The sequence below is a fragment of the Rufibacter aurantiacus genome (assembly GCF_017916345.1).
Classification (GTDB): Bacteria; Bacteroidota; Bacteroidia; order Cytophagales; family Hymenobacteraceae; genus Nibribacter; species Nibribacter roseolus.
The window spans coordinates 634386-1046569 of record NZ_JAFMSV010000003.1; the positions used below are offsets into that span (position 1 = coordinate 634386).

Sequence of the window (412184 nt, forward strand, 5' to 3'; positions counted from 1 at the left end):
AGCCATAGTATCATGACAACTCAGAACAATTTAACAGCCCAGCCCAACCATCTGGTATCCATTATGAAGCCCGTGCTGATTGGGGCCGCCATTGCCTTAATGGTCATCTCCTTTTTTGTATTTGGTGTGGATTACCCAAATCCGGCCTGGGGAAAGTACTGGATGATAAGACCGCTCATCATCACTCCGTTGGCGGGTGCCACGGGTGGGGCCTTTTACGCTTTTATGGCTTACCAGAGCTCCCGGGGTTTTAACAGTACCTTGGCCATTCTCCTAAGCATTGTGGTTTACTTGATAGGACTATGGCTTGGAACCGTGTTGGGCCTGGCAGGAACTATGTGGAATTAGAAGCAGATGAATCCAAGCTGCGGTTTTACAAGGCTGCAATCACGCATCTACCTTCCATATAAACAGCCTCCTTGTTTTTAGGCTGTTTTCGGGAAAACAGCCCCAAAGCGTGGATTCCAAGTTGTACATCCCGCGCGCCCTTCACTGCAATTGATGAAGCCTTTATCTAAAGAATTAAAATTGACACCCATGAAAGAGGAAATCCTTACCCATCTCAACGACCCGAGGCACTTAGAGAAGCTGTACCGGACCAACAAGGCCGGTTTCAAGCAGGAGTTCAGTGGTCTTTACCCGCAACTCAGCGGGAATACCCTGGCCGATTTCTGGCACGAACGATTGACCTATGAATCAGAAGCCATCTCCTGGGGATCAAGAAAAGAGTTTCTGTTTGTGGTGCTCGCCTCCCTCCTGGCTGGTGTGCTGGCCAAAATACCCAACATCTTCAACATCACCGAAGAGTTCTTCTATCCGCGTAACATCGGGTTTCTGGTGTTTCCCTTTCTGGCGGCTTATTTCGCCTGGAAGAATCACCTGTCAGGCAAAAAGATCATGTTTGTCTTTGGCGTGATGGCCGTTTGCCTGGTGTACATCAACTCCCTGCCAAACTCCACCACCAGCGATACCCTCATTCTGGCCTGCATCCATTTGCCTTTACTCTTGTGGGTGATGCTTGGGGTATCTTTTACCGGCCAAAGCCTCAGAGACTACTCCAAACGGCTGGAATACCTACGGTTTAACGGCGACCTGGCAGTGATGTCAGCGATGTTGGTGATTGCTGGAGTCATGATGACGGGCATTACCCTCGGTTTGTTCGAGCTGATCGGGTTAAAGATTGAGAAGTTCTACACCGAGTATGTGGTGGTTTTCGGGGCGGTGGCAGTTCCTATTGTGGCCACTTACCTCACCCAAACCAATCCGCAATTGGTGAACAAAGTATCACCGGTAATTGCCAAGATCTTCAGTCCGCTGGTATTGGTCATGCTAATCATTTACCTAGGTGCCATCATCTACTCCGGCAAAGACCCCTACAATGACCGGGAATTCCTGATGCTGTTCAACGTGCTCCTGATTGGGGTAATGGCCTTGATCTTTTTCTCCGTAGCCGAGACATCTGCCCAGGAGAAGTCCACCTGGGGTATCTGGGTGCTCCTGCTTTTATCTTCCGTAACGGTAGTGGTAAACGGCATCGCGCTTTCCGCCATTTCTTTCCGCATCTCAGAGTGGGGCATTACGCCTAACCGGGTGGCCGTCATGGGAGCCAATGTACTCATGCTCGTCCACCTGTTGTTGGTGACCGTGATGCTATTTAAGACCATCACCAGGAAAGCAGCCATCAACCAGGTTGGGAAAGCCATTGTACTGTACCTGCCGGTTTACTTTGTCTGGACCATCATCGTGGTTTTCCTTTTCCCCCTATTTTTTGGGTTTAAATAACCAAGTAACAGAGCCCACTGCAGTACAGGTGCTGGTTCTGTTAGGTGAAAGTTTTGTTTTAAAATCATAATTAAAGAATATCATGAACAAAGAAATAAGTGTAAGCAGCAGCCTTTCCAATTGGCTATTTGGATTGGTGGTTTTTGCCATTGGTATAGTGAACACCTTTTGGGGAAATGATCCAGGGTTCGGAGTATTTCTATTGCTCTTATCCTTCGTGTACTTCCCTCCTGCAATTAATTACATCAAAAGCAGGTTTGGTTTATCACTGCCAATATGGATTAAAATAGCATTAGGTTTATTTATCATATGGGCCGCCTTAGGAGTGGGAGAATTGTTTGATAAAATTAATTTAATGAGAATGAGCTTCTAATTACGCTTTTCCACTAATTATAAAAAAACATGCCTAAAATAGTGCAATGACTTGTTTCACACACCAAAATTTAAAAACGGATATATGAATGCAAATACTAGCTCTTTTCCCATGATTGCCTGGGCAGTCTTCTTGATTATTGTTGTCATTGGCGTACTTAATTTGTTTCTGGTGCATCCAATACCGGCGATGGGCTACTTGTTATTGTCCTTGATTTACTTTCCTCCGGCCAACGGCTTTCTCCATAGAAGACTGGGCTTCTCTATCTCGGTTGCGGTGAAGGTCATTCTGTTCGTGATCATTATGATGTTCACTTTAGGGGTGAGTGACCTCGGTGATATGATTGATAAACTGTAAGGTTTTTATTGAAACTAAAAGGAATGGCAGCGCGGCAACATACTTCATGGCAATGAGCATATCTACCAAATTAGACCAACTTCATACCCAGGCAAGGGAAAACAGGTGGCTCTGGCTGTTCTCCATATTCTGCCGGCTTCTATTGGCGGTTGGCTTCATTCCGCCTGGGATCGTGAAAATCATGGGTGAGCGGTTTACGGCCCTTTCTGTGAATCACCCTATGGGGAATTATCTGGAAGCGCTTCACCACACTGGATATTATTACACCATAATTGGGGTGATGCAGGTTCTGGCCGGCGTATTATTGCTCATCCCGCGCACGATAATCCTGGGAGCCTTTATCTACTTCCCCATTATTCTAAACATTTGCATTCTCTCTCTGGCCGTCCGGTTTGATGGGTCTCGGCTTACCTCGCCATTGATGGTGCTGGCCAATCTATACCTCATTTGCTGGTACTATCCTACTTGGAAGTCTATCCTACCCTTCAACCAGCCTTCCCGGCAAAGGTTGAGAACCAAATGGCAGCAATTGGACCCTAAATTCCCCATTAAGTTCTTTTCGGGGGTGGCAACTGCCTTCGCCGTAGTAGTGGTGTTTGCGGTTTATGGAAATGAAATGATGCCCCGGAATACGCTGAAGGAATGCCAAACCCAATGTCCTGACAGCGATAACTCAGAAGCATGTTACACTTTTTGTGATTGCATTCATCAGGAAGGACAAACACTTAATTCCTGCCTGGAGACTTATTATAAAGCTTCTGCTAAATAAACTTCTTTATTCTGTCCAGGCAGAGAATACAGCTCTAATTTTTTAGGTAAATCCTACTTATATTCAAAACTACATTGGGTGTTCCTATACGCACCTAATCAGAACGTTTATTGCTTATTTATTCTATTTACGCTTTGAATTACAAAGCACTTTATAAACTTCCAAATTTAAAACTTCTACTCCTATTCATCTAAATTATAAAGCATATGAAAACAAAATCAATCAAAATTTCCACAGGTTCCTTTCTCTTAACTAAAGGACTTAAAAAAGCAATTTACACAGGTGCCTTTCACCTATTTATGCTCACAATTACTACCATATTTTCTGCTAGTTATCCGGCATTAGCGCAGAATAAAACTGCCGAGGTAGACAAGGTATTCAGTTGGGCCTCAAAGGAAACACCGGGGTGCGTTTGTGCGGTCTCGCAGAACGGAAAAGTGGTCGTGAACCGCGCTTACGGTGCTGCCGATCTTGAGCGGGAAGTACCCCTAGACCTGAATTCGGTGTTCGACATTGGGTCGGTGAGGAAGCAGTTCATTGCCGCGTCAACCCTGCTATTAGTGCAGGAGAAAAAACTATCCCTTACCGAGGACATCCAAAAGTACCTTCCAGAGTTGCCAGATTACGGCCAAAAAATCACGCTGGACCATCTGCTTACCCATACCAGCGGCATCCGGGACTGGACGGGTTTGTTGCCACTGGCCAACGGGAAACCGGAAGCCATTACGCTCATTCTCCGTCAGCGCGGGCTTAACTTCAAACCCGGCGAGGAATGGTCTTACTCCAACAGCGGTTATGTGTTACTGGTAGAGATTGTGGCGCGCACCAGCGGAATGCCATTTGCAGATTTCGCTCGGAAACACCTTTTTGAGCCGCTCGGGATGAAGTCCACCTCCTACGTTACCGACATGACCGCCTCCGTGAAAAACCGGGCACTGGGATACGAGAAAACGAAGGATGGTTGGAAACTGGACATGTACCTGGGCAACGACCGGGGCGGTGGCGCCATTCTCAGCACGGCAGGGGACCTTATCCTTTGGAACGATGCTTTGGACAATAACCGTCTGGGAAAGTTTGTCACAGATAAGCTGCAGGAACCGGCCAAACTGAACAACGGCAGAAAGCTGGGTTACGGCCGAGGCCTCTTCCTGGAAGCCTACCGCGGGGTCAAAGAAGTGTGGCACTCTGGCGGCGCGGCCGGGTACCATACCTGGTTAGGCCGTTTTCCAGAGCAAGGCGTTTCTGTGGCTGTTTTGTGTAATTCAGATGCAAAGCCTGCCACAGGTCTGGCCGAGCGCATTGTGGACCAGTTTGTGACCTACGCAGACTCCCAGAAAGCTCTAGCCAACACCCCGCCTGCCCTCACCGGGGAGGCCCTGGAAGAAGCCAAAGGCAAGACAGGTTTGTTCTTCAACGAGAAAACCGGCGAGCCGCTGCGTCTGGCCATAGACCGGGACAGATTCAGGGTGGCGGGCGGACCGGGGTTGGTGCCGGCGGGCAAAGACCGTTATCGCCGCTTCGGGGCCTTTGTGCAGTTCATGTCGCAGGATGAATTTGAGCTGCACTTCCTCTCCCCTGATCAATTTGAGCTGAAATCCATGGAGGGCAAAACCACTACATACCGCCGTGCCCAACCCTATACTCCCACCGCCGCTGACCTTCAAGCCTTCGCTGGCCGGTACCAGAACAATGAGATTGGCGCGTTTTTCGAAATGAGTTCCGCCAACAACAGCCTGATGGGTCGTGCCAATGATGCCCCTGGCCCCGACTTTGAATTCAAGCCCGTCAGCCAGGACACCTTTCAGCTAGGCGGCCTGACACTGCGGTTCGTCCGGGATAAATCTGGGAAGGTAGTGGCCCTGGACTATAGCAACCCAGTGGTCCGCAACATCAGGTTCACTAGATCTGGCGACCAAACCAGCAGCCGATAGCAGCCGCAGGAGAACTGTACTTCTGTCCGTGCAACTGTTTCGGGTCTGTTTTCAGGAAAACAGACACGAAACAGAGTTCTCAGATAAAGATTCAGGTCCGACACCAGCCAAACAGAATCGCAAAGAAGTCTTACTTCACTTTCTTAAGGTCAAAAGCTGGAGCCTATAAAATGTCAAAAGTAGTCTGTCATTAGAAACGCAAACCAATTGAAAGTAAAGCTAATCTTACCCGCCCTGGCAGAAGCAGAAAGCCCCTTTTGGAGGCCAATCAAGTATTCTTTATTTCCGCCTTTGGGCTTAGCCACCCTAGCGGCCTACTTATCCCCCGATGATGAGGTGGACCTGCAGGACCAACACGTGGAAGAACTTAACCTCAACGATAACCCCGAACTGGTCATTATTCAGGTATACATCACCAATGCCTACCGGTCTTACAAGATTGCGGACCATTACAGAAAGCAGGGTGCTTATGTGTTACTGGGCGGCCTTCATGTTACCTCCCTTCCAGACGAAGCTGCCCCGCACGCAGACACCATCTTCCTGGGGCCGGGAGAAGAAACGTTCCCACAGTTTCTGAAGGACTTTAAGAATAAAAGTCCTAAGAAAGTCTATAGCTCAAGCATCAGAACCTTGGACAAGATTCCGCCCATCAGAAGGGATCTCATTAAACGAAGTAAATACCTGGTCCCCAACTCTATTGTGGTTACCAGGGGTTGCCCCCATCATTGCAGCTTCTGTTATAAAGACGCATTTTTTGAAGGAGGTAAAGGTTTTTACACCCAGATAGTGGACGATGCCCTGGCGGAGATCGATCGGCTCCCAGGCCGTCACCTTTATTTTCTGGATGACCACTTGCTGGGTAACGCCAAATTCGCTGCTAACCTTTTTGAGGGCATGAAAGGCATGAACAGGGTGTTTCAAGGAGCGGCCACCGTGGATTCCATTCTAAGGGGGAACCTCATTGAAAAAGCCGCCGAGGCGGGCTTAAGAAGTTTGTTTGTTGGCTTTGAAACGTTCTCGCCCGCTAATTTGAAGCAGAGCAATAAGAAACAAAACCTGGAGAAAGACTATCAGAAGGCCGTCAACCGGCTTCATTCCTTAGGGATCATGATCAACGGCAGCTTCGTTTTCGGGCTGGATGAAGATGACAAAGACGTTTTCAAGCGCACCGTGGACTGGGGCGTGAACAATGGGATCACCACTTCTACCTACCACGTGCTAACGCCCTACCCCGGAACAAAGCTGTTCAAGGATATGGAACAACAAGGGCGAATCCTCACCAGGAACTGGGACTTATATGATACCAGAAATGTAGTCTACCAAACCACCAACCTAACCGCCGAGGAACTGAAGAATGGGTATGATTGGGCCTATAAGGAGTTTTATAGCTGGACTAATATTTTCAAATCCAGCATGAACCACTCTTCGCACAAGCACAAGCTGAAACATTTCTTTTACACCGGCGGGTGGAAGAAGTTTGAACCGCTTTGGAATTTCTTGATCAAAACAAACAACCTGAACAACATGTTGCCCCTTCTGGAATCAATCCTATCAAAAGTAAAGACAGGAGAAAAAGAAACTGGTGTTGACCCAGGTTTTATCCCTATGGAGCTATTGCCCCATTTGCCAACTGATGTATAAAAAAGATGAAGATTGTGGTAGGCAGAAAGCAGCCTTGGAGAAGCATGAATTCAACTGGTATTAATAAAAATGTGACATCCTGTTTAGGGCCAATTTATTGAAAAACAGGCCCTAAACAGCAACCCAATTGTAATTTCTCTTAATCCGGTTATATCAAATGCGCTGAGGTTACCCGGTTCATTCCCAAGCTACTCGGGTAATGAAACCCCGGTGAGTTCTGCGCACAAAGCCATGAATCTCTCTTGCAGTTGAATGTCGTCGGCTTCAGGGTTGTGGGGTCTTTCCTTCTGGTGGAAAAAGTACCGGCCGCTGACTTTCGCCTTTTCTTCCTTGCTGGTGGCTAGCCATACCTGGGTGGTATACCCTTTTTCCAAATTATCCGGGGCCCCACGCCCGCCCATTTTGGTAGGTACCCAGCCCGGGTCAACGGCATTGGCGTAAGCCTCGGGCCATCTCCTCGCCACGGCTTTGCAAAGCATCAGCACGTGCAGCTTTGAGTCTGAGTAGCTTATGGGGTTAGCACTCGTCTCAAAGGAGTCTAGTTTCGCTCGACCATGGAGATGCATCCCGGAGCTCAGGTAAATTAAGTGCTCAGGCTTATAAATCAGGCAGGTAAGAACATAAGGTGCCAAGGTGTTCACCGCGAATATATCTTTGGCAGGCGCCTGGAAAACGCCGGCATTATGGATCACCACGTCAAAGGCACCCAGTTCATTTACTTTCCGGGCAAGGTGGATAGTTTCTTCCAGGTTGGACAGGTCACCGGTCAAAACCGCCTCCGCCCCTGGGTTGGCCTTCAAGCCGTCACGGCCTCGTTCTGCATTACGGGCATGCAGAACCACCTGATGACCCTGCTGTAACAATGCCCTGGCAGATAGCTGCCCTAGTCCATCGGCGGAGCCGGTGATGAAAATTCTTGCCATGCCTGTGTTTTCTGCTTTATACGCTTCGCTTGCCTTTTCTTACCTGCGCGTACCCAGATTTATTTCTTAAAAGAGGCCATGTCAATGACAAAGCGGTACTTGACCTCAACATTGAGTAAAAGGTCATAGGCTTCATTTGTCGGCTTGATGTTGATCATCTCAATGTCTGAAACAATGTTGTGTTCCCCACAGAAGTCTAGCATCTTTTAGCTCTCGGCAATACCGATAATCCTGAATCCCAATACGCTTCTGCGGTAGGGGAAATGGCCGAAGTCGGCTATAGAAAGAGGATGCTCATCATGAAGCAACCATGCACTTTCAAGGGCATTTTTCAAAAATGCGCCAGAAACCAGATTTAGGTAATACAGGGCTGTCTGTTATTAGATTTGTCACAAATAATACTGGCATTCACCTGGTCTACTCCCTAACTACAAACCCACTTACATATCAGCCGGAAAGCTTTCATTCCACTTTGGCAGCCCATTGTTTCATCCCTCCGCCAATGATGTGAAACCCGGTGATCTTTCCCGTGTTGTCTTTGGAGAATACTTGGTCTACCCATCTTGCCTCGCGCATATAAGAGTCTGTAGGAGAGGAAAATAAAATCTCCCACTCTGTTCCGTTTTGAGGGTCTTTTAGGTACAATGCCCCTTTTTTAAGGACCACCGATACATAATCCTCCGGATTGCCCTTGAACTGGTACTTCCCAACAAATTTGCTGAGTTCTTCCTCAGAAAGCGCAATAGCTGTTTTCTGGGAGAAGGGTGCAAAACCCTTCCATCCGTAAACGGTGGCCACACTATTGATTACCTCCTGCGCGAACCGGGTGTTGTCTGAATTCACCAGTACCACCACTCCGTTGCCTCCTTCCATAGAACCAAAGTACTGGCTGCTGAACCCTTCATTCAGGCCGCTATGCTGAAAATAGGACACCCCACCCCTTTTCTCCAGGAAAACCCCGTACCCGTACGTGGAATCAGGGCCGGGCGGAGAAACCATTTGCCTAGCCATTTGGGGGGACAATATTTGATCGGGCTCCCCTTTGAGCGCCAGTTGCACTCCTATGACAAACCGGGCGATGTCCTCGGCAGTAGACCACAGGCCAGCGCCGCAGGCCTTCTCTGGGTACAGGTGGTACTTGGAGCCAATGGACTGCCCATCTGAGCGGTAAGCAGTGGCAAGTCTCTTCTTGAACCTCCCGGAAGGGACAAGTTCATAGGTGGTGTTGCGCATCCTCAAAGGTCCAAACACCCGCTTCTTCATGTACTCTCCGTAAGAAAGCCCTGTCTGGTCCTCTACCATCAACTCTGATATCTCGTAGCCGCCGCCGGAGTACTGGAACTTCAGCCCTGGTGCGAACTCTGACCTCACGGCCGGGGAGTTGGCTGGGCTTTTCCCGTTTACAATCTGGAAAAGATTAGGCAATGCAGCTCCTACCTTGTACCCATCATAGCCATGGACGGAAAGCCCCGCGGTATGGCTCAACAACCGGGAAAGTGAGATCTTCTGGTTCTGGGAAGCAGTATCATAGGGAAACTGCCAGGAGCGCAGGTAATCATTGATATCTGCATCCAGGCTGATTTTTCCTTCTTCTACCAGCTTTAGGCAACCCAACGCATGAAGTGATTTCCCAATGGAGGCTGCCTGGAACAGGGTGGCTGGCGTAACTGGCTGCCTCTCGGCCGTATCCGCCCAACCGTAGGCTTTGGTCCACTCTATTTTGTAATCCTTTATCACGGCCAGGCTCAAACCATTCACCTTGTAGAAAGCCATCCTTTCCGCTATGGTCCAATCGGGTTTGCCTTTGATCCGTACCCAGGAAAAAAGGCTATGCTCCACCTGCTTAATCTGCTCCTCTACCCTGCTGGGGTAATGGGACTGTTGCTGGGCAGTAACTGGCAAGCCAGACAAGATCAAAAAAGCAACTAAGATGACGAAAGGGATAGGAGATTTTTGCATTAGACATTTCATAGCTTAAGGGTCAGTGGGTGGAGGAGGCTAAGCTATGGGTCCGGGTTGGTGAAAGACATAAAGAAAACTTTTAGAATACCTTTAGATTGACAGAACAGGTTCTTTTTCACCACAGATATTCTTTATTTTGCACGCACGCTAACTTCTTATGAAACAATTCTAAGTACATTTGAGTCCTTTTCACCCATTTCCAACTGAAAAATAAATGCGACTGTACAGCAGCCACCTGCTCACCATAGATTACAACCCCAGCACCGATATTCTTTTTACGCAGTGGCCTAGCGCCCACCCCTACAACCTGGCAGAGGTGGAAAATGCTTTGCATATTCTTGTGGAGACAATCCGTAACTATGATGTTAAAAGGCTTCTGATAGATGCCAGTACAACTAAAATAGACCCCAACCTGGATGAGGAGCGCTACAAAGGCATCATCATGAGGTTTGCCATGGATCTGATGAAAACACGCCTGCAGAAATCCGCCAGAATCCTGACCGCAGACAAGGCGCGCGAGGCGAGATCACAGGAAATAGCCCAGGAAGTAACCCAGAAAACCCACCTGACAGTGCAAAGCCAATACTTCGCCACCAAGGCAGAGGCTGAAGCCTGGTTATTAGAGTAAATTCAGGCCCTGCTGTGCTTTAAGGTGCAGCAGGGTAATACGAAGGACTACACCTACTTCCAATACAGGTTTAGTCCGGGGTCCAGTAAACCCGCCTATTTTTTACAGTCTTCTTCAAACCAAGTGTTGGTAATCTATCCTGAGTGGTACCCAGGTAGGTGAAATGCGGCAAATCCGAAATTACCGTTTGGAACCAGCCATGCCGGGCTAGGATAGCGCGCACCGCTGCCTGGTCGCTCTCGTTTATATCCAGGGCCAGCATGGAGATATGTTGCGAAGCTCCGGGAGCTGTACCCGAGTAAAGCACTGACTTGGAGAAATCCATGCTGAAAAAGAGCCCTTGCGCTTCTAACTGTAAAATCTCTTTCACTTGCCCGGCAGGCGCCAACATGCGTATTCTGGTTGATTCGCGAGCACTTAGCTTCCCGCGCCGTTGCCAGAAAGCCAGCCCGGAGTGAACGCGCCGGCTCCATATTTTTTCCGTGTCACGGTAACTGCGCCGGCCCGCCCACCTGCCACGCGGTGTAATGCGCAGTTTTTTATCTGCGGCTTCCTTACGGGCCCTGAGCAATGCCTCCATCGCCTCCGTTTGAAGTTCAATGGGTATGCCGTTGAAAAATTCGCGGCGGGTTTTTATCTGTGCTTGCCAGGTTGCGCAGTCAGAGGCATTGGCGAAAATGATGGAGGGTGGATGAACTACGTTGCCTTGCGCCACAAAAAGCGCCCCATTTTCTTTTAACAACCGCTGCGCCACCCAATCATCCTCTCCCGGCAAAGGTAACTGCCCCGGCAAATTCAACTCAAACAACGATTTTCTTTCGGTCAGTTGGGCAGAATCAACGATTGGGTTAGAGGCAGGTACAACCTGTGCTATGGAATGAGATCTGATCACCGTTGATTTCTCATAAAAGGAGAGAAAACCAGGCAATAGCAAAACACCCCCTAAAAAGAATAGGTAAATGTTTTTGAGCGGCTTTTTCCAGGGAGATTTGTTTAACCTTGGCATCAACAAATAATAAGGTTTAAACAGATACAGTTCGGTTACCTGCATAAAACTACAAAGTTTGTTCAAATCTCCCTCCACCTGCGGTAATTTCTACTTCTGGGTTTGGCAACTTCCTTAAACGCCCCGTTCGGATTTATCCCTATTCTGCAGAAGTTTCTTTTAACAAGCAAGAATCAAATCCCGCCTATGTATTCACTGGTGGCCTAGCCCACCAGTTGCTTGAACAACCGGGTAAAATGTGCAGGTTACTTTAAACCGAATTCGTAAGTAATCTCACTAAGGGTACTACTCCAAGTCCAGCAGTCTTTCCTTGGCCAGCAAAAGTCTTTATCTGAATCAACCGCAATGCCCTAACACTTTTTTAAGTTCTAGGTACCGTTACATTGCTGGGAGGTGATAAAATCACCGTTGGTAGTGGTTAGACCATCTATTCTTTCGGTCCTAAATATATCTGTCACGGTCAGGCTAAGTTCCAAATCTCATTTTCAAAAATTTCCTGCTGGAATTAATAAAGCCCATGGAGGTAGCAAGGGCTATAAAGAAGCACGGAAATTTAAAACGGCACCATGTCTCACAGGAACTAAGCAACCTTCGCCAATTAGTGCAGTCGTCACAGCCACAGGCCGCCTGTTCACGTTTTCTTGTAAAAAGCAGGTAATTTATCAAAGCTATACCTGTTGAGAAGGTATCTTATTTCTGGGCTGAAGAAGGCGTGGTATTTCTGGTAAAGCATAAAAGTAAACGGTACATCCTCAACTACTCCCTTGACCAGCTGGAAGAATAACTGGATAAAACAGCTTTTTTCCCTTTAAAATGGGAACTCATTGTTCATATACATGCGGTCCAGAAATAAGGCTTTGTTTTAAGGGTGATTTGCACCTGATACTTCAACCTGCTCCAGAAAGAGATATCATCATGTGCAATAGCAAAGCCAATAATTTCAACGGATAGCCGGATCATTAGGGTCTAAAGGGCATCAATAGGCTTACCAACATCCTAATTCCCTCATCATTGATATGTCTAGGAGTGAAAAAATGTCCTGTTTTACACTAAACCTGTCTCTCATGTATTGAGGAAGAGCAATAGAATCTTGGATAATCCTTTCTTATTCCCCCGTGCAACGTCTGCTACTTTAGAGGTAAGAAAGTAGCTGCAAAGAAGTACCTCTATAAGTCTTCAGTTAACAGATGTTAAGCTGTAGGAAGATGATGTGGTATGGATGAAATACCATATGAATCTTTAAGTTTACAACCTCATTGCAATGCTACCATCCAGAAAGCCGTTCATACCTATTGGGAGAACTCTTCTACCCAATAGCACAGACAGCATAAGAACCTCTTAATGAAAAGAAAATACATTTTAAGTTTTTTAGCCATAGCACTGCTCCTTGCTTTAGGCGTAACCGGTTGCTATGTAAATAACCAACTTGGCAAAGTAGAACCCCAAGATGAGCGCAAAGGTAAATATTCTAAAATCTCTTATTTTTCACCTGAGAAAGATGAATTCGTCAGCCCTAAAGAGATAGTCTATTACGCTGAAAAGGTAACCGGGGGAAACTCTGGTTTTGCTAGATTTTTCAAAACCTCTCCCAATGCACCGAAGTCTGAGTTGCCCAGACGCATGCTTACGAAAAATGATTTCCCGGAAGTGCCTTCTTCTTTTGCTGCCTATTGGTTAGGGCATTCCACAGCCATCATTGAGCTTGACGGACACCGTGTTCTGATTGATCCGGTGTTTGGGAACGCGGGGCCCTTACCCATGATTGCCAAAAGGATGAGTGTGTCTCCCTTGCTTAGGGAGGAACTCCCGGACATTGATGTTGTCATTATTACCCATGACCACTATGATCACCTTGAAGCAGAAACAATTAAGTTTTTGGCCGATAAAGACATACAGTTTATCGCACCGTTAGCCGTGGGAGTCAGGTTACAGGGCTGGGGAGTACCGAAAAACAATATCACCGAACTTGGTTGGTACCAGTCTGTGACCCATGGATCTCTGAGTATAACAGCCTGCCCTACGGTGCATTACTCAGGGAGAAGTTACAATGACAGAAACAAGACTCTTTGGGCTTCCTATGTGATCAAGGGGAAAGAGAAGAACGTGTACTGGAGCGGCGATACCGGTTATGGAGAGCATTTCAAAGAAATAGGCAGGAAATACGGCCCTTTTGACCTGGCTTTTATGGAGATAGATGCGTGGAACAAGGGATGGCCTAACACCCACCTTTTCCCGGAGCAGGTCATAAAAGCTTGCCAGGATGTCAATTCCAAAATCTTGTTCCCCATCCATTTCTCTACCTTTGATCTGGCGTTACATCCTTGGGATGAATCTATCAAAATGGTGGCTGATATGGCCGCACAGAACAACATAGAATTATTAACACCCGTGATGGGGCAGAAAGTAATCCCTGGAGAAACCAAGACAATAGAATGGTGGATGCTTAAATAAATATCTCATCAAAATGGAGGTTGCCTAAAGGTAGGAAGCTCCTGAGATCAGGATAAAGGCTCTGATTGACTTATAGGGATCATTTTTACTAAAAAACTTGCTTCAGAAATCCCGTTTGCTGCCTGGTTGAACAGGTTCTGCCGTTTACTTTCGCTTCAAGTCTGGCAAAAGTCAGAATTGAAGCACCCCACAGAAGTGCTTCCAATTTCTTTATAGAAGTTGATTGCCATGTATTAAATTATATAGGGTAAGGCTAACAATTTCCTGAGAATGCACCTATAAACTACACTTTAGAGGAGTTGCACTTCTTGCACTTTTTGCACTTTCTGCACTTTTGAACTCACCACAAGAAGCTGACAACGATAACATACCTACCCAGTCAGACCCAGAGCGTTTTTATTGTTAGTCACTCCCCTGTTTGATTTATCCTAGTCATAGTGATCCTTCCCACCTAAGCACAGATTTCCCCTAGGAAAAGATGATTGTCTCCGCGCGCATTATCCACGGCTTCAGGCCCCACTACTTCCCCCCCTAGGCTTTTATGTCTGGGGCAACGCGCTGCTCAGGTTAATGTGGGATGATTTCTGGCAAATGGTAGAGACCCAATTTTCCCGCAGAAGACCTGCCGGTGAACTTGTTCGCCTTTGTCAGTTCCTTTCTGGCTGTCCTTTTCTGCATCTGCAGTGTAATGCCTTCCAGCCTGTCACACGATACCAATTACAGGATTTTCAGTTACATTGCGCAGGATTCAAGGTTTACCTATTTAGAAACAAATGGAGATCAATTCGACCCATTCACATGCCCACAACCGGCTTTCAGTTGGGGGACTGCTCATCGCCCTCGGTATCATCTACGGCGATATCGGCACCTCTCCCCTTTACGTAATGAAAGCCATCATCCTGAGCGGAGGCAACATCATTAACCAGGACCTGGTATACGGGGGCGTTTCCTGCGTCTTCTGGACGATTACCCTGCAAACCTCTGTCAAGTATGTACTCCTGACCCTACAGGCCGATAACAATGGGGAGGGAGGCATCTTCTCTTTGTACACTTTGGTACGTCGCCGGGCCAAATGGCTTATTATCCCGGCCATCATCGGGGGCAGCGCCCTGCTGGCGGACGGCGTGATCACCCCGCCCATCTCGGTTTCCTCCGCCATTGAGGGGCTCCGGATCATCAACCCCGACATCCCTACGGTGCCTATCGTGATCACCATCATCACGCTCCTTTTCGTCGCCCAGAGTTTTGGCACCCAGATCGTGGGCAAAGCCTTTGGCCCGGTCATGTTCATCTGGTTCGCCATGCTGGCCGTGCTGGGAATGCACAGCATCTTCTCTCACCCGGAGGTGCTGCAGGCCGCCAACCCCCTTTACGCCTACCGGCTGCTGGCGGAGTACCCGGGCGGTTTCTGGCTACTGGGGGGTGTGTTCCTCTGCACCACCGGGGCCGAGGCCCTCTACTCAGACCTGGGCCACTGCGGCCGGGACAACATCCGCGTCAGCTGGCTCTTTGTCAAGCTGTGCCTGCTGCTCAACTACTTCGGCCAGGCGGCCTGGCTTATGCAGCACGCCGGGGAATCCGTCTCAGACAAGGTCAATCCTTTCTATGGGCTGATGCCCGATTGGTTTTTGCTAACAGGGATCGGGATCGCCACCCTGGCCGCCATCATCGCCAGTCAGGCCCTGATCACGGGTTCCTTCACCCTTATCGGGGAGGCGATCCGCCTCAACCTCTGGCCCCGAGTGCGCCTGCGCTACCCCACCATGGTGAAGGGGCAACTCTATGTGCCCAGCGTCAACCTGCTGCTCTGGGCAGGCTGCGTGGCCGTGGTGCTCTACTTCCGGGAGTCTGAGAACATGGAGGCCGCCTATGGGCTGGCCATCACGGTCACCATGCTGGCCACCACCGTCCTCATGGTGTATTACCTGAAGCTCAGAAAGGTATCCAAGGTTCTCATCGGGCTTTTCCTGGCAGTCTACTTGACCATTGAGGGCTCTTTCCTGGTGGCCAACCTCATCAAGTTCCCGCACGGCGGCTGGGTGTCGGTAGCCATCTGCATGGCTCTGGTGACGGTGATGTATATTTGGCTGCGGGCTTTCTTCATCAAACGGCGGCTCACTGACGAGGTGCCCCTGGACAGGTACGTAGACGCCCTCAAGGAACTGAGTGAGGACCAATCCATTCCCAAGTACGCCACGCACCTGATCTACATGACCGGGGCCGAGCGGAGGAACTACATCGAATCCAAGGTCATCTACTCCATCTTCCAGAAGCGGCCCAAGCGGGCGGACATCTACTGGTTTTTGCACGTCTACACCACCGATGAGCCCTACACCATGGAGTACAAGGTCCACCACATCGTCCCCAATGACGTGATTAAGGTAGACTTCCGGCTTGGCTTCAGGGTGGAGCAGCGCATCAACCTCTATTTCCGGAAGGTGGTGGAGAACCTGGTGGAGAACAAAGAGGTGGACATCACGAGCCGCTACGAGTCGCTGAGCAAGCAGAAAGCGGTGGGCGACTTCCGGTTCGTGGTGCTGGAGAAATACCTGTCTCCGGAAAATGATCTGCCTTGGCAGGAGAACCTGGTCATGCGGGCACACTACAACATCAAGGATCTGACTGCCTCTGAGGACAAGTGGTTCGGGCTGGACACCAGCTCCGTGAAGGTGGAGAAGGTGCCGCTCATTATCAACCCGGTGAAAGAGATAGAGTTGAAGCGGGTGATTTGAGCGAAACCCGACCAATAAGCCCCTTTCAGTCAGCCGCTTAGAACCGGAAAGAGACTACCTAATGTGATTCTTTATCCCCAGGCAGATGAAAAGGGCAATCTTGTTAACTTCAGCCTTGCGGCCTCCTTCTGTTCGGGATTCGCATGCATGGCATTGATCTAAAACCAACCTAACCAGCAAGAAACAATGAAAAAAGTAACAGGTATCGGCGGTATTTTCTTTAAATGCAAAGACCCCGAAAAAATGAGGGAGTGGTACCAGGAGCATCTTGGCCTGAACACCAGCCAATACGGGGCGGTCTTTGAGTGGCGCCAGGGCGCGGACAGCACCAAGAAGGGGTTCACGACCTGGAGTCCCTTCAAGGAGACGACGAAGTACTTTGAGCCTTCCGCCAACGATTTCATGGTAAACTACCGGGTGGCTGATTTGGAGGCCTTGGTGGAGGAACTGAAGAAAGCCGGCGTCACTATAGTGGACCAGATTGAGACCTACGATTACGGCAAGTTCGTGCATATCCTCGATGCGGAGGGGAACAAGGTGGAGCTGTGGGAGCCGAATGATGTGGAGTACGAAAAGCTGGGAGAGCAGCTCAACAGCCCAACAACGAAGTAACACACCTTGGTGCCTAGCTACCCGGTACTGACCCTTACCAGTAGCTAGGCCATGGCATTTATCCCCGCCAGCGCCACCGTATGGTCGTTCTCCACCGTGCTGCCAGACACCCCGATGGCGCCGATGACCTCACCGTTGCTACCCAGGATCGGGAGTCCGCCCGGGAAGGTAATGAGCCCGCCATTGGAGTGCTCTATGTTGTAGAGGGGGCCTCCGGGCTGCGAGGCCTGGCCCAGGTTGCCGGTGGGCATGTCAAAGAGGCGGGCCGTCCTGGCCTTCCGGATGGCGATGTCTATGGAACCCAGCCAAGCCCCATCCATGCGGGCGAAGGCTGTCAGGTTGGCCCCTGCGTCTACCACCGCGACGTTCATCTTCAGGTTCAGTTCCCTGGACTTCTCCAAGGCCGCCTGGACTACCCTTTCTGCTTGTTCTAGTGTGATTCCCATTTGGTTTGCTTTAAGGTTTCATGGAGGGTTTAAACTTCGTCAGTTAAACAAAAGGCACAGGTAACGGCCTTATTCCCTGGGAATTACAGACGCCGCTTCAGACAAGCCACATCTGCGCCGGGTAAGATTGGTCCCATTTCTGATTAGGCTGATCTGAAGGTGAGAGTGGCAGGTTAAGCCAATCATCAGGCAAAAGGAGGAGTCTGGCCAATCGCCCAAGGGTAAGCCCCGCCGGAGAATCCCTCCGCCTCGTGTCTGGGCTCTGCATGATTCCGCAGCAGGCCTTTAGCTAATATAGCCACAAAACAGTTGGATTCAAACCACTAATCTATGTCACCCGTATCTGCACTTCTGTTAACTAAAATCACGAGGGGACCTGATTTAACATTACGGCTTTTGCTTGAGAGATGCACTAAGTTTCATGCTCTCATAGGCCATGCCTTTATCTTCGACTTGTCTGCGGGTAGGCAAAAAAACCATACCTGACGAAAACAAACCCATAATGTCAGACCCAGAAGGTTTCCATCAGGCGAACATACCCCGACCCTTTAAATACAAGCCCCCAGTACGTATACCCCTCTTCCCGATTTCCTTCCAGGTTGCTTGCTCTTTCTCTTAACATAAGAACCATTTATAGGCTCGGTGGGAACCTCTGTTGGCTTTGATATCCCTCTATTGGAACAAGGAAGGTACCCCATCTTGGGGAGCCTTTTTGCCTGGGGCAGATGAACTGCAACTGTTGGCTAATAACTCATAATTTTAGGGAGAAGCCGACATTGACGGCATAATCAGAGAAAGCTGCGTCGCCATGCGTGTAGTTGCCAGTTTGGGTAGTAACTTCCTTGTCCGTCACGCTTTGCAGACGGTCCCGCTTAAAGGCAACAGGTACGGTTGCAAAGAAATTGAGCTTGTTGATTTGGTAGCTTACGCCCGGCTCAACTGACTGCACGTAGCCTGGACGGCGGAAACCTTTGCTGCTGCCGAAGACATCTTCCACCGGCACGCCTTCCATTCTGGCGCCGACAGAGGCGACCACTCCATGAAGCTTTCCTGTGAAACTGTGGCTCACGCCTAACCTTACCATATATTGATCCGGCACACTAGTAATGGACTCGTTGGCACGCAAAGGAGAAAGTGTTTCGCGGAAGGTGCGCGTTCCGTTCTCGCCTCTCGGGTTGAAGAGGTAATACACATTGCCGTAGGCGCTGAAGTTGCTGCCCAGCAAGTAGTATCCGTTTACCTCCGTGATAGCGCCTACACCGCCATCCCCTAGTTGTATCGACTGGTCAACAGGCCGTACTTCTTCACCTCCGTCACGACCTACGTTGTAAAAAGTGTCTTTATAGTTGTAGTTGCCTGTTGGTAGCTTCACACCCAGGCCTAGTTGCAGGTTGCCTTTTGAAGCTTTCTGAGGGTCAAGCATCCATCTGTAAGCTGTAACTCTCGCGTCGCCAATACCTGCCGAGTTGGTGTTGTGCCTTTCAGTTCTTCCATGCTCATAAAGTGATGACCGCTCGTTGGCCAACAATGGAAGGCCAACGCTCATGGACCACCTGGTGTTAAAGTGACGAATCAAGGAAACGTCTAAACTGTGCTGCCAGTTGATGACTTCAGTGTTCTGCTCTAGGCGCTCCTTCTGTTCCTCATCACCTTTGAAGTGCCGAAACGACTTGAAATAACGATGAGCAACGTTTAGCTGCCACTTGGACTCTGCTTCTTTTCTAGGATGTTCCATAGAGCAAGACATCATTCCGTTACTCCTGATGGCCACACAGCCCTGTGCGTTAGACTGGCTATAGCAGGCTAAACAAACGGCGACTGAAAGTAAAATTTTCTTCATAGGAGAGCGTTGAATTGACAGATCAACAGTTTGTAAGTCAGGATTATAACCTTGTATTAAGGTGGTAGGTTGAATCAGATTGAAAGATATGGGTTTTGATCATATTATGACAATATAGTGTGAAACATATTTATACTATAATGAGAAGTTATGGTGGCAAGAACCTAGCAGCTTTCTCCCGCTGTATCGCTTAGAGCCGATTATAGAGTTTTCTTTTTATTGGGGTAGAGCAACTAATTACTGCAGAGGGAAAGATTGTCAGAAATCAAATAGTGTACGTATATATGTACGTAATAAGAAATGCCTATAAGCTGTTATCTTACAGGCATTTCTAGATCAAACTGTGGTCACGTAGGTACTGTTCCGTTTGGGCAGGGACGCCATGGATGTGCGGAGCCTCATCCTGGAACTGGCGGAGCACGGGGTCTGCACTCAAGTGGTGAACCGAAACCTGCGCTCGCTGGACAAACGCAGGAGGAAGGACTAAGTCACTATGATGGTGCTAGGCATCCTGACTGACCTGGCCGAGATGGAGCGGGAGACAACGGTGGAGCGGATCGTCTCGGGCCAACGGTAAGCCTAGCGACAGGGTAGCAACCATCTCCGAGGTGTATCTGTTGGATCAGACTCATTTTTAGGGATCTTTCTATTGGCACTGCAAAGGCAGGGGTTAACTCCAATTGGTACTTGCTGAAAGTCCTAAGTCGCGGTTTATTGGGGAACACACTCCTGCCTACAAGATAAAAGCTACCGGGGCATAACCCTATATTGCGTCAAAATGGAAGATGCGTAGAAAATTACGCACCCTAAGACATGGCTCTCAAAGGGATGAAATGAAGCAGGGAAGCAAAGGTTGTACGTGTATGCGTACGCAGTAAAAAGAAAACGCCTGGAAGAGAATGTCTGGCAGGCGTTTTTAATTATAACTGTGGTAAAAAGAAGCTGAACACCAATGTCGTCCTCCAAGAGCTACTACTTTCTTTGAAGAACTAAGACTAGCCAGCCGTGAGGTTGTTATGTTCTAATAAATAAAGAGATACAAGCACCTGACTGGGTCCAGAAGTGCCAGATATATGTCTGAACTAAAACTAAAAGCCCTGTAAGTTATTACTTACAGGGCTTTTGCAATTTTTCAGCGGAGAGGGAGGGATTCGAACCCTCGATACCGTTACCAGTATACACACTTTCCAGGCGTGCTCGTTCGACCACTCTGACACCTCTCCGTGATCTTCAAATTTCGGAATGCAAAGAAAGGCAGAAGCAACGGTAATTGCAAACCTTAAGCATTCAATTTTTACATTATATGCGGCAAGTCATTTCGCCGCGCAGGTTTTGGGCAAGCATGCAGGCTTTCTCCTGCTGGGAGATATCCTGGGCCAACACGAACATGAGTTTTGTAACGGCAGCTTCGGTACTCATATCTGAGCCACTAATTACCCCCATTTCTTTCAGGTAGACGCTTGTCTCGTATTGCCCCTGGTGCACCTCCCCTTCCTCGCACTGCGACACATTCAGAATTGTGATTCCGCGGTCTACGGCCTCGCGCAAAAGTTTGAGGAACCAGGGATACGTAGGCGCATTGCCGGCCCCGAAGGTCTCCAACACCAACCCTTGCAACCCCTCTGATTTCAGGATGGCCTCTACCAGCGCTTTATTAAGGCCAGGAAATAACTTTAAGACCGCCACTCGGCTTTCCAGCTCCTGGTAAACCTTGAGCGGTTCTGCTGGGGGCGGCAGAATCACTGATCTGTTAAATTCAATGTCAATGCCAGCCTTGGCCAACTGCGGGTATTTACCAGAATGGAAGGCGTTGAAGTGCCGGCTTTCTACTTTGGTAGATCGGTTGCCGCGCAGCAAAAGGGTATTGAAAAAGATGGATACTTCCGGCACTACCGGTTTACCGGAACGCTGGGCCGAGGCAATTTCCAGGGCAGTGATCAGGTTACGGCGGGCATCGGTACGCATCCGCCCGATGGGAACCTGGGCACCCGTGAAGATGACCGGTTTACTTAGGTTCTCCAGCAGAAAACTCAGCGCCGAGGCGCTGTAAGCCATGGTATCTGTGCCGTGCAGGATCACGAAGCCGTCATAGTCCTGGTAATTCACCTGAATGATCTGCGCCAGCTTGATCCAGTGCTCCACCTCAATATTGGAAGAGTCAATGGGCGGATCCAGGCTGAGGACCGTGAGCATCACCTTGAACTGGCGCATCTCGGGCACCCGGTGAATCACTTCGCTGAAATCAAAAGGGACTAAGTGCTGGTCGTCTTTGTCAGAGACCATACCTATGGTACCACCGGTGTAAATAAGCAAAATGGAAGCCTCTGGATCACGAGGAGCCGCCGTATTGATATTTACCTTTAAAAACTTCATACTATCTGGCAAAGAGGCGTTGCGCGTTGGCCGTAGTGCCCGCCGCTACCTCGTCTAGGGTCAAGGACTTGATTTCTGAAACCCGGTGCGCCACAAAAGGAAGGTAAGAGGGCTCGTTTCTTTTGCCACGTTTGGGTACGGGTGCAAGATACGGACTGTCTGTTTCCAATACTAAGTGTTTTAGATCAATTGCCCTTAAAACCGGTTCAAGTCCGCCGTTCTTAAAAGTACTTACGCCGCCAATGCCCAACATAAAGTTCTGGTCAACTGCAGCTTCCGCCTCTTCCACCGTACCGGAAAAACAATGAAAAATTCCTCTCAGGGTACCGTCCTGTTGTTCCCTTATGATCTCCAGCGTATCCTGGAAAGCATCGCGGGTATGCAGCACAATGGGAATCTGGTACTTTTTGGCCCATCCGCACTGAATGCGTAAGGCTTCTTTCTGCTCCGGCACAAAGGTTTTGTCCCAATAATAATCAAGGCCGGCCTCCCCTACTCCCTTGAAAGAACGTTTCTCAAACCAGGTTTCCATCTGGGTCAGCACCTCACGGTAATCCTGGAATACGTGGCAAGGGTGCAGGCCCATCAAAGAATGGCACCAGGGGTGTCGCTCCTCTATCTGGAGCATGGTCTCAATGGAGGCCAGGTCTATGTTGGGCATGTACACCTCGGACACATGGGCCTCCTGGGCGCGCTGCAGCATCTCTTCCCGGTCCTGGGCGAACTCAGGGGAGAATACATGCGCATGGGAATCTATATACATCATGGAAAATATTCTTCTTCAACTGATTTAGTCCTGTTTTCAGGAAACTAGGGCTAAAACGACAAAGTTAAACAATTCTAAGCGCCGTATTGGTCAATATAACCGGCCCTTCCACCTGATTTTGAACGGCAAAAAGAAGAGAACCAACAGCACCACGGTGGTCAGGAGCAGGTAAATCTCCAGGAGGAGCAGATACGTCCATTTAATGTTCCGCCCGATATAGGTCACGCACCTATCCACGAACAGGCTTTGCAGCAGCACTTTCGCTAAAAAAACCAGGACCCAGGCCCCTATGGAAGTATGGGTGAACAAGGGCAGCCACACGGGGTAAAAAGAAGAGTGGATCACAAACAACAACAGCATGTACCAGGGCAGGTGCACTGATCCGCGCATCCAGCGGCGGCGCTGCTGCAGCAGCGAAAGGACATTGGGGGCAGGCTGGGAAATGGCCAGCACCTCGGGGTCATAGACGTTGGCAGATTTGTAGCCTTTGGCCAGCACCTGCTTAAAGAGCTGCACATCCTCGGTGATGGAAAAGGGAATGGATTCAAACCCTCCTACCGCCTCATAGGCCTCGCGGGTCACCAGCATGTTGTTGCCCATGGTAGAAACCGGCAAATTTCTATCAGCGACTACCTGCATAAGCCCCAGGTTGTAGAGCCAGTCCAGGGCTTGGAGCCGGTTAAAAAGTCCTTTGCTTTTGGTGGTAGTGATGCCGGTTACAATGCCCGTTTTGGGTGTAAGATGCCGCAACATGGTCTCTACCCAGCGCGGGGGCACCTCAATGTCGGCATCGGTGATGAAGAAGATGTCTGACGTGGCCAGTTGGGCCAGTTGCGCCAGCACGTTGGCTTTGCCTTTGGTGCCCTGGATGTCATGGATAATGCCGTGGCAGGAAACGTACGGATGGTTCTGCTGATAATCCAGCACCAGTTGCCGGGTTCTATCAGTGGAGCGGTCATCACCCACCAGCACCTCCAGTTTGTCTTTGGGGTAACGGAGCCGGTCAATAGCCTCCAGGCAAGCAATAATTTGTTCTTCCTCGTTACGCGCCGCGATGAGGATGCTTATCTTAGGATAACTGCCCAACGACGGCACCGCTTTGGGTTTTCTACGCCACCAAAGCCAGAGCAGCCCCAGGAAAAGGAGGAAATAGAAGGTTAAAAAACCAAAGGAAAAAACCATCGGTTATAAGGTTTTGAAAGAATAGCCCAGCCCAGAGAAGTGGCGCAGCAACCGGGGCAAAACAAACCGCAGATTCCGCTCGGCTTTGAGGCTGTCGTGCATCACCACCACAGATCCCGGACCGGTGATGGAAATGGCTTTGTCCAGACATTTCTCCGGCGCCAGCGAAGCATCAAAATCATAGGTGAGCGTGCTCCACATGACCACCTGGTACTCTGGTGCAAGCATACGCAGATGCCGCCAGGTCAGTTGGCCGTGCGGCGGCCGAAACAGTTTTTTACCGACGGGTTTAGGGCCTATTTTCTCCAAAACAGCCTGACACAGCACTACCTGGTCCCGATACGCGGCCGGCGTGTAATTCCAGGCTTTGACGTGCTGCTGGGTGTGGTTGGCCAGCACGTGTCCCTGCGCTAAAACTTCCTGCGCGATTTCTGGGTGGCGCTCCAGGTTTTCACCTACGCAGAAGAAAGTAGCCTTGGCATTGAAAGCGGCCAGCTGCTCCAGAACAAAAGGTGTTACCTCAGGAATGGGCCCGTCATCAAAAGTGAGGAAAATGGTTTTACCAGAAACGGGGCGCCTCCACCAAACTTTCGGGAACAGCCAGGGCAAAACGGGTGGAGTTCTATAGAAGCGCAGCACGTGGTAGCGTTAGTTTTCTGTTATATTCCGGAAAGGTAACCTGTAAACGAATGCCGGGAAATCCGGTGAATACTTCAGTTGTTAAAAGCTAAATCACCCCTGCTTTCCAGACTTAAGTAAGCTTTTGTTTTCAGGCCTGTTTTTAAAAAAACGACCCTAAAATACCAACGCGCCTGCACTTACCCGGTTTAAACTTTTACTTACAAGCAAACACCTAAACCATTCAAATTTTGCTATTTAAACCGACAGGAAAGCAACGTGATATCATCATTGAAGGAGGTACCGCTGTTGTAAGTGTTCACTTCCTGCAGCAGCTGCCGGTGAATGTTTTTGGAGCTCACGTAACGACAGTTCTGCAGCACTTTGATGGTGTTCTCAATCCCGAATTCGTCTTCCTCCTGGTTGAACACCTCGGTGAGGCCATCAGTGTAGCAGAGCACCAGAGAGTTGTGCGGCACGTGCACAGTGGTTACCGGCAGAAACGGCAACTCATCAAAAATCCCCAGCATGGTACAGCCTTCCTCCAGCAAACGGTAGGTGTTGTCCTCGTAAAGCAGGATAGACGCATTGTGGCCGGCATTCACGTAACTGAGCTCGCGGGTGGTGCGGTTATAGATGGCGAGAAAACAGGTGATGAACTTCTCGGCGATCGCATTGCGGTAGATGAGGTCGTTCAGCTCGCTCACGATGGTGCTGAGGTTGGTGGTCTGCCGCAGAATGGTGCGCAGGCCCGCCTGGAAATTGGACATCAGCAACGAGGCCGGCACCCCTTTCCCCGATACGTCGGCCACACAGAAAAGAAACTGGTCTTTGTCAATGGGAACGAAGTCATAGTAGTCGCCCCCGATGGAAGAATGCGGGATGTAGGTGGCGTGGATGGCTACATCCTGGTTGTTGGGCAGCGATTTAGGGAAGAGCATGTTCTGCACCTCCCGGGCAATCTCTATCTCCTTGCGCATGGCTTCCTGGGTAAGGCGGTGCCGCTCCAGGCGCCGGTTTTCCATGGCCACCAGAATGATGTTGCTGAGCGTCTGCACAAAACTCAAGGCGCCCAAAGTGGTATAGTAGGCATTCACGTTCCCGATCATGACAAACGCCAGAATACGGTTGTTGTGCATGATGGGAATAACGGTCTCAAAGTCGTGCCAGCGGCGGTCAATGTCCAGTTTGGCCAAAGAGGTGATTTCCCGCAGGTCGGTGATCTCCTCGGGCAAGGCCATCTCCCTGAAATTATGCTGCGTCCCGAAACTCACTTTGCACTCCCACTCCTCGTCCAGCAGGAAAAGAGAAAGGCGCCGGATATTCAGCTGCGCGAGCAAAGTGAAATGGTAGATTTTGTACAGCGCCTCCTCGGGTAGGTTGTTGTTAATGGCCTTGGTGATTTCCAACAGGGCAGCCAGTTCCAACTTCTTCAGGTTCAATTCCTGCTCAACTGTAGGAAAATTCAATTCAGACATCTGTTCTAGACATTATCGGTCTCTCTGCTTTGCAAAACCTAGGCAAGTTACAACACCCGCTTCAGATACTTAACGCAGAGACTGTAGATTCATTTTTAGCCCCTTGGGTTTTCACTTGCCGGCGGCTCATTTGGCAAGCGCTGTTTTCAGTTTTGGGCACAGTTTAAAGGAAACAGGCCAAAACCGGATTTGTTTTCTACCTTGAATTATGGGTAAGCAAACCTTCTTTGGTAGCCAGGAAAAAGTAACGGTGCCCTTCCCGCGTAAAATGGTCCGGATCAAAGGGAACCTCCGTATCCTGATCGGGGAAAAGGCACTTGATGTAGTTCATACTGATCAGCCCCCGCAGCGCCTCGCGCAATTCAGGCTCGGGCAGACCCAGTTCCTGCTGCAAGGCCTCAAAAGAGGTCACAAAGTAAAGCTCATCTATGATATTGAATTCCTGGTCTGTCATGCGGTTCTCAGTTGGCGGCCTTTCCAATGGTACTTTCCCCGGAGGCCCAAAATAGCCGTTAAAACGATGTAGGGAACGTACACCAGTTGTAGCAGCCACAGCAACGAAAGTAACCGCTTTTTACCAAATAAGCCTAGCACCTGCTGCAAAAGTAAGGCATCTGGGACGATTTTTGTGGTAAGTACGATGCCTCCCAGCCACCACGGCCAGTAATTAAACACCGCCCCGAGTAAAACCACCAGCACCGATACATTTGCCCCCAGCACCACCACCGCCAACACCTGCGAAGACCAGGATTGGTAATATTTCCATTTACTGGCCCACCTCACCCGCTGGTGCAGAAACTTGCTGACCGTAGCCGCCGGCGGCGTCTGCACTACGGCTTCACCGGACTTCGCGAAGGCAATCTGTCCCGGGTACTTTTGATGGATCTTATGCAGCAGGAACTCATCATCACCGGAGGGTACCTGTTCATTTCCCTGGAAGCCATTCACCGCAAAAAAAGCGGCTTTCTCGTAGGCCAGGTTGGCGCCGTTGCACATGGTGGGTTTCTGCACCGCAATAGACGCTGCTCCTACCCCTATCAGCGCCGAGAACTCCAAAGCCTGCAGTTGTTGCCATAAGGTTTGGGTAGGCGCATACATTACCGGTCCGCTGATCATCTTAGGGTTTTCAGACTGCCTGATCTGGTTGAACGTCTGCAGCCAATGCGGCGAGAGCCGGCAATCACCATCCGTGCAGGCAATCCAATCGCCTTGGGCGTGCCGGATGCCTATTTCCACGGCGGCCTTTTTCTGCCTCTTTCCCGGGAAATCGGCTAAAAACAGTAACGTAAGAGACATACTGGTCTGGGCCTGGAACTGCCTCACCAACTCCGGGGTGGCGTCTTCTGAGTGGTCATCCACCACAATGACTTCAAAATGGGAAGCGAGGTATTGCTGCCGCTCCAGATCCTGAAGTAGGGAGATGATGTTCTGGGCCTCGTTCCGTACGGGGATGATCACGGAGAAAAAAGCCGGGGGAGTATCGGGAGAAATCTGAGGAACGGGAATTTTCTTCCAAGCTATCCAACCACGTAAGATTGCCGCGGCGTACGCGCTCACCAATAAAAGTGCCAGCAGTATCAACGGGAATTGGAGAGTTTAAGCGGCAGCACAAAGATGAGCCCCAACGCACTGGGGATGGCGATGTTCAGGGTCCACAGAGAAAGGCTGGCACCCAGCACCAGGAGTTGATCCTGCCCCATGAGCCCGAAGAAGTGCATGGCCGAAAGCTCCCGCATGCCAATGTCGGCCAAGGCGTTAATAGAAGGCACTGCCGATTTCATCAGAAACGTGCCCGAAACACCCCACACGTATTCCTCTACCGAAAGATGCACCCCAAAGGCCCATAGCAGAGAAATGAACTGCACCATGAACACCAGGTATCGGGCTCCAGAAATAAGCAGGGTTTTGGTCAGCTCAGCAGAAGAATATGTGCCAATGACAGAGAAATAATGTACCCAGCGCCGCAGAAAACCTACCCGCTCCAGCAACCCAATGGCCCACTGGAAACTGAACAGCAAGGCCAGCGCCCAGCCGTTCACCAGCAACAGCGCCAGCAACACAGAAAAGCCTACCGGCGAGGCCAGCGGCACATAGTACTTGAACACGAAATAAGCGATAGCCCCGGAACCCATGAGCACCGTAGCGAACAGCTGGCACAAGCGTCCCAACAGAATGGCCCCGATGGCATCGGCCCGGCCTTTCCGGTGCATGGTAAGAATACGGCCGGCGTAGTCTCCCATGCGGTTAGGCGTCACAAAGCCCAAGGTAAGACCCACCAGTACCGCCCGGTAAGCTTTAAGGAAGGATATTTTCTCGAATTTCTGGGAGAGGAACTGCCATTTAGAGGCTTCCACGCCCCAGTTCACCGGCAGCAGCACGGCAGCAAGGAATAAGGCCGTGCTTCTGGTGTCCCAGATTTGCCTGAGAGTTTGGAAAGAGAAGACACTGTGGGAACTGGCTTCCAGAATGGCTTGTCGTAAGTAGTAAAGCGTTAATCCAAAAACAACCAGCTTGCCCAGCCCCACCAAAAGACGCCGTGATACCAGCACTTTGCCGGATTGTTTGTAATTTTGCACTTCATGATTCATTCTACCGCAGTACTTCCCAATAATAAGTTAATCTTAGGCGTAGACCCGGGCACCAACGTGATGGGCTACGGCCTCATTGAAGTGAACGGCTCCAAAGTGACGGTGCTTCAGTACGGCGTGCTTCAGCTTAAAAGTTACGCCAACCATGCCGTAAAGCTGAAAAAGATCTACGACAGCACCCTGCGCCTGATCACTGAATACCTCCCTGATGAAATGGCCATTGAGGCGCCGTTCTTCGGGACTAACGTGCAGTCCATGCTAAAGTTGGGCCGCGCTCAGGGAGTGGCTATCGCCGCCGCTCTCTCCCGCGACATCCCTTATGTGGAATACGCCCCAAAGAAAATAAAACAATCTGTGACCGGCAATGGTAACGCCTCCAAAGAGCAGGTGGCCGCCATGCTGCTGCAGATCCTCAAGATAAAGGAAGCCCCAAAATTCCTGGATGCTACCGATGCCCTGGCCGTGGCCCTCTGTCACCACTACTCCCAAGGCGCCAACCAGAAAGCCGGCGGTAAATCCTGGAAAGCCTTCCTCACCGAAAACCCTGACCGGATGGCCAAATAGCCGCTGGTTCATTTATACCCTAAAAATACATCAGCCGTTTAGAGCCCCTTTTACTAAAAGAGCCTCTAAACGGCTGATTCATTTTATGAAGCTACAATTAGCTTCCTGCTTCAGTTTTAAGTGCCTGCCTGATTTTACCGGCGATCTCCTCCATCTCTGTGGCCTCTAGTTTGAGTTTGGGGTGGCTGAAGTTCATGTCTGAAATCTGGTTGATAGGCACCAGGTGCACGTGGGCGTGCGGAACCTCCAAACCAATCACAGTTACGCCTATTTTGGTGCACGGAATGGCTTTCTTCAAACCGATGGCTACTTTCTGGGCAAACTTATGCAGATCGGCCAGGGCCTCTGGGTCCATGTCAAAGATGTAGTCAACGGGTTCTTTGGGGATGACCAGCGTGTGGCCTTTCACCAAGGGGAACACGTCCAGAAACGCCAGAAAACGATCGTCTTCCAGAACCTTGTAGGCCTGAATTTCGCCCCTGATGATCTTAGAGAAAATGGTTTCCATAGCCCTTCTGATTAGCGCGAAATCTCCAGAATCTCGAACCGCAGTTTACCGGCCGGAACGGTGATCTCAGCAATCTCCCCTACCGATTTGCCCAGCAAGCCTTTCCCGATGGGTGACTTCACGGAAATTTTGCCCGCTGCCAGGTTAGCCTCTTCTTCGGCTACCAGGGTGTAGAGCATTTCCATGTTGTTGTTCAGGTTCTTGAGCTTCACTTTAGAAAGGATCAGCGCCTTGGAAAGGTCAAGGTTAGACTCGTCAATAAGACGGGCATTGCCTAATACTTCCTCCAGTTTGGATATCTTCAGTTCCAGGTGCCCTTGCGCATCCTTGGCCGCGTCATATTCAGCGTTCTCACTCAGGTCCCCTTTGTCACGGGCTTCCGCCAACTGGCGCGCCACATCGGCCCGGCCTTTTGTCTTCAGTTCATGTAACTCTTCCTTGAGCTTCTGCAATCCTTCTGGGGTGTAGTAAGATACTGTTGCCATATTTTTAATGGGTTAGTACAATGGTTAAAAAAGAAGAACGGCCTTCCTGTCTGGAGACCGTTCTTATGCTAAGGTATCACATTTTTTCCAAACTACATGCATCTCAACCATAATTTTGCTCCCAAACTACGTCTGCTTGAACCCTCCTTTTAAGCAATTCCACACCTAATTTCCCCAGGCGTTTTTTACCTGTTTTGAAAGAAATCTGCTAAAAACCCTGCCTAGTTTGTAACAAAATTTGACTTTTGGGCCTATGTTTACAATCATATGTCAGAAGCCACAGAACCATTTCTAAAACTGGCCGCCATAGATATAGGGTCTAACGCGGTCAGATGCCAGATATCCAACGTCTTCCGATTTGAAGACCACACCCTCTTTAAGCGGGTAGAGTACATCCGGTACCCCATGCGTCTGGGGGAGGATGTTTTCGCCAAGGGCATCATCACCCGGCCTAAAGCCGAGAAGTTCATGAAGCTCCTTCACGGCCTCTCCCTCATCATGCAGGTGCACGAGGTGCAGGATTTTATGATTTGCGCCACCTCTGCCATGCGTACGGCCGCCAACGCCCAGGAAATCATTGATGAGATTCATGATAAACTGGGCCTGCACATCCAGGTCATTGACGGTACCACCGAGGCCGACCTCATCAACATGGTGATCAGGCAGCAGCTGGACGACCGCAATTACCTGCACATTGACGTGGGCGGCGGCTCCACGGAGTTCAACATCTACGTGAACCGTATGAAGGTGGCCTCGCAGTCATTTGAGCAGGGCTCCATCCGGCACATGCAGGGCGAGGACTCCCTGGAGATCTGGCAAGCCATGCAGGCCTGGGTGACCGAGAAGGCGCGCATGCACCATGTGCACCACGCCATTGGTACCGGGGGTAACATCAACAAGATCTATGACATGGCCAAGCTGGCGGGTAAACCCATTCTGCGGGATCAAATTGAAGCCATTGTGCAGGAGATTGCCAGCTACTCTATGGAAGAGCGGGTGAAGGTGCTCCTCCTCAATGCTGACCGCGCCGATGTGATTGTTCCGGCCGCCGAAATCTACCTATCGGCCATGAACTGGGCTAACCTAGAAAATATGCTGGTGCCGCAGGTGGGCTTGAAAGACGGTATGCTGCAGTCTCTGTACGAGCGCCACCAAGGCGCCACCCAGCACCATTTCAAGCTCGATTTTTAAAAACCAAGGCTGAAGCAGAGTAACATAAGTAACTATTCAAAATGTAAAACAATGCTTTCTGAGGATAGAATAGTTATTGCCAGCGATGTCAACCCGAGAGATGGAATAGGTGTTGAAATCTTCAGGAAAAATGAGCTTGTAGTAGAAATCTTTAGAGACGACACCGAGAAAACAAGAACAATAACTGTGTTTAAAGAAAATATATCTTTAGAGTTGTTGGAAGAAAGCATTGCAATTTTCAAAAAGGAAATTCCATGGGTATTCATTGATTATGATAAACTGGGTCAAAGAAATTAAAACCCAATAATACCACTAAAAAGAGGAGGGGCTGTCATTATAACATGACAGCCCCTCCTCTTTTATATAGAACCGAATTTTAAAACAAACAGGTTTCCACTTCTACATCGGTGGAGAGGTGAAAGAACTCGCGGTGCATGTTGAAGATAGGCTCATCATCGGCGGGTTGGCGTTTGATGTAGGAGCCGTCCTCGCGCATGATATAGGAGTTCTGGTTGTCCATGAGGTTGTAGCGCAGGATGTTGGTGGCCTGGCGTTTCAGGTCTTCGTGCACAATGTAGAACAAGGCCTCAATGCGGCGCTCAAAACTGCGCACCATAATGTCGGCGCTGCCGCCCAGCACCTGAGGGTTGCCGTTGTTATGGAAGTAGAACAGGCGTGCGTGCTCAAGGTACTCACCCACGATGGAACTCACCTGGATGTTCTCGCTCAACCCCTCACGACCGGGCCGCAGGCAGCAGATGCCACGTACAATAAGCCTGATCTGCACCCCGGCCTGGGAGGCGGCGTAGAACTCGTCAATCACCTCTTTGTCCTCCAGGGAGTTGATTTTGATCACGATGCCCGCGGGTAAACCAAGTTCGGCATTTAGACGCTCCTGCCGGATTAAGTCAATCAGCTGCTGCCGCATGTCCTTTGGTGCGGTGATCAGGTACTCGTAGTTCTCTGGGTAAGAGTGCCCGGTGATTACGTTGAAGAATTCAGACACGTCGTGGCCATAGACGTCATCTGTGGTGAGCAAGCTAATATCGGTGTATGTGCGGCTCGTGGATTCGTTGTAGTTTCCGCTGCCTATGTGTACGTAACGCGTCACCTTCTCTCCTTCCTTCCGGATGATCATGAGCATTTTGGTGTGCGTCTTGTACTTGCTGATACCGTAAATCACGAAACAGCCGGCCTTTTCCAGCTTCTCCCCTTCGCGCAGGTTGCGTTCCTCGTCAAAACGGGCTTTTACCTCCAGCAGCGCCGAGACGTGTTTCCCGTTTTCAGCGGCTTTAAGCAAAGCGGCGGTTACGCGGGAATTGTCTGCTAACCGATAGATGGTCTGTTTGATCCCCAGCACGTACGGGTCCTCGGCGGCTTTCTCCAGCAAGGTTACTACCGGTTCAATGCTGTTGTACGGGTGATGCAACAGCACATCATGGTGCTTGAGGTACTCAAAGATATTGTCCATGGCCCCCGGCGGCAGGCTGGGCGCGGGAATGGGCGCGGGCGGACGCTGAATCTTGTTAGCGAAATGCGGATGCCGGATGATCTGCCACAGTGATTTAAGGTCAATAAGCCGATCAATGGAAAAGATGTTGCCGTTGTCAATAGACCAGCGCTCTTTGAGCATTTTTAACACGTACGGAGAAGGTGTGCGTTCTACCTCCATGCGCACCACACGGCCTTTCTTACGGTTCTTGAGCTTTTGTTTTACCTCCTGCACAAAATCCTGGTCCATGTCATCACTTTCCTCCAGCGTGAAATCACCGTTACGCGTGATCCGGAACAGGTTCACCGACTCGATCTCCACGTTGCGGAAAAGCTTATCCATGTTCCAGCGGATGATTTCCTCAATGGGTACGAAGATGATTTTGTTTTTGCGCGAGATTTCAAAAAAACGGGTCAAATTTCCGGGTATCTGCACAAAGGTGGTACGGCTCTGCTGCTTCTCTTCCTCAGAGGTACGGGTGACTACCGCAAAGATGAGCAGTTGGTTCATCATGAGCGGGAACCCATGGTAAGAGTCATACACCATGGGTGTAAGCAGCGGATAGATGGTGTTCTTGAAATAAGAAGCTGCTTTGGCCTGCTCAGACTCGGTGAGGTCCTCTACGTTGCAGATGTTGAAACCGTGCCTGTCAAAATCAGGTTTTATCTCCTCGTAGGTCTGGCATTGGTCTCCCACAAAGCGGTGGGCCAGGTCCAGCAGTTTTTTCCGGAAAGGCAACTCCCGCAAGCCGGAGTAATCCACCCGTTCTTTCCCGAAATCAATGTAGTTGTACAAGCTTCCCACCCTGATCATGAAGAACTCATCCAGGTTGGAGGAGGTGATGGCCAGAAACTTCATTCTATCAAACAGAGAGGTGTTAGGATTCTTTGCCAGATCCAACACCCTGTAGTTGAAACGCAACCAGCTAAGGTCGCGGCTAATGTAGTTACTTCTCCGGATTTGCTCCGATGCCTTGATTGAATTCATACCAGGTGGTCAACTTCTACTTTTCTGTGCTTCTTTATACGTAATTACGTGTAGCTACGTGAATCTCTTGCCTTGCTAATTAACAGCTTTCTCTGCCCAAGCGCAACAGAAAAGCCTGCATAAAGCAGGCTTTCCTTTGTAATATCAAAAACCGGGCCTTAAACGTCTACTTTGGCGTATTTGGCGTTGCGTTCAATGAAATCGCGGCGCGGTGCCACCTCGTCGCCCATGAGCATGGAGAACAGGTGGTCTGCCTCAGCGGCTGATTCCACCGACACCTGCTTTAAGCTGCGGGTATCGGGGCGCATGGTAGTTTCCCAGAGCTGCTCTGGGTTCATCTCACCCAAACCTTTGTAGCGCTGTACGCCCACACTCTCGTCTTTACCTTTACCCAACTCGGCAATGGCCTCAATGCGGTCTTGCTCGGTCCAGCAGTAACGCTCTTCCTTGCCTTTCTTCACCAGGTACAGCGGCGGCAAGGCAATGTACACGTAACCGCTGTCAATAAGGTCGCGCATGTAGCGGAAGAAGAACGTTAAGATAAGGGTTCTGATGTGGGAACCGTCCACGTCCGCATCCGTCATGATGATGACTTTGTGGTAACGCAGTTTGGCCATGTTCAAAGCCTTCTCATCTTCCGGGGTCCCGAAGCTCACGCCCAGGGCGGTGATCATGTTCTTGATCTCCTCGTTCTCGTAGATGCGGTGCTCCTGGGCTTTCTCCACGTTCAGGATCTTACCGCGCAGCGGCAGAATGGCCTGGAACTTACGGTCACGGCCTTGCTTGGCCGAGCCACCCGCAGAGTCACCCTCCACCAGGTACAGTTCGCAGTTCTCAGGGTCAGAGTCCGAGCAGTCGGCCAGTTTACCGGGCAGACCGGAGCCGCCCATCACGTTCTTACGCTGCACCATCTCACGGGCCTTACGGGCCGCCAGACGCGCCTGCGCCGCCAGAATCACTTTCTGGATGATGATCTTCGCTTCTTTAGGGTTTTCTTCCAGGAACTGGTTCAGGATCTCTCCTACCACCGTATCCACGGCACCCATCACATCTGAGTTACCCAGTTTGGTTTTGGTCTGGCCCTCAAACTGCGGCTCCTGCACTTTCACCGAGATCACGGCTGTCAAGCCCTCGCGGAAGTCATCGCCCTGGATCTCCACTTTTGCTTTCTCCAGCATGCCAGAACGCTCAGCATACGCCTTCAACGTACGCGTCAAGGCGCGGCGGAAACCGGCCACGTGCGTACCGCCCTCGTGGGTGTTGATGTTGTTGACGTAAGAGAAGATGTTCTCTGTGTAAGACGTGTTATAGTTAAGGGCAATCTCCACAGGAATACCGCCTTTCTCGCTCTCTACATAGATAGGCTCCGGAATAAGGTTCACCCGGGTTTCCTCCAGATAGGCCACAAACTCGCGCAGACCGCCTTCAGAATAAAAAGACTCGGCCAGGTATTCGCCCGGGGTCACTTCCTCACGCAGGTCGGTAAGGTTGATTCTGATGCCTTTGTTCAGGAAAGCCAGTTCGCGGAGGCGGCTTGCAACTGTTTCGTATTTGTATTCTGTAACGGTGAAGATGCTGGCGTCTGGCTGGAAGTGAACGGTAGTACCTCGCTTGTCAGTAGTGCCAATCTCGCGCACCGGGTAAGCCGGCACGCCAATGTTGTAGTGCTGCTCGTAGAGTTTGCCGTTGCGGTGAACGGTTACGTGCAGGTCTGTAGAAAGGGCGTTCACGCAGGATACCCCTACCCCGTGCAGACCACCGGATACTTTGTAAGAATCTTTGTCAAACTTTCCGCCGGCGTGCAACACCGTCATTACCACCTCCAGAGCCGAGCGGCCCTCTTTCTGGTGGAAGTCTACCGGAATACCCCGGCCATTGTCTGAAACGGAAATAGAGTTGTCTGTGTGGATGGTGACGCTGATCTCGTCACAGTGCCCGGCCAGGGCTTCATCTATGGAGTTGTCTACCACTTCCCACACCAGGTGGTGGAGACCTTTGATGCCGATATCGCCGATGTACATGGCGGGCCGTTTACGCACCGCCTCCAAGCCTTCAAGCACCTGGATACTGTCTGCGGAATAGGCGGTCATGTTGTTTTGTTCGATGTCACTCATTGAGTTTTCGGTGGATTATTAACATGCAAAAATACCAAATTTTATCGGGTTTTGCCAGCTTCTACACCTTAAATATAGGGGTACTTTAATTATTTATTCAACCAGGTTTTGCTTCTCCCGTTGTGACTCAAAGTCATCTGGCTCCTCTTGACAAAATTGTATTTTATGGCCGCTTTTTCAAAATTTATACTAAAACATGTTCCTTCTTTTGACGATATTTTTATCTACCGGCTAAACGTCCAAAGGAGAACGTCCTCTGTGGCCTTTGTATTTCCTTCCAGCTCCCAGAACTTTTAAATTCTCAAAATGTGCCACTTTTGCAAAAACAGCCTTAAAACACTATTGGCTGCTAAAACCAGGGGTTCTCTCCTTTTCTTTAGGCCTTCAAAGCCTCTCCACCGTATTTACCATAAGCTCCTGACCTGCCGTTTTAAGATGCATCTTACACAAGAATGACTGGAAGAAGAATAGCGATTTAAGGATTTTGCGCCACTTTCTTTAAACCAGAATTATCCTTTGATCTTCACATGTAGAGCCCGATTTGCGTTAAAAGGCCATCAAACAAGAACGCCTGACTTATGGCTTAACCATCCTGCGTTCGGTTTAAAAAGGCAGAGAACAGCGAGTGCAAGATTTACCACTAAATAGAATTGCAGCGTATTTTAAAGCCCGATTAAAGAAATCAGGCAATCTGCCGTATACTAAGCTGATAAAATGGGCAGGTCAGGGCGAATATTTGGCAAAATGAAGGTTTATTCTTAAGTTTCCACCCTATTAGAAATTTAACCGCACGACTACCCTTTTGTACCTCGTGCCTTTTACCCGCACCAATCTCTACTAACTCTCATGAAGGACGTAATTTTAGGCATTGACATCGGTGGTACGAACACCAAGTTTGGCTTCATTGACCGCGATGGCATCATTTTAACCCAAGGCGAGCTCCCAACCACTGAGGGAGAGACCGTACATGATTTCCTGCGCATCCTCTACAGCGAGGTGCAAACCAAGTTCAAGAAAATTGAAGACGAAGCCAACGTCATTGGTGTAGGTGTAGGCGCCCCTAACGGCAACTTCTATACAGGTACCATTGAGAATGCACCCAACCTGAAATGGCATGGTTCTGTGCCGTTGGTGGAGTTGCTTAATTCTTACTTCAAGCTTCCTATCTACTTAACCAATGACGCTAACGCAGCGGCTATTGGTGAGATGATCTACGGCGGTGCCAAAGACATGAAGAACTTCGTGGTGGTAACCCTGGGCACAGGTTTGGGTAGCGGTATTGTGGTGAACGGCGAGTTGGTGTACGGCCACGACGGCAACGCCGGTGAGCTGGGCCACACCCTGGTGAATGTGAAAGGCAGCGGCCGTGTTTGTGGTTGCGGACGTCGCGGATGCCTGGAGACCTACGTTTCTGCAACCGGTATCAAACGCACCGTTTACAAATTCTTAGCTGATTACACAGATTACAGCGAACTGCGCGGCGTAAGCTTCAACGACCTCAATGCCGAGATGATCACCCAGGCGGCCAAACGCGGCGATAAAATCGCGATTGACTGCTTTGAGTACACCGGCAAAGTGCTGGGCATGAAACTAGCCGATACCGTGGCGCACCTGAGCCCCGAGGCGATCTTCCTCTTCGGTGGTCTGACCCGCGCCGAGGAGTTCCTGTTTGACCCGGTTCGTTACCACATGGAGAAAAACCTCCTGAGCATTTTCAAAGGCAAAGTGAAAATCTTGCCTTCTGGCTTAGGCCTGAGCAATACCGCGGTAATGGGCGCAGCAGCCCTTGCCTGGAAAGAACTGGAGCGCGTGCCTGTGGCCTAACTTTACTTCATTTTACACAAACAAAAAGCCCGAAGGGAACACCTTCGGGCTTTTTGTTTGTCCGCCAATTCACATACCTAAAACGAACTCCTTTATAATTCTTATTTCCCTTATGAAAACCTAAAAACACCCACGAAACAGGCTGAATTATAAAGCTTGCTCATTGCTTTCGGCTGGATAAAAAAGTACCTTAGGTTAATCAAGACCCAGCCGGTTCTTCTTTAGTAAGAAACATCCACCTGCGCTCCTGATCCAAAAGGTTTCTTCCACATGAGAACCTCAGCCTCGGCCCGTGAGATAGGGCAATTCCCTTCCAAGTTGACCAGCTGTCCTCCGGTTTTCTGGAGCTTTTAGCCATCTTCCTTTAACAAGGTTCTCCCATTCCCCTGTAAAGCTTTTTGGTATCTGAAAACCTATCAAGCTTTCCTGCTCCTTCCTATCCTAGGCTATTCACTTCATAACTTATTAAGGATCATGAAGAAGTTAGTACTATTCCTCCTCGTTTTTTCCTGTACCATCTGGAATGCCACCGCTCAGAACACGGCACCCTACTGGAGCCTGTCCGGCAACAGCAACGCAGGTACCGCAAAACTAGGTACCACCAACGGAGTTCACCTGCGCTTCTTCACCAACAACAATGAGCGTATGCGTCTGACTGCCTCGGGGCTGATGGGAATCGGCACTACCACCCCAACAGCCAAGCTGCACGTGAACAGCGGCCCTACCCTGGACCCGTTAAGGGTATTGGTCAATAACTCCACCAAGCTGCTGGCGAGCCGCAACGGCGGACTCAGCGTGGGCTTTTCCGCCACGCCGCCTGCCAATGGTTTGTTGGTGGACGGCAACGTAGGCATCGGGATCACCTCCCCAGACCCCAGTACCAAAATGCACATCTCAGCCATGGCTGGGGGAACCAACAGCACTGGCCTCTATACCATAGGGAACTTGTATGGCCTACGTGCCGCGGCAGTGGCTACTTCCGGAATTGGGTTAACAGCCCAGAGTGGGTCGTTGGGGATTGGCATCTTCAGTAAAGGAGACAGTATTGGCATTGATTCTAAAGGCCAACACATTGGGCTCAGGGCTCAGAGTACTGATGTCTACGGAGTTGGAATATATAGTATTGGCGGATATCCTAACGGCACAGGTATTTATTCCAGGGCCGGATTTATGGGGATTGATGTGAGTGCGGACATTTATGGCATCAATAGCTATAGCCCACATATTGGGGTTCTCAGTACTGGTGACAATGTGGGCGTGCAGGCTTACAGTGCTTTTGGCAGAGCTGTTCAGGGGGATAGTGAAGTAGGATACGGTGGTTATTTTGACTCTAATTATGGGACGGGAATCTATGCCACCTCTAAATTCAGCACTTATGCGGGCATCTTCCAGGGAGACGTTTTTATTTCCGGCTCCGTTACGATGAGCGATGGAATCATGAAGCGGAACGTGCAGGAGGTGGGCACAGCCATGGAGATCATTAACCAACTGAAACCTGTGCAATACGAGTTCAGCCAAACTGGTCAATACGCCCGGTTGAACCTGCCAAAGGGAAGCCATTTTGGGTTAGTGGCTCAGGACGTGGAGAAGGTACTGCCTAACTTAGTCAAAGAGGCCCAACTCATCGTGCCGGATCCGGGTAAGACAAACAACGGCGTCCCTAAGGAAAAAACCGCCCAAAAGACAGAACTAAAGGACACCAAAACAGAAACCATTAACGTGAAAGGAATCAACTACACTGAGTTGGTTCCCTTGCTCATCAAAGCCCTGCAGGAACAACAACAAACCATCACTACACTTACCGAAAGGGTTACCCAACTGGAAGCCGGCTCCGGAACAGGCGGCAAAAGCTCCCTTGGTCCTAAGGCTACTGGCATCCTGCTGGAGCAGAACCAACCTAACCCCGTTGACCTGTCTACCACCTTCCGGTACAGCATACCAGTTGGCGCCACGGCCCAGATTCACGTTTATGAGGCGAATTCCGGGAAATTACTCAAAACCATTTCTGCCCCCGCCAATGGGAAAGTACAAATGAATGCCAGCGATTTACCTAATGGAAATTACGTCTACACCTTGACCGTGAACGGTAAACTAGCCGCCTCCAAACACATGATGGTATATCGGTAAGATCCGGTTTTAAATCAAGCACAAACTCCAATTCCCCAATGGTCCTTCTACCCTCCTGTAAAGCCTGGGCTTTTTCCAGGCTTTCTTGTCGTCACGCGTTTTCAGTTCTTTTTTTTAATGATCTAAAAACATGAAGAAGGTTATACTTTTAATTTCCACGTTGTTCCTCCTCTCTGAGTCAACCGCGCAGAACACTGCTCCATATTGGAGCCTGGCCGGCAACAGTAACGCTGGCACCGCAAAACTGGGTACCACCAACGGAGTTCACCTTCGGCTTTACACGAATAACAATGAACGAGTGAGAATTACGGCCCTTGGGCTGGTAGGCATTGGCACAACTACCCCAACCACCAAGTTGCAGGTCAATAGCGCGGCCGGCCAGGATCCGGTTGGTGTGTTGGTGAATAATGTGACCAGATTTAAGGTCCATAGAAACGGAGGATTAAGCGTTGGTTTCAACAATACTCCCCCAAACAATGGCTTATATGTAAACGGCAAGGTAAATATCGGCACCTCCGTCTTTTCTCCTATCCATAAACTCCAGGTGGTGAATGACTCCACCTTTGGCTCGGGTATTTTCACCAGCGGTCATGCCATTGGCCTGGAAGCTGAGGCGACAAACCTTTTCGGGACGGCTGTTTATGGAAAAGCGCGCACGGGGGTTGAGGGCCAGGGATCCCAGGAGATAGGGTCTTACGGCGTGGTGGGCCAATCTGGATTTGTTGGCGTGGCTGGATACGCAGAACAATTTGGAGTACTTGGCTCCAGCGATGATGGCCATGGAGTGGAAGGATTCAGTGTAAATAGCTATGCCGGTAACTTCGTGTCAAATTCTGGCAACGGTGTTTATGCAACTACTTTAAATGGTCAGTTTGCCGCAGTCATTGATGGCGATGTTTTCCTCTCCAACACCTTTAAGGCAAGTGACGGAAACATCAAGAAAAATATGCAGCCGGTAGGTGATGCCATCACCCTCTTAAACAAGTTAAAACCTGTGCAATATGAGTTCAGGAAAGATGGGCAATACGCCAGGCTTCACTTACCCCAGGGGAGCCATTACGGGTTAGTGGCCCAGGACGTAGAAAAGGTCCTGCCCGATCTAGTAAAAGATGCGCCACTCTACCTTCATGATCGGAGCAATGAAAACAACAGGTTTACCGCCGAAGGCAAAATCTCCAAAAACATAGAAGCAAAAGACATCCAAAAGGAAAGCATCAGTTTAAAAGGTGTGAACTACACCGAGCTGATTCCCTTGTTGATTAAGGCCGTGCAGGAGCAACAGCAGACCCTTGAGGAACAACGACAAACCATAACTTTTCTCTCCCAAAGGGTGGCCCAACTGGAGTCCACAACTGGAGCAGAGAATAAAAGTGCCCTGGGTTCAAACAACCCAGGTATTCTGCTGGAACAGAACCAGCCTAACCCAGTAGACCAGATCACCACCTTCCGTTACAGCATACCGGTTGGCGCCACGGGCCAGATTCATGTTTATGAGTCGAATTCCGGAAAACTAGTGAAAACCATTCAGGCTCCCAAAACGGGCACAGCGCAGATGAATGCCCGTGACTTACCTGCCGGAAACTACGTTTACACACTAACGGTCAACGGGAAAATAGCTGCCTCCAAACACATGATGGTCACCCGGTAAAACCAATCATCTTTATAACAAAAGCAAAGGCTGATCAGCCTTTGCTTTTGTTTACTCATGAAGTACATCATGTAAATGTTCGTTCACCTGAAAGGAGATTTCTTTAACCTTCTCATTTGGGCTTAACCATCGGTTTTCAGCTTATATTCTAATAAACTGATCCGAAACAAACGATCAGAGGTGAGGAGCTTAAAGGTTGGTTTTATGGGAAAAGTATTGAGCCCTATCTCTTAGTGCCAGTTCTTGTCGGGCTTTTTCTTCAGGCGTTTGGCGGCGTCTATGACGTCCTGCAGTTCTACGGGATCGTTGAAAGGGTCTTCGTCCAGTTGGGTGACGCGGTTAAGTTCTTTCTGCCAGCGGCGCAGTTCCCGGACGTAAGGTTTGCATTCCACCCGCCTCAATTCATCGTTGTGTAATTCAAGGTCGCAGATGCCGTTGTGCAGCCACTCGCCGGTGTGCCAGTCGGGCATGTCTACCGCCGGGAACAGGCAGATGCCATGCAGATCTATACCGGCTTCCACGGCCGCCAAGGACTCATCCATGACATCGCGGAGCCAGTCTTCCCGCCCGTCTTTCAGCCCGCTGGTCTCCCCAATGATCATGGGGCGTTTGTAGCGGTCATACACCCAGTGCATCAGTTCGCATAGCGGTTTAATGCGGTCATCGTCGGGCGGAAGTGCGGCATGAGGCCCCTGCTCCCGGTACTCCATCTGCCCGAAGGAGTAGTTGTTGGCGCCTACAATATCCAGGATCTCGGGAGAACCACCTAGCTCAGGATGTTCTTTGCCGCAGATGATGTCCCAGGCCAGGAAAGTGTCTACGTAGGTTTCGTGGTGGGCGGCCTCTTTCAGATCGGGCCGGTCTTTGGGTGCCACCACCTGCACCAGGGGATCAATATGGATCATGCGGGCCTCCGGAATCACTTCCCTGATGGCCTTTACTCCGGCAATGGCAGCTTTGCAGAGCGCCACCCTTAGTTTAAAGCGGTCTTCCTTCGTTTTCTTATAAGGCGATACCCAGCCCCACTCGCCGGCGCAGAAAGAGAAAAAGGTGATCTCGTTGATGGGCGTAAAGAAGTAAGGTGCGGGCAGTTTTTCTACCACGTATTCGGCTGCTGCCTGGCAATAAGAAGCAAAGCGTTGGGTGAAAGCATCGGTGAAAGGATCCAGGTCATCGGGGTAGCCGTAGTGGCAGAGATCCCAGATAGGCAGAATCTTGTGCTGTTGCATGGCCTCAATCATGGGATCTATAGCCGAGAAATCATACGTTCCAACCTTATCCACCATAGGCCAGGGAATGCCCTCGCGCGAGACCGCAATTCCCAGCCGCCGCAGCAGTTCATAATCACTATGGGCAAACCTGTCATGCTGCGTCTCCTCTACAAGGTTGCGGCGTCCTTTGTCTTTCCACAGGAAAGTGGAGCATTCAAATCCGGAGATGAAGAAGGTGGGGAAGATACCGGGTCGCTTTGCCATAGTATAGATAAACTCAGATTTTACCTAAAGGTTCTAAGCTGCCCGGTGCTGCCTTAATCAGGTTGAAAGGATTTCAAAATGGGAAAGCACTTAGGTTTATCTATCATAGAATGAAAGCTTTATGACCGCTTGCTGCAATGGCTTCGACGCCATCTCAGCGTCGCCGGAAGGCTACTCCGACCAAAGCCCGATTATTCCGTACAAAGATTTAAAACTTCTAATATTTAGAAAAAACGTGCCTAAAACATAACCCCTATGAAAAAGACCATCTTCACCAACCTACTGGCCCTTACGCTGGTAGGTGGCATCTTTACTGCCTGCGGCGAGAAAGCCCCCGCCGAGAAAACCGGCACCACCAACACCGAGGACATGGTGGAAGGCGCGGACGGCGGCCTGGACTCCCTGAACCTGCCAGACTCCTCCGCCACCACTACCACAGGAGGTGACCAGCAGTAACCGCTCATGAAAATCCCTGCTGCTTTTAGGCTTATTTACAAAATAGAGCCCAAGAACAGCAGGGATTGGTTTATCCTCTCACCAAGATGCTACCTGGAAAAAAGCCAGGAGAAAACCTTGGGAAACTCCCGTCTCCAGTAAGACTCCTTGTGTTCACCGTCTGCGTGTACTTCATAGACAAAGGCAGAGGGCTTGAGTCCCTGTTTCACAAAAAGGTCACGCATGCGGGCCATGTCCGGTACCATCTCCTTGCTTTCCTTGGCTCCGGCTACCAGGTATACCTTCAGGTCCTTGGCAGGCTTCGTTTTTGCGGCATAATCAAAAAACTCGGGTGAAACCCAGAAAGCGGGAGAAAACACGCCTGCTCTCCCAAATACCTCCGGATGTTTAAGGGCCGCGTACAACGAGATCAACCCACCCATAGAACTACCTGCCACGCCGGTGTTCTCTTTTTCTGGTTTGGTGCGGTAATGCGCATCAATGTAAGGCTTCAAGGTTTGGGCCAGGAAATCAACGTAGGCATCGCCTTTGCCACCGCCGTATTTGGCGTTGCGCCAGGGCGTGTACTCGTTCATCCGCTCCTCACCGCCGTTATCTACCGCCACTACAATCACCTCTTTGCCCTGGGTCTTGAACAGCTCATTCAAAGATTCGTCCACGCCCCACTCCCCGCTGTACGAATAGAAAGCATCAAACACGTTCTGGCCGTCGTGCATGTACAGCACGGGGTACTTCTTACCGGAGGTAGCGTAATCAGGGGGCAGGTACAGCCATACGCGGCGCGATTTCTTCAACTGCGGCATCCAGAACTCATTGCTCAGGACCTGCACGTTAGAAGCGGCGGTATGCGCCTTTGCCGGCGAGGCGAAATTGTCCTGCCAGTTCTCTACTTCTATGCGTATAGTGTCCTTTACGGCTTTGGCTTTATAGGCCCGGTTGCCGCGGCCCGCTCCGTTAGCAAGGGTCTCTCCTTTCTCCCAACTTCCCCGGGTAATCTTGTACTCCAGTTCTCCCTCGCCCTGGGGCAAGGTAAGGTAGAAACGGTTGTTGGCGGCTTTCTTGAAGGCAAACGCCGGATTGCGCGGATTCCAGTTGTTAGGGTTGCCGGCCAGGAAAAGCGTATCCGTGGCTGGGGTCTTCTCCGGCACCTTCCTGATCTCAATAGTCACCTGAGCTTCAGCCTGAAAGACCCATGAGGTGAGGGGTAGCAGCAGGCCAAGCTTCAGGCCTGTAGATTTTTTCATAATTGGCATTTTTAAATCTAGGAAATCGATTTCTTAATTAAAAAAGCGTAGATTTACCTCCATGATTTTACAATATTAACAATACTATCCTATAAAGCTACCATTCTTTGGTCCAAACCAGGAAGAACTTACCTCTCCGGTATAGATTTTTGGCTGAGATTGAAGTCCTTGTAGATGGGTAAAGATTGTACCTGGTTGTAAAAATCTCTGCCGAAGCAAGTCAAAGCAAGGTGTTTCAGGGTCGTTTTTCCCCAAAGGCACTTAAAACGGGACGGAGCCAAAAGGTAAATTGAGGCTTGCTTTACAGTAGGAAATTCAACATTGAATTGCCAAGGCGCTCAATTTGGCGTCTCTATAAATCTGATAATGAATAAAATGAAGCATTCTCCCCTCTCCCTTGCATTTGCCAAAGGGCTTGCTTTGCTAAGCGTTTTACTTCTTTCCTTCTCCGCCCAGGCCCAGCAGAAAGCCGCCATCACCCGGGTAGACCCCACTAACTGGTGGGTAGGCATGAAAAACCAAAATCTTCAACTGTTGGTATACGGCCCAAACGCGGGTACACTTAACTATTCAATCGATTACCCTGGGGTAGAGCTGGTGAAATCGCAAAAGGTGGAGAACCCCAACTATGCTTTCCTGGACCTTACCATTGCGGCGTCTACCAAGCCGGGTTCCTTTAACATAACGGGCCAGAACGGCAAACAGAAACTCACCCGCAAGTACGAACTCAAAGCCCGTAACCAGGAACCCAAAGGCCAGGGCCTGACCTCCGCCGATTTCATTTACCTGGTGCTGCCTGATCGCTTCTCTAACGGAGATCCTAAAAATGACAAGTTCAAAGACCTCGCCGATCCGAAAGCCGACCGCAGTAACCCGTTCTTGCGCCATGGCGGCGATATACAGGGAATCCAGAACCACCTCAATTATTTCCAGGAACTGGGCGTAACAGCGCTGTGGCTGAACCCGGTGATCGAGAACAACCAACCTCTCACCGATGAAGGCGGCCAGATGCGGAGCGCCTACCACGGCTACGCCTTCACTGACCATTATGCGGTGGACAAACGCCTGGGCGGAAACGAAGTGTACAGAAAATTTGTGCAGGCGGCCCATGCCAGAGGCCTCAAAGTAGTGCAGGATGCGGTTTACAACCACGTGGGCATCAACCACTGGTTTATCAAAGACCAACCGTCCAAAGACTGGGTACACCAGTTCCCTGCCTACACCAACACCTCGCACAAATTCCAGCCCATCATTGACCCTAACGGGTCTAAGGCAGACTGGACCGTGATGATGAACGGTTGGTTCACCCCTTTTATGCCCGACCTAAACCAGACCAACCCTCTGGTGGCCAATTACCTCATCCAGAATGCAATCTGGGTAGTAGAGAATTTCGGGATTGATGCCTGGCGCATTGACACCTACATGTACAATGACGACCAGTTCATGAACGCCTGCAACCAGGCCCTGCTTGACGAGTACCCCAACATCCATATCTTCGGGGAGTCTTGGGTCAACAACGTGGTTGCGCAGTCTCGTTTCACCCGCAACAACATCAACTTCCCATTCAAAAGCAACCAGCCCGGCACCCTGGACTTTGTGCTGTTCAACGGCATAAATGACGGCCTGAACCAAAAGTTCGGCTGGGACGAAGGCGTGAGCAAGGTACACCAGATTCTGGCGCAGGACGCCGTGTACGAGAATTCCATGAAACTGGTCACTTTCCTGGACAACCATGACATGAACCGCTACTTCTCGGTCATTGGGGAGGATTTTGACAAGTACAAGATGGGCCTTACCTGGCTTCTCACTACCCGCGGCATCCCCTCACTTTACTACGGCACCGAGATCCTGATGAAGAACTTCAAAGACCCATCAGACGCTGAGGTGCGCCGTGATTTCCCCGGTGGTTTCGCCGGCGATAAGGAAAACAAGTTCACCGCCGCAGGCCGCAACGCCCGCGAGAACGAAGCCTTCAACTTTGTAAAGAAACTGGCCACTTACCGTAAGAACACCCCGGCCTTGCACTCGGGCAAGCTCATGCAGTTTGTACCCCAGGACGGACTGTACGTGTACTTCCGCTATGATGAAAGCAAAACTATCATGGTGGCCACCAACACCACTGACAAAGAAGTGGATATGAAAACCGAGCGCTTCGCTGAACGCCTTAACGGATTCACCAAAGGAAAGAATATTTTAACCGATGCCCCTCTTGCCAGCCTGGCCACCATTAAGGTACCGGCCAAGACGGCCATCGTAGTAGAACTACAAAAACAATCTAATCTATAACCACATTTCCCACCATCCGGGGAAAACGAACATACACTTATGAGCACCATCAAAGCTTGCCTTTTTGACTTAGACGGAGTACTGGTAGACACCGCCGTATACCATTTCAAAGCCTGGCGCCAACTGGCCCAGACTTTGGGGATTGATTTCACCGAGCACGACAATGAGCGCCTCAAAGGCGTGAGCCGCGTGCGCTCTCTGGAGATTATCCTGGAGATTGGCAACCAGACCATGGAACAGGAGAAAATGCTGGCGCTTTGCGAGCAGAAAAATACCGAGTACCTCCTGGATGTGGCCAAAATGACCCCAGACGAGATCCTGCCTGGCGTAGTGGATTTCCTCAAATCCCTCAAAGCCGAAGGCATCAAAATTGCCCTGGGATCGGCGAGCAAAAACGCGCAGCTCATCCTGGAGCGCACTAATCTGCTCCCCTACTTTGATGCCATCATTGACGGCCGCCACGTGGTGAACGGCAAGCCCCACCCAGAAGTATTCCTGAAAGGCGCCGAAGCCCTAGGCGTGCAGCCCTCAGAATGCGTGGTGTTTGAAGACGCCGTGGCCGGCGTGGAAGCCGCTAAAAACGGCGGCATGCTCTGCGTTGGCGTAGGCCAACCCGAGGTGCTAACGCAGGCCGACATCGTTGTGAAAGACATGACCGAGATGACGGTTGAGCGCCTGCATGCCCTGGAGCAGAAAGCCTAACCAGTTTTAGGGCTGTTTTCAAGAAAAGGCCCGCAAAACAAAATAATTATTGTCACGCATTTCGTCCCCCTTTGAAGGGGGTTGGGGGATGACAAGGCCGTTGGAAGAACCGAAATGCTACATCCACAAAACACTACAAAATGATTCTCGGGAACGCCATGATCTGCACGAGTAATCATCCCCCAACCCCCTTCAAAGGGGGACGATAAAGTACCTGAAAAGTGAATGTATTTAGAGGCTGTTTTCCAAAAATCAGCTTCTAAACAGATATACAGAAAAGAGAAAAATAAGTCCTGATACGTGAGTCTTGATACTTGATACGAACTATTATGAAACAATATCTTACCGTTGACGAGTGGTCCATCATTGAAGAAGGGTTCCATCCACACTATAACCAGATTTCCGAGAGCGTTTTCAGCTTAGGCAACGGCCGCATGGGCCAACGCGCCAACTTTGAGGAGGCGTTCACCGGCGAGACGCTGCAGGGCAATTACGTGGCCGGCGTTTATTACCCAGATAAGACCCGCGTGGGCTGGTGGAAGAACGGCTACCCAGAATATTTCGCCAAGGTACTGAACGCCGCCAACTGGATAGGCATTGACGTGCAACTGGACGGCGAAACCCTAGACCTGAACAACTGCCAGGTGCTGGATTTCCGCCGCGAGCTGAACATGCGCGAAGGTTGGCTGGAGCGCCGCTTCACCGCCCAGCTAGCCAGCGGCAAGCAGGTGCGCGTAGAGGCCAAGCGCTTCACCAGCATCGTGGACGATGAAGTGGGCGCCATCCGTTACAGCATCACGCCGTTGAACTTCAGCGGCACGCTTACCCTCACCCCTTACGTGGACGCCGATATCAAGAACGCCGACTCCAATTACGACGAGAAGTTCTGGAACGAGATCATGCAGGAGGCGCAGCCCACAGAAGGGTATGTAATTGCCGAGACCAAGAAGACGTTCTTCCACGTGTGCACCGGCCAGAAGTTCTTCGTGACACAGAACGGCCAGGAAGTAGCCGTGCAGGCAACGCCGGTGGAGCGCACCAAATTTGTGGCTTCTACTTTTGAGTTGCCGGTATCTGAAAACCAGGAGACCGTGCTGTATAAGTTTGCCGCGAACCTTTCTTCTGAGAACCACGCCAAGGTAAACCTCCTGGAAAACACCAAACAGGTCTTGTCCGGTGTCGTAGCCAAAGGCTTTGAGCAGATGCTGCAGGAACAGGCTGCCGCCTGGGCCGCCAAGTGGGAAGAAAGCGACATCATGATTGAGGGCGACGCCACCGCGCAACAGGGCATCCGGTTCAACATCTTCCAATTGAATCAGACCTACACCGGCGAGGACGAGCGCCTGAACATCGGGCCGAAAGGCTTTACCGGCGAGAAATACGGCGGAACCACCTACTGGGACACTGAGGCGTACTGCCTGCCTTTCTACCTGGCCACTGCCGATCCGCAGGTTGCCCGTAACCTGCTGGTGTACCGCTACAAGCACCTGGAGAAAGCCATTGAGAACGCCGAGAAGCTGGGCTTCACCGGCGGCGCGGCCCTGTACCCAATGGTGACCATCAACGGCGAGGAGTGCCACAACGAGTGGGAAATCACCTTTGAGGAAATCCACCGCAACGGCGCCATCGCACACGCTATTTATGACTACATCCGCTACACCGGCGATGATAGCTACCTGGCCGAGTACGGCCTGGAAGTGCTGGTGGGTATCTCTCGTTTCTGGGCGCAGCGCGTGAACTGGTCGGCGGCCAAAAACCAGTATGTGATGCTGGGCGTGACCGGCCCTAACGAGTATGAGAACAACGTCAACAACAACTGGTACACCAGCACCATCGCCACTTGGACGCTGGAATACACGCTCAAGGCGCTGCAGCACGTGCAGAACGCAGATTCAGCTCGTTTTCAGGAATTGGTGCAGAAAATGAACCTGGATGTTGCGAAGGAAACAGAGAAATGGCAGCACGTGATTGACAACATGTACTACGCCGAGGACAAAGACCTGGGCGTGTTCCTGCAGCAGGACGGCTTCCTGGACAAAGAGCAGACGCTGGTGAAAGACCTTCCGGCCGAGGACCGTCCATTGAACCAGAAATGGTCCTGGGATAGAATTCTGCGTTCGGTGTTCATCAAGCAGGCCGATGTGCTGCAAGGCATTTACCTCTTTGAGGACCGGTATGATCTGGAGACAATCCGCAGAAACTATGACTTCTACGAGCCGCGTACCGTACATGAGTCTTCTCTCTCGCCATGTGTGCACTCCATCCTGGCTGCCAAGTTAGGAGATGAGGAACGCGCCTACGAGTTCTACCTCCGCACCGCCCGCCTTGACCTGGACGACTATAACAACGACACTGAGGACGGTTGCCACATCACCTCCATGGCCGGTACCTGGATGTCGGTGGTGCAGGGCTTCGGAGGCATGCGCGTACGCGATAACCAACTGCATTTCAATCCGTTCATCCCTGCCGGCTGGACCTCTTATTCATTCAAGATCCGTTTCCGTGGGCACCTACTCAACATCAAGGTCACCAAGGAGCACGTGATCATTGAGAACGCTTCGCCGGAGGCCATCACCCTGAATGTGTTTGACCAACCGCAGACCATTGAGGCGAATGCCAAAGGTGAGTTTGCCCACCAACTGGTGTAAATCCAAAGCCGCTCCTGTCTATACGGGAGCGGCTTTCCCTTTTGGGCCTGTTTTTGCGGGAACAACCTAAAAACAGGAGTCCCTGCGTTTTACCTTCAAATGAGTCTTTTCACACGACCTTAGCTACGTGATACAAGAACAAACCAAACGACCTCTCCTTTCCCTCGTCCTACTGGCGGCGCTGGCGGGCGCGTGCACTTCCACTGCCCCTACCCAAACCAGCACCCCTGAGGCAAAAACATCGGCACCCGTGACAACCACCCCTGCCCCCAAGCCTGATCCCAACACCACCGACGAGGAGGTAAAGGACAATAAACTGGTGATCTACCAGATGATGACGCGTCTGTTCGGGAACAGGAAAGCAACTAATAAGACCTACGGCACGCTGCAGGAAAACGGCGTGGGCAAGTTCAACGACATCTCAGACAAGGCGCTGCAGGAAATCAAGAAACTGGGGGCCACGCACGTCTGGTACACCGGGGTCATTGAGCACGCCGTCCTCACGGATTACACCAAATTCGGGGTGGCTCTGGACGATGCCGATGTGGTGAAAGGCCGCGCCGGCTCTCCCTACGCCATCAAGGATTACTATGACGTGAACCCCGATCTGGCGGTGGACGTGCGCAAGCGGATGTCTGAATTTGAGGCGCTGGTGGCCCGCACCCACGGCAACGGCCTCAAAGTACTCATTGACTTCGTACCTAACCACGTGGCCCGTTTCTACACCTCAGACGCTAAACCCACCGGTGTACAAGACTTTGGAATTCAGGATGATAAAACCGTTTCCTTTAAGGCCAGCAACAACTTCTACTACATACCCGGCCAAGCGTTGCAGGTGCCTAAAACCTACAATCCACTGAGCGGCACCCACCGCGGTCCGCAGGAAGACGGCAAGTTCCAGGAGAATCCGGCCAAGGTCACCGGCAACGACGTATTCAACGCCGCCCCTTCGGAGAACGACTGGTTTGAGACCGTGAAGCTGAACTACGGGGTAGACATTCAGAACAACCGCACCAAGCACTTCTCGCCCACCCCAGACACCTGGCTCAAGATGCGTGACATCCTGCTTTTCTGGGCGGGCAAAGGCGTAGACGGTTTCCGCTGCGACATGGCCGAGATGGTGCCCGTGGAGTTCTGGGCCTGGGCTATCCCGCAGGTCAAAGAGAAACACCCAGGTATCACCTTCATTGCCGAGATCTACAACCCTAAAGAGTACCGCAACTACATTCAGACGGGCCACTTTGATTACCTCTATGACAAGGTTGGGCTGTATGACGCCGTGCGCCGCCTCATGGAAAACAAAGGGCAGGGCAACACCGCGGAGATCACCAAGGTTTGGCGCGAGGAAAGCCAGGGCATCTCTAACCACATGCTCCGATTCCTGGAGAACCATGATGAGCAACGCCTGGCCTCCTCTGAGTTCGCCGGTACGCCTCTTGCCGGCATCCCAGCCATGACCCTTAGCGCTACTTTAGGCAGCGGACCTGTCATGGTGTATTTCGGCCAGGAAGTGGGCGAACCGGGCAAAGGCCACGAAGGCTTCCAGGGAGAGGACGGCCGCACAACCATCTTTGACTACTGGGGCGTTCCGGCGCACCAAGCCTGGATGAATGGCGGCAAATTCGATGGCGGTAAGCTCACCCAGGACCAGAAAGACCTGCGGGCCTTCTACACCAAACTGCTCAACCTCAGCACCAGCCGCGAGGCCATCCGGCAGGGGAAATTTTACGCTCTAACTGCTCAATCTAATGATGCTCCGGCGGGCGTGTACGCCTATGTACGCCACACTGCCCAGGAACGCATTCTGGTGTTGGTGAACTTCAACCGGCAGAACACCAACTACGGTCTAACATTTCCGCAAACGGCGCTGGCGGCCATTGACCTGGAAGAAAAGGGCACGTTTATCCTGCAGGATCTGCTCACAGACATGCCGCCGCTGTTCTTCCAGCCATCGGTGAAAACCAGTATCACGCTGGCGCCAATGAGCGCGCACGTGTTTTTGTTGCAGAAAAAGTAGTATTTCAAACCTGTGGGGTTTTAGAAACCTCACAGGTTTTTTCTCTGGACCTCGCGTTTCTAACCTGTTTTTTTAGATATTAAGGCAGAAACAGAATCACCCATCAGACAAACAAACTTTCACATCTAACCCTTTGCCCATGGCACAAGTAGTACAGGCGCAAGCCAAACCCCGCCTGAGTTTCTGGCAAATCTGGAACATGAGTTTCGGCTTTTTGGGGATCCAGTTTGGGTTCGCGTTACAGAACGCTAACGTTAGCCGGATTTTTGAGACGCTGGGCGGCACCGAAATTGCTCTTTACTGGCTCGCGGCTCCCGTAACCGGTCTGTTAGTGCAGCCCATCATCGGGTACCTGAGTGACCGCACCTGGAGCCCGGTTTTCGGCCGCAGAAAGCCTTTCTTCATGATTGGCGCTGTGCTGGCCTCCCTTTCATTATTGATTATGCCTAATGCCTCGGTGCTCTGGATGGCCGTGGGTATGCTCTGGATTCTGGACTCTTCCATCAACATCTCCATGGAGCCTTTCAGGGCTTTGGTAGGAGACTTGCTGCCCAGTGACCAGCGTACAGCCGGGTTCGCGGCCCAGACTTTTTTTATTGGGGTGGGCGCAGTGGTGGCCTCTCTCCTGCCCTGGATTTTCAATAATTGGGTGGGCATCCCCAATACAGCCCCGGCCGGTGAGATTCCGCCCTCTGTAAAGTGGGCCTTCTACTGCGGAGGCGTGGTGTTTTTCCTGGCGGTGCTCTGGACCGTGGTGAAAACCAAGGAATATCCACCCGAAAACCTGGAAGAGTTTGAGCGCGAGAAACGGGAGGCCACCTTCTGGCAAGGCGTTGAAGAAACCTTTATGGGGATTTTCAGGATGCCTAAAACCATGTCACAGCTGGCGCTGGTTCAGTTCTTCACCTGGTTTGGGTTGTTTGCCATGTGGATCTTCACCACTCCGGCCGTAACCCGCCACATCTACGGCGCCACAGACGCTACTTCCAAACTGTACAATGAAGGCGCAGACTGGGTAGGCCTTTGCTTCGGGATTTACAACGGAGTATCGGCGGTATTTGCCCTTTTACTTCCGGTCCTGGCCAAGAGAACCAACAGAAGGGTAACCCACCTGATCTGTCTGTGCCTTGGAGGGCTTGGTTTGATCTCTATTTACTTTATCAAAGACCCTAATTTCCTGGCCGTTTCTATGGTTGGCGTGGGTATTGCCTGGGCCAGTATCTTGTCTATGCCTTACTCCATCCTGGCGGGTTCCCTTCCGGCCAACCGCATGGGGTACTACATGGGTGTATTCAACTTCTTTATTGTGATTCCACAGATTGTGGCAGGTACCATGCTGGATTTCATCAACAAGAACATCTTCCACGGGGAGTCTATCTATGTGTTGGTAGTGGGCGGTTGCTCCATGATCCTGGCTGGTTTCCTCACCCTTCTGGTAAAAGACGTGGACGAGGATAAAGTAGCTTAGTCACTGACATAGTTACCAAAACAGAGAAGCCCGGAGCAATGCCTCGGGCTTCTCTGTTTTTAACCTGTTTTATAGAAAACAGGCCCAAAACCTGTTGGCGGAATTGGGCCTGAAATAATCTAGGAAAAGGAAGGCAATTATGCCTTATTGCTGATAACCACCAGATCCATGGGTTTCACCTGAATACTCTTCATCGGCTTCTTGGAGAACACCTCTTTGTATTGGCCTTTTTTGAGCAGGTCATGGCTAAAAGAAACGGGTTTGCTACCGCGGTTCACCACCACAATCACTTCCTCATTCCCCAGCTTACGGCTGAAGGCGTACAGTTGCTGTGCATCGTCCACTGCCAGGGTGGTGTAGTTTCCCCGCTTGATAGAGGCATACTTGTTGCGTAACCCGATGTACTTTTTGTACCAGTTGTACAGATCCTGGTTGAAGGTCACTTGATCGGGCTCATGCTTTGTCTGGTCTGGGTTGTGGGTCTCGGGTTCGTACTTCCGGTTCTGCCACACCATGGGTTTGCGGCAATCTGGGTCGTTGCTGCCCCACATGCCTACCTCGTCGCCGTAGTAGATCATGGGAGAACCCAAGTACAGGATCTGGAAAGCGGCGATCAGCTTTTGCTTCTGCAGTTGCTCGGTATTGGGTTTGCGGGCATTGTACTGTTTGTTGTTGCTCTTCTGGCTCCAGTTGAAGTACTTGCCCCAGTCGCCAAACTTCAGCCCATCGGGGTTGGCGACGGCGCTGCCCAGACGGGTGGCATCGTGGCTGTCCATCAGGTTCTGCATGTTCAGGGCCACTCCTTCGCCAAACGCCTCGCGCAGTTCCTTCAGCTTGGTGTCAAACTGGGTGACGGTGGATGCCTTTTTCTCCTGGATAAAGAAATCATGCACAATAAACGCGAAGTTGTAGTTCATGGTGGCGTCAAACTCATCGCCGCTGAGGTAAGGCCGGGTCTCTTCAATGGAGAAAACCAGCTCTGCCGTCATGTAGGCATTGGGGTTGATGCTGCGCACAAATTTGCGCCAGTCTTTCCAAAAAGGGTGCCCCACGTCATAGGCCACATCCAAGCGCCAACCATCAATGCCGCTCTTAATGCCTTTGCCCATGGGGTTCATCCAGCGCTGGGTCGCGTTGAAGATGTACTCTTTGGGTCCGGCCACAATACCGGTGTTGTCTTCTTTGAACTCAGGCAAGGTGGAAACGCCAAACCAACCTTTGTACTTGAACTCAGTTCCTTTGGCCGGATCGCGCCAGCTTTCCACCATGAACCAGTCTTTGTACGGTGAGGCCTGCTGGTTTTTCTGCACGTCTTTGAAGGCAAAGCTGTTCACGCCCATGTGGTTGAACACGCCGTCAAAGATGATGTACATTTTGCGTTTATGAACCTCCTCAATGAGTTTCAGGGCCAGTTTATCGGCGCTGGTCCACGCCCAGGTTTTGGCATCAAGTGGATTTTCCTGTTCCATCAACTTTTTGTCGCCCTCGGGGTCTGGCCCCAAGGTAGGATCTACATGGTGATAGGCCAAGGCATCGTACTTGTGCGAGGAAGGTGCCCAGAAAATGGGGTTCAGGTAAATGGCATTTACGCCCAAAGACTGCAGGTAATCCAGTTTGTTGATGATGCCCTGCAAATCTCCCCCGTAGCGGCGGCGCTGAATGTTGAAGTAAATGTCCTTGCCGTTTTTCTGCTCATACGGCTGCAACTGGTACCAGTCACTCGTCCAGGGATGAATCTCGAAGGGAGAAGTGACGTCAAACGGGTAAGCACCGGCTTGGTCGGTCACTTTGGGGTCATTTTTGGGATCTCCGTTGCTAAACCGATCAGGGAAGACCTGGTACCATACCACACCTTTGCTCCAGTCTGGGGTGAAGTCCTTGGGTTTTTGAGCGAAAATCTCTGATGGCTGGAAAAGCAAGGCCTGGGCAGCGAGCAGCGGAATAAAGAGTTTCTTCATATGTTGCGTTGTTCTCTTAGAAAGTAAGTACTGGGTTAAGGTAGATTCTTGGTGAAAGAAAAAGAGCCCTTAGACTTATTGGTCTCAGGGCTCTTCCAGTTATTTCTTCAGCACCACACTGCTGTAGGCCGGAAGCACCACCGATGCTCCCTTCTGCTGGCTTCCTTTTCCTTTGTAGATCGCTTTGGCGTATGAGGTCAGGTTAGCAGGCAGGGACACGGTCAGCTCTTTCGCAGACAGGTTGTGCAGTACCAGCAAAGACTCCTCTTCGTGGTTTCTGACAAAGGCACTGATACTCTTGTCTTCCATCTGCACCGGCTCAATGGAACCGTAGGTCAAGGCTTTGCTACCGTTTCTGACGGCGATCAAAGCTTTGTAGTGGTTGTAGATGGAGTTTTTGTCCTTCTTCTGAGCAGCCACAGAGGCTACGGTTTCATCAGTGGTGTTCACGGGCTTCATCCAGGTGGTACGGCTCTTGTCTTTGCCCTTGGCATCCCATAGGAATGGCTCCCTGATCTGCTCGTCTGGCTTCTTGCCTTTCATACCAATCTCTTCACCGTAATACAGGTAAGGAGAACCCGGTAAGGTCAACAACAACGAGGCGGCCATCTTGGCTTTGTTCATGTCGTTCTTCAGGGTGCTCATGATCCGGTCCTGGTCATGGTTGCTCAGGATGGTGGCATCCACGAAGTCGGGGTTCACGGATTTGTAGAAGTTGGTGATTCTGGCGTGCTTGATTGCCAGTGAATCGCCTCTACCCCCGTTCACCGCTTTGGCAATGTCCCAGCTCATCTCAAAGTTGAACAAGGCAGGCAGGCCTTTCAAGTAAGGCGCCACGATGTCTGACGGAGCCCAAACCTCTCCTACCAGGTACACGTCTTTGTTTGCTTTCTTCATCTCGTTCCGGAAATACACCCACCAATTATGGTTGTCCTGCGGACGCTCATCGGGGAAGATGTGGCGGGCGGCATCCAGACGGAAGCCATCTACGCCCACCTCTGTGAACCAGAACCTTCCAATTTTGAATACCTCCTCGCGCAGCTTAGGACTATCGAAGTTCAGATCTGGCATACCTGAATAGAAGTAGCCGTAATACAGGTAATCACTGCCGTTTACTTTATGCCAGTGCTGGGTATTGAAAGAATCGGCCCCGGTGGTTTTCCCCTCCTTTTGGGTTTGCGGGTCGTTTTTGTGGGTCCAGACAAAGTAATCGCGGTACGGGCTGTTCTCATTTTTGGCCGCGTCTATAAACCAGGGGTGCTTGTTGGAGGAGTGGTTCAGAACCATGTCCATCACTACCTTAATGTTCCGCTTGTGCGCCTGGTTGATGAACTCCTTGAAATCGGCCATGGTGCCGTAATCAGGATGGATGCCGTAGTAATCGGTCACATCGTATTTATGGTAAGACGGCGACGGGTTCATGGGCATGAGCCACACCGCTTCCACACCCAAATCCTTCAGGTAATCCAGTTTAGTCGTCATGCCTTTGATATCGCCAATGCCGTCCCCGTTTGAATCGGCGAAGGACTGCACGAAGATCTCATAAGTAATGCCCCGCGGCCATTGGCTCGCCTTATTCTGCTGCGCCTGCACATGTTGCGTAGGTAGCATCGCGGAGAAGAAGAGAGAACCGGAAAGGATCAGGTTTGTCAGGGTTGTTTTTTTCATTAGGGGTTTAGGTTTAACAAGTTGACAGTAATCTTTTTATATCACTGACCGTGATTCATTATTTCATGACCTGATTGGGCCTAAGTAGCGCCTGCCGCTTAGTGCGTCACTACCAAGCGCTTCATAGAAACTTTGCCGTTGGCGCTTACTTTGATGAAATAGATGCCCCCGGCCCAAGCCTGGGTATCAAAGGTGTGGCTGTTACCAGAGATATTTTCAGTAGACAAAAGCTTACCTGCCGCATCAAAGACTGTAACCTGGGCCCGCTGATTGCCTTCCTTAGCCAAAGACAAGGTGACTTTACCGGCTGTAGGGTTTGGATACACTTGCACGTTCTTCAATTCCTGCTCATCATCAATACCGGTGGCATTGGCTGAGGTCAACCGGAGAATCCAGGTTTGATCTGCGGCCAATGAATTGCCCGTTAAGGTCCAGTTACTGATGGCGCCATTTGCATTCACCGTTACAGTTCCCATGGCCTGACCCCGGTACAGGTCCTGCACCAGGTAATTGCCGGCCGGCAGAGAAGAAACCGCCAGGGAAAGCGTAGGGCTGGCCACTGCTTCGCTGCTGAAATTGGAAACCACTACAACCGCCTCCTGCCCAAACACGCGGGCATAGCTCAACACCGATGCATTAGTAGAAGTCATGTCCTGGTGATACCCTTTTCTAAGGGCAGGCTGCGCGTTCCTGATCTGGATCAGTTTGCGGTAATGGCTTAAAAGAGAGTTGGCATCAGCAGACTGGGTCTGCACGTTGAACTGCGAGAAATTGGAATTGATGCTGCGCCAAGGGTTACCGGTGGAGAAGCCCGTATTGGCACCTGGAGTCCACTGCATTGGTTTGCGTTTGTCTTCATCTACCCCCGAGCCCAGCATGCCTACTTCTTCACCATAATACAGGAAAGGAACGCCAGGCATGGTAAGATACAGCGAGGCCGCCTGTTTCATATGGGCCACGTTGCTGCCCAGTTCTCCCATCACCCTGTTATTGTCATGGTTTGTAAGGAAAGTGGCGTACTGCAGTTTAGGGTACACGCGGTTCACCAGGCTTAGCTGGTTGCGTACCGCTATTGGGTTGTTGTCTCTTACCGAGGAGATGATAGCCCCAGCCAGGTCAAACTCAAAAGCCGCGTCCAGCCGATTGTTCTGCACATAAGGCACCACAGCCGCGGTGTTGGACCAAGCCTCCCCTACCGTGAACGCGTCTGGTTTGGCTGCCTTGTACACCTGATTGAATTCATGCAGCAGGCTGAACGTTTCCGGGGTGTTTTCCATATTTCGGCCATCTTCGTCCAGGTACTTCACGGCATCCAGACGGTAACCGTCCACGCCTTTGTTCAGCCAGAAGCGGGTTATATCCCACATGGTGCTTTTCAATTGGGCATTGCTCCAGTTCAGGTCAGGCATGCCGCTGAAGAAAACTCCGTAGTAGTATTTGCTGTTTCTCTGGTGCCAGACTCCCTGCCCCCAGGGACCAAGATAGCCAGGGTTAGTGTCTGACCAGATGTACCAGTTGCGGTAAGTATTGGTGGTATTGCTACTGGACTGGGTGAACCAAGGGTGTTGGTCTGAGGTATGGTTCATCACGAAGTCAATGATCACTTTGATGCCGCGGGCATGGGCGGCGGCCAGAAAAGCCTCAAAGTCGGCCATGGTGCCGTAGTCAGATTCTGTGGCGTAGTAATCAGTGACATCATAGCCGTGGTAGCTGGGCGATTCCATCATAGGCATAAGCCAGATGCCCGTGATGCCTAAGTCTGTGGTAGTGTTGGGGTCTCCATCATTAAGGTAGTCCAGCTTCTGGATCAAACCCTTGAAATCTCCTTTTCCGTCGCCGTTGCTGTCATAGAAACTGCGCACGAAAATCTCGTAGAAAACGGCATCATTCCACCAAAACGTGGTATAATCAGTAGAAGGAACAGTTACCTCTTTGGTGTCACACGTCCCGAAAAGATAGGGGGACGTTTTGGAGACACTGGCAGTGGCATCAACGGTGCGGTTGAAGTTTCCACCGCCGTCATTGAGACCACAGGCTGCAGGCACGATCTCGGCCCCGGTCCAGCTGTTGCCGTTGATGAACTTATACTGGAACAAGCCGCCTGTGGGCAGTGATACCTGCACCTCGTAAATTTTGTCATTATCCGGATCGGTAAGCGCCAGGGATGCAGGGTTCCAGTCTGACCCAGACCCAGCCAGCGCCTGGAAATTACCTGCCACGTGCACACCATTAGGGGAAACGGTTTGCCCGGTCATGTCCACCCTGAAGGTAAGTTGCACCTGCTGGGCCATTACCCCGCAGAGTGGCGCGAGTAAGATTAGGAGAAAAGAGTAAAGAAATTTCATGGTAATGAGGGATAAGTTAAAGACAAAAGGGATGATTTTCTTTAAGATTAGGGGTTATGCACTTGTGGCATCCCATTGAGGCAATTTTAGAAAGCTTCTGTTTGAGGCCTACTTTTTTATATACGACCTATAAACGGAAGAGTATCTTCTCAACTACCTGGTTACTTATAAGAAAGCCCCCCTTTGTGTAAAAAGAGTAGAGGCTATCTCATCTTAAAGATTTGAGATAGCCTCCACAGGATTCATTCTACAGTTGCGTGAGGATTATATCTTGGTCAGAGTATAAGTTCCGTTACCTACTGTGAAATCAACATCTATTCTGTAGGTTCCTTCGGTCAGGCCTTTGGTGGTTAAGTTTCCACCATTTCCTTGAACGTCAAATGTTCCTTTTGCAGAAGTTCCTGATCCGAAAGCCCACTTGTCTCCCCACTGGCCATATTCTGGCAAAAGCAGGTATTCGCTGTCAGCTTTCAATGGAATGGTAATGGAATATTTACCTTCGGCTGTTTTGGTGAAATCCTGGCCAGAAGAAACACCCCAATCACCTGGCGTGGCACCGCCCACAATCACGATTTTGTCACCCAAGGTAAATCCAGCTGGACCAAATGTGCCTATAGAAACTCTGGCTGGGTTGGTTTGGCCATCCCAAACAGTTGACTGCACAAAGCCGTATCTGTTTTTACCGGTAGCAGAAGCGTCACCTTTCACTACTACATACTCAACCCCGGTTTTCTTTGGAACCGCAGCAGCCAGTTTTTTGTCAAAAGCCACCATTTTATATCCATTGGCAACGCTGTTAGCACCTTTTTCAACTACATAATAGTTTCCGCTGGTAGCATCAATAGAATTATCAAGGTTTGCAACCACAGTAAGCATTCCTGATTTAACAGCTTCGGCCGGAATATTCAGGATCTCACCTGCAGTAGAAGTAGGCGTTACCACTGGCAGGTCTTTCCAGTTGTAAGCAGTAGCAGAGAAAGTAGTCTCACCGTTGTAAGTGAAGTCTGAGTACTCTGCCCCGGTAGCATTGGTCATCTGCTTGTCCCAGTTACCGCGGGTGATTTTGAATTTATCACCGCTTACTAGGTGCATCGCTAATTCATAGCAAGTAGCGCTTAAACGGGTGAAAACATGAGGTCCTCCTCCCCCGTCCCAATCAGCACCACCTTCTCTGGCGCCAAAGCTTCCGGTCAGATAAATTTTATCAGTTGCTGGCAAAGTTTCTCCTTCAGGCACATATAATCTGATCCAAACAGTTTTACCCTGTGGCAGGTTATTTGTGTAATTACATAATACAGGTGCAAGATTGTTTATAATATTGATATCATAAGTCCCAATATTTTGCTCCCCGTTTTTGCTAAACATTCTGTAATTCACAGTATAAATACCTGATGGGGCAACATTATTACCAGGGAAGGATATATCCATATTAACCCTGTTAAGGTTTTCATGAATAATCTTATTTAAGGTACTTGTGGCCACAATGGTGTTAGTACCTTGTTTTGTAATTTCAATTATAACCCGCTCCAACTCTGAACCAGCAACATGGAAAGATACAGGTACTACGGGTTTTTTGTCATCTACAACTACAAGGTCATATGCTTGATTGCGGACTTCCTCCAAAGTGGGCTCCACATCATCTTCCCCGCAGCTTACTAAAAACAAGCTCAGGATGACACTGAAAAACAAAAAAGGATTTCTAAAATTTCTCATATATATATACTTTTTAATGCTTAGTAACCTGGATTTTGAACCAAAGTACGGTTATTGGCAATTGCCTCAGCGGGGATTGGAAACAGCTTATAAGTATCAGCACTAGCAGCTTTGAAGGCACGAGGAGCAGTGAAAGTACCAAAGCGGATCATGTCCTGACGACGGTGTCCTTCCCAAGCCAGTTCTCTTCCTCTCTCGTCATACACTTCATTCAAGGTTAAGGTACCAGTCAAGTCTGGGAGACCGGCACGGTTTCTCACTTGATCTACCAGTTCTCTGGCCGTAGCCTCAGAACCACCGCTTCTCAATAAAGCTTCCGCTTTGGTCAACAGCACATCTGCGTAACGGAACACAGGGAAGTCATTAGATGAGCTATTACCTGGCTCAAACGGAGGAACCGGAAGGAACTTGGCGTTTCTGGCACCTTCAGATAGACCGGCACTAGTAAGGGAAGAAAGTGTAGAAGTATACGTTACACCGCCTGGCTGAGGACCAACCAGCCACTGCTTCTTTCGCAGGTCATCGTTGCTGTATTTGCTCAGGAAATCTTGGTGAACAGTTGAGCCATTCCAAGTACTGAATCCAAACAAGGCATTGCCATGTGGTCCTTGTAAAGTACGGATACCAATAATGTTCCTGGGAGCGCTAAGGGCATCTACATATACAGCTAATATCACCTCCTGATCATCTAATCTGTCACCGAAAACCGGGCTAGTACCAGCATTGGTGTACAAGTTTGGCGTTAAGGTAAATCCACCTTCGTTGATGATTTTATCTGAAGCAGCAATGGCTTCTGTCCAGCGAGGTGTACCGGTGTACACTTCAGCGTTCAGATAAACTTTGGCTAATAGAGCGTAAGCCGCCCATTTGTTAAAACGGCCGTAGAACTGACCACCTTTAGTAGTAGGCAGGAACTCTACGTTATCCTGAATTTCCTTTACAATGAAGTTGAAAACCTCGGCACGTGGGGTTTGAGGAATCTGGTCTACTGTCACGTTATTCTGGGTATAGAACGGGATATTTCCCCATCCGTCCATCAGCATGTAGTAGAAGTAAGCTCTCAATACCCTTGCCTCGGCAATTCTGGATTGATCTGCGTTGGCATTCTCCAGCAACTCAATTGCCAGGTTAGCTTTGAAAACGCTTCTGTACAACCAGTTCCAAGTATTGCCAATGAACTCCTGAGATCCGGTCCAAGTGTGCTGATACATGGCCCGCCAGATTCCGTTGTCATTCCAGCCTCCATCTGAGCGAGTAGGAACAACCATTTCATCTGTAGAAGTTTCATTCAGGTCATACCAGCCCCTGTCTGCGCCGGCTATTCCCTTACCGTTCCAATCCCCCCTTACCTCATTATAGATACTGGCCAGAGCTGCGTTGATTCCCGCGTCAGTGGCATAGAACTCATCAGCAACCTGTGTGCCGTAAGTGCCCTCCTCTAAATCAGTACAACCTACATAGGTGACTGATGCGGCAACCAAAAGTGAATAAATTATTTTTTTCATGGGAAATACTTAGAGTTTCTTTTTCAATAATGTCTAAACAAATAGTCAGACGGTTGAATTCATTGCTATTTAAAATGTTGCATTGATTCCCACAGCAAAGTTGCGGGTACGTGGATAAATACCATAGTCAATACCAAAACCGCTTCCTCCTGTTGTGCTCACCTCGGGGTCAATACCAGTGTAGTCTGTGATGACAAACAAGTTATTGGCTGTGAAGGAAAGTCTCAGATTTTTGATGGCTCCCATTTTGGCTTTGTTGAAGTTGTATCCAACGGTAAGGTTTTCAAGACGGGCAAAGTCACCATCCTCTAACCAAAGGTCAGTGGCATAAGTCAGGTTTTGCAGACCAAGATCCAAAGCGCTTTGTAACACGTTCACCTGTCCTAATTGGCTTAAGGTGCTCAAGGTTGCTTTTCTGGCGTTAAAGATCTTGTGACCGTGCGCCCCTCTGAAAACCACGTTCATGTCAAAGTTCTTGTATCTGGCAGACGGTGTAAAGGCCCAGGTGAATTTTGGCAGAGCCTGACCAGCAATGTAACGGTCTGGGTTTTCTCTGTTACCGTCTGTAATAACTCCATCCCCATTCAGGTCATCAAGTATTTGGGTTCCGTTTTCATTAATCCCAGCGTGCTTGAACAGGTAGAAAGTACCTAACTGCTGCCCAATGATCAGGTGAGAGATAGCATTGTTAGTTGACCCAACCCCGGTTGTACCGCCAGAACCCCATACTACATAGTTAGTAGTCAAAGGAATACCGTTCAATGAACCGCTAAGCTCTTTCACTTCAGTTCTGTTGGTGGTAAGGTTACCAGCCAGGTTTAAGGAGAAATCTTCTCTGTCTAGCAAAGCATAAGACAATCCAAGTTCAGCTCCTTTATTTAATATTTCACCAATGTTGGCCTTGATAGAACCAAAAGGATATGGAGGCTGAGGCACAGCGTAGTCAAACAACAAGTCGCTGGTTCTGCCATAGTAGAAATCTAATGAACCAGAAAGTCTGCTGCCACCAAAGAAACCGAAGTCAATACCAGCATTGTACATCTTCTTCACTTCCCATCTCAGGTCAGCGTTCTCGTTCTGGGTGATAGCGAAGTTAGGGATAAGGGTACCACCGAAGAAGGCAGTTCCGGCGTTATTAGCTAAACGAACAGAGTTCAATGGTCCAAGACCTTGCTGGTTACCAGTCTCTCCATAACCCACTCTAAGTTTCAGATCATTGATAACGGTAAGATCACGCATGAAGGCCTCATCAGAAATTCTCCAGGCACCAGAAAAGGCGAAAAAATTTGCCCACTTGTTGTTTTCACCAAACACAGAAGAACCATCTCTTCTGAAGCTACCGCTTAAAATGTATCTGTCTTTGAAAGAGTAGTTTGCTCTAGCCAGGAAGGAAGCAAGGGTTCTGTCATTTTTGTAAGAACTGATATTGCCTTGCTGGAACAAGTTAGGATCTGCAGAAGCCAAGGCACTAAGGTTGTTCTTATTATCAACCAAGAAACCTCTGGCAGTAGCGCTGTAACCGTCATAAATCTGCTTTTGATACTCATACACCCCAATGAAGTCAAGGTGGTTGTCACCAAAATCAGTTTTATAATTTACAAAGGCATTGAACAGTTTCTCATCTGAGTTAGTGGTGGTTTTAGTGGCAATACCATCTGGCAGGTTGTTCAGGAAGTTGTTTCTTTCTTCACCAGTTAGGTTGGGAGGCACCTCACCAAGGTTACGAGCACCTTCAATGGTAGTTCTGGCAGAAGTATAGCCTTCATACAGGCGGTCAGTTTTTCTCCAGGAGCCAAACACTCCACCGCTTAAACCACCAATGATTCTGTATTCTGCACGCAGACTCCCGAACAGGTTATTAGTTCTGTCTCCGTCCACAATCTCATTGGTTCTAGCTACTGGGTTCAGGTATCCAAAGCTTTGCGGATCCAGGAAATAAGGACCGGTGTCTTTGTACAAAGGTTCATCTGTATAAATAGGGTCAGTAGGACGGCGGTTAGTTGCCTCTCCTATTCTGCCATTATTGTTATACTTATTGGTTCTAACAGAAGTATTCAGGTTAAAATCTAAGTTAAGCTTATCTTTCAGTGCTTTCTGGGTGCCTTGGAAACGGCCGATGTAGTTATCATAGCTTGAATTCTTGATGATACCCTGCTGCAGAATCCCTGTTAAGGAAGTTCTGTAAGTGAAGGTTTCACCACCACCTGCTACTGCCACATTGTGCGTTTGGGTATATCCTCTGCGGGTGATTTCATCAAACCAGTTGGTGTTTCCACCATAGTCATTGAAGTCAATTCCTCTTGCTTCAGCTGCTGCTCTGTATTCAGAAGCATTAAGCATATCGTATTTCTTGGCGATCACGTCCATTGAACCCACGCCGCTGTATTCAACGGAAGTTTCTCCGGCTCTACCTTTTTTGGTAGTCACCAACACAACCCCTGCTGCACCTCTTGAACCGTAGATAGCGGTAGCAGAAGCATCTTTCAGGATTTCAATAGAGCTGATCTCGCTTGGTGGGATCTGGTTCAATAAACCAAGGTCACCCTGGATACCGTCCACAACCACTAAGGGGTCGTTACCACCAATCAAAGAAGTAATACCTCTGATCCGGATGTTAGGGTTCTGACCTGGCTCGCTACCAACCTGGTTAATGTTCACACCAGCAGCTCTACCAGCAATCTGCTGGAGCGGGCTTGTTACAGGTCCTGCATTGAAGTCTTTCTCATCAATAGAAGCAACAGACCCGGTTAAGTCTCTTTTGTTCTGCGTACCATAACCTACTACCACTACTTCCTCCAAGGCTTTGGCATCAGTTAGCAGGTTTACATTCAAAGTAGACTGCGCTCCAACAGGCACCTCCTGGGTTACATACCCTATATAGGAGAACACCAAAGTTCCAGCATTACCAGTTACCGGAATAGAGTAGGCTCCATTCACGTCAGTGGCTGTGGCAGTGGTGGTACCTTTCAGTACAACTGACACACCAATCAGCGGGGAGGCACCGTCGCCAGTCACCGTTCCGGAAATGGTTCTTTGCTGTGCGGCTGCCTGCCCTATGCCCAAAGACAAAAAGGCCAACAACAGCAACAACAAGGAAGAACCCTTCCTCAGCTGCCATAAACTAAGCCAGCCTTGCGGGGCTAACTTTTTTTCAGGTAATAAATTAGTCATAGATGAAGGATTTAGGTAAATGAAGTAGTTTGAACAACTATTTAAAAAATCAGCAAAAACACACTGTACTGACAATCAAACACTTGAAATGTTTTACCAATTTGGGAAATCGATTTCCTTACCGATTTACCAACTTTTTACAGCATTTCAAACTATTTGGTCCTCAAACGGAATATTTTTTTTAACGTTTTGCCAAAATTACGAACAAATAATGAAGGTTTATTCAAAATATAGATTTTTTGAAGCGTCATTTTAACAGATGTTTAATTAGCTTTGCAGTAGATGCACTTCTGAAGTACGGGTATATCAATGAAAGCGTCATTCCCCTAATTACGAAATCGATAGACCTCCATGAGTAGAACCACCATACACGACATTGCCAAAGAGCTCAATACAAGCGCTTCAACGGTTTCTAAAGCCTTGAATGACCACCCTTCTATAAGTGCGGCCACCAAGGAACTGATCAGGACAGCAGCCCAGAACCTCAACTACCGGCAAAACCGTCTGGCTTCTTCCCTGCGGTCGGGGCGTACCAATATTATAGGGATCGTGATTCCCAGCTCTGACATTGGTTTCTTTGGGGGGGTAGTACACGGGATTGAGAAACTCGCCCGCAGCAATGGATATAATATTCTCCTTTTCCAGTCAAACGAAACCGGCGAGTACGAAGTTGAAGGTATTGAAACACTGCTGCAAACGAGTGTAGACGGCATCATTGTTTCTATTGCCAAAGACTCTCCCAACCTGGATCATTTCTATGATGTGAAAAAGCGGAAAGTGCCGCTGGTGCTTTTTGACCGGGTGAAAGATGAACTGAACTCCCCTTCTGTGGTGGTGGATGACTATAAAGGGGCCTTCATGGCAACCGAGCACCTGATTCAGCAGGGCTACACGCGCATTGCACATATCTCAGGGCCGCAGCACATAAAGATTTTCAATGACCGCCTCATCGGTTATGTAGATGCCTTGAAAACCTACAACTTACCTGTAGACGATGACCTGATTCAATATGGCCGGAACTCCATTGAGTCTGGCCGGGCCAGTGCCGAGCGGCTCCTGAACCGTAACAAGGGGATGGACGCTATTTTCGCAGCCGTGGATTTCACTGCCCTAGGTGCCTTACAATACCTCAAGCACGCCGGCGTACGGATGCCGGAGAAAATAGGGATGATCGGTTTCGGGAATGAGTCTTTCAGTCCTTACGTGACTCCAAGCCTTTCCACCATTGACCAACAGCCTGCCCGTATGGGAGAAGAAGCCTTCACCTTGTTCCTGGAAGCGATGGCTAATAAAACATCAGGTGCAAACGGCTCTGAAATCATAGAAGAACCCAAGAAAATCATACTGGAACCGTTGCTGGTAGTGCGGGAATCTTCTGTAAGAGTACCTAAACCGTAAGGCTCTTGATATGAAATAGCCTCACTCTAAAAGCAAACTCCCGTTTTAAGCCTGTTTTTATAAAAACAGGCTTAAAACGGGAGTTTGCTTTTAGAGGATTTAAGAAGCAGGCTCCTCTGAGATCATAGGCAAGAAATGAAAGCCCGTTGTTTAAAGGCCGACAATGCTCTTATTAACTTCCAGGTTGCTTCATTATTGAACCAGGAAAATTCCTTTCCATTCTAACGTAATCTACCCCGTTCTTTTGGAATGGCTCCCCTACTGGCTGCAATCCGGACTTCAGGTAAAACCCGAGAGCCGAGGTGCGGGCGTGACACCATACGCAGGCAACTTGCCGGGCAGAAGCGAAAGTGAATACATGCTCCAAAACCATTCGGCCAAGGCCTTGCCCCTGGAAAGCTGGCCGGGTGGCGAATTTCCTGAACTGCGCCTGTTGCTCCTTTATAAATAGGGAAATCACCGAAACTAATTCCTGATCCACAAACACCCCGAAGTGGGTTCCTGTGGCATCGTCCGGCAACTGCACAAAACACAGGGGTTTGTCTGCCCACATGACTTCGTGGCGGATTTGCCAGGTTAGAGCGGCTGGTATTTCTTTGATCTCTACCTTACCGGGCATACTTACGTTTCCGGACCCAGAACTTCACCACGCCAAACAAGAGCAGCAAAGCCAGCGGAATTCCCAGGTTAATGGCCTGCCACTTGGTTCTTTCATCGCGCAATTTGGCTTTGTCCAGCGGTCTAAGTTTAATTTCCTTGCCGCGTAGTTCAATCAATCCTTTCTCGTCCAGGAGGTAATCGGCCACGTTTTTCAGGAGTTCTTTATTGGCGAAGCGCGAGCGGGTGAACCGGTCAAAGCCCAGTTCCAGCGGCCGACCGGAGCGCGGGTCCACTTCATTCGCGGCCAGGTCGCCGTCTGAGAACACCACAATCTGCGAGGCTTTGCCTTGGGCCTGGAACGGAATTCTGGTTCCTGCGGGCACCGGACGGTTCTTGAACACCGACTGGAATTTTCCTTCTAACAGGTATCCTACCGGAATGGCGTTTTGGCTGAACAACTTGGGGTCTCGGTCAACGCGGGGATCGTTCAGGGAAATGGAAACCGGCGAATCCCGCTTGCGCGAATACTGCGAGGTCCAGAGCAGCGGCGACTTTTTGATACCCACGGCTTTCACGGTATCCAGGGAACTCACAAACTTGGTTTGCACGGCATCCAGGTTACGGGTGAGCGGCAGCTGGCTGAAATTGCTGATGAGGGGGTAATAGCGCCAGGGCACCAGTTGGGTCTGCGGCTGGTTGCCCATGTAGCCCGTCACCATTGGGATGAAGCTGGCATTCAGGTCCTGCACCAGATCTGGGTTCACCCGTACGCCGTAGCGGAAAAGCATGTCCTGCAGGTTCAGGTCATAGGGGAAAGCCAGGAAGCCATTCTCTTGAATGCTGTCCAGGGAGGCGCGCACGCCATCCAGCATGAACAGCATCTTGCCGCCCCTGATCAGGAACTGGTCCATTTTGTATTTGTCCAGCTCAGAGAACGGTTTGGTGGGTTTCATAAGCACCACCAGGTTGAAGTTGTTCAGGTCCGGCACCTGGGAAAGGTCTACCCGGTTTACGGTGTAATATTCTGAAAGCGTGCCCAAAAAGTCGGCGGCTTGCGGGAGCCAAAGTTCACCATGGCCTTGCAGCACCCCAATCCTGCCGGCGCTGGCGGCCGCCACTTTCCTGATGCCCGAGGCCAGTTCGTATTCCAGCCCTTCAATAGATTGGTTCAGACGTTCTTCGGGCGGAGCAGCCTGGCTTCCTCTCAGGAGCACCGCGGCGGTTTCTTTGCTTCCGGCCGAGATCAAGGCGCCCGGGAACACAATTTTCTCTACTTTTTTGTCTCCTTCCTGCGCAAACAGGTTGGTGGGCTGCAGTCCTTTCTGGGCCAGTTGCATGTAAAACTGGTTCCGGGCCTGTTCATTGGTGTTGGCGCTGGGGTCCACAAACTGGTACTGCACCTTACCGTCTGAATACAGGCGGAATTCCTCCAGCATCTCGCGGGTGCTGTTCTGCAGCCTCCGGAACCCGGCCGGGAATTCGCCCTCCAGGTACACAGTCACCTGAACCGGTTCCCGCAGGTTGCCCAGCAGGTTCTTGGTTTGGTCTGAGATGGAATAGCGTTTGTCCTCGGTGAGATCTAGCCGGAAAAAATAGCGGCTGGCCACAAAGTTCAAAACCAGCAGCAGCCCAACGGCTACAAGGAAGAAGGTCCAGTCATGGCGGCGCCGACTTTCTACGGCTTGTTTTTGCGTGACAGGGTTCGTTTGCTCTACCATTTTCTGCTCTCCAATACCAGTTTAGTACCCAACAGCATGATAGTGATCACGCTAAAAAAATACAGCACATCGCGGGAGTCAATAAGACCTTTGCTGATGGAGCTGTAATGATAAGAAATACCCAACTGGGCGATGTAATAAGAAGCCGTTCCCCAGGCATCAATGGAGGCCAGCAGATCGAAGCCGGTGTACACCAGGTAACACAGGAAAACCGCCAGGATGAAAGCCACTATCTGGTTCTCAGTGAGCGAAGAGGCGAAAATTCCCATCGCCACGAATACCGCCGCCAGAAACACCAACCCCAGGTAAGAACCGGCTACCGCCGCAGAATCAATATTCCCTATTGGGTCACCCAACTGGTACACACTCAGGTAATACAGCAAAGAAGGCAGCAGCGCGAACAAGGCCAGCAACAGACACGCGAAGTACTTGCCCAACAGCAGTTGGGTGTCTGAAAGCGGTTTGGTGAGCAGCAGTTCCATGGTGCCGCCCTTCCGCTCCTCAGCGAAGGCGCGCATGGTAATAGCCGGAATCAGAAACAGGAACAGCCAGGGTGCCAGCATGAATACTGATTGCAGATCGGCGTAGCCGTAGTCCAGCACGCTACTGTCTGGAAAGACCCACATGAACAGGCCCGTAGCTACCAGAAACACCCCAATGACTATATAGCCGATGAGCGAGTTGAGGTAGGAGTTAAACTCTTTAGAAAGAATTGCGAACATATGATTGGGATACTAGTATCAAGACACCAGTATCTGGACTTCTTTAAGGTTGGTTAATTTCTATTTTAAGCTCCATTACTGAAAATGAGCCCAAAAACAGAATTCACATTTATTATTCAACACTACATCTGTCATCTTGAAAAGATCTTGTGGGCAAACTAGTCAGACGTTAACTAAGCAATACTACAGCTTGCCACCAGGATCCTTTCAGGATGACAAAAAAAGTTTCTGTTTTCGACCCCATTTCTGGGAATGAGGCTCAAAACAACTTTTTCTATTTACCAGATTTCGTTAAATCCTGGAACAGTTTCTCCAGGGAGTTCTCTTCCTGCTGAAGTCCTACCAAGGGCCAGCCTCTCTCCCCTGCCAACCGGAAAATAGAAGAGCGGAGATCAATGTTGGAGGCGGCGATGACGCGGTATTTCAGTGGCCCGGCGGGTTCCACGCGCTCTACCCCCGGCAAAGTCAACAACGGCGCAGGGTCTACTTCAGCCTCAAACTCTGCCAGGATTCTGGTTTCCTTGCGGCCCATGTTCCGGAGATCGGCTACGGGGCTGTCTGCCACCAGTTGACCCTGGTTGATGATGAGCACGCGGTCACAGAGGGCGCTTACCTCCTGCATGATGTGGGTAGAGAACAGCACCGTTTTGGCCTGCCCTACTTCTTTTATCAGTTGCCTGATCTCCACAATCTGGTTAGGGTCAAGCCCGGTGGTGGGTTCATCCAGAATGAGCACCTGCGGATCATGGATGAGCGCCTGGGCCAGACCTACCCGCTGACGGTATCCCTTAGACAAGGCCCCGATCTTCTTGTGCCTTTCCCGCGTAAGGCCGCACAGGTTAATCATCTCCTCGGTGCGAGTTTTTACCATACTACCGTTGAGGCCGTGCAGTTTGCCCACAAAGTGCAGGTACTCGCGTACGTACATGTCCAGGTACAGCGGATTATGCTCGGGTAGGTACCCCACTTGGCGGCGTACCTCCTTGGGTTCTTCCAGCACATCGTGGCCGTTCACCAGTACCGTACCGCTGCTGGGCGGCAGGTAGCAGGTGGCAATTTTCATGGTAGTGGATTTGCCTGCCCCGTTTGGTCCCAAAAACCCCACAATCTCACCCGTGCTTACCGTAAACGATACATGGTCTACGGCCGCCTGGGTCCCGTACAGTTTGGTCAGGTCTTTTATTTCAATTCCCATGCGTAAGGGTTAGGCTTTCTTTTTCTCTGGACGGCCCTTGGGCATGAGTGGTCGCACTTCGATATCCACGTGGTGGTAGTTGGGCGGCGACTGCAAAACGTGCAGAATGGTAGAGGCAATGTCCTCGGGCTGCATCATGTTCTCCGGGGCGGTGCCGGTTCCTTCAAACCCGTCAAAGAAACTGGTGGCGGTTGAGCCCGGATAGATGCAGGTTACTTTAATGCCGTGCGGCCGAACTTCCTTGAAAAGCGACTGCGAGATGCCGCGTACCGCGAATTTGGTGGCGCAGTAGCCGCTCATGTTCTCAATGCCCGTTAACCCGGCAATGGAGGAAATATTGATGATATGGCCTTCCAGTTGTTTTTTCATCTGGGGCAGCACCAAGCGCGTGCAGTAGAAGATCCCGTTCACGTTGGTGTCCATCATGGTCTGCCAGTCACGGGGGCTCATGGTGTCAATGGCTCCCTGGATGCCTAGCCCGGCATTGTTGATGAGCACGGAGATATTCTGCCGTAAGCGCTCTACGGTTTGCTCATACGCCGTCAGCACTGAGTGCTCAAAGCGCACGTCACACTCAAAGAAATAGAAATCTGGGTGAGATATTTTAGGGCGCGAGCGGCTCCAGCTTACCACGGTTGCTCCTTGCTCCAACAACAGTTTGGCGGCAGCCAGACCAATCCCGCTGCTGGCACCGGTGATCACAACTACTTTTCCTTCTAGTTCCATATCTTAGAATTTGCTCAAATTTAATCAAAAGAGATTTACCTATTTCTAATTGTTCAATTTTAGCGCACCGGCCCAAAGACTTTATGTAGATTATTGATTATCCTGCTTCCCTAAGGCCTAAGCTAATGTTTTTCCACCTTCCGCTTGTACTAACACTTCCGCGTTTAAGGGTTAACAACGTCACTGAGACGCTGCGTTTGAGTCATCTCTTATAATAGAAGTTTCCCAGCCATCGTATTTCGCTCCGTACTCTTGGGCCAGGTTCCAGAGGTAAAGCACCATGTCATTGATGGACTCTGTTTCGGTTTTGGACTCCAAGGAAACCTCTAGTTTATAGGGCATTTCCTCAAAATCAGGTTCAAAACCCTCTTCCTCTTTCGCGTAACCTTTGGCGGAGATTTCCTGCCAATACTTTTCCCGTGAACCTTCATCCTTAAAATAAATCCAATGCTCTACCTTGCGCGAAACAGTCGGGTTGTCGCCAGCTTCCTCAAGATGACGGAGCACTTTCGCATTTTGGATCTTCTGTAAATCGGCTGGTTCCGGGAAGAGGAACTCCAGGTAGGTTTCCCATTCCGGGTCTTCCCAGGTCTCGGCCTCAAAACTGTACTGCGGGAATTTCTCTGCGACCTCATTAAGGTAATGCTCCACCATGAGCACCTCCCGGGCATAAAAATAGAATTTCCGGAAGCCTCCGTTCAGGGTTTTGCCTACAAAAACCGCTTCCAGGCCAGTCTCAAAAGTATCGGCTAAAAGGTCTTCTATTTCACCCAGAGCCTCCCATTCCGTGTCTTCGGGAAAACCATCTTCCCGCACAGACAATAAGGGCACCGTGACTTCAACTACTTTATCCTGCTCTTCCAGTGGCGCCACCGAACTCAGGTTCAGATCCAGTCCAATGAAAGCAGGCTTTGACTCGATCTGGCAAAAGTAGACGTCCCAGTCTGGCTGGTATTCATTTTCTTCCATTTTGTTCTTTTTGGGCTTGCTTATATATCGCCTAACTGCGGGCGCAGCAACAGTTCCTCTATAACGGTTTGTTTGGAGATATAGTGGGCGTTCCAGATGGCATTGGCCACATCTTCTGGTTTCATGAACCGGTCTTTGGGCAGATCCACGCCTTCCCAGCTAGAGGTGTAAGTAGCACCCGGCAGCACCGCCGTCACCCTGATGTTGTGCTCCTTCAGTTCTTCGCGCAGAACCCTGGTCATGCCGTACAAGGCGTGCTTGGCAATGCAGTAGGAGCCGCCGTTAGGGTAAGCCATAATACTGGCCGTAGAGCAGAGCGTGAAAATGTGTCCATCGCGGCGCCGGATCATATCTGTGACCAGGCCCTTGGTAAGGTCATAGGCACTGTACAGGTTGGTGTTGATCATCTCGCGCAGCACCGTATCGCTCTCCTCGTGGATTTTACCCGGAATGAAGAAGCCGGCGTTGTTCACCAACACATCTACCTTCACTTTCAATGACTGAATGTACTCCAGAAAACGCTGCACCTCCCCTGCCTGGCTTACATCCGCGGACACAAAGAAAACCTTTGAGAAAGTGTATTTCTGTTCTATCTCCAGCTTAAGATTATTAAGGTCTTTCTGGCTGCGGGAGCAGGTGATGATATGGAACCCCTCGGCCGCGAAACGGTCTACAATGGCTCGTCCAATGCCCTTGGTACCGCCCGTAACCACTATATATTTTTGCATGAGAACGATGTTTTTTCTTTTTTCAACGTAATATAGGCATTTGAAACTAAGATTTGCCTAAACACCACCCCTTGCGGCGAGCCTGCATTGACCTCTTTGAACTAACTGCATGAAAACTTTTGGTGCATTTTTACTCTTTTTATCCAGCCTTGTTAAAAGAGGTGAGTCTCCCAGGATTCTGTTAAACAGAACCATAGATGAAGCCATCTTAATTGGTATTGACTCGGTTTTTATTGTGGCGGTGGTTTCTACCTTTATTGGGGCAGTAACTTGCGTGCAAATCTCCTATAACCTGACCAATGCCTTAATCCCAAGGTCTACCATCGGGTTCATGGTGCGTGAAATGACCATCCTGGAACTGGCCCCCACCATTACCTCCATTGTTTTGGCCGGTAAAGTAGGCTCCAGTATTGCGGGTGGCTTAGGAACCATGCGCATCACAGAACAGGTAGACGCCCTGGAGGTAATGGGAATCAACTCCTCTTCTTACCTGGTGTTGCCTAAAATCATGGCCGCTTTCCTGGTGTTTCCTATGTTGGTGATTGTGTCTATGTTCCTATCCATTTTGGGCGGCTACCTGGCCGGAAGTTTATCTGGCGCCTTGTCAGGGCAAGAGTACATCACGGGTTTACGGTCAGATTTTATTCCATACAACATCACCTTCGCTTTGATCAAATCTGTGGTGTTTGCCTTTCTGGTGGCGTCCATCTCTTCTTACCAGGGATACTTTACAGAAGGTGGCGCCCTGGAGGTAGGTAGAGCCAGTACCAAAGCCGTTACCAACAGCGTGATTGCCATTTTGATCGCTGACTTTGTTTGTGCGCAATTATTGCTCTAAGCACATTTTGCATAAAGGCAACCCCTTCTGGTTGAACCAACATGATAGAAATCCATAACATACATAAAACCTTCAACGGCGTGAAGGTGCTCAACGGCATCAGCGGAAACTTTGAGTCCGGCAAGATGAATATGCTGTTGGGTGCTAGCGGTACCGGTAAAAGCGTGCTTCTGAAATGCATTGTAGGGCTGGTGAAACCAGACCTGGGCAGCATCACCTATGACGGGCGCATCTTCGCGAACAACAAACTAGACATTAAACAGGAGATCAGGCGCAAGATTGGGATGCTCTTCCAGGGCAGTGCCCTTTTTGACTCAATGACTGTGAATGAGAACGTGGAATTCCCGCTGCGAATGCTCTCAGACATGAGCAAAAACGAACGCTTAGACCGGGTGCAATTCTGTCTCAAAAGAGTGGGCCTTGAAAACGCCGGCAATAAAATGCCTTCTGAGTTGAGCGGCGGGATGAAGAAACGCGTGGGCATTGCCCGGGCCATTGCCCCTAACTGCACCTACCTTTTCTGCGATGAACCCAACTCAGGCCTTGATCCCCTCACCGCCATCACCATTGATGAGTTGATTAAGGAGATTACCCTGGAGTACAACATTACCACCATTGTGGTAACCCATGACATGAACTCCGTGCTGGAGTACGGCGACAATGTGATGTTCCTCTACAAAGGTCATAAGCTCTGGGAAGGCCACAGCAGCACCATCATGGATACCAATGTGAAGGAACTGAATGACTTTATCTTCTCTAACCGCCTGATGCGCGATGCCAAGAAAGTGGACGAGATTGAAGCGGAAGAGCGCCAGGAAGACGAACAAAGACACGAAGAGCAGCGGTAGAACTTTTATAACCTAATCTGTTTGAGGCTTATTTTGAAGAAATCGGGCCTGAAACGAAAAGGAGGTTTAGCTTTCATCTAACTGGCAGATTAAATGTTTTACCAAAAAAAGTTTGATGAAGACAAGTCTGATTCTTGCCTGTTTTTAGAAAATCAGGTTGGAACCTGAAATCGTTAAACAGAAATCAACACAGCCCTTTTCTGAGGCTAACGCCTCACTGAAGTTGCAAACTTCAACTCATTGTAGGTCCAAGTTAAAAACTTGAACCAGAGATCGAACGGAAGAAAAGGTGGCTATTTTAAGGTCGGTAAACCGGATATATTCAAAACCAGAATAGACCTATAAAAAGAAAGCGTCTCAGGCAGAACCTGAGACGCTTTCTTTTTATAGGATTAATAAAGCTTAATTCCGTTTGTTCAATTCGTCGCGGATTTTGGCGGCCCGTTCGTAGTCCTCTTTTTCCAGGGCTTCGTTGAGCATGGTGTTCAGCTCGTCAACGGAAACCTCTTTGAGATTTCCTTTCCCGCTGCCGGAGGTAGATACGCTGGTGGATGCGGAGGTTGGGATCTCATCGGTTTCCTCTTCGTCCTCCTCTTCCTCCATATCACTTAAGATGATACCGGCCTCTGAAAGAACAGACTCCACGGTGTAGATAGGCACCCCAAACCGTAGTCCAATGGCAATGGCGTCTGACGGACGGGCGTCCAGTTCAAACTCCTTCTCTCCGTCGGTGCACACGATCTTGGAAAAGAACACTCCTTCCTTTAAATCCGAAATCATAATCTCCTGCACGCTCACCTCCATCTGCTGAGCAAATGACTTGAACAAGTCATGCGTAAGCGGGCGGGTAGGATTAATCTTTTCAATCTGGATAGCAATGGACTGCGCCTCAAACATGCCTATGATGATAGGCAAACGGCGACTTCCCTCCTTTTCGCCCAGAACCAGGGCAAAAGATCCAGACTGCGACTGGCTTGATGACAAACCAAGAATCTCTAGCTCAATTTTCTTCACAGTTTCTCTTCTATTTGTCTAAAGCTTTGGCGGCTTCTATCAATTTAGGTACAACCTCAGTAGCGTCTCCCACAATACCGTAATCTGCGGCTTTGAAGAATGGTGCCTCCGGATCTTTATTGATAACGACAATTACTTTAGAAGAGTTAACCCCTGCCAGGTGTTGGATGGCTCCGGAGATGCCTACGGCAATGTAAAGGTTAGGGCTTACGGTGATACCGGTCTGGCCCACGTGCTCATGATGCGGTCTCCAGCCCACGTCGGCCACGGGCTTGGAACAGGCAGTAGCGGCACCAAGCGCTTTGGCCAGATCCTCAATTAAATGCCAGTTTTCAGGCCCTTTTAAGCCTCTACCGCCAGAAACAACCAGATCAGCCTCGGTTAACAGGATGTCACCAGACTGACGGATGGTTTCCTTTGGAGCCGTCGCGAAGTCAGCATCAGACAGATCAGCCGAGAAATTCTCTACCGTGGCGGTGCCGCCGGCAGCTGTTTCAATGTCCAGCGCATTTTTCTTTACGGCGATAATTTTTTTATCTGAAGCCAATTCCACGTCTGAAAACGCCTTGCCGGAGAACACCCCGCGGCGTACGGTGAACGAAGAACCGTTGATCTGCGGTAAAGACACCACGTTGGTTGCCAAAGAGGCACCCAGTTTCACCGCCAGGCGCGACCCGATGGCGGCCCCTATATTGGAGTTGGAAAGCACAATCACGGTGGAGTTTTCTACCTCGGCGGCTTTGGCGATCACTTTCACGTAGGCAGCCGCCACAAAATCATGCAGGCGGTTGTCATTGTCTAATAAAACTTTAGAGATTCCCTGCTCACCCAAACGGGTAAGGGCATTTGCCTGCACATCGCCAATGGCTACGGCGGTGGCCGAGGTACCCAGGGCGGCGGCTACTTTGCTCCCGTACGAAGCTGCTTCCAGGGAAGACTTCTTCACTTCGCCGTTCGCGCACTCAATCACTACTAATACTGACATGCTTATAGAACTTTAGCTTCGTTACGCAATAATTTAATGAGGTCACCGGCGCTCTCGGCGGGGATCATCTTCACCCCAGATTTGGCGGGTGGCAACTCATAGTTCTGGACGCTGGTTTTGGCATCCTGGCCTACCGGCTCCACTACTTTCAAAGGCTTGGTGCGGGCCGTCATAATCCCGCGCATGTTGGGGATGCGAGGCTCGGTCATAGGCTGCTGGGCAGTTACCACCAATGGCAGAGAGGCTTCAATCACTTCTTTTCCTCCCTCAATCTCACGCTCCAAAGTAGCGGTAGAACCGTTCACGTCCAGTTTAATAGCGGGGGCAATGGTAGGGATGCCTAACAACTCGCCAACCATGCCGTGCACCTGGAATCCGTTGTAGTCAATAGACTCACGGCCCATTAGGATCAGGTCATAGCCGCCTTCTTTGGCGTAGTGGGCAATCTGCTGGGCAACCAGGAAAGCATCGGTAGGTTTCAAATTAACTCTGATGGCGTCATCGGCCCCAATGGCCAAAGCCTTCCGGATATTTGGTTCGGTATCGGCTTCGCCTACGTTCAGCACCGTCACGGTTCCGCCCTGGGCTTCTTTCAGCTCAATGGCGCGGGTAAGGGCATATTCATCGTAAGGGTTAATGACAAACTGAACACCGGCCGTGTTAAACGCTTTGCCGTCAGGCGAAAAGGTTATTTTGGTGGTGGTATCAGGCACGTTGCTAATGCAAACTAAGATCTTCATTTAACTTAGGGTTAGCTTAATTAAGTTAATTTTGTGGGCAATTTAAAAGAATAATTCATCAAATGGAAACGACCAACAGCAGATTGACGCAACTCCTGGCCTTCTACGAAGAAGATCCGAACGATCCGTTCACCATGTACGCCATCGCGACGGAATACCGCCCTACAGACCCCGCAAAGGCGCGCTTCTTCTACGAAAAACTGCTGGCCGAGCATCCAGAGTACGTAGGCACCTACTACCACGCGGCCAGTCTCTATCTGCAGCTAGAGGAGCCGGAGCTTGCCAAACAGGCGTACCAGAAAGGCATGCAAATTAGCCGGCAGTTGGGCCAACTACATGCCTTCTCAGAGTTGCAGCAGGCCTACAACAAGATGATGGGTTTAGATTACGAAGATGATTAAAAAATAGTTTGCATGCATACTATTTTTGCGTTTTTAATAAAATTTTACCCCTTTTAGGCCGAAAACCAGCTTTGCTCCTGCCCATTCTGGCACCTGGTGAGACAAAGCTGTTTTCGGCCTTCTTTTTTGAAAATAGCCTGTAAAGAGCCATGCAAAAGTCCAATTCCTTTAGCTATCTGCTTTTCAGGCTTCTCCTCTTTGGCAAACCCTTTTCTCTTTATCTCTTCTAATTCTAACTGCATCCTGAAAGGCTCAGCAGAAGGAAGCGTTACATCCCATTACTTCACTTTACACAAGTGTACTTCAATTACTTAGCCAATATTTAGGTTTATCTAAACTTTTAATTAGCTTTACCTGTAGAGTTATTTAGTTAAACCTTAGCTAAGATCTATGAAATTAACTTTACTTCTCCTGTTAGAGATTCTCCCCCTTCTATGCCTGGCGCAAACAGGTCAGGATAGCCTTAGCATTAAACAACCAATGGAAACGGACCGGCCCGATCAAACGGAATCGTCCCGAGTGGTGCCGGCGGGCACCCTACAATTGGAAAGTGGTTTTTTCTGGCAGGTGGAAAAAAGAAAAGGACAGAAGATCACCGATGTTCTTTACCCCACCGTTCTCCTGCGCGTGGGCCTGCTGGATAGAATGGAACTGCGGTTTCTGACTGAATACTGTAAATCCACCCTGATTAATGATCGCGGCGCGACTTCCAAAAGAGGGTTGAACGCCATGGCGGTGGGCACCAAAATCTATATAACCGAGGAAAAAGGGCTGATCCCCGAAATATCCCTGCTGGGGCACCTTACCCTTCCCTCGGGTTCCTCTGAATTCCGCCCCACCTACGTGGCCCCTGATTTTAGGCTTTCCCTCTCCCACACCCTGACCAACTCTCTTTGCCTGGGCTATAACTTGGGTTACCAATGGGACGGTGGATCCCCAGAAGCAACCGGCATTTACACCTTATCTCTGGCAGCGGATCTCAGTGACCGTTGGGGCACGTATGTGGAGGTGTTCGGCGATAAGCCGGAAAAAGGAAGTTGGTGCCACTCAGCAGACGGGGGCTTCACCTTCTCGCCTCGTTACAATATCCAGTTGGATGTATCCATGGCCGTGGGAATCACCTCAGCGTCCCCGGACTACTACCTGAACGCCGGCCTGAGTTTCAGAATACCCAGGTAAATTGTTTGAACTTCCTTTGTGTGGGGCAACTTGCGACTTTGCCTGACCTAATGGCAAACTCTTTCAGGAAATACATTTCAATGATTTGCAAAAGGTTGTACGTTTGAACATACAGAGGCACTTTTCCTCTCTCATCACTTTCTAATCTGGCTCTAATCAGCCTATAATATGGGCCTTCTACTTTTGGGCATTCTTAATCAGAGTGCCCATGTTGAAACCCAGATTGATCTTTTTGCATTTCCTGCTGGCGTTTACGCTCCAGCCGGTTTATGCGCAAATTACCAGTACACCCACCCTTCTCATTACAGCGCCAACAGATTCGTTGCGTCTTACGCTTTCTGAGGCGGAGCAGCTTTTCCAGGAACGTAATCTCCCTCTGTTAGCACAGAAAACGGCCATTGAAGCTTCGCGGGCCGCTATCATCCAGGCAAAGTTGTTTGAAAACCCTGTCTTGAGCATAGACCAAGGCATTTACAACCCCACCAATGGCCGCTACTTTGATGTTACGAAGCAAGGCCAGACCTACGTGCAACTGGACCAACTCTTTTACCTGGCCGGAAAGCGCAACAAACGGGTACAGGTAGAACAACTGAACACCCAACTCACCGAGCAGGCCTACTTTGATTTGCTGCGGACCTTGCGCTTTGCCCTGCGCACCAGCTTTATTGAGTTGCATTACAAACTGCAAGGCTACAAAGTGCTGCAGGAAAGAACCCAGGCCGTCCAGCGGCTGGTCACGGCGTTGGACGGACAGTACCGAAAAGGCAATATCCCCTTAAAAGAGATTACCCGGCTCAAAGCTCTGCTGTTCCAACTGGGCAACCAACAGTTGAGTTTGCTCAATGAGATACAGGAAGAGCAGGTGGAGCTAAGGTTGCTCACCAACACCCCGGCCACTACCACGCTAGTGCCAGTGGTGAACGAGGAAGCCCTCACCAATATCGAGGAAGACCAACTTTCTTACACCCATCTACTGGAAACCGCCCAAGAAAACCGCTATGATCTGAAAGCCGCGGAAACCGACGTCCAGTTACAGCAAGCGAATCTAAAACTTCAGAAAGCCTTAGCAGTGCCGGACCTTACCCTTGGAGCAAACTACGACCGCCAAAGCAACTTCATCCGGGACTATGTGGGCTTGAACGTGTCTGTGCCGCTACCGCTCTGGAACCGTAACCAGGGCAACATCAAAATGGCCCGCCACGAGGTGGACCGCAGCCAGCAGCTCTTGTCTCAGCAGCAACTGGTGGTGGAAAACGAAGTGATGCAGGCCTACCGGAAAGCCCAGGAGGCCCAGAAGTTCTACGCATCTTTCGATCCCAACTTCCGGCAAGACTTTGACCGGCTTTTGGAAGGTGTGACCTCCAGCTTCGTGCGCCGCAACATCAGCCTCATTGAGTTCCTGGATTACTACGAAACCTACACCGACAGCATCACCCAATTGCTGGAGCTCAGCACCAACCGCCTGCGCACCCTGGAGGAAATCAATTTCGTCGTGGGCAAACCAGTCATCACCTATTAATCATCTCGCCAACCTTGTATTTATATGAAAAAAATAGCCTTTGCCCCTTTCCTGGTCTTTTTAAGTGGAGTTGCGTTCCTTTCTTCCTGCTCTGACGAACAGAAACCCAAAGCTTCCTCTCCCCTGGCCTCGCATGAACTGTGCCTCACCGATACGCTTTCTAATATGGTACGGATGGACACCGCCCGCTTGCAGCAAGTGACCAATCAGTTGCAGTTGGCCGGCAGGATCGCCTTGGATGAAAAAAAGGTGTTCAAGGTGTTCCCGCTGGTGGGCGGACACGTGCAAACCGTGAAGGTGGAATTGGGCGATTACGTGCAGAAAGGCCAGACCTTGGTGGTGATCCGGAGTGGCGAGATCGCGGAGTTTGAGCAGCAGCGCATTGCCGCGCAGTCAGCTCAGCAATTGGCGCAGAAGAACCTGGACGTAGCCAAAGACATGCTGGCGGCCGGACTTATCTCCGAGAAAGAACTGCTGGCCGCCCAACAGGAGAAAAAGAACGCCGATGCGGAGGTGCAGCGCTTGAAGCAGATCTACGGCATCTACAGCATAGGCAAAGGCTCTGAGTACGTGGTGAAAGCCCCCTCGGCGGGATTTGTGGTGGAGAAAAATATCAACGCCGACATGCAGATCCGCTCAGACAATGACACCAGCATCTTCACCATCTCCAGCATGAACGAGATCTGGGTCATGGCCAACGTGTTTGAGTCAGATATCTCCAAGATCAAGGAAGGCTACGCCGCAGAGGTGACCACGCTAAGCTACCCGGATAAGGTGTTCAAAGGCAAGATTGACCGCATCTTCAACGTGCTGGACCCCGAGACCCGCACCATGAAAGTTCGGGTACGCCTGGACAATCCTGATTTTTCGCTGAAACCGGAGATGTTCGCCAACATCCGATTGCAGTATCCAGATGGCAAGCAACTGCTGGCGGTTCCCGCGCAATCCATCGTCTTTGACCAGAGCAAAAATTACGTGATGGTGTACCGCAAACGCTGCGATGTGGAACTGCGGGAAGTACAGGTCTACCAAACCGTGGGCCAGACAACTTACCTCCAGAGCGGCCTCCAGGAAGGAGAAAGTGTGATCAGTAAGTACCCGCTCCTGGTCTACAATGCCTCCAAAGCAAAATAAGTTACCCCCGTTTTGACCCTCTTTTCATAAAAGAAGGCCTAAAACAGAAATCACCAGGCACGCTGTGTCTGGCAAAAGGTAGCCAACGTCTCAGTTATTCCTTTCATCATGAATTCATTCATTAAAAATATTATCGGGTTCTCGCTCAAGAACCGGTTCCTAGTCTTTTTCATCACCGCCGGCATTGTGGTGGCCGGTATCTTCAGCTTCCTGCACACACCTATTGAGGCGTTCCCGGACGTGACCAACACGCGGGTGCAGATCATCACGCAATGGCCTGGCCGCAGCGCCGAGGAGGTGGAGAAGTTCGTGACCATTCCCATAGAGGTGGAGATGAACGTGGTGCCTAAAAAGACCAGCCTGCGGTCTATCTCGCTCTTCGGACTATCGGTGGTGACCATGATCTTTGAAGACGAGGTAGACGATTTCCATGCCCGGCAGTTAGTGGCCAACCAGCTGGCCACCGTGAACCTGCCCGAGGGCATTGACGCCGAGATGCAGCCCTCCGCGGGGCCCACCGGCGAGATTTTCCGCTACACCCTGGAGAGCAAGACCAAGGATGTACGCGACCTGAAAACCATTCAGGACTGGGTGATCGACCGCAAGCTGAAAGGCGTGCCCGGGATCGCCGACGTAGTGAGCTTTGGGGGAGAAGTGAAGACCTACGAAGTGAGCGTTGACCCCAGCCTGATTGGGAAATATGACATCACTGCGCCCGATGTCTACGAGGCCATTGCCAAAAGCAATTTCAACGTGGGCGGCGATGTGATTGAGAAGAACGGGCAGGCGTACGTGGTGCGCGGCATCGGGCAGCTCAACAACATTGCAGAGATTGAGAAAGTGATGGTCACGGAACGTAACGGTGTACCGGTGCTCATCCGCAACGTGGCTTCGGTGGCAGAATCGCATTTGCCTAACCTGGGCTTTGTGGGCCGCGACGAGAACACCAACCTGGTGGAAGGCATTGTGGTGATGCGCAAAAACGAGAATCCCAGCGAAGTGCTGGAATCGCTCAAAAACAAGATCACGGAGTTGAACGAACAAGTGCTGCCCGATGACGTGCAGATTAAACCTTTCTATGACCGTTCCGACCTGATTGGCTTTACCACCAAAACCGTGTCGCATAACCTGTTGGAAGGCATTGTACTGGTGACGGCCATCGTGTTCCTCTTCATGGCCGATTGGCGCACCACCATCACGGTGGCCATCATCATTCCGCTGGCCTTGCTCTTTGCGTTCGTGTGTATGCGCCTCAAAGGCATGTCGGCGAACTTGCTGTCTATGGGGGCCATTGACTTCGGGATCATCATTGACGGAGCCGTGGTGATGGTGGAAGGCTTGTTTGTGGTGCTGGACAAGAAGGCGCACGAGGTGGGCATGGCCCGTTACAACCTGCTCTCTAAACGCGGCATTATCAAGAAAACCGCCATTGATTTAGGCAAGTCTATCTTCTTCTCCAAGCTCATCATCATTACCGCCCTGCTGCCCATCTTCGCCTTCCAGAAGGTGGAGGGGAAAATGTTCTCACCGCTGGCCTACACCCTGGGCTTTGCCTTGCTGGGGGCTTTGTTCTTCACCCTCACGCTGGTTCCGGTGCTTTCCAGCATGCTCTTGAATAAGAACGTGCGGGAGAAAAACAACCCGTTTGTGAATTTCCTGAACAAGTATGTCTACAAAGGCTTCTCTTTCACCTACAAGCACAAGCGGGCGAGTTTAGTAGTGGCCTTGGCAATCATGGCGGCGGGGCTTTTCACTTTCAATTTCCTGGGTTCTGAGTTCCTGCCCCAACTGAACGAGGGCGCCGTGTACGTGCGGGCCAGCATGCCTATGAGTACGTCCTTAAAGCAGTCCATAGAAATGTCAGAAAAGATCAGAGGCACCATCAGGTCCTTTGACGAGGTGAAGCAGGTAATGTCCCAGACAGGCCGGCCTAACGACGGGACAGACCCCACCGGTTTCTTCAACATTGAGATGCACGTGGACCTGAAGCCCAAAGACGACTGGCAACGGAAAATCAGCAAAGAAGAACTCATCCAAGAGATGCAGACTAAACTGGCGGCGTACCAGGGCATCAGTTTCAATTTCTCCCAACCCATCATGGACAATGTGGAGGAAGCGGTCTCCGGGGTGAAAGGCTCCATGGCCGTGAAGGTGTTTGGCGATAATCTGCAACGGTTAGAAGTGTTAGGCGATCAAGTTTATAATGTGCTCAACCAGGTAGAGGGGATTGATGACCTAGGCGTGATCAACCTCATAGGCCAGCCCGAAATGCGGATTGAACTGGACCAGCAGCGCATGTCTTCTTACGGCGTTTCTACTGCCGATGCGCAGGCAGTCATTGAAATGGCAATCGGTGGGAAAGGTGCCAGCAGCCTCTACGAAGGCGAGCGGAAGTTTGACATCAGGATCCGGTATCAGCAGGAGTTCCGAAACGATGAAGAACAACTGGGCAACCTGCGGGTGCCTACGAGCCACGGAGGTAACATCTCGCTGAAGGAAATTGCCAAAATCAGCAGTGTGACCGGCCCGGCCTTTGTGTACCGCGAAGACAACGCCCGCTTCATTGCCGTAAAGTTCTCGGTACGCGGCCGCGATCTGGGCAGCACCATCAAAGAAGCGCAGGAGAAAGTAGCCCAGGCGGTGAAGCTGGACAAAGGCATGCACCTGGAGTGGAAGGGCGAGTTTGAGAATCAGATCCGGGCCACCGATCGCCTGATGGAAGTGGTGCCGGTAAGTATTGTCTTAATCTTCCTGATTTTGTTCGCACTATTTGGCAACGGGAAAGACGCGGCGCTGGTAATCCTGAACGTGCCGTTCGCCTTAATTGGTGGTATTCTGGCCCTTTTGATGACCCATACCAATTTTAGTATCTCTGCGGGCGTGGGTTTTATCGCCCTTTTCGGGATATGTGTGCAAAACGGGGTGATCCTCATCTCAGTGTTCAAGAACAATCTGCTGGAGGAAATGCCGCTCGCCAAAGCTATCAAAGAAGGTGTGAAAGAGCGCACCCGCCCCGTGGTGATGACCGCCATGATGGCCGCCATCGGGTTGTTACCGGCTGCGCTATCTACCGGCATCGGGTCCGAGACGCAGAAACCGCTGGCCATTGTGGTGATTGGCGGCCTCATCAGCGCTACCGTCCTCACCCTACTCATTTTCCCGCTGCTGTTTGACAGCGTTTACAAAAGAACACTCAAGAAACGAACCAATGCCCTCGTGGCACGGAAGGCGAATACCGTGCCCGCATAGTTTTGATAGGTTTGACTGTTTGTGTAACGGTTCGTGCTTGAGTGAACCGGGGTGGCCTTGTGCCGCCCCGGTTACTTTTGGTGAAAAGGCGTTGGGAGTTTATCAATGCTTTTAAACACCTCTATTCTACTTCAAATTCAAAGCTGCTTAATGCCCAAAAGTAGCGTCAGGAAGAATTACGTTTTAGGGGCTTTTAAGGAGGTCAATATTTCATTTCATAGTTTGTACACCTATAAAGAAACAACCTAATGGAAACAATCATGGAGAAGTATAACAACCTGCAGAAGCTAATGGTAAATGAAATTACTGACGAGCGGAAAACAGAAGAAAATAAGTCCAAAACCCCTGATAAGTCCTTTACTAAAGACATTAACTGGAATTTACTGCATCGCTCCATCTATGTGATTGAAGTTGGAGAACTGGCGAAGAAGAGTTTTGTCAAATATGGCTTGGACGGTTTAGCCAGCCACCCCGAAGTAGGTGGCCGTTACCTGAGGTTATTTGGTTTACTAAGTGCGGTGTTTCAGCAAAAACTGGCCATTGAGAACCTATTGGAGATTTATCAGATAGAGGAAAAGAAGAAGATTTCTTCCAGTCTGAATAGCTCTGAGATCATTGAACTGTGCAACAAACTAGGGGTACATGCCACTTATTTCAGAAATCATCAGGCGGAAACTGAAAGTCAATTCTATGTTTGTGAGACCTCCAGGTCAGAGATAGAAGTAAACAAAATAAAACAATTAATTAGAAAATATGAGTTTGAAAGTGTTGATCTGCTGTATGATTTAAAATGCTTTGATAAAAAGGTGGAATTAACCTTATCGTTTATCATTGCAGAGTTCCTAAAGAAGGTATTCAATAACCAAGGCGAATATTACGATCAATATAGGCTCATAAACAGCCAGAAGGATTTTACATCTAATGCAGGCAACTGTGGGTCAAATTCATAGAACATGATCTGAATGGCTGGTAGGTTTCTATTTTGCTGGTACGAGTACGACGTTTCGGGTTAACGTCGCTACAGGATACAAAATGTAGCGTCATTGCAGTGCTACGCCGCCATCCGGCAGGATGATAAGGCGATGGCCTCCATATGCGGTTGTTCTACTCGTTGGCCTCTATTAACAGCTTTATTCCTTATCAACTTTTACTGTAACCCCTGTTTACAGCCTCTTTTTATAAAAATGGGCCTAAAACCTAGCTTTGGTAAAACGTAGGAAAAAGCAGCGTGACAGTAGTGCCCTTCTGCAGAGTTGATTCCATTTTGATGGACCCTCCGTGCAGCCGCATAATCTTCTCAGTCATGGCTAGGCCAATGCCGGAGCCGGTGCGGGAACGGGCGTTCTGCGCGCGGTAGAAAGGCTCCATTACTCGATTCAGCTCCTGCTCGGGAATACCTATCCCCTGATCCTTCACCAGTACCGCCACTTGTCTCTCCTCACATTTTAGGGAAACTAACACAGGTTGATGGTCTGAGAACTTGGAGGCATTTTCCAGCACGTTTTTAAAGGCGATCTGCAACAGGTTGCGGTTTCCCAGAACGGTTATCAACTCTGGATTTTCCGGCAGGTTGGAGAGATCCAATTGGATTTGCTTCTGCGGAAGTTGTTGCCTCAAATCTGTTTTTACTTCTAGCAGCACTTCGTCTATCCGCACCTGTTCCTGCCTAACTGCTTCTTCGTCAAATCCGGTCTGGGCCAGAAGAATCAAATCTGATGTAAGCTTTTCCAAACGGTCTGTTTCCTTCTGGAGCGTTTCCAACGACTGCTTATACTCTTCCGGGGTTCGGTCTTTCAACAACGTAACTTCCAATTCGCCCCTAATGGCGGTCAGAGGATTCCGGAGCTCATGGGAGGCATTCGCGATAAAGCTCTTCTGCATGTAGAAGGAAGTCTCCAGGCGCTCCAGCATCTGATTAAAGGTAGACACCAAATCCCCAATTTCGTCACGGTTTTCCCGCCCTTTAACCCGCAGGTGCAAATTGGAGGCCCTGATCTTGTTGACCTCCTGCACAATGGAAACAATGGGTTGCAATACCTTTCTGGCGAAGAAGTGACCCGCTACAGCCATGATCACCATACCAACCAATATACTGACCAGCAATACCTTTTGTAGGTTCTGGAGTTTGCTTTTGCCGGTCACATCCATGGCGGAGACAATCACATAGAAGTTTCCCTGGTTGTCCTCATACCAAAGCCCTACTGCCTGTTTGTCTTCTTGCCAGAACTCTGCCTCCTGGTGTTGGTCTATCTCGTCAAAAACATCAGATGGAACACTAGGTTTATCTGTATCCGGCGACAATAACACCTGACGGTTTTTATCAAAAATGGTGAGGGTTTCCCTAGCTAAACTTTGCAGGTATTTGCGTTGGATTTTCTGCATGCTGGCGGCACTGAGTTCATCCCGCTCCAGGTACATCTGCGCCGAGATAACGCCCCTGTCCCTTAATCGTTGGAAATACTGCCGGTGGGTGTACTGCTCAGCAAAAAAGTAAATAACAAGGCCCATGAAGATGAGCACCGCCGTGGTGAGCCCTGTAAAGATGAGGGTGAGTTGATTCCGGAAATTCACGCGTCCTCCGGCTTCTTAAGAATGTAGCCCATACCCACTACGGTATGGATCATCTTGGTAGAAAACTCTTTGTCAATCTTGTTGCGCAGGTAGTTCACGTATACGTCTACCACATTAGAGCCTAAATCAAAGTTCAGGTCCCATACATTCTCCAGTAAATCTACCCTGGACAATACTTTACCTTGCCTTTTCATAAAATACTCCAGCAAGGCGAACTCCCGGGCAGTGAGGTTGATTAGTTTTCCTTCACGGGTGACTTCTTTCGTATCCAGGTTCAGTTGCAGATCGCCGGCTTGCAAGAGGTTGCTGGATACAGAAGTATCGGCCCGCCGGGCCAATGCCCTGACCCGCGCCACCAGTTCTTTAAATTTGAAGGGTTTGGTCAGGTAATCATCGGCCCCGGCCTCTAATCCGTCCACGATGTCATCGGTGGCGCCCAGAGCGGTAAGCAATAGCAGGGGTGTCTTGATCTGTTCTTGCCGCAGTTGTCGGCACAGGTCTAACCCGCTGAGGTGGGGCATGATGATGTCCAGCACGATGACCTGGTACTCGTTCTGCAGAGCCAGCCTTTTGCCGGTCAGGCCATCGTAGGCCACCTCCACTTCAAACGTCTGTTCTTGAAGACCTCTTTTAATAAATGCGGCCACATTGGGCTCATCTTCAATAACCAGTACTTTCATCTGCAATAAGGGAAACTAAAATAGTGCTTTGCTTTAAAGGTACAGGAATAAGGGCCTAAATAAAAGCTTTAAAGGTATAGGAACTAAAAACGAGTTATTCTAAGCAAACTGTTTCCGCAGGACTGCGGCAAGTTTCAGAACTTCCAGAACACAGGTGATGATTAAGGCTCTTTTTCAAAAAAAACAGGCCTAAAACAACATAGCCGTAGCCATTGACCTGGGTGAATGGAGCGACGAAGTACCTGCCCTGGAAGCGGTGCGCTATTCCTGGGCCGACAACCTAGAGGGTGCCAATCTGTACAGCAAAAAAGGTTTACCTGCCGCTCCTTTAAAAACTGATTATCACCATGATACACCTAAAGTAGGCATAGTCAAGTAGAACTCTAAAGATCACTCACAAAAAAGCCTTTGGGCCGATGAAACAGAAGATGCATTCCGTTTTCATCGGCCCAAAGGCTTTAATTTGTTGACAGTAACAGATGCTTCCTTGTTGACAGTAACAGGTGCTTCCCGTCTTGATGTTTTGGCTTGCCGGAAACTGATCAAGCCATTTCCATGGCTTCTTTATTGTATTTGTTCCGGTATTCAAGCGGCGAGATGCCGGTGATCTTTTTAAAGGTGGTTCTGAAGGCTTTGGTATCTGAGTACCCCACCGAGTACATGACCTCGTTCACGTTCTCGCGGGAAGTCTCCAGGCACAACTTGGCGGCTTCTACTTTCACCCGTTGGATGTATTCTACTACCGTGTTGGAAGTGGCTTTCTTGAACCGGCGCTCAAAATTGCGGCGGCCCAGGAAACACATCTCGGCCAGTTCCTCCACGGTGATCTTGTTCTGGAAATTCTGCTCAATAAACTCCTGCACTTTCCGGATCTGCTCATCGTGGTGCTCTTTCTGCCCGTGGAAAATGATGAACGGTGACTGGCTGTTGCGGTCAATGTCAATTTCAAAGATCTTGGAGGAGCGCACCGCCATGTTGCGGCCCGCGAATTTCTCCACCAGGTACAGAATGAGGTTAAGCGAAGAATAGGCCCCGCCGCTGGTGTAAATGCCTCCCTCATCGGTGATAATCTTGTAGGGCAGCAAATTCACGTCTGGGAACATCTGCTTAAACTCCTCCACCGCCAGCCAGTGCGTGGTGCAGCTTCGGCCTTTTAACAGCCCGGTGGAGGCCAGCAGGAAAGCCCCGATGCACAAAGACACCACCTCGGCTCCGTTTCTGTACTGACTGATGATCCAGGACACAAAGCCTTTGTTCTCCTCAATGACTTGTTTCATATCGCCGTGCACGGCCGGGATAATGATGAGGTCTGTTTTGAGGGCATCTTCCACCACCAGCTCGGGTTTTATGCTGAATAAGCCGTTTGTTACCCTGGTATCCTGGGTGAGCCCCACCAGCTGCACCTTGAACAATGGAGCCTGACCCGTCCGCTCCAAAGCCTCGTTGACCTTGGTGAACATCTTATGGGTCGCCTCGATATTGCTAAAGCTAATATCACCTTCGGGAATAAGAATAGAGATGTGCTTCATAGCCTTAAAGTAAGAAGCTTTATTGTCGTAATCAACCCCCAATTATGTCGCATTCACCCTCTTTTGAAAACACCAGATGTTTGTATGTTTGTGCTAAAGGAATTGGCCAACACAAAAGAAATTAGCAATCCGTTTAGAGGCAGTTTTTTAGAAACCAAGCCCATAACGGGATTCCTGACTTTCATGAAGATTGTTCAACAAACCAGATAAAAGCCATGGAAAAAACCACCATCAAAAAAGAGATTAGCTTAAATGCCCCGAGAGAGCGCGTCTGGGAAGTGCTGCTGAAAGACGAATTCACCCGCCAGTGGTTTGCCGCCTTCAGCGAAGGTACGCATGCCGTTACTGATTGGCAACTGGGAAGCAAGGTGGTCTTCAAAGATGAATCCCAGAGCGGCATGGTGGGCAGGATTGTGCAGAATACGCCCCTGGAAGTGCTTTCCATTGAGTACGACGGTATGCTGGTAAACGGAGAAGAAGACACGCAGAGCCCCGGGGCCCAAGCCGTACAGGGCGGACAGGAAACCTACCGGCTGGTTCCCTCTGGCCAAGGCACCCACCTCCTCATTGAAAGCGACATGAGCCCGGAGTATTTTGATATGATGTCTGCGGCCTGGGACCAGGCTTTGCTCAAGATCAAAGAACTGTCTGAAAATTAAGCGAACTAAACTTCCTGCCCTACCAAATGAAGATCATCAAAAAAATATTTCTGGGTTTAGCTGTTTTACTAGCGGTTCTTCTCATTGCGGCCCTGTTTGTTTCCCGTGAATACCGCATTGAACGCGAGATTGTCATCAATCAACCCAACACACAGGTATTCAATTACATAAGCCACATCAGAAACCAGGATTACTTTAACAAATGGGCCATGCAGGACCCGCAGATGAAGAAGAGCTACCGGGGTACCGACGGAACGGTGGGCTTTGTCTATGCCTGGGACGGGAACGAGAACGCCGGCAAGGGCGAACAGGAAATAAAGGGGCTGGTGCCCGGAGAAAGCGTGGACATTGAGATCAGGTTTCAGAAACCCATGGAGGCAATTGCCCGCACGCCTTTTACCACCACCGCGGTATCCCAGAACCAGACCAAGGTAACCTGGGCCATGGTGGGCGGCTACCCCTACCCTTGTAACCTGATGCATTTAGTCATGGAGCCAATGTTGGGCAAGGACATGGAAACCAGCCTGACCAGCCTTAAAGGAATACTTGAAAAAGATCAACTCACCTCAAATCAATAATCAATAGCAACATGGTTACCTTACATCCTTACCTGAACTTCAACGGCAACACCGAGGAAGCCTTCAATTTCTACAAATCTGTTTTCGGGGGCGAGTTCCTGGTCCTGCAGCGTTTTAGCGATATACCAGACGCAGGCAGAATCCCAGCCCATGAACTTGACAAGATCATGCACATCGCTTTATCTATTGGGCAGGGCACCATCCTTATGGGCACCGATTCCCTGGAATCTATGGGCCACACCGTAACCATGGGTAACAACTTCCACCTTTCCCTGGACACTCAAAGCGTGGAAGAAGCCACCAACATTTTCAAGGCCCTATCTGAAGGCGGAAAAGTGGACATGCCCTTGGAGAAAACATTCTGGGGAGCATACTTCGGGATGTTGACCGACCGGTTCAATATCAAGTGGATGGTGAACCATGACCTGAAACAAGAGGCGAAAGAGCAGGCCCTCACGCCGGAAGCGGAAACCACTACCCTATAACTCGTTTAACCCTTATCGGCCTTTTTCTGACAGAAAGTTTTGGTCTTAAAGCCCATCCCCAATGATGATTCAGCAGGAAAACAGAATGGTGGAAGTGTTTGCCACCAATGTGGAAGAGGTAGCCAAGGCAAACAGACTGGTGGCGGTTTTGCAGCAGCACCTGCCGGGCTGCCGCATCAACTTTGACCTGGAGGACTGTGACAGAATCCTGCGGGTGGAAGGCCCAATTTTCAATCCATCCCAGGTGTTGCAGTTGGTGACCAATGACGGCGTAAACTGCTGGTTGCTTGAGTAAACGCTTTGCTTAGCGTAATAGCAGGAAAAGACTTTAGACACCCTTATGGTCCCTGAATAGTTTATCAGGTTCAGGTCACGGGACCGGGTCAGTTAAGGGTAAAAAAGACAAGCACCTCCGTTTAGGGGCCGTTTTCAATTAAATGGCCTCTAAACGGAGGTGCTTGTTTTTTAGTGAATGGGTATATTGGTTATTTACCGATGAGTTTGTACCCGATGCTCAGGATAACTTGCCGGTTTCTGAAGTCAACATTACCATTGTTTGGGTCGGTGTAAGCCCGTTTCAGGCGCTCATAACGCACATCGGCGGTAAGCCGCGAAATGTCAACGCCAGCCCCAATCTGGTAACCCCAATCGGCAGATTCAAAAGAGTCTTTGTAGTCCTGTACATCAGACTCGCTGTTGATGAGTACTGAGGCCACCGGACCCGCATACGCCCGCAAGAACAGCAGTTTATAACCTACCAGAATGGGAACGTCTATATTGGTGAAGCCAATTTCCTGCACCGAGGTACCGGTTCCGTCCTGGTTAGGCACCTGGAATTTACCGCCGGAAGAAGACAAAACCGCTTCGGGCTGCAGCAGGAAACCTGCTACATTGAACCTGGTGAACACGCCGGCATGAAAACCGGTAATGCTGCCCTCTTCCTTGAACTGAGTGAAATTGGCACTAGGGTTTTTAAGATCCACATTAGACGAGCTGATGCCCGCTTTCAGCCCTAAGGTGAAGCCCTGGGCCTGGGCTGCCAAGCTGGTAAAGGAAAGAAAGGCAACGAAAAGAATGATTTTTTTCATAATTAGTAAGAGTTAGAACGGTTTGTTTAAAGCAAATGAACGTCTTTGCCGCCTCATTTCAAAAAGAGGCCGCACCTGTTTTACGACCCATTTCAGGAAAAGACTTTAAAAGAACGCACACTTGGCAAAAGATGATATAAGTACTGCATCATATGGTTTTTTACTTACCTGAATTGGACTAAATTTTTCTTCCCAGGCTTAAGGCACCAATCTGGGTTGACCCTTAATTGAAGCCTAAAACAAACCTCCCGGGATTGTTCAATCATCTTCTACTGGTCTCCTTCCTGCTTTTGTTCCATTTCGTTTCTCCTTTAACCAGGTAATCCTATCTTCTGCAATAGTAAGATACCCAACGTATCTCCCTCAAGAGGCCTTCAGGAGGTAAGTAAAAAGGAATCTATTTAAGTCATCTGGGAAGCAGGCTTGAAACAAATTTTAGATTAATTTAAATTATTCCAATTTAATTCCTATATTAGACATCTTAATAGTCAAATACCCTTATTACATAATAAATTAATCATTGCAATTTTATCTGATTGACCTGGCTTAACTAGGTTGATACAGACTTAAGGCTATCCTCCCAAGATGGCAAAAGCACCTTTTTATTACCAACATGAGGCCTTCACCTCATACCCAACAAACCTATCCTATAACCCTTTATTACCTAAGAAGATGAAAGCAAACGCCCTTGTATCGCCGGAAAAGACACTCTTCAAGATAAAGAAAGACGGACTGGACCTGGAGCGGTATCTGGCCCGGATCAACTTTTCCGGCCCCCTTACCCCCACCCTGGAAACGTTGCAGCAGCTGCATTTTCAGCACGCCATCTCCATACCCTTTGAGAACCTCAATCCATTTTTGAAGCAGCCGGTGCCGCTGGATATTGAGTCGCTTCAACGCAAGATGGTGGAAGAAGGTAGGGGCGGATACTGCTTTGAGCAAAACCAATTGTTTGCGGAAGCCCTTCGGGCCCTGGGTTTTCAGGTGAAAGGCCTGGCCGCGCGGGTTCTCTGGAACGTACCGGCCGGCGTGACCACCGCCCGGGCCCATATGCTGCTGCTGGTGCACCTGGAAGATGCCGACTATATCGCGGATGTGGGTTTCGGGGGGCTGACGCTCACCGGTCCTCTGCGGCTTCTGGAAACCGGCGAACAGAAAACACCGCACGAGACCTTCCGGCTGGTGCCCCAGGAAAATGAATTTGTGTTGCAGGCCAAAATCCAGGGGAACTGGAAACCCATGTACCGGTTCAGCCTGCAGGAGCAGTTTGCACCGGACTATGAGGTGAGCAATTGGTTTACCTCCACCCACCCCAGGTCCCCGTTTGTTAACGGGCTGATGTTCGCCAGAACCACACCGCAGGCCCGCTATGCGCTCCGCAACTATGAACTAAGCATCCACCATGAGAACGGAATCACGGAAAAACAGGTGCTCACCAGCCCTGCCCAGGTGAAAACCGTGCTGGAGGAAGTGTTCAAACTGCCGCTGCCTAACACCCCGGAACTGGACCAGTCCCTGCACCTGATCATGCAGCCCCTGGATTAACGCTTCTGCCGTTTAAGGTGCCTCTGAAGGCAAATTTTCTCCGCAAGGAGATCCTCTTCTCTGAAGCCAGCAAACCCAAGACTACCCTTATTTTCTATAACTTCTGTACTACGCTTTTTAGGCCTGTTTTTGTAAATCAGGCTTAAAAAGCGTAGCATTATAGCTAATCAGAAAACGAATCTTTTTAGTTATATCCTTAAACAAACGGACACCCACCCATTTATGAAACAACTGTACCTGTTACTCTTCTTGTCCATTTTTCTCTTCGCCAATTGCTCCTCTGAAAACAGCCATAACAGCAGTCCCAAGCTCCCATCGGTGTTGGTTTTCTATAAGACGGCGGGCTTTTACCACACGTCCATTCCAGCAGGTTTGGCGGCCATCCAGAAGCTTGGGCGGGAGAATGGGTTTGGGGTAGACACCACCAAGAACGCAGAAATCTTCACCTCAGATTCTCTGAAGAAGTACAAAGCGGTGGTTTTCCTGAGCACCACCCAGGATGTGATGAACGATGCCCAGCAAAGCGCCTTTGAGCAGTTCATTAAAGGCGGCGGCGGGTTTGTAGGCGTACATGCTGCTACTGACACTGAGTACCAATGGCCGTGGTACAATCAACTGGTAGGCGCTTATTTTGAAAGCCACCCGCAGATTCAGAATGCCACTGTCCAGGTGCTGGATAAATCCCATCTCTCTACCTCTTTCCTGCCAGACAGATGGGAAAGGAAAGACGAGTGGTACAACTTCAAGAACATCAACCCCAACATCAAGGTACTGGCCACTTTAGACGAGACCACTTACCAGGGAGGCAAAAACGGAGCCAGCCACCCCATTGCCTGGTACCACACCTTTGACGGCGGCAAAGCCTTTTACACCGCCGGCGGCCACACCGATGAAAGCTTCCAGGAACCGCTCTTTCTCCGGCACTTACTGGGCGGAATCCAGTACGTCCTGAAGTAAGCGCTTCGTACCAATTTTGCTATCCAGCTAATCCAATATTTAGGCAGGCATGGTTCAAGTTTTCAACCTGGACCTACTCTGATTGGAAGTTTGTAACTTCCATGAGGAGAAAGCCTCAAACTTAATTTCGTGACTCAGTTCAGCGAAGCATCCACCAAAAGGAATTAGCTAGATTTCTTTCCTATGGAAATCTAACTATACAAAAGGGCTGGCCCTGCTGTACAAAGCAGAGCCAGCCCTTTTTCTTTTAGAACTTACTGCAACAGCATCGGGGCATTCCAAGGCTGCTTTTGTGAAAACAACCTTAAAACGCCCCGATGAGAAGTGGCTTGGATCAGAACAGAACTAAGCCTAAGGGTGGACTATTATTGCACCACTACCTGGATGGTTTTAGCCGATGTACCTGTTACCATCTTGCAATGGTAGATACCCGGAGCCAGTTTGTTTCCGGCGCCGGTAGAGAGTTTCTGGCTGATAGTGTGGTTTCCGGCAGCTTGCTTACCCAGTGAGCGGCTGGTTACCACACGGCCCAGTTGGTCATACACCTGCAGAGACACCTCGGCAGTAGAAGTCAAGTTGTACCGCAGGTTCAGTTCCCCGGTTCTGTTGGGGTTAGGGTACACCACCACCTGTTTGGCCAGAAAGTCTTTGTCTTCTTTAGAAGCCAGGAGGATGCTGGAACTGGTGATGCGCTTGGTGGTATAGACGCGGTATTCGCCGGGTTGCAAGGTAATGGCCTGGTTTACATTGGTCACGTTCAAAGCCTCGCCGGTCACAAAATCATACCAGGTACCGGTATTCTGGAACTTGGGATCAATAGTACCAGAAGTCACCCCGAAGTTACCCAACACCGCCACGTTCATGTCCGGGTCCTGGATGTGGATGGTCTTCATGGTGTTTTGCAAATCCAGGGTATAGTTCCCAGATTCAAAAGCCGGTTCATTGATCTTGAGCTTGATCAGGGCCGCATACACGTTATAGAGCTTTTTGCGCTCGGCCTCCTGGTAGTAGTTCCAGAGTATAGGTTTATCGCCGGTACGGCCGTTCTGGTTAATGGACACATCGTAGCCCAGCTCCCCAAACTGCCAGATCATTTTAGGCCCAGGAATGGTGAAGAAAAAGGCCGCGGCCAACTGCATCCGCTGCAAGGCGGTAGCCTGGTTCCTCACGTTGTAAGTACCTGAGCTGTTGCCGTAAGCCAGGGCTTCCACCATCTGGCGCTCTTCATCATGGCTCTCCATGTAACCCACCACGTTAGGGCTGGTCCAGCCGCGCTGCTTGTAAGAGATCCAGTTGAAGTTAGAGTTGTCATTGAAGCCTAAAATGGCCTGTTTGTAGTTCCCGTGCAGGTTGCCCCACAGCATCATGCCGGCGTTGGCTAAAACCGTTTCTTCGCTGTTATCTGCAAAATGTTCCAGAATCACATAGGCGCTGTTGTCTACAGTCCAGATGTGGTTGGCCATACGCTTGAGTAGGTCAATACGGGTTTGGTCATACTGTCCCCAGTTGCTCACGCTGCCCAGGGTGTTTTTCTGGGTAAAGCCTTTAGACAAGTCAAAACGGTAGCCGTCCACTTTGTACTCCTGGAGCCAGAACTCGGTTACCCGGTCCACAAAGTACTTCGTGGCCTCACTCTCATGGTTGAAATCATGGCCTACGTTGAAATCGTGCTTGGGATCTGGGTTAAACCAGGGGTTTTCAGGCGTGGTCTTGCCGGTAGCGCTGTTGTAGTACATCTGCACCATCGGCGATTGCCCGTAAGAGTGGTTCAGGGCGATGTCCAGGATCACGGCCATACCGCGGGCGTGCGCCTCGTCAATAAAGCGCTTGAGCATTTCCTTAGGCCCGTAGTATTTGTCCGGCGCGAAGTAGTACACCGAGTTGTAGCCCCAGCTCAGGTTGCCCTCAAACTCATGGATGGGCATCAACTCAATGGCGTTCACGCCCAGCCTTTTCAGGTAGTCCAGGGTATCGGCTAAGGTTTTATAGTCGTGCTTCTGGATGAAGTCACGCACCAGCAGTTCGTACACCACCAGATCCGTTTTCTTGGGCCGGGCAAAGTTAGCCACTTTCCAGGCATACGCCGTCTGGTTTGTCTGGAAAACCGATAACATGCCGGTAGCCTTGCCGGTTGGATAGGCCTTGAGGTTTGGATAGGTCTCCGCAGAGATAAACCGATCCTGGTCAGGGTCCAGGGTTTTCTGGGTATAAGGGTCTCCTACCCTGATGGTCTCATCAATGAGGTACTGGTAGGCGTACTCGCGGCCGGCCACCAGGTTGTCAATCTGTACCCAGTAACGGGTTCCGTCTGGCGTCCGCTTCATGGGGGTGGCCCCTACCGTCCAGTTGTTGAAATCACCAACCACGTACACCGTCTGCTTGTTAGGCGCGAACAGGTTCAGAAGTACGCTGGTAGAGCTCAGGTAAGTAACACCGTCTTTGGTATTGGCAGGAAGGGCCTGGGCCTGGGCTAGCTGACGCACCACAAAGGTGAAGGAATCGGCGGCCATGAGGTTGCCGCTCTCTGCCACCAGCTTTACCTTATTCGCGCCGGGTGTGGAGGCGGTCAGTTGCATGGAAAGCGTGGTGGCGGAGGCTTCCTCTTTTACTTTCACCCCGTTCACAAAAAGCGAAAGCTTGGCGCTAGCTGAGGAACCGCCCGTGACCTGGATGTAGTCGTTCTGGTTCACGAACAAGCCGTTCATGCCTACCGAAGGCTGGCTGAAAGAAACATTGATGGAGCCAGACTGGTAGATGGCTACTTTTATGTCTTTTCCGCCGGTATCCTTGCCTTCTTTCGTTCCGCTGCCATTCCGGAAAACAAACATCAGGGCCTTGATCTCTTCCGCAGCCGGCACGTTGTAGTAGGTTCTTGGGGTAATGGTGATCTGGTACTTGTTGTTGCCCAGGGAAGTCATAAGCGCCGCCGGTGTATTGGTACCCCAGGGAGCTTTCACGTACTTCCAGTCAGAATCTGAGGTACTCAGGTTGGTAAGCACTCCCGTATGGGCATACACGGGCTCTGAGACATTGGCGAGCCCGCCCGTGCCCTTGGTGGCATCAAAGGTGATGGTGACCGGTTCATTGTGTACCGGGAAGGCAGGCGACAAGGTCACCACCTGCGCCTGGGCTACTTGCACCAGCAGCAACACCAGCAACAAGCCAAGCAAACGAAACGTAGTCTTCATGCGATAGGCAGATTAAGTTTAGTGGAGATAAAGCCTCAGCTTTACGAAATCGATTTCCTTGCGAATTTATCAATTTTTAACATGATCTATATTTATTTTTTGACAACTTTCCATCAACCTTAACTAACCAACCACCACAGTTGCACCTTACCTTAAGGAATTGTAACTTAACCCATTCCCAAAACCGCTCCTATGCCTAAGGTTACCCCAACACTCCCTTTAATCCAATCAGATAGCTGGCTCACACCTTATGCCCCGCAGCTTCACCAGCGGATGGCCCGTTTTGAAACCAACCGGCAGAACATAGACAAATACTATGGCTCTCTAATTGAGTACAGCACCTGGCACCACCAGATGGGGCTGCACTATGAACCGGAGAACAATGGCTGGCGCTACCGTGAGTGGGCTCCCGCGGCGCAGGCCTTGTCCCTCATCGGGGATTTTAATTTCTGGGACCGGCAGGCGCACCCCTTGCAACGGCTGGAAAACGGCATCTGGGAAGTCTTTCTGCCCAATGACCAGGTACAGGTGCAGCACGGCCATCGTTTCAAAGTGCATGTGGTGGGTGCTACCGGGCAAGCCACGGACCGTATCTCTCCGTTTACTTTCCGGGCGGTACAGGACCCGCAGACCTATGACTTCTCTGGCCAGTACTGGGCACCGGAGGAAACCTTCACCTGGACCGATGGCGACTTTGACGTGACCAAACTCACGCAACCGCTCATTTATGAGTGCCACGTGGGCATGGCGCAGGAAAAGCACGGCGTAGGCACCTACCGCGAGTTCGCTGACCTTATATTGCCGCGCGTTAAGGAAACCGGCTATAATTGTTTGCAGCTGATGGCCCTCGCGGAGCACCCGTACTACGGGTCTTTTGGCTACCACGTATCTAACTTCTTCGCCCCTACTTCCCGCTTCGGGACGCCAGAGGATTTGAAATACCTTGTCAATGAGGCCCACCGTCTGGGCATTGCGGTGGTCATGGACCTTATCCATGCGCACGCGGTTAAGAACATCGCCGAAGGCCTTGCCGATTTTGATGGTTCAGGGGGGCAATACTTCCACCACGGTCCGCGCGGCCACCACCCAGGCTGGGACTCCAAGCTATTCAACTACGGGGTGCCTGAGGTGCGCCGCTTTCTGTTGTCCAACGTGCGTTACTGGCTGGAGGAATTCCACATTGACGGGTTCCGGTACGATGGCGTGACTTCCATGCTGTACCACCACCACGGCGAGGGCGTGGGGTTTGGACATTATGACCGTTACTTTGACCGCAGCGTAGACGAGGACGCAATTCTGTACCTGCAACTGGCCTCTGAACTGACCCATACCTTTGTGCCGGGCGCCATTTTGATTGCCGAGGACATGAGCGGGATGCCGGGTCTCTGCCGGCCTCTGGAAGACGGCGGCATCGGGTTTGACTATCGCCTGGGCATGGGCATCCCGGATTACTGGATCAAAACCCTCAAGCACAAACGCGATGAAGACTGGAACCTGGACGAGATCTGGCACGAGCTTACCAACCGCCGCGTTGGTGAGAAAACCGTGGCTTACGCAGAGTCGCATGACCAGTCTTTGGTAGGTGACAAAACTCTAGCTTTCTGGCTCATGGACAAAGACATGTATTTCAGCATGCGCACCATTGACCAGAACCCAGTCATTGACCGTGGCGTGGCATTGCACAAAATGATCAGGTTACTCACCATGGCGTTGGGCGGCGAGGCCTTCCTGACGTTTATGGGTAATGAATTCGGGCACCCGGAATGGGTGGATTTCCCGAGGCTGGGCAACAACTGGAGCTACCAGTACGCCCGCCGGCAATGGTCTCTGGTAGATAACCCTGATCTGCGCTACCGCCACATGTGGCAGTTTGAGAAAGACATGCTGACCCTGGCGCAGGAATATAAACTTATGGAGCACGGCGCGGCCGTGAAGCTTCATCAGGACAACCACAACAACGTGATTATCTTCCAGCGGGCGGGGCTTGTTTTCCTCTTCAACTTCCACACCCAAAACTCTATCCCTGACTACAGATTTCCGGTAACGGAAGCCGGAAGCTACCGCCTGATTTTATCCTCTGATACCCCCGAAACCGGCGGCCATGACCGGGTAGACACCACCATCAGGTATTTTACCCAGCCTACTAAATACGGACCAAGACTAAGCATTTACCTGCCCAACAGAACTGCGCTAGTGTTGGTTAGGGAAGATTAATTTTAGTGTTGGAACTGTACTTTAATTCTTAACCGGGAAACTGTTTTAGGCCCATTTTCCTTAAAATAAAGCTTAAAGCCGATTTCGAAAAAAGCGGGGATTGAGGCGCAGAAGAAAAGGCCAGTTGCCGGTACTGAGCTGTTTTTAAAAATTCAGCCCATAATCGGCAACTGGCCTTTATGCATACAGCGTCTTTCTCCGCTTGAAGTGATTACCCATTGCTTTTTCAATCTGAAGAAAAGCAACTAACCAAGATTAGTGTTGAAGTTCTGTTATGAAATAGGCCCTTTAACGCAAGCAGGCAAAAAAGTTTATGATATCGCAAAGTGCTTACTATGGCTTTCGCCTCACTGAAGTTGAAAACTTCAGCCAAGGGTAGGTCCAAGTTAGAAACTTGAACCAGATGAGTGAAAGCGGGAATGAAAGGCCCTGTTCTTGAAAGATCCAGTTCTTGAAAGCTGCTGAGGGATTCACCTGCCGAAATTCTTCCTCAGCTTGTTACAGCAGTAAGGTTGATGTATAACCGTTCTAAGGCTGTTTTACTAAAACTAGCCTTGAAACAGAAAAATACTTACTAAACAAAAAGGAAAGGCCGGTGCAAGATGTCGCACCGGCCTTTTTATCTAGAGAAAAAGAATCTTATCTAACCTATTGTTTTAAAGCAGTTTTGTAAAAAACAGGCTTAAAACCATGGGGCTGCCTTAGTCCTGGAGTTCCAGGACGCTATGCAGGTTCTCCATCACCTGGTCGGCGGTTACGCCCCAGGTGAGTTGTTTTACTGCTTTCTGGTTTGCCTCTACCTGTTTCTGGCGCAGGTCAGTATCCTTCAGCAAATTCAGCACGAGTTCGGCTAAACCGGCGGTATCGTTGCAGTCGGCTACGCTGGCCTGGGGCAGCACTTCGGCGGCTCCAGTCTGGTGCGTGATCACTACCGGTAATCCGGCCAGGGTTGCTTCAATAGCGGCCAACCCGAAAGGCTCAGAAAGGGCGGGCAGCAGGAACACGGTAGAATTCTTCAGCAACTCCTCGGCTTTGGCCGGGGCCAAGAAGCCGGTGAAGGTCACGGAATCCTCAATGCCCAAACGGCGCACCATCTGCTTGGCTTCCTCTAGTTGCGGGCCGTGGCCAGCTACTACAAAAGTCACCTCGGGATCATGCTTCAATACTTGCTTGGCCACTTTCAGGAATTGCAGTGGTCCTTTCTGGGCCACCAAACGACCCAGGAAGGTCACTTGTTTGCGCTTTATCGGGGTTACCGGTGAAGGTATCACTTCATCGGCTCCGTTGTACACTACCTGCACTTTCTTAGCCGGAATTCCGTAGCGCTTGGTGATCATTCTGGCGGTTCTTTCGCTTACCGTCAAGATCAGGTCTGCCTCGTTCATGGCTTTGGTCTCCAGCTCGTAGATCCAGCCCAGCGGCTCGCCTACCTGGCGGTCAAATGATAGGCTGTGCACATGCACAATCAACGGAACTTTGCGCTGGATCTTGATCTCCATACCCGCCAGGAACGTCATCCAGTCATGGGCATACACTACGTCAAACTCTTTATGGGACGCCAATCTGGCGGCATACCGCGCAAACTGGATAACCTCAAAGTTAAGGGTCCCGCGGGCGCCCTGCGCCACGTTAATCTGGGGCTTGCCACTAGGGAAATTCACCGCAGCCGGTTTGGCCGGCTCTTCTACGGCAGGAGCCGCAGCCTCAGCGGTTGTAGCATCAATAACCGCGTCTTCATCATCCATGGAGGGCTCAACCAGCCCGGCAGGCTCTTCATAAGGGAACAGCGCAGCAGGAACCCGGTGCGTGGTAGCAAATCTTTCAAAAGTCTTTTCTACCGGGGCTTGTTTTACTTCGGCCAGGTTCAGTTCATCCAGTCCTACAATCTCAGCATGGTGGTCCAGGGCCGAGTGGTCTGCCTGGGGAACAATCATGGTAAGCTCAACTTGTTTAGCTAATGCCTCTGCCAAATGAAAACAGGCTTTGCCCACTCCTCCATTCAATATTGGCTGGTCTTCCCAACCTAACATTAATACACGCAGTTTTCTCATTATTATTTTTATTCAATTCATTTAAGAATCAAGGGGGAGGTGTCTTGTAAAGATAAGCATCCAACCATCAAGACCAAGTCCTAAGCCACATTTATTTGCCCTTCTTTGTTCAAAAAAGGCGATTAATGTGAAACATTCCGTAATTATGCGGTCCGTTTTCAGAATTTATACGGATTATCCTTTTTTACTTACTTTTTCGCCATTGATCTTCATCATGGATAGTACAATTCAAGAAACAAATTACATGATCAACGATCTGGGTGCCAAGCGCGAAGAGTATTTCGCGGGGACCATCCGGCACGTTGAAACAAGTGAAAACGCTGCGGTTTTCATGTGCGACAACCGCGTTGGACTTAAGGTGGAAGCCATCTCAAATCACATACTACGGTTCAAATATACAACAGATGGGAAGTTCTCCCGGGATTTTTCATACGCCCTCAACCCAGACCGGAAGCAAACGGCGGTAAAGCTGAAGCTGAAGGCCCTGCCAGACCATTTCCGGATCACCACCAAAGATCTCATCTGCACTGTCTCCAACCAGGGGCTCACCACCCGCATTTTGGATAAGTCGGGCACGGTCCTTAATGAGGATGAGAAAGGTTTCCACTGGGAGGAGCACAAGAAATACGGCGGCGACATTGTGAAGATGAGCAAGGTCATTCAGCCCAACGAATTCTTTTACGGTCTGGGCGACAAGCCCGACAACATGAACCTGCGCGACAAGCGTTTCCAGAACTGGGGCTCAGATACCTACGGGTACAAGAAAGGCACCGATCCGCTGTACAAGAACATCAACTTTTTCATGGGTCTGCACCGCAAGCAGGCCTACGGAATCTTCTTTGACAACACGTTCAGGACGTCTTTTGACTTTGGGAAAGAGCGATCTACGGTAAGCAGTTTCTGGGCCCAGGGCGGCACCATGGAGTACTACTTTATCTACGGTCCTTCCCTTACTCAGGTGGTGGAGAAATACACCACGCTCACCGGCCCGCCGGAGTTGCCGCCGCTCTGGTCTTTGGGCTACCACCAGTGCAAATGGAGCTACTACCCAGAATCTGTGGTGAAGAACCTGGCCAAAGGTTTCCGGGACCGGAAAATCCCCTGCGATGCCCTGTACCTGGACATTGACTACATGGACGGTTTCCGGTGCTTCACCTGGAGCCCCACCCACTTCCCTGATCCCAAGCGCCTGGTGCAGGAGTTAAAGGAAGACGGTTTTAAGATGGTGGTGATCATTGATCCCGGCATTAAGGTAGACCATGATTACCCGGTGTACCAGGAAGGTATTGAGAACGACTACTTCTGCCGCCGCGCCGATGGTCCTTTGTACAAAGGAACCGTTTGGCCAGGCCTGTGCCACTTCCCGGATTTTACCCGCGAGGAGGTGCGTAACTGGTGGTCCGGGCTTTTTAAGGGTCTTATTGAAGAAACGGGCGTAAAAGGGGTTTGGAATGACATGAACGAACCAGCCGTTTTTGAGATTGGCACCTTCCCTAATGACGTGCGCCATTACTATGACGGAGAACCAGGCAGCCACCGCAAAGCCCACAACATTTACGGCATGCAGATGGCCCGCGCCACCTACAACGGGGTAAAACAGTTTTCTTACCCAGACCGGCCTTTCACCATCACCCGCTCAGGCTATGCCGGGGTGCAGCGCTTCGCCTCCGCCTGGACCGGCGACAACATCGCCTCCTGGGACCACCTATGGCTCGCCAACATCCAGTGCCAACGCCTGAGCATCTCGGGCATGTCTTTCGTGGGCTCTGATATCGGGGGTTTCATTGAGACGCCAGACGGAGAGCTCTACATCAGATGGCTCCAGTTGGGTATTTTCCATCCGTTCTGCCGTACCCACTCCTCCGGAGACCACGGCGACCAGGAGCCCTGGTCCTTCGGTGAGCCGTACACTTCGCTGGCGCGCAAGTTCATTGAACTACGTTACCAACTCCTGCCCTACCTCTACACCACGTTTTGGCAGTACACCTCGCGCGGCACGCCCATGCTGCGTCCCCTGGCCCTGCTGGACCAAAACGACCCCGAGTGTTACCACCGCATGGCCGAGTTCTCATTAGGCGACAACCTGGTGGTCTGCCCCATCACCCAACCCGGGGTAGAAGGCAGAATCATGTACCTGCCGCAAGGCCACTGGTATAACTTCTGGACCGATGAAATGGCCGCCGGTAAAAAAGAAATCTGGGCCGATGCGCCTTTAGAGAAGGTACCAATGTTTGTGAAAGCCGGAGCCGTACTGCCGTTCTACCCCGTGCAACAGTACGTGGGCGAACTTGCGGTGGCAGAAGTAACCTTGCATGTCTACTACGGCCAGCAAACCTGCGTGAGCGAACTCTACGAAGACGGCGGCGAGGGTTACAGCTACGCCGAAGGAAAATTCCTGCAGAAGACTTTCCAAACAAGCGCGGTAGATGGCGTGTTCACCGTAACGCAGGAGCGGACCGGTGAAGGCACCGATGCTTACCAAAACTACAAAGTCATCATCCACGGGCTGCCAGTTGCAACCGCCAGCGTGCTGGCCGATGGACAAGAAGTTGTGTGGGAATTAAACGCAGAAACCAACCTGGTTACGCTGACCGTACCATCAGAATTCAATACACTGCAACTGCAGGGAATTTCAGCAAGCAAAGCATAAGGGTGTATCCGGGGTCATGCCGTTCCGGATCAAATTTGGCAATCATCCGGGTAGCTGCCTAAGCCGATGTAAGGCCTGAACTATAGACAAAGAGGCAGCGCCTGGTCATAAAAAAGAGAGTCTGTTTTGAAGGAGTTTTTAAGTAAACATCCTCAAAACAGACTCTCTTTCTTTGTTATTATTTGGTTCTGTCGCTAACCAGAACTATTCCTGGCTTGTGCTCAAGGCAAGCTGGTAGGCCCGCTCATAATGCACCAGCAGTTTTTTCCAGTCAAACATCTCAGACAGGCCTTCCACTTTGTTGCGCTGGGTAATACGCTCGCGACGGCTCATCTCCACAAAGTCAAAAAGGTCACGGGTAAGCTGCTCAGCAGAATCATCAAAGCTGCGCTCATGCCGGTCTACCACGTAAATGCCTTTGTCTTTGTGTTTCTTCACGTTCTTCTTCACGTAATCACCGAAGCCTGACAAATCACTGGTCACAGCCGGGATACCGCTGGCTACGCATTCCAGCGGGGTATAGCCCCAAGGCTCATAGTAGCTCGGGAAAATACCCAGGTGACAGCCGCGCACAAACTGCCCGTACTCCATCCCAAACAGTGGGTTGGTGGGCGAGATGAAATCTGGGTGGTACACTATTTTCACGCGGTCATCAGCGTTGTTCACCAGGTTGGAGCTCCGCAGGAAATGCAGGATCTCGTCAGACTGGTCGTTGACCAGGTTATGAGTAACTACAGGGGGCAACTGGTGCGTTTTCCAGGACTGGATGGTGCGGCGGTACCGTAGTTTCCAGTAATCATCAACGTAATCGTTCAGCTCGGGCAGTTTATACTCGGTGCTGGCGGCGGCGTCGTAGAAGAGGCGCTCTCCAATCTGGTCTTTGATGGCCTCACAGGTGTCCTGGATTTCCTCCATCAAAGCCTTGGAATGGAGTACGCCCGGGTTAATAGAGTAGAACGGCTGCTTGGTCACAAAGAACATCACCACCGTCATGTCGCTCTTGGCCTGTTTCATGCGATAGTTTAGCCGCGCCAAAGCCTCCAGGGTAAGGTCAAAACCTTTGTTGCGGTACTCAAACCGGCCCGAGGTAAACAGGTAGATGGTTTTGTCAAGGTCAAAGGGGAAACTCTGGAAAAAGTGCCCCATCACAAACCGGTGAATACGCTTCTTGTACGTCAAATGCAGGTTCTGGAACTCGTGCATGGCCGTGAAGCGCCTGATGTTCAGCCCGTTGGGCAACACCGTATCCGGAATCCGGTCCAGCAGGTAAATACACTCCCGCACCGTTACCTCACTTACCGTAGTGAAAACGTGCGCCCCGTGCGCCGCAGCCCTTTCAATGGACACGGCCGGCTCAATATTGAAATGCCGAGCTTCATGCTGCCAGTCTACGGAGGTGAGCTGGTCATAGAAGTTGGGATCGTTCATGGCCAGGTAGCGGCCCAGCAGCGTGGCGTGCGTGGTGAACACAATTTTCACCGGAACCTGGTCCCGGCGCAGATCAGGAATGGCCGAGCCTACCATCCACTCATGGAAGTGGGCTACCACCTGGGTCTTGCCAGACAGCAAGGATATGAAGCGTCTTACCAGTTGCCCAAAGGCCAGTACCTGGTTCAGCAGGTCCTCGTTGGAAGTGGGGATCTTATGGTCTTCCCACAGCAGGTACTTGATCTCGCCCAGTTGCCCAAAAGCGCTGTATGGGTTGATCAGCACAATTCTGGGGCGGCCGGTCACCAGCCAGTTGCCGTAGTAGCACTCTACCCCTTGCGCCCGCAGTTCCAGCACCGCCTGGCCGTACACATCTGAGTAGTCATCAGAAGGCTCAAACTCGTGGGCGGCCTGTTGCGGGAAAAACGGACCAATGAGGCAGTACTGATCACCCCAATACTCAATCATGGCGGGTACTTTGGAGCGGATCACCGTGTAGATACCACCTACTTGGTTACACGCTTCCCAGGCTATTTCCAGAAGATGCGGAGATGCAGAAGACGATTGTTGCATGGAAGGGTCATTTTAGAGCTATTTTACTCAAATTAGGGTAAAAGGGATATATAAAAATGAATTTATTTACATTCTGCTAAATCTCTCTGGCAGCATTTTTCCCTTCCCGTTTATAACCCCTTCAGCGTCAGACCAGATGTAAATTGCATGATATTCAAAGCTAGAAATTATTTGCAGATTTCATACCCCGGCACCAGATTAGCCCTGCACATTTTGAGAAATAAAGTTTCCGCGTGGCTTCCACGCCTGGTCATTTGAACGCCTTTCCTTTTTATTGAACCCGTTTGATTATGGTTTTAGGAATGTGTACGACGTTACAGTGTAACGTCGCTACAAGATCTGAAATGTAGCGACGTTACACTGTAACGTCGTCATTCGACAGGATAAACGAGATGCTGCTGATGAACGAGATGCTGCTTTCCATTATTAAGGCTGGGTATTTTCCCTGGAAGGCGACTTTTCCCTAAGGGAGTAAAACAAAAAACTAAATTTGGTCTATACTTCAATTCCGGCCGGTGAAAAAGCCTGGACGTAATTACCCCATTATTGCACACCACCAAAAACAAAAACTATGAGCATTGTATATGAAGGTCACGTGATCTGGGCGCAGGTAGACGCCAACATGCACCTTCGCCACTCGGCGTATGCCGATTTTGCCGCCCAGGCCCGTATTTCCATGCTGAACAGCCTGGGACTGGATTTCAAGACTTTCCAGCACTTGAAACTGGGTCCCATTCTGTTCCGCGAGGAGTTGCAGTACCTGCGCGAAGTAGGCATCAACGATAACATCAAGATTGAAACGGTGTTGACCAAGTCCCGCGCAGATGGCTCCCGCTGGAGCATCCGCCATGAGCTGTACCGCGGCGATGGCGTGAAGGCGGCCATCATCAATGTGGAAGGTGCCTGGATGGACCTGGCCAAACGCAAACTGGCGGCCCTGCCCGAAGAACTGGCCCAGAAATTCATGAGCCTACCACAGGCAAAGGATTTCGTGCTGGAATAAGTATTTCTGTTTAGGGGCTGTTTTCAAGAAATCGGCCCCTGAACGGGAAACCAGTAGCTATTTTCGGGAAGCCGCTTTCAGTTCTTCTCTGCGTAGTTAAATTAGGGGCATGATACAACTCTTCACCCCTCCCCGACTGGGCCACAAACGAAGTGCGCCCAAACTCCTTTTCCTTTCTTTCCTCTTCACGGCCCAGGTTGGTTTCGCCCAGACCCAGAACCCCGTGGTAGACAGCATTGTGAAAGAAGCAACCCAGAACTCGCAACTGGAAACTCTGGCCCACGAACTCATGGATGTGATTGGTCCGCGCCTGGTGGGTACGCCCCAGATGCAGCAGGCCAACGACTGGGCCGTGGCTAAGTACAAAGGCTGGGGCATTACTGCCCGAAACGAGAAATGGGGCGAGTGGCGCAGCTGGCAAAGAGGCGTCTCCCATATTGACATGGTGTACCCACGGGTGAAATCGCTGGAAGGCATGCAATTGGCCTGGAGCCCCAGCACCAAAGGCAAAGGCGTCACCGCTGAGACCATCACCCTCCCTGAGACCGTGACCGACTCCCTGGCTTTCCAGAAATGGTTACCCAGCGTAAAAGGAAAATTTGTGCTCATCTCCATGCCGCAACCCACCGGCCGCCCCGACTACAACTGGCAGGAATTCGCCACGAAGGAATCTTTTGAGAAAATGAAAGCCGAACGCACAGCCCAAACTGAGGCCTGGCGCACGAAGATGACCAAGATGGGCTATACCAACCGCACCTTGCCCGTGGCTTTGGAAAAAGCCGGCGCCGCCGGAGTGGTCATGTCTAACTGGTCCAGCGGATTTGGCGTGAATAAGATCTTCAGTGCCTACACCAAGAAAATTCCTACGGTAGATATTGCGCTGGAAGATTACGGATTGCTTTACCGCCTCACGGCATCGGGGCAGAAGCCTAAAATCCAGGTTCAAGCTGAGTCAAAAGAGCGCGGCATGGTGCCTACCTTCAACACCATCGCGGAGATGAAAGGCACCCAGAAACCAGACGAGTACGTGATCCTTTCGGCGCACTTTGACTCCTGGGACGGCGGCACCGGCGCCACCGATAACGGTACCGGTACCCTGGTGATGATGGAGGCCATGCGTATCCTTAAAAAGATCTACCCTAACCCCAAAAGAACCATTCTGGTGGGCCATTGGGGCAGCGAAGAACAAGGCCTGAACGGCTCCCGCGCCTTTGTGGAAGACCACCCCGAAATTATAAGCAAAATCCAGGCGGTATTCAACCAGGACAACGGCACCGGCCGCGTCGCCAACTTGGCCGGTTCAGGGTTCCTGCACTCGTATGAGTACCTCAACCGCTGGCTCGCGCCCGTACCTGAGAACATCCGGACCCACATCCAGACGAACTTCCCGGGTTCCCCGGCCGGAGGCGGCTCTGACCACTCCTCCTTTTTGGCCGCCGGTGCCCCTGCCTTTTCCCTTAGTTCCCTGAGCTGGTCTTACGGCAATTACACCTGGCACACGAATCGCGACACCTATGACAAAATTGTGTTTGACGATGTGCGCAGCAATGCCATTCTCACGGCTATCTTAGCCTACATGGCCAGTGAGGACCCTACCACTACCTCGCGCGACCGCAGTGTGCTGCCGGTAAACCAGAGAACCGGGCAACCCGGCATCTGGCCTCCCCAAACTAAACCTACCCGCATAGGCGGAGTTGATTGATCCATTGATTGATCCATTGATTGATCCATTGATTGATCCATTGATTGATCCATTGATTGATCCATTGATTGATTGATTGATTGATTGATTGATTGATTGATTGATCCATTGATTGATTGATTGATCTTCCTTTCCCTTGGCTTGTCCCCTGACAGGCCAACCCGATGCAGGTTGATATTTCTAAACACAGCAAGGCCTCTGAGAGCAACAGGTGTACCACCTGAAACTTACAGAGGCCTTTTTGTGCCTGATTTTAGAAAAACGGCAGCAAAAGGGTCAACTCATTCTGGAACGAGTTAGCAGAAAGCCACCCACTGCTGCCGCTAAGCCAATGCCCATAATCGCAGCCCAGTTTCGGGTGTTAGTGGTAACCGGTTTATTCATCTCCGCGGAGAGCAGTGGTTCATAGTTGATGCCACTGGTGACGGTGAGTACTAGTTGGATGGCTTCTTCCGGTGAGTCCCACTGCGGAAAATGACCGCACCGGGCAAACCAGTGAATACTGGCATCGGGGAAAAGGGCCAGTGTCCGGGAGGCCTGTTGTGGAAAGCAAACCCGGTCCTGGCGCCCCCACCCAATTACCAGCGGCGCTGGAATGGTGCCTCGCGGGGCTCCTATCTGGGTCTCGCCGTAGGCCAGGTTGTACAGCAGTTCATCAAAGGACGGTGAGGAGACCATGGTGCGCAGTTCTTCCAAGACCAGTTTTGAGGGCAAATCCCAGGGATGGGCCGAAAACTGGGACAGCAGCAGCGTTCTTCCTACGGGGTTTCCCGCCAAAGTTGGTAATACCGGTTGAAGGAGTTGCAACAGCCGCTTAGAGGAGGCCACCGAGTAATAGAAGACCGGCTTTTCCCAACCTCTCCAGAATCCGCCGGGGTTCAGCGACACTACCGCGCCCAGCACCCCACCTCGTCGCGCAAGTTCCAGCACCAGGCGGGCACCCATGGAACTACCCACAGCATCAATCCCCAGCAAGTTTTGGCTTTCTAAAAATGAGGTGACCGCATCGGCTAGGGTGCTGATGGATACCTCGCCCGATAAGGGCGGCGTGGCGCCATGGCCAGGCAAATCCAATGCAATTACCTCCCGCCCGGCCTCGGCCAGACCGTCTATCATCAAATCCCAGGAGCGGGAACTGCCGCCCACGCCATGGATGAGTAACAAAGGTTTTCCCTCGCCGCGGCGGATGAAATGCATGTCCATCTGAAATCAGGTTAAAGGCTCAAAGGGTTATGAGGCTGTTTAGAGGTACGGGTTAAAAATCCTCGTGTTCAATCTTTTGACTTCCTGAACTGTACCTTTCCCCCATTTAAAAGAAAAGCCCTGCTTTTAGGCCGTTTTTAAGAAATCGGCTTTAAAGCGGGGCTTGGGGTAAAGATTTTACGTAAACTTCTTCCCTTGCGGGTAGAAAGCGTTTACTGTGCCTTCTTCTGGGTTACGTAGAAATTTGAGTCCACGGTGATGTCTGAGGTACCGGCCGCGAGTTTTGTTTTTTTCCAGGTAGAAGCCACGGGCTGCAGCCAGGTTTCCTTTCCGGCTACCAGCACTTTTACGGGCAGTTTGAAACCCGGCACGGTGTTGTTCCAACGATAAGCCAGGGTGTTCCCCTCTATCCGGTACTCCAGTTCCGGGATGCGCACATCACGCAGGTACTGGTCAAAGAAGGCTTTCAGGTCTTTGCCGGTTTGCTTGCTCAGGTAATTCTCTATCTGCTGGGTGGTTACGGTTTGGTGGTAGAATTCCTTGTTGAGGCCACGCAGGATGTTGCGCCATTTGGCGTCATCGTTCACTACCTGCCGAAGGGTGTGCAGCATATTACCGCCTTTGGGGTACATGTCACCGGAGCCACTGAAATTGACGTCGTATTTCCCGATGATAGGCCGGTCATTTTTGATTCCGCGCCGCGTGCCAATCACGTACTCACTTCCCGCTTTCTTGCCGTGGAAATACTCCACAAAAAGGTTCTCAGAGTAGTTCGTGAAGCTTTCGTGGATCCACATGTCTGCGATGTCTCTGTAAGTGATATTGTTGGCAAACCACTCATGACCGCTCTCGTGGATGATGATGAAATCGAACTTCAGTCCCCAGCCGGTACCGCTCAGGTCGCGGCCCAGGTAGCCGTTCTGGTACTTGTTTCCGTAGGTCACCGAGCTTTGGTGCTCCATGCCCAGGTAGGGCACCTCTACCAGTTTAAAGCCATCCTCATAGAAAGGGTACGGGCCGAACCAATGTTCAAAGGCCTTCAGCATCTGGGGCACCTGTTTGAACTGCTCTTTGGCTTTGTCCAGGTTTTCGCGCAGGACATAGTAGTTGCAGTCCAGCTTGCCTTTCTCGCCGGCATAGGTTTCTGAGAAGTGCACATAGTCGGCTATGTTCACATTCACGCCGTAGTTGTTGATGGGATTGGTCACCGCCCAATGGAAGGTCTTGGTGCCGTCCTGGTTTTGGTCCACTTTCCGGAGGCGGCCATTAGACACATCCATGAGTTTCTGCGGCACCGTCACCCTGATCATCATGCTGTCTGGTTCATCGTACATGTGGTCTTTGCAGGGCCACCACAGGCTGGCGCCATCTCCCTGGCAGGAGGTAGCGATGAACGGTTTGCCTGCTGCGTCTTTCTTCCAGGTTACCCCCCCACTCCAGGGCGGGTTGGTGCTCACCTGGGGTTTGCCGCTGTAAGAAACCTCCACGGTCTGCAAGGTGCCGGGCACCTGCTTGGCCGCCAACTGGATAAACCAGGCGTTGCCATCCTGCTTCACCGCTAGTTTCTGGCCGTTCTGCACTACCTGTTCAATACGCATGGGTGGCTGCAAATCTATCTGCATGGTTTGCTGGGCCTTCAACACTTTGTAGCGCACCAGGTTCACGCCCTGCATGGTGCTGTCCTGCGGATTCACTTTCATGCGCAGGTCATAATGAACCAGATCCCACCAGGACCGCTCCGGGGTAATGGAGCCGCGCAACGTGTCTTGCCGGGTGAAGGTGGGGGTAGTTTGGGCCTGAGTATCCTGGGGGCTCAGAAGTCCCAGGAAACAGGCCACCGCGGTAATCAAGGGAAGCCGATGGTGCATGTTTTGGTTCGCTTTCAAGGTGAAGGTTAAGCCTTAGCAGGCGCACAGAAAAGCGCTTCTGTTTTCGGGCTACTTTGGTAAAAGTAAGCCGAAATCAGAAGCGCGCCTACATTCTGGTTTGAATTAAATTCCGGAGCCTACTTCTTCTCCAGCCACACCGCCTCTACCTCAAAACTGTTAACCTGACCTGCGGCGGCTTTGGCATCCTGACTCAAAGAAATCTCCAGTTTCTCCACCTGCTGAAGATTGAAAGCCTCGGGTTTAGCTGGCTGGAACGAGAACGGCTGGAAACCAGGGTAAGGCCGCGGCAGCAAGATCATGGCATCGGGTTTCAAAGCGTTCAGCGGAATCTCGATGTCTTTGAAGGTGTTGCCCACGCTGACCGTAGTAGCAAACGCCGAGGCATTGGCGGTGATCAAGCTCACTTTCACGGGCGCCGGCGCAGCGTTGCCACTCCTGATCCTGATCACCAGTTTCTCAAAGCCTGCCAGCTCGGTTTCCCTCCCCTTCAGCTTGTCCCCGATGAATTGCTGGAAGCCAAAGGTCTTCTCCGCCGGAAGTTCTTTCGCTGAAAGTTTCAGGATCAACTGACCAGGCTCGGAGGCAGCGATGAGTTGGCGCTCATCGGCTTTCCAGAGGTTGGGGAAAACAAAGATAGAGCGGTCAGAGGTGGCGTTGAACAGCGACAAAGCCCCGTTCTCAGCGGCTACAAAGGTCTGGTAAGCATCGTTCTGGTAATAGTCCCAGGCCCAGGGATCTCCCTCAAAACCGCCCGGGTACGTTACGTGCTGGTTTCCGTCCTGCACCATGATGCGGTAGTTTACCAGACCCGGAGAAAGCAAATCCACGGGCACCTCGGCCTTGTATTGGTTCGCCCCTATTTTCTCCATAGGAACCGTTTTGTACCCGGCGGCCTGGTTGTTGAGCTGCACCTGTACCTTGGCGTAGGGTGATACACCCACCACCTGCGCCGTAATAGGGAAAGATTCTCCCGCCGACACCTCCCTCAAAGGCTGATGCGCCACAAACGGCTTCGTGTCAAACGGCTGCGGGGCCACGAATTCCTTCACCCACAGGCTCCCGAAGGCGGCATCCCGTTTTACCCCGCTTTTCGCTTTTTTGGTCAATAAATAGGCGCCGGGCTGCACCTGGAAACTGCCGTCTTTGGCCGTGGCACTGTAAGTGTTTCCTTCGTTCGCCGCGGTAATGGTGAAGGTCTCGCCCAGTTCCGCCAGCCTGATCTGCATGGACTGGTTCTGCCACTGGATGCGGGTCACCTCTTTGTTGGGCGAGGCTTTCGCGAAGGGATCGCGGATGTGGATGGCATCTGGCATCACCTCCAGGCGCCACACGCCCTTGTCCAGTTTGTCCAGGAAATACGCGCCGGAACCGCTGTACTGCACCACCGGTGAGCTGCCTACGCCTGCCACCTGCGTCAATTTGGCGGCCTTCACGGGTTTGGTCCGCGTGGTGTTGGAATACAGGAAAGCCTGTGGGGTATTCATCTCGCTCAAGGCTTCTTTGTAACTCACCCTAAAAGCATCAAACACACTGTCGGCGGGGTAAGAACCGAAGTTTTTGCGCAGAGGCACCTGGTGGAACACTTTAGAAGCAATCATCAGACTGATGGCTTTGGAAGGCGTGTAGGCCAGGTTCAGGTAGTGCGTCTGGTACTCGGTGTTGCCGTAGGCGGTGGCCAGCGGATCATAGGCAAACTGGGTTGCCCACTGGAACCCGGCGCCCCGGAAACTCCGCGCCATGGCCGGGTACATGTAAGACCCCAGCACATCTCCGGCATCAAACTCATACACCATGAGGGCCTTGTTCTTGAACTCAGGGATGGTGTCAAACGGGATGTGGTAACGGTCTACGTTGGGCAGGGAATTGCCCTGTAGGGTGCGGTTGGCTACCAAACCGGTGGGGTACCACTGAAAGCTGAAGCCGTCTACCTGGGCCTTGGCCACTGCGTCTGCATAAGTGGGTGACTCGCTGATGTTGTAGAATACCGGCTTGCTCCAACCAGTGGCCCGGATGGCGGCCGTCATACGGTTCACGTACTCGGTGGTTCTGGCTTTAGGGCCGGAGTGGTGCGGCTCATTGTTCACCTCGGCCCCGATGATGTTGGGGTCTGCGCCGTAGGTCTGTTTGGTGTACGGGTTAACGTGGTTCAGGAGCTGTTTGAGGTAATTCTCCTGCGCCTTGAAAGCATGTTCGTTCACCAGCGCCTTCTGCTTGCCGTACAGCCGCGAGAAACCGGGGGTGTTCTCGTCTTTCTCAGGGTAGCCGTTGCCCCAGAACGCGATTGGCGTGAGCATGACCCTGATGTTGCGTTCCTTCAGCTTGAACAACAGGTAATCAAAGAGCCGCAGGTGCTCATTGTTCTGCAGGTTTCCCAAGGTGTCAGAGATCTCCGTGTCCCAAACGTGTACCCTGAAGGCATCCAGCCCCAAGCGGGCCAGGTGGTAGACATCCTGGTCGATGGCTTGCTCAGGGGAAACGTTTCTGGCCTTCACGGAGCGGTACCCGTACGCGAACGGCACCGTGTAATTCACCCCGAAGAAGGTAGCCTCCTGGTTGTTCTTTTTCCAGCGAAGAATCCCCTGTTTGTCTACATACACCAGGTCAGTTCCCTTCTCGGTTTGGGTCTGGGCGTAAAGCGAAGCGGGCCCAAGCAGGCTGCAGGAAAGCAGCGTTGCCAGGGTCAGCGTTTTATATCTGTTTTTCATAAATCGGCGGAAAAATGGAAAGAAACGTTGTGCCGTTCCTTAGGCAAACTTACGCAGGAGAGTGTTACCTTCTATCAAGGTTACAATTAATAAAATATACAGAGTTTAAGTAAAATCTCTCCCTTTTAGAATGATCTGAATTCTAAAAATTTATTAACCGAGCCTTGCTCATTTTTTATCGGGCTGCGGTATTTTAATATTTTGATTGTCTTGCAACCAAATTCCTTTTAGCCGGGTCATTGATAAAAATCATTACAATCACACATTATCTGTATCACGTATGAAAACCACCTTTACTTTTTTGCTGGTTTTATTATTTTTATCAGCTTTTCAATGCCAGCACCAAGAGGAAATTAACCCTAGTTTGGAAAAAAAAGACATAGTAATTGGCAGATGGCAGTTGGTAGAATACTTTATGAGTGTTGGCGGTCCTGGCTATTGGACTAAAGCAGACCCCGCTAAACCGACTATTATTGAATTTAAAGCAGATGGGGAATATATTAGCGGCAGTGGAGACTGCTCCGGAAAGTATTCAGTAACAACCGGTCAGGATATTATAATCAAGGTTTCGTGCAGTGTTGGACACCTTAAGCAAAGCGAGCTTACCGGGAAAATTCTTCCATCTGGAGAGCTTTCCATTGTTCCAACTTCCCCCATGTGCATTGAAGGATGCTCATACAAGTACAAGCGCATGAAATAATTTGGCCAGATTGTGCTTCAGATAGCAGTTTGGTCTATCATAAAGCTTGACTTAGAATAAAAACATCATTCAACTCTCTGAAAATAGATGGGAAAACATTTGGCTTGCCAAAAGTTCCAAATACTTTCTATCACTATTTTGTTGTGGTAATACATAAAAGCCTTTATAGTAAAACAGATTAGTTAGATTGAATTTGACAGCAATATTCATTATGGGTAGCCTAATGAACTAGAGCGAAGGTGATAGATGATTAATGTCAAATTTTGTAAACGCCATTTATGCCGACGGCCGGGCTGCCGTATATACTAGTACGCTAAAACAATTCACTACTTATAAATTTACCGGTAGCAGAACATTTCAAAATCATCTAACTGATGGAATTAAGCAGTCATTGGGTTTCCGGCATGTTTTCCGGAAATTAACCCCAAAGCCATGATACAAGTTGAATTTGCCGAAAGAGCCAGTCAGCTTCTGCAAGAGGACAAAGACGTGATTGGGCTAGCCGTGGGCGGTTCCTGGCTCACCAATGAGCTGGATGAGTTCTCTGATCTGGACCTCATTCTGGTCACCAGGGAGAAGATATCAGATAGCAAAGACAAAATGCTGGCATACGCGAAGCGGCTGGGCAATCTGTTGTCTGGGTTCACGGGAGAACACGTGGGCGAACCCAGGGTGCTGATCTGCCTTTATGATGATCCCCTGCTTCATGTTGACCTCAAATTCCTGACCCTGAGTGAGTTTCAAACCCGGGCAGAGGATCCAATTCTCCTGCTTGACCCCGATGGCCAGCTTCAGGAAGTTTTAGACACCTCCACCGCCCAGTTTCCTTACCCAGATTATCAATGGATAGAAGACCGCTTCTGGATTTGGGTACACTATGCCCTGTTGAAGATTGGCCGGGGAGAATACTTGGAGGCGTTTGATTTTTTCGGGTACCTGAGAATGGTAGTGTTAGGTCCGTTACTCCACCTCAAAAAAGGCAATCTGCCCAGGGGAGTGAGAAAAGTAGAGCGTGACTTGGAAAGTGAAGACCTGATCCTTCTCAAGCAAACCATTCCGGCTTATGACCGACATACCTTATTGGAAAGCTTGAAACATTCTGTTGCTCTTTACCGCTCCTTAAGAACCACACTCTTTAAGGATGTGATCTTTCAAAAAGCCACCGAAGAAAAGGTAATGCGCTACTTTGAGAAGATCCAAGCAAATGAGCAATAGAAGCTTATTTCTTTATTTACAGGTATTTAGGGCCTGTTTTTAAGAAAACAGGCCCTAAATACCTGTAAATAAGTAGCTTACTTCTCTCCTATTTAGCCTGCAAAAGACCCCTCCGAAGCTCATCCAAGGAGGAAATGGTTTGTTTAAGGACTATCTGCTTGGAGTTAGTGACAATTCGCACGTAGTCCTTCAACCTTTTACTGTAAAGGATTTATGACACCTTCACCATCACCATCTTGCGGTCTACCCTGAAATACAAGAATTAGTCACTGGAGGCATGTAGGGTTTAGGGAGAGGTGCTACTTCTTACTTATCAGTACGGAAAGGGGAAGCTGGTAATTTTTCTTTGTTGTAGAGGTTGGCGCTGTCGGGGTTATCGGCCCAGGCGTAGCGCACGTACTTCGGCTCCGGTACCTCGTCGCTCCACACCACCACTTTGTCGCCCTCTATCTTTGCATTCGCCCAGACAAACTTTTTATCGGCTCCGGCAATGGCAAACTGGCTGAGTTCCTCGTCGTCAATGGATATCAACCCGCCTCCCACGTTGGTGAAACTCAGAATGATCTTATTCCTCTCAATCTTTAAAGACTGATATAACGGACCGGAGGAAACAATCTTGTTGTCGCCGTAGATCAGCTTCATGGCGGCCAGGGCCAACCGCTCGCCCACGTCTTTCTTGTTATCCGGGTGGATGTCGTTCCACTCGCCCAGTTCAATGGTAACGGCCATGGCCGTGTTAGGCACCGATAGGGTTTGCAGGGCCGCTTCCCGCATCAGCGCCCAGTTGCTTTCAGTAGGCAGGTAATTTGCCTCCATGAAGTTGGGAAGTTGTACAAACAGGAACGGCAGGTTGCCCTGTCCCCACTTTGCGCGCCAATCTGCGATCAAAGCCGGCAACAGCTTTTTGTATTCGGTAGGATTACCAGCGTTGCTTTCGCCCTGGTACCACAAGATACCTTTGAGGGTGTAGTTTATAGCGGGGGCCACCATGGCGTTGTACAAAGCCGTAGGTTGGTTCTGGGCGCTTATGCCGCCTTCAAATGGACCCGTAGCCGGACGGTACACATCGCCCACTTTGTACTGCCAGGTGCCTTTCAGGTCAAGGGTTTGGCCGTTTGCCTCCAGGTAATATGGTTTGTCTGGCACAAAGCCACCTTTGCCGCCCTGGTTCAGCACGCGTACCACAAAGAGGTTTTTCCCGGCTTTCAAAGTACCGGCCGGAACGCTGTACCTTCTCTGCGGATACTGGTACCCTGTGTTTCCGACTTGTTTTCCGTTAATGTACAGGAAATCAGCATCCACTATGCGGCCCAGGAACACCTTGGCCGGTACGCCCACCATAGAAGCCGGAACCTCAATCTCGCGCCTGTACCACACGGCTCCGTTCAGGTCCCTTATGCCCTGGTCTTCCCAATAGCCGGGGATGTTGATGTTGCGCCACCCTTTAGGTACGTACGCCGGATCAAACCACTTGACGGCTCCGGTGAGGCCTTTGTCCAGCTCAGGCTTTTGGCGGTTAGCTGCTGCCACGGCCGCTGCCCTACGTTGGATGGGGTTCACGTAGCTGGTATCCTTGTTCTTATCTATGGTGGACATAATAGCCGGAAATTCCTTCAAGCCTTCTTCGCTGGTCCAGGCTTCAATGGGCGTGCCACCTACGCTGGCGTTGATCAACCCGATGGGAATTTTGTACCGGTCATACAGTTTGCGGGCGAAGAAATAGGCCACGGCGGAGAAGTTGTTCACGTCCTGGGGGTTCGCCCATTTCCAGGCCGCAGCCGCTGGCAGATCCTGCGCAGGACCTTCCATGTTGGCTGTGGTGGGAATCCAGAAATGCCGGATCTGGGGGTAATTGGCGGTTATGATATCGTTGGCATAAGTGATATTATGCAGCGACATTTGGTGTACCATGTTAGACTGCCCGGAGCAGAAATACACATCGCCCAACAGGATGTCTTTCACGGTGATCTGGTTGCTGCCCTTGATGTCCATGGTGTAAGGACCGCCCGCTTTCACAGGTGACAGGGCTACCTGCCATTTTCCGCTGGGGTTGGTAGTGGCTTTGTAGTTTTTCCCCCGGAAGGTAACGGTTACTTTCTCGCCGGGCGCAGCCCAGCCCCAGATGTTGGTTTTGGCATCGCGCTGCAGTACCATTCCGTCGCTTACCAATTTGGGCAGTCTTACCTGGCTATAGGCCTCGGCCTGGAACAGGCACAGAAGGGCAACAATAAACTTTACTTTCCCGCGGAACATGTTTCTTCTACTCATTCTTAGATTGGGGTGGAAAATCAGATGAGCAATCTACAATTAAAAAGTATTGTGAAAAAGGAGCAGCCTGTTTCAAGAGCATTTTGGTAAAACCTCTCTTAAAACAGGCTGCTGCGCAATACACCTTAACAATGTAAAGGTGCGTTTCAGAAATCCTTGCTCCTATTTATTACACCCGCACTCCCAGCGGTAATCTTTGGAAAACTCCACGGTTACCTGGGCTACTTTGGTGCCGGGCTGGTATCTGGAAGAAGTTGGAGCGTTATTCTTCATAGGCCCCGAAAGCCAGGTAATGGCGCCCGTTTTAGGATTGTACCTGTACTTGCCGGTTCCACCATTGTCTAACCAGCGGTAGGTGCCATCTTTCTTCAAAGCAAAATATCCTTTGTAGTCAAAGCGGTAAGCCGGGCTGGCATTGGGCCCATTCCACACCGACTGGTGGCAGGTGTAGTTGCCGTACTGGAGCGGTCCGCCATAAGTGATTTTAGCGGTAGGCGTTGTTTTCACTTCCTTAAATGCATTAAACTTGCTCCAGGCGGCTTTGGCGGAGGTGAGGTCACCCGCATACCGTTGCTGCAAGGAAGCATCACCAGCTACAGCTTTTTGCAGGAAGGGCTTTGCAGCTCCTTCTTTTCCCTGGGCAGCCATGGAAACGGCTTTCAAGTAATTCACATAAGGATTCTCTGCGTCTACGGTTAATGAAAGATTGAACCGGGTTTCGGCACTGCCGTATTCTCCTTTTTCATAGTACTGAATACCCGCCATGGCTTCCTGCCCGGCAGATAACATCTGGGTTTCTTTTCCGCCAGTGGCAAAAGAGTACTTCAGCTTGTCTATGTACGCCTCCAAACCAATAGGAGCAGCTTTGGTGGGTTCAAATTTAGAATTTTCCGTACTCTTTGGCTCAGTTTTTTCAGTTTGACCAGCGGAAGATGTTTGCTGAACTGGAACATCTTTGGCATACCGCTCTTTGAGCGATGGGTTCAGTTTAAAGGCATGGTCCAGGTACTGTTCCGCTTGTCTAGTTTTATAAGGGTCGTTTTGCCTGATTAGAGCGATGGCTAACTGGTAGTTGGCAAACACATGGTCCTTGTTTGCCCCCACTATTCGCATGAAACCATCTGCGGCAGAGGAGTAATTCTTAGCTTCAAAATACCCCTGAGCGTACAAAAAATCAGAACCTACAGACATAAAGGCGGTTTCACTTCCGCCAGTGGCATAAGAATCTTTTAATCGTTTCACATAGGCATCTAAATCATCCTGTGAGCTCTGGGCATAAAGCAGCGGCGCGAACAGCAACAGGAAACCTAGCAGGAGTACATGTCTCTTCATCTTCAATCAAATAGGGTATAGCTTAATTTTTTAAGATAAATATATTAAAATAAACATATAACAACCACCTCCTTTCCTTTGGCCCACATCAGCGCTTATTTAAACTGTTTGTAACTGGTATCTAAGATGTGTTTCAAAGCCGAAATAGGAAAAGCAAGCCAAAAGCAGCAGCCAGCAGTAAGCCGCTCTTCACTTAAGAAAAGCTGTTTCCTGCTGGCTTCTGCGTTGTTTTTCAGAAACTGCCTCCTACACGTTCTATCACATATTCTGTAAATATTCGCGAAAGGAAGTTACCAGTTTCAAATTATCGCCGATGACCCTTTACTGTTAAGGAAATGTCTACTTCTGGCAAGATGTGGTGCTCCCCAAGGGCTGGGTCTGCGGCGTACATCATGCCCCATTTGGTTCTGCCTAACTGGAAATCAGCCTTCATCTCCATTTTGCTTCCTTCCAGCGTAATCCTGGCAGGAAAGCATCGTAAAATCTCCGGTAACGGTATAGTTAGCGTTTGCTACTCCCCCACCAGTGGAAGAAGCCAACGGCTGAACATTAGTGATCTTGAAGGAGGCATTGGGGTGCAGGACCATGTTGAAGAAATCGGGGCTTTTGAGGTGCTCCAGCAAGGCGGGCCTCACGTGGTCAGGCAAATCGAAGTTCTGGATGGAGGCAATGGGAATGGTGAACGTCCCGGATTTCACTTTGCCGTCTACCACCTCCACGCCCGGGCTGGTCACTTTAAAGGAGCCTACGTGGTACAGAGTGGGGCTGTAGCCTTTCCATTCTATGGTAGAATTTTCTTCTTCTATGGCGTAAGGCGTTTTGGTGATCTCTTCTGTCTCTTCGCAGCTGGTCAGGTTCCTTGGCAAACCCATAAACTCTCCGATCAAGGAGCAGAAGCTACCCTCCTTCCTGCGACATAACTAAGATGTGTGAGAAGCAATTTGAAGTAGGGCGTTTCCAGCAACTTAGAGACCTTCAACTTGAACTTACCTTTGTGAAGGTATACCGCAATGGTCAGATACAGATGGAAGCGTATGTGCTGGGCTGGACACCTGAGAACCGGCTTTCCGAGTTGAAGATCCTGCAGGCAGGGACGTTTTCATGGGGAAACCATAGGCGGGCTAGTGCTTCAGCCATTCTATGGCGGGCTCTATCTCTGAAAAACTCTCGAACTGGATAGGAAGCACGTTATTATTGAACACCTTTCTCACCACGTGTTCCCGGAAGACGCTGGTGGAACTGACGCGGGCGACCTTCTGTACCCTGGTAGCTGCCAGATCCAACACAAACTGGGTGAGGACCGGGGCGAATACCTCCTCCTGGACATCAACCCGTGTTTCCCTTGCGTCAAACAGGAGCCTTTTGATGTCATAGTTCCTTGCGTTCTCTACAATAATTGCGAACGACCGGTTGATTTCAGGCACTAGAATATCGCTCATGGGTTGCATGGTAACAGACAGTATGTCCATGCTAGGATCGAAATCAAGGGTCAGGAAGGCGCTATTGTAGATGATCATGGATGTTTATCTGAGTCAATCAGAAAACGGTACCTGAGCCGCATTCGTTGCAAGGGCAGTGCTGAGGCTATTGCAAACAAAAAAGCCACTTACAAGTTTTACCTTATAAGTGGCTGATTTTTAAGTGATCCCGTTTGGATTCGAACCAAAGACCTACTGCTTAGAAGGCAGTTGCTCTATCCAGCTGAGCTACGAGACCATCGAAACGAAAATGAGTAATGGAGAATGTCTTTTTAGTCATCCAACATTACTCATCTTTTTTCGTCGGGGTGGCAGGATTCGAACCTACGACCTCCACATCCCAAATGTGGCGCGATACCGGGCTACGCTACACCCCGAGTCCTGCAATTACAAAGCGACCAACTTCTCTAACCTTTCGTTCTCCGTAATTGCGGTGCAAAGATATTAAATGAAGTTTTCTTTTCAAAATTTATTTTCAAAAAAACTTCGCGGAGAGAGGGGGATTCGAACCCCCGGTACCCTTTAGAGGTACGGCAGTTTAGCAAACTGCTGGTTTCAGCCACTCACCCATCTCTCCGGGCATCCCTTTCTGTTAAAGAGTGTGCAAATATAGCCGAACTAAAATGAGATTACCAAAGCCCTGCCTAAAAAAATTTCCCCTTCTCTGCCCCGCAGCGCACCATCCGCTTCTATGACAACGGCTTAGACCCAAAGATTTTTTTGAAATTTATTTTCCCGCCAGGCGTTTCATCTATGTTTACCACTTGCACTAGCGCTCCATTAACAAAAGGAAGGCACAAGGGCATTTGTTTCTTTCTTTATAACTTGCCGCACTTTAAAGCACTGGCCTTTTTCTATGACCTGGTATTTGCCTTTTACTTCCATGGAGTTTTTTTTCTTTCTCCTGTTTGGGGTGCTCTACGGCGGATACCTGTTCAGGATTAAGAGGCTGGCCCGGCAGTTTTCCCAGAAAGCGAACACCATTTACATCAAAGCCATTATCAGGAGTATTTACATGGGGCTTTTGGTAGTGGCCTTGCTGGGACCTTCTTTTGGGGCCATGACCAAGGAAATACGAACCAACGGCAAGGACGTGTACCTGGCGGTGGATCTGTCTCAGTCCATGAAAGCCCAGGACGTACCCCCTTCCCGGCTGGAGAAGGTAAAATTGGAACTACAGGAGTTTATCCAAAACTCCAACGCCGACCGCATCGGGCTCATCGGGTTTTCCTCCGAGGCCTTTGTGCTCAGTCCGCTTACCTATGACCACGGCGCGCTGGACCTCTTTGTGCAATCCCTGCGCACCTCGCTGGCGCCGGCCGAGGCTGCCCAGTTGGGCCCGGTACTGCAGTTGGCTAGCCAGAAGTTTAGGGAAACTGAAACCAGCCGTGAGACGGAACGCTCCAAAATACTGGTGGTGTTCTCTGATGGTGAGACCTTTGGGGAGAATGTGCAGGAAGCCGTGTCTACGTTGGTATACCAGGGGGTGCGGGTGTACTGCATTGGGATAGGCACCTACGCGGGCGGGAAGATTCCTGAGGGACGTACCTTTAAAAAAGACGGCAAAGGCCAGACGGTGCTCACCAAACTGGAAGCCGATGTTCTGAAGGAGGTAGCCCAACGCACCAAAGGCAATTACTTTGAGATAAACCAGAACATAAGTGAGATGCCGCGTTTGCTGAGCGCCGTCAATACCGTTAAAAGTGAGCTGCGCCAGGCCAAGGTGGTGGAGGTTGCAGCCAATAAATACCTTTACCCCCTCCTGGCCGCCCTGCTGCTCATCGCACTGGATGTTTTATGGACAATACAGGTGCTTAAGATATGAATTACTGGTGGTTTATTGTTTTACTCGTCTCCCTGCCGTTTGACGGTTTCCAGCGCATTGCCCAACGGAACCAGTTCAGCCAGCAGGCAGAGGCCGCCTACAAAAAAAAGGAGTACCAACAAGCTGCGGCACTGTATGAAAAAGTACGCGAGGCCGAAGACGGCAAGTCACCCGCAACCGTCACCCTGAACCTGGCCCACTCCTATTTTCACCTGCGGGAGTATACCCAGGCCTCGCCCCTATACCGTTCTTTGCTTAAAACCCAGGACAAAGACTTACTCTCCACAGTGGCTACCCAGTTGGCCGTGATTGAGGCTGAGGAAGGAAACTACACCAAAGCCATTGATTTTTGTAAACAAGCTCTTAAAGCCAGGGAAACGAACGCAACGGCGCGCTACAATTTTGAACTGCTTCAGAAATACCTGTTGCTGCACCCGGAAAAGCGGCAAGGCCCCAAACCACCCCAAAAGAGAACAGACCAGAATGGGCCGGGCGGTTCCCGGCAGCCAAATGCAAATGGCAGTTCGACAGCAGGTGCCCCCAACAGTGACCAAAGCACAGGCGCAGGCAATACCGCCAATGGGGGCCCCTCCACACCGCAGAATGGCCAAGGCAATGATTCCAGGCAGGAGAATTTCGGGAGAAGCGAGGGGCTGAACAAAGGCTACAGCAACGAGGGACGGCCAGACAGCAATGCTACAGGCGGAAGCGGAAAAAGCAGCCAAGCTGCCCGCGAAGAGGATGCCCTGCTGCAGACCCGCTTTGAGCGCCTGAAAAAACTGCAACTCTCCCCTGAAAAAGCTCGCCAACTCCTGGACGCCATGCGTCAGGAAGAAGCCCAATACCTGCAGCAGTTGCCTCGCAGAACCACCAAACCAGCCGACAAGAATACCCCAGATTGGTAAAAGAGAAACCGTTTTAGGGCCCTTTTTGTAAAAGTTACCTTAAAAGGATATCGCTATAAAATCACCAAAACCGTCAGAAAAGGTTAATTGTCCAAATTGTAAAAGGTAAGATTTATAATAACTGGTGAGGGCTGCCTATGCAGCAGTTAGGTGTAGAGAAGCCTTTACCCTTTGAACCTCTGGGCGAGAAGTATTACCCTTGCGTTTCCGCCCTGATTCCTTGAAAGCTTATCAAAAATGCGGCAACTTTAGGCAAAGGCCCTTTCCTGAAATTTTCACTTACTGCCTTGCACCTTCCTGCTGCAGACTTTTGTTTTACAGGAGAGAACCCTTTCAACCTAACAAGCGTTTGGTTTTTATTTAGAGAACTCCTAATTTCAAACCGATAATCCAGAAAAACTACTGCTATGCAAGTGAAAGAAGTATACGTTATCTCGGCGGTTCGTACGCCAATCGGGAGTTTTGGCGGGGCATTGGCCAGCCTGACGGCTCCTCAGTTGGGTGCCATCGCTATTAAAGGCGCTTTGGAGAAAGCCGGGGTAGACAAAAGCCTGGTACAGGAAGTGATCATGGGCAATGTGTTGTCGGCGAACGTGGGCCAGGCGCCCGCGCGGCAGGCAGCCATTGGCGCCGGTCTGGGATACGAAGTGGAATGTACCACCATCAATAAAGTGTGCGCCTCGGGTTCCAAGGCTATCATGTTCGCCTCGCAAGCCATCATGCTGGGCCACAAAGACATCATTGTGGCGGGCGGAATGGAGAGCATGTCCAACGTGCCTTACTACCTGGACAAAGCCCGTTTCGGGGCGAAGATGGGCCACGGCCAGATGATTGACGGCCTGGTGAAAGACGGCCTCTGGGATGTCTACAATGATTACCACATGGGCAGCGCCGCGGAAAATACCGCTCGCGAGTTGGGCATCACCCGCGAGATGCAGGATGAGTACGCTATCAACTCTTACCGTAAATCTGCCGCCGCGGCTAAAGCTGGTTACTTAAAAGATGAAATTGTGCCCGTAGAAATTCCGCAGCGAGGAAAGGAATCCATTTTCATCACGGAAGACGAGGAATACAGCAAGGTGAACTTTGAAAAGATCCCGGGCCTGCGTCCGGTGTTTGATAAGGAAGGCACTGTAACGGCGGCCAACGCCTCTACCCTCAACGACGGCGCCGCAGCCCTGTTGCTTATGAGCAAAGAGAAAGCCGAAGAACTGGGCGTGAAACCCATCGCCAAAATCCTCGGCTTCGCCGATGCCGAGCAGGAGCCAAAATGGTTCACCACCACTCCGGCCCTGGCTATTCCTAAAGCTTTGAAGGTATCAGGGGTAACGCCTGAGGAGGTTGATTTTTACGAAATCAACGAGGCTTTCTCAGTGGTATCACTGGCCAACAACCAGAAGTTGGGCCTGGAAGGCGGCAACGTGAACGTGTACGGCGGAGCGGTTTCCCTAGGTCACCCACTGGGAGCCTCGGGAGCCAGAATTGTGACTACCCTCATCAATGTGCTGCACAAAAACAACGGCAAGATTGGGGTTACCGGAATCTGCAACGGCGGCGGCGGGGCCTCGGCCATCGTGCTGGAGCGGGTGTAAGCCTTTTGAACTATACTAATTCAAAAAAGCCTTACGTTATAAGTAAGGCTTTTTTTATTGTTTTGTATCCATGAAAAGGATTCTTTTTTTATCTGCGTTTCTGCTGCTCACGTTCGGGTTCCAACTGGAATCCCAGGCCCAGACCCGCGTGGTCACCTACCATGATTCCCTGCAATCGGCGATCAAGGAGGTGTACTTCATCAAAGGAACTGAGGACTCCGTGATGCACGGCTATTACCGTAAATACTACTCTACTGGCGAACTGGAGGCCATGGTAAAAGTAGTGGAAGGCAAACGCGACAGCCTCTATACCGAGTTCTTCCCCAGCGGCAAACCCAAACTGACGGTACCATATAAAGAAGGCAAAAAAAACGGACCTTTCTCAGCGGTCTACGCCAATGGCAACAAACTACAGGAAGGCCAGTACCTGAACGATCTGCAGAATGGTCCTTTCAAAAGTTACTATGAGAACGGCCAACTGAAGCAGGAAGCAAACTTTGTGGAGGGCTTCCCAGAGGGTACCGTGAAAGAGTATTTCTCCAACGGCAAGCTGCGTTCTGAGATCACCTATGCCAAGAAGGCGCAGAGCGGCGTCTCGCGCACCTTCCACCCCAACGGCGAAAAGCAGTCGGAGGCCAATTACCGCAACGGCATGATTGAGGGTGGCTACCGGACCTACTATGACAACGGCCAACTGGAGACCGAGACCATCAGCGATGGCCCTTCTAAACCGGCCAAGTTCAAAACCTACTACCGCTCCGGCAAACTCATGACTGAAGGCAGCGTGGTGGCGGGCAAGCCCGAGGGCACCTCAGTGGCGTACTATGAAAACGGCCAGCGTAAAGCAACCCTCACCTACAGCAAAGGCATCAGGGTAGGTCTGGCCCAGTCCTTTGACGAGAATGGAAAACTGAAAGAGGAAATCCGGTACGGCAACGCCGAGAAAGACCGCAAAATCACCCGCTTCTACCCTTCCGGGGCTATTGCCGCGCAGGAGGAGTTCAAAGACAACAAACGGGTGGGCACTTGGCAGGAATTCCACGAGAACAAGAAACCCAAAACCACCGAACCCTACAAGAACGGCCGCATCAACGGTGAGCGCCTCACCTACCACGACAACGGCCAGGTTGAATCCAAAGCCACGTACCTGAACGGCAAAATTGTGAGCACCCTCATCACCTACTTCCCATCGGGCAAGGTGAAATCAGAGACCCTGTACAAAGACGGCCTGCGCTACGGCACTTTCAAACAGCTCTACGAGAACGGTAAAACCGAAATGGCCGGCACCTTCCGCAACAACCGCGAAACCGGCACCTGGACCTACTTCGACGAGAACGGAAAACCCACCAAGAAAGTAGAATACCGCAACGGCCAGGTTGTAATAGCTGATAAGAAGTAGGCTTTATTGCTGATTGCCGAGTTCGGTTTTAAACCTGATTTTCAGAAAACAGGCCTAAAACACAGGAAGCCCATGCAGGAATCAAATTCCACATGGGCTTCGTCTTTTACAAAGCATCTGAATTTTGCTGCCATAGAAGTTCTTTCCCAGAAAAAGATTTCAGCAATGCTCCCCACGAATTCCGTCCCCCTTTGAAGGGGGTAGGGGGATGACCAATTGGCTCGAGGAACCGTTTACCTTCCGCCAAAAGCAAGGGCAACTACAAGGGAGTACCCCAACAATTTGGGAATGCGTGTGATCAGCACGAGCAATCATCCCCTTCCCCCTTCAAAGGGGGAAGGGGATGCATATGAATTCTCACAACCAATATAGAACAAATTCAAGGTTAGTTTTATGCCTCTTAAATCCCACTACCCATCCCTAAAGGTTCTAAAACTAGTTTTTATCTTCAATGTGGTTATTCTTACAAATTAATATGACCCATTACTTCTTTTGTTTTCTACCTGATTTTCAGAAAACAAGCTTAAAAATAACCTAACAAGGGTTAGCATTAGGTTTAAAAATTTCTCCTATTGCTTTTTCCGCCGTACTTTAGCCGCCTAAACCAGACTTTTTAGACTATGACGGACGCCCTGAACACCGCCCCTCTCCGTACGGATTGGACCATGGATGAAATACGCGCCATCTACTATAAACCCGTGCTGGAACTCATCGTGGAGGCCTCACAGGTTCACAAACAATTCCAGGCTACCGGCGAGGTGCAGGTGTGTACGCTGTTGAGCGTAAAAACCGGAGGTTGCCCAGAGGACTGCGCTTACTGTCCGCAGGCGGCCCGTTACCACACCGGTGTGCAGGCGCATAAACTTCTCAGCAACGAGGTGGTATTGGATGCCGCGCGTAAAGCCAAAGAAGGCGGTTCTACCCGTTTCTGCATGGGCGCCGCCTGGCGCGAGGTACGTGATAACCGCGACTTTGACCGCGTGCTGGAAATGGTGGAAGGCGTGAACGAGATGGGTCTGGAGGTGTGCTGCACCCTGGGCATGGTGAACGAGTACCAGGCCGAGCGTTTGAAAGAAGCCGGTCTCTATGCCTACAACCACAACCTGGACACCTCCGAGGAAAACTACAGCAACATCATCACCACCCGTACCTACGGCGACCGCCTGGGAACCATCGAGAACGTGCGCAAAGCAGGTATCTCAGTGTGCAGCGGCGGTATCATCGGGTTGGGCGAGACGGATGACGATAGAATTGCCATGCTGCACGTGCTGGCTAACCTGCCCCAACACCCAGAATCTGTGCCGGTGAACGCACTGGTGCCCGTGGAAGGCACGCCGTTGGCCGAGCAACCCCGCGTGAGCGTATGGGAAATGGTGCGCATGATCGCCACCGCCCGTATCCTCATGCCAAAAACCATGGTGCGTTTATCTGCCGGACGCCAGGAGATGCCGGTGAGCGAGCAGGCCCTTTGCTTTTTGGCGGGCGCCAACTCCATCTTCTCCGGAGATAAGCTGTTGACCACGCCTAACCCTGGCTTCGCCAATGACAAATCCATGTTTGAGTTGCTGGGCTTAACGCCTCGCAAGTCCTTCAAAGCTGAGACTGCCTGCGGTGGAACCGTTGACGCTCCTGCTGAAGCAGTAGCCGCTGAATAACCTTTTACCATGAAGGTGCCGGAACGTCTGCTGCGCCAGCTGGAAACCAGAGTGCAGAAAGGAACCCTGCGGAGTCTTACCCTTCCCCCTAAAGGTTTGGTGGATTTCAGTTCCAACAATTACCTGGGGTTGGCGGCATCAGAGGTTCTGGCCCAAAATATAGCCGAAGAATTAGGAAAACAGCCGGCACACGGCGCCACCGGCTCCCGCCTGCTGAGCGGCAATACCCGCTACGCCCAGGAACTGGAAGAGGAGCTTGCGCTTTTCCACCATGGGGAGTCAGCCTTGCTGTTCAACTCGGGGTACGTGGCCAATTGCGGATTCTTCTCGGCGGTGCCCCAGCGCGGTGACACCATCTTTTACGATGAGGCCAGCCACGCCTCCATGAAAGAAGGTATCCGGCTCAGTTTCGCGCAGAGTTTTCCCTTTCGACATAACGACGTAAACGATCTCCGCCAGAAGCTAAAGCGCGCACAGGGCGATGTGTACGTAGCCGTAGAGTCTCTGTATTCCATGGATGGTGACTTCGCCCCGCTGAAGGAATTAGCTTCCCTTTGCCAGGAACAGGACTTGTACCTGGTGGTGGACGAGGCGCATTCCAATGGACTGTACGGTCCAAACGGCGAAGGCCTGGTTTCCGCCTTAGAATTAGAGCAGCAGGTGTTTGCCCGCATCATGACCTTCGGGAAGGCGATTGGGGCGCACGGAGCCGCGGTGGTGGGCCCAAGGGAACTGCAGCAGTTTCTGCTCAACTTCAGTCGGCCCTTCATCTACACCACTGCCCTACCGCTGGCCTCTCTAGCCGCCATCAGGCAAGCCTATAGGTTACTTCCCTCCCTGAACCAGGAAAGAGCCCAGGTACAGGAACTGGCCGGATATTATCAATCACTTCTGGAAGACGGTCGTGCTTTGGCTTCGTTTTCCGGAAAAAAGGGCCAAAACGGCAGCCCCATCCAGGCGTGGCAATTGCCAGATCCGGTGGCGCTACGGACATTAGCCAACCATATTCAGGCAGCGGGATTTGACGTGCGGCCAGTGTTCAGCCCCACCGTTCCAGCGGGCAAAGAGCGCCTCAGATTGGTGCTACACGCCTATAATACCAAAGCCCAAGTTCAAGAATTATGCAACCTGCTTCATCAGCACACCCCAAAAAATATTTCATTACCGGCATAGGCACCGATGTGGGTAAAACCATTGCCGCCGCCATCTTCACCGAAGCGCTCCAAGCTGATTACTGGAAACCCGTACAGGCCGGAAACCTGGAAGACTCAGACACCCACACCGTGGGAAGCCTGATCTCCAACTCCCGTACTGTTTTTCACCCGGAGGCCTACCGCCTACAGATGCCAGCCTCCCCCCACACAGCCGCTGCCGCAGAGGGCATCCGGCTGTCACTAGAACAAATACAAGTGCCTGCCACTAAAAACAACTTGGTGGTGGAAGGCGCCGGCGGCCTGATGGTGCCATTGAACGAGCGAGACCTGATATTGGACCTCATCCAGAGATTGCAATTGGAAGTCGTACTCGTTTCCAGAAACTACCTGGGCAGTATCAACCATACCCTAATGGCGGTAGAGGTGCTCAAGAGCAGAAACATCGGCGTAGCCGGCATTGTCTTCAACGGGGTACCAAACGCTTCGTCAGAAGAATTCATCTTGAACTACTCCCAGCTTCCGGCTTTTCCGCGCATTCTGCAGGAAGAAAGCTTTGATAAAGACACGGTTTTAAGGTACGCGAAGACCTTACAAGATTATTTAACCAACCATGCACAATAGCCTTTCGGAGCGGGACCAGTTGGTGAACTGGCACCCGTACACCCAGATGCAAACGGCTCCCCCTCCTATTGGAGTCACGCGCGGAGAAGGCGCCGTCCTTTTCACCGAGGATGGCCGCGAGTTCATTGACGCCGTGTCTTCGTGGTGGGTGAACATCCATGGGCACGCGCACCCGCACATCGCGGAGCGGGTTTGCCAGCAATTGCGTACCCTGGAGCACGTGATCTTCGCGGGGTTCACCCACGCTCCCGCCGTAGAACTCGCAGAAAGGTTGCTCAAGCTCTTGCCCCAGAACCAGGCCAGGGTCTTTTACTCAGACAACGGATCTACAGCCGTGGAAGTGGCACTTAAGATGGCGTTGCAGTTCTGGTTTAACCAAGGCCAGGAAAAGACCAGGATCATCGCGTTTGAAGGCAGTTATCACGGCGATACCTTCGGAGCGATGTCGGTGAGCGAACGCTCGGTCTTTACCCGTCCTTTCCAGCAGTATCTTTTTGACGTGGAGTTTCTGCCCGTGCCGGTTCCTGGTGAAGAAGAACAGATTTTAGCGCAACTGGAAAAACTGCTGGAACGCGAGGACATTGCCGCTTTCATCTTTGAGCCTTTGGTACTAGGCACCGCCGGAATGGTCATGTACTCGCCCGAGGTGTTAAACCGCTTGGTGGAACGCTGCCGGGCCAAGGGTGTATTGATCATCGCTGATGAAGTCATGACCGGCTTCGGGAGAACTGGCAAGCGTTTCGCCTGCGATTACCTGGGCCAGGAACCTGACCTGATGTGCTTTTCCAAAGGACTTACCGGCGGCACCATGGCTCTGGGCGTGACCACCAGTTCGCAAGCCATCTATGATTCTTTCCTGAGCGAAGACAAGACCAAGACCTTTTTCCACGGTCACTCCTATACGGCCAACCCGGTAGCCTGCGCCGCTTCTTTGGCCAGCCTGGATCTAGTGGAGGAACAATCATTTCTGGAGAACCTGGATAGAATCAGCGCTTCCCACGCTGCCTTCGCCCAGACCTTGGAAGGCAGAGCGGGAATTAAAGCTTTCCGCCAAACCGGCACCATTCTGGCCATTGAGTTTGAAGTGGGGCAAACCTCCTATTTCCATTCTTTGCGGGACCAGTTATACAATTTAGCCCTGGATAACGGCGTACTGCTGCGGCCTTTGGGCAACATTGTGTACGTGCTTCCGCCTTATTGCATCACCAATGCCCAACTTGAAAAAGTGTACGGGGTCATGGAGCAGATGCGAAATTTAGTAGTGCAGGCGTTTTAGCCTTGTTTAGAGAAAATCACCCAGAAAACAGATGAAGAGCAGAGGGGATCAGGAATGGATTGTGGTCCGGGGAATGGGATCAATATCGGGGCTGGGAGGCACCCCGGAAGAAGTATATGCCTCCTATACCAGCGGTAAAACCGCCTTTACTACGCTTCCTTACTTGGGGAATGACACTCCCGTGGCGCCAATTTCTCCTGCGGCTGAAAACCTGCTGCAAACGCTATTACAGGAAAACCTCACTTATGCTTCACTTGACCGGTCGGTGCAGTTAGCCATTCTAGCGGCACGCCAAGCCGTAGCCCAGGCAGGTTGGGCCATGGGTGAGGATTTACCGGTAGGCATCAACCTAGGTTCCTCCAGAGGCGCGACCGGTTTGTTTGAGCATTTCCACGCCGATTTCCTGAAAACGCCCGAAAAACGGCTTTCACCTGGCGTCTCGCCCAGTACAACCCTGGGGAACGTGGCTAGTTGGGTGGCCAATGACCTGCAGGCCCAGGGCCCGCTCATCAGCCATTCTGTTACCTGCAGCACCGCTTTGCAGGCATTCGCCAACGGAGTAGCCTGGCTCAAGTCCGGCATGGCAAAACGCTTTCTGGTGGGTGGCACCGAGGCTCCCCTCACTCCTTTCACCATCGCGCAGATGAAATCCATTGGCATCTACTCCAAGTTTATCTCCGATGATCATCCTTGCCGCCCCCTGAATAAGGAGCACAACACCTTTGTTTTAGGCGAGGGAGCCGCCGTTTTTGCCTTGGAAAGAATGACCCAGCAGGAGCTGGAAGCCCTTGGGCAGGAAAAAGCAGTAGTGGTGGCAGCCGTGGGAATGGGATACGAACGCAGCCCCTCCAAGACCGGTATTTCCAAAGAAGGGATTCATTTCCAACTTGCTATGCGCGATGCCTTACAACAAGCTGCCCTTTCCCCTGCCGACATTGACGCCATAGTGCTGCACGCCCCCGGCACCAAAGCCGGGGATGCTGCAGAGATGACTGCCATTAACAGTGTCTTTGGTGAAAACGCCCCTGATTTCTTTTCCAATAAAAATCAGATAGGCCACACACTAGGTGCCTCCGGCGCCATATCGGCTGAAATGGGGATTGCTCTGTTACGTTCACCTTTCCGGAACAGAGCCCACCAAAGTAATAGGGTTAATCCCTCTTCTCATCCTCTTCATATTATGGTGAATGCAGCAGGTTTTGGCGGCAATGCCGCAAGCCTCTTATTTACCTTAATCACCAAAGAAACCTCCAACAAGTAGGGACAAGAAATATCTAGCAAAAGATGCTTTTCAGCATTTATCCGTTTTAAAAACCCTTTTACAATTTTCAATTATTGCACTTTTCACACCATCCTCTTCCTTTCCTGCGCTTCCCAATCATTGGACAAAACAAAACTGTATGTCTACCTGTTTATAAGTTTTATTCTAAAAATCAGCCGTTTATATAAACCTACCATTTTACGAACCGTATTTCTACTAACGTTTTACTCTAATTGGTCCGGCGAAAGGCTATGTTCACCGAATTAGCGCTTTTCTAAACCTGCGGGGAATAATTTTGAAGCACCTCACCACAAATCATCATTCACCTAATTATAAGCTATGAAGGAAAAACCTTTACTTCCTAAGAGCCAGAATTGCAATTTTCTTATTGCCTTCCTTTTCTTCCTTTTGTATTTTCAATACAGTGCCCAAGCCCAAACTCCAGGTTTGATTTTTCAACCAGCTACTGGTACCGGAAGAAATGTTTTAGATCCCAATCTGGACAACTATGTCTCCAAAACCAATACCGGTTATGTAGGCACTAATGATAGAACTGCCCAGTATAATGAGATTGCCTACCGTGAGTTACCCCAACTGGGCTCTGAGCCTTTGAATGACTTGGTAACTGGGTCAGCCGGCGGTCATACTGATTTAGCACCCAACCCATTGTACATGGCTTATGATGGAACACGAGTACTCTTTAGGGTCCGTTTAGGGGGTAACTCTTCGGCATCTAAAGGATATAGCTTCTTGATTGATTCTGATGGGGTCTTCAACAAACAGCGGCTTGCCAACGGTACTTTGGTGGATTACACCACTCCTTCTAAGGTGAAAAACCTTGGCTTTGAGTTTGAGGTAGTATTGGCCCTTAACTTTGATGTTGTCATCTACCGCCACCGAGGGAGCGGAGACGACACAGATCCTTTCACCAGTAACGTCATCTGGCGTGGTAGCGCAAACGGAGGCTACAGCCAATACTTCCAGAAAGCCATAGCCGCCTCTACTGCAGGCGGAAATGCTGATTACTTTTTTGATTTCTATGTACCGCTTTCTGCTTTCAGTGGTGATGGAGGTGTAGGCATTAGCCCAACTACTCCCCTGCGTGTAACTGGATCTACCGTAACTAGCGCCCAAACAGGTTTGGAAGGTACTATCTCAGATGTTGGCGGGGTGGATGACAGAACCTATGCCAATGATAAAATTCGGATCTGGCGCGATCTGATCCCAGCATTCCCATCTACCTCCCTGCAGCAAATCCAAGCTGGCGAGTTCTGCCAAACTGCCGCTCCAGCAGCTCCCGCTATTTCTACAAGCCCATCCATTAGAGTAGGCACTACCACCATTACCGGAACTTCCACTGAAAATGGCGGAACCATTACCCTCTTCCGCAACGGGACCCAGGTAGTGGCAGCTTCACCGGTAATCGTATCAAACGGGACGTTTTCTTTTCCTTTACCAAGTGGCACCACCCTTGCTGCTGGTGATATTCTGACTGCAAGGGTAACCAGAGCAGCTTCAGGAAACTGTACAGCCAGTACTTCGGTATCTTCCAATACTGTTACTGTTGGTTCGCAGATTTCTACTTGTACAAACGCTGCTCCAGTAATTGTAAACTTCGGACAAAATCAAAAGTCCCTTAACGGTACTACCTCCATTGCCCCACAAACTGTTAATGGGGTTTTAACAGGTACCACTATCAGAGTTTACCGGGATGGAATCTTTTTTGGCACCACCACAGCCAGCACAACAGCAAATACAAGTGGAACATATGATTGGAGTTATACCTCAGGCCAAGACCAAAGGGTATTCGCTTATCCAGCAGGCTCACAAAAAAACTATGCCACATTAACAGCTTCTGCTATTCCGGCTGGTGGAGGATGTGAATCTCCTAGATCAAATAGTTGGTACGCAAATAGTGGAACAGGCACCCCAACGACTACAGGAACCACACAGACAACATTAACACCAACACCAACATTTAATTATATATGTTTAGGAACAACAACGTTTAGCGGTACTTCTGAAGCTGGGGCATTAATTTACCTCTTTATTAACGGATTCCCCTTTAATCCAGCAAATGATGGTAGCATAACTCCAATTACAACGGCAAATGGAGTAAACTGGACTGTTAACTTAGCTTCTATTGGATTGCCAGTTGGTAGCAGGATAACCTTTAGAGCTAAAGTCCCAACAACAGACTTAACCAATTATCCATCTGGTTACGAGGGGCTTTCGGCCCCAACATCTGAAATAGTTGTAGGTTCAAATTGTGAAACAGTTGCGCCTATTATTACAACCTCTTCTCCTTGCCCAACTATAACGTCTATTACAGGTACTTCTACCGAGGCGGATGGTACTACTGTTATAGTGTACAGAAGAAGAACAGGGGTTTCTGATTTGAGAGTAACAGAAACAGCTACTGTTGTAAGAACTCCGTCAACAGCTACAACTGGTAATTGGACTGCTCCAATTATCCCTAACATAGTTTTGCAGGGCGGTGACCTATTGTACGCTGTAGCAACTGCACCGGGAGGAAAAACGGTAAGCCCAGCTTCGGCAACCATCACCGTAACCACTCCAGCAACTGCTGCAAGCCTTGGATTAACTTTAGCCTCTCCCATTAAAGAAAGGGCGACGGTGATTACTGGTACCAGTACGACTAATGGAACAGTGAATGTGTTCATTGAAGGACAGCGAATTGCCGGAACTGCCACCGTCACTGGGGCTTCTACTACAACTCCTGTGACTTGGTCTATTGCTATCAACCCTACAAACCAGGCAAACCTTTCAACCGGGACTTCGGTAACTGCTTCTATCACTCCTACTGGTGGAGGTTGTGAGAGTCAGCAAACAGCTGCTGTTACCGTTACCTGCGTTTCACCTTCAACTACCCCAACCTTCACCCCGTCGGCACAAACCGTTTGTAATAACAGTTCAGCCACTATCACGGTAGCCAATACCGAAAATGGGGTTATTTACCAGATTTACAATGGATCAACTGCCAGCGGGCCTTCTATGGTAGGTAACGGAGGTACCATTACCTTGTCTTCTGGTAACCTAACAGCTGCGGCTGTTTTAACGGTTAGAGCTTTCCAGGCAGGCTCCCCTGATTGCCAGGCTACTTTGAAAGGGTCAACTTCCATTACTATTGCACCGGCTCCTACAGCTTATGCAGTTACCCCAGCTTCTACAACAGTTTGTAATGGTACCACAACCACTGTCACCATGGCAAATTCTGAATCAGGTGCCTCATACCAGATTCAGGTGATTAACCCTTCTACCGGAACCTATGTTAACACGGGGAACGCTGTGGCAGGTACAGGCAGTGCAATCACCTTAACTACCGGCGCCATTACAACTAGTGGCACGTTCAAAGTGGTAGCTACCAAGAATGGATGCTCTACAGACATGTCCAACACCTTCACGGTGACTGTCCCATCTAATGCTCTAACCATTACCCCTTCAGTTCAATCTGTCTGTGCGGGTAACACAGCCTCGGTGGTCATCCAAAGCTCAGAAAGTGGCGTTGTGTATCAATTGCAAACCGGGTCAGGTGGTACTTTCACCAACACTGGTGCTTCGGTTACTGGTAATGGTGGCAACATCACCCTTACCTCTGCGGCTCTTTCCACCACTGGCGCTAATACTTTAAGGGTACTGGCTACCTCAGGGGGATGTGCTCCTTTTGCCCTGACACAGCAGTTTACAGTTAACGTTACTTCTGCCACTCCAACTACCTTCAACGTAACTCCTGCTACCCAGACGATCTGTAGTGGCCAGGCTGCTTCTATTGCCCTCTCAGGATCACAGTTAGGTGTTTCCTATCAAATTTTCCTGGGTAGTACTTCAGTTGGAAGCATTGTGGAAGGAACAGGCAATGCCTTGACACTTTCAACTGGATCAATTACAGCCGGTGGTACTTACACTGTGGTGGCAACAAACTCCTGTGGTGCAAGGGTAACCATGTCAGGGAACTCTGTTATTACAGTAACCCCTGTTCCTACCGCCTTCGCAGTTACTCCTACCACACAGGCTATCTGCTATAACAATGCGGCCACTTTAACTCTGGCAGGCTCTGAAACTGGAGTTAGCTATCAGGTTCAGATTTACAACCCCGCAACCGGTAACTATACAAACACTGGCTCTGCTGTAACTGGAACCGGAAGTGCCATTACTTTAACTACTGGCTTGCTGACAGGCAATTCTAACCTGAAAGTAGTTGCCACCAGATCAGGAAATACCTGCTCAGTTGACATGAGCAACCGCGTGTTTGTCTCTGTGCCATCCGCCAACCTCACAGTGGCGGCCATCACCCCAACTATCTGTAGCGGCGGTACCGCCCAAATTAGAGTAAGTGCCTCTGAAACGGAGGTTTTCTACCAATTGTTCATCAACGGAGTAGCCACTGGGGCTGCCGTAGAAGGCACCGGGGGAGATATTACCCTTACCTCAGCCGCTATTACTGCAACTACTTCTTTTACAGTTCAGGCTACGCCAAGCAGCCCTGCCAATTGCGCTGCTTTCACTGTAGGTAGCCCAGTTACTGTAACTGTTTCGGCCCCGTCAAACCAAAATAGCACCTTGGTTACTTCAACTAGTATCTGTAGCGGTTCAACCGCCAGCATTAGCCTGGCTAGCTCAGAAGTTGGGGTAACTTACCAGATTTACAATGGTACCACCCTAACTGGGCTTGGGGTAGCAGGTACCGGAGGTGCCATTACCCTTACCACAGATGCATTGACTTCCAATGCTTCTCTTAGAGTGTACGCCGTGCGGTCTGGCTGTTCTTCTCTGGCAATTGGCTCTACTTATGCCATCACGGTAACACAATCTCCAGCAGTGCAGAGCTTTACTTCTAGCCAGCAGGTGGTTTGCTCAGGAGGAACTGTTTCTATCACTTTGCCTTCTTCACAGAACGGCATAGCCTATCAGATCTACAATGGTGGTGCTGCAAGTGGTGCCCAAGTAACTGGTACAGGTGGTTCTATTACCCTTATTTCTGGTGCTTTAACAGCTTCTACCACTTTGACTGTACAAGCGGTTAGCCCTGGAAACTGCGGCAATGTCACCATGGAAGGTTATGTAGCTGTAACAGTAAGTCCAACCCCACTAGCGACAAACATCAGCGCTTCTACTACCAAATTCTGTGGCAACGGAGGCAATGTAACCTTTACTGCTACCTCAAATCTGGTGAATGGAGTCACATATAGTTTAGCACTAAATGGGACACCAGTTGGTTCATCCATTGTTTATAATGGAAGCAATACAGTATCCTTTACCACAAGCGTAAACTCTACTGGAACCTACACCATTGTGGCATCCAGCACAAACTGTCCATCAGCTACTTCAGCACCGGTAACAGTAACAGTAACTCCAACGCCAATTGTTTACAATGTCACACCTGCCTCATTAACCATCTGTAACGGAAGCGCAGCTACCATCACTCTCTCCAATTCAGAAAGTGGGGTTACCTACCAGATTTACAATGGATCTAACCCTAGTGGAACAGCAATTACCGCTACAGGTACTGGCACTTTGAGCTTGACATCAGCTGTGCTTTCTGCAAATGCAATCTTGACTGTTAAAGCATTCAGAACCGATTGTCCTACAGTGGATATGAATGGCTCAACAAATGTGACGGTTAGCCCTAAACCAGTATCGCCTACAATCACTGCTAACACCAATTCTGTATGTGGCAATAGCAACGTCACTATTACTGCAAGTGCTAACCTGGTAAGCGGGGTTTCTTATCAACTTTATAGAAATGGTATTGCTGAAGGAAACACTATTACCTTCAATGGAAGCAACGCAGTTACGTTTACAGCTGCTGTAACTGAACCATCAACTAAGTTCACAGTGGTTGCCAGCAGTGCCTCCTGCTCACCTGCTACCTCTAACGAAGTAACAGTGACCTCTATCCCAGCACCTGTTGCTCCTGTTATTTCAGCCTCTGCCACCACTTTCTGCGGAGCTGATAATGTAGTCATTACTGCTACCGGAAACATGGTGAATGGTGTTTCTTACAGACTTTTCCGTAACGGAGTAGCAGAAGGTAGCTCTATTACCTATAATGGAAGTAACACGGTTTCCTTTACAGCATCTGTTAGTGCTACAACAAAATTCACCGTGGTGGCCACCAGTGGTTCTTGCCCTTCTGCCACTTCTAATGAAGTTACCGTCACCGTTAACCCAGCACCAGCTGCGCCGGCAATTACCGCCAGCAACGCTAGCATTTGTGGTGGTACACCGGTTACCATTTCAGTTGGTTCACCAGTAAATGGATACAGTTATCAATTGTTCCTGAATGGCAGCCCAAGTGGCTCACCCGTTGTTGCGAATGGAGCGGTCTCCTTCACGGCATCTGCGGCCGGCACCTACAGTGTACGCGCTACTTCCAACAACTGTGATAGCCCGGTGTCTAATGAAGTAACTATTACCTCTACCCCAACATTCACGGCAAATGCAGGCCCAGATAAAGCCGTTTGTTCAACAAATGCCCAGGGTAGCAAAACAGTTACGCTTGAAGGAAATACGGCTCCATCTGGCACAAACGGTGCCTGGACTGTAGTTTCTAAGCCAAGTGGTTCAGGAAACCCTGTCTTTGCTGATGCCACCAACCCAACCACTACTGTCTCTGGTTTGAATTCGGGAGCTTACGTTTTCAGATGGACCGTGTCCTCTACTTCCTGTGGTTCACAGTCAGATGAGGTAACCATTACCTTGGATTGTGAGGCAGAAGTTGTTTCTTCTATGCAACCAAAGGCGGTTTCTGAGTACCAGAACGAAGATGTGCTTTTCACATTCGGTGACAGTGATGCTCCTATTACAGCTTATTCAATTGATGACAATTATTCTATACCAGGTGTATCTTACCGGATTGTGAATGGTCAGTTAAGAATGTATGTAAGCAACCGCAGTGCCCTGAAATCAGATTTGTATTCTCCAACCATCAGAACTACTGATGCTAACGGCGGTACTTCAACCCTTTCTCCAACCGTGATCATAGGCACCCCGCTGCCGGTTACTTTAACGTCCTTTACAGCTTCAGCCACTAATAATGGCATCAAGCTTAACTGGACTACTGCCTCTGAGAAGGACAATGCCTACTTCCAGGTGGAGCGTAGCCAAAACGGAAAAACCTTCTTGAGCATTGGTCAGGTAAAAGGAAACGGAACCAGCAATGTGGCGAAGACCTATAGCTTCACCGATGTTTCTGCTCCGGCTGGAACAGTGTACTACCGCCTGAAACAAGTTGATGTTGATGGAGAATTTGAATACAGCAAGGTTGTATCCGTGGCAGCTTCGGGTAATAAGGCGACTGCTCAAGTAGCCGTATCTCCAAACCCTTTCACTAAGGAAGTTTCTATCTCTATTAACAGTGTAGAAGAAAGAATAGTACAGGTAGAACTCTATGACCTGAACCAGAAACTGATCTACCATGAGACTGCAACTGTTACTTCCGGAAAGGTGACTCTCACCAGGGACTTGTCCAGACTTGCCAATGGAGTATACATCCTTAGAATCACGGGTACTTCCCTTTCTGAGGTCATCAGGGTTGTGAAGGAAGACTAATCCTTCCACCTTTCCTTTAAAACCCCACCTACCGCAGATAAAAAGTAGCGGTAGGTGGGGTTTTCTTTTAGTATTCCCCTGATGATTTAGTAAATTCGCAGGTTTTATTTAATATCTATGAAAATCATGAAATTTGGGGGCACCTCCGTAGGCTCTGCGGAGCGGATGGGTGCCGTCTCACAACTGCTTCCAACCCAGGAACCGGTTATTGTGGTGCTTTCTGCCATGTCAGGAACCACGAACCACCTGGTGCAGATTGGACAGCAACTGGCCCAGGGCGACGTAGCCCAGGCAGAATCTCTCACAGCACAATTAGAGCAACACTATAAACAGGTGATTGCCGAATTATATAAACAGGAAGCATCTAAGGACAAGGGTAAACAGGTTATTGAAGTAGTGTTCTCAGAAATCCGGGCCTGCTTCAACCACCCTTTCTCTCCCGCTTCCGAAAAAATCATTTTAGCACAGGGCGAACTACTGTCAACGCAGCTCTTCAAGATTTTCCAGGATGAGAAAGGCACTCCGTCGGTGTTGCTTCCCGCGCTTGATTTCATGAAGATCACCCCGGACGAGGAGCCCGACCATGCTTTCATCCGTGAGAACCTGAGAAAACTGCTGGACCAGTACCCAGACAACCAGTTGTTCATCACTCAGGGATACATCTGCCGGAACGCCAAAGGCGAAATTGACAACCTCAAGCGCGGGGGCAGCGACTATACCGCTTCCATTGTTGGGGCAGCCGTGAAGGCCTCTGAGATCCAGATCTGGACCGATATCAACGGGATGCACAACAACGATCCGCGCATTGTGAAGAACACCTACCCTATTGCCGAGTTGTCTTTTGACGAGGCGGCGGAGTTGGCGTACTTCGGGGCGAAGATCCTGCACCCGTCCAGCATTCTGCCGGCCCAGCAGCACAACATCCCGGTGCGTCTGTTGAACACCATGGAACCCGAGGCAGCTGGCACCACTATCTCTTCCAAGAGAACCGGTAACAAGATCAAGGCGGTAGCGGCCAAAGACGGTATCATTGCCATCAAGATCAAATCCAGCCGCATGTTGCTGGCCTATGGTTTCCTGCGCAGCGTGTTTGAGGTGTTTGAGCGTTTCAAGACGCCTATTGACATGATTACTACGTCTGAGGTAGCCGTTTCCCTTACCATTGACAACATCACCTATCTGCCGGAGATCACCGAGGCCCTTCAGCGCTTCGGAACAGTGGAGATTGACACGGAACTGACCATTGTGTGCGTAGTAGGCGACTTCATGGAAGACAAGCCGGGCGCTGCCCTCAAAGTGGTGCAGTCGCTGGGTCATATCCCACTACGGATGATCTCTTACGGCGGAAGCAAAAACAACATCAGCTTTTTAGTGAATACCATCCATAAAGAAGATGCTTTGCTTTCTATCAACGAAGGCGTGTTCCAGGAAAGAGAGGAAAACCATGCTTAAAGAACAACTGAAGGCGTTCTCTCAGCAACCTACCCCTTTCTATGCCTACGACCTTTCCCTGTTGCGCCAGACGCTGGACACAGCCAAAACCGAAGCCGGGAAATACGGGTACCATGTGCACTATGCCCTGAAAGCGAACGCGAACTCCCCTATCCTGGCCGAGATCCTGGAAAGAGGGTTCGGGGCGGATTGCGTGAGCGGCAACGAGGTGCGCCGGGCCCTGGAAGCAGGCTTCGCGCCAGAGCAGATTGTGTTTGCGGGCGTTGGCAAGTCTGATGCTGAGATCAACTTTGCCTTAGACGCCAATATCTTTTGCTTTAATTCAGAATCGGTCCAGGAACTGGAGGTGATCCAGGAACTGGCGGCCGCCAAAGGGAAATTTGCGCAGGTTGCCTTGCGCATCAACCCTAACGTGGACGCCTACACCCACAAGCACATCACTACCGGGCTGGAGGAAAACAAGTTCGGGATCAACGTGTGGGAACTGGAGGAACTGTTGCCACAATTTGCAGTTTGGCCTAACCTGAAACTCATCGGGCTGCACTTCCATATAGGGTCTCAGATCACTGATCTGCGGGCTTTTGAAAATCTGTGTTTGCGGGTGAACGAGCTGCAGAACTGGTTTGAAGAACGCGAGCTCATTTTCCCGCACCTGAACGTGGGCGGTGGCCTGGGCGTGGATTACCGTACCCCTGAAGAAAACCCCATCGCCGACTTCGCCACTTATTTCGGGATTTTTGAGCGACTGCTGGACAAACGCCCGGGCCAGGTGGTGCACTTTGAGTTGGGCAGAGCTCTAGTAGCACCCAGCGGAAACCTCATCTCCAAAGTGCTGTACATGAAGCACGGCCAGAAAACGAACTTCGTGATTCTGGATGCCGGCATGACCGAACTGATGCGCCCGGCGTTGTATCAGGCGTACCATAAGATTGAGAACCTTACCAGCGACCTACCCGCCAAAACCTATGACGTGGTAGGCCCCATCTGTGAATCAACGGACTGCTTCTCCAAGGCCATTGAACTGCCCGAGACCAAACGCGGTGACCTGGTGGCCATCCGGACGGCCGGTGCCTATGGCGAGGTAATGGTTTCTGAGTACAACCTCCGCGACCGCGTGAAAGCTGTGTACCTTTCTTAGCGTTTCATAAAGCTTATCCAGCTTTCAATTTTTGAACTCCGTTCTGGTGCTGTTTTCTAAAAATCAGCGCCAGAACGGAGTTTTTTTTCAGGCTGATTTTAGATCAGCTAAGCCCTTTCAGCTAAAGGAAATTCCCAGAACAAGCAGTTCTTTTTTAGAGGTGATTCCGGAAAAAGAGACCTAAAACAGCCCCCCAAGAAGTATGCTGGTCTGAACAGCACTTAATGATCCTTGAGCCAGGCTATGTTATATTGACCGTTTTATTTAAAATAGGCCATAAACGTAAACACCCGGCTTATAGCCAGGTGTCTGCGTAATTGAACGAACTAAATAAACTAGCTATTCTTTGAAAGCGGATAATCCGCTTTTGATGCTGAAATGTTTTTCAAATTGGATCTGAAGTATCAGGAAACCTCCTGCTGTACTTTCACTTTTTTTCTGGGTGCGCCCACAAAGTCAGAAGACAGGGCCATAATGTAGGCGCCGGCTTTTCTGATGTGGTCCTGGTTTTTGATCAGGTTGCCCAAGGAAACTGTACCCAGCACACTGAAGGTATCATTATCCCGCTGCACGTTCTGCAGATTGGTTAAGCCCAATGCGGCTACCAGTTCTGGCTCACTGCTGCGCAGGTATACCTCCAGTTCAAAATCCAGCGCCAAGGCCGGAGCATTGGTGGTTTTGCCCAGCTTCTTATAACCGTAAGAATAACCGTTGCTGATGGAAACAATGTCTGACAGCACCGCGGCTCCGGTGGGGTGCCCGCCGGCACCACGGCCTTTGAACAACTGCGGACCAGAGTAGGTGCCCTGCACCACCACCCCGTTGAATTCCTGCTCCACCACAAACAGATCGTCTGAGGCGTCTACCAGGCTAGGCAGCACCACTGGTACCAACTCCCCGTCTGAGGTTAAGTGCACCGAGGCCACCATTTTGATGACGGAATCGCTTTGCTTGGCATATTCCACGTCTGCGCCACCCAGGTGATCTATCCCGAAGAAGGCCAACTCTTCTGGGGCAATGGTTCTGCCAAATGCGTGCGCCGTTAAGATGCAAAGCTTGTGGCGGGCATCGGCTCCGGCCACGTCCAACCAGGGGTCCAGTTCAGCAAAGCCTTTGTCCTGGGCTTCTTTCAGGGCCTCGGCATAGCCTTTCTGCAGTTTGAAGATCTGGCTGAGGATGTAGTTAGACGAACCGTTCAGGATACCATGCACCCGCTCCAGCGGCTCGTTGGAAAAATATTCCTCTACCGTTCTGATAATAGGTATCCCCCCTGCCACCGCAGCCTCATATAACAGCACGCCTCCGAACTCCTGCTGCAAAGCCAGCAACTCGGGCAGGTGGTAGGCCACCAGTTTTTTGTTGGCAGTCACCACCCTTTTACCGCGACGCAGAGCTTCGGCCACAATGGTGTAGGCCTCATTGGCATCACTGATGGCTTCCACCAGAATGTCCAGAGAGTCATCCTGCAGCACCTGGTGCCAGTCATAGGTGAAACTCTCTGAGGGCAAAGGTCGCAGTTTTTTGGGGTCTTTCACGCAGATGCGTTCTACTTTGAACGGAAGCGCCTCTTCGCGGGAAAGTATGTCGTACAGGCCCTGGCCTACGCAGCCAAACCCAAACAAGCCGATTTTTAGAAGACGGTGGGAATCCATGTTTTTCTCTGTTGTTTTTTCTGTAAAAAAGTATCTAAGTGACGGCTTAGCTGGTCTGTCTCCAACAGGAACCCGTCATGCCCGGCTTCTGAGTGAATGACCTGGAAAGTGGCATTGGGAATATACCGGGTCACGTATTTCTGCTCCACCAATGGGAACAACTGATCAGTATCCACGCCAATAACCAGGGTCTCTGCTTTTACCTGGCGCAATGCTGCTTCTGTGTTGCCTCGGTTGCGTCCCACGTTGTGGCTGTCCATGATTTTGGAGAGCTGCCAGTAAGAATAAGCATTGAAGCGCTTGGCCAGCTTCTCGCCCTGGTACCGCTGGTAACTGGCCGCCCGGTAAATTCTTTTCAAATCTGAAGAACCCTCGCGCTGCGCCTGGTTATAGGAGTTATAGGTGCGGTAAGATAGTAAGGCAACGGAACGGGCTGTTTTCATTCCCTCCAGTCCGGCGTCATCGGTGGCCAACTGCCAGGTAATATCCTGCTCAATGGCCATGCGCTGGCTCTCATTCAGGGCGATGGCCCAAGGCGATTGCCGGGCGTTGCCTGCCACCTGTACCAGGCGCTTGACTTTTTCCGGATGTTCAATAGCCCACTCCAGGGCCTGCTGGCCGCCTATGGAGCCGCCAATGAGTACGTTTATCTGCTCTATTTCTAAATGTTCGCGTAAAGCATCAAAGGCCCGCACCACATCACGGATGGTTAAAACCGGGAAAGTGTGATAGTATGGCTTGCCGGTATCTGGGTTCAGGCTTAAAGGTCCGGTAGAACCGTAGCAGCTACCCAGGGAGTTGGCGCAGACTATAAAATGCTTGGCAGGATCAAAGGTCTTTCCTTCGCCGAACAAATCTCCCCACCAGTCTTTCACAAAAGCGTTGCCAGTGAAAGCGTGGCAAACCCACACCACATTGCTGCGGTCCTCGTTGAGGGTGCCCCAGGTGGTATAAAAGAGCTGGAAACCGGGCAAAGATCGCCCGGACTCCAACGTGAATTCTTCGGTGTAATTAAAAACGCGTCCTTTTAACATGGCCTTTACGCAGTAGTTGCGTTCTCCAACTTAGGTTCTCTTACTTTCACTTTGGCAAACGCCTGTTCAAAATCTGCTTTGATATCATCTAAATGCTCAATACCTACTGACACTCGCAGCAGCGTGGGAGTTACCCCGGCTGATAGCTGCTCTTCTTCGTTCAGCTGCTGGTGGGTAGTAGAGGCCGGATGGATGATGAGGGTTTTGGCATCGCCCACGTTTGCCAGGTGGCTTACCAGCTCCAGGCTGTTCACAAACACCTCGGCTTCTTCTTTTCCGCCCTTCAGGTTAAAGCTTAGCACGCCCCCAAAACCGCGTTTCAGGTACTTTTTGGCGAGTTCATGGTAGGGGCTGGAAGGCAGGCCTGGATAATTCACGCTTTCCACCAAAGGATGCTTCTCCAGCCACTCAGCCAAAGCCTGGGCATTCTGCACCGTGCGGTCTACCCGCAGGGAAAGCGTCTCCAACCCTTGAATCAACTGAAAGGAGTTGAAGGGGCTCAAGGCCGGACCGAAATCACGTAGGCCTTCTACCCTGGCCCGGATGGCGAAGGCGATGTTCCCGAACGGCCCGTTGGCGCCAAATACTTCCCAGAAGTTGAGGCCATGGTAGCCTTCAGACGGCTCGCTGAACTGCGGAAACTTGCCGTTGCCCCAGTTGAAGTTGCCGCCGTCTACAATCACGCCACCCACACTGGTACCGTGGCCGCCAATCCACTTGGTGGCGGAGGCCACCACCACATTAGCCCCATGCTCCAGCGGACGGAACAGGTAACCACCTGCGCCAAAGGTATTGTCTACCACCAGCGGAATCTGGTGCCCGGAAGCCACGGCCGCGATAGACTCAAAATCCGGAATGTTGAACCGGGGGTTCCCGATGGTCTCCAGGTAAAGAGCTTTGGTGTTTTCATCAATCAACGAGGCGTAAGTGGCAGGCTCATCGTTCTTGGCAAAACGCACCTCAATGCCCAGGCGCTTGAAAGCGACTTTAAACTGGTTGTAAGAACCGCCATACAGGTTGCTGGAAGCAACAAAATTGTCTCCTGCCTGCAGGATGTTGTTCAAGGCAATGAACTGGGCCGCCTGGCCTGAGCCTACGGCCACCGCTGCCACGCCCCCCTCCAAAGCCGCGATGCGTTTCTCAAACACATCGGTGGTGGGGTTCATGATACGGGTATAAATATTCCCGAACTGCTTCAGGGCAAACAGGTTGGCGCCGTGCTCGGCATTCTCAAACACGTAGGAAGTGGTTTGGTAAATGGGTACTGCGCGTGAGCGGGTGGTGGCATCTATTTCCTGGCCAGCGTGCAGCTGAAGGGTTTCAAAACGATATGAAGTAGACATGATATTAGCCGGTTACAATTGAAGAATTGAACAAATTCAAGAGCCAGAAATACAAACAGGTTACAGGTTTCCTCCTGAAGCTGCTGTGCATCAGGCCCCTGAGAAAAAATTAATTAACTGGAGGGATTAACGACAACAGCAACAAATATCCATAATGGACATAGTGCACATTCGCGTAATGGAAGGGATAATAGAATGGGTAATACCTGTTGCCGCCATGGTCAGGCGCGGCGCTGCATTGTCAGAAGTGGCGTTGAATTGATTTTCCATCTTCGTATCAATTTATATTCCCCAGGTGGCAATATGTCCCCTAGGATCAGGACTTAGCACCTTACACGGCTGGTAGGTTGCTAGAGCTTCATTGAGCCTGTCTCTCCGCTCTTCTTTATAAATCAACTACCGGAATAATTGACTTGATGCTGCAAATCTATCAACGAAAAACTAAACCCCAAATAATTTTTAAAAATTTTTGCGAATTATTTTAAAAAACCAACAAATGTTAGTAAATGAGGAGGCAGATAAAACCAGACCGGAAAATAGAAATATTCTTGCCCCGTCTGTATCCTTTCCTAACTTTGCCTCCCTTAGTTATCTGCTATGCAAGCGTTAAAAGAAACCAATTTCCATTTTCCGCAACAGACCGGCTTTTACCGAGGCAAGGTGCGCGACGTGTATTATTTCAAAGACAAATTAGCTCTGGTGGCCACAGACCGCATTTCGGCCTTTGACGTGGTGCTACCCCGCGCTATTCCTTATAAGGGCCAGGTGCTGAACCAGATTGCCGCCTCTTTTCTGGAGGCTACCGCCAATGTGGTACCCAACTGGGTTTTGAGCCACCCGGCGCCCAATGTGACTATTGGCCGTCAGTGCGAAACGTTTAAAGTGGAGATGGTGATCAGGGGTTACCTGGCCGGCCACGCCTGGCGCGAGTACAGCGCCGGCAAACGCACCCTCTGCGGGGTTACCCTGCCCGAGGGTCTGCGCGAGAATGACCCTTTCCCTGAGCCTATCATTACCCCTACCACCAAAGCCGCCGAAGGCCATGATGAAGACATCTCCCGGGAAGAAATCCTGCGCCAGGGAATAGTGGCCGAACAAGATTATGTACAATTAGAGGCATACACCCGGGCGCTGTTCAAACGGGGTTCAGAACTGGCCGCAGAGCGCGGATTGATCCTGGTGGACACCAAGTATGAATTTGGGAAAGCAGATGGCATCATTTATGTGATAGATGAAATACACACGCCCGATTCCTCAAGATTCTTTTACTCAGAGGGTTATCAGGAGCGGCAGTCCAAGGGTGAACCACAGCGGCAACTTTCAAAGGAATTTGTACGTCAATGGCTCATTGAGAATGGTTTCCAGGGCAAGGAGGGACAGCAGGTCCCTGAAATGACCGACGCCAAGATATCAGAGATTTCACAGCGTTACATTGAATTGTACGAGCAGTTACTAGGCAAAAAGTTTGTTCCCCAGGACTATGCCAGTCAGCCACATACGCTACAGGAAAGTATTGCGGCCAACATTTTTTAGATTACATTGTTAAAGATATTCCACCAAAAATTGGTAGATTCGCACTCTAAACCTTTTTGCTGTTACTTATGAAGTACACAATTGATAAAAAAGAGAATTACACCATCATCACCATAGATGAAAAAAAGCTAGACACCACGATCGCGCCCGATTTGAAGTCTGAGTTTGTGAAGTTGAATGCAGAAGGTATTACCAACCTGATCCTGGATCTTACCAACGTAAAATATACTGATTCTTCCGGATTGTCTTCTATCCTGATTGCAAACCGTCTTTGCAACTCTTCCGGAGGGGTTCTTATCTTAACCGGCTTGCAAGAGCACGTAACCAAGTTAATCACCATCTCTAAGCTGGAGTCTGTTCTGAACATTCTGCCTACTGTAGAAGAAGGCATTGACCGCGTTTTCCTGCACGAGATTGAGAGCGATCTTACAAAAAAAGAAGAATAGTTTCTAAGCGGGTACTGCAGTTTGGATTTTGAGCTGAAAATACTTGGGAGCTCCTCTGCCACCCCGTCTTTTGAAAGAAATCATACGGCCCAACTACTCACGGTTGGCAATCAGATAAACCTGATTGATTGCGGCGAAGGTACACAAATGCAGCTGATGCGATACAAGGTAAAGCATCAGCGCATTTGTAACATCTTTATAAGTCACCTCCACGGTGACCATTACTTTGGCCTGGCAGGATTGCTTTCTACCATGCACCTGCAGCAGCGGACCGGCCACCTTAATCTTTTCGGCCCCAAAGGCCTGGCCGAGATCATCACCCTCCAATTCAAATACGGCGGTACTCAACTCCCCTACCACATCAACTTTGTGGAAGTGGACACCACCGTCTGCAAAAAAATCTTTGAGGATAAATACATGACGGTGCACTCGCTGCCTATGCAGCACCGGGTACCCTGCTGTGGTTTTCTCTTCAGGGAAAAGCCAAAGCCTCGTCACCTGCTCAAAGGCAAGCTCCCAGAGTTCCTCACGCCTCCGCAGTTGGTAAGACTCAAGTGGGGCGAGGACATCCGCAACGAGCAAGGCGAGATCCTGGTCCGCAACCAAGACGTCACCACCGATCCTAAACGTAGCCGCAGTTACGCTTACTGCTCAGATACCAAGTACAAAGAAGACATTCTGCCTTACGTGAAAGGCGTGGACCTCCTCTACCATGAATCCACGTTCCTGAGCGACATGGAGCACCGCGCCACACACACCTTCCACAGCACCGCTGCCCAGGCTGCTACCCTCGCGGAGAAAGCCCAGGTAAGAAGACTGCTCATCGGGCACTTTTCCGCCCGCTACAAAGACCTCACGCCTTTGCTGGAGGAAGCACAGTCAATTTTTCCTAATACAGCTTTGGCTACTGAGGGGAAGACGATTAGTGTTTTGGAATAGAGCCCCTTTTATCTTATTCTTTTTACCCTGTTTTGGTGAGTTTGGCCTTAAAATGAAGGAGCCGGGTATATAACTTTTTGCTCCGTGAGGGACCACTTTCGGCTGTACTTATTCCATTTCATTTGTGGATTAGTAGTACGTTTATGCTGGCGTGGCGCTGTTGTTTGCGTGGGTTCATGAACTGTATTGTTGTATAGCTAAGCTCCGTGCGCTCACGGCCGCGAGGCCCCGCCTTCCGGTCTCGCGCTGCGCCAGCTTCCTTTGCTCCCTTGCGGTCGCAATGCCTTACGGCACCGGAACCTGACAAGGCGCTCCACCGAAAGGCTGGAAAAGGCAATGCACAGGAAGGAATGATCCAGACCTCGCAGCGTCTTCTTTCCTGTGAGGTCTTCTATTTATGACATGGTTCAAGTCTGTGACTTGGACCTAAAATGGCCGGCAGTTTGCAACTGCCATGAGGCGCTAGCCTCAAACCGGATCAGCTTATAACTTTTCGTTTCTTCTCACAGCCTTCCATCAAACCCAAAATCTCACTTGAGGGAAGCGCTGAGGACTGGTTACATCTGCTGGTCACAAAATCTGCACTTCTGCAATCTTCCCTTAAGAAGAAGAACTAGGCTTATACCCAATTACCTTCTAAAAACCCGTTAAAGGTTTATTTTTCAAAAAACAGCCTGAAAGCTCCGGTACTGTGGGTTATTGCTTATTAGTGCCTTTCCCCCATCTTTACGGGTATAATCATCTGGGTTCTTATTTACTCTTCGCTCGAAATGCAGCAAATTTCTTCTTCAAACGGCAAAATGGGCTTCAAGAAACGGCAGCTCTTTATGGTTCTCTGTGGCATTTTCCTTACTAATGCGTTGCTTGCGGAATTAATTGGGGTGAAGATTTTCTCGGGCGAGGGCGTGTTTGGTTTGGGTGGGGCACAGATCCCGGTTTTGGGCACGAAATTGGACTTTAACCTTACGGCTGGGGTCATCATCTGGCCCGTGGTCTTTATCACCACCGATATCATTAATGAATATTTCGGGAAAGACGGGGTAAGGCGCATCAGCTTTTTGACTGCGGCACTCATTGCATATGCTTTCCTGGTGATTGTGGTTGCCACAGCCCTACCGCCGGCGCAGTTCTGGCAAGAGATCAACAGCCAGGGTCCCAATGGTACTTCTTTTGACATGGATTACGCCTTCAGCAAGGTTTTCCGGCAGGGATTAGGAATCATTGTAGGCTCACTAGTGGCTTTCCTGTTGGGGCAGTTGTTGGATGCACACGTGTTCCATTGGCTTAAGCACTTAACCGGCAGTCGCAAGATCTGGCTCAGGGCTACGGGCTCTACCTTGGTCTCGCAGTTGGTAGACACGGTGGTGGTGCTGTTTATCGCCTTTTACCTGTTCGGGGATTGGGACCTGAAGACAATACTTTCGGTGTCGGTCATCAACTACCTCTATAAATTCACGGTGGCAGTGGTGCTCACCCCTTTGCTGTACGTAGCCCATACTTTCATTGACCGGTACCTGGCCGAGGAGCACCATGTACCCATGGAAACCTTCATCGCCAAAGACTAGGTCACCGCCGTATCAGTTGCCCATGAGCCAACCTCCCTTGTACCTGCTGAGCGGTCTCTGCGCCGATGAACGCTTGTTCCAGTTCCTGCAATTGCGCCATCCAAACCCCAGGGTCATTCAATGGATTACCCCGGAGCCAGATGACACCATGTCTTCTTACGCCACCAAACTGATCCGGCAGATTGAACCTGGCCAGGAGCCTCCTATCTTGCTGGGCTTAAGCTTTGGCGGGATGGTCATCCAGGAGATCGCGAAGCAGATTCCAGTGAGGCGGTTGATTTTGCTGTCAAGCTTGGCCAATACACAAGAATTGCCCCTGCATTACAGGTTGGCGGGCAGTTTGCAGATGCACAAATGGCTGCCATTAGGCAAATTCAAACGCTGGACGTTTCCTGCTAATTGGCTGTTCGGGGCTCATACCAGTGATGAGAAACGCATCCTGCGCGACATCATCCGGGATACCGATGTTCCTTTTCTGCGTTGGTCTCTGCACCAAATACTGCATTGGCGGCACCAGGCTTCTACCCTGAATGTAGTAGCCATTCATGGCGACAGAGACCTGATTCTCCCTGTCCCGCAGTTCCCGCATCTGCATCTGGTGAAAGATGGCCAGCATCTCATGGTCATGAGCAAGGCCGAGGAAGTGAGCCTTCTAATCAACCAGTACCTGTACTAAAGGGTTTTTCGGGGCGATTCTGCAAAAACCGGTCTAAAACAGAAAGGCTTTCCCGTTTGCCCGGCAATCGCTTTCTTTGTACAAATTATCAGAATAACATGGCACGAATTCTCACCGGCATCCAAAGCAGTGGCCGTCCGCACCTGGGCAACCTGCTGGGCGCCATCCTTCCCGCAATAGAGCTTTCCAAAAAATCAGAAAACGATTCGCTTTATTTCATCGCCGATCTGCACTCGCTTACCTCTATTAGGGATGCGCAGGAGCGCCGAATGAACACTTATGCCGTAGCGGCTGCCTGGCTAGCCTTCGGGTTTGACACCGACCGGAACATCTTCTACCGCCAGTCAGACGTGCCTGAGGTGACTGAGTTGACGTGGTATCTGAGCTGTTTCGCGCCGTATCCTATGCTGGCCAACGCGCACTCCTTCAAAGACAAATCAGCCCGCCGCGGCCTCGCCGATGTGAACGCAGGGTTGTTCACCTACCCTATCCTCATGGCCGCCGATATCCTGCTCTACGATGCGGAGTTTGTACCCGTGGGCAAAGACCAGGTACAGCACCTGGAAATCACTCGTGATGTAGCCAGTTCTTTCAATCACATCTACGGAGAGACTTTTGTTTTGCCAGAGGCGAAGGTAGACGAGAGCGTGATGACGGTGCCCGGCATTGACGGCGAGAAGATGAGCAAATCATACGGCAATACTATTGACATCTTCCTGCCAGATAAAGAACTCCTCAAGCGCATCAAGAGCATCGTTTCAGACAGCAAAGCCTTGGAAGACCCCAAAGACCCGGCTACGGATAATACTTTCAAGCTGTATTCGCTGCTGGCCTCGCCAGAGCAGATTGAGACCATGCGCCAGAATTACCTGGCGGGTGGTTACGGCTATGGTCACGCCAAACAGGCTTTGTATGACCTCATCATCACCAAATACGCCGAGCCGCGTGAACGCTTCCAGTACTACATGAACAACCTAGCTGAGATAGATGCCAAGTTAGCCGAAGGTGCTGCCAAAGCCCGCGCCATTGGCGGACCTGTTCTTCAGCGCGTACGCGAGAAACTTGGTTTTTAATTGTTAGCAAGTATCAGGTAGCACGACCCATAAACAAGAAAGCCGAAGTTTAACAGCTTCGGCTTTCTTGTTTTTACTTTTCATATTCCTGGGTGACATAGTATTGAAGGCTTTCGGGGAAAGGATAAAAGTAGTAATATCCTTGATCAGTAAACATATAGACCTCTTTTACCGCCGGATTCTTGATGCGTTTTGGTAGCTTCTTTACTTGGTCTAAAGGTATCTTTTGGCGGATAGCTGGTGCAGCTATTTCTATAGTCTGCAATTCCTTTTTACGGGGGTCTAACAACAGAAACTTGTCCTGAATCAACCCTACTGGTGCAGAATAACCTAATGTTTCAAAGAACCCATCGTAGCGGAAAGAAGCCAAACGGTTTCCATTTACATGGTAGACCACTACGTTGTGTGTTTTTTCATCCCGTTCTACATGCCAAACCTTAACTCCCTCCTCAGTTCTATAGCCTTGCGAGAGGATGTAATCATAGATTACCACAAAGCTGGTATCTGTAAGTAAGGAAGCATGCACCACATTTGGCTTACTAAAGTTAAATGCGTAGCCATTAGGACCATATAATGTTTCGCAGTTCAGAAAATATTTTCCGTCAGAGGTTACTTGAAGGATACCATCACAGCCGCTACCGCCTGTGTGGGAGTAGTTTTGCAGTAACAGAGGAGTACCTTTTATATCTGTCACCAAAGTGGCTATTCCACCTACATCACTGTCTGGCAACCCAAACGTGATATCAAAGAGCACCCGGTCATCAGCAGTAACCCCTTTCAAGTTAGCAGGACTTGGGGCGCTTTCCTTAAGGTAGCCGTTATGCGGTTCCAACTTCAGGAAATCATGTTTTGTAAAAGCTTTGGCAAATAACAGCTTCCCGTTTTTGAACAGCCTGATTTTATAAAGGTTGTTGTGGTTTTTGCCTTTGTAGACTTTGCTTTCACCATCTGCATGATATACCTCCACAATGGAACTATCATTTAAACTTACTGCCTCAGTGAATGCTTCAAAGATGTCTGCTCCTCGCTTCACTTCTGCAGTGTCATAGCGGGGTTCTTTGTCTATATAAGCCGTTTGATAGATAGTATCAGGCTTTGTTTCAGTTTCAGGGTTAACTATTGGTTGTTTTTGAGTTGTTCCCTCTTCTTTTTTGACTGGGGCTTTCTTTTTGCAGGCATAAAAGAAAAAAGTGAAAAGAAGAGTAAAAAAGAGCCAGTTTTTCATCCTCCATTTTAGCCACATTCCGCTTCAATTACAATACCTCTTTTCAGGCCCATTTTCCAGAAAGAGGGCTTGAAACAGAAAAGGCTCCTGTGCAGGGAGTGCCTGCACAGGAGCCTTAGAATCTGGGGGTACTATGTTCTGGAATCTGGGGGATTATCCCTGCCAAACCTCCTCGCGCACGTTTTTGCCTACGCTCAGGATTAAACGGGTTGGGTTAGGTACCAGCACCAGACGGGCTTCTTTGTTGGGGTAAGCGTCGGCTTCCACCCAAACGCCTTGTTTGCCGGTCAGGTCTACTTGTCCGTCGGCGTTCAGGCCTTCTGGCAGGTAGGCGGTAGGGAGCAACACATCAGTGTCTGGGCAGATTTTCATGTGCACATCGCCTAAAACGTCTTCCAGATACTCGCCGAAGTTGTCGTTGAACTCATCCTCCAAATCATGCAGCTCCTCTTCCACGTCATCGTAGCGGTCGTCGTTGTAAGAGAGTTTGCTTAGTTCCTGCTTTTTCTGGATTATAGTGACCAGCGCGGTATTCAGTTCCTGGATATTCATGGGTTCTTATTTTTTACAAATTTTATAACATCTGAGACTATTTCCAAGTAGACGGCCCAAATACCCTACGCGAAAAACCTATTTTCTTTCCTGCGCAATTATTCTATTTTTACACCAATTGTCATTCTAAACAGAGCATTATCCCTAAAAAACCCCTCTTATGGCTGAGCCCACCGATTTTCTACCCCTTAACGGAACAGATTACATCGAATTCTATGTGGGCAACGCCAAACAGAGTGCCTACTTCTACCAAGGTGCCTTCGGGTTTGAGCTGGTGGCTTACGCTGGCCCTGAGACCGGCGTGCGTGACCGTGCCTCTTACGTGCTGCAACAGGGAAAGATTAGGTTAGTGCTCACCACCTCTCTCCTGCCCGACTCACCCATCTCAGAGCACGTGCGGCTGCACGGCGATGGCGTGAAGGTGATGGCCCTGTGGGTGGACGATGCCTACAAATCTTACGAGGAGACCATCAAACGCGGGGCCAGATCGGCGGGCGAGCCGCAGACCTTGACAGATGAATTTGGCGAGGTACGCATTTCCTCCATCTACACCTACGGCGAGACCATCCATACTTTTGTGGAGCGCAAGAACTACACCGGCGCGTTCATGCCGGGGTACAAGCCCCGCAAGAGTACTGCACCGGTGGCGCCCGTGGGCCTGAAGCACGTTGACCACTGCGTAGGCAACGTTGGTTGGGGCGAGATGAACACCTGGGTAGATTTCTACGCAAAAGTGATGGGCTTCCAGTTGCTGCTTACCTTTGACGATGAGGATATCTCCACGGAGTACTCGGCGCTTATGAGCAAGGTGATGAGCAACGGCAACGGCTACGTCAAATTCCCCATCAACGAGCCCGCCGAGGGAAAGAAGAAATCGCAGATTGAGGAGTACCTGGACTATTACCACAGCCCGGGTGTGCAGCACATCGCCATTGCCACCGATGATATTGTGAGTACCGTGGGTGAGTTGCGCCGGCGCGGGGTGGAGTTCCTGAGCGTGCCCGCCTCCTACTACGCTGATCTGCTGGACCGCGTGGGCCACATTGACGAGGACCTGCAACCGCTGAAGGACCTCAACATTCTGGTAGACCGCGACAATGAGGGCTACCTGCTGCAGATCTTCACCAAACCTGTGGAAGACCGGCCCACCGTCTTCTATGAGATCATTCAGCGGAAAGGAGCCAAATCCTTCGGGAAAGGGAATTTCAAAGCCCTGTTTGAATCAATTGAACGTGAACAAGCCCTGCGGGGTAACTTATAACCTAAGAAAGCCGTTCTGAGACTGTTTTCTCCAAAACAGCCCCTAAACGCTTTTGCCTTTTTCTACAAAACTATGGATAACAATCTATCGCTGGAGCCAGCCGTATTGACCAAGGTAAACACCTGGCTAGAGGGTGCCTATGACCAGGACACCAAAACCGAACTGCAACGCCTCATTGACTCCCAGGACTCTGATGCCCTGACGGATTCTTTCTACAAAGACCTGGAGTTTGGAACCGGCGGTCTGCGTGGCATCATGGGCGTGGGCAGCAACCGCATGAACCGCTACACGGTGGGCATGGCCACCCAGGGCCTGAGCAACTACCTGTTAAAGTCATTCCCTGGTCAGCAGATCAGTGTGGCCATTGCGCACGACAGCCGCAACAACAGCCCCTATTTTGCCAACGTAGTGGCCGATGTGTTCAGCGCCAACGGCATCAAGGTGTATTTCTTCAGTGAACTGCGCCCCACGCCTGAGTTGTCCTTCGCTATCCGTCACCTGGGTTGCCAGAGCGGCGTAGTCTTGACGGCCTCACACAATCCAAAGGAATACAACGGCTACAAAGCCTACTGGAACGATGGTGGCCAGGTAACCGCTCCGCACGACAAGAACATCATTGCTGAGGTAAACAAAATCACCTCGCTGGATCAGGTGAAGTTTGAGCGCAACGAGGCGAATGTGGAATTTATCCTGGACGAGGTAGATCAGGCGTATCTGGACAAAGTGGCGACGCTATCCGTGGATCCGGAGATGATCAAACGCCAGCATGACCTGAGCATCGTCTACACCCCTATCCACGGTACCGGTATTACGCTGGTGCCCCGCGCGCTGGAGCGTTTCGGGTTCACGAACGTGCACGTGCTGGAGGCGCAGGCTACCCCAGACGGAAACTTCCCAACGGTGGTATACCCGAACCCCGAGGAAAAAGACGCCATGAACCTGGCCATGCAGAAAGCCCAGGAACTGAACGCCGAGCTTGTATTGGCCACTGACCCTGATGCTGACCGCGTGGGTATTGCCGTGCGTGACCTGAACGGCCAGTTTGTGCTGCTCAACGGTAACCAGACCGCTGCCCTACTCACCTACTACATTCTGCAGGCCTGGAAAAAAGCGGGCAAACTCACCGGCAAAGAGTATGTGGTGAACACCATCGTGACCACCGATCTCATCAACCGCGTGGCCGAAGGCTTCGGGGTGGACTGCTACGAGACCCTTACAGGCTTCAAGTACATCGCCACCATTATGCGCGAGAAAGAAGGCGAAGCCCAGTACATCTGCGGCGGCGAGGAAAGCTACGGTTTCCTGGTGGGTGATTTCGTGCGCGACAAAGACGCAGTTTCTTCCTGCGCTATGATCGCGGAGATGGCAGCAGCGGCCAAAGACCAGGGCAAGAGCCTTTATGAGCTCATGATCCAGATGTACCAGGAGTTTGGCTACTACAAAGAGGACTTGATCTCTTTGACCAAAAAAGGCCATAGAGGCGCCCAGGAAATCCAGGAGATGATGCAGGAACTGCGTGAGAATCCGCCTAAGACCATTGCGGGTTCTGAAGTGGTGGAGCTGATTGACTACAAGACCGGCTTCCGGAGAAACCTACGCACCGGCGAGGAAAGCGCCACCGGCCTGGAAAGCTCCAACGTACTCCAGTTCCTCACCGAAGACGGCACCAAGGTATCGGCCAGACCATCGGGTACCGAGCCTAAGATCAAGTTCTACTTCAGCGTACGCGAGCCCCTGGCTTCCGCCGATGAATTCGACCAAGTAGGTCAGAAACTGAATGAGAAAATCCAGCGGATCATCACCGATCTGAACCTGAAATAATATATCCTTTTCAGAACAGAAGGGCCTTCCTGTAACCTACAGGAAGGCCCTTCTGTTTTAAGACTATTTTACCCAAAACAAGGCCAAAGCCTCGCGGGTAATATAGTAAAGCATTGAATTTCTTTGCATTATATAAGCAATTGATTAACTTAACCATATCTTAACAGGTCCCCCTGATCCTCGTTTTGGGTTTATCCAAAAACACCCTCCCGCCTTACACACAATAGCACTTGTTCCTGGGTGCAGTGTCGTTAGTTGAAGCTCGTTTTTATTAACTGGGCCTAAACCAATGAAATACCTTTTACTACTTATTACACTTCTCTGCTTTAACCTGGCCTTGGGGCAGAAAAAAGAGCATTATCCGAAAGGTTCACAGGCGTATTACCTGAAAATCGCCGATACCCAGCATACTTTGGCTACGATCACCGCGGCAACTGGAATAACCACTGCTTCCGTAGGTTTGATAATGGTTATGTCCCAGTTCGGGAAGGATTCAGGACCTAACGGTTCTGGCGGAAATGGCAAAATCATGGACCGGGGAGATATGTTGGGATATCTTGGCCTAGGGCTTATGGTGATTAGTATTCCCTTTAGGATCAGCTCAAAGATCAACTATAACAAGGCGATGTCCTTGACCTTCTTAGAGCCTATCTCTCCCCCACTTCAAACCGGTGGCCCAGCTTCAGGGCAAGTAATGTCTATCGCCGTCAAGGTTAAACTAGCCAAATGAAAATGATCTATAAGAAACTCATATATCCAAACCTCATCTTAAAATGATCAAATATGGAATTGAAAATCATTTTATTCCCAATTCTATTCTTTGCCTTGCTTTCCACCAAAAACGAAGCACAAACCAGTAAAGATATCCAGGGCACCTGGCGGGTTGTTACTACCACCATTAAATACCCCAATGGTGATGATTTCAAAATGGATAGTTCTACCCACAACCTGACCAAAACCATTACCCAAAACAGAATTATTTTCACGGTCTACGACCGGAAAACCGACAGTCTCCTGATCACCGCCCAAGGAAAGGCAAGCACCAAAGGCAACTACCACCATTAAATACCCCAATGGTGATGATTTCAAAATGGATAGTTCTACCCACAACCTGACCAAAACCATTACCCAAAACAGAATTATTTTCACGGTCTACGACCGGAAAACCGACAGTCTCCTGATCACCGCCCAAGGAAAGGCAAGCACCAAAGGCAACCAGTACACCGAGCGCTTTGAACAGTCATCAGACAAATCCATGATAGGAGAGCCTTTAGTGTTCACTTACATAGTCCAAGGGAACAAGCTGTCTTATGAGGGTGGACATAAGGGCATGCATATTGTGGAAGTCCTTAGAAGGATTGAATGACGCCAGTGTCATAAGACGACACCAACCCAATAGCCAGGCTACAGCAGGCAACAAGCCAAAGCAAAGCTCTGCTGCAGCGTACGCTCACAATTAAGTTCCGAGAATGGATTCTAAAACTACCCTCTTATCAAAGTAGCCAATCTACCTCCGTTTTTTACTTCATTGGATAGGGTGTCTTGTGCTAGTAAAACGCAAGGCATGATCTTTACACCTTAATACTTTATAAATGTTTATAAATCAAATAATTAAATCAATATAAAGAATTGCAGCTTTTGATAATTACCAAGGTTTAAACCCAACCAGCTGCACTATAGAAGTGTATGATTCCCTCTTAATTAAACTGTAAGAATGGCGCAAAAAAATCCTGTATAAGAGTAAAGCCTTATTATGTATTTTATGAAAAAGATATTCCTATACATAAAACTTTCCCTTCCAATATTCATCCTGGGTCTTCTAACTTCTTGTGAGAATAGCGATGATGAATCAGAAAGGGTATACTTTGAAATGACTAGTACCACTTGGTATCGCTTTTCACCCACTGCTCCTGCCCCGGCGGTTGTTAACGGTACAACCTATACAAGTTTTGCTTACTTACCTGGCGGTGGCACCGGAACTGCTACAAACATGGGTAACATCACCACCTTCTTTAATCAATTGGCTTACACTTCTGATGCCACCGTCCCCCAGCCAGTTCCCGTAGGTACACTCCCTGCCTCAGTGTCCTTAATTCCAACCCTTCCTGTTTTAGGTGCGCCACTTCCCTTGATTCAGGCCGGGGATTTCAATGCCCTGACTTCCGCCAACACGATGCTTCAAATTCCGGCTTCAGATGGCTCCGGTAGAGTAATCAATTCTGTGATTTTCAATAGCAGCGGTGATGCCCTGTTTACTACCCCCACCAGTCCTTCCGTTATAACACCAGTTTCACCTACCAGATTGAATTTAACGGGCAAGTTAACTGTGGTGGGCGGTAGAGGTAAATTTGCCAATGCAACCGGTGATTTAGACTTAACGGTTTTCTTCAACCCCACTAATCCCAACGATGCGGGCTATAACGTTGAAGGTTGGATTGAATACTAAATTTGAGACTGGTCTTCTTTAGATTTCGTCTTGTCAAGTGGCTCTCCTGACCTTCACCGGTGAGAGAACTGAATATGGAATCGAATTCAATTTTAGCGTTTGTGAAAAATTGGGATAAAACTCCAGTAAGCAGAAAGCCCCTCCTATTCTTGTTAGGAAGGGCTTTTTGCCTTGGAACCTCTTTCAGGAACCGAAGCCAAAAACTTCTCCTCTCTAAAGTTGATATGCGTTAAAGTTAGAGTAAATTCGCTTTGTATAAAGCTCCCGTTTTGGAGCCAGTTTTGTAAAAAAGACCAGGAAATGAGAATCTGTGTAGTTCAGACCAAACCAGTTAAGGGAGACATCCAAAGAAATATTGACCAGCACTTGCGGTTGATAGCCCAGATACTGCCCTCAAGACCGGATATCATCATTTTCCCGGAACTTTCCATTACCGGATACGAACCAGGGCTGGCCCAGCATTTAGCTACTTTGCCGGAAGACCCCAGGTTTGACATCTTCCAGCATACCAGTGACACCGCGAACGTGACCATTGGAATTGGAGTCCCCAACAAAACAGAGGCGGGGATTTGTATCAGTCTGGTGTTCTTTCAGCCTCATCAGCCGAGGCAAACCTATTCTAAGAAATACCTGCACGCAGATGAGGAGCCATTCTTTGTAGGGGGCCAAAACAACATCAGCTTTCTTAGTCAAAACCCCAAGGTGGCACTGGCCATTTGCTATGAGGTATTTGTTCCAGAACACGCTCAAGATGCCTCCCGAAATGGAGCAGAAATCTACCTAGCCAGCGTGGCCAAATCAGTGAAGGGCATGGACAAAGCCATACAGAGAATGACCGATGTTTCTAAGAGTTATGGCATGACCATAGGTCTGGCCAATTGCGTGGGCTTCTCCGATAATTTTACCTGCGGCGGTAAATCATCTATCTGGAATAACCAAGGCGAACTGCTGGGTCAACTCAACGGAACCGAGGAAGGCTTCCTGATGCTGGACACCATTACCCAGGAACTGGTTCAAAGGCAAATCCCTGATCTGGCCGTTCACCAAGCCTAAGTCGATTAACCCAACGCAAAAGCTGGTTCCTAGATTTAAATTGGTCCTTTTCGTGGTAGGAACTAGCGACAAGTTATGGCAGTTCTGTTTTTGGTATGTTTTTCTCTAAACAGCCTAAAAACAGAACTGCTCTAAAATCACAAAAGCTCCAAGCTTATTCCATTCACCACAATTCTCTTGCTTCTTTGAAAAACTAGTTGGCGTTCACCTGAAAAAACGCCTTGAGGTTCTTGTGCTTGCTTCATTGATTTCCATTTTTCTTTTGGGCAGCACTTCTTCAAAGGTGATTGAACAAAAGAATGAGTTTTATTCAACCACTTTAAAACAGAGTACAGGATTTTCCAATTTTTATTATAGTTTTAGTTTCAATAAGGGAAACTATTGCTCTGATAAGGAGTACTCATGGAGATTAGGCACGGGAACCTTCCAGTTTACAGTCTTCAGGGAGTCTCAGACCATTGCCCACCAGGATTAGCGCTCAACAGGATTGTGTATTTGGTTTTATTGTGTATTTTAGGTGGGGCTTGGTCCGCAAGAACCTTTAGCAGAGCAAAGCCAGGTACCCGGTGCTTCTTCCTTTTAATCTGGGTAAATGATTTAAGGGCGGAGTATAATAAAATCCCTTTTTTTACGATTAATAACAAGAGGTTCATACACTTAAGAAGAAAGAACATTTGATATAACTATTACCACACTCCTACATCTGGATCAACTTTAGAAAGGCACTCTGTTTCTGGATTGGCAGACGGAATAGTTCTGTGGAATTTCCTTCTTCAACATGTTTACCTGTATTTGATGTTGTTTACTTATTCCAGAAAACCGAATGCATTCATTCAAAAGCTATCTGCTGATATTTGCTATATATCTCTATAGCTCCTCTTTCCTTTTAGGGCAAACCACCCCGCCAACACCTTGTGGGGCTGCCATAACCCCTCCGGCTCAAACAACAGTCTGCTCTGGCACTCCCCTGACCGCCACTCCTTCCGGACAGGGTTTTCTGTACCAATGGCAAAAAGACGGGGTCAATATTCCTAACGCTAACCAAAGCACTTTTCCCTTGGAAGAGTCGGGCCGCTATACGGTTATTGTGAGAGGGCCTTCCTGCGCCGCAGATACGTCTGATGCCGTGACCATGACGGTGAACAAAGAGGAAGCAAAGTTCACGGTGGAGAAACGCGAGCGCATGATGCCCCAGAGCGCCGACACCTGCGGTATCCCGGTAAAGGTAACGTTGAAAAATGAGTCAACCCCAGCCACCGGCTTAACCTACGCCTGGGAAATCACCGACAGCAGCGACGAGCAGGTTCCCACCACCGTGGCTAAATTCATTGAAGGCACCGATTCCACCTCTGAAAACCCCATCATCCAGTTCAACCTGAAAGGTAGTTACACCATCAGGCTCCGCATTAAAGGCGCTTGCTTTGATCCAAACAACCCAGATGGTCCAGAAGATCCAGTTGATCCGGATAACCCAGACCAGGAATCTGATGGCCGGTATGTACACGAAGAGAATGTAGTCATTGTGTATCCGCAGGCTAACCCTCAGGCAATTAGTGAATGTGAGGACCTTTCTCCCAATGCTCCACCGTTGACCATCAATGGAAGTCAGTTAATAGGAAGTCAGGACGGAAAACTGGATTACAACTTAGGCACGCTTAGACCTGGGTCCATTCAATGGACGATTGTTTCTGGAACAGGGGCTACCATCAGTGACCCTACCGCTGAAAACCCAAGGTTTACTTTCCCCAAAAGGGGCTCTTATGTAGTGTCCTTAGTATATGCAAATGAGTGCGAATTCTCTGATGTTTTACAGGGACCAACACTCATCAACATAGACTTCACCCCTCTGCCAGCCAAGCCATTCTTACAGGTAACTCAGACTTCAACCTGCGCTGGCGGTACCTATGAGATTGCGCCAAGCCCTAATGACCCTACCAAACTCTACAATTTCTATTCTTCAGCTACCAGCACCACTCCGCTAAACACCAGCGGACCAGTTCCCTCCTATTTTGCGGGTCCGGTAACCAGCAGAATGGTATTCTACATCACCGCCGTGGAGAATGGCTGTGAAAGCCTGGAACGCGCTGAGTTTACCATCAACATCATCCAGCAGGATATCCAGAACACCATTGGCACGGCGCAGACCATCTGCGCTGATACCAAACCAGCTGCTTTAACCGGGAACGATGCCCGGGTAGGCACCAACCGCCCTATCTACCTCTGGGAAAGCCGTACCGAAGGCGAGACCGAGTTCTCTCCTGCAGAAGGCCGCAACGACCAGCAGAGCTACTCCCCTTCTGAATTGTCGCAAACCACAGATTACCGGCGTACCGTAACCTTTGAAGGTTGCGAAACACCAAACCTCAGCAATGTGATCACCATTGAGGTTCTACCGGTGATTGACCCAAGTGAAAACACGATTGAGGTTGACAGAGCTTTGGTTTGCAGAGGAGACGCACCCACCTTCAGCGGTAACCTGCTCTCCGGCGATATTGAATACGTTTGGCAAAGCAGCACCACCAGCGCCACTGCTGGCTTCGTGGATGCCGCTGCCGCTTCTGGCTCAGATAACAAAAATGGGGCATCCTTTACCCCTGCCTTCGTGTCGCAGCCCACATGGTTCAGAAGAGTGGCCAGATACAAGAACTCCAACTGCGGGTTTGTACCATCGGCGGAAGCCATCAAAATTGATATTGAGGAATTGCCCCAGGCGCCTATTGTAAAGTCAGCTGATGTGAGTACCTGCCAGGGAAGTTCTGCAACGCTGGAAGTGCTGCCCGCTACCGGTAACTTCACCTACGCCTGGTACACGGAGGCCACTGGCGGCACGCCTATCGGGTCTGGTTCACCTTTCGCCACGCCACCATTAACTGGTAATGCTACCTTCTACGTGGAAGCCATCAGTGCCAATGAATGCGTGAGCGCCCGCCGTACTGCCGTAAGGGTGACTGTTGCCCCAATCTCCGCCAATGCCGGCAGAGACACCACCATCATTCAGGGCCAGATAGTGCAGTTGAATGCCACCGGCGGTAACACGTACAAATGGACCCCTACCACCGGACTGGATAACCCTAACGTGGCCAATCCGCTGGCCTCCCCGTCTGTGACCACTACTTACACGGTGACGGTTTCCAGTGGAGCCGGCTGCGAGGCGGTAGATGATGTTACCATTACCGTTCTGCCGCGCATTGTGATTGTGAACACGTTCAGCCCTAACCGCGATGGCATCAATGAAACCTGGGAGATCCAGAACATTGAGAACTTCCCGGATGCTACCGTGGAGATCTTCAACCGCTACGGCGCCCAGGTATTCAAGTCAACCGGGTACAGCCAGCCTTGGGATGGAACCCATAATGGTAGTCCGTTGCCACTGGCCACTTACTACTACATTATCCGGTTGAAGAAAGATGAGAAGCCATTCACGGGCAGCGTTACCATTATCAAATAAAATCAGATGAAGAGAAAATTAGGCGCTTTTTTGGTTCTGCTGCTCCTGACTGCCCCGGCCTGGGCCCAGCAGCGGCCGCAGTTTAGCCAATACATGATCAATAGTTATTTACTTAACCCGGCCATTACGGGCATAGAAGATTACACCGAGGTAAAGATTGGGACGCGTCAGCAGTGGGTTGGCCTGGAAGGCGCACCCAAAACCTATCATATCAGCGCGCATACCCCCCTGAACAAGCAGGTCTCCAGCGTGCGGAACGTAGGCAAGGGAATCACCAGCACCCGTACCGTAAACCAGAACCGGTTTGTGCGGGCGTATCCGCACCACGGTGTGGGGGTGCAGGTCATCAGAGATGAAACTGGTCCGTTGAGCCGCACCAATGCCAACCTCACTTACGCATACCACTTGCCTATTACCAAAACCATTACGGTGTCAATGGGCGCCAGCGCGGGCATTCTACGCAACAGCTTTAATCCCAGTAAAGCCACATTCACCAACCCCAGCGACCCCGCTATTGGCAGTGATTACGTGAACCGCAACTACTTTGACCTGGGTGTAGGTACCTGGATTTACTCGAACCAGTTCTTTGTGGGACTGTCTGGGGCCCAGCTCCTGAAAAGCAAACGCGACCTGAACCCAGAACAGGAAGACGAGCAGTCTAACAATGTGCTGCAAAAGCATTTCATTGGTACCGCTGGTTATAAATTCAACGTGGGCCGCGATGTTGTTCTGATACCCTCCATTCTGGCGAAGTTCACCAGCCCCAGCCCTTCTACCCTTGATTTTAACCTGAGGGCCTTATACGCCGACCGGGTGTGGGCAGGTGTCTCTTTCCGGAACCAGGATGCTTTCGCCATCATGACCGGGGTGAACATCAGTACCATTATGGACCTCAGCTACTCCTATGACTACAACACCTCCGAGCTGAACATCGCCAACTCGGGCACCCATGAAGTAGTCCTGGGACTTAAGCTCTTCAACAAAGGCAAAGTAATCTGCCCCAGATGGATGCATTAAATCCTACTTCTTATTCATAAACAGCAGAGGCCCTATTCTGAAGAATGGGGCCTCTTTTGCTTTTGGCCTGTTTTGCTGAAAACAGCCTATAAACAACAGCAAGGCCGTGCCTTCATTTCAGAGGTTGCAGTTTACAATGGTAGAGACCAGGCACCGCCTTGTCTCTGCTTTTGCTGAGAATGTAAAGCAATCCTTGGCGGTTATCTATCCTCTGTAGCGCAAGCTGTTGGATATTGAAACGTCTTTGTCATCCCCTACTCCCTTCAAAGGGGGACGGAATGCGTGTCCTTAGGATAAACCGCCGCCGTTGTTGGTATTATCACACACAACTGAAACAGCGCTCTGCACCGAACAGGGCAACCACAAGGGATTGCCCCTACAAAACAAAAGCCCCGCTTCTCAAGGGAGAAGCAGGGCCTTTATATCTTAGCTGAATCTGACTTATGATTTTACAGCGGTGATGGTTTTGATGGTGCCATCTGGCTGGTGGGTCAGTTCGGTTACTTTCACGTTACGCAGGTGCGTTTTTCCAGAAGTCTGCGTGTCATGGTAGAACAGGTACCACTTGCCTTTGAACTCAACTACGGAGTGGTGGTTTGTCCAGCCTTCAACTGGGTTCAGGAGCACTCCCTTGTAGGTGAATGGTCCGGTTGGTGAGTCGCCGATGGCGTAGGCAATGTTGTGGGTGTCTCCGGTGGAGTAAGAGAAGTAGTATTTGCCGTTGTACTTGTGTACCCAGGCAGCCTCAAAGAAACGCTTGTTGTGCTCAGTGGCTGGGAAGGGCTTGCCGTTCTCGTCCAGAAGCTGCACATCCTTCACCGGGCCTTCAAACCCTAACATATCGGCGCGCATTTTGGCCATTTTAGGTGCCAGGGCATTGCCGGAGGCTGGCTCAGGAGCGGCGGTAGAGTCATATTTGCCAGTGGCCCAACGCTGCAGCTGTCCGCCCCAGATTCCCCCGAAGTACATGTAGGCGGTACCATCCGTATCGGTGAAAACGGCCGGGTCAATGCTGAAGCTACCTTCAATGGGTTTAGGCTCGGCTTTGAAAGGACCGGTAGGCGAAGTAGAGGTAGCCACCCCTATTCTGAACACGTCCTGCTTGTCTTTTACCGGGAAATACAAATAATACTTACCATTCTTGAAAGCGGCATCTGGCGCCCACAGCTGGCGCTTGGCCCACGGAATGTCTTTGATGTCCAGGGCTACACCGTGGTCGGTGACTTTACCGTTGATGTCGTCCATGGAGAAGATATGGTAATCGCGCATGTCAAAGTGATCACCGTTATCGTTCTCAGGAGTGCCCGCCTCAATGTCGTGCGAAGGGTATATGTAGATCTTTCCGTTGAAAACGTGCGCCGAAGGGTCTGCGGTGTACATGCCAGGGATGAGCGGCTGCGACAGGTACTTGGAAGAAGCGGTGTCTGCAGAAGCAGTGGCGCCACTTTGTCCATCGGCAGTTTTGGATTCTGCTCCACCCTGCTTTTGACAGGCGCTGGAGAAGGCAGAAGCGGCAACAAATACCAAAGGCAGGTATTTTGCGGTTCTAAACTTTGTCATCTTTCGTTTTAGGTTTGGATTGTTCTGGTGAATATAGGCAAAACTCCTGCCTCTTCGCAACCGATTTCAATAAAATAAGGCAAAAACGCCATACCCTCTCCGCCAAGCCAAACCAACTCTTTTACACCTGTCCCTAGCATGTGCAATTTTTCCGCCGGCCGCCTCTAAACTGGAAACTTCCTTCTTATGGCCCACCCCAGAAAGCAACTGGCCATTCTTCCCTCCTATTGAGATCACTTGGCCGGAAACGGGATTTATTACCTCTTTTAAACAAACCACAATCCATAGGAGCCGTATCCAATAGCTTCTTCAGGTTTATGATAAGGCTTTGTAAGTAAATATTTTACGCCTTTTTCCTTGAAAAAAGGCCCAAAACGATGGTTAAATAAAAGTGCATTTTTCAATACTCATTTCCCTCCCAGACAACCTTACCAGAAATAAACCTCGTTTAAGAAAGAAGTAAACAAGACACCTCTATAAATTAATTTACGACTATGACTTCTAAACACCCCAACCTCAATGTAACCGAGAGCTTTGAAGAATCCATTGTTTCTAGTATTGAGGAGTCCATAGAGGCTGAAATTGAAGAGGAAGACGTTGCCTCCAGGAGAACGGAAAACCCCATCCCCAGGGTAGTCCTCCGGCCCAACACCTATTCTTTGCTGGATGGGGAATGGAAATTCTCCCTGGACCAGGAAGACCGCGGTATCAGGGAGGGCTGGTACCTGGGGCACAAATACGAACACACCGCCAACTGGCCCGGCTCTGTGGAAGAACACATGGCTAAAACCAAAGGAGAACTGGAAAGTACGCCCGCCTGGCAAGACAAACTCATTGCCTGGTACGAGCGCGAGTTCACCCGTCCAGAGAAACTGGAAAGCGGCGGGAAAAGAATTTACCAGATCACTTTCGGGGCCTGCGGTTACGAGACCAGGGTTTGGCTTAACGGCCGCCTGCTCACCGACGTGGAAGGTGGCGACGTGCACTATGGCGAATACAACTCCTTTTCCTTTGAGATAAACGAAGACCATCTGCTGCCGGTGAACTTCCTGACGGTGCGCATCTCGCACAGCATGGACGCCGAGGTACCCCGCGGCAAACAGGAATCGCACGTGTACAAGCGGGGCGGTATCTGGTACCAGACCTACACCGGCGCCGTAAGAAGCGTGTGGCTGGAGACTGTGGAGCGGAACCGGTTGCGGTCCAGGGTTGGGGTACAAGGGTTGATTGAAGACTCCCTGGTGCGTTTCAACTTCACCACCCGTATTCAGGACCCGGGGCAGTACACGCTCAGGCTGAACATCTTTGAGCGCGATGCTCCCGATGACGCCACCCCCATTGCTACCTCAGACTATGAACTCAGGTTGGAGGCCGGCCAAAGGTCACAGTACGTGGTCATTGAAGTACCCAACGCCGAGCTCTGGAGCCCCGAGAACCCGCACCTGTATAAATTTGAGGCCCAGTTAATTGATTCCTCCGGCTACGCCTCTGAGATTGCCGGCCACTTTGGCTTGCGCAAGATTGAAGCCCGGGGCCGTCACCTGTACCTCAACAACCAGGAGATCTACATAGACGGCATCCTCTACCAACCGGGTACCGCTACTTACGAGGAGATGAAACGGCACATGTACGCCATGAAGGAACTGGGCTGTAACCTGGTTCGGGTGCACATTGCCGGAATTGACCCCCGCATTTACAACCTGGCAGATGAAATGGGCATGCTGCTGTGGGTAGAAGTGCCCAGCCCGCACTCCTCTACCCGGCGCAGCCGCGAGAACCACAAAATAGAACTCCTCCGGATGCTGGCTCTTATTGAGACCAACCCCTCGGTGATCATCTGGAGTCTGTACAACGAGGACTGGGGGGCCCAGGACATCGCCACGAACCCCGAGACCCGCCAGTACATCATGGATACCTACCACTTCATGAAAATCAGGTATCCGCAGTTCCTGGTAGTGGACAATGACGGCTGGCAGCACATCTCCTATGAAGGCAAGCTGAAAACCGATCTGTTGACCGCGCACTTATACACGCCTAAGCTGGGCAAATGGAAAAAGCTGCTGGATAAGTTGACGGCCGGTGAGATGGAAGGTGTGGCGGTATTGCCCCTGGTGATTGGTGACCAGTATTTCTACCGCGGCCAAACGCCACTGATCGTGAGTGAGTGGGGCGGTTTCGGGTTCTCAGACTACGGGGGGCCCGAAGGTTCTGAGGAACGGACCCAAAGAATCCTGGACTTTAAGCGGGAACTGCGCAAGCGCCGCATTGCCGGTGATGTGTACACGCAGGCCACGAACATTGAAGAAGAAAAAAACGGCCTTATTGACTTCCATACAGGGGAACTGACCGTGCCGCCCGGGATATTAAGTACCAAAGGCAGCGACTTCAACGCCAAGCCCAGTAAGCGGCTCCTGAAGAAAAAGAAAAGTGAGTAGTCCATGGTGACTTAACCAATGGAAATGAACCTGTTTAGGAGGCGTTTTCTAAAGAACTCCTCCTAAACAGGTTTTTTGTGTGATCCCCTTAAATTTTTCCCCTAATTAGCCTTTAAACATTACCGCTGGTAAATTGTCTTTCCACTATCCGTCCAACCTAAAAAACAACAAGATGAAAAAACTCCTGATTTTACTTTTCTGCGTGTGCACCCTGCAGGCCTGGGCGCAGGGACTTGCCCAGCCAGACCGCATAAAAACCGAGAAAGGTGACCTGGTGATCCAGCCGGTGACGCACGGCACCGTGGTGTTGCAGTGGAATAACAAAACCATCTGGGTAGATCCTTACGGCGGCGCCCAGCTGTTCACCGGCCTCACCGCCCCAGACCTTATCCTCATCACCGACATCCACCCAGACCACCTGGACCTGAAAACCCTGCAGGCGCTGCCCACCTCCAAAGCCACCATCGTGGCCCCCCAAGCCGTGGTAGACAAATTGCCCGAGGCCATGAAAGCCAAAGCCAAGGTGCTGGCTAACGGCGCTAAAACAAACCAACTTGATATTGACATCACCGCCGTGCCCATGTACAACATGCCTGAGGCAGCGGATGCCATGCATACCAAAGGCCGTGGCAACGGCTACGTCCTGAGAATCGGGAACAAGAACGTCTACCTTTCCGGTGACACAGAGGACATCCCCGAGATGCGGGCCCTTAAAAACATTGATGTGGCGTTTGTGTGCATGAACCTGCCCTACACCATGGATGTAAGCCAGGCGGCATCTGCAGTGCTTGAGTTCAGACCCAGGGTTGTTTATCCTTACCATTACCGCGGCCAGGGCGGCCTCAGCGATGTGAATGCCTTTAAAACCCAGGTAGACGCCGGCAAGAAAAACGTAGAGGTGCGGCTGCGTAACTGGTACCCAGAAAACAAAAGCTAAGTCTTGAGCAACCTGTCTCCTTGCGCTATGAGGAAGGATTTCGTTTTAAGGCAATATTCACTAAAACAGCTCTAAAAAGCAGAAGCTGGTTTCCCGGGATTAAGGAAAACCAGCTTCTGCTTTTTTGCTTGTATAGGTTTACAGGCGGTTGTAGTCGGTTTCTTCAGAATCGGTTTCTGAGCTGTCCAGGGGCTGGTCGTGCATTCTCAGGCCGTTGGCGCTGCCGTCCATGGCATCGTAGCTACCTTCGTACTCAAAACCGGGGCCCTGTGAGATAGACTCTTTTTCCTCATGGTCGTTGGCGCCATAACCGGTCAACTCGTTCCCGCCAATGTGCAGGTTCTCCAGTTTGTCTTTCTGGTCATTGCGCTCGGTGTCTCCGTTCACGTTGATGTTGCGCTTGGCAGATGGGTCTGGATGGTTCCCGGGCGCGTTCCGCTGATGATACTCATCGTTTATATTGTTGGCGGTATTTGCTTTATCTTTATCGTCGCCGTTGAAAATATCTGAAATAGCCATAGTCTAAAAGTTAAGTTATACGCCTGTTTACGAGGACAAAGGCAGGTGGTTTACAGCCAAGGCGCCCGGGACTTAATTAAACTGGTTTACCTATAAAAAAAGAGGGCCTGCCGCAGCAAGCCCTCTTTCATTTGTTTTTATCGGGGTAAAAGCTTCTTAGTGCTTTTTACCTTTTTTCTTTTTACCGCCTTTGTGGCCGTGGCCGTGTCCTTTGCCGCCTTTTTTCTGCTGGCCTGGCGCATAGTCGCGGGCAGATTGGTCACCGTTGACCTTTTTGGCTTGGCCCGGAGGAAGCCCCCTGGTAGAGGTTCTGCTCTCGCCAAAGATTACCCCCGGAAAGGAGTCTGAGGTTCTCTGGCTTTTGGAGGTACGGGTGCCGGATGGGTACCTGGAACTGCTGGTGTTTTTAGAGCTGGAGCAGGAGGCCACAGTCGCCAGAACAAACACTAATAAAAAGAATTGTACAATCTGTCGTTTCATAATTTCTTTCGAATAGCCAAACGTTTGGAAACTCGGCTGCAAGTATAAAGCCAATTATTTTAGGGAGAACCTAAATATGGCTATTTTTAAAAACAAACCCGGAAACGTTATCATAGCGACGGTTGTTTCATCGTTACAGAAAGGCACACCGCCTTATTTTCAGGGTACTACAAGATGGCTAGGCTGGCTTTAATTTTTACCATTTTTTTCATGGGTTGGCAGACACGGGCGCAGGTTACGCAGCCCCAGAGAAATGCCGTGCCCGCCGGCGAGGTAGTTTCCGGAGCCCCGATTATTCCGGCGGCCCAATCCAGAACTGCTGAGGGACTGGCGCAGTTTTTAAGCAGCCACTATAAAACGCCGCAGGAAAAATTGAAAGGCCTGTATGACTGGCTGGCCACCAACATTGCCTATGACGTGCAGGCCCTGGCCAGAAAACCCCTGTATTATGAAAAACAAGCCCTGATCGCGCAGACCCTGAGCTCCAGAAAAGCCCTTTGCCAGGGCTATGCCGAGGTGTTCCAGGAGGTCTGTGCTAAGATGGGCGTTCCGGCCTACGTAGTGACCGGGTTTGTCGTGCCCAGGGGCATGTCCCAGCCTATGACGCACGCCTGGTGCGCCGCCCAACTGCAAGGCCAATGGTACTTGTTTGACCCTACCTGGGGCGCGGGCGTGGTGGAGAAAGGCGTGTTCATCTCCCGGGCCAACACCCGGTACTTCATGGTATCGCCGGCCAAGATGATCCAGACGCACATGCCGTTTGATCCGCTGTGGCAGTTACGGACGCAGCCGCTAACCTACAGTGAATTCATCTCCTCCAGGGGTGCTTTGCCCAAACCCAAACCGGTTTTTAAGTTCCTGGATACCCTGGCTACCTACAGATCTGCTACAGAGAAAGCGCAATTGACGGGCACCATCCGGCGGATGTCTTCCAACCCTGTGATTCCGGCGGTGGTGCTGGACCAACTGAATCACCTGAAGAAGAACCTCTCCGTCATCAGGGAAAACGAAACGGTAGACGCGTACAATGCGGCCGTGAACACCTTCAACGAGGGCATCAACGCATTGAATCAGTTCATCAGGTACCGCAATAACCGCTTTCTGCCGGCCCGGTCAGATCAGGAGTTGCGGCTGATGGCCAGCAGCTGCGCCGGAAAGTTCAGTGAGACCAGGCGGCTGCTCCAGCAGGTGAACCCAGCCGACAACACCAATCTTTTTCTTTCCTTGCAGAACATGGAGGTTTCCCTGGAGAAAGCCGTGGCCATGGTGCAGAAACAGGAGCAATTCCTCCACCGGTACCTCAGCACCCCGGTGAAAAAACGGGATGCCCTTTTCTACAAGCAAGCTTTGGCAGACCGCCAATAGTTTACCAGATTTGTTCATTTCCCATTGTGATGAGGTGATGGGTTTAGCGGCTGTTTTACTGAAATCAGCCGCTAAACATATATCAGAAGTTTTGTATATCTTGGCTATCACATCCTTCCACCAACCACACAAACATGAACAAAATCATTTCCCGGCGCTCCCGGCTGTCGGTGCTGCTGCTGGCTTTGTCGCTGGCCGGTCCCGCCGCCATGGCCCAGGGGGCCAAAGACCTCAACGTCCCCTACCAGCGCCCAGCTGAGTCTATTGCCAAACTGATTGAAGCCCCGGCCACGCCCTCGGTGCTTTTTGATTCCAAGGGCGAGTGGATGTTGCTCATGGAGCGGGCCGGCTACCCGTCCATTGAAGAAGTGGCCGCGCCCGAGGCCCGCATAGGGGGCCTCCGCATCAACCCGGCGGTAAACGGCGCCAGCCGTGGTACTTCTTTCCACAACCTCAAATTTAAAAAGGTCTCAGGCGGACAGGAGTTCAACATCCAAGGATTACCGGCCAAAGCCAAAATCACTGATGTCACCTGGTCTCCGGATGAAAAGCAGATTGCCTTCCTGAACACAATAGCCAACGGCATTGAGCTGTGGGTAGTAAACGCTGCTGACAGAACTGCCCGCAAACTCACCACCGCTACCGTGAACGATGCCTGGGGAAACGCCTTCAGCTGGACCCCGGATAGCAAAAACCTGCTGGTGAAACTGGTGAACCCCTCGCGCGGCGAAGCGCCAAAAGCTAACACCACGCCAATAGGTCCAATTATCCAGGAGAACCTGGGCCGAACTGCTCCCTCCCGCACCTACCAGGATCTTCTCAAGAACCGCCAGGACGAGGCCCTGTTTGATTACTATTTAACAAGCCAACTCGTGCAGGTGTCCCTGGACGGCAAGGCAACGAACCTGGGCGAGCAAGGCATTATCCGGTCTTTCAGCATCTCGCCGGATGGGCAGTTTGTGCTGGTCTCCACCACGCACCGGCCTTACTCCTATCTGGTACCTTCCAGCCTGTTCCCCTACACGGTGCAGGTGTGGGACCGCCAGGGAAAAGTGGTGAAGCAGATCGCTGATATTCCGCTGGGCGAGAACATTCCCGTGGGCTTCAATGCGGTGGCAGCCGGCCCCAGAAACGTGAACTGGCGCGCAGACCAGCCGGCCACCCTGTACTGGGTAGAAGCCCAGGACGGGGGCGATGACAAGAAAGACGTACCCGTACGGGACATCGTCTACACCCAAACCGCGCCGTTCACCCAAAAACCAGTGGCGCTGGTGGGTACCAAACTTCGCTTCAGCGGCATTACCTGGGGAGACGATGACCTGGCCCTGGTGACCGAGCGCTGGTGGAAAACCCGCCAGGAGCGCCGCCTGCGCGTGAACCCAAGCCAGCCGGGCGCTGAGCCGGTGTTGCTGGTAGAACGCTCCTACGAAGACCTGTACTCAGATCCGGGCTCGCCGGTGATGACCAAGAACCAGTTCGGCCGCAACGTGCTCATGACCGATAAATCTGGTCAGAACATGTACATGATCAGCGAGGGCGGCTCACCGCAAGGTAACAGGCCTTTCCTGAGCAAATTCAACCTGGCCACGAAGAAGGCCAATATCCTGTGGCGCTCTGAAGCGCCGTATTACGAACTGCCGGTGGATGTCCTGAACCCGCAGAAAGGCCTGTTCATCACGCGCCGCGAGTCTGAGAATGATCCGCCCAACTATTTCCTGCGCCAGATCGGGTCTAAGAAACTTACCGCGGTGACCAAGTTCCCGCATCCGTCGCCGGAGTTGATTGGCGTAGACAAACAGCTTCTGACCTACAAACGCAACGACGGGGTAACGCTGACCGCCACGCTTTACACACCTAAAGGCTACAAGAAAGAGCAGGGTCGCTTGCCTATGCTCATGTGGGCGTATCCGCGCGAGTTCAAAGACGCCGCCAGCGCCGGTCAGGTGAAAAGCTCTCCTTATGAGTTCACGCGCATCAACTACGGTTCTCCCCTGTTCTGGGTAACCCGGGGCTACGCCGTGCTGGACCGCACCGATTTCCCGATTGTGGGAGAAGGAGACGCAGAACCGAATGACACATACGTAGAGCAGCTTTTGGGCAGCGCGAAAGCCGCCATTGACGAGGTGGCTAAAATGGGCATCGCGGACCCGAACCGGGTGGCGGTAGGCGGCCACTCTTACGGCGCTTTCATGACAGCTAACCTGTTGGCGCACTCAAACCTGTTTGCGGCCGGTATCGCGCGCAGTGGGGCCTATAACCGTACCCTTACCCCGTTCGGGTTCCAGGCCGAGGAGCGTACTTTCTGGCAAGCCCCCGAGGTGTACGCCAAAATGTCGCCGTTCAACTACGCAGATAAAATCAAGACGCCTTTGCTCATGATCCACGGCGAGGCCGACAACAACTCCGGTACTTTCCCTATCCAGAGCGAGCGTTTCTACAATGCCCTCAAGGGCCATGGGGCCACCACCCGCCTGGTGTTCCTGCCCGCCGAGAGCCACGGCTACGGCGCCAAGGAGTCAATTATGCACATGCTGTGGGAAATGGACCAGTGGCTGGAGAAATATGTGAAAAACAAGCCGCAACCGCAAACCATGCGGTAAGAATTAGCTTCCCTTGAAAAGGTGGTCTTTGGTAAAACATAGACCACCTTTTTTTGTTCTGCGTAATAAAACCTAGATTTCCACGACTAACCTTAACCGGGAAGCAGGAAAGAGAAGAACGGACCTGGACTATCCGTTGCAACAGACAAATCAAATGACAAAAGTAGAACTAAAGAAGCCCAACGGGGATGTTTTCCTCATTGCGGAGCGTATGCCAGACAACCTCTACATCCATGCCCAATGGATTGGGATTCAGACGCTGGACACCGTGATGCAGGGCGGCAGTCACTATATCAAAATGCTGCAGGAGCAACCTTGCTCCCGCTTATTGAACAACCACAAAGAATTGATTGGCCCCTGGGAAGTGGCAAACGACTGGATTGTAAGCTTCTGGACGCCCAAAGTCATGGAACTGGGCCTGCAGTATATGAGCCAGGTATTGGCCCCCGGTATTTACGGCAAAATGTCTTTTCACCACCTGCACCAGCACATAGGAGACAAGTTCCAGATCAAAATGTTTGAGGATGTGCCTCCGGCCCTGGATTGGCTTCTGACCGTGGGCAAAGAAAATCCCCTGCAGACTACTACTATTAGATAAGGCTTTTACTCCAACCGGAATTCACCTGTTGGAGTATTTTTTTGCTCCCCCTTTTAAGGCCGATTTCCTTAAAACACCCCCAAATCAAATTCTCACCCAATCTTTAACACCACATCCCCTCCCACCGGGTAACCCACGCAGGTTAACACCAGCCCCTGGGCCACTTCTCTATCTGTGAGCACCTCGTTGTAAGACATCCAAACTTTTCCTTGCAGGCAGGTTGCCGCACAGTTTCCGCAGCGGCCCGCCTCACAGCTGTACGGCAGGGAAAGACCGGCCTTTTTGGCGGCCTGCAGAATGGTATCAGGGTATTGGGCCGGGAGCTGATGCACCTGGTTCTGGTATTGAATGCTGACGGTATGCGGATCAGTATCTGGTGGGGTTTCTTTGGTAATGACTTTAATCGTGCTGAACGTCTCCTGCCGGATATTGGCTGCGGGTACTCCCACCTCCCTCAAACCATACAAACACAACCTTCGGTAGTTCTCAGGCCCACAAACATAACATATTATTTCCGCTACAGACACTTTGCTGTATTGGCGCACCAGGCTTTTCAGGAGGTCTTTGTGCAGCCGGGCTTCACTTAGCCTGGGTGAAATACTGAACAGGAACTTCACCTGGAACCGCTCAGGGTATTGCTCGGCCAGTTGTTTCAACTCCTGCAGAAAGATGGTGGTTTGGGGCGAGTGGTTGCTGTACACCAGAACCACAGAAACACCTTGATGCGCGTGGAGCAGGGTTTTGATCAAAGCGTAGATGGGGGTAATGCCGCTACCGGCCGCCCAGAAAAACACCTGCCTGTAAGGCGTCATGTCTTGAGGCAATGTAAAAAAACCGGCGGCTCCTATGGTCTGCAGGGTGTCCCCTACCCTGGCATGGTCAATCAACTGGCGCGACAGAAACCCGTTCTCAATCCTTTTCACCCCAATGGCCAGCGGTTCTCCTATAGCCGGCGCCGAGGTAATGGAATAAGACCTCCTGATCTCCTCGTGCTTGTTTTGCGCCACCAATGTAAGGTACTGACCCGGCAGGTAATCGATGACCTGGGCATCTTCGGCCCCGAATACAAAGGTTTTTACATCGGGTAGTTCTTCCTTTATCTGGGTAATGGTGAGGGAATGGTACGTAGAACTCATGCAGACGGCACTTTCAGATCAAATTCCTCTTAACGGATTTCACCGCCCCAGAGATAAGGCTTGTAACCAGTAAGGGTAGTTTTGGCTAAATTATCAAAAAAGAACCCCAAAGCAGCTTTCCCTCCATGGAAGGAAAGCTGCTTTGGGGTTCTGGCCTCAAGGCAAGCTGATCTTTGCTGTCTACAGGCAACCCAGCAAGATGCCTAACAACACGAAAACAATGATCCTAGCACCATGAGTTTAGATGCGTGGCAAGGCTTATCCGTTGGCATCTCCGTCTGATTTGGCGTCATCGTTGTTGATTTTCTTTTTGCGGCGGGGTGCCTGGGCCTTGTTGTTGATCTTACCGAACTTGTAGCTGGCGTTCACCCGCACCTGCCGGTTGTACAGATACATGGTGCTTACCTGCTCCGCATTCTGGGTTTTAAAGGTATTCCGCTGTTTCAGGGCTTCAGAGAATGGGTTATCAATGCCCACGCTGATGCTGCCGTTTTTCTTGAGAATGTCTTTTTTCACCGCGATGTTGTACATGGCCAACGCCGAGGCTTTGCCCTGCAGGGTCACCCGTCGGGAGTTGAACTGACTGAACACCTGCGCGCTGAACCCTCTTTCAAAGCTGTATGAGGCGTTGATGTTGGCATTGTACATCATGCTGGCGTTAGAGGCATTCAACAATGAGGTCTGACTTTCCAGGTCACTGTAGAAGATGTTGAGGTTGGTGCTGATGTTGCCTTTCTGCAGAAACTTGGTGCTTCCAAACAAACTCACCCCGTAGCTGGCGTTCCGCCCGATGTTCCCGAACCGCGTGTAGTTCACGCCTCCCTCCGTGGGCAGGGTGTAAGCCTCAATAGAGTTGTTCGTTTGCCGCCAGAAGAAAGAGGCATTCACTGAGGTGCCGCTTTTGAAGAAGGTGCTGTAACCCAGTTCATAGGCGTTGGTGATCTCGGCCCGCAGGTTAGGGTTTCCTACCTGAATGTTGAAGGTATCGGCGCGGTTCTCATAGGGGTTCAACAAGCCCAGTTGCGGCCTTTGGATGCGTTTGGTATAGTTGAACTTCACCGTCTGGTTGTTCTTGAGTGTTCTGGAGATAGCCAGGCTGGGAATGAAATTGCCGTACTTCTGCCCTACCGAGGTCTCTGAGGAGGTGAAGTCGCCGTCAATGCGGGTGTACTCATAGCGCGAGCCCAGCTTGAAGTTATACTTCTTATCCAGGCTGAACTCATACGAAGCATACGCTGCGCCCACGTTCTGGTGGTACTCAAAGATATTGGTGCGGCTTGGATCCACCACAAAAGGACCGGTGGCCGGATTGGCAAATAAAAGCTGGTAATCACTCTCGGCGTAGCGCAGGATGGCTTTGGTACCCAGTTCCAGCAGGTGCTTGTTTTTGAAGGGGTGCGTGTAGTCTACCTGAAAGGTTTTCTCCTCATTGTAGGCATCGTTCAGGTTTTGCTCCCGAAGGGCCAGTTGCTGGTCCAGGTTCAGGACATCGGCGAAATTGTTGTTCTGGCGGTTGCTGCGGCTCAGCAGTCCCAAGATGCTGAGTTCCTGGCCTGGTTTTTCAAATCTGCGGGTAAAATCCAGGTTGAGGTCATAGTTGGCGTTGTCAAACTCATTGTTGTTGGTCCGGGTGTTGCCGCCCATCACCTCGCCGTTAAGAAACTGCGTGGAGACCTGCGAGGTCTTATAGGCGAACTCCGCGCTCTGCATCCTGAACCCCGCCGACACGCTGGTTTTAGGGCTCAGGTCATAATCCAGCCCTAATTGCACCATCTGGAAAACACCTTCCCGCTTGCCGTCCATGGTTTGGTGCAGCCGGTCAATCCCCGGGATGCCGTTGTAGTAGGTGTCCCGGATGCTCTCAGCAGGATTGTTCTTCCAGCTTTGACCTAGGGCCGTGGTCAGCCCGAATTTGCCTTTGCGGTAGTTCACATTGCCATTGATGCCTGTGTTCCGGTTGCCGTAGGTGGCATTCACCGTTCCGTTTACGCCTTGCAGGTTATTTTTCTTAGTGATGATGTTGATGATACCGGCTGTACCCTCTGCGTCATACTTGGCCGAGGGGTTGGTGATGATTTCCACGCTTTTGATCTGGTCAGAGGGAATCTGCTGCAGGGCATCGGCGATGCTGGTGGCCATGACCGCCGAGGGCTTGTTGTTGATCAACACCCGCAGGTTGGAGCTGCCCCGCAAAGCCACATTACCCTCCAGGTCTACCGTTACGCCGGGTACTTTCTTCAGGACATCACTGGCCGTGCCGCCCGCATTGGTGATGTCTTTCTCGGCGTTGTACACCATGCGGTCTACTTTGTCTTCCACCAGCAGCTTGTCTCCCTCCACGGCCACCTCGTCCAGCATCTTGGAATTGCCTTTGAGCGCCACCGCCCCAATGTTGATTTCATCTTTGTTGCCGATGGTGATGTTGTCTACCTCCCGGGTCTCATACCCCAGAAAGCTCACCGATATTTTGTATTGCCCGGCTGCCACGCGCCCCAGCGAGAATCTTCCCTTTTCATCAGAGACTGTTCCGTCCACTGTTTTGCCTGTGGTTTTGTCAATGAGGCTAATAGTGGCAAACTCCACCGGTTTCTTAGCTACATCATCAATGACCACGCCCGCTATTTTGCTGTTTCCTTTGGGGGTTGGCGCCGTGGCCACGGATTGAGGAGGGGCGAAATTAGGCTTGTTTTGCGGAGCCTGAGCAAAAGTAAAATGCGCAGCCAAGCCGCTGGCCATCGCCAGGAGTATAACGTTTTTCATGTTTTTATTTTAAGAGTTTAGTTAGATATCACTATTCAGAAAAAGCCCTGTATTCTCCCAGTTTGCCTATTTTATAAAATGTCTAAAAAGGCTGCAGGAAACCAGTACAGTAGGTGCTTTGCTATGGTACAAGGTTAGCCAGCACTTAGCGTTTCAAAAAGTAAATGTGATGAAAGACAGGAAAAATGGGATGAATGGCACTCACCCCCCGCCATGGGGATTTTTGAAGTAAAAATTTAGGCAAAGGAAATCCAGTAACATCAGGGAGGGATGAAGGCGCAATGGAGAAAAAAGCACGATACTACTGAAGTAACCAGGCAGCTTCTCCTTTTCGGTAAAAGGGTTATTTAATATTCTGTTTGGAGGCTAGTCTCTGGAAAACAGCCTCTAAACGCTGGGATGAACTATTTACTTTTATCTATTTAAAATCCGTTTTAAAAGAATCGGGTGGAAAACGAGAGCAGCGGGATTTTATCATTGGAAGGAAGTACCCAAACCAAAAAGCACCTCCTCCCCCTGATAAATACTATTTCTTACTTATGGCTGTTAGCGCTGATCCGGTAAATTCTGCTTTTGCGGTATTGGAGAACTTATATGAGAGCGAAGGAATCACCACATCAAACATATATAAAGAACTTTGATTCCTGATGTCCAGGTCAGCAGCATTGATCTTGTTGTCTTTCCTGATAATGAGCATACTGTTGCTTTCCGGAGTAGGGCCCAGTACTGCATTCAGTTTCCCTAGGTTGGTTTTGAACAGTTCCACCGCGGTAGCATGGTCCATCTTGATGTTCAGGCTGTCCTGCTTGAATTCTTCTAACAATACTTTTTTCAAACCATAAGGGTATACACTGGCCAACTCTTGTTGGGGCTTTCCCAGAAGGGTGTAACGAGAGGTAGTATTCAATGTCTTTAGGTTTGGACAGGAAACGTACACCACATAGCGGCCATTAGACCAGATACCCTTCTTTTCCAAGTTAACGTCAATCACCAGTTTCTGTCCTTGTTGCCTCACTTGGACAAGATCCAAGACCCGGTTGTGCAAAAACACCTTAAAAGGCCCCTGTACAACCTTCACAGATATTAGACTGCCTCCGTTCACTTCTAAGGCATTGAACCCGGTAAAATCCTTCTTCACAAAATTATTCAACGGATCTTTGTAATTGCCTTTGTCATATTCTGTTTTCATCACAAAATTAAAAGCAGTTAATGAGCAGAGGAAAAAGGCCAGAGCAGACACAATGAGAATATTACTCTTTTTCATGATCTTCTAATTAAGGGTGAAATGTTCTGTTTTGAATTGTTCATAGCGCGCCTGCAGTTCTTCCAGGGGAATATCCAGCAGGAAGACATTGCGGAAAAACTCGGGCAGGTCCTGCTGCAGGAAACGCTCTTTCCGGTGTTTTTTTACCTTCTCCACTCCTTCCAGGGCCACAAAAAAGCCTATCCCCCGCTTGTTATAGATGACTTCCTGGTTCTGAAGGTACTCAAAGGTGCGCATGACGGTGTTGGGGTTCACCTGCAGTTCTACCGCCAGCTCCCGCACAGAAGGTATTTTATCTTCGGGGAGCCATTTGCCCAGCAGAATGTTCTCGCTCACGTACGCGGCTATCTGCAGGTAAATGGCCTCATTGTTTCTAAATTCCATAGTGATTCTCTTAAGCCTACACTTCTTTCTCTTTCAACCTAAAGTAGGCGCTTACCCATAAAATGAGGGCCGTTCCTAAAAGAGCCAGCGCCATCACATACTCCTGACCTTGCGGGAACTGGATCTGGAAATACTCTCCCTCCTCAGAAAAATTCAGATTTGAAAACGGAAAAGCGTCATCAAAACTGTGGCCCAAAATAGATTGCAGAATGGACTTATTCAGTAAGGTTACCATTAAGCTAACCGTAATGAACATGAAGGCGGTTTTAATAAAATGCCATTTCTCAAAGAAGACTGAACCCAGAAACGTCACCGAGTGCAGGAAAAAGAACAGTACCAAACCAGTCACCTGCCCTTCATCATTGGTGAACAAGCCCATGATTTCAAACTCCTGCCCTTGCCAATCATCCAGCGGTACCAAGATGAAGGTCACCAGGTAAAAACAAGCCAGGTAAACCAATTGGAAGATGACGTAAGAATAGATCCAGGCAACCAGGTACTTCTCAAGATGAGATGCCGGCAAGGTAAGCGACGCGATAGCTTTTCTCTTGTCTCCTAAGTGGGCAAAAATAGTACTGGTGAAAATAGCCCCAGCCGCAAGAAGCAGGAAAATGAAAACAATGGCTTGTTTGTCTGTGGTGAACGGTTGTGTTTCCATCATGATCAAAAAGCCCGTAAACAAAACCATGATGCCCACCAGAACGGCAGCGCATAGAAGGTAGAATTTGTAGTTCTCTGCCGTATGTTTCCTGAACAACCACCTGAAGCGGGTAAAGCTAAATTGCGTTTTCATATTGTTCTTGTTGTAAGAGTTGAAGCAATGGTTGGTTTTCTGAGATGATGGCGTTGAAGAATAGCTCCATGTCTACCCGGCTGTACACGCCCTCGTGGTTGGGCATTATCACGTTTTTGCCCCGGAAAGATTCCTCCTCATAAAGCACTTCGTAACCGTCGGTAGCCGGAAGGGTGGCAAAGACCAGTTTTTCCGCAATCCGGTCCATTTCCTGGTTCACCACTATCTCGCGGTTGTGTACCACCACCAAAGAATCAATGAGGCTGTCCAGATCGCGTACTTGGTGGGTGGAAATGATCACGCAACGTTCCTCGGTCAACGCCGATGCGATGATTTTGCGGAACTGCACTTTAGAAGGGATGTCTAGTCCGTTGGTGGGTTCATCCATGACCAAAAGATCAGTGTTGGTGGCCAGCCCGAACGCGATCATCACTTTCTTCTGCTGCCCAAAGGAAAGCTTATCCAACACGGACTCCCGCGGCACGTCAAATTCGGCCAGGTAGGCGTGGAATTGCTCCTCGTTGAATTTAGGGTAAAACAGGGCCGTGTTGGCGACAAACTTGGCGGTGGTGGTGGAAGGCACATAGATCTCCTCGGGAATGAAGTACAGATTGGCCAGCACCTCCGGCAACCGTTTAGCAGCATTGGCCCCATCAATGGTGCAGGTTCCGGCGGTGGGATACGCCAACCCGATGATGTTCTTCAGGAGCGTGGACTTTCCGGCCCCGTTCTTCCCCAGCAATCCATAGATGTGCCCCCTGGAGAGAGACAAATTCAGGTTTTGGAAAAGCAGGTGGCCCTTCTTGTACCCGAAACTTAAGTTGTCAATGTGTATCATAGCGTCACTGTTTACTGTATTAGTTACATAGTACACTACAAATGTAGAAACAGTTTTGAGAAAAGCAACGCGGATGCGGAAAAAATTTTAAATGATTAAACTTGTTTACTGCCCAATTCCCCAAAACAGCCATTAAACCCTAAGGGAGGCGATTTTGGCAGAAGCAGAAACCGACTTAGATCAACCACTTTCCCCGGAAAAGCAGGACGTTTTCTCATAATTTTGGCTCTTGGATCAGCCAAAGAGGTGTACCAGGTGTATAGGTGAGGTGTATTAGCAGGCTCATTCACGTCCTTCAGAATTATCCGTAAAAGAACCTATGAACCCATTTGAAGAAAGCAAGATCCCGCGCCTTGACCAGCTCAGCTATAGCAACATCCAAACCGCCACGCTGGCCATGGGTTGTTTCTGGAGCCCCGAGGCTTTTTTTGGCGCCATAAAGGGAGTTATCAGAAATAGGGTTGGCTTTGCCGGAGGAACTACCCCCGCCCCCACCTACCGCAACCTCGCCGACCATATTGAAACCGTGCAGGTGGAGTTTGATCCAGAGCAGGTAACCTATGCCCAGTTACTGGAAAAGTTCTTTGCGAAGCATACCCCAACCCAGGAACCCCGCAAAAGGCAGTACACCTCGGCCATCTTCTACCATTCACCAGAGCAGCAACAGGCCGCACAGGATGCCATTAAAGCCGCAGAAGAGCGTTTCAAAGCGAAAGTACTCACCCAGCTTATACCCTACGAAACCTTTCACCTGGCCGAGGAACGGCACCAGAAATGGAAATTGCGGCGGCACACAGAGGTACTGCGGGAACTGCAGAAGATTTACCCTGGCTTTGAAGCCTTCAATAACTCCACCGCGGTGGCCAGGGTAAACGGATATGTGGGTGGCTACGGAGAACAGGACATCTTCATGGAGGAAATCTCAAGCCTGGGACTTTCTGCTCCCGTACAGAACATCATGCTGGCTCTCTTCATGGCGCAAGGCACCCTAGGCTTTCCTTTTAGCCATGGATTAAGCCCCTCCAAAGGTACAAATGCGCTATAAGCCGATTTCCTAAAAACAAGGCAAAAGCTCGAATTTGGATTCAAAACAATTCACCGCTGCCGCGAGCGTCTCGCTCGTGTCCGCACGCATTCTTGATTTTCTTTTGCCATCTGCTCTTACTTGTTCAGGTATTCTGATGCGTGTTTAAGCAACTTCCGCAAAGCAACTTCCCTCTCTTGTCATCTTGGAAAGATCTTGTGGGCAAACTAGAAAAGCATGAAAGAAATGCCCTTACTGTTCGCCCACAAGATCCTTTCAGGATGACAAAATGGGGTGGAAATGCCTTTGAGAAGGTATAGATGACCTGCAGAAAGTGTGAATGCCTTTATTTAAGTAGGTGGGACTCTAAATAGCCCTATTTTAGACCAAGTAGATAGCATCTGCAATGCGTGCGGACACGAGCCTGAGGCTCGCGCCAGCGAAAACTTATAAGTTATGAGACCTTAACTCAGCAATTAATTAGTCTTCCTTTTGAAGTTGGATGGAACCTGCGTTGATACAGTAGCGGACTTGGGAGGGGGTTCTGTTGTCCTGGAACAGGTGGCCCAGGTGCAGGCCGCATTGGTGGCAGAGGAGTTGGATGCGGTCGCGGCCGTAGGTTTCCAGGAGTAGTTTTTGGACGTTCTGCTCCAGGTGCCCCCAGAAGCTGGGAAAACCGGTCTTGGAGTCGAACTTCTGGTTAGAGGAAAACAGGGGATTGCCGCAGCGGCTGCAGACGTAGATGCCCACTTCCTGGTTCTGGTCGTTTTTAGCCCAGTCTATCTTGCGGTTCTGGAACATGCCCTTCTTCTTTTCTCCATTCGGTTACCTCAAAACCATCGCCGTGTATGCGTACGCTAAAAAGCCGGTCGAAGCCTTCTGAGAAAGAGGGCGGCTCCAGCTTTTTGCGCACGTCATACAAGGCAACGTCTTTGACTTTGTCTTTCCCTTCGCGGGCACGATTTCGGGCCAGCGCCTCGGGCAACGACGTTTGGAAATAATACCCAATCACCTGGTAGCGCCGCTCCTTCAGCAGCGGAATGTACTGCTGGCGGTCTTCCTTGCGGGGGTTGGTGTTGTCAATGACCAGTTTTGCGGTCGTTTTCAGGCAAACCTGCAAAAACTGGCGCTCCCGGTTGCGGGTCTTGAGCAGGTCCATGCTGATGCGCACGTGGGAGTTGAAGAAGTGCTTCTTGTAGAACGTGGACTTCCCCGATGCCTGCATGCCTATAAACAGAATGGCCTCCACCCGCTTCGGTTCTGGTTATTTTTCCTGTGCCGGTACAAAGGCCATGGAGATGGAATTGACGCAGTGGCGGGTATTCTTGGCGGTGAAACGCTCTCCCAGAAACACGTGCCCCAGGTGTCCGCCGCAATTAGAGCAGACAATCTCGGTGCGACGGCCATCGGCATCCGGTACGCGGGTCACGGCACCCGGAATCTCATCGTCAAAACTGGGCCAGCCGCAGTGCGACTCAAACTTATCTTCTGAGCGGTACAGTGGGGCGTTACAGCGGCGGCAGATATAAGTGCCGGGTTCCTTTACGGTGTACAGTTTGCCGGTAAAAGGGCGCTCCGTGCCTTTGTGCAGAATCACGTATTCTTCCTCTGGGGTGAGCTGGTTGTATTTTTTATCTTGGTTTTCCATGGATCTCTTGCTGTTTACTTCTGCTACTAATACTGACTTTGGCTAGGTCTCGTTGCTGATTAGGTAACAAGGCAAAAGTAGGGAGAATTCCGGCAGCCTGTTTCGGCGGTATTTTTAAGGAAACTGCCTAAAAACAGCAAACGCCACCTCAGGTGATGAAGTAGCGTTTGTTGTTCTAAAAAATGGCTTTGGTCATGCTCCCTCGCAAACCGGAACAGGTATAAACAAAAAGTAAAGGACAAACAGAAGAAGAATCAGCATCCCACTGACTAGCCAGATAACGGAAGTGGACGATAAATTGCGCAGTCTTTTCATAGTTTCTGCTACTCATTTTCAGGAGCACATTGGTCGAAATTATACCAATTCACTTTCCCGAAGGAGAACTTCCCTTGTTCCACCACAAGTGAATCTGAGGGATCCTGCTCGTTGTACAAAACGCCTTGGAAGGTTCCGTTGATACCTTTCAAATGTGCGTTCTCAATACGGTAAAGTTCCCCTACCCAAATGGTAAAATTAGGCTTGTCCGTTCTGTTCACGTACCGTTTGGTGGGCTGTCCGGGCTTGTTAACGTTAAATGCCACGTAAGAGGTAAATTCCTGTTTATATGTACCCAAGATGGGGTAAGCTCCCTTGCCTTTTACATTCATGAACTGCATCCGGAGGTTGTTTTCGCTATTATAGTTTCCTAAAGCTCTGGGATCTTTGTAGGCCAAAATGGTGAAAAAGGGTTGCTCCTCACCATCTTTTGTTAAGGCTGACCACGCTCCATGGAAGGTACGGAGGCATGTATTATCCCCAACTTGGCTAGGCTCCCAATGACTTTCATTCACCTTCATACTGAAAGAGGTTAGAGGTGTAGGTACTGGCTCTGGGTCAGGGGCATCTTTCTGGCAACCAGCTAAACCTACAATGAGAATTGAAGCGAAGGTGGCTTTTATTTTCATATGAGTATCTCTTCCTTTATTTAATTTTTGATAGAACTATCATATTTAAACAGGCTTCCGGTCACTTGAAAGCTATTGCTTTGAATACCTTTTGTTACCGCAGGACATGCATAGCCAGCACTTTCTGCACTTCGTAGACATCTACGGCCTTGTTGAATTTCTTCCGGATGCTGGGCTCCACCTCACTTGAAACCCAGATCTTGAGTTCGGCGTCCAGCTCAAAGGTCCCGGCCGTTTCCACACTGAACCTGGAGATGCTTTTGTAGGAGACAGAAAGGTATTCCACCTTATTTCCAGTGAGGCCCTGCACTTCAATGAGAATCAGCCTTTTAGACGTAAAGATGAAAGTATCCCTGATGAGCTTGAAACCCAGCTCAATCATCTCACCCTCGGCCAGCAGTTTGCCATAATCTTTAATTAAGGTTTCTTGGTTCACCGTTCCGGCGTTCCCGAGCAATGCTGAAAATAAGCCCATGTGTTTAGAATTTAAGGTGGAAGGAAATAGAAGCTGAAGATGAAGCTACTGAAGACGAAGCAGATACATCCGGACTCCTCCGGATTTCAAGGGAAGTGTTGGCGTTTTTGGCTCGCTTTTCATTTTTCACCGCAGAGGCAAAGAACGGAAGGCTGGTCAAAGAAAAAACCGATCCTCCTAGCCAGACAAAGGGTAAGTCTTGTTTAGAAAGATCACCGGTAGCTCCATAGAGGGATATCAATCCCCCTACTGCCAGGAAAACAAACCCCGCGGTCTTATTCTTTCTGCTCACCTCCAGGTAGTCTGCTGAAGTCTTTGGCGCCTCCGACTTAGGTATCTGACTATAAACCGCTGGGCTACAAAAAAGGAGCAGAAGTACACAAATCAATCTATAATTCATGGGTGCTCCTTTATATTCAGGTTTATATGCTTTGGTAAACCAATCCCCAGCAGGAGGAAAAACTAGCGGTGAAATTCCCAGAAGGTTCCTTCCACCAATCCATTCTATTTTCTGGCCATTATGAAAAAAATGGGGTTAAAACGATGATGTGGGTTTCAATTCCCCATTCTCTCACCTGCTATATTAAAAGTACCAGATATTACCCTATTTACAAGTAAAGTTTTAATTTATTGAGTTCAAGCTATTTAGAAGCCAAGCCACAGAGTGTGCTAAATCAATAGCTTGCCAGTGCCACCAGCACCGATTAAACGAATAACGCCTATGGCACTGAGTTTTGGCTTCCCGCGGCGGAGAGGCGCTGCAGGTCACAAAGAACGAAGCAGCCCTCTCTCATTTTCAGGAACAGTAGTTCTCCACCTCACGGATCAATCATCATCATTTTCTCTATAATGGTGCTCATCTCTGACGTGCTCGCATTGAGCTTGATCAAGTGGTGATTTTTGTCTGGGTGAGTGGCCGACGGATATTTCCAGGAGACGTTGCCGCCCACGTCTGATCTCAGCTGGCCGGTAGTCACGGAGGTCAGCTTTCCGCCCCAGAGGCCCCGCACTGCAACCAGCACGCCCATTTGGTCCCAGCTCGGCCGGAAATCAGGGCCGTCGTATCGGCTCTTTGCTATTTCATAAGCCTTGCGCACGGGATTTGAATTGGATTTGCCCGCCAGCAGCCGATTTCCTGTCGCGATGTTGTCACCCACCTGGTTGGGCACAAACCAGACCTCTCCCGGCCAATGGTTGATGACCCGTTGGGTGCTGGCGCCCGACATTTTGTAGTTAAAGGAAGTTCCGGTAGAGCCGTCTTCGCTGATGCGGCCGCCTGCTGCCACCCACCTCTTCACTTTGCGCCGGATCAGGTCCATTCCGCCCGACGATAACATCAGGTTATCGAGGTTGCGGAGCGGCCCTATGCTCGCGATCACGACACTCTTATCCGGCTGTTTAGATAGAATTTTATGGTAGAGTTCCGTCGCATTGGGGGCGTGGGAAAGATCGTGGGGAAAGTTGTGGGAAATTTGATTGTACCAGCCGCCAGTGGCGAGTAGTGTATTATCCTTCAGGATACCGATCGGGATTTTGGGGCGCCCGAAGTAAGTATTGATCGCATCGGTGGCCAGGGCGCTGTGCGGATAAGACACCGTGATCATCATCGCGAGGACATTGACCTCACCGGATCGCATCAGGCTGTGCACCACGGCCAAAGCCCCTGCATCGTCAGAGTCGTTGATGATATCCAGGTCAAGGATCAGGTTCACTTTGGCGGTAGGCGGCGGCGGATCAGTGCTTACTTTTTTGAATTCGAAGAAATCAACATCAAAATATTCAGACTGAGTCTGGAAACGCAGCAGATGCTGACCAGCGCCCAGTTTCACGCGTTTGGGGTCAGTGAGAGAGTAGCTATGATAGCTGCCCCGGTTGGGGACCATGATATTCCCCATCAGGTTGACACCGTCAATGAGCATCTGGAAGCTCTTGCCGGCAGCGGTGGTGGCAACGGATGCCGTAAATTCATACTCGCCGGCGGTCTCAACCTTGACCGTGTATTCCAGCCACTCGCCGCTCCTGATAGCACTGATGTGAAAGCCATTGGTGAGGACGTTACGGGCAATGTCCACGTCCTCTTTCCTGCGATAAGCACGGTCTCGATTTCCACGGGTAGTATCATAGTAAGCGACTTTCCTGCCGCCGCGGTCGAAGTTCTCCGCTTCCACTCGGGCCGGAAGCTCAAGTGGTGCACCGAAGTAGGGTCTCTGCTTAGCTTCGGCGGGGATAGGATATGTGCCGAGAGCCAAGAATGTCAACGATAGAAGTGGCTTGAGTTTTGTCATAGTTCCTATGAAGATGACTCTTTGGTGGTGAAAATAAACGTGTACCGGAACAATCTGAAACCCAATTCTATTTCTTCCCGGTCGGTGAGAAGCTGGCCAAATTTCCTAAATAATTCTTCCTGGCTAACAGCACCAGCGTTTCCAAGAATGGCAGAAATTAAGCCCATGTTCTCAGAGTCTTAGTTGGAAGGATAGAAAAGTACCAAGTTTATTAATAGTACGATAAATTGGCCTTTATGCAACAAAATTGTTTAATTTATTAATGTTAAAATCCTGTGCGCATAAATTCTTCCAAGACAAACTAAATCTATGGCCACCTTTTTGAAATTCAGGTTCGTTTTCCTTTTGTTCCTGGGGCTCACAGGAAACGTAAGGGCCCAACAGGGTTCCTCCATTTCTTTTGAGAAAGTCATCAGCCTGAAGCAGGTGGGTTCACCCCTTATTTCGCCGGACGGCAAAACCGTGGTCTACAGTGTCACCAGCACCGATTGGACAAACAACGCCTATGATACTGAGCTGTGGCTCTCCCGCGACGGTGCCGCTTCCCAGCCCCTCACCCGCACTGCCAAAGGCAGCAGCACTTCGGCCCGTATTACCCCAGACAGCAAGTTCGTGAGTTTCCTGGCCGACCGGGGTGAGAAAAACCAGCTGTACATCATTCCAGTGACCGGCGGTGAGGCGCTGCAGGTCACCAAAGATGAGGACGGCGTGGGCAATTATGAGTGGAGCCCCGACGGTAAAAGGCTGGCCTATACCAAAGCCGAAGCGGAAAGCAAAAAGGATAAAACTATGAAGGAACGCTACGGAGCCTTTGCTATTGAGGGCGAGGAATTCAAGCAGAGCCATCTCTGGTTACTGAACTTCCACTATGACTCCATCGCGCTGGCCGGACAGGTGCCGTGTTACCCCGCTAAGAAAGACTCTCTCCAGACAGCGACCACCCCGCCATCTCCGCCGCATGATTGCATCAAGCTATCGGTAGCCAGGAAGCTGACCTCCGGCAATTTCCACGTCACCAGCTTTGCCTGGAACCCAGACGGCAAAACCATCGCCTTCAATAAGCAGCCTAATCCGCTTATCAACAGCAGCCTACGGTCAGACATTGCCACCATCAACGCAGATACCAAAGAAGTCAAAACCCTCATCTCTAACCCTACTGGTGATTTCTTCAGCAAATGGAGCCCAGACGGGAAGGCTTTTGTATACAGCAGCTCCCTGAATGATTCTACCACCTATTTCTTTAAAAACAACCGCCTGTTCCTCTATGACACCCAATCCGGCAAAAGCCACGAGATAGCGCAGGCCATAGATGAAAACAAATCTGTGCTGGATTGGAATAAGAACGGCCTCTACCTCAATGCCCTGGAAAAAACCAGGCAGAAAGTTTTTGAGGTAAATCCCAAGACCGGCAAAACCAAAGCCCTATCGCTGGCCCTGGATCTGGTCAACAACGTGGCTTTCAGCAAAAACACCGACCTGGTGGCGGTAAGTGGCCGTAACCACGCCGATCTGGGGGAAATCTACACCGGTAAACTGAACAAGTCCCTGAAAAAACTCTCTAACTCCACTGATCAGATCAAAGGCTGGAACACGCCCGTGAACGAGGTCATTACCTGGCAAAGCACTGATGGTGCTTCAATTGACGGCGTGCTGCTGAAACCCCGAAACTTTGACGCCACCAAAAAATACCCTCTGCTCATTGTCATCCATGGCGGACCCACCGGCATAGACCTGCCAGATCCAACGCCCTCTTACGTGTACCCCATGCTGCAATGGGTGGAGAAAGGCGCCCTGGTGCTGCGGGTGAATTACCGGGGCAGCGCAGGCTACGGGGAGAAGTTCCGGTCGCTCAACGTGCGTAACTTGGGCGTGGGCGATATGTGGGATGTGATGAGTGGCGTAGACTACCTGGCCAAGAAAGGCATGATTGACACCACCCGCATGGGCTCTATGGGCTGGAGCCAGGGCGGTTACATCTCGGCTTTTCTCACCACCAACACCAACCGTTTCAAAGCCATCTCAGTGGGCGCCGGTATCTCCAACTGGATCACCTATTACGTCAACACAGATATCACGCCGTTCACCCGCCAGTATCTGCAAGCCACCCCCTGGTCAGACATGGAGATCTACCTCAAGACTTCGCCCATGACCAATATCAACAAAGCCAGCACGCCCACCTTGATCCAGCACGGCGAGTTTGACAAACGGGTGCCTATTCCTAATGCCTACGAACTCTACCGCGGATTACAGGACCGGGGTATCCCCTCCAGGCTCATCGTCTACAAAGGCTTCGGGCACGGCATCAACAAACCAAAAGAACGCCTGGCGGCCACCTGGCACAACTGGCAATGGTTCAATCATTACGTTTTTGGGGAGAAAGAGCCAGAACTGCCGGTGGAGTAGAAACAGAGACAGGCCGAATTAATCGCGGGAAAACTCAATGGGCTTTATTCCATCATCAAATTGGATGGAAAGGGAGACTACCTTACCCTCTGGGTTATTTTTGAAGTGCAGCGGTGGCATCGCTGTCCTGTAGGGAGGAGTTGTAGTGATGGCTTGGAAAACATCCTTTCCTGTCAAGGCAGGGACTATCATAAGCTTCCTTTTTCTAAAATAGGTGTACGGCTCGCCATTCTCGTAACAGATGGTAATTGTTCCATAACCGGGATTCGTATAATTGCCAGCCAATCCCTTATGGGATGGAGTGGTTGCCAACGGCGGAGCTTTTTGATTTAATGGTGGTTCAGAAGCAGGTTGGCAGGGTTCCTGGCTCTTCAGGTATATAGCCAACCAATCCGTTGATTTTGCCTCCAGCAGTTTGTCAGCAAAGGTATTTCTGATCATCATGGCTGCCTCGTAGTTTGCTTGGTTCGTTAAAACCACCACGCCAATCTTTTCATTCGGGAAAAATGCTACGGATGCCCTGAACCCGTCAATACTGCCTCCGTGCTCAACCCGGTAATGTCCCTTATAATCAGAAAGAATCCATCCGTAGCCGTAACCTGCCTGATACATGCCTGAGAACTCCTCATCAGGCAAATAGCCTGTTGGCATGACTGCCTGTGGGGTTATGGCTTCTGCCACATACTGCTCCGGCAGGACCTGTTGTCCCACGAGGTTTCCCTTGTTGACCCAGGCCAGCAGCCAGTTGCCCATGTCATGGGCATTGCTGTTGATTCCCCCGGCCGGGGCCATTGCTGTAAGGTTTAAGTACTCAACCTCTTCTGCTTTACCATTGGTGGAAATATACCCTAAGGACACATTCTGGGTCTTCGATAATCCTTTTATCCCAAAGCTTGAGTTGTTCATCCCTAAAGGCTTAAAGAGAGAAGATTCCACGTTTTCTTCCCAGGTTTTTCCCGTAAGCCTCTCACCGATGACTCCTAAGGTAAAATAGGAGAAATTACTGTAATTCCATTTTCCCCTCAGTTTATGAGCAGGCTCAAGATATTGAATCCTTCTTAGCAGACTGTCCCTGTCGTTCACTGGAATACCTGACCAAGCCTTGTCATGTAGGGCAAGGCCTGTCCGCATGGCCAGTAGGTCTTGGACTATCAGTTCACGGTTTAGCTGCTCATTGTAGAACTTTAGATTCTGGATATATCTCAGTGGGCTTTCCTCAAACGAAAGCTTTCCTTTATCCCTAAGCTGCCCTAGGAGCGCGGCAGTGAAGGCTTTGGTAACAGAACCAATTGGAAACAAGGTATGGGCGTCCGCCTTTATTTTCCGTTCGAGATCACGGTAGCCAAAACCCTGGGTATAGAGGACCTTGTTGCCCTCCACCACCGCTACTGCGCAGCCGGGCGTATGGGTGGTTTCCAAAATTTTTTCTATCTGTTTTTTTATACCCCGCACACGTGGATCAACCTGCGCGTGGATGGTGGTGAGAAGGAGGAGTAAAAGGGAGGTGGTAAAGGCTTTCTTCATGTAAATGCTTATTATGAGGCAAAGCTACCACCAAAGGAAAACGGGCGGAAGGACATAAACGGCTTCTATCCGGACAAAACAATAATGCCGCTCAATAAACCGTCTAATTAACGACCGTCTTGAGAATTTTCCTGAGCTGGCTATCACCCTCAAAGCCACATTGCGCTGCTACATAGTCTAGCTTATAGCCTTCTCTCAGCAGATGGCCAGCCTTCTATGCCCTTACCTTGTTGAGGTACTCGCCAATGGTCAATCCGGTCGCTTTCTTGAAAAGGCGGGTGAGGTTCCGTGGGCTCATGTTGACATGGTCGGCGATGGTTGCGGTCAGCAGTTTCTCCCCTAGGTGTTCAAAGATGTACTGCTGGGCAGCGTGTACCCTGTCTTCCAGATGGTTCCCGTGGCGCAGGAAAACACTCAGCTGCGGGTCATCAGCTCCCCTTCGGGAATATACCACCGTGATCTTGGCGACCTCATAAGCCAGTCTCTGCCCAAACAGCCGCTCCAAGATAAACAAGGAGAGGTCAATGCCGGAACTTACGCCCGCGCTGGTGAAGACTCCCCTGTCTTCCACAAAAAGACGGTTGCGCTTCAGTCCCGCCTCCGGGAACCGGGCGGTAAACCTGGAGAAATACCCCCAGTGGGTGGTGCAAGACATCTGGTTCAGCAGGCCCGCCTCGGCCACAAGAAATGCACCCGTGCAAACGGAGCAGATGTTCGCCCCTGAGGCATGCTGCTCTCTTATCCACCCAAAGAAATCTTGCGCAGAATCCAGGAAAGCGGGATTGGACAAGATGGAGTAGTCTATGCCAGGGATGAAAATATAGTCACCTGTGCTTAGAGTATAAGAGTTGAAGGGGGTGAGCCTAGAGAAGAAAAGTCCGGCGGAACTCTCAACCTCAGCTGATGATCCAATGGAGGCGAAGCACAACTCAAGTTCAGGGTGGAACACCTTAGCCTCATAGAAAATATGAGCAGGACCAGTGATGTCAAGCAAGTGAACTTGTGGAGGGACTACGAAGACGATTTTCATGCGTGGAGAGGGCAGCCTCTTACCTGTTTGAAGGTTACCTCTAAAGCGACAGGCGGCTCTTAGCTCCTTTGTCTTATTTGTGCAAGCAGGTAGGTAGGCGAAAGGTAATGGGTTGTAATTCTTTGTAAATATACAAATTTGGAAAAGCTAACCAGTCTTAGATTAAAGCGGAGCTTTCCAGGTTCTTTTTGGACATACGTCAAAAAAACAGCAGCTTAACCTACTCATGAACAGGTAGCTATATTTTGGAATGGAAGCTTTTACCTCAGAATGAAGCCTTGCTTTTCTTAGACTCCGCCTTCTTCGCTTCTATTTTCTTTGCCTCGGGCTTTTTGGAATCAGGCTTTTTGGTCTCTTCTTTTTTAGCCTCTGCTGGTTTGTCGTCCTCTTTCACCTCTTCCCCAATCAACTCAATGGCTTTCGCCAGTAACTCGTCTTTTTTGGCGAGCACGCCTTTAAGAGTGAGATGCACCTGCTCATCCACGCGCACGCCCAGGCGCTGGGTTACATTGTTGTTGGGGTAATAGATGCCGTTGCCCGAGAGCGCCACCACGTATTTGCCGGGCAGGTTTATGCGCTTCACATCACCGTCGGCGCCGGCAGACTGCTCGCCTAGCGTGATGCTGTTGGGGAACAGGCGCTGCAAACTCATGGTGTGCCATTCGCTGATGCTCTGGGTGGTACCGTCCACCAGAATCACCACCTTGCCGTTATAGGTCTCTTCATCGGGGGTGATGTCTGTGGGGTAATAGACCTCGGGTTGGGTAAGCAGGCGGTAAGAGCCTATCTGGTACGGGTTCAGCTGGAAATAGCGGGCAAAGTAGTGGTTCTTCTTCCCGAATTTCTTGTACGCGTAATGGAACACGAAATCACTGTTATCTGGCTCGCCGCGCATGTCAAAGATGATGCCTTTGGCTTTGGTGGCACGGGTGAAAAGCGAGTCCATGAGGCGGTAATCCTCCTCTGAGGTCTCGTCTTTGATGAGGCGGAAAGTATCGTCAATCTTGAAGTGCACAATGCCTTTGGCGGCGTAGGCCAGGCCTTTGCTCTTTTTGGAGGGTACTGCCTGCTTCTTTTTAAAGTACGCGTCAATGAGTTTGGCTTTGGCGGCCTGCGAGGGGTCCATGAGCCGGAGGGTGGTGCTGAGCTGTTCCTCGCCGCGGGTGAGCTGCACATTCATGGTGGCGTCTTCTGAGCGGAACAGCAGGTTATCGCCCCACTCTCCTACCCGTGCCCATAGGCTGGACTCATTAGACACCGACAGCAGCGCATCCAGAGCCCTCACCCACTCAGCCACCGAGACACTGTCCAGCCCTTCTATGATATCGCCCCGGCGGATGTTGGAGCGCTTGCAGAGGGCCTCATCAATAACGGCGGTAACCACGATCTTCTTCTCGGCCACCTGGTAGTCAAAAGGCGGGTAGTAATGGTTTTTGAAGAGCTTCTCGCGGTGGTGCAGTTGCCGGAAAAACGAGTAGGCCTGCGTATCATCCAGGCGGGCGTTCACGCCCAGCAGCAGCCGCTCGTACCCTTCGCGGGTCTCGCACTGGGCAAACTGCGGAATGTACTGGCCTATGACCGCATCCCAGTTCTCGTCCATGAGGTGCTTGTAGGGGTACAGGTAGTCTACAAAGGCTTTGAACTTGGCCAGCGCCAGCATGCGGAGCGGGTACGGCAGGTTCTCCTTCGGCTCAAAGGCATACTCCGGCTCATGGGGCATGGTGCCGCCGTACGGGTTATTGCGGATGTAGGTATAATAGTGCTTATCCCCGGTGTAGCGGCGCTCAAAAATCTGGTTGAGCATTTTCCGGTTATCAGAGGAAAGGAACTTTGATTTGGTGCGCCAGGAATCGTCCAGGTTCTTGAGCAGGAAAGCGCCTTTGGGGTTGTCTTTCTGCGGACCGGCTTTATCCCCGGCCGGCACGCCTACCTCGTTCAAAAGCTGCTTGAACACGGCATTCACCTGCTTCTGGGTTTTGGCTGAGTCTACCTTGGCCAGGTTGGCCAGAAACAATGAATCGGCTTTCAACTGCCCCATGGCCGAGGCCGGATGATAGTATTTCAGGTGGCCCCAGATTCGGAAGAAATACAATTGCTTATCGGTGTCCAGGTTTTCTTTATCCTGAGCCCAGGCGCCGCTTTGGCTGAGTAGCCCAAAGCCCAGAACCCAAAGCAGTATCTGCAGCCTGAGCCAGAGGTTGTATGTTCTTAAGGCAAGGGGAAGTTTTCTGTAGCTGTTTCTCATAATGAATATCTTTTCCTGCCTCGGCCCAATTAGAAAGTACCCGATGGGTTGCCAAACCATTGATATTCGCCTACGCAAAAGGCAATACTAAGTGTAATTGCCTGTAGAAAGATCAAAATCCGTTTTGCGCCTGTTTTTGGGAAACAAGCCTGAAACGGACTATTATCTGTTAAACGGTTTAAGGCTGGCCTTATTTTGCTATTCCACAATGAGTACGCCGCGCCCGGCCAGTGAATCTGCGAAGTGCAGGTCATCCAGGTTACTGAACTCCAATGTCTTGCGGCGATTGTCGTTCAGAAAAAGGGTGATCATGGGCACTTCATCTGAGCCGCGCAGCTTCTTCTGGGCCTTCACAATCTGCTTGAGGTCAATCTCATCTCGGCCGGGGTCTTTGATGCCGCGGGTGTAGCCCACGTAAAGCCAGAACACCACAATGGCCGCCGTAATGCCGGCAAAAATTAATTGGTACAGCTGGTGCGTGAGCAGGTAGGTTTTATAGTGCTTCTGGGCTTGCAGAGAGAAAAAAACCGTCCAGCACAGGGAGGCCACCAGGTGTAGTATTTTCACATACTTGGCTTGCTCACCATTGATGAAGATCCGGTCCCCCTCTATTCGTAAACTTCCTCTTTTTAACTGAAACGTGTTCATCTGATCAAACTAAGCCCTCGCTACCACGAACATACCACAACTGATTCAAAAACGAAAACCAATGGGCATTTGCTATACGAAAATCAGGTACACAGGCTAAAAGGCCCGCCTGTTTTTCACTTATTTTCCCAGAATCAGGCTTAAAACAAGGCTTTCTTTCTGGGCTCCCTTCCCCGAAATATAAACACTCCCTCCCCTAAACCGTTACAGTAAAAATACTGCACCTGGACATGCAACATTACCTACCCCTTGAGAAATACGGCCTGATCGGGAATCTGCACACGGTGGCGCTGGTCTCCAAATATGGCTCCCTGGATTACCTTCCCTTTCCTCGGTTCGATGCCCCTACCCTTTTCGCCCGCCTGCTAGATTACAAGAAAGGCGGTTTCTGGTCTATTCAGCCAGAGGCTAAAGAGTTCCGTAGCCGGCAGCAGTACATCCCAGACACCGCCATTCTGCAGACCCGGTTCTTCACCCAGGATGGCATGGCCGAGCTCCTTGACTTCATGCCTCCCAAAGAGCAGGAAAACAGTGGGGTCATTGTGCGCATGGTGAAAGTGGTGAAAGGCCAGATGTCCTTCAAAATGGATTTCAAACCTGAGTTTGACTACGCCCGCGCTCCTCACTCAGTGACCCGGCAGAATTCCCAGACTTTCCTCATCCAAAGCGAAGGCCAGGACCAGACCCAGATCAGGTTCTTGGCCAGTAAGCCCTGCACAGTACAGAAAGGAGACATAAAAGGCGTCTGGACGCTGGCCAAAAATGAGACCGTCTGCTTTGTGCTGGAAGGGCAATCTGTTAGGGAAGCGGAACACCCTAAGGACCTGATGGCTTACTTTGAAGACACGCTACGGCAAACCTTCCTCTTCTGGCATGATTGGGTAGCCAAATCAACCTACCAAGGGTACTGGCGCGAGATGGTGATGCGGTCGGCCATCACGCTCAAACTGCTCACCTCCCGCACCTACGGCTCCACGGTGGCGGCCGCCACGTTCAGCCTGCCCGAGGCCATTGGCGGCTTACGCAACTGGGATTACCGTTTCACCTGGATCAGGGATGCGGCCTTTACCATCTACGCTTTTCTGCGCCTGGGCTACATGGACGAGGCCCGGAAATTCTGCCTTTGGGTCATGGACCGCTGCCAGGAAATGCCCCAGCCTTCTGACCTACAACTGATGTATGCCGTAGACGGCTCCACCGATGTGCACGAATCCACCCTTGACCACTTGGAAGGCTATTTCCAGTCGGGGCCGGTGCGCATCGGGAACAAGGCCTCCCAGCAGTTCCAGTTGGATATCTATGGCGAACTCATTGACACCATTTACCTCTACAACAAGTACGGAGGCCCCATCACCTATTCCTTCTGGAAAGCCCTTTGCTCTCTGGTTGATTTTGTGGCCGATAACTGGCAGCGACCCGACCACGGCATCTGGGAAGTGCGCAGCGAAAAGCAGGATTTCACCTATTCCAAGATCATGGCCTGGGTAGCCCTGGACCGTGGCATCCGGATTGCGCAGAGCCGCTCTTTTCCGGCTCCCTTAGACAAATGGATCCGGGAACGTGACACCGTGTACGAAGAAGTCTACGAGAAACACTGGAGCGAAGAAAAGCAGGCCTTTGTGCAGTACAGAGGCGCCACCACCCTGGATGCCGCCGTGCTCCTGATGCCCCTGGTGCGCATGATCAGTCCCGTTGACCCCAAATGGCTGTCTACTCTCAAAGCCATTGAAGAAGAACTCATGGCCGGTTCGCTGGTTTACCGCTATAACCTCACCGACGGTGCCCAGGACGGCCTCTCCGGCGACGAAGGCACCTTTAGTATGTGCTCCTTTTGGTATGCCGAGAACCTTTCCAAAGCCGGTCAGCACCACAAAGCCCGTCTCCAGTTTGAGACCATGCTGGGCTACGCGAACCACCTGGGCCTCTACTCTGAGCAGATAGGCAAACAGGGCGAACAGCTGGGTAATTTTCCCCAGGCTTTCACCCACCTGGCCCTCATCAGCGCCGCTTACCAACTCAACCGCCAAATCAACGGGGAAAAGAAAAACGGCTACCGGGATCTGTTTGTCTAAAAGCAGTTTGTTTTAGGCCAGTTTTCAGCAAAACAGCCTAAAACAAAAATACAGGCTTAGTCTGTTTAGAGCGTGATTTCTGGAAATGGCCTTAAAACTTGTAGTGGGTCATCACCTCTTGAATCCTGTTACAGAACAACTGATCAGAGATTGTGCACGGCAGATTTCTGCAGCAAGTCTTTGATCTCGGCTTCTAAACGTTCAAAATTCTGCCGGTTCGCCTCTTCCTGGGTGATGGTGACTTCTTTCCCATCTTCTCTGGTATAAGTTCTTGGAGCCTGGGCTCCCTGAGTGAAGTTGATGACTTGGTTTTCAGGGGTGATCAGGTAGGTGCTGGGAAAGCCCATGGTGTGCCTGAACCCTGCAATATAAATGGTGTTAGGGTCTGATACTACTTTATTGGAAGGTACCAACGTAATAGTAGGGTTGTACTCTTTGGAAAGGGTTGTAAGCCTATCTGCCGGGTCCTGGAACAGCAGGACAAAGTCTACCTGATCCTGGTACTTCTCGGCAATCTGGTTTAAAGCGGGGATCTCCGCACGGCAGGGCACGCACCAGGAGGCTGTCACCTGCAGGAACATGGGCTTGTCCTGATTGGCGGTTTCAAAGGCAGAACCTTCCAGGGAGGTAAAGCTGTGTTCTTTAATGTAAGTGTTGACAATAACTGCCTTGATGGAATCACGGTATTTCTGGGCATTCTCTGCATCACCTTTATCCCAATACTTTTGCGAGTCCGCCCGGTATTGCTGGATTCTGCTTTCGGTACTTCCTAAATAGATTTTTGCTGGCTGCACAGGCTCAGCTGCTTTTTGCACTTCCTTTGTGCAGGACCATGACAATGAAGCAAATAGAATGGAATAAGCGATTCGTTTCATGAAGGTGTAATTTGGTATTAAATTTTAAATAGTAAGAAAATGAGGAAAGACCCGGATAACCGACAGCTTCAACCTCAACGAAATATTCAATGCTCCTAATATAAAGCCATTATCATCTAATTCATTGTTCTTCCGCTTGTTTTAAGCTTGTTTTTCAGAACCACTGGAAAAAACGAAAGGCCGCTCCTAAGCAGAAGCGGCCTTTTTATACCTGATTTCTCTAAAATAGTCTTAAAACGGAGGAGCATCGTCAAACGAGGAGGCCGGGAATCCGCCGCCGTCGTTCATCTTGCTGCCCAGCCTGATGGTGCTTGGCCCGCCGCCCGCCGGTGGTCCGTCGAAGTCTGAGGTTGGGAAGCCGCCGCCACCTTCTATGGCACCACCGCCACCAAAGCCGTCTTCCAGGTTACCGAACTTGGTGTACTTACCAATGAATTTGAGGTACACGCTGCCCACCTCACCGTTCCGGTGCTTGGCAATAATGACCTCACCTACGCCTGTGGTGGGATTACCCATCTCGTCCTCGGTGATACCGTAGTACTCCGGACGGTACAGGAACACTACCATGTCCGCATCCTGCTCAATAGACCCGGATTCACGTAAGTCAGAAAGCATTGGCTTTTTATCACCGCCACGGGTTTCCACGGCCCGGCTCAGCTGGGAGAGTGCGATTACCGGCACGTTCAATTCCTTCGCCAGCTGCTTCAGAGCCCGCGAGATAGACGCGATTTCCTGTTCACGGTTACCGCCGCCTTTGCCCTCGGTGTTACCACTCATGAGCTGCAGGTAGTCAATGATGACCATCTGGATGTCATGCTGCGCTTTCAAACGGCGGCACTTGGTCCGGAGTTCACGGATGGAAAGACCTGGGGTATCATCGATGAAAATAGGTGCCTGGCTCAGCCGTGAAATCTTGTGGTTCAACTGCGCCCACTCGTAATCAGCGAGGTTTCCTTTCTTGATCTTCTCCCCTTCCAGCTCGGCCTCAGCGGAGATAAGACGGTTAACCAACTGAATGGAGGACATCTCCAGTGAGAAGATCGCCACACCTTTATTGAAGTCTACGGCGGCGTTCCGCATGGCCGAAACCACGAACGCCGTCTTTCCCATCGCGGGACGCGCGGCCAGGATCACTAAGTCAGACGGCTGCCAACCGGAGGTCACGCGGTCCAGAGCATTGAAACCACTGGGCACTCCGGTCAAACCTTCTTTCTGGCTCTTTTTGGCTTCCAGTTCCTTGATGGCTTTGTGCATCAAAGACTGCATGTCATCAAAGTTCTTCCGGATGTTGCTTTCAGACACCTCAAACAGCTTGGCCTCGGTAGAGTCCAGCAGATCGAACACATCGGTGGTGTCTTCGTAGGCGCGGCCAAGCACCTCAGAGGAAATACTGATGAGGTCGCGCTTGATGGCGGCCTCTGTGATGATACGGGCGTGAAACTCAATGTTCGCCGCCGAGTTGATGCGGGTGGTGAGTTGGGTCACGTAAAAGGCCCCGCCCACAAACTCCAGTTCGCCCTGCTCGCGCAGTTCCTGGGTAACGGTAAGAATATCTATTGGCTCTGATTTGTCAAACAGGGCCAGAATCGCTTTGAAAATGCGCTGATGCGCGTCTTTGTAGAAACTTTGGGGTTTTAATAAGTCAATTACAGCCGTGAGGGCGTCTTTCTCCAACATGAGCGCACCCAACACCGCCTCTTCCAGCTCCAACGCCTGCGGCGGAAGCTTTCCCATTCCGGGCGTTACGGTCTGCTTGGGATTCCAGGCAGCCTTACCCCGCGTCGCTTTTAATTTCATCTCCTCCATAAAAGCAAATGTAACTAAGTTCGGGCCTCCGGTAATCCACAAAAAAGGGCTACATATCCACAATTTTCAGGGATAGAATGGCAGGTATCTTAGTATCAGTTTATTGCCATTTTGCCCCTGTTTCCTAAAGAACGGGCCTAAAACAGATTTGTAGCGGCGTTACACCGTAACGCCGTGCCTCTATGCAACAGAACCGTTGCCAATCTTTGAGAACTGTTCTGCGACTTGAAATTTACTATTGCTCTGAAAAACGTTCCTCCATCTTTCAGCTGTGCCTTCATCGGAGCACCACGGCGTTACAGTGTAACGCCGCTACAGAACGGTAATTGAGGGCGGGTTTCTGATTACCATTTTTCATCTATCCACAAATTTTAGAGGAGATATCCACAAATCCGTTGGGCTTTGCGTAGAAGGGCGTATTCTAAAATCACTACATTTGCTCTCTTTGATTGAGACTACATGAGTACAGAGGCGTATAAACACATTCACATGATTGCCATTGGAGGTAGCATTATGCACAACCTCGCCCTGGCATTGCACCGGAAAGGCCTGAAGGTTACAGGCTCAGACGATGAGATTTTTGAACCGGCCAAAAGCCGATTGGCCGCCGAAGGGTTGCTCCCCGAAGCGGAGGGCTGGTTCCCGGAAAAACTCCATTCCACCCCCGATGCCGTAATTGTGGGCATGCACGCCCGTCCGGATAATCCTGAGCTGCTCTACGCGCAGGAACACAATATTCCTATTTTCTCTTTCCCCGAGTTCATCTACGAGCAGTCCAAAAACAAGCAACGCATTGTCATTGCGGGCAGCCACGGCAAGACCTCCATCACCTCTATCATCCTGCACGTGCTCAAGCACCACAACCGCCTGTTTGACTACGCGGTAGGTGCCCAGCTGGAAGGCTTCGACCTGATGGTGAAACTCACCGAGGATGCTCCCATCATTGTGATTGAGGGTGATGAGTACCTCTCCTCGCCTATCCAGCGCGTACCAAAAATTCATAAGTACCACCACCATATTGGCGTGATCAGCGGCATTTCATGGGACCACATCAACGTGTTCCCTACCGAGGAGAACTACCGCGAGCAGTTCCGCATTTTCGCGGAGATGACGCCCAAGGCTGGTACGCTTATCTACAACCAGGATGATGAGCAGGTGCTGGACGTGTGCGTGCCCAACAACTCAGACGTGAACTACATTGGGTACACCATCCACGAGCACAAAATCAAGAAGAGTGGCAAAACCGTGCTCAAAACCAAAAAGGACGATGTAGAAATCCAGCTTTTTGGCGAGCATAACCTGCGTAACATCAGCGCGGCCAAAGAAGTCTGCAAGCAGATAGGCATCAAAGGTCAGGCTTTCTATGAGGCTTTGGCTACCTTCAAAGGCGCTGCCCGCCGCCTGGAGAAAATAGGCGAGAACGAGCACACGCTGGTCTACAAAGATTTCGCGCATGCGCCATCTAAGTTGAAAGCCACCTCTGAGGCCCTGAAGAAGCAGTTTCCTGACCGTCAGCTGATTGCCTGCCTGGAGCTGCACACCTTCAGCAGCCTGAACAAAGACTTTTTGCCGCAATATAAGGGCACTTTCCTGTCACCGGATGTGAAGATTGTATACTTCAACCCCAAGACGCTGGAGCATAAACGCATGCCTCCGCTGGACCCGCAGGATCTGAAAGCCGCCTTTGGGGACGAAGGAATTGAAGTGTACACCGACAACCAGGCCCTACAGGAGTTTCTGCTCAACAATAACTGGAAAGACAAAAACCTGCTCATGATGACGTCCGGTAACTTCGGGAACCTGGACTTGCAGAAACTGGCAGATACTATTACCGCTTCTTAATTCCTGGTCCATGAAATTACATCTGCGCAAACCCATCGTCTTCTTTGACCTGGAAACCACAGGAGTGGACATCTGCCGCGACCGCATCGTGGAAATAAGCATGCTCAAGGTGATGCCCAACGGTGAGGAAATCCTCAAGACCACGCGCGTCAACCCCACCATCCCTATTCCCATTGAGTCCAGCATGATCCACAAGATCTACGACGATGACGTGGCTGACTGCCCTACCTTCGCCAAGCTGGCGCGGTCACTGGATGAGTTCCTGCGCGGCTGTGATTTGGGCGGATTCAACCTCATCAAGTTCGATATTCCGTTGCTGGCCGAGGAGTTTCTGCGCGTAGACATTGACTTTGACATTGAGAACCGAGCCATTGTGGACGTGTGCCGCATTTTCCATATGATGGAGCAGCGCACCCTCTCTGCGGCCTACAAGTTTTACTGCAACAAGCCCCTGGAAAACGCCCACAGTGCTGAAGCAGATAATATTGCCACCTACGAAATCCTGAAAGCGCAGGTAGAAAAGTACGAGCAAGTACCTCTTCCTGGTGCTGAGGACCAAGCCATTTTCCCTGTGCAGAACGATATGCAGGCCTTGCACAAGTTCACCTTCCAGAAAACTGCTGACCTTTCCGGCCGCATTGTCTACAACAGCAACGGCGTGGAGGTCTTCAATTTCGGGAAGCACAAGAACGTGTCGGTTGAGGATGTTCTCAAGAAAGAACCCAGCTACTATGACTGGATGATGAAAGGCGATTTCCCGCTCTACACAAAGAAAGTACTCACCCGTATTAAGCTTCGCGGCGCTTTGCAGCAGACGGCATTGAAACTGTAGGTTTGTAGCACGTGGCGCGTATAAGGTAGCACGACTTAGATTTATATTCCAGGGCTGTTTTCTTAAAAATGGCCTCTAAACAGAACGGCCTCTTTCATTGGAAAGAGGCCGTTCTGTTTTGTGCTTGAATTCAGCGAATAAGCACTAATACAGCTGTGTCTCAGCCTTTTCAGGAGGTGATACTTTAAACAGCACCAACAAAGGAGTGATAAATAAAATAGAGAAAGGTGTGAGTAGTATGTAATCAATAATGGCTCTAGACCGCATGCGCAAACCTGGATCATCTCCGGTTAATTTAACGATTAACGCAAAAAACAGAGGAAGAAAGAAGATTCCAGCAGACAAGTAGATGATTATTTTTCGCTTAGCCTTGTCTGTGAAAATTGTCCATAGAATCAGAAAGCAAAAGAAGGCATTTAACAAAATCAGGGTCAGGACCTTTACGTCAAAGGCCTTCCTGGCAAGCTGATCGTACAGAGAAGGTGTTCCCAAAAAGCTGAAAATGCTTCTGTATACAACCTCCATTTGGTCAAAAAGAAAATCTACCGCTGTGCCAAGAATCAGTAGTGCCAACCCCAAGGCAAATGGCAGGTAAAGCTTTTTGAGGGGAGGCAGATTGTTTGTTTGCGTTTTATCCATGGGTACTGCTTACCTGACCTTCTAACTCAAATGATAAATTTGAATATCTCTTTACCCAAACCATCCACATGGAGAATATAAACGCATATACCACAAAGGAGAAGGTATATTTATGGTTGAAGTCAACAGTCCCATGGCTGTAGATATGGTTTAGAGACAATGCTGCCACCCGCAATACGTTGATCAGGTAAATAGCCATTACACCCAAAGGAATAAAGAAGAGCTTTTTGTTTAGGCTACCTGGAAAAGCACCAATAAGGCCTGTGAAAGTCGCCATCAAAGCCAAACTATTGCAAGGATTCCCAATGAAAACCGTAGGTCTTCCATTCACTACAATAGTAGTTTTTTCCACCGACGTAACGTACCCCAGCAAACTTAGCGCCCTAGCACCAGCATGCGCTACTCGCTCTGATAGCCAGGTGTCCACATAATCATTCGGGCCAATCCAACACTCATAAACCAGGAACCAAAGCGCGTATAGCCCTCCAATAGCTCCAAGGAATTGTATAAGGTTCTTCTGCTTTCTATATAAATCTTTCATTTTCTTAATTCTATTTTGGCTGCCCTCGTAACTTCCAGATCATTCATCGTTCGCCAAAAATATTATCAACTGCCCTATAAGCGCTAATCAGGACCTATATCTATAAAAGTATTTTAACCAGGATGGATAAAATGCCTGTGGCCATTACTACTTCCCAAGCCACTACAGTTCTCTTAGGGGAATTTACTAAATCATTCACCAGCATGCTTTTTCCTCTTACATAGATGGGTATGACAAGTAAAATAAAACTGCACCCAAGTCCCAGATCATAATTTGCAACCGGAAATTTAAGAAGGAACACAAAGGCATTTCCTAGGATAAAGGGAAACAGGAGCATTGCATTTAACAGCATGGATCTGTTGCCCTCCTTTATGAGCGTTAGGGAATCACAACTCATGAAAACCAAAACTGAGGCCAAATATCCTATAAGCACCAGTAAAAGGATACAAAAACCCGCTAAAGCAAAGATCAACGGTTCAGGAAGTGAGGACCACTTTAACGAGAACCAGATTCCATCCTTAGCAACAGTTCCACTAATGATTGCTCCAAGGCTAAGGTTCACTCCATGTAGAAATCCCCAGAAGAAGAACTGTTTCCAGATTGTACCTGTAGTCTCCAGTTTTAAAAGGGCTCTAAGGCAAACACAGCCCAATATAAATGCTACAGCAGGTGAGGTGAGAAAAACGGGAACTACGCTTTCTGGCGTCCAGGACTTACCGCGCAGCAAAAATTCTAATCCACTAAAATGAAGGGAAGCGTTTATGCCAAAGGCTAATTCAGATACTAATCCAGTGGCAATCTGGGCAATTAGGTAAACTCCAAGGTAGCTCAAAATGTACATGGACCACCCATTAAGAGTGGCCCATAACAAAATGCTTTTACCTGTGGTGTCTTTATTTAGGAACGAGGAGGCAATTGACATTCAGGTCCAGTTAACTGATCTTAATTAGTTCAAGGGTTTCTGTGCCTTGCGCTTGTCGCGCAGTTTTTTAACGCCATAACCTGCTCCTGCGGCTAACAATAAAGTTGCCCCCCCATCAATGGGTACTCCGGTTGGGGGAGTATTAGGGTCTTCTTCCTCCTCTTCTTCTTGAGGCTTTGGCCCCCCACTTCCTGGGGCCTGGCCAAACGAAAGTGAGGCAGCAACTAAAATCAATGAACCGGTCAACAAACAGGTTTTGTAAATATTGTAAAATGTCTTTTTCATCTTTGTTTCTTAAATGGAAGGCAAGCACTTGATGTTTCCACCAGTGCTTGCCTTCTCAATGATTTACTTTTGGAGAACAATCTTTTTAGTGATGGTTTTACCCTCGGTTGTGATCTGCAGGTGATACACACCAGCAGCCAAAGTAGAAGTGCCTACTTTAACTCCAGACTCTGCCTCTCCTCCTTTATAGGTTTTGGAAAGCACCTGCTGCCCGTAGCTGTTGAACAGGTTCACCAACACCTTCTCAGTAGAGGATTTTAAACCAGAAAGCATAAGGTTAGTATCTCCTTTTGAAGGGTTAGGGAATACTTGAACTTGCAAACCTTTCACTTCTTCTCCGGCACCTAAGGGGTTGTTTGATACTGAGGCGAAGCGTAAAACAAATCTGGTTGGGCTAGTGGTAGTGGTAAGGGCCACACTGATTTCTTTCCCTTTGGATAAATCATAAGTAACGTTTTTCTCTAAATCTATCAACTGTACTTGGGCAGACGAAGAGAAATTAGCCATTTCAGCCACGGAAAAGATATAGGTTCCGTTGGCAGGCACATAAAACTCCAGAGGTAAGGTTTGTAAGGCGTTATTTAAAGGTAAACCTTTAATAGAAAGAGGTTCCTGACCTAACCTGGCAAATAATGTTGGCCGATCAAAATTATAAGTAAGAACTTTAAAGGCATCGTATTTCCCATCTACTTGACCTGAAATACTCTCCTGGAAATACACATATAGTTCATCTGACAGATTACCTGAATTTTTCAAGTTCAACTGTAATTGTGGCCGTAGATCTGGCCCTGTCCGGTACATGGCAGTTTCAACATTGTAAACTCTGGCTTCATCTGTGAAAGTCAGGCTTTGTCCATTAGAGGAGGCATGAACAAAGAATCCTTGCATTGGGGCAACGTACCGGGCATCTGCGTCACCTACTCCATTAACAAATGCAGCATATGTTCCAATATATTGACCAGAGGACCGGTAAACATAAATGGCGTTATCTATACCACCTGAGAGGGTAAGTTTTTCCCAGTCTATAGGAGAAGGGTATGGATTCCCTAATAAATGCCACCCGGAAGCTGCGCCTATTCCTTGATTTCCTAACCCAGAGATCTTGATATTCCCAGAATTCAGTTGTCCGCTTAGGGTCACTTTTGCCGAAGCAGGAATATTCACGGAATACCCTTTTCCAGGCTCTAAGGAAGAAGAGAGAGAGGAAGGAGAATACCATCCAAAATCAAAAGCGCTGGTGGTGGCATTTGTAGAAGCCAATCTGCTTTGGTCGTAGCCAAATATGGTAGGGAATGGCTTTATTGTATAAGGATTGGATGCACTGTTGTAAGCAGGATTGACTGTGGGAGCATAATTCCCGGCTGCTAAATCTCCAACCGTTGTGTTTTCCACAGGAGAAGCAAAATGACGATAGCCCGGACCAACATTGAATTGGTTTTCAATGTAGCGTTCCATAGAAGCTTCTCCTATCACTTCCCCACCTTCATTTTTTACATAGGCCGTTCCTGTTTCGTCAGACAACAACATAAGCCTATTGTTATTAGTCTTTAAGTCACCTTTTAAGGTCAGTACCCCAGCTATGGCCACGTCTCCAGCCAGTTCTGTGCCGGTGGTACTAACCGTAAAATTGTTTAATTGGGTTAAAGAACTTCCGCCAATAGAACCCACGGTTAAGATTCCATTTTCATGAATGAAAACTCCATTATTGGTAAAATTCTTCCTTACATTCAAAGTCCCGCCAGTGGCAAGGGTAAAAGAAGCTCCCTGATTAATGAGGAAATTCCTAGCGTTAAAAGTACCTGTACTTAACTTAGGAAACCGGGCGGCAGTTTTGATGATTACATCAGTATTCACATTGGGAAGCCCCAGAGTCCAGTTTTCAGCATTACCGAAATCGGCTGTTTTTGCCCCGGTCCACTCTGTAGGTGCAACGGTTAAATCCCCTGCCGGGTTGACTGACCTATCAGAAACATCAGGATTTCTAGCCTCCACAGTAATGGTGTAAACTCCGTTGGCCATTTCTCCAGGTAGGTTAACTTCTATTTCTTCTTTAAGGGGAGCTCCGGGAACAGTGGTAGCCATAATACTGCTATTGTTTCCATTTCTGAAAATCACCTCAAAAAAGGTTTGGGAGTTATAGAAACCATTATAAGTGAACCGCACGGTGACTTTGTCGCCGGGTCTGGCAACTGCTGGAGATACACTATTGAAATTAATTGTAAAAGGAGGCTCAACACTTTTTGCCCCAAAGCTTCCTGCGGCCATTACGCCGTAAGTGCCATATCCATCCAAATCATAGATGACATCAGTACTTTCAATGCCGCTAAAGGAACCATTACGAAATCCAACAATCCCGTTTTCACCTATGCTAGCATACCCGAAGTCGCCACCAATTAAAACCTGGCCGTATCTTACGGTGATAGCTCTTACAGTTTTCATTGAAGATGGATCAGGATTATAACTTGAGATAACAGTTCCATCGGTTTTAACACTGGCGAAATGATTTCTATCCAAGCCGTTAAAAGTTGTAAATGCCCCGCCAATAAGCAGATTACCATTCATCTCAATAGCATAAACGGTTCCATTGGCGCCACTACCTGGGTCAAAACCATTATCCAGCGTTCCAATGGTGTTTAATCTGGCAATACGGTTAATGGCAGTTCCATTGTAGGAGGTAAAATCCCCACCCACATAGAATTTACCATTATACTCCAACACCGTTTGAATACTGCCATTAGCTCCTTCCCCATCCAAATTGAAGGACTCGTCCAGGGTTCCGTCAGTGTTTAACCTGGCAATATGATTAACCGACTTCCCATTATAAGATGTGAAATCACCAGCAATTATATATTTATCCCCATTCTTCGCAATAGCACGGACTGCACCATTAGGCCCGGTCCCGGCCTTGAATGATTTACTTATACTTCCATTGGATTTCAGCAGGACAATTCTATTTACTAGGGTATCATTGTAGGTGGTGAAATTTCCGGCCACCAAGAAGTTGTTTCCCAGGTTAAGGGTTGCATAAGCAGGACCATTCAACCCAGTCCCAGATTTAAAGTTGGAAACCAAATCTAATGAGCTATTTAGAACAGCTACCCTATTCACACTGGCATCGTGCCAGGAGGTAAAGTCTCCTACTACTAAATAAAATGGTCCAGGCTGATTATAAGCTTGAAAGTCACCAATGATATCGGTTATGGAGTAAGCGGTCTTTTCCTGGCCACTTACTGTAAAACAGACAGAAAACAGCAATATGAGCAGCATACTTGCTCGGGAACCAATTGCTTTAATGGTTGTAAAAAAATGCATAGGCAGATATTTAATTTTAATTTATTATGGTTGAAGTATGATTATAGGTAAACCATTATTTAAAGCATCCAAATAGCATCATCTAATTCTTTAAAATCAATAAACCTGTTGAGAAGAATTTTTAATCAAAGGCAGAAAGTAGATGTTGAACCATGGATGCCACCAAAAGAGGTTAACAGAAGTGAGTTCGATTATCCCAATTATTAAATTTTTATTATATATTAGAAAATCAACATAAAACCATTTGACATTAACTTTCCCATCTGTGATGTTAGGAAAATAAATATCTCATGATGATTTATTAAGCGTTGAAGAGGAATTAAGCTAAAGACAACGCGGGGGGAAACATTGCACTGCAAAATTATGTTGGTTTCAACCACCTTCCAATACTTACAAATAAGTATTGGAAGGTGGTTGAATGATATTAATGAATTATTGACTTCCAAAGGACAAGAAAATATCATTATTCAATTCGTATTTTATCCTATGACAAAGGAGAATCAAAAGCTGGAACTGCTACTTTTCACAAATTTTTCCAAAAGGAATTAACTTCTTTTTCTGAGAACACCATTATAACGGAACGGCCTCCATGGTGAAACGGGTAGGCCAGCGGATACAGAGTGCCGTGCCTAGTCTCTAATGGAATGCCAGTCGTTTCCAGCTCTTTTCACTAAAACGGGCCTAAAACAGAACGGCCTCCCTTGATTTAGGGAGGCCGTTCTGTTCAAATGGTCATTCATCGTGCTATTTGATACGCACTACGTGGTACTACCTTGCTTTGTCAGACTTCAGCAAGAGCGCTATTAAAACGGCGCTGAAAACAAACCATTTGGTTCTGGCTTTCATGGCTTAGCGGGCTTTGTAATATTTCTTCGCTTCTGGCATGTTCTTCTTGATATCCGCGATACGGGTTTCGTTGGAAGGGTGCGTGCTCAGGAACTCAGGTGGCGACTGTCCGTTGCTGGAGGCGGCCATCCGCTCCCAGAAAGAGATGGCACTTTCTGGATTGTAACCAGCCATTGCCATGAAGATCAACCCTAAACGGTCAGCCTCAGATTCCTGGGTCCGTCCGAATTTCATAAGGCCTACCCCAGCCCCGATTCCATAGGCAGTATTCAACACCTGGGAAGAAGCACCTCCGCCTAAAGAACCAAGGGTAGCTCCGCCAAACTCGGCAGCCAGTTGCTGGCTTATGCGCTCATTGGAGTGCTTGGCAATAGCGTGGGCAATCTCGTGACCCATTACCACGGCTAAGCCGGTCTCATTCTGCGTGATGGGCAGCAAGCCAGTGTATACCGCGGTTTTTCCGCCGGCCATGGCAAAGGCGTTCTGTTGTTTGTCATCCTGGATCAGGTTAAACTCCCACTGGTAACCTTCCAACTGTGCCGAGGCTCCCTGCTGGCGCATGAAGCTTTCCACGGCACCTTGTATCCGCTGGCCTACCCGTTTCACCATAGCAGTCTGGGTAGCGTTTGTAGAAAGTTTACTTTGTTTCATCAGGTCACTGTAGGCCTGGAAAGACATCTGGATCACCTCCTGGTCACCCACCAGCGATAGCTGCCGGCGGCCCGTGATTGGAACAGTGGTACACCCTACCATCAGCAGAACCGCCAATGTGAGGAGTGCATTTCTAAACATGCTCATTTTCATAGATAGGTTAAGGTAATACAAAATAGATCCTGCTCCGGTGTTGCCCTCTGCATAGGAACGATGACCTATACGGAGAAAAATTAACAAAGTGTTGGCCGCTCAGAAATCCGGGGCAAATCTATGTTTATTCCCACATACAATTCCATGCCAATTTTATTTTTGGGGAAGTCTTTTTACCAGACTTGAGGCGACCACGAGAAAGTCCTATCTTTGAAAACAAAAGATACGTCATGAAAATACTTGCCATAGGCCGTAACTACGCTGAACATATTGCTGAGCTGAAAAACGAGGTTCCGGACGAGCCCGTGATTTTCTTTAAACCAGATACCGCCGTTCTTCGCAACAACGAACCGTTCTACTTCCCAGACTACAGCACTGATATTCATTATGAAGTGGAACTGGTGCTGCGCATCAGCAAGGAAGGCAAGAACATCCAGCCTAAGTTCGCCAGCAAGTACTTTGACGGCATCGGGATTGGCATTGACTTCACCGCCCGTGACCTGCAGACCAAGGCTAAAACCAAAGGCCTGCCCTGGACCTTGGCCAAAGGCTTCAACGGCTCCGCTCCTATCTCAGACTTTCTGCCCGTAGAAGAGTTTCCGGCCTTTAACAACATCAACTTCAGCCTCAAACAAAACGGCGAGCTGAAACAGCAGGGAAATTCAGGCATGATGATCCATGACTTTGGCGCTATTCTGGCGTATATGTCCCGGTTCATCACCCTCAAGAAAGGCGATCTTATTTTCACCGGTACGCCGGCGGGCGTGGGCCCCGTTAAAATAGGAGACAGACTTGAGGCGTTTATAGAAGACAAAAACCTTTTGAATTTTGAAGTTAAGTAGCGTACGTTCATTTTTCATTGCCTTATTACTGGGAAGTAGCGGAACTGCCCTGGCGCAGGCCCAGCCTACTCCCCAGGCCTCTTTTTCGGCCAACCCGTTTGCGTTCCCCATCAAACCAGGCACCCAGAATTTTCTTTCGGGCAGCATGGGTGAGATCAGGCCCAACCACTTCCACGGTGGCATTGACATCAAGACTGAGGGTAAAATTGGTTTGCCAGTCTACTCGGCCGGCGATGGCTACATCTCCTATGTGAAGATCTCCAGCTATGGCTATGGTAACCTGGTGTTTGTGACGCACCCTAACGGTTTGGTGACCACGTACGGCCACCTGAACCACCTGGTACCGGCCCTCGCTGATTACATGCTGGGCTTGCAGTACCAGAAAAAGTCCTTTGACGTGGAGGCGTCCTTCAACGAGGCCCAGTTCCCGGTGAAGAAGGGTGACGTCATCGCTTTCTCCGGCAACACGGGAGGCTCCGGCGGTCCGCACCTGCACTTTGAGGTACGTGACACCAAAAACAACCTGCTCAACCCGTTGCGCTACGGTTTCCCCGAGATTGTAGACCAGATTCCGCCTACTGTGTACAATTTCGCACTAACGCCGCAGAGCATTGATGCCCGCGTGAAGGGTGAATTCAAGCGGCAGGAGTTCACGCCGGTGAAACAGGGTAACATCTACACCATCGCAGATACGCTCACCGCGTCGGGTTTGCTGGGGCTGGAGATCCAGGCGATAGACCAGTACAACGGTGCGGCCAATACTAACGGCGTGCAGGCCATGGAACTGAAGATCAACGGAGAGCCCATCTACCGCCACAACATTGACGGTGTTCCGTTTGAAAAGCAGCGGCAGGTATCGGCGCACATCAACTTTCCGGTGCTCAAGATCAACAACCGCGCTTTCCAGCGCCTGTACGTGGCAGACGGCAACTCCCTGCCTATCTATGAGATTGACCACAACCGCGGCCGGTTCAGAATAGAGGAAGGCAAAGTCTACGAGGTGACCGCCGATCTGTACGACTCCTACAAGAACACCACCCAGCTGCGTTTCTACCTCAAAGGCGAAAGCAGTGCCTATAAATCCATGGGCACTCCTGTGGTCTCCAAACCTAAGATCGGGCACGAGGTAGTGGAGAGTTTCCTGAAAATCACCGTAGCCGATACCGCCAAGGAGGCCCGTAACCTGGACCTTTACATCGGCAACTATAAGTATGCGGTGATTCCGTCTTACACCACCAAAGCGGGCTCGGTATACCTCTACAACATGATAGGCGGCCTGCCGGATTCAGCTGAGGTAAGCGGTACACGCGTGCGGTTCCCTTTCAGCCACCTCATTCCGCCAGGCACTGAGTACCTGTACTCCAACCGTTTCATGGACATCACCTTCGGGAAGAACTCATTGTACGATACACTCATTCTGCAGACCTACCACGATGCGCAGGATGTCTTCAGCATCAACAACCCGTTGACCACATTATTCCAGCCAGCCAGAGTGACCATCAGGCCCGCTAAGTTGCCGCTGGATAAGTCTAAAGCGGCCGTGTACGCGCTGGGCTGGGGCAAAGGCGCCGGATTTCTGGGTGGTACCTGGAACGGTGACGCCATCACCTTCAGCGCGAAAGATTTGGGCAAGTTCAAAGTACTGAGCGATACCGTGGCGCCTACGGTCAAACTAGTCAGCAAATCACCCAACCAGATCAGCTTCAGAATCTGGGACAATCTCTCGGGAATCGCCAGCTGGAACTGTGAGGTGAACGGCCAGTGGCTCCTGCTCAAATGGGAACACAAAAACTCAACCCTCACCTCAGAGAAATTGGATAAAACTGTACCTTTGGCTGGTGACGTAGTACTGCGCGTGAAAGACGCCATGGGCAACGAAGCCGTGTATACTACCAAGATTTAGTGTTTAGTTGTTGGTTGTTGGTTGTAAGTTTCTTCACAACTACCGGGTTTGTTTTAGGGCTCTTTTCCTGAAAACAGCCTAAAAACAGCCTACAAACAGCCGTATATTTTCAGACTATCAACTAATCGCTAAACACTAACAACTAATTACTAACAACCAACAACTACACAACATGCTACAGATAGGTGATGCGGCCCCAGACTTTGAGGTGAAAGACCAGAATGGTGCGCCGGTGAAAATGAGCGATTTCAGAGGCAAGAAAGTGGTGCTTTACTTCTACCCCAAAGACGATACGCCGGGCTGCACGGCCCAGGCATGTAACCTCCGCGACAACTATGACGCGCTTCTGGCCAAAGGCTACGTGGTACTGGGCGTGAGCATAGACGATGAGAAATCGCACCAGAAGTTCATCCAGAAGTTTGACCTGCCTTTCCCGCTGCTAGCCGATACCGAGCACGAGATCGTGGAAAAATATGGTGTGTGGCAGGAGAAAAGCATGTACGGCCGCAAATACATGGGAACCATGCGGTACACCTTCGTGATTGACGAGGAAGGCAAGATAGAAGATATCATCACCAAGGTAGACACAAAGAACCACACCGCCCAATTGCTGAAATAACGATAGAAGAGCCGCCGCTTCCGTATTTGGGGTGGGCGGCTCTTTTCTGTTTCAGGCCTATTTTCCTAAATTCTGGCCCAAAACTGATTTTAATGGAAGGCGCGCCTTCCTATTTTCAACCTTTAAACCCTCCTCCTATTCTCATATGAACCCATTCAACTACGACGCGGAACAACTGCTGAACGTGGCCTACCAGGTACGCCGCGACATCGTGCGCATGGTGCATGCCGTGAACTCCGGCCACCCGGGTGGCTCGCTGGGCTGCACCGAATTCCTGGTATCATTGTACTTCCGGCAGATGACGCACAAGCCTGAGTTTGACATGAACGGCATCGGGGAAGACCTGTTCTTTTTGTCTAATGGGCACATCTCCCCAGTTTGGTACAGCACCCTGGCCCGCGCCGGCTATTTTGATCCTAAAGAACTGGCTACTTTCCGGAAACTGAACTCCCGTTTGCAGGGCCACCCGGCTACCGAGGAAGGGCTGCCCGGCATCCGAATCGCCTCTGGTTCCCTGGGCCAAGGTCCATCGGTGGCTATTGGCGCAGCGCAGGTAAAGAAACTGAACGGCGATGACAAACTGGTGTACGTGCTTACCGGCGACGGTGAGTTGGAGGAAGGCCAGGTTTGGGAAGCCGCCATGTACGCCGCCCACCACAAAGTAGACAACTTCATCTGGACCGTGGACTACAACGGCCAGCAGATTGACGGTCCGGTAGACGCCGTGATGAGCCTGGGTAACCTGCACGCCAAGTTTGAAGCCTTCGGCTGGAAAGTGCTGCACTGCGACAACGGTAACAACTTCGCCAGCCTGCTGCCGGTACTAGATGAAGCCAAAGCCTTGACCGGTCAGGGCCAGCCTATCTGCATTCTCATGAACACCCAGATGGGTTATGGCGTGGACTTCATGATGGGCTCACACAAGTGGCACGGCGTAGCGCCTAACGATGCCCAATTGGAACAGGCCTTGCTGCAGCTGAAAGAAACCCTCAACGATTATTAATTCATTCACCGGCGGGCAGGCGTTTAGGCGTCTGCCCTTCTACCCTTCTTAGGTATGACGTTCCTGCGCTCCGTTTATCTGTGGCTCATCTGCTTTCTCATAGGAAGCATGACGGTTCCGCCTGCGGCTGCGCAAAACAAGGCACCGGCGCCTAAGAAGACGCGTCTGCTGTTCCTGCTGGATGCCTCGGGGTCTATGCAGGCCAAATGGGAAACCAGTGACCGCTGGAAAGTAGCCCAGCGAATGCTGGCCCGTATGGCCGATTCCCTGGACTCCTATGCCAACCTCGAGATCGCGCTGCGGGTGTACGGTCACCAGACACCGGTAAACCTCAAGAACTGCAAAGACACCAAGCTGGAGGTTCCGTTTGCCGCCCACAACGCCGCGGCCATTAAAAAGCGGTTGCAGCAGATCACACCCAAAGGCAACACGCCCATCACCTACTCCCTGGAGCAATCGGCGAATGATTTCCCGGCTGATGCAAACTCCCGGAACGTGATCGTGATCATCACCGATGGCCTGGAAAGCTGCGGCGGTGACCCATGTGCTACCTCACTGGCACTGCAGAAAAAGCGTGTTTTCCTGAAACCGTTCATTATTGGCCTGGGCGATGACCCCGGGTACGCGCAGCAGTTTGGTTGCATGGGCCAGTACTACAACGCCTCAGACATTAAAACCTTCCAGAAAGTGCTGGACAACGTCATCAGCATCACTTTGAAGAAGACCACGGTATCAGTAGAGCTCACGGATGATGCCGGACGCCCGGTAGAAACCAACGTGAACCTCACTTTCCTGAATAACGTGACCGGGCAGCCGGAGTACAACTTCGTGCATTACCTTGATCTGGCGGGCAAACCCGATGTGCTGGAGATTGACGCGCTGCTTTCCTATGATCTAGTAGTGAACACGCTACCGGCTGTGGGCTTGCAGAACCTGAACATTAAGCCGGGGCAGCACAACGTCTTCAAGGTGAAAGCCCCTCAGGGCTACCTGTATCTTCGGCAGGATGCGCCTACCTCCTACGGGTCCGTGACGGCACTGGTGCGCGAGAAAGGCAGTCCGTACATACTGGAGACCCAGCGGTTCCCCAGCCAGCAGAAATACCTAACCGGCACTTATGAGGTGGAATTGCTCACTTTGCCGCGCATCAGGAAAACGGTGACCATTAAACAGGGTCAGGCCACGGAGATTACTTTTGCCCCGCCGGGCGCGCTTAACATCACCCAGGACCTGAAAGGCTACGGCAGCCTGTACCTGGTGAACAATGACGGAACCCAGGACTGGCTCTGGAACCTGCCCGAAGGCAGCAGTAAAATAAGCGTACCTTTGCAGCCCGGGAAATACAGGGTTGTTTATAGGCTGAAATCTGCAAAAGGCAGCCAATTCACCGATGTGAAGAATTTCACCATTAAATCGAATTTAACGACGACGATAAAACTTTTCAACTAAGATGAAGGACTTCCCTTACTCAGAATCTAAAGATACCCGCTCCGGTTTCGGGGCCGGCCTGTTGGAACTAGGCCGCACCAATCCTAACGTGGTGGCCCTGTGCGCCGACCTGGTTGGCTCCCTTAAGATGGGCGACTTCATCAAGGAGTTTCCGGAGCGTTTTTTCCAGGTGGGTATTGCCGAGGCTAACATGATTGGCCTGGCCGCCGGGATGACCATTGGCGGAAAGATCCCTTTTACCGGTACCTTCGCCAACTTCTCCACGGGCCGGGTGTATGACCAGATTCGCCAGAGCGTGGCTTACTCGGGCAAGAATGTAAAGATCTGCGCCTCGCACGCGGGACTTACTTTGGGCGAGGACGGCGCCACCCACCAGATTCTGGAAGATTTGGGCATGATGAAAATGCTGCCCCACATGACCGTGATCAACCCGTGTGACTTTAACCAGACTAAGGCCGCTACCATCGCCATCGCTGATTATGAAGGTCCGGTGTACCTCCGTTTCGGTAGACCGGTAGTGCCTAACTTCACCCCTGCTGATCAGAAGTTTGAGATCGGGAAAGCTTTGATGCTGAATGAAGGCAAGGACGTGACCATTCTGGCCACCGGCCACCTGGTTTGGAAAGCCATTCTGGCGGGCAAGCTACTGGCCGAGCAAGGCATTGATGCGGAAATCATCAACATCCATACTATCAAGCCATTAGATACCGAGGCTATCCTGGCATCAGTGCGCAAGACTGGTTGCGTGGTGACCGCCGAGGAGCATAACTACAACGGTGGCCTGGGTGAATCTGTGGCCCGCGTGCTGGCCCAACAGTTACCATCGCCGCAGGAATTTGTGGCCGTGATGGACACCTTCGGGGAAAGCGGTACGCCGGAGCAGTTGATGGAGAAATACGGCCTCAATGAGCAGAGCATTGTTTCTGCCGTGCAGCGCGCCATCTCCCGCAAAAAGTAATTTCAGGGCGTGGCTAGCCACTTATTAACTTACTAATTCCGCTTCTGTTTAGGGTCCGTTTTCCGGAAATCGGCTCCTAAACAGAAGCGGTTTTTCCACCTTAACCCAGCAGGAATTTGATTAGACCTCTACTCTGAGCCAAACACAATAGTCACTTACCCTGAACCACGCCCTTCCCTTGGAAGACAAAGAGATTTTAGAGAAATTCCAGCACCCAGATTCCCGGAACCTGGCCTTCAACCAGCTTGTGCGCAAGTACCAGCAGAAGGTGTATTGGCACGTGCGCAAAATGGTCATTGACCATGACGATGCCGATGACCTGACCCAGGAGGTATTTGTGAAAGTCTGGACCAACCTGGAGAATTTCCGGAAAGATTCTCAGCTCTACACCTGGATCTACCGCATTGCCACCAATGAATGCCTCAACTTCCTGAGCACTAAAAAGAAACGTTTTTTCCTGCCCATCCATGACGTGGCCGCTGAGCTCACGCAGAAGCTTGAATCCACAGACACGCTCTCCGGCGACGAGGTGCAGCTGAAACTCCAGAAGGCACTTCTGCGTCTGCCTGACAAGCAACGGCTGGTCTTCAACATGAAGTACTTTGATGATCTCAAATACGAGGAGATCTCTGAGATTCTGGGCACTTCTGTAGGCGCCCTCAAGGCTTCTTACCACATAGCGGTAAAAAAAATTGAGGAATATTTGAAAAAAGATTAAACCTCTTCAAGCAAAACACATCTAAGAAACAGATGGATAGGAAAAAGGAGCTAGATATGGCAGATTTACCAAAAGACCCGGGCTTTAAAGTTCCCGAGCATTATTTTGATACCCTGCCCACGCGCATTATGCAGCGAACGGCCTATGCCGCGCCAGCTCGTTCAGCGTCCCCGGTGGCTTGGTTCTGGCAGTTCAGGACGGCGGTAGCCGGCGCCTCTTTGGGCCTGGTGTTTGCCGTGTCTTTTCTGGCCACCCAGTACTTTGACGCCAACCCGTCTACAGACGCGGTGATGGCCCAAGTATCGCAGCAAGATATCTTACAGTACCTGGTGAACCATGAAGAACTGGAAACCGCTGATCTGGCCGAGGTACCGGCCGTGAAGCCGAACCAGTCGCTGGAGTTCCTGGATGTCCGCCGCACCGACCTGAATGAAAACCATACCCAGGAGTTGTTGGAAGAAGAGTATGATTACCGTTAACCCCAAAAGAATGAAATTGACCAAGTTGCTGTTTCTGTTTTTCCTGTTCACTGGCTCCGTTACCCTTGCCCAGGGTCAGAACAAAGAAACGCCCGAGGAACGCAAAGCCCGCATAGAGAAAATAGAGACGGCCAAGATTGCCTTCATCACTGATAAGATAAACCTCTCCGGTGACCAAGCCCAGCGTTTCTGGCCCGTTTACCAGGAACATGATCGTAAACGGAACGAACTACGCCAGAAAAGCCGCCCCTACAAAGAACAGAACCTGAATGCCCTCACCGATGAGCAGATTCAGACCGGCTTAGAAGCCCGATTAAACATCCGTCAGCGGGAATTAGACCTTGAAAAAGAATACATGGATAAATACCTGCGCATCATCAGCCCCCGCCAACTGGCCTTGTTTTACCGCGCTGAGCGCGAGTTCACCAAGCTGTTGCTGGAGCGTTTGCAGACGGCTAAGAAATAAAGATTTGGTTTTAGTGTAGAGAGGGGGACGAAAGTCTCCCTTTTTGTTTTTAGCTTGTTTTAGAGGAGTTCGGCCCCTCTTTTCTGGTTCAAGTCTGGGACTTTACCTTTTCTCCTCATCCTGGTTCAAGTCTGTGACTTGGACTTACCATGGCCTGCATGTTTGCAACTGCAGTGAGGCGCAAGCCTCAGGGGCATTTTCTGGGCAATTACCTCCCACTTCATTCCTACTCTGCTTTTAGGGCTAGTTCCTCCGTTTGGAGGTTTGTCACTTTTCTCCTTGATGAGAAAAGTAACCAAAAGAATCAAGAAGCCTCAAACTCGCTGACGCTCGGACAGGGAGGCTTCACTTAAGATACCACCTGGCTAAAGGTATCTGTTGCATCGTACACGCAGGCCACTGCCGCTTGAACAGTTCATCCGTGCGGCAGACCGTGTCTCGGCCTCACTGTAGGCCTTCGCCCCGGGCTGCCCCAGGAAACAGATGGTTATGATGTCTGCTCGGACTATTTGAACATGTAGAGACCAGGCACCGCCTTGTCTCCCACGTGTCCTCCCCAATAACCGGCAATTACCAGAATCACCGGAAACTACTGCAAAGGGCACCCACAAGAGGTGCCCCCCACATTCTTGATTTTCCCGGTGAATGACTCACCAATCCGTTGTGGTTACGCTCCAAACTTCCCGCCGTTGTTGGTGTTATCACCAAGGACCAAAACTGCGTCCCTATCCGCTTACTCATGGATTGCGCGACTCCCCTCCTGGGGAGGGTTAGGATGGTTCGTTTCTTCCCAGATTTCTGCAAAACAGGCCAGAATCAGTTCTGCTACTTCTCTCCTGATGGATACAGACTAAACCAATCGAAAGCTCTTAACCCCTTCTTCGTATCTTTGCCCCAGATTAACCTAAAATACTATGCTTTCACCTCGCCAACTCTTCCTGCAACACCAAGCCCAGACCACCGATTTTCCTTTGCTTTTAGAAGTGGAGCGTGCCGAGGGGGTTTACATGTATGGACCAAACGGCGAACAGTACCTGGACCTGATCTCGGGGATTGGGGTGAGCAACGTGGGCCATCGGCACCCCAGGGTGCTGCAAGCCATCCAGGGTCAATTGGATAAATATCTGCACCTGATGGTGTACGGCGAGATTGTGCAGGCACCGCCGGCCCAATTGGCGCACGCGCTGGCGCAAACCTTGCCGGCTGGGCTAGACAACGTCTATTTTGTTTCCTCCGGCAGCGAGGCAGTGGAGGGAGCCTGCAAACTGGCTAAGCGCTTTACCGGCCGCACCGAACTGGTCGCGTTTGAGAAGGCTTACCATGGTTCTACCCAAGGCTCTTTATCGTTGAACGGTTCTGAGAGCTTTAAACGGGCTTTCCGGCCGCTCCTGCCTGACGTGCGGCACATCCGCCATAACCAGGTGGAGGATTTGGCGCAGATCACTTCGCGTACGGCGGCAGTGGTCCTGGAAACAGTGCAGGGTGAGGCGGGCGTCAGGGTTCCGTCAATAGACTATATGCTGGCGTTGCAGGCCCGATGCCGAGAAGTTGGGGCGCTCCTGATTCTTGATGAGATCCAGAGTGGTTTCGGGCGCACCGGCACATTCTGGGCGTTTGAGCAGTTCGGTGTGGTGCCGGATATCCTTACATGTGCCAAAGGCATGGGCGGTGGCATGCCCATTGGGGCGTTCATCTCCCGCCAGGAAATCATGCATTCACTTAAGAACGATCCTATGTTGGGGCACATTACCACGTTTGGGGGGCACCCTGTTTCCTGCGCGGCCTCTTTGGCCACGCTGCAGGTGATTCAGGAAGAGGGACTGCTGCTGCAGGTGAACGCCAAAGCTGCCCGGTTCAAAGAGCGGCTGGTACACCCGGCCATCAAAGAAATCAGGAACCTGGGCCTTATGATGGCCGTGGAGTTTGAGTCCTTTGACATCCTGAAGCCCATCATTGACAATGCCATCCTGAAAGGCGCCCTCACGGACTGGTTCCTTTTCTGTGACAAGTCCATGCGCATTGCCCCTCCGCTTACCATTACCTTCCCGGAAATTGACGAGGCCTGTGACATTATCCTGGCGGCCATTGCCGAGGAAGTCCGTTTTTAGGCCCTTCCTCTTAAAATAAGCATTAATAACCCTAAGTTTATTCCTGAACCTTTTAAACCCTGTTGCAGTACAAGACACGAATTAGTTTAAGCTTATTCTGCTGCCTTGACTTACCTACCTGTAGATACAACAACCCACCCTTTTAACCTGGTGCCTGCCTCATGGAGATAGCCTTAGTTCTGTTCTTACTTTTGGCTGCCGTCGCCCTGTTTGCCTCAGAGAAACTCTCTGTAGACATTGTCACGCTCATTCTCCTCATCATCTTAACCGGCACCCAGATTATCTCACCCGCCGAGGCCTTTGCAGGTTTCAGCAGTGATTTTATCATCATCCTGGCTTCCATCTTCGTGATTGGGACGGCCTTGGAAGACACGGGTATTCTGGATTTTCTGGTAAACTGGCTCATGCGGCACGCCGGGCACAGGCCCAACACGCTGCTTTTCTCCATCATGTTTTTCCCGGGATTGGTGTCGGCGTTCATGAACAACACCACCGTGACGGCCCTCTTTGTGACGCCCATTGTGGGTGTGGCCAAGAAAATGCGCGCCAGTAGCTCAAAATTTCTCATGCCTTTGGCCTATGCCTCTATTTTGGGCGGAACCTGTACTCTGATCGGCACCTCTACTAACGTGGCCGTGAGCGGGTACATGAGCAAAGCGGGTTATGAGCCGTTTGGGTTCTTTGAGTTTTCCGGCATTGGTATGGTGATCTTCCTGGTGGGGATCGCCTACATGATGACCATCGGGAAGCGCATGCTGCCCCAGACTGCTACCGTTGGCCTCACCACCCGCTACAACATCAAAACTTACCTTACGGAGATCCTGGTGCAGGAAGATTCCCCCTTGATTGGTCAGGTGGCGTTTACCTCCGATCTCTCCAAAATGGGTTTCCGCATCCTCAACATCATCCGGAGCAAGGATAATTTCCTGCCCGATTACCGCACCCGTATCAGGAGCAATGACGTGCTGCTCGTGGAGGGCGAGATGGAGGACCTCATCAAGGTGAAGGAAACCAAAGGCATTCAGATTCTGGCCGATGTGATTGTAGAAGATGATTTGGAGGGCGGTGACATCCGGCTGGCGGAAATCCTGATCACGGGTCAGTCTGACCTGCTCAAGAACACCATCAAGCAGGTGGAGTTTTTACGGCGGTTCGGGTTGGTGGTGCTGGCTGTATCCCGGCAGGGCGAAACCATCAGGACCAAGATTGGTGATGTGCAGCTCCAGTTGGGTGACCTGCTTCTGGTGCAGGGATCGGCGGAACGCCTGGAGTACCTGAAAACAACCCAGCACCTGGCGGTTTTGGGGGAGTTCAAGCCTATTCTGTTCAAACGGCGCAAGGGCATTTTGACGCTCTCTTTCTTTATCGTGGCCATTCTCTTGGGTAGCCTTAACCTGCTGCCCTTGTCAATCTGTTTTCTGGGTGCGGCGGTACTCAGTGTGCTGTTCAAATGCATCTCCACTGATAGAGCCTATCAGGTAATTGACTGGCGCCTGCTTATTCTCATTGGAGGGATGACTGCATTTGGGATGGCCATGGAGAACACCGGCGCCGATAAATTCCTGGCCAACGCCATTGTGGACTTACTGGAACCCTTCGGGACCATTGTGATCCTGGCCGGTTTCGTCTTGCTTACGGTTTTCCTTACCCAGCCTATGTCTAATGCGGCGGCTGCCTTGGTGGTGTTGCCGGTGGCCTTGCAGACGGCCATCCAGTTGGGGGTGAACCCGCGTACCTTTGCCATTGCCATCATGCTATCGGCATCGGTTTCTCTGGTGACGCCGTTTGAGCCTTCCTGTATTCTGGTGTATGGCCCGGGTAAGTACACGTTCAAAGACTTTCTTAAGATCGGCTCGGGGCTTACCATTTTGCTGGTGGTCCTTATTCTGGTGATGGTGCCTATTTTCTGGCCGCTTTAGGTTGTTTTGGGTCTGTTTTTAGAAAATCGGCTTTAAAACACTTCCTTTTCCACAGCCGGTTTGCAGATTCAAGCGTACAGAAAAGCTGACTTTTGAAAACGACGTATGAACCGCGCTGCCCTGTTTGCCTCCCTCTTGCTTTTAAGCTGTTCCCCGGAAAAAGCCCGCGAAACGTTGGCCGAAGAACCTGTTGCCACCGCTGATACCCCTTTGGAAGAAGTTGCGGATTCAGTGACCGATGCCTCTCTTGACGGCACCGCCACCACTACGGTCCCCCTGGACGTAAGACAGCAGCTTCCCGCCGAGTTGGAGGTGCACCTGGACCGCACCCACGGATTATGGCAGTTCCCTACCCTCACTCCCACTGACTCTCAGCGGGTCCCGCAGGAGGAGCAGGGGCCTTACTACGTGCAGGCAGATTTCAACGGGGATAAAAAACAGGATTACGCCATCCAGCTGGTAGAGCGGGACTCAGCGTTTGTGTATGCCTTTGTGAAGCGTTCTGAAGGTGATTTTCAGGAATTCCTGCTGGAACGTGATAAGCTGTATGACATGGATGGTAAAAAGAGAAGCATCCATTACCTGAGGCTGGCCAAGAAAAACGACCGGTTATATGACCATGCCACCCGCCAGCAAACCAATATTGCGCAGGACGGCATTTCTGTGGGGGCCGAGAACTACATCGCCACCTATGTATGGGAGAAAGGGAAATTCAGGAAAATAGAATCGGGTGACTGAGTTCTCTGGTTACTGAAGCTCTAGGAAATGGATAGCTTCGTCTTTTATTTCTTCCCGCGAGAGGCCGTCTTTTACGCCCGTGGTGATTTTCTTCACCAGCACCCCCACCACCGCTTTTCTGAAGCCCATTTTGGTGGCAATGTCAATGCAGAACTCCATCTCACTGTCATCTACAATACCATCGGCGAGCATCATCTCCACCAGGTCATAGACCTGGTCAAAGCGGTCAATGTCATTGTTGGGCATGGTGAGTTTCACGTTTCCGCAGTTGGCCAGCAGCGCCCGCACATCCTGCGCCCGCATTCCCTTCCGTTCGCCAATGGCAATGATATGCTCCATCTCGGCAGAATCTATGTGCCCATCAATTTTAGCCAACGCCCCTAAATTAACAATATGGCTCTTGAGCCGTTTTGTTTCTTCACTCTCAAAAATTGAAAACATAGAGTTACATGATTGGTGGAAGAAGATATTTTATGGTGATTGCACAGACTTTGCGCAAATTATTGCACCCGTCCATTTTCACGATATAATTTACGGACTTTTGAAAAAAATCGCTGCACCAATTCCTTAAAAGTATTTATATTTTTCTTATTGGCCTTAAGAATCGTACAACTGAGAAAAAGTCCTGAATTGTGAGGGATGCCTCAGAGGCAAGAATGGTGGTATTTGGCAGATGTGTGACCAAAAAAGCTTGAGTTTTGTAAGGTAATGCCTTACTTTGCGATTCGTTTTAGATGTTAAGATGAAGAAAATAGCTGTTTTTACGTCCGGGGGAGATGCTCCGGGCATGAATGCTTGTATCCGTGCGGTTGTGCGGACAGCAGTTTACCATAAATTAGAAGTATACGGAATAGGCAGAGGCTACAATGGCATGATCCAGGGAGAGATTTACCGGTTGTTCTCCCACTCCGTGAGCAATATCATTCAAAAAGGCGGGACTATCCTTAAATCGGCCCGCTGTCTGGAGTTCCAAACTCCCGAAGGCAGAAAAAGAGCCTTTGAGCAGATTTCAAAGTTCGGGATTGAGGGCATCGTGGCCATTGGCGGAAACGGAACCTTCACCGGCGCCCAGATTTTCCACCAGGAGTACGGTATTCCAATCATCGGCTGCCCCGGCACCATTGACAATGACCTTTACGGCACTGATTACACCATTGGGTATGACACCGCCGTGAACACCGCCCTTGACGCCATTGACAAGATCAGAGACACCGCCGACAGCCATGAGCGCGTTTTCTTTGTGGAAGTGATGGGTCGTGACTCAGGCTACATCGCCCTGCCCTGTGCCATCGGTGGTGGTGCCGAGATGGTGATGATCCCCGAGACGATTACGTCCATGTCTGAGGTGATTGAGACCCTGCAACAAGGCTGGCGCCGTTCCAAAACCTCCTTCATCATCATCGTGGCCGAAGGCGACGAGGAAGGCGGGGCCACTGAGATTGCCGCGAAGGTGAAAGAAGCATTGCCGCAGATGGATGCCAAAGTGACCATCATCGGGCACGTACAGCGCGGAGGTACCCCAACCGCCGCCGACCGCCTTTTGAGCAGCCAGATGGGTATGGCCGCCGTGGAAGGTCTTATTGCCGGCCGCTCCAATGAAATGGTGGGCGTAATGAACGGCGAGCTGGTGTACACCCCGTTCCATGACACCATCACCAAGAAAAAACCAATCAGCGAGAGCTTCCTTAAGTTAGTGGAAGTACTGAGCGTGTAAAGCGCCTTTCAACCGCTGAAACCTTTCTAATGCGTTTTCAGCCTGATTTCTAAAAATCGGGTTGGGAACGCATTCTCTTTTTAAATTCAATGATTAGCCATTCAATGAATGAAATTTAAATCTTTGTTACTGACTGGTTTGGTCACACTAATCGGCTGCTCAACAAATTCGCCCAAAATTGAAGTTGCGGCCGAAGAAGTCAACCATGAGAAAATGATTGAAGACTATCTCAGGGCTTATGCCATCAAACCAACCTTGGTTTACAAAAATGATGGAAGTAAGGCATTTACGCTCTTAAACCACAAAATTATTTGGAAGGAGCTAAACAGCGGGGTGGAGATTTCTATTGACGGACATTCATTCTCGACAAGTGACAAGGTGACGTTCAATTCTGTCGAAAAATCTGGAAAGGACAGTTTAAACTTCGCCAATTCCTTAATGCAGGTGAAGGTTTACGAAAAAGAATCACTGATTGGCTTCGTCCTTGATTTTGAACCCTGCACAGGAACTGGTTGCAGCATAAGCTACCAAATCATCTATGACTTGAAGACACGGAAACAAAGTTATTTTGGCAAATTCCGGACAGGGTTTGAATTTGAGCTCTATGACTTCAACAAAGATGGAAAGTTAGATTATTTGGCTACGGAAACTGATGGTCCTAGCGCCGATGGAGTGCTGGCAAAAGAATACATCCTGTATAGCCAGGCTAAGGGCGGAGAGTTCGAAGAATTCTCGACAGAAAGGCAAAAAAGGTTTTGGTTCAGGTATACTTCAAATGAAAGTGGACCAATGCCCCAAGATGAGAAATTTGAGGAAAGCTGGGTGGAGAAAATAGATAAATCGGGCAAATAACAATTTTCAGGAGCCCGGCTACGGCCGATGGCCTTACTCAGGGTTGCGTGCCCTCTAGAAATAACCAAATCTGGCTTCGGTAATAACCAACGGAATTAAATGCCGTTTTCTAATCCAACATCCTAAAAGAACAGCAATGGAATTTAGACAACTTGGGGCATCTGGGTTACAGGTGCCGGTGCTCAGTTTCGGGACCGCGACTTTTGGCGGCGGCGGTGAATTCTTCAAAGCCTGGGGCAGCACCCAGGTAGACGAGGCTACCCGCATGGTCAACCTTTGTATGGATGCCGGCGTGAACTTCTTTGACACCGCCGACATCTACTCTCAGGGCATGTCTGAGGAGATACTGGGGCAGGCCCTGAAAGGCCTCGGGCGCTCAGAGGTGATTATCTCCACCAAGGGCACATTCCCTTTCGGGGAAGGGCCCAACAACCAGGGCTCCTCACGGTTCCACCTCCTGAAACAAGTGGAAGGCAGCCTTAAACGTCTCAACACCGATTACATTGACCTGTACCACATGCACGGCTTTGACGGGAACACGCCCGTAGAGGAAACCCTGCGTACCCTGGATGACCTGGTGCAAAGCGGCAAGGTCCGCTACATCGCGGCCTCCAACTTCTCGGGCTGGCACCTGATGAAATCACTGGGAGTTTCTGAGAAGTACGGCTGGAACCGCTACGTAGCGCACCAGGTGTATTACTCTCTCACCAACCGGGAATACGAATGGGAACTTATGCCCCTGGGCCTTGACCAAAATGTAGGCGGTATCGTCTGGTCTCCCCTGGCTGCAGGCCGATTGGGCGGAAAATACCGCAGAGGTCAAACACTGCCCCAGGACAGCCGCATTGCGCAGGGTGGCAGCCCCGTACCAGAGGCTGTGGTGAACGAAGAGGTTTTCTACAACATCATAGACGCGCTGGATGAAATAGCGGCAGAGACAGAGAAAACGGTAGCCCAGGTGGCACTGAACTGGCTTCTGCAAAGACCTACCGTCTCCAGCATCATTATTGGCGCCCGGAATGAGGAACAACTCAAGCAAAATCTGGGAGCCGTGGGCTGGAATCTGACGGTGGACCAGGTAAAGAAACTGGATGCGGCCAGTGAGGTCCCTCCTATTTATCCTTACTGGCACCAAAGACAAAACACCAAGCTCAACCCATTGCCCCCTTTCTACCCAAAGAGAAAGTAAAATAGGGTTTTAGTATTGAAACAAATCCACTCTGATTTGGGGCTATTTTCTGGAAAACAGCCCCAAATCAAAGTGGATTTTATGTTTCAAAGGTTTATGGCAGGGGAGCGCGAAATCGGTCTTCCTGAGCATTGGCTATTTCAGCCTGAATGTAGGCCAACACCTCGTTGAACTGGTTGGGATGGAACCAATGGATTTCAGGGTCGCGGGTGAACCAAGTTAATTGGCGCTTGGCGTAGCGGCGGCTGTTGCGTTTTAGGAGCCTTACCGCTTCTTCATAGGGATAATCGCCGTCCAGGTAATGGAACAACTCGGTGTAGCCCACGGTTTGCAGGGCCTGGTGCTGACGGTACGGAACCATGCTTTTCACCTCTTCTAAAAGTCCCTGTTCCAGCATCAGGTCCATGCGCAGGTCAATGCGGTCATAGAGTTCCTGGCGGTCGCGGTTCAGCCCTATTTTGATGATCTGGAAATCGCGCCCGCGTTCCTTGCTTTTGGTCCGGAAAGAGGAATACGGCTGGCCGCTGCTCAGGCAAACCTCCAGGGCTCTCACCACCCGCTGCGGATTCTGAACGTCCACCTGAGCCGCATAAGTAGAATCTAATTCGCGTAATTGCTCCACCAGCCTGGGAAGTCCCTCCTCTTCTAACCTTTTCGTCAACTCCTCCCTGATGCCAGGCAGAATCTTGGGCATTTCATCCAGGCCTTCGCACAGTGCCCGCACATAGAGCCCTGATCCGCCCGTGGCGATGACTACCTGGTGCACTTTGAACAGGTTTTGCAGCAATTGCAGGGCATCTTCTTCAAAGGCACCTGCGTTGTACTCCTCCTCAATAGAATGGGAGTCAATGAAATAGTGGACTACCCCACCCTGCTCCTCCGGGCTAGGTTTGGCCGTGCCGATGCTCAGTTCTTTGAAAAACTGCCGGGAATCCATGGACAGGATCTGCGTCTGGAAGTGGCGGGCCAGCTGCACACAGAAATCGGTTTTGCCAACGGCCGTAGGACCTACCACTACAATTAAGAATCTATGTTGTTCCATCACAATCCGGCATAAAGACTGAGCAGGTGCTTTTCCTCGGTTTCCCAGTTCCACTCCTCCCGCGCTTGCAGGCAGTTTCGCTGTAACCGCTGGTAAACCTCCTGATCATGCAGCAAAGTTAACAGCGCCGCCCGGACTTCCTCTACCTGGTTTTCTACCAGCAGCGCCACTTCGTGCCGGGCGTTCAGCTCCGCGTACTCCGGGAATGGCACACAGACCTGCGGAATGCCCGCCTGCACGTAGTCAAAGAATTTATTGGCCAATGAATAGTAATAACTCAGGCCATGGTTATCCAGCAGCATGATTCCGGCCCAGGCGGCTGCGGTAACTTGGGCCAAAGCTTTTGGTGCCACGTTGCCTTTGAATATGATTTTATCCTGCAGGCCAAGCTGCTGGGTCAGCTGTTTAAGTTGGAGCATGAGCGGGCCGGTGCCGCAAATGACCAGTTGGGCAGGTACCTCCTGCATTGCTTTGATGGTATTCTCCAATCCGCGGCCCACGTTCAGTGCTCCCTGGTAGATAAAGTATGGCGGCGGGGACGGCAAGGCGGCGTAAGACTGCCGTACCGGCATGTTCCGGACCAGGTGTACTGGGCACCCGTACTTCTGCTGGAAGTAGGTCACCAGCGAGGCACTTACGGTATAGGCCAGTGTAGCCCGTTTAAAAGCCATTTTCTCTAAAAAAGCCCAAAAACGCTTCACCAAAGGTCGGTTCACCACCTCGGGCATCTCGGGGAACAGCTCATGGGCATCATAGACCAGCGGCTTCCGGCACCAGGCAACGGTGACCAGTCCGGCCAAAGCAGTATCAGCGTCTACGGCTCCGTAAATGTCAAACCTGTTAAAGAAAAACCAGGTCACCAGCCGAAGATTGTACTCCAGGTAAAACATGGGCCCTTTTAGAAACCAACATTTTATGCGGTGCCATTGGAAGGGAAGCGCAGGTACTTCTGCGGAACCGGGCAGCAATCTTCCTACCAGGGTTACTGCGTATCCGGCTGATGCTAAAGAGTTGGCAATCCGTAGCATGCGTTGGTCATGGCTAATGTCAGTGGTGACCGTAAAAACAATAGATTTAGCCATGGCTGGGAATAAGCAAGGTTGCGCGGCGCTTAAGTGTAAAATACCAGTTTTTAGGATAGATTTGCTAAATTAGGCTTTTTCCAGCCAAGTGCCACTTTCAGGAAAAAAGCCAACAACAGCCAAAGTAGAAACTCGGAGATGAATACTAGTAACACCATGGTAGACAGGACAGCACAGGAAGCAGCAGCCGCGCGTTTGATTGATTTTGCGGAGCATGTGAGTGGCAGCCGGAAATACATGTTTGTGTGTACGCCAGATGGCACGCTCCTGAGCATAAACCAACAGGCCAAAGACATTTTCTTCGGGGGCAAGGATATCCCCGCCGACATGAACGTGAAGGAGCTGCTGGACGAGAAGCAGCAGTTTGAGTTTGACCGTAACGTGCGCCTGCTCCGGACCCGCAAGAACATCAGCGGCTTTTTCCAGCCCAAAGACAAGATCCTGAACACCAACCTGCTCTATTTCAAGTCCAGCCTGGTGCAACAAGAGGGCTTTGAGTTGCTGTACATCGCGGTTCGCGCGGCCTCCGCAGAGGTGATGCCCGCCGGCGATATGTTTGCGACGGAATCTAGCTACCGGACCATTTTTGAGGAAAGCAATGAGCCCATGTTCATCCTGGACAAGAAGGGCATGTTCATTGACATCAACAAACAAACGGTTTCCATCACCCAGATTGAAAAGCAAAACCTCATAGGCAAAAGCGTTTTTGAGGCGTTTGACTTAAATCCCTCGGAAAGGATCGCGTTCAGGACCCGAATACTGCAGGCCTGCGAGGGAAAAACCCAGCGCTTTGACTGGTGGTTCAAGAACAGTGATGGCACGCACTACCCGCTCTGGCTTTCTTTCAGATGCGGTAAATATTTTGGGCAAGAGGTGATTTTGGGCACGGCCAAACCCATGGAAGACGCTCGCCTCCCTATTGAGGGCGGGCGCCAGCGCCAGGAGCAGCAGGAATTCATGGCCAGGCTTCTGCCGCAGCTCAACAACCTGAAAACCGCCGAAGACATTCTATCGGTGGTATTGGGTGAGCTCATCAATTTGCCTAGCGTTTGTGGGGGCGGTGTTTTTGTCTACCAACCTTCCACCCGCATGGTGCAGTTGGTTTGCAACAAGGGAGACCAGTCTTACTTGCTGAAAGAAAAAAGCGTACTGGCCTTGAACCCCGAGTTTCTGGCGCAGCTGGAGAACAAGAACAAGTACCGGTCGCTGCTCAGTATCTCGCGCAATTTTCAGCACCTATTCAATAAGCGCGAGGTGCTGGCAATGCCCATCAGCACCGACAAGCAATACCTGGCCACCATCATCCTGCTGGTAGATGACGCCATGAACATGACCAGCAGCCTCACCGAATTTGTGAACCATGTGGGGTTTGAGGTGAGTTCCTACCTCTCCCGGTTCGAACTCCGGCAGGAACTGCATTACTCAGAAGGCAAGTACAAAACCCTTTTTGAGTCCAGCAATGATTCTATTTTCCTGCTCAACCATACTTTAATTGCTGACTGTAACTTCCAGGCCACCGTTTTGCTGGACTGCGACAAGCAGGACATCATCGGAAAACGGATAGCCGATTTCTCGCCCGCGCTCCAGGCCGACAACTCCTCTTCTGTGGAGAAGTCCCTGCAGTTGATTGAATGCACCCTGGAGGATGGCCAGCCCCGCAGCCTGGAATGGCGCATTGAGAAATCAGACGGGAGCATCATTGACGGGGAAATCAGTTTCAGCGCCATTATTCTGGAAGGCGTCAATTTTGTGCAGTGCATTCTCCGCGACATCACCTCCCGCAAAGAAGCCCAGGCGCTGATCAGGCGCCAGGAAGTGCTGCGCGAGTCCATGCATCAGTTCCGGTCATTCCTGAGCCAGGTGAACCTTGCTTACGTGAGCATGGACCTGGACCTGCGCGTGGTGTACGTGAATGACTATTTCCTGCAATACACCGGCTACAAACGCGAGGAGGTGGTAGGCCAGAACTACTATGACATCTTCGTGCCGGAAAAAGAACGGGCCACCCGCATCCAGGAGATCAGGAAGGCGCTGCAGAACCAGACACTACGCAGTTACTATGAGTGGGACCTGATCACCAAATCACAGTCAGTGAAGATCCTGCGCTGGAACATCATGTTTGAGATGGACGTGGAAGGCAATGTGGTGGGCATCACCGCGGTAGGCAAGGACATGACCGACAAACGCATTGCCATGGAAGCGCTCAAGGACAACAAAATCCGCCTCCAGGATTTGTTTGACAACGCCCATGACCTTATCCAGAACATCTCCACCGATAACAAGTTCATCTTCGTGAACCGGGCCTGGAAAGAGAAGCTGGGCTACAACGACTTTGACATTGAGAACCTTACCCTCAATGACATTGTCCACCCATACTACAAAGCCAAGCTCATTTACCAGCTTCGCAACCTGTACAAAGGCGACGATGTCAACAAAATAGAAACCGTATTCCTGACCAAGAGCGGCAAACCAATTCACTTGATAGGCAGTATCAACTGCAGCTGGCAAGACGGCAAGCCCATTGCCACCCGCGCCATCCTCCACGACATCACCGACCGGATTAAGGCGGAGCGTCTGCAGAAGGTATATTACAGTATCGCTAACTTGGCCATCAGTTCCAAAGACTTACCGTCTCTGTACAGCGCCATCCACCGCGAGCTGAGCAAGATCATTGAGACGCATAACTTCTACATCGCGCTGTTTGATGAGGAAAAGGACCTTATCAACTTCGTGTATTATGTAGACCAGAACTCCAACGTACCGGCGGCTCCCAGACCGTTCTCTCTGGGCATGACCGAGTACATCATCAAAACCGGCAAACCGCTGTATGCCTCCAAAGCCGATTTCATGGACCTGGTGGAGAAAGGCCAGATAGAGGTAAACGGCGTGGTGCCTGAGGTGATGCTCTCCTCCCCGCTCTCCATTGGCGAGCGCATCATTGGCGTAATTGCCGTGCGCGACTACAAAAACCCAGAGGCATACGTGCAGACCGATATCGAGATCCTGCACTTTATCTCTAACCAGGTGGCCCTGGCAATTGAACGGAAACGGAACGAGGAGCAGATCACCATCCAGAATGCCCGCCTAAAAGCCATCTTTGAAAGCGGCAACCATTTAATGTGGTCCATTAACCGTCAGTTCCAGTTAACATCCTTTAATCAGAATTTTCAGAGTGAGATCCAGTCCTGGACCAGCGTCTTGCCTTCGCTGGGCCTGAAGCTGAACCAGATGGTGGGCGACTATGTCACCCAGGAGAATTTCCGGTTGATCAAGGAGAAATATGAATCGGCATTTACCGGCCACCCAGAGCAATTTGAGCTTGAGTTGCACCACCCTAACGGTACCAGTGCCTGGCGGGAAGTACTGCTCAACCCTATTTACCTGGAAGACGGCAGTTTTGAAGACGTATCTGCCATTGCGCTGGATATCACGGAGAAGAAGATCTCTCAGCTGGCAGTTGCGGTAAACGAGGAGAAATTCAGGCAGATCTTTGAGTCTTTCCAGGACCTGTACTACAAAACAGACATGGAAGGCTCCTTCCAGTTGATTAGTCCTTCGGTGCAGGAGGTATTGGGCTTTGTCCCCGCTGAGGCGATGAAATTGAATGCCCAGGACCTTTACGCCCACCCAAGCGACCGCGATGAACTGCTGCGGATGCTCTTTGACCAGAAAAGCGTCCGGAACTTTGAGACCTCGCTGCTTACCCAGCAAAACCAGCAGATTGAGGTATTGATCAACTCGCGCCTTATCCTGAATGAAAATCAGGAGCCGGTAGCCATTGAAGGTGTTGCCCGGGACATCACCGAATTGAAAGACACCCAGCGGGAACTCATCAGGGCGAAAGAACTGGCGGAGAACTCATTGCAGGTGAAAAACCAGTTCCTGGCCAACATGAGCCACGAGCTGCGGACCCCAATGAACGGTATCATCGGCATGATTGACGTGCTGCACCACTCAGCCACGAACGAGGAGCAGATGGATTATATAGAAACGCTCCGGACCTCCTCTAACGCGCTCCTGGATATCCTGAATGATATTCTGGACCTTTCAAAAATACAGGCCGGAAAACTACAGCTGAACAAAACGGGCATTGACCTGTCTTACTCACTGGAGAAAATCCATAACCTGTTCGCGAACCGGGCCACCCAGAAAGACCTCACGTTCACGTATGATATCTCTGAAGACACGCCGCGGTACATCATCACAGATGAAACCCGTCTTTTGCAGATACTCTCCAACCTGACCTCCAATGCCATCAAATTCACCAATGAGGGCAGCGTGCGGGTAGAGGTTAGCAGAGTGGGCGGCGAAGGCGACGAGCACCTGCTCATGTTCCAGGTGAAAGACTCAGGCATAGGCATCTGCGAGGAAGACATCCGGTTGCTGTTCACCAATTTTACGCAGTTAGACAACTCCTCATCCAAGACGTTTGGCGGTACCGGCTTAGGCCTGGCTATCTCTAAGCAGTTGAGTGAGTTATTGGGCGGCGAGATTGGCGTAGAGTCTGAGGCCGGCAAGGGAAGTACCTTCTGGTTTACCATCCTGTGCCAGGAAGCGGAGAATGTGAAGCAAATCCATGACCAGCTGCAATCTTCTAAAGAACTGGAGGAAATTGGTAAATTTGACCCCGAACCGGTTATCTTGTTGGTAGATGATAACCAGATAAACCAAAAAGTAGCTTTAAAACTACTGGAACGGATGGGTTGCCATGCCGATGTGGCGTCTAACGGGTATGAGGCCATTGAAAAAGCCACCCAAAAGCGGTATGACCTTATTTTCATGGACATCCAGATGCCAGAAATGGACGGGGTCACCGCCACGCGTGAACTCAAAAAGCTGAAGGGGACAGATTGCCCGCCCATTATTGCCATGACCGCCTACTCCATGAAAGACGATGCGGAGAAGTTCATTAACGAGGGGCTGGATGATTATGTATCTAAACCGGTGAAGATCTCTGACCTGCATGACCGCATAGTGAAATGGTATGGAAGCAGCAGTCAGGAAAGCACCCAAACGGCTCCGAAGGTTGCAGAAGCGCCACAGCAGCAAGCCAGTACTGAGTGGTCACTGGATATGAATGTGGTGGAGCAGCTCAGAAGCATTGGCGGCGATGACTTTGCCTTGCAGCTGTACGTGGAATTTGAAGAGGAAACCTCAGAATTGTTGGAGGAAGCCAAAAAAGAAGTGGCTGCACAACATTATGAAGGTATTTTAAGTACACTGCATCAAATCAAGGGAACTGCTTCCACATTAGGTCTGGATTCTGTTTCCAGTTTGGCACAAGAGCTGGAACATGACATTAAAAAGGGGAAATTCACATTTGTTGGGACTACCTTTTCTGATTTAGAATCAAGTTTTACTAATTTTAGAGCAAACTATCGAAATAAACTCTTATCGAACTAACCATGGCCGATTCTAAAACCATATTGATTGCAGAGGATAGCTCTGTTATTCTGAATCTTACGAAGAAAATACTGGAATTGCAGAACTACACGGTAGTGTCGGCGAAAAACGGCGGGGAAGTTCTCAAGAAGGTACAGGACCAGAAAATTGACGCTATTCTCATGGATTTAAACATTCCGGTGAAAAACGGGATGGAATGCACGAAAGAAATCCGGGCGAGCCAGGATCCGCAGATCGCCAAAATTCCGATCATTGCCGTAACCGGGAACGCGAACAACTACACATTAGAACAATTCAAAGAAGCCGGTATCAACGCTTACTTGCCTAAGCCTTTGGATTTTGACATGCTGGTGCAGACCGTAAAAGAATACGTGCACTAAGACAGCTTTACTTTTTTTACAAGCATATGCAGCTGAAGTATACCCGGCCTTTTTTAAACCGGTTAGAAGATATTTTTGCCGAGTCTGAGTACATGCTGCGGTATGAGAAAGGTACTTTCAAATCTGGGTTCTGTATTTTGAAAGACACCAAAGTAGCGGTAGTAAACAAATACTTCCCCCTGGAGGGGAAAATCAATTGCCTTGTAGAGATTCTCCGGGCTGTGGACCTGAGCCTGGAGAGCCTGCGCCCTGAAAGTCAGGAGCTGTACCTGGCTATAAAACATCAAACCATAACCTCTGCGTGAAAGTAACTTTCTTAGGATCTGGCACCTCACAGGGCGTACCCGTCATTGGCTGCGAATGTGAGGTTTGCCGTTCCTTAGATTACAGAGACAAGCGCCTGCGGGTCTCTATTCTGGTGGAGGTTGACGGTAAATCCCTTATTGTGGATACTGGGCCCGATTTCCGGCAGCAGATGCTCAGGGAACGTATTAAGCGGGTAGATGCCGTGCTTTTCACCCATGAGCACAAAGACCACACCGCTGGCCTGGACGACATCAGGGCCTTCAACTTCATGCAGCACATTGACATGCCCCTCTACGCTGATCAGCGGGTGCTGAACCAATTGCAGCAGGAATTCAGCTACATCTTCACCAATCACACTTACCCCGGCGTGCCCCGCGTGGAACTGCACCCTATCCAGAACGAGCCGTTTGAGGTGCACGGTATTACCATCACGCCTATCAACGTGCTGCACCACAAATTGCCGGTCTTCGGGTTCAGGATCGGGGATTTCACCTACATCACAGATGCCAATTACATCTCGGCTGCTGAAAAGGAGAAGATAAAAGGTTCTAAAATAGTGGTGCTGAATGCCCTGCGCAAAGAGCCGCATATCTCCCACTATTCCCTTTCAGAAGCCATCTCTGTATTAGAGGAACTGGCGCCTGAACAGGCTTACCTCACGCATATCAGCCATTTATTGGGTCTGCACCGGGTAGTGGAGAAAGAACTGCCTTCCTTTGTGAAGCTGGCCTATGACGGACTGGCCCTTACCTTATAACCGTGCACCAGAATTACTTCTTTTTACGAAAACTAGCCCAGAAACTGGACTCAGAACTGCGTGGCTTTATCCTGCAGGCCGCCTTCAGCCAGGAAAAAGACGAGCTTATGCTGGCTTTCTTCCAGGGTGAGCGGGAGTTCTATATCAAAGCCATCCAGACTTCCACGTTTTCCAGCCTTCAGTTTCCGCAGACTTTCAACCGGGCCCGGCAGAACTCAGTAGACCTTTTCCCGGCTTTGCTGGATCAGGAGGTACTAGAGGTGCGGGCCCATAGGCAGGAAAGAAGCTTTTTCATCCGGTTCACAAACAACCTGGTCCTGCTGTTCAAACTTTTCGGGAACCGGTCAAACGTGGTGCTGTTTGACCACGACGTGGCCGTGGAGCTTTTCCACCGGAAACTCTCCAAAGACCTGGAACTGGATTACCGGCAAATGGACCAGAACTGGCACTTGGAAAAGGAGGCCTTTCTACAGGCTCCCCAGAACCTAAGGAAGATGCTGCCCACTATGGGCGAGGTTCCCTGGCTATTTTTGCAGGAAAATGGGTATGCTGAACTGCAGGCGGAAGAGCAATGGGAAATGGTACAGGAGTTGCTGGCCAAACTGGAGAACCCCTCCTACTACCTTATTTCCCACCAGAAAATGCTGCGGCTCTCCCTGCTTCCTTTGGGAGACATGCTGGAGACCTTCTCTGACCCTATCACGGCCCTGAATGCGTTTGTACCGCAGTACCGTTCGCAGGAGTACTTCCAGAAGAATTACGCGGCCACACACAAGCAGATTAGCCGCCAACTGGAAGGCGCGCAGAAAATATGGTGGCAGATACAGGAACAGCTGGAAAAATGGCACCACGGCACCCCATATGCCCAAACAGCCGATGTCATCATGGCCAACCTCACCAACATTCCGCCGGGCACCAAAGAGATAGAGCTTTACGACTTCTACCAGGATGCTCCTCGCCTGATTAAGCTGCACCCCACAGAAACGCCGCAAAAAACCGCTGAGCGTCTGTACCGGAAAGCCAAAAACCAGAAGATTGAGCTGCAGTTGCTAGAAGAAAGAGCTACCCGCAAGGAAGAGGAAGTGGAACGCCTTACGCGCCAACTGCAGGAACTGGAGTGCCTGGAAACCGCCCAGCAGTTGCGCCAATTCTTGAAACAGTATACGCCCACCCAGACCACCAACCAGGTAGACCTGCCCTACTATGTTTTTGAAACCATGGGGTTCAAGATTCTGGTTGGCAGAAATGCCAAGGCCAACGACAAACTCACCCTGAAACACACGCACAAAGATGATCTCTGGCTGCACGCCAAAGATGTGCCCGGCTCGCATGTGGTTATTAAATACCAGCCTGGGAAAACGGTTCCGGCACCCGTGCTGGAAGCCGCGGCCAAATTGGCGGCCTTCTACTCAAAACGTAAAAACGACAGCCTCTGCCCCGTGCTGTATACCCCTAAAAAATACATTAGGAAGCCTAAGGGCGCCACACCGGGGTCAGTCATAGTAGAACGCGAGAAAGTGCTTTTAGTGAAGCCAGAGAACCCTTTTAGGCAACATATGGGTTAAGGCTTGATAGTAGCTTTCAGCATTATTAGAGAAAATCAGCCATAAAACAGAAGCGCCCCTTGGTAAACCAAGGGGCGCTTCTGTTTTATGGCTTAAGATCGGTTAGGAATATTGCAGCAGTTGAAGTGTTTAACCAGGATTTCGGTAAGGCTATCCTCCGTGAGGGGCTTGGTAAGGATGCCCGTCAGGTCAAACTCATCAGCCAAAGCAAGGTCTCTTTGATGCCTGGAAGACGAAAGGAGAACCACTTTAGGAGCGCACCTGAATTCCTTTTCTCTGCAGGCCTTCAGGAAATCAAAACCGTTCATAATTGGCATGTTGATGTCCAGCAGCACCAAGTCAAGCCAACACTCCTTTACATGTTCCGTGGAGCAGTCCTTTAGAAGCATCTCATACGCTTCCTGACCATTACTGGCGGTTATGATACTTTCGGCGCAGTCTAACTTCTCCAGTAGATTAGCATTAAGGAAGGTAGCAATTTCATCATCATCCACCAGAAGGACTCTCTTAAGTTTATTCATCAAGATCTTATTAACCTAAGCCTGAAAGTTAATTAGCAATATGCCCAATCACAAGACTCCCCCACCAACCCGAAACAAAAAAGCCTTGTGACTCAAAAGTCACAAGGCTTTTTTGTTTTAACAGTGCGCGCGGGGAGATTCGAACTCCCACACCCGTAAGGCACCACCCCCTCAAGATGGCGTGTCTACCAGTTTCACCACGTGCGCAAAGCACAAATAAGGCTTTTCCTCATTTGGTGGTACAAATGTATTGCATCCTTTTTTTTCCTGCAAGTGGTTTTCAAAATCTTTTGAAAGGTTTCGGTTTGGTTTACTAACTGCACCACTTGGACCAGCCTGCAAGCCTTACCTTGGCTCTTCAATTTAAAATTGATTTTGTTAGTGATAACGAGGCAGCATTCATCGCAGTCTCATTCAACTAATATATCCATCTCTTACGGCTAAGCATTCTTGCCTAAAGCAAATCAAAAGACAAATACATGTGGGTTCCATGAGCACTTAAAATAATAAATCCCTTTTTTCTCCTTTTTGAAAAGTAAGCTAAAAATGAAAATACACCAGTAAATAACAAAATTGAATTTTCAATTGGATTACACATATTTCAAACACTTCTTTTGTCGAAGCCTTACAATAAAGAAGCTTTTAAAATTTTCAACTGCATTATTAAGGAATATACAATACATATAATACTGCTCAAAATATATTTACTTTTACTAATCAACCCTTGTACACTTTACCTACAAACATACTTTCAGCCCATACACAAACAAGCACTTGTATGTTAACTTCCTCAATCATTCCTACCAAATTTTACATACTATATTTACACATACAATTCATAACTCTCCATCCTCTAAAAAACTTTATACTTTGGCGAAACAATCTTTTAATAAATTAATTTAAGTCAACAAAAAATATAGTTGATAATAAATTTTAGCCACCCATCAAATTATCACAAGCTCTAATTGATTAATAATAGTAACATGTTTAATAATAAATTACAACATCAATAAGATAACAAGATCCTATTAAATAAGACAAACAATGATTTACTAAGAAAATTTCATAATAATTAAACTTTTAAAAATTTCACTGGATTTTAGCTATCATGGATGACTTATATCAAAATCTCGGATCATTATTTTATAATAGATAAATAAAACTAAATAATCTTCTCCATAATTCTAATTTAACCCACCTTTTGGCTTTTGGCACAAGTTAACTTATCTACAGCACCTTACTGAATGTCAAACACTCGTTACTGTTTTTTTTAAATCAAAATGGTTTGTGCTTAATATAAAAACTAGCACCAATAACTTCTAAAGACTAATTCCGTATAAAATAAATCATTAAAATAAGGGCTCTCTATTATGTGTCCAAAGCCATCATAGTTGGAGGACCAGAGTTGAGGAATCCTTTTCCTCCTCATTTCTGAGGCTATTCAAACTCAAAGGCTGTACTACTTAAACTTGTTTTCCAAGTACACCAACACTTTCTACTTAACATCAGCAATTTACACATAAGCACCTAATACTTCCCTTTAAGTTTTAACTGGCAGTGTTCTTCAGTGTATGTCTGCCAAATTGCTTGGCCTCCCCACATCAAGATGTATTTTGCTAATTTTTTTAACAATTCCGCTTTTGAATAAGACCTCAGAAATTATTTTCAATTGAATTTCTAAATAATTAGAAAACTTGCCTCCATCACGTTGAACTTATAAGCTTCTCTCACCAACAAACAGAACCCGATTATCGTAAGACCACAATCTGGAACAAAAGCTTCTTATCATCATCTGGCATTTCTGTTTATTCCTGAAACCCTAGTTTTATATTTAAGTTAACATTTTGGTTAATCAGGAATATTCCTGTCCAATATTATACACAGCAAGGTTTAAATAAAACCAATAGTAATACACATGAATCAGCAGAGAAAACATTGGATTGAGTCATTTGCGAAGGCCGGCTATATTGCAAAAGGGTTTGTGTATATTTTGGTGGGAGCGTTAACTGCCATGGCCGCATTTGGAATTGGCGGCAAAAAAGCATCTAGTTCAGATGCCCTAACACAGGTAAAAGACTTCCCTGCCGGGGGATTGTTATTAAGTATTTTAGCGGTTGGTCTAGTGGGATATAGTATCTGGCGATTTGTACAAGCCATTCATGATACCGAGCATAAAGGATCCAACGCCAAAGGAATTGGCAAGAGGTTGGCTTATGCTTTTAGTGGTTTAATTTACGGGTCTTTAGCGTTTGCCGCTTTTAAAATCCTATCTAGCGGAGGTAATAACTCAGGGGAAGGTGGCTCAAAGGAGAAAGACTTAGTATCTGGTTTGTTGGACCAACCCTTCGGTAAATGGTTGGTAATTATCATTGGCCTTATAACTATTGGTAACGGAATTCGACAATTGATAAAAGGCACAACCGCTTCTTTTATGAAGGACGTGAGAGGCTTACCCAGAGACCGGTTCGATGTGCTTAAAAAAGCAGGACAGGCGGGGTTTACCGCCCGGGGAGTTGTGTTCAGTATTATTGGTTTTTTGTTTGTGAGGGCAGCCTGGTTACAGAATCCGCAGGAAGCCGGGGGTACCCAAAGCGCCTTCTCATTTCTACAAACTTCTCCCTTCGGGAACGTGTTATTAGCAGTGGTTGCGCTGGGTTTAATTGGCTACGGAGTGTTCATGTTTGTGCAGGCCAAATACAGTGATATTTCCATAAATTAACCTGAACCACCTTTGAGACCGGCGGCTTTTGTTCTAAGAAGGATAGAAGCCGCCGGTTTTATTCAGAGCCTGTTCTTGTAAAAAGAGCCTTGAAAGTTCTGTACCCAGTACGGCAGCATCCTCCTCCAGTATATCTTCTGCCGGATACTTGCTAACTTCCGGCCATGCAAACTTTACCCTTTTATATAGTAGATGTTTTCGCCAGTGCTTCTTACAAAGGAAACCAGTTGGCGGTTTTTCTGCAGGCTGGCAACCTGACTACGGCCCAGATGCAGGGAATAGCCCGGGAGATTGGGTTCGCAGAGTCTTCCTTCATTTTATCAGACGTACCCAAAGCGCAGGGCTATGACACCAGAATCTTTACGGTGGAATACGAGGTGCCTTTCGCGGGTCATCCAACCCTAGGCACGGCCTACGTCATTCAGCAATTCATCCTGCAAAAGCCTGTGCCGGAACTGCGCCTTAATGTGAAAGTGGGGCAGATTCCTCTGTCACTCTCCTACCAAGGTACCCAACCAGACTTCCTGATGATGCGCCAAATCAACCCTACCTTCGGGGAACCGATTTCTAAGGAAAGCATCGCTGATCTTTTGGGCCTACCTGTGGAGACACTGCACCCCAATTTTCCAGTGCAGGAAGTGTCCACCGGCTTGCCGTTCCTTATCATCTCTCTGCAGAAACTGGAAGACATGAAACAGCTCCAACTGCAGCCTCAGAAACTCCATGCTTTCCTGCAGCAGCACGGCCTATACAAATCCCAGCGGGCCGATGGGCTTTCCGTGGCCCTTTACTTTTTCTGCCCAGAAACCTATTCCGCAGACCACCAACTGAACGCCCGGATGCTGGCCCTGGAGAACGGCCAGGTGATTGAGGATGCCGCCACCGGCAGCGCCAATGGGTGTTTGCTGGGCTACCTGCTTAAGCACCGTTATTTCTCCCAGGACAACCTGGAGCTGCTGGTAGAACAGGGCTACGAAATCGGGCGTAATGCCACCATCAAGCTGCAGGGCCGGGCCCTCGGCGAAGACCAGTTTGAATTGAACGTGGGTGGCCAGGTACAGCTTATCGCGAAAGGAGAATGGTATGTCCAATAACAAAGCCTTAAACTCACCTATGAAAAAGATTTTCCGGCTCCTGCAGATGATGATACTGTCCGTCGCGTTTTCCAGCAGTTTTGCCCAAACCAGCCCCAAAACAGACTCAGTGTTCGTGCTCAGGCCCAGTCAGGTTTTTGATGGGCGCGACCTGCAGAAGAACTGGGTAGTGGTGGTGCAGGGTGAACGAATCCTATCGGCCGGACCTGCCTCTTCGGTTTCAGTGCCGCAGAACGCCCGCACCTTAGACCTCTCGGGACAAACCCTACTGCCAGGATTAATTGAAGGCCATTCCCACCTGCTGCTGCACCCCTATAACGAGACGTCCTGGAACGATCAGGTCTTGAAGGAAGCCGATGCTTTGCGTGTGGCCCGCGCCACCGTGCACGCCCGCAATACGCTGCTGGCGGGTTTCACCACCGTGCGTGACCTGGGCTCAGAGGGTGCGGAGTACGCCGATGTAGGTTTGAAGCAAGCCATTGACCAGGGCATCATCCCCGGCCCGCGCATGCTGGTGGCTGGCAAAGCCATGATTGCTACGGGCAGTTACGGCCCTAAGGGGTTTGATCCGGCTTTTGAGGTACCGCAAGGCGCCGAGGCCGCCGATGGTATTGACCACATCACCCGCGTGGTGCGCGACCAGATGGGCAAAGGCGCCGACATTGTGAAAGTGTACGCCGATTACCGCTGGGGAGCCAACGGCGAAGCCTTGCCCACCTTTACCTTAGCCGAGCTGAAGCTGATTGTGGAGGTAGCCGCCAGTGCCGGTCGGCCGGTAGTGGCCCACGCCAGCACGCCTGAAGGCATGCGCCGCGCCATTGAGGCGGGGGTAGAAACCATTGAGCACGGCGACAATGCCACCGCCGAGGTTTTCAAGCTGATGGCCAAAAAAGACGTAGCCCTATGTCCTACCCTGGCCGCCGGCGATGCCATTCTGCAATACGGCGGTTGGCGCAAAGGACAGGACCCTGAGCCGGCCCGCATCTCGCAGAAACGCGCTAACTTCAAAGCAGCCCTCGCGGCCAGAGTGCCCATGGTGGTAGGTGGTGACGTGGGCGTTTTCACGCACGGCGACAACGCCCGGGAACTGGAACTGATGGTGGATTACGGCATGTCTACGCTGGAGGTGCTGCGCGCCGCTACCTCGGGCAATGCCAAACGGTTCCACCTGGACCAAAAGCTGGGCACCGTTAAAGCCAGTCTGCTCGCCGATCTCATCTCCGTATCCGGTGATCCTACTCAGGACGTATCTGCCCTGCGCAAAATACATCTGGTCATGAAAGGCGGCCAGATTTTCCGTCAGCCATAAATTAGGATTCGCAAAAAAACGAAGAATCCGTTTCAGGCCACCTTTTGATAAAATGGGTCTGAAACGGATTCTTCTTTTTAGGAGGTTCTTTTAGAGATTCGCGACAAAGGAAAGGTAGTTTCCTTTGGGACTTACTGCCAACCGGGTAATGTTCTTCACTCCTTGTGGCGTGAAATCAGCCACCTCTTTCCAGCGGCGATCAGTGCCGGGCCGGTAAACGTATAGTTTAGCACCTTGGGCCATCAGCAAGCGACCATTGGGGAGCCAGGCGTAATCCTGGGAGCCGGGCAGCGCCTGGATGAGGCCCTCCCGTTCGCCGGTCTTCACTTGCATCTGCTTGATCTCAGCCACCGAGTCTGACACTGGCACCAGATAACTCACCGCCTGCTTCCGGGGCACCTTATGCAGGCTCCGCCAAATGGACTCTTCCAGTTTCTCGGTTTTTTTCGTGCCCGGCACGGCCAGGTACATGCCCATGGGCGGCTGATCTGGGAAGGCGGCAACAAAGAGTGAATCCTGATTATACCAGACATGGTAGCCTATGAGCTGCGGCATAGCCAACAGCAAAGCCGGCTGGCTACTCCCTGCCCTGAGCGGAAAGCGCCACAGGTGCTGTTCCTTTCCACGTACCACCTAAAAGCTCTTCCCATCCGGCGTAACCAAAGGTGAGTATTCCGCTTCCGGGGTGTTGGTGAGCTGCACGGTTTTCTTTCCGGCCAAAGTGTATTGGAAGATATCTGTTTGCTGCCCATCTCGCTGAGAGGTGAACAGAATAGACTTGCCGTCTGGCGTAAAGCTGGGTTGGTTGTCATAGCCCGGCCGTTGGGTGATGTTGGTGGGCGTGCCTGCTTGTAAGGTCTCCTTCCCGGCTTTCAGCTTAACCAAAAAAATCTCCGTGTTTGGTATTCCCTGCCCCCTGGCACCTAAGGCGAATATGGCAAGACAAAAAGGAATGAGGCTTTGTTTGAGGGTTATCATGTACGAAGGTAATATGCGAGTTCTTTATTTAACATATATATTAAGCTAAAGACATATTCCTCCCACAAATCATCTCCCCTCCATCTGCTTTGCTTTTCTATCAGCTTCTAATTTAAGTAAACGCGAGAACAAGCCTCCATAAAAGTTTAGAGGCCGATTTAAGAAAAACGGCCTCCAAATGATTTACACTTCCTCAGCTTTGAATTCTTTCAGTTCCTTCATGGGGCGAAGGAAGAAGTCATTTAGCGGTTTCACTGCTTTCATGGCCGCCAGCACCTCGTCATAGAGGCGGTCACTGGTGACTACTTCATCTGTGAGCATGTAGGTAGTGTTCCAGCTCTTATGCCGCAGCAGGTCAATGGCCGGGTTATCGCTATCGTAGCCTTTGGGCGTTGTTTTCAGTTTCTCGCCACCAATGCCCGCGTAGTATTTCTTGAACGATGGGTCATTAAGCAGGCCCTTCAACTCCTCATAGTTATAATCGATTTCCTGACGAATTGCCTTCAATTCAGGAGCCGGGGGCATCCAGACCCCACCAGCCAGGAAAGAGCCGTCATTAGGGCTGATGTGCAGGTAAAAGCCAGGGTTAATGGTCTTGCGGCCACCCTCGGCCATGTAGGCGCAGATATGGTCTTTGTAGGGGCGTTTGTCATTAGAGAAGCGCACGTCGCGGTAAATCCGGAACATGAGGTCTTTGGGTTCCTGTCCTTCCAGGGCAGACTCAAACTGAGCGGCTCCCTGCAAAAGGGTTTTCAGGAAAGAAATGAAATCCTGGCGGGCGGCTTCGTAGCGACTGCGGTTCTGCTCAAACCACTCGCGCTGGTTATTCTGGCGCAGATCGCGGATAAAATCTAAAGTAGAGGGTTCTAAGTGCTTTTTCATGAGGTCTCGTGAGATAGGCAATTTGCCATGGGTGAGAACAGTTGCGCTGCAAAGTAAGTTCTGCAGGCTTCTGGCGCAAACTGCTTAGAGATAAAATAGCAGGAACCTGTTCTGTGGGTTATTTTTAGAAATCAGGGCTAAAACAAAGTGTTTCAAGACGTAGCCCAAATTGTCATCTGGCTTCTATCCCACTACAAGTGTATCAGAAAAAAAAGAAGGCCCCTAATAGGCCTTCAAAAGTGTATCTGATGTTGGTAGAGTTTTATGCTTGTTTTGCCTGAATTGGCCGTGAAGCAGCAATGCCAGGCAGAGTTGGGCATCAAAGGAAAGTTACTTTCCGGCGCTGTTGCCCATCACGTACATTTCCTCCAGGGTTGGGTTCACGCTGCCGCCCTCGGGCTCCAGGGTTACCGCGAAGGCCTGGGCTTCTTCAATGGACTTCATCTTGAGCAAAGTGCTGTCGGTGGCTTTGACTACGCCGGCGTCAATGGGTTTGCCTTGCGCCAAGGCCCAGAGTTGGTACTGCTTGCCGGTGGGGGCAGCGGGCAGATTGGCGGGATCAAAGTAGACTTCCTTGGTTTCCTGGTTCCAGAAAACGGTCGCCTGAGCTTCTGGGTGTTGGGTCACGCCTTTCAGTTGTACAGCCAGCGTCTGCGGATTGCGCAGCATGCCCAACAGGTTCTCAGACTGCAGGCTGCGGGTTTCTAGCTGGCTTACTTGTAGGGCGTATTGGCGAGAGGTCTGCCGGGCACTGATCAGTTCACTGCGGGTCTCTCTCAGATTACTGTACAGGTACACGTTGGCGGCGGCACTGATCAACAGCAAAATCACGGCGGCTATCTGCCACCAGCGGGTGCTTTCTCTTTTTGGGTATTGGGCGGGAGAAGCTGCATTCATGGGTACCACCTTTCCTTCCGGAGCACCGTTGGGCTGTACCGGGGCAGTCTGGGCTTGCAAATGGCGCAGGATTTGGTCTTCAAGCTCAGGGCGGGGCGCTTGGGCATGGGTAAGCGCATAGGCCTCCATGGTACGCAGGCATTCTTCCAGGGCCGTGCGCACCTCCGGATGCCGGGCAGCCATTTCCTCCACTTCCCCACTTTCTGAGGGCGTGAGACCACCGGCTGCGTACAGCTCCAGTACCCCTGAATCTATATACTCCTGTGTATTCAATTCTATTTGATTAATTTGCTCAAAAACTTGATGGCCATCCGGGCCCTGGTTTTTACCGTACCCAGCGGGATGTTCAGCTCTTCGGCCACCTCACTTTGCGTGAACCCGTTGAAGTACATTAAATCTATGATTATCTTTTGGTCTGGGTTCAATTGCTCGGTCATCTCCTGCAACCCAATGTGGTCTGGCTTGATGCCCTCACTGCTCACCATGTGGGAGGTCACGGTGTTTTCCATGGGTTGCGTTTTTGAACCTACGCGATATTGCTTTGAGCGGATTTTATCAATGGCTAAATTACGGGAAATGTTGAGCATCCAGGTAAAGAGACGCCCTTTCTGCTCATCATAGGTGGGGAATGCGGTCCAGATCTTCACAAAGCTTTCCTGCAGAACGTCCTCCGCCACCTCCTCCTGCTTCACTATCCGGAGGATGACCCCGTACAGCGCCGCTGAGTAATTACGGTATAGAAGAGTAACGGCCCGTTGGTCTCGCGCCCGCAATTGCGCAACCAGGTCCTCTTCAGAGGTAATGTGTAAAGTTGTATCCAACAATAAATATCGTTAAGCCAATTGGCGGTGGAGACTAGGCAGGGGCGTGAAAGTTCCATGCTTTACGTAACTCTTTTAACCCAGTTATGTAAAATATGTTTTGAAGAATCCAAACATAAGCAGGAATATCGTCCGTATTATTACGGACAATGCACCAGTAAGTTATTTATCTACTACCTGTAAAGTCCCTGCCAAATATAGTAAAAACCTATGCCTATCCAATCCATCAACCCATATACTAACCAGGTAGAGAAAACCTTTGAACCTGCCTCGGCGCAGGAGATTGAAGAAACGCTGCAGCGCGCCCAAACCGCCTTTCAGGCCTGGCGCACCACCTCCTTTCTGCAACGCTCTACCCTGATGCAGCGCGCCGGTGATGAACTGGCCGGGAACACGGATTACTATGCCAAAATCATTTCCCTGGAAATGGGCAAGCCGCTGGCCCAGGCCCGGGGCGAGATTAGCAAGTGCGCCCTTGTCTGCCACTATTACGCCCAGCACGCCGAGGTTTTCCTGCAGGACGAGGAAATCAGGACCAGTGCAGTGCGCAGCTTCATTTCCTTTGAGCCGCTGGGTGCCATCCTAGCCGTCATGCCCTGGAATTTCCCTTTCTGGCAGGTGTTTAGGTTTGCGGCGCCGGCGCTCATGGCGGGCAACGTGGGCTTACTCAAACATGCCTCCAATGTTCCGCAGTGCGCGCTGGCTATCCAGGAGGTGTTTGACAAAGTAGGCTTCCCAGAAGGTTGTTTCCAGTCTTTGCTCATTGGCTCCAAGGAAGTGGAGCAACTCATCAAAGACGAGCGGGTGAAAGCCGTGACCCTCACCGGCAGCGAGGGCGCGGGCGCCAAAGTGGCCTCGGTGGCCGGCAACGAGATCAAGAAAACGGTACTGGAATTGGGTGGCTCAGATGCCTTTGTGGTCCTAGCTGATGCCGATGTGGAGGCCGTGGCCAAGAAAGCCGCCAGCGCCCGCCTCATCAACACCGGCCAGAGCTGCATCGCTGCCAAACGCTTCATCCTGGAGAAACCTATTGCCGAGGAGTTTCTGGCCGCTTTTGCCAAAAACATGCAGAAAAAGCGCACCGGCGACCCCTTGCATGACGAAGACATAGACTACGGTCCTCTGGCCCGCGTAGACCTGGCCCGGGAACTCACCGACCAGGTGGAACGCTCAGTTAAGGCCGGCGCCAAACTGTATCTGGAGGGCGGCCAACCCGATCCGGACAAAGCCCTCTTCCACCCTGCCATCCTCACGGATATAAAACCCGGCAACCCGGCGTACGAAGAGGAGTTCTTCGGGCCGGTGGCTTTGGTGTTTGTGGCCGAGGACGCGGAAGACGCCATCCGGATCGCCAACGACTCTCCCTTCGGGCTGGGTGGCTCCGTCTGGACAAGCGATATCAAGCGCGGTCAGGAACTGGCCCGTAAAGTAGAAGCCGGAGCGGTGTTCGTGAACGCCATTGTGGCCTCAGACCCGGCGCTGCCATTTGGGGGCGTGAAGAAATCCGGTTACGGCCGGGAATTGTCTTATTTGGGCATCAGGGAGTTTGTGAACCAGAAAACCATTTGGGTCAGCGACCCTCAGGAATAGCCTAGCAGTTTATAGGTGACATAGCCCACCCACTCATGGATCAGCTTGGACCATTGCTGAAGCGCCTCGGGGTTGGGGATGAGCAGGTCATCTAAATGGAAACTACGGTCGTGGGTCTGGAAGTCGACGGGGAAAGTGTCGGGTTTAAGGCCCACTTTTTCAAAACAGCCCTGGGCCCGCCGCATATGGAACGCCGAAGTAATGAGCAACAACTTCCGCAGTTGAGGCTGGGTCTGCAAGAGTTCTTTGGTGAATTGGGCATTCTCGCGGGTATTGCGGCTGCGCTCCTCCAGCAGGATATCGGCGGCGGGCACGCTGGCGTAGAGCGCCGTTTGCTGCAGGTTACTGGCCTCGGTCCGCTCCACGTCTTTGATGGCCCCGGAGCCTCCCGAGATGATGATTTTCTTCAGTTTGCCCATTTTGTAGAGCTGAATGGCATCCAGAATCCGCTCGGCTCCCTCCTGGTAATGCACCCGGTCATGTGGTGATTTATTTACCTCGGTCACGCCCGTGAGCACAATACCTGCGTCATAGGTAGGCACGTCTTTCATGAGCACTGCCTCGGGCTCCCAAGCCAGCCAGGCCTCGTTGCTCAGAAAAGGGTTGGTGAAAAACAGCAGCAACACCAGGCCCGTGCGGAAGGCTAGTCGCTTTTTAGCCTGATTTCTCAGAAGAAGCCCCAAAACGAAAAGGGCAACAATCCAAAACAAAGGGGAAACAAGGTACTGAAGGAGCTTGGAGAGCAGAAAGAACATAGACTATAAAACCTCCACCAGGCCAAACAAGGCCGCACCAGAGCATCCGGGGCATTGTGGTCTTGGTGGAAAAGTGCTTTTTAAATAAACTACCCAAAGAAACGGCGGATAGCCCAAAGCACCAAACTGAACAGAATGCTCAACAGTAGCATGGTAGTGAAAGGCGCGAAAATTTTGAAGTTACGCCGCTCCACGTGCACATCGCCGGGCAGGCGCCCGAACCATCCTATGCGAGGCCCCGCCAGCCAGATGATCACCCCGATAACCACTATGATCACCCCCAGGATCATGATGTACTTACCAAGCGGCTGTATGTCCATTGGTTCCATTTTGCCAAGTTTATGGTTATACCTGAGTAATTTATAAAAATTTATCAATAAATAATCATATTAATTAACAATCTCTTTATACTTCAATTTGCTTTGGATTGTACAGAAAAGGCGGCCAGAATTTGAACTTAAGAAAGAGAAGAACACCTTCCCATTTCCGGGTTGTATTTATAAAACCGATGCTAAACGGTTAAGAAGCACTGCTTCCCTAAGAAAGTAGCTGCGGCAGATTACATTACCTGCCTTGGCTGCCTTTCCCTTGGCCCTACTGAAATATTGATATCTTTGGGCAAACAAGAACTTGTTTCCCTAGTTTAAGAACCTTCACCCAGAAAAGACCTGCTCCTATGAAAGCTGTTGGAATCATCCCCGCTAGATTTGCCTCCACCCGGTATCCCGGTAAGCCCTTGGTCATGCTGGACGGGAAATCCATGATCCAGCGGGTGTATGAGCAGGCTACAAGCGCCAACCTGCAGGAAGTGGTGGTAGCCACAGATGATGACCGCATTAGGCAGCACGTAGTTGATTTCGGGGGGAAGGTGGTCATGACGGCGACGCACCACCAGAGCGGCACCGACCGCTGCTATGATGCTTACACGCAATTGGGTGACGAGTTTGAAGTAGTGGTGAACATCCAGGGCGATGAGCCTTTCATTCAGCCGGAGCAGATAAACAAAGTGCTGGGTTGCTTTGCGCAACCGCAGGACCAGATTGCCACACTTATTAAGCTGGTGCAGTCACAGGAGGAACTGTTCAACCCCAATAGCCCCAAAGTGGTAATAGGCGCGCAGGGACAGGCCTTATATTTCAGCCGCCACCCCATCCCCTATTTGCGCGGCGTGGAGCAGCAGGATTGGCTTAACCGGCATGCCTATTACAAACACATCGGAATTTACGGGTACCGCAGCAACGTGCTGGCCCAACTCACCCAACTGCAGCCCTCCAGCCTGGAGAAAGCCGAGTCACTGGAGCAACTCCGGTGGCTGGAGCACGGCTTCAGGATCATCACCGCGGTGACCGAGCTGGAAACCATTGGCATTGACACCCCCGAGGACCTGGAAAAGGCGCTGCAATACTTAAGAATTAGGAATTAGTAATTGAGAATTAGGAATTTCTGATACACTGCTGACTCAAGACTCAAAACTCAGAACTCAGGACTTGCGCCCCTTTGGGGCGCATCAGCCTCCGGCTTTCTTTGCTTTGTAGCCCAAGTCCAGCAGCAGTTGCAGCACCTTGTCCCGGAAATCGCCCTGGATGGTGATCTCACCGTCTTTAGCCCCGCCGCCTACGCCGCATTTGGTTTTGAGGGTTTTGCCCAGGGTCTGCAGATCACTGTCCTGCCCTACGAAACCGGTGATAAGGGTTACCTGTTTGCCGCCCCGGCTCTTTTTATCCAGCTGCACGCGTAGGTTCTGCTGTTGCGGCGGCAGCGTCTGGATTTCTTCATCCTGCTGGTATTCGTATTCAAAATCTGGGTTCGTGGAGAAGACCACCCCCTCGCGGTTCTTTTTGTTTTTGCTCATGTTTTTATGCTTTGGCCCCCAAAGAGGCAATCACTTCTAACGACTCTGGAAACAACTGCACTTCAAATTCCTTCGCCTGCCCAATGAACTCGCCATCGGCGTGGAAATACTGCGGCTCTTCACTTTGTACGCGAACAGTGGCGCAAGTGTGGAACTCAGCCAAGCCTGAATGCGCAATCTGTTTGGTCATGAGACCATACCCCAACTGAATGGCCTCAGCTACGCCCACGTGCCGGATAATACAGACATCCATGAGTCCATCCTGGATATTGGCCATGGGCGCGATGTAGGCGTTGTTCCCGTACTGCGAGGCATTCGCGAAAGCTACCACAAAGAACTCAGACGTAAGCGCCCGCCCATTGATGCTCACCGTTGCCTCATGGGCCTTGAATGACCGGAACTCCCGCACCACCAACTGCACATAGCTGCTCAACCCTCGCTTGGTGCTCTTGGCAAATACCGAACTTACCAGTCCGTCAAACCCAATACCGGCCGTGCAGAAAAACGGGTGCCCGTTAATGGCGCAGGAATCTATCCGGTGAAAGGTGGGCCGGTTGAGCAAAGCTAAGGCCTGCGGCAGCGCCAGGGGAATACCCAGATGCCGGGCCAACCCGTTCCCCGATCCTTTGGGCAGGATACCCAGGGCAGCCGACGTGCCTTTCAAGCCGCGGGCTACCTCGTTCACGGTACCGTCCCCACCCACGGCCACCACCAGGCGCGCACCATCGGCGGCGGCCTGGCGGGCCAGGTCAGGGGCGTGCCCGGCATATTCCGTGAACACGATCTCGGGCGTCCAGCGGGAAGTATCCAGGTGCTGCGCAATGAGGTCGGGCACCGATATATTGTTCCGCACCCCAGACTTAGGGTTCAGGATAAAAAAGGCTTTCTCCGGGGCGGTTGGTTTTTCCATGGCAAGCAGGGATTTCTTAAGAAAACAAGGCAGACTGCGGGCTTTACTGGTTACCAGGAAAAGGTGCGCAGTCGGGGTTGGTTTTCTTTTCTGTTTTAGAGCCGATTTGGTAAAAATACACAAAAAAAGTGGTGCCGCCGGAAGGCAGCACCACTTCAATATATTTTGACTGATTGAAATTAACCGATACGGGAGATTAGGTCAGCGGCGCGGTTAGAGTAACCGAACTCGTTGTCATACCAGCCTACCACTTTCACCAAAGTACCGTTGGCAGCTGTCTGCTGCGCATCAAAGATACAAGAGTGCGGGTTACCTACAATGTCAATGGAAACGATTGGGTCCTCGGTGTACTCCAGTATGCCTTTCATTTCGTTCTGGGCGGCCTTCTGCATGGCAGCGTTGATCTCAGCCTTGGTCACCTCTCTTTTCAGGATCACGGTTAAGTCGGTCAAAGAACCATCCGGAATTGGAACGCGCATGGCCACGCCGTCTAGTTTACCGTTCAGGTGCGGCAATACCAAGCCAACGGCTTTGGCAGCACCAGTTGAAGTTGGGATGATAGAGTAAGCAGCGGCACGGGCTCTGCGCAGGTCAGAGTGCGGCGCATCCTGCAGGTTCTGGTCTGCAGTGTAGGCGTGGATAGTGGTGATATAGCCTTTCTCAATCCCGAAAGCCTCATCCAACACCTTGGCCATTGGGGCAAGGCAGTTGGTGGTACAAGAAGCGTTGGAAACGATGGTTTCCTGGCCGGTTAAGATGTCTTCGTTTACCCCTAATACTACGGTTGGGATGTTTCCTTTGGCCGGAGCAGAGATCACCACTTTCTTGGCGCCTGCCTCTAAGTGCCCGCCGGCACCTTTCTCGTCCACAAAACGTCCGGTAGATTCAAGTACTACGTCAACGTTTAATTTACCCCAAGGCAGGTTCTTAGGCTCACGCTCCGCGAACACCTCAATGCGGTTTCCGTTCACGGTAATGCTGCTCTCATCTGCAGAAACGGTTCCGTTGAAACGGCCGTGTACAGAGTCATATTTCAATAAGTGTGCAAGGGTGGCATTGTCCGTCAGGTCGTTAATCCCTACCACTTCTACATTTTCGTGCTCGATCAGAGTCCTAAAGGTAAGACGGCCGATACGGCCAAAGCCATTAATGGCTACTCTTATTTTCTTAGACATTTTACTTAAGGTTTTATTCTGGTTTAACGGCGGCAAGTTACATGTTAAGACAGGCAAAACAAACTAAAAATTTACCGCCTCATTTTGAGCTAATTACCGTTTAAACGCATTTATTTTAACAAAGATGCTTGTCAGATAAAAAACCGCCTTCTATATTTGCACCATCAAAACCGAAAGATGGTCCGTTCGTCTAGGGGTTAGGACACCAGATTTTCATTCTGGTAACAGGGGTTCGATTCCCCTACGGACTACTCAAAAGCCTCTCAGTTCACGCTAAGAGGCTTTTTTGCTTTTGTACCGTACGCATGCACGTACAATTTATGCTTTCCTCTGTTTTCCTTTACCTCATAACGGTGGGTCTGAAGGCGGGTGATTTGCTGCGGCGGCTCTAAACTCTTTTCACTTCAATTAGCAAAACAATTGTATTTTAAAAGAGATGGGCCCCGCGATATAATACCGTGGGGCCCATCTCTTCTAATGCCCAAACTGGACTAGATCATTCTGCTAATCTTTGCTTTCACAACTTCCATTGTTTGGCGCATGATTTCCATTTCCTGTTGCGCCACCTCCTGCCTGATCAGCCATCGCTGAAGTTTCTTGTTCATCTCATTCAGCTCGCGCTCTTTGGCCGCCAGGGCCAGTTCCTGCCGATTCAGATCTTTCTGGATATTTTGGTTCAATTGCTCCAACTCCCGAGTGCGGCTAGCCAAGGCGGCTTCCATGGCGGCCTTTTCCTCCAGGTTTTTGTCTATTTTGGCCTTGATTTTACTTGCTGACTTTGACATCCGCTCAGCTTCCTCCTTAGAGTAAACCACAACGTCCTCGGCATAGTCTACTTCAGACTGGATGTCTTCCAGGTAGAGGTTGCGGGCAAACTGCTGCAATAGCCCCGCGCTGCGGTCCCATTCTTTGGGGGTGTCTCCCTGGCTCAGGCTCTTGCCGCCTATTTCAAGCGACCACCAGACCACAGTGCTGTCCTGGCCACCCGCCACTTTGGAGACAATGTTGATTGGTTGGCTGCTGATGGTGTCTATCTCCCCATTTTTGATGGCATAGATTCCCTTTGACTTATTGGCTTTGTCAAATGACCAGAACGACACGCCATTGACCGGGCTTCCGGATTGCTTTTTCAGGTAGGCTTTCCAGGCACGCTCCACTACCTCACGGTCTAATTGGAGGGTGGTGCCCTGTCCCTTGCGGCTGATACCATTGACTACCATTTCAGATTCTTCTATGCGAGGGCCTTGCGCCATGGCCGGAGCCGATGCTCCCCAGAATGCCGTTAAAAATACAATTGTAAAAAGTCGAGTAGAAGTTTTCCCCATATTTATCAATTTTCCATTGTTGATGAATTCAAATCTAACATTATTATCGACATTTCAACAGTATCAGCCAAACTTTTCCAGAATGATTCTTGCAATATATCAACATAACAAAGCCAAAATACATAAGTCTCCACCCTATCATTATCTGGTTTAATACCAAAAACCTGTATTTGGCAGGATACAATGCCGGGCAAAGAATCAGCAAAAAGCATTTCTGGGAAATCAGGAGGCAGGTTATGAACAAGCGTTTTGAGCTTGTCCTTAATGAAAGGGAGGTCTGGGCCAAAAACCTGTTTTTGGGGTTGGGGTATACTTAATTAATCAAGAAGGTTTGATTCAGGCCAAGTGGTTAGCATGCTTACTTTTTGCTAAGCGCACGAATGGCAAAGAACAAACACAAAAAGCCATTGGTTCTAGGCTCCTTTACAGACCAATTCGGCTGATTTATTCTTTAGGTTTGACGGGGATCCAAATTTCTTCTTCAGAATCTGGGTGGTTGTTCCGGTATTTCTCGCCTAAAATTTCAAAATGAGGCCTAATGTCTAAAGAGTAGTTAGAGTTGGGTAACCAGGAGGAAAAGATGTACTGGAAGATGGAGGTATCGGTGCTCAGGCCTTTGTAATGGAAAACAGCATATAGTCCTTCGGGCAAAGTATAGGTTTCCATTCCATCGGGTACCAGGTCAAAGTCTTTTACTTCAATGGTGGCCCATTTCTCAAATTCTCTCTGCAAATTAAAGTTATGGAAATAAGAAGGGTCATAAACCTGCATGGAATACAAGTCAGTTCCTATGCTGTTCTGGATTTCCCTGCGTCTTGGCAGAAAGCTTCTCCAGAGTTCACCTGTTCTATTGTCTGCCAATGACATGGCCAATTGCATACCCATCAGTTTCTTCTCAGGAAGCAGAGCAATTCTTGGTTCTATGGTCTCCATGATTCTTATAATGACAGGTCAGTAAAGGATGTGTGTCTGTGACAAAACCCATACATATAAAGGAGTTGGCATAAAGCATAGCGGAAAGAGCAGCCTAAAAATCGGCGCTAACTCTTCCAAGGAAGGATTTGGGCAAAAAGGTTACCTTAACTTTTTCTTAACCTCCTCTACTTCCCGGGGAGTGTTCACATTGATAAGCGCATCTGGGTTAAAGGGCTTGAGCATTTGAATGGGGCTGTTACGTAAGACTTTTCTGGGGCAGGTGTAGCCTTGCGCCAAAAAGGAAAGCAAGACGGGATAGCTCTTCGGTTCCCAGATGGTGATGAGGGGTTCCGGGAAACCATCGTGGGGACTCTCGAAAGTAGTGGCAATGGCAGAAACCGCTCTGTTCTCTATGAGGTACTGCAGGGTTTTGGCATCCAGCAGCGGAAGATCACAGGCAATGACCAACCAGGCGGCATTGGGTTGTTCCCTGAAGGCAGACAAAATAGCGCCAAAAGGTCCTAGTCCGGTGAAGGTATCTGGGAGGTAGCGGTAGGTGTCACTCAAGGAAGCTTGCTGTTCTGGCCGGCAGGAGATAAACACGTCCTGGCATAGCTCCTGCAGCAGGTCTGCCACAAAGTAGCGCTGCTCTTTCCCGTGCCACTCCATGGCTCCTTTATCCTGCCCCATGCGCACGCTTTTTCCGCCCGCCAGCACCAGACCGTTCAAGACAGGAGTTGCGTTTTGCAGCTGTTTTCTGAAAAATGAGCCGAATTCGGCAGTGTCAGTTAATTTATAAATAGGCAGATCTTGCCAGTTCGGTACGGCCTGCTTCACAAAGTCAAACACCTCCGTGACCGAATCTGTAAGCAGGATCAACTGCACGTTGGTAAGTTGAGACACCCTTTTCTGCAAGGAGCCTCTTTTGTTCTCGTCCAGGATGATTACCTGCGCCTTTGCCTGCTGGTGGTTTCCGTTCACCAAAACCAAATCCATTGCTGAGAACATTTCCCGGAACCGGAAAGAACTCAGTGGCTCCTTATAATTGAATTGGCTGTACGTGATCTGGTCTGTGTACTCGGCTTGGGCGCCAGCCTCCAGACGGGCGGGCAAGGTGGCTTCCTCCTCGTCTTTGAGGTGCTGGGCATCTACATACCCACAGGCATACTCCGGGGACAAAGCCCCAATGATGCTATCGGCCAGGGTCTTGATTGCCCCGCAGGAAGTGCCCAGAAAAGCCCATTCCTGCCGAGCATAATTCCCAAAAGAGGGCCGCGCTATTACGCTATGTTTTTTGTGTTCCTGTAAATTCATGCTGTTTAATGCCGCTGGCTTTCTGGTTCTATTACGGTGCGCATGGCCACGTATCTGAAAACCCAAAACCAGTTGATGTTGGCTGTTTGGCAATATGCTAATAAAAGAGAAAGTAAGAAACGAATTGCCGGCAAAACACACTAAGTGCAGTTTTGAGATAATCAGATATCTGTCTTACTAATAAAAGGGCAGAAGGAAAATCAGGCAAACCATTTTACAAGCTGCAGACCTATTGAGCCTATTATCAGCTACTCTTGCAAAAGATGGCTTTTATGCGACGGGCCTCCATGCATGAGATTGAATTAATGCGGTATTCAAAGAAGTTGTTCGGCAATTGTTAAACTCAGGGCACAACTTGTAGGAACACCAGGCAGTTTTTGCCAGGCAATAGACAAAATAACAGAAGTGCGTTTTGGGGCTGTTCTCAAGGAAACGGTGCAGAAAGGCACAGGTGCATTGGATGTGATTGCCTCTGAAATGATTAAGTCGCTAAATGGCCAACTTGTTCCAGAAGGAATTGATAGGGTTTTGTACGAAAGCATTGGTTCTCTCTGAAATAAGCTCATCGTACACCCCATTCCTGATCTCCAATCTTATTTCAACCAGGTCGGGGAATTGTTCGGTGTCCCGAAGGAACTGCAGTTTACCGTCAAGGTGAAAGGCATGGTGGTAGCGGCCTGTTCTGGCGCTGGCGATCAGCTTATTGAAGCGGCCGTTGGTGTTATGCGCTATAAGTTCATCTACGAGGTCAAGTGTGGTTGTTTTTCTGCCTTTCATCTTTATATGGAGCTATAATTACCTTATCAAAAAAACCGGGAAGCCTTATAATTAGAACAGACCCGCTGCGTGGCATTGTGATTTTTAAGGATGCTATATGAACTTACCTCCATTACTTCAATTAAAGGACCAAGGTTTTGCTAATATTCTTGTACCCTGATGATCCATTATGAAAGGTAGAGGCGATCACTTAAGCAGAGGCTTCCTCCGGAAACCATTGTTTTTAGCCTTTATTTCTCACAAAGGCTAAAAAGTAGTCCTAATAATAAATTTCATATTCTATAAAATATTGTTTATATTTAATATCAATCCCCCTGCAACTTATTAAAGACCCAGTAGATGGTAAAAGGTACGCTTTTGATAGTATGCCTTCTAAGTTCCGTCATGCTTGCATGGGGGCAGGATCTTATTACCCGTACCGATGGGGTGGTTTTGAAGGCTCAGGTTCTGGATGTGAAACCCAACCTTATCCGCTTCAGGCTATTCAACGCGGCAGATTCTTTGGTCTACCAGATCAGCCCCCAGGATGTAAGGTCCATTCAGATGGCCGATGGTACGGTTAAGACCTTTGCCGCCGCTGCAGCAGCTGCTCCGGCGATGGAAAGAACCGAGACGGCATCCTTCAATTATGAAACAGAATATGGGCGGAACGTTCTCTCCGTTTACCTCCTGGACTTTTTCTACACTAATCTCGCTTTCGCCTACGAACGGATTGTAGCCTCGGGGAAAATAGGCCTGAAATTCCCTATTACCATTGGCTTATCCAAGGAGACGGAGTACTATACAGATGCCTTCCGGGAACAGGTTAATTATGGCTTGGGTCTGGAGGTGAATATCTACCCAGAGCGGCAGGGAAGATTCAGGTACTACTTAACTCCTGCCATTCATTACCGGTCCTTTGATTTTTATAACTACAACTATCGCAATGGCTCCGAGCCCGGGCTGGACGAGGCATTCATGACCACCCTGAATTTCAAAATAGGGGCTTACTACCAGTTCTCCAGGTTCTTCCTGGTTTCCGCCGATACCGGAATCGGGTACCGGTTCTTCCATCTACCCGATAATGTAGAAGACACATATTCTTCTTTCAACAACAGATTCTTTGTTCCTGGCAACTTAAACCTGGGGTTCCGTTTTTAGCCTAAAATCCTATGAATGACTCAAAAGCAACCCTGTCCGTTTTCCCAAAAATTTTCAGAAACAAGTTTATCCAGAGATGTCTGTCCTGGCTTCTGCTGGTATCTTTCTTGCCCCTGGCGCTCAGTTGTAATTACTACCGCCTGAAAGAGGAAAAAGACCTTACCCCGGACAAAGTGGCCAGTCTACCCAATTACAAGCGATTTATCCTGCACCAGGACAATAACGCCTGGGAAATAAAGAATCTAGCGGTAAAGGAAACCTCCATGACCGGGACGCTAAGTACTGTGCCCGAAGACCTGCTCCAGTATATTGATCCCAGGCCAGGCTCCGCTAACCGCTACAAAAGGGTAGACCAGGCAGTAGCCCTTAACGTGGTTCACCTATATGTAAATGAGTTCGCAGAGCAAGGCAACCAGGCTATTATCCCGCTTTCAGCGCTTAAACGGATTGACATTGCGGACAAAGACACTGGTGCCACGGTGGCCTCTCATGTACTAGGCACCATTGGCATACTGGCCGGTACCCTGGCCCTTATCACTGTTATTGTGGCGCTTACCAAGAGTTCCTGCCCTTTTGTGTACGTGAAGAACGGCTCTGGCTACCACTTTGTAGGCGAGACCTACGGAGGCGCCATCTTTTCTCCCTTAGAGCGGGACGATTACATGCCTTTAACTGGCCTGGAGCCCACCGACGGAAAAGTGCAGTTGAAAATCACGAATGAACTGAAAGAGCGCCAGTACACCAACCTTGCCGAGTTGCTGGTGGTGCAGCACCCAACCGGCACCCAGGTACTGCTGGACCAAAAAGGACGGCCCCACTCCCTGACGCAGGTACTTCCTCCCCAGAAAGCCATCACCTCTGCGGGGCAGGATTACACCCAGTTTTTACAAACCCGGGACTCCGCAGCCTTTTCCTTCAATGATGCAGGGGCAAATTCCAGTTACCTAGATCTCCAATTCCCCAAACCAGCCGGCAGTTCAATGGGCAAACTGGTCTTGCACGCGCAAAACTCCTTGTGGCTTGATTACCTCTACGGTGAGTTCATGAAGCAATTCAAAGGCATCTACAACCGCTGGGCCGAAAAGCAAAAAGATGTTCCGGCCGCGGATTTGTACAAGTGGCAGCGAGAGCAGGGCATTCCGTTGCTGGTTCAAGTAAAGACTTCTGAAGGTTGGCAGGAAGTGGAGCGGATACAACCCGTAGGTCCTCTCGCCAGCCGCGACTTGGTGGTGCCTATAGATCTAACCAAGATAAATAGTCCGTCCGTGCAGGTACGGCTGTCCTGCGGCTTCATGTTCTGGGAGGTGGACCGGGCCGGCATGGACTTCACTCCAGACGAACCTTTGTCTGCGCAGAAAGTGTCGACTGCTACGGCCATTGAGAAATCCGGCCAAAATGTTAAACACCTTTTAGCCGCCTCAGACGCCCAATACTTAAAACAGTTTTCAGTGGGCGATGCAGTGGAACTCACCTTTCACTTGCCCAGGAAAGCCAAGGCGCAATCCCAAAGCATTTTCCTGCATACGCGCGGCTACTATGAGCACCTCAGGGATTATACCGGCATCCCTAACCTGTTCACCCTCCGGGACTTTGAAAAACCCGGGCATTTCATGCAGTTCTCCCGCCAAAGGTATACCCAGCTAGCAGAAGCCAATAATTTCCACAACTTAGTTACCGCCTATGCCAGCGCCCAATAAACTACTCTCCCTGGAGATCCTTCCTCAGGAGAATGAGGTGCCTCTGGCTGGCTCAGAACCGATTTTAACCTCCGGTTGGAAAGCAAAACCAGTCCTGTTAACCCGGTGGCAGAGTTTCTGGGCCATGCGGCGTATCAGGTGGCATTTGCTGAAACTTATCCTGAAACAGGTACCGCATCCGCTGAAAGCCATCAAAGCCTTACGAACTTTAGCTGCCATCCGGAAAAGGTTTCTGGGTAATTCCCCCTTCAGGAAGGTAGCCAAGGTTGACGGACGCTATTATTATGAGTACAACACGCCTGGCTGGCCTTCCCAAGCCTATGATGATTACCATCTGGCCGAGTTAAACCGGATCATGCCTTTCCAAGACAAGCCTTTTGCGTTCAAGAACGTCATCATGGCGGTGACCAAAAAATGCGCCATGCGCTGCGAACACTGCTTTGAATGGGACGCCCTTAATGGCAAGGAGAAACTTACGATGGAAAATCTCCAAAGCATGGTGCGGCAATTTCAGGAACAAGGCGTAGCCCAGCTGCAATTCTCGGGCGGCGAACCGATGCTCAGGATGCCTGCACTGCTCTCCGTGCTAAAATCCGCTAAACCCATCACCGATTTCTGGGTCCTTACCTCGGGGCACCTGTTCACGTTGGAGAATGCCCAGGTTTTAAAAAAAGCTGGGCTCACGGGCGTTACTATCAGCCTGGACCATATCAATCCCCACTTGCATAACCAATTCAGAGGGTTCGGAGAGGCATACGCATGGGTGGAAAAGGGAGCGGAAAATGCGGCAAGCGTAGGATTAGTAGTGGCAGTATCCTTGTGCGCTACCAAGGCCTTCGTCACTGAAGAAAACCTTATGGCCTACGCCCAACTGGCAACCCGCCTGGGAGCCGCTTTCATTCAAGTACTGGAACCAAAAGCGGTAGGACACTATACGGGTCAGGAAGTTGGGCTTGCTCCACACCAACGTAAAATGCTGGAAGACTTCTATACCAACCTCAATTACAACCCGGCCTATCACCATTTGCCCATGGTAGCCTATTATGATTTCCAGCGTCGTCGCGCCGGGTGCGCCGCCTCCGCAGACCGCCACGTGTATGTAGACACCGATGGTCAAATACAAGCCTGCCCCTTCTGCCAAAAAACCATCGGCCACACTCAAGCCGAAAACTTCCAATCCTCCCTTGCTTCCCTGCGGCATAGTGGCTGCCCTATGGCACCCATCCAATAGGTAATCACTTCTTTCTTATAATAAAGCTTCAGCTACTTCCATTCTTTATAGGCTAGTTGAACAAGTAAATTCTTGTTCAACTATAGCTTGAAGGCACTTTTAAGAAAAGAGCCGTGAAACACATATCTCAAAAATATGTAACCACTACTCTCTTATTGTAATTTGCCTGTTCTTAATTTGCTTTCACTAATAAATAGATTATATTCGCTATATAATATTATATATAAAACAATAATATTCACAATATCCATTCTTTTGGAACTATATGATAGCAATTAGGTGTATTCGCATAAATAAAGTATACAAAATATAATCAATTTATTTTTTTATGTAACATTTTAATTAATATACAACAATTTCAGAAAAACAGACTTTCTGATTCTGAATTCTGATTTAAGTACTCCCTCTCTCTTCACCTCCCCCAATTAAGTAGCTTACTCATTACCAATATTTTGCTTTAGGCCTCTATTGCCCAGGGCAAACCATACCCATAAGACACTATATACAAATACTTTAACCAAGCATAATTTTTAAAAACTCAGCTAACCAACATCAAATTTCAACTTGCAACTTCTATAACTCAACCCTTAAAATCTTTCACTTACCGAATAAAAGGCCAAAACTTTATTAGCATGTTTAAATTTGACCCAACTGAATACCAAATCATATCAACCCTTCTCATCTAAACAAAAATCATATGAATGTAAACTTACTTGCAATGGCAAAGGCAAACGCCAGGCGATACGGTATCCTGCTTTGCCTTTTGATTCTAGGCACGGTTGGCGCATTTGCGTTAGGCGATGCCTATGTAGACGCTGGCTTGCCTGCTCCTACAGTAACTTCTGATAAAGATGATTATGCTCCAGGCGAAATAGCTCATATCACAGGCTCTGGATGGACGTTGGACCAACAAGTTCATGTTGAGTTCAAAGAAGAACCTGATTATCCAGATTATCACGTCTATGATGTAGTTGTGGACGCTAATGGGAATTGGAAAATTGATTATCAAGTGGAGCAAAGACATTTAGGTGTGAAGTTTACTGTTACATCTACAGGAAAGCAGAGTAATTATGCAACAATTACAACCTTCACTGATGCCAATATTACTAGCATATCGCCTTCTTCCGGATTACCCTCAGGAGGCTATCAAGTTGAAATAACTGCGAGAAATTCATTTAGTACTGGTGGAGAGCCATACAAAGTTTTCTATGGGACAACACAAGTAGCCATAGGAACTATAATAAGTGGTGATGTATTGTCTTTTACAGCACCTGCAAGAATTAGTGGAACTGAAGTTACTATTACAGTAAAGGATAAGAATAACAAAGACGCAGCTGTAACTCCAGTAACAAATGGACCAACTTTCAAATATTTAAAAGGTTCTGCAAGTGTAACCTTGTCCAATCTAAATCCAATATACAACGGTAATCCTATTTCTGCTACCGCTACCACAACGGCCACTGGAGCAAGTAGCTTTACTTTTACTTATGCTCCAATAAATAATAATGTATTAGGTACAGCGGTGTCAACGCCACCAACTAATGCAGGGTCATACCAAGTGGTTGCCACTTTGGTAAACAATGACTACACCGGTTCAGATACTAAAATCATGACCATTGGCAAGGCCGGTGCCACCATCTCCCTTTCCAACCTGGCCCACACCTACAACGCCTCGGCCAAGGCCGCCATTGCTTCGACCTCGCCGGCTGGCCTGAGCGGGGTGACCGTCACCTACAAGCAAGGTGAGACTGTTGTGGCTTCGCCAACCAACGCCGGCGACTACACTGCATCAGCCACTTTGGCCAACGCCAATTATAAGTTGGTGGATTCTAAAGGTACCGATCTACCCGCTCAAACTAGCACCCTAGTAATCGAGAAAGCCGCTGCCACCATCTCGCTTTCTAACCTGGCCCACACCTACAGCGGCTCGCCAAAGGCGGTCACCGCCACCTCCTCGCCTGCAGCAGCCGGTGTGACGGTAAAATATTTAAAAAATAACGCCGAGGTAGCTTCATCAGAAGTTGTTGGTGCTGGCTCCTACAACGTGGAAGCAATCACCACCAACGCCAACTACAAACTGGTGGATGGCAATGGCGCGGCCATCGCTAAGCAAACCGGAACCCTTATTATCGAGAAGGCTGCTAACACCATTTCCTTCACTAACCTAGGCCCCAAAACCTTCGGTGACGCAGCTTTTGATCTGACCGCTTCATCCACCTCCGGTGCTGCTGTAACCTTTGCAGTAGTAAGCGGTCCGGCTTCGGTGAGTGGTTCTAAGTTAACCATCACTGGTGCAGGCAGTGTAAAGGTAAAAGCCTCTTCTGCTGAAACCGCCAACTACCTGGCTGCCGCTGACGTTGAGCAAACCTTCACCGTGAACAAAGCAAACGCTACCTTGGCTCTGGCCAACTTGGTTCACGTTTACAATGGGGAGGAGAAGAACGCCACCGTTACTACAACCCCAGCGGGTCTGTCTGGCGTGAGCGTGAGCGGCTCCGGCACCAATGCCGGTGACTACGCTGCCGCCGCCTCTTTAGACAACCCTAACTACCAGGCCGATCCTGTTAGTGGTACTTTGAAGATTGAGAAAGCATCTTCTGCCGTAGCCATGAGCGATGTGACGGCTACCTACAATGGTGAAGCCCATGCCGCTGCTGCAACTGCAACTGGCGCTGGCAACCTGAGCACTACCTCCAATATCACTTACAGCTATGTGGGCACGGGCTCAACCACCTACCCGGCCAGTGCAACTGCGCCTACCAATGCTGGCACATATAGCGTAACGGCAACCTACACCGGGGACACCAACCACACCGGCAATAGCAATACTGCTACCGTAACCATCAACAAAGCAACCGCTACATTAGCCTTAAACAATTTAACCCATAATTATAATGGTTCTGCTAAATTGGCCACGGCTACTTCTTCGCCAGTTAACTTATCTGGAATAAGCCTTAGCAACAACGGAAAAACCGATGCTGGTTCTTACAAAATAATTGCTTCATTAGACAACCCGAACTATACTGCTCCTGATGCTTCTGGTACTTTAGAGATAGCTAAAGCTGACCAGACAATTAGCTGGACTGCTCCAACTGCTATCACCTATGGCACGCCCATATCTGCTGCCCAACTTAATGCTACAGTAGCGGGTGTTGAAGGAGGATCGGCTGCTGGTGCGTTGACTTACTCAGTTGAAGCCGGCACTATCGTAGATGCTGGCACGCATACCTTAACGGTGAATGCCGCTGCCACTAATAACTACAATGCGGCTACTAAGACAGTTAGCTTAACAGTGAACAAAGCTGAACAGGTGATTACCTGGTCTGATCCAGCTAACATTGTTTACGGTACACCTTTGTCCGGAACGCAGCTCAATGCTACCGCATTAGGTGGTGCTACTTTGACTTACTCGCCTGAAGCAACCACGGTATTAGGTGCTGGCACCCGTACCTTAAATGTAAATGCTGCCGAAGCTGCTAACTACAAGGCTGGCAGCAAGTCAGTAGAAATTATTGTTGAAAAAGCGACTGTGTCGCCCGTTTGGACAGCAGGAACTTTAGAGCAAACCTATGACAACAAGGTAAAAACAGTAGTAGCTACTACTACACCTGCTGGCTTGACTTTGAGTTATGACTTTGGCTCAGCAACTCCGAAGAATGCTGGTAGCTACCCGGTTACAGCAACTATTATTGATGACAATTATTCAGGAAGCTTAAAAGGTACCCTGGAGATTGCTAAAGCAAATCAAACCATCACTTTTGCTGAAATTGAAGATAAGACTTATGGTGATGCAGCTTTTGCCATCAGCCCAAGTGCCTCTTCTAACCTTCCAGTTAGCATCTCCACCACAGGAAACATCAGCTACAATGAAAGTACTGGTAAAATCACTATTAACGGTGCTGGTCCTGCCAATGTAACCGCTACACAGTTAGGAGACGACAACTACAATGCTGCTTCCTCTGTAACCCATAGCTTTAAGGTAAACAAAGCCAATCAGACTATTACAGTAGTTACTTCTGCTCCAGAAAAAGCTGTTTACAACTCCACCTATACTGTAGAAGCTACTGCATCTTCTGGTCTGCCTGTAAGCTACGGTAGTGCCGGTAAACTTAGCAACGTTGGTGCGCAATTCACAATGAACTCAGGCACTGGAACAGGTACTGTTAGCTACAGTCAGGATGGTGACGACAACTACAATGCCGCGACTGTAATAACAGAAACTGTAACGGCGGAGAAAGCCAATCAGACCATCACCGTAACAACTGCTTCTCCGGCCAGTGCCGTTTACAATACCAGCTTCAAGGTAGAAGCCAATGCCACTTCTGGTTTGGCAATTGAATACAGCAGCTCTGCTCCATTAAGCAACATCGGTGATACCTACACCATGAACTCCGGAACTGGAACAGGGATTGTGAAATACAACCAAGCTGGTGACGACAACTACCATGCAGCTCCTGAAGTTACGGCAAATGTAACTGCCCAGAAAGCTGCTGCCACCATTACTTTAACTACGGCTGATCTGTCGCAGACCTACAATGGTTCCGCTAAGACTGTAGGTTACAGCATTAGCCCTGCCGATGTAACTGGCGTAAGCGTAACTTATAGCCAAAAGGAAATAACAGTTTCTAGCCCAACCAATGCAGGCTCTTACGAGGTTCTGGCTTTGCTAACGAATGACAACTACAGCGGCTCCGCAGAAGGTACCTTGGTCATTGCCAAAGCCCCCACTAAAACGGAAGTTGTTGCTAGCGATGCTATCTATAACGGTTCTGCTCATAAGGGTTCTGCCACTGTGAAGGGCGACGGCGGTTTAAATCAAGCTATCACCGTTTATTATGCCGGTGTAGCACCAACTGTTTATCCTTCTTCTACCAACGCTCCAATTAACGCCGGTACGTATTCCGCAACAGCTTCCTATGCTGAATCAACTAATTATCTTGGTTCATCGGATGAAAAAGAATTCACCATAGGTAAAGCTTCCTCCATAACTGAGGTTACCGTTCCAGATGGTCCTTTCACCTATACTGGAAAGGCACAAACGCCAGCAACGGTAAAAGTAACCGGTGCGGGTAACTTGGAACTGACACCTACTGCCACTTACGTTAATAACATTAACGCCGGTACTGCCACAGCAAGCTATATCTTTGCTGGTGACGATAACCACACAGGGTCTGAGGACAGCAAGTCTTTCATCATAGAAAAGGCCTCTTCTGAGACGATTGTTACTATCAATGGGGGCCCGTTCACCTATACCGGCTCACCTATTACCCCGGCCACAATTGAGGTGACCGGAGCAGGAGGCCTTAGCATAACACCTACCGCAGAGTATAGTAACAACATTAACGCAGGCACCGCAACCGCCTCCTTCTCTTTCCCTGGCGATGAAAACCACATTGGCTCAGAGGGTAGCAAGGCCTTCATTATTGGTAAGAAAGCAGCTTCTGTAGTAGTAGCTCCAAAAACAAAGGTGTATGGTGCTGAAGATCCTGATTTCACTGGTACCCTGACTGGTTTCATTGAAGCAGATAAGGTGGTAGCTACCTACAGCCGGGTAGCCGGCGAAACAGTTGCCGCTGGTCCATACCCTATCACTGCTACATTATCTCCTGTTTCTGCATTGGGCAACTATGATATCACCAACACTCCGGCTACGCTGATCATCAGTGCCCGCCCTATCGCTGTGAAAGCAGATGACAAGCAAAAGACCTATGGAGATGCAGATCCTGAGTTGACATATGCCATTACCTCCGGTTCTCTGGTGAACAAGGATGCCTTTGCAGGCGTACTTTCCAGAGCCGAGGGCGAGAAGGTAGGCTCCTATACCATTGACAAGGGAACTCTTGCCTTGGGCGATAACTACGACCTTACCTTCCAAGGCGCCAAACTGACTATTGGTAAGAAAGTCGCATCTGTGGTAGTGGATACCAAGACGAAGGTGTACGGCAACAATGACCCAAGCCTAACCGGCACCCTTACCGGCTTCTTGGCCGCTGATAAAGTAGTCGCCACTTACAGCCGCGCTACCGGCGAGAATGTGGGCACCTATGCCATCACAGCAGCCTTGGCACCTCAGAATGTGCTAGATAATTACGAGATCACTAACACTTCTGCTACCTTAAACATTACGAAGAAGGCCGCTTCAGTTACTCCAATTGCTAACAGCAAGACCTACGGTAGCTCTGACCCAACCTTAACCGGGAATTTAGCAGGCTTCTTGACTAGTGACAACGTGACAGCTACTTATAGCCGTGCCACGGGCGAGACGGTAGCGGGAGGTCCATACCAAATCTCTGCTACTCTTGCTCCAGTTAGTGTCCTAGGCAACTACGACATCACCTACAACACGGCCAACTTCACCATCGGCAAGAAGGCAGCTTCTGTAGTTGTAGCTGCTAAAACGAAGGAGTACGGCGCTGCAGACCCTGAGTTTACAGGCACACTAACCGGATTCCTGGCCTCTGACAATGTGCAAGCTGCCTACAGCCGCGTTGCTGGTGAAACTGTTGCCAATGGTCCATATGCCATCTCCGCTACGTTGTCTCCCGCCACTGTTTTGAGCAATTACGAGATCTCCAATACTCCAGCTACCCTTACTATCACCAAAAAGGCCCTTGTGGTAACTGCACAAAACACAAGCAAGTATTGCGGACAAGTTAACCCACTCTTTACCGTTACTTATGACGGATTTGTGAATAATGAAGGTTCAATTGTATTGGGAGGAACATTATCCTACTCTACCACAGCAAATGTTAGCAGTGGACAGGCTACCTATGATGTTACTCCTAGTGGATTAACTTCTAGCAACTATTCTATTACCTTCAAAAAAGGCGTACTAACTGTAAATGGAGTAACAATAGATGCATCTGCAAGCGGCAACCCTGTGCCAGTAGGTACGGCAGCAAAACTCTCTGCAACTGTTTTCCCTAAAGTTTCTGATGTACAAATCACATTCAAGCTGGATGGTGTCGTTAAAGGTTCCGCTTTAACTGATGCCAATGGAGTGGCAACACTTCAGGTTACAGGCCTGACCGTTAATGTATACCAGGTAGAAGCATCTACAGGAAGCGGATGCGGTTTGTCAACAGCTTACCTTCCTATATATGATCCAACAGGTGGTTTTGTGACAGGTGGTGGCTGGATTAACTCTCCAGCAGGAGCCTATGTAAAAGACCCAGCAGCAGTTGGTAAAGCTAACTTTGGTTTTGTGTCTAGATACAAAAAGGGTTCTACTGCTCTGGAAGGCGAAACCGAGTTCCAGTTCCAGGCAGGTAACTTGAAATTCAATAGTACCTCCTATGAAGCAGCAACCCTAGTTATTAGCGGCGCGAAAGCAAGTTATAGAGGTGTTGGAACCATAAATGGTACAGGTACTTATAAGTTCACATTGAATGCTATTGATGGTCAAGCCTCTAGCGCTGGTGGCTCTGATAGGGTACGTATGAAAATTACTGATGCAGCAGGAGCTACAGTTTATGACAACATGATTGGCGCTCAAGACAATGCAGATATAAGCACGGTTACAAATACCACCCTAGGAGGAGGATCCATCGTAATCCATGAAGTTAAAACCACTACTAAATCTTCCAGCGCCATTGCTGTGGCTGAGTTGCCGGTTAGCCAAGAGGTGAAGTTCACCTCCTACCCTAACCCGCTCACAGACGAAGCTTCAGTTGAGTTCAGTGTGGCCCAGGATGAAGCGTACAGCCTTGATATCTATGACATGAAAGGTTCACTGGTTAAACAACTGCAGAAAGGCAAAGCAAAAACTGCAGAAATCATTACTGCCAAGTGGGATGCCAGATCCGCGAATGTCGGGGTATACATCATCCGATTGACCAAAGGAAATGAGGTGAAGACCTTGCGGGTAGTCCGTCAATAACCTTCCCTTGCCTTAACAAGAAAGCCCCTTGCAGAAAATAGCAAGGGGCTTTTTACTTTATGAAAACTTTGGTTTTAATAGACACTTACCTCTATTCAAACCAAGAGGATAAAAAGTTTACCGTTTAGGGATATGGGTTAACCTGTTTGCCCATACCCTACAAAAAATCAGCCGCTGAGGAATGATTTCCCCCAGCGGCTGATTTTAATATTATATAGCCAAAAGGTTTAAGACTCTTCCGGCACATCCAGCACGTTTATGTAAGGCTCAATGATGTCCATATAGCTGACCGCAGAGTGAAAGGAGCCAATAATCTCCAGGTCCTTCTTAGACCAAACTTCCAGGAATTGGTTCTCTAATGAAAACAAAGTGATAGCCCATCCATTAAGATGGCGCTTGGTAAGCACTATCCCTTTCTTCTCTAATAATTCTGCCTGGTTTTTAGGAGGAAGTTTATGAAAAAGAGAATGTTCAAACATTATGATTATTTAAAGCTAGGGTTCCTCTTCTTAAGGATAGTTGGCGGGAGAAAGTTTCATTTATCAAGAACAAGTTCCGCAAAATCTCTGGCTATGAAAGTAGCTGGATTTACACCCAAATGCTTGGATAAGAAAGCTCATATCCAATTGTGTAATCAATTGTCCTTTTGGCGTTTGTGGCTGGTTTTTAAGAAAACAGCCACAAATCGCCAATTCTTTGACTTTAGATGAAATTAAGGCCGCAAGATTCAAAAACTTAATCCGCGAAGCTGCCCATCTGGCCGTTCTCGTAATCGGCGATGGCTTGCACCAGTTCCTGGTTGGTGTTCATCACGAAGGGGCCGTAGGTGGCCAGCGGTTCTTCTATGGGCTCTCCGGCCAGTACCAGGAAGGTGGTGTCTTCCTCAAAGGTGAGTTCTATGCCTTCCGCGTCCCAGCCAAATACCACCAGTTGCTTTGTCCGGGCGGGTCGGTTGCCGTGCAGCAGTATCCTGCCTTTTACCACGTAAATACCCACATTGTAGGTCGCTGGTAAGTCTAGCTGGAGCTTTGCGCCTTTAGGCTGAAATACGTCCAGGATGGTGATGGGCGAAAAGGTCTCGGCGGGTCCTACCACTCCATTGTAGTCTCCGGATACAACTCGGATGGTTCCCTTTCCTTCTGCCGTGGGAATCACCGGAATGCTGCCGCTTCTCAATTCCTGGTAACGCGGCGGCGCCATTTTGTCCTTCCTAGGTACGTTCACCCACAACTGAATCAACTCCAGAACGCCGCCTTGCTTGGCAAACTCCTTCTCGTGCCGCTCCTCGTGGAGCAAGCCGGCACCGGCGGTCATCCACTGCACATCGCCCGGACCAATTTTGCCGCTGTAGCCGGCGGTGTCGCGGTGGGCCAGGTATCCTTGGTAGACGATGGTGACGGTTTCAAAGCCGCGGTGCGGGTGCGGATCGGCGCCCAAAGGTTTATCGGTGGGCTGCACCTGCATGGGGCCGGTATGGTCAATGAGGAGAAAAGGGCTCAACTGCCTGATGCGGGAACCGGGCATGGGGCTGGTGACCGCAAACCCCTCTCCTACCTGTTTCTGCACGCCATCAATGACCTGAAATATTCGTCTGTTCATAAAGTTATTTTTATACCAGCCTGTACTGCCAAGTGCTTAGACCAACCAAATGCTGTTTTGGGCCTGTTCTTTCTTAAAGAGACCTAAAACAGCAGTTCTCCACTTCTCTCAACAAAGAAACACCTTTATGCCTCATGGCAAAACTAGACGTTGATGTAAACCGGGTGAATCATGTTCTCAAAAGAGTAAATCTCGTCCCATTTTGCCTGGTCAATGAGTTTCCGCTCCTGCACCACAATCTGGTGAATAGCTTTACCCGTGGCCAGGGCCTCTTTAGCGATAGCGGCCGAAGTCTCGTAGCCCAGGATCGGGTTCAAAGCGGTGACAATACCGATGCTGCGCATGACTTCCTCACGGCAAACCTCCACGTTGGCGGTGATTCCGTCCACGCACTTGGTACGCAGGGTGGCAATGGCATTGATCATGTAGTTCATGGAAGTGAACAGACTGAAGGCGATGACCGGCTCCATGACGTTGAGCTGTAACTGCCCCGCCTCGGCGGCCATGGTGATGGTGACATCGGCCCCAATGACATAGAAAGCGGTCTGGCTCACCACCTCCGGAATCACCGGGTTTACCTTGCCCGGCATGATGGATGAGCCGGGTTGCATGGGTGGTAGCCGGATCTCGTTCAGTCCGGCGCGGGGCCCCGAGGACAGCAGCCGCAGGTCATTACAGATCTTGGAGATTTTTACGGCACTGCGCTTGAGCATACCCGATACCAGCACGTAAGAACCCATATCGGAGGTAGCCTCAATCAGGTCAGGGGCCAGGGTAATGGGCAGTTTGGTGATCTGGGCCAGGTACTTAGTACATAGCTGAGGGTAGCCTTGTGGCGCGTTGATGCTGGTGCCTATGGCAGTGGCGCCCATGTTGCACTCAGTGAGTTTCCGCTGGGCCTCGCGCAAATGCTTGATATCGTCATTGATGGTGGTGGCAAAACCATGGAACTCCTGGCCCAAGGTCATCGGTACAGCATCCTGCAACTGAGTGCGGCCCATTTTGAGCACGTTTTTGAATTCTTTGGCCTTTTTTAGAAAGGACTCCTTTAGATCCGCCAGGGCCTTCAGGTACACATCCACCTTGAGGTGCAAGGCCATCATGATAGCCGTGGGATAGGTATCATTGGTGGATTGGGAGCAGTTGACGTGGTTATTGGGGTGCAGGAACTCGTACTGCCCTTTCTGGTAACCCAGGTACTCCAGGCCTATGTTGGCGATGACCTCGTTCGTGTTCATGTTCACCGAGGTGCCCGCCCCGCCCTGGATCAGGTCCGTAACGAACTGGTCGCGGTACTTGCCGGCAATGAGCTCGTCACAGGCAAAGATGATGGCCTCGGCCTTTTTCTTGTCCAGCACTCCCAGGTCACGGTTAGCCATGGCGGCGGCCTTCTTCACATAGGCAAAAGCCACAATGAAGAGCGGCTCCGAGGCGTTGGTAATACCCGTGATATTGAAGTTTTCCAAGGCCCTGAGCGTCTGCACGCCATAGTAGACGTTGTTGGGAATCTCTTTCTCGCCCAGGAAGTCGTGTTCTATTCTGAAGGTCTGGTTCATGCAAAGTGGCTTTGGTGACAGATGATGGGGATCATTTGTTTCCTTACCGCATTTGCCGAAACTTTGTTTTATTCCTGCTCTAAATGGCTGGCAACGTGATATGACCGGCACGAGGAGAACTTTCCCTTTAGCGGCCGGCTTCCATAAACCAGGCGGAAAACGGCTGGTATGGATTACACCGTTACAAACTTCACCTTTATAATGGTGGTGAGGTAGTCATAGATCTCGGTTACTTCTTTGTCATAGAGAAACATATTGTAGAAATCTGCTTCTACTTTGCTTACGCGGCATCCGTTCTCTACCATCTGGAAAACAACTTCCCTGATGCGGAGCGGGTGCCCCGCCAGGTTAAGCATACAGGTGGCATCCTGGGCCTCTACCAATAAAAAGAGATGGTGCAGCGCGTCGTCTTCGTAGTGGGTCTGGTCAGTCATTTTGCATTTTTTTGTAATCCCTTCAACGCCTAAGCCTAAGACAAGGTGCCATTTACCCGGTAATTTTTTGCGGCTTATACCTCAACCGTCTGTTTTTTAGGCTTGCTCACAAGGTACACGCCCCCGAATATCATGGCGGCATATAGCGCTTTCTGCCACGTAAACAGGTCTTTACCCAAACTCACCGCAATAAGGATGGCGAAGACAGGCTGCAGGTAAATGTACACGCCCACCAGCGCCGGACTGGCGTATTTCATGGCCCAGACGTTCAGCAGATAAGCCAGAATGGTCATCCCGATGATCACAAACGCGATGGCACCCCAAATAGAGGCCGGGAACATGGCGTAGTGCGGTTTGATCACCTGCCCCAGCCCGAAGGGAATCACCCCCACCGAGCCCGCCAGGAAGATCCTGCTCACCACCGTGATAGGATTATAGCGTTGCATGAGCGGTTTCACCAGCACCAGGAAAGCCCCGAAACAGGCCGCATTCACCAGCATGAGGATATCGCCCAGGATGTTCCCCTGCGCGTTACCGGCTTTGCCCGAGATGAGCATCATGGCGCCCAGCCCCGCCAGCAGAATGCCCACCATCCTGAACACCTGGATCCGTTCTTTCAATAGATAAGCAGAAAGCAACACCACCACCACCGGCGACACCGTCTGGATAAGCGAGGCGTTGATGGGCGAGGTAAGATTGAGGCCGCTGAAGAACGAGAGCTGGTTCAAGGTGATCCCGAACAGGCCGCAAAGTACAATCCGGACCCAGTCGCTTTTACTCTGGATCTTTTCCTTCACCACCCACAGAGACAGCGCCCCGAATACCAGCACCGCGCTTACCACCCTTATCACAATGAGCCCGAACGGCCCCACGTAATCTGGCATGATCTCCTTGGCGATGCTGTAGTTGGCCCCGTAAATAAGCGCCACCAGAAACAAGGCCCCGTGGACCTGTACTTGTTTGTTCATGGCCGCAAAGGTAGGCAACAACCGCCCGCGCCACCTAATGCTGCCACCTGTTTTAGCGGTACTTTCTAAAAAGCGGCCGCAAAACAGATTTCATAAAATACTAAGTATCAATAAGTATATCACTTTAAACAGCCTAGGTATTACATTCTTGAGAGCTTTTAGGGTTAAAGCCACATGGGCTCATTTTTCTTCGTAAGCAGGGGAAAGAAGGGCTATAGAAAATAGATTTTAGCTAGTGCGATACGTGTTTTTACTCTTACCTTTGCATGCCTTTTCGGCCGAACGATTTGACCAGCCGCCTGGGCCACCGGATGCCATTGAACACGCGCCTCCGGCTTAAAACCAATTACCATGAGTGATGCGATAAAACATGAGTGCGGAATTGCCATTGTCCGCCTCCGCAAACCCTTAGAATATTATACCGAGAAATACGGCACTCCCATGTACGGCATCCAGAAGATGTACCTGCTCATGGAGAAACAGCACAACCGCGGGCAAGACGGTGCCGGATTTGCCAGCATCAAAATAAACGCGAAACCCGGTACAGAATACATTGCCCGGTACAGGTCGGTCAAGACCAAAGCGATTGACGCTATTTTTGGGAAAATAAGCGAGAAATACGGCAAACTGAAACGCAAGTACCCCGAGGAAGCAAAGAACATCAACTGGCTCAGAGAGAATCTCCCGTTTATGGGCGATGTGTATCTGGGCCATTTGCGTTACGGGACCCACGGTCTTAACAGCGTGGACAACTGCCACCCCATGGTACGGGAAAACAACTGGCGCAACCGCAGCCTGGCCGTGGCCGGTAACTTCAACATGACCAACGTAGATGAGCTCTTTGACGTGCTCACCGAGCTGGGCCAGCATCCTCGCCAGAAAATTGACACCGTAACGGTGCTGGAGAAGATTGGCCACTTCCTGGATGAGGAAAACCAGCGCCTCTTTGACTATTTCAAACCAGACCACAACAACGAGGAAATCACCGCCCTCATTGAAGAGCACCTGGACCTGCAGCGCGTCCTGCGCCGGGCCTGCAAAGACTTTGACGGCGGCTATGCCATGGCGGGACTTACCGGTTACGGCGCGGCCTTCGTGGTACGTGACCCTTCCGGCATTCGCCCGGCCTATTATTACATGGACGATGAGGTAGTGGTAATCGCCTCGGAGAAACCAGCCATTAAAACCGCCTTTGGGGTAGACTATAATCAGATCAGGGAAATCACCCCTGGCCATGCGCTCATCATCCAGAAAAACGGGGAAGCCGCCGAGAAAGAGATCCTGCCGGCGCTGGAGAAGAAATCCTGCAGCTTTGAGCGCATCTATTTCTCCCGCGGCAATGACCCAGAGATTTATCAGGAACGCAAAGCTCTGGGCAAACTGCTTTGTCCGCAGGTATTGAAGGCCATTAACTACGATCTGGAGAACACCGTTTTCTCTTACATCCCCAACACCGCCGAGACTTCTTTCCTGGGCATGATGGAGGGCGTGGAAGATTACCTGCGCGCTTACCGCCGCAAAGCCTTACTGGAAGTAAACTGCGATGAAGAGAAACTGGACAATATCCTCTCTTTCCGGCCCCGCGTGGAGAAACTGGTTATCAAAGACGCCAAACTGAGAACCTTCATCACCGATGACAACTCCCGCGATGACCTGGTGGCCCACGTCTATGATACTACCTATGAAGTAGTAAGAAAAGGCGTTGACACTGTGGTGGTGATTGACGACTCTATTGTACGCGGTACCACCCTGGAGAAAAGCATCATTAGAATGCTGGACCGCCTGGGACCTAAGAAAATCATCATTGTGTCCTGCGCCCCGCAAATCCGTTACCCAGACTGTTACGGCATTGACATGTCTAAAATGAAGGAGTTTGTGGCGTTCCGGGCGCTCATGGGCTTGCTCAAAGACCGTAACCAGGAGTGCCTGGCGCACGAAGTACATAAGAGCTGCCATCTGGCCCTGAAAACCGGCGAAGCCAGAACCCGCAACTTTGTGCAGGAACTCTACGGGCAGTTCACCCCCGAGGAAATCAGCGAAAAAGTAGCCCAGATAGTTAAGGCGCCTAACGTAAAGGCCGAGGTACAGGTGATCTTCCAAACCGTGGAAGGCCTCCACGAAGCTATTCCTAACCACATCGGGGACTGGTACTTCACCGGTGACTTCCCTACCCCGGGCGGGATGAAAGTAGTGAACCGCGCCTTTGTGAACTTCATGGAAAACAAAGAAGGGCGGGCGTATTAATGTGCTGATTTTCTAATGTGCTGATGTGCTAATTAGAATTCACAATAAATAAAGAGAGGCCTGATTCAGTTTGAATCAGGCCTCTCTTTATTTATTGCCTGTTTTTTGGAAAACGGCCATTAAACAGTTTACAGCTTCACAAACCTTTGGTGGATGAGTTGGCTGGCATTTTGTACCCGCAGGATGTAGTTGCCAGCTGGTAAATGCTGCACCGGTATTTTGGGCGTGGCACCGTCTAGCACGGGTTTGATTTTGTTTACTTGTCTTCCCTGGGCATCCAGAATTTCCACTTGGGCATTTGGATCAAGCGTTACGTTGCCCAGGTGCAGGTAATCATGGCTGGGATTTGGGTAAAGCGTGATTTGGGCCAGGGCAGCAGCACCACCTTGCACAGCTACCACCTTGCTGTATTCAAATTGGCCGTCCAGGTCTACCTGCTTCACCCGGTAATAAGCCGTGCCCTTGGCTGGAGAAAAATGGTCAAAGCTGTACTCCTTCTGGACGTTGCTGTTACCGGCTCCTTTGATGATGCCAACCTGGGTAAAGGTCTTGCCGTCTAAAGAGAACTCCACCTCAAAACGGTCATTGTTGATCTCAGTAGCGGTAGCCCATTGCAGTTGTACCTTCTGGTTCTTCAGCTCGGCTTTCACGTACAACCAGGAAACCGGCAACACAGACTCCATGGTGGCAATGGCCAACTGGCCGAACTGCGTCATGAAATTGCGTTTGGCGTACCCGCTCATCACTGTGCGGCCTTCCTTGTCCGGAGCATCTAAAGTACCGCCACCCGTGGTCCAGTCTGTCCCGCTGGTAGAATTCACTGGTCTGGTAAGCAGGGCAAACTTATTGTCTGACAAATTGCTGAAGCCTTGCAGAGAAGCCGAGGCGGTAAAGCTTCCGGTACCTGGTTTTGCATTCGGTTCCACATACCACACTCCGCCCGGTGCAATATGGGTGTAACTGTAAGAACCCTCAGTCAGGAACATATCCGTATCCTGGTGGTTGGCCAAGGGCCTAAAACCTACAGCAATGCTTTGGAAACCGTTTCCAGCCAAACCAATTGACACCAAATCCAGTTTATGCTTGCCGTTTGCATCCCCGATGGGGAAAGAATAGGCACCGCTGCTTCCTACCGCTCTCCGCAAATTACCCTGGATGTAAAAAGTGGAATCTGCTAACTGCAAAGCTGATGCTGCCTGACTGGCCAGAGACAACTCGTATACATCGGTTTTAAAGAGCGCGCTTTTCATCGTAAAAACCTCCGACACACTCACGCTTTTGGACAGGGTCACGCCGCCTGCTATTTTAGAAACCAGTAGATTCTGCACCGTTGAAGGCAAGGCATCGCCGGTGACCATCTCTGAATTCCCGATGAAGCCGTAGTTGGCCTGCGCTGAGAAGCTCCTGGTTCCGCTGACCCGCACGTTCCCGTCCAAAGTACCCGTACCGGACATCTTTATGCCCTGGGGAGAGCCATAGAGCAAGGTAGCGCCGGCCTCCAGGATAAAGTTTCCGGTTCCGCCCACCGCCCGATTAGAAGCCAGTTGCAGGGCTGCTGGTGCTTTCACCGTGAGCGTACCCGTTACGTCAAAATTAGCGGTTAGCAGATGGTTTCCCTGGTCGTTCAAAGTGTTGGCTTCGGTGGCTGTCAGCAGCAGGTTGTGGTAGGTTACTTTTTGAGAGGTCCCGTAAGTGCCCCTGATGGATTGACTCTGCCCGTTTAAAGACCCGTAAAATTCAATGGTGCCGCCTGTGATATTGTAAGGCATGTTCTTCCCGGTGAGTTCAGGTAGAGTATTGCTGGTTCTACTTGTCCTGAATAACCCTCCGGCCATGGTAAGGCCGCCCTCGCCCTTCAGGCTCTTGTTCCCGATATCAAAAATGGCATTGGGTAGGATAGTCAGGTTTTGGTTGATGGTGGTAGTAGAGGAAATGGTCTTAGCCTCACTACTTCCGCCGATGGTTACGTTATAATACGTATCGCCTCTAAGGGTTTGCGCACCGGCTCCGGTCAGTTCAATAATTCCATTGGTCAAGGTATAGGTTCCGGATAGTTGAGGCACCATGTTCACATTTAAGGTCCCAATCTGGTAGGTGCCGCCACTCATTACCAAGGCCCCGGAACCTGATACATCCGCAGAAGCCGTTGAAATCAAAGTGCCTTGTTTTATCTCCAACCTCCCGCCAGAAGGGTAATGTGTTTTACTGCTGGAGATTCCAATGTTCCTGGTGATGGTAACAGAAGTAGGGTTATCAATGATGATGATTTTGCCGCTGGCGGTTACGGGTAGGGCGTTGCCCGTTTGCTGCGGTGCTTTCGCGTTATAGATGAAGGTAGCCAGGTTGTTGAAAGTTCTCCGGCTCTCGGTCACTACCACGTTACCGGTTGCGCCGGTGGCATTGATGCCTTGGGAACTGGTGATATGCAAAGTGCTGCCTTGGTTTGAATTGAAGTAACCCTGCCCCTGCACCTGGTACCCGTTGTTATTCACATCCGCGCTGAAATCCAACGTAGCACCATTTTCTACCGTCAGGGTCCCGGCGTAGACTGAGTTGCTGGGATTAAGCCTTAAGTGCTGTCCCAACCGTACCATAGCACCGGGTTTTACTGTCAAGGAAACGTGGTTCACAGGACCTGAAGCTTGCAAAGTCTGCCAGTTAGTTCCGGTAAACCTAATACCGCTGGTAGAGGTATTGACGGTGCTGCTGTTGTTGATGACCGAGGCCGCATCTACCAGGAGGTTGCCCTTGAGGTCTACCGTGGAAACTACAGTGGCATTGGACGTCTGGTTCAAGGTAAGGGTGGCGCTTTGCAGGGCCAATTGCCCGGCAATGTTCAAGGTACCCGTGCCGCTGCTCTGGTTCTGCAGAAAATAGGTGCCACCCGCCAAGGCAACATCCTGCCCAAACTGCAATGACAGATTGGGAGCTCCTAAAAGGACCAGCGAAGAAGTTGCCGGGATAGAAGCATTGAAGGACTGGGCTGCCAAAGGAGTGTTTGTATCGGTTAGTTGCCACTGGGTACCGGTTTGGGTTGGGGCCACAGTTAACCGGCCGAACCAAAATCCGTGGGCCTGTGCTGCAAGCTGGCTGCCACTCAATAGCAGCGCATTGGCTGAGGCTGCTTCAATTCTTACCTCAGAGGTGGCATCAATTTCCTCTGTTCCGGCCCAGATAGGTGAAGTAGATTTATAGGCTGATGACTTGATGGTTAATTTAGAGTTTGCCTTCAGTTGAAGAACTCCCCGGTTTTCAATTTCCCCTTCCTGCACCATTTCTGCCAAAGGTGCAATGGTAAGTCTGTTAGTAGCCACCAATTTAGCCCCAGCAGGCACAGTAAGAATCTTCTGAGTACCCAGGTAAACGTTGGCTAATTGGAGGGTGCCAGATAGCTGTGTAGGATGTTCAATATATAAGGTAGCAGTAGAAGGCAAAGGATATGTGGCAGGTACCCAAACACCTTGGGCTGTCAACTGTTCCAGCAAACTGGTGCCTGCTGTTTGGCCCAGGCTCCCGGACGAGGCTGTCCGGTAATCTCCAGCCGTATAGGTAACAGAGGTTTGAGCAAAAGCCGGGATGTGCCCAAAGATGGAGAATGCCCAAATTAACATCCAAACTCTAAAACTTTTGTTGTCTTTTCTGGTGACGGAAAGCTCAGCCATTTCAATAAAGGATTAAATGTATCTTATTTATTGTTCAATTATTTATATTATTGAACAGCCAACCAGAAAACACTACCATAAGTTCACCATATCCTTGGTAGCAAGCCACTTACAACTACAATTCACTCTGTTTTATAATAGAATATTTCAAAATTTTGGTAATACTTGGTTTATTATCTCTATTTAAATTCAATTATCTATAATTTTTATACAATTCAGTATTATTCTAAAATTTTCTAAAATTTTTATTTTTAGAGTTCGCCAAGAACAAATGACCATAGAGTTAGGAGATGAGTTGGATATGGTTTGAAGAAAAAGTGGAGTTAGTACTAAAAGCCTTTTAAGGGGAATCTATATTTTCCAATCTATAACTAATTAAAGCGCAAGCGGAAAATATCTCCTTTTCTGTTTTGGGCATGATTTTACAAAACCCGGCACTAAACAGTTTTTGAACGCAGAAGTTTAAAAACTGAAAATTTAAAGTCTCTGCGCCCGTTTTAATTTGGGAATTAGATACATTTGCTCTGCCGGGAGTGTAAACTTTGCTGTTTTACTGTGGGTACGGGTCAATTTTGAAAGATTGGTTCCTAATCTGCATGGTCTTGCTGAGTTTACCTTTTGCCTTTATAAACCTAACCCCCATGGAAAAAAAGCAAGCCCCTATTCAGATTGCCCTTGAAAAAAATTATGACTCAGAGTTCTGCGGCAGTATCCCCCTGCACCTGGTCAATCTGATTCAGCCCCACGGGGTGCTTTTAACCCTGGATACCACAGACCTGACACTGGTGCAGGTAAGCGAGAACGTGGAGCAGCTTCTGGGAATCCCGGCCTCAGAACTCCTGAACCAGCCCCTCTCCCGGTTTTTACCGGCCCACCAGTTTGCCGACATTCAAGCCAAAGTGCAGGGGCCTAGTGTTCAAGTTAAAATCCCTTTCAGCGTCACCTTTCTGGCCCCGGAAAAAGAGACCACCTGCACAGCGCTGGTCCATCCCAAAGAAGGGTATGTGTTGATTGAGCTGGAAGACAACCAGGATTCCTCCTCCAAGGATTCTTTCTTAGAGATGTACCAGCAGACCAAGTATTTCACCTCTCGTCTAAAGCAGGCCGGCAGCGTAGGCGAGATTGCCCAATTAACGGTAGAAGCTATTAAATCGCTCACCGGCTTTGACCGGGTGCTGGCTTATCAGTTTGACCCGCAATGGAACGGGATTGTGATTGGGCAAGCGAAGGAAGAAGACATGGACGATTACCTGGACTTGCGGTTTCCGGCCTCAGATGTGCCCAAGCAATCCAGGGATCTGTATTTCAGCAACCCTTACCGGCTTATTCCTACCAGGTCTTACACCCCGGTACGTTTAACGCCGCTCATCAACCCCATTTCCCAACGGTTTACGGATCTGTCTGACTGTAACCTGAGGAGCGTGGCCACGGTGCATTTAGAGTACCTGACCAACCTACAGATCACCGCCTCCATGTCCTTGCCGCTCATCATTGACAACAAACTCTGGGGGCTCATTTCCTGCCATCATAAAACCGCCAAGAACCCCAGCTATGAACTTAGATCGGCGCTGGAGCTTTTGACTGGCATTGTATCTGCGCAGCTGGCAGCCAGGGAGCGGGAAAAAGCCATAGAATTACGCGCTAAGTTGCGGGGCATGCACGCCCAGCTTCTGGAGCAGTTATATACCAAGGCCAACCTAACAGATGGTCTCCTGGCAGAAAACACAGGCATCAGGAACCTGCTGAATCTTTCGGGCGCGGCCGTGCTGTTTGAAGGCGGCGTATGGACGAGTGGGGCCGTGCCCTCGGCCCAGGAAATGAAAGAACTTATTTATTGGCTCCGCCGGAACCAGACCGATAGACTATTCGCCACCGATACGCTGCCCAGCCAGTACGTGCGGGCCCGTGACTACAAAGATGTGGCGAGCGGACTTATTGCGCTGCCCATCAACGCAGACCAGGGAGAATACATTTTAGGGTTCCGGCCAGAGGTGCTGCATACCATTAGTTGGGGCGGAAACCCCAACCAGGCCATTCAGATGGAGCCGGATGGTAAATCCTACCATCCGCGCAATTCTTTTGCCATTTACCAGGAAACGGTGAAACAGACCGCCTTACCCTGGCAGGCGGAGGAGATTGAGGCGGCGGAGAATTTGAGAAGTGCTGTCTTGGAGAAAATCATCAAAGAAAGATACTGAGGCTCCCTCCTGCCCCGGTAAACTCCTTTAGACAGATAACCTAACTGATTGCCCATGGTAAGTTTGAAACAGCCAGAAATACTCCCCAAAACAGACCACTACCTCATTGGTATAGGGGCCTCTGCGGGCGGGTTGGAGGCTATTCATAAACTGTTTGACCACTTCCCCAATAACTCAAGCTTCTCGTTTGTCATAATACAGCACCTGTCGCCAGACCACAAGAGCCTGATGGCGGAGCTGTTGTCAAAGCACACCCAAATGCGCGTGCAGGAGGCGGAAGACGACATGGTCACCCGGCCAAACTGCATCTATGTGCTGCCTAGCGGCAAGCAACTGACCCTGAAAAAAGGCCGACTACACCTGGTGGACCAGATCAGGAACCGGGAGCCCAATTTTGCCATTGACGTGTTTTTTGAGTCGCTGGCCAAAGACCGGGGCCGGTACGCCATTGGCCTGGTACTCTCCGGCACGGGTACAGACGGCACCAAAGGAGTGAAAATGATCAAGGCGGCGGGGGGCATGGTGATGGTACAGGACCCGGAAACGGCTAAGTTTGACGGCATGCCCCGCAGCGCCATAGAAACCGGATCGGTGGACTTTGTTTTCCCGCCAGACCGGATGCCCCATGAAATTCTGGAATACACCCGCCAAATCCCGCTGGTGAAGACCCTTATTGAGAAGAACAACGGCGTAGAGGAAGATGATGAGGTTTTGCAGGAAATCCTGGACCTGATCTGCACCCATACCCAGACCAACTTCAAGAGCTACAAACAAGGCACCATCTACCGCCGCATCAAAAAGCGGATGGACTTACTCAAGGTGCAGACCTTGCCAGATTACCTCAGCTACATCCATGAGAACCCAGCAGAGATAAAACAGCTTTGCCAGGAGTTCCTCATCGGGGTGACCCGCTTCTTCCGGGACCCCGAGGCCTTTGAGGTACTGGAGCAGGAGATCATCCCGCAAATAATATCCAGCACCCCCGAGGGGGAAACCATCAAGGTATGGGTGACCGCCTGCAGCACCGGCGAGGAGGTGTTCTCCATTGCCATGCTGTTTCAGGAGCGTTTTGAGCGAATGGGCCGCGAACCGCTGGTGAAGCTGTTTGCCACCGATGTGGACCAGCGCGCCATCAGGCAGGCCTCCAAGGGCGTGTACCCCAACTCCATCAGCAAAGACGTGAGTGAGAAACGCCTGAAGCGGTTTTTCCACCATAAGAACAACCGCTACACCGTAAAGGAAGATACCCGCAAGCTGGTGGTCTTCGCACAGCATGACCTGCAGAAAGACCCGCCCTTCAGCCGGATAGACCTTATCACCTGCCGGAACATGCTCATCTACCTGAACCCTGACCTGCAGAAAAAGGTGATGGCGGTGTTCCCATATGCCCTTAAACTGCACGGCTACCTGTTCCTGGGGCCCAGTGAGCACATAGGGGATCTGAAATCACACTTCGCGGAGAAGAACCGCAAATGGAAGATTTTCCAGAAGGTGAAGGAAAGCAAAGGAACCCAGCAGACGTTTGGCGTGTCTCACCACACCCGCATAGCCTCTGAAGGCAACCTGCCCACTTACCGCAACGCCCAGGCCCTGCGCTACAATGACGTGTTCATGGATGCCGTGGCCGAGGACCTGAAGCTGGCCGGGTTGTACATAGATGACAATTACCAGCTCCTGCATGGCATCGGGGATTTCAACCGTTTCCTGCGGCTCCCCGAAAAGCGTTTACAGCTCAATTTGTTGAAAATGGTCTCAAAAGAGCTGGCCGTGACATTGAGCGTAGACATCCGGAAGGTTTTGAAAGGCCATAAAACGGTGACCCGCCAGGTGATGGTGCCGCTTGATTCTAAAAACCAGTTGGTGAACCTCACGGTGAAGCCTATCTCGGTGGAAAAGGACATGCCCAAGGTGCTGCTGGTGCTGCTGCAGGAGATAGGCAGGGCCAACCCAACCCTCAAGAACCTGGAGCCGGCCCTGGTGTCTGAAGCTGATACAGATTATTACCAGCAGCTGTCCGCTTTGGAGGCCGAGTTGAAAGAGGCCCGCGAGAGCCTGCACCTGACCGTACAGGACCTGAGTACCTCCAACGAGGAACTGCAGTCCACCAATGAAGAGCTCATGTCTTCAAACGAGGAACTGCAGAGCTCCAATGAGGAGATGCAGTCTTTGAATGAGGAGTTGCACACCGTAAACTCAGAGCATCAGCTCAAGATCAAGGAGCTGCAGGAACTCAACGAGGACCTGGACAACTACATCCGGAGCTCCAACATAGGACAGCTCTTCCTAGACCACCATTTGGTCATCCGGAAGTTCACGCCTACGGTCAAGGACCTGATCAACATCATTGACATTGATTTAGGCCGACCCATCCACCACCTGTCGCATAACCTAAGGTACTCCCGCTGGCTGGAAGACATCCAGAAAGTGAACAATACCTCTACCGAGGTGGAACAGGAAGTGGAGACCACAGACGGGAGATATTTCCTGATGCGCATCATCCCCTACCTCAAACATGACGGGAACAAAGACGGGGTGGTGCTCAGCTTTGTGGACGTGACCACCTTGAAAACCCTCAGCAACGTAGTGCAAGGCGTGCTCAACAGCTCGCTCAGCAGCATCATGGCCTTCAATGCGGTGCGCAACCAGGCCCAGGTGATCGTTGATTTCAAATGGACGCTCCTGAACAAAAAAGCCGAACAGCTCCTTGGCAAACCCCAGGCCGAGCTGCTTGGCCAGAGCATCATGCCTGAAATGGCTTTCCTGAAGAAAACCGGCTTGCTCAAAAAACTGGAGCAACTGGTGGAAACCGGCCAGCCCCTGCACATAGAACAGAACCTGGAAATCAGCGGTCAAAGGAGCTGGTACGAGATTGCTGCCGCCAAAATGGGCGATGGCCTTACCATTACCATGGCCGATATCACAGAGAAACGTTTTGCCGAGGAGAAAACCCTGCTGGCCTACGAAGACCTGAAAATAGCCGAGGAAGGCCTGATCAAACTGAACACCCAGCTAGAGGTACGGGTAGCCGAAAGAACCCAGGAGCTCTCCGATAGCCAGGAGCGTTTCCGGTTGGTTTCCATGGCCACCAATGACGTCATCTGGGACTGGAACCTCATCTCCAATGAAGTATGGTGGAGCGACACCCTTAAACCCATTCTGGGCTATGAGCAGGAAGAGATGAACTATGGCATCCATGCCTGGTTTGACAAGATCCACCCCGAGGACAGGGAACGCATTACCAAAGGAATAAACGACGCCATCAACACCGGCCAGGACCAGTGGGTGGAGGAGTTCAAGTTGGTCCGTCCGGATGGCTCCTATGCCTCGGTGTACAACCGGGCCTACATCCTGCACAATGAATACGGGGTGCCGCACCGCGTGCTAGGCTCTTTCATTGACTTAAGTGACCTTAAAGACACCCAACAAAAGCTGAAAGACACGAATGCGCACCTGCTAAGGGTAATTGACGACCTGGACAATTTCATTTACACCGCCTCGCATGACCTCAAAGCGCCTATCCATAATATAGAGGCCCTGTTGCGCGAGTTGCAGGTAGAACTGCTGGAACAGGACGCTGAGATGGTGGACGTAGAGCAGATCATGAGAATGATGCAGGGGGCCGTGGAGCGGTTCAAGAAAACCATTGACAACCTCACAGAGATCACCAAGCTGCAGAACGACCACAGCACTGATGTAACCACCGTTGACCTGACCAGCCTGGTGAAGGACGTGGCCCTGGATCTGGAGCCCATGGTGAAAAAAACAAATGCCCAGTTGCAGATTGATGTAAATCAGTGCCCGCACGTCTCTTTCTCAGAAAAGAACCTGCGCAGCATTGTCTACAACCTGGTCTCCAACGCCATCAAATACAGCTCCCCTGCCCGCCTCCCCAAAATCTATTTGCACTGTACGCAGCAGGATGAATTCATTTTGCTTACCGTACGCGACAACGGCCTTGGCCTTACGCCTGAACAGCAGGAGAACCTGTTTGCCATGTTCCAGCGCTTCCATGACCACGTAGAGGGATCTGGCGTGGGCTTGTACATGGTGAAGAAAATCCTGAACAACGCCGGCGGTAAAATAGAAGTGGAAAGCCAGGTAGATGAAGGCACCGTTTTCAAGGTGTTTTTGAAAAAATAGCCGCTAAAATCTCCGTACGCTACTCCCCCTCATTCCCTGTTTAGGACCTGTTTTACAAAAACGGCCCTTAATCAGGGAATTCTGCTTTTAAGGTTTTAAAACCAAAGCCTACCGGCTGAGATTAGTTTGGAGATGAAGTGGCTCACCCCTTTTATAAGCAGTATCAGGGGAAAGTTGCAGTTATAAGATAGGTCGCCATCTGAAGAAATGCACATGATCTCTGGTGAAATACCGGTTCAGAATGCGCGGAGACAAGGCGTGCCTTGTCTCCGCCATTTCAACTCATATTACCTATCTGGTGCTATTTGCCGTTACGGTAGATCCTGACGGGGAAAAGGCGGTAATCATTTAGGTTGATGGCGTACAGGTAACCTTCCCAGTGAATCACGGGCACGATACCGGTGGGTGTGATGCCGTTGTTGTTGGGGATGGTGACCAGGGCGTTGCCTACGAAGGACACATCTTTGAGGCCCAGCCGAGCGGTCAGGTGGTTCTGGAAGGCTTCCTTCTGGTCTTTGGAGGAAGTAAAACCAACTTCGCGGGGTACCAGCTCCTCAGACTTGCCATCGGTGTAATAGGTGACCTTTTCTACGGTGTTGATGGAGATATCGGGCAGGTAAAGCCGGGGCACGGCGGCTTTGGCCTCGCCGGCATTGTAAAACTTAACCGGGTTGGAAATGGGTTTCACCTGGTCTGGTAGGTTGGCCATTTTCTCTAGCCGCTTCATCCGCTCGACCCGGCTGTTCTGCACCATTTCCTCTACCCTGTTCCCGGACGCCGAGGCCGCCTGCGAGAGCTGGTCATGTTTCTGATGCACATCCAGGATGGCGGTGAAGGTATTGATGAAATGGTCGGTGTTCTTGAGGTGGAACATCTCCAGGTCGTGCACCTTTTTGCGGGCCACCAGGTACGTATGGATGTTACGGGTCTTCTCGTACACGGCCTTCATTTTGGCGGCCTGCGGCGTGGCTTTGTAGCGGGAACTGAGCTCCTGGAGCAAAGTAAGCCGCCGGTTAGACTCTTTGATATACGTAATCTCCTCCATCCCGAAATCTGCCGTAGCGCCCGCCACCGCCCTCCGGCCTTCTTCCTTCATCCCGAAAAGGGAGCGCACGAAATCCATCATTCAGTCAGTATCTTTTTAAGGTGCAGGGTTTCAATCTCAACCTGTATTTTCTCGGCGTTTTTCTGATTCTCGAAGAAATTGTCCAGGTTGTTGAGGTACAAGTCAAGAAGGGCGTCCTGCTCCTGCGTCAGGACTCCTTCTAAAGACTCGTTGGAGGAATTATTGGTCATTATTCAATCTCAATTTTTTTGGATTTACCCAGCGTACCCAGGATTTTGCTGTTGAGCTCTTCCTGCACCAGGGCGAGCTCTTTTACGGCCTCGGCGCGTTTGCGGCTGCCCTCCTCTGATATCTTGATCACGGCATCCAGGGTCTCCACCATGTCTTTGTTCACCTTCTTTAGGGTATCCACGTCCACAATGCCCCGCTCGTTTTCCGTAGCGGCGGTGACCACATTGGTTTTGAGCAGCTGCGAGTTCTTCAAGAGCATCTCGTTGGTGGTATCGGTGACCTTCTTCTGGATTTCCAGGGCTTTGCGCTGTTTCTCCAGGCCCAGGGCAATGGCTACCTGCTGGCGCCACACCGGAATCACGGTTACAATGGAATTCTGGATTTTCTGGGCCAGTACCTCATTGGTGGTCTGGATCATCCGGATTTGCGGCATAGACTGCGTGGCAATGGTGTGGGACAAGGTGAAATCATGCACCTTTTTCTCTAAACGGTCTTTAAACGCCACCATGTCTGCCAGGCGCTGCACCACCAGTTCATCCTGGCCGCTGCTCTCCACCTCAGACTGCAACTGCGGAATAAGGGTGGTCTCAATCTCCTCAATCTTCATCTTGCCGGCGGCAATAAGCGAGCGCACCTCATGGATGTACTCCACCACCTGCTTGAACATGACCTCCAGACCAGTAGAATCTTTCAAGACGCTCTGGCGGGTCTTCTCCAGCTTTACCACCACATCATCCACGTTCTCAGACACCGAGTTGTACTGGCTTGCCAGTTTCTGGGTCTTGTCTTTAATCTTGCCCACAAACGGCAGGCGCGAGAAGAAACCGGGTTTCTCGGTCTCGTCTACCTTGATCATGTTGATCTGGGCCAGCAGCTCATTAATGGCCTCCCCGGCCTCGCCTGAGTCCTTGGCTTTCACCTTGGTCAGGAGTTCATTGGAATAGTACCCCAACTTGCGCTGCGTCTCTACCCCAAAGGAGCTGAGGCTTTCGGGTTTGGTGGGATCTATGGTCTTGGAGATTTCCAACGCTTTCTGCTGGATCAGCTCTTTGTTCTCAGACAGGGTGATTTCCTTATTTTCCATGGTGTTTATTTTCTAGCGGTATGGGGGTTTTCTATGGTCTCTAACTCTTTGACAAACTCTTTGATGGCGGCATGGCGGCCGTTGACCTCATACCATTCAATCTCCTGTTTGGGCAGATAGTCTCCTAACAGGCCTTGTACCTCCTGCAGCAGCTCAGGGCCTTTGCGGGTCCTGAAAGCCGGGTTCTTGTAATAAGCCCCCAGGTACTGCACCTTTACCTGTCCGGCCTGCGTCACTGCCAGCTCCTTCACCTCCACCACCAGCTCAGAAGACTTCTGGTTCTCCGTCACAATGGTTTTGTACACCCCCTTCTTCTCGTCCTCCAACACAGCGCTGCACTTCTCCTTCAGCTCACGCAAGGTTTTCTGCAGCCGTTTGTTTGGTCTAATGCGGTGGCCGTAAATATATCCTAAAATCGCGGCCAGAATGAATGCGAAAAAAATTGCCATACCTTTTCTGTTTAGTCCAAAAACGCAGCAACTGCTTAATTCTGTACGCAGGTCCGGATTTAAATGCCGGAGTTCATCCGGCCAGGTTTCAAAACTTTTCCCTTCCCTCCTCCTGACCTGACCTTATGCCCTATAAGTCGGTGGGCCACACCAAATATTACTAATCGCTCTTAGTTTTTGTGGATGAGGTTATGATTTGGTTTAAGCCTATTTTCCGGGAAATGGCTTTGAAACGGTTCCTTCCTTGCTGCCTGGCACCCTGGCAGAGGACAGCCGGGGTGCGTATTACCTCAGGCTCACCTTTGCCTGAGATATAATTGTCTACCTTTACGCGATAAACCACACCCACCATGCTTCAAAAAATCCTGGATACCCTGAAGATTCCCGCCCTGAACCAAATGCAGGAGGAGACTCTGGCCGCGGCGCAGAAAAGCGATGTCATCCTGCTTTCGCCTACCGGATCGGGGAAAACCCTGGGATATCTGCTGTCTGTTCTGCCGCGCCTGAAACCCGAGGCACAGGAGGTGCAGGCCCTTATTTTGGCGCCCTCCCGGGAACTGGCCATGCAGATTGAAGGGGTTTTCAGAAGCATGGCCACCGGCCTGAAAGTAGACAGCCTCTACGGCGGGCACGCCACCAACCCCGAGAAACGCAGCCTGGCTTATCCGCCGGCCCTATTGATCGGGACTCCCGGCCGCATCGCGTACCACCTGCGGGAAGGAAACTTTTCTACAGATGCTATCCAGACGCTGGTGCTGGATGAATTTGACAAATCGCTGGAGTACGGTTTCCAGGAAGACATGGCCTACATCATCGGGCAGCTGAAGAAGGTGAATAAGCGGCTTTTGGTATCGGCCACGGCTATGGACAAAGTGCCTTCCTTTACCGGGCTAAAAAACCCAGTGACGGTTAATTTCCTGCAGGAGGCTGACAATGCCCCAGATCTGCAGGTGAAGACCGTGGAAGTGCAGAAAGGAAACAAACTGCAGGCCTTGCTTGACGTGCTGTGCACCATAGGCACCGCCTCCAGCATTGTGTTCTGCAACCAGCGTGAGACGGTGGAGAGCGTAAGTGATTTCCTGCGAAGCAAAGGTTTGCCCCACGGCGTCTTCCACGGCGGCCTGGAGCAACCCGACCGTGAGCGCACCCTCATGAAGTTCCGGAACGGCACTTACCGTACCCTGGTGAGCACCGATCTGGCGGCGCGCGGCCTAGACATCCCCGAGGTGGAGTTTGTGGTGCATTTCCAGGTTCCGGACCAGGATAACTTCACCCACCGTAACGGCCGCACGGCCCGCATGCAAGCCAAAGGAACCAGTTACCTGCTTCTGCAACCCGACGAGAAACCTTCTTACCTGCCCCAAATTCCACCGGTAGAGAAACTGCCGGCAAGACAAGCTTTGCCCCCGGCCTCGCCCTGGGAGACCATTTACATCAGTGCCGGCAAGAAAGACAAGGTGAACAAGGTAGATATTGTAGGCTGGATGCTGCAGAAAGGCGGCTTGGACAAAACCGACTTGGGCCGGATTGAGCTCCAGGACAACGCTGCCTACGTAGCTGTGGCCAAAAAGAAGCTGGAAAAAGCCGTAAAGCTCCTGCAGCAGGAAAAACTGAAAGGCAAGAAGGTGAAGATTGAAAAAGCTATGTAGGGATTTAGCTGGGTGGTTTGCTCTGGTTCAACTTCATTAAAAACAAGCCTCCCTTAAGATCCTGAACCAGGCAAAGCTACGGAACCTGCTTTAAGCCTTCTTTTGAAAAATCAGCTGAAAAACACTTCGCTTCCCTTTACTTCTTTTTGCTTTAATTGAAGGGCTATATCTAATTTTCTGGTTCTGGCGAGTAGGCTGATCCAATAACCGGCTAAAAACGGAGCCAGCAGAAAACAGGGATACAGATACCTCACGTGCTGGGCCGGAATGGTGAGGAACACGCCAAAAGCCAGGCTCAGGATGGGCAAGGCCAATAATAACACCTCTTTCCACCGGAGATACCTGCTGATCAAAAGTAGCAACAGGATGTTGAGGTACAGGTACGTGGCAGGCCTAAGCAGCAGGGTTCTATAATAATAGTTTCTATTGGCGTCATGGATTTTACGAGTGAGGAAACTTTGCAAACCCGGCAAAACGGGCTGCAACTGCAAACCCAACTCATTGGTGTCAATCACCGGGTGAACGGCGTAATTATAGCTTCCAGGCTGTAGGCCGATATTCCAGACCAGATCGGTTACCTGCGCCTGGTGCCGCAGCAAAGCCGGAACATTCCTTCTGATGATCCCAAACCAGACCGCCCTGTACTCCCTCCTAGCCCATTCCTGCATCAGGAAAGGATAGTTGAAATGCCCGTTGAACACTAGGCTGTCCACCTCAAATGGATTGTAGTGCTGCTGCCATGTAGATTGCGGTAAAACGGTATGGAGGAATCGCTGTTCATCCTGGGTGAGGGCTGCCCCAGCATTGATGGCAGCAGCAATCTGGTGCGTCATCAACATCTCCACCCCAAAAAAACGGCCTTGTACCTGTATGGCTTTGTACAGGGGTCCCTTTACCAGAAACACCGTGCCAACCGCTAAGACAATGAGTAACGCTGTTCTTCTTTTCAAAGCCCAATAGCCCGCTAACAGAGTACCAGCAATGGTTACCACGGTCATGATGCCGTTGTGCCTGATCACACAGATAAACCCAAGCGTGAGGGCGAAAGCCAGGATATTCCTATTGTAGTTAAGCCAAAGGCCTTTTGACTCCACAATTTGCAGCAAATAAATAAAGGCCAGCAGAAAAGCGATACTGAAAGGCACATCCTTGAACAAGGTATTGACATAGAAACCGTTCAACGGAAACAGGGAGAAAAAAATAGTCAGCAGCCCCAACCCCCACCACGGCAACCCGAATTTTTCCAATTGCACCATTCCGTAAGCAAAAACCCACGCCATCGCCAATATCTGCCCAACACACACCACTCCCGGCGAAAGCCAGAGGCGCGATAAAAGCCAATAGAGATAGGATAGAAAGGCTGGGTGCCAGTCATCGAAGTCAAACGTGGAGACTTGCCGCCATTGATCCAGCGAGTCCTGTGACATCATGCCCGGGTGATAGGCCAGAAAGTAAACGCTCCAGCACAGCAAACACGGCAGTGCGTACACCACAAAATGACGGAGAAGCGTACTTGATGCTAAAAAACTTCTAAGCGGTCTGTCCATCATCTCCCAGAGATAGAGGTGTCCTAATTAAAAGTAATTGGCATGTAAGGGAGGTTACTTCTATTAAGTGAAGGGGGAGTAACCACGAACGGAGAGCCCGGAATATGAAAAGGCCTTAACCAGTCTATCAAGCAGGAAAAGTTTTTGTTATTAGCTTGGGATGATGTGAAGGTACTATCTACCTGTTTTGTATTATCTGGTTAGTTTTACCAAAACTAGCCAGAAACCGGCAGGTACTTAGAAACAATTCAGGAGAAGATCACCTACCGCAGCAGCTTCTCTTCTTTGAGCCAGTCAAAGATAATCTGGTCTACCGGCGATACCTTTTCCCTATCGGCGTAGCCTAGCCAGACTACTTCCTCTATTTCGGCGGCGGGTTGGATAGTGCCCGTGTAGGAACCAGTGTAGCAGGTCATTTTCACCTGCACGCCCTCGGGGTGGTGATCGGCCTGGGCCTGGAACGTCCCGAAGTAGTTGACCGTTTTCTCAATCAAATCCACGGTGAGTTCTTCCTTTATTTCCCGGGCCAGGGCGGTGAAGTCGTTTTCATCGGCCTCCCGCTTGCCGCCCGGAAAATAGAATTTGGTTCGACCTTTGGTTCTAGTACTCAGGATGAGGCCATCCTTGATTTCAATCCAGGCCAGTTTATCTATTGTTTCCATTTCTATCCGGTTGCGTGAAGCGTAGGTTGAATATACTCAAACATATTCTTCCTGCTTCTCTCCGGCAGTAATTTTTGCTTGAAAATTCGGCTCGTAAAGGAAGCGTTTCCTGGAGTAGGTTTCCGGCCTGTTTTTACAAAAGCTTGCTCAAAACATGGGCTGGTTTCTCCCGGTTTTACCTGAGGTCAGGCAAAAGGAAGTGATTCCTGATTCTATGCTTTTGTGCCAGCGATTGGATCAACTAACCTTTTGGCAAATGAGCATAAAAAGAGAATGGGTGTCTGGAAATTTTTGCCCTCGTCTGGGAAACGAGGGTTTGAAAGTGGAACCTTATGTAAGCAGAAGATAAGGCTATTCTTTCTTCTTTTCAGGAGGCGTGGAGGAGAAGTTTCCGTGCTCGTCTACGTACATGATCATGTCCTCTAACTTGCCGCCCACGGAGTTCTCATGGCGTTCCTGCTTGCGTTCCTCTTTGTCTTTTTTCTTTTTCAGTTTTTTCTGCTCTAATTGTTTCTTCATGAAACTGTTCTGTGATCTTGCCATAGTCAACTTTTAAATAAAACATAATACCCTGTGCGCCTTGCTCTGCTCCTCTTGCAAAGTTCAAGGCACCTTTAGTATTTATACTCTTTATAGAAAGCCCAGTTGCCTAGCCAGCCTAAAGCCGGCGTATATTTCACCTGTCTCCAGAGAGTACCTGAAAGCAGACCGCCTGGCAGAAACCAGAAACAAGTAAACCTTCACACGTGGTAAAGGAACAAATGAAGCTAAGGGTTGGGAAAACCTGATGGGCAGGCTTCAAGGATTATCAGAGAAACTTAGAGCCAGCCTGAGAAGCGGCGGCGTAAGAGAGGAGATAATGATTGCTTTCCTGGTGTAAAGGTACGAAAACAGCCGGTAAGAACCTATGCCTCCAAGAAACAGAATTGAACCTAATTAAAATAAAATTTACCTTTTTCTAGGAACCCTTGAACTATTGTCTACCTTTGAGAGTAGTAGATGTATAATTAAACATTATTATGAATCAAGGAACAGTAAAATTCTTCAACGACTCTAAAGGGTTCGGTTTTATCAAAGACAACAATTCAAATCAGGAGTACTTCGTACACGTTTCTGGCTTGGTAGATGAAATCAGAGAAAACGACGAGGTAGTCTATGATCTTCAGGAAGGAAGAAAAGGACTAAACGCCATCAACGTTAAACGCGCTTAGTCTTTAGTTATAAAGATATAATACAGAAAAGCCTCTCCGTTTGGGAGAGGCTTTTTTTATGCTGGGACTTTTCGTTTTAAGGCCGATTTTAAAAAAAGGTGCCGCTAAACGGCGCTTCCGATAAAACCTTAGGAGGCAGGGTATATGTACTTCTGCAGGAACTCGTTCCTGAATTTTCCCTCAGGATCATGCTGGTGCAGCAGTTGCCTGAAATCCTCCAACCGCTCATACCTTGCCTGCACCACCTCCGGCGCCATGGTGAACAACTTGCCCCAATGCGGTATGGGGTTGAAAGGTGCCAACTGGGCTTCCATTAAATGCAGCAATTCCATCACCACTTTAATGTCCTGTTTCCAGGTGGTATGAAAGGCCACGGTAGTTTTCTTGTACTGCGGGCTCATCCAGAGGTCATCTGCCTTGATGGTCCTGATCTCAGAGATAAAGACGTGCGGCGAGATCTTGTCCTTTATCTGTACCAACGCCATCATGGCCTCATAAGCGTGTTCCACCGGCACGAAGTACTCGCTCTGCAATTCTTTCCCGGCACTTGGCTTAAATCCCATTTTGAAGTGCGGCAAGCGGTCATACCACGGTCCGGGCACTCCCAACTGCTCCGTGGTATTCACCGCCGATTCACTTTCAATGGGGTGCATGTTCTCCGTGGCCAGTGTTGCCCCGAAGAGTTCCGGTTCAATATTGGAAACACCATCTTCTACCCTGCTCTTGATCCAGACCTCGTTGATGTTTTGGTTTCGCCAATCGGTGAACAGACTCACGCTGTAGCCTTTTGCCTGTATTTCCAAAAAACGGTCTTTCAACACCTGAATGGACAGGTTGCGGTACACCACCTGCTGCATGGTAAAGGCCGGCTGCAAGTCCAGCGTAATCTTGGTGACCACACCCAGGCCACCCAAACCTACTACTGCGCCGTTGAAAACCTCGCCATCCTTTTCCCTGGAAAGCGTGACCACCTCGCCTTCGGCATTCACGAATTCAATTGCAGATACCGCCGTGGATAGGTTGCCATTCTGGATGCCTGACCCATGCGTAGCAGTAGCACATGCACCCACCACGGTTATGTGCGGCAAGGAAGCCAAGTTAGGCAAAGCATAGCCGTTCTCCTGTAGGAAGGGAGCCAATTCCCCATAGCGCATGCCACCTTCTACTGTAACGGTATGGGCAGCTTTGTCAAGGAAAACTATCGAGGCCATCAATTGAAGTGAAATCAGGTTCCCTCCGCTATCCGCGATCTGGTTGAATGAGTGACGCGATCCCAAGGCCCTTACCTTTTGGCCACTTCTTACAATGGCCTGCACTTCTTCCACGGAGGCTGGGTAATGAACTTGGCTAGTGCTGTATGTTAAATTTCCGGCCCAGTTTGTTTCTTTCATTCAAGGAAAATTCTTATATTGATGTAATATCTAATTAACGATATTATTACAAAAAAACCAAATCATTGTTACGCGAATCTTATTTAAAAAAAATTTAAAATATAATAAATGGAAAATTAATCTTTTTATATAAATATAAAAAAATAAAACTCTTAAGAACTAACGTTACAACCTTATAACTACAAGTTTCTTGTCATTCTAACTTTTATTTAATGCTATAAAAATATGGACAATTACCTTTTTCTTGACCTTGATTATACCTTTGATTCAAATTTATCAATATCTAATTATCAAATAAAATATACGTTATAATACCTTAACAATAGATATCAATAAAAAGCAATATTAAATATTGTTTTTTTATTGATATCTATTAACAATTAAAATTCTTAATCACAATCTATTACTAAACATATGGAGATGGAACAAATAGAACTTAGAAATTCTAAAATTGACGGGGTTTGTTTCGTAGTTATGGGATTCGGTAAAAAGACCGACTTTGAAACAGGTAGAGTTCTAGATCTTGATAAGTCTTACCGCAACATGATAAAGCCAGCAGTAGAAGCGGCAGGCCTTAAGTGCATTAGGGCTGACGAGATAGTGCATTCAGGTATCATAGATGTTCCTATGTATGAGCAATTATTAAAAGCTGATGTAGTAGTAGCGGACTTATCTACCTCAAATAAGAATGCATTATATGAATTAGGAATAAGACATGCCTTACGCCCGTATGCAACTGTGGTTATAGCCGAAGATGGTATTAAGGCGTTCCCTTTTGACATAAACCATGTACTTATCCGTCAATACCATCATTTAGGAGAAGATATAGGTTTTGAAGAAGTAATGCGGTTTAGGGAACAATTAACCTCAGCTATTAAACAAATTATAGAGAAAAATCCGCGCGACAAAGACAGCCCGGTATATACTTTTTTAAGTGGCCTTACACCTCCAGCACTAGCCGCAGCTGTTCAAGCAAAAGTTCAGGAAGCAATCGACAGCAACATTCAAAAGAGCTCCAAATCATTTATAAATGAAGTAGGAACAAAGAATAATGCAGAGAGTTCCTGTCCATTAACTAACAGCACACATAGCATGATAATGGAACAGGTGGATGATGCTCAGAAAAAAGGAGATTGGGTAACTGCAAAATCCTTACTTTCTTTGGTAAGACAAATGAAGAATGGGATAATAAAAGATAACCATGGACACCAAGGAAAAGAAAGTGTAAAACTAACAGAGGATTGTTACATACTTCAACGCTTGGCCCTTACAACTTATAAAAGTAAAATACCAACTGAAAAGGACGCATTGTTAGAAGCCCAACAACTCTTAACTCAATTAAATCCTGGTACTTCCAATGACACAGAGACACTTGGGTTGTGGGGTGCTGTACATAAACGGTTATGGGAAACTGAAAAGAATTCCTCCTACCTGGATGAAGCAATACGGGCTTATGAAAGAGGGTTTTATATCAGAAATGATTATTATAACGGAATTAATTTTGCTTTTTTGCTAAATTTAAGGGCTGCTTATACAACTGAACTACAAGAGGCCATTGCAGACTTTGTACAAGCACAGCGGGTTCGTAAAGAAGTAATAACTATTTGCGACCAATGGCTGAAAGACAATCCTAAACCCTATAAAGCAAAAGTGCCTGAAGACGCTATAACTGAATACTCAAAAAACTGTTACTGGGTAAAAGCAACTATGGGAGAAGCTTTTATAGGCTTAGGTGCTGAAATAAATGGGAAACAAGCATTAGATGAAGCATATGCTTTGGCACCAGAAGCATGGATGAAACAATCAACAGAAGAACAAATGACTAAATTAAGGTTATTGCTTGAATTCTCTCCACTTAGATACCTCAAATAAAAAGATTGAATAGCTTTCCCTGCGTACAAACAATATAATAATAGTAAACGCTTTAGAAAGCAAGGTTACTTATAAGTAAAGTTTAGATTTGATACCCAGTTACAAATCAAGCAAAATAGCTAAGTTTAATAAACCAAACACTATGAATGGCAGGAAAACAGTATTCGTTTGCTTCGAAGGAAGGGACAAGATCTTTTTTGATTTTCTCAGACATACTCTTAGAAAGTACGGTATCACTGCATTCGAAAGAAACCTATACAATCATCTATCAGGACAAGCATCTCTATTATTTAACCCTAAAGTACTTGACCGAGAGTTAAGCCAACCAAGTCTAGCTATTGTAGTGCTTTCACCAAACTTTATCAAAACAAACAATGAATGGTTTTTAAATGAGTTACACGCTTTATACACACTTGAACAGTTTCGAAAAACTAAATTTATAATCCCCATACTTTTAGGTAACATACAAAAAACAGAAATTCCCATTTATTTACAAGAAGATGAAAAAAGAATCATAGATTTTACTAATAAAAGTCAGGAAGATGCAATACATGAATTAATAACTTATATAAATAAAATAGTAAAGGGCAAAATATTTATTGGGCATGGCCAATCCCGAGACTGGAAAGATCTAAGAGATTACCTCCAAAATGAGCTTGAATTAGAATGGGACGAATTTGAAGCTGAATCTATAGCTGGACTAGCCGTAAAAGAAAGATTAGAACATATGCTTAAGAACGTACGCTTTGCCTTTCTTGTGATGACCGCTGAGGATGAGCATAAGAATAACACCAGACATGCCAGAGAAAACGTAATTCACGAGATAGGTTTATTCCAAGGAAGGCTAGGTTTTGATCGAGCGATAATACTTATGGAAGAGAGTTGCACAAAGTTTAGCAACATATCAGGAGTCGTTCATTTTACTTTTCGTACCGGCAAAATATCCGATTGCTTCTTAGATATAACAAAGCTCCTTCATGAAGCTGGGATACTGATCTAAAATACTTTATTTATATAGATAGTACCTTTAAATATTGCATTACAAACTATAAAAATGTGATTCTAAGAAATTAAGAATTTGTCATTTCACTCGCTTAGCTATCCAATTAGTGTGTTCTCGGGAAATAGCATTTTCAGCATTTATTATATAATCAGATAGTTGTTTATCATTTTTAACATCTTTGGCCAACTCTGCAATAATCAATAGCTCATTGGCGGTTGAAGAGTATGCCTGACCAAGAGATTTAAACTGTTTTAATTGCAACCAACCGTAAGCAGAAGCCGCACTCGTACCTAAGACACTAATTATGCTAGTTGGCAATTCAGGATTAAGAAGAAGAGCGATAGAATTTATAAGCGCTAAGACTTGCAAAGTTATAACAATCCAATACCAATACTCCCCTTTGTTATTATTCCATACTGCTTTCTTAGTATACCATTGTTGCTGTTCTAATAACCGACTTTGCAAGTAGATATTCAAACGCTGGAAGTAATCCAAAGATCTCACTAATCGCATATTATCTGTAATAGGTCGTTGAGCTGTACTAGCATCAGGTACGATATTAACGCCTGCTTCGCTCATTAACTGATGCAAATCTTTCAAATACTTGCGCTCTCCATCTATGCTCATATATGGATCAGCATGGGTCATGAACTTCCACGCAATAGTTTTGGCAGACTCAGCTGCTGATCGGGCTTTATACCATTCCTGCTCCAGTTTACTGTGACGCAGAATAAAAGTAAAAAATGTACTAATAGCCAAAACAAAGACTAAAACTAACCTTAAACTCATTTTAACATCATAGGAACATAGCAGAGTGCTCAATAAACTTAGTATACTAGATAAAATAGCGAAAAGTAAAATAAACCGACTTAAATTAACATACCTCTTTTGAGCTTTTAATGAGAAGGCATCACTCTGTTGATAAAGGCCAGGCAAATCTTTGTTGGTGATAACTAAAGTCATAAAAGGACATTTATACTAAACATATTTAATTAAAAGTTTAAATCAATATAAATCAAAGCTTTACTAAGTAGTACTATAAATAAAACAACCTTTAAAGAAACACAAGCAAGTTATTGAGGAGGCATAATAATGGTATCTTCTTCTTCAACATTATCAGAATCAATTTTATAACCAGATAAGTCATGACAAAATTTCTTTAGTATAGCCCGTATCCATATTCCCTCATTTGCCTCATAAAACCCTGATTTATTATTAAGACGCTCCATTCGTTCATTCGAGCCATGGTGCAATCCGATCAGCTCCCACTGATCATTGAAAACAGGACTCCCTGAACTACCATATTCTGTTGGGGTTCTATAATGCAGTTTAGGATTTTCATGATCCAGAAGAATATTGTCTTGCAATGAAAGCTGAAGCGTACCTCCATTTGGGTGACCTATTATGTACACTCTTTCAGAAGGAGGTTCTTGGATTTGCGGCAAACTAATTGATAAGGGATATGCATTTATATCCTTAGTCAGTGCTTTTAACCGGCTTTCATCTTCTTTCTTAAACCGTACTATAGTTGCATCTAACTCCTCTGGAGGTGAAGACCAGATAATTTCTTGAATTTTAAATTCTTCATCTCGGTTTAGAGCTTCAAAAATGATAACAGCTTTATCAGGTGTTAAAAAACTATGAGCAGGGTTATTACTTAATACATGCGCATTAGTTAAGACTAATAATTCTTCGCCAAAAGATTCATTGCAATTACTGCCATTAAGAAGGAATCCTGTTCCGAAACCAAAAGAAGAATCTCTACCAATTCGGACAACACCCTTACACCTAGCAGCGCCTGTCATATACCATTTATACGTTTTAAAGGAGTCAAACCCAAAAACACTTTCCAGTTTAATACCAGATTGTGTATTATTCTCTTTAACTAATGTGGAATACCTTTGGGTTATATCAACCTCTGCAGCAATCATCTTTTTCAGCTCCCCAGCATCAAGGGTAACATTTCCCCCTTCTCTTTTAAGCAACTCTGCCCGAAGCAAGGGTAGTAACAATCTCCCTGATTCAGTATCTAAATTCAAGCACCATACCTCCTCTAATTGCCTTAAGGTACTGGCTAATTCAAAAGCATCACAATAAGGCATTCTGGCATAACCACTCATCCACTCCAATGCTTCTTCTGGTTTATCTAAGGCTATGCATGCTTCTGCTGCTGTAGCAAAATCCCAAGCATCTGCTTTTTGGTTATCATACCTGTTTTGTAAAGTTAGCAAAACAGATTGGGCTATTTCATCCGCAGCAGGGAAGCCAATAAGTTGTAGGTTATCGGCATGGGCTCTTTTGAGCAAAGCCACTACATTTATGCCATGCCAAGTACGTACGTGGGGCTCACTTACATAAACATCCAGATAATACTTTATGGATTCTTTCAAGTAATTAGCGCTGTGAATAGAAAAAGGGCTTTTGGCATTTACATAAAGCTGCTTATACACCCGCCCAATCAATCCTCTTGCCTCTGCGTTTTCGTTTCTGACATCCCTATCACACCCTGAGTCATATTCAGTTTCAGCAACCAAATCTTTTAAAATAGACAAAGCTGCTGTAAAATTATTCTGGTCAATTAGTGCTTGTGCATATTGACGTTTGATCTTATAAGTATGTTGGCCTGTTTGTATTATTGCATCGCCTACCTGCTGCATAAGATGAAATAATCTTTTACTTCGCAGTAGCTTGATTATTTGTTCGGCATTCTTTGTATCAAAATGATCTTCAGAAGAATATAGAGTTTGGATTAGATTGTAACAAAAGTATTCAACAGCTTCCCAGTTGAATACTTTTAGTTCAGCTGTAATTCCCTCAACATAATATTGCAATGTTTCCATACTCTTAGGGGATGTTAAATATGAAAATTATAATTAAAAAAATATAATTAACTTTTAAAACTGCCTTCCAATGTTATCAAGCAAAAAACAAAGAAGCATAATATTATTATAAACTTACGCAACAGCCAAGGACAGGATTCTTCTGTTTTATGTTAGTAGTATACCAAAATTAATAAGTTAAAATATTCATTTATTTAAGCTTGTATTTATACCAGAATCCCAACTATATAAAAATATATTATCCTATATGTATGCAAAATAATTAAAATTAGTTTTTTTAGCAAGTTTACTTTATTAAACTATTTTCAGTTCGGCTAATACTAAAATATTTCCCTATATACCCAATAACTACTTAATGTTTTTGATAATTATTACACAAATTATTCATTACATAAACGGGATTACACTTCTAAATTTATTGAATTTTTATATCATACCTTGAGTTAATTTTTAATATCTACATAATATACAAACTTCATTAATACTTAACTTATTTCATCATAATGACTGACATTAAATTAAACATTATATACTACTTGATTATTGTAACATTTGAACATCATGCATCAGTAATTTATTATAATGAATAAAACATGTTCTAATTATTATTGTTTACTACTTTTTTAAATTCTGGATGAGATCGTATTCTTTGAATTAACTCCTCAGCATTATGTGTTTGCATGTTTAAACGGTATGTAACCATCTCCATTAGAAGGAGAATTAGTTCGATTCTTGGCTTATGGTTTCTTCTAAATTGCTCCCTTTGCAATATCCACCATTCAATTGCTTCATCATATTTCCCACTTTTCAAAAACTTAAGACCAATATTTAGAAAATTCTTGATATTTTTATCTTTATTAATAAGGTCCTGAAGTTGCAAAGCCTCAAAATTCAACTTCTCTATATTACCCTCCATCAAAGTTTTCAGGCTTGTTTCCCAATCTTTTTCTATCCCAGTTTGAGAATTATAAATGATTCCGTCTATCTCTTCTGGCTTTATATAAGAAATTTGTTTTAAAAATGCTTGCGAGAGCAAAAAATCGGATTCTTCCATTTTCTTAAGTAGAGAATTAGATTTCTCCTCTAATATTTTACGCGTAATTGCTGTTTCAACAAACTGGCTTCCTGTGGTACTAACTAAACCACTTATTTGGACTTTAGTTTCACAAACAGGGCATTTGGTAAATGCCTCCGGAACTAGGTTGAAACATTTAGGACATAACATATGCTAATAGTTTTATCTATTTTTATGTATTAACTTTTCTATTAACTCTACGAATCGATCCACTTTTTGCGATAGAATGGGATGAAGAAAAGATGAGGAGGAAAGGTCCTTATTCTTAAAACTACTAGAATAAGCGATGGGAACTATTTTATTTAAAAGTGCTTTTCTCAACTTGCTACCCCGCCGAAACATTTTGGCTGCATCATCTACCCCTAAAGGTTTATTGTTATCAGATAATGATGATTTTAACTCCTCAGTATTATCAACAGTTAAAATCTTTTCTTCTGGTGGTGATTTTAAATTATCAACTTTATCTTCATTGTCTTCTTCCATTTTTCCGTTTATTTTTCTTTGTTATTTCCCAAGTTATTCTTAAAGAATCAATATCAACGTAAAACCTGTTTGCCAATTTCTTGTAAAATCAATTTTTCTATTTCAGTTAACTCTAGCATTTGGCGCTGAAAGGAATTGGTTAACCGTTCGTATCTATCTTTCGCCTGATTTAATTGTGAAGAAGAATCACCAATATCACTATTACTAATCTCTGTAGCAAATTCTTGAATATACTTAGCCCGGTTTAGTACAGCTTGGAAGGTAATAGGTGCAAAATTCATTTTTGTATTTTCTTTTATCTCTTGCAGTACAGGATGGAAATCTTTAAACTGTCCCCATTCATCCAAAAGAGCTTTCCGCATATTCTCAGCTATGTCGCGTGAAGAAAGCCGTTCTAAAGATAAAGAAAGGAATTTGTCTAATAATTTGGAACGTTTATCTTCTTTACCCTTTTCCTTTTCTACTAATTGCCCTACAAATGGATGGAAAACGCCCATTGAAATTGCGGCTTCCAACCATTCTAAGGCCTTATTCTTTTTATCAGTTTTCCCATAAAAATAAAATATACCGAGAGCCGCCAAAACTTCCCGGTGGCGGGGTGAAAATTGTAGGGCACGCAGAAGAGATTGGGAAACACTCATTATTTGTTCCTGATTTGGTGGCCATACCTGTAGCAATTGTACTTTTAATATTGCTTCAAAAAAGTAGAGTCCTCGAAAGATTTCCGCTTCAAATGGAAGTTCCTCATTATTAACAATAGGAAACAGTAGCTCGTCGGCGGCATAATCATCTGGTTCGGGTAAATTTTTGGGGGTATACTTCGTTAGAAAAGAACTTATTGCAGCAAGTGCATTAGCATGTTTGTTTTCAGCATTAAGTATTAACGCATTAAACGTACTGGTGAGCAGATTTACAGACTGCTGTTGTTCCTTAGTAAGTTCTGTTACTTGATCTATTGCCTCAAGGGCTTGATGAGCGGCTGCATATTCGCCGCTTTTGTAATATTGGCTTACTTGCAGTAAACGATTTTCTAAAAGAATAGCTGGCACTCTGTCGGCAGCAACACCCATTGATATAACTCTTTTAAATAAATGGTCTGCGGACTCACTTTGGCCTTCTGCAAGCAATTGAGCTGCTAAATACAAACAACAAGTACTTATAAAGTTATCAAAATCTGCATCTTTATTGCTAATGGTTTTATGAGCATTATCAAACTTTAGTATTGCTTCTTTATAATTTTCCTGAAGCATTTCTAATAGCGCTGATAAATATTCAGCTTCACTTAACCGAGGTGCTAAACTTAGAAGAGTGTTTAAACTTTTCTCAGATTCAGCCATTAATTTTTTATCATTCAATGTGGGAAAACCACTCCCTTCGGTAGTACATCTGTTTAGCAATATTTGTATAATACAAAACGATTTAAGGTAGTATAAATCTACTTGCTCCAACGTACTCAATAAATAAGGTCCAATATCTTCAGCAAGTGCCAATCCTACCTCGTACCTTTCCATTTGCACCTCTTCAGCTAACTGGTTAAGTTTTTTTAATGAATCCTCATATTGAATTCCTTGTTGACTATTTTTATTTCGCGACCACTGCCAAACAGATAGTAAGGTTCGGGGATCATCCGCAAAGATTATAAACACCAATTGAGAAATAAGTAACCCAATACAAATTAAAGTAGGCCAAGAAGTTGTTGTAGGTACTTTCGCAGGTATTTTTGAAGAAGTATTTTCACCAGACCTAATGTTTTGGATTTTGCTTATATCGTTTTGAATATTAGTAATTTTATCTTCAATATTTGATTTTTGCCTTAATAAGTTTCTTATCTCCAGTTTTAAGTTACTAATGCTTTGTTGCTCTTTTAAAGAGAGACGTTTTAGTTGGGGTGTTTGCTTAGGTTGAGACAACACTGCAGGCAGCGGTTTTATAATATTTTTTGATTCACCTCTTAAACTAAAAACAGCAACTGCTCCCAAAAGTACGCTACAAATAAGAGTTGCGTAAAGACGATTTATGGAGATCCTCAACCCTTCTTTTCTTTCCACCAAAAAGGTATATAAAACCAAACCGGTAATTAGCAGGCTAAAAGCAAGTAGTAAAAATAAAACCGGGTTTTGAAAAGTAGCTGGGCTCATGTTACATTAATTAGCTTTATTGTTTTCTACGAAGTTGTAAATAGTAAATCTTCTGAATACCAGGGAACTGTTGGCGTTCCTGAAATCTCCGATAAATTTATACCCCGATTTTTTTGCACCTCAAAAAATGCCTCAATTCCTAATTGAACAATTATTTTAAGATCATCAGGAAAGTATATAACATAGTTCTTAATCCAGTTCAACCAGCAACCGGCACAAAGAACCATTTCTTGATCGTCGTTCTTTATAGCTGTTTCCATTGATTTTACAAAAAGCCGGAAGGAATCTTTGATGTAAGAAACCTCATTTAACTTGGCAATGGCATAAAAATTAGCAATGGCGTCCATTAAATAAAAATAGGTTAATGCTGATAAGTTTTGTTCGGATGACATTGGCTCTTGTTCTAATAACTTTATACTTTCACGACACACTTTGCTTACTTTGCGCAAATCCTTAACCTGCAATGCAATTTTTGTATTCAATAAATTACACTGAACTATTAACCAATTGTCACTTAATACTATCGAAAGTCGCTGGGTAGCTTCTTGGATATTATTGTTGTATTTTAAAAACAGATGGGCAGTTTGCAATTTGTAAACTTCACCAAAAGCATCTTTAGCTATGGTGTCACCTTGGTGAATCAAAGGAACCAGTTCTTCAAAAGCTATCTTTGGCATCCCACGTGCTTTAAGTAGTAAGTACTTAGTAAATTCCCGAAATGAGTCATCCTGTCTTAATTTTAAACTTTTCAGCAGAGCCTGTTCGGCGTTCTTAAATTGTTTAAGTTTTTCGTATAAATCAGCAACCTTGTTCCACGGCACTTCCGTCTCTCCATGCCATTTTCCATAAAGCAACCACATTTGAATTGCCAATTCATAATTACCTTCATATTCCCACCGAGTAGCAATGCGTCGGGTATTTAAGTTGTTGCTGATGTAGGAAACTATATCTGGCAGATTTATAGTCTTGTTACTTCGCTGATTAAGGAAAAACCCCAATTGCTCACTTAGAAATGCTCCTTCCTCTCTCATGGAATTTGGTAAAGACTCCTGCAGGTGATTTTGAAAAGCAGAAACATTGCCTGTTCTTCCTGCCAGAAACCTAAAAAACTGCTCTTGTTTTGGCAAACTCTCAGGTACCAGACAGCCAGCTACACAAAAATACAAAGCTGCTACAGTAGCATAAGAAATGGTAAAGTCTTTACTTGAAAAAAAAGCTGCTTTGTTTATCCATTGCCAACTTAGGGCGGAGGCATTTGCCCAATCTTTTAAGCCTGGCTGAAATATTGGTATCAAGGCAAACCTGAATGAGATAACATCTCCATCGTTATCACGAATTACAAATACTGTGGCAGGTGAGAGCGGCAGCACATTGGAGAATTGGTAAGAAGCTACAGCATATGCCTCCTGTAAACAATAGAGCAATTGAAACCAGCAAAGAGCATTTATTTGCGGTTCGTTTCTTAACTCAACTCCTGCTATCGTAAGCGGATAAATTTTTAAGGAATTTTCATAGAACAAATGGATTTCATTTCCGAAAACCTTTAACTTTGGAACTAACCAATAACTATCTTTCAATTGAGCAAATTCGTTTAGAATTTGCTCAATTTGAGCACGCTTTCTAAAGTCTTTAATAATTAATCTAAAAGCAGAGTCACCTTCCCAAGTTAAAACACCACTAGGAATTTGTAGGTAGTTGTCCATTCTCAATTATCGATCAGTAACATTGTTAAGTTGACCAATGCCGCCCCCATTTCCTGTGCATTTCTATTCTGACGAGCCATTTCAAGTTGGCGAATTCCAATTTCCAATTCCTTACGCCTCATTTCCGGAAGAATAGGCAAAATTTGTTTTGCTTTATTTAGTAAGGCTGTCACATTGTCTTCAGGTTGTGGTGGAGTACCCCCTACTGGATTAATGTTCCCCGAATTCACCATTTCAGCAAGTTCCTTAATTTTTTTTTCCGTTAGTGCACCTTGCCCTCTTTCTAACTGTATAGGCTTCACAACACCGGTTTGCAGGTGTTTCACATCACCAAAAAATATCCCACTAGCATCTAAAGAAAATGATATTTCAAATTCATGAAATCCTTTAGGCTCTGGTCGGATACCATCAATAATCACTTCCCCTAGTTTAAAATTTGTAGAAGCTTTCTTGTTTTCACCTTGGTAAACGGGTACGAGAATACTCGTTTGGTTATCCTTGGCCGTTGTGTACCCCCTGCGACTTACCCGGTGCGGTATAATACTATCCTTTGGAATAAGTGAATCGTAAAGATCTTCATCTAAACCAACTCCAAGGGTATGGCTTACTACATCGATTATATTGGTATTGGTTACTTCGCCCCCATTTCCAGTTAGATTATTTAAACTTTCCAAAGGTTTTATCTCCTCCTCTATAAGGACAGCAGCCTCACTCGGATCATAATTAAGTGCCATGCGGGCAGCACCCATGGCAACTATTTCATCTGGGTTAAGGTTAGATTTGACTGGTTTATTAAAACGCTTTTGTAATTGTTTGCCAACTGCGGGAATTTTACTTGATCCTCCTACCAGAATAAAAGCTTCAATGTCTTCCATAGTAACACCAAAGTTTTTAACGGCACTTTCCAGCGCGATTTGCACCTGATCAAATGTTTTTTCCAAAATAGGCTGTACCATCTGGTCAAACTCCTGTGGACTTATAGAAAAACTTACTTCCTCAACGCCATCAAATGGATTTGCTATATAAAATTCTTGGTTGGCTCCTTCATTACATAAATTAATTTTTACTTTCTCGGCCTCTAAGCGGACTTTACCCCTAAGCTTTCGGTTTTCGCTAAGATCGCGGCCAAACTGCTGCTGCATTTTATGGAAAAACCACTTAGTCAGCAATTCGTCAATATCGCCCCCACCTAAATTAGAATCTCCGCCGGTACCAACTACTTCAACCGTGTTCTCATTTTCAATTCGGACAATAGAAACATCGAAGGTACCACCTCCAAAATCATAAACTATAAAACTTTGTACTTCATTAGCATCTAACCCATAAGCAATTGCAGCTGCAGTCGGCTCATTAATAATCAAACGGGGATTCAGTTTAGCAATTTTTGCAGCTTCCCGTGTGGCATTTTTTTGGGATTCTTTAAAGTAAGCCGGAACGGTAATAACTGCATCATGCACCGGCCCCTCTATAATTCTCTCGGCACAGGCCTTCAGTTCCTTTAAAATAAAAGCAGAAATAACTTCCGGATCATATTGTTTTTGTCGAACCGTAACCATTTCTTTTGTATTCAACGTGCTTTTTTCACCCATAAGTCGCTTAACTTCAATTAGCACTCCCTCTGGGTCTTGTTGTTGCTTTTCTTTAGCCGATTTGCCAATTGATACTTCTCCTGTCTGCCTTATATATACTACTGAAGGCGTAGTGGGCTCATTTTGCCGGTTGGGGATAACCTTTACTTCTTGCCGGTCAAAATTGTAAGCTGCTACAACCGAATAAGTGGTACCGAGGTCAATACCGATAACTCTGTGGTAAGTTGCCATTATTTTAATTTTATATTTAGAGTTTAAAATTCAGGATTATTATCAAAGTAATGAGTTAAATATGTTTCTAAGTCGGAGTCGATGCCAGTTGGCATCCAAAGTGATAAGGAATCAGGATGAGGAAGCCAGCAATTATTTCCCAAAACTTCTACTAATAAAGCAGTTACTAGTTCAATCTGATTCTTTCGATCGAGCCAATTGTCATAAGGGCTAGGCTGTACCGTAAGCACTTGATTTTGCGGATTTTCATAGTCATACTTTTCCCTCTTTTTTGAAGAACCAATAGCATCTAATATTTTTTGTAGCCGGATGAAGATATCATCGGCTGAGTTTAATTTCTTATTTGTTTGCCCTCGTCTATTTTTCCTTGCTTCCATCTGCTTACTTGTTATGAAAGCCTTAATTTCATCGGTAGGCATAAGAGGAGATATGCCAAGTTGGCTATAAAAGTTATCAGGATCGTACTGTACCATACTTTTAGGTTTGGGCCTTCGCTGCTTCATTATTTTCAATTTCTTTAGACGTTTTATCATAAAGTTCAAGTAGCCGAGTATGTTTCGAAGATCTGGCAGCTTGAATGTGATCTTCTATTTCATTTTGGGATTTCTGGAATAATGCAATAGCTTCAATTCTATTGCCCATTTTTATTTTATCATAAGCCTCAAGAAAATAAGCCAGTGCTTTACAGTAAACAGTTTCTAATACATCTTCTTGGGTTTGTGGCTGAAATGTTTGTAATATTTTTAATGCCGATTGGTAATCCCCTTTTCGCAGGTATTGTTGGGTAATCTGTATCTGAATTTTAATTCTAAGTAATTCAAACCGTTCTCCAAATTGTTTAGCTGCAGGCTCATCCGAGTTAGTAATAATAGCGGCTAACTCGTCTGCTTCTTTTAAACGTTCAAGTTTTAGCAACAAAAAGGCCTTTTGCCGCAAAATGGCAAAGCCAGGGGCAGCATAAAGATCCGGCAAATCTAGGGCAGCCAATGCTTCTAAATACTTACCCTCCTTGAGCAATTTATTAGAGCTATCAAGGGCTTTCACAGTAAGTAAATTATCTTCTAATTGGTTTAGTTTCTCCAGTAATTGATTACCTTTTTTACCAAATTCCGGGGCTAATTTATTTGCTAAACCTATAAAGCCTCGTACTTGCTTTAAACCAGATGATTGATTAATTATATATTGTAATTGTTCGTTCCAATCTGCCTTAACCGAAAATGAAGGGAGTAATGGGCCAGGCAAATCTATTTGATAATTCATAATTATAACCGACACTTGAATTTCTGCTATATCTAATAAAAGCATTCTAGGATCTTGTAAATGCGGTATTACTTTTAGCAAAAAACTTACACCTTTGGTAAAATCTTGGTCGCGAACAGCCTGTTGAGCAATTTGTTGAGCTAGCTCGATTATTATTCTTTCTATATTTTGAACTAAATTTTTAAGTACTCCAAAGTGCAATTGTCTTGAACAGTTTTTAAGCGATTGCTCAAAATATTCCTTTGCCAGGTTCACCTCACCTTCGGTAAGGTATATTTTGCCTGCCAGATACAACAGTTCATAGGGTATTTCTGCCTGAGGCTGTTGCATAATATACTGTTGTAACTTGGCCGGTACTCCTTTTGTATATAGATGTATTTCCTCCTGAACATTTCCTGATAGAAGCTGTAAAGCAAGAATTTCAATGTTTAACATTCGTGCTTTTAACTGACTTACCCGAGTAAGACATCGGGTTACTGCCTGCTCCGAAACTAAAATTGCCTCTGCCCAGCGGGCAGAAGATGATAACAGTAATGCTAATTTTTCATAAGCATCAAAGCTTGCAGGCATTTGTTCAATGGCTTCCCTCAACACTTGTTCCGTATGCATGTCAGTTGTTAAGAAGGGGACATCGTTTACATTATCTGGTTTAAAAAATTGTTTACTCTGACCCGGTTCCGCCTTGTTAATAAGTTGTTGTATTTCCTCTATTCGCTTGATCCAGGATGAATCTTTGTCTTTCAAAACTTTGTAAAACCGCTGTATAGCCTCCTTTGCCTCCTGAAGAAAGCTGCCTTGATAATAAAAAAAAGCTGAGAAATATTCAGTTTGCAATAGAGAAGGGTCAAGTTTCCGCGCTTTATCTAACAATTTAATTGCTCTTACAATCCCTCCTGGTGAACTATCAACTCTGAACTTTTCCCATGAAAGGTTTACTAGCAATGATGCGGCTAGATGATCAGCCACTTTTTTCTGCTGCCATTTACCAAGCGATTGGGGAGGCTCTTGCAAATTTAGTTGTTCTAGGATGGTATGACGAAGCCAAAGCCATGGGGTAGCAGTTAGCTCCTGCGTTTTAAACAGTAGGGCTGCATTTAAGAACGGCGTAGAGGCTTCTAGAAATGCAAGTAGTTCCCAAACAATAAATTCATGTTCTGCCTTAGGTTCCCAACTTAAACATAGCATGGTTAAATCCCCTAAAGTATCCAAATGGTTTTCTTGGAGAAAAGAGATTAATTCGTCTTCTTCGTTTGGAGGGGAATAGTCGGGAGAAAACCCAGCATACTGTTTTTCCCAAAATTCCTTTATTAAATCCTGCAATTTTTCTCCCTCACCTGCTATCAACACAGGTAAAGCATCAGTCATTTTTACTAACCCTGCTAGTTTCCCGTTGGTAGAAGCTTCGTTATAAAATCCAAGTAGAAATCGCCTTGGCTGCTCACCCATGGCCAAATGAGCAAAAACCATTTCGGCCTGCCGGTGAAATATCCATTGCCGGAGTTGTTCGGGGTCATCAGTAATTAAGGTCTGATTCACACTCAGCCGCCACTCATCTTCTTTGTTTTTAATTAGGTCTTCTCTGAAAATACCCATGTGAACACCAACTGCACCCGCGCTAGGGCGAGCACTTAAACGGGCTTGTTGAGCAAACATTCGGTGGCGTCTGGCAATTGAACGCATTCTTTTTTCATCTGTGAAGCCCAATAACAGGAGCCGGTATTCAAGGCGATCTAAGTTCTCCCAAGATTGATGATACCCTTCAGATTCGCGCATCAGCGTGAACAAGGTAGCACGGTTTTGGTAATGAATTGGATCAAATGGCTCTAACCGCATACACCTCTCATTAAGAGAAAGGGCCTTCTCAAAATTGGAATTACCAGCTTCTTTAGCAAGTAACCGGGTAGTAAAAGTAACAAGTAACTTTCTGACACTGCTTCGCTCCGGCAAAGCCTTGTGCATTTGGTTTAGTTGGACAAGCAACTCATCATTACCAAGGGTACTTACCGATGCGTTATAAAAGCAAAGTAGCGCAATTTGTTCTTTTTTGCTGCCGGCAGGTATATTATGTAAATATTCAACAATATCTACTAAGGTATATTTGTGAAATTGGATTACCAAACGGACCAGTTCTATAGCTTTCTCCCCTTGCAATATTATTTTTTGCTCTTTCAAAAACTTCTCTACAAAAGGAATGCCTTCTTGTGGGTAAAGCAGTATGGTTTTAAGCAGCAAATCAGCCCAAAAGCCTTCATACTCTAAACCTTTAGGCAATTGTGTAAATGATTTTGCCACGCTTTGAAAGCGCTGACGAATAAGGGCATCAGCACCCAGAAATTTAGCAGGGATATTACCAGGGTGGGATAATAAAACTTCGTTAGCTATATTGTTAGCTCGCTTCTCAAGACCATTCTTTAAGTAGCACAAGCCGCGTAAATATTGAGGCAAAAAAATAGTTGCAGGAAGTTCCTTTATCAAACTATCCAACACCTGAAGTGCCTCTTTCCATAAGCCAAAGCGCATAAACGACAAAGCTAAACGGTAACGATGAAGAGGATTAAGTGGTTCTACTTCCATCGCTATGTTTATCCATTGTATAGCTTTTGTTAAATCGGGTATAAACAAAGGGGCTAAACTAGCAACAGAAGCCAATCGGTGCGGTATTTTAGCATCTGTTGCCTGCTGGTAACGCGCTTCGATATCAATCAAAATCGCTTCCCAATTCAGGTGAAGTAGATGAGACTGATCATTCATATGGAGGTTTATTTGGTTGGTGAACCGATGTAATATTTGTCTGCATTCTTCCACACAATAAAAGATGCTTTTCCTGGAGAAGAGAAAGCATATTGTACTTGTTGAAGATTAAATTTTTTAAATGTGCCGTTTGGCTCAATCAGGTAAAGTCGCCCATCAGTAGTCCATAACCAAAAACCACCATCCGCATGTGGGTTTATATCACTTACTTCTGTGCCAGACTCTGAAAAATCTATAAGGCGAGGATGACGTAAATTACCTGGCACTAGATAAAAGCTACCTTCATCAGTTAGAAGCCCATAATATTCTAAATTAAAAGAAGGTATTATTTTACGAAATACATCGTTTGAGTTGAGCGGCAATGGCTGAATAATTGCCGTGACCAAATTAGAGAGTACATCAAGTAATGTCAGTTGATTCGTATGCATCAGCAGAACAAAGCCTTCTTGCAAGGCAGGTGCTAGCTGCCAAGCGGGGTCATCAAGGGGTATATTACACTGTTTTAGCGATGTCGAATCCTGACTCAAGTGCCATAGTTTGCCTGAAACACCCAAAATAACGAATCCGCGATTTTGTAAGGCAAGTACCTGCAGAATTGGTTCCTTAATTGAAATAGGCAAAACTGAAAGGTTATCGTTGTTAAAGACGCTTATCATCCCGGCCGAATCAGCTGTTATTACATCATTTTCCCTTTTAGTTAAAGATAAAACAGAGCTTGGCATAGGAACAAATTCCCAATTCTCGTTCTTTGAATAGGCAAGTTTTTTATCATAAAGACCAAGAAAAATTTCTGTTGAATTATTCTGCAGACAGGAGGAATATGCCGACAAAGTGGAAAGTTTTGTACTGTTAGATTTTTGATAATCTATCCAAAACCACTCGTTATGCTCATTACCTATCACTAAATTGTCGGCAACTATAGTCCCAAACACAATTTTGCCCCTACAACCCTCAATCTCCGTTACAAAACGATGGGATTGAGCAGGTTTATTACTTACACCTTTTGATAGAGAAATAATTTCCTTCGCTAACTCAACTAATTCTTTATCGGCATCGTCTTCTGGTAAGGACGACAGAGGTCTTCCACTTCTTGGTCTGCACTGTATAGTACTTAACCAGGTAATATTTTCCCACAAGCATTGCTTTACAATAACCGGAATAATTACAACTCCTTCATTCTGTCGTCTTTTAAGCAATTTTGGTATTTCCCTCTCATTTACGAACTCAGAATTCAAGAAATCGCTAGTTACAAGCAATATGGCAACATGTGCATCATCCAAAGCATTTTGAATAACTTCAAACCAATTTTCGCCCGAACCAATCATGCTATCCGTCCAAATTGAAAAATTTCTATTGTCAATTCTTGTTAATGGCCGAAGAATATTTTCTAATCGCTCTTTCCATTCAAGGTCCTTACGGCTGTAACTGATGAAAATGCGACTCATGATTGTTGGTTTAGTAAAGCCTTAGCATCTTCTAATGCAAACTTTTTGCACCAAATAGTAGTATCATAGCCTTCTGCCTGCAATTTCATACTCTGAGGCGATGAATCAGCCTCACCATAATTCCTTTCACCATTTGGAGTTACCATTGTACCTATTATGCTCCTGGCAACTAAAAAGGGTGCACCGACAATATATCCAAATGTTGAAATAGAAATCCTCTGGAGGAAACCAATAATTAATATAACAGCCCCAAGTATAATTCCTGGAATTTCAGATTCAATTAATATTAAAATGAAATAATATATTAAAGTCAAATAAACAGGAATGCTAATGGCCAATCCCCAATTATTAATAGAGTTATGCAAATCACCACAACGATTACAGCGGGGAACATATCCAAACTTTGTAGAGTAATGGATTGCATTTTCATCCTCTCCTGTATTCTGCATACCCCTTAAAATCAATGGGCAACTACTATCACTTTCTCTTTTCTGGCAAAAATAGCAAGTGAGGTCTTTGTATAACTCCTTTAAGGTTTCACTATAATAACTAACCTTTTCTTTTACAGAAGCATTGAAAGCTAAGTCATTTGCTAATTTTAATATTTCTTCATTTTCCTGTAAGGTACCCTGTGATAACTCTAATTGGGTAAGAGCTCGGAAACCCCGTAGTACAGCTTCATCTGTTAAGTAAGCCCCCCCCATTACATCCTCAGGATCAACTTTAATCCATTGTTGCTTCCAACGGTTAATGGCTGTAAAATAATTGCGAATGTCTTTTAGGGTAGTATCCGCCTCCTCTCCTAATAATTCAGCTAGCTGATTGATCTCATTTTGCAAAAATACTTTAGTTGGTGCCAATGCTGTACGCCAGGAATTTGAGTCCATTTCTACCTGGCTGGCTATTTGTAATAACTGGCGGGTAAATTCGTATTTATTTTCCCGAATAGTTTCTTTTATCTCTTGTGCAATTAATTCAGTAAGCCGGTTTATAATAATGCGCTTTAGTAATTCCGGGGTACTATCATCCAAAAGATCGTCTTGTAAGCGTTCAATTTTTTGTCTGATATAATTTCCCCACTCCTCGTGCTGGAGAACTTTGTTCCAACCAAATAATGAAGCTTTAAGGCTGCTTGCCCAAGTACACCTTTGGGAAATAGAATCATCTGCCTTAGCAAGTACCAGGTGTGGATTCTCCACCACAGAAAGGCCATCCATTTTTTTCCAAGTAAACTCCAATGTCTGTCTAGCTGGTTTATTATCCTCAGGGCAGTCTGACTCAATTGGCTCCAAACCGAGAGGTAGGTCATTCAGTCCGGCAAAGCCAAGAAGCAGGTTCAGATTGGCTAAATTTATTTGTTCGGAAATTGAAGTGGTTAACTCACTTTCTTCTATTCTAGTAGTAGTGCTGGACCGATAAGCAATAAGCGCATTAATATCTGAAGTATTAAGGTATGTGGTTAGAGGCTTTGCATTTGGGTCATTTACCAAATCAAACCAAAACACTTCTGCTACCAAACGTTCCAGCGGCTCTTCTAACTGAGTAAAGGACTTTTTAATTTCTGCTTCTGAATACACGCCTAAGAAAGAAATAGGATTAGATCCTTCCGGCGATATTCCAACTGCCAACATGGTTGCCAAGCTTTCCGCAGCCCAGCTAGCTTCCTCAATGCTGGTTTCGATTGGAATATTTAATATTCTGAAAGGATTAAGTCTGAAATGATTAAGACTACCTTTACCAACTATGGAAGTTGTTTCTTGGTATTCCATAAAAATTAATTTATCGTAAATGTGATAATACTCCAATATCTTTCTTTTCCTCCTCAGGAAGGTATTCCATTAATTTAAGGCAAGCATCCCGAATACCAAACCTATTATTTCTTTCCAGAGCCGCTGTGCCGGCAGTGATTATAGACTCTGCGTCTTCAATGGCATTTTTTCTACAATACTGGGCTAAGTATTCAAACATAGCATAGATAAAACCATCAGAATTTGTAAATGCATGGTCTGCTAAATCTTGTATTTTCTGCACTTTGTCCTTAGCCGCTAGGGTTTCCCCTTCCTTTACAGCGTTATTATACTCTCTTTTTAGTTCCTGAAATTGAATTTTTTCACTACTGGACATTTCTTGCTGTAGGCCTTCTTCAATTCTCCTTACCTGCTTATTAAATTGTGCTTCAAGAATATCGTTAGCGTTAATACTTTCATTTTCATCCAAATATTTAGCCATCTCACGTATTAATTTATCAGCTATGAGCATGGAGTCCGTGTCACCTTCTTTTATTAGCTGCTCTATTTGGTTTAATTGTACATTCTCTTCTATCGGCTCTTGGCCTTCACCGAACTCATTATCAAGTTCCGATGCCATTGCCTCCAGTTGAGATAACCTATCAGTTTGCTGGCTTAACAATAATTCGATTTCTTCAGGCTTCTTAATTTCCATATCAAATCGGACGATATCCTCAAACCATTGATTTAAAGAAGGTACGTACGCCCGTGCAATAGTTTGAGAAGAAGCATCCACTGATAATGTAACCTGTACTTCAGATCCTATTGGAAGGTCATAGCGGATTTGTTCAGCCTTAATATGTAGTACACCTATTACATTATTTCGATCAGCTCGTTCACTTTCTCCTTGTACAAGAGGCACGTGAACGGCCTCACCAGATTGGCCTTCTTTTAAAGTAGCGGTTGTATGGTGAGTAAGGGTTTTATCAGCAGGCAGAGATGCTCCTTTCTTTATGTACCAGGCAACTGTATTATCAGCTAACTTTATACCAATAGATTGTGATAAAGGCGGCTGGGCGATACTCAGTCCATGAAGAATTGTAAATTCATTTGGAGTGATACCTAATTCATTTCCATAAGCTTTAAATATTTTTATTTTAAAGGCATTAAGCGCATTGGCGCGGACCATTAAATTAACCATAAAAGCCCCGGAAGCCATAAGAGGAAGTTGACCTGAATCAAACCCACCATCGGTTCTTATTACCTGGATGTATTTAGGAATTAATCCGTTCTTTACTTCAAAACGGCAGGCCAATAAAGGTCTAAGGTTTGTTGTCATAGATTCATAAGCCAACTGCAATTCAATTATATCTGAATCAACTTGAGAAGGTTCTTTGCGCAATTTATTGGGCAATTTCTGGGTAGATGCGTACACAGCTGCACCATAAGCAACTATACTAATTGGGTCCATAAAATGCTTGGCTTCTGCTCCTAACTCTTTTTGTAAAATGGATGGTAAACATGGTGTAAGTGTAGGTCCGCCCACCATAACTATTCCATTTAAATCATGTGGGTTTACCCGATTATTTTTAAGGACTTTTTGACATAACTTAACTGTACGTGCAACAGTTGGTTGAATTATTTCCTCTAAATGCTCCCTAGAAAGTATCAATTCAAATTGTCTTTCCTGAGGCAAACCATCTAAGTTTATAATCGTTTGCTCCTCTTTAGAAAGCAAGATACGCGCTTTTTCTGCCTCTGTTTTTAGCTTAGAGAATAACTCTTTATATATGGGATTTGACCGATGAAAATCATCCAAACCAAACTTATTTTTTATTTGGAGGGCTAGTTCATTTGTTACTAATCGGTCCAAATCTTTACCTCCTAATTGGTTATCACCATCGTAGTCGAGCACCTGAAGCCTTCCACTCTTTGAGCGAACCAAAGAAACGTCAAAGGTTCCACCTCCAAGATCATAGATTATCCAAATACCTTCATTTTCTTCAGTTATGCTGGCATGAGCCACTGCTGCAGCAATTGGCTCTTGTAGTAAAATAGCATGTTCAATTCCTGCAAGTTGAGCTGCTTTACGGGTTGCATCGTTTTGAGGTAAATGGAACATTGCAGGGATTGTAATTACTGCGGCCTTAATTTGCTCTCCTTCCAAACTGCAGGTACGGTATACCAAGTTTTGAAGAATTAGGGCCGAAAGTTCTTCTGGTAGATAGCTTCTCCCATTATTAGGAAAGTATAAATTTTCCTTAGTCCCCATTAGTCGTTTAAATTCGCTCTTCGTATTTTCCGGATCCGAATACACAAATTCCTTAGCATCATTTCCCGTAAAAACATCTCCATCAGAATTTATATGGATAATTGAAGGAAGGATTGCAGCCCCGGAAGCATCTGCTAACAATTTAGGTTTATCCAACTCCTGAAAAGCAATGGCAGAGTTAGTGGTGCCAAGGTCTATTCCGTAGTTTATAGTTAATGACATAAAAACCTTTTGTTTAAATTGATTGACGGATGTTAGTTGTTTTTAATGAAAAGCGGGAAGCTTCAATACTGCTTATCAAGGATTGTGGTAATAGAAATTCTTCAGAGTTTCTAAATCCTACATAAATGATATTACCATTTAAACCAGTATCTTTAAAAAAAGCTACCATGAGAAGGGTTGTGTTTTTATCACCCGATTGTAGTTGTGAAAATATTTGATTAATGTGACTCGCTAAACCATTAGAAAAGCCTTCTATCTGTCTCAATAAGTGAGGTCTATCCCCTAGTATTGGAATGGCTAAAAAATAAATTGCTTGTTCGCCTTTTTGAATTAGAAATGATTGAACTTTATCTTCTTCAATACATTTTTCAAAAATTGCTGACCCTTGCTTAACAACTAGAGGAAGTTGCGGTTCTAAAGCTGACTTTATAAGGCATTTCTTTTCCTCCTCTAAATTCCCCTGATTGCAATTTAGAATGATTAGACTTAAACCCTCTTCAATAGATTGTCTTATAGGTTTTAGCATTGCTTGCTGAAGCATTTGCTTACCACCTTTATTTTTCTCAATATTTTTGTTAACCTCAGTATTGGGCTTGGATTTCGAATCTACATCTGTATTAGGTCCAGATATCAGTAATATAATCTGATAAACAAACACTGCTAATAAAAAAATTAAAACAGGAATTGTAAAAGCTGATACCATTTTAACTCTATTAATCCATATCAAATAGAATACACCCACCAGCAAAACACGAACGACATAGCGTTAAATTGAAAATTAAATAGTATAAAATAAATTAACAATAATAAAATAATGTATAACTAAATTAAATTTATATTATGTAAATTATCTAAGATTTTGTCCAATGCTAATAAAATTTCACCTTTACCACTTAAATTAATTAGCCTCGTCTGTTTCTATACACCTTAGATATTCTTTTCCACACAAATTCAGCAGTAGTTCCTCCACCAGATGAAGCTTCAGGCACCCTATAAATAAGAGAATCTCCTGCAATACGAAAAGGGCGGCGTTGAACAAGACCGTCCCAATTAGGGTAAGTGGCTTTTTCGATATGTAGAATAAGCGTGTCAATGTTAATTTCATAGGTGCCAAAATTGGCAATACTCCCATGCACAGCTCTTCTATTTTGTTCATCTGTTCCTTGCTCCCTTCCCAAATCATTTCCTTGCGCGTTCTGGAACCTAGGAATGTCTGAACGGAGTACCGTTAACATATAATTTCCATTTTCATCGAACATCAAGTGACCTTTAGGGTTTAAACCGTAAAAATCCTTTCCGGCACCGCCCCTCTCCTGTTCTCCCTGCTCATATAATTTGGCTGAAACAACTTCCCAAGTTCCCACCAAAGCTGGGCTTTTACTAGTAGTAGGATCTTCAGATTGGTTAGTTTGTTCTGTTTTCGTATTATTACACCCAATAATTAATAGAAGTGCAATTAGGCATGAAATTGACGAAATTGCCTTGATACTTGACATCGTTATTCTATTTGCTTCTTTGTAATTCATTAAAACTGAAAAGCATATTATCACTTTCATATATTTATAATTTAATTAAACCTACTCAATTATATTATAAGGTAATCTTAAACACAGTATAGATAATTAGATTTGATTATTCATATGATAATTTCATAAGGACAAGTCGTACAATTTGTTGATATACCTAAATTTCCAGCTTTAATTAACCACTTATTTTACCACAAGGCATACTTATTTCTAATATAATTTTCAATCCTTTCTCGGTCTTCTTCATTAATCATGCGCTTGTAGATTATAATTTCAGCAACATCACCTCGGAAGAAATCTCCTTTATTACCATTACGACCTATTATAAGAGGACCTTCTCCAATATCTAAGCCTTCTGGCAATTCAGATTCAGCCTGTATTTTGCTATTTATTCTTATCTGGCTTTGCTGCCCATTGTAATTAGTTTCTATCAAAATTGCTTTCTCCAAAGAAACTGGGGTATTTGAATCATCACCCAATTGTTTCTCACCCCAACATGTAACCAATGAAGCTCTGCCAGGATATTTAGGAAGATGATTTATCCAAAGTCCATCGGGTGGATTTTGGCTTCTCGGACCAGGACTAAATCTTAACGTAACATAAGCCTTCCGACTTGTTTTGGAACCCAAATCTCCCCAACTCAAAACTCCAGGGGTACCTCGGCGGTGGTTATTTTTTTTTTCTATTGGCCCATCCTGACCACTGGGCCAAGGATGTACTACTATAAACACGGTGTAAGATCCTGCCCCCGGAAGAAAAGGTTTTATGCTTTCCAAATATCCGCCCCATTGTGTTTCGTATCTTTGCACCAATGAAAATCTTACCACGGCCTGTCCATTCAGTTCACAAAGAGATAAAATGGGTGGTCGCTGCTTTGGTTCTGGCGATATTACATTGTCTGAATTCTTTGCATTAGGTGTCCAATAAACATCCATGCCATTACCAGACAAATCTGACCAGGAGTAAACTCTATTTTTGGCATCAGCAACAACCCCTTTGTCTGCTCTTAACCAAAGGGCCATATCATCTCTTGGTGGATGGTTTTCAGCGTTTTTTATTGGTGAATCTTGCAGAATCTGGACGAATTTAGCCTCTGATGGCACCCCTTCATGAACCAGAAACAGCATGTAATAACCTGGTGGCGCTATATTGGAATCGGGTGGTGCTTCTACTTCTAAATTATCTCCTGAAATATTTTTTATTTTCAAGCCTACATACCGTTGGCTCATGTTATTGTTATGAGTTACTGCACTAGGGCATATAAGACATGCCTTTAATTTCTCTTTATTCATACTCGGTAAATCTTTTACTTTTATCGTAAAAGATTTACCATATAACATATGATTCTTACTATCCAATAACTCATAAACAGGCCTTAGTTGCTCCCCCTCTAAATAAGGTGGAGTAAACACTTCAATTGTATATTCATAACCTGAAGCAACTGCCATATTTTTTTTTACCCCATCTAAGTTAATAGGAATAAAAGCATTATTCTGGTGATCGCTACCAGCTACCATTACCCTGGCATCAGGCAGCAGTAAAGCAGTAGAATGATAAAGACGCGGGCATTTAGCTTGAGCCAGACTTTGCCACTTATTGTTAATAGGATCGTAAATTTCAGCTTCTTTAACAGCATGTTGTGATAGCATAGGACCTGTTGCAGCATTACCGCCAGCGAAGCCTTTGCTTAATCCGTTAACCACCAAAACATTTCCATCAGGTAATAACACCGCATCTGGCATTACCCGAGGATTTTTCATAGGTTCAGTTTCCTCCCACTCGGCACTGTCCGTACTTTCCGGATTTATTCCTATTCTATAGCATTTATTAAGGGCATCTATTTCATGAGATTTACAATCAAAACCTGGAATTATGTTATCTGCCCATTGCGGGTATATATTGGCTCCACTCCCCCCAATAATCATTACTTTAGCTAAGTAATTATCTTCTGGCAGTAAAGGCAATAAAACAGAAGTTGCGCTATTAGGATAGTGTTTTGCCGGCTCTTCAATTTCTTGCTGATTATGGTTTTGACTTCCTAATTTGGGACCTTTCGTAACCTCCCACTTTTCACGGTTCCATTTATCTCTTACACTTTTAAGAAAATAGGAGCAGTTCTTAATAAATACAAATAACTCACCCGAGGGAAGTACATACACAAAGGGATAACTATGATAAGGCCATGCTTCTACTAAAAAGTGCAAAAACTGGGCGCCACCTGCCCCTGCCGGTATGGTTTCGCAGGTTGGATTTTGATCATTGTAGGTAGGCATATCATCCAGGTTACCGGAAACAATAAACACTCGGCCGTCTGGTAATAAAGTACAAGTTGGATACCAGCGGCTATCAGAAATTACCCCAATCGTTTTCCACTTACCTATACCAGGATGAAATACTCTTAAGCGGTTAAGACCAAATTCAGTATTTAAAGGTGTACCAGGATGTTTTGAATTCTTTTTATCTCCTCCAGCTACCAGTAATGAACCATCGGGTAAAAAGGCGTGTCCGGCACAAAAAGGATTTCGGTCTACATGAACGGGTTTGGGTTTAAAAGCATCAGGCCCGGAGGTTTCAATGATGGTGGAAAGAGTTACATCCCGATCACTTGGATTACGTTCGTCATCACCTGGTAAACCATTATCTACTGCACTCCATTTATGCGATATTTCTTCTGGACGAGTGAAAAACAATACTTGCCCAGTATAAAACAAAGCTGCATGGGTACCAACAACCCCTGATTTTCCTACATCTTGCCAATAGCCTTTCATTGATCCAACTTGAGATTTTGTAGAATCACTCATTTCCTCAATTAGTAATTTCCTAAATCGTTTATCAAAGCAATTGCATGATGCAGAAGCGGTTCTATTCTCGATTAATCATTTCGTGCACTGCACTATCCATTTCCATGAATGCTTGGGGTAATCCTTCGTATCTTTGGAGATATCCTTCATACCTAAAACTATTTCCGGTTTTTGTTATTTTTGGAAGAATAATTTCTTCAGTTGGCGTTTCACTACCTAAATAGGTGGTTATTTTAGTAGATCCATCTGGTGTTATCTCCAGTTTTTTTTCAAAAAACCGTTTTCGGTAAAACAGGATTGTTAGATTCTCTTCCTTACTCAGAGGAATACCAGAAGGCAGCCCTACCTCTGGATCAAGTACAGTCAATGGAACAGATAAATTTTTTTTTGCCGCTAAAGCCTTTAATTCACGTATCAGCTCCTCATTTGGCCCACTTAACAAAACTATAAACCCTTGTAAAACCGGGTTCTTTTCACAGAGTAATTGTACGTAACCTATATAATTGTCTCTTTCTTGTAAGTTCGGATCCATAAACGCGGCAACTACCGGGGCACTACCAAATTGACAAACATAACAGGTACGGCCTCTATCCATCTCAGGCCCGGTAACGGGTAGTACCCACATCATTGGAACTGTGTTCATTTTATTCTAGTTGTTAATTGAAAATTTACTAGTCTTTATTACTTTGTAGACTTTGAAATATAAAAGAGTAATTGCCTCTTAATGGCCTCCTAATTGTAACCTAAATGAAATGTATTGTACTATGAAGCTAATTAGACCTCAGCTTAAAACTTTGTATTGATTATAATTGGGGTAAAAAAGCACGCCTAACGGTCCAAGGTAGAGATATGATACTAATAAGTTCTGCCTTATCCTTTGAAGGTTCAAGTCCTAAAAAGCTAACTTGGTAGCTAGGCTCTATTAAAGTGGAATTTACATTATTCATTTTACTATATAATACATCAGCTCCTTGGTCAGCTCGGTAAATTCTATAAAAAGAAGGATTTTTATAAGAAAATGCCTTTGTTTCGGTTTGGGACCGAGTTGGCACGCCCCGTTTAAATTGTAATTGCACACCTATTCTACTCCCGTTTTCACCTGAAAAATCCCAATTTTCATTTACTTCTACCTTTTCGTCTTGGCTTACAGTAAGACCTCGCTCACATATAACATCTGCGGGTGCAAAAACACCATATGGACCGGGAGTTCCTTCTGCCTTGCTAGACAAACCAAACACTATTAGAACCCCTTGTGCATTTGAGACTAAATGTCTGGCTGGCACAGCAATTACTGCTAATTGGTTTGTAGCCTGTCCATCAATTGGCAAACCATCTGCGTTTTGCACAAGTAAACGATCTGCGAAAATCACATTTAGATTGGCTCCTTTAGAAGGGCCCGCTTCCGGTGGCGTGGATTGCCAGCCCAAAGGAAGCAACTTTTCAAGTATATCTTCTGCCACTTTAAAACCTAAAACGATTCGGGTCTCAACATTTAATTCTGCCAAGAACTCCTGCTCGGCCGCTAGGTCAGTAACACTTTGGTTTTGAAAAAAACTTTTTTGATTCATAATTCCTAACTTTTCACTTCGGCAGACAAATTAGAGAGCTCTTTTGCACTTGTTACAGCAGAATTACTAAGAATGTGCTTTGCTGCCCGTATGGCCAATGCCACTGAAGTAAGGGTTGGATTAGTTGCATTAGCAGTTGGTATAACATTATTTCCACCCACATACAAGTTATTATATCCCCATACTTTAGAATAAGAATCCACAACTGAAGTGCTATCATCTCTATCTCCCATACGGGTAGCCCCCATTGGATGAGTAGAACCACCTAGAGGAATGCGTCTTGGCTCTGAACCTGGTATAAAATCTCCTAAACTATGAGCAACTTCTACCATGTGTGCAATCATTCGCTCCTCCCTCTCTTTGTCACTTGCACTAAGCTCAAATTCAAAGGTGGGTTGTGGCATTCCAATTCTATCATAAATATCAACCTCAAATTTCACTCTATTAGACCGAACCGGATCTACCATTCCAAACCACTTTAAGTCTACAATCAACCTACTATCTATATTTGGAGCTAACGGATCAAACTGAAATGCCTCCCTAAAAACCTGACCATGCCATGGCTGTTCTTCGGTCACAGGGATATGTAAATGAGGATTTGGATCAAGCATAGGAATACCTAAACTATTCTGTTCTGGGTTACTCCCAAAGGAGACTTTACTTTCAACTTCTTGTTTCAAAAGATCTATAATCTCCTGCTTGAGAACTACCTGACAAGCTATTAGTATATGATCTGTTAGATATTTACCTAAAGCAGAATCTTCATGGGTATGAACTCCTGAATTCCATAAAATTTGGGCAGTATGTAACCATCCTGCAGCCACTATGAACACTTTGGCCTTTATTTCTTTGTCTTCCCTTGATTGAAGGTCTCTAACTTGCGCAGAAACTATTTTACTTTCCTGGCCATTTTCAACCGCAGTAATCAGTTTAGTAACCCGATGCTCCTGAAGCAAGGTGAGAGCTTTGTTATTCCCAGGTATAGCTAATTCGCCTAATACAGTATCAGCTCCTGTATATCGTACATATTCTTTATTGATACGCTTCGCAGCCAAAGGTGTACTTTCTACCCTATATTTTGCTAGCACTTTCTCTAACACTCTGTGGCGAACTGATTCGTTGTGCACATTAGTATGTAAATTCAAAAGCTTTTCTGCTTCTGTATATAATTCATCTTGAACATAATTAGGAATTATTTTACTTGATATACGTTCTACTGGCTGAAACCTAGGAATGGCACATGTCCAATGCACAGCCATGCCTCCAACTGCATACGCCGCAACTGCTCCTGGTAAATTTTTACTTGGGTTTTGGTTTGGATTTAGTGCATTACGTGTGTATTCAGCTTGTTTATCTGCTGGCGCAACACACACTGGGTGCATTAGCCCCCGCACAATACCTCCGAACTGGTCTACATCAACTTGATAGGTTGGAAAATTTTTAAGGTTCTCCCCAGGCAATTTGGAGTGTTGTGCTCCAGCATCAATCATAATAACATTAAGCCCGGCATCTACCAGTTGGCGAGCAAAGGTACAAGCTACAATGCCTGCACCAGCTATACAAACATCAAACTCTTCCTTCATGCTGTAGTAAGTAATATTAACCTGAACTAATTCACTGATTTATCAATCCAATAGGCCAGAAACCCAAGCCACGCCCCGAGTTAGAAGTTCTTTGAAACCCTCAATTTTATATGTAGAAAGATCATGACCTAAGGTAATATGGAAAACACGGCCTCCTTCAGGTGGTGTTAATACCCAAACCATTGGTTCAGTTCTATCTTCAAGTGTCGCAAAAGCTAAATCATGAATTTTTGCGTTAGGGGCCACGAGCAAATCCTGATATCTTTCATCATGAACTACATCAAAATCTTCAATTCCGTCAGTTATCTGATGCGTACGATCTGTGATATTTATGCGAAAAGATCCAGGGGGCTCAGGATGACTGCTAGTGAAGGGAGGAGGACCCCCATACTCCCAAACCCGACCAACCAACTTGCGCCACCGGGGCGAAAATTCAAATGAACTTGAAGCAATATGCACTACTACCAAGCCCTTTCCCGCATGTACAAAACTTTCTATACTCTGTTCAATTATATCATTCCGGTCAGCATGATGTCCACAAAAAACGACAGCATCAAAGGATATTAGCCAACTTTCTATAATTATATCCTTTAAATCAGATATGATGTCAACTTTATAGCTTAAATTCTGCAAAATATCCTTTAAGACAGAAGCATATTCTTCATAGTTATGCCAAGGATCTGTTTTACTTGTGATAATGAGTATATTTTTTTTATTCATTTTATTATATAGAAATACATGTAACGTTTCCTACCTTATAAAAAATTCAGCTTAGACTGTTATTTATAATGTAATTAAGATTTAATTTTCAAATTACATGTAGGCCCCAATCCTCCTTAAATTCTCGCCAAACAGAATGCTGGTGATCTGCGGTTTGGTTAGGCTGCGAAAATGCTTTGTTGATGTATTCTATCATGAAACTTTTTCCCCTTATACGATAGTAGAGTGCGTCCCCATGTTGATGTCCACCTATAAAGAAGAATTTGACTGCACCCCATCCTATTTCTTGTATTTTATTTAATCTTTGTTGAACAACTTCTTCTAATTGTACACTTGCATGGGCTTCAACTAAATCTTTGAGAAGATCCTGGCTCTTTTGTTCAAGATCATTGAAAGAAAGACCACGTAGTCCACTTCCATCATCCTCTAACCGGTGGGTCTTACGGCTTATTAGAGGATTGAAAACATTAGTAGTATCAATGTCCCAGGGTACTTGTCCTCTAGCTGTTTGCTGTTGTTCTAATGAAAAACTTACAATCAAATCTCTGGCTAAGTTTTCCATGTCCTTAAGTACCCGTTCTCCTATGGGTAATATTTCATCAACTTCATCACCAGGCTTGATTTCTGCAGGTTGAGCACCTAAGAATTGGGGGGTTGTAGAAATAATTTCTCCTTGAGCAATTGTCCACTGCAAGGACAAATGATGCCCTTGAATCCGCCAGCTCCAAAGACCATGCATTGAAGGTTTTCCATAAATTGAGATATAATAAGCTTTGGGATTGCGGATAAATACTGGATTATCAATTTCCCTTTTTGCTAGAACCTCTTCTAATGCGTGAATCTGCTGTACTTTTCTGAAGCCATTTTTACTTAAACTTGCTTTAAGCAAGTCCATTACTGCTTCATGCTGTATTGGATTCAAGTACAACAGAGGTAATCCATAAGTGAATTGAGAAGAAGGGGCAAAGTAATCAAATGTTGCTCTACTCTCATGGTTGAAATCGAAAAGGGCATACTCATACCCGGGTGCAGAATCTAATTGTGGAGTATGAAGCGTTTGAATAAACCTATTTGCTTTTTCAACAATCTTCTTTGCCAATTGGGCCTTATTGTTTTCAATCACGCTCATAAATTCACTATTTTATGATTGATTATTTAAGCAATTTATAAATTGGATTTTATCTTCAACATAAGGGCAAAACGATTCATATATAAGTTAAATAGAACTTAAATATATATACATGTAGATTATTGAGCTTGAGGAAATATTTTGATTGAGCAACAACTTTAATTTATGGCTAACCGTGGAATAATTTATTATTGTATCAATAGTTTAAATTAATCAAAGGTTGTAATGAGACAACCTTGCGAAAGTATCTCAATGTTATTTTTAACCCTAAAAAGTTATTATTTTTTAACCTAATATAATATACTTAAAATATTTTAATTTATTTATATTAAATTCAGAATCAAAAAAAATAAACGATTTATACTTTTATATAAATTCCTCCAAACTTCAATCAATACAAACTAATATTAATTATTTTTTTAAAAGCTTTCTCGGTGCTTTTAGATGAAAAAGAGAGAAAGTAAACGTGCAACAAAAAACTAGATGTAAACAAATCAATATAATACTCACCCAAAACAAAGTTCTATTCACCTAAACATATTAAGAAAAAAGTATCCAATATTTTAAAAAATGAATGGTTTATAATCCAATTATGGAGTTATTTATTATGAATAGGCCTTTTTATTAGTAGGCATGCTTTCTAAACGCTTAATTTATAAAAAATATGAATTAATCACAAAAAAATTAGCAAATATTTCATACTCTAAAAATTTTTTCCTACTGTTTACGCCGCCAACCGTTGCAGAATAACTTTGCAAGGCACTTGGGAAGTCACTTTTACCTGATGCTTTTTGTGCAGCGGGATCCCGAAGAAATCGCCGGGCTTTAAATGGTTGACTTCTCCATCTACGGTGATGTCGCAGGTGCCTTCCACAATCAGGAAGCGCTCCAGTTCGTCATGGTGCACTTCTTCCGGGGCAACGTCTGTGAGCCAGGCGATGGCGGTGGTGGCACTGGGCGTATAGCCGATGATCTTTACGTAAATGTCCTCCAGCTGAGCAGGCGTCTGCAGGTCCGGGCGGTTAAGCCAGGCGGCGTAGTCTTCCACCTTGGAGGCTGGGGAAAGGTTGGGAGGAGAAGAAACCGGCTCGCCGTTCTTCATGCGCTCCATATAGTCAATGATGGCCAGCACCAGGGGCTTCACGGTGGGGCTGGGCTCCGCGGCGTGGGCCAGGGCGTAAGCTTCTATGCTTTGCCGGATGGTTTCAATCTCTTCGCGGATTTCTGGGTGGGCGGCAGCCATTTGCTCTACTTCCTGTGTTTCCTCAGGGGTAGTCACGTCCATTACGTACAGCTCTAAAATCCCGGATTCTATAAAGTCAGTGATGGGGTTCATGCTGTTTTCTCCGCTCCTAAATGTTTGAAAGCCAATTTCAGGTGGCTTTTAAGTTGTTCTTGTGAGATTCCCAAAGCTTCGGCGGCTTGTGAGCAGCTGTAGCCTTTGAGGTAAATTAAATCAATGACGGCTTTTTCCTGAGGTTCCAGTTGGCAGAAGGCTTCCTGCGTTTGGGCATCCTCTAACAGGTTAGGGCTTTTTTTGCCTTCTTTTTCAGAAACCGGCTCTTGGAGGGCAGTTTGGGTAAGATGAAGGTACTTGCCGGTTTTCTGCGCTTCCAGGGCTATTCCCCGGGCCATGGCCAAGGCCCAGGACAGGAACCCAGACTTGGAGGGATCATAGATATGGATGCGGGACCAGATAGAAAGGAAGGTTTCTTTCAACACCTCTTCGGCTACCTCGGTGTGCTGCACCACCCGGCAGATCATACCCATAAGGGCGGGGGCATACGCATCGTACAGAAGACTAAACGCGTCTTGCCTTCCTTGCCGGATGGCCTCTACCAGGCGCTGTTCCTTTTCTGGTCCTATCCTACTTTCCACCATAGAAGCTATTTTCTTAGTCCCATCTCCTACCCAAAAACCAATTCAAGGGCAAGCAGCCCCTAAGATACGCCAAGACCGTGGTTATCCCAAATAGAGCTGCCTTGCAACAACTCCTTCCCTTTTCAGGCAAAAAGAGAATATAGCCGCTGAATTAGAAAGGCAATAGCGGTCCGCAGATGAGGAACCTGCCGGAATAGCTTACTTAGGCAGTTCCAGCACGAACTCTTTTCCGGGAGGCACGGTCAGTTTGAAGCTCTTGATCCAGGGATTGTAAAGGCGCAGGGTTTTGTAGTTGGTACCTTGGTCCAGCGCGAATTGGGCCAGGTCCGGGATGGAGGAAGTAACCGTCAAAGAGCGGGTGGGCAGTGCCTCGTAGCCCTGCTCTTTGGGCAAGTCAAAACCATATTTCGCAGGGTTGCCCAAAACCTCCTTTAAAGCCAGAATCCGGAACATATACCTGGACGTTTCATCGTTCAGGTACAAATCATAATAAGAGTCTACTTTCTGTTGTTCCAGGGCGCGGTCAATGCCTCCTACCCCTCGGTTATAGGCAGCAGCGGCATTCGTCCAGGAACCAAACTTTTTCTTTGCTGATTTCAGGTACCTGCAAGCTGCCAAAGTAGATTTCCTTACGTGGAAACGCTCATCAACCTCGGCGTTCACCAGCAGGCCATAACCCCGGGCAGTATCGGGCATGAGTTGCCAGAACCCCGAGGCCCCGGCGGGCGAGGTCACGTGGCTGAACAGACTCTCGGCCAGGGAAAGGTAAACGAAATCCTCGGGAATGTCATTCTCGCGGAGCATGCGCTCGATCTCGGGCCGGTAGCGCTGCATACGTTTCAGGCCCAGCAAAGTAGTGGCTTGCAGATAGGAATTCACCAACAACTCCCGGTCCAGGCGCTCGGCAACATCCGGCACTTCCAGCGGTACGGGTTCTCCGGCAAAGGAAAGTGAAGAAGGCAGGCCAGGGGCTTTGATTACCTCACCCCGGGTAAAACGGACCTCGGCGTCTCCGCCGGCCAGCGAATCTCCCGTGAAAGACTGCTGACTGCAAAGGTTAAGGGTAATGGCAATAAACCCTAATCCGCCCAGATATTTCCAAATGTTGTCTGTCATGATCGTGCTCCTTTCCTGCTGAATTCCCATGCTACCATAACCCTGCCAAAGCTGCTTTTAGTTTACCACCAGCAAAATGTTGTTCTTAATTACCGACCTTTTTTACCTAAAAAGTACAAGATACGTTCCAAAAAACAAGAAATTAGTCTTTCCCTGATGGCAGAAAAGAAACTTCTCTACCCTTAATCGTTTCATTGCCATAATCAGAAAAATAACCCCAAAACAGCCCTGGGCCTTACCTGCCATCACAGCCAACCATTATAACAAATTGGTAATGTTGCTTTTACCTTAAAGTAATAGAAAAGGGTCTTCTTTACAACATGGAAAAGCTAATTATTCTTTACTGCCTTTTGATTGTGGCTCTTCTGGGCGTGCTTCTGGTTTTACCCCTTTTCATGACCGTCAAAAAACCAGATAACGCGCATTCCAGGCATGAAAAAGTCCTTTTTGCCTGCGGTGGTATGATCGGGTTGATCATTCTTCACTTGAATTGGCTCCTGTTGCCTTGGAGCAGAGAACAGAAAGGAGACGCGGTAGCATTCAGCACAATCATCCTTTTAACATTTTTGCTTCTGGTACCAATTTTTTTCCTGGTCCTGCAAAGACAAAAAACACACAACCTCTAACCCCCTGAAAAATCAGCACCTTAGGTACGGGATCCGCAGGAGAAACCACAAAAAGAAAGGTGAAAGGCCATGTATGAATTAATGGAGGAGGAGTTAAATCTTCCAATCTTTTTTAACCCTCTTCTTACCCCCTCGTATAGTTGTTGTAAATACTAACCAACAGAACTTATAACACTATGGCTAAGTTAAAAACCTTGGAAGATTTGTTTGAGCACCAGCTCAAGGACCTATATAGCGCTGAAAAACAAGGCGTTGCTGCGTTGACTAAAATGATCAAAGCCACTGAAGACGAAAAACTGAAGCAGGCGATCACCACCCACCTGGAAGAAACCAAAGCCCAGAAAGACCGCCTGGAGAAAGTGTGCGAACTGGTAGGCACCAGCCCCGGACGCATGAAGTGCAAAGCCATGGAAGGTCTGGTAGAAGAAGGTGAAGAAACCATTGAGGAAGACGCTACCCCAGAGGTAAAAGACGCCGGCCTCATTGCCTCTATCCAGCGCATGGAGCATTATGAAATTGCCGGTTACGGAACTGCTGCTCACTTCGCAGAGCGCCTGGGCCACGCCGAGGCTGCCCAACTCCTGAGACAAACTTTGGAGGAAGAGCAAAAAACAGATACGCTGCTGAACGAGCTGGCGAAAAGCTACATCAACGAGAAAGCCGAATAGCTTCAAGTTGAAGAAAGACAGGAAAGCCTGTTCCCCTAGGGGAGCAGGCTTTCCTGTTTATAGGCCGTTTCTGTAAAACCAATCTAAAAATATTTACCTACGAAGGCTAGTTTAAAGGAGGATTCCCGAAATTTGACCTTACATGTCATCTACTACTTCCCTTTCTTTTTTACCCGATTTATCGGTCAAAGAAGCCTTGCCGCGGCTGCTCACCGCTTTGGAAACCAACTCCCGCGCTGTTCTGGAGGCTCCGCCCGGCGCTGGTAAAACCACCCTGGTTCCCCTGGCGCTGTTGGAGGCAGATTGGCGCGCCGGAGGCAAGATCATCATGCTGGAGCCGCGCAGGCTGGCTGCCCGGGCCGCGGCCCAACGCATGTCTGACCTGCTGGGCGAGGAAGTGGGCCAGACGGTGGGGTATTGGGTACGGATGGAGCACATAGTGTCGCAGCACACCCGCATTGAGGTAGTCACCGAGGGTATTCTCACGCGTCTGCTCCAGAGCGATCCGGCCCTGGAAGGGGTAGCAGCCATCATCTTCGATGAATTCCATGAGCGTAGCCTCCAGGCCGATGTGGGGCTGGCCCTGTCCTTGGATGCCCAGTCCGTGCTCCGACCCGATCTACGGCTCCTGGTCATGAGCGCCACCCTTGATGCCACCACCGTGGCCAACTGGTTGGAAGCGCCCGTGGTCAAAAGCGAAGGCCGCCAGTTCCCCGTGGGGACGCACTACCTCTCCCCCGCTGAGATGGCTTCTGCCGGACAAAGACCCGCCGAGCGTTTAGCGAACCTTTTACCCAAATCCATCAGAAAAGCCCTGGACCAGGAACCGGAGGGTGATGTGTTGGTTTTCCTGCCCGGTATGGGCGAGATGCGGCGCGTGGCCCAGGCCCTGGAAGGAAAACTGGCCTCCACCATTGACCTGCACCTGCTGCACGGTGACTTGAACCTTACCCAGCAATTGGCCGCTATCCGGCCGGCTCCTGCGGGCCGAAGGAAGATTGTGCTGGCCACCAGCATCGCGGAGACCAGTTTGACCATTGAGGGCGTGAAGGTGGTGATTGACGGCGGATTCGCGCGCGTTCCCAAGTTCGTGCCGCGCATAGGGCTTACCACGTTGGCCACCATTGCGGTCTCACGGGCCGCCGCCGATCAGCGCCGCGGCCGGGCCGGTCGTCTGGGGCCGGGCGTCTGCTATCGCATGTGGTCCTCCGCCGACCAGCTTCAACTCGCCGACCGGCAAACGCCCGAAATCTGCGAGGCAGACTTGACGGGTCTGGCTCTGGAACTGTCTATTTGGGGCGCCCAGGAAGCCACAGACCTGAAGTGGCTGGACACCCCGCCCGCCGCCGCGCTTTCCCTCGCCCGCGACCTGTTGGTGCGCCTGGAAGCCCTGGATAAATCTGGCAAAGCTACCGCTCACGGGAAAGCCCTGGCCGCACTGGGGCTTTCCCCGCGGTTGGGCCATCTTGTAGTGCGCGGCCAAGCCCTGGGTTTGGGCGCCACCGCCTGCGATCTGGCCGCCCTGCTCTCGGACCGTGACATCCTCAAACCCATGCAGATTTCCTTTGCAGATCCGCTGCCAGACCTTACCCTGCGCTTGGAACTGCTGGACGGCCAGTCGCCTCCCACTCCAGGGTATACCGTGGATGTGAACACCGTGCGCAAGATTAGGGAGCAGGCCCAGAACCTGCGTCAGCGTATTAAAACCAAAAGAACGCCGCCTGATTACGGCGCCATCGGGCTTCTCACCGCTTTGGCTTACCCAGACCGTCTGGCCCAGCGGGAAACTTCCGGCCGCATCCGGCTCATCTCGGGGCAGCGTGCCTCGCTGCAGACTGAGCTGTTTGGCGAGGCCGAGTTCTACGCCATTGCACATCTGGAACTGGGCACCCGGCCCCGGGTTTTGTCGGCGGTCGCCGTGACCAAAGAAGAGTTGCTCACCCATTTCTCAGGCCAGTTGGAGCGGGTGGAGGAAGTACGCTGGGACGCGGCAACGGAGAAAGTCATCGCCCGGCAGATCACGCGCATGGGCGCCTTGACCCTGGAAGAATCAACAGTGCAGAACCCAAACCAGGAACTGGTGGCGCAGGCGCTGCTGCAGGCCCTGAAAGAAAAAGGAATTGAGCGGATGCCGTGGTCTGAGGAAGCGCAGAAAACCCGCCAGCGGCTGGCGTTTCTGCACCAGCTTTCGCCAGACAAGTGGCCGGATGTCTCGGAAGAAGTTCTGGAGGCGACGATGGAGGAATGGCTGTTGCCGCACCTGTTGGGTCTACGCACCCTGGAGCAAGTAACCAAATTGGATTTCAAGGAGATCCTGCTCGCGGACCTTTCCTGGGGCCAGCGCCAGGAGATGGATCGCTTGGCGCCGTCACACTTGGAGGTGCCTAGTGGCTCCCGCATCGGGTTGAATTACGAGAATCCAACTACTCCGGTGCTGGCCGTGCGGCTGCAGGAGGTTTTCGGGATGCTGGACACCCCGCGGATTGGCGGCGGCAAGGTGCCGGTACTCATGCACCTGCTTTCGCCGGCCTCGCGCCCGGTGCAGGTCACGCGGGACCTGAGAAGCTTCTGGACTACCGGCTACTTCGATGTCAGGAAAGATCTGAGAGGTCGTTATCCCAAACACTTCTGGCCAGATGACCCACTTTCGGCGGTACCCACCAGGGGCACGAAGAAACGCCCTCAGCCTTAATTTTTAAGGCTATAGGAAAGGAGTAGGTTTAAATTAATAGCAGGCATTTTAGTCCTATTTTTATCAAAACAGCCTTAAAAAGAAAAGGGGAAACCGAAGCTTCCCCTTTTCTTTTTTGAAATCTACCGGAAATTAGTGTCCGGCGTTTCTGATCTCGGCGTTAGCACCTGCCGGACGGTTAGGACCGTCTTTCTCGCCGTCAGAGCCTTTTACTTTTACAAGTTTGTTGTAAAGACCCAACAGCAGGAATGGCGCAGGCCATTGACCCACAAACAGTGCTTCGTCATCTTTTTTCATCACTTTGAGGGTAGCCGATACGGCCATAGACCCAAGGGCAGCCCACAAAAACAGATCTGAAGGCAACTTGGCAGTATACTCTTCAATAGTACGAGCTACTGGTCCTTCTTTATGGTCTGGGTTAAAGTTGTCGGCTTTTTCTTTCAAGTTTGATACGTCCATAGTAGTATTTTGATTATAATATGTGGTACATGGATATCAAAACGTAGGAAGTATTTCTAGGGTTGGCAAAAATACGCAAGAAGTGAAATAGCCTACCATGGAATGGTTTACTTTTCGCTTGTAATTCACCCTTGTAGAGGCGCAATTTTCATGCGCTAAGTACAACGCGGAACTAGAAACTTATGGAATTCAAGCTGCTCAAGAGAGCATGACATAATGCATTTTCTCAGGCTCTTCAAATGGGGATGATGTGTGGTTTTGGCGCGCTTCCTTGTCAAGACATAAAGAGACCAAATGCAGCCATTACCCATCTCTGAAATCACCAGAACAAACGCAAGCCCCTTTCAGGCCCGTTTTCCTGAAATCAGCTTAGAAACAGTTTGTCAGCCTTTGGCTAAAACAATTCTAGCGACAGTTGCTGGACTTGTTTTTTGGTTTGCATGGGCGATACCACCGGTGCGGGGCTGTAAACCACAGGGGCGCCATCAATGACATAAACGGGCGTTTCCTCATAGCGCGAGGCCACCACCACCTGGGTGCCATCGGCGTGGGTGGTAAATAGTTCCTTTACCAGGTTGGGGCAGTTGTTGTCTTTGGAAAGGTGGCCCAGCAGCACGTGGCTCATGAACTGGGGTTTGTAGCCGGTGAACAGGTTCAGCGCCTGCCGGTTAGAGAGGTGTCCGTGGTTGCCCTTTATCCTGGCCTTGAGGTAATACGGGTAACGGCCGCGCTCCAGCATGTCCTCGTCATAATTGGTCTCCAGGAAAGCCGCGTGGCAAACCTGAAATTGCTTGATGACGTGGTCACAGGGAGAACCGATGTCGGTGAAAACGCCCACGTTGATGCCGTTGCCGGAAATGATAAAACTATGCGGATCTGCCGCATCGTGGTACTTAGGGAACCCTGTAACAGTAAGGTTGCCTATCTGCACTCCCTCGTAGGCCTGGAAAGATCTCACCAACCGGTAATCTAGCCCGAAGCGCAGGTTCTGCAGGGTGGCCGGCGTAATGTAGACGGGAATCTGGTATTTCTTGGCTAGCACCGGCAGACCTTTGATGTGGTCTGAATGCTCGTGCGAAATAAAGATGGCTTTTACTTTCTCCATGGACAAACCCAGCCGCCGCATGCGTCCCTCGGTTTCGCGGCAAGAAATGCCCGCATCCACCAACACTGCCTCCTGCTCGTTACCAATGTAATAGCAGTTCCCGTTACTCCCCGATGCCAACGACGTAATGTACAAACCCATAGAGCTACAAAATTACGGTAAGTTTTGCTTAATCTCCACCCTGCCTGCTCAAACTGATAATCTAACCCAAACAGAAGAGGTTTATACTTAACATAAATACTAAGCTAAGAACAAGGCTTCTTACGCCAATCCATCCTTTTCAGAGATTATCACAGTTTAGGAAAGCGCTTCATCTGAGCCTCAGGATGTATGGAGCTGCTTCTGATAAAGAAATCACGACCGTTGAGAACAGGCAATAGGAATCGGTAACAGCCATGCAACTGACCAGCTAAAAACAGGAAATTCGTTTCAAGCCGCTTTTCATAAAAGCAGCCTGAAAACAATTGAGAGATTTTGCCGATCTACTCAGGTTGGCTAGAACGGCGGGGAAGCAGAATCGGGTCCAGCACAATGCGTTCTGGGGTGGTGCCGTAGAAATCTTTGTTCCCAATGAGCTTCAGAAACAGATGCGCAGTCTCCTCCCCCATTCTAATGGTCTGCTGGTCCACAGTAGAAAGCGATGGCGTCACAAACGCCCCAAAGGCCTCGTTCGCGAAGCCCATGACGCCCATCTGCTGAGGCACTTTGATGCCTCTTTCCAGTAGCACCTGCAAAGCGCCCATGGCGGTGTAATCCTCGGCGGCGAAAACGGCGTCAAAGTCTTTTTCCTTTTCCAGCAGGCGCGTGACAGATTCTTTTCCGAACTCCAGTGAAAGCCTGCCTTTGCAGATCATATCCTCATTCATGGACAAGTCATACTTCTCTAAGGCATCGCGGTAGCCCCGGAAACGCTCCTTGAAAATGGTGAGGTTCTGGTCTGAGGTGAAATGCGCAATGTGCTTGTACCCCTCCTTGATGAGGTGCTCGGTAGCCACAAAGCCGGCCTGGTAGTCGTTGATGGTCACGGAGGGCACCGGCAGCTCGTTTATTGCGCGGTCAAAAAACAACAGGGGCACCTGCCGCTTGCTGATCTGCTCGTAGAACTCGCGGCCCTCTATTTCCCCGGATACCGAGGAAATGATACCATCTACCCGGGCCTGCAGGAAGGTCTCAATCCCCTTCTGCTCCTGCTTCAATGACTCACCGGTCTGGTACAGCAGCATGCTGTAGCCGTTCTCATTCATGACCTTCTCAATGCCGTGCACCACCGAGCTGAAGAAACTGGTATCCAAACTGGGCACAATGATCCCAATGACGTTGGTGCGCCCCGAGCGCAGGGAAGAAGCGAGTTTGTTCTGCTGGTAGTTCAGGCGTTTGGCAGTTTCCAGCACCGCTGCTTTGGTGGCGGCACTGATGGCCGGATGGTCATTGAGGGCTCGCGCCACCGTGGAGAACGTTACGTCCAGCTCCCGCGCAATGTCATGTATGGTTGTTTTCTTCAATGTTTCAGCTGTGTGAACCCAAAATTACTGAGTTGGCGGTAAAGTCCTTAAAGCTATCCTATTTTCTTTTCATTTTTAGCACGTTTTAGCTTAAACAGGCTCAAAATATCCAAGCTTAAAAGCTTCTCTTTGCCATAAACTAAATCAGCCTGAAACTAAATAGTTAAAGGTAAGAAGGTTACCAGTTTTCATTTTCTCATTTTATTTGAGCTAAGACAAGGTTTTTTTCACAAAATTTGAAGGTTTCTGCTTCTCATATTTCCTATTCTCAGTTTTTTCGCTTAAAATTATGCCAACGTTGGCATTTAATGATGGAATAGGAATTCTGAACTGCTTTCCCCCTTGCCCTCGTATAGAACAGATGTTATTGAAATAAAGCCCTTTATGCTCCTATTAGGTATAGACGTAGGTACCTCCTCCATTAAAGTATCAGTGGTGGATGCGGCCACTCAGAAGTGTCTGGCTTCGGCGCAGTTTCCAGAAACTGAGTCCAAAATCAACTCCCTGCAACCGGGCTGGGCTGAGCAGGCCCCCGAGATGTGGTGGGAGCATACCCAGGCCGCCATCCAGAAAGCCAACGCCTCCGGCGCCTACCATCCTGAGGACATAGGAGCCATTGGTATTGCTTACCAGATGCACGGTTTGGTGGTAGTGGACGAGAACCAGGAGGTATTGCGCCAGTCCATCATCTGGTGCGACAGCCGCGCGGTTCCCTACGGACAGAAAGCCCTGGAGCACATTGGACAGGAACAGAGCCTGGCGCGCCTGCTTAACTCACCGGGTAACTTCACCGCCGCCAAATTGGCCTGGGTAAAGGAAAACGAGCCCGAAACGTTCAGCAGAATCCACAAGATCATGCTGCCCGGCGATTACATCGCCATGAAACTGACCGGCGAGATCACCACCAGCGTATCTGCCTTGTCTGAGGGTATCTTCTGGGATTTCCAGAAAGATGAGGTGTCTGCCGATGTCATGAACTTCTTCGGGTTCAGCCCGGAGATCATCCCGGCGGTGAAGCCTTTGTTTTCCTCGCACGGCGAGGTGAAACCTGAGGTTGCTTCTTCCCTGAGATTGAAAGCCGGAATTCCGGTAGCCTATAAATCGGGCGACCAGCCCAACAACGCGCTTTCTTTGAACGTGCTCAACCCCGGCGAGGTAGCGGCCACGGCTGGCACCTCGGGCGTGATCTACGGCGTGAGCGACCAGTTGGTGTATGACCCGCAGTCCCGCGTGAACACCTTTGCGCACGTGAACTACACGCCCCAATCAAAACGCGTGGGCGTACTCATGAACATCAACGGCACTGGCATCATGAACAGCTGGGTAAAGGAAAACATGGGCCACGGCCTCTCCTACCCCCAGATGAACGAAGAAGCCCTGAAAACACCGGTTGGGAGCAACGGCCTGCGTATCTTCCCTTTCGGGAACGGGGCCGAGCGCGTGTTCAACAACCGCATCATCGGGGCGCAGTTTCATCACCTGGATTTTAACCTGCATTCCAAGGCGCACGTGTTCCGGGCGGTGCAGGAAGGCATTGCCTTCACTTTCCGCTACGGACTGGACATCATGCGCGAGAACGGCATGAACCCGCAGGTCATCAGGGCGGGTAACGCCAACATGTTCCTGAGCCCGCTCTTCGCGGAGGCTTTCGTGAACGCCACGCACGTACCGGTGGAACTTTACCAGAACGATGGCAGCGTGGGTGCGGCCTTAGGCGCCGGCATCGGGGCCCAGGTGTTCGCCTCGGCCCAGGAAGCCTTCAGCCGCTTTGAGCGCCTGAAAGTGATTGAGCCTACCCAGACCGATGCCTACGAAAACGCGTACCAAGACTGGAAAGCCCTCTTACTAAAACAACTGAGTAACTAATTTTCAACACCATACATCCAAATATTATGGCAAATCACACTCTAGTAGACACAGAATACTTTAAAGGAATTGGACAGATAAAGTTTGAAGGTCCGGAGACTGACAACCCGTTGGCGTACCGCTGGTATGACGAGAACCGTGTAGTGGCGGGCAAAACCCTGAAAGAGCATCTTAAGTTTTCAGTGGCCTATTGGCACTCGTTCAACGCAAACGGCTCTGATCCATTCGGAGGCCCAACGTTGAACTTCGCCTGGGACCAGAGTTCAGATGTGATTGAGCGCGCCAAAGCCAAAATGGATGCCGCGTTTGAGTTCATCTCTAAATTAGGAATGCCTTATTACTGCTTCCATGATGTAGACGTGGTAGACTTTGGCAATGACGTTCTGGAGAACGAGCGTCGTCTGCAGACCATGGTGGAATACGCGAAGCAGAAACAAGCCGAAACCGGCATTAAACTGCTGTGGGGAACTGCCAATGTGTTCTCGCACGAGCGTTACATGAACGGTGCCTCTACCAACCCAGATTTCCATGTGTTAACGCACGCGGCTGCGCAGGTGAAAGGTGCGTTGGATGCCACTATTGCTTTGGGTGGTGAAAACTACGTATTCTGGGGAGGTCGTGAAGGTTACATGACCCTGCTGAACACCAACATGAAACGCGAGCAAGAGCACCTGGCCCGCTTCCTGCACTCAGCCAAAGACTACGCCCGTGCCCAAGGCTTCAAAGGTACGTTCTTCATTGAGCCTAAGCCTATGGAACCAACCAAGCACCAGTACGACTATGACTGCGCTACCGTGATCGGGTTCCTGCGTCAGCACGATTTATTAGGTGATTTCAAAATCAACATCGAGGTAAACCACGCTACTCTGGCCGGCCACACCTTCCAGCACGAGCTGCAGGTTGCCGCCGATGCCGGTGTACTGGGTTCTGTAGATGCCAACCGCGGTGACTACCAGAACGGCTGGGATACCGACCAATTCCCGAACAACCTGAACGAACTGACCGAATCCATGCTGATCTTCCTGGAGGCCGGTGGCCTGCAAGGCGGCGGCGTGAACTTCGACGCTAAAATCAGAAGAAACTCCACTGACCCGGCTGACCTGTTCTACGCGCACATCGGGGGTGCCGATACTTTCGCCCGCGCCCTGATCACCGCTGACAACATCATGCAGAACTCTGACTACCTGAAAGTACGCCAGGAGCGCTACGCTTCTTTTGACAGCGGCAAAGGCAAGGAGTTTGAGCAAGGCAAATTGTCACTGGAAGACCTGCGCGACTACGCTATTGAGCAAGGTGAGCCAACCCTGCAAAGCGGCCGTCAGGAGTACCTGGAGAACCTGATCAACAGATTCATCTAATCTGGTTATAAGAATTGATTCTTGCCGCCTAGGCGGCAGAGGAATAAGCGCTACCCCCTGATTAAACTAAAAGAGAATGATAAAACCTGCTACTCCGGTAGCCAGATTCATCCTTCCCGCTTAGAGTTGTCTTGTCAACACTCCAGTTGTTTTTTCATGTAATGCATACTAAAAAAGGCTGTCTCCCATGGGGGCAGCCTTTTTACTTTTAAGGCCAGTTTAGGGGAAATGGCTGGTGTGGCGGTAAGGGGTAGGCTTTTGTAATTGGATGATAAGAATTGGCAAATTGTTACTGAATTGGCCCAACCCACCACTACCCCTCCCATGAGGCGAATTTTCTTTCTGGTAAATCTCTTTGTAGATCTCTTTCTTTAAGTTCTCTGGTTTAAGTTTTCAACTTGGACCTAAAATGACCTGAAGTTTGCAACTCCAGTGAGGCTGAAAGCCTCAAACCAGCAGTTTCTTAAAAGCCACTGTAAAGAACTAAACCTATCGCTTCCCGCAGCCGGAAATCACAAAGTATAGCCAGTAGCCATATTATTTTGCCTTCATTAAAATCTCCAAAGGCCTCGCTCAAAGGTTTCCTTTTTCAGCCCTGATTTTCAAAAAACAGGCGCAAAATAGTTTGGATTCGCAAAAAAATCGGGCCCTGATGGAGCCCGATTTCATTATCATCTAACTAAGATCATTTACCTTTTGCCCTGTGAACAGAAAGGTATGCTTTCGTTCTGAACCAGGGCTATCGGAATAAACTACGCTTGTTCCTGCATGATTTCTTTCATCTTCTCAGCATCGGCCACGAACTTGGCCAGGCCGCTGGCGGTGAGCGGATGGTTCAGAAGACCCAGGATTGGCTCCAACGGACAGGTGCACACGTGCGCACCGGCCTCGGCACACTTCACAATGTGCAGGGAGCTGCGGATAGAAGCCGCCAGGATCTGCGTCTCATAGCCTTGGATGGCATAGATGTTGGCAATCTGAGTGATCAGTTCAACACCGTCCCAACCGATGTCATCCACGCGACCCAGGAAGGGCGACACGTAAGTAGCACCGGCTTTGGCGGCCAGAATAGCCTGTCCAGCAGAGAACACCAGCGTACAGTTGGTTTTAATGCCTTTGTCAGAGAAATATTTTATGGCTTTCAAGCCGTCTTTGATCATAGGTACTTTCACCACAATGTTGGGGTGAAGCGCCGCCAAGGTCTCGCCCTCCTCTACCATTGAGTCAAAATCAGTGGAAAGTACCTCGGCGCTGATATCACCGTCCACAATCTCGCAGATGGCTTTGTAATGGTCCAGGGTAGCTTGCTCCCCTTTGATGCCTTCTTTGGCCATTAGGGATGGGTTAGTGGTTACTCCGTCCAGGATACCCAAGTCGTGGGCTTCTTTGATGTGGGCCAAATTAGCCGTGTCAATGAAAAACTTCATAGCAAATGGTTTTAGGTTTCTTTCTTTAAATCAGGCTGAAAACAGCCGGTCTGGCACTGTGATGGGGAACTGCTTCTTGCTAAAAAACAGTATAATTGTATTTATGACAATTATACAAGTATTCTGCCACACCTCCAACAAAACAGAGACCTATTTCCCTCTAATACGGCGTTTTACACAAGGAAGGTATTCCAAAGCTGGCATCTTTGCCTTCGGAGCCGGGATGGTAAAAGAAAGCCTTATCTACAGACGGTTCCCTTGCCATAATTAGCCTGTATGTCCGAGATAAAGCGACAAAACTCGGTGCCTCCTGAGTAACTAATTACTTTTCTGTAGTGTCTCCCTCAGCTGAGCCACTAAGAGTAAAATGCTTACAAAGCATAGAGACCCTACCAGTGTACTATAGTCTGTTAGAATGAGACGCAACTATGCTTTTAATGCACACCTATTTAACATACTTTTTAATCTGATGACATTCTCCAATCTGGTTCAGACTTGGTTTTAGAAAAGGAGCCTTAAAACAGGAAGTAAAGGCGGTGCGGGCTGAAGTCAGGTACATTGTACTGAGGTTGATTTCACCGTTATTGGCCCGGACGCTCGCAGGACCTCCGGACGCTGCGAGGTCTTTTAAGCTAACTGTAACATGGTAGCCAGCAGTAACTCCCCTCCTATCTCAAGAGGGATGCCCGAAGGGCGGAGTGGTATAGGTGGTCCTAAAAGCTTCAGCCGATATTGTAGCCAGACTCAACAAACAACAGATTACCATTACCAAAACTGTTTCGGGCCTGTTTTCTGCAAAACAGCCTCGAAAAGGAATTACTTTGCCTGCTTGGCTGATAGATTGGCACTCTCTGGTGGTCCCAGGTAGCTGGGCTTCAGCCCTCCGGCATCTATCACGATTTTCTGCAACACAATACCTGAATCTACCATCCAGAATTTGAGCACGTGCTCGCCGGGTTTGGTTAACTGGTGCTTGGAGATGGTCAGGTTAATGTTGTTGGCCACGTTCCTGTTCCAGTCACGCTCAGACTTATCGGCGTGGATGTTGATGATCTGCGGCTTTTCATCATCAAAGGAAATGGCGTAGCGCAAGCCTTGGGTGTTGTGGAAGTTGAGGGTGGGCGATACCATCACCTGCACGGTCACCTCCCCGCCTTTTTGCAGGTGTACTTTGTACTGCAGGTGCGGACTGTTTCCGGCTGGGGTTTGGCTTGGCGCGGTCACCGGCATGGTGGTCACCGCCGAGGCAGTACGGCCAAGGTCCGGTATTAACTGCCATTGCACGCCGTTGCCATTCACGGCCTGGGTGTAGTGTTCTGCGTCTATGGAGATGTAGCCGTTGCTCTCCACAAATCCTTCTGAGGCGTTGGCGGCGGTCAACGCTGGTTCTACGGTTGCCTGTACCGTCACAGCTTTACCTTTCGGACCGGTGATGGTCAGGGAGGCACGTTGCGGACCGGCCGGAACATTGGCCCAGTCTACAATCACCCACAGGCGCTGCTCTTTGGCTACGGTTCCTTTCTCCTGCGATACTTTCAGCCAAGGGGCACTTGATTTAATGGAATAGTCAAACGGTTGCTGGCCGCGGTTGAAGATATCCAGGTAATGGCCTTGTTTCTGGTACTGCGAGAAGGCCGGGAGTACGGGAGCTTCTTTCGCCTGAGGCCACCAGGCCGTGGAGCCTTCTACGGTCACGCCCATGTCCGCGGCGGTGGGTACCGAGAGTTGTTTCACCTCCGGCATCACGTCTTTTTCGGGTTGCTGCCAGTAAGTGTAGCTGATGTGCGTTTGTGACATCATGTGGTTCCACTTCCCGCCCGAGATGTTCTTGTGGTAATACTGCGTGAGCTCGGCATCTTTCTCAAACAGGCGCTTCACTTTGGCCGCCAATTCATTAGTGGTGTTGCGGCCCTGAGCGGCATATAGGCGGTTTAGGCCGGTGGTTTCGTGCAACTCGTTCAGGTTCGCGCAGGCTTTGATGGGGAACAAAATCAGTTGGTAGTAGGCATCTCGATATTCAGCGGGCAACAGGCCATTGATGCGCTCGGCTTCCTGGGCCAGGCGGTTGTAATCGGCTACCACTCTTTCGGCTTCCTGGTAATTGGTGAGGCTGTAGGTATCGGGGGCCAATAGCTCGGGTTTGCGGCGGCTGTTGTACTTGGCGTATCTGGAGAGCAGTTGCGCAATGGCGGGGGCGTACTCCGCCCCGAATTGACGCTCGGTCCATAGGCGGGTGTACTCTTCCAGGCGCTCGGCGGGCCATTTCTCCGGGTTCCAGGCGTAATCCAGGAAAAACTCGGTAGGGAATTCCATGGGTTTGATGTCGCCCACGTTCACAATCCAGATGCGGTCGGCTTTGTGCTGGTAGGCCAGGTGCATCTGCTCCCAGATCCGGGGAATCGGGTTCGTGTTGAGCCATTTGTAGTTCCTCGGGCCGCCCACGTAGTCAAAGTGGTAGTAGATGCCGTAGCCGCCGGAGTGCTGTTTTTCGCCCGGTTTGGGCAGTTTGCGGATGTTTCCCCAGTTGTCATCGGCCAACAATAACGTCACATCATCAGGAACGCGCATGCCTTTGTCATAGTAGTCCTGCACCTCTTTGTACAGCGCCCACAGCTGAGGCGTTTGGGAGGCGTCTTTGCCGGTCACTTCAGAAATGATTTTCCGCTGATCGGCCACAATTTTTTCCAACAACCCGATGTTGCTTTCCTCGCTCATGGGCTCGTCGCCGTCGCCGCGCATGCCCACGGTCACGATGTTCTCAAAGCCGTTCATGCGTTTGATGCCGCCGGTCCAGAACTCGCGCAGTTTCTCGGCGTTAGTGTTGTAGTTCCAGGGTCCTCCCCCGTTCCGGCGCCACTCGTCGTGGGCGCGGGCGAGCGGCTCATGGTGCGAGGTGCCCATCACCACGCCGTACAAATCGGCGGTTTGCGGGTTGATCTTGTCATCGTCGCTGAAGGCGCTGCCCCACATGGCGGGCCACAGGTAGTTGCCCTTCATGCGCAGAATCAGCTCAAACACCTTCTCATAGAATTTGTGATTGAACCCACCGAACTGCTCTTTCGCCCAGTTGGACAGCGCCGGAGCCTCATCGTTGATGAAGATGCCGCGGTATTTCACGGCGGGCGTTCCTTTGGTGTGACGGCCCTCCTGCACGTACAGATTCTCCTGCTGCTTTACCGGCACATCGGCCCACCAGTACCACGGCGTCACGCCAATCTGTTGGGACACGTCATAGATGCCGTAGATGGTGCCGCGTTTGTCGCTGCCCACAATCACCAGGGCCTCGTCCACGCCTTTCATGGGTTTCTGCACGGTCTGCACCACAAAGGTTTCCCACTTGCCGGCCAGGTCTTTCACGTCAAGCTTCTTGCTTTTCACCAGCTGGTCAATGAGCGGGCTTTTGCCCAAAGTACCCACCAGTACCAGGGTCTTTGACTTGGGCGCTTTTTTTCCAATGGTCAATTCCGGCTGGGCCTTGGTTACGCGCTGCACATCGGCCTGCAGGTCTTTCAGGGCCCTGATCACCCCCGGAAAATCAGCATCGCTCACAAAGAAAGGCGCAGGTTTTCCGGCCTGGGCCAGCGGAAAGGCATTGCCCTTCTTCTGCCCCGAAACATACGACACATCATCCAGGGCGAAGGCCGCCGGCACAAGGCCAAAGGTGATCAGAAACAGGAACAGCATGCGCAGACTGGCCGTTTTTCTAATCCAAGTTTCTGAGGTGTTTTTGGTAAAAGAGAGGTGATTCATGCGGGGATCATTCATTTATGAGGGAAAGTAATTCTTGGCGTTGTAGTAGCAGATGTCCTGCACCATCTTCCCTATCCAGGGGAGGTCGTTAGGTAAGAGGCCGCGCTCCATTTCGTTGCCCAGCAGGTTACACAGTAATCGTCGGAAATACTCGTGCCGGGAATAGCTCAGGAAACTGCGCGAGTCGGTGAGCATGCCAACGAAACAGCTCAGGAGGCCCATGTTGGAGAGCGCATCCAGCTGCTGGGTCATTCCGTCCAGGTTGTCCAGGAACCACCACGCCGAGCCGAACTGCATCTTTCCTTTGATGCCGCCGCCCTGGAAGTTCCCGATCATGGTGGCGAAGGCCGCGTTATCGGCGGGGTTAAGGTTGTAGATAATGGTTTTGGTGAGGCAGTTCTCCTTTTCCAGCTGGTTGAAAAAGGCCGACATGTTCTGGATCTGCCTGTAATCCCCGATAGAGTCATACCCGGTATCGGGGCCGTTCACCTGCAGCATGCGGCTGTTGTTGTTTCTGATAGCGCCCACGTGAAATTGCTGCACCCAGCCCTTGCGGAAGTACATGCGGCACAGTTCCAGAAGAAGAAACGCGGTGAACGCCTCCTGGTGCTGCGCCGCTTCCCCGTCTTTCCCTGCCAGCACATCCAGGAAAACATCCTCTAAATAGGCAGTTGACGCCGGAAGAGACGGCAGGCATACCAAACCGTGGTCCGAGATGCGGCAGCCGTGCTCATGGAAATACTGCACCCGTTTCTCCAGCACCTCCAGCAGCGTATCCAGGTTGAAGATCTCCGTGCCCGCCACATTGGCCAGTAACCGGATGTAGTCCCTGAAAGAATCTCCGCCTGAGAGATTGAACACCTTATCTGGCCGGAAAGATGGCAGCACTTTCGTTTTGAAGCCGTTTTCTGCTAATTGACGGTGAAACGCCAGGTCATCCGTGGGGTCATCGGTGGTGCCCACCATCTCCACGTTGAAGTGCGTGAGCAGGCCCTGCGGCGTGAACTCGGGTTTTTGGAGCAGCGCGTTGCAGTGCGCGTACACCTCGCCCGCGTTCCGCTCAGAAAGTAGCTCGTTTACCCCGAAAGGGTTCTTCAGCTCCATGTGCGTCCAGTGAAAGAGCGGGTTGCGCAGCGTGTAAGGTACGGCCTCGGCCCATTTCAGGAACTTCTCCTCGTCTGGGGCATCGCCGGTGATGTATCTTTCCTCAATGCCCAGGGTGCGCAGGGCCCGCCACTTGTAATGGTCCCCGGCCAGCCAGATGCTGGTGAGGTTGGGGTAGTTCTGGTTCAGGGCAATGGCCTCCGGCGAGAGATGGCAATGGTAATCAATGATGGGCAAGCCTTTGGCGTAGCCGTGGTACAATTCCTTAGCCGAGCGGGTCTGCAACAGAAAATCCTCCTGCAGGAAAGGCCCGGCAGGAGGTGAAACATTGCGGGAAGAATCTATAGATGATTGGATTGCACTCTCCTGCATGGTAAGTTAAATTAGGATGCTCCGTAGATGGTTCTCTCAATGCCCATTTCCAGACCGCGCAGCTCGGCCAACCCGCGCAACCGGCCAATGGCCGAGTAACCTGGGTTGGTGACTTTGTGCAGGTCATCCAGCATCTGGTGTCCGTGGTCTGGGCGGAACGGGATAGGCTCCTGCCGGGTACGGTTGATGGCTACCAGCTCTTTCATGACGCCGTACATGTCTACGTCACCGGCCAGGTGGTCAGACTCGTAGAAATTGCCGTCCTGGTCTTTCTTCACGTTGCGCAGGTGCGCGAAGTACACGCGATCCCCTACTGATTTCAGGATCTCCACCGGGTTATTGTGCCTGCCAGCGCCCAGGGAACCCGTGCAGAAACAGATGCCGTTGGGCGCGCGGTCTACCCGGTTCAAAATGAACTCCAGGTCCTCTTTGTTCGAGGCGATGCGCGGCAAGCCCAGAATAGGATAAGGCGGATCATCGGGGTGGATGGTCATTTTGAGGCCGTTTTCCTCACAAACATCCATAATGGACTCCAGGAAATACGCCAGGTTCTCGCGCAGTCCGGCGTGGCCGATGTTCTTGTAAATGCCAATGCTCTCGGTGAGGTGCTCTAGCGAGATGTAGCCTTCCATGGGCACGCCCATCCGGATGATCTCGCTCAGTTCCTCCAGTTTTTCTTTGGAGTAAGTCGCATGTCGGTCCTTGGCTTGCTGCACCACTTCGGGTTTGTAGTCCTGCTCAGCTCCCTCGCGTTTTAAGATAAACAGGTCAAAAACGGCCAGGTCGGCCCAGTCAAAGTAGAGGGCTTTGGCACCGTTCCAGAGTTCCAGCGCAAGGTTGGTCCTGGTCCAGTCCAGCACGGGCATGAAGTTGTAGCAAATGATTTTGAGGCCGGCCGCGGCCAGGTTGCGGAGCGATTGGCGGTAATTCTCTAAATACTGCTCATAATCTCCGGTGCGGGTTTTGATGGACTCATGCACCGGCACGCTTTCCACCACAGCCCAGGTCAGGCCGCTTTCCTCAATGATGCGCTTGCGTTCATGGATTTCCTCCAGCGGCCACACCGCGCCGTGGGGCACATGGTGTAAGGCACTTACAACGCCGGTGGCGCCGGCTTGTTTCACATCCTGTAGGGTCACGGGGTCATTGGGTCCGTACCATCTCCAGCTTTGTAATAGTGACATAAAAATGATTCTTTAATTATGACGTATCCTTACCTGTACCTGGTAAGCCTATGGGGTTTAAGCAATTTCTTTTTAGCCTGGGTTTTTAGGAAAATAGCCTTAAAACCCAGGCTTTCTTTTATTTGGCTTTCACCGTAGCGGAGGTTTCATAGATCGGGTCTTTGCCTTCGTAATGGAACCAATCAAAGGTGGCTTTTCCGGTGGAAGGTTTCCCTTGGGAGGTGGCGTACATGCCCAGCGTTACGCCCACAAAACCACCGGCCGTACGCGTGCTCAGGAAAGTCGCGTCCACATTGTCTTGCAACAGTTTCCACTCCCCTTCTTTGGTGCCGTAGTAGAAAGCGTACTTACTGCCTTTGAACTCCACTTTCAGGTAGAGCGGCTTTTTCTGGTCATTTGGGTTCAAGGGAGCCTCGGCCAGCAGTGTGGTCTCTAGGGTGCCGGGCTTGGTCGCGTCCTGTGACTTGCGCAGCTGCACTACTTCTTTGCCGTTGGCGATGGTTTTGCCTACCGCGTAATAATGCGTTTCACTTTGCAATGCCACCAAGCCGGCGAACTCATTTGAGGAGGAGGGTTTGAACTCCATTTTGATGCTGGCATTGCCGTGGTTGTGCTGTTGTCTTCTGGCGATGAACGAAGGGTTATCTGCGCCGGAAACCGTCTCTGGTCTCACATCTAGCGTCAAACTCCCGGCAGGTTTGCTCAAGCTGTACCACTGCGTACCCAGTGCCCGAAGCGTCAACCAATACAAAGGCAGTTTACTCTCCTTGAAATCTTCCCGAAAGGTGAAATTTCCGTTTACCGGAAGCTTTGGTTTCTTCCCTAAAGGTAATTTTGGCCGTGGGTACGAATACTGCACCTCCTCATGGCCGGGATTGATGATAGGCCAGCCGTCTTTCCACTCCACGGGCGCCAGGAAGGTTTCGCGGCCTATGTTGTAATGATCATCCGCATCGTACGGACGGGTAGCCAGGAAAACGGACCACCACTCTCCGTTCTGTGTCTGCACCAGATCAGCGTGGCCGGTGGCCGACACAGGGTTTTTCCGGTTAGCCGGCAGGTGGCGCTGCGTCAGGATGGGGTTGTTGGGGTTGGGCACATAGTCACCGTCCACTTTCTTGCTTCTCAGGATCACCTCAGAGTGGTTCACGCTGGTTCCGCCTTCTGCCGCCATCAGGTAGTAGTAACCATCTTTTTTGTAGATATGCGGACCTTCAATCCAGACCGGTTTTTTAGAGAAATCTACGCCTCCATTTACCAGGATGATGGGCGCGCTGGTAGTTTTCAGGTTCTTATAGTCAAACTCCTGCATTCTTATGGTGCGGTGGCCATCATACTGCGGCTTGTTGTCCGGCGCATCGCTGTTGTAAATGATGTAGGCTTTGCCGTTATCGTCAAAAAATAAAGAAGGGTCAATACCCTGCACATCTTTGAGCCAAACCGGGTTTGACCAGGGACCTGCCGGGTTGGTAGCCGTTACCACAAAATTCCCGCCTGTGTCTATCAGGGTGGTGACCATGTAGTAGACGCCATTATGGTAGGAAAGCGTGGGAGCAAAGATGCCTCTGGTGATCCGGTGCTTCGTTAAGTTCAGCTGCTCGGGCCGGTCCAGGATATTCCCGATCTGGTTCCAGTTCACCAGGTCCTTGCTGTGGAAGATAGGTACCCCAGGGAAATAGGCGAATGTGGAGAGAATAAGGTAATAGTCTTCCCCTACCCGGCAGATAGCAGGGTCTGGGTAAAAGCCTGCCAGAATGGGGTTGTTAAACTTCTGATTGTCCTGCGCAAAGCTGGTCTGCTGCAAAAGGCCGAAGCAACAGGTAAGTACTAAGATTGCCTTTTTAAGAAGAAGACTTTTCCTTTTCATGTGTGTTTTTATAGAAATGAGTCAAAAATAGCCTATTGGTTTTCCTTTGCTGAAGGTACTTTACTCTCTTTGCTGATCTGATTGGAGATGTGGAAATAATCAAAATCCACGTAACCGCCTGAGGCTTTGGTGGCATAGTTGAACAGCCCGAAACGGTATCCCATAAAGTGCGGAATGGTGTAGGCCATTTTCAACTCCTGGCCTAGCTTGGTCCAGGTTTTCCCGTTGAGGCTATAATAAAAGCTGGCTACGTCACGGCGGTTGTTGAAATCACATTCTGCTTTCAGGTACACCTTTTTCCCATTCAGGGGCACCCTGGCTTCCTCCACCGGACTCCCAGACTGGGCATTCACCATCACGAGATACTTACCGCCTTTCTCAGATTTAACCCCAATCAATCCATACCGCTGCTGCAAAAGGGCAAAACCGGCGAAATCCCCATCCTTCATGCGGGAGATATCAATTGCGGTGGCGCCGCTGCTTTCCGGCCCGATGGTGCGTTGGGTCAGCGTATTACGGGCCAGCAAAAAGTCATTGCCTTCAGCACCGGTGGTCAGCCTGAGGTACCCTTTCCGCTGCGAAACCGACCAAAGCTGGTTGTCCGGGTTGTGGTTCCACTGCCAGACCAGGGGCAGGTTAGGTTCGTTTTTCCCGCGGGTGAATTCATCAGAGGCTACAATCCCGGGGATCAGGCCTTTGCTGGCCGGCAGGTTCAGTTCATCCGGCACTTTGCCATCTGTTCCTAACACCGGCCAACCGTTTTCCCACTTCACCGGCACCAGATACGGAATCCGACCTACGGCACCATAATCCCGGAACAGGTAAGCAAACCATTCGCCGGTGGGCGTGTCAATCAGGCCGCCTTGGGCTACGCCTTTGTCCTGCAGCACTACCTTCCCTTCATAAGGTCCGGTAATCTTATCTGCCCGGTGAACAATTACGGTCCGCATGCCTTCTTTGGGCCAGGCGATGTTGAACAGGTAATACTTCCCGTTTACTTTAAAAAGCTGTGATCCTTCAGCCGGCAGCCCTACGTTGGGTCCGGCCGGGGCACTCGCGTTTTCAATCAACACCCGGTCGGTTTCTTCCTTCGCACCGGACAGGTCTTCCTTTAGCTCCACCAACCTTAGTTTCCCGCCGCCATACACCAGGTAGATGCGCCCGTCATCATCAAAGAACAGGGAATGGTCATGGTAAGACGGTTTAAAGGAAGACACTTTCCAGGGTCCTTTCTCCAGGTTTTTAGTCGTGTAGATGTAGGTTTTGCCCGTGGTCTGGGCGAAGGTGGTGACGTAGTAAGTACCGTTATGGAACCGCAGGCTGCTGGCCCAGGAACCTCTGCCGTAGGTGCTTTTCCCGTTCCTCAGATTCAGTTCATCCACATTGGCTAGGGTGTCATAGGCGTAATTTACCAGTTGCCAGTTCACCAGGTCTTCTGACTTCATAATGGGCAAGCCCGGGCTCATGTGCATGGTGGTACTGCTCATGTAATAGGTACCTCCTACCCGTATCACCGCAATGTCTGGCACATCGGCGTACACAATGGGGTTGGTCGCCTTCTGGCCTTTTGAGGGCAAGGGCATGAAGAGGTAAACCAAGACAAGAGAAACTATCTGCAGGAAGTGACTTTTCATTTTTAAGATCTTTTCTTAAAAATAGGGTTAAAGGCGAATAATAATCTATCTAAAATCTTCAGGTGAAGGAAGCAGGGTAGCTTCCTCACATTCCCCCCACCTTCTGGATGACAAATACAGGCAGGTTTAGCGCACAACTTAAGGGATTGTTTTACAGCTTGATTGAAGAAAACACCACCTAAACACGTTTGAGAAACGCAATAAAAAGATTGGCTGCTCCTGTCGGGCAGCCAATCTTTTATAAGGATGTTGCAAGATTATCTATAACCTATAACCTGGGTTTTGATAATTTGCTCTTTCTTCAGCGGTCATCTGCATGGCATCCAATTGGAACTGCGGAATAGGGCGCAGATAGTGTTCTGGTAGAATTGTGCGCGTTACGGTCATAGGCGTATGATCTCCGTAGTTACTTCCGCCAATTCTGTAGGTAGAAGCAAGTTCATTCCATTTTTGCGTACGTACCAGGTCAAACCAGCGGTACCCTTCTCCATAAAACTCACGTGAACGCTCGGCCAGGATATAGTTGATATCAATGGTGGTTGGGGTGGCCGCAATCATGGCTGCGCTGTTGTCTACCACCTTGGCGGTATTGCCGTTGTTGTCCCAACGCCACTTACCGGCCCGGGCCCGAATCACATTGATCAGGTCATAGGCTGTTTTGCCTGGTTGGGTAGCAGCTCCTTTCACCGCAGCCTCCGCAGCGACAAAGTACAGTTCAGAAAACTTGGCAATGTTGAACGGTCGGGTACTGCCAGCGTTTGGTTGGCCTAAGCCAGTGCCATTATCTGTCCGGTAGGTACCTAGTTTCCATAGCTTTGGATACACGATTCGGCTTATCCCGCTGGGAGATATTACGTAATCAGATCTTCCGGGCAGTTCTCCTGCCCCAACATTGCTTTTACCTGTTCCGGAAGGGTAAGTAATTGGGGTAGCTGGTTCTTCATCCAGGAAACTCAGGACTGGATCACCTGGGCGAATTGGAAGAAGGTTAGCATTATACACCGTCTGTGGAATGTTAGCACCTCCAGCCTTAGGCCAGTTCGCACGGTACACGGTGGTAAAGGTACCGTCATACCGTGAATCCAGCGTTTTGTCTGCGAAGGTGTTTGTAATCACGTCAATAGTTGGTGCCATACGGGTCCAGGGCCGCCCTTTGTCTTGTGAGGCCTCTCTCTGCACAGAATTTATTGTCCCTGTCCCATTTGGGTTAGTGAAGCTTGTGATGTTTGGATAGTTCCAGGTCATCATCCAACCGGCAAAGTTGTCCGGCGCCCCACCACTACCAAACGTAAGGCTACCGCCATTGTAAAACTCGCTTTTCTCCGTATGATCTGCATACAGCAGAATTTCAGAGTTGCGGTCATTTGACCCCACGTTCACATCATAGAAGGTAGGTTGCAACTGGAAGGGACCCGGATTATCAATAGCTGTAACCGCTACATCATACGCCTGCTGAAAATACCACTGAGCATCTTTCCCATCTGGATCGGTCCGTTGAGTGGCAGGATAGGTTGGGATGTTGTTCGGGTTCTGGAGCCACCAGCCGTATGTCAGGTACGCTTTCGCCAAATAAAGGCGGGCCAGGGTTTTAGTTGCCCCACCGGTTACACGGCCTCTTTCAGGAAGGTCGGTGATTGCCTGCAAAAGATCTGGAAAGATAGCTTTGGTATACACCTCAGGAACCGTGTTCCGCACCGAAGTCCTTACTGGATTTGTGTTGAACTTCAGTTCTCCTGCTCCCAAATCCAAAGGCACTCCCCCAAACGTCTGCACCAATTTAAAGTAATCAAAGGCGCGGAAGAACCTGGCCTCGGCAATGAGGGCTGGGGAAATTGTTCCTACGGCGGCGGCATTTTCAATGATACCGCTGGCGGTGTTGATGTTAGGGAAGGCAGCTCCCCAGAGTACATCGGCCCGGCTGTTTGTAGCAGAAAGAACCCCTTGGTTGGAAAGGTCCATCACCCTGAAGTTCTCGTCCGCATCTCTGGCATAAGTCACTTCATCGGTACCGGTAAGGGTGGCATTGTAATAGTAGGCTTGCCCGTAGATGTAGCGTAAGTGGGCATACATAGAGGTTAACCCCCCTTGAACACCTCTCTCTGTTTGGAAGAAATCGGGGGTATATGAGCTGCGTGGCTCCTCTTCCAATATATCAGAGCACCCTACCGTAAACATGGATATTACGGCTGCCCCAACAAATGCTTTCAGATTTATATATCGTTTCATGGAATTCTTTTTAGAAAGTAACATTTAAACCAATCAGGTAACCGCGTGTGGCAGGTGAGTTAGTACCTAAGGTAAGCAAACGTCTCAGGTTGTCTGACAAAGGCACTGCCGCGTTTTCGTTACCGAAAGAGTTGGTTTCTGGGTCCATGCCTGACTCCTTTTTGTATGGGGAGAAGAACACAAATGGATTCTGAGCCGTTGCGTAAACACGCAGTCTGTCAAAACCAGCGGTCTTCAACCAGGTGTTGTTATCAAAGCTATATCCCAGAGAAATGGTGCGTATTTTCAGATAAGAGGCGTCAAAGTAACCCAGGGTACTACCATAATTTGGGTTATCGCCGCTTCTTTTTCCTGCTGGGTTCGGATACTTGGCATCGGTGTTTTCTGGGGTCCAGTAGTCAACCTTCACGTTCCCCCGGCGGCCGCTCATCATATTGAGGTAACCCGACGATCCATACAGTGTGCTATTCAAAAGACCACCGCCCTGGAAGGCACCCACAGCGCTTAGATCAAATCCTTTATAAGAAACGCGGGTGTTGAAACCGCCCTGAAAATCTGGATTCACATCCATGATCTGCCGGTCATCTGGCCCGATTCTTCTTACAGGGGTTCCATCAGGATTGTACCCACCGGTATATTTCACCTTAATGGATCCAATTATCTGTTCGTCTGTGCCTGGCTCCAATATGCTTCTATAAGGGTCATCGGCTTGCCATAGGCCAACTTTCTCGTAATCGTAAATCACATTGATAGGATGACCTACAAACCACCAGTTACCTTCATCGCGCTGTTGTCCGCCAGCAAGCGCTACCAGTTTGTTACGGTTGGCATACATATTCACACCTGCTTCCCAGGTCCAGCCGTTGAGGTTGTCCAGGATGACACCGTTCAGGGAAAGCTCCACGCCTTTGTTTTGGGTTTTACCAATGTTGGCTACGTAGCTACCCACACCTGTTGTGGAAGGCAAACCTACTCTCAACAAGATATCGTTGGTTTTAGTAACATAATACTCTACTGTACCGGAAAGGCGGTTGTTCAAAATAGCGAAGTCTAACCCGTAGTTAAAGGTTTCTGAAAACTCCCAACCTAAGTCAGAGTTAGGCAATTCTGTAACATACAAACCTGTTTGGAAGTTATCTGGACCAAAGTTATATGGCCTGCTGCTCAGACGACCAAGGGTAGCATAAGGATCAATAGACTGGTTAGAGGTTTTCCCATATCCCGCCCGAAGTTTCAACATGTTCACCAGTTTCACATTCTCCATGAACGTTTCTCTGGCAATATTCCAACCAACCGAAATAGCTGGGTAAGTATGCCATTTGCGTCCGGGAGCCAATCTGGAAGACCCGTCTGACCGAACAGTAGCCGTCAACATATAACGGTCATCATAGGAATACATCACGCGGCCCATCCAGGACATTAAACCACTTTTCCAATACTGCTGGTCACCAGGGGCAACGGTGATCTCGCCGGCTGCCAAACCTAAGTTGTAGAATTGGAAGGCGTCTGCCGGAATATCTCTTGCCGCCACGCGGGATCTGCTGAATTTGCTATCTGACGCTGAGTATAAACCCACCACGTTAATCATGTGCTTCTCAGCAAATGTGCGGTCATATGTTACCAGGTTTTCAATGGTCCAGTCAGTTGTATGGGAGTTACTAACCGATGCAGTGGAGGGAGTGGTGGCATTGGCACTCCCTATCCCCTGGGCGGTAAAGGCACCACCATTGCTCTGGCGGTAATTTACGCCAAGGTTGGCACGGTATTTCAGGCCCTCAACTCCCGGGATTTGAATTTCACCGTACATGGTATTGTACGTCCCGAACGCTCTGGTTTCACTTAACCATTTGTCACTTAAATCCTCTACAATGTCTTTTGAATATACCCATTGCTCATCCAGAGGCATCTTGACCGTTCTTTTCCAGGTGCCATCCGGGTTATATGGGTTGGCGATAGGCGACATGCTCAGGATTCCGTAAAGGCCCACGTTATTACCTTCCGTAACGTTATAGTTATTGTAGGTAGTGAACCCTAAACGAAGGTATTTACCTACCCCTTGGTCAAGGGAACCACGCACAGAGTAGCGGGTGTATTGCTGCGTTGGAATTACCCCTTTTTCATTGTAGTAACCGGCATTGAAGTTGTAGCTACCCTTCTCGGTTCCACCAGCCAGGCCTAAGTCATGGCTGTTAACCATGCCTTTTTTGTAAAGCAGGTCTTGCCAATCAGTGTTCACATCATCTGCCTCATCCACGGCATTGTTGTAGGTTCGGGCAGCCTTGCGCAGGGCCACAAACTCAGGACCGCTCATCATGGGGTATTTGGCAAAAACATCTTTCACGCCAACAAAGCTGTTGTAGCTCAGTTTCGCTTCCTGTCCTTGCTTTCCCCGGTTGGTGGTCACTAAGATAACCCCGTTGGCACCCCTTGAACCGTAAATAGCAGTTGCAGAGGCATCTTTCAGGATGTCAACACTCACAATATCATTGGGGTTAATGTCCCCTATAGAACCGGCAAAAGGAATTCCATCCAGCACCACCAAGGGGTCATTGCTGGCATTCAGTGAGCGCGCGCCCCGAACCCTGATCTGCATGGAAGCACCAGGCTGGGAAGAGGATTGGGCAAACTCCACACCGGGCAAACGGCCTTGCAAAGCCTGCGAGATGTTGGCAGAGGGCACTTCGCGCAGAGCATCTCCTTTGATGGAAGCCACTGAGCCGGTCACCGCTTCCTCTCTTTGCACACCGTATCCCACTACCACCACTTCCTCAATGGTCTGCTGGTCGGTGGGCAAGGTCACGTTGATGGAGGTTCTGTTGTTGATGGCTACTTCCTGGGTAACGTACCCAATGAAAGAGTACACCAGGGTTCCGGTCCCATTGGGCACTGTGATAGTGTAGTTCCCTTCCACATCGGTGGGAGCGGCGGTGGTGGATCCTTTCAGCAGGACTGTCACGCCCGGCAAACCTCCCCCGGCATTGTCAGTTACCCGGCCTTTTACCGTTAAGCCGCCTTGGGCGAAGGAGGGCAAACTTGCCATGAGGGCAACCACCAGCAGGAACGCCAGTTTAAGGATTTCCAATTTCCGAAGGCGCAAAATGGAAGATCTGGGGTTTTGGGTAATATTACCTTTCATACATAAGATTGTTAAGTTGAATGTGCAGTTAAGGGTAAGGGAAAGTATATGTTCAAGTAAGAATTGGGTATTCACTATGCTGCAAGGCGGGCCAGGGATTACCTGGTACCAACCTTCTCTTTCCGGGCCTGAGCACATTCACTTGGATTTTTAGGCTTTCCTGTTGGCTTAAGCCATGTTTTACTGCTTACTGCTGTCACCTTTGGGGATCTGAAATCCCCATCCTCTCCTATGCTCTTCACAAACTTGAATATTATTTTCTAAGATTGCAACCGATTTCATAATTTTTTTCAAAATTCCTTTCATGATTTAGCCCTTGATTTTCAAAATATGGAAACAAAAGACTTATTGTTTCTTTTTTACCCGTGCCATTCAACCTTCAGAATAGTTTACAGCCGCATTTTTCTTCTTCATAAGCCAACTTTCCACCCTTACCTACCTCGCAATAGAGGTTTTAAAGCTACTTTTCAGGCTATGGCCTAAAAGAGGCAACCCCGATTCAGGCTTAAATCCCTATATTAAAATCTGATACTTTTAAATAATTGAAACCGATTTCATATATTTGTTATCGAACGAAGAGAATAACATGGAGAAGGAAATCACCATTTATGATATAGCGCGGGAATTAGACCTTTCTCCCACCACGGTAAGCAGGGCTTTGAATGACCATCCGGCGGTCAATCATAAGACCAAGCAGCGCATCTCAGAGGCGGCCACCCAGATGGGCTATCGTTCAAATATGTTCGCCAGCAACCTCCGGAAGCAGCGCACCAACACCATCGGCTTAATTGTCCCTAGACTGGATAGTCCTTTTCACTCTTCGGTGATTGCGGGAATGGAGAAAGTGGCCAACGAGGAAGGTTACAACCTCATTATCAGCCAGTCACTGGAGACCATGCAGAAAGAGAAGGCCAACGCCAATGCCATGTTCAACAGCCGCGTTGACGGACTACTGGTGTCCCTGTCTTTTGAGACCGAGAACCTAGACCATTTTGAGAGCTTTATCTCCAAAGGTATTCCGGTGATCTTCTATGACCGCGTGGCCGACCATAAAGACTGCACCAGCATTGTGATAGACAACCTGCAGGCGGCCTACAAAGCCACCTCACACCTCATTGAACAGGGCTGCACCAACATAGTGCATATCACGGGTAACCTCAAACGGAACGTTTACGCAGACCGCCTCAAAGGCTACAAATACGCGTTGGTGGACCATGACCTGCCTTTTACAGACAGCAACGTGATCATCAGCCAAATGACGGAAGAAGCAGGGAAAGAAGCGGCCCAGCAGATCCTCCGCATGGACCCGCTGCCTGATGGCATCTTCGTCTCCAATGATCTCTGTGCAGTGAGCTGCATCAAAGCCCTGAAAAAAGCCGGGGTTTCTATCCCCAAGGACATTGCGGTGATCGGGTTTAACAATGACGCCATCTCGCGGGTGATTGAGCCCAACCTGACCACCGTCAATTACCCAAGCCAGGAAATGGGCGAAACGGCCTTGAAGGTGCTGCTGGTACAGATGAACGGCACCGGCGAGCGGATTCCCGGCAACACCATCCACCTGCGGTCTGAACTGATCATCAGAGAGTCTTCCCTGAGGAGCAAAGCCAGTACCAAGAAAAAAGCGGTCATCTTGTAAGCATCCGGCGCCACCTCCTTCAAAACAGTGGTTTGCAAAGGAACGGCTCCGGATTTTTTTCATTAGATAATGATCTTACAAGCTGTTTTAAGCTTGATTTGCTTAAAACAGCCCAGAAACACCCCCTAAGCCAACCTAACAAACGCCCCCTTTGCCTATGAACCTAAGCAAAAAGTTTTTCAGTCTCGCCCTGCTGGTGGTCCTCTTTCTTTGCCAACTTTCCTCCCGGGCCGAGGATGGTTACCGCCTATGGCAACGCTATGACCTGGTGCAGAACAAAGGCCTCCTGAAACAATACCGCAAAAGCTTAGGCGAAGTGGTGGTACAGGGCTCTTCTCCTACCCTGACGGTGGTAAAAAACGAACTGGAGATGGGTTTAAGCGGACTTATGGGTTCAAAGGTGACCGTCTCTGACCAGGCCTCTAAAAAAGGTGGATTGGTAGTCGGCACGCCCGCCACCTCTTCCCTCATCAAAGAACTGGGACTGGACCAAAGATTGACGGAAGTGGGCCAGGAAGGTTTTCTGCTGCTTTCGCAAAAACACCAAGGAAAAGATTATACCGTCATCGCGGCCAACTCTGAGAAAGGGGTTCTTTACGGCACGTTCCATCTGCTGCGCCTGCTGCAGACCCAACAGCGCCTTGAGGCCCTTAACGTGAGCAGCAGCCCCAAAACCAAACTCCGCATCCTCAACCACTGGGACAACCTGGACCGCACCGTGGAGCGCGGCTACGCTGGATTCTCTATCTGGGACTGGCACAAACTCCCCGACTATATTGACCAGCGCTACATTGACTATGCCCGCGCCAACGCCTCCATCGGGATCAACGGTACCGTGCTCACCAACGTGAACGCCAATTCGCTAGTGCTCACGCCGGAGTACCTGGTTAAGGTAAAAGCGCTCGCCGATACTTTCCGGCCATACGGCATCAAAGTGTATCTGACCGCCCGCTTCAGCTCGCCCATTGAAATAGGAAAGCTCAAAACTGCCGATCCGCTGGACCCGGCGGTGAGAGCCTGGTGGAAAAGCAAGGTGGACGAGATCTATACCTACATCCCAGATTTCGGGGGATTCACCGTCAAGGCCAACTCTGAAGGACAGCCCGGCCCGCAGAACTACAAGCGCTCCCACGCCGACGGGGCCAACATGCTGGCCGAGGTACTCGCGCCCAAGGGTGGCATTGTTATGTGGCGCGCTTTTGTGTATGATAACAACGTACCCGATGACCGCCACAAACAGGCCTACACCGAGTTCAAGCCGCTGGACGGCACTTTCCAGGGCAACGTGCTGGTGCAGGTGAAGAACGGTGCCATTGATTTTCAGCCGCGTGAGCCGTTTCACCCGTTGTTCGGGGCCATGCCCAAAACGCCGCTCATGATGGAATTCCAGATCACACAGGAATACCTGGGCCAGGGCACGCACCTGGCCTACCTGGCGCCTATGTTCAAGGAAACCCTTGCCGCTGACACCTACGCCAAAGGCAAAGGCTCCACGGTGGGCAAGATAGTGGACGGCTCACTGGACAACCACCCCATCTCGGGCATGGCGGGGGTCTCCAACATTGGGAACGACAGAAACTGGACGAGCCATCCTTTTGGGCAAGCCAACTGGTACGCCTTCGGCCGCCTGGCCTGGGACCATGAACTGACCTCTGACGGCATCGCCGAGGAATGGATCAAGATGACTTTCTCCAACGCCCCGGCCCAAATTACCCCTATCAAGCAGATGATGATGGGTTCGCGCGAGGCGGTGGTGAACTACATGACGCCCATGGGCCTGCACCACCTCATGGGCTGGAGCCACCACTACGGACCCGGTCCCTGGATTAAAGACAAACCCCGCGCCGACTGGACATCGGTGTACTACCACCGCGCCGATGAGAAAGGCATTGGCTTTGACCGCACCAAAACCGGCAGCAACGCTTTGTCACAGTACGCCCCTGAGGTACAGGCCCAGTGGGGAAATCCCGCTAACTGCCCAGAGGAAGTGTTGCTGTGGTTCCACCACGTAGCCTGGGACGCGAAAACCAAATCAGGCCGGACGCTGTGGGACGAGTTATGCTACCGTTACTCTGGTGGTGTGGACTCGGTAAGAGCCATGCAGAAAACCTGGAATTCGCTGGCCGGACAAGTAGACAAGGAAAGATACGAGCAGGTGAAACAGTACCTGGCCATCCAGGAGAAGGACGCCCGCTGGTGGCGCGATGCCTGCCTTTTGTACTTCCAAACGTTCTCCAAAAGGCCTATTCCGCAGGAGCTTGAGAAACCACAGGGTACTTTAGAGGAATTTATGAAAATAGAGCCCAAATTCGCCCCGGGCATCTGATAAAGAACTTAACACAAGAAAACATGTACCACCACAACACCCCCCCAACCAAAACAGCCATTGTCACGGGCGGCGGCTCAGGCATTGGCCTGGCTATTGTAGAGAAATTCATCCAGGAGAACATCAAGACCATTGTCATTGGCCGCGATGAGCAGAAACTGGCCAGCGCCAGAGAGGCCTTCGGGGAACTGTGCGTGACCATTTCCCATGACCTGAGCGACCTGGCCGGCATCCCGGCGCTGGTGGAGCAGATCAGCCGGGAGCACGGCAGAATTGACATCCTGGTGAACAACGCGGGCATTAACCTGAAGAAGAATTTTGAGGAGGTGACCGATGAGGAGTTCCAGCGCATTCTGCTCACGAACGTGACGGCGGTGTTTGCCCTGAGCCGCGAGGTGGTGAAAACCATGTTGCCGCTGGGCGCCGGTGCCATCGTGAACATCAGCTCCATGGCCTCGCAGTACGGCCTGCCCAAAGTGATTGCCTACACCGCCTCTAAATCAGCGATTGAGGGCATGACGCGGGCCATGGCTACGGAATTGTCACCTAACGGCATCCGGGTGAACTGCGTTGCCCCCGGGTTCATTGCCACCGCCATGTCGGCTAAAGCCCTGAACAACGACCCTGAGCGCAAGAACAAGGTCATGGGCCGCACCCCCATGGGCAAACTGGGCACTCCCGCCGATGTAGCCGATGCCGTGTACTTCCTCTCTTCCGAGGGCGCCAAATACGTGACCGGCACCGTGCTTCCGGTGGATGGCGGCAATTCCATCGGGTTCTAAACCATAATTTCTTTAAAGCGATACCTTTTCCTCGTTTCAGGCCTGATTTCCCAAAATCGGCCTTAAAACGGGAAATATTCCTTTCCTTTTAAAGAATCTCACCTAATAATTTGCTTATGCCAACGTTGGCATTTATTATTACAGAATATCTAAGCTGATTGAATACTAAGTCCATGAGAAAGAACAGAATCATGTTTGCGGCCGGCGTCGCCTTTGCAGCCTTGGGCTGTGTGGCCGGCACGGTTAACCAGGGTGAGCCTTCACTCAAAGAAGTGTTCAAGGATGACTTCTACGTGGGCGCGGCCCTGAACTACCAGCAGGCCAGCGGCAAAGACCCTAAAGCCGAGGCCATCATCGCGAAGCACTTCAGCACCATCACCCCCGAGAACCTGCTCAAGTGGGGAAGCGTGCATCCGCAACCAGATAAGTACAACTTCAAACCCGCCGATGATTACGTGGCACTGGGCAAGAAGCACAAGCAGTTTATCGTGGGCCATACCCTTACCTGGCACCAGCAGACCCCAAACTGGGTGTTTGAAGCGGAGCCCGGCAAGCCCGCCACCAAAGAGCAGCTCCTGAAGCGCCAAACTGAGCATATCATGACCGTGGCCGGCCGTTACAAAGGTCAGATCAACGGCTGGGACGTGGTGAACGAGGCACTTAACGATGACGGCACCATGCGGCAAAGCAAGTGGTACCAGATCGCTGGGGAGGATTTCCTCTCTAACGCGTACGCCACCGCCCAGAAAGCCGATCCCAAAGCCGAACTGTACTACAATGACTACAACCTCTGGAAGCCTGCCAAAGCCGATGGCGCCGTGAAACTGGTGAAAAGCCTGCAGGCGAAAGGCCTGAAAGTAACCGGTATTGGCATGCAGGGTCACTACGGCCTGGAGCATCCATCTATCCAGCAGATTGAGGAAAGCATCATCAAGTTCTCCAAAGTAGGCAAAGTGATGTTCACCGAGCTAGACATAGACGTGCTCCCCAACCCATCTAACCGCCAGGGTGCTGATATTGATGCCACCTTTGAGTTTGATCAGAAATACAACATTTACACCAAGGGCCTGCCTGAGGAGGTACAGCAGAAACTGGCCAAACGCTACGCCGAGCTCTTCGCCCTCTTCCACAAGCACCGCGACAAAATCACCCGCGTCACCTTCTGGGGCGTCACCGATACGGATTCCTGGCTTAACGATTGGCCCATCAAAGGCCGCACCAGCTACCCGCTCATCTTCGACCGCAACTACCAGCCCAAGCCAGCCTTCCAAGCCATTGTCAACACAGTGAAGAAATCGTAAGGGAAAACCCAGGCAAGCATTTTAGCTTTATATATGAAACCCCTCTGTTTAGGGACTGTTTTAAGAGTAACAGCCCCTAAACAGAGGGGTTTTCTTTTGGTAGAGGCAATGTGGGTAGCGAGCTACATAACCTAAATATGCGTCTCTTCAACTCAAAGAGGGGTGTTTACATCTGCTGGTTCACGTTTGACTAAGAATGCTTTGGTTCATCTCTGAGAGGTTACTTCTTTGAAAGTACCTATGGAATGCGTGCTCACCTGTGTAAACACCCCTCTTCGCTCCCCTCAAGGGGAGAATCCGCGGTGATTAGGCGCAGGTGGCATTATTAAAATGTATCTTTCATGTCCTGAGGTGAAATGGCAGCTACAAGGCTCCTACTTGCGCCTCTTCCAATTGAATCAAGTCCCGCAGTAATTTCAGAGACATTTCACCCGGTTTTCTGTCTCCTACTGGTTTGCCGTCTACGGCCACAATGGGCAGGATGCGTTTAGTGGTGCTGGTCATGAACGCCTCTTTGGCTTGGGCGATATCCTCCAGCGTCACTGTGCCTTCCTCTACCTTGTATTTCCTAGTGGCGAGTTCCAGCACGTTTTTGCGGGTGATGCCTTTGAGAATTTCTTTAGTTGGGGTTACGAGGGTATTGTCTGCCCGAACGATGAAGAAGTTGCTGCGCGGGAATTCTGATACTACGCCGTTCTGGTGATAGAGCACGTCATCGGCGCCCTGGGCTTTTACTTTCTGGATGAGCCTGATGCCCATGGTGTAGTTGATGGTTTTGGCTTCGGCCAGTTCCCGCACGTATTCGTGGGTGATGATCTTGATGCCGGCGGCCTGTTGCGCTTCTGAGGGCAAGGTGAGCGGCTGCTCAATCATGATCAGATTGGGCGGGCCGGGGTTATAGCCGTTCTCTGAGTAACCGCCGGTCAGGATCATTTTCACGCCCGAGTCTCCCAGGCCGTTCATCTGGATCAGGCGGGTAATGGCGGCTTTCAAGTCCCCGGCGGAAAGCGGCACTTCCAAATTCATGAGCTGGGCAGAGTTGAAGAAGCGGTCCAGGTAATCGTCAAGGAAAAGCGGGTGGCCGTTCTGGGTTTTGAAGAAGTCGAAAATGCCGTAGCCGCGCTGGATGGCCAGGTCGCTTACGTGCAGATAGGTACTCTCCAGCGGCAGAAATTCCTCGTTTAGGTAGGCGTACAATCTATGGTCTGATGACATGGTGTTTCTTTAGGATATCAAGGGTTTTATCTAGCGGCAAGGCCTCTACTTTGGTTTTGTCTTTGCCTAGGGTGGTCTCGGCTTTGAAAAGGGAGTTGAGGATGGCTTCCTCGGTGGCTTCAATGGTGGCCATGAACAGTGGCGACATCTCATCGTTGCGCAGCAGGGCCGTGGTTTGAGTTTTCTCTTTCGCCTCATGCGGGATGCGCAAGGCTGGGTTCGCCGAAAAGGCCACCACGTAATCGCCGCTGCCGTTGGAGGCGATGCCGCCGGTTTTGCCCAGGCCCAACATGGCGCGTTTGGCCATCCGCTCCAGGTTCCGGGAATCTACGGGCGCATCGGTGGCCACGATGATCATGCAGGAACCATCGGCCTTCTCCAGAATCTGCTGCCGGAAAGAGAACTTCTCCAGTTCCTCGCCCACCGGGGCCCCGGCCACCTGCAGCACACCCCCGAAATTGGTTTGCACCAGCACGCCCACGGTGTAACCGCCCAAACTGGCCGGCAGCTTGCGGGAGGAAGTCCCGATGCCGCCTTTGAACCCGAAGCAAATGGTGCCGGTGCCCGCGCCTACGTTCCCCTCCTCCACCGCGTTGGGTCTGGCTTTCTGGATGGCTTCCAGCACGTGCTTCTCAGTGACATGCCGCCCCCGGATGTCGTTAAGCCCGCCGTCGTTCGTCTCGCCCACCACCGCGTTCACCGATTGCACCTTCTCGTTGCCCGGCTGTTGCAGCGTGTGCATAATCATGGCATTTATAGCCGTAGCCACACTCAGAGTATTGGTCAAAATAATGGGTGTTTCCAGGTTGCCCAATTCCAACACCTGCGTGGTGCCCGCCAGCTTCCCGAAGCCGTTGCCCACGAACACCGCCGCCGGCACTTTCTCCTGGAACAGGTTGCCGGTGTGCGGCAGAATGGCGGTGACACCCGTCCGGATGTCGTTGCCCTTGCTCAGGGTCACCTGCCCCACCTGTACGCCGGCCACATCGGTAATGGCGTTCTCTTTTCCGGTGGGCAGTACCCCGATTTTGATCCCGTATTCCCGGATCCGTTTGCGTTTCTGGGCCCAGGTTGAACTCGTGATTACCATCATCAGAAGCAATAACAGAACAGGTTTCATTTATAGAAGAGAGTTGCCGGGGTAAATCTATCGGTTCTGATGGAATAATACCTTCCTCTGCTTCAAAACAATCCCTGTTTAGGGTCCGATTTCCGGAAAAAGGCCCGAAAGAAGCTTTTCATTTTCCCGCCAGATGAAGTATCTTTCTACAAAATCCAAACGAATGAACAGACGAAATTTCTTAAGAACCGGTTCTTTGGCCGGGATCACCTTATCGGCCTTCGGGCTGGGCGCCTGCGCGGCTACGCCAACGGCCACTGCCGCTCCTGAAACTTCCACCAAAGAAAACAAAGGCGAAACCACCTCCGCGACCACCGCAACCACTGATCCTACTGATTTCCAACTGAACGAGGTCACCGTCCAGGAGCTGCAGCGCAAGATGCAATCCGGCGAACTGACCTCCAAAGCCATTACCCAGTTGTACCTGGACCGCATTCAGGCCGTGGACAAGAGCGGACCTAAAATCAACTCGGTCATAGAGGTGAACCCAGACGCCATCCAGATTGCCGAAGCCATGGACCAGGAGCGGAAGGCAGGCAAAGTACGCGGACCGCTGCACGGCATTCCGGTGATGGTGAAAGACAACGTGGATACCCATGATAAAATGTCTACCTCGGCCGGCGCCCTGGCCCTTGCCGATAACAAAGCCAACAAAGACGCTTTCATTGTGAGACAGTTGCGGGCAGCGGGCGCAGTGATCATCGGGAAAACAAACCTGAGCGAATGGGCCAACTTCCGCTCTACCAACTCTTCCAGCGGCTGGAGCGGGCGCGGCGGTCAAACCAAAAACGCATATGTCTTGGATCGCACGCCCTGTGGTTCCAGCTCCGGCTCTGGCGTGGCCGTGTCGGCTAACCTGTGCGCCGTAGCCGTAGGCACCGAGACCAATGGATCAATTGTTTGTCCGGCAGCCGTGAGCGGCGTGGTAGGCTTTAAACCCACTGTTGGCTTGGTGAGCCGCTCGGGGATTATCCCCATTTCGCACACCCAAGACACCGCCGGCCCTATTGCCAGAACCGTAACCGATGCCGCTATCCTTATGGGCGTACTGGCCGGAGTTGACCCCAACGATGCGGTCACCAAGGAAAGCACCGGTAAAGCGCACACAGATTACACCCAATTCCTGGACGCGAACGCCCTGCAAGGAAAGCGCATCGGGGTGGAGAAATCTTTCCTGGAAGGCCACGTGGCCATTGATGCGTTGCTGCGCCAGGCCCTAGAACAACTCAAAAGCAAAGGCGCTACCATTGTGGAAGTGGAAGCCATGAAAAGCATCAGAGATGTCTCCAGAGACAGCTTTAAGGTTCTGCAATACGAGTTCAAAGACGGCGTGAACAAGTACCTGGCCACCGCCAATGCTCCGGTGAAAACCCTCAAAGACGTGATTGAATACAACAAGCGGAACGAGAAAACCTCTATGCCGTTCTTCAAGCAGGAGATCCTGGAGATGTCTGACAAACTGGGCGACCTGAACACGAAGGAGTACAAAGACGCCGTGAAGAAACAGGTTAGCGGCTCCCGGGCAGCTATTGACAAGCTTATGAAAGACAACCAGCTGGATGCCATTGCCGGTCCTACCTACGGCCCTGGCTGGTGCATTGACCTGGTGAACGGTGATTCTTTCACCGGTTACGGCATGTCTACCCCGGCGGCAATCTCTGGGTACCCGCACGTGACGGTGCCATTAGGCCAGGTACAGGGTCTGCCGGTGGGTATTTCCTTCTTCGCGGGTGCCTATTCAGAGCCTAAACTATTCGGGATTGCCTATGCCTACGAGCAAATCTCCAAGCACCGGACCGCACCTAAATTCCTGAAGACCACTAATCCGTCGTAAGGCGTTTCAGGGTTGACCTAATTTAGCGCTTGATTTAGCGCAGGTTAGTTTAAGGCTTGTTTTTAAAAAACTGGTCTTAAACCAATCTGCGCTTTTTTCTTGAAAACCGACCAGGTACTTTTCCCTAACTAAATATCGCTACCCTCCTGTATACCTCATCCATTTGTCATCTTGGAAAGATCTTGTGAGCGTACTAATAAGGCTTATAGTAAGCATAATTACCGTTCGCCCACAAGATCCTTTCAGGATGACAGTGGAGGGTGGGTCAGGATGACAGTGGAGGGTAATTCAGATTGGTAGTGTAGGGTGGATCAGAATGGTAAGGGAGGTTGGTCAGGATGGTAATGGAGATTTGGTGAGGATGAAAACAAAGGGTTAATAAGGTTTCCCAGGAAAGGCAGTTCTATTAAGATGACTTTTGTAAAAAAAAACAAAACGGGCCTGAACATCATGTTCAAGCCCGTTTGCATTTGACGCTAAAACTAAACTTATCTTAAGAGGCACAAGACCTAATCTGATTGAATCTATTTTGAAGCTCTTTTAAAAAAATCAGCACCAAAACAAGTCAGAAGCATTATGCCCTGGTAACTGCGGCTCTGGGAGCTACCTGGCTACCTTTTGATTTCTTCTTCAGTTTATTCCACCAGATAAGCGTGCCGGTGATAGGCAAACTGGTAGCGATAAGGCAGACGATGAAATAGATGATCTTGGAGAATGTCCCGAAGATCTCGCCCACGTGCAGGCCCTTTACAGAGGCGGCTATTTTCTCGTTGAACTTCTTGTCTGCAAACTTCTCCACTTTCAGGGCCTGGCCGGTGTACTGGTCCAGCTGCACTTTATCAGAAGCCGAGAGGGTGAAGAAGCCGCTTTTGGATTTGTTCACTACCACAGCACCGGTAGAATCAGCAGGCAAAGAGATGCGGCAATTCCCCTCGTAAGGCAGAATGCCGTTGGTGATATTCAAAATATCTGAAATAGAGGGTTGCTGGGCGGTCTTACTGGCCAGTTCTGAGGTCATGGGTTTTTCTGTGCGCTGCTTAAAGATCTGGTCACCAATGACGGCGCTGGCGCCTTCACGATACCAGTCAAAAGACCAGCAAAGGCCGGTGAGGGCCATGATGAGCAAGAAGAACGAGGAATAGAATCCCAGCGAGTTGTGCAGGTCATGGTTGATGCGTTTCCAGTTGCCGCTGGTTTTGATCTTTAGACCCTGTTTCCAGTTCTTCAGTTTCTTAGGGAACCAGATCACCAGACCCGTCAGGATGATGAACACGAAGATGATGGTAGAGGCGCCTACTACTATTTTACCGGGGTTGAGCGCACCAGGCTCACCTTTCACCAGGAGGGAACGGTGAATGGCTTCGGCGGTTTCAAAGAACTCATGGGCCGGTCCATCGGTGGTGCCTTTCACCTCGCCGGTGTACTGATCCACGAGGTACGTTTTACCACGGCCTCCGCCGCCACCTGGTCCGCCGGGACCACCCTTGCCGCCTTTTTTGCCTTCGCCGGCACCAAGACCGGCTGCCATTGCTGGCTTAGTACCTTCGGCTTTGGCCTTCTCCCCTTCCTGTTTGCCGCCTTTGTCCTCTTCCTCTTTTTTAAGGGTAAAACGGTACGGCTTGGCTGGGTCCTGCGGAATCTGAAGGGCGGTCACTTTGCCTTTCTGGGCCTGCTGCAGTTTAATGATCAATTCATCCGGAGATAGAGCCACGGCATTGGCCGGTACCTGCACGCTGAATTTGCCGGGCTCTAGAGCTTCCTCAATCTCGGTGTGGAACGTGAAGATGGTACCGGTAAGACACACCAGAAACAGTACCAGCCCGCTGGCCAGCCCTAACCAAAGGTGAATGTCATTGAACAATTTGCGCCAGGTGAACCCTTTTTTCATGGATGCTTCTACTTTATGAATGTACTTGATTTCCGCTTTGGGGCTGTTTTTCAGGAATCGGGCTTTAAACCGGTACCTTGTTGAAAGGCTGGGAGGTATGAGAATCCTTGTCCTTTACACGATGGCAAACTAACCATCTATTTAGATTAATTCCAAACTGAATGAAAAAGAATCGGCACCAAATATTAGATTATCTAGATGGGATTAAAAAATGGTCTCCAGCGATGCTGGCGTCGTTGTTTGAAAGGCGCAATCGGCACGTGGAATTATATTCAATTTTTCCTATTTAAACTCATGGCTACGCCCACTTTCTTTAAGGAAAGAACTCAAGGGAAGGGGCATTTTGAGGAATTGGCAATCTGGTCCGATCCTCCAAACCAAAGGCCTCCATCTCCTCTGGAGAAACCCTAAAAAGGTTGCGACCGCGGGCTCCTTGCCTCTTTTATATCATGCAAGCTCTCCGTAACTTACTGCGCATTTCTACCCTTCTATGCTTAAAAGACTATTGTACACAGGGGCCTTGTTGGCCAGCACAGTAAGTGCGGCACAAGCCCAAAACGCACCCTCCTGGCTGCGTTACTCGTCTATCTCACCAGACGGCCAAACCATTGTCTTCACCTACAAAGGTGATTTGTACCGGGTACCGGCCAGCGGCGGTACCGCCCTGCCCCTCACCGTGCACGAGGCCCACGATTTCATGCCGGTTTGGAGCAAAGACGGCAAAACCATTGTGTTCGCCTCGGACCGCTACGGCAACTTTGACCTGTTCCAGATGCCGGCCACCGGCGGTGAGGCCAAGCGCATGACGTTCCACTCGGCCAATGAGTATCCGTATGAGTTCAGCCCCGATGGCAAGACCGTTTACTTCGGGTCTACCCGTATGGACATGGCCAGCAACCGCCAGTTCCCCACGTTTGCCTCCCCTGAGCTTTACAAAGTGGCGTTGGGCGGCGGCCGCGTGCAGCAGGTAATGACCACCCCCGCCGAGGAAGTGAAACTGAGCAAGGATGGCCTGACCATGCTGTACCAGGATAAAAAAGGCGGTGAGAACCAATGGCGCAAGCACCACGTCTCTTCGGTGGCCCGTGACTTGTGGAGCTTTGATACCAAAACCGGCAAGCACACCAAACTCACCACCTTCGCCGGCGAAGACCGCACCCCGGTGTTCACTGACAATGACAAAACCATCTATTACCTGAGCGAGGAAAGCGGCACCTTCAACGTGCACCGCATGGCCGCCGACAAGCCCGGCACCTCTACCAAGGTAACCAACTTCACCAAACATCCGGTACGCTTCCTCACGGCCTCTAACAACGGTCTGCTGTGCTTCGGGTTTGACGGAGACCTGTACACCATGCAGGGCAACGGCACGCCGCAGAAAGTGAACGTGACCATCGCCACGGATGTGAAATCCAACAACGAGCGCATTGTACCGGTAGCGGGCAACGGTGTGCAGGATCTGGCGGTATCGCCTAACGGCAAGGAAGTGGCCTTCATCTACCGCGGCGAGGTATTCGTATCGGCGGTGGAAGGATCTGCCACCAAGCGCATCACCAACACCCCGGAGCAGGAGCGCCACGTGAGCTTTTCGCCCGATGGAAAGACCCTGATCTACGCCACTGAACGCGGCAAAGGCTGGAAGATCTTCCAAACCCAGATCACCCGCAAGGAGGAGCCTTATTTCTACGCCTCTACCCTGCTGGACGAGACCCCGGTCATCAACAACGACAAGGAAAACTACGAGCCCCAGTTCTCGCCAGACGGCAAAGAGATTGCATTTGTGGAAGACCGCATGACCCTGAAGGTCTACAACATCAAATCCAAACAGGTACGAACGCTGCTCACCACCAACGAGCTGTTCTCCATGCGCGACAACGACCAGTACTTCACCTGGAGCCCCGACAGCAAGTGGATCGCGTTTGATTTCTCCGAGCCTGGTTTCGCCAATGGCGAGGTAGGCCTGATCTCGGCCGACGGTAAAAGCAAAAAGATCAACCTCACTGAGAGCGGCTACCAGGATGATTCTCCGCAATGGATGGCCGGCGGCAACATGCTTATCTGGAACAGCACCCGCGAGGGAATGCGCGCCCAAGCCAACAGCGGCGGTGCCCAGTCAGATATCTTCGCGATGTTCATGACCCAGGCGGCTTATGATAAATTCCGGTTGAGCAAAGAAGATTACGCTTTGGTGAAGGAAGCCGATGAAAAAGCTGCCAAGGAGAAGGAAAAAGACAAAAAGAAGAAAAAGGACGAGGAACTGACCATTGACTGGGAAGGCCTGAAAACCCGCAAAGCCCGCCTGACCCTGCATTCATCGCAACTAGGCGACGCCCTGGTGTCTAAAGACGGCGAGACGCTGTACTACCTGGCCCGTTTTGAGAGAGGCTACAACCTCTGGAGCACGAACCTGCGCACGAAGGAAACCAAAATGGCCGTGACCCTGAACGCGAACCGCGCCACCATGGATTGGGACAAAGATTTCAAAAACCTGTTCCTCCTGGCCGACGGACGTGTGATCAAGCTGGACCCTGCCGCGAACAAACAGGAGAACGTAGCCATCAGCGGCGATATGAACCTGAACGTAGCCGCCGAGCGCGCCTTCATGTTTGAGCACGTGTGGCGCCGCACGCAGAAGACCTTCTACACCGCCGGTTTCCACGGCGCCAACTGGAATGCACTGAAAGGCGATTACGAGAAATACCTGCCGCACATCAGCAACAACTACGAGTTCTCTGAGATGCTGAGCGAGCTGCTGGGTGAACTGAACGTTTCCCACTCGGGCTCCAGCTTCTCCAACGTGCCCGTGAACGCCGATGCCACCGCTTCCCTGGGTATTTTCTATGACCCAAGCTTCACCGGAGACGGTATTAAGATTGACGAGGTAATCCTGGAAGGACCGCTCCAGCGTGCTGGTTTTGATGTGAAGCCCGGCATGGTGATCGAGAAAATCGATGGCGAAACCGTAACCGCAGACCGCGACTACGCCCAGTTCCTGAACCGCAAAGCGGGCAAGAACACGTTGATCAGCATCTATGACCCAAGCTCCAAGAAGCGCCGCGATATCACCGTGAAGCCAATCTCCCAAGGTGAGGAAAGCAGCCTGCTCTATAAGCGTTGGGTGCGTCGCAACGCCGAGGAAGTGGATCGTTTGAGCAACGGCCAACTGGGTTACGTGCACATCCCGGGCATGAACGACCCAAGCTACCGTACCGTGTACGAGGAAGTGATGGGCAAATACGCCAACCGCAAAGGCATGGTGGTAGACACCCGCAACAACGGCGGAGGTGACTTGGTAGCCGACCTGGCCATGTTCCTGAGCGGCAAGATGTTCCTGAACTACACCACAGACAACCGCTCTACCGGCATTGAGCCATCGTTCCGCTGGAACAAACCCAGCATCGCGCTGGCCAACGAAGCCAACTACTCAGACGGTCACTGCTTCGCCTTCAGCTACCAGGACCTGAAACTGGGTAAACTAGTGGGCATGCCGGTACCGGGTACTTGTACCTTCGCAGGCTGGGAATCTCTCCAGGACAACAGCGTACGCTGGGGCGTGCCGCCGCTGGGCGTGAAAGACGTGCAGGGCCGCTACCTGGAGAACCTGCAGACCGAGCCAGATGTGAAAGTGATGAATGAGTTTGAACAGGTGAGCAAAGGCAAAGACCAGCAGTTGGAAGTAGCCGTACAGGAACTCCTGAAAGAAGTGAAATAACCAGCTTAACTACTACAAGAAAGCCCCAGCCCCACCGCTGGGGCTTTCTTTTTGCGTATTATTGAACCATGAATGACAAAGACATAAGCAAATTCCTGAGTCTGGTGCTTCGGCATGAGCCACAAAGGATAGGGATTACCCTGGACCAAAATGGCTGGGCGAATGTAGACGAGTTGGTGACTAAACTGCAGCACAAACGAATGAGCGTTGACCTGGAGAGGCTAAAACGGGTGGTGGAAACCAACAACAAACAACGGTTTTCCTTTAACCCAGACCAGACCAAAATCAGAGCCAACCAGGGACATTCTGTGCAGGTAGATGTAGGCCTGCCCCCCACTACTCCGCCTGAGATGCTGTACCACGGTACTTCCGTTACTACCGCAGAGATTATCCTAAAAGAAGGCATCAGGAAGCAATCCCGTTTACATGTACACCTGTCCTCTGATATTGCCACCGCTTTGCAGGTGGGTAGTCGGCACGGCAAGCCTTATGTTTTCACCGTACTCAGCGGCGAGATGCACCGCAGTGGAATTCCCTTTTACCTATCCGAAAACAAGGTATGGCTCACAGACTATGTAGCTCCTGCGTATCTATCAGAATATAAATTATCCTAACTGGTAAAGGACAAGACAATACCCAAGGCACATCCACAGTTTAATTTCAGAGGCACTTACAGCCAGACATTTACGGGTGTGCTTTCCGGAATCTTCCGTACAGCTACAAATTATCCTAAAAATACAATACCCCTTAGAAAGGATAACCGTATTATTAGCAACACTGGTTTTAATATACCCGGTGCATGCCCCTAGAGCGGGGGTTTGGGCCTTTCTTTTAAAAAGAAGCCCCTAAACACCCAATGCCAGCTTTTAACTTCTGAAAGAAAAATAACTGATTTATGCAGGTGAAGGAAAAACTAACGACATATTACCACCATTATCAGGAATTAAAAGAGAAAGGCGGCCCTGAGGAGAATACCGAATTATTTGAAGAGGTTATCCACCTGGAGGAGGAGATTATGGCCTCCTATGGCTTGCCCCCTTCCCACACCCACCTGCAGATCTTGTGGCAGTTCACAGAGAAGGCGCCCTTAAGCGAGGAAGTCATTCAGGGTACCCAGGAAAAACTGGAAACCGCGGCTACCGAACACCTCATGGCACCCGTGAAGACAAACCTGGAGGTTTTGCAGGAAGCAAAATCCGGGAAGATGAGCGCGTTCAACGTGCTGCCCGAGATTGGCCAGCCAACCCATGATTATCCTATTTTCCTGTTTGAGGAGATGCTGCTGAAAGACAAAGCCACCCCTGAGGCCGTGTTACAGGAGATGGAATCTGTGAAGGAGCTGGACTGCTACGGCGAGGTGGCCACTTTGCTTTACTACCACCGCAAGACTTTCAGGAGAACCAAAATCTATAAGGCCCTGAAACCGCACCTGCAGTTCCTGGACACCTACCTGCAACAACTGAAAGCCCTGGGCGACAGCACGGAGCACAGCATTTTCGTGTCCAGCCTCGCCAAAGAGGCCCAGCAACTTTCCCAGCCCACTACCCTGCCAGAGGACAAGATCATCTCCCTCATCGGGGTAGACCCGGCCACCTACACGCCAGAATCCATCCTGCTCACGGATATCTTTGAAATGGAGGAGATTGTCTACGATGTGGACACGGCCATCACGGTTACCGGCAAACTGAACAAAGGGGATTCTTCAAAGGCCGTTTCGCTAGGGTTTGACCTGGGCGAACTTTGCGGCCTGCTATCCCAATACCAGGAGCAGGGTCAGCAAATCCTGGCCTTTTTCCATAGAACCCCAGACCTCAACCTCCCAGACTCACCCATTGTCATCAACCTGAAGGACTGCACCGGCCGCACTTTCCTGGCCGATGCACATTATTTCAGGGTATACAAACCCTTGGTGTTGGGCGAAGACGGTACCCACCAGATGATGCAGGAGGAGTTTTACCTGGTAGAGGAGATTCTGGAAAGAGACACCTTTGATGCGGAACAGCTTAAAAGAACCTCAGAATCGCTCAATGGCTTGCTACAGCACCTCAAAGGCAGCTACCAGGAATATGTGGCTTACCTTCAGGAAGGCGAAACCGAAAAGAAAGCGCGCCAGAAGACCGGATTGGACCACCCCACCACCTTTGAACTGGCCCGTCACCTGTACAACTATGAAAAGCACGGCGGCAAAGCCAGCTTTGATTAGGTTTATCTGGTTGCCACTGCACAAGCGGGAAGAAGTTCAGGTACCAGAGGCAGCACACTACTGTTTTGATCCTGTTTTTGTATAAATAACCACACAACAGGTCATGTTAAAATGGTCTGTTCTATGGTGCCGCTCTCCCTCCATCCTTTGCGCATGTTAGTTTTTCTACAAGGTAAGAACACCAGCATATACCGTTTTTCGGCGTTTTAAGGCTGATTTAGAGAAAACGGTCAGGAAGCACGAAAATATTTTTAAAATTTAATCAGCTTGATTTTTCTTCAATATCAGACACTTAGAAGACAAAGGGGGAAAACTGAGCAAAAAACAACACTTTTTTTCTGAGAGATGTTTTGCAGATCAAAATCATCCCTCTATATTTGCACCATCAAAACCGAAAGATGGTCCGTTCGTCTAGGGGTTAGGACACCAGATTTTCATTCTGGTAACAGGGGTTCGATTCCCCTACGGACTACTCAAAAGCCTCTCAGTTCATTCTGAGAGGCTTTTTTGCTTTAAGGCTGTACACATGCACGTACAACTCTCTACTCCAACCTTTCTTTCTTTTGTAGACAGGTCCGAACGTACATTCACCTTCAAATTCTCCTGCTGCTCCTTGACCAATAGAATTTATAATAATCCAGATTTTGCTTGAAACCCAAATTGAAAAGGCCTTAGCTTTTAAATAGATAATGTATTTCAAATGCGCCTTTATTTGAGTAACTTAAAGATAATCAACAAATTATTCACAACACAAACTCTATGATTATGAAAAAGGTGTTTACCATTAGCTTTCCAGTCATGGTTTGTTTGATTACTTGCCTGACCTGGAGTTGTTCCACAAAAGAGACAGATCCCTCCCCTTCCTTTCTTTCCGTAAAGGAAGCCTCCACCAAAACGGCTGATTTGAACAAGAAGGAACCTATAGTTTTCAATACCATCGCCACCTCATCAGAAGGTTCCACTTATTTCGGAACGGTGGCGGTATCTGGTGGAATTAATGCAACGGGCACCTACGTGATGCCAACAGAAACGCTTGGGATGGCGCTGCACTGCACCCTTATCCTTACCCTACCACAGGGCTCTATTACTATCCGGATGAACTGTAACATGAAAACTTCAGAAGGCCAGTGGAAGATTTTAGCTGGTTCTGGCAGTTACCAAAACTTAGAAGGTGGTGGTAGCCTTGTTATGCCAGATGACATAAGAGAGATTTTAACGGGATCCATTTCCTGGAAATAAGACAGAATAAATTTGAGTTTGCTAAACAAGGAAGCCTTGAAGTACAAACCTTCAAGGCTTCCTTGTTTAGGAGCCACAGCCTCTTACTCCATTCAACAATTGATCTGAAAAAGCTTGGCAAATCCCTCCTGAAGTTACCTCCCACTGGTATTACAGTAACCCCCCAGCCGTCCATTCATCCTCTGAAGGCCTTCTCCTCCACCTATCTCATGTTCTGAAAAGGACACATGTTAATATCATATGATTATCGGCTAAAATAAGCTTATAGAAACACAGGTACTCTCTCTAGTTTTAGAGAAGTGTAAAAGCGGAATTACCTCACCCTGCACACCTTGATTTTCAGCAGGTTATCTTATAACCATCAGCCCTTAGGAGGAAAAAAACGGACACTATATATGAAAATGCACAAAGTATTCTTACAAGCCATTCTGTTTGTCTCTGTGTTAACCCAGTGTGTTTACACTTCCCAGGCACAGAACGGTGACCAGATTTTAGACGGTATTGGTGAAACAGGAATGATTGCCCGCTATGTGTTCAACGGAGACCTGAAAGACTGGTCTAGAAATACGCTGCATGGTAAAATCCAAGGTTCTCAGGCTTCCTTTGCCAATGACAACAAGTTTGGGAAGGTATTGTCACTTTCCGGCGATAACAATGCTTTTGTGACCATCCCGGTAGAAGCGTTAACAGACCTGGAATCATTGAGCATCTCAGGGTGGGTCTACTTGCGCTCAAAGCAAACCGGTCAACGGTTCTTTGATTTCGGGAAAGATGCAGGCAGGCATTTCTTTGCGGCTCCGGTAGGTACCAAAACCCAGGAAGGCTTCCAGGCGCTCATTACTGCCGACAAAGGAAGTAAAAAAGGAGCCGTCTCTCCAGCCATTGAAGTGAACAAGTGGGTGCACCTGGCCATAGTGGTAGATGTTCCGTCCAGGTCCTTGATTACCTATGTAGACGGTAAGCGTGCCGGTGAGGCCAGGGATATCCCGCGGGAGTTGACAGAGGTATTTGGCCAGCAACCCGGAGGAAATCTGCTGTACATCGGGAAATCCTTAACGCCGGGAGATCCCAACCTGAATGCCCTCCTCCACGATTTCCGAATTTACCGTATTCCCCTGACGGGCAAACAGGTCGCTGGAATCTACACCAATGCCCAGAAAGGTAAAGGCGTCAATGAAGGCATGGTGAATACTACGGGTAAGCAGGCCGAGGATGATCTGCCCCGTTTTTCGCCAAACCAGCCCCAGCTTTATAATGCCTATCTGGTTCAGGTGTCTGATGTGGAAGTAGAAACAGAGGTAGGAAACTTGCCCAGGTTGCCCAGTCATTTACAGGGAACCTATAAAAACGAAATGCAGGGGAAAGGCCCCAAAGTACGGGTAATCTGGCCGGCTGAAACTGACAATAGTCCTGTTCTGAAACCCGGGCGCTATACCATTACCGGCCGGGTACCCGGTACCGCTTTTCAACCAAAGGCCACTGTCACGGTAAAGGCGTCTCAGAAATCATCCAAACCAGATCTGAAGCTGGCCTCGTTTGATTTGGGGAAGGTTACCCTCAAAACCGATGCCCAGGGCCAGCAAACCCAATTCACCGAAAACCGCGATAAATTCATCAACACCTTAGCGCAAACAGACCCTAACTCCTTTCTCTACATGTTCCGCCATGCTTATGGCCAGAAACAGCCTGCCGGCGCAAAGCCTCTGGGCGTATGGGACAGCCAGGACACCAAACTGAGAGGCCACGCTACCGGTCACTACCTCACGGCCATCGCGCAGGCCTACGCCGGAACAGGGTATGACAAGGCGCTTCAGGCCAATTTCTCCAAAAAGATGGAGGAAATGGTAAACACCCTCTACGAGCTGTCCCTGTTATCCGGAACACCGAAATCAGAAGGTGGCCCCCAGGTGTCTGATCCGGCTGCGGTACCAATGGGTCCTGGTAAATCAGCGTACGACTCAGATCTGAGCGATGAGGGCATCCGGACTGATTATTGGAACTGGGGCGTAGGATACATCAGCGCTTATCCGCCGGACCAATTCATCATGCTGGAAAAAGGAGCCAAATACGGCGGGCAGAAAAACCAGGTCTGGGCGCCTTACTACACCCTTCATAAAATCCTGGCCGGCCTGATGGATGTGTACGAAGTGAGCGGCAATAAAAAGGCCCTAGCCACCGCCTCCGGCATGGGAGATTGGGTATATGCCCGCCTGAGCAAGGTGCCCACCGATACCCTGATTAAGATGTGGAACACCTACATCGCCGGGGAATTTGGCGGCATGAACGAGGCCATGGCCCGTATGTACCGGCTTACCGGTAAACCCAATCACCTCAAAACAGCTCAGTTGTTTGACAACATCAGGGTGTTCTTCGGCGACCCAAATCATTCGCATGGACTGGCCAAAAACGTTGACCTTTTCCGCGGATTGCATGCCAACCAGCATATTCCCCAAGTGGTAGGAAGCATTGAAACGTACCGGGTCACCAAAAATCCGGAGTATTACAACATAGCCGACAACTTCTGGTACAAGATGGTCAACGACTATATGTACAGCATAGGAGGCGTGGCCGGTGCGCGTAACCCCAATAACGCAGAGTGTTTCGTGGCCCAGCCCGGAACCCTGTACGAGAACGGCTTTGCGGCCGGCGGGCAGAATGAAACCTGCGCCACCTACAATATGCTCAAATTGACCAGCGACCTCTTTCTCTATGACCAGCGGGGAGAATACATGGACTATTACGAGCGGGCGCTGTACAACCATATTCTGGCCTCGGTGGCCGAAGACAGCCCTGCCAACACCTACCACGTACCGCTCAGACCAGGGTCTACAAAACAATTCGGCAACCCCAACATGACGGGCTTTACCTGTTGCAACGGTACCGCCATAGAAAGCAGCACCAAATTGCAGAACTCCATCTACTTCAAAAGCAAAGATAACCAGGCGCTTTACGTCAACCTGTTCTTGCCCTCTACCCTGGAGTGGACCGAACGCAAAGTAAAAGTGGAGCAGACCACAACTTTCCCCAAGGAAGATCAGACCCGCCTGACGATTAAGGGCAATGGGAAGTTTGATGTCAATGTGCGGGTGCCGGGCTGGGCTACCAAAGGATTCTTCGTGAAGATCAACAGCAAAGAGCAAAAGGTTGACGCCAAGCCGGGCAGTTACCTGACCATAAGCCGGAAATGGAAAAATGGAGATGTGATTGACTTGAAAATGCCTTTCCAGTTTCACCTGGATCCGGTGATGGACCAACCCAACATCGCCAGTCTGTTTTACGGTCCCATCCTGTTGGCCGCCCAGGAACCCGAAGCAAGAAAAGAATGGCGTAAAGTAACCCTTGATGCTGAGGATTTAAGTAAATCCATCAAAGGCGATCCCCAGCAGTTACAGTTCACAATTGATGGTGTGGTGTATAAACCCTTCTATGAATCATACGGCCGGCATTCCGTTTACCTGGATGTTAACTTAAAATAGGCTTAAAACCCAAAGGGGCTGATGGGACCGTTACTCACGTGAGCGATGCCCCCATCAGCCCCTTTAATTGTCATATCAGTTTATTTCCCAGCACCCATTTGCTTTAGCAGTTCTATTACGGCATTGCAGCACTACCTACTTTCCAGCTGGCGCCGTGAGGAATTCATCTTTGACACCTCTCTATAACTTTCTAAGTTAAAATAGACCATGTTGTTTACCCCAAAAACGCCTGTTGCCTCTAAAAGACTGTTTTTCCTAACTCTGCTTGGGTGGCAGCTTCTTTCCTGGCCGCTTTCCCTGTTTGCCCAATCATGGAAGGACCTTGCCCAACGCCCCTCCACCTTGGATATAGAGCAGGGTACTATTTCCTTTCAAACCCCCTCTTTTAAGGTGGAATTGGTAAAGGCCTCTCAAACCGTATCAGGGTTGCATCCTAAGGCAGAACCGACTTTTGATTATACCCCCGGTGATCGATTGAAAGTGCGTAGCAGTAACGGCATGTACCACCTGGGCGATTTGAATTTAAGAATCCGGGAAGGTCAGTCAAGCCAGTGGAAGTCTTTTTCAACGGCCTCCCAACGAAAGCCGGTTCTACCTTTGGCAGCAAAAGGTATTATTCTGGCTGCCGCTGATCTGGCCAATACTTTGCCGGCAGACATACCCCTTACCGTGAAACGTTTCTGGCAACTGGAGCAAGGGCAATTAGTGCTTCGGTTTGAATTGACCAACCGCACAGCAAACCCTATAGAAATTGGGGCCTTGGGCATTCCTATGATTTTCAACAACATTCTGGAAGGGAAAGACCTGGTACAGGCCCACGCGCAAAGCGTTCTGTATGATCCCTACATTGGTCAGGATGCTGGCTATTTACAGGTAACCCGTCTGCACGGAAAAGACTCTTCCTTGTTGGTGCTCCCCTACGGGAATTCTCCTTTTGAGGCCTATAACCCTTTGAATGATGATCCAACCCCCAGAGGAATTGCCTTTGAAGGCTTCCATGAGTGGATAGTGCACAGCAAGGCTTTCGCAGAAAACGAATGGAAAAAAGCAGAGCCCTGGAACAAACCAACCTCAGTCATCCTGAAACCAGGAGAATCAAAAAACTATGGGGTTCGCTTGGTGCTGGGTGGAACACCACAAAGCATTGAAAAGAAATTACTGCAGAACAATCGTCCCGTAGCCGTGGGTATCCCCGGGTATGTGTTGCCCCAGGACGTGAACGGCAAGCTGTTTATCAGCTATAAGAGCAAAGTCCGAAGCATAAAGATGGAACCCGAAGGCGCGTTGGTTTTTACCCCACGCCCCTCTACCAAAAACGGCTGGAAGGCCTATGCCGTCAAAGGCCAGAAATGGGGAAGAGCCAGGGTCACGGTTCAGTACGAAGATGGCCTGGTGCAGACGGTACATTACAAGGTGATCAAGCCTGAAAAGGAAGCCGTAGCCGATTTTGGAAACTTTCTAACCACAAAGCAATGGTTTGAAAAAGAAGGTGACCGCTTTGGCCGAAGCCCTTCGGTGATCAGTTACGACAATGAGAAAAAGCAGCAGGTGCTGGAGGATAACCGCGTCTGGATAGCTGGCCTCAGCGATGAAGCAGGAGCCGGTAGTTGGCTGGGGGCTATCATGAAGCAATCAGTTTTGCCTGATAAGAAAGAAATAGACAAACTCCAGCGGTTTGTAGGGGAAACCCTGTGGGGCCGCATACAGGTAGCAGAAGGCCCGGATAAATACGGGGTTCGCAAAAGCCTTTTCTATTATGCGCCTGATTCTTTGCCCGCTGGCACCTACAATATTCCTGCAAACCTGAAGGTATGGTCTTTATGGCCCAAAAAAGAAGCGTACTCTCTGGGGCGCTCCTATAACTACCCCCACGTAGCAGCAGCGCATTGGGTACTGTACCGCTTGGCCCGCCACCACAAAGGATTAGTTTCCACCCAATCATGGAACTGGTATTTGAACAACGCTTTTGAAACCGCCATGGCCATGGTTCGTCTGGCACCGCATTATGCAGAATTCGGGCAAATGGAAGGAACCATCTTTTACATCATTCTTAAAGATTTAAAGGCCGAGGGAATGAGTGAGATGGTCGGTAAATTGGAGGCAGAAATGAAAAAACGGGCCATTCACTGGGCCTCCCTTCCCTACCCTTTCGGAAGCGAAATGCCCTGGGATTCAACCGGGCAGGAAGAAGTGTACATCTGGTCGCTCTTTTTCGGTTACGATGATAAAGCCGATGTGACGCTAAACGCCATCCTTGCCTACATGCCCACCATACCCCATTGGGCCTACAACGGCAATGCCAGACGCTACTGGGATTTCTTATATGCCGGAGGTTTGCCCAGAGTAGAACGGATGATTCACCACTATGGCTCGGGCCTGAATGCCATTCCTGTGCTAACTGAATACCGCAGGCAACCTGATAATTTGTATTTACTGCGGGTTGGTTATGGCGGCGTTTTAGGTACGCTCTCCAATATCACTGAAGAAGGCTTTGCCCCCGCTGCTTTTCACAGTTACCCTGCTTCCCTGCACAACGACAGTTATTCCGGAGATTACGGTCCAGGGTTCTTTGGTTACGCCGTTAATTCCGCTACTTACCTAACGCAACATCCAGACTTCGGATGGCTGGTTTTTGGCGGTAATGAAAGCTTGAAGAACCAGTGGGTGGAAGTGCAGCCTACCACTGCTGGCAGATCTGCGGCGTTTATTGCACCTGCCGGTTTGTGGATTTCTTTACAGGCAGGAAAGATGAAAAAGATAGCCTACCATCCCTCTACCGGCCAGGTAAAATTAACCCTTGACGCAGCAGATACCTTTACCCCGGCAGCCTTTCTAACCTTAGAGCAGCCAGGCCGTGCAAAAGAAGGTCCCATTTATGGTTTAAAAACAAAAGGAACGAAGGAGAGAAATGGTTATGCCATCAACCTTTCCAGCAAAGAGACTGAGGTAATAATTGACCGGCAGAAAAAATAACAGCCCAGTAGAACACGAAAGCAGGAAGGGGCCATCACTTAAAGCATGATGGCCCCTTCATGCTTTTTCACCGCCTTGTAGCCCCTACCTTTCCATAGCCTTTTCTGCCGAATATAATCCCGGAGTATATACTGTTAAAAGTATTGCAAGCACCAGTTAACCTCATCAATCCCAAACCTCATTCATTTCCGTTAGGATGATGGGTTTCCCATCGGTGATCACAATGGTATGCTCATGTTGGGTCACAAAACCTCCCCTGTTGCCCACCAATGTCCAACCGTCTTTCATGGTGTTGGCGATGGTTGAATTGGTGGAAATAAAAGTTTCAATGGCCACTACCGAGTTCTTTCTAAATCTCTTTAAGTTCAACCTGTCATAGTAGTTGGCGATCTCACTGGGTTCTTCGTGCAATTGTCTCCCGATCCCATGACCAGTCAGGTTTTTGATCACCTTATACCCAGCTTTGTTTGCTTCATTCTCAATCAGCCGGCCTATTTCCGCAATCCGTACGCCTCCCTTTATGTGGTCAATAGCCTTTCTTAAGATCTTCTTGGAAGCATCTACCAGGGGTTGATGGTGATAGATATCCTGCCCTAAAACGAAGGAGCCTCCATTGTCTGCCCAGAAGCCATCCAATTCAGCAGAAACGTCAATATTGATCAGATCACCTTCCTGAAGCACCTTTTTATCTGAAGGGATGCCATGGGCGATTTCGTTGTTTAAACTGATACAGGTCCAACCAGGAAACCCATAAGACAAGGCAGGGGCTGATTTGGCACCGTATTGCTTCAGTAACGCGCCTCCAAAATTATCCAGGTCCTTTGTTGTCATACCCGGTTGAGCATAGTTCCTCATTTGCTTCAGGGTTAATGCTACAACCTCACTTATCCGCTGCATTCCAATAAGTTCAGATTCACTTGTGATTGACATAGGCTTCTTGTTTAGACTTCATTTACTATTAGACCTAACCGATGGTGGCAGGAATTGTTGCTTTTGGCAGGCGATATGCTGTCAGGCCGCTGCACTGGAAGCAAGTTAACACCTTTGACGAACCTTCAATCAGCCTTTCCCTCACATCGCAACTTAGCTAGTGAAAAGGTGGACTTAGTTCTAGGTGTTTTACCTCTAAGGTGAACCTACTGATTGACTCGGCGCTGCTTTTGGCAAAGTTTAAAAAAATAGCGCAAGAAATAAGCCGCAAACCGCTAAGCTTATTTCTTGCGCTAAACTGAATAGAGAAATCCGTTTACTTCACTAAATTCTTAAACGCCGATCCAAAAATCAGATAAGCGGTATTGCCACCAATGGTTCCTTCGTTCTGGCCCCACAGGAAAGGCCAATCGTCGTAGTTCTCAAAATGGTCAGGTTTTCTGAACAGGATACCGGGGGCAACGTTCCCTGGGATAAAGGAGAAATCGGCCCGGTTGTTCCCGTAGAAGACTGCTTTAGGGCGGGTGGCGCCCACGGTGGCCACTAATGAATAGTTATGGTAAGGATGGGCACCAAACAAATAGTTCGTGGCTTTGAAAGCATGCTGCCCCTCAATGATCTCAGGGAAATACTTGGCAGCAAAGCAAACGGTGGTGCCGAAGCTCATTACGTCCCCGCTGCCTGCCCAGTTTGTAAGGCCAATTGGTACGCCGTAGGGATTGTTCTTTTCAAGGCCGGTAATGTATTCTTTGTACTTCACCACGTACGGACGGAGCTTTTCTTTGTAGGAGGCGTCCAGGTGCGGGATGGCATCCAGGGCCGTTAATAGGTTTCCGCTCACGTTACGCTCCAGGGATGGCCATAGAAGCTCTTGGAACCTATCCAAATACTGCTTTTCGTTGGTGGCAATGTACAGCTGAAGGTTGGTGGCCATGTTGGCGGCATTGCCTCTGCCACTAGTATCCTGCTTCTGATTGGCCAACAAGGCAGTGGCCTCTTTCAACAGCCTTTTCGACTGTGTCAACGCTCTCGCCGAGAGGTCATCGTTGTATCCCTTTAAGGCCCGGCTGGCAGCGGCAAACATGGTGGCAGCCCTGAGGTCCAGTTCGGGTTCGCGGCTGGTGAAGGCCCACAGATCATCTTTCACGCCGCTGGAGCGACCGTCCTTGGCTACTTCATACGGACCGAGTTTGGGGTTGTAAGGAAGGCCATCTGTCAAGGAAGCGGCGTCACCCAGGTGGTGGTAATTGTCCAGCACTGAGTTGGAGAGCGTTTGGGCCATGTGACCGATGATCTCTGCCTGGGCCACCAGGTTGAGGGTGCCGTGCTCAATGAACTGCAACACATCCGGGATTCCATCGGGGCGGTGAAGGTCTACGTAGCGCTGCTTCTGGTCAATAAACGTCTGGTCGCGCTGAGGTTTGAAGCTTTCCCAGGTTTTGACAAAGTTCTGCACCACGCTGATGTTCGAGCCGGTCTCGATGTCAAAATCTCCGGCGTCGAAGAAACCTCCTACGTTCAGGCCCGGGATCAGGTCCAGCGCTTTGTATTTGGTATCGGTGGTTGGGCCCTGGGCATGAAGATCAAAGTGATCGGTGTTAGGCGGCGCCTGGCGGTACCCTTCCTTGAACGGCTCGCCGTGCCAAACCCGGTAGGCCTCGTTCACGAACATGTGGTTCATGTGGATGGGAATCCAGATGTCACTGGTGGCATCGGTGATCTTGCTGTATACCTGTTCCCCAATCAGGAAATTATTGGTCTTGGTATCTCCGTACTGAATGTAGTAGATGCCCGGAGTTTTTACAGAAGAGAAATCGAATTTCACATAGTGATACTTGAAGTAGTCACCCCAAGGGGCGATTTTGCCGGTGAATACTTTGGTGGCTTTACCATCGTCGCCTACTTTAAAGATGGACGCGCTTTTAGCGGGTTTATCTTTCTTATCTAGTTCAATAATAGAAACTTTAGGTTGTGCAGGAAGGTAGCCTACCTGAGAGAAGCCGATATTAGGATCTCTTACCCAACCTTTGATGGCGTTCGGCTCCACTGTCCAGGTCAACACCTTGCCTGTTTTACCGGCCGGAAGCAAGCTGCGCACCACAAACCAGCCGTTCTGGGCCAGCATACGGCCATCGAACAGCATCAGGTCGGCATCTTGAGAGGTGATTTTTACCATCCGTTCCTGGGCATCGGGCGCAAACAGGAAAGTACGACCGGTTTCCAGCGGAAGCGGATCTATGAATTTGCCGGTTCCCCGGTCATCGGAAGTGACGTAGCCTTTGTATTGCTTCGGTTTCTGGCTGTTTGGCTTGGAAACGGTGTTTCCTACCACATAGCGCGGGAAAAGATTGGGTCGCCCATCCACCAAATAGTTTTTGGCCCAATACTGGGAGGGCAGGAACTCCAAGTTAAACCCGGCGCTTCCTTCCAATTCCTTGGGAACGGGTTTGTCCAGGTAAACGGCTATCTCCACGCCTTTGCCCTTGGCCGTCACCACTACCCTGGAATCAAAGTTGTACTCTTTGTACCGGAGCGTAGCCTCTACCGTTTTGGCAGCCCGGTCTACCTTTCGGTTCAGGATGTCTGGAACAAGGTCCCACTGCTCCGGCGTGTTGGAGAGCCGCACCGCCCCGCCTTGCGCGGTTCTTACGCCATGGTGAATCAATTCTATCCCGGCGTTCTTCTCATCGTTGAAGCCTCCGGTAAACAGGTTGTTGTACACCAGCACATTGACGCCTTGCTGCTCAAAATACTCACGGTCATTGAGCTTCAGATCCTGGCCCGAAGCATACTGGTATGCCCCAAGTAGTAGCATGGCTGCTGGTAAAAGTATCCGTCTTTTCATATACATTAAATCCGTCTCTTCATGTTTAAAAATATGTAATCCTCGCTAGTCAGCCCTATTATAGCAAGTAATTGCAAGCTTCTTCCTTATTTCTCCATCTTCCTGGCCTATCCCCTGAAAAGCCAAGGCGTAATGGCCGGTTACTCTAGCTAGGTAACTTGCACCAGGTCTGTCGGGTGACAGACATGGGAAGTGGTCTTTTGCGTTTTAAGCCTGAAAATCAAAAAAGTAGTCTAAACCACCGCTCAGCTACTGGGGTGAATCACTGCTATCTGGTCTTCTTACTGCGGCTGTACATCATTGGCTGACGTAGCGTACAAGCCTATCAAAGTGCCGGTAAAACCTCCCGCCACATTGGTGGAGAGAATATCACCTGATACCGGGCTGCCCAGATCCACGAAGCTCCTCCCATCCGTTGAATAGCTGAACTGGTAGGCATCACCTTCTGCCTTTACCCGCAGTTGTATTGGCTTATTGACATCAACTTTTTGGCTGCCTATGACTTTAGAAGCGCCTTTCTCGGTTCTTTCCAGAACCAGGTAAGCGTCTTTACCTTTTCTGGTCAGGCCAAACACGTAGTTGAATTTCTCACTTTGCAGCAACGTAATACCCGCCAGATCTTTTTCTGAGGCAGGCTTGTAGTCTAAGGTGGTGGTATAAGTGAAACTGTTGTGTTGCTGGCGCAGGAAGAGCGTGGAGGTGGGCTTCACCTCCTTGATGTTCGCCGGGAACGGATTGATCTGCAAACCTTTCTTTGTCTGGGAAATAAACGCTTCGCGGGGGCCTCTCAAACCCACCCAACGGTAATCCAGGTTCTTGGAAGTAAAGTTGTCAGTGAAGGTGAAGTTGCCATTGGGGAAGAAGCTTTCTTTTCCGGTTTTGTTTTCCACGCCGGCAGGTGTTTTCAGCTTTGGCTCCATGGGTACAAGTCCATTGACAAAAACCGGAAATTGGCCGGACCAATCAACGGGCAGGATAAAGGTCTCGCGCCCGATATTGACACGGTTCTTCTCGTTCGGGCGGATACCCAGGAACACGCCATAGTGTTTCCCATCGGGGCCTTCTACTAAATCGGCGTGGCCGGCCCAATCTACTTTGTTTGGTCTGTTCTGGCTAAGGTGTCTTTGCGACAGGATGGGATTGTTGGGAGCAGGGGTAAAGGGGCCTTTAGGGCTATCGCTTATAAACACCACCTCGCTGTGGTTTCCGCCGGTACCGCCCTCGGCGCACATCAGGAAATACTTTCCGTTTCTTTTGTAGATGTGGGGAGCTTCAATCCAGATCGGTTTTTTGGCGAGGTCTACCCCACCGTTTACTATAATCTTGTCGGTTCCGGCAATGACCTGGTCTTTTTCAAGGTCATAGTCCCACACCTTGATCACCCGGTGCCCTTCATACAGTTCTGTCCCTTTATCCGGGGCATCGTTATGCACCACGTAGGCTTTCCCGTTGTCATCAAAGAAAAGAGAAGGGTCTATCCCCTGGAAATTCAGCTTGAACGGGTCACTCCAACCCTTGGCCGGGTCTTTTGATTTCACCACAATGTTCCCTGCGCCTCCGGCAAAAGCCGTCACGATCATATAGAAGGTGTCATTGTTGGGGTTGTACTCTATGTCCGGGGCATAGACGCCGGCGCTGATTCCCGTATCATGCACGTCCAACTGCGATACGCGGTCCAACGCGTGCCCGATCTGCGTCCAGTTCACCAGATCCTTTGAATGGAACACCGGTACCCCGGGGAAAATAGCGAAAGTGGAAGCTACCAGGTAGTAATCGCTGCCCTTGCGCGTGATAGCCGGGTCTGGATAGGCGCCTTGTAGAATAGGGTTGTAGAACTCATCCGGTTTTAGGGGATTATCACTGTAAACTTTGTCTTGGCCTTCGTAGACAGAACTGGAAAACACCGGGGCGTTTTTAGCCTTATTTTTTAAATTCTGGCTATTCCCAGGTAGGCCCATAAATGAAAATAAAGCCACCAAAACACAGAGCATAGCTACCCGTCTTTTCCCCTGAGGAGCAGACCCAAATTTGATTCTCTTCATCTTAGAATTTTATTACTGATTTTTTAGTATAGACTCCTGGCACTTCTGATTCATAAGAAGTGCCAGGAGAATGATGTTAGCGTTACTATTCGGTTTTCTTCCCTGAAACCATCTTACTAGAAAGAGGTCCCAGATAAATTATTTCTACCCAAGAGCATCTGTTTTTCTGCATTTGCGGACTTAGCGGCATTTGCCTTCTAAGCGGTTCGCCCCTTAGGTTAAATCACTTCCTTTACAAACTTTCAGATTATTTCTTAGCCTGGGGCTTGAGGAATTTATTAACCTCCAGCCAGTAGATAAAGGCATCGAACCAACGGTTGCTGGTTTTGTCTGGGTTGCCTAGTCCGAAGCCGTGGCCGCCGTTTTGGTAGAGGTGAAACTCCACGGGGATACCCGCCTTAAACCAGGAATCTACCACCCCGAACTGGCCGCGGAAAAGGAAATCATCGGAGGCGATGGCGTTGAACATGGGTGGTGCGTTCTTGGGTACCTCCACCGGGCCCATGCCGCCGTAGATCGGGCCGATGAAGGCCAATCTCATGGTCTTGGAATTGAGGGTGGAGTGCAGCGTGAGGCCGGCACCCGCCGAGAAGCCGATCATGCCTATTCGGTTTGTATCCACCCCCCACTCTTTGGAGCGCTTCAGGATCATGGCGTAAGCGGCCTCGGCATCTTCTAACTGGTTAGACAGGTCTAACTGCGGCATGCTGGGCGGAGTTGCAGTTGTACTGGCTGATGCGCTGGCGGAGGGAGCTGGGGCCGGGGCGTTGCGGGGCCGGTCCATCCAGGCCTTGAAATCCTCCAGCGTCTCCGGCGTGGGGTGCAGGCGGTATTTCAGCACGAAGGCAGCGATTCCTTTGTCCGCCAGGGCCTGGGCTACTTCCCAGCCCTCATTACCCATGGAGAGCCACCGGTAACCGCCGCCTGGTGCCACGATCACGGCCGTGCCGTTCGCCTTTCCCGGAGCAGGTAAGAAGGGTGTGAGGGTTGCAGTGGAGATGTTCCGCGCCATAGGGTCTCCCCACTGCTTGAACCAGGTCTCAGGGGCTTTCTGCCCCTCCACCCCACCGGTACCCAGCGGAATGGCTTTTGGCTCAGCCGGGGCCTTGAGTGGATAGATGGTACCATCCTGCGCCATGGCAGGTGCAGCAGAGACTAATAAGAGGACCAGAACGGATCTTTTAGCCAGTTTTATAAAATTGTAAGTCATGGAGAAATGATTTTAAATGTTCGTTAAAAGATTGGGTATGATTACAAGAGCATAGGAGTTTCCTTTTCTGCCTTGTGTGCGTTTTGCTAGCCAGGTCTTGCCCTATTTTTCAATGACTATTGGGAGAATTTCCAGTAATCGAAAAACAGGATATTGCTCTCTTCTTTTCCTTTGAAGACAAAATAGACATCATGGACGCCGGTTACTTTTTTAACAGCTGTAGATACCAGGGCCCATCTGTCATTCCCTCCGGTAAGGGGTGCTTTCACACTTCCCAGTAATTCGCCATCCACGCTCCCCAACCTGATTTCCAGGGTCACTTCGCTGTTATGCGTGGTACCCAGGCGGGCAGTAAACGCAGAGGCTCCTGTTTTCCGGAAATCCACGTCTTTAACTTTGGTGTAGGCGCCGCTTCGCAGGGCCGTCACGAACACGCCCACTTTTTCATTCTGCATGGATTTAACCCCTTCAGACCAGGCGATGGTCTCGGCCTCGTTCTTCACAAACGGGTTTAAAGGAGCAAGGCCTTTGGTTATTCCTTTCGTCATGTTCATGGGCTGCAGGGTGCCGTCTTTTTTGAACATCGCTTCTTCTACAGCAACAGAGCGGGTAAAGCCGCCTCCGCCAGGCAAGGCACCGTTGTGGTAGAAGAAATAGGTTTTCCCTTTAAAGTCAATGAGGCCCGGGTGGTTGGTGAAACTACCTCCCTGGGTGGGCATTAAAACGCCCTGGTATTTCCAGGGGCCGGTTGGGCTGGAACTGGTGGAATAGCCTATGTGCTCCGGAATAGGGCCAGCGGCAAAGAGCAAATAGTACAACCCCTTGCGTTTGTAGAGCCACGGACCTTCTTCATAGGTGGTGGGCCTTTCAGGGTTGCCCTCGCGCTTGCCAAAGGCTTCTATGGTATTGGGTACCGGCACTACTTCTCCCTGGTAAGAGATCATGTCCTCATTCAGTTTGACGTAGTAACATTTGGGGTTGCCCCAATAAAGGTAGGCCTGGCCGTCATCATCTATAAAAACCGAAGGGTCAATGTCTCCGGCTCCGCTTTGGATCAAGGGCTTGCCCAGTGGATCTTTGAAGGGCCCGTATGGGCTGTTGGCCACCGCTACCCCAATGGCCCCTTTGTTATCATGGGTGGTTAAGGGAACGTACATGTAAAATTTACCACCGCGTTCTATACATTGCGGGGCCCACGCATTTATTTTCGCCCAGCTGAAATCAGAATAGGAAAGTATGGTGCCATGATCCGTCCAGTTCACCATGTCATCAGTGGTATAGAGCTTCCAGTCATTCATGGTGAACCAGGTAGAGCCGTCTTCATCATGACTGGTGTACAGGTATAGTTTGTTATTGTACACCATGGGGGCAGGGTCTGCGGTATAGGCAGTCTGGATGATGGGGTTCTGGGCCTGAATTCCTTGCAGGGCACAACACATGAGAAGAAGAAACCCGGCAATTTTTACCTTTATCATGAGGTGAATTACTCCTTTACTAGTGATTTGAAAATGTACCGTTGTTGAGGACCAGCGTATTTCTTCCCTAAAGTCTTCTGTTACTCAGGCCGGGCATTTTTATACCCCAACAGAGACAGCATTTTGGCCCCGTAGCGTCTTCCGAGCTTTCTGTACCCTTCGGCGGTGAAATGCAGTTGGTCATCCAGGGCCGTACAACCTTCAGAGGAAATGACATGCGCGTTAGGTATCACCTGGGGCAGTTGGGCAATGATGGCGTTCATGCTGGCGCATTTACCTCCCTCCTCCTTACTTACCATTTCCCCAGCCAGCAAGGGCACTTTTTTGGGGTTGAGGTTCAGATCTTTCAACAGGTTGTCATATACTCCTTTCACCTTGGAGGGCCAGGTGGTATCACCGGTGTTTGACTCTCCCTGGTGCATTAAAATACCCTTGATCACCCCGTCTTTCTGCGCCAGTTTCGCCATCTCCACCAGGCGGCCATAAGGGTTCTTATCATACGGCTCAAGGGCCGCCGTCATCCAGTCTGGTGCTGCTGCCACATAAAATTGGTAAGTGCCTTTTTCAAACAGCTCAATTTTACAGCCGCCCACCGCTACATTGATTACGCCTACTTTTACATTGGCTGGAAGGGTGGCTACCAGGGTTCGGCCAAAATAATCAGCGGGGGTAAGGCCGGTGTTGCACCGGGTTAAAGGGGGCGTAGCGGGGTACCATTCGCCTTTCTTTCTTCCCAGGTTAGGGCAGTCTACTGCTTCCATGACCATGAACCGCTTATTGGCGGTGGTGTCCTGCGGCTCAAATTTGGTATGCCCCTCCATGTTGGATTGCCCGAAGCACAGGAAGATGTAAAAGTTAGGGTCCTGGGCAAATGCAGCCGTGTGCATCACAAACATCAAGGCCAAAAGGGAAAAACTCAGTTTATTTTTCATTCTTGCTCACGTTTAATTTTTTAAAATATAATTTGCTGCTGTTTAAGACACCTCAAAGCATTTAATGGCTGTTTTCTTTAAAACCTGCCAAAAATGGCAGAATAGCTTTTCCTGGTACTTTGTAAAGAAATAAAGATCTTTTGCAACAGCACTATTCCTTAGTTGGGCAAGGCTTTTTCTGCTCCAAACTTCTACCAATAGTTCTTTTGGCAAATTCTTCCCTTTAACTAATAAGCGAATTCAGCCAGCCGTTGTGAGCATTTGCACCTCTATAGGTAGTTTACCAAAAAAATCAATCAGAACTGCGTCAAATCCTTGGTCACCATGTAAGGTGGCTACCCTCTTTGCAGGAGCACCTCTACTTGAAGTTAGCTGTTCAGATTACCAGCAATACTTGCAAAGAGGCATGCCAACGTTGGCATTAAGGTATTAAAAAAAAACCACTCCTAGAAATTAACTTTCTATTCCTGCTAAATTTATTAGGGTTCTTCTGATCGGTTGGCTGCAGGATTATTGAGCAAAAGGAAGGCAAGCTTCTTGCTTCGCTCTTTTTCAGACAGAAGAAGTGTCTAAAATGACGCATAACAGCCTTGGGCATGAGGCGTGCCAACCCGTCGGCCGGGTCATGACCTATGCACCATGATGGAGGTCAGTTGATTTTCTTATTTACACTGTGAATTGACCTGGTTTCATAATAGAGGTAATTCTCAGTTGGATTATTTTCAAGCTTCCTGATAAAATACTTTTGGAAATATTCTTCTAGCATGGCAGGTTTCAACATCTTTATCCTACCCAAATCATCTTGGTCCACACTGTTGAATAGTCCACCTGTGACAAAGGCCGTGGTCACGCTGTCAAGCTTTATAGCCGTTCTGCCTGGGCCAAGCCTATAGATTTCTGCTGCTGCCTTCACATCTGCTTTCAAGTCTGGGATGTCAAAGTGAAGGTAATACAGAGAGTCTCCGCTATTACCCAGAAATGAGACAGTGTTGGTGTTAGCAGGGCTAAGTCTATTGAATACTTCCTCTTTGCTAAGGGTGAGGATGAATAATTTGTCGGTATTTACCAGTATTTCTACTTGCTGCCTTTTTAGAGTGGTTGCGCAAAATGAGAATAAAGAAATGAGCGCGAGAGTAGCGGTAATTAAAGGCTTCCTGTGGTTCTCATAACCACAGTTCCTATTCATGAAATAGCAGTAAGACAGGGGAAGTATACATATTGCCAGCAAGTCTGTATAGTCGACAGTACGGTTAGCAGCCACCCCTAAACTGTTGCAATACTCAATCAATGGCTGAGAGATGGGTGATTTCCAGATAAAGAATACTACTGCTGTCGCCAGGTATATTGCGTTCTTTGATTGAGGTCTAACTGCCGAGAAAAAGTAGGGGAATATGAACAGCCCTGCAAAGTCTGACAGCTTGCCCGTTAGCTCATTGTGGAACTCATACTTTAAGTAGAAGTCATTTACCAAAAGAATGACTAACCCCAAAAAGAACAACGGAGCTTTTATTTTCCCTATGTCAGACATTCATTGCATCCTTTCAATTACCACTACCACCAACGACATGGCTAAATAACAGGCGAGGCCGTTGGCAGATGTTGGTGTATAGCTGTGGTTGTGCAAAGTAGTTCTTTAACCATCTATCAAGACTCCATGCGGTTCTAATCCGATGAAGTCTACTGTTACCTGATGGTTTTCATCGTGAATTGTGTCAAATGACATATCCCATTCAAAAGGTGTGTTATCTTGTATGGGTATTGTAACTCCAACTAATATAAATTCTCTGTCGAAGTCTATAATTTTGAAATTGTCCTTCCAGTTTCCAAACTCGTCTTCCACTAATGGCGTGAACTTAGTTGTTAACTCTAAGTAATTTTCCTGAATCCATTTGTAAAACTCTTTCTGCTTCTGCTCTGGCCCACTTTCTTTACCTTCAATGATGTATCCGATTTCTTTTCCAGTTGGTTCGAACAAGCCTTTGCCTTCAAAATAACTTTTTCCAGGGTCTTTCATTTTCATAAACCTAAGTTTTCCAAAGAAGTCATCTTCTATTATGATAGGCTTTTTAAAGAAGTCGAATATTCCCATTTTATATTGTTTCTATTTTGCACAGCGTACTTGTGTAAAAGATGAGCAAGGCCGTCGGCCGTGGTATGGCTTTTACACAGTGTTGTGCCAAGTTATTTTTTAATCGATAACAGAGGAGGTTATTTTAACTTCATTTACTGCTCCGTCATTCAAGAATACCTCTAACAACTCCGTTAATGCTTCAACAGGGGCAGTTCCTAAATCAATGGCCGTAGTTATCCAGCCGTTATCTGCAGCTGGACTAGTCACATTGTGAATCAATCCAGAGAAGCCATTCTCATCCTGGGTATATTCATCATCTATGGCAATCCATTTTTTTATCCATTCATAGAACTCATCCCGGTCGTTAAGGTCGTTGTCGATAAATATCTCACAGTTATTCCACACAAATGGATTTATTTCAATTCTTGAATCTCCTATCTTGAACTCAAGCGGCTCATGGCTTAAGTATCCTTCTGTATTGAATTCTATGATTTTATTTTCACCATTGTCGTCCTTTTTGAGGTAGTCCAACCTGTAAAACCTGAACAGTTCATTTGGTTCTTCATTATTCAATAGCAAAAGAATTTCCGAAACCCCGTCCTGACTTGCTTTTAAAGCATTTCCAAAACGTTCTAAGTAATAGTCTCGGTGTTGCTGCAATATCTCTTTTATTGTCATTTTAATTTGGCACAACGGTTGGTATAAAAGACGGCAAGGCCGTCGGCCGTACCTGGCTTTTATACCAACCGTTGTACTACGTTATTTTTCCAGGCCCTACATATTTCCGTATTGCTGTACTATTTGTTAAAGCTCTCTAATAGTCGCATTTAAGTAAGATTGGTCAGAGTTAAATTCAAAGAGTAATTCATTTTTCAAGTCGCTAAGCGCATAGAAGTTGCCTTTGATATTTACCTGGCCCAGATTGTTGTAATTAGCAGTTAATCTCAGATTGTCCTCATAATTTGCGAAGTCAACATTGCCTTCCACCTCTTCATTGCAAGCTTTGAGTCTCTTGAAGAATTCGTAAAGTTCTCCTGTCGATGTCCAGAAGATTGAATGGGCAGTGAAACTTCCTGATTTTATTTCTACAGCAGCTCTAACTTCGTAGCCGCCCCAATGGCAGGTCGATTCTGGGAATCCGTAAACTTCTTGAAAAGTGACTTTTAGGTAATTTCCGTTTTCACCTACTATTGAGAATTCTTCCATAATTATAATGTAGTACGAGCCGCGTGTATGAAAAGGCCCCAGCGAAGCAAGGATTTTGTATACACGGTGTTCTCAGTTGTTTTTATTACTAGAAATGCGGATGATTAATTTGGGCCACGGGCTTTAAAGCGTCCAAAGTGGGTAACCAATGAGATAACAAGGTTTCCAGCTCTCTTTCATCCTTTATATTAAAATAGGTTTCCTTCTTTACATAAAACAAGGCATAGTCCAGCCCATAAATTTCTTCTGAATAGTTTTCATCTAATTCCAGATATTCAACTTCAAAGCAATAAAATTTATCAATTCCATTTGAATTTTTGGTTTTCCTCATAACTACTGTCAACCAAGCCTTGTTATTTGGATTTTTACCCGTAGGCTTAATCTGAGTCCCAATGCTTCCATCATTAGTTTTTCCAAATTTCAATTGATTTGAAAGTTTTAAGTCCACCTTATGTTCGTTTGCTTTTTAAATTTCTGAGAACGGACTAGTATAAAAGACGGCGGAGGCCGTCGGCCGATGCTGGCATTTGCACAATGTTAGGGGAAGGAGTTTTTAAATTTATTGATTTTTAAAATTCGTCCTGAAGCTCTGTAATTATAAATTCTGGATTTTCTACTGAGTATCGAAACCTTATTGAATCACCGTCTCCTAAATTATTCGGGTTATTTGTCCATCCACCTGAGTACTTATACTTTTTTCCTTTGATTGTATAAACTACGTCCATGCTATGGCCTTTATAGGACTTTACGTCAGTGATTATTCCTTTTGAATACTCATAACTTCTATTGACGGTATTAACAATATTCTTTTGGTTTTCGTCAGATTCTTTCACCAACCAGTATAAAGCCCCAATGATAACCGTGAAAATTATGAAGAGGGTTGATATCGTTTGTGCTTTCTGACCCATAAAGAAACTAATGGAATGGCTAATTTTGATAGTTTATATTCTGGTGGTTTTATCCTTCAGAATTTTTTTTCTTACCCCTAACGTTTAGGGCTAAAAAGCGCTTTAGTGCTTTTTAGGTTTAATTATGCGGTGAATTTTTCTAAGCTAGGTTTGAATTCTAACTTTAACTTTTTGAACAAGTGCCACTTTATTTTAACTGTTATAGTTTTCTGTTTTCCTGTTGCATCTAAAAAGTCAATGTATCTATAATGCTGAAGGCTAAAGTTCCCGCCTGGAAACACAGGTCTAATTACAAATAAAGATTTTTTAAAATCTCCAGTGCTAAATAAACCTGTTCTTCTTATCTTTAAAATAGGTAGTCTCATTTTTCCAAATTCCATTCTCACCATCTTTTCACCATTACTGATTATAAATCGGTAATGATTATAATTTATTAGTATAAACAAGCTTAAAGCTGGAATTACAAAATACCAAGGCATATACATTGTTGGTTTTACTTGTTATTAAAATATTGATTTACCGCATAACGGTTAGTATAAACAACGTGCAAGGCCGTCGGCCGTAGCATGATGTTTATACAATGTTGTAGGTAGTTTTTTTATTTCCTCAAGGCATATTCATCTATGTAACTGCTTATCTCAATTTCTTTTATCAGCTCATCAGATAGTTTGATTTCTTTACCGTCCTTGTCGTAGAATTTCCATTTTTCTGTAACGTAGCCAAAATGAATTTCGTCGCCTCCCTCACAAGTCGTGTCTATATTTTTTTTGCCAATCCTATAGGTTCCATTTGCCCTTACCTGACCGTTGTCGTGATAATAAATCCAGTCGCCTATTTTATAGCTGTAAAAAACAGGGCAGGTTCCACCAGTGCAGCAAGTTGTGTATGTGCTTAATCCGTATTTGCCACTTTCTTTCAATTGTCCGTTTTCAAAGAACTCTTTCCAGTTCCCTGTCCTTAATTCTGATTCCTTATAATATTCATTGGGAATATAAATTGTGCCAACTCTCTTTACATTTCCATTTTTATAGAGTTCTGTGAAAGGAGATTCTTTTAGAGAATCATAACCTTTAATGGCAGATTTACAGCTTAGAATACAAAGAAAGCATAAGAAATAAAGTAAGTTTTTCATATTTAAAATTACCTACAACGGCCTCGTGCATGAGGCGTGCAAGGCAGTTGGCCGTTGCATGCCTTATGCACAATGTTAGCTCCTGTTGTTTTTTCTTCGTTTATTTCTTTTTCTCTGTCTTTGCATCTCTTTCCACTGATGCCTTAGGTTGAAGAGGAAATTATTTATTTTCTCCATTGAGATTACTGCTCTTCCATGATTCCCCCACTTGAATTCTTCTGGGATTTCCCACTTCTGGTCAGGGTAGTTGTTCTCTATGTCTTGACCGTCCTCTTGAGGCAGGTATTTTATCCTTGCTTTCTTGTATTTACCATCCCTGTAGTTCCCCAGGATTTTTTGCAACAGTCTATAAGTATCTTTTTCATAACCTGCCTCTGATTTGTCCGCAAACTGGGTGTAAAAGTCTGGCTGCGCACGCCAGAAGATAAGAAGTGCTGTCCCGTAGTCGCAGAGTGGGCTATCCACAATCCATTCCAGTACATTCTTTTCTTCATCCCTATTAAAGAGGTCGGCAAGGTAGTGAAGCTGGGCTGATGAATTCAGCTTTTTGAAACTATCGAATAATTCTTTTTCATCCTCAAGCTGACTTTCGATGAAGTTGGTGTGAATTAAATCAGTTTTACTTTGAGGTATAAAGAACATTTATTTATCAATTGGAGCTAACGGTCTCGTGCATGAGGCGTGCGAGGCCGTCGGCCGTAGCATGGTGTTTATACAGTGTTAGCATTAGGTTTTTTTCTTTTTCATTTTTTGGAATTGCTTCCACCATTCTTCTCTAGCTGAAGGAAAGTTTGCAGAGCACATACTTGTAGTGTACTCTCCTTTCTGATTTATATACCCAAAGATTACATAGGTGTCGCCTTTCTTGAAGTATTGACTACAGTTCGACCAATTTGGCGTTATCTCTATTGTGTCGGCTTTTATTTTCCCTTTATAAACTTTACTGATTTTTAAAACGGGGTTGTATCCGCCGTGTCGCCAGTAGTCTTTTTCGCCAGCCATGATATTGTCGCCTTTTGTCAGGCTGTCTTTTACAGATTCTATCTTGGCTAATATGACGAAGTCGGAGGCTTCATATCTTTCCTTCAAGTGAGTTTCAATGGAAGAATAAATCTCACATCTGCACGCATAAGCGTCAATAGCCAGTATCAAGCTTATCGATAGTATCAGGAATAGCTTTTTCATATTTTAACTTAATGCTAACGTCTGGGCTAAACGGCGGCGAGAGCCGTCGGCCAAGCTGACGTTTAGCTGTTGTTACATGCAGTAATCTTTACTGCTCAACTACCTTGAAATCTTCTGCTATGACGTAGTTGTTGCCAATTAGGAGAAGCTTACTCTTTTTTATTTCATAATGCCTTGAATCCAGTGTACTAGTGACAATCGAGTGTTTGTGTAGTACCTCAACAACCTTTTTTGTTATTGTCGGGGGTGCGTCCAAGATTTTGCCGCTTCCAGTCTTCAGGTTATTCATGAATATCTGGTAGCCGTATTGAGCATTTCTATTGACGAAGAAAGTTGTCCAGGGACGCCAACCAAGAGTGACTTCTTCAATTGCTTTTTTAACTTCATCCGCTACTAACTCAGCGTCTTCTGCTTTTGAGCCAATGTAAGTTGATTCCAGAATTTCGTTGAAGTCGATGAGCAAAGGATGGTCTTCATAGAAAAGCAGTTCACCAACTGTTCCTTTCTTTAGTTCGAACTCTTTTTTGTTGATGAAGCTTATCTTATAGGATTTATTATCCGTTTTTACCTGAACGTAAGTGGTCTGAGTAACCCCAACTTCTACAATCTTGTCTTCCAGCTCTTTTAAAGTCAATTTCTTTATTTCTATTTATTGCATGTAACGGTATAGTGCATGAGGCGTGCGAGGCCGTCGGCCGTAGCATGGCTTATGCACCTTGTTACCTGCTGTTATTTTTCTGTTTTTCAGCAAATTCTAGTAAACTCTCCATTTCACGATACCACTCAGAGTAGGCACCGTCTGGTCTGAATTTGCTGGGGAATTCCCTGAAATACTGTTCCGATTTTTTGCTTCCAGAAACAGCGGCTATCATCAAGCGGTTGGCCAATCTCAATTTATCTTCGGTGTATTCTTCCGATGCTTCAATTTGTGTTTTCCACGCTGTTGCCACGTATTCCTGTAAGGTCTTATCAATTTCGTTAGTGCTGTATTTTATTTTAGGATTAAGCTTCTTAACTCTCTGAAGTTTGTTGTCCTGATAGAAGAAGGATTCTATGAGCGATGTATTTTCTATTAGTTCTCGGTTTTTGCCTACTGCAAGAAGTTCTTTCTTAAATAGCATTAAGGTATCTTTCAAATAATAAACTTCATACTTCTCAATCGCCCCCCAAAAACTAATTAAGTTATTGTTACCGCATTCAGAGATTACAAATTCAGAGTAGACTTTCTTTTTGTCCTGCACTTCTGACCCTCCGCAAATCAATAACCGTTGACCGCTAGAAAAATCGAAAACTGTATCTGGTTCAGTTTCAGCATACATTGATTCAACACAAGCTTTACACTTTGTTTCTAATTTTACTTCTGCTCCTGCCTCTTTTGTTTGTATTGCTTCGGGCTTTTTAATCGGTTGTTCTTTTTCAAGTCCTTTTTCTTGGGAACAGCCAACTATCAGTAAAACTAAAAATATGTATAAGTTCTTCATATTTATAATTGCAGGTAACGGCTTGGCTAAACGACGGCGAAGGCCGTCGGCCGAGATGAAGTTTAGCTCTTGTTGGCAGGCGTAATTTTATTTTAGGTTTATCAATTCTATTACTTCACACTCCCCAACTTTTCGGTTGCCTTCCATAAAGTAACCATGAGTTCCGATTTTTATCTTTCCTCTGTGGTAGTCAATAAACTTATTATTTATTACCCACATTCTTGCCATTCCATATCTTGGAATCGGGAGTTGAGAATCGGTGATTAGCTTACCGTTTGAATCTTCGAATTCAGGGTGAATAATGAATAGCTCTCCTTTTTTATGTTCAGGGTGCTCGTAGAGGAAATCCCATCTTATCCCTTGGAAAGTCCAGCCGTGCCGCCCGCCTTCTTCCTGAGAATAGATTTTGTATGTTACCCTGAAGTCGGGCTTTCTACCAAAGGTTTCTTCGTGAGATTTATACATTTATTATTCTTATGCCTGCCAACGGTTTCGTGTAAGCGGCGGCGAAGGCCGTGGGCCGAGATGACGTTTACATCATGTTGGCGGTAGTAGTTCTATATTTTAAATTGAAGAGATAGCCGTTGATTACTGTCCATAACAAAATTGCCAAGCCTATGGAGGGATAACCCCCGAGGAAAAACCAAGGAAGGAAAGCCAATCCGCTTAGGATACCTGTTATTAGAATTTCAGGGTTAGAGAAAGGGTACTTCAATAATAGCTTTGACATAATGAGGTAACCTACTGAACCCACAAACCCAGCAAGAATTGATAAAGGCTTGGTTGTTATATGGGCACTAAAAAGCCAGAAGCTTCCAAAGTATATAGCGACAGATAAGAATGTATGTAAAATCCTGCGGTTCGTTGTGTAGGCACCATCCTCAATGGGAAAGGTGGTGGTTAGAGGAAAACTCAAACCTGGCAGGAATGACATAGATACCATAAAGGAAGCGGCTAGCAAATCGCTAAAATCCAAAGACAAACAGAACAGACAATAAATTGTCCCCATCAGGAGCGAGTTTACAAGTATTATATTCCTATTGTACATTCAACTGAACTTTTATTACCGCCAACGAACTAGGCTAAACGACGGGCGAGGCCGTCGGCCGAAGGCTGACGTTTAGGTTTTGTTAGGCAAAGATGTTTTTAATAATAGACTTTTTTGGCATAACACCCCTTGTTCTCCCAATGTCCATTCTCTGCTTTTTTGAATAATTCTATACACGACCAACCACATAGATTGCCGCAATAGAAGGTGGTCTTCCTTAATGCGTAATTTCTGTCTTTGCTGAAGAGGGGTACTGAATAAATATAGTAATCTTCCTTTTTTAGTTCTGAATTGTTGGTTTTCTGGAATTCTTTTAACGTTTGCCATTCGTTAACCTTTAATCCTGAAATCTGCTCTTTGATGAATTCAAAGTCAGCTTTAGTTAAGAAATCAGCGAGAAGTGGGGCTTCACCATAGTTAAAGCTATAATTCCTTTTTTCACTAGGTGTTAAAGTTTTCCAGCTTTTTAGTTTTTTCAGAACTGAGTCAGGCTGGTATACTTCTTCCAATTTCCAATTATTTATATTCTGACTATATTTTTCTTTTGCCTGGTTTTCAATAAAGTTTATTATCTCTATGTCAGGAACTACAGAGGAATAAGTTTGGCCAAATGTCGATAGGCAGCTTATAAAAAGAAGAAGCGTAAATATCAGATTTTTCATTTTTACATTTTTGCCTAACGGTTAGTATAAAAGACGGCTAAGGCCGTCGGCCGATGCTGACTTTTATATAATGCTGAGTGGTGTTATTTTTCCTTTTTGTTTGACCATTCCCTGAATCTTTGGTCAATGCGTTTTCTTATCATCTCGTAGTTCTCCCTTGTGTCATCCACATGATAAATTGTGGGCAACTCCTCTGCAACCGTTGCCTCCAAATCAGAAAGGTATTGGCCTTTTTCGAAGTCGAAGTAGTCGGATGTGAAGTCTGCTCCAGTCTCGTTGAGTTCATCTGTTGAGAATATCCCATCCAAGTACTCAAAGTAGAAACTTGTCCCTGTAATGAATTTTTCCTTTACTCTTCTTATTTCGTCGGGGTACTCTTGCAGGAGCAAATCGCTGTAAAGGTCGTTGTCGATAAACCAGTTAATGTATAGACCTGTGTGGACGTAGCCTTGGTAATCATCTAATCCATTAGGAAAGTCACCGCCCAAGTGCCATTTGGCTTTGTCGTAAGAAACTGTTTCCCTGACGTCCTTTGGTAATTCCTTGCCTATTCTGTAACCCTTGCCTAAATACTGCTCGGCGGTTTGCTCCAATTCAGCTAATGCTTTTTCATCTGAGCCGCAGCCTCTGGTAATTTTAGCTACTCCCGTTTTACCAACCTTTCCTTTAGAAATATATAAAAGCTTACCCTCCGCCTCCAGCTTTACAAAGTCGGTGGTTTTTCTGTTTTCTTTTATGAGGTAAAGCTGATTCATATTTATAATACCACTCAACGGTCTCGTGCATGAGGCGTGCTGGGCCGTCGGCCGAAGCATGACTTATGCACCTTGTTAGGGCAAGTTATTTTTTTTTCATCACCAGCTTAGTCACTAGGTTTTTCTCTGGTGCATGGTTTACCTCTTCCTCAAAGGTTCTCCTTTTTACCAAAACTGTTGAATTGCCAGACCATTTTATGTCCGAAGGGCCCCAGTTATTCCCGATATCCAGCCTCCATTCCTCTGCCAGCGAATCGCCCTGCACCTTCAGGTACTCCATTCCGTTGAAGTTGTAGCCTGCCTCCAAATCATAGCTGGCTGTGATGGCCGACTGCCCGTCGGGGGAGAAGTAGGGCAGCCCGCATATGTATTTTTTGAAACCGTTCTTCTTGTTTACCAACAGCCAGGTGTTTCCCTCTGTGAACGGGACATGCACCAGGTAATAGTTCTGGCGCGGGAAGAAGTGTTCCAGATTGTGGCCCATTTCTTTCTCCTTGTCCCACTGGGGGAGGCTCACTGTTTTCCCGTTGTCCAGTTTCAGCACAAGCATGGAGTCCTTGACGCTGCAAAGGTCTGCCCACTTGGCTAGGAGCATCTTCTCTACCGCCTGAATTCCGTCATAATAGTCCATTCCCTTTGAGACGCGCTGTCTCTCCTTGAAGTCATCAAAGATTGAGGGGAAAGTCGTCTTCTGTGAAGGTGAGAAGTGGAGGATGTAACCCTTAAGGCTGATAGTATCAGTCTCTTTTACCGTGATTGACTTATCTGCTATTTCAGGTGAGGATGCTTCTAGGTCAGAAGAGGAGACGGCAATAGCGGACGGTGTGCCGATTACCTCAACAGGTGCTACCGCTTTGCCTTCTTCTGTTTTTTTGCCTTGGCAGGAAACAATGAAGGCACAAGCTGCCAATACAGGAATATATAATCGCATATTCATTCTTATTAATTTGCCCTAACAGTCTAGTATAAAAGACGGCGAGGCCGTCGGCCGTGGCTGACTTTTATACCTTGTTAGCCAAAGTTATTTTTATATGTCTGCAAGAATATTGATGTAGAAGGTTGCCGTAGATATTCCACATAAAACTACCACTAATAGATTTCGGACTCTTCTTCTTTTTTGAGATGTACTTTCTACAATTGAAACTGTTGTGAAAGCATAAACTAACATACAAACTGTAGAAAGAACGAAAGCAATAAAAGAGAAAAGGAAAATCCAGTCTTTGCCTACTTGGTCGTGAGTTCCACCAGCATACATTCTAATCAGTAAGTCATTGAGGAGAAGTATTCCATAGCCGCATAATACGGTGGCAAGGAAGTTAATTTTATAAAGTCGGAAGTTAACCACTCCAACAATGATAAATGGTAGAATCGCCGTTGCTAGTATTGAGAAAGGCCCTCTATAGTGACCAATCACGTTACTGACAATTATTAAAGTAAGTCCTAAAGTTATGGTAATGATGAATTTTACCATTTATTTTAATTTTGGCTAACGCCTTGGCTAAACGACGGCGGAGGCCGTCGGCCGATACTGGCGTTTAGCTGTTGTTGTGCGTAGTTGTTTTTTCCTTTTTCTTCTAGTTCTGTTTTTGACCTTATTTTAGTAAAACAAGCCGAAAACGGCATGTTTTTATTAATTCTGAAGTAGGTCAAAGTTTATGTCAGCACAGAAAGTTTTATCGTCGATTGCTCGAATTCGGTTTGTCTTCCTGTCTATTTTTATCTGCTTTGTTAGCAATTTATCAGCTTCTTCGGATTGACGATTCTCGCTACTTATGTGTTGTCCAGAGTTATAAATTAAATGAATCGTGTCGTTGCTAATCCTGTATTTCCCTTCTGCTTTGTTCACGCCGTTGTAGAGAATCTCAAAATCGTTGTTATTGGAATAAAGCTGGAGAGAATGCAGTTCGTCAGTCGCTGAGAAAAGGACGTCATCTCTTTTACTGCAAGAAGCCAGGATTATGAGCAAAAATATCTTCGGAATCCTTTTCATCAATAATTTCAATTACGCACAACGGACTAGTATAAACGGCGGCGGAGGCCGTCGGCCGAGGCTGGCGTTTATGCAATGTTAGGTAGCGTTATTTTTTACTTTTTTGCTGTAATTTTTAATCCATTTGTACAGTTCGTCGTGCAAGTCCAGCATTTCTTCTGTGTTTGTGATTTGCCACTCTTCCTTCAGGTTGTCGAACTTCTTTGGCGAAAGAGTAATATTAAGTTGTCCGTAGTCGAATTGGTCAAAGGATACAAGAGTACTGAAAAGTAATCCTGTTGCTGTTTCTGTGATAAGCTCTTTTATCTTTTCTTTTGTCTGGGAGTCCAGGTTATTAAATGTTTCTCTAAAAGCTTTGTCTTTTCTACTTGATTCATTCTCCCTTGGGAACGGCTCTTCGGGTTCAGGATTGCCAAGTAAGTCGAAAGCGGTTCCTAACCAGCCGTCAAGAATGTTTACAAGATTTTTACCGAAGACTTCTCTAGCCAACTGTTGCTTATCTTCATCAGTTTCGGGTGATTCTAAGTTTCCGAACCTATCCTGCGCATACTTATCGAGAAGCTCTTTCATTTTTAATTTTAATGCTACCTAACGTCTCGTGCATGAGGCGTGCAAGGCCGTCGGCCGTAGCATGGCTTATGCACCTTGTTATGGCGTGTTTTTTATTTTGGGAACCAGGTGGAGTCATATTGCTTTACTCCTGCCAGTAAATTACCTAAATCTACATTAACGTCGCCGTCCATTGATTCCCCCATATCAAAGCATAGGAATAATGCAAGAAGAAGTAACTTGTTTTCATCATTGTTGGCGACTATAAACCCAGAATCATAATCCCAAAAGTTAACTCTCCCTTTGTCAAACTTAGCAACTTGGTTTCCATTCCTAAACAAGGATTTCTTGTGTCCCCTATGAAAATAAAATTCGTAGCTGTCGGAAGCATACATGAATGTCCAATGTCCTTTCCAAGCATTTAGTGCTTTGATTATTATCTCCGTGTTCTCCTTGTGAAGAAGAATCTTGTATTCTGTTTTGTTGTAATTCCAAATAGAGGCTTCTTTGAATAGGTTGACAGTCACTAATTCTTCATTTTCTTTGGACAAGACTTTAGCAAATAGACCTATTTTCCTCTTCCTGTCCCAAAATCCAGTAAAGACCTCTTCTTTTTCGTCATTTTTAAAGAAGCGGTATATATGTCCCTTCTGTTTGATGTAGAGCCTCACTTTTTCTTATTTAAAATGCGCCATAACGGTTAGTATATGCAAAGCCCGCAGCGCAGCAAGGGTTTTGTATATGCATTGTTGGCAGAAGTAATTTTAAAATCCTTTGATGATTACTTTTTTATCCAATTTATCGAATAAGTCCTGTAATTCTTGTCGGTCAATGTAGTTAGATTCATAAAGCCAAATAAAATTGTTTCTTAGGCTTTCGTGAGGTAAGTATTCATCTATTTCCATGTATTTTTTCCTGATGTAATCCCTTTGCTTTGCCTTGAGTTCATTTATGAACAAGTCAACCTGCTCTTGTTTCTTTCTAAAATAGTCAAATACAATAGCAACTTCTCCTTTTAATATTTTTTGTTTCTCAAACTTAAATATCGTTCTTCCCCAAATTGATAAGCAAACTATAATACCACCTGTCAATCCAGAACTTACACCTGAACTAATATTAAATTTTTTAGCGAAGTCGAGAAGGAAAACCAATAAAAATAGAAGGTTAAAGAAAACAGATAAAAAGAAACCTGTTGCGTATGGTCCAGGTTGATATTTTGTAATAATCTCATCAAAGCCTATTTCTTCAAATTTGATTAGTCTTGCAGTAAATCCTTCATTCGTTTTTACTTCAAGATAAAGCCCGTCTTCTCTTATAGTATATTTTCTATACTCTGGCCAATTCTTTTGTAATAGTTCTTTCATTTATTTTTTATTTCTGCCAACGGCCGCGTGTATGCAAAGCCCGCAGCGAAGCAAGGGTTTTGTATACACTGTGTTGGCTGACGAAATTATTTATTCAGTCTAC

At 49.0% G+C, this 412184-nt stretch carries 315 protein-coding genes, 7 tRNA genes and 1 riboswitch; of the genes, 136 read left to right on the forward strand and 186 right to left on the reverse strand.

Annotated elements, in window-relative coordinates; genetic code table 11:
* The first annotated feature begins 12 nt into the window (after positions 1-12).
* From J3P34_RS13210 to J3P34_RS13240, 7 genes are all read left to right on the forward strand, one after another.
* Positions 13-348 carry a potassium transporter KefB gene (locus tag J3P34_RS13210; RefSeq protein ID WP_210489136.1) on the forward strand — a complete coding sequence of 112 codons (336 nt, stop codon included), beginning with the start codon at positions 13-15 and terminating at the stop codon, positions 346-348.
* Positions 349-537: 189 nt separating this feature from the next.
* The gene (locus J3P34_RS13215) at positions 538-1782 is read left to right on the forward strand and encodes a hypothetical protein (RefSeq protein WP_210489137.1); all 1245 of its coding nucleotides are present in this window, start codon (positions 538-540) and stop codon (positions 1780-1782) included.
* An 82-nt stretch (positions 1783-1864) separates the two neighbouring features.
* A complete protein-coding gene (locus J3P34_RS13220; RefSeq protein ID WP_210489138.1) occupies positions 1865-2155 on the forward strand; it encodes a hypothetical protein in 291 nt (96 codons plus the stop codon).
* A 189-nt stretch (positions 2156-2344) separates the two neighbouring features.
* Entirely contained in the window at positions 2345-2512 is a 168-nt protein-coding gene (locus J3P34_RS22155; RefSeq protein WP_246853699.1) for a hypothetical protein, read from the forward strand.
* A gap of 52 nt (positions 2513-2564) precedes the next feature.
* A complete protein-coding gene (locus J3P34_RS13230; protein ID WP_210489140.1) occupies positions 2565-3281 on the forward strand; it encodes a DoxX family protein in 717 nt (238 codons plus the stop codon).
* A 299-nt stretch (positions 3282-3580) separates the two neighbouring features.
* Entirely contained in the window at positions 3581-5212 is a 1632-nt protein-coding gene (locus J3P34_RS13235) for a serine hydrolase domain-containing protein (RefSeq protein ID WP_210489141.1), read from the forward strand.
* Between the two features lie 291 nt (positions 5213-5503).
* A complete protein-coding gene (locus J3P34_RS13240; RefSeq protein ID WP_246853700.1) occupies positions 5504-6853 on the forward strand; it encodes a B12-binding domain-containing radical SAM protein in 1350 nt (449 codons plus the stop codon).
* Positions 6854-7041: 188 nt separating this feature from the next.
* Here J3P34_RS13240 and J3P34_RS13245 read toward each other — a convergent pair whose 3' ends face one another.
* The 3 genes from J3P34_RS13245 to J3P34_RS13255 form a co-directional block, all read right to left on the reverse strand.
* A complete protein-coding gene (locus J3P34_RS13245; protein WP_210489143.1) occupies positions 7042-7776 on the reverse strand; it encodes an SDR family NAD(P)-dependent oxidoreductase in 735 nt (244 codons plus the stop codon).
* Between the two features lie 59 nt (positions 7777-7835).
* Positions 7836-7979: a hypothetical protein gene (locus tag J3P34_RS13250; protein ID WP_210489144.1), complete on the reverse strand. Its 144-nt coding sequence runs from the start codon at positions 7977-7979 to the stop codon at positions 7836-7838.
* A gap of 259 nt (positions 7980-8238) precedes the next feature.
* The gene (locus tag J3P34_RS13255; RefSeq protein WP_210489145.1) at positions 8239-9735 is read right to left on the reverse strand and encodes a serine hydrolase domain-containing protein; all 1497 of its coding nucleotides are present in this window, start codon (positions 9733-9735) and stop codon (positions 8239-8241) included.
* Positions 9736-9952: 217 nt separating this feature from the next.
* On the opposite strand from J3P34_RS13255, the gene J3P34_RS13260 reads away from it, so the two are divergent.
* Positions 9953-10366, forward strand: a complete 414-nt coding sequence (locus tag J3P34_RS13260; RefSeq protein WP_210489146.1) for a hypothetical protein — start codon at positions 9953-9955, stop codon at positions 10364-10366.
* 70 nt (positions 10367-10436) lie between these two features.
* On the opposite strand, the gene J3P34_RS13265 is transcribed toward J3P34_RS13260, so the two are convergent.
* Complete coding sequence (locus J3P34_RS13265; RefSeq protein WP_210489147.1) at positions 10437-11417, reverse strand: hypothetical protein; 981 nt, start codon at positions 11415-11417, stop codon at positions 10437-10439.
* Positions 11418-12713: 1296 nt separating this feature from the next.
* Here J3P34_RS13265 and J3P34_RS13270 point away from each other — a divergent pair.
* The 3 genes from J3P34_RS13270 to J3P34_RS13280 all read left to right on the forward strand — a co-directional run bounded on the left by J3P34_RS13270 (position 12714) and on the right by J3P34_RS13280 (position 17167).
* Positions 12714-13823 carry an MBL fold metallo-hydrolase gene (locus tag J3P34_RS13270; protein WP_210489148.1) on the forward strand — a complete coding sequence of 370 codons (1110 nt, stop codon included), beginning with the start codon at positions 12714-12716 and terminating at the stop codon, positions 13821-13823.
* Positions 13824-14596: 773 nt separating this feature from the next.
* Complete coding sequence (locus J3P34_RS13275; RefSeq protein ID WP_210489150.1) at positions 14597-16555, forward strand: KUP/HAK/KT family potassium transporter; 1959 nt, start codon at positions 14597-14599, stop codon at positions 16553-16555.
* A 186-nt stretch (positions 16556-16741) separates the two neighbouring features.
* A complete protein-coding gene (locus J3P34_RS13280; RefSeq protein ID WP_210489151.1) occupies positions 16742-17167 on the forward strand; it encodes a VOC family protein in 426 nt (141 codons plus the stop codon).
* 44 nt (positions 17168-17211) lie between these two features.
* On the opposite strand, the gene J3P34_RS13285 is transcribed toward J3P34_RS13280, so the two are convergent.
* The 11 genes from J3P34_RS13285 to J3P34_RS13335 all read right to left on the reverse strand — a co-directional run bounded on the left by J3P34_RS13285 (position 17212) and on the right by J3P34_RS13335 (position 28458).
* Positions 17212-17613, reverse strand: a complete 402-nt coding sequence (locus J3P34_RS13285) for a GlcG/HbpS family heme-binding protein (protein ID WP_210489152.1) — start codon at positions 17611-17613, stop codon at positions 17212-17214.
* Between the two features lie 751 nt (positions 17614-18364).
* Positions 18365-19453 (reverse strand): transporter family protein, encoded by a 1089-nt coding sequence (locus J3P34_RS13290; protein ID WP_210489153.1) that lies wholly within the window; start codon positions 19451-19453, stop codon positions 18365-18367.
* A gap of 1136 nt (positions 19454-20589) precedes the next feature.
* Positions 20590-20676, reverse strand: a tRNA-Ser gene (locus J3P34_RS13295).
* A 76-nt stretch (positions 20677-20752) separates the two neighbouring features.
* Entirely contained in the window at positions 20753-21826 is a 1074-nt protein-coding gene (locus J3P34_RS13300; RefSeq protein ID WP_210489154.1) for an asparaginase, read from the reverse strand.
* Position 21827: 1 nt separating this feature from the next.
* The gene (locus tag J3P34_RS13305) at positions 21828-22592 is read right to left on the reverse strand and encodes a TatD family hydrolase (protein WP_210489155.1); all 765 of its coding nucleotides are present in this window, start codon (positions 22590-22592) and stop codon (positions 21828-21830) included.
* Between the two features lie 90 nt (positions 22593-22682).
* Entirely contained in the window at positions 22683-23774 is a 1092-nt protein-coding gene (locus J3P34_RS13310; protein ID WP_210489156.1) for a glycosyltransferase, read from the reverse strand.
* Between the two features lie 3 nt (positions 23775-23777).
* A complete protein-coding gene (locus tag J3P34_RS13315) occupies positions 23778-24413 on the reverse strand; it encodes a polysaccharide deacetylase family protein (protein WP_210489157.1) in 636 nt (211 codons plus the stop codon).
* A gap of 233 nt (positions 24414-24646) precedes the next feature.
* On the reverse strand, positions 24647-25870 hold the full coding sequence (locus J3P34_RS13320; protein ID WP_210465139.1) for a PP2C family protein-serine/threonine phosphatase: 1224 nt from the start codon (positions 25868-25870) through the stop codon (positions 24647-24649).
* A gap of 196 nt (positions 25871-26066) precedes the next feature.
* The gene (locus tag J3P34_RS13325) at positions 26067-26324 is read right to left on the reverse strand and encodes a hypothetical protein (RefSeq protein WP_210489158.1); all 258 of its coding nucleotides are present in this window, start codon (positions 26322-26324) and stop codon (positions 26067-26069) included.
* Positions 26321-27427 carry a glycosyltransferase family 2 protein gene (locus J3P34_RS13330; RefSeq protein WP_428480477.1) on the reverse strand — a complete coding sequence of 369 codons (1107 nt, stop codon included), beginning with the start codon at positions 27425-27427 and terminating at the stop codon, positions 26321-26323. The genes J3P34_RS13325 and J3P34_RS13330 overlap by 4 nt, the downstream gene beginning before the upstream one ends.
* A 20-nt stretch (positions 27428-27447) precedes the next feature.
* Positions 27448-28458 (reverse strand): lysylphosphatidylglycerol synthase domain-containing protein, encoded by a 1011-nt coding sequence (locus J3P34_RS13335; protein WP_210489160.1) that lies wholly within the window; start codon positions 28456-28458, stop codon positions 27448-27450.
* Here J3P34_RS13335 and ruvC point away from each other — a divergent pair.
* Positions 28450-29022, forward strand: coding sequence for a crossover junction endodeoxyribonuclease RuvC (gene ruvC, locus J3P34_RS13340; protein ID WP_210465143.1), 573 nt, complete (start codon positions 28450-28452; stop codon positions 29020-29022). The genes J3P34_RS13335 and ruvC overlap by 9 nt on opposite strands.
* A gap of 97 nt (positions 29023-29119) precedes the next feature.
* Here ruvC and J3P34_RS13345 read toward each other — a convergent pair whose 3' ends face one another.
* Entirely contained in the window at positions 29120-29530 is a 411-nt protein-coding gene (locus J3P34_RS13345) for an HIT family protein (RefSeq protein ID WP_210489161.1), read from the reverse strand.
* An 11-nt stretch (positions 29531-29541) separates the two neighbouring features.
* The gene (gene greA / locus J3P34_RS13350) at positions 29542-30015 is read right to left on the reverse strand and encodes a transcription elongation factor GreA (protein WP_210465145.1); all 474 of its coding nucleotides are present in this window, start codon (positions 30013-30015) and stop codon (positions 29542-29544) included.
* Between the two features lie 267 nt (positions 30016-30282).
* On the opposite strand from greA, the gene J3P34_RS13355 reads away from it, so the two are divergent.
* On the forward strand, positions 30283-31206 hold the full coding sequence (locus J3P34_RS13355) for a Ppx/GppA phosphatase family protein (RefSeq protein ID WP_210465146.1): 924 nt from the start codon (positions 30283-30285) through the stop codon (positions 31204-31206).
* Positions 31207-31257: 51 nt separating this feature from the next.
* Positions 31258-31503 (forward strand): hypothetical protein, encoded by a 246-nt coding sequence (locus tag J3P34_RS13360; RefSeq protein WP_210489163.1) that lies wholly within the window; start codon positions 31258-31260, stop codon positions 31501-31503.
* Between the two features lie 79 nt (positions 31504-31582).
* On the opposite strand, the gene ppk1 is transcribed toward J3P34_RS13360, so the two are convergent.
* Together ppk1 and gyrB are read right to left on the reverse strand one after the other, a co-directional pair.
* Positions 31583-33685, reverse strand: a complete 2103-nt coding sequence (gene ppk1 / locus J3P34_RS13365; RefSeq protein WP_210489164.1) for a polyphosphate kinase 1 — start codon at positions 33683-33685, stop codon at positions 31583-31585.
* 158 nt (positions 33686-33843) lie between these two features.
* Positions 33844-35799: a DNA topoisomerase (ATP-hydrolyzing) subunit B gene (gene gyrB, locus J3P34_RS13370; protein ID WP_210465148.1), complete on the reverse strand. Its 1956-nt coding sequence runs from the start codon at positions 35797-35799 to the stop codon at positions 33844-33846.
* Between the two features lie 846 nt (positions 35800-36645).
* Between gyrB and J3P34_RS13375 the strand changes: the two genes are divergently transcribed.
* The 3 genes from J3P34_RS13375 (at position 36646) to J3P34_RS13385 (ending at position 41398) form a co-directional block, all read left to right on the forward strand.
* On the forward strand, positions 36646-37623 hold the full coding sequence (locus tag J3P34_RS13375) for an ROK family protein (RefSeq protein WP_210465149.1): 978 nt from the start codon (positions 36646-36648) through the stop codon (positions 37621-37623).
* Positions 37624-38097: 474 nt separating this feature from the next.
* Positions 38098-39750: a tail fiber domain-containing protein gene (locus J3P34_RS13380; RefSeq protein ID WP_210489165.1), complete on the forward strand. Its 1653-nt coding sequence runs from the start codon at positions 38098-38100 to the stop codon at positions 39748-39750.
* 130 nt (positions 39751-39880) lie between these two features.
* A complete protein-coding gene (locus tag J3P34_RS13385; protein ID WP_210489166.1) occupies positions 39881-41398 on the forward strand; it encodes a tail fiber domain-containing protein in 1518 nt (505 codons plus the stop codon).
* 230 nt (positions 41399-41628) lie between these two features.
* Here J3P34_RS13385 and J3P34_RS13390 read toward each other — a convergent pair whose 3' ends face one another.
* Entirely contained in the window at positions 41629-42873 is a 1245-nt protein-coding gene (locus J3P34_RS13390) for a glycoside hydrolase family protein (protein WP_210489167.1), read from the reverse strand.
* Positions 42874-43128: 255 nt separating this feature from the next.
* Between J3P34_RS13390 and J3P34_RS13395 the strand changes: the two genes are divergently transcribed.
* Positions 43129-43329, forward strand: a complete 201-nt coding sequence (locus J3P34_RS13395; RefSeq protein WP_210465153.1) for a hypothetical protein — start codon at positions 43129-43131, stop codon at positions 43327-43329.
* 89 nt (positions 43330-43418) lie between these two features.
* Here the strand turns inward: J3P34_RS13395 and J3P34_RS13400 are convergent, their stop codons facing one another.
* Positions 43419-44573: an alpha/beta hydrolase gene (locus tag J3P34_RS13400; RefSeq protein WP_210489168.1), complete on the reverse strand. Its 1155-nt coding sequence runs from the start codon at positions 44571-44573 to the stop codon at positions 43419-43421.
* A 375-nt stretch (positions 44574-44948) separates the two neighbouring features.
* Here J3P34_RS13400 and J3P34_RS13405 point away from each other — a divergent pair, with 375 nt between their 5' ends.
* From J3P34_RS13405 to J3P34_RS13425, 5 genes are all read left to right on the forward strand, one after another.
* Positions 44949-46859, forward strand: a complete 1911-nt coding sequence (locus tag J3P34_RS13405) for a glycoside hydrolase family 13 protein (RefSeq protein ID WP_210489169.1) — start codon at positions 44949-44951, stop codon at positions 46857-46859.
* Between the two features lie 39 nt (positions 46860-46898).
* A complete protein-coding gene (pgmB, locus tag J3P34_RS13410; protein WP_210489170.1) occupies positions 46899-47561 on the forward strand; it encodes a beta-phosphoglucomutase in 663 nt (220 codons plus the stop codon).
* 329 nt (positions 47562-47890) lie between these two features.
* Positions 47891-50209, forward strand: a complete 2319-nt coding sequence (locus J3P34_RS13415; protein ID WP_210489171.1) for a glycoside hydrolase family 65 protein — start codon at positions 47891-47893, stop codon at positions 50207-50209.
* 331 nt (positions 50210-50540) lie between these two features.
* Positions 50541-52226 (forward strand): alpha-amylase family protein, encoded by a 1686-nt coding sequence (locus tag J3P34_RS13420; protein ID WP_210489454.1) that lies wholly within the window; start codon positions 50541-50543, stop codon positions 52224-52226.
* 139 nt (positions 52227-52365) lie between these two features.
* Positions 52366-53694, forward strand: coding sequence for an MFS transporter (locus J3P34_RS13425; protein ID WP_210489172.1), 1329 nt, complete (start codon positions 52366-52368; stop codon positions 53692-53694).
* Positions 53695-53831: 137 nt separating this feature from the next.
* Here J3P34_RS13425 and J3P34_RS13430 read toward each other — a convergent pair whose 3' ends face one another.
* The 6 genes from J3P34_RS13430 to J3P34_RS13455 form a co-directional block, all read right to left on the reverse strand.
* Positions 53832-55652 carry a glycoside hydrolase family 13 protein gene (locus J3P34_RS13430; protein ID WP_210489173.1) on the reverse strand — a complete coding sequence of 607 codons (1821 nt, stop codon included), beginning with the start codon at positions 55650-55652 and terminating at the stop codon, positions 53832-53834.
* Between the two features lie 99 nt (positions 55653-55751).
* Positions 55752-57320, reverse strand: a complete 1569-nt coding sequence (locus tag J3P34_RS13435) for an alpha-amylase family glycosyl hydrolase (protein ID WP_210489174.1) — start codon at positions 57318-57320, stop codon at positions 55752-55754.
* A 98-nt stretch (positions 57321-57418) separates the two neighbouring features.
* Positions 57419-59665, reverse strand: a complete 2247-nt coding sequence (locus tag J3P34_RS13440; protein ID WP_210489175.1) for an alpha-amylase family glycosyl hydrolase — start codon at positions 59663-59665, stop codon at positions 57419-57421.
* A gap of 264 nt (positions 59666-59929) precedes the next feature.
* Complete coding sequence (locus tag J3P34_RS13445) at positions 59930-61378, reverse strand: cadherin repeat domain-containing protein (protein WP_210489177.1); 1449 nt, start codon at positions 61376-61378, stop codon at positions 59930-59932.
* Between the two features lie 20 nt (positions 61379-61398).
* Complete coding sequence (locus tag J3P34_RS13450) at positions 61399-62883, reverse strand: RagB/SusD family nutrient uptake outer membrane protein (RefSeq protein ID WP_210489178.1); 1485 nt, start codon at positions 62881-62883, stop codon at positions 61399-61401.
* 69 nt (positions 62884-62952) lie between these two features.
* Positions 62953-66054, reverse strand: a complete 3102-nt coding sequence (locus tag J3P34_RS13455) for a SusC/RagA family TonB-linked outer membrane protein (RefSeq protein ID WP_210489179.1) — start codon at positions 66052-66054, stop codon at positions 62953-62955.
* A 351-nt stretch (positions 66055-66405) separates the two neighbouring features.
* Here J3P34_RS13455 and J3P34_RS13460 point away from each other — a divergent pair, with 351 nt between their 5' ends.
* Positions 66406-67452: a LacI family DNA-binding transcriptional regulator gene (locus tag J3P34_RS13460; RefSeq protein WP_210489180.1), complete on the forward strand. Its 1047-nt coding sequence runs from the start codon at positions 66406-66408 to the stop codon at positions 67450-67452.
* 172 nt (positions 67453-67624) lie between these two features.
* On the opposite strand, the gene J3P34_RS13465 is transcribed toward J3P34_RS13460, so the two are convergent.
* The 7 genes from J3P34_RS13465 to J3P34_RS13495 form a co-directional block, all read right to left on the reverse strand.
* Positions 67625-68071 carry a GNAT family N-acetyltransferase gene (locus tag J3P34_RS13465; protein WP_210489181.1) on the reverse strand — a complete coding sequence of 149 codons (447 nt, stop codon included), beginning with the start codon at positions 68069-68071 and terminating at the stop codon, positions 67625-67627.
* Positions 68061-69770 (reverse strand): gliding motility-associated ABC transporter substrate-binding protein GldG, encoded by a 1710-nt coding sequence (gene gldG / locus J3P34_RS13470; protein ID WP_210489182.1) that lies wholly within the window; start codon positions 69768-69770, stop codon positions 68061-68063. The genes J3P34_RS13465 and gldG overlap by 11 nt, the downstream gene beginning before the upstream one ends.
* Positions 69764-70492 carry a gliding motility-associated ABC transporter permease subunit GldF gene (gldF, locus tag J3P34_RS13475; protein ID WP_210489183.1) on the reverse strand — a complete coding sequence of 243 codons (729 nt, stop codon included), beginning with the start codon at positions 70490-70492 and terminating at the stop codon, positions 69764-69766. The genes gldG and gldF overlap by 7 nt, the downstream gene beginning before the upstream one ends.
* 274 nt (positions 70493-70766) lie before the next feature.
* On the reverse strand, positions 70767-71687 hold the full coding sequence (gldA, locus tag J3P34_RS13480; RefSeq protein ID WP_210489184.1) for a gliding motility-associated ABC transporter ATP-binding subunit GldA: 921 nt from the start codon (positions 71685-71687) through the stop codon (positions 70767-70769).
* 9 nt (positions 71688-71696) lie between these two features.
* Positions 71697-72413, reverse strand: a complete 717-nt coding sequence (locus tag J3P34_RS13485) for an SDR family oxidoreductase (RefSeq protein ID WP_149090949.1) — start codon at positions 72411-72413, stop codon at positions 71697-71699.
* Positions 72414-72593: 180 nt separating this feature from the next.
* On the reverse strand, positions 72594-73382 hold the full coding sequence (locus tag J3P34_RS13490; protein WP_210489185.1) for a DUF695 domain-containing protein: 789 nt from the start codon (positions 73380-73382) through the stop codon (positions 72594-72596).
* 20 nt (positions 73383-73402) lie between these two features.
* Complete coding sequence (locus J3P34_RS13495) at positions 73403-74110, reverse strand: SDR family NAD(P)-dependent oxidoreductase (RefSeq protein ID WP_210489186.1); 708 nt, start codon at positions 74108-74110, stop codon at positions 73403-73405.
* A gap of 109 nt (positions 74111-74219) precedes the next feature.
* On the opposite strand from J3P34_RS13495, the gene J3P34_RS13500 reads away from it, so the two are divergent.
* Together J3P34_RS13500 and J3P34_RS13505 are read left to right on the forward strand one after the other, a co-directional pair.
* Positions 74220-74948 (forward strand): MlaE family ABC transporter permease, encoded by a 729-nt coding sequence (locus J3P34_RS13500; protein ID WP_210465172.1) that lies wholly within the window; start codon positions 74220-74222, stop codon positions 74946-74948.
* Between the two features lie 41 nt (positions 74949-74989).
* Positions 74990-75796 carry an ABC transporter ATP-binding protein gene (locus tag J3P34_RS13505; RefSeq protein WP_210489187.1) on the forward strand — a complete coding sequence of 269 codons (807 nt, stop codon included), beginning with the start codon at positions 74990-74992 and terminating at the stop codon, positions 75794-75796.
* 402 nt (positions 75797-76198) lie between these two features.
* Here J3P34_RS13505 and J3P34_RS13510 read toward each other — a convergent pair whose 3' ends face one another.
* The 3 genes from J3P34_RS13510 to J3P34_RS13520 are packed head-to-tail and all read right to left on the reverse strand — an operon-like array spanning position 76199 to position 78535.
* Entirely contained in the window at positions 76199-76810 is a 612-nt protein-coding gene (locus J3P34_RS13510) for a bifunctional nuclease family protein (RefSeq protein WP_210465174.1), read from the reverse strand.
* A 10-nt stretch (positions 76811-76820) separates the two neighbouring features.
* Complete coding sequence (locus J3P34_RS13515; RefSeq protein ID WP_210489188.1) at positions 76821-77795, reverse strand: electron transfer flavoprotein subunit alpha/FixB family protein; 975 nt, start codon at positions 77793-77795, stop codon at positions 76821-76823.
* A gap of 2 nt (positions 77796-77797) precedes the next feature.
* Positions 77798-78535, reverse strand: coding sequence for an electron transfer flavoprotein subunit beta/FixA family protein (locus J3P34_RS13520; protein ID WP_210465176.1), 738 nt, complete (start codon positions 78533-78535; stop codon positions 77798-77800).
* Positions 78536-78597: 62 nt separating this feature from the next.
* Between J3P34_RS13520 and J3P34_RS13525 the strand changes: the two genes are divergently transcribed.
* From J3P34_RS13525 to J3P34_RS13550, 6 genes are all read left to right on the forward strand, one after another.
* Positions 78598-78936, forward strand: coding sequence for a tetratricopeptide repeat protein (locus J3P34_RS13525; RefSeq protein WP_210465177.1), 339 nt, complete (start codon positions 78598-78600; stop codon positions 78934-78936).
* Positions 78937-79416: 480 nt separating this feature from the next.
* Positions 79417-80115 carry a transporter gene (locus tag J3P34_RS13530; protein ID WP_210489189.1) on the forward strand — a complete coding sequence of 233 codons (699 nt, stop codon included), beginning with the start codon at positions 79417-79419 and terminating at the stop codon, positions 80113-80115.
* Between the two features lie 208 nt (positions 80116-80323).
* Complete coding sequence (locus J3P34_RS13535) at positions 80324-81634, forward strand: TolC family protein (protein ID WP_210489190.1); 1311 nt, start codon at positions 80324-80326, stop codon at positions 81632-81634.
* 24 nt (positions 81635-81658) lie between these two features.
* Positions 81659-82768: an efflux RND transporter periplasmic adaptor subunit gene (locus tag J3P34_RS13540; RefSeq protein WP_210489191.1), complete on the forward strand. Its 1110-nt coding sequence runs from the start codon at positions 81659-81661 to the stop codon at positions 82766-82768.
* A gap of 108 nt (positions 82769-82876) precedes the next feature.
* Positions 82877-86017 (forward strand): efflux RND transporter permease subunit, encoded by a 3141-nt coding sequence (locus J3P34_RS13545; protein WP_210489192.1) that lies wholly within the window; start codon positions 82877-82879, stop codon positions 86015-86017.
* Positions 86018-86265: 248 nt separating this feature from the next.
* Positions 86266-86967 carry a hypothetical protein gene (locus J3P34_RS13550; RefSeq protein WP_210489193.1) on the forward strand — a complete coding sequence of 234 codons (702 nt, stop codon included), beginning with the start codon at positions 86266-86268 and terminating at the stop codon, positions 86965-86967.
* A 247-nt stretch (positions 86968-87214) separates the two neighbouring features.
* On the opposite strand, the gene J3P34_RS22390 is transcribed toward J3P34_RS13550, so the two are convergent.
* From J3P34_RS22390 to J3P34_RS13565, 3 genes are all read right to left on the reverse strand, one after another.
* Entirely contained in the window at positions 87215-88588 is a 1374-nt protein-coding gene (locus J3P34_RS22390; RefSeq protein WP_210489194.1) for a sensor histidine kinase, read from the reverse strand.
* The gene (locus J3P34_RS13560) at positions 88585-89268 is read right to left on the reverse strand and encodes a response regulator transcription factor (RefSeq protein WP_210465184.1); all 684 of its coding nucleotides are present in this window, start codon (positions 89266-89268) and stop codon (positions 88585-88587) included. The genes J3P34_RS22390 and J3P34_RS13560 overlap by 4 nt, the downstream gene beginning before the upstream one ends.
* A 542-nt stretch (positions 89269-89810) precedes the next feature.
* The gene (locus J3P34_RS13565; protein WP_210489195.1) at positions 89811-90797 is read right to left on the reverse strand and encodes a GlxA family transcriptional regulator; all 987 of its coding nucleotides are present in this window, start codon (positions 90795-90797) and stop codon (positions 89811-89813) included.
* 215 nt (positions 90798-91012) lie between these two features.
* On the opposite strand from J3P34_RS13565, the gene J3P34_RS13570 reads away from it, so the two are divergent.
* The 4 genes from J3P34_RS13570 (at position 91013) to J3P34_RS13585 (ending at position 92814) form a co-directional block, all read left to right on the forward strand.
* A complete protein-coding gene (locus J3P34_RS13570) occupies positions 91013-91456 on the forward strand; it encodes an SRPBCC family protein (protein WP_210489196.1) in 444 nt (147 codons plus the stop codon).
* 26 nt (positions 91457-91482) lie between these two features.
* Positions 91483-92034, forward strand: a complete 552-nt coding sequence (locus tag J3P34_RS13575; protein WP_210489197.1) for an SRPBCC family protein — start codon at positions 91483-91485, stop codon at positions 92032-92034.
* An 11-nt stretch (positions 92035-92045) separates the two neighbouring features.
* On the forward strand, positions 92046-92519 hold the full coding sequence (locus J3P34_RS13580) for a VOC family protein (protein ID WP_210489198.1): 474 nt from the start codon (positions 92046-92048) through the stop codon (positions 92517-92519).
* A 61-nt stretch (positions 92520-92580) separates the two neighbouring features.
* Positions 92581-92814 (forward strand): hypothetical protein, encoded by a 234-nt coding sequence (locus J3P34_RS13585; RefSeq protein ID WP_210465190.1) that lies wholly within the window; start codon positions 92581-92583, stop codon positions 92812-92814.
* A gap of 190 nt (positions 92815-93004) precedes the next feature.
* On the opposite strand, the gene J3P34_RS13590 is transcribed toward J3P34_RS13585, so the two are convergent.
* A complete protein-coding gene (locus J3P34_RS13590; RefSeq protein ID WP_210489199.1) occupies positions 93005-93607 on the reverse strand; it encodes a porin family protein in 603 nt (200 codons plus the stop codon).
* Between the two features lie 672 nt (positions 93608-94279).
* Here J3P34_RS13590 and J3P34_RS13595 point away from each other — a divergent pair.
* Positions 94280-95152: an arylamine N-acetyltransferase family protein gene (locus J3P34_RS13595; protein WP_246853701.1), complete on the forward strand. Its 873-nt coding sequence runs from the start codon at positions 94280-94282 to the stop codon at positions 95150-95152.
* A 222-nt stretch (positions 95153-95374) separates the two neighbouring features.
* Positions 95375-96109, forward strand: coding sequence for a ThuA domain-containing protein (locus J3P34_RS13600; protein ID WP_210489201.1), 735 nt, complete (start codon positions 95375-95377; stop codon positions 96107-96109).
* 365 nt (positions 96110-96474) lie between these two features.
* On the opposite strand, the gene J3P34_RS13605 is transcribed toward J3P34_RS13600, so the two are convergent.
* The gene (locus J3P34_RS13605; protein ID WP_210489202.1) at positions 96475-99297 is read right to left on the reverse strand and encodes a DUF4961 domain-containing protein; all 2823 of its coding nucleotides are present in this window, start codon (positions 99295-99297) and stop codon (positions 96475-96477) included.
* 192 nt (positions 99298-99489) lie between these two features.
* Here J3P34_RS13605 and J3P34_RS13610 point away from each other — a divergent pair, with 192 nt between their 5' ends.
* Positions 99490-101511 carry an alpha amylase C-terminal domain-containing protein gene (locus tag J3P34_RS13610; RefSeq protein WP_210489204.1) on the forward strand — a complete coding sequence of 674 codons (2022 nt, stop codon included), beginning with the start codon at positions 99490-99492 and terminating at the stop codon, positions 101509-101511.
* 701 nt (positions 101512-102212) lie between these two features.
* Here the strand turns inward: J3P34_RS13610 and J3P34_RS13615 are convergent.
* Positions 102213-103445, reverse strand: a complete 1233-nt coding sequence (locus J3P34_RS13615; protein ID WP_345890366.1) for a glycosyltransferase family 4 protein — start codon at positions 103443-103445, stop codon at positions 102213-102215.
* A gap of 361 nt (positions 103446-103806) precedes the next feature.
* On the opposite strand from J3P34_RS13615, the gene J3P34_RS13620 reads away from it, so the two are divergent.
* Entirely contained in the window at positions 103807-106212 is a 2406-nt protein-coding gene (locus J3P34_RS13620; RefSeq protein WP_210489206.1) for a glycoside hydrolase family 31 protein, read from the forward strand.
* A gap of 204 nt (positions 106213-106416) precedes the next feature.
* Here the strand turns inward: J3P34_RS13620 and J3P34_RS13625 are convergent, their stop codons facing one another.
* Positions 106417-108213: a glycosyltransferase gene (locus tag J3P34_RS13625; protein WP_210489207.1), complete on the reverse strand. Its 1797-nt coding sequence runs from the start codon at positions 108211-108213 to the stop codon at positions 106417-106419.
* Positions 108214-108784: 571 nt separating this feature from the next.
* Between J3P34_RS13625 and J3P34_RS13630 the strand changes: the two genes are divergently transcribed.
* The gene (locus J3P34_RS13630) at positions 108785-109216 is read left to right on the forward strand and encodes an acyl-CoA thioesterase (RefSeq protein ID WP_210489208.1); all 432 of its coding nucleotides are present in this window, start codon (positions 108785-108787) and stop codon (positions 109214-109216) included.
* Positions 109217-109325: 109 nt separating this feature from the next.
* On the forward strand, positions 109326-110918 hold the full coding sequence (locus J3P34_RS13635) for a M20/M25/M40 family metallo-hydrolase (RefSeq protein WP_210489209.1): 1593 nt from the start codon (positions 109326-109328) through the stop codon (positions 110916-110918).
* A 276-nt stretch (positions 110919-111194) separates the two neighbouring features.
* Here J3P34_RS13635 and J3P34_RS13640 read toward each other — a convergent pair whose 3' ends face one another.
* From J3P34_RS13640 to J3P34_RS13650, 3 genes are all read right to left on the reverse strand, one after another.
* Complete coding sequence (locus tag J3P34_RS13640) at positions 111195-112121, reverse strand: alpha/beta fold hydrolase (RefSeq protein ID WP_210489210.1); 927 nt, start codon at positions 112119-112121, stop codon at positions 111195-111197.
* A gap of 212 nt (positions 112122-112333) precedes the next feature.
* Positions 112334-113989, reverse strand: a complete 1656-nt coding sequence (locus tag J3P34_RS13645) for a M1 family metallopeptidase (RefSeq protein ID WP_210489455.1) — start codon at positions 113987-113989, stop codon at positions 112334-112336.
* A 137-nt stretch (positions 113990-114126) separates the two neighbouring features.
* A complete protein-coding gene (locus J3P34_RS13650) occupies positions 114127-116715 on the reverse strand; it encodes a cellulase family glycosylhydrolase (RefSeq protein WP_210489211.1) in 2589 nt (862 codons plus the stop codon).
* 280 nt (positions 116716-116995) lie between these two features.
* Between J3P34_RS13650 and J3P34_RS13655 the strand changes: the two genes are divergently transcribed.
* Together J3P34_RS13655 and J3P34_RS13660 are read left to right on the forward strand one after the other, a co-directional pair.
* Positions 116996-117415: a hypothetical protein gene (locus J3P34_RS13655; RefSeq protein ID WP_210489212.1), complete on the forward strand. Its 420-nt coding sequence runs from the start codon at positions 116996-116998 to the stop codon at positions 117413-117415.
* A 432-nt stretch (positions 117416-117847) separates the two neighbouring features.
* Complete coding sequence (locus tag J3P34_RS13660) at positions 117848-118630, forward strand: aminoglycoside 6-adenylyltransferase (protein WP_210489213.1); 783 nt, start codon at positions 117848-117850, stop codon at positions 118628-118630.
* Between the two features lie 306 nt (positions 118631-118936).
* Here J3P34_RS13660 and J3P34_RS13665 read toward each other — a convergent pair whose 3' ends face one another.
* The 4 genes from J3P34_RS13665 to J3P34_RS13675 all read right to left on the reverse strand — a co-directional run bounded on the left by J3P34_RS13665 (position 118937) and on the right by J3P34_RS13675 (position 123096).
* Positions 118937-120898, reverse strand: coding sequence for a sialate O-acetylesterase (locus tag J3P34_RS13665; protein WP_246853703.1), 1962 nt, complete (start codon positions 120896-120898; stop codon positions 118937-118939).
* Between the two features lie 162 nt (positions 120899-121060).
* Positions 121061-122230 (reverse strand): hypothetical protein, encoded by a 1170-nt coding sequence (locus tag J3P34_RS13670; protein WP_210489214.1) that lies wholly within the window; start codon positions 122228-122230, stop codon positions 121061-121063.
* A 304-nt stretch (positions 122231-122534) separates the two neighbouring features.
* Positions 122535-122669, reverse strand: coding sequence for a hypothetical protein (locus tag J3P34_RS22240; RefSeq protein WP_282597084.1), 135 nt, complete (start codon positions 122667-122669; stop codon positions 122535-122537).
* On the reverse strand, positions 122653-123096 hold the full coding sequence (locus J3P34_RS13675; RefSeq protein WP_210489215.1) for a YceI family protein: 444 nt from the start codon (positions 123094-123096) through the stop codon (positions 122653-122655). The genes J3P34_RS22240 and J3P34_RS13675 overlap by 17 nt, the downstream gene beginning before the upstream one ends.
* A gap of 59 nt (positions 123097-123155) precedes the next feature.
* Here J3P34_RS13675 and J3P34_RS22475 point away from each other — a divergent pair, with 59 nt between their 5' ends.
* Complete coding sequence (locus tag J3P34_RS22475; protein ID WP_210489216.1) at positions 123156-123410, forward strand: nuclease A inhibitor family protein; 255 nt, start codon at positions 123156-123158, stop codon at positions 123408-123410.
* On the opposite strand, the gene J3P34_RS13685 is transcribed toward J3P34_RS22475, so the two are convergent.
* From J3P34_RS13685 to J3P34_RS13700, 4 genes are all read right to left on the reverse strand, one after another.
* Positions 123352-123747: a hypothetical protein gene (locus tag J3P34_RS13685; protein WP_210489217.1), complete on the reverse strand. Its 396-nt coding sequence runs from the start codon at positions 123745-123747 to the stop codon at positions 123352-123354. The two genes, J3P34_RS22475 and J3P34_RS13685, sit on opposite strands and share 59 nt — an antisense overlap.
* Positions 123748-123872: 125 nt before the next feature.
* Positions 123873-123946 (reverse strand) — tRNA-Arg (locus J3P34_RS13690).
* Positions 123947-124011: 65 nt separating this feature from the next.
* Positions 124012-124085, reverse strand: a tRNA-Pro gene (locus J3P34_RS13695).
* A gap of 112 nt (positions 124086-124197) precedes the next feature.
* A tRNA-Ser gene (locus J3P34_RS13700) sits at positions 124198-124285 on the reverse strand.
* Positions 124286-124564: 279 nt separating this feature from the next.
* On the opposite strand from J3P34_RS13700, the gene J3P34_RS13705 reads away from it, so the two are divergent.
* The 12 genes from J3P34_RS13705 (at position 124565) to lysA (ending at position 145558) form a co-directional block, all read left to right on the forward strand.
* Positions 124565-125533 carry a VWA domain-containing protein gene (locus tag J3P34_RS13705; RefSeq protein ID WP_210489218.1) on the forward strand — a complete coding sequence of 323 codons (969 nt, stop codon included), beginning with the start codon at positions 124565-124567 and terminating at the stop codon, positions 125531-125533.
* The gene (locus J3P34_RS13710) at positions 125530-126438 is read left to right on the forward strand and encodes a tetratricopeptide repeat protein (protein ID WP_210489219.1); all 909 of its coding nucleotides are present in this window, start codon (positions 125530-125532) and stop codon (positions 126436-126438) included. The genes J3P34_RS13705 and J3P34_RS13710 overlap by 4 nt, the downstream gene beginning before the upstream one ends.
* 407 nt (positions 126439-126845) lie before the next feature.
* Positions 126846-128030, forward strand: a complete 1185-nt coding sequence (locus J3P34_RS13715) for an acetyl-CoA C-acyltransferase (RefSeq protein WP_210489220.1) — start codon at positions 126846-126848, stop codon at positions 128028-128030.
* A 70-nt stretch (positions 128031-128100) separates the two neighbouring features.
* Entirely contained in the window at positions 128101-129429 is a 1329-nt protein-coding gene (locus J3P34_RS13720) for a toxin-antitoxin system YwqK family antitoxin (RefSeq protein ID WP_210489221.1), read from the forward strand.
* A gap of 620 nt (positions 129430-130049) precedes the next feature.
* Positions 130050-131084 (forward strand): biotin synthase BioB, encoded by a 1035-nt coding sequence (gene bioB, locus J3P34_RS13725; RefSeq protein ID WP_210489222.1) that lies wholly within the window; start codon positions 130050-130052, stop codon positions 131082-131084.
* Between the two features lie 9 nt (positions 131085-131093).
* Positions 131094-132257, forward strand: coding sequence for an aminotransferase class I/II-fold pyridoxal phosphate-dependent enzyme (locus J3P34_RS13730; protein ID WP_210489223.1), 1164 nt, complete (start codon positions 131094-131096; stop codon positions 132255-132257).
* On the forward strand, positions 132206-132859 hold the full coding sequence (gene bioD / locus J3P34_RS13735) for a dethiobiotin synthase (protein ID WP_210489225.1): 654 nt from the start codon (positions 132206-132208) through the stop codon (positions 132857-132859). The genes J3P34_RS13730 and bioD overlap by 52 nt, the downstream gene beginning before the upstream one ends.
* Positions 132849-134135 (forward strand): adenosylmethionine--8-amino-7-oxononanoate transaminase, encoded by a 1287-nt coding sequence (gene bioA / locus J3P34_RS13740; protein WP_210489226.1) that lies wholly within the window; start codon positions 132849-132851, stop codon positions 134133-134135. The genes bioD and bioA overlap by 11 nt, the downstream gene beginning before the upstream one ends.
* Before the next feature lie 31 nt (positions 134136-134166).
* Positions 134167-135396: a beta-ketoacyl synthase N-terminal-like domain-containing protein gene (locus J3P34_RS13745; protein ID WP_210489227.1), complete on the forward strand. Its 1230-nt coding sequence runs from the start codon at positions 134167-134169 to the stop codon at positions 135394-135396.
* A gap of 339 nt (positions 135397-135735) precedes the next feature.
* The gene (locus J3P34_RS13750) at positions 135736-142968 is read left to right on the forward strand and encodes an Ig-like domain-containing protein (protein WP_210489228.1); all 7233 of its coding nucleotides are present in this window, start codon (positions 135736-135738) and stop codon (positions 142966-142968) included.
* A gap of 117 nt (positions 142969-143085) precedes the next feature.
* Complete coding sequence (locus J3P34_RS13755; protein WP_210489229.1) at positions 143086-144420, forward strand: aspartate kinase; 1335 nt, start codon at positions 143086-143088, stop codon at positions 144418-144420.
* Positions 144413-145558, forward strand: a complete 1146-nt coding sequence (gene lysA / locus J3P34_RS13760; protein WP_210489230.1) for a diaminopimelate decarboxylase — start codon at positions 144413-144415, stop codon at positions 145556-145558. Before J3P34_RS13755 ends, lysA begins: the two co-directional genes overlap by 8 nt.
* Positions 145559-145962: 404 nt before the next feature.
* Here the strand turns inward: lysA and J3P34_RS13765 are convergent, their stop codons facing one another.
* Genes J3P34_RS13765 through J3P34_RS13775 form a run of 3 tightly spaced genes read right to left on the reverse strand, consistent with a single transcriptional unit; the run spans position 145963 to position 149587 of the window.
* The gene (locus J3P34_RS13765) at positions 145963-147210 is read right to left on the reverse strand and encodes a homoserine dehydrogenase (protein WP_210489232.1); all 1248 of its coding nucleotides are present in this window, start codon (positions 147208-147210) and stop codon (positions 145963-145965) included.
* Positions 147189-148244: a homoserine O-acetyltransferase MetX gene (gene metX, locus J3P34_RS13770; RefSeq protein ID WP_210489233.1), complete on the reverse strand. Its 1056-nt coding sequence runs from the start codon at positions 148242-148244 to the stop codon at positions 147189-147191. Before metX ends, J3P34_RS13765 begins: the two co-directional genes overlap by 22 nt.
* A 5-nt stretch (positions 148245-148249) precedes the next feature.
* Positions 148250-149587, reverse strand: a complete 1338-nt coding sequence (locus tag J3P34_RS13775) for an O-acetylhomoserine aminocarboxypropyltransferase/cysteine synthase family protein (RefSeq protein WP_210489234.1) — start codon at positions 149585-149587, stop codon at positions 148250-148252.
* Between the two features lie 279 nt (positions 149588-149866).
* A riboswitch (SAM riboswitch) is annotated at positions 149867-149981 on the reverse strand.
* A 203-nt stretch (positions 149982-150184) separates the two neighbouring features.
* Between J3P34_RS13775 and J3P34_RS13780 the strand changes: the two genes are divergently transcribed.
* The 6 genes from J3P34_RS13780 (at position 150185) to trpS (ending at position 155819) form a co-directional block, all read left to right on the forward strand.
* Positions 150185-151120 (forward strand): phosphoribosylaminoimidazolesuccinocarboxamide synthase, encoded by a 936-nt coding sequence (locus tag J3P34_RS13780; RefSeq protein WP_210489235.1) that lies wholly within the window; start codon positions 150185-150187, stop codon positions 151118-151120.
* A gap of 68 nt (positions 151121-151188) precedes the next feature.
* Positions 151189-151566, forward strand: coding sequence for an STAS domain-containing protein (locus J3P34_RS13785; protein ID WP_062545662.1), 378 nt, complete (start codon positions 151189-151191; stop codon positions 151564-151566).
* A 21-nt stretch (positions 151567-151587) separates the two neighbouring features.
* Positions 151588-152505, forward strand: coding sequence for a ribonuclease Z (locus J3P34_RS13790; protein ID WP_210489236.1), 918 nt, complete (start codon positions 151588-151590; stop codon positions 152503-152505).
* Positions 152506-153275: 770 nt separating this feature from the next.
* Positions 153276-154070 (forward strand): queuosine precursor transporter, encoded by a 795-nt coding sequence (locus J3P34_RS13795; RefSeq protein ID WP_246853704.1) that lies wholly within the window; start codon positions 153276-153278, stop codon positions 154068-154070.
* A 22-nt stretch (positions 154071-154092) separates the two neighbouring features.
* Positions 154093-154746, forward strand: coding sequence for an alpha/beta fold hydrolase (locus J3P34_RS13800; protein WP_210465229.1), 654 nt, complete (start codon positions 154093-154095; stop codon positions 154744-154746).
* Positions 154747-154844: 98 nt separating this feature from the next.
* On the forward strand, positions 154845-155819 hold the full coding sequence (gene trpS, locus J3P34_RS13805; RefSeq protein ID WP_210489237.1) for a tryptophan--tRNA ligase: 975 nt from the start codon (positions 154845-154847) through the stop codon (positions 155817-155819).
* Positions 155820-155892: 73 nt separating this feature from the next.
* Here the strand turns inward: trpS and J3P34_RS13810 are convergent, their stop codons facing one another.
* Both J3P34_RS13810 and J3P34_RS13815 read right to left on the reverse strand, forming a co-directional pair.
* Positions 155893-157044 (reverse strand): DUF4738 domain-containing protein, encoded by a 1152-nt coding sequence (locus J3P34_RS13810; RefSeq protein WP_210489238.1) that lies wholly within the window; start codon positions 157042-157044, stop codon positions 155893-155895.
* Positions 157045-157197: 153 nt separating this feature from the next.
* Entirely contained in the window at positions 157198-157596 is a 399-nt protein-coding gene (locus J3P34_RS13815) for a hypothetical protein (protein WP_210465232.1), read from the reverse strand.
* Between the two features lie 160 nt (positions 157597-157756).
* Here J3P34_RS13815 and hppD point away from each other — a divergent pair, with 160 nt between their 5' ends.
* The 9 genes from hppD to J3P34_RS13860 all read left to right on the forward strand — a co-directional run bounded on the left by hppD (position 157757) and on the right by J3P34_RS13860 (position 168642).
* Positions 157757-158857 (forward strand): 4-hydroxyphenylpyruvate dioxygenase, encoded by a 1101-nt coding sequence (gene hppD, locus J3P34_RS13820; RefSeq protein WP_210489239.1) that lies wholly within the window; start codon positions 157757-157759, stop codon positions 158855-158857.
* Positions 158858-158929: 72 nt separating this feature from the next.
* Entirely contained in the window at positions 158930-160678 is a 1749-nt protein-coding gene (locus J3P34_RS13825) for a phospho-sugar mutase (RefSeq protein WP_210489240.1), read from the forward strand.
* A gap of 289 nt (positions 160679-160967) precedes the next feature.
* On the forward strand, positions 160968-161408 hold the full coding sequence (locus tag J3P34_RS13830; RefSeq protein WP_210489241.1) for a hypothetical protein: 441 nt from the start codon (positions 160968-160970) through the stop codon (positions 161406-161408).
* Between the two features lie 53 nt (positions 161409-161461).
* A complete protein-coding gene (locus tag J3P34_RS13835) occupies positions 161462-161743 on the forward strand; it encodes a hypothetical protein (RefSeq protein WP_210489242.1) in 282 nt (93 codons plus the stop codon).
* 25 nt (positions 161744-161768) lie between these two features.
* Positions 161769-162044, forward strand: coding sequence for a hypothetical protein (locus J3P34_RS13840; RefSeq protein WP_210489243.1), 276 nt, complete (start codon positions 161769-161771; stop codon positions 162042-162044).
* A 396-nt stretch (positions 162045-162440) separates the two neighbouring features.
* Positions 162441-163124, forward strand: a complete 684-nt coding sequence (locus J3P34_RS13845) for a hypothetical protein (protein WP_210489244.1) — start codon at positions 162441-162443, stop codon at positions 163122-163124.
* Between the two features lie 300 nt (positions 163125-163424).
* Positions 163425-164177 (forward strand): carbon-nitrogen hydrolase family protein, encoded by a 753-nt coding sequence (locus J3P34_RS13850; protein ID WP_210489245.1) that lies wholly within the window; start codon positions 163425-163427, stop codon positions 164175-164177.
* Between the two features lie 1057 nt (positions 164178-165234).
* The gene (locus J3P34_RS13855) at positions 165235-167625 is read left to right on the forward strand and encodes a T9SS type B sorting domain-containing protein (RefSeq protein WP_210489247.1); all 2391 of its coding nucleotides are present in this window, start codon (positions 165235-165237) and stop codon (positions 167623-167625) included.
* A gap of 6 nt (positions 167626-167631) precedes the next feature.
* A complete protein-coding gene (locus J3P34_RS13860) occupies positions 167632-168642 on the forward strand; it encodes a PorP/SprF family type IX secretion system membrane protein (protein ID WP_210489248.1) in 1011 nt (336 codons plus the stop codon).
* Between the two features lie 441 nt (positions 168643-169083).
* Here J3P34_RS13860 and J3P34_RS13865 read toward each other — a convergent pair whose 3' ends face one another.
* A complete protein-coding gene (locus J3P34_RS13865) occupies positions 169084-170202 on the reverse strand; it encodes a glycoside hydrolase family 43 protein (RefSeq protein ID WP_210489249.1) in 1119 nt (372 codons plus the stop codon).
* A gap of 494 nt (positions 170203-170696) precedes the next feature.
* On the opposite strand from J3P34_RS13865, the gene J3P34_RS13870 reads away from it, so the two are divergent.
* Positions 170697-172637: a glycoside hydrolase family 2 protein gene (locus J3P34_RS13870; protein WP_210489250.1), complete on the forward strand. Its 1941-nt coding sequence runs from the start codon at positions 170697-170699 to the stop codon at positions 172635-172637.
* 172 nt (positions 172638-172809) lie between these two features.
* Entirely contained in the window at positions 172810-173574 is a 765-nt protein-coding gene (locus tag J3P34_RS13875; RefSeq protein WP_210489251.1) for an MBL fold metallo-hydrolase, read from the forward strand.
* Between the two features lie 138 nt (positions 173575-173712).
* Here J3P34_RS13875 and J3P34_RS13880 read toward each other — a convergent pair whose 3' ends face one another.
* Both J3P34_RS13880 and J3P34_RS22165 read right to left on the reverse strand, forming a co-directional pair.
* Positions 173713-174093 (reverse strand): hypothetical protein, encoded by a 381-nt coding sequence (locus J3P34_RS13880; RefSeq protein ID WP_210489252.1) that lies wholly within the window; start codon positions 174091-174093, stop codon positions 173713-173715.
* A 156-nt stretch (positions 174094-174249) separates the two neighbouring features.
* On the reverse strand, positions 174250-174573 hold the full coding sequence (locus J3P34_RS22165; RefSeq protein WP_246850217.1) for a hypothetical protein: 324 nt from the start codon (positions 174571-174573) through the stop codon (positions 174250-174252).
* A 210-nt stretch (positions 174574-174783) separates the two neighbouring features.
* Between J3P34_RS22165 and J3P34_RS13890 the strand changes: the two genes are divergently transcribed.
* The 3 genes from J3P34_RS13890 to J3P34_RS13900 all read left to right on the forward strand — a co-directional run bounded on the left by J3P34_RS13890 (position 174784) and on the right by J3P34_RS13900 (position 179136).
* Positions 174784-175938, forward strand: coding sequence for a transglutaminase domain-containing protein (locus J3P34_RS13890; RefSeq protein ID WP_210489253.1), 1155 nt, complete (start codon positions 174784-174786; stop codon positions 175936-175938).
* Between the two features lie 134 nt (positions 175939-176072).
* The gene (locus J3P34_RS13895) at positions 176073-178538 is read left to right on the forward strand and encodes an alpha/beta hydrolase family protein (RefSeq protein ID WP_210489254.1); all 2466 of its coding nucleotides are present in this window, start codon (positions 176073-176075) and stop codon (positions 178536-178538) included.
* A 154-nt stretch (positions 178539-178692) separates the two neighbouring features.
* Entirely contained in the window at positions 178693-179136 is a 444-nt protein-coding gene (locus tag J3P34_RS13900) for a hypothetical protein (protein ID WP_210489255.1), read from the forward strand.
* Positions 179137-179228: 92 nt separating this feature from the next.
* On the opposite strand, the gene J3P34_RS13905 is transcribed toward J3P34_RS13900, so the two are convergent.
* The 6 genes from J3P34_RS13905 to J3P34_RS13930 form a co-directional block, all read right to left on the reverse strand.
* On the reverse strand, positions 179229-180272 hold the full coding sequence (locus J3P34_RS13905) for a ferredoxin--NADP reductase (protein WP_210489256.1): 1044 nt from the start codon (positions 180270-180272) through the stop codon (positions 179229-179231).
* Between the two features lie 258 nt (positions 180273-180530).
* Positions 180531-183032 carry a TonB-dependent receptor gene (locus J3P34_RS13910; protein ID WP_210489258.1) on the reverse strand — a complete coding sequence of 834 codons (2502 nt, stop codon included), beginning with the start codon at positions 183030-183032 and terminating at the stop codon, positions 180531-180533.
* Between the two features lie 526 nt (positions 183033-183558).
* Complete coding sequence (locus tag J3P34_RS13915) at positions 183559-184296, reverse strand: head GIN domain-containing protein (protein ID WP_210489259.1); 738 nt, start codon at positions 184294-184296, stop codon at positions 183559-183561.
* A gap of 6 nt (positions 184297-184302) precedes the next feature.
* Complete coding sequence (locus J3P34_RS13920; RefSeq protein ID WP_210465252.1) at positions 184303-184680, reverse strand: GntR family transcriptional regulator; 378 nt, start codon at positions 184678-184680, stop codon at positions 184303-184305.
* Positions 184681-184696: 16 nt separating this feature from the next.
* Positions 184697-185473, reverse strand: coding sequence for a hypothetical protein (locus tag J3P34_RS13925; RefSeq protein ID WP_210489260.1), 777 nt, complete (start codon positions 185471-185473; stop codon positions 184697-184699).
* A complete protein-coding gene (locus J3P34_RS13930) occupies positions 185457-186311 on the reverse strand; it encodes an ABC transporter ATP-binding protein (protein ID WP_210489261.1) in 855 nt (284 codons plus the stop codon). Before J3P34_RS13930 ends, J3P34_RS13925 begins: the two co-directional genes overlap by 17 nt.
* 319 nt (positions 186312-186630) lie before the next feature.
* Between J3P34_RS13930 and msrA the strand changes: the two genes are divergently transcribed.
* A complete protein-coding gene (gene msrA, locus J3P34_RS13935) occupies positions 186631-187356 on the forward strand; it encodes a peptide-methionine (S)-S-oxide reductase MsrA (protein WP_210489262.1) in 726 nt (241 codons plus the stop codon).
* Positions 187357-187815: 459 nt separating this feature from the next.
* Here msrA and J3P34_RS13940 read toward each other — a convergent pair whose 3' ends face one another.
* The 8 genes from J3P34_RS13940 to J3P34_RS13975 form a co-directional block, all read right to left on the reverse strand.
* Positions 187816-188136: a peptide-methionine (R)-S-oxide reductase gene (locus tag J3P34_RS13940; protein WP_210489263.1), complete on the reverse strand. Its 321-nt coding sequence runs from the start codon at positions 188134-188136 to the stop codon at positions 187816-187818.
* Positions 188105-188584, reverse strand: coding sequence for an AAA family ATPase (locus tag J3P34_RS13945; RefSeq protein WP_210489264.1), 480 nt, complete (start codon positions 188582-188584; stop codon positions 188105-188107). The genes J3P34_RS13940 and J3P34_RS13945 overlap by 32 nt, the downstream gene beginning before the upstream one ends.
* Before the next feature lie 15 nt (positions 188585-188599).
* Positions 188600-188983, reverse strand: a complete 384-nt coding sequence (locus tag J3P34_RS13950; RefSeq protein WP_210489265.1) for a methionine-R-sulfoxide reductase — start codon at positions 188981-188983, stop codon at positions 188600-188602.
* A 323-nt stretch (positions 188984-189306) separates the two neighbouring features.
* On the reverse strand, positions 189307-189927 hold the full coding sequence (locus J3P34_RS13955; RefSeq protein ID WP_210489266.1) for a DUF5025 domain-containing protein: 621 nt from the start codon (positions 189925-189927) through the stop codon (positions 189307-189309).
* A 94-nt stretch (positions 189928-190021) separates the two neighbouring features.
* Positions 190022-190402: a PH domain-containing protein gene (locus J3P34_RS13960; RefSeq protein WP_210489267.1), complete on the reverse strand. Its 381-nt coding sequence runs from the start codon at positions 190400-190402 to the stop codon at positions 190022-190024.
* Positions 190403-190406: 4 nt separating this feature from the next.
* Entirely contained in the window at positions 190407-190802 is a 396-nt protein-coding gene (locus J3P34_RS13965; protein ID WP_210489269.1) for a hypothetical protein, read from the reverse strand.
* A 418-nt stretch (positions 190803-191220) separates the two neighbouring features.
* Positions 191221-192687, reverse strand: coding sequence for a carbohydrate-binding protein (locus tag J3P34_RS13970; protein ID WP_210489270.1), 1467 nt, complete (start codon positions 192685-192687; stop codon positions 191221-191223).
* A 5-nt stretch (positions 192688-192692) separates the two neighbouring features.
* Complete coding sequence (locus J3P34_RS13975; RefSeq protein ID WP_210489271.1) at positions 192693-192854, reverse strand: PH domain-containing protein; 162 nt, start codon at positions 192852-192854, stop codon at positions 192693-192695.
* Between the two features lie 142 nt (positions 192855-192996).
* Between J3P34_RS13975 and J3P34_RS13980 the strand changes: the two genes are divergently transcribed.
* The gene (locus J3P34_RS13980; RefSeq protein ID WP_210489272.1) at positions 192997-195090 is read left to right on the forward strand and encodes a S9 family peptidase; all 2094 of its coding nucleotides are present in this window, start codon (positions 192997-192999) and stop codon (positions 195088-195090) included.
* Between the two features lie 18 nt (positions 195091-195108).
* Here J3P34_RS13980 and J3P34_RS13985 read toward each other — a convergent pair whose 3' ends face one another.
* The 4 genes from J3P34_RS13985 to J3P34_RS14000 all read right to left on the reverse strand — a co-directional run bounded on the left by J3P34_RS13985 (position 195109) and on the right by J3P34_RS14000 (position 200456).
* The gene (locus J3P34_RS13985) at positions 195109-196614 is read right to left on the reverse strand and encodes a serine hydrolase (RefSeq protein WP_210489273.1); all 1506 of its coding nucleotides are present in this window, start codon (positions 196612-196614) and stop codon (positions 195109-195111) included.
* A gap of 214 nt (positions 196615-196828) precedes the next feature.
* Positions 196829-197644: a GlxA family transcriptional regulator gene (locus J3P34_RS13990; RefSeq protein ID WP_210489274.1), complete on the reverse strand. Its 816-nt coding sequence runs from the start codon at positions 197642-197644 to the stop codon at positions 196829-196831.
* A 265-nt stretch (positions 197645-197909) separates the two neighbouring features.
* Positions 197910-199889 (reverse strand): S41 family peptidase, encoded by a 1980-nt coding sequence (locus tag J3P34_RS13995; RefSeq protein ID WP_210489275.1) that lies wholly within the window; start codon positions 199887-199889, stop codon positions 197910-197912.
* A gap of 198 nt (positions 199890-200087) precedes the next feature.
* On the reverse strand, positions 200088-200456 hold the full coding sequence (locus tag J3P34_RS14000) for a hypothetical protein (RefSeq protein ID WP_210465267.1): 369 nt from the start codon (positions 200454-200456) through the stop codon (positions 200088-200090).
* A 311-nt stretch (positions 200457-200767) separates the two neighbouring features.
* Here J3P34_RS14000 and J3P34_RS14005 point away from each other — a divergent pair, with 311 nt between their 5' ends.
* A complete protein-coding gene (locus J3P34_RS14005) occupies positions 200768-202609 on the forward strand; it encodes a glycoside hydrolase family 15 protein (RefSeq protein ID WP_210489276.1) in 1842 nt (613 codons plus the stop codon).
* 143 nt (positions 202610-202752) lie between these two features.
* On the opposite strand, the gene J3P34_RS22245 is transcribed toward J3P34_RS14005, so the two are convergent.
* A complete protein-coding gene (locus J3P34_RS22245; RefSeq protein WP_210489277.1) occupies positions 202753-203403 on the reverse strand; it encodes a TlpA family protein disulfide reductase in 651 nt (216 codons plus the stop codon).
* A gap of 312 nt (positions 203404-203715) precedes the next feature.
* The gene (dnaB, locus tag J3P34_RS14015; protein WP_246853705.1) at positions 203716-205218 is read right to left on the reverse strand and encodes a replicative DNA helicase; all 1503 of its coding nucleotides are present in this window, start codon (positions 205216-205218) and stop codon (positions 203716-203718) included.
* 561 nt (positions 205219-205779) lie between these two features.
* Between dnaB and J3P34_RS14020 the strand changes: the two genes are divergently transcribed.
* Positions 205780-207132, forward strand: coding sequence for a UDP-N-acetylmuramate--L-alanine ligase (locus tag J3P34_RS14020; RefSeq protein ID WP_246853706.1), 1353 nt, complete (start codon positions 205780-205782; stop codon positions 207130-207132).
* A gap of 10 nt (positions 207133-207142) precedes the next feature.
* On the forward strand, positions 207143-207964 hold the full coding sequence (locus tag J3P34_RS14025) for a 3'-5' exonuclease (protein WP_210489280.1): 822 nt from the start codon (positions 207143-207145) through the stop codon (positions 207962-207964).
* Positions 207965-208108: 144 nt separating this feature from the next.
* Here the strand turns inward: J3P34_RS14025 and J3P34_RS14030 are convergent, their stop codons facing one another.
* The 6 genes from J3P34_RS14030 to J3P34_RS14055 all read right to left on the reverse strand — a co-directional run bounded on the left by J3P34_RS14030 (position 208109) and on the right by J3P34_RS14055 (position 215301).
* Complete coding sequence (locus J3P34_RS14030) at positions 208109-208603, reverse strand: XrtX-associated membrane protein (RefSeq protein ID WP_210489281.1); 495 nt, start codon at positions 208601-208603, stop codon at positions 208109-208111.
* Positions 208596-209144, reverse strand: a complete 549-nt coding sequence (gene xrtX / locus J3P34_RS14035) for an exosortase X (RefSeq protein ID WP_210489282.1) — start codon at positions 209142-209144, stop codon at positions 208596-208598. The genes J3P34_RS14030 and xrtX overlap by 8 nt, the downstream gene beginning before the upstream one ends.
* A gap of 100 nt (positions 209145-209244) precedes the next feature.
* A complete protein-coding gene (locus J3P34_RS14040) occupies positions 209245-210066 on the reverse strand; it encodes a hypothetical protein (protein WP_210489283.1) in 822 nt (273 codons plus the stop codon).
* A gap of 24 nt (positions 210067-210090) precedes the next feature.
* A complete protein-coding gene (locus tag J3P34_RS14045) occupies positions 210091-210351 on the reverse strand; it encodes a PID-CTERM protein-sorting domain-containing protein (protein ID WP_210489284.1) in 261 nt (86 codons plus the stop codon).
* Positions 210352-210414: 63 nt separating this feature from the next.
* Complete coding sequence (locus J3P34_RS14050; protein ID WP_210489285.1) at positions 210415-213663, reverse strand: T9SS type A sorting domain-containing protein; 3249 nt, start codon at positions 213661-213663, stop codon at positions 210415-210417.
* Between the two features lie 849 nt (positions 213664-214512).
* The gene (locus J3P34_RS14055) at positions 214513-215301 is read right to left on the reverse strand and encodes a M48 family metallopeptidase (RefSeq protein ID WP_210465278.1); all 789 of its coding nucleotides are present in this window, start codon (positions 215299-215301) and stop codon (positions 214513-214515) included.
* Between the two features lie 242 nt (positions 215302-215543).
* Between J3P34_RS14055 and J3P34_RS14060 the strand changes: the two genes are divergently transcribed.
* From J3P34_RS14060 to J3P34_RS14115, 12 genes are all read left to right on the forward strand, one after another.
* Positions 215544-216155, forward strand: a complete 612-nt coding sequence (locus tag J3P34_RS14060; protein WP_210489286.1) for a fumarylacetoacetate hydrolase family protein — start codon at positions 215544-215546, stop codon at positions 216153-216155.
* On the forward strand, positions 216142-218058 hold the full coding sequence (locus J3P34_RS14065) for a M23 family metallopeptidase (protein ID WP_246853707.1): 1917 nt from the start codon (positions 216142-216144) through the stop codon (positions 218056-218058). Before J3P34_RS14060 ends, J3P34_RS14065 begins: the two co-directional genes overlap by 14 nt.
* Before the next feature lie 172 nt (positions 218059-218230).
* The gene (gene bcp, locus J3P34_RS14070; RefSeq protein WP_210489287.1) at positions 218231-218677 is read left to right on the forward strand and encodes a thioredoxin-dependent thiol peroxidase; all 447 of its coding nucleotides are present in this window, start codon (positions 218231-218233) and stop codon (positions 218675-218677) included.
* Between the two features lie 145 nt (positions 218678-218822).
* A complete protein-coding gene (locus tag J3P34_RS14075) occupies positions 218823-219680 on the forward strand; it encodes a transketolase (RefSeq protein ID WP_210465281.1) in 858 nt (285 codons plus the stop codon).
* A 54-nt stretch (positions 219681-219734) separates the two neighbouring features.
* Positions 219735-221129 carry a vWA domain-containing protein gene (locus J3P34_RS14080; RefSeq protein WP_246853708.1) on the forward strand — a complete coding sequence of 465 codons (1395 nt, stop codon included), beginning with the start codon at positions 219735-219737 and terminating at the stop codon, positions 221127-221129.
* A gap of 1 nt (position 221130) precedes the next feature.
* The gene (locus tag J3P34_RS14085) at positions 221131-222087 is read left to right on the forward strand and encodes a transketolase family protein (protein ID WP_210489288.1); all 957 of its coding nucleotides are present in this window, start codon (positions 221131-221133) and stop codon (positions 222085-222087) included.
* 178 nt (positions 222088-222265) lie between these two features.
* The gene (locus J3P34_RS14090; protein WP_210489289.1) at positions 222266-222805 is read left to right on the forward strand and encodes an RNA polymerase sigma factor; all 540 of its coding nucleotides are present in this window, start codon (positions 222266-222268) and stop codon (positions 222803-222805) included.
* Positions 222806-222861: 56 nt separating this feature from the next.
* Positions 222862-223284 (forward strand): hypothetical protein, encoded by a 423-nt coding sequence (locus J3P34_RS14095; RefSeq protein WP_210489290.1) that lies wholly within the window; start codon positions 222862-222864, stop codon positions 223282-223284.
* 10 nt (positions 223285-223294) lie between these two features.
* A complete protein-coding gene (locus J3P34_RS14100; RefSeq protein ID WP_210489291.1) occupies positions 223295-223750 on the forward strand; it encodes a hypothetical protein in 456 nt (151 codons plus the stop codon).
* 914 nt (positions 223751-224664) lie between these two features.
* Positions 224665-225858, forward strand: coding sequence for an aspartate aminotransferase family protein (locus tag J3P34_RS14105; RefSeq protein ID WP_210489292.1), 1194 nt, complete (start codon positions 224665-224667; stop codon positions 225856-225858).
* Positions 225859-226019: 161 nt separating this feature from the next.
* A complete protein-coding gene (locus tag J3P34_RS14110; protein ID WP_210489293.1) occupies positions 226020-227777 on the forward strand; it encodes an SLC13 family permease in 1758 nt (585 codons plus the stop codon).
* Positions 227778-227882: 105 nt separating this feature from the next.
* On the forward strand, positions 227883-228515 hold the full coding sequence (locus tag J3P34_RS14115) for a hypothetical protein (RefSeq protein WP_210489294.1): 633 nt from the start codon (positions 227883-227885) through the stop codon (positions 228513-228515).
* Between the two features lie 9 nt (positions 228516-228524).
* On the opposite strand, the gene J3P34_RS14120 is transcribed toward J3P34_RS14115, so the two are convergent.
* Positions 228525-228956 (reverse strand): tellurite resistance TerB family protein, encoded by a 432-nt coding sequence (locus J3P34_RS14120; protein ID WP_210465290.1) that lies wholly within the window; start codon positions 228954-228956, stop codon positions 228525-228527.
* A gap of 301 nt (positions 228957-229257) precedes the next feature.
* Between J3P34_RS14120 and pfkA the strand changes: the two genes are divergently transcribed.
* The 3 genes from pfkA (at position 229258) to J3P34_RS14135 (ending at position 232270) form a co-directional block, all read left to right on the forward strand.
* Positions 229258-230229: a 6-phosphofructokinase gene (pfkA, locus tag J3P34_RS14125; RefSeq protein ID WP_210465291.1), complete on the forward strand. Its 972-nt coding sequence runs from the start codon at positions 229258-229260 to the stop codon at positions 230227-230229.
* Between the two features lie 108 nt (positions 230230-230337).
* Entirely contained in the window at positions 230338-231081 is a 744-nt protein-coding gene (locus tag J3P34_RS14130) for a hypothetical protein (protein ID WP_210489295.1), read from the forward strand.
* Positions 231082-231217: 136 nt separating this feature from the next.
* The gene (locus tag J3P34_RS14135) at positions 231218-232270 is read left to right on the forward strand and encodes an aldo/keto reductase (RefSeq protein WP_210489296.1); all 1053 of its coding nucleotides are present in this window, start codon (positions 231218-231220) and stop codon (positions 232268-232270) included.
* Between the two features lie 94 nt (positions 232271-232364).
* Here the strand turns inward: J3P34_RS14135 and miaA are convergent, their stop codons facing one another.
* On the reverse strand, positions 232365-233312 hold the full coding sequence (miaA, locus tag J3P34_RS14140) for a tRNA (adenosine(37)-N6)-dimethylallyltransferase MiaA (RefSeq protein WP_210489297.1): 948 nt from the start codon (positions 233310-233312) through the stop codon (positions 232365-232367).
* Entirely contained in the window at positions 233312-234394 is a 1083-nt protein-coding gene (locus tag J3P34_RS14145) for a glycosyltransferase (protein WP_210489298.1), read from the reverse strand. Before J3P34_RS14145 ends, miaA begins: the two co-directional genes overlap by 1 nt.
* 138 nt (positions 234395-234532) lie before the next feature.
* Here J3P34_RS14145 and J3P34_RS14150 point away from each other — a divergent pair, with 138 nt between their 5' ends.
* Genes J3P34_RS14150 through J3P34_RS14170 form a run of 5 tightly spaced genes read left to right on the forward strand, consistent with a single transcriptional unit; the run spans position 234533 to position 242805 of the window.
* Positions 234533-239797, forward strand: a complete 5265-nt coding sequence (locus J3P34_RS14150) for a PAS domain S-box protein (RefSeq protein WP_210489299.1) — start codon at positions 234533-234535, stop codon at positions 239795-239797.
* A gap of 2 nt (positions 239798-239799) precedes the next feature.
* Complete coding sequence (locus J3P34_RS14155; RefSeq protein ID WP_210465297.1) at positions 239800-240177, forward strand: response regulator; 378 nt, start codon at positions 239800-239802, stop codon at positions 240175-240177.
* Between the two features lie 26 nt (positions 240178-240203).
* On the forward strand, positions 240204-240482 hold the full coding sequence (locus J3P34_RS14160) for a hypothetical protein (protein WP_210489300.1): 279 nt from the start codon (positions 240204-240206) through the stop codon (positions 240480-240482).
* On the forward strand, positions 240479-241240 hold the full coding sequence (locus J3P34_RS14165; RefSeq protein WP_210489302.1) for an MBL fold metallo-hydrolase: 762 nt from the start codon (positions 240479-240481) through the stop codon (positions 241238-241240). Before J3P34_RS14160 ends, J3P34_RS14165 begins: the two co-directional genes overlap by 4 nt.
* A 2-nt stretch (positions 241241-241242) precedes the next feature.
* Positions 241243-242805 carry an NFACT RNA binding domain-containing protein gene (locus J3P34_RS14170; RefSeq protein WP_210489303.1) on the forward strand — a complete coding sequence of 521 codons (1563 nt, stop codon included), beginning with the start codon at positions 241243-241245 and terminating at the stop codon, positions 242803-242805.
* A 92-nt stretch (positions 242806-242897) separates the two neighbouring features.
* Here J3P34_RS14170 and J3P34_RS14175 read toward each other — a convergent pair whose 3' ends face one another.
* The gene (locus tag J3P34_RS14175) at positions 242898-243326 is read right to left on the reverse strand and encodes a response regulator (RefSeq protein WP_210489304.1); all 429 of its coding nucleotides are present in this window, start codon (positions 243324-243326) and stop codon (positions 242898-242900) included.
* Positions 243327-243450: 124 nt separating this feature from the next.
* Positions 243451-243533 (reverse strand) — tRNA-Leu (locus J3P34_RS14180).
* Positions 243534-245241: 1708 nt separating this feature from the next.
* On the opposite strand from J3P34_RS14180, the gene J3P34_RS14185 reads away from it, so the two are divergent.
* From J3P34_RS14185 to J3P34_RS14195, 3 genes are all read left to right on the forward strand, one after another.
* Positions 245242-246045 (forward strand): DUF1206 domain-containing protein, encoded by an 804-nt coding sequence (locus J3P34_RS14185; RefSeq protein WP_210489305.1) that lies wholly within the window; start codon positions 245242-245244, stop codon positions 246043-246045.
* A gap of 164 nt (positions 246046-246209) precedes the next feature.
* The gene (locus tag J3P34_RS14190) at positions 246210-247139 is read left to right on the forward strand and encodes a PhzF family phenazine biosynthesis protein (protein ID WP_210489306.1); all 930 of its coding nucleotides are present in this window, start codon (positions 246210-246212) and stop codon (positions 247137-247139) included.
* Positions 247140-247158: 19 nt separating this feature from the next.
* Entirely contained in the window at positions 247159-248448 is a 1290-nt protein-coding gene (locus J3P34_RS14195; protein ID WP_246853709.1) for a metal-dependent hydrolase family protein, read from the forward strand.
* 90 nt (positions 248449-248538) lie between these two features.
* Here the strand turns inward: J3P34_RS14195 and J3P34_RS14200 are convergent, their stop codons facing one another.
* The 5 genes from J3P34_RS14200 to J3P34_RS14220 all read right to left on the reverse strand — a co-directional run bounded on the left by J3P34_RS14200 (position 248539) and on the right by J3P34_RS14220 (position 252026).
* A complete protein-coding gene (locus J3P34_RS14200) occupies positions 248539-249081 on the reverse strand; it encodes a hypothetical protein (protein WP_210489307.1) in 543 nt (180 codons plus the stop codon).
* A complete protein-coding gene (locus J3P34_RS14205) occupies positions 249082-249333 on the reverse strand; it encodes a TolB family protein (protein WP_210489308.1) in 252 nt (83 codons plus the stop codon).
* 276 nt (positions 249334-249609) lie between these two features.
* Entirely contained in the window at positions 249610-250308 is a 699-nt protein-coding gene (locus J3P34_RS14210) for a DUF2461 domain-containing protein (protein WP_210489309.1), read from the reverse strand.
* A 330-nt stretch (positions 250309-250638) separates the two neighbouring features.
* On the reverse strand, positions 250639-251478 hold the full coding sequence (locus J3P34_RS14215) for an anti-sigma factor (protein ID WP_210489310.1): 840 nt from the start codon (positions 251476-251478) through the stop codon (positions 250639-250641).
* Between the two features lie 2 nt (positions 251479-251480).
* Positions 251481-252026: an RNA polymerase sigma factor gene (locus tag J3P34_RS14220; RefSeq protein ID WP_246850224.1), complete on the reverse strand. Its 546-nt coding sequence runs from the start codon at positions 252024-252026 to the stop codon at positions 251481-251483.
* 210 nt (positions 252027-252236) lie between these two features.
* Between J3P34_RS14220 and J3P34_RS14225 the strand changes: the two genes are divergently transcribed.
* Positions 252237-253616 (forward strand): NAD-dependent succinate-semialdehyde dehydrogenase, encoded by a 1380-nt coding sequence (locus J3P34_RS14225; protein WP_210489311.1) that lies wholly within the window; start codon positions 252237-252239, stop codon positions 253614-253616.
* Here the strand turns inward: J3P34_RS14225 and J3P34_RS14230 are convergent.
* Together J3P34_RS14230 and J3P34_RS14235 are read right to left on the reverse strand one after the other, a co-directional pair.
* The gene (locus J3P34_RS14230; protein ID WP_210489312.1) at positions 253607-254299 is read right to left on the reverse strand and encodes a YdcF family protein; all 693 of its coding nucleotides are present in this window, start codon (positions 254297-254299) and stop codon (positions 253607-253609) included. The two genes, J3P34_RS14225 and J3P34_RS14230, sit on opposite strands and share 10 nt — an antisense overlap.
* 161 nt (positions 254300-254460) lie before the next feature.
* Complete coding sequence (locus J3P34_RS14235; protein ID WP_246850226.1) at positions 254461-254700, reverse strand: DUF2905 domain-containing protein; 240 nt, start codon at positions 254698-254700, stop codon at positions 254461-254463.
* A gap of 347 nt (positions 254701-255047) precedes the next feature.
* Between J3P34_RS14235 and kdsB the strand changes: the two genes are divergently transcribed.
* Complete coding sequence (gene kdsB / locus J3P34_RS14240) at positions 255048-255794, forward strand: 3-deoxy-manno-octulosonate cytidylyltransferase (RefSeq protein WP_210489314.1); 747 nt, start codon at positions 255048-255050, stop codon at positions 255792-255794.
* A gap of 84 nt (positions 255795-255878) precedes the next feature.
* Here kdsB and J3P34_RS14245 read toward each other — a convergent pair whose 3' ends face one another.
* From J3P34_RS14245 to gap, 3 genes are all read right to left on the reverse strand, one after another.
* Positions 255879-256223 carry a translation initiation factor gene (locus J3P34_RS14245; RefSeq protein WP_210465309.1) on the reverse strand — a complete coding sequence of 115 codons (345 nt, stop codon included), beginning with the start codon at positions 256221-256223 and terminating at the stop codon, positions 255879-255881.
* Positions 256224-256227: 4 nt separating this feature from the next.
* Entirely contained in the window at positions 256228-257133 is a 906-nt protein-coding gene (locus J3P34_RS14250; RefSeq protein WP_210489315.1) for a diacylglycerol/lipid kinase family protein, read from the reverse strand.
* Positions 257134-257312: 179 nt separating this feature from the next.
* A complete protein-coding gene (gap, locus tag J3P34_RS14255; protein ID WP_210489316.1) occupies positions 257313-258308 on the reverse strand; it encodes a type I glyceraldehyde-3-phosphate dehydrogenase in 996 nt (331 codons plus the stop codon).
* A gap of 179 nt (positions 258309-258487) precedes the next feature.
* Between gap and J3P34_RS14260 the strand changes: the two genes are divergently transcribed.
* Positions 258488-258559, forward strand: a tRNA-Glu gene (locus J3P34_RS14260).
* Between the two features lie 240 nt (positions 258560-258799).
* On the opposite strand, the gene J3P34_RS14265 is transcribed toward J3P34_RS14260, so the two are convergent.
* The 4 genes from J3P34_RS14265 to J3P34_RS14280 form a co-directional block, all read right to left on the reverse strand.
* A complete protein-coding gene (locus J3P34_RS14265; protein WP_210489317.1) occupies positions 258800-259561 on the reverse strand; it encodes a hypothetical protein in 762 nt (253 codons plus the stop codon).
* 516 nt (positions 259562-260077) lie between these two features.
* Positions 260078-260566, reverse strand: coding sequence for a GyrI-like domain-containing protein (locus J3P34_RS14270; protein WP_246853710.1), 489 nt, complete (start codon positions 260564-260566; stop codon positions 260078-260080).
* A 141-nt stretch (positions 260567-260707) separates the two neighbouring features.
* Positions 260708-261862: an NTP transferase domain-containing protein gene (locus tag J3P34_RS14275; protein WP_210489318.1), complete on the reverse strand. Its 1155-nt coding sequence runs from the start codon at positions 261860-261862 to the stop codon at positions 260708-260710.
* 489 nt (positions 261863-262351) lie between these two features.
* Positions 262352-262639, reverse strand: a complete 288-nt coding sequence (locus J3P34_RS14280) for a hypothetical protein (RefSeq protein WP_210489319.1) — start codon at positions 262637-262639, stop codon at positions 262352-262354.
* A 384-nt stretch (positions 262640-263023) separates the two neighbouring features.
* Here J3P34_RS14280 and J3P34_RS14285 point away from each other — a divergent pair, with 384 nt between their 5' ends.
* The 4 genes from J3P34_RS14285 to J3P34_RS14300 all read left to right on the forward strand — a co-directional run bounded on the left by J3P34_RS14285 (position 263024) and on the right by J3P34_RS14300 (position 274586).
* Positions 263024-263779, forward strand: coding sequence for a hypothetical protein (locus J3P34_RS14285; RefSeq protein WP_210489320.1), 756 nt, complete (start codon positions 263024-263026; stop codon positions 263777-263779).
* A gap of 11 nt (positions 263780-263790) precedes the next feature.
* Positions 263791-265476 carry a hypothetical protein gene (locus J3P34_RS14290; protein ID WP_210489321.1) on the forward strand — a complete coding sequence of 562 codons (1686 nt, stop codon included), beginning with the start codon at positions 263791-263793 and terminating at the stop codon, positions 265474-265476.
* On the forward strand, positions 265460-266707 hold the full coding sequence (locus J3P34_RS14295) for a radical SAM protein (RefSeq protein ID WP_210489322.1): 1248 nt from the start codon (positions 265460-265462) through the stop codon (positions 266705-266707). The genes J3P34_RS14290 and J3P34_RS14295 overlap by 17 nt, the downstream gene beginning before the upstream one ends.
* Before the next feature lie 820 nt (positions 266708-267527).
* Positions 267528-274586, forward strand: coding sequence for an MBG domain-containing protein (locus J3P34_RS14300; protein ID WP_210489323.1), 7059 nt, complete (start codon positions 267528-267530; stop codon positions 274584-274586).
* A gap of 227 nt (positions 274587-274813) precedes the next feature.
* On the opposite strand, the gene J3P34_RS14305 is transcribed toward J3P34_RS14300, so the two are convergent.
* The 5 genes from J3P34_RS14305 to J3P34_RS14325 all read right to left on the reverse strand — a co-directional run bounded on the left by J3P34_RS14305 (position 274814) and on the right by J3P34_RS14325 (position 279143).
* Positions 274814-274954, reverse strand: coding sequence for a hypothetical protein (locus J3P34_RS14305; RefSeq protein WP_210489324.1), 141 nt, complete (start codon positions 274952-274954; stop codon positions 274814-274816).
* Between the two features lie 367 nt (positions 274955-275321).
* Positions 275322-276185 (reverse strand): pirin family protein, encoded by an 864-nt coding sequence (locus J3P34_RS14310; protein ID WP_210489325.1) that lies wholly within the window; start codon positions 276183-276185, stop codon positions 275322-275324.
* Positions 276186-276328: 143 nt separating this feature from the next.
* Positions 276329-277741: an aspartate ammonia-lyase gene (gene aspA / locus J3P34_RS14315; protein WP_210489327.1), complete on the reverse strand. Its 1413-nt coding sequence runs from the start codon at positions 277739-277741 to the stop codon at positions 276329-276331.
* A 173-nt stretch (positions 277742-277914) separates the two neighbouring features.
* Positions 277915-278175, reverse strand: a complete 261-nt coding sequence (locus tag J3P34_RS14320; RefSeq protein ID WP_210465323.1) for a hypothetical protein — start codon at positions 278173-278175, stop codon at positions 277915-277917.
* Positions 278176-278249: 74 nt separating this feature from the next.
* Positions 278250-279143, reverse strand: a complete 894-nt coding sequence (locus J3P34_RS14325) for a DMT family transporter (RefSeq protein ID WP_210489328.1) — start codon at positions 279141-279143, stop codon at positions 278250-278252.
* Between the two features lie 351 nt (positions 279144-279494).
* Here J3P34_RS14325 and J3P34_RS14330 point away from each other — a divergent pair, with 351 nt between their 5' ends.
* Positions 279495-281387: an amidophosphoribosyltransferase gene (locus tag J3P34_RS14330; RefSeq protein WP_210489329.1), complete on the forward strand. Its 1893-nt coding sequence runs from the start codon at positions 279495-279497 to the stop codon at positions 281385-281387.
* A 128-nt stretch (positions 281388-281515) separates the two neighbouring features.
* Here J3P34_RS14330 and J3P34_RS14335 read toward each other — a convergent pair whose 3' ends face one another.
* Positions 281516-284998 carry a T9SS type A sorting domain-containing protein gene (locus tag J3P34_RS14335; RefSeq protein ID WP_210489330.1) on the reverse strand — a complete coding sequence of 1161 codons (3483 nt, stop codon included), beginning with the start codon at positions 284996-284998 and terminating at the stop codon, positions 281516-281518.
* Between the two features lie 692 nt (positions 284999-285690).
* On the opposite strand from J3P34_RS14335, the gene J3P34_RS14340 reads away from it, so the two are divergent.
* Both J3P34_RS14340 and J3P34_RS14345 read left to right on the forward strand, forming a co-directional pair.
* A complete protein-coding gene (locus tag J3P34_RS14340; protein ID WP_246853711.1) occupies positions 285691-287247 on the forward strand; it encodes a GAF domain-containing protein in 1557 nt (518 codons plus the stop codon).
* 54 nt (positions 287248-287301) lie between these two features.
* Positions 287302-291387: a chemotaxis protein CheB gene (locus tag J3P34_RS14345; RefSeq protein WP_210489332.1), complete on the forward strand. Its 4086-nt coding sequence runs from the start codon at positions 287302-287304 to the stop codon at positions 291385-291387.
* Positions 291388-291688: 301 nt separating this feature from the next.
* Here J3P34_RS14345 and J3P34_RS14350 read toward each other — a convergent pair whose 3' ends face one another.
* The 4 genes from J3P34_RS14350 to J3P34_RS14365 are packed head-to-tail and all read right to left on the reverse strand — an operon-like array spanning position 291689 to position 294217.
* Entirely contained in the window at positions 291689-292513 is an 825-nt protein-coding gene (locus tag J3P34_RS14350) for a hypothetical protein (protein ID WP_210489333.1), read from the reverse strand.
* Positions 292510-292683: a hypothetical protein gene (locus J3P34_RS14355; RefSeq protein WP_210489334.1), complete on the reverse strand. Its 174-nt coding sequence runs from the start codon at positions 292681-292683 to the stop codon at positions 292510-292512. The genes J3P34_RS14350 and J3P34_RS14355 overlap by 4 nt, the downstream gene beginning before the upstream one ends.
* Complete coding sequence (locus J3P34_RS14360; RefSeq protein ID WP_210465331.1) at positions 292683-293768, reverse strand: toxic anion resistance protein; 1086 nt, start codon at positions 293766-293768, stop codon at positions 292683-292685. Before J3P34_RS14360 ends, J3P34_RS14355 begins: the two co-directional genes overlap by 1 nt.
* A 5-nt stretch (positions 293769-293773) precedes the next feature.
* Positions 293774-294217, reverse strand: a complete 444-nt coding sequence (locus tag J3P34_RS14365) for a hypothetical protein (RefSeq protein ID WP_210465332.1) — start codon at positions 294215-294217, stop codon at positions 293774-293776.
* A gap of 350 nt (positions 294218-294567) precedes the next feature.
* Here J3P34_RS14365 and J3P34_RS14370 point away from each other — a divergent pair, with 350 nt between their 5' ends.
* Positions 294568-295866, forward strand: a complete 1299-nt coding sequence (locus tag J3P34_RS14370; protein WP_210489335.1) for a DEAD/DEAH box helicase — start codon at positions 294568-294570, stop codon at positions 295864-295866.
* 110 nt (positions 295867-295976) lie between these two features.
* On the opposite strand, the gene J3P34_RS14375 is transcribed toward J3P34_RS14370, so the two are convergent.
* The 3 genes from J3P34_RS14375 to J3P34_RS14385 form a co-directional block, all read right to left on the reverse strand.
* Positions 295977-297296, reverse strand: coding sequence for a DUF6020 family protein (locus J3P34_RS14375; RefSeq protein ID WP_210489336.1), 1320 nt, complete (start codon positions 297294-297296; stop codon positions 295977-295979).
* A 380-nt stretch (positions 297297-297676) separates the two neighbouring features.
* Positions 297677-298075, reverse strand: a complete 399-nt coding sequence (locus J3P34_RS14380; RefSeq protein WP_210465335.1) for an NUDIX hydrolase — start codon at positions 298073-298075, stop codon at positions 297677-297679.
* A gap of 351 nt (positions 298076-298426) precedes the next feature.
* Positions 298427-298594, reverse strand: coding sequence for a cold-shock protein (locus J3P34_RS14385; RefSeq protein WP_246853712.1), 168 nt, complete (start codon positions 298592-298594; stop codon positions 298427-298429).
* A gap of 500 nt (positions 298595-299094) precedes the next feature.
* On the opposite strand from J3P34_RS14385, the gene J3P34_RS14390 reads away from it, so the two are divergent.
* Entirely contained in the window at positions 299095-299286 is a 192-nt protein-coding gene (locus J3P34_RS14390; protein WP_062542011.1) for a cold-shock protein, read from the forward strand.
* Between the two features lie 128 nt (positions 299287-299414).
* On the opposite strand, the gene J3P34_RS14395 is transcribed toward J3P34_RS14390, so the two are convergent.
* Positions 299415-300677, reverse strand: coding sequence for an FAD-binding protein (locus tag J3P34_RS14395; protein WP_210489337.1), 1263 nt, complete (start codon positions 300675-300677; stop codon positions 299415-299417).
* A gap of 420 nt (positions 300678-301097) precedes the next feature.
* Here J3P34_RS14395 and J3P34_RS14400 point away from each other — a divergent pair, with 420 nt between their 5' ends.
* On the forward strand, positions 301098-302549 hold the full coding sequence (locus tag J3P34_RS14400; protein ID WP_210489338.1) for a TRAFs-binding domain-containing protein: 1452 nt from the start codon (positions 301098-301100) through the stop codon (positions 302547-302549).
* Between the two features lie 142 nt (positions 302550-302691).
* Positions 302692-303549 carry a TIR domain-containing protein gene (locus tag J3P34_RS14405; protein WP_210489340.1) on the forward strand — a complete coding sequence of 286 codons (858 nt, stop codon included), beginning with the start codon at positions 302692-302694 and terminating at the stop codon, positions 303547-303549.
* A gap of 81 nt (positions 303550-303630) precedes the next feature.
* On the opposite strand, the gene J3P34_RS14410 is transcribed toward J3P34_RS14405, so the two are convergent.
* The 23 genes from J3P34_RS14410 to J3P34_RS14520 form a co-directional block, all read right to left on the reverse strand.
* On the reverse strand, positions 303631-304515 hold the full coding sequence (locus tag J3P34_RS14410; protein WP_210489341.1) for a DUF4231 domain-containing protein: 885 nt from the start codon (positions 304513-304515) through the stop codon (positions 303631-303633).
* Between the two features lie 110 nt (positions 304516-304625).
* Entirely contained in the window at positions 304626-306392 is a 1767-nt protein-coding gene (locus J3P34_RS14415) for a serine protease (RefSeq protein WP_210489342.1), read from the reverse strand.
* A 598-nt stretch (positions 306393-306990) separates the two neighbouring features.
* A complete protein-coding gene (locus J3P34_RS14420; protein ID WP_210489343.1) occupies positions 306991-307617 on the reverse strand; it encodes a hypothetical protein in 627 nt (208 codons plus the stop codon).
* A 12-nt stretch (positions 307618-307629) separates the two neighbouring features.
* On the reverse strand, positions 307630-307950 hold the full coding sequence (locus tag J3P34_RS14425; RefSeq protein WP_210489344.1) for a hypothetical protein: 321 nt from the start codon (positions 307948-307950) through the stop codon (positions 307630-307632).
* 53 nt (positions 307951-308003) lie between these two features.
* Positions 308004-310088 (reverse strand): SEL1-like repeat protein, encoded by a 2085-nt coding sequence (locus J3P34_RS14430; protein ID WP_210489345.1) that lies wholly within the window; start codon positions 310086-310088, stop codon positions 308004-308006.
* A 26-nt stretch (positions 310089-310114) separates the two neighbouring features.
* Entirely contained in the window at positions 310115-311791 is a 1677-nt protein-coding gene (locus J3P34_RS14435) for a hypothetical protein (protein WP_210489346.1), read from the reverse strand.
* Between the two features lie 2 nt (positions 311792-311793).
* The gene (locus J3P34_RS14440) at positions 311794-313611 is read right to left on the reverse strand and encodes an Hsp70 family protein (RefSeq protein ID WP_210489347.1); all 1818 of its coding nucleotides are present in this window, start codon (positions 313609-313611) and stop codon (positions 311794-311796) included.
* A 23-nt stretch (positions 313612-313634) separates the two neighbouring features.
* Positions 313635-314084, reverse strand: a complete 450-nt coding sequence (locus tag J3P34_RS14445; protein WP_210489349.1) for a hypothetical protein — start codon at positions 314082-314084, stop codon at positions 313635-313637.
* A gap of 4 nt (positions 314085-314088) precedes the next feature.
* On the reverse strand, positions 314089-317622 hold the full coding sequence (locus tag J3P34_RS14450) for a tetratricopeptide repeat protein (protein ID WP_210489350.1): 3534 nt from the start codon (positions 317620-317622) through the stop codon (positions 314089-314091).
* A gap of 8 nt (positions 317623-317630) precedes the next feature.
* Entirely contained in the window at positions 317631-319067 is a 1437-nt protein-coding gene (locus J3P34_RS14455; RefSeq protein WP_210489351.1) for a toll/interleukin-1 receptor domain-containing protein, read from the reverse strand.
* Complete coding sequence (locus tag J3P34_RS14460) at positions 319064-320836, reverse strand: hypothetical protein (RefSeq protein ID WP_210489352.1); 1773 nt, start codon at positions 320834-320836, stop codon at positions 319064-319066. The genes J3P34_RS14455 and J3P34_RS14460 overlap by 4 nt, the downstream gene beginning before the upstream one ends.
* A gap of 10 nt (positions 320837-320846) precedes the next feature.
* Positions 320847-323288, reverse strand: coding sequence for an Hsp70 family protein (locus tag J3P34_RS14465; protein ID WP_210489353.1), 2442 nt, complete (start codon positions 323286-323288; stop codon positions 320847-320849).
* A 13-nt stretch (positions 323289-323301) separates the two neighbouring features.
* Positions 323302-323991 carry a hypothetical protein gene (locus J3P34_RS14470; RefSeq protein ID WP_210489354.1) on the reverse strand — a complete coding sequence of 230 codons (690 nt, stop codon included), beginning with the start codon at positions 323989-323991 and terminating at the stop codon, positions 323302-323304.
* A 199-nt stretch (positions 323992-324190) separates the two neighbouring features.
* Positions 324191-324844, reverse strand: coding sequence for a lipocalin-like domain-containing protein (locus tag J3P34_RS14475; protein WP_210489355.1), 654 nt, complete (start codon positions 324842-324844; stop codon positions 324191-324193).
* A gap of 158 nt (positions 324845-325002) precedes the next feature.
* Complete coding sequence (locus J3P34_RS14480) at positions 325003-327615, reverse strand: galactose oxidase-like domain-containing protein (RefSeq protein ID WP_210489356.1); 2613 nt, start codon at positions 327613-327615, stop codon at positions 325003-325005.
* Between the two features lie 61 nt (positions 327616-327676).
* On the reverse strand, positions 327677-328258 hold the full coding sequence (locus J3P34_RS14485; RefSeq protein WP_210489358.1) for a hypothetical protein: 582 nt from the start codon (positions 328256-328258) through the stop codon (positions 327677-327679).
* A gap of 160 nt (positions 328259-328418) precedes the next feature.
* A complete protein-coding gene (locus tag J3P34_RS14490) occupies positions 328419-329183 on the reverse strand; it encodes a hypothetical protein (RefSeq protein WP_210489359.1) in 765 nt (254 codons plus the stop codon).
* Positions 329184-329188: 5 nt separating this feature from the next.
* The gene (locus J3P34_RS14495) at positions 329189-330766 is read right to left on the reverse strand and encodes a GMC oxidoreductase (protein ID WP_210489360.1); all 1578 of its coding nucleotides are present in this window, start codon (positions 330764-330766) and stop codon (positions 329189-329191) included.
* Positions 330767-330808: 42 nt separating this feature from the next.
* On the reverse strand, positions 330809-331486 hold the full coding sequence (locus J3P34_RS14500) for a ThuA domain-containing protein (RefSeq protein ID WP_210489361.1): 678 nt from the start codon (positions 331484-331486) through the stop codon (positions 330809-330811).
* An 88-nt stretch (positions 331487-331574) separates the two neighbouring features.
* A complete protein-coding gene (locus tag J3P34_RS14505; RefSeq protein WP_210489362.1) occupies positions 331575-332615 on the reverse strand; it encodes a DUF3500 domain-containing protein in 1041 nt (346 codons plus the stop codon).
* A gap of 724 nt (positions 332616-333339) precedes the next feature.
* Entirely contained in the window at positions 333340-333951 is a 612-nt protein-coding gene (locus J3P34_RS14510; protein ID WP_210489363.1) for a cupin domain-containing protein, read from the reverse strand.
* Positions 333948-334496, reverse strand: coding sequence for an RNA polymerase sigma factor (locus J3P34_RS14515; protein WP_210489364.1), 549 nt, complete (start codon positions 334494-334496; stop codon positions 333948-333950). The genes J3P34_RS14510 and J3P34_RS14515 overlap by 4 nt, the downstream gene beginning before the upstream one ends.
* Before the next feature lie 198 nt (positions 334497-334694).
* Positions 334695-335612, reverse strand: a complete 918-nt coding sequence (locus J3P34_RS14520; protein ID WP_210489365.1) for a lytic transglycosylase domain-containing protein — start codon at positions 335610-335612, stop codon at positions 334695-334697.
* A gap of 320 nt (positions 335613-335932) precedes the next feature.
* On the opposite strand from J3P34_RS14520, the gene J3P34_RS14525 reads away from it, so the two are divergent.
* From J3P34_RS14525 to hrpB, 3 genes are all read left to right on the forward strand, one after another.
* Positions 335933-336238, forward strand: coding sequence for a hypothetical protein (locus tag J3P34_RS14525; protein ID WP_210489366.1), 306 nt, complete (start codon positions 335933-335935; stop codon positions 336236-336238).
* Positions 336239-336414: 176 nt separating this feature from the next.
* On the forward strand, positions 336415-336906 hold the full coding sequence (locus J3P34_RS14530; RefSeq protein ID WP_210465342.1) for a YciE/YciF ferroxidase family protein: 492 nt from the start codon (positions 336415-336417) through the stop codon (positions 336904-336906).
* Positions 336907-337048: 142 nt separating this feature from the next.
* Positions 337049-339598, forward strand: a complete 2550-nt coding sequence (hrpB, locus tag J3P34_RS14535) for an ATP-dependent helicase HrpB (RefSeq protein WP_210489368.1) — start codon at positions 337049-337051, stop codon at positions 339596-339598.
* Positions 339599-339730: 132 nt separating this feature from the next.
* On the opposite strand, the gene J3P34_RS14540 is transcribed toward hrpB, so the two are convergent.
* From J3P34_RS14540 to J3P34_RS14550, 3 genes are all read right to left on the reverse strand, one after another.
* Complete coding sequence (locus tag J3P34_RS14540) at positions 339731-340057, reverse strand: hypothetical protein (protein WP_210465344.1); 327 nt, start codon at positions 340055-340057, stop codon at positions 339731-339733.
* A gap of 394 nt (positions 340058-340451) precedes the next feature.
* Entirely contained in the window at positions 340452-341303 is an 852-nt protein-coding gene (locus J3P34_RS14545; protein WP_210489369.1) for an MBL fold metallo-hydrolase, read from the reverse strand.
* A gap of 341 nt (positions 341304-341644) precedes the next feature.
* Positions 341645-342664 (reverse strand): LacI family DNA-binding transcriptional regulator, encoded by a 1020-nt coding sequence (locus tag J3P34_RS14550; RefSeq protein ID WP_210489370.1) that lies wholly within the window; start codon positions 342662-342664, stop codon positions 341645-341647.
* Positions 342665-343048: 384 nt separating this feature from the next.
* On the opposite strand from J3P34_RS14550, the gene J3P34_RS14555 reads away from it, so the two are divergent.
* Together J3P34_RS14555 and xylA are read left to right on the forward strand one after the other, a co-directional pair.
* Complete coding sequence (locus J3P34_RS14555) at positions 343049-344530, forward strand: xylulokinase (RefSeq protein ID WP_210489371.1); 1482 nt, start codon at positions 343049-343051, stop codon at positions 344528-344530.
* A 26-nt stretch (positions 344531-344556) separates the two neighbouring features.
* Positions 344557-345888 (forward strand): xylose isomerase, encoded by a 1332-nt coding sequence (gene xylA, locus J3P34_RS14560; RefSeq protein WP_210489372.1) that lies wholly within the window; start codon positions 344557-344559, stop codon positions 345886-345888.
* Positions 345889-346640: 752 nt separating this feature from the next.
* Here xylA and fsa read toward each other — a convergent pair.
* The 8 genes from fsa to J3P34_RS14600 all read right to left on the reverse strand — a co-directional run bounded on the left by fsa (position 346641) and on the right by J3P34_RS14600 (position 362588).
* Entirely contained in the window at positions 346641-347315 is a 675-nt protein-coding gene (gene fsa, locus J3P34_RS14565) for a fructose-6-phosphate aldolase (protein WP_210465349.1), read from the reverse strand.
* An 816-nt stretch (positions 347316-348131) separates the two neighbouring features.
* Positions 348132-351065, reverse strand: a complete 2934-nt coding sequence (locus J3P34_RS14570; protein WP_246853713.1) for a glycosyl hydrolase 115 family protein — start codon at positions 351063-351065, stop codon at positions 348132-348134.
* 15 nt (positions 351066-351080) lie between these two features.
* On the reverse strand, positions 351081-352541 hold the full coding sequence (uxaC, locus tag J3P34_RS14575; protein WP_210489373.1) for a glucuronate isomerase: 1461 nt from the start codon (positions 352539-352541) through the stop codon (positions 351081-351083).
* Between the two features lie 11 nt (positions 352542-352552).
* Positions 352553-353725: a mannonate dehydratase gene (gene uxuA, locus J3P34_RS14580; protein ID WP_210489374.1), complete on the reverse strand. Its 1173-nt coding sequence runs from the start codon at positions 353723-353725 to the stop codon at positions 352553-352555.
* Between the two features lie 118 nt (positions 353726-353843).
* Entirely contained in the window at positions 353844-355529 is a 1686-nt protein-coding gene (locus tag J3P34_RS14585; RefSeq protein WP_246853714.1) for a glycoside hydrolase family 43 protein, read from the reverse strand.
* Between the two features lie 95 nt (positions 355530-355624).
* A complete protein-coding gene (locus J3P34_RS14590) occupies positions 355625-357226 on the reverse strand; it encodes a glycoside hydrolase family 43 protein (protein WP_210489376.1) in 1602 nt (533 codons plus the stop codon).
* A 261-nt stretch (positions 357227-357487) separates the two neighbouring features.
* The gene (locus J3P34_RS14595; RefSeq protein WP_345890367.1) at positions 357488-359476 is read right to left on the reverse strand and encodes a RagB/SusD family nutrient uptake outer membrane protein; all 1989 of its coding nucleotides are present in this window, start codon (positions 359474-359476) and stop codon (positions 357488-357490) included.
* Entirely contained in the window at positions 359463-362588 is a 3126-nt protein-coding gene (locus J3P34_RS14600) for a SusC/RagA family TonB-linked outer membrane protein (protein ID WP_210489378.1), read from the reverse strand. Before J3P34_RS14600 ends, J3P34_RS14595 begins: the two co-directional genes overlap by 14 nt.
* Positions 362589-363174: 586 nt before the next feature.
* On the opposite strand from J3P34_RS14600, the gene J3P34_RS14605 reads away from it, so the two are divergent.
* The 4 genes from J3P34_RS14605 to J3P34_RS14620 all read left to right on the forward strand — a co-directional run bounded on the left by J3P34_RS14605 (position 363175) and on the right by J3P34_RS14620 (position 368636).
* Positions 363175-364227, forward strand: coding sequence for a LacI family DNA-binding transcriptional regulator (locus tag J3P34_RS14605; protein WP_210489379.1), 1053 nt, complete (start codon positions 363175-363177; stop codon positions 364225-364227).
* Between the two features lie 157 nt (positions 364228-364384).
* On the forward strand, positions 364385-366553 hold the full coding sequence (locus J3P34_RS14610; RefSeq protein ID WP_210489380.1) for an alpha-glucuronidase family glycosyl hydrolase: 2169 nt from the start codon (positions 364385-364387) through the stop codon (positions 366551-366553).
* A 23-nt stretch (positions 366554-366576) separates the two neighbouring features.
* Positions 366577-367335 carry an SDR family NAD(P)-dependent oxidoreductase gene (locus tag J3P34_RS14615; RefSeq protein ID WP_210489381.1) on the forward strand — a complete coding sequence of 253 codons (759 nt, stop codon included), beginning with the start codon at positions 366577-366579 and terminating at the stop codon, positions 367333-367335.
* 173 nt (positions 367336-367508) lie between these two features.
* The gene (locus J3P34_RS14620) at positions 367509-368636 is read left to right on the forward strand and encodes an endo-1,4-beta-xylanase (protein WP_210489382.1); all 1128 of its coding nucleotides are present in this window, start codon (positions 367509-367511) and stop codon (positions 368634-368636) included.
* A gap of 363 nt (positions 368637-368999) precedes the next feature.
* On the opposite strand, the gene J3P34_RS14625 is transcribed toward J3P34_RS14620, so the two are convergent.
* Positions 369000-369851: an aminotransferase class IV gene (locus J3P34_RS14625; protein ID WP_210489383.1), complete on the reverse strand. Its 852-nt coding sequence runs from the start codon at positions 369849-369851 to the stop codon at positions 369000-369002.
* Positions 369835-370944, reverse strand: coding sequence for a DmpA family aminopeptidase (locus J3P34_RS14630; RefSeq protein ID WP_345890368.1), 1110 nt, complete (start codon positions 370942-370944; stop codon positions 369835-369837). Before J3P34_RS14630 ends, J3P34_RS14625 begins: the two co-directional genes overlap by 17 nt.
* A 190-nt stretch (positions 370945-371134) precedes the next feature.
* Between J3P34_RS14630 and J3P34_RS14635 the strand changes: the two genes are divergently transcribed.
* Positions 371135-372805, forward strand: a complete 1671-nt coding sequence (locus J3P34_RS14635; protein ID WP_210489385.1) for an amidase — start codon at positions 371135-371137, stop codon at positions 372803-372805.
* 574 nt (positions 372806-373379) lie between these two features.
* Here J3P34_RS14635 and J3P34_RS14640 read toward each other — a convergent pair.
* Positions 373380-374693, reverse strand: coding sequence for a PepSY-associated TM helix domain-containing protein (locus tag J3P34_RS14640; RefSeq protein ID WP_210489386.1), 1314 nt, complete (start codon positions 374691-374693; stop codon positions 373380-373382).
* A 490-nt stretch (positions 374694-375183) separates the two neighbouring features.
* On the opposite strand from J3P34_RS14640, the gene J3P34_RS14645 reads away from it, so the two are divergent.
* From J3P34_RS14645 to J3P34_RS14675, 7 genes are all read left to right on the forward strand, one after another.
* On the forward strand, positions 375184-378405 hold the full coding sequence (locus tag J3P34_RS14645) for a S41 family peptidase (RefSeq protein ID WP_210489388.1): 3222 nt from the start codon (positions 375184-375186) through the stop codon (positions 378403-378405).
* Positions 378406-378473: 68 nt separating this feature from the next.
* A complete protein-coding gene (locus J3P34_RS14650; RefSeq protein WP_210489389.1) occupies positions 378474-379019 on the forward strand; it encodes an RNA 2'-phosphotransferase in 546 nt (181 codons plus the stop codon).
* A gap of 281 nt (positions 379020-379300) precedes the next feature.
* Positions 379301-380608: a hypothetical protein gene (locus J3P34_RS14655; RefSeq protein ID WP_210489390.1), complete on the forward strand. Its 1308-nt coding sequence runs from the start codon at positions 379301-379303 to the stop codon at positions 380606-380608.
* A gap of 400 nt (positions 380609-381008) precedes the next feature.
* Positions 381009-381080 (forward strand) — tRNA-Glu (locus J3P34_RS14660).
* A 293-nt stretch (positions 381081-381373) separates the two neighbouring features.
* Positions 381374-381847 (forward strand): hypothetical protein, encoded by a 474-nt coding sequence (locus tag J3P34_RS14665; protein ID WP_210489391.1) that lies wholly within the window; start codon positions 381374-381376, stop codon positions 381845-381847.
* Positions 381848-382242: 395 nt separating this feature from the next.
* Positions 382243-385323, forward strand: coding sequence for a beta-L-arabinofuranosidase domain-containing protein (locus J3P34_RS14670; RefSeq protein ID WP_246853715.1), 3081 nt, complete (start codon positions 382243-382245; stop codon positions 385321-385323).
* Between the two features lie 297 nt (positions 385324-385620).
* Positions 385621-388296, forward strand: coding sequence for a DUF5695 domain-containing protein (locus J3P34_RS14675; protein WP_246853742.1), 2676 nt, complete (start codon positions 385621-385623; stop codon positions 388294-388296).
* A 165-nt stretch (positions 388297-388461) separates the two neighbouring features.
* Here the strand turns inward: J3P34_RS14675 and map are convergent, their stop codons facing one another.
* The 27 genes from map to J3P34_RS14810 all read right to left on the reverse strand — a co-directional run bounded on the left by map (position 388462) and on the right by J3P34_RS14810 (position 412081).
* Positions 388462-389226, reverse strand: a complete 765-nt coding sequence (map, locus tag J3P34_RS14680) for a type I methionyl aminopeptidase (RefSeq protein WP_210489393.1) — start codon at positions 389224-389226, stop codon at positions 388462-388464.
* Positions 389227-389542: 316 nt separating this feature from the next.
* Complete coding sequence (locus tag J3P34_RS14685) at positions 389543-392071, reverse strand: cellulase N-terminal Ig-like domain-containing protein (protein ID WP_210489394.1); 2529 nt, start codon at positions 392069-392071, stop codon at positions 389543-389545.
* A 281-nt stretch (positions 392072-392352) separates the two neighbouring features.
* Positions 392353-394062 carry a glycoside hydrolase family 43 protein gene (locus J3P34_RS14690; RefSeq protein ID WP_428480479.1) on the reverse strand — a complete coding sequence of 570 codons (1710 nt, stop codon included), beginning with the start codon at positions 394060-394062 and terminating at the stop codon, positions 392353-392355.
* 298 nt (positions 394063-394360) lie between these two features.
* Positions 394361-395323: an alpha/beta hydrolase gene (locus J3P34_RS14695; protein WP_210489396.1), complete on the reverse strand. Its 963-nt coding sequence runs from the start codon at positions 395321-395323 to the stop codon at positions 394361-394363.
* 116 nt (positions 395324-395439) lie between these two features.
* The gene (locus J3P34_RS14700; RefSeq protein WP_210489397.1) at positions 395440-396798 is read right to left on the reverse strand and encodes a glycoside hydrolase family 43 protein; all 1359 of its coding nucleotides are present in this window, start codon (positions 396796-396798) and stop codon (positions 395440-395442) included.
* Between the two features lie 80 nt (positions 396799-396878).
* Entirely contained in the window at positions 396879-397730 is an 852-nt protein-coding gene (locus tag J3P34_RS14705) for a sialate O-acetylesterase (protein WP_210489398.1), read from the reverse strand.
* A 649-nt stretch (positions 397731-398379) separates the two neighbouring features.
* Positions 398380-399258, reverse strand: a complete 879-nt coding sequence (locus J3P34_RS14710) for a hypothetical protein (RefSeq protein WP_210489400.1) — start codon at positions 399256-399258, stop codon at positions 398380-398382.
* A 105-nt stretch (positions 399259-399363) separates the two neighbouring features.
* Positions 399364-399819: a hypothetical protein gene (locus tag J3P34_RS14715; RefSeq protein ID WP_210489401.1), complete on the reverse strand. Its 456-nt coding sequence runs from the start codon at positions 399817-399819 to the stop codon at positions 399364-399366.
* 99 nt (positions 399820-399918) lie between these two features.
* Positions 399919-400479, reverse strand: a complete 561-nt coding sequence (locus J3P34_RS14720) for a hypothetical protein (RefSeq protein WP_210489402.1) — start codon at positions 400477-400479, stop codon at positions 399919-399921.
* Positions 400480-400605: 126 nt separating this feature from the next.
* A complete protein-coding gene (locus tag J3P34_RS14725) occupies positions 400606-401007 on the reverse strand; it encodes a WapI family immunity protein (protein WP_210489403.1) in 402 nt (133 codons plus the stop codon).
* Between the two features lie 88 nt (positions 401008-401095).
* A complete protein-coding gene (locus tag J3P34_RS14730) occupies positions 401096-401455 on the reverse strand; it encodes a hypothetical protein (protein WP_210489404.1) in 360 nt (119 codons plus the stop codon).
* A gap of 121 nt (positions 401456-401576) precedes the next feature.
* Positions 401577-401915 (reverse strand): DNA binding protein, encoded by a 339-nt coding sequence (locus tag J3P34_RS14735; protein ID WP_210489405.1) that lies wholly within the window; start codon positions 401913-401915, stop codon positions 401577-401579.
* A gap of 122 nt (positions 401916-402037) precedes the next feature.
* Complete coding sequence (locus J3P34_RS14740) at positions 402038-402394, reverse strand: hypothetical protein (RefSeq protein WP_210489406.1); 357 nt, start codon at positions 402392-402394, stop codon at positions 402038-402040.
* Between the two features lie 119 nt (positions 402395-402513).
* On the reverse strand, positions 402514-403047 hold the full coding sequence (locus J3P34_RS14745) for a toxin-antitoxin system YwqK family antitoxin (RefSeq protein WP_210489407.1): 534 nt from the start codon (positions 403045-403047) through the stop codon (positions 402514-402516).
* Positions 403048-403122: 75 nt separating this feature from the next.
* On the reverse strand, positions 403123-403689 hold the full coding sequence (locus J3P34_RS14750) for a DUF4274 domain-containing protein (protein WP_210489408.1): 567 nt from the start codon (positions 403687-403689) through the stop codon (positions 403123-403125).
* 84 nt (positions 403690-403773) lie between these two features.
* A complete protein-coding gene (locus J3P34_RS14755) occupies positions 403774-404232 on the reverse strand; it encodes a hypothetical protein (RefSeq protein WP_210489410.1) in 459 nt (152 codons plus the stop codon).
* Between the two features lie 88 nt (positions 404233-404320).
* Positions 404321-404866 carry a hypothetical protein gene (locus J3P34_RS14760; protein WP_210489411.1) on the reverse strand — a complete coding sequence of 182 codons (546 nt, stop codon included), beginning with the start codon at positions 404864-404866 and terminating at the stop codon, positions 404321-404323.
* An 85-nt stretch (positions 404867-404951) separates the two neighbouring features.
* Entirely contained in the window at positions 404952-405713 is a 762-nt protein-coding gene (locus J3P34_RS14765) for a hypothetical protein (protein ID WP_210489412.1), read from the reverse strand.
* An 87-nt stretch (positions 405714-405800) separates the two neighbouring features.
* Positions 405801-406178, reverse strand: coding sequence for a hypothetical protein (locus J3P34_RS14770; protein ID WP_210489413.1), 378 nt, complete (start codon positions 406176-406178; stop codon positions 405801-405803).
* 67 nt (positions 406179-406245) lie between these two features.
* Positions 406246-406722 (reverse strand): hypothetical protein, encoded by a 477-nt coding sequence (locus J3P34_RS14775; RefSeq protein WP_210489414.1) that lies wholly within the window; start codon positions 406720-406722, stop codon positions 406246-406248.
* Positions 406723-406859: 137 nt separating this feature from the next.
* On the reverse strand, positions 406860-407423 hold the full coding sequence (locus J3P34_RS14780; RefSeq protein ID WP_210489416.1) for a hypothetical protein: 564 nt from the start codon (positions 407421-407423) through the stop codon (positions 406860-406862).
* 83 nt (positions 407424-407506) lie between these two features.
* Entirely contained in the window at positions 407507-408178 is a 672-nt protein-coding gene (locus J3P34_RS14785) for a DUF7832 domain-containing protein (RefSeq protein ID WP_210489417.1), read from the reverse strand.
* Between the two features lie 85 nt (positions 408179-408263).
* Entirely contained in the window at positions 408264-409115 is an 852-nt protein-coding gene (locus J3P34_RS14790) for a hypothetical protein (RefSeq protein WP_210489418.1), read from the reverse strand.
* A 90-nt stretch (positions 409116-409205) separates the two neighbouring features.
* Positions 409206-409649 carry a hypothetical protein gene (locus J3P34_RS14795; RefSeq protein ID WP_210489419.1) on the reverse strand — a complete coding sequence of 148 codons (444 nt, stop codon included), beginning with the start codon at positions 409647-409649 and terminating at the stop codon, positions 409206-409208.
* 597 nt (positions 409650-410246) lie between these two features.
* The gene (locus tag J3P34_RS14800) at positions 410247-410738 is read right to left on the reverse strand and encodes a hypothetical protein (RefSeq protein WP_210489420.1); all 492 of its coding nucleotides are present in this window, start codon (positions 410736-410738) and stop codon (positions 410247-410249) included.
* 92 nt (positions 410739-410830) lie between these two features.
* Positions 410831-411388 carry a hypothetical protein gene (locus tag J3P34_RS14805; protein WP_210489421.1) on the reverse strand — a complete coding sequence of 186 codons (558 nt, stop codon included), beginning with the start codon at positions 411386-411388 and terminating at the stop codon, positions 410831-410833.
* A 93-nt stretch (positions 411389-411481) separates the two neighbouring features.
* Entirely contained in the window at positions 411482-412081 is a 600-nt protein-coding gene (locus tag J3P34_RS14810) for a hypothetical protein (protein ID WP_210489422.1), read from the reverse strand.
* Between the last annotated feature and the right edge of the window lie 103 nt (positions 412082-412184).

What these genes read in the sequence shown, in the direction of transcription:
- J3P34_RS14520 (WP_210489365.1), bottom strand. Translation starts at nt 335,612, where the DNA reads ATGACAGACAACATTTGGAAATATCTGGGCGGATTAGGGTTTATTGCC.
- J3P34_RS14525 (WP_210489366.1), top strand. Translation starts at nt 335,933, where the DNA reads ATGGAAAAGCTAATTATTCTTTACTGCCTTTTGATTGTGGCTCTTCTG.
- J3P34_RS14030 (WP_210489281.1), bottom strand. Translation starts at nt 208,603, where the DNA reads ATGGATAAAACGCAAACAAACAATCTGCCTCCCCTCAAAAAGCTTTAC.
- J3P34_RS13730 (WP_210489223.1), top strand. Translation starts at nt 131,094, where the DNA reads ATGAAGGTGCCGGAACGTCTGCTGCGCCAGCTGGAAACCAGAGTGCAG.
- bioD (WP_210489225.1), top strand. Translation starts at nt 132,206, where the DNA reads ATGCAACCTGCTTCATCAGCACACCCCAAAAAATATTTCATTACCGGC.
- J3P34_RS13850 (WP_210489245.1), top strand. Translation starts at nt 163,425, where the DNA reads ATGAGAATCTGTGTAGTTCAGACCAAACCAGTTAAGGGAGACATCCAA.
- xrtX (WP_210489282.1), bottom strand. Translation starts at nt 209,144, where the DNA reads ATGAAAGATTTATATAGAAAGCAGAAGAACCTTATACAATTCCTTGGA.
- kdsB (WP_210489314.1), top strand. Translation starts at nt 255,048, where the DNA reads ATGAAAGCTGTTGGAATCATCCCCGCTAGATTTGCCTCCACCCGGTAT.
- J3P34_RS14210 (WP_210489309.1), bottom strand. Translation starts at nt 250,308, where the DNA reads ATGAAAAAGCACTTAGAACCCTCTACTTTAGATTTTATCCGCGATCTG.
- J3P34_RS14745 (WP_210489407.1), bottom strand. Translation starts at nt 403,047, where the DNA reads ATGAAAAACTTACTTTATTTCTTATGCTTTCTTTGTATTCTAAGCTGT.
- J3P34_RS14370 (WP_210489335.1), top strand. Translation starts at nt 294,568, where the DNA reads ATGCTTCAAAAAATCCTGGATACCCTGAAGATTCCCGCCCTGAACCAA.
- miaA (WP_210489297.1), bottom strand. Translation starts at nt 233,312, where the DNA reads ATGGAACAACATAGATTCTTAATTGTAGTGGTAGGTCCTACGGCCGTT.
- pfkA (WP_210465291.1), top strand. Translation starts at nt 229,258, where the DNA reads ATGAAGAAAATAGCTGTTTTTACGTCCGGGGGAGATGCTCCGGGCATG.
- J3P34_RS14470 (WP_210489354.1), bottom strand. Translation starts at nt 323,991, where the DNA reads ATGGTATCAGCTTTTACAATTCCTGTTTTAATTTTTTTATTAGCAGTG.
- J3P34_RS14705 (WP_210489398.1), bottom strand. Translation starts at nt 397,730, where the DNA reads ATGAAAAATAAACTGAGTTTTTCCCTTTTGGCCTTGATGTTTGTGATG.
- J3P34_RS14325 (WP_210489328.1), bottom strand. Translation starts at nt 279,143, where the DNA reads ATGAACAAACAAGTACAGGTCCACGGGGCCTTGTTTCTGGTGGCGCTT.
- J3P34_RS13910 (WP_210489258.1), bottom strand. Translation starts at nt 183,032, where the DNA reads ATGAAAAACGTTATACTCCTGGCGATGGCCAGCGGCTTGGCTGCGCAT.
- J3P34_RS14045 (WP_210489284.1), bottom strand. Translation starts at nt 210,351, where the DNA reads ATGAAAAAGACATTTTACAATATTTACAAAACCTGTTTGTTGACCGGT.
- J3P34_RS13415 (WP_210489171.1), top strand. Translation starts at nt 47,891, where the DNA reads ATGAAACAATATCTTACCGTTGACGAGTGGTCCATCATTGAAGAAGGG.
- J3P34_RS13545 (WP_210489192.1), top strand. Translation starts at nt 82,877, where the DNA reads ATGAATTCATTCATTAAAAATATTATCGGGTTCTCGCTCAAGAACCGG.
- J3P34_RS14390 (WP_062542011.1), top strand. Translation starts at nt 299,095, where the DNA reads ATGAATCAAGGAACAGTAAAATTCTTCAACGACTCTAAAGGGTTCGGT.
- J3P34_RS14095 (WP_210489290.1), top strand. Translation starts at nt 222,862, where the DNA reads ATGGCAGATTTACCAAAAGACCCGGGCTTTAAAGTTCCCGAGCATTAT.
- J3P34_RS14320 (WP_210465323.1), bottom strand. Translation starts at nt 278,175, where the DNA reads ATGACTGACCAGACCCACTACGAAGACGACGCGCTGCACCATCTCTTT.
- J3P34_RS22155 (WP_246853699.1), top strand. Translation starts at nt 2,345, where the DNA reads ATGGGCTACTTGTTATTGTCCTTGATTTACTTTCCTCCGGCCAACGGC.
- J3P34_RS14195 (WP_246853709.1), top strand. Translation starts at nt 247,159, where the DNA reads ATGAAAAAGATTTTCCGGCTCCTGCAGATGATGATACTGTCCGTCGCG.
- J3P34_RS13395 (WP_210465153.1), top strand. Translation starts at nt 43,129, where the DNA reads ATGAAAAAGACCATCTTCACCAACCTACTGGCCCTTACGCTGGTAGGT.
- J3P34_RS13785 (WP_062545662.1), top strand. Translation starts at nt 151,189, where the DNA reads ATGAAGTACACAATTGATAAAAAAGAGAATTACACCATCATCACCATA.
- gldG (WP_210489182.1), bottom strand. Translation starts at nt 69,770, where the DNA reads ATGGTAGAGCAAACGAACCCTGTCACGCAAAAACAAGCCGTAGAAAGT.
- J3P34_RS14055 (WP_210465278.1), bottom strand. Translation starts at nt 215,301, where the DNA reads ATGTTTAGAAATGCACTCCTCACATTGGCGGTTCTGCTGATGGTAGGG.
- J3P34_RS14050 (WP_210489285.1), bottom strand. Translation starts at nt 213,663, where the DNA reads ATGCATTTTTTTACAACCATTAAAGCAATTGGTTCCCGAGCAAGTATG.
- J3P34_RS13865 (WP_210489249.1), bottom strand. Translation starts at nt 170,202, where the DNA reads ATGACAAAGTTTAGAACCGCAAAATACCTGCCTTTGGTATTTGTTGCC.
- hrpB (WP_210489368.1), top strand. Translation starts at nt 337,049, where the DNA reads ATGTCATCTACTACTTCCCTTTCTTTTTTACCCGATTTATCGGTCAAA.
- J3P34_RS13535 (WP_210489190.1), top strand. Translation starts at nt 80,324, where the DNA reads ATGTTGAAACCCAGATTGATCTTTTTGCATTTCCTGCTGGCGTTTACG.
- fsa (WP_210465349.1), bottom strand. Translation starts at nt 347,315, where the DNA reads ATGAAGTTTTTCATTGACACGGCTAATTTGGCCCACATCAAAGAAGCC.
- J3P34_RS13420 (WP_210489454.1), top strand. Translation starts at nt 50,541, where the DNA reads ATGATGACGCGTCTGTTCGGGAACAGGAAAGCAACTAATAAGACCTAC.
- J3P34_RS22165 (WP_246850217.1), bottom strand. Translation starts at nt 174,573, where the DNA reads ATGAAACGACAGATTGTACAATTCTTTTTATTAGTGTTTGTTCTGGCG.
- J3P34_RS13630 (WP_210489208.1), top strand. Translation starts at nt 108,785, where the DNA reads ATGAGCATTGTATATGAAGGTCACGTGATCTGGGCGCAGGTAGACGCC.
- ruvC (WP_210465143.1), top strand. Translation starts at nt 28,450, where the DNA reads ATGATTCATTCTACCGCAGTACTTCCCAATAATAAGTTAATCTTAGGC.
- J3P34_RS13485 (WP_149090949.1), bottom strand. Translation starts at nt 72,413, where the DNA reads ATGGAACTAGAAGGAAAAGTAGTTGTGATCACCGGTGCCAGCAGCGGG.
- J3P34_RS13775 (WP_210489234.1), bottom strand. Translation starts at nt 149,587, where the DNA reads ATGTCTACTTCATATCGTTTTGAAACCCTTCAGCTGCACGCTGGCCAG.
- J3P34_RS13320 (WP_210465139.1), bottom strand. Translation starts at nt 25,870, where the DNA reads ATGTCTGAATTGAATTTTCCTACAGTTGAGCAGGAATTGAACCTGAAG.
- J3P34_RS14600 (WP_210489378.1), bottom strand. Translation starts at nt 362,588, where the DNA reads ATGAAAGGTAATATTACCCAAAACCCCAGATCTTCCATTTTGCGCCTT.
- J3P34_RS14475 (WP_210489355.1), bottom strand. Translation starts at nt 324,844, where the DNA reads ATGAAAGTGATAATATGCTTTTCAGTTTTAATGAATTACAAAGAAGCA.
- J3P34_RS13715 (WP_210489220.1), top strand. Translation starts at nt 126,846, where the DNA reads ATGCAAGTGAAAGAAGTATACGTTATCTCGGCGGTTCGTACGCCAATC.
- J3P34_RS13305 (WP_210489155.1), bottom strand. Translation starts at nt 22,592, where the DNA reads ATGATGTATATAGATTCCCATGCGCATGTATTCTCCCCTGAGTTCGCC.
- J3P34_RS14145 (WP_210489298.1), bottom strand. Translation starts at nt 234,394, where the DNA reads ATGGCTAAATCTATTGTTTTTACGGTCACCACTGACATTAGCCATGAC.
- J3P34_RS13605 (WP_210489202.1), bottom strand. Translation starts at nt 99,297, where the DNA reads ATGAAGACTACGTTTCGTTTGCTTGGCTTGTTGCTGGTGTTGCTGCTG.
- uxuA (WP_210489374.1), bottom strand. Translation starts at nt 353,725, where the DNA reads ATGTCACTATTACAAAGCTGGAGATGGTACGGACCCAATGACCCCGTG.
- J3P34_RS14610 (WP_210489380.1), top strand. Translation starts at nt 364,385, where the DNA reads ATGAACCTAAGCAAAAAGTTTTTCAGTCTCGCCCTGCTGGTGGTCCTC.
- J3P34_RS14020 (WP_246853706.1), top strand. Translation starts at nt 205,780, where the DNA reads ATGATTGCCATTGGAGGTAGCATTATGCACAACCTCGCCCTGGCATTG.
- J3P34_RS14350 (WP_210489333.1), bottom strand. Translation starts at nt 292,513, where the DNA reads ATGATGGATTTCGTGCGCTCCCTTTTCGGGATGAAGGAAGAAGGCCGG.
- J3P34_RS14360 (WP_210465331.1), bottom strand. Translation starts at nt 293,768, where the DNA reads ATGGAAAATAAGGAAATCACCCTGTCTGAGAACAAAGAGCTGATCCAG.
- J3P34_RS13750 (WP_210489228.1), top strand. Translation starts at nt 135,736, where the DNA reads ATGAAGGAAAAACCTTTACTTCCTAAGAGCCAGAATTGCAATTTTCTT.
- J3P34_RS14500 (WP_210489361.1), bottom strand. Translation starts at nt 331,486, where the DNA reads ATGAATAAAAAAAATATACTCATTATCACAAGTAAAACAGATCCTTGG.
- J3P34_RS14795 (WP_210489419.1), bottom strand. Translation starts at nt 409,649, where the DNA reads ATGGTAAAATTCATCATTACCATAACTTTAGGACTTACTTTAATAATT.
- J3P34_RS14345 (WP_210489332.1), top strand. Translation starts at nt 287,302, where the DNA reads ATGGTAAGTTTGAAACAGCCAGAAATACTCCCCAAAACAGACCACTAC.
- J3P34_RS13280 (WP_210489151.1), top strand. Translation starts at nt 16,742, where the DNA reads ATGAAAAAAGTAACAGGTATCGGCGGTATTTTCTTTAAATGCAAAGAC.
- J3P34_RS13960 (WP_210489267.1), bottom strand. Translation starts at nt 190,402, where the DNA reads ATGGGCTTATTTTCAGCATTGCTCGGGAACGCCGGAACGGTGAACCAA.
- J3P34_RS13540 (WP_210489191.1), top strand. Translation starts at nt 81,659, where the DNA reads ATGAAAAAAATAGCCTTTGCCCCTTTCCTGGTCTTTTTAAGTGGAGTT.
- J3P34_RS13270 (WP_210489148.1), top strand. Translation starts at nt 12,714, where the DNA reads ATGAAAAGAAAATACATTTTAAGTTTTTTAGCCATAGCACTGCTCCTT.
- J3P34_RS13840 (WP_210489243.1), top strand. Translation starts at nt 161,769, where the DNA reads ATGGATAGTTCTACCCACAACCTGACCAAAACCATTACCCAAAACAGA.
- J3P34_RS13635 (WP_210489209.1), top strand. Translation starts at nt 109,326, where the DNA reads ATGATACAACTCTTCACCCCTCCCCGACTGGGCCACAAACGAAGTGCG.
- J3P34_RS14715 (WP_210489401.1), bottom strand. Translation starts at nt 399,819, where the DNA reads ATGGGAATATTCGACTTCTTTAAAAAGCCTATCATAATAGAAGATGAC.
- J3P34_RS14710 (WP_210489400.1), bottom strand. Translation starts at nt 399,258, where the DNA reads ATGTCTGACATAGGGAAAATAAAAGCTCCGTTGTTCTTTTTGGGGTTA.
- J3P34_RS14605 (WP_210489379.1), top strand. Translation starts at nt 363,175, where the DNA reads ATGGAGAAGGAAATCACCATTTATGATATAGCGCGGGAATTAGACCTT.
- J3P34_RS13650 (WP_210489211.1), bottom strand. Translation starts at nt 116,715, where the DNA reads ATGAAAAACAGATATAAAACGCTGACCCTGGCAACGCTGCTTTCCTGC.
- J3P34_RS13250 (WP_210489144.1), bottom strand. Translation starts at nt 7,979, where the DNA reads ATGCTAGACTTCTGTGGGGAACACAACATTGTTTCAGACATTGAGATG.
- J3P34_RS14440 (WP_210489347.1), bottom strand. Translation starts at nt 313,611, where the DNA reads ATGGCAACTTACCACAGAGTTATCGGTATTGACCTCGGTACCACTTAT.
- J3P34_RS14545 (WP_210489369.1), bottom strand. Translation starts at nt 341,303, where the DNA reads ATGGGTTTGTACATTACGTCGTTGGCATCGGGGAGTAACGGGAACTGC.
- J3P34_RS14385 (WP_246853712.1), bottom strand. Translation starts at nt 298,594, where the DNA reads ATGAAGAAACAATTAGAGCAGAAAAAACTGAAAAAGAAAAAAGACAAA.
- J3P34_RS14330 (WP_210489329.1), top strand. Translation starts at nt 279,495, where the DNA reads ATGAGTGATGCGATAAAACATGAGTGCGGAATTGCCATTGTCCGCCTC.
- J3P34_RS14800 (WP_210489420.1), bottom strand. Translation starts at nt 410,738, where the DNA reads ATGAAAGAGCTTCTCGATAAGTATGCGCAGGATAGGTTCGGAAACTTA.
- J3P34_RS14150 (WP_210489299.1), top strand. Translation starts at nt 234,533, where the DNA reads ATGAATACTAGTAACACCATGGTAGACAGGACAGCACAGGAAGCAGCA.
- J3P34_RS14340 (WP_246853711.1), top strand. Translation starts at nt 285,691, where the DNA reads ATGGAAAAAAAGCAAGCCCCTATTCAGATTGCCCTTGAAAAAAATTAT.
- J3P34_RS13515 (WP_210489188.1), bottom strand. Translation starts at nt 77,795, where the DNA reads ATGTCAGTATTAGTAGTGATTGAGTGCGCGAACGGCGAAGTGAAGAAG.
- J3P34_RS14410 (WP_210489341.1), bottom strand. Translation starts at nt 304,515, where the DNA reads ATGACTTTAGTTATCACCAACAAAGATTTGCCTGGCCTTTATCAACAG.
- J3P34_RS13940 (WP_210489263.1), bottom strand. Translation starts at nt 188,136, where the DNA reads ATGTTCCAGAACCGCAAGATAGACTGGGCTAAAAACGACCAGAACCAG.
- J3P34_RS14175 (WP_210489304.1), bottom strand. Translation starts at nt 243,326, where the DNA reads ATGAATAAACTTAAGAGAGTCCTTCTGGTGGATGATGATGAAATTGCT.
- bioB (WP_210489222.1), top strand. Translation starts at nt 130,050, where the DNA reads ATGACGGACGCCCTGAACACCGCCCCTCTCCGTACGGATTGGACCATG.
- J3P34_RS22475 (WP_210489216.1), top strand. Translation starts at nt 123,156, where the DNA reads ATGTGTGAGAAGCAATTTGAAGTAGGGCGTTTCCAGCAACTTAGAGAC.
- J3P34_RS13405 (WP_210489169.1), top strand. Translation starts at nt 44,949, where the DNA reads ATGAAGCATTCTCCCCTCTCCCTTGCATTTGCCAAAGGGCTTGCTTTG.
- J3P34_RS14630 (WP_345890368.1), bottom strand. Translation starts at nt 370,944, where the DNA reads ATGATGGTAATCACGAGTTCAACCTGGGCCCAGAAACGCAAACGGATC.
- J3P34_RS13455 (WP_210489179.1), bottom strand. Translation starts at nt 66,054, where the DNA reads ATGACTAATTTATTACCTGAAAAAAAGTTAGCCCCGCAAGGCTGGCTT.
- J3P34_RS13915 (WP_210489259.1), bottom strand. Translation starts at nt 184,296, where the DNA reads ATGAAAAAGAGTAATATTCTCATTGTGTCTGCTCTGGCCTTTTTCCTC.
- J3P34_RS14700 (WP_210489397.1), bottom strand. Translation starts at nt 396,798, where the DNA reads ATGATAAAGGTAAAAATTGCCGGGTTTCTTCTTCTCATGTGTTGTGCC.
- xylA (WP_210489372.1), top strand. Translation starts at nt 344,557, where the DNA reads ATGGCAAATCACACTCTAGTAGACACAGAATACTTTAAAGGAATTGGA.
- pgmB (WP_210489170.1), top strand. Translation starts at nt 46,899, where the DNA reads ATGAGCACCATCAAAGCTTGCCTTTTTGACTTAGACGGAGTACTGGTA.
- J3P34_RS13220 (WP_210489138.1), top strand. Translation starts at nt 1,865, where the DNA reads ATGAACAAAGAAATAAGTGTAAGCAGCAGCCTTTCCAATTGGCTATTT.
- J3P34_RS14290 (WP_210489321.1), top strand. Translation starts at nt 263,791, where the DNA reads ATGAATGACTCAAAAGCAACCCTGTCCGTTTTCCCAAAAATTTTCAGA.
- bioA (WP_210489226.1), top strand. Translation starts at nt 132,849, where the DNA reads ATGCACAATAGCCTTTCGGAGCGGGACCAGTTGGTGAACTGGCACCCG.
- J3P34_RS14105 (WP_210489292.1), top strand. Translation starts at nt 224,665, where the DNA reads ATGCTTTCACCTCGCCAACTCTTCCTGCAACACCAAGCCCAGACCACC.
- J3P34_RS13580 (WP_210489198.1), top strand. Translation starts at nt 92,046, where the DNA reads ATGGTTACCTTACATCCTTACCTGAACTTCAACGGCAACACCGAGGAA.
- J3P34_RS14615 (WP_210489381.1), top strand. Translation starts at nt 366,577, where the DNA reads ATGTACCACCACAACACCCCCCCAACCAAAACAGCCATTGTCACGGGC.
- J3P34_RS13970 (WP_210489270.1), bottom strand. Translation starts at nt 192,687, where the DNA reads ATGACAAAACTCAAGCCACTTCTATCGTTGACATTCTTGGCTCTCGGC.
- J3P34_RS13385 (WP_210489166.1), top strand. Translation starts at nt 39,881, where the DNA reads ATGAAGAAGGTTATACTTTTAATTTCCACGTTGTTCCTCCTCTCTGAG.
- J3P34_RS13825 (WP_210489240.1), top strand. Translation starts at nt 158,930, where the DNA reads ATGGATAACAATCTATCGCTGGAGCCAGCCGTATTGACCAAGGTAAAC.
- J3P34_RS14775 (WP_210489414.1), bottom strand. Translation starts at nt 406,722, where the DNA reads ATGGGGACAATTTATTGTCTGTTCTGTTTGTCTTTGGATTTTAGCGAT.
- J3P34_RS13425 (WP_210489172.1), top strand. Translation starts at nt 52,366, where the DNA reads ATGGCACAAGTAGTACAGGCGCAAGCCAAACCCCGCCTGAGTTTCTGG.
- J3P34_RS13990 (WP_210489274.1), bottom strand. Translation starts at nt 197,644, where the DNA reads ATGAAAATCGTCTTCGTAGTCCCTCCACAAGTTCACTTGCTTGACATC.
- J3P34_RS13955 (WP_210489266.1), bottom strand. Translation starts at nt 189,927, where the DNA reads ATGAAAATAAAAGCCACCTTCGCTTCAATTCTCATTGTAGGTTTAGCT.
- J3P34_RS13445 (WP_210489177.1), bottom strand. Translation starts at nt 61,378, where the DNA reads ATGAGAAATTTTAGAAATCCTTTTTTGTTTTTCAGTGTCATCCTGAGC.
- J3P34_RS14310 (WP_210489325.1), bottom strand. Translation starts at nt 276,185, where the DNA reads ATGAACAGACGAATATTTCAGGTCATTGATGGCGTGCAGAAACAGGTA.
- map (WP_210489393.1), bottom strand. Translation starts at nt 389,226, where the DNA reads ATGTCAATCACAAGTGAATCTGAACTTATTGGAATGCAGCGGATAAGT.
- msrA (WP_210489262.1), top strand. Translation starts at nt 186,631, where the DNA reads ATGAACCCATTTGAAGAAAGCAAGATCCCGCGCCTTGACCAGCTCAGC.
- J3P34_RS14690 (WP_428480479.1), bottom strand. Translation starts at nt 394,062, where the DNA reads ATGCTCTGTGTTTTGGTGGCTTTATTTTCATTTATGGGCCTACCTGGG.
- J3P34_RS14755 (WP_210489410.1), bottom strand. Translation starts at nt 404,232, where the DNA reads ATGAAAAAGCTATTCCTGATACTATCGATAAGCTTGATACTGGCTATT.
- J3P34_RS14765 (WP_210489412.1), bottom strand. Translation starts at nt 405,713, where the DNA reads ATGAAGAACTTATACATATTTTTAGTTTTACTGATAGTTGGCTGTTCC.
- J3P34_RS14780 (WP_210489416.1), bottom strand. Translation starts at nt 407,423, where the DNA reads ATGAAAAATCTGATATTTACGCTTCTTCTTTTTATAAGCTGCCTATCG.
- J3P34_RS14655 (WP_210489390.1), top strand. Translation starts at nt 379,301, where the DNA reads ATGCAGGTGAAGGAAAAACTAACGACATATTACCACCATTATCAGGAA.
- J3P34_RS13525 (WP_210465177.1), top strand. Translation starts at nt 78,598, where the DNA reads ATGGAAACGACCAACAGCAGATTGACGCAACTCCTGGCCTTCTACGAA.
- J3P34_RS14185 (WP_210489305.1), top strand. Translation starts at nt 245,242, where the DNA reads ATGAATCAGCAGAGAAAACATTGGATTGAGTCATTTGCGAAGGCCGGC.
- greA (WP_210465145.1), bottom strand. Translation starts at nt 30,015, where the DNA reads ATGGCAACAGTATCTTACTACACCCCAGAAGGATTGCAGAAGCTCAAG.
- J3P34_RS14625 (WP_210489383.1), bottom strand. Translation starts at nt 369,851, where the DNA reads ATGTCATCAGACCATAGATTGTACGCCTACCTAAACGAGGAATTTCTG.
- J3P34_RS13450 (WP_210489178.1), bottom strand. Translation starts at nt 62,883, where the DNA reads ATGAAAAAAATAATTTATTCACTTTTGGTTGCCGCATCAGTCACCTAT.
- J3P34_RS13595 (WP_246853701.1), top strand. Translation starts at nt 94,280, where the DNA reads ATGAAAGCAAACGCCCTTGTATCGCCGGAAAAGACACTCTTCAAGATA.
- J3P34_RS14405 (WP_210489340.1), top strand. Translation starts at nt 302,692, where the DNA reads ATGAATGGCAGGAAAACAGTATTCGTTTGCTTCGAAGGAAGGGACAAG.
- J3P34_RS14130 (WP_210489295.1), top strand. Translation starts at nt 230,338, where the DNA reads ATGAAATTTAAATCTTTGTTACTGACTGGTTTGGTCACACTAATCGGC.
- J3P34_RS13925 (WP_210489260.1), bottom strand. Translation starts at nt 185,473, where the DNA reads ATGAAAACGCAATTTAGCTTTACCCGCTTCAGGTGGTTGTTCAGGAAA.
- J3P34_RS14225 (WP_210489311.1), top strand. Translation starts at nt 252,237, where the DNA reads ATGCCTATCCAATCCATCAACCCATATACTAACCAGGTAGAGAAAACC.
- J3P34_RS14465 (WP_210489353.1), bottom strand. Translation starts at nt 323,288, where the DNA reads ATGTCATTAACTATAAACTACGGAATAGACCTTGGCACCACTAACTCT.
- lysA (WP_210489230.1), top strand. Translation starts at nt 144,413, where the DNA reads ATGCTTAAAGAACAACTGAAGGCGTTCTCTCAGCAACCTACCCCTTTC.
- J3P34_RS13670 (WP_210489214.1), bottom strand. Translation starts at nt 122,230, where the DNA reads ATGAAGAGACATGTACTCCTGCTAGGTTTCCTGTTGCTGTTCGCGCCG.
- J3P34_RS14280 (WP_210489319.1), bottom strand. Translation starts at nt 262,639, where the DNA reads ATGAAAGGCAGAAAAACAACCACACTTGACCTCGTAGATGAACTTATA.
- J3P34_RS14555 (WP_210489371.1), top strand. Translation starts at nt 343,049, where the DNA reads ATGCTCCTATTAGGTATAGACGTAGGTACCTCCTCCATTAAAGTATCA.
- J3P34_RS14190 (WP_210489306.1), top strand. Translation starts at nt 246,210, where the DNA reads ATGCAAACTTTACCCTTTTATATAGTAGATGTTTTCGCCAGTGCTTCT.
- J3P34_RS13590 (WP_210489199.1), bottom strand. Translation starts at nt 93,607, where the DNA reads ATGAAAAAAATCATTCTTTTCGTTGCCTTTCTTTCCTTTACCAGCTTG.
- J3P34_RS13900 (WP_210489255.1), top strand. Translation starts at nt 178,693, where the DNA reads ATGACAAAAGTAGAACTAAAGAAGCCCAACGGGGATGTTTTCCTCATT.
- J3P34_RS13345 (WP_210489161.1), bottom strand. Translation starts at nt 29,530, where the DNA reads ATGGAAACCATTTTCTCTAAGATCATCAGGGGCGAAATTCAGGCCTAC.
- J3P34_RS14295 (WP_210489322.1), top strand. Translation starts at nt 265,460, where the DNA reads ATGCCAGCGCCCAATAAACTACTCTCCCTGGAGATCCTTCCTCAGGAG.
- J3P34_RS13780 (WP_210489235.1), top strand. Translation starts at nt 150,185, where the DNA reads ATGCAAGCGTTAAAAGAAACCAATTTCCATTTTCCGCAACAGACCGGC.
- J3P34_RS13520 (WP_210465176.1), bottom strand. Translation starts at nt 78,535, where the DNA reads ATGAAGATCTTAGTTTGCATTAGCAACGTGCCTGATACCACCACCAAA.
- J3P34_RS13950 (WP_210489265.1), bottom strand. Translation starts at nt 188,983, where the DNA reads ATGGAAAACCAAGATAAAAAATACAACCAGCTCACCCCAGAGGAAGAA.
- J3P34_RS14075 (WP_210465281.1), top strand. Translation starts at nt 218,823, where the DNA reads ATGAACCCATTCAACTACGACGCGGAACAACTGCTGAACGTGGCCTAC.
- J3P34_RS14750 (WP_210489408.1), bottom strand. Translation starts at nt 403,689, where the DNA reads ATGTTCTTTATACCTCAAAGTAAAACTGATTTAATTCACACCAACTTC.
- J3P34_RS14430 (WP_210489345.1), bottom strand. Translation starts at nt 310,088, where the DNA reads ATGAGCCCAGCTACTTTTCAAAACCCGGTTTTATTTTTACTACTTGCT.
- J3P34_RS13505 (WP_210489187.1), top strand. Translation starts at nt 74,990, where the DNA reads ATGATAGAAATCCATAACATACATAAAACCTTCAACGGCGTGAAGGTG.
- J3P34_RS13640 (WP_210489210.1), bottom strand. Translation starts at nt 112,121, where the DNA reads ATGGACATGCATTTCATCCGCCGCGGCGAGGGAAAACCTTTGTTACTC.
- J3P34_RS14590 (WP_210489376.1), bottom strand. Translation starts at nt 357,226, where the DNA reads ATGAAAAGTCACTTCCTGCAGATAGTTTCTCTTGTCTTGGTTTACCTC.
- J3P34_RS13980 (WP_210489272.1), top strand. Translation starts at nt 192,997, where the DNA reads ATGGCCACCTTTTTGAAATTCAGGTTCGTTTTCCTTTTGTTCCTGGGG.
- J3P34_RS14400 (WP_210489338.1), top strand. Translation starts at nt 301,098, where the DNA reads ATGGAACAAATAGAACTTAGAAATTCTAAAATTGACGGGGTTTGTTTC.
- J3P34_RS14620 (WP_210489382.1), top strand. Translation starts at nt 367,509, where the DNA reads ATGAGAAAGAACAGAATCATGTTTGCGGCCGGCGTCGCCTTTGCAGCC.
- J3P34_RS14810 (WP_210489422.1), bottom strand. Translation starts at nt 412,081, where the DNA reads ATGAAAGAACTATTACAAAAGAATTGGCCAGAGTATAGAAAATATACT.
- J3P34_RS13615 (WP_345890366.1), bottom strand. Translation starts at nt 103,445, where the DNA reads ATGATTGTTCCCCAGGCAGACCACTCGGCCCTGGACCACCATGCTGAG.
- J3P34_RS13965 (WP_210489269.1), bottom strand. Translation starts at nt 190,802, where the DNA reads ATGAATTATAGATTGATTTGTGTACTTCTGCTCCTTTTTTGTAGCCCA.
- J3P34_RS14510 (WP_210489363.1), bottom strand. Translation starts at nt 333,951, where the DNA reads ATGAACCCCATCACTGACTTTATAGAATCCGGGATTTTAGAGCTGTAC.
- J3P34_RS14235 (WP_246850226.1), bottom strand. Translation starts at nt 254,700, where the DNA reads ATGGAACCAATGGACATACAGCCGCTTGGTAAGTACATCATGATCCTG.
- hppD (WP_210489239.1), top strand. Translation starts at nt 157,757, where the DNA reads ATGGCTGAGCCCACCGATTTTCTACCCCTTAACGGAACAGATTACATC.
- J3P34_RS14395 (WP_210489337.1), bottom strand. Translation starts at nt 300,677, where the DNA reads ATGAAAGAAACAAACTGGGCCGGAAATTTAACATACAGCACTAGCCAA.
- J3P34_RS14490 (WP_210489359.1), bottom strand. Translation starts at nt 329,183, where the DNA reads ATGAATCAAAAAAGTTTTTTTCAAAACCAAAGTGTTACTGACCTAGCG.
- J3P34_RS14485 (WP_210489358.1), bottom strand. Translation starts at nt 328,258, where the DNA reads ATGAACACAGTTCCAATGATGTGGGTACTACCCGTTACCGGGCCTGAG.
- J3P34_RS13625 (WP_210489207.1), bottom strand. Translation starts at nt 108,213, where the DNA reads ATGCAACAATCGTCTTCTGCATCTCCGCATCTTCTGGAAATAGCCTGG.
- J3P34_RS13375 (WP_210465149.1), top strand. Translation starts at nt 36,646, where the DNA reads ATGAAGGACGTAATTTTAGGCATTGACATCGGTGGTACGAACACCAAG.
- J3P34_RS14670 (WP_246853715.1), top strand. Translation starts at nt 382,243, where the DNA reads ATGAAAATGCACAAAGTATTCTTACAAGCCATTCTGTTTGTCTCTGTG.
- J3P34_RS14685 (WP_210489394.1), bottom strand. Translation starts at nt 392,071, where the DNA reads ATGAAAAGACGGATACTTTTACCAGCAGCCATGCTACTACTTGGGGCA.
- J3P34_RS14335 (WP_210489330.1), bottom strand. Translation starts at nt 284,998, where the DNA reads ATGTTAATTTGGGCATTCTCCATCTTTGGGCACATCCCGGCTTTTGCT.
- J3P34_RS14790 (WP_210489418.1), bottom strand. Translation starts at nt 409,115, where the DNA reads ATGAATATGCGATTATATATTCCTGTATTGGCAGCTTGTGCCTTCATT.
- J3P34_RS14365 (WP_210465332.1), bottom strand. Translation starts at nt 294,217, where the DNA reads ATGGCAATTTTTTTCGCATTCATTCTGGCCGCGATTTTAGGATATATT.
- J3P34_RS14265 (WP_210489317.1), bottom strand. Translation starts at nt 259,561, where the DNA reads ATGGCGCAAGGCCCTCGCATAGAAGAATCTGAAATGGTAGTCAATGGT.
- J3P34_RS14645 (WP_210489388.1), top strand. Translation starts at nt 375,184, where the DNA reads ATGCTTAAAAGACTATTGTACACAGGGGCCTTGTTGGCCAGCACAGTA.
- J3P34_RS13390 (WP_210489167.1), bottom strand. Translation starts at nt 42,873, where the DNA reads ATGGCAAAGCGACCCGGTATCTTCCCCACCTTCTTCATCTCCGGATTT.
- J3P34_RS13860 (WP_210489248.1), top strand. Translation starts at nt 167,632, where the DNA reads ATGAAGAGAAAATTAGGCGCTTTTTTGGTTCTGCTGCTCCTGACTGCC.
- J3P34_RS13265 (WP_210489147.1), bottom strand. Translation starts at nt 11,417, where the DNA reads ATGCAGGTAACCGAACTGTATCTGTTTAAACCTTATTATTTGTTGATG.
- J3P34_RS14740 (WP_210489406.1), bottom strand. Translation starts at nt 402,394, where the DNA reads ATGCCTTGGTATTTTGTAATTCCAGCTTTAAGCTTGTTTATACTAATA.
- trpS (WP_210489237.1), top strand. Translation starts at nt 154,845, where the DNA reads ATGGCACGAATTCTCACCGGCATCCAAAGCAGTGGCCGTCCGCACCTG.
- J3P34_RS14695 (WP_210489396.1), bottom strand. Translation starts at nt 395,323, where the DNA reads ATGACTTACAATTTTATAAAACTGGCTAAAAGATCCGTTCTGGTCCTC.
- J3P34_RS13905 (WP_210489256.1), bottom strand. Translation starts at nt 180,272, where the DNA reads ATGAGTTCTACGTACCATTCCCTCACCATTACCCAGATAAAGGAAGAA.
- J3P34_RS13985 (WP_210489273.1), bottom strand. Translation starts at nt 196,614, where the DNA reads ATGAAGAAAGCCTTTACCACCTCCCTTTTACTCCTCCTTCTCACCACC.
- J3P34_RS13660 (WP_210489213.1), top strand. Translation starts at nt 117,848, where the DNA reads ATGATACAAGTTGAATTTGCCGAAAGAGCCAGTCAGCTTCTGCAAGAG.
- J3P34_RS13655 (WP_210489212.1), top strand. Translation starts at nt 116,996, where the DNA reads ATGAAAACCACCTTTACTTTTTTGCTGGTTTTATTATTTTTATCAGCT.
- J3P34_RS13570 (WP_210489196.1), top strand. Translation starts at nt 91,013, where the DNA reads ATGGAAAAAACCACCATCAAAAAAGAGATTAGCTTAAATGCCCCGAGA.
- J3P34_RS14455 (WP_210489351.1), bottom strand. Translation starts at nt 319,067, where the DNA reads ATGAGTCGCATTTTCATCAGTTACAGCCGTAAGGACCTTGAATGGAAA.
- J3P34_RS14595 (WP_345890367.1), bottom strand. Translation starts at nt 359,476, where the DNA reads ATGTTACTTTCTAAAAAGAATTCCATGAAACGATATATAAATCTGAAA.
- J3P34_RS13665 (WP_246853703.1), bottom strand. Translation starts at nt 120,898, where the DNA reads ATGAGTAGAAGAAACATGTTCCGCGGGAAAGTAAAGTTTATTGTTGCC.
- gyrB (WP_210465148.1), bottom strand. Translation starts at nt 35,799, where the DNA reads ATGAGTGACATCGAACAAAACAACATGACCGCCTATTCCGCAGACAGT.
- J3P34_RS13325 (WP_210489158.1), bottom strand. Translation starts at nt 26,324, where the DNA reads ATGACAGACCAGGAATTCAATATCATAGATGAGCTTTACTTTGTGACC.
- J3P34_RS13440 (WP_210489175.1), bottom strand. Translation starts at nt 59,665, where the DNA reads ATGAAATTTCTTTACTCTTTTCTCCTAATCTTACTCGCGCCACTCTGC.
- J3P34_RS13815 (WP_210465232.1), bottom strand. Translation starts at nt 157,596, where the DNA reads ATGAATATCCAGGAACTGAATACCGCGCTGGTCACTATAATCCAGAAA.
- J3P34_RS13975 (WP_210489271.1), bottom strand. Translation starts at nt 192,854, where the DNA reads ATGGGCTTAATTTCTGCCATTCTTGGAAACGCTGGTGCTGTTAGCCAG.
- J3P34_RS14640 (WP_210489386.1), bottom strand. Translation starts at nt 374,693, where the DNA reads ATGAAAAAAGGGTTCACCTGGCGCAAATTGTTCAATGACATTCACCTT.
- J3P34_RS14450 (WP_210489350.1), bottom strand. Translation starts at nt 317,622, where the DNA reads ATGAATGATCAGTCTCATCTACTTCACCTGAATTGGGAAGCGATTTTG.
- aspA (WP_210489327.1), bottom strand. Translation starts at nt 277,741, where the DNA reads ATGAACCAGACCTTCAGAATAGAACACGACTTCCTGGGCGAGAAAGAG.
- J3P34_RS13720 (WP_210489221.1), top strand. Translation starts at nt 128,101, where the DNA reads ATGAAAAGGATTCTTTTTTTATCTGCGTTTCTGCTGCTCACGTTCGGG.
- J3P34_RS14025 (WP_210489280.1), top strand. Translation starts at nt 207,143, where the DNA reads ATGAAATTACATCTGCGCAAACCCATCGTCTTCTTTGACCTGGAAACC.
- J3P34_RS13810 (WP_210489238.1), bottom strand. Translation starts at nt 157,044, where the DNA reads ATGAAAAACTGGCTCTTTTTTACTCTTCTTTTCACTTTTTTCTTTTAT.
- J3P34_RS14420 (WP_210489343.1), bottom strand. Translation starts at nt 307,617, where the DNA reads ATGTTATGTCCTAAATGTTTCAACCTAGTTCCGGAGGCATTTACCAAA.
- J3P34_RS13550 (WP_210489193.1), top strand. Translation starts at nt 86,266, where the DNA reads ATGGAAACAATCATGGAGAAGTATAACAACCTGCAGAAGCTAATGGTA.
- J3P34_RS13610 (WP_210489204.1), top strand. Translation starts at nt 99,490, where the DNA reads ATGCCTAAGGTTACCCCAACACTCCCTTTAATCCAATCAGATAGCTGG.
- J3P34_RS14735 (WP_210489405.1), bottom strand. Translation starts at nt 401,915, where the DNA reads ATGGGTCAGAAAGCACAAACGATATCAACCCTCTTCATAATTTTCACG.
- J3P34_RS13230 (WP_210489140.1), top strand. Translation starts at nt 2,565, where the DNA reads ATGAGCATATCTACCAAATTAGACCAACTTCATACCCAGGCAAGGGAA.
- J3P34_RS14435 (WP_210489346.1), bottom strand. Translation starts at nt 311,791, where the DNA reads ATGGACAACTACCTACAAATTCCTAGTGGTGTTTTAACTTGGGAAGGT.
- J3P34_RS14110 (WP_210489293.1), top strand. Translation starts at nt 226,020, where the DNA reads ATGGAGATAGCCTTAGTTCTGTTCTTACTTTTGGCTGCCGTCGCCCTG.
- J3P34_RS13530 (WP_210489189.1), top strand. Translation starts at nt 79,417, where the DNA reads ATGGAAACGGACCGGCCCGATCAAACGGAATCGTCCCGAGTGGTGCCG.
- J3P34_RS13355 (WP_210465146.1), top strand. Translation starts at nt 30,283, where the DNA reads ATGTCAGAAGCCACAGAACCATTTCTAAAACTGGCCGCCATAGATATA.
- J3P34_RS13920 (WP_210465252.1), bottom strand. Translation starts at nt 184,680, where the DNA reads ATGGAATTTAGAAACAATGAGGCCATTTACCTGCAGATAGCCGCGTAC.
- J3P34_RS13880 (WP_210489252.1), bottom strand. Translation starts at nt 174,093, where the DNA reads ATGGCTATTTCAGATATTTTCAACGGCGACGATAAAGATAAAGCAAAT.
- J3P34_RS13285 (WP_210489152.1), bottom strand. Translation starts at nt 17,613, where the DNA reads ATGGGAATCACACTAGAACAAGCAGAAAGGGTAGTCCAGGCGGCCTTG.
- ppk1 (WP_210489164.1), bottom strand. Translation starts at nt 33,685, where the DNA reads ATGAATTCAATCAAGGCATCGGAGCAAATCCGGAGAAGTAACTACATT.
- J3P34_RS14270 (WP_246853710.1), bottom strand. Translation starts at nt 260,566, where the DNA reads ATGGAGACCATAGAACCAAGAATTGCTCTGCTTCCTGAGAAGAAACTG.
- J3P34_RS14460 (WP_210489352.1), bottom strand. Translation starts at nt 320,836, where the DNA reads ATGGAATACCAAGAAACAACTTCCATAGTTGGTAAAGGTAGTCTTAAT.
- J3P34_RS14120 (WP_210465290.1), bottom strand. Translation starts at nt 228,956, where the DNA reads ATGTTTTCAATTTTTGAGAGTGAAGAAACAAAACGGCTCAAGAGCCAT.
- J3P34_RS13575 (WP_210489197.1), top strand. Translation starts at nt 91,483, where the DNA reads ATGAAGATCATCAAAAAAATATTTCTGGGTTTAGCTGTTTTACTAGCG.
- J3P34_RS13210 (WP_210489136.1), top strand. Translation starts at nt 13, where the DNA reads ATGACAACTCAGAACAATTTAACAGCCCAGCCCAACCATCTGGTATCC.
- uxaC (WP_210489373.1), bottom strand. Translation starts at nt 352,541, where the DNA reads ATGCAGGAGAGTGCAATCCAATCATCTATAGATTCTTCCCGCAATGTT.
- J3P34_RS13620 (WP_210489206.1), top strand. Translation starts at nt 103,807, where the DNA reads ATGATCAACGATCTGGGTGCCAAGCGCGAAGAGTATTTCGCGGGGACC.
- J3P34_RS14505 (WP_210489362.1), bottom strand. Translation starts at nt 332,615, where the DNA reads ATGAGCGTGATTGAAAACAATAAGGCCCAATTGGCAAAGAAGATTGTT.
- J3P34_RS13300 (WP_210489154.1), bottom strand. Translation starts at nt 21,826, where the DNA reads ATGAAGTTTTTAAAGGTAAATATCAATACGGCGGCTCCTCGTGATCCA.
- J3P34_RS13335 (WP_210489160.1), bottom strand. Translation starts at nt 28,458, where the DNA reads ATGAATCATGAAGTGCAAAATTACAAACAATCCGGCAAAGTGCTGGTA.
- J3P34_RS13765 (WP_210489232.1), bottom strand. Translation starts at nt 147,210, where the DNA reads ATGGATTCCCACCGTCTTCTAAAAATCGGCTTGTTTGGGTTTGGCTGC.
- J3P34_RS14115 (WP_210489294.1), top strand. Translation starts at nt 227,883, where the DNA reads ATGAACCGCGCTGCCCTGTTTGCCTCCCTCTTGCTTTTAAGCTGTTCC.
- J3P34_RS14425 (WP_210489344.1), bottom strand. Translation starts at nt 307,950, where the DNA reads ATGGAAGAAGACAATGAAGATAAAGTTGATAATTTAAAATCACCACCA.
- dnaB (WP_246853705.1), bottom strand. Translation starts at nt 205,218, where the DNA reads ATGGGAAAGCTTCCGCCGCAGGCGTTGGAGCTGGAAGAGGCGGTGTTG.
- J3P34_RS14100 (WP_210489291.1), top strand. Translation starts at nt 223,295, where the DNA reads ATGAAATTGACCAAGTTGCTGTTTCTGTTTTTCCTGTTCACTGGCTCC.
- bcp (WP_210489287.1), top strand. Translation starts at nt 218,231, where the DNA reads ATGCTACAGATAGGTGATGCGGCCCCAGACTTTGAGGTGAAAGACCAG.
- gap (WP_210489316.1), bottom strand. Translation starts at nt 258,308, where the DNA reads ATGTCTAAGAAAATAAGAGTAGCCATTAATGGCTTTGGCCGTATCGGC.
- J3P34_RS14530 (WP_210465342.1), top strand. Translation starts at nt 336,415, where the DNA reads ATGGCTAAGTTAAAAACCTTGGAAGATTTGTTTGAGCACCAGCTCAAG.
- J3P34_RS13710 (WP_210489219.1), top strand. Translation starts at nt 125,530, where the DNA reads ATGAATTACTGGTGGTTTATTGTTTTACTCGTCTCCCTGCCGTTTGAC.
- gldF (WP_210489183.1), bottom strand. Translation starts at nt 70,492, where the DNA reads ATGTTCGCAATTCTTTCTAAAGAGTTTAACTCCTACCTCAACTCGCTC.
- J3P34_RS13800 (WP_210465229.1), top strand. Translation starts at nt 154,093, where the DNA reads ATGAGCCAACCTCCCTTGTACCTGCTGAGCGGTCTCTGCGCCGATGAA.
- J3P34_RS13930 (WP_210489261.1), bottom strand. Translation starts at nt 186,311, where the DNA reads ATGATACACATTGACAACTTAAGTTTCGGGTACAAGAAGGGCCACCTG.
- J3P34_RS22240 (WP_282597084.1), bottom strand. Translation starts at nt 122,669, where the DNA reads ATGGAGATGAAGGCTGATTTCCAGTTAGGCAGAACCAAATGGGGCATG.
- J3P34_RS13705 (WP_210489218.1), top strand. Translation starts at nt 124,565, where the DNA reads ATGACCTGGTATTTGCCTTTTACTTCCATGGAGTTTTTTTTCTTTCTC.
- J3P34_RS14375 (WP_210489336.1), bottom strand. Translation starts at nt 297,296, where the DNA reads ATGATGTCACAGGACTCGCTGGATCAATGGCGGCAAGTCTCCACGTTT.
- J3P34_RS13460 (WP_210489180.1), top strand. Translation starts at nt 66,406, where the DNA reads ATGAGTAGAACCACCATACACGACATTGCCAAAGAGCTCAATACAAGC.
- J3P34_RS14785 (WP_210489417.1), bottom strand. Translation starts at nt 408,178, where the DNA reads ATGAATCAGCTTTACCTCATAAAAGAAAACAGAAAAACCACCGACTTT.
- J3P34_RS13685 (WP_210489217.1), bottom strand. Translation starts at nt 123,747, where the DNA reads ATGATCATCTACAATAGCGCCTTCCTGACCCTTGATTTCGATCCTAGC.
- J3P34_RS14380 (WP_210465335.1), bottom strand. Translation starts at nt 298,075, where the DNA reads ATGGAAACAATAGATAAACTGGCCTGGATTGAAATCAAGGATGGCCTC.
- J3P34_RS14515 (WP_210489364.1), bottom strand. Translation starts at nt 334,496, where the DNA reads ATGGTGGAAAGTAGGATAGGACCAGAAAAGGAACAGCGCCTGGTAGAG.
- J3P34_RS13795 (WP_246853704.1), top strand. Translation starts at nt 153,276, where the DNA reads ATGCAGCAAATTTCTTCTTCAAACGGCAAAATGGGCTTCAAGAAACGG.
- J3P34_RS13895 (WP_210489254.1), top strand. Translation starts at nt 176,073, where the DNA reads ATGAACAAAATCATTTCCCGGCGCTCCCGGCTGTCGGTGCTGCTGCTG.
- J3P34_RS13380 (WP_210489165.1), top strand. Translation starts at nt 38,098, where the DNA reads ATGAAGAAGTTAGTACTATTCCTCCTCGTTTTTTCCTGTACCATCTGG.
- J3P34_RS13290 (WP_210489153.1), bottom strand. Translation starts at nt 19,453, where the DNA reads ATGAAGAAAATTTTACTTTCAGTCGCCGTTTGTTTAGCCTGCTATAGC.
- J3P34_RS13490 (WP_210489185.1), bottom strand. Translation starts at nt 73,382, where the DNA reads ATGGAAGAAAATGAATACCAGCCAGACTGGGACGTCTACTTTTGCCAG.
- J3P34_RS13235 (WP_210489141.1), top strand. Translation starts at nt 3,581, where the DNA reads ATGCTCACAATTACTACCATATTTTCTGCTAGTTATCCGGCATTAGCG.
- J3P34_RS14275 (WP_210489318.1), bottom strand. Translation starts at nt 261,862, where the DNA reads ATGAATTTACAGGAACACAAAAAACATAGCGTAATAGCGCGGCCCTCT.
- J3P34_RS13875 (WP_210489251.1), top strand. Translation starts at nt 172,810, where the DNA reads ATGAAAAAACTCCTGATTTTACTTTTCTGCGTGTGCACCCTGCAGGCC.
- J3P34_RS13870 (WP_210489250.1), top strand. Translation starts at nt 170,697, where the DNA reads ATGACTTCTAAACACCCCAACCTCAATGTAACCGAGAGCTTTGAAGAA.
- J3P34_RS14085 (WP_210489288.1), top strand. Translation starts at nt 221,131, where the DNA reads ATGAAGGACTTCCCTTACTCAGAATCTAAAGATACCCGCTCCGGTTTC.
- J3P34_RS14635 (WP_210489385.1), top strand. Translation starts at nt 371,135, where the DNA reads ATGAACAGACGAAATTTCTTAAGAACCGGTTCTTTGGCCGGGATCACC.
- J3P34_RS13400 (WP_210489168.1), bottom strand. Translation starts at nt 44,573, where the DNA reads ATGAAAAAATCTACAGGCCTGAAGCTTGGCCTGCTGCTACCCCTCACC.
- J3P34_RS13890 (WP_210489253.1), top strand. Translation starts at nt 174,784, where the DNA reads ATGGGTTGGCAGACACGGGCGCAGGTTACGCAGCCCCAGAGAAATGCC.
- J3P34_RS14415 (WP_210489342.1), bottom strand. Translation starts at nt 306,392, where the DNA reads ATGGAAACATTGCAATATTATGTTGAGGGAATTACAGCTGAACTAAAA.
- J3P34_RS14480 (WP_210489356.1), bottom strand. Translation starts at nt 327,615, where the DNA reads ATGAGTGATTCTACAAAATCTCAAGTTGGATCAATGAAAGGCTATTGG.
- J3P34_RS14570 (WP_246853713.1), bottom strand. Translation starts at nt 351,065, where the DNA reads ATGAATCACCTCTCTTTTACCAAAAACACCTCAGAAACTTGGATTAGA.
- J3P34_RS13495 (WP_210489186.1), bottom strand. Translation starts at nt 74,110, where the DNA reads ATGCAAAAATATATAGTGGTTACGGGCGGTACCAAGGGCATTGGACGA.
- J3P34_RS14355 (WP_210489334.1), bottom strand. Translation starts at nt 292,683, where the DNA reads ATGACCAATAATTCCTCCAACGAGTCTTTAGAAGGAGTCCTGACGCAG.
- J3P34_RS13830 (WP_210489241.1), top strand. Translation starts at nt 160,968, where the DNA reads ATGAAATACCTTTTACTACTTATTACACTTCTCTGCTTTAACCTGGCC.
- J3P34_RS13585 (WP_210465190.1), top strand. Translation starts at nt 92,581, where the DNA reads ATGATGATTCAGCAGGAAAACAGAATGGTGGAAGTGTTTGCCACCAAT.
- J3P34_RS13645 (WP_210489455.1), bottom strand. Translation starts at nt 113,989, where the DNA reads ATGCACCATCGGCTTCCCTTGATTACCGCGGTGGCCTGTTTCCTGGGA.
- J3P34_RS13560 (WP_210465184.1), bottom strand. Translation starts at nt 89,268, where the DNA reads ATGAAAGTACTGGTTATTGAAGATGAGCCCAATGTGGCCGCATTTATT.
- J3P34_RS14285 (WP_210489320.1), top strand. Translation starts at nt 263,024, where the DNA reads ATGCTTGCATGGGGGCAGGATCTTATTACCCGTACCGATGGGGTGGTT.
- J3P34_RS13845 (WP_210489244.1), top strand. Translation starts at nt 162,441, where the DNA reads ATGAAAAAGATATTCCTATACATAAAACTTTCCCTTCCAATATTCATC.
- J3P34_RS14060 (WP_210489286.1), top strand. Translation starts at nt 215,544, where the DNA reads ATGAAAATACTTGCCATAGGCCGTAACTACGCTGAACATATTGCTGAG.
- J3P34_RS13430 (WP_210489173.1), bottom strand. Translation starts at nt 55,652, where the DNA reads ATGAAGAAACTCTTTATTCCGCTGCTCGCTGCCCAGGCCTTGCTTTTC.
- J3P34_RS13465 (WP_210489181.1), bottom strand. Translation starts at nt 68,071, where the DNA reads ATGCCCGGTAAGGTAGAGATCAAAGAAATACCAGCCGCTCTAACCTGG.
- J3P34_RS13275 (WP_210489150.1), top strand. Translation starts at nt 14,597, where the DNA reads ATGGAGATCAATTCGACCCATTCACATGCCCACAACCGGCTTTCAGTT.
- J3P34_RS13755 (WP_210489229.1), top strand. Translation starts at nt 143,086, where the DNA reads ATGAAAATCATGAAATTTGGGGGCACCTCCGTAGGCTCTGCGGAGCGG.
- J3P34_RS14245 (WP_210465309.1), bottom strand. Translation starts at nt 256,223, where the DNA reads ATGAGCAAAAACAAAAAGAACCGCGAGGGGGTGGTCTTCTCCACGAAC.
- J3P34_RS14160 (WP_210489300.1), top strand. Translation starts at nt 240,204, where the DNA reads ATGCAGCTGAAGTATACCCGGCCTTTTTTAAACCGGTTAGAAGATATT.
- J3P34_RS14725 (WP_210489403.1), bottom strand. Translation starts at nt 401,007, where the DNA reads ATGGAAGAATTCTCAATAGTAGGTGAAAACGGAAATTACCTAAAAGTC.
- J3P34_RS13995 (WP_210489275.1), bottom strand. Translation starts at nt 199,889, where the DNA reads ATGAGAAACAGCTACAGAAAACTTCCCCTTGCCTTAAGAACATACAAC.
- J3P34_RS14770 (WP_210489413.1), bottom strand. Translation starts at nt 406,178, where the DNA reads ATGTATAAATCTCACGAAGAAACCTTTGGTAGAAAGCCCGACTTCAGG.
- J3P34_RS14135 (WP_210489296.1), top strand. Translation starts at nt 231,218, where the DNA reads ATGGAATTTAGACAACTTGGGGCATCTGGGTTACAGGTGCCGGTGCTC.
- J3P34_RS13500 (WP_210465172.1), top strand. Translation starts at nt 74,220, where the DNA reads ATGAAAACTTTTGGTGCATTTTTACTCTTTTTATCCAGCCTTGTTAAA.
- J3P34_RS13435 (WP_210489174.1), bottom strand. Translation starts at nt 57,320, where the DNA reads ATGAAAAAAACAACCCTGACAAACCTGATCCTTTCCGGTTCTCTCTTC.
- J3P34_RS13310 (WP_210489156.1), bottom strand. Translation starts at nt 23,774, where the DNA reads ATGGTTTTTTCCTTTGGTTTTTTAACCTTCTATTTCCTCCTTTTCCTG.
- J3P34_RS13565 (WP_210489195.1), bottom strand. Translation starts at nt 90,797, where the DNA reads ATGAAGCACATCTCTATTCTTATTCCCGAAGGTGATATTAGCTTTAGC.
- J3P34_RS13260 (WP_210489146.1), top strand. Translation starts at nt 9,953, where the DNA reads ATGCGACTGTACAGCAGCCACCTGCTCACCATAGATTACAACCCCAGC.
- J3P34_RS13245 (WP_210489143.1), bottom strand. Translation starts at nt 7,776, where the DNA reads ATGGCAAGAATTTTCATCACCGGCTCCGCCGATGGACTAGGGCAGCTA.
- J3P34_RS13745 (WP_210489227.1), top strand. Translation starts at nt 134,167, where the DNA reads ATGAAGAGCAGAGGGGATCAGGAATGGATTGTGGTCCGGGGAATGGGA.
- J3P34_RS14665 (WP_210489391.1), top strand. Translation starts at nt 381,374, where the DNA reads ATGAAAAAGGTGTTTACCATTAGCTTTCCAGTCATGGTTTGTTTGATT.
- J3P34_RS13600 (WP_210489201.1), top strand. Translation starts at nt 95,375, where the DNA reads ATGAAACAACTGTACCTGTTACTCTTCTTGTCCATTTTTCTCTTCGCC.
- J3P34_RS14650 (WP_210489389.1), top strand. Translation starts at nt 378,474, where the DNA reads ATGAATGACAAAGACATAAGCAAATTCCTGAGTCTGGTGCTTCGGCAT.
- J3P34_RS14005 (WP_210489276.1), top strand. Translation starts at nt 200,768, where the DNA reads ATGCAACATTACCTACCCCTTGAGAAATACGGCCTGATCGGGAATCTG.
- J3P34_RS13255 (WP_210489145.1), bottom strand. Translation starts at nt 9,735, where the DNA reads ATGCAAAAATCTCCTATCCCTTTCGTCATCTTAGTTGCTTTTTTGATC.
- J3P34_RS14080 (WP_246853708.1), top strand. Translation starts at nt 219,735, where the DNA reads ATGACGTTCCTGCGCTCCGTTTATCTGTGGCTCATCTGCTTTCTCATA.
- J3P34_RS13835 (WP_210489242.1), top strand. Translation starts at nt 161,462, where the DNA reads ATGGAATTGAAAATCATTTTATTCCCAATTCTATTCTTTGCCTTGCTT.
- J3P34_RS13360 (WP_210489163.1), top strand. Translation starts at nt 31,258, where the DNA reads ATGCTTTCTGAGGATAGAATAGTTATTGCCAGCGATGTCAACCCGAGA.
- J3P34_RS14720 (WP_210489402.1), bottom strand. Translation starts at nt 400,479, where the DNA reads ATGACAATAAAAGAGATATTGCAGCAACACCGAGACTATTACTTAGAA.
- J3P34_RS14040 (WP_210489283.1), bottom strand. Translation starts at nt 210,066, where the DNA reads ATGTCAATTGCCTCCTCGTTCCTAAATAAAGACACCACAGGTAAAAGC.
- metX (WP_210489233.1), bottom strand. Translation starts at nt 148,244, where the DNA reads ATGTTAAAAGGACGCGTTTTTAATTACACCGAAGAATTCACGTTGGAG.
- J3P34_RS14495 (WP_210489360.1), bottom strand. Translation starts at nt 330,766, where the DNA reads ATGAAGGAAGAGTTTGATGTTTGTATAGCTGGTGCAGGCATTGTAGCT.
- J3P34_RS14250 (WP_210489315.1), bottom strand. Translation starts at nt 257,133, where the DNA reads ATGGAAAAACCAACCGCCCCGGAGAAAGCCTTTTTTATCCTGAACCCT.
- J3P34_RS13215 (WP_210489137.1), top strand. Translation starts at nt 538, where the DNA reads ATGAAAGAGGAAATCCTTACCCATCTCAACGACCCGAGGCACTTAGAG.
- J3P34_RS14445 (WP_210489349.1), bottom strand. Translation starts at nt 314,084, where the DNA reads ATGGTACAGTACGATCCTGATAACTTTTATAGCCAACTTGGCATATCT.
- gldA (WP_210489184.1), bottom strand. Translation starts at nt 71,687, where the DNA reads ATGGGAATTGAAATAAAAGACCTGACCAAACTGTACGGGACCCAGGCG.
- J3P34_RS14155 (WP_210465297.1), top strand. Translation starts at nt 239,800, where the DNA reads ATGGCCGATTCTAAAACCATATTGATTGCAGAGGATAGCTCTGTTATT.
- J3P34_RS14540 (WP_210465344.1), bottom strand. Translation starts at nt 340,057, where the DNA reads ATGGACGTATCAAACTTGAAAGAAAAAGCCGACAACTTTAACCCAGAC.